Source organism: Priestia filamentosa (assembly GCF_900177535.1).
In the GTDB taxonomy this organism is placed as follows: domain Bacteria; phylum Bacillota; class Bacilli; order Bacillales; family Bacillaceae_H; genus Bacillus_I; species Bacillus_I filamentosa.
Map to the genome: position 1 here is coordinate 173,015 of NZ_FXAJ01000002.1, position 461,373 is coordinate 634,387.

The 461,373-nt window shown below is 35.8% G+C and carries 426 protein-coding genes, 8 pseudogenes, 3 riboswitches and 1 other annotated feature (2 of these 438 only partly in view); of the genes and pseudogenes, 315 read left to right on the plus strand and 119 right to left on the minus strand.

What is annotated here, in order from left to right:
• The 6 genes from B9N79_RS08035 to B9N79_RS08060 form a co-directional block, all read left to right on the plus strand.
• A protein-coding gene (locus tag B9N79_RS08035; protein WP_040057901.1) for an MFS transporter crosses the window boundary here: on the plus strand, window positions 1-774 show its 3' portion. The gene continues 414 nt to the left of window position 1, outside the view; only the last 774 of its 1,188 coding nucleotides appear in the window; its start codon lies beyond the left edge, outside the window; the stop codon is at window positions 772-774.
• A 35-nt stretch (window positions 775-809) separates the two neighbouring features.
• Window positions 810-1,847, plus strand: coding sequence for a bifunctional inositol 2-dehydrogenase/D-chiro-inositol 1-dehydrogenase (gene iolG / locus B9N79_RS08040; RefSeq protein ID WP_040057900.1), 1,038 nt, complete (start codon window positions 810-812; stop codon window positions 1,845-1,847).
• A 607-nt stretch (window positions 1,848-2,454) separates the two neighbouring features.
• Window positions 2,455-3,471 (plus strand): LacI family DNA-binding transcriptional regulator, encoded by a 1,017-nt coding sequence (locus tag B9N79_RS08045; protein WP_019395398.1) that lies wholly within the window; start codon window positions 2,455-2,457, stop codon window positions 3,469-3,471.
• Window positions 3,472-3,577: 106 nt separating this feature from the next.
• Complete coding sequence (locus tag B9N79_RS08050) at window positions 3,578-4,129, plus strand: peptidoglycan-binding domain-containing protein (RefSeq protein WP_040057899.1); 552 nt, start codon at window positions 3,578-3,580, stop codon at window positions 4,127-4,129.
• A 395-nt stretch (window positions 4,130-4,524) separates the two neighbouring features.
• Complete coding sequence (locus tag B9N79_RS08055; RefSeq protein ID WP_040057898.1) at window positions 4,525-5,439, plus strand: SDR family oxidoreductase; 915 nt, start codon at window positions 4,525-4,527, stop codon at window positions 5,437-5,439.
• Between the two features lie 232 nt (window positions 5,440-5,671).
• A complete protein-coding gene (locus B9N79_RS08060; RefSeq protein ID WP_046217100.1) occupies window positions 5,672-6,214 on the plus strand; it encodes a histidine phosphatase family protein in 543 nt (180 codons plus the stop codon).
• Between the two features lie 42 nt (window positions 6,215-6,256).
• On the opposite strand, the gene B9N79_RS08065 is transcribed toward B9N79_RS08060, so the two are convergent.
• The 3 genes from B9N79_RS08065 to garD form a co-directional block, all read right to left on the minus strand.
• Window positions 6,257-7,447 (minus strand): MFS transporter, encoded by a 1,191-nt coding sequence (locus B9N79_RS08065; RefSeq protein WP_019395403.1) that lies wholly within the window; start codon window positions 7,445-7,447, stop codon window positions 6,257-6,259.
• Window positions 7,448-7,476: 29 nt separating this feature from the next.
• A complete protein-coding gene (locus B9N79_RS26030; RefSeq protein ID WP_019395404.1) occupies window positions 7,477-7,905 on the minus strand; it encodes a MarR family winged helix-turn-helix transcriptional regulator in 429 nt (142 codons plus the stop codon).
• Between the two features lie 148 nt (window positions 7,906-8,053).
• A complete protein-coding gene (gene garD / locus B9N79_RS08075; protein WP_040057897.1) occupies window positions 8,054-9,589 on the minus strand; it encodes a galactarate dehydratase in 1,536 nt (511 codons plus the stop codon).
• A gap of 227 nt (window positions 9,590-9,816) precedes the next feature.
• Between garD and B9N79_RS08085 the strand changes: the two genes are divergently transcribed.
• From B9N79_RS08085 to B9N79_RS08120, 8 genes are all read left to right on the plus strand, one after another.
• Complete coding sequence (locus B9N79_RS08085) at window positions 9,817-11,718, plus strand: sigma-54-dependent Fis family transcriptional regulator (protein WP_040057895.1); 1,902 nt, start codon at window positions 9,817-9,819, stop codon at window positions 11,716-11,718.
• Window positions 11,719-11,855: 137 nt separating this feature from the next.
• The gene (gene kdgD, locus B9N79_RS08090; RefSeq protein ID WP_040057894.1) at window positions 11,856-12,788 is read left to right on the plus strand and encodes a 5-dehydro-4-deoxyglucarate dehydratase; all 933 of its coding nucleotides are present in this window, start codon (window positions 11,856-11,858) and stop codon (window positions 12,786-12,788) included.
• A 40-nt stretch (window positions 12,789-12,828) separates the two neighbouring features.
• The gene (gene gucD / locus B9N79_RS08095) at window positions 12,829-14,295 is read left to right on the plus strand and encodes an alpha-ketoglutaric semialdehyde dehydrogenase GucD (RefSeq protein ID WP_040057893.1); all 1,467 of its coding nucleotides are present in this window, start codon (window positions 12,829-12,831) and stop codon (window positions 14,293-14,295) included.
• A gap of 144 nt (window positions 14,296-14,439) precedes the next feature.
• Complete coding sequence (locus tag B9N79_RS08100; protein ID WP_085118107.1) at window positions 14,440-15,825, plus strand: MFS transporter; 1,386 nt, start codon at window positions 14,440-14,442, stop codon at window positions 15,823-15,825.
• Window positions 15,826-15,857: 32 nt separating this feature from the next.
• On the plus strand, window positions 15,858-17,228 hold the full coding sequence (gene gudD / locus B9N79_RS08105) for a glucarate dehydratase (protein ID WP_046217511.1): 1,371 nt from the start codon (window positions 15,858-15,860) through the stop codon (window positions 17,226-17,228).
• Window positions 17,229-17,400: 172 nt separating this feature from the next.
• Window positions 17,401-18,105: a FadR/GntR family transcriptional regulator gene (locus B9N79_RS08110; protein WP_019395412.1), complete on the plus strand. Its 705-nt coding sequence runs from the start codon at window positions 17,401-17,403 to the stop codon at window positions 18,103-18,105.
• A 149-nt stretch (window positions 18,106-18,254) separates the two neighbouring features.
• Window positions 18,255-18,719, plus strand: coding sequence for a MarR family winged helix-turn-helix transcriptional regulator (locus tag B9N79_RS08115; RefSeq protein WP_019395413.1), 465 nt, complete (start codon window positions 18,255-18,257; stop codon window positions 18,717-18,719).
• A gap of 12 nt (window positions 18,720-18,731) precedes the next feature.
• Entirely contained in the window at window positions 18,732-20,336 is a 1,605-nt protein-coding gene (locus B9N79_RS08120; protein WP_372450215.1) for an MDR family MFS transporter, read from the plus strand.
• A gap of 25 nt (window positions 20,337-20,361) precedes the next feature.
• Here the strand turns inward: B9N79_RS08120 and B9N79_RS08125 are convergent, their stop codons facing one another.
• Together B9N79_RS08125 and purT are read right to left on the minus strand one after the other, a co-directional pair.
• Complete coding sequence (locus tag B9N79_RS08125; RefSeq protein WP_040057890.1) at window positions 20,362-20,643, minus strand: hypothetical protein; 282 nt, start codon at window positions 20,641-20,643, stop codon at window positions 20,362-20,364.
• 55 nt (window positions 20,644-20,698) lie between these two features.
• On the minus strand, window positions 20,699-21,862 hold the full coding sequence (purT, locus tag B9N79_RS08130; protein ID WP_040057889.1) for a phosphoribosylglycinamide formyltransferase 2: 1,164 nt from the start codon (window positions 21,860-21,862) through the stop codon (window positions 20,699-20,701).
• A gap of 237 nt (window positions 21,863-22,099) precedes the next feature.
• Here purT and B9N79_RS08135 point away from each other — a divergent pair, with 237 nt between their 5' ends.
• The 39 genes and pseudogenes from B9N79_RS08135 (at window position 22,100) to B9N79_RS08325 (ending at window position 65,488) form a co-directional block, all read left to right on the plus strand.
• Complete coding sequence (locus B9N79_RS08135; RefSeq protein WP_085118608.1) at window positions 22,100-23,518, plus strand: spore germination protein; 1,419 nt, start codon at window positions 22,100-22,102, stop codon at window positions 23,516-23,518.
• 50 nt (window positions 23,519-23,568) lie between these two features.
• Entirely contained in the window at window positions 23,569-24,663 is a 1,095-nt protein-coding gene (locus B9N79_RS08140; protein ID WP_040057888.1) for a GerAB/ArcD/ProY family transporter, read from the plus strand.
• The gene (locus tag B9N79_RS08145) at window positions 24,660-25,766 is read left to right on the plus strand and encodes a Ger(x)C family spore germination protein (RefSeq protein ID WP_046217101.1); all 1,107 of its coding nucleotides are present in this window, start codon (window positions 24,660-24,662) and stop codon (window positions 25,764-25,766) included. The genes B9N79_RS08140 and B9N79_RS08145 overlap by 4 nt, the downstream gene beginning before the upstream one ends.
• 134 nt (window positions 25,767-25,900) lie before the next feature.
• Entirely contained in the window at window positions 25,901-26,965 is a 1,065-nt protein-coding gene (locus B9N79_RS08150; protein ID WP_046217102.1) for a sensor histidine kinase, read from the plus strand.
• Window positions 26,962-27,534, plus strand: coding sequence for an ANTAR domain-containing response regulator (locus B9N79_RS08155; protein ID WP_040057885.1), 573 nt, complete (start codon window positions 26,962-26,964; stop codon window positions 27,532-27,534). Before B9N79_RS08150 ends, B9N79_RS08155 begins: the two co-directional genes overlap by 4 nt.
• 75 nt (window positions 27,535-27,609) lie before the next feature.
• Entirely contained in the window at window positions 27,610-29,073 is a 1,464-nt protein-coding gene (locus B9N79_RS08160) for an ethanolamine ammonia-lyase reactivating factor EutA (RefSeq protein ID WP_046217103.1), read from the plus strand.
• On the plus strand, window positions 29,070-30,431 hold the full coding sequence (locus tag B9N79_RS08165) for an ethanolamine ammonia-lyase subunit EutB (protein WP_046217104.1): 1,362 nt from the start codon (window positions 29,070-29,072) through the stop codon (window positions 30,429-30,431). Before B9N79_RS08160 ends, B9N79_RS08165 begins: the two co-directional genes overlap by 4 nt.
• Window positions 30,432-30,448: 17 nt before the next feature.
• Window positions 30,449-31,156, plus strand: a complete 708-nt coding sequence (gene eutC, locus B9N79_RS08170) for an ethanolamine ammonia-lyase subunit EutC (RefSeq protein ID WP_040057882.1) — start codon at window positions 30,449-30,451, stop codon at window positions 31,154-31,156.
• Window positions 31,157-31,173: 17 nt separating this feature from the next.
• The gene (gene eutH, locus B9N79_RS08175) at window positions 31,174-32,412 is read left to right on the plus strand and encodes an ethanolamine utilization protein EutH (protein WP_046217105.1); all 1,239 of its coding nucleotides are present in this window, start codon (window positions 31,174-31,176) and stop codon (window positions 32,410-32,412) included.
• Window positions 32,413-32,514: 102 nt separating this feature from the next.
• Window positions 32,515-33,456 carry an agmatinase family protein gene (locus tag B9N79_RS08180; protein ID WP_040057881.1) on the plus strand — a complete coding sequence of 314 codons (942 nt, stop codon included), beginning with the start codon at window positions 32,515-32,517 and terminating at the stop codon, window positions 33,454-33,456.
• 213 nt (window positions 33,457-33,669) lie between these two features.
• Window positions 33,670-35,820 (plus strand): glycosyltransferase family 39 protein, encoded by a 2,151-nt coding sequence (locus tag B9N79_RS08185; protein WP_046217106.1) that lies wholly within the window; start codon window positions 33,670-33,672, stop codon window positions 35,818-35,820.
• A gap of 71 nt (window positions 35,821-35,891) precedes the next feature.
• On the plus strand, window positions 35,892-36,863 hold the full coding sequence (locus tag B9N79_RS08190) for a glycosyltransferase family 2 protein (protein WP_046217107.1): 972 nt from the start codon (window positions 35,892-35,894) through the stop codon (window positions 36,861-36,863).
• A complete protein-coding gene (locus B9N79_RS08195) occupies window positions 36,856-37,242 on the plus strand; it encodes a GtrA family protein (protein ID WP_046217108.1) in 387 nt (128 codons plus the stop codon). Before B9N79_RS08190 ends, B9N79_RS08195 begins: the two co-directional genes overlap by 8 nt.
• Window positions 37,243-37,281: 39 nt before the next feature.
• Complete coding sequence (galU, locus tag B9N79_RS08200; RefSeq protein ID WP_046217109.1) at window positions 37,282-38,172, plus strand: UTP--glucose-1-phosphate uridylyltransferase GalU; 891 nt, start codon at window positions 37,282-37,284, stop codon at window positions 38,170-38,172.
• Window positions 38,173-38,329: 157 nt separating this feature from the next.
• Window positions 38,330-38,656 (plus strand): DMT family transporter, encoded by a 327-nt coding sequence (locus B9N79_RS08205; RefSeq protein WP_019395425.1) that lies wholly within the window; start codon window positions 38,330-38,332, stop codon window positions 38,654-38,656.
• Between the two features lie 422 nt (window positions 38,657-39,078).
• Window positions 39,079-40,086: an ADP-ribosylglycohydrolase family protein gene (locus tag B9N79_RS08210; RefSeq protein WP_239695491.1), complete on the plus strand. Its 1,008-nt coding sequence runs from the start codon at window positions 39,079-39,081 to the stop codon at window positions 40,084-40,086.
• Between the two features lie 11 nt (window positions 40,087-40,097).
• Window positions 40,098-41,486: a purine-cytosine permease family protein gene (locus tag B9N79_RS08215; protein ID WP_046217111.1), complete on the plus strand. Its 1,389-nt coding sequence runs from the start codon at window positions 40,098-40,100 to the stop codon at window positions 41,484-41,486.
• Window positions 41,467-42,381 carry a PfkB family carbohydrate kinase gene (locus tag B9N79_RS08220; RefSeq protein WP_046217112.1) on the plus strand — a complete coding sequence of 305 codons (915 nt, stop codon included), beginning with the start codon at window positions 41,467-41,469 and terminating at the stop codon, window positions 42,379-42,381. The genes B9N79_RS08215 and B9N79_RS08220 overlap by 20 nt, the downstream gene beginning before the upstream one ends.
• Window positions 42,382-42,621: 240 nt before the next feature.
• The gene (locus B9N79_RS08225) at window positions 42,622-43,659 is read left to right on the plus strand and encodes an XdhC family protein (RefSeq protein WP_046217113.1); all 1,038 of its coding nucleotides are present in this window, start codon (window positions 42,622-42,624) and stop codon (window positions 43,657-43,659) included.
• Window positions 43,656-44,252 carry a nucleotidyltransferase family protein gene (locus tag B9N79_RS08230; RefSeq protein ID WP_046217114.1) on the plus strand — a complete coding sequence of 199 codons (597 nt, stop codon included), beginning with the start codon at window positions 43,656-43,658 and terminating at the stop codon, window positions 44,250-44,252. Before B9N79_RS08225 ends, B9N79_RS08230 begins: the two co-directional genes overlap by 4 nt.
• On the plus strand, window positions 44,252-45,142 hold the full coding sequence (locus B9N79_RS08235) for an FAD binding domain-containing protein (RefSeq protein WP_048896763.1): 891 nt from the start codon (window positions 44,252-44,254) through the stop codon (window positions 45,140-45,142). Before B9N79_RS08230 ends, B9N79_RS08235 begins: the two co-directional genes overlap by 1 nt.
• Window positions 45,142-47,391: a xanthine dehydrogenase subunit D gene (gene pucD / locus B9N79_RS08240; RefSeq protein ID WP_046217115.1), complete on the plus strand. Its 2,250-nt coding sequence runs from the start codon at window positions 45,142-45,144 to the stop codon at window positions 47,389-47,391. The genes B9N79_RS08235 and pucD overlap by 1 nt, the downstream gene beginning before the upstream one ends.
• Entirely contained in the window at window positions 47,388-47,918 is a 531-nt protein-coding gene (locus tag B9N79_RS08245; RefSeq protein ID WP_019395433.1) for a (2Fe-2S)-binding protein, read from the plus strand. The genes pucD and B9N79_RS08245 overlap by 4 nt, the downstream gene beginning before the upstream one ends.
• Before the next feature lie 134 nt (window positions 47,919-48,052).
• Complete coding sequence (locus B9N79_RS08250; RefSeq protein ID WP_239695492.1) at window positions 48,053-48,568, plus strand: BclA C-terminal domain-containing protein; 516 nt, start codon at window positions 48,053-48,055, stop codon at window positions 48,566-48,568.
• 147 nt (window positions 48,569-48,715) lie between these two features.
• A complete protein-coding gene (locus B9N79_RS08255) occupies window positions 48,716-50,146 on the plus strand; it encodes a phospholipase D-like domain-containing protein (protein ID WP_085118109.1) in 1,431 nt (476 codons plus the stop codon).
• A 137-nt stretch (window positions 50,147-50,283) separates the two neighbouring features.
• Complete coding sequence (locus tag B9N79_RS08260) at window positions 50,284-51,039, plus strand: ABC transporter ATP-binding protein (protein ID WP_019395436.1); 756 nt, start codon at window positions 50,284-50,286, stop codon at window positions 51,037-51,039.
• Entirely contained in the window at window positions 51,040-52,974 is a 1,935-nt protein-coding gene (locus tag B9N79_RS08265) for an ABC transporter permease (protein ID WP_019395437.1), read from the plus strand.
• Window positions 52,975-52,989: 15 nt separating this feature from the next.
• A complete protein-coding gene (locus B9N79_RS08270) occupies window positions 52,990-53,349 on the plus strand; it encodes a YxeA family protein (protein ID WP_046217117.1) in 360 nt (119 codons plus the stop codon).
• A gap of 139 nt (window positions 53,350-53,488) precedes the next feature.
• Window positions 53,489-54,196 carry a response regulator transcription factor gene (locus B9N79_RS08275; RefSeq protein WP_046217118.1) on the plus strand — a complete coding sequence of 236 codons (708 nt, stop codon included), beginning with the start codon at window positions 53,489-53,491 and terminating at the stop codon, window positions 54,194-54,196.
• Window positions 54,197-54,199: 3 nt separating this feature from the next.
• Complete coding sequence (locus B9N79_RS08280) at window positions 54,200-55,609, plus strand: sensor histidine kinase (protein WP_046217119.1); 1,410 nt, start codon at window positions 54,200-54,202, stop codon at window positions 55,607-55,609.
• A gap of 100 nt (window positions 55,610-55,709) precedes the next feature.
• Window positions 55,710-56,732: a DUF3231 family protein gene (locus B9N79_RS08285; RefSeq protein ID WP_048896764.1), complete on the plus strand. Its 1,023-nt coding sequence runs from the start codon at window positions 55,710-55,712 to the stop codon at window positions 56,730-56,732.
• 397 nt (window positions 56,733-57,129) lie between these two features.
• A pseudogene (locus B9N79_RS26860) lies at window positions 57,130-57,315 on the plus strand (S-Ena type endospore appendage); the annotation flags it as partial.
• On the plus strand, window positions 57,316-58,080 hold the full coding sequence (locus tag B9N79_RS26480) for an S-Ena type endospore appendage (RefSeq protein WP_338090229.1): 765 nt from the start codon (window positions 57,316-57,318) through the stop codon (window positions 58,078-58,080). It abuts the pseudogene before it with no gap.
• 145 nt (window positions 58,081-58,225) lie between these two features.
• Complete coding sequence (locus tag B9N79_RS08300; protein WP_040058425.1) at window positions 58,226-58,606, plus strand: hotdog fold thioesterase; 381 nt, start codon at window positions 58,226-58,228, stop codon at window positions 58,604-58,606.
• 192 nt (window positions 58,607-58,798) lie between these two features.
• Window positions 58,799-59,791, plus strand: a complete 993-nt coding sequence (locus B9N79_RS08305; RefSeq protein WP_046217121.1) for a thiamine pyrophosphate-dependent dehydrogenase E1 component subunit alpha — start codon at window positions 58,799-58,801, stop codon at window positions 59,789-59,791.
• 15 nt (window positions 59,792-59,806) lie between these two features.
• Window positions 59,807-60,841, plus strand: coding sequence for an alpha-ketoacid dehydrogenase subunit beta (locus tag B9N79_RS08310; RefSeq protein WP_019395446.1), 1,035 nt, complete (start codon window positions 59,807-59,809; stop codon window positions 60,839-60,841).
• Window positions 60,842-60,861: 20 nt separating this feature from the next.
• Entirely contained in the window at window positions 60,862-62,070 is a 1,209-nt protein-coding gene (locus tag B9N79_RS08315) for a dihydrolipoamide acetyltransferase family protein (RefSeq protein ID WP_046217122.1), read from the plus strand.
• An 11-nt stretch (window positions 62,071-62,081) separates the two neighbouring features.
• Window positions 62,082-63,461 (plus strand): dihydrolipoyl dehydrogenase, encoded by a 1,380-nt coding sequence (gene lpdA, locus B9N79_RS08320; RefSeq protein WP_048896765.1) that lies wholly within the window; start codon window positions 62,082-62,084, stop codon window positions 63,459-63,461.
• A 176-nt stretch (window positions 63,462-63,637) separates the two neighbouring features.
• Complete coding sequence (locus B9N79_RS08325) at window positions 63,638-65,488, plus strand: sigma-54-dependent Fis family transcriptional regulator (RefSeq protein ID WP_046217123.1); 1,851 nt, start codon at window positions 63,638-63,640, stop codon at window positions 65,486-65,488.
• A 316-nt stretch (window positions 65,489-65,804) separates the two neighbouring features.
• Here B9N79_RS08325 and pucL read toward each other — a convergent pair.
• The 3 genes and pseudogenes from pucL to B9N79_RS08340 form a co-directional block, all read right to left on the minus strand.
• Window positions 65,805-66,845 (minus strand): annotated as a pseudogene (pucL, locus tag B9N79_RS08330) (factor-independent urate hydroxylase); the annotation flags it as partial.
• An 84-nt stretch (window positions 66,846-66,929) separates the two neighbouring features.
• The gene (locus B9N79_RS08335) at window positions 66,930-68,252 is read right to left on the minus strand and encodes a nucleobase:cation symporter-2 family protein (RefSeq protein WP_046217124.1); all 1,323 of its coding nucleotides are present in this window, start codon (window positions 68,250-68,252) and stop codon (window positions 66,930-66,932) included.
• A gap of 176 nt (window positions 68,253-68,428) precedes the next feature.
• Window positions 68,429-70,039, minus strand: coding sequence for a PucR family transcriptional regulator (locus B9N79_RS08340; RefSeq protein ID WP_046217125.1), 1,611 nt, complete (start codon window positions 70,037-70,039; stop codon window positions 68,429-68,431).
• Window positions 70,040-70,287: 248 nt separating this feature from the next.
• On the opposite strand from B9N79_RS08340, the gene B9N79_RS26045 reads away from it, so the two are divergent.
• Entirely contained in the window at window positions 70,288-70,455 is a 168-nt protein-coding gene (locus tag B9N79_RS26045) for a hypothetical protein (RefSeq protein WP_158512809.1), read from the plus strand.
• 26 nt (window positions 70,456-70,481) lie between these two features.
• Window positions 70,482-70,790: a GNAT family N-acetyltransferase gene (locus tag B9N79_RS08345; protein WP_048896766.1), complete on the plus strand. Its 309-nt coding sequence runs from the start codon at window positions 70,482-70,484 to the stop codon at window positions 70,788-70,790.
• Here the strand turns inward: B9N79_RS08345 and B9N79_RS08350 are convergent.
• Window positions 70,787-71,410 carry an SIMPL domain-containing protein gene (locus B9N79_RS08350; RefSeq protein ID WP_046217126.1) on the minus strand — a complete coding sequence of 208 codons (624 nt, stop codon included), beginning with the start codon at window positions 71,408-71,410 and terminating at the stop codon, window positions 70,787-70,789. The two genes, B9N79_RS08345 and B9N79_RS08350, sit on opposite strands and share 4 nt — an antisense overlap.
• Before the next feature lie 215 nt (window positions 71,411-71,625).
• Here B9N79_RS08350 and B9N79_RS08355 point away from each other — a divergent pair, with 215 nt between their 5' ends.
• From B9N79_RS08355 to B9N79_RS08410, 12 genes are all read left to right on the plus strand, one after another.
• Window positions 71,626-72,327, plus strand: a complete 702-nt coding sequence (locus B9N79_RS08355; RefSeq protein ID WP_046217127.1) for a DsbA family protein — start codon at window positions 71,626-71,628, stop codon at window positions 72,325-72,327.
• 364 nt (window positions 72,328-72,691) lie between these two features.
• Complete coding sequence (locus B9N79_RS08360; protein WP_019395456.1) at window positions 72,692-73,963, plus strand: cation:dicarboxylate symporter family transporter; 1,272 nt, start codon at window positions 72,692-72,694, stop codon at window positions 73,961-73,963.
• A gap of 262 nt (window positions 73,964-74,225) precedes the next feature.
• Window positions 74,226-74,414 (plus strand): hypothetical protein, encoded by a 189-nt coding sequence (locus B9N79_RS08365; RefSeq protein WP_046217128.1) that lies wholly within the window; start codon window positions 74,226-74,228, stop codon window positions 74,412-74,414.
• A gap of 263 nt (window positions 74,415-74,677) precedes the next feature.
• Window positions 74,678-75,787, plus strand: a complete 1,110-nt coding sequence (locus B9N79_RS08370) for an S-layer homology domain-containing protein (protein WP_048896767.1) — start codon at window positions 74,678-74,680, stop codon at window positions 75,785-75,787.
• Between the two features lie 229 nt (window positions 75,788-76,016).
• Window positions 76,017-77,399 carry a DEAD/DEAH box helicase gene (locus tag B9N79_RS08375; RefSeq protein ID WP_046217129.1) on the plus strand — a complete coding sequence of 461 codons (1,383 nt, stop codon included), beginning with the start codon at window positions 76,017-76,019 and terminating at the stop codon, window positions 77,397-77,399.
• A gap of 70 nt (window positions 77,400-77,469) precedes the next feature.
• Window positions 77,470-78,123, plus strand: coding sequence for a GntR family transcriptional regulator (locus B9N79_RS08380; RefSeq protein WP_046217130.1), 654 nt, complete (start codon window positions 77,470-77,472; stop codon window positions 78,121-78,123).
• A gap of 20 nt (window positions 78,124-78,143) precedes the next feature.
• The gene (locus B9N79_RS08385) at window positions 78,144-79,109 is read left to right on the plus strand and encodes a DMT family transporter (protein WP_085118115.1); all 966 of its coding nucleotides are present in this window, start codon (window positions 78,144-78,146) and stop codon (window positions 79,107-79,109) included.
• A gap of 51 nt (window positions 79,110-79,160) precedes the next feature.
• The gene (locus B9N79_RS08390; protein WP_046217132.1) at window positions 79,161-79,781 is read left to right on the plus strand and encodes an NAD(P)-dependent oxidoreductase; all 621 of its coding nucleotides are present in this window, start codon (window positions 79,161-79,163) and stop codon (window positions 79,779-79,781) included.
• A 77-nt stretch (window positions 79,782-79,858) separates the two neighbouring features.
• Window positions 79,859-80,155: a hypothetical protein gene (locus B9N79_RS08395; RefSeq protein ID WP_040057867.1), complete on the plus strand. Its 297-nt coding sequence runs from the start codon at window positions 79,859-79,861 to the stop codon at window positions 80,153-80,155.
• Between the two features lie 236 nt (window positions 80,156-80,391).
• On the plus strand, window positions 80,392-80,595 hold the full coding sequence (locus tag B9N79_RS08400) for an IDEAL domain-containing protein (RefSeq protein WP_019395464.1): 204 nt from the start codon (window positions 80,392-80,394) through the stop codon (window positions 80,593-80,595).
• 299 nt (window positions 80,596-80,894) lie between these two features.
• A complete protein-coding gene (locus B9N79_RS08405) occupies window positions 80,895-81,656 on the plus strand; it encodes a threonine/serine exporter family protein (RefSeq protein ID WP_019395466.1) in 762 nt (253 codons plus the stop codon).
• A 25-nt stretch (window positions 81,657-81,681) separates the two neighbouring features.
• Window positions 81,682-82,113, plus strand: a complete 432-nt coding sequence (locus tag B9N79_RS08410; protein WP_193399801.1) for a threonine/serine exporter family protein — start codon at window positions 81,682-81,684, stop codon at window positions 82,111-82,113.
• Window positions 82,114-82,144: 31 nt separating this feature from the next.
• Here B9N79_RS08410 and B9N79_RS08415 read toward each other — a convergent pair whose 3' ends face one another.
• Window positions 82,145-82,960, minus strand: coding sequence for a Cof-type HAD-IIB family hydrolase (locus B9N79_RS08415; protein WP_048896768.1), 816 nt, complete (start codon window positions 82,958-82,960; stop codon window positions 82,145-82,147).
• A 329-nt stretch (window positions 82,961-83,289) separates the two neighbouring features.
• Here B9N79_RS08415 and B9N79_RS08420 point away from each other — a divergent pair, with 329 nt between their 5' ends.
• A complete protein-coding gene (locus B9N79_RS08420) occupies window positions 83,290-83,682 on the plus strand; it encodes a hypothetical protein (protein WP_046217133.1) in 393 nt (130 codons plus the stop codon).
• A gap of 137 nt (window positions 83,683-83,819) precedes the next feature.
• A complete protein-coding gene (locus tag B9N79_RS08425) occupies window positions 83,820-84,509 on the plus strand; it encodes an MgtC/SapB family protein (RefSeq protein WP_019395470.1) in 690 nt (229 codons plus the stop codon).
• A gap of 28 nt (window positions 84,510-84,537) precedes the next feature.
• Here the strand turns inward: B9N79_RS08425 and B9N79_RS08430 are convergent, their stop codons facing one another.
• Window positions 84,538-84,981: a YndM family protein gene (locus B9N79_RS08430; protein ID WP_019395471.1), complete on the minus strand. Its 444-nt coding sequence runs from the start codon at window positions 84,979-84,981 to the stop codon at window positions 84,538-84,540.
• 95 nt (window positions 84,982-85,076) lie between these two features.
• On the opposite strand from B9N79_RS08430, the gene B9N79_RS08435 reads away from it, so the two are divergent.
• On the plus strand, window positions 85,077-86,069 hold the full coding sequence (locus tag B9N79_RS08435) for an LLM class flavin-dependent oxidoreductase (RefSeq protein ID WP_046217134.1): 993 nt from the start codon (window positions 85,077-85,079) through the stop codon (window positions 86,067-86,069).
• A 29-nt stretch (window positions 86,070-86,098) separates the two neighbouring features.
• Here B9N79_RS08435 and B9N79_RS08440 read toward each other — a convergent pair whose 3' ends face one another.
• Window positions 86,099-86,485 carry a winged helix-turn-helix transcriptional regulator gene (locus B9N79_RS08440; RefSeq protein WP_019395473.1) on the minus strand — a complete coding sequence of 129 codons (387 nt, stop codon included), beginning with the start codon at window positions 86,483-86,485 and terminating at the stop codon, window positions 86,099-86,101.
• Window positions 86,486-86,672: 187 nt separating this feature from the next.
• Between B9N79_RS08440 and B9N79_RS08445 the strand changes: the two genes are divergently transcribed.
• From B9N79_RS08445 to B9N79_RS08460, 4 genes are all read left to right on the plus strand, one after another.
• Window positions 86,673-87,875, plus strand: a complete 1,203-nt coding sequence (locus tag B9N79_RS08445; RefSeq protein WP_019395474.1) for an MFS transporter — start codon at window positions 86,673-86,675, stop codon at window positions 87,873-87,875.
• A 32-nt stretch (window positions 87,876-87,907) separates the two neighbouring features.
• Window positions 87,908-88,750 (plus strand): aldo/keto reductase, encoded by an 843-nt coding sequence (locus B9N79_RS08450; RefSeq protein WP_026009796.1) that lies wholly within the window; start codon window positions 87,908-87,910, stop codon window positions 88,748-88,750.
• Window positions 88,751-88,851: 101 nt separating this feature from the next.
• Entirely contained in the window at window positions 88,852-90,588 is a 1,737-nt protein-coding gene (locus B9N79_RS08455) for a serine hydrolase (protein ID WP_046217136.1), read from the plus strand.
• A 113-nt stretch (window positions 90,589-90,701) separates the two neighbouring features.
• On the plus strand, window positions 90,702-91,727 hold the full coding sequence (locus B9N79_RS08460) for an acyltransferase (protein WP_046217137.1): 1,026 nt from the start codon (window positions 90,702-90,704) through the stop codon (window positions 91,725-91,727).
• Between the two features lie 10 nt (window positions 91,728-91,737).
• Here B9N79_RS08460 and B9N79_RS08465 read toward each other — a convergent pair whose 3' ends face one another.
• Window positions 91,738-92,955, minus strand: a complete 1,218-nt coding sequence (locus B9N79_RS08465) for a CynX/NimT family MFS transporter (RefSeq protein ID WP_019395478.1) — start codon at window positions 92,953-92,955, stop codon at window positions 91,738-91,740.
• 178 nt (window positions 92,956-93,133) lie between these two features.
• On the opposite strand from B9N79_RS08465, the gene B9N79_RS08470 reads away from it, so the two are divergent.
• Entirely contained in the window at window positions 93,134-93,880 is a 747-nt protein-coding gene (locus B9N79_RS08470) for a TraR/DksA C4-type zinc finger protein (RefSeq protein WP_040057862.1), read from the plus strand.
• 19 nt (window positions 93,881-93,899) lie between these two features.
• On the opposite strand, the gene B9N79_RS08475 is transcribed toward B9N79_RS08470, so the two are convergent.
• Window positions 93,900-94,808, minus strand: a complete 909-nt coding sequence (locus B9N79_RS08475) for a DMT family transporter (protein WP_040057861.1) — start codon at window positions 94,806-94,808, stop codon at window positions 93,900-93,902.
• A 94-nt stretch (window positions 94,809-94,902) separates the two neighbouring features.
• Here B9N79_RS08475 and B9N79_RS08480 point away from each other — a divergent pair, with 94 nt between their 5' ends.
• From B9N79_RS08480 to B9N79_RS08495, 4 genes are all read left to right on the plus strand, one after another.
• Entirely contained in the window at window positions 94,903-96,306 is a 1,404-nt protein-coding gene (locus B9N79_RS08480) for a Na+/H+ antiporter NhaC family protein (protein WP_046217139.1), read from the plus strand.
• Window positions 96,307-96,323: 17 nt separating this feature from the next.
• Window positions 96,324-96,578: a sigma-G-dependent sporulation-specific acid-soluble spore protein CsgA gene (locus B9N79_RS08485; protein WP_019395482.1), complete on the plus strand. Its 255-nt coding sequence runs from the start codon at window positions 96,324-96,326 to the stop codon at window positions 96,576-96,578.
• 105 nt (window positions 96,579-96,683) lie between these two features.
• Entirely contained in the window at window positions 96,684-97,808 is a 1,125-nt protein-coding gene (locus B9N79_RS08490) for an NAD(P)/FAD-dependent oxidoreductase (protein ID WP_046217140.1), read from the plus strand.
• 57 nt (window positions 97,809-97,865) lie between these two features.
• Window positions 97,866-98,237, plus strand: a complete 372-nt coding sequence (locus B9N79_RS08495; RefSeq protein WP_019395484.1) for a GIY-YIG nuclease family protein — start codon at window positions 97,866-97,868, stop codon at window positions 98,235-98,237.
• Window positions 98,238-98,395: 158 nt separating this feature from the next.
• Here the strand turns inward: B9N79_RS08495 and B9N79_RS08500 are convergent, their stop codons facing one another.
• On the minus strand, window positions 98,396-98,836 hold the full coding sequence (locus B9N79_RS08500; RefSeq protein ID WP_048896769.1) for an Hsp20/alpha crystallin family protein: 441 nt from the start codon (window positions 98,834-98,836) through the stop codon (window positions 98,396-98,398).
• A gap of 216 nt (window positions 98,837-99,052) precedes the next feature.
• Here B9N79_RS08500 and B9N79_RS08505 point away from each other — a divergent pair, with 216 nt between their 5' ends.
• From B9N79_RS08505 to B9N79_RS26050, 5 genes are all read left to right on the plus strand, one after another.
• Window positions 99,053-99,514: a MarR family transcriptional regulator gene (locus tag B9N79_RS08505; protein ID WP_046217517.1), complete on the plus strand. Its 462-nt coding sequence runs from the start codon at window positions 99,053-99,055 to the stop codon at window positions 99,512-99,514.
• Window positions 99,515-99,525: 11 nt separating this feature from the next.
• Window positions 99,526-99,746 (plus strand) — a binding site (T-box leader).
• Between the two features lie 39 nt (window positions 99,747-99,785).
• A complete protein-coding gene (tyrS, locus tag B9N79_RS08510) occupies window positions 99,786-101,036 on the plus strand; it encodes a tyrosine--tRNA ligase (protein WP_040057859.1) in 1,251 nt (416 codons plus the stop codon).
• Window positions 101,037-101,161: 125 nt separating this feature from the next.
• Window positions 101,162-101,746 (plus strand): DJ-1/PfpI family protein, encoded by a 585-nt coding sequence (locus B9N79_RS08515; protein ID WP_040057858.1) that lies wholly within the window; start codon window positions 101,162-101,164, stop codon window positions 101,744-101,746.
• A 97-nt stretch (window positions 101,747-101,843) separates the two neighbouring features.
• Window positions 101,844-102,572 carry a hypothetical protein gene (locus tag B9N79_RS08520; protein ID WP_019395489.1) on the plus strand — a complete coding sequence of 243 codons (729 nt, stop codon included), beginning with the start codon at window positions 101,844-101,846 and terminating at the stop codon, window positions 102,570-102,572.
• Window positions 102,573-102,736: 164 nt separating this feature from the next.
• Complete coding sequence (locus B9N79_RS26050) at window positions 102,737-102,877, plus strand: hypothetical protein (protein WP_019395490.1); 141 nt, start codon at window positions 102,737-102,739, stop codon at window positions 102,875-102,877.
• A 196-nt stretch (window positions 102,878-103,073) separates the two neighbouring features.
• On the opposite strand, the gene B9N79_RS08525 is transcribed toward B9N79_RS26050, so the two are convergent.
• Window positions 103,074-103,544 carry a hypothetical protein gene (locus B9N79_RS08525; RefSeq protein ID WP_040057857.1) on the minus strand — a complete coding sequence of 157 codons (471 nt, stop codon included), beginning with the start codon at window positions 103,542-103,544 and terminating at the stop codon, window positions 103,074-103,076.
• Between the two features lie 473 nt (window positions 103,545-104,017).
• Here B9N79_RS08525 and B9N79_RS08530 point away from each other — a divergent pair, with 473 nt between their 5' ends.
• Window positions 104,018-105,358 carry an amino acid permease gene (locus B9N79_RS08530; protein ID WP_046217518.1) on the plus strand — a complete coding sequence of 447 codons (1,341 nt, stop codon included), beginning with the start codon at window positions 104,018-104,020 and terminating at the stop codon, window positions 105,356-105,358.
• Window positions 105,359-105,393: 35 nt separating this feature from the next.
• On the opposite strand, the gene B9N79_RS08535 is transcribed toward B9N79_RS08530, so the two are convergent.
• Both B9N79_RS08535 and B9N79_RS08540 read right to left on the minus strand, forming a co-directional pair.
• Window positions 105,394-105,882 carry a CBO0543 family protein gene (locus B9N79_RS08535; RefSeq protein ID WP_046217141.1) on the minus strand — a complete coding sequence of 163 codons (489 nt, stop codon included), beginning with the start codon at window positions 105,880-105,882 and terminating at the stop codon, window positions 105,394-105,396.
• A 140-nt stretch (window positions 105,883-106,022) separates the two neighbouring features.
• Window positions 106,023-107,228, minus strand: coding sequence for an MFS transporter (locus tag B9N79_RS08540; protein ID WP_040057855.1), 1,206 nt, complete (start codon window positions 107,226-107,228; stop codon window positions 106,023-106,025).
• Between the two features lie 297 nt (window positions 107,229-107,525).
• Between B9N79_RS08540 and B9N79_RS08545 the strand changes: the two genes are divergently transcribed.
• From B9N79_RS08545 to cysI, 6 genes are all read left to right on the plus strand, one after another.
• Window positions 107,526-107,711 carry a hypothetical protein gene (locus B9N79_RS08545; RefSeq protein WP_046217142.1) on the plus strand — a complete coding sequence of 62 codons (186 nt, stop codon included), beginning with the start codon at window positions 107,526-107,528 and terminating at the stop codon, window positions 107,709-107,711.
• A 296-nt stretch (window positions 107,712-108,007) separates the two neighbouring features.
• A complete protein-coding gene (locus B9N79_RS08550; RefSeq protein WP_046217143.1) occupies window positions 108,008-108,808 on the plus strand; it encodes an NUDIX domain-containing protein in 801 nt (266 codons plus the stop codon).
• Between the two features lie 86 nt (window positions 108,809-108,894).
• The gene (locus B9N79_RS08555; protein WP_046217144.1) at window positions 108,895-109,800 is read left to right on the plus strand and encodes a cysteine hydrolase family protein; all 906 of its coding nucleotides are present in this window, start codon (window positions 108,895-108,897) and stop codon (window positions 109,798-109,800) included.
• 19 nt (window positions 109,801-109,819) lie between these two features.
• A complete protein-coding gene (locus B9N79_RS08560) occupies window positions 109,820-111,283 on the plus strand; it encodes a nicotinate phosphoribosyltransferase (protein ID WP_046217145.1) in 1,464 nt (487 codons plus the stop codon).
• A 358-nt stretch (window positions 111,284-111,641) separates the two neighbouring features.
• A complete protein-coding gene (locus B9N79_RS08565) occupies window positions 111,642-113,456 on the plus strand; it encodes an assimilatory sulfite reductase (NADPH) flavoprotein subunit (protein ID WP_046217146.1) in 1,815 nt (604 codons plus the stop codon).
• A gap of 26 nt (window positions 113,457-113,482) precedes the next feature.
• The gene (gene cysI / locus B9N79_RS08570; protein WP_046217147.1) at window positions 113,483-115,207 is read left to right on the plus strand and encodes an assimilatory sulfite reductase (NADPH) hemoprotein subunit; all 1,725 of its coding nucleotides are present in this window, start codon (window positions 113,483-113,485) and stop codon (window positions 115,205-115,207) included.
• Window positions 115,208-115,219: 12 nt separating this feature from the next.
• Here cysI and B9N79_RS08575 read toward each other — a convergent pair whose 3' ends face one another.
• Window positions 115,220-116,446 carry an FAD-dependent oxidoreductase gene (locus B9N79_RS08575; RefSeq protein WP_019395501.1) on the minus strand — a complete coding sequence of 409 codons (1,227 nt, stop codon included), beginning with the start codon at window positions 116,444-116,446 and terminating at the stop codon, window positions 115,220-115,222.
• Between the two features lie 117 nt (window positions 116,447-116,563).
• Complete coding sequence (locus B9N79_RS08580; protein ID WP_019395502.1) at window positions 116,564-116,791, minus strand: DUF3953 domain-containing protein; 228 nt, start codon at window positions 116,789-116,791, stop codon at window positions 116,564-116,566.
• Between the two features lie 254 nt (window positions 116,792-117,045).
• Here B9N79_RS08580 and B9N79_RS26865 point away from each other — a divergent pair, with 254 nt between their 5' ends.
• From B9N79_RS26865 to B9N79_RS08600, 5 genes are all read left to right on the plus strand, one after another.
• The gene (locus B9N79_RS26865) at window positions 117,046-117,282 is read left to right on the plus strand and encodes a DUF3231 family protein (RefSeq protein WP_312669447.1); all 237 of its coding nucleotides are present in this window, start codon (window positions 117,046-117,048) and stop codon (window positions 117,280-117,282) included.
• Window positions 117,191-118,039: a DUF3231 family protein gene (locus B9N79_RS08585; protein WP_312669448.1), complete on the plus strand. Its 849-nt coding sequence runs from the start codon at window positions 117,191-117,193 to the stop codon at window positions 118,037-118,039. Before B9N79_RS26865 ends, B9N79_RS08585 begins: the two co-directional genes overlap by 92 nt.
• Window positions 118,040-118,362: 323 nt before the next feature.
• Window positions 118,363-118,542, plus strand: a complete 180-nt coding sequence (locus B9N79_RS26375; protein WP_205635666.1) for a hypothetical protein — start codon at window positions 118,363-118,365, stop codon at window positions 118,540-118,542.
• A gap of 486 nt (window positions 118,543-119,028) precedes the next feature.
• Window positions 119,029-119,664, plus strand: coding sequence for a suppressor of fused domain protein (locus B9N79_RS08595; RefSeq protein WP_019395504.1), 636 nt, complete (start codon window positions 119,029-119,031; stop codon window positions 119,662-119,664).
• Between the two features lie 116 nt (window positions 119,665-119,780).
• Window positions 119,781-119,859: riboswitch (ZMP/ZTP riboswitch) on the plus strand.
• A gap of 183 nt (window positions 119,860-120,042) precedes the next feature.
• Window positions 120,043-121,242: a phosphoglycerate dehydrogenase gene (locus B9N79_RS08600; RefSeq protein ID WP_019395505.1), complete on the plus strand. Its 1,200-nt coding sequence runs from the start codon at window positions 120,043-120,045 to the stop codon at window positions 121,240-121,242.
• 64 nt (window positions 121,243-121,306) lie between these two features.
• Here B9N79_RS08600 and B9N79_RS08605 read toward each other — a convergent pair whose 3' ends face one another.
• Complete coding sequence (locus tag B9N79_RS08605) at window positions 121,307-122,209, minus strand: LysR family transcriptional regulator (RefSeq protein ID WP_046217149.1); 903 nt, start codon at window positions 122,207-122,209, stop codon at window positions 121,307-121,309.
• A 109-nt stretch (window positions 122,210-122,318) separates the two neighbouring features.
• Here B9N79_RS08605 and B9N79_RS08610 point away from each other — a divergent pair, with 109 nt between their 5' ends.
• On the plus strand, window positions 122,319-122,933 hold the full coding sequence (locus B9N79_RS08610; protein WP_040057844.1) for an NAD(P)H-dependent oxidoreductase: 615 nt from the start codon (window positions 122,319-122,321) through the stop codon (window positions 122,931-122,933).
• A gap of 739 nt (window positions 122,934-123,672) precedes the next feature.
• Here B9N79_RS08610 and B9N79_RS08615 read toward each other — a convergent pair.
• On the minus strand, window positions 123,673-123,846 hold the full coding sequence (locus tag B9N79_RS08615; RefSeq protein WP_019395509.1) for a hypothetical protein: 174 nt from the start codon (window positions 123,844-123,846) through the stop codon (window positions 123,673-123,675).
• Between the two features lie 273 nt (window positions 123,847-124,119).
• Here B9N79_RS08615 and B9N79_RS08620 point away from each other — a divergent pair, with 273 nt between their 5' ends.
• Both B9N79_RS08620 and B9N79_RS08625 read left to right on the plus strand, forming a co-directional pair.
• Entirely contained in the window at window positions 124,120-124,818 is a 699-nt protein-coding gene (locus B9N79_RS08620) for an endonuclease V (RefSeq protein ID WP_019395510.1), read from the plus strand.
• Window positions 124,819-125,017: 199 nt separating this feature from the next.
• Window positions 125,018-126,280, plus strand: coding sequence for a glycoside hydrolase family 18 protein (locus tag B9N79_RS08625; RefSeq protein WP_040057842.1), 1,263 nt, complete (start codon window positions 125,018-125,020; stop codon window positions 126,278-126,280).
• Between the two features lie 343 nt (window positions 126,281-126,623).
• On the opposite strand, the gene B9N79_RS08630 is transcribed toward B9N79_RS08625, so the two are convergent.
• The 11 genes from B9N79_RS08630 to B9N79_RS08675 all read right to left on the minus strand — a co-directional run bounded on the left by B9N79_RS08630 (window position 126,624) and on the right by B9N79_RS08675 (window position 134,444).
• Complete coding sequence (locus B9N79_RS08630) at window positions 126,624-127,127, minus strand: DUF1648 domain-containing protein (protein WP_085118117.1); 504 nt, start codon at window positions 127,125-127,127, stop codon at window positions 126,624-126,626.
• Between the two features lie 402 nt (window positions 127,128-127,529).
• Entirely contained in the window at window positions 127,530-128,333 is an 804-nt protein-coding gene (murI, locus tag B9N79_RS08635; protein WP_019395514.1) for a glutamate racemase, read from the minus strand.
• 134 nt (window positions 128,334-128,467) lie between these two features.
• Window positions 128,468-129,634, minus strand: coding sequence for an ABC transporter permease (locus B9N79_RS08640; protein ID WP_085118120.1), 1,167 nt, complete (start codon window positions 129,632-129,634; stop codon window positions 128,468-128,470).
• The gene (locus tag B9N79_RS08645) at window positions 129,635-130,171 is read right to left on the minus strand and encodes an AAA family ATPase (RefSeq protein WP_312669776.1); all 537 of its coding nucleotides are present in this window, start codon (window positions 130,169-130,171) and stop codon (window positions 129,635-129,637) included.
• On the minus strand, window positions 130,164-130,346 hold the full coding sequence (locus B9N79_RS26485; RefSeq protein WP_240516678.1) for an ATP-binding cassette domain-containing protein: 183 nt from the start codon (window positions 130,344-130,346) through the stop codon (window positions 130,164-130,166). The genes B9N79_RS08645 and B9N79_RS26485 overlap by 8 nt, the downstream gene beginning before the upstream one ends.
• 91 nt (window positions 130,347-130,437) lie before the next feature.
• Complete coding sequence (locus B9N79_RS08650; protein WP_085118123.1) at window positions 130,438-130,980, minus strand: chromate transporter; 543 nt, start codon at window positions 130,978-130,980, stop codon at window positions 130,438-130,440.
• Window positions 130,981-131,002: 22 nt separating this feature from the next.
• On the minus strand, window positions 131,003-131,614 hold the full coding sequence (locus B9N79_RS08655; RefSeq protein WP_019395518.1) for a chromate transporter: 612 nt from the start codon (window positions 131,612-131,614) through the stop codon (window positions 131,003-131,005).
• A gap of 550 nt (window positions 131,615-132,164) precedes the next feature.
• Entirely contained in the window at window positions 132,165-132,827 is a 663-nt protein-coding gene (locus B9N79_RS08660) for a CAP domain-containing protein (RefSeq protein WP_019395520.1), read from the minus strand.
• A 143-nt stretch (window positions 132,828-132,970) separates the two neighbouring features.
• Window positions 132,971-133,171, minus strand: a complete 201-nt coding sequence (locus B9N79_RS08665) for a hypothetical protein (RefSeq protein WP_085118125.1) — start codon at window positions 133,169-133,171, stop codon at window positions 132,971-132,973.
• A 224-nt stretch (window positions 133,172-133,395) separates the two neighbouring features.
• Entirely contained in the window at window positions 133,396-133,722 is a 327-nt protein-coding gene (locus tag B9N79_RS08670; protein WP_019395523.1) for an AzlD domain-containing protein, read from the minus strand.
• Window positions 133,719-134,444 (minus strand): AzlC family ABC transporter permease, encoded by a 726-nt coding sequence (locus tag B9N79_RS08675; protein ID WP_019395524.1) that lies wholly within the window; start codon window positions 134,442-134,444, stop codon window positions 133,719-133,721. Before B9N79_RS08675 ends, B9N79_RS08670 begins: the two co-directional genes overlap by 4 nt.
• Before the next feature lie 96 nt (window positions 134,445-134,540).
• Between B9N79_RS08675 and B9N79_RS08680 the strand changes: the two genes are divergently transcribed.
• Window positions 134,541-135,089, plus strand: a complete 549-nt coding sequence (locus B9N79_RS08680; RefSeq protein WP_019395525.1) for a helix-turn-helix domain-containing protein — start codon at window positions 134,541-134,543, stop codon at window positions 135,087-135,089.
• Window positions 135,090-135,541: 452 nt separating this feature from the next.
• Here the strand turns inward: B9N79_RS08680 and B9N79_RS08685 are convergent, their stop codons facing one another.
• Window positions 135,542-136,054 (minus strand): DUF3231 family protein, encoded by a 513-nt coding sequence (locus B9N79_RS08685; RefSeq protein ID WP_040057836.1) that lies wholly within the window; start codon window positions 136,052-136,054, stop codon window positions 135,542-135,544.
• A gap of 306 nt (window positions 136,055-136,360) precedes the next feature.
• On the opposite strand from B9N79_RS08685, the gene B9N79_RS08690 reads away from it, so the two are divergent.
• Together B9N79_RS08690 and B9N79_RS08695 are read left to right on the plus strand one after the other, a co-directional pair.
• On the plus strand, window positions 136,361-137,593 hold the full coding sequence (locus B9N79_RS08690) for a cytochrome P450 (RefSeq protein ID WP_040057835.1): 1,233 nt from the start codon (window positions 136,361-136,363) through the stop codon (window positions 137,591-137,593).
• A 160-nt stretch (window positions 137,594-137,753) separates the two neighbouring features.
• Window positions 137,754-138,317, plus strand: coding sequence for a PadR family transcriptional regulator (locus B9N79_RS08695; protein WP_052264281.1), 564 nt, complete (start codon window positions 137,754-137,756; stop codon window positions 138,315-138,317).
• 60 nt (window positions 138,318-138,377) lie between these two features.
• Here B9N79_RS08695 and B9N79_RS08700 read toward each other — a convergent pair whose 3' ends face one another.
• Window positions 138,378-139,028 (minus strand): response regulator, encoded by a 651-nt coding sequence (locus B9N79_RS08700; protein ID WP_019395530.1) that lies wholly within the window; start codon window positions 139,026-139,028, stop codon window positions 138,378-138,380.
• A 3-nt stretch (window positions 139,029-139,031) separates the two neighbouring features.
• Window positions 139,032-139,847 carry a sensor histidine kinase gene (locus B9N79_RS08705; protein WP_040057834.1) on the minus strand — a complete coding sequence of 272 codons (816 nt, stop codon included), beginning with the start codon at window positions 139,845-139,847 and terminating at the stop codon, window positions 139,032-139,034.
• Window positions 139,848-140,005: 158 nt separating this feature from the next.
• Here B9N79_RS08705 and B9N79_RS08710 point away from each other — a divergent pair, with 158 nt between their 5' ends.
• Together B9N79_RS08710 and B9N79_RS08715 are read left to right on the plus strand one after the other, a co-directional pair.
• Window positions 140,006-141,574, plus strand: coding sequence for a copper resistance CopC/CopD family protein (locus B9N79_RS08710; protein ID WP_085118127.1), 1,569 nt, complete (start codon window positions 140,006-140,008; stop codon window positions 141,572-141,574).
• A gap of 21 nt (window positions 141,575-141,595) precedes the next feature.
• The gene (locus B9N79_RS08715; RefSeq protein WP_082023601.1) at window positions 141,596-142,216 is read left to right on the plus strand and encodes a YcnI family copper-binding membrane protein; all 621 of its coding nucleotides are present in this window, start codon (window positions 141,596-141,598) and stop codon (window positions 142,214-142,216) included.
• A gap of 39 nt (window positions 142,217-142,255) precedes the next feature.
• Here the strand turns inward: B9N79_RS08715 and B9N79_RS08720 are convergent, their stop codons facing one another.
• Complete coding sequence (locus B9N79_RS08720; RefSeq protein ID WP_019395534.1) at window positions 142,256-142,834, minus strand: phosphatase PAP2 family protein; 579 nt, start codon at window positions 142,832-142,834, stop codon at window positions 142,256-142,258.
• Between the two features lie 310 nt (window positions 142,835-143,144).
• Here B9N79_RS08720 and B9N79_RS08725 point away from each other — a divergent pair, with 310 nt between their 5' ends.
• The 3 genes from B9N79_RS08725 to B9N79_RS08735 are packed head-to-tail and all read left to right on the plus strand — an operon-like array spanning window position 143,145 to window position 145,787.
• Window positions 143,145-144,581 carry a PQQ-dependent sugar dehydrogenase gene (locus B9N79_RS08725; protein ID WP_085118129.1) on the plus strand — a complete coding sequence of 479 codons (1,437 nt, stop codon included), beginning with the start codon at window positions 143,145-143,147 and terminating at the stop codon, window positions 144,579-144,581.
• Between the two features lie 11 nt (window positions 144,582-144,592).
• A complete protein-coding gene (locus B9N79_RS08730; protein WP_019395536.1) occupies window positions 144,593-145,147 on the plus strand; it encodes a hypothetical protein in 555 nt (184 codons plus the stop codon).
• A 52-nt stretch (window positions 145,148-145,199) separates the two neighbouring features.
• On the plus strand, window positions 145,200-145,787 hold the full coding sequence (locus B9N79_RS08735; RefSeq protein WP_085118132.1) for a hypothetical protein: 588 nt from the start codon (window positions 145,200-145,202) through the stop codon (window positions 145,785-145,787).
• A gap of 93 nt (window positions 145,788-145,880) precedes the next feature.
• Here the strand turns inward: B9N79_RS08735 and B9N79_RS08740 are convergent, their stop codons facing one another.
• Together B9N79_RS08740 and B9N79_RS08745 are read right to left on the minus strand one after the other, a co-directional pair.
• The gene (locus B9N79_RS08740; protein ID WP_085118134.1) at window positions 145,881-146,201 is read right to left on the minus strand and encodes an iron-sulfur cluster biosynthesis family protein; all 321 of its coding nucleotides are present in this window, start codon (window positions 146,199-146,201) and stop codon (window positions 145,881-145,883) included.
• Window positions 146,202-146,299: 98 nt separating this feature from the next.
• Window positions 146,300-147,514: an MFS transporter gene (locus B9N79_RS08745; protein ID WP_040057830.1), complete on the minus strand. Its 1,215-nt coding sequence runs from the start codon at window positions 147,512-147,514 to the stop codon at window positions 146,300-146,302.
• A gap of 583 nt (window positions 147,515-148,097) precedes the next feature.
• On the opposite strand from B9N79_RS08745, the gene B9N79_RS08750 reads away from it, so the two are divergent.
• Both B9N79_RS08750 and B9N79_RS08755 read left to right on the plus strand, forming a co-directional pair.
• On the plus strand, window positions 148,098-148,463 hold the full coding sequence (locus B9N79_RS08750) for an SMI1/KNR4 family protein (RefSeq protein ID WP_046217157.1): 366 nt from the start codon (window positions 148,098-148,100) through the stop codon (window positions 148,461-148,463).
• A 503-nt stretch (window positions 148,464-148,966) separates the two neighbouring features.
• Window positions 148,967-150,511, plus strand: coding sequence for a multicopper oxidase family protein (locus tag B9N79_RS08755; protein WP_182928731.1), 1,545 nt, complete (start codon window positions 148,967-148,969; stop codon window positions 150,509-150,511).
• Window positions 150,512-150,774: 263 nt separating this feature from the next.
• Here B9N79_RS08755 and cotJC read toward each other — a convergent pair whose 3' ends face one another.
• From cotJC to B9N79_RS08770, 3 genes are read right to left on the minus strand one after another with little or no spacing between them, the layout of a single operon-like run.
• The gene (gene cotJC, locus B9N79_RS08760) at window positions 150,775-151,344 is read right to left on the minus strand and encodes a spore coat protein CotJC (protein WP_019395542.1); all 570 of its coding nucleotides are present in this window, start codon (window positions 151,342-151,344) and stop codon (window positions 150,775-150,777) included.
• Window positions 151,345-151,364: 20 nt separating this feature from the next.
• Complete coding sequence (locus tag B9N79_RS08765; RefSeq protein ID WP_019395543.1) at window positions 151,365-151,625, minus strand: spore coat protein CotJB; 261 nt, start codon at window positions 151,623-151,625, stop codon at window positions 151,365-151,367.
• Complete coding sequence (locus tag B9N79_RS08770) at window positions 151,622-151,867, minus strand: spore coat associated protein CotJA (protein ID WP_040057827.1); 246 nt, start codon at window positions 151,865-151,867, stop codon at window positions 151,622-151,624. The genes B9N79_RS08765 and B9N79_RS08770 overlap by 4 nt, the downstream gene beginning before the upstream one ends.
• Before the next feature lie 2,180 nt (window positions 151,868-154,047).
• Between B9N79_RS08770 and B9N79_RS26870 the strand changes: the two genes are divergently transcribed.
• Entirely contained in the window at window positions 154,048-154,251 is a 204-nt protein-coding gene (locus B9N79_RS26870) for a hypothetical protein (protein WP_338090230.1), read from the plus strand.
• A gap of 8 nt (window positions 154,252-154,259) precedes the next feature.
• On the opposite strand, the pseudogene B9N79_RS26875 reads toward B9N79_RS26870, so the two are convergent.
• From B9N79_RS26875 to B9N79_RS08795, 4 genes and pseudogenes are all read right to left on the minus strand, one after another.
• A pseudogene (locus B9N79_RS26875) lies at window positions 154,260-154,676 on the minus strand (NTTRR-F1 domain); the annotation flags it as partial.
• Between the two features lie 417 nt (window positions 154,677-155,093).
• Window positions 155,094-155,783 carry a DUF1796 family putative cysteine peptidase gene (locus B9N79_RS08785; protein ID WP_235780384.1) on the minus strand — a complete coding sequence of 230 codons (690 nt, stop codon included), beginning with the start codon at window positions 155,781-155,783 and terminating at the stop codon, window positions 155,094-155,096.
• Between the two features lie 219 nt (window positions 155,784-156,002).
• On the minus strand, window positions 156,003-156,497 hold the full coding sequence (locus tag B9N79_RS08790) for a hypothetical protein (protein WP_085118138.1): 495 nt from the start codon (window positions 156,495-156,497) through the stop codon (window positions 156,003-156,005).
• Window positions 156,472-157,482, minus strand: coding sequence for a DUF3231 family protein (locus B9N79_RS08795; protein WP_040057824.1), 1,011 nt, complete (start codon window positions 157,480-157,482; stop codon window positions 156,472-156,474). Before B9N79_RS08795 ends, B9N79_RS08790 begins: the two co-directional genes overlap by 26 nt.
• A gap of 360 nt (window positions 157,483-157,842) precedes the next feature.
• Here B9N79_RS08795 and B9N79_RS08800 point away from each other — a divergent pair, with 360 nt between their 5' ends.
• Window positions 157,843-158,724: a LysR family transcriptional regulator gene (locus tag B9N79_RS08800; RefSeq protein ID WP_040057823.1), complete on the plus strand. Its 882-nt coding sequence runs from the start codon at window positions 157,843-157,845 to the stop codon at window positions 158,722-158,724.
• Between the two features lie 184 nt (window positions 158,725-158,908).
• Here the strand turns inward: B9N79_RS08800 and B9N79_RS08805 are convergent, their stop codons facing one another.
• Window positions 158,909-160,087: a YeeE/YedE family protein gene (locus B9N79_RS08805; protein ID WP_046217522.1), complete on the minus strand. Its 1,179-nt coding sequence runs from the start codon at window positions 160,085-160,087 to the stop codon at window positions 158,909-158,911.
• 268 nt (window positions 160,088-160,355) lie between these two features.
• On the opposite strand from B9N79_RS08805, the gene B9N79_RS08810 reads away from it, so the two are divergent.
• From B9N79_RS08810 to B9N79_RS08825, 4 genes are all read left to right on the plus strand, one after another.
• Entirely contained in the window at window positions 160,356-161,342 is a 987-nt protein-coding gene (locus B9N79_RS08810) for a LacI family DNA-binding transcriptional regulator (RefSeq protein WP_040057822.1), read from the plus strand.
• Between the two features lie 159 nt (window positions 161,343-161,501).
• On the plus strand, window positions 161,502-162,743 hold the full coding sequence (locus B9N79_RS08815) for an MFS transporter (protein WP_040057821.1): 1,242 nt from the start codon (window positions 161,502-161,504) through the stop codon (window positions 162,741-162,743).
• 11 nt (window positions 162,744-162,754) lie between these two features.
• Entirely contained in the window at window positions 162,755-164,227 is a 1,473-nt protein-coding gene (locus B9N79_RS08820; RefSeq protein ID WP_040057820.1) for a glycoside hydrolase family 32 protein, read from the plus strand.
• A 49-nt stretch (window positions 164,228-164,276) separates the two neighbouring features.
• Window positions 164,277-165,272: a carbohydrate kinase family protein gene (locus B9N79_RS08825; protein WP_040057819.1), complete on the plus strand. Its 996-nt coding sequence runs from the start codon at window positions 164,277-164,279 to the stop codon at window positions 165,270-165,272.
• Window positions 165,273-165,325: 53 nt separating this feature from the next.
• Here the strand turns inward: B9N79_RS08825 and B9N79_RS08830 are convergent, their stop codons facing one another.
• Window positions 165,326-166,006, minus strand: coding sequence for a spermidine synthase family protein (locus tag B9N79_RS08830; protein ID WP_052264277.1), 681 nt, complete (start codon window positions 166,004-166,006; stop codon window positions 165,326-165,328).
• Window positions 166,007-166,358: 352 nt separating this feature from the next.
• Window positions 166,359-167,780: a MocR-like pyridoxine biosynthesis transcription factor PdxR gene (gene pdxR, locus B9N79_RS08835; RefSeq protein ID WP_046217160.1), complete on the minus strand. Its 1,422-nt coding sequence runs from the start codon at window positions 167,778-167,780 to the stop codon at window positions 166,359-166,361.
• Between the two features lie 141 nt (window positions 167,781-167,921).
• On the opposite strand from pdxR (B9N79_RS08835), the gene B9N79_RS08840 reads away from it, so the two are divergent.
• From B9N79_RS08840 to B9N79_RS26490, 4 genes and pseudogenes are all read left to right on the plus strand, one after another.
• Window positions 167,922-168,818: a DMT family transporter gene (locus tag B9N79_RS08840; RefSeq protein ID WP_085118140.1), complete on the plus strand. Its 897-nt coding sequence runs from the start codon at window positions 167,922-167,924 to the stop codon at window positions 168,816-168,818.
• 298 nt (window positions 168,819-169,116) lie between these two features.
• Complete coding sequence (xylA, locus tag B9N79_RS08845) at window positions 169,117-170,454, plus strand: xylose isomerase (RefSeq protein WP_046217161.1); 1,338 nt, start codon at window positions 169,117-169,119, stop codon at window positions 170,452-170,454.
• 444 nt (window positions 170,455-170,898) lie between these two features.
• On the plus strand, window positions 170,899-172,314 hold the full coding sequence (gene xylE, locus B9N79_RS08850) for a D-xylose transporter XylE (protein ID WP_046217162.1): 1,416 nt from the start codon (window positions 170,899-170,901) through the stop codon (window positions 172,312-172,314).
• A 52-nt stretch (window positions 172,315-172,366) separates the two neighbouring features.
• Window positions 172,367-172,504 (plus strand): annotated as a pseudogene (locus tag B9N79_RS26490) (beta-xylosidase family glycoside hydrolase); the annotation flags it as partial.
• Between the two features lie 98 nt (window positions 172,505-172,602).
• Here B9N79_RS26490 and B9N79_RS08855 read toward each other — a convergent pair.
• Window positions 172,603-173,781 (minus strand): ROK family transcriptional regulator, encoded by a 1,179-nt coding sequence (locus tag B9N79_RS08855; protein WP_019394635.1) that lies wholly within the window; start codon window positions 173,779-173,781, stop codon window positions 172,603-172,605.
• 268 nt (window positions 173,782-174,049) lie between these two features.
• On the opposite strand from B9N79_RS08855, the gene xylB reads away from it, so the two are divergent.
• The 5 genes from xylB to B9N79_RS08880 all read left to right on the plus strand — a co-directional run bounded on the left by xylB (window position 174,050) and on the right by B9N79_RS08880 (window position 181,576).
• Window positions 174,050-175,549: a xylulokinase gene (gene xylB, locus B9N79_RS08860; protein WP_040057814.1), complete on the plus strand. Its 1,500-nt coding sequence runs from the start codon at window positions 174,050-174,052 to the stop codon at window positions 175,547-175,549.
• A gap of 528 nt (window positions 175,550-176,077) precedes the next feature.
• On the plus strand, window positions 176,078-177,742 hold the full coding sequence (locus tag B9N79_RS08865; RefSeq protein ID WP_040057813.1) for an alpha-keto acid decarboxylase family protein: 1,665 nt from the start codon (window positions 176,078-176,080) through the stop codon (window positions 177,740-177,742).
• 246 nt (window positions 177,743-177,988) lie between these two features.
• The gene (locus B9N79_RS08870) at window positions 177,989-179,404 is read left to right on the plus strand and encodes a pectinesterase family protein (protein ID WP_240516680.1); all 1,416 of its coding nucleotides are present in this window, start codon (window positions 177,989-177,991) and stop codon (window positions 179,402-179,404) included.
• Between the two features lie 78 nt (window positions 179,405-179,482).
• Entirely contained in the window at window positions 179,483-180,205 is a 723-nt protein-coding gene (locus B9N79_RS08875) for a rhamnogalacturonan acetylesterase (protein WP_082023600.1), read from the plus strand.
• A 60-nt stretch (window positions 180,206-180,265) separates the two neighbouring features.
• Window positions 180,266-181,576 carry a pectate lyase family protein gene (locus B9N79_RS08880; protein WP_046217163.1) on the plus strand — a complete coding sequence of 437 codons (1,311 nt, stop codon included), beginning with the start codon at window positions 180,266-180,268 and terminating at the stop codon, window positions 181,574-181,576.
• Between the two features lie 37 nt (window positions 181,577-181,613).
• On the opposite strand, the gene B9N79_RS08885 is transcribed toward B9N79_RS08880, so the two are convergent.
• Together B9N79_RS08885 and B9N79_RS08890 are read right to left on the minus strand one after the other, a co-directional pair.
• Entirely contained in the window at window positions 181,614-182,591 is a 978-nt protein-coding gene (locus tag B9N79_RS08885) for a 2-hydroxyacid dehydrogenase (RefSeq protein WP_040057810.1), read from the minus strand.
• 68 nt (window positions 182,592-182,659) lie between these two features.
• Window positions 182,660-183,961 carry an Nramp family divalent metal transporter gene (locus tag B9N79_RS08890; RefSeq protein WP_040057809.1) on the minus strand — a complete coding sequence of 434 codons (1,302 nt, stop codon included), beginning with the start codon at window positions 183,959-183,961 and terminating at the stop codon, window positions 182,660-182,662.
• A 666-nt stretch (window positions 183,962-184,627) separates the two neighbouring features.
• On the opposite strand from B9N79_RS08890, the gene B9N79_RS08895 reads away from it, so the two are divergent.
• From B9N79_RS08895 to B9N79_RS08915, 6 genes are all read left to right on the plus strand, one after another.
• Complete coding sequence (locus tag B9N79_RS08895) at window positions 184,628-185,059, plus strand: DUF4064 domain-containing protein (protein WP_046217165.1); 432 nt, start codon at window positions 184,628-184,630, stop codon at window positions 185,057-185,059.
• 372 nt (window positions 185,060-185,431) lie between these two features.
• A complete protein-coding gene (locus tag B9N79_RS08900) occupies window positions 185,432-186,217 on the plus strand; it encodes an arylamine N-acetyltransferase family protein (protein ID WP_046217166.1) in 786 nt (261 codons plus the stop codon).
• 101 nt (window positions 186,218-186,318) lie between these two features.
• A complete protein-coding gene (locus B9N79_RS08905; RefSeq protein ID WP_046217167.1) occupies window positions 186,319-186,594 on the plus strand; it encodes a hypothetical protein in 276 nt (91 codons plus the stop codon).
• 345 nt (window positions 186,595-186,939) lie between these two features.
• Entirely contained in the window at window positions 186,940-187,065 is a 126-nt protein-coding gene (locus tag B9N79_RS26720; protein ID WP_276208839.1) for a hypothetical protein, read from the plus strand.
• 500 nt (window positions 187,066-187,565) lie between these two features.
• Complete coding sequence (locus B9N79_RS08910) at window positions 187,566-189,122, plus strand: MFS transporter (RefSeq protein ID WP_040058407.1); 1,557 nt, start codon at window positions 187,566-187,568, stop codon at window positions 189,120-189,122.
• A 120-nt stretch (window positions 189,123-189,242) separates the two neighbouring features.
• Window positions 189,243-191,513, plus strand: coding sequence for a rhamnogalacturonan lyase (locus B9N79_RS08915; RefSeq protein WP_085118143.1), 2,271 nt, complete (start codon window positions 189,243-189,245; stop codon window positions 191,511-191,513).
• Window positions 191,514-191,653: 140 nt separating this feature from the next.
• Here B9N79_RS08915 and B9N79_RS08920 read toward each other — a convergent pair whose 3' ends face one another.
• Window positions 191,654-192,436, minus strand: coding sequence for a DeoR/GlpR family DNA-binding transcription regulator (locus B9N79_RS08920; RefSeq protein WP_040057805.1), 783 nt, complete (start codon window positions 192,434-192,436; stop codon window positions 191,654-191,656).
• 564 nt (window positions 192,437-193,000) lie between these two features.
• On the opposite strand from B9N79_RS08920, the gene B9N79_RS08925 reads away from it, so the two are divergent.
• Window positions 193,001-193,354: a hypothetical protein gene (locus B9N79_RS08925; RefSeq protein WP_046217169.1), complete on the plus strand. Its 354-nt coding sequence runs from the start codon at window positions 193,001-193,003 to the stop codon at window positions 193,352-193,354.
• Between the two features lie 83 nt (window positions 193,355-193,437).
• Here the strand turns inward: B9N79_RS08925 and B9N79_RS08930 are convergent, their stop codons facing one another.
• Both B9N79_RS08930 and B9N79_RS08935 read right to left on the minus strand, forming a co-directional pair.
• Window positions 193,438-193,923: a hypothetical protein gene (locus B9N79_RS08930; RefSeq protein ID WP_019394619.1), complete on the minus strand. Its 486-nt coding sequence runs from the start codon at window positions 193,921-193,923 to the stop codon at window positions 193,438-193,440.
• A 278-nt stretch (window positions 193,924-194,201) separates the two neighbouring features.
• On the minus strand, window positions 194,202-194,999 hold the full coding sequence (locus B9N79_RS08935) for a HoxN/HupN/NixA family nickel/cobalt transporter (protein ID WP_085118145.1): 798 nt from the start codon (window positions 194,997-194,999) through the stop codon (window positions 194,202-194,204).
• A 129-nt stretch (window positions 195,000-195,128) separates the two neighbouring features.
• Window positions 195,129-195,322, minus strand: a riboswitch (cobalamin riboswitch).
• A gap of 452 nt (window positions 195,323-195,774) precedes the next feature.
• Here B9N79_RS08935 and B9N79_RS08940 point away from each other — a divergent pair.
• From B9N79_RS08940 to B9N79_RS08990, 11 genes are all read left to right on the plus strand, one after another.
• Window positions 195,775-196,611: a pentapeptide repeat-containing protein gene (locus B9N79_RS08940; RefSeq protein WP_040057803.1), complete on the plus strand. Its 837-nt coding sequence runs from the start codon at window positions 195,775-195,777 to the stop codon at window positions 196,609-196,611.
• A gap of 147 nt (window positions 196,612-196,758) precedes the next feature.
• The gene (locus B9N79_RS08945) at window positions 196,759-197,127 is read left to right on the plus strand and encodes a hypothetical protein (protein WP_040057802.1); all 369 of its coding nucleotides are present in this window, start codon (window positions 196,759-196,761) and stop codon (window positions 197,125-197,127) included.
• Window positions 197,120-197,374: a hypothetical protein gene (locus tag B9N79_RS08950; protein WP_019394615.1), complete on the plus strand. Its 255-nt coding sequence runs from the start codon at window positions 197,120-197,122 to the stop codon at window positions 197,372-197,374. Before B9N79_RS08945 ends, B9N79_RS08950 begins: the two co-directional genes overlap by 8 nt.
• Window positions 197,375-197,436: 62 nt before the next feature.
• Window positions 197,437-198,162, plus strand: a complete 726-nt coding sequence (locus B9N79_RS08955) for an ABC transporter ATP-binding protein (RefSeq protein WP_040057801.1) — start codon at window positions 197,437-197,439, stop codon at window positions 198,160-198,162.
• The gene (locus B9N79_RS08960) at window positions 198,159-198,986 is read left to right on the plus strand and encodes an ABC transporter permease (protein ID WP_040057800.1); all 828 of its coding nucleotides are present in this window, start codon (window positions 198,159-198,161) and stop codon (window positions 198,984-198,986) included. Before B9N79_RS08955 ends, B9N79_RS08960 begins: the two co-directional genes overlap by 4 nt.
• Window positions 198,987-199,001: 15 nt before the next feature.
• Window positions 199,002-199,772: an ABC transporter permease gene (locus tag B9N79_RS08965; protein ID WP_040057799.1), complete on the plus strand. Its 771-nt coding sequence runs from the start codon at window positions 199,002-199,004 to the stop codon at window positions 199,770-199,772.
• Between the two features lie 7 nt (window positions 199,773-199,779).
• Window positions 199,780-200,460, plus strand: a complete 681-nt coding sequence (locus B9N79_RS08970; protein WP_040057798.1) for a response regulator transcription factor — start codon at window positions 199,780-199,782, stop codon at window positions 200,458-200,460.
• Window positions 200,448-201,902 carry a sensor histidine kinase gene (locus tag B9N79_RS08975; protein ID WP_040057797.1) on the plus strand — a complete coding sequence of 485 codons (1,455 nt, stop codon included), beginning with the start codon at window positions 200,448-200,450 and terminating at the stop codon, window positions 201,900-201,902. The genes B9N79_RS08970 and B9N79_RS08975 overlap by 13 nt, the downstream gene beginning before the upstream one ends.
• A 116-nt stretch (window positions 201,903-202,018) precedes the next feature.
• On the plus strand, window positions 202,019-202,234 hold the full coding sequence (locus tag B9N79_RS08980; protein ID WP_019394609.1) for a hypothetical protein: 216 nt from the start codon (window positions 202,019-202,021) through the stop codon (window positions 202,232-202,234).
• Window positions 202,235-202,345: 111 nt separating this feature from the next.
• On the plus strand, window positions 202,346-202,894 hold the full coding sequence (locus tag B9N79_RS08985; protein WP_046217170.1) for an HD domain-containing protein: 549 nt from the start codon (window positions 202,346-202,348) through the stop codon (window positions 202,892-202,894).
• A 253-nt stretch (window positions 202,895-203,147) separates the two neighbouring features.
• Window positions 203,148-204,071, plus strand: coding sequence for a dihydrodipicolinate synthase family protein (locus B9N79_RS08990; protein WP_040057795.1), 924 nt, complete (start codon window positions 203,148-203,150; stop codon window positions 204,069-204,071).
• 57 nt (window positions 204,072-204,128) lie between these two features.
• Here the strand turns inward: B9N79_RS08990 and B9N79_RS08995 are convergent, their stop codons facing one another.
• Window positions 204,129-204,737, minus strand: a complete 609-nt coding sequence (locus B9N79_RS08995) for a CPBP family intramembrane glutamic endopeptidase (RefSeq protein WP_040057794.1) — start codon at window positions 204,735-204,737, stop codon at window positions 204,129-204,131.
• A 600-nt stretch (window positions 204,738-205,337) separates the two neighbouring features.
• On the opposite strand from B9N79_RS08995, the gene B9N79_RS09000 reads away from it, so the two are divergent.
• From B9N79_RS09000 to B9N79_RS09015, 4 genes are all read left to right on the plus strand, one after another.
• The gene (locus B9N79_RS09000) at window positions 205,338-205,814 is read left to right on the plus strand and encodes a MarR family winged helix-turn-helix transcriptional regulator (RefSeq protein WP_019394605.1); all 477 of its coding nucleotides are present in this window, start codon (window positions 205,338-205,340) and stop codon (window positions 205,812-205,814) included.
• A 21-nt stretch (window positions 205,815-205,835) separates the two neighbouring features.
• Complete coding sequence (pssA, locus tag B9N79_RS09005) at window positions 205,836-206,369, plus strand: CDP-diacylglycerol--serine O-phosphatidyltransferase (protein ID WP_026009730.1); 534 nt, start codon at window positions 205,836-205,838, stop codon at window positions 206,367-206,369.
• A complete protein-coding gene (locus B9N79_RS09010; protein ID WP_019394603.1) occupies window positions 206,360-206,848 on the plus strand; it encodes a DedA family protein in 489 nt (162 codons plus the stop codon). The genes pssA and B9N79_RS09010 overlap by 10 nt, the downstream gene beginning before the upstream one ends.
• Window positions 206,849-207,070: 222 nt before the next feature.
• Window positions 207,071-207,703, plus strand: a complete 633-nt coding sequence (locus B9N79_RS09015) for an esterase/lipase family protein (RefSeq protein WP_040057793.1) — start codon at window positions 207,071-207,073, stop codon at window positions 207,701-207,703.
• Between the two features lie 66 nt (window positions 207,704-207,769).
• Here B9N79_RS09015 and B9N79_RS09020 read toward each other — a convergent pair whose 3' ends face one another.
• From B9N79_RS09020 to B9N79_RS09030, 3 genes are all read right to left on the minus strand, one after another.
• Window positions 207,770-208,405 (minus strand): SdpI family protein, encoded by a 636-nt coding sequence (locus B9N79_RS09020; protein WP_040057792.1) that lies wholly within the window; start codon window positions 208,403-208,405, stop codon window positions 207,770-207,772.
• Window positions 208,402-208,674: an autorepressor SdpR family transcription factor gene (locus tag B9N79_RS09025; protein ID WP_019394600.1), complete on the minus strand. Its 273-nt coding sequence runs from the start codon at window positions 208,672-208,674 to the stop codon at window positions 208,402-208,404. Before B9N79_RS09025 ends, B9N79_RS09020 begins: the two co-directional genes overlap by 4 nt.
• 127 nt (window positions 208,675-208,801) lie before the next feature.
• Entirely contained in the window at window positions 208,802-209,680 is an 879-nt protein-coding gene (locus B9N79_RS09030) for a MurR/RpiR family transcriptional regulator (RefSeq protein WP_040057791.1), read from the minus strand.
• Between the two features lie 224 nt (window positions 209,681-209,904).
• Here B9N79_RS09030 and B9N79_RS09035 point away from each other — a divergent pair, with 224 nt between their 5' ends.
• Together B9N79_RS09035 and catA are read left to right on the plus strand one after the other, a co-directional pair.
• Window positions 209,905-211,335: a 6-phospho-beta-glucosidase gene (locus B9N79_RS09035; RefSeq protein WP_046217172.1), complete on the plus strand. Its 1,431-nt coding sequence runs from the start codon at window positions 209,905-209,907 to the stop codon at window positions 211,333-211,335.
• A 220-nt stretch (window positions 211,336-211,555) separates the two neighbouring features.
• Entirely contained in the window at window positions 211,556-212,209 is a 654-nt protein-coding gene (gene catA, locus B9N79_RS09040) for a type A chloramphenicol O-acetyltransferase (RefSeq protein WP_046217173.1), read from the plus strand.
• 52 nt (window positions 212,210-212,261) lie between these two features.
• Here the strand turns inward: catA and B9N79_RS09045 are convergent, their stop codons facing one another.
• Window positions 212,262-213,056: a nucleotidyltransferase domain-containing protein gene (locus B9N79_RS09045; RefSeq protein ID WP_046217174.1), complete on the minus strand. Its 795-nt coding sequence runs from the start codon at window positions 213,054-213,056 to the stop codon at window positions 212,262-212,264.
• Window positions 213,057-213,194: 138 nt separating this feature from the next.
• Between B9N79_RS09045 and B9N79_RS09050 the strand changes: the two genes are divergently transcribed.
• From B9N79_RS09050 to B9N79_RS09085, 8 genes are all read left to right on the plus strand, one after another.
• On the plus strand, window positions 213,195-213,677 hold the full coding sequence (locus B9N79_RS09050; RefSeq protein WP_026009729.1) for a DUF456 domain-containing protein: 483 nt from the start codon (window positions 213,195-213,197) through the stop codon (window positions 213,675-213,677).
• Between the two features lie 142 nt (window positions 213,678-213,819).
• Window positions 213,820-215,022, plus strand: a complete 1,203-nt coding sequence (locus B9N79_RS09055; RefSeq protein WP_046217175.1) for an iron-containing alcohol dehydrogenase — start codon at window positions 213,820-213,822, stop codon at window positions 215,020-215,022.
• Between the two features lie 103 nt (window positions 215,023-215,125).
• A complete protein-coding gene (locus tag B9N79_RS09060; RefSeq protein ID WP_046217176.1) occupies window positions 215,126-215,359 on the plus strand; it encodes a DUF6199 family natural product biosynthesis protein in 234 nt (77 codons plus the stop codon).
• A gap of 65 nt (window positions 215,360-215,424) precedes the next feature.
• On the plus strand, window positions 215,425-216,267 hold the full coding sequence (gene cysQ / locus B9N79_RS09065; protein WP_046217177.1) for a 3'(2'),5'-bisphosphate nucleotidase CysQ: 843 nt from the start codon (window positions 215,425-215,427) through the stop codon (window positions 216,265-216,267).
• 236 nt (window positions 216,268-216,503) lie between these two features.
• Window positions 216,504-217,169 (plus strand): hypothetical protein, encoded by a 666-nt coding sequence (locus tag B9N79_RS09070; RefSeq protein ID WP_040057786.1) that lies wholly within the window; start codon window positions 216,504-216,506, stop codon window positions 217,167-217,169.
• Between the two features lie 214 nt (window positions 217,170-217,383).
• Entirely contained in the window at window positions 217,384-217,833 is a 450-nt protein-coding gene (locus tag B9N79_RS09075) for a hypothetical protein (RefSeq protein WP_040057785.1), read from the plus strand.
• 58 nt (window positions 217,834-217,891) lie between these two features.
• Window positions 217,892-218,266, plus strand: a complete 375-nt coding sequence (locus B9N79_RS09080; protein WP_019394589.1) for an immunity 22 family protein — start codon at window positions 217,892-217,894, stop codon at window positions 218,264-218,266.
• Between the two features lie 17 nt (window positions 218,267-218,283).
• Window positions 218,284-218,640 carry an Imm3 family immunity protein gene (locus tag B9N79_RS09085; RefSeq protein ID WP_019394588.1) on the plus strand — a complete coding sequence of 119 codons (357 nt, stop codon included), beginning with the start codon at window positions 218,284-218,286 and terminating at the stop codon, window positions 218,638-218,640.
• 146 nt (window positions 218,641-218,786) lie between these two features.
• Here the strand turns inward: B9N79_RS09085 and B9N79_RS09090 are convergent, their stop codons facing one another.
• Both B9N79_RS09090 and B9N79_RS09095 read right to left on the minus strand, forming a co-directional pair.
• On the minus strand, window positions 218,787-219,554 hold the full coding sequence (locus tag B9N79_RS09090) for a hypothetical protein (RefSeq protein WP_046217178.1): 768 nt from the start codon (window positions 219,552-219,554) through the stop codon (window positions 218,787-218,789).
• A 440-nt stretch (window positions 219,555-219,994) separates the two neighbouring features.
• Window positions 219,995-220,699 (minus strand): 4'-phosphopantetheinyl transferase family protein, encoded by a 705-nt coding sequence (locus tag B9N79_RS09095; protein WP_040057782.1) that lies wholly within the window; start codon window positions 220,697-220,699, stop codon window positions 219,995-219,997.
• 202 nt (window positions 220,700-220,901) lie between these two features.
• Between B9N79_RS09095 and B9N79_RS09100 the strand changes: the two genes are divergently transcribed.
• The 18 genes from B9N79_RS09100 to B9N79_RS09185 all read left to right on the plus strand — a co-directional run bounded on the left by B9N79_RS09100 (window position 220,902) and on the right by B9N79_RS09185 (window position 263,954).
• Window positions 220,902-221,960: a serine hydrolase domain-containing protein gene (locus B9N79_RS09100; RefSeq protein ID WP_040057781.1), complete on the plus strand. Its 1,059-nt coding sequence runs from the start codon at window positions 220,902-220,904 to the stop codon at window positions 221,958-221,960.
• 67 nt (window positions 221,961-222,027) lie between these two features.
• On the plus strand, window positions 222,028-223,038 hold the full coding sequence (locus B9N79_RS09105; protein WP_046217179.1) for a fatty acid desaturase family protein: 1,011 nt from the start codon (window positions 222,028-222,030) through the stop codon (window positions 223,036-223,038).
• 74 nt (window positions 223,039-223,112) lie between these two features.
• Window positions 223,113-223,829 (plus strand): thioesterase II family protein, encoded by a 717-nt coding sequence (locus tag B9N79_RS09110; RefSeq protein WP_040057780.1) that lies wholly within the window; start codon window positions 223,113-223,115, stop codon window positions 223,827-223,829.
• Complete coding sequence (locus tag B9N79_RS09115; protein ID WP_046217180.1) at window positions 223,822-229,563, plus strand: non-ribosomal peptide synthetase; 5,742 nt, start codon at window positions 223,822-223,824, stop codon at window positions 229,561-229,563. Before B9N79_RS09110 ends, B9N79_RS09115 begins: the two co-directional genes overlap by 8 nt.
• Window positions 229,564-229,565: 2 nt before the next feature.
• Complete coding sequence (locus B9N79_RS09120; protein WP_082023599.1) at window positions 229,566-233,795, plus strand: type I polyketide synthase; 4,230 nt, start codon at window positions 229,566-229,568, stop codon at window positions 233,793-233,795.
• A 20-nt stretch (window positions 233,796-233,815) separates the two neighbouring features.
• Entirely contained in the window at window positions 233,816-238,300 is a 4,485-nt protein-coding gene (locus B9N79_RS09125; protein WP_046217181.1) for a non-ribosomal peptide synthetase, read from the plus strand.
• A 16-nt stretch (window positions 238,301-238,316) separates the two neighbouring features.
• Window positions 238,317-241,439 (plus strand): cyclic peptide export ABC transporter, encoded by a 3,123-nt coding sequence (locus B9N79_RS09130; RefSeq protein WP_052264273.1) that lies wholly within the window; start codon window positions 238,317-238,319, stop codon window positions 241,437-241,439.
• A gap of 13 nt (window positions 241,440-241,452) precedes the next feature.
• Complete coding sequence (locus B9N79_RS09135; protein WP_085118148.1) at window positions 241,453-253,683, plus strand: amino acid adenylation domain-containing protein; 12,231 nt, start codon at window positions 241,453-241,455, stop codon at window positions 253,681-253,683.
• 225 nt (window positions 253,684-253,908) lie between these two features.
• The gene (locus B9N79_RS09140; protein ID WP_019394577.1) at window positions 253,909-254,181 is read left to right on the plus strand and encodes a DUF5839 family protein; all 273 of its coding nucleotides are present in this window, start codon (window positions 253,909-253,911) and stop codon (window positions 254,179-254,181) included.
• 272 nt (window positions 254,182-254,453) lie between these two features.
• On the plus strand, window positions 254,454-255,791 hold the full coding sequence (locus B9N79_RS09145; protein WP_052264272.1) for an RNase A-like domain-containing protein: 1,338 nt from the start codon (window positions 254,454-254,456) through the stop codon (window positions 255,789-255,791).
• A gap of 17 nt (window positions 255,792-255,808) precedes the next feature.
• Window positions 255,809-256,114 carry a contact-dependent growth inhibition system immunity protein gene (locus B9N79_RS09150; RefSeq protein ID WP_040057776.1) on the plus strand — a complete coding sequence of 102 codons (306 nt, stop codon included), beginning with the start codon at window positions 255,809-255,811 and terminating at the stop codon, window positions 256,112-256,114.
• Between the two features lie 893 nt (window positions 256,115-257,007).
• On the plus strand, window positions 257,008-257,931 hold the full coding sequence (locus B9N79_RS09155) for an ABC transporter ATP-binding protein (protein WP_046217183.1): 924 nt from the start codon (window positions 257,008-257,010) through the stop codon (window positions 257,929-257,931).
• Window positions 257,932-258,050: 119 nt separating this feature from the next.
• Complete coding sequence (locus tag B9N79_RS09160; protein ID WP_040057774.1) at window positions 258,051-258,755, plus strand: ABC transporter permease; 705 nt, start codon at window positions 258,051-258,053, stop codon at window positions 258,753-258,755.
• A 45-nt stretch (window positions 258,756-258,800) separates the two neighbouring features.
• Window positions 258,801-259,673 carry a DUF4097 family beta strand repeat-containing protein gene (locus tag B9N79_RS09165; protein ID WP_085118151.1) on the plus strand — a complete coding sequence of 291 codons (873 nt, stop codon included), beginning with the start codon at window positions 258,801-258,803 and terminating at the stop codon, window positions 259,671-259,673.
• A 260-nt stretch (window positions 259,674-259,933) separates the two neighbouring features.
• Window positions 259,934-260,650 (plus strand): response regulator transcription factor, encoded by a 717-nt coding sequence (locus B9N79_RS09170; protein ID WP_085118153.1) that lies wholly within the window; start codon window positions 259,934-259,936, stop codon window positions 260,648-260,650.
• A gap of 1 nt (window position 260,651) precedes the next feature.
• Window positions 260,652-261,587 (plus strand): sensor histidine kinase, encoded by a 936-nt coding sequence (locus B9N79_RS09175; RefSeq protein WP_040057771.1) that lies wholly within the window; start codon window positions 260,652-260,654, stop codon window positions 261,585-261,587.
• 591 nt (window positions 261,588-262,178) lie between these two features.
• Window positions 262,179-262,730: a hypothetical protein gene (locus B9N79_RS09180; protein ID WP_239695508.1), complete on the plus strand. Its 552-nt coding sequence runs from the start codon at window positions 262,179-262,181 to the stop codon at window positions 262,728-262,730.
• A 252-nt stretch (window positions 262,731-262,982) separates the two neighbouring features.
• A complete protein-coding gene (locus tag B9N79_RS09185) occupies window positions 262,983-263,954 on the plus strand; it encodes a GIY-YIG nuclease family protein (protein ID WP_048896777.1) in 972 nt (323 codons plus the stop codon).
• A 131-nt stretch (window positions 263,955-264,085) separates the two neighbouring features.
• On the opposite strand, the gene B9N79_RS09190 is transcribed toward B9N79_RS09185, so the two are convergent.
• Window positions 264,086-265,594: an AMP-binding protein gene (locus B9N79_RS09190; RefSeq protein ID WP_046217527.1), complete on the minus strand. Its 1,509-nt coding sequence runs from the start codon at window positions 265,592-265,594 to the stop codon at window positions 264,086-264,088.
• A 308-nt stretch (window positions 265,595-265,902) separates the two neighbouring features.
• On the opposite strand from B9N79_RS09190, the gene B9N79_RS09195 reads away from it, so the two are divergent.
• Entirely contained in the window at window positions 265,903-266,427 is a 525-nt protein-coding gene (locus B9N79_RS09195) for a general stress protein (protein ID WP_085118155.1), read from the plus strand.
• 362 nt (window positions 266,428-266,789) lie between these two features.
• Here B9N79_RS09195 and B9N79_RS09200 read toward each other — a convergent pair whose 3' ends face one another.
• Window positions 266,790-267,104, minus strand: a complete 315-nt coding sequence (locus tag B9N79_RS09200) for a hypothetical protein (RefSeq protein ID WP_040057768.1) — start codon at window positions 267,102-267,104, stop codon at window positions 266,790-266,792.
• A gap of 238 nt (window positions 267,105-267,342) precedes the next feature.
• Here B9N79_RS09200 and B9N79_RS26495 point away from each other — a divergent pair, with 238 nt between their 5' ends.
• The 5 genes from B9N79_RS26495 to B9N79_RS09230 all read left to right on the plus strand — a co-directional run bounded on the left by B9N79_RS26495 (window position 267,343) and on the right by B9N79_RS09230 (window position 271,924).
• Window positions 267,343-267,504: an SMI1/KNR4 family protein gene (locus B9N79_RS26495; RefSeq protein ID WP_231573117.1), complete on the plus strand. Its 162-nt coding sequence runs from the start codon at window positions 267,343-267,345 to the stop codon at window positions 267,502-267,504.
• A gap of 480 nt (window positions 267,505-267,984) precedes the next feature.
• Window positions 267,985-269,439, plus strand: coding sequence for a pre-toxin TG domain-containing protein (locus B9N79_RS26500; RefSeq protein ID WP_082864715.1), 1,455 nt, complete (start codon window positions 267,985-267,987; stop codon window positions 269,437-269,439).
• Between the two features lies 1 nt (window position 269,440).
• Window positions 269,441-269,827 (plus strand): ribonuclease toxin immunity protein CdiI, encoded by a 387-nt coding sequence (cdiI, locus tag B9N79_RS09215; RefSeq protein ID WP_040057767.1) that lies wholly within the window; start codon window positions 269,441-269,443, stop codon window positions 269,825-269,827.
• Window positions 269,828-270,296: 469 nt separating this feature from the next.
• A complete protein-coding gene (gene cdiI / locus B9N79_RS09225; RefSeq protein WP_040057765.1) occupies window positions 270,297-270,686 on the plus strand; it encodes a ribonuclease toxin immunity protein CdiI in 390 nt (129 codons plus the stop codon).
• A 359-nt stretch (window positions 270,687-271,045) separates the two neighbouring features.
• Complete coding sequence (locus tag B9N79_RS09230) at window positions 271,046-271,924, plus strand: phosphorothioated DNA-binding restriction endonuclease (protein ID WP_040057764.1); 879 nt, start codon at window positions 271,046-271,048, stop codon at window positions 271,922-271,924.
• A 252-nt stretch (window positions 271,925-272,176) separates the two neighbouring features.
• On the opposite strand, the gene B9N79_RS09235 is transcribed toward B9N79_RS09230, so the two are convergent.
• Window positions 272,177-272,755 (minus strand): DUF4352 domain-containing protein, encoded by a 579-nt coding sequence (locus tag B9N79_RS09235; protein ID WP_046217190.1) that lies wholly within the window; start codon window positions 272,753-272,755, stop codon window positions 272,177-272,179.
• A 767-nt stretch (window positions 272,756-273,522) separates the two neighbouring features.
• On the opposite strand from B9N79_RS09235, the gene B9N79_RS09240 reads away from it, so the two are divergent.
• The 3 genes from B9N79_RS09240 to B9N79_RS09250 all read left to right on the plus strand — a co-directional run bounded on the left by B9N79_RS09240 (window position 273,523) and on the right by B9N79_RS09250 (window position 277,556).
• The gene (locus B9N79_RS09240; RefSeq protein WP_046217191.1) at window positions 273,523-273,858 is read left to right on the plus strand and encodes a DUF3427 domain-containing protein; all 336 of its coding nucleotides are present in this window, start codon (window positions 273,523-273,525) and stop codon (window positions 273,856-273,858) included.
• 414 nt (window positions 273,859-274,272) lie between these two features.
• Complete coding sequence (locus tag B9N79_RS09245) at window positions 274,273-276,120, plus strand: PDDEXK-like family protein (RefSeq protein WP_048896778.1); 1,848 nt, start codon at window positions 274,273-274,275, stop codon at window positions 276,118-276,120.
• Window positions 276,121-276,572: 452 nt separating this feature from the next.
• Complete coding sequence (locus tag B9N79_RS09250; RefSeq protein WP_040058394.1) at window positions 276,573-277,556, plus strand: tRNA dihydrouridine synthase; 984 nt, start codon at window positions 276,573-276,575, stop codon at window positions 277,554-277,556.
• Window positions 277,557-277,677: 121 nt separating this feature from the next.
• Here the strand turns inward: B9N79_RS09250 and B9N79_RS25785 are convergent, their stop codons facing one another.
• The 3 genes from B9N79_RS25785 to B9N79_RS09260 all read right to left on the minus strand — a co-directional run bounded on the left by B9N79_RS25785 (window position 277,678) and on the right by B9N79_RS09260 (window position 280,425).
• Window positions 277,678-277,824 carry a BH0509 family protein gene (locus B9N79_RS25785; protein ID WP_019394550.1) on the minus strand — a complete coding sequence of 49 codons (147 nt, stop codon included), beginning with the start codon at window positions 277,822-277,824 and terminating at the stop codon, window positions 277,678-277,680.
• Between the two features lie 927 nt (window positions 277,825-278,751).
• Window positions 278,752-278,952: a cold-shock protein gene (locus B9N79_RS09255; RefSeq protein WP_019394549.1), complete on the minus strand. Its 201-nt coding sequence runs from the start codon at window positions 278,950-278,952 to the stop codon at window positions 278,752-278,754.
• Window positions 278,953-279,354: 402 nt separating this feature from the next.
• Window positions 279,355-280,425 (minus strand): DUF3900 domain-containing protein, encoded by a 1,071-nt coding sequence (locus tag B9N79_RS09260; protein WP_040057760.1) that lies wholly within the window; start codon window positions 280,423-280,425, stop codon window positions 279,355-279,357.
• Window positions 280,426-280,768: 343 nt separating this feature from the next.
• Between B9N79_RS09260 and B9N79_RS09265 the strand changes: the two genes are divergently transcribed.
• Together B9N79_RS09265 and B9N79_RS09270 are read left to right on the plus strand one after the other, a co-directional pair.
• On the plus strand, window positions 280,769-281,194 hold the full coding sequence (locus B9N79_RS09265) for an ASCH domain-containing protein (RefSeq protein ID WP_046217192.1): 426 nt from the start codon (window positions 280,769-280,771) through the stop codon (window positions 281,192-281,194).
• Window positions 281,195-281,548: 354 nt separating this feature from the next.
• A complete protein-coding gene (locus B9N79_RS09270; RefSeq protein ID WP_040057758.1) occupies window positions 281,549-283,051 on the plus strand; it encodes a malate:quinone oxidoreductase in 1,503 nt (500 codons plus the stop codon).
• 103 nt (window positions 283,052-283,154) lie between these two features.
• Here the strand turns inward: B9N79_RS09270 and B9N79_RS26060 are convergent, their stop codons facing one another.
• Window positions 283,155-283,325: a hypothetical protein gene (locus tag B9N79_RS26060; protein WP_019394545.1), complete on the minus strand. Its 171-nt coding sequence runs from the start codon at window positions 283,323-283,325 to the stop codon at window positions 283,155-283,157.
• 291 nt (window positions 283,326-283,616) lie between these two features.
• Between B9N79_RS26060 and B9N79_RS26065 the strand changes: the two genes are divergently transcribed.
• The 5 genes from B9N79_RS26065 (at window position 283,617) to B9N79_RS09285 (ending at window position 286,506) form a co-directional block, all read left to right on the plus strand.
• Entirely contained in the window at window positions 283,617-283,763 is a 147-nt protein-coding gene (locus B9N79_RS26065) for a hypothetical protein (RefSeq protein WP_158512810.1), read from the plus strand.
• Between the two features lie 302 nt (window positions 283,764-284,065).
• Window positions 284,066-285,097 (plus strand): hypothetical protein, encoded by a 1,032-nt coding sequence (locus tag B9N79_RS09275; protein WP_085118158.1) that lies wholly within the window; start codon window positions 284,066-284,068, stop codon window positions 285,095-285,097.
• 227 nt (window positions 285,098-285,324) lie between these two features.
• Window positions 285,325-285,450, plus strand: coding sequence for a hypothetical protein (locus tag B9N79_RS26725; RefSeq protein WP_276208840.1), 126 nt, complete (start codon window positions 285,325-285,327; stop codon window positions 285,448-285,450).
• Window positions 285,451-285,536: 86 nt separating this feature from the next.
• Window positions 285,537-286,025: a GNAT family N-acetyltransferase gene (locus B9N79_RS09280; RefSeq protein ID WP_085118160.1), complete on the plus strand. Its 489-nt coding sequence runs from the start codon at window positions 285,537-285,539 to the stop codon at window positions 286,023-286,025.
• A gap of 13 nt (window positions 286,026-286,038) precedes the next feature.
• Window positions 286,039-286,506, plus strand: coding sequence for an NUDIX domain-containing protein (locus tag B9N79_RS09285; protein ID WP_085118162.1), 468 nt, complete (start codon window positions 286,039-286,041; stop codon window positions 286,504-286,506).
• 41 nt (window positions 286,507-286,547) lie between these two features.
• Here the strand turns inward: B9N79_RS09285 and B9N79_RS09290 are convergent, their stop codons facing one another.
• The 8 genes from B9N79_RS09290 to B9N79_RS09325 all read right to left on the minus strand — a co-directional run bounded on the left by B9N79_RS09290 (window position 286,548) and on the right by B9N79_RS09325 (window position 291,995).
• Complete coding sequence (locus B9N79_RS09290) at window positions 286,548-287,009, minus strand: DMT family transporter (protein WP_040057749.1); 462 nt, start codon at window positions 287,007-287,009, stop codon at window positions 286,548-286,550.
• Window positions 287,010-287,021: 12 nt separating this feature from the next.
• Window positions 287,022-287,450: a DMT family transporter gene (locus B9N79_RS09295; protein WP_085118165.1), complete on the minus strand. Its 429-nt coding sequence runs from the start codon at window positions 287,448-287,450 to the stop codon at window positions 287,022-287,024.
• A 74-nt stretch (window positions 287,451-287,524) separates the two neighbouring features.
• On the minus strand, window positions 287,525-287,827 hold the full coding sequence (locus B9N79_RS09300) for an ArsR/SmtB family transcription factor (RefSeq protein WP_085118167.1): 303 nt from the start codon (window positions 287,825-287,827) through the stop codon (window positions 287,525-287,527).
• A 71-nt stretch (window positions 287,828-287,898) separates the two neighbouring features.
• The gene (locus B9N79_RS09305) at window positions 287,899-288,507 is read right to left on the minus strand and encodes a transglutaminase-like domain-containing protein (protein ID WP_040057747.1); all 609 of its coding nucleotides are present in this window, start codon (window positions 288,505-288,507) and stop codon (window positions 287,899-287,901) included.
• Window positions 288,508-288,908: 401 nt separating this feature from the next.
• Window positions 288,909-289,103 (minus strand): hypothetical protein, encoded by a 195-nt coding sequence (locus B9N79_RS09310; RefSeq protein WP_019394535.1) that lies wholly within the window; start codon window positions 289,101-289,103, stop codon window positions 288,909-288,911.
• A 410-nt stretch (window positions 289,104-289,513) separates the two neighbouring features.
• Window positions 289,514-290,020, minus strand: coding sequence for a DinB family protein (locus tag B9N79_RS09315; protein WP_040057746.1), 507 nt, complete (start codon window positions 290,018-290,020; stop codon window positions 289,514-289,516).
• Between the two features lie 109 nt (window positions 290,021-290,129).
• Window positions 290,130-291,173 (minus strand): flavin-containing monooxygenase, encoded by a 1,044-nt coding sequence (locus B9N79_RS09320; RefSeq protein ID WP_085118170.1) that lies wholly within the window; start codon window positions 291,171-291,173, stop codon window positions 290,130-290,132.
• A 480-nt stretch (window positions 291,174-291,653) separates the two neighbouring features.
• Entirely contained in the window at window positions 291,654-291,995 is a 342-nt protein-coding gene (locus B9N79_RS09325; protein ID WP_040057744.1) for a winged helix-turn-helix transcriptional regulator, read from the minus strand.
• Between the two features lie 144 nt (window positions 291,996-292,139).
• Between B9N79_RS09325 and B9N79_RS09330 the strand changes: the two genes are divergently transcribed.
• From B9N79_RS09330 to B9N79_RS09340, 3 genes are all read left to right on the plus strand, one after another.
• Window positions 292,140-293,087 (plus strand): NAD-dependent epimerase/dehydratase family protein, encoded by a 948-nt coding sequence (locus B9N79_RS09330; RefSeq protein WP_085118173.1) that lies wholly within the window; start codon window positions 292,140-292,142, stop codon window positions 293,085-293,087.
• A gap of 143 nt (window positions 293,088-293,230) precedes the next feature.
• The gene (locus tag B9N79_RS09335; protein WP_235780376.1) at window positions 293,231-293,914 is read left to right on the plus strand and encodes an MBL fold metallo-hydrolase; all 684 of its coding nucleotides are present in this window, start codon (window positions 293,231-293,233) and stop codon (window positions 293,912-293,914) included.
• A 126-nt stretch (window positions 293,915-294,040) separates the two neighbouring features.
• Entirely contained in the window at window positions 294,041-294,706 is a 666-nt protein-coding gene (locus tag B9N79_RS09340; RefSeq protein ID WP_085118176.1) for an O-methyltransferase, read from the plus strand.
• A 53-nt stretch (window positions 294,707-294,759) separates the two neighbouring features.
• Here B9N79_RS09340 and B9N79_RS26070 read toward each other — a convergent pair whose 3' ends face one another.
• The 3 genes from B9N79_RS26070 to B9N79_RS26075 all read right to left on the minus strand — a co-directional run bounded on the left by B9N79_RS26070 (window position 294,760) and on the right by B9N79_RS26075 (window position 295,607).
• A complete protein-coding gene (locus B9N79_RS26070) occupies window positions 294,760-294,915 on the minus strand; it encodes a hypothetical protein (RefSeq protein WP_167555112.1) in 156 nt (51 codons plus the stop codon).
• 167 nt (window positions 294,916-295,082) lie between these two features.
• On the minus strand, window positions 295,083-295,373 hold the full coding sequence (locus B9N79_RS09345; protein WP_019394527.1) for a DUF5316 family protein: 291 nt from the start codon (window positions 295,371-295,373) through the stop codon (window positions 295,083-295,085).
• Between the two features lie 63 nt (window positions 295,374-295,436).
• Entirely contained in the window at window positions 295,437-295,607 is a 171-nt protein-coding gene (locus tag B9N79_RS26075; protein ID WP_019394526.1) for a hypothetical protein, read from the minus strand.
• A 129-nt stretch (window positions 295,608-295,736) separates the two neighbouring features.
• Between B9N79_RS26075 and B9N79_RS09350 the strand changes: the two genes are divergently transcribed.
• From B9N79_RS09350 to B9N79_RS09370, 5 genes are all read left to right on the plus strand, one after another.
• Complete coding sequence (locus B9N79_RS09350; protein WP_046217195.1) at window positions 295,737-296,252, plus strand: GNAT family N-acetyltransferase; 516 nt, start codon at window positions 295,737-295,739, stop codon at window positions 296,250-296,252.
• Window positions 296,253-296,581: 329 nt separating this feature from the next.
• Window positions 296,582-297,913 carry a peptide MFS transporter gene (locus B9N79_RS09355; RefSeq protein WP_019394524.1) on the plus strand — a complete coding sequence of 444 codons (1,332 nt, stop codon included), beginning with the start codon at window positions 296,582-296,584 and terminating at the stop codon, window positions 297,911-297,913.
• Window positions 297,914-298,274: 361 nt separating this feature from the next.
• Window positions 298,275-299,327, plus strand: coding sequence for a Gfo/Idh/MocA family oxidoreductase (locus B9N79_RS09360; RefSeq protein ID WP_085118178.1), 1,053 nt, complete (start codon window positions 298,275-298,277; stop codon window positions 299,325-299,327).
• A gap of 118 nt (window positions 299,328-299,445) precedes the next feature.
• On the plus strand, window positions 299,446-300,879 hold the full coding sequence (locus B9N79_RS09365) for a sugar porter family MFS transporter (RefSeq protein ID WP_085118180.1): 1,434 nt from the start codon (window positions 299,446-299,448) through the stop codon (window positions 300,877-300,879).
• 172 nt (window positions 300,880-301,051) lie between these two features.
• The gene (locus B9N79_RS09370) at window positions 301,052-301,261 is read left to right on the plus strand and encodes a DUF6366 family protein (protein ID WP_040057739.1); all 210 of its coding nucleotides are present in this window, start codon (window positions 301,052-301,054) and stop codon (window positions 301,259-301,261) included.
• Between the two features lie 44 nt (window positions 301,262-301,305).
• On the opposite strand, the gene B9N79_RS09375 is transcribed toward B9N79_RS09370, so the two are convergent.
• Window positions 301,306-301,725, minus strand: a complete 420-nt coding sequence (locus tag B9N79_RS09375) for a PH domain-containing protein (RefSeq protein WP_046217197.1) — start codon at window positions 301,723-301,725, stop codon at window positions 301,306-301,308.
• Window positions 301,726-301,881: 156 nt separating this feature from the next.
• Between B9N79_RS09375 and B9N79_RS09380 the strand changes: the two genes are divergently transcribed.
• The 4 genes and pseudogenes from B9N79_RS09380 to B9N79_RS09395 all read left to right on the plus strand — a co-directional run bounded on the left by B9N79_RS09380 (window position 301,882) and on the right by B9N79_RS09395 (window position 304,677).
• On the plus strand, window positions 301,882-302,877 hold the full coding sequence (locus B9N79_RS09380; RefSeq protein ID WP_046217198.1) for a LacI family DNA-binding transcriptional regulator: 996 nt from the start codon (window positions 301,882-301,884) through the stop codon (window positions 302,875-302,877).
• Between the two features lie 19 nt (window positions 302,878-302,896).
• Entirely contained in the window at window positions 302,897-303,433 is a 537-nt protein-coding gene (locus B9N79_RS09385; RefSeq protein WP_040057736.1) for a GrpB family protein, read from the plus strand.
• A complete protein-coding gene (locus B9N79_RS26880) occupies window positions 303,430-303,624 on the plus strand; it encodes a P-loop NTPase family protein (protein WP_308281849.1) in 195 nt (64 codons plus the stop codon). Before B9N79_RS09385 ends, B9N79_RS26880 begins: the two co-directional genes overlap by 4 nt.
• Before the next feature lie 593 nt (window positions 303,625-304,217).
• A pseudogene (locus B9N79_RS09395) lies at window positions 304,218-304,677 on the plus strand (NADPH-dependent FMN reductase).
• A gap of 260 nt (window positions 304,678-304,937) precedes the next feature.
• Here B9N79_RS09395 and B9N79_RS09400 read toward each other — a convergent pair.
• Window positions 304,938-305,483 (minus strand): CBO0543 family protein, encoded by a 546-nt coding sequence (locus B9N79_RS09400; protein ID WP_085118183.1) that lies wholly within the window; start codon window positions 305,481-305,483, stop codon window positions 304,938-304,940.
• Window positions 305,484-305,813: 330 nt separating this feature from the next.
• Between B9N79_RS09400 and B9N79_RS26380 the strand changes: the two genes are divergently transcribed.
• From B9N79_RS26380 to B9N79_RS09420, 5 genes are all read left to right on the plus strand, one after another.
• Window positions 305,814-305,954: a YfhD family protein gene (locus B9N79_RS26380; protein WP_019394515.1), complete on the plus strand. Its 141-nt coding sequence runs from the start codon at window positions 305,814-305,816 to the stop codon at window positions 305,952-305,954.
• 177 nt (window positions 305,955-306,131) lie between these two features.
• The gene (locus B9N79_RS09405; RefSeq protein ID WP_040057734.1) at window positions 306,132-307,781 is read left to right on the plus strand and encodes a spore germination protein; all 1,650 of its coding nucleotides are present in this window, start codon (window positions 306,132-306,134) and stop codon (window positions 307,779-307,781) included.
• Window positions 307,771-308,967 carry a Ger(x)C family spore germination protein gene (locus B9N79_RS09410; protein ID WP_040057733.1) on the plus strand — a complete coding sequence of 399 codons (1,197 nt, stop codon included), beginning with the start codon at window positions 307,771-307,773 and terminating at the stop codon, window positions 308,965-308,967. Before B9N79_RS09405 ends, B9N79_RS09410 begins: the two co-directional genes overlap by 11 nt.
• Before the next feature lie 16 nt (window positions 308,968-308,983).
• A complete protein-coding gene (locus tag B9N79_RS09415; RefSeq protein WP_048896780.1) occupies window positions 308,984-310,105 on the plus strand; it encodes a GerAB/ArcD/ProY family transporter in 1,122 nt (373 codons plus the stop codon).
• Between the two features lie 57 nt (window positions 310,106-310,162).
• The gene (locus tag B9N79_RS09420) at window positions 310,163-311,266 is read left to right on the plus strand and encodes a GerAB/ArcD/ProY family transporter (RefSeq protein WP_040057732.1); all 1,104 of its coding nucleotides are present in this window, start codon (window positions 310,163-310,165) and stop codon (window positions 311,264-311,266) included.
• On the opposite strand, the gene B9N79_RS09425 is transcribed toward B9N79_RS09420, so the two are convergent.
• Window positions 311,259-311,498, minus strand: a complete 240-nt coding sequence (locus B9N79_RS09425; protein WP_123796572.1) for a YczF family membrane protein — start codon at window positions 311,496-311,498, stop codon at window positions 311,259-311,261. The two genes, B9N79_RS09420 and B9N79_RS09425, sit on opposite strands and share 8 nt — an antisense overlap.
• 1,261 nt (window positions 311,499-312,759) lie before the next feature.
• Between B9N79_RS09425 and B9N79_RS09435 the strand changes: the two genes are divergently transcribed.
• The 18 genes from B9N79_RS09435 (at window position 312,760) to B9N79_RS09525 (ending at window position 330,325) form a co-directional block, all read left to right on the plus strand.
• Window positions 312,760-313,551, plus strand: coding sequence for an SDR family NAD(P)-dependent oxidoreductase (locus B9N79_RS09435; RefSeq protein WP_019394508.1), 792 nt, complete (start codon window positions 312,760-312,762; stop codon window positions 313,549-313,551).
• An 11-nt stretch (window positions 313,552-313,562) separates the two neighbouring features.
• Complete coding sequence (locus B9N79_RS09440; protein WP_046217201.1) at window positions 313,563-313,982, plus strand: hypothetical protein; 420 nt, start codon at window positions 313,563-313,565, stop codon at window positions 313,980-313,982.
• A 188-nt stretch (window positions 313,983-314,170) separates the two neighbouring features.
• Complete coding sequence (locus B9N79_RS09445; RefSeq protein WP_019394506.1) at window positions 314,171-314,929, plus strand: IclR family transcriptional regulator; 759 nt, start codon at window positions 314,171-314,173, stop codon at window positions 314,927-314,929.
• Window positions 314,930-314,943: 14 nt separating this feature from the next.
• Window positions 314,944-315,897, plus strand: coding sequence for a sugar kinase (locus tag B9N79_RS09450; RefSeq protein ID WP_040057728.1), 954 nt, complete (start codon window positions 314,944-314,946; stop codon window positions 315,895-315,897).
• 15 nt (window positions 315,898-315,912) lie between these two features.
• Complete coding sequence (locus B9N79_RS09455; protein WP_040057727.1) at window positions 315,913-316,557, plus strand: bifunctional 4-hydroxy-2-oxoglutarate aldolase/2-dehydro-3-deoxy-phosphogluconate aldolase; 645 nt, start codon at window positions 315,913-315,915, stop codon at window positions 316,555-316,557.
• Window position 316,558: 1 nt separating this feature from the next.
• On the plus strand, window positions 316,559-317,707 hold the full coding sequence (gene dgoD, locus B9N79_RS09460; protein WP_048896781.1) for a galactonate dehydratase: 1,149 nt from the start codon (window positions 316,559-316,561) through the stop codon (window positions 317,705-317,707).
• Window positions 317,708-317,760: 53 nt separating this feature from the next.
• Entirely contained in the window at window positions 317,761-319,077 is a 1,317-nt protein-coding gene (locus B9N79_RS09465) for an MFS transporter (RefSeq protein ID WP_085118185.1), read from the plus strand.
• Window positions 319,078-319,576: 499 nt separating this feature from the next.
• On the plus strand, window positions 319,577-319,852 hold the full coding sequence (locus B9N79_RS09475) for a hypothetical protein (RefSeq protein ID WP_019394500.1): 276 nt from the start codon (window positions 319,577-319,579) through the stop codon (window positions 319,850-319,852).
• 176 nt (window positions 319,853-320,028) lie between these two features.
• A complete protein-coding gene (locus tag B9N79_RS09480) occupies window positions 320,029-320,613 on the plus strand; it encodes a LysE family transporter (protein WP_040057723.1) in 585 nt (194 codons plus the stop codon).
• A gap of 106 nt (window positions 320,614-320,719) precedes the next feature.
• On the plus strand, window positions 320,720-321,265 hold the full coding sequence (locus B9N79_RS09485) for a sugar O-acetyltransferase (RefSeq protein WP_040057722.1): 546 nt from the start codon (window positions 320,720-320,722) through the stop codon (window positions 321,263-321,265).
• A 447-nt stretch (window positions 321,266-321,712) separates the two neighbouring features.
• The gene (locus tag B9N79_RS09490; protein WP_040057721.1) at window positions 321,713-322,318 is read left to right on the plus strand and encodes a TetR/AcrR family transcriptional regulator; all 606 of its coding nucleotides are present in this window, start codon (window positions 321,713-321,715) and stop codon (window positions 322,316-322,318) included.
• 68 nt (window positions 322,319-322,386) lie between these two features.
• Window positions 322,387-324,021 (plus strand): MFS transporter, encoded by a 1,635-nt coding sequence (locus B9N79_RS09495; protein WP_085118188.1) that lies wholly within the window; start codon window positions 322,387-322,389, stop codon window positions 324,019-324,021.
• A 161-nt stretch (window positions 324,022-324,182) separates the two neighbouring features.
• Window positions 324,183-324,743, plus strand: a complete 561-nt coding sequence (locus B9N79_RS09500; protein ID WP_040057719.1) for a glycerol-3-phosphate responsive antiterminator — start codon at window positions 324,183-324,185, stop codon at window positions 324,741-324,743.
• Between the two features lie 134 nt (window positions 324,744-324,877).
• The gene (locus B9N79_RS09505; protein ID WP_040057718.1) at window positions 324,878-326,137 is read left to right on the plus strand and encodes a PTS transporter subunit IIC; all 1,260 of its coding nucleotides are present in this window, start codon (window positions 324,878-324,880) and stop codon (window positions 326,135-326,137) included.
• Window positions 326,138-326,156: 19 nt separating this feature from the next.
• Window positions 326,157-327,665 (plus strand): FGGY-family carbohydrate kinase, encoded by a 1,509-nt coding sequence (locus B9N79_RS09510; RefSeq protein WP_046217202.1) that lies wholly within the window; start codon window positions 326,157-326,159, stop codon window positions 327,663-327,665.
• 18 nt (window positions 327,666-327,683) lie between these two features.
• Window positions 327,684-328,442, plus strand: coding sequence for an SDR family NAD(P)-dependent oxidoreductase (locus B9N79_RS09515; RefSeq protein WP_040057716.1), 759 nt, complete (start codon window positions 327,684-327,686; stop codon window positions 328,440-328,442).
• A gap of 11 nt (window positions 328,443-328,453) precedes the next feature.
• The gene (locus tag B9N79_RS09520) at window positions 328,454-329,308 is read left to right on the plus strand and encodes a class II fructose-bisphosphate aldolase (RefSeq protein WP_019394491.1); all 855 of its coding nucleotides are present in this window, start codon (window positions 328,454-328,456) and stop codon (window positions 329,306-329,308) included.
• Between the two features lie 15 nt (window positions 329,309-329,323).
• Entirely contained in the window at window positions 329,324-330,325 is a 1,002-nt protein-coding gene (locus B9N79_RS09525; protein WP_046217203.1) for a 2-hydroxyacid dehydrogenase, read from the plus strand.
• Window positions 330,326-330,473: 148 nt separating this feature from the next.
• Here B9N79_RS09525 and B9N79_RS09530 read toward each other — a convergent pair whose 3' ends face one another.
• From B9N79_RS09530 to paaK, 3 genes are all read right to left on the minus strand, one after another.
• Window positions 330,474-330,722 (minus strand): ferredoxin, encoded by a 249-nt coding sequence (locus B9N79_RS09530; protein WP_019394489.1) that lies wholly within the window; start codon window positions 330,720-330,722, stop codon window positions 330,474-330,476.
• A gap of 93 nt (window positions 330,723-330,815) precedes the next feature.
• On the minus strand, window positions 330,816-331,823 hold the full coding sequence (locus tag B9N79_RS09535; protein ID WP_046217204.1) for an NAD(P)/FAD-dependent oxidoreductase: 1,008 nt from the start codon (window positions 331,821-331,823) through the stop codon (window positions 330,816-330,818).
• Window positions 331,824-331,955: 132 nt separating this feature from the next.
• Window positions 331,956-333,281: a phenylacetate--CoA ligase PaaK gene (gene paaK, locus B9N79_RS09540; RefSeq protein ID WP_046217205.1), complete on the minus strand. Its 1,326-nt coding sequence runs from the start codon at window positions 333,279-333,281 to the stop codon at window positions 331,956-331,958.
• 1,089 nt (window positions 333,282-334,370) lie between these two features.
• On the opposite strand from paaK, the gene paaA reads away from it, so the two are divergent.
• The 12 genes from paaA (at window position 334,371) to paaX (ending at window position 344,682) form a co-directional block, all read left to right on the plus strand.
• A complete protein-coding gene (paaA, locus tag B9N79_RS09545; RefSeq protein ID WP_019394485.1) occupies window positions 334,371-335,321 on the plus strand; it encodes a 1,2-phenylacetyl-CoA epoxidase subunit PaaA in 951 nt (316 codons plus the stop codon).
• A gap of 17 nt (window positions 335,322-335,338) precedes the next feature.
• Entirely contained in the window at window positions 335,339-335,689 is a 351-nt protein-coding gene (gene paaB / locus B9N79_RS09550; RefSeq protein WP_019394484.1) for a 1,2-phenylacetyl-CoA epoxidase subunit PaaB, read from the plus strand.
• Window positions 335,686-336,498, plus strand: coding sequence for a 1,2-phenylacetyl-CoA epoxidase subunit PaaC (gene paaC, locus B9N79_RS09555; RefSeq protein WP_019394483.1), 813 nt, complete (start codon window positions 335,686-335,688; stop codon window positions 336,496-336,498). Before paaB ends, paaC begins: the two co-directional genes overlap by 4 nt.
• Before the next feature lie 24 nt (window positions 336,499-336,522).
• Window positions 336,523-337,020: a 1,2-phenylacetyl-CoA epoxidase subunit PaaD gene (gene paaD, locus B9N79_RS09560; RefSeq protein ID WP_040057712.1), complete on the plus strand. Its 498-nt coding sequence runs from the start codon at window positions 336,523-336,525 to the stop codon at window positions 337,018-337,020.
• A 20-nt stretch (window positions 337,021-337,040) separates the two neighbouring features.
• Window positions 337,041-337,346 carry an EthD family reductase gene (locus B9N79_RS09565; RefSeq protein WP_019394481.1) on the plus strand — a complete coding sequence of 102 codons (306 nt, stop codon included), beginning with the start codon at window positions 337,041-337,043 and terminating at the stop codon, window positions 337,344-337,346.
• Window positions 337,343-338,119: an enoyl-CoA hydratase gene (locus B9N79_RS09570; protein WP_019394480.1), complete on the plus strand. Its 777-nt coding sequence runs from the start codon at window positions 337,343-337,345 to the stop codon at window positions 338,117-338,119. Before B9N79_RS09565 ends, B9N79_RS09570 begins: the two co-directional genes overlap by 4 nt.
• Window positions 338,120-338,133: 14 nt before the next feature.
• Window positions 338,134-338,907 (plus strand): enoyl-CoA hydratase-related protein, encoded by a 774-nt coding sequence (locus tag B9N79_RS09575; RefSeq protein WP_046217206.1) that lies wholly within the window; start codon window positions 338,134-338,136, stop codon window positions 338,905-338,907.
• A gap of 14 nt (window positions 338,908-338,921) precedes the next feature.
• Window positions 338,922-340,439, plus strand: a complete 1,518-nt coding sequence (locus B9N79_RS09580; protein WP_040057710.1) for an aldehyde dehydrogenase family protein — start codon at window positions 338,922-338,924, stop codon at window positions 340,437-340,439.
• An 80-nt stretch (window positions 340,440-340,519) separates the two neighbouring features.
• On the plus strand, window positions 340,520-341,395 hold the full coding sequence (locus B9N79_RS09585) for a 3-hydroxyacyl-CoA dehydrogenase (protein ID WP_040057709.1): 876 nt from the start codon (window positions 340,520-340,522) through the stop codon (window positions 341,393-341,395).
• Window positions 341,392-342,597 carry an acetyl-CoA C-acyltransferase gene (locus B9N79_RS09590; RefSeq protein WP_019394476.1) on the plus strand — a complete coding sequence of 402 codons (1,206 nt, stop codon included), beginning with the start codon at window positions 341,392-341,394 and terminating at the stop codon, window positions 342,595-342,597. Before B9N79_RS09585 ends, B9N79_RS09590 begins: the two co-directional genes overlap by 4 nt.
• Before the next feature lie 69 nt (window positions 342,598-342,666).
• Window positions 342,667-343,443 (plus strand): enoyl-CoA hydratase-related protein, encoded by a 777-nt coding sequence (locus B9N79_RS09595; protein WP_085118190.1) that lies wholly within the window; start codon window positions 342,667-342,669, stop codon window positions 343,441-343,443.
• Window positions 343,444-343,785: 342 nt separating this feature from the next.
• A complete protein-coding gene (paaX, locus tag B9N79_RS09600) occupies window positions 343,786-344,682 on the plus strand; it encodes a phenylacetic acid degradation operon negative regulatory protein PaaX (RefSeq protein WP_019394474.1) in 897 nt (298 codons plus the stop codon).
• 20 nt (window positions 344,683-344,702) lie between these two features.
• Here paaX and B9N79_RS09605 read toward each other — a convergent pair whose 3' ends face one another.
• A complete protein-coding gene (locus B9N79_RS09605) occupies window positions 344,703-345,218 on the minus strand; it encodes a gamma carbonic anhydrase family protein (RefSeq protein WP_046217208.1) in 516 nt (171 codons plus the stop codon).
• A gap of 81 nt (window positions 345,219-345,299) precedes the next feature.
• Here B9N79_RS09605 and B9N79_RS09610 point away from each other — a divergent pair, with 81 nt between their 5' ends.
• The 9 genes from B9N79_RS09610 to B9N79_RS09650 all read left to right on the plus strand — a co-directional run bounded on the left by B9N79_RS09610 (window position 345,300) and on the right by B9N79_RS09650 (window position 354,195).
• A complete protein-coding gene (locus B9N79_RS09610; protein WP_046217209.1) occupies window positions 345,300-346,262 on the plus strand; it encodes an NAD(P)H-dependent flavin oxidoreductase in 963 nt (320 codons plus the stop codon).
• 341 nt (window positions 346,263-346,603) lie between these two features.
• The gene (locus B9N79_RS09615) at window positions 346,604-347,056 is read left to right on the plus strand and encodes a PaaI family thioesterase (protein ID WP_040057705.1); all 453 of its coding nucleotides are present in this window, start codon (window positions 346,604-346,606) and stop codon (window positions 347,054-347,056) included.
• A gap of 302 nt (window positions 347,057-347,358) precedes the next feature.
• A complete protein-coding gene (locus B9N79_RS09620) occupies window positions 347,359-348,138 on the plus strand; it encodes a 6-carboxyhexanoate--CoA ligase (protein ID WP_040057704.1) in 780 nt (259 codons plus the stop codon).
• Window positions 348,131-349,480, plus strand: a complete 1,350-nt coding sequence (gene bioA / locus B9N79_RS09625) for an adenosylmethionine--8-amino-7-oxononanoate transaminase (RefSeq protein ID WP_046217210.1) — start codon at window positions 348,131-348,133, stop codon at window positions 349,478-349,480. The genes B9N79_RS09620 and bioA overlap by 8 nt, the downstream gene beginning before the upstream one ends.
• Complete coding sequence (bioF, locus tag B9N79_RS09630) at window positions 349,467-350,636, plus strand: 8-amino-7-oxononanoate synthase (RefSeq protein WP_372450246.1); 1,170 nt, start codon at window positions 349,467-349,469, stop codon at window positions 350,634-350,636. Before bioA ends, bioF begins: the two co-directional genes overlap by 14 nt.
• Window positions 350,633-351,340 carry a dethiobiotin synthase gene (gene bioD, locus B9N79_RS09635; RefSeq protein WP_040057702.1) on the plus strand — a complete coding sequence of 236 codons (708 nt, stop codon included), beginning with the start codon at window positions 350,633-350,635 and terminating at the stop codon, window positions 351,338-351,340. The genes bioF and bioD overlap by 4 nt, the downstream gene beginning before the upstream one ends.
• 158 nt (window positions 351,341-351,498) lie before the next feature.
• Entirely contained in the window at window positions 351,499-352,731 is a 1,233-nt protein-coding gene (locus B9N79_RS09640) for a cytochrome P450 (protein WP_082864716.1), read from the plus strand.
• Between the two features lie 80 nt (window positions 352,732-352,811).
• On the plus strand, window positions 352,812-353,381 hold the full coding sequence (locus B9N79_RS09645) for a maltose acetyltransferase domain-containing protein (protein ID WP_046217212.1): 570 nt from the start codon (window positions 352,812-352,814) through the stop codon (window positions 353,379-353,381).
• A gap of 262 nt (window positions 353,382-353,643) precedes the next feature.
• Window positions 353,644-354,195, plus strand: a complete 552-nt coding sequence (locus B9N79_RS09650; protein ID WP_048896782.1) for a hypothetical protein — start codon at window positions 353,644-353,646, stop codon at window positions 354,193-354,195.
• 38 nt (window positions 354,196-354,233) lie between these two features.
• Here the strand turns inward: B9N79_RS09650 and B9N79_RS09655 are convergent, their stop codons facing one another.
• Entirely contained in the window at window positions 354,234-354,686 is a 453-nt protein-coding gene (locus B9N79_RS09655) for a MarR family winged helix-turn-helix transcriptional regulator (RefSeq protein WP_046217215.1), read from the minus strand.
• A gap of 124 nt (window positions 354,687-354,810) precedes the next feature.
• Between B9N79_RS09655 and B9N79_RS09660 the strand changes: the two genes are divergently transcribed.
• From B9N79_RS09660 to B9N79_RS09670, 3 genes are read left to right on the plus strand one after another with little or no spacing between them, the layout of a single operon-like run.
• Entirely contained in the window at window positions 354,811-355,251 is a 441-nt protein-coding gene (locus B9N79_RS09660) for a GNAT family N-acetyltransferase (RefSeq protein ID WP_019394460.1), read from the plus strand.
• Entirely contained in the window at window positions 355,248-355,901 is a 654-nt protein-coding gene (locus B9N79_RS09665) for a YczE/YyaS/YitT family protein (protein WP_046217216.1), read from the plus strand. Before B9N79_RS09660 ends, B9N79_RS09665 begins: the two co-directional genes overlap by 4 nt.
• Before the next feature lie 38 nt (window positions 355,902-355,939).
• The gene (locus B9N79_RS09670; RefSeq protein WP_040057697.1) at window positions 355,940-356,566 is read left to right on the plus strand and encodes an NUDIX hydrolase; all 627 of its coding nucleotides are present in this window, start codon (window positions 355,940-355,942) and stop codon (window positions 356,564-356,566) included.
• A 49-nt stretch (window positions 356,567-356,615) separates the two neighbouring features.
• On the opposite strand, the gene B9N79_RS09675 is transcribed toward B9N79_RS09670, so the two are convergent.
• Window positions 356,616-357,071, minus strand: coding sequence for a GNAT family N-acetyltransferase (locus B9N79_RS09675; protein WP_019394457.1), 456 nt, complete (start codon window positions 357,069-357,071; stop codon window positions 356,616-356,618).
• Between the two features lie 115 nt (window positions 357,072-357,186).
• Between B9N79_RS09675 and B9N79_RS09680 the strand changes: the two genes are divergently transcribed.
• Complete coding sequence (locus B9N79_RS09680) at window positions 357,187-357,918, plus strand: SDR family NAD(P)-dependent oxidoreductase (protein WP_046217217.1); 732 nt, start codon at window positions 357,187-357,189, stop codon at window positions 357,916-357,918.
• A 133-nt stretch (window positions 357,919-358,051) separates the two neighbouring features.
• Window positions 358,052-358,759: a class I SAM-dependent methyltransferase gene (locus tag B9N79_RS09685; protein ID WP_040057695.1), complete on the plus strand. Its 708-nt coding sequence runs from the start codon at window positions 358,052-358,054 to the stop codon at window positions 358,757-358,759.
• A 648-nt stretch (window positions 358,760-359,407) separates the two neighbouring features.
• Here B9N79_RS09685 and B9N79_RS09690 read toward each other — a convergent pair.
• On the minus strand, window positions 359,408-359,539 hold the full coding sequence (locus tag B9N79_RS09690) for a DUF4023 domain-containing protein (RefSeq protein ID WP_082864717.1): 132 nt from the start codon (window positions 359,537-359,539) through the stop codon (window positions 359,408-359,410).
• A 986-nt stretch (window positions 359,540-360,525) separates the two neighbouring features.
• Window positions 360,526-360,678, plus strand: a riboswitch (cyclic di-AMP (ydaO/yuaA leader).
• Window positions 360,679-360,767: 89 nt separating this feature from the next.
• Between B9N79_RS09690 and B9N79_RS09700 the strand changes: the two genes are divergently transcribed.
• The 3 genes and pseudogenes from B9N79_RS09700 (at window position 360,768) to B9N79_RS26940 (ending at window position 363,460) form a co-directional block, all read left to right on the plus strand.
• Window positions 360,768-361,424 carry a potassium channel family protein gene (locus tag B9N79_RS09700; protein ID WP_019394452.1) on the plus strand — a complete coding sequence of 219 codons (657 nt, stop codon included), beginning with the start codon at window positions 360,768-360,770 and terminating at the stop codon, window positions 361,422-361,424.
• Between the two features lie 158 nt (window positions 361,425-361,582).
• Window positions 361,583-362,938, plus strand: a complete 1,356-nt coding sequence (locus B9N79_RS09705; RefSeq protein WP_046217218.1) for a TrkH family potassium uptake protein — start codon at window positions 361,583-361,585, stop codon at window positions 362,936-362,938.
• Window positions 362,939-363,170: 232 nt separating this feature from the next.
• Window positions 363,171-363,460: pseudogene (locus tag B9N79_RS26940) on the plus strand (PCYCGC motif-containing (lipo)protein).
• A 189-nt stretch (window positions 363,461-363,649) separates the two neighbouring features.
• On the opposite strand, the gene B9N79_RS09715 reads toward B9N79_RS26940, so the two are convergent.
• Window positions 363,650-363,973: a YnfA family protein gene (locus tag B9N79_RS09715; RefSeq protein WP_040057690.1), complete on the minus strand. Its 324-nt coding sequence runs from the start codon at window positions 363,971-363,973 to the stop codon at window positions 363,650-363,652.
• Window positions 363,974-364,540: 567 nt separating this feature from the next.
• Between B9N79_RS09715 and B9N79_RS09720 the strand changes: the two genes are divergently transcribed.
• A complete protein-coding gene (locus B9N79_RS09720) occupies window positions 364,541-365,038 on the plus strand; it encodes a GNAT family N-acetyltransferase (RefSeq protein WP_019394447.1) in 498 nt (165 codons plus the stop codon).
• A gap of 384 nt (window positions 365,039-365,422) precedes the next feature.
• Here the strand turns inward: B9N79_RS09720 and B9N79_RS09725 are convergent, their stop codons facing one another.
• Window positions 365,423-365,704, minus strand: coding sequence for a hypothetical protein (locus tag B9N79_RS09725; RefSeq protein WP_040057689.1), 282 nt, complete (start codon window positions 365,702-365,704; stop codon window positions 365,423-365,425).
• 830 nt (window positions 365,705-366,534) lie between these two features.
• Between B9N79_RS09725 and B9N79_RS09730 the strand changes: the two genes are divergently transcribed.
• The gene (locus B9N79_RS09730; RefSeq protein WP_240516684.1) at window positions 366,535-367,542 is read left to right on the plus strand and encodes a D-2-hydroxyacid dehydrogenase; all 1,008 of its coding nucleotides are present in this window, start codon (window positions 366,535-366,537) and stop codon (window positions 367,540-367,542) included.
• 531 nt (window positions 367,543-368,073) lie between these two features.
• Here the strand turns inward: B9N79_RS09730 and B9N79_RS09735 are convergent.
• Window positions 368,074-368,970: a LysR family transcriptional regulator gene (locus B9N79_RS09735; RefSeq protein ID WP_046217219.1), complete on the minus strand. Its 897-nt coding sequence runs from the start codon at window positions 368,968-368,970 to the stop codon at window positions 368,074-368,076.
• Window positions 368,971-369,098: 128 nt separating this feature from the next.
• On the opposite strand from B9N79_RS09735, the gene B9N79_RS09740 reads away from it, so the two are divergent.
• The 6 genes from B9N79_RS09740 to B9N79_RS09765 all read left to right on the plus strand — a co-directional run bounded on the left by B9N79_RS09740 (window position 369,099) and on the right by B9N79_RS09765 (window position 375,569).
• Window positions 369,099-370,301, plus strand: a complete 1,203-nt coding sequence (locus tag B9N79_RS09740) for a YbfB/YjiJ family MFS transporter (protein ID WP_046217220.1) — start codon at window positions 369,099-369,101, stop codon at window positions 370,299-370,301.
• Between the two features lie 41 nt (window positions 370,302-370,342).
• Window positions 370,343-371,428 (plus strand): NAD(P)H-dependent flavin oxidoreductase, encoded by a 1,086-nt coding sequence (locus B9N79_RS09745; RefSeq protein WP_046217221.1) that lies wholly within the window; start codon window positions 370,343-370,345, stop codon window positions 371,426-371,428.
• Between the two features lie 389 nt (window positions 371,429-371,817).
• Window positions 371,818-372,636, plus strand: coding sequence for a mechanosensitive ion channel family protein (locus tag B9N79_RS09750; RefSeq protein ID WP_046217222.1), 819 nt, complete (start codon window positions 371,818-371,820; stop codon window positions 372,634-372,636).
• 449 nt (window positions 372,637-373,085) lie between these two features.
• Entirely contained in the window at window positions 373,086-374,210 is a 1,125-nt protein-coding gene (locus B9N79_RS09755; RefSeq protein ID WP_040057684.1) for an FAD-dependent monooxygenase, read from the plus strand.
• A gap of 304 nt (window positions 374,211-374,514) precedes the next feature.
• Window positions 374,515-374,772 (plus strand): HPr family phosphocarrier protein, encoded by a 258-nt coding sequence (locus B9N79_RS09760; RefSeq protein ID WP_040057683.1) that lies wholly within the window; start codon window positions 374,515-374,517, stop codon window positions 374,770-374,772.
• 296 nt (window positions 374,773-375,068) lie between these two features.
• Complete coding sequence (locus tag B9N79_RS09765; protein WP_040057682.1) at window positions 375,069-375,569, plus strand: hypothetical protein; 501 nt, start codon at window positions 375,069-375,071, stop codon at window positions 375,567-375,569.
• 258 nt (window positions 375,570-375,827) lie between these two features.
• On the opposite strand, the gene B9N79_RS09770 is transcribed toward B9N79_RS09765, so the two are convergent.
• Window positions 375,828-376,535: an SDR family oxidoreductase gene (locus tag B9N79_RS09770; protein WP_046217223.1), complete on the minus strand. Its 708-nt coding sequence runs from the start codon at window positions 376,533-376,535 to the stop codon at window positions 375,828-375,830.
• A 146-nt stretch (window positions 376,536-376,681) separates the two neighbouring features.
• Window positions 376,682-377,080 (minus strand): annotated as a pseudogene (locus B9N79_RS09775) (MFS transporter); the annotation flags it as partial.
• 212 nt (window positions 377,081-377,292) lie between these two features.
• Between B9N79_RS09775 and B9N79_RS09780 the strand changes: the two are divergent.
• Window positions 377,293-377,493 (plus strand): hypothetical protein, encoded by a 201-nt coding sequence (locus B9N79_RS09780; RefSeq protein ID WP_040057678.1) that lies wholly within the window; start codon window positions 377,293-377,295, stop codon window positions 377,491-377,493.
• Between the two features lie 216 nt (window positions 377,494-377,709).
• Here B9N79_RS09780 and B9N79_RS09785 read toward each other — a convergent pair whose 3' ends face one another.
• Entirely contained in the window at window positions 377,710-377,946 is a 237-nt protein-coding gene (locus B9N79_RS09785; RefSeq protein ID WP_040057677.1) for a YczF family membrane protein, read from the minus strand.
• A gap of 130 nt (window positions 377,947-378,076) precedes the next feature.
• Between B9N79_RS09785 and B9N79_RS09790 the strand changes: the two genes are divergently transcribed.
• From B9N79_RS09790 to B9N79_RS09825, 8 genes are all read left to right on the plus strand, one after another.
• Window positions 378,077-379,699 carry a spore germination protein gene (locus B9N79_RS09790; RefSeq protein ID WP_019394430.1) on the plus strand — a complete coding sequence of 541 codons (1,623 nt, stop codon included), beginning with the start codon at window positions 378,077-378,079 and terminating at the stop codon, window positions 379,697-379,699.
• A complete protein-coding gene (locus B9N79_RS09795) occupies window positions 379,689-380,918 on the plus strand; it encodes a Ger(x)C family spore germination protein (RefSeq protein ID WP_040057676.1) in 1,230 nt (409 codons plus the stop codon). Before B9N79_RS09790 ends, B9N79_RS09795 begins: the two co-directional genes overlap by 11 nt.
• 300 nt (window positions 380,919-381,218) lie before the next feature.
• Window positions 381,219-382,319, plus strand: a complete 1,101-nt coding sequence (locus B9N79_RS09800; protein ID WP_048896783.1) for a GerAB/ArcD/ProY family transporter — start codon at window positions 381,219-381,221, stop codon at window positions 382,317-382,319.
• Window positions 382,320-383,165: 846 nt separating this feature from the next.
• Window positions 383,166-384,170, plus strand: coding sequence for a LacI family DNA-binding transcriptional regulator (locus B9N79_RS09805; protein WP_019394423.1), 1,005 nt, complete (start codon window positions 383,166-383,168; stop codon window positions 384,168-384,170).
• Between the two features lie 194 nt (window positions 384,171-384,364).
• The gene (gene hisD, locus B9N79_RS09810; protein ID WP_085118193.1) at window positions 384,365-385,651 is read left to right on the plus strand and encodes a histidinol dehydrogenase; all 1,287 of its coding nucleotides are present in this window, start codon (window positions 384,365-384,367) and stop codon (window positions 385,649-385,651) included.
• A gap of 411 nt (window positions 385,652-386,062) precedes the next feature.
• On the plus strand, window positions 386,063-386,824 hold the full coding sequence (locus B9N79_RS09815; RefSeq protein ID WP_085118195.1) for an SDR family NAD(P)-dependent oxidoreductase: 762 nt from the start codon (window positions 386,063-386,065) through the stop codon (window positions 386,822-386,824).
• Complete coding sequence (locus B9N79_RS09820) at window positions 386,821-387,798, plus strand: 3-hydroxyacyl-CoA dehydrogenase family protein (RefSeq protein ID WP_048896784.1); 978 nt, start codon at window positions 386,821-386,823, stop codon at window positions 387,796-387,798. The genes B9N79_RS09815 and B9N79_RS09820 overlap by 4 nt, the downstream gene beginning before the upstream one ends.
• Window positions 387,799-388,027: 229 nt before the next feature.
• Complete coding sequence (locus tag B9N79_RS09825; protein ID WP_272542041.1) at window positions 388,028-388,216, plus strand: DUF1272 domain-containing protein; 189 nt, start codon at window positions 388,028-388,030, stop codon at window positions 388,214-388,216.
• Between the two features lie 202 nt (window positions 388,217-388,418).
• Here the strand turns inward: B9N79_RS09825 and B9N79_RS09830 are convergent, their stop codons facing one another.
• A complete protein-coding gene (locus B9N79_RS09830) occupies window positions 388,419-389,021 on the minus strand; it encodes a TetR/AcrR family transcriptional regulator (protein ID WP_040057671.1) in 603 nt (200 codons plus the stop codon).
• A gap of 171 nt (window positions 389,022-389,192) precedes the next feature.
• On the opposite strand from B9N79_RS09830, the gene B9N79_RS09835 reads away from it, so the two are divergent.
• The 3 genes from B9N79_RS09835 (at window position 389,193) to B9N79_RS09845 (ending at window position 393,137) form a co-directional block, all read left to right on the plus strand.
• Window positions 389,193-390,401 (plus strand): YhgE/Pip domain-containing protein, encoded by a 1,209-nt coding sequence (locus B9N79_RS09835; protein WP_046217224.1) that lies wholly within the window; start codon window positions 389,193-389,195, stop codon window positions 390,399-390,401.
• 161 nt (window positions 390,402-390,562) lie between these two features.
• On the plus strand, window positions 390,563-392,074 hold the full coding sequence (locus tag B9N79_RS09840) for an FAD-dependent monooxygenase (protein ID WP_085118198.1): 1,512 nt from the start codon (window positions 390,563-390,565) through the stop codon (window positions 392,072-392,074).
• 685 nt (window positions 392,075-392,759) lie between these two features.
• Window positions 392,760-393,137 (plus strand): iron chaperone, encoded by a 378-nt coding sequence (locus tag B9N79_RS09845; RefSeq protein ID WP_046217226.1) that lies wholly within the window; start codon window positions 392,760-392,762, stop codon window positions 393,135-393,137.
• A 361-nt stretch (window positions 393,138-393,498) separates the two neighbouring features.
• Here B9N79_RS09845 and B9N79_RS09850 read toward each other — a convergent pair whose 3' ends face one another.
• Window positions 393,499-394,197 carry a copper homeostasis protein CutC gene (locus B9N79_RS09850; RefSeq protein ID WP_046217227.1) on the minus strand — a complete coding sequence of 233 codons (699 nt, stop codon included), beginning with the start codon at window positions 394,195-394,197 and terminating at the stop codon, window positions 393,499-393,501.
• Window positions 394,198-394,531: 334 nt separating this feature from the next.
• Between B9N79_RS09850 and B9N79_RS09855 the strand changes: the two genes are divergently transcribed.
• From B9N79_RS09855 to B9N79_RS09865, 3 genes are read left to right on the plus strand one after another with little or no spacing between them, the layout of a single operon-like run.
• Complete coding sequence (locus B9N79_RS09855) at window positions 394,532-394,984, plus strand: MarR family winged helix-turn-helix transcriptional regulator (RefSeq protein ID WP_040057667.1); 453 nt, start codon at window positions 394,532-394,534, stop codon at window positions 394,982-394,984.
• A gap of 25 nt (window positions 394,985-395,009) precedes the next feature.
• Window positions 395,010-395,528 carry a spermidine/spermine N(1)-acetyltransferase gene (gene paiA, locus B9N79_RS09860; protein ID WP_046217228.1) on the plus strand — a complete coding sequence of 173 codons (519 nt, stop codon included), beginning with the start codon at window positions 395,010-395,012 and terminating at the stop codon, window positions 395,526-395,528.
• A gap of 28 nt (window positions 395,529-395,556) precedes the next feature.
• The gene (locus B9N79_RS09865) at window positions 395,557-396,180 is read left to right on the plus strand and encodes an FMN-binding negative transcriptional regulator (protein ID WP_046217229.1); all 624 of its coding nucleotides are present in this window, start codon (window positions 395,557-395,559) and stop codon (window positions 396,178-396,180) included.
• 234 nt (window positions 396,181-396,414) lie between these two features.
• Here the strand turns inward: B9N79_RS09865 and B9N79_RS09870 are convergent, their stop codons facing one another.
• Window positions 396,415-397,128 carry a DUF554 domain-containing protein gene (locus B9N79_RS09870; protein ID WP_019394413.1) on the minus strand — a complete coding sequence of 238 codons (714 nt, stop codon included), beginning with the start codon at window positions 397,126-397,128 and terminating at the stop codon, window positions 396,415-396,417.
• A gap of 125 nt (window positions 397,129-397,253) precedes the next feature.
• Here B9N79_RS09870 and B9N79_RS09875 point away from each other — a divergent pair, with 125 nt between their 5' ends.
• The 3 genes from B9N79_RS09875 (at window position 397,254) to B9N79_RS09885 (ending at window position 399,234) form a co-directional block, all read left to right on the plus strand.
• Window positions 397,254-398,126 (plus strand): LysR family transcriptional regulator, encoded by an 873-nt coding sequence (locus B9N79_RS09875; protein ID WP_085118201.1) that lies wholly within the window; start codon window positions 397,254-397,256, stop codon window positions 398,124-398,126.
• 386 nt (window positions 398,127-398,512) lie between these two features.
• Window positions 398,513-398,959, plus strand: coding sequence for a hypothetical protein (locus tag B9N79_RS09880; RefSeq protein ID WP_019394411.1), 447 nt, complete (start codon window positions 398,513-398,515; stop codon window positions 398,957-398,959).
• Window positions 398,947-399,234 carry a YxcD family protein gene (locus B9N79_RS09885; protein WP_040057663.1) on the plus strand — a complete coding sequence of 96 codons (288 nt, stop codon included), beginning with the start codon at window positions 398,947-398,949 and terminating at the stop codon, window positions 399,232-399,234. The genes B9N79_RS09880 and B9N79_RS09885 overlap by 13 nt, the downstream gene beginning before the upstream one ends.
• A gap of 274 nt (window positions 399,235-399,508) precedes the next feature.
• On the opposite strand, the gene B9N79_RS09890 is transcribed toward B9N79_RS09885, so the two are convergent.
• The 5 genes from B9N79_RS09890 to nikA are packed head-to-tail and all read right to left on the minus strand — an operon-like array spanning window position 399,509 to window position 404,450.
• Window positions 399,509-400,270, minus strand: a complete 762-nt coding sequence (locus tag B9N79_RS09890) for an ABC transporter ATP-binding protein (protein ID WP_040057662.1) — start codon at window positions 400,268-400,270, stop codon at window positions 399,509-399,511.
• Window positions 400,267-401,067 carry an ATP-binding cassette domain-containing protein gene (locus B9N79_RS09895; RefSeq protein WP_040057661.1) on the minus strand — a complete coding sequence of 267 codons (801 nt, stop codon included), beginning with the start codon at window positions 401,065-401,067 and terminating at the stop codon, window positions 400,267-400,269. The genes B9N79_RS09890 and B9N79_RS09895 overlap by 4 nt, the downstream gene beginning before the upstream one ends.
• Window positions 401,064-401,912, minus strand: a complete 849-nt coding sequence (gene nikC / locus B9N79_RS09900; protein WP_040057660.1) for a nickel transporter permease — start codon at window positions 401,910-401,912, stop codon at window positions 401,064-401,066. Before nikC ends, B9N79_RS09895 begins: the two co-directional genes overlap by 4 nt.
• Window positions 401,909-402,856, minus strand: coding sequence for a nickel ABC transporter permease (gene nikB, locus B9N79_RS09905; protein WP_040057659.1), 948 nt, complete (start codon window positions 402,854-402,856; stop codon window positions 401,909-401,911). The genes nikC and nikB overlap by 4 nt, the downstream gene beginning before the upstream one ends.
• A gap of 4 nt (window positions 402,857-402,860) precedes the next feature.
• Entirely contained in the window at window positions 402,861-404,450 is a 1,590-nt protein-coding gene (nikA, locus tag B9N79_RS09910; RefSeq protein ID WP_082023594.1) for a nickel ABC transporter substrate-binding protein, read from the minus strand.
• A 519-nt stretch (window positions 404,451-404,969) separates the two neighbouring features.
• On the opposite strand from nikA, the gene B9N79_RS09915 reads away from it, so the two are divergent.
• From B9N79_RS09915 to ureC, 6 genes are all read left to right on the plus strand, one after another.
• Complete coding sequence (locus tag B9N79_RS09915; protein ID WP_040057658.1) at window positions 404,970-405,788, plus strand: MerR family transcriptional regulator; 819 nt, start codon at window positions 404,970-404,972, stop codon at window positions 405,786-405,788.
• A 97-nt stretch (window positions 405,789-405,885) separates the two neighbouring features.
• Window positions 405,886-406,569: a DUF554 domain-containing protein gene (locus B9N79_RS09920; protein WP_019394402.1), complete on the plus strand. Its 684-nt coding sequence runs from the start codon at window positions 405,886-405,888 to the stop codon at window positions 406,567-406,569.
• A gap of 354 nt (window positions 406,570-406,923) precedes the next feature.
• Entirely contained in the window at window positions 406,924-407,376 is a 453-nt protein-coding gene (locus B9N79_RS09925) for a DUF2383 domain-containing protein (RefSeq protein ID WP_040057657.1), read from the plus strand.
• Window positions 407,377-407,685: 309 nt separating this feature from the next.
• Window positions 407,686-408,003: an urease subunit gamma gene (ureA, locus tag B9N79_RS09930; protein WP_040057656.1), complete on the plus strand. Its 318-nt coding sequence runs from the start codon at window positions 407,686-407,688 to the stop codon at window positions 408,001-408,003.
• Window positions 408,000-408,377, plus strand: coding sequence for an urease subunit beta (ureB, locus tag B9N79_RS09935; RefSeq protein ID WP_085118203.1), 378 nt, complete (start codon window positions 408,000-408,002; stop codon window positions 408,375-408,377). The genes ureA and ureB overlap by 4 nt, the downstream gene beginning before the upstream one ends.
• Window positions 408,374-410,083, plus strand: a complete 1,710-nt coding sequence (ureC, locus tag B9N79_RS09940; protein WP_085118205.1) for an urease subunit alpha — start codon at window positions 408,374-408,376, stop codon at window positions 410,081-410,083. Before ureB ends, ureC begins: the two co-directional genes overlap by 4 nt.
• 229 nt (window positions 410,084-410,312) lie before the next feature.
• On the opposite strand, the gene gucD (B9N79_RS09945) is transcribed toward ureC, so the two are convergent.
• The 3 genes from gucD (B9N79_RS09945) to B9N79_RS09955 all read right to left on the minus strand — a co-directional run bounded on the left by gucD (B9N79_RS09945) (window position 410,313) and on the right by B9N79_RS09955 (window position 413,663).
• Window positions 410,313-411,779: an alpha-ketoglutaric semialdehyde dehydrogenase GucD gene (gene gucD / locus B9N79_RS09945; protein WP_040057599.1), complete on the minus strand. Its 1,467-nt coding sequence runs from the start codon at window positions 411,777-411,779 to the stop codon at window positions 410,313-410,315.
• A gap of 149 nt (window positions 411,780-411,928) precedes the next feature.
• Window positions 411,929-412,822 carry a fumarylacetoacetate hydrolase family protein gene (locus B9N79_RS09950; protein ID WP_040057598.1) on the minus strand — a complete coding sequence of 298 codons (894 nt, stop codon included), beginning with the start codon at window positions 412,820-412,822 and terminating at the stop codon, window positions 411,929-411,931.
• 73 nt (window positions 412,823-412,895) lie between these two features.
• Window positions 412,896-413,663: an IclR family transcriptional regulator gene (locus B9N79_RS09955; protein ID WP_019394394.1), complete on the minus strand. Its 768-nt coding sequence runs from the start codon at window positions 413,661-413,663 to the stop codon at window positions 412,896-412,898.
• A 659-nt stretch (window positions 413,664-414,322) separates the two neighbouring features.
• Here B9N79_RS09955 and B9N79_RS09960 point away from each other — a divergent pair.
• From B9N79_RS09960 to B9N79_RS09975, 4 genes are all read left to right on the plus strand, one after another.
• Entirely contained in the window at window positions 414,323-416,311 is a 1,989-nt protein-coding gene (locus B9N79_RS09960; protein ID WP_040057597.1) for a YjhG/YagF family D-xylonate dehydratase, read from the plus strand.
• Between the two features lie 288 nt (window positions 416,312-416,599).
• A complete protein-coding gene (locus B9N79_RS09965) occupies window positions 416,600-418,042 on the plus strand; it encodes a GntP family permease (RefSeq protein ID WP_040057596.1) in 1,443 nt (480 codons plus the stop codon).
• A 462-nt stretch (window positions 418,043-418,504) separates the two neighbouring features.
• On the plus strand, window positions 418,505-419,119 hold the full coding sequence (locus B9N79_RS09970) for a class I SAM-dependent methyltransferase (RefSeq protein WP_040057595.1): 615 nt from the start codon (window positions 418,505-418,507) through the stop codon (window positions 419,117-419,119).
• Between the two features lie 35 nt (window positions 419,120-419,154).
• Window positions 419,155-419,802 (plus strand): class I SAM-dependent methyltransferase, encoded by a 648-nt coding sequence (locus tag B9N79_RS09975; protein WP_046217287.1) that lies wholly within the window; start codon window positions 419,155-419,157, stop codon window positions 419,800-419,802.
• Between the two features lie 510 nt (window positions 419,803-420,312).
• Here B9N79_RS09975 and B9N79_RS09980 read toward each other — a convergent pair.
• The 3 genes from B9N79_RS09980 to B9N79_RS09990 all read right to left on the minus strand — a co-directional run bounded on the left by B9N79_RS09980 (window position 420,313) and on the right by B9N79_RS09990 (window position 424,567).
• Complete coding sequence (locus tag B9N79_RS09980) at window positions 420,313-421,659, minus strand: MFS transporter (RefSeq protein WP_040057593.1); 1,347 nt, start codon at window positions 421,657-421,659, stop codon at window positions 420,313-420,315.
• Window positions 421,660-422,097: 438 nt separating this feature from the next.
• On the minus strand, window positions 422,098-423,465 hold the full coding sequence (locus tag B9N79_RS09985) for an MFS transporter (RefSeq protein ID WP_040057592.1): 1,368 nt from the start codon (window positions 423,463-423,465) through the stop codon (window positions 422,098-422,100).
• A 337-nt stretch (window positions 423,466-423,802) separates the two neighbouring features.
• On the minus strand, window positions 423,803-424,567 hold the full coding sequence (locus tag B9N79_RS09990) for an IclR family transcriptional regulator (protein WP_040057591.1): 765 nt from the start codon (window positions 424,565-424,567) through the stop codon (window positions 423,803-423,805).
• Between the two features lie 383 nt (window positions 424,568-424,950).
• Here B9N79_RS09990 and B9N79_RS09995 point away from each other — a divergent pair, with 383 nt between their 5' ends.
• The 7 genes from B9N79_RS09995 to B9N79_RS10025 all read left to right on the plus strand — a co-directional run bounded on the left by B9N79_RS09995 (window position 424,951) and on the right by B9N79_RS10025 (window position 431,478).
• Window positions 424,951-425,205: a YciI family protein gene (locus tag B9N79_RS09995; protein WP_019394387.1), complete on the plus strand. Its 255-nt coding sequence runs from the start codon at window positions 424,951-424,953 to the stop codon at window positions 425,203-425,205.
• Between the two features lie 34 nt (window positions 425,206-425,239).
• Complete coding sequence (locus B9N79_RS10000; RefSeq protein WP_046217288.1) at window positions 425,240-426,199, plus strand: fumarylacetoacetate hydrolase family protein; 960 nt, start codon at window positions 425,240-425,242, stop codon at window positions 426,197-426,199.
• Window positions 426,199-426,696 (plus strand): DinB family protein, encoded by a 498-nt coding sequence (locus B9N79_RS10005; protein WP_019394385.1) that lies wholly within the window; start codon window positions 426,199-426,201, stop codon window positions 426,694-426,696. Before B9N79_RS10000 ends, B9N79_RS10005 begins: the two co-directional genes overlap by 1 nt.
• A 20-nt stretch (window positions 426,697-426,716) precedes the next feature.
• Window positions 426,717-427,829, plus strand: coding sequence for a cupin domain-containing protein (locus B9N79_RS10010; protein WP_019394384.1), 1,113 nt, complete (start codon window positions 426,717-426,719; stop codon window positions 427,827-427,829).
• Window positions 427,830-427,856: 27 nt separating this feature from the next.
• The gene (locus tag B9N79_RS10015) at window positions 427,857-429,059 is read left to right on the plus strand and encodes an FAD-dependent monooxygenase (protein WP_019394383.1); all 1,203 of its coding nucleotides are present in this window, start codon (window positions 427,857-427,859) and stop codon (window positions 429,057-429,059) included.
• A 527-nt stretch (window positions 429,060-429,586) separates the two neighbouring features.
• The gene (locus tag B9N79_RS10020; RefSeq protein ID WP_046217289.1) at window positions 429,587-430,975 is read left to right on the plus strand and encodes a PepSY-associated TM helix domain-containing protein; all 1,389 of its coding nucleotides are present in this window, start codon (window positions 429,587-429,589) and stop codon (window positions 430,973-430,975) included.
• 26 nt (window positions 430,976-431,001) lie between these two features.
• Complete coding sequence (locus B9N79_RS10025; protein WP_082864725.1) at window positions 431,002-431,478, plus strand: FixH family protein; 477 nt, start codon at window positions 431,002-431,004, stop codon at window positions 431,476-431,478.
• A 200-nt stretch (window positions 431,479-431,678) separates the two neighbouring features.
• Here the strand turns inward: B9N79_RS10025 and tatC are convergent, their stop codons facing one another.
• Together tatC and tatA are read right to left on the minus strand one after the other, a co-directional pair.
• The gene (gene tatC / locus B9N79_RS10030) at window positions 431,679-432,401 is read right to left on the minus strand and encodes a twin-arginine translocase subunit TatC (RefSeq protein ID WP_040057585.1); all 723 of its coding nucleotides are present in this window, start codon (window positions 432,399-432,401) and stop codon (window positions 431,679-431,681) included.
• Between the two features lie 73 nt (window positions 432,402-432,474).
• Window positions 432,475-432,699, minus strand: a complete 225-nt coding sequence (gene tatA / locus B9N79_RS10035; protein WP_019394379.1) for a twin-arginine translocase TatA/TatE family subunit — start codon at window positions 432,697-432,699, stop codon at window positions 432,475-432,477.
• 341 nt (window positions 432,700-433,040) lie between these two features.
• Here tatA and B9N79_RS10040 point away from each other — a divergent pair, with 341 nt between their 5' ends.
• The 4 genes and pseudogenes from B9N79_RS10040 (at window position 433,041) to B9N79_RS10055 (ending at window position 436,729) form a co-directional block, all read left to right on the plus strand.
• Window positions 433,041-433,364 (plus strand): hypothetical protein, encoded by a 324-nt coding sequence (locus B9N79_RS10040; protein WP_040057584.1) that lies wholly within the window; start codon window positions 433,041-433,043, stop codon window positions 433,362-433,364.
• 308 nt (window positions 433,365-433,672) lie between these two features.
• Window positions 433,673-434,407 carry a gluconate 2-dehydrogenase subunit 3 family protein gene (locus B9N79_RS10045; RefSeq protein ID WP_040057583.1) on the plus strand — a complete coding sequence of 245 codons (735 nt, stop codon included), beginning with the start codon at window positions 433,673-433,675 and terminating at the stop codon, window positions 434,405-434,407.
• Between the two features lie 12 nt (window positions 434,408-434,419).
• Window positions 434,420-436,155 (plus strand): annotated as a pseudogene (locus tag B9N79_RS10050) (GMC family oxidoreductase).
• 232 nt (window positions 436,156-436,387) lie between these two features.
• Entirely contained in the window at window positions 436,388-436,729 is a 342-nt protein-coding gene (locus B9N79_RS10055) for a c-type cytochrome (RefSeq protein WP_019394375.1), read from the plus strand.
• A 123-nt stretch (window positions 436,730-436,852) separates the two neighbouring features.
• On the opposite strand, the gene B9N79_RS10060 is transcribed toward B9N79_RS10055, so the two are convergent.
• The gene (locus tag B9N79_RS10060; protein ID WP_019394374.1) at window positions 436,853-437,113 is read right to left on the minus strand and encodes a hypothetical protein; all 261 of its coding nucleotides are present in this window, start codon (window positions 437,111-437,113) and stop codon (window positions 436,853-436,855) included.
• Window positions 437,114-438,042: 929 nt separating this feature from the next.
• Here B9N79_RS10060 and B9N79_RS10065 point away from each other — a divergent pair.
• The 7 genes from B9N79_RS10065 (at window position 438,043) to B9N79_RS10100 (ending at window position 447,985) form a co-directional block, all read left to right on the plus strand.
• Window positions 438,043-439,530 carry an aldehyde dehydrogenase family protein gene (locus tag B9N79_RS10065; RefSeq protein ID WP_026009711.1) on the plus strand — a complete coding sequence of 496 codons (1,488 nt, stop codon included), beginning with the start codon at window positions 438,043-438,045 and terminating at the stop codon, window positions 439,528-439,530.
• 160 nt (window positions 439,531-439,690) lie between these two features.
• Entirely contained in the window at window positions 439,691-440,593 is a 903-nt protein-coding gene (gene dapA, locus B9N79_RS10070; RefSeq protein WP_046217291.1) for a 4-hydroxy-tetrahydrodipicolinate synthase, read from the plus strand.
• A gap of 81 nt (window positions 440,594-440,674) precedes the next feature.
• Entirely contained in the window at window positions 440,675-442,066 is a 1,392-nt protein-coding gene (locus B9N79_RS10075) for a protoporphyrinogen/coproporphyrinogen oxidase (RefSeq protein ID WP_085118208.1), read from the plus strand.
• 613 nt (window positions 442,067-442,679) lie between these two features.
• Entirely contained in the window at window positions 442,680-444,065 is a 1,386-nt protein-coding gene (locus B9N79_RS10080; protein ID WP_048896789.1) for an MFS transporter, read from the plus strand.
• Between the two features lie 552 nt (window positions 444,066-444,617).
• Complete coding sequence (locus B9N79_RS10090) at window positions 444,618-445,565, plus strand: DMT family transporter (RefSeq protein WP_048896791.1); 948 nt, start codon at window positions 444,618-444,620, stop codon at window positions 445,563-445,565.
• A gap of 297 nt (window positions 445,566-445,862) precedes the next feature.
• Entirely contained in the window at window positions 445,863-446,783 is a 921-nt protein-coding gene (locus B9N79_RS10095; protein ID WP_046217293.1) for a DMT family transporter, read from the plus strand.
• A gap of 332 nt (window positions 446,784-447,115) precedes the next feature.
• Entirely contained in the window at window positions 447,116-447,985 is an 870-nt protein-coding gene (locus B9N79_RS10100; RefSeq protein WP_019394366.1) for a MurR/RpiR family transcriptional regulator, read from the plus strand.
• Window positions 447,986-448,203: 218 nt separating this feature from the next.
• On the opposite strand, the gene B9N79_RS26945 is transcribed toward B9N79_RS10100, so the two are convergent.
• Complete coding sequence (locus B9N79_RS26945) at window positions 448,204-448,464, minus strand: GNAT family N-acetyltransferase (protein ID WP_372450247.1); 261 nt, start codon at window positions 448,462-448,464, stop codon at window positions 448,204-448,206.
• Window positions 448,465-448,672: 208 nt separating this feature from the next.
• Between B9N79_RS26945 and B9N79_RS10110 the strand changes: the two genes are divergently transcribed.
• The 4 genes from B9N79_RS10110 to B9N79_RS10125 all read left to right on the plus strand — a co-directional run bounded on the left by B9N79_RS10110 (window position 448,673) and on the right by B9N79_RS10125 (window position 455,521).
• Complete coding sequence (locus B9N79_RS10110; protein ID WP_085118211.1) at window positions 448,673-450,334, plus strand: aryl-sulfate sulfotransferase; 1,662 nt, start codon at window positions 448,673-448,675, stop codon at window positions 450,332-450,334.
• Between the two features lie 401 nt (window positions 450,335-450,735).
• The gene (locus B9N79_RS10115) at window positions 450,736-451,950 is read left to right on the plus strand and encodes an L-lactate MFS transporter (protein WP_046217295.1); all 1,215 of its coding nucleotides are present in this window, start codon (window positions 450,736-450,738) and stop codon (window positions 451,948-451,950) included.
• A gap of 459 nt (window positions 451,951-452,409) precedes the next feature.
• Window positions 452,410-452,883 (plus strand): MarR family winged helix-turn-helix transcriptional regulator, encoded by a 474-nt coding sequence (locus B9N79_RS10120; RefSeq protein WP_046217296.1) that lies wholly within the window; start codon window positions 452,410-452,412, stop codon window positions 452,881-452,883.
• Window positions 452,867-455,521 (plus strand): MMPL family transporter, encoded by a 2,655-nt coding sequence (locus B9N79_RS10125; protein WP_046217297.1) that lies wholly within the window; start codon window positions 452,867-452,869, stop codon window positions 455,519-455,521. The genes B9N79_RS10120 and B9N79_RS10125 overlap by 17 nt, the downstream gene beginning before the upstream one ends.
• A gap of 42 nt (window positions 455,522-455,563) precedes the next feature.
• Here B9N79_RS10125 and B9N79_RS10130 read toward each other — a convergent pair whose 3' ends face one another.
• Complete coding sequence (locus B9N79_RS10130) at window positions 455,564-455,854, minus strand: hypothetical protein (protein ID WP_046217298.1); 291 nt, start codon at window positions 455,852-455,854, stop codon at window positions 455,564-455,566.
• A gap of 341 nt (window positions 455,855-456,195) precedes the next feature.
• Between B9N79_RS10130 and B9N79_RS10135 the strand changes: the two genes are divergently transcribed.
• Complete coding sequence (locus tag B9N79_RS10135) at window positions 456,196-456,678, plus strand: hypothetical protein (RefSeq protein ID WP_046217299.1); 483 nt, start codon at window positions 456,196-456,198, stop codon at window positions 456,676-456,678.
• Window positions 456,679-456,785: 107 nt separating this feature from the next.
• On the opposite strand, the gene B9N79_RS10140 is transcribed toward B9N79_RS10135, so the two are convergent.
• Window positions 456,786-457,628, minus strand: coding sequence for a manganese catalase (locus B9N79_RS10140; RefSeq protein ID WP_019394359.1), 843 nt, complete (start codon window positions 457,626-457,628; stop codon window positions 456,786-456,788).
• Window positions 457,629-457,829: 201 nt separating this feature from the next.
• Here B9N79_RS10140 and B9N79_RS10145 point away from each other — a divergent pair, with 201 nt between their 5' ends.
• Window positions 457,830-458,027, plus strand: coding sequence for a ChaB family protein (locus B9N79_RS10145; protein ID WP_019394358.1), 198 nt, complete (start codon window positions 457,830-457,832; stop codon window positions 458,025-458,027).
• A gap of 337 nt (window positions 458,028-458,364) precedes the next feature.
• Here B9N79_RS10145 and B9N79_RS26080 read toward each other — a convergent pair whose 3' ends face one another.
• From B9N79_RS26080 to pdxR (B9N79_RS10155), 3 genes are all read right to left on the minus strand, one after another.
• The gene (locus tag B9N79_RS26080) at window positions 458,365-458,535 is read right to left on the minus strand and encodes a hypothetical protein (protein ID WP_019394357.1); all 171 of its coding nucleotides are present in this window, start codon (window positions 458,533-458,535) and stop codon (window positions 458,365-458,367) included.
• A 132-nt stretch (window positions 458,536-458,667) separates the two neighbouring features.
• Window positions 458,668-458,865, minus strand: coding sequence for a hypothetical protein (locus B9N79_RS10150; RefSeq protein ID WP_019394356.1), 198 nt, complete (start codon window positions 458,863-458,865; stop codon window positions 458,668-458,670).
• A 251-nt stretch (window positions 458,866-459,116) separates the two neighbouring features.
• Complete coding sequence (gene pdxR, locus B9N79_RS10155) at window positions 459,117-460,550, minus strand: MocR-like pyridoxine biosynthesis transcription factor PdxR (protein ID WP_085118213.1); 1,434 nt, start codon at window positions 460,548-460,550, stop codon at window positions 459,117-459,119.
• A gap of 127 nt (window positions 460,551-460,677) precedes the next feature.
• Here pdxR (B9N79_RS10155) and B9N79_RS10160 point away from each other — a divergent pair, with 127 nt between their 5' ends.
• Window positions 460,678-461,373, plus strand: the 5' portion of a protein-coding gene (locus tag B9N79_RS10160) for a carbon-nitrogen hydrolase family protein (RefSeq protein WP_046217301.1). The gene runs 267 nt beyond the window's last position; only the first 696 of its 963 coding nucleotides appear in the window; the start codon lies at window positions 460,678-460,680; the stop codon falls past the right edge of the window.

Genomic DNA, 461,373 nt, shown 5'->3' on the forward strand with positions numbered 1-461,373 from the left:
TTTATCGTTGTGCTAGCACAGCTGTTAGGGATGATGTTGAGCGGCTATGTTGTAAGTCATTTAGGCTGGCATGGACCATTTTGGATTGGAAGTGTTTCAAGTTTGATTGGACTTTTGTTGTCTTTCATGCTTTTTGAAGATAAACAGGGCAGTGAAAGAGAACCAATTAAAATGAAAGAACTTCTTTCAGTTATGCGAAATCCTACTTTGTTGAAAATATCATTTTTATCAATTTTGGCACATAGCATCATCTTCTCAACTATGTTTGGTTTCACTCCAAACTATGCGCTGAATATAGGTCTAACAGAAAACGAACTCACCTTTATTGTTTTTTCTTTTATGATTCCACATGCTATTGCGCCGCTTGTTATTGAAAAAGTATTTCTTTCAAGGTTTAGAGAATGGACAGTTTTAAAGCTAGCTTTTCTTATCGCTGGATGCTTTACATGTCTTATTCCGTTCGCTGATACTAAGCTTTTATTGTGTATTATTCAAAGTGTTAACGGTTTTTCATTAGGAATCATTTTTCCACTCATGCTTGGAATGAGTGTTAAGTCTATTCCAGAACAGAAAAAAGCAACAGCAATGGGAGCGTATCAAGCTTTATATGCAATAGGGATCTTTGCCGGTCCATTTTTTGCAGGCTTGTTAAATTTACATCTAGGAATTGAAGCAGGGTTTTACTTTGCAGGAAGTTTAGGGATAGTGGCTACATTAGCCGTTCTTTTATGGAGAAAGAAAATATCTTCGTATGAAGTTTCTAGAGCTAAATAAAGCAAAGGGCGCTTTATCTTAAAGGAGGAAAAAATATGACGTTAAAAATTGGTGTAATTGGTACAGGAGCAATTGGACAAGATCATATTCGCAGAATTACGAATGTTTTATCAGGGGGAGAAATTGTTGCTGTAACAGATGTAAATCAAGAACAAGCAAAACAAATTGTAGAAGTAGAAAAGTTAAATGCTAAAGTATACGATGACGGTCATGCGCTTATTCAGTCAGAAGATGTTGAGGCTCTGATTGTTACATCATGGGGACCAACACATGAAGAGTTCGTGCTTGCTGCGATCAAGGCAGGAAAGCCGGTTTTCTGCGAAAAACCTCTTGCCACAACAGCAGAAGGATGCAAAAAGATTGTAGATGCCGAAATGGCTTACGGAAAACCACTTGTTCAAGTTGGTTTTATGCGTCGCTATGACAAAGGATATAGGGCGTTAAAAAATGTACTTGATTATCAAAAAATTGGAGAACCGCTAATAGTTCACTGCGCACACCGCAATCCAACAGTTCCTGATAATTACATCGGTGACATGGCGATTACAGATACGCTTGTTCATGAAATTGATGTTCTACGCTGGTTATTAAATGATGACTACGCTTCTGTGCAAATTGTAACCCCAAGAACTTCGTCTCTTGCTAAAAACGGATTAAAAGATCCTATTATGGTTCTATTAGAAACGAAAAAAGGGATTCGAATTGATGTTGAAGTATTTGTAAATTGCCAATTTGGTTACGATATTCAGTGCCAAGTTGTTGGAGAAACAGGTACAGCTAATTTACCTGAGCCTTCTAGTGTCATTATGCGAAGCGAAGCGAAGCTTTCAACGGAAATTTTAGTAGACTGGAAAGATCGCTTCATTGAGTCTTATGACATAGAGCTTCAAGATTGGATTAATTCTACGAAAAAAGGCATTGTAAGTGGTCCAACAGCGTGGGATGGTTATGTTGTCGCGGTTGTATCAGATGCTTGTGTTGAAGCAAGAAATTCAGGAGAAATTGTTTCAATCGCAACAGGTGATATTCCTGAATTTTATAAGGGTAATTTAAGCATCGTAGGAGAAGCATAAACATATAATATGTGCTAGATTTGTATCCGTATCTTAAAATAACGAGACTTATATATACTACGTTTTAATAGCGTAAAAATGATATGGTAACTTAAAATGATCCTTGTAAAGATCTTATTAGATATTTCTACTATAAAATGAAAGCTTACACATATCTATTTGCTAATCCCTTTGTCAGCGTATGAAGATCGGCAAAGAGGAGATCTATAAGAACATTCTTTTCTCAAAGGTTCGTGAAATGGAGTTTGACGAAGTCACAACAGTAGCCATATTGAAGAAGACCGAGCAGATGAATCTAGTCGCTATATGCTTGAAAGAGCTTCAGGAGAGCTAGCGTTTAGTTCAAAAAGTTAATCTTTAAAAGCAGCTGGTGTGAAACGTTTTTTAAATAATGTTTCACACCAATTTTTATATCAAAATAGCTTTTCTCTGTTGAAAATAAGAAGAGGGATATAGAGCCAAAAGCCATTAATCCGTCATGCATCTTTGGGGAAAAGAAAGCTTTCCTTGTTTTTTGTCCTTGATGAACGTGCTAAAATAGAATAGTTGAAAGTGAACGTGAACAATATAAAAACTATGTGCTACAAATACAAAGGTGAGTGAACGTATGACGAAAATGAGCGATGTGGCCAAGCTAGCTAAAGTAGCGCCTGCGACTGTTTCCCGCGTTTTAAGACACCCACATTTAGTGAGTGATGAAACAAGAGAGAAAGTTCAAAAGGCAATCCACGAGCTAAACTATAAGCCAAATATGATTGCAAGACAATTTAGAACAAAAGAAACAAAAACAATTCTTGTTGTTGTACCAGATATTACACAGCCCTTTTTCTCTCAAGTTTTAAAAGGGATTCAGCATACAGCTGCAGAGCACGGGTACAGGGTTCTTTTAGGAGATACAGAAAACGATATTGAACAAGAAAGAGAACTTGTGGACCTTATGTTTCAAAGACAAGCTGATGGAATGATTCTATTAACCGCTCGAATGGAAGAAGAGAAAATTGAAGAGCTTTCAAAACAATTTCCTATTGTGCTTGCCTGTGAGTATATTGATGGATTAGATGTATCAACAGTGTCTATTGATAATATTGGGGGGGCACGAAAAGTCACGGAGCATTTAATTCAGTTAGGACATACAAAAATTGCTCATATTGCAGGAGCAATGAACGTTATTTTGAGTCGTGACCGTTTAAAAGGTTATAAACAAGCTATGATAAGTCATGACTTAGAAATTCATTCTTCTTATATTCAAGAAGGAGAATCAAACCTTGAGTCAGGATACCATCAAATGATCCGCCTCCTGTCCCTTGCAGATCCTCCAACAGCTGTGTTTGTATTTAATGATGAAATGGCTATTGGTGCTATTAAAGCGGCAAAAGACAGCGGATTATCTGTTCCTCAAGACATAGCTATCGTAGGTTTTGATAATCTTCAAATGTCCTCCATTATTGAACCTCACATTACAACGATTGATCAGCCAAAATATGAGATTGGTAAAAAAGCAATGGAGCTTCTTGTTCATCAAATGAAAGGCGAGCCTTTAAAGAGGAAAAAATTTGTATTAACAGATGAGCTTATTGTAAGAGAGTCGTGTGGATTTACAGCTAAACGAATGAGCATAAGATAAGGAAGAGAATCCTAATTTTTAAGGATTCTCTTTTTTTAATAGGTTTAAAATTCTTATGATTAGGTAACGTAACATATAAGACGGAAAATAAAGGAGACGTTTAGCAATGAAAAAGAAATGGTTAGCCGTTGTGCCTGCAATAGCTTTATTTTCGGCTCCGTTTGCAGCGAGCGCAGAAGCTCATCCTACAAATATAAAAGCCCCAACAGAAAATACTACAAATACTGTCCTTTATGAAGGCATTCTTTCACATTCAAAAGAGGTTCAAACACTTCAAGTAACATTAACACGTGTAGGATATCCAACAGTTGTAAGCGGGGAGTTTGAAGCAGGAACAAAACAAGCTGTTGAAGTGTTTCAAGCGAGCCACGGTCTAAAGGTTAATGGCATTGTTAATGAAGAAACATGGAACATGCTTGCTCAAGATGAAGCAACGATTGATTACTCTTTTACAAAAGAACAAGCAATATCCTATGCAAAAGCAGAATTTGGAGAGGGATTTGTTTTTAGCTCAGATTGGAAACCAAAAGGGGATCAAAATGGACAAACGTACTATCGAGTTCACGTAGCAAGTCAGGAGTTTATTGATGAAGGTGGCACAGGAACAGTAGGTTTCTACTATGTGTATAATGACGGAAGAGTTATAGAAGAACAATAGGAAAAAGCACTGTAGGATTGTTTTCTACGGTGCTTTTTTCAATGACTTTAATGTAATGGATTTACTAAATAGTAGGATAATATTGCTCATACCTTGGATTACAATAATAGGGAGGTCTAGGTCCTATTTTGGGCATTGACCAAGTATATGGATTTGTATTATATAACAGTTGAACTTTCTCATCTGAATGGTTAACTAACAATAATTTTACTTCGGGATTGTATTCATAATATAGCATACAGAGCCTCCTTAAAGCATTACTTCCCTTTACCATATTCAATTTTCCCAGCGTTGAGCCCGTACTAAGCTTACATATTTTAAAAATAAGAATCTTGCACTATCTGGGCTTCTGTAACATAAAGTAACCAGAAGATTGTTAATTAGGAGGATTGCTTATGTCACATGATGAACAAAAAGGTTATCCAATGCACCCTAATTATGGGAAAATAACACGCTATGAAGAAATTCCAATTACAGTACCAGAACAACGTCAACTTCGACAGCCTGGTGTAGAAAAGCTGATGGTTCCACGTCCAATCATTGAAAACCCACATTATAAAGGAAGCGGAAAATTAAGAAAAAAGGTTGCCTTGATTACAGGGGGGGACAGTGGAATTGGGGCGGCGGTTGCCATCGCTTTTGCTAAAGAAGGAGCTAATGTAGCTCTTTCATATTTAGATGAACATGAGGATGCGAACAGAACAAAGAGCAGAATTGAAGAGCTTGGAAGGCGTTGTTTGTTATTACCAGGAGACTTAAGAGAGAAGCAGCAGTGCGTTAATATCGTGAAAGAAACAATCGAAGAATATGGAAAGCTTGATGTGCTTTGTAACCATGTTGGAATCCAGTTTCAGCAATTAGATTTGCTAGATATTACGGATGAACAATTTGATGATACTTTTAAGGTGAATATCTACTCGCATTTTTATACAACAAGAGCGGCACTTCCATATTTGGATAAGGGTAGTTCGATTATAAATACAGCTTCTGTTGTCGCCTATATAGGAAATAAACAATTGATTGATTATACAGCGACTAAAGCAGCTAATGTTGGATTTACTCGTGCATTGGCTAACAATCTTGTAGATAAAGGAATTAGGGTAAATGCGGTTGCTCCTGGAAGGGTATGGACGCCTCTCATACCTGCAAGTTTTTCGGCAGATCAAGTTTCACTTGTTGAAAATTCAATGCAGCGTCAAGGTCAACCATTTGAGCTTGCCCCAACGTATGTTTATCTTGCTTCAGAGGATTCACGGTTTGTAACTGGTCAAACCTTTCATGTGAATGGAGGAGAATGGACGTCATCTTGATTTCGATGAGTAAAAATTTTATAATGCCTAATTCTTTAATAATGCGCGTAAACATAATAAGGTTTACTTGAAACATATTAATATTAAATGAGGCAGTCTTGATGGCTGCCATTTTTTTAGACATAGATCACTTAATGAATAATAAGAATAAATCTTTCTACTCGCTCATTTTTTCTTAAATTTTTTTCTATTTCGCTTTATAATAAAGAAAAATATGGAAAGTGAGAAAAGTATGAAGATTGGGTTAGTGCGACATTTTAAAGTGAATCATCCGTATCCTACAAAAAGAGTAAAAAGAAGTGAACTACAAAAGTGGTTAAAAGGATATGATGAAGCAGACATAGAAAAAAAGGATATTGACCTTTTAGGAATTGAGTGGACATCTTGTTTTGTAAGTGATTTGCCTCGTGCGCTTACAACAGCAAAATCAATTTATAATGGTGAGCTTTTCGTGCGCTCTGAGCTCCGTGAAGTTCCGATTTCTCCTTTTTTTAAAAGAAGTATTAAGCTTTCGGTGAAAAGTCATGCTGTAATTATGCGTCTTGCTTGGCTTTGTAATCATTCTTCGCAGACTGAGAAAAAAGCAGAAGTGAAAAAACGAGTGACTACAGTTGTAGACGAAATTTTGGCTGGAAAAAGGGAGAATGTATTAGTTGTAAGTCACGGGGCTCTGATGATTTACTTACGAAAAGAACTGTTAAAAAGAGGTTTTAAAGGCGAACAGTTTACACGAGCTCACAATACTAGAGTTTATTTATATGAAAAAGAGGAATAAAGCTATAGTAAAAAGGCGCTAATGAGAATTAGCGCCTTTTTATTATGAAGCTTCTGTATGGAACGTATTTTTGTTAGATTTTTTAAACGTTGTGAGTGCAAAATAAATAAGAACCATTGCAACGACAAGGATTGAAGACCAAGCGTACATAGCACTGTATCCTAATGCACCAACTGCTTGCCCTAAAATAACGGCACCAATGGCAACTCCTAAATCCATAAAGCTTAGAACCATTGCATTTGCTGTTCCTTTTTTATCTGGAGTAACGCGACTAACAGCCCAAGCTTGGAATGTTGGCTGCATAATCCCATATGCAATACCATAAAAAATACCTGAAGCAACAAGCATACTAAAGTGTGATGTATGTGAAAGGAAAAGAAGACCAATAATACCTGTGATGCACGCAGGATAAATTAAAAACTTATGCCCAAATTGATCATAAATTTTACCTGAAAATGGTCTTGTTAAAACAAGCATTGCTCCAACGATAAGAAAGAAGAAAGAAGTTTTTCCTCCAAGACCAGTATCAGCTCCAAGACCGTCTAAATAGTTCACAATACCGGAAAACGTAATATAAAAAATCATGACAAGAAAACAAGGTAGAAGTGCCTCTCGTGCAAAGGCATGATCAAGAAGTGATTTGGTATGTGAAGCTTTTGGCGGCGTATATTTATAACGAAGGGCAATTCCACCGACAAATGTCAACACTGTTAAACTGATAGAAAAAATAAGAAGAACATTAAAACCGTATGCATGAATAAGTGATAAAGCAATCATTGGACCAACAGAGGTTCCAATACTTGTTGAAAGCCCAAAGTACCCAATTCCTTCTCCAATCCGATTTGGCGGGATTAAATTAGTAGCAAATGTTGCTAAAAGGGTTGTAATGATACCAAACCCAACGCCTTGAATAATACGTAAAGCAATTAAAAATGGGACAGATTCATTGTTAAAGCTTAATGCAATAGCTGCAATAAGAAAGACAAGAGTGATAAGCATTGTTTTTTTCATATTTAGTCTTTCAAGAAACATCCCGATAAATGGTCGAGATAAGATAGCAGCAACCATGAAAACGGTTGTCATTAATCCCCCTGTTGTAGCATTGTTACTAAGATCGCCTACAAAAACAGGGAACCCTCCTAAAAGGGATTGAAGACTTAGGAAGAACAAAAATGTAATCGTGATAATCATCACATACTGTCCCGTCCATAGTTTTGTTTTTTCGTGTTCCAAAATATTACCTTCTTTCTTTTTTAAAAAAATTAATTTAGCTTATTCTTCACATTAAACTGAATGTCTTCGAGAACACTCACAAAAGAACGTAACTTTTCTTCTGAAATCCCCTCAAATATTGTTGTGTACAGGTTTTCAACATGTGGAAGAACCTTTTCCGTAAGAACGCGTCCCTCATTTGTAATTTCAATAAGATAAGAGCGACGGTCATCAGGATTTGGTAAACGTTTTAAAAGATCACGTTTCTCAAGTAAGTCTAAAATTTTTGTTAAAGTTGCTTGATCTTTGTCAGCTTTTTCTGCTAATGCTTTTTGTGTTAAATGTTCAACAAAAGAAAGTTGTTTTAAAACGGTCCACTGTTCAGCTGTAATATTGAACGGCTTCAATGAATGTGTCACAGTACTTCGTAGCAATTTACTTGTTGTGCTCGTGCAAAATCCAATATCATCCTTTAGCATCTTCTCATATAACCCCCTGAGCAAAATCACATGTTTCCTATTATACATCTTAATATTGTTTGTGTAAATATAGTTTGTATACAAACTATATTTTAGAAGGAACATTTTTAGGATGTAGAAAAACCGTCCTTTCAAAAGGACGGTTTTTTTAAGTGAGGGGAGCAGGATTGAATAAGCAAAGGTCATTATGAAGCTTCCAGTAGTCTGCCCATGTTTTCTTTTTACCGCTTGCAACATCAATCATATAATGAAAAAGCTCTGTGCCAATATCTTCGATTGTCGCATTTCCGGTTGCAATTTCTCCTGCGTTAATATCAATTAAATCATGCCACTGCTCTTTCAAAGCATTTCGTGTAGACACTTTTATAACAGGAGCCATTGCTAAACCATAAGGAGTACCGCGTCCTGTTGTAAAAACGTGCAAATTCATCCCAGAGGCCAGTTGCAACGTTCCACAAACAAAATCACTTGCAGGTGTTGCGGCATAGTGAAGACCTTTTTTAGTCGCCTTTTCTCCAGGAGCTAATACATCTACGATTGGACTTCTTCCAGATTTAACGATAGAACCAAGTGCCTTTTCCACAACATTTGTTAACCCCCCTTTTTTATTGCCTGGTGAAGGGTTTGCACTTCTATCAGCTTTTCCTCGCTCTAAGTAGCGATCGTACCATTCCATTTCTTTTACTAACTTTCTTTGTACGTCTTCGTTTGCCGCTCGTGGTGTTAACAAATGAACAGCATCACGAACTTCTGTTACTTCAGAAAAGAAGACAGTTGCCCCAGCACGGACGAGAAGATCTGCTGCATATCCAACAGCAGGGTTAGCCGTTACTCCAGAGAAAGCATCACTTCCTCCACATTGTAAGCCAACAACTAGGTTGGATAGAGAGCATAATGTGCGTTCTCGTTTATTTAACCGTTTTAATTTTTCTTCAGCCATTTTCATAATTGTTTCAAGCATACCGTGAAATCCTTGCTCTTCTTGCAGGAGAACAACGTCTCGTTTATCATCGCTTGATAAAAGCTGACTTGTTGTTAGCTTTTCACATCCAAGTCCAACAACCATCACTTCTCCCCCAAAGTTTGGATGCTTCATTAAATTTTGGACAGTACGAATAGGAATGGCAGCATCATCTGCATCAATAGCAACTCCACAGCCATAGTTATGGTTTAAAGCTACAACGTCGTCAACATTTGGATAATGGGGGAGAAGTTCTTTCTTTACACGTTCTACGGCATAATCCAGAACACCGACAACACATTGGACACTTGTGGTAATTCCGAGGATATTTTTTGTTCCCACACTACCGTCGTTGTTTTCATAGCCAAGGAATGTATATCCGTTTATAGGCTCCATTTCTTCTGTTTTAGTGCTGTCTTGAATAAGTTCTGATAATGTTGGAGGAACAGGGAGCGAGACATCACTTTCTTTAATACGGCTTCCTTTTTGTAACACTTCACGAGCATATCCAATAATTTCTCCATATCGTATAATGGGTTCTCCAATGGACAAAGAAGTAAGTGAAACTTTATGACCTTGTGGAACATCATCGATGAGTTTTAAACCACAGGGAAACATCGTGTCTTTTGAAAGACCACCTTCATTTACAACAATGGCCACGTTATCACTTTCATGTACTTTAATATAAAGAGGGGTACTTTTTTGTTTTTTACTTATTGACATCTTTTCATCTCCTTTTTATAAAAGCTATTATTTTAATATGCAATAAACGTGCCAAACAAAATAAAGGCACTTTCGTGGAGAATTATAAGAAAAAAATAAGTGTAGATGTATCATTTTGCAACATATGTTCACAACACTTGGTGTATTTTGCGAGAGATGAGAAAGGAGAAAGACAAGAAAAGGCGAAAAAGATAGAATAGATATCTTGGAGAAAAGGGGAGAAAATAATGGGAAAAATAATTTTTATTGCACCGGATAAAGCTCTTTATAAAATGGGGCAAAACATGATAAAAAGGTTGTCTTTAGAAAGCGAAGTAGAAATCTACTTATCAAGGCTTGGGAGAGCAGTTAAACTAGCTCGTAGCTTACAAAATGATTATGTAGATGTCATTATTTCAAGAGGTGGAACAGCGTCTCTTTTGAGAAAAGAAAACTTAAATATTCCACTTGTTGATATTCGCGTTACTGGGCAAGATTTAGCAAAGTGTTTTCATGAAAGCAAGAAAAAAACAGGTCTTGTTTCACCTAAAATAGCGCTTTTTGCTTTTGAAAATATGAAAGAAGAAGTAGAAGGTTTATCCTCTATTTTGAATGTGTCGCTGTCCCTTTATAAATTAGAGAAAAAGGAGGATATTTTTACAAAAGTTGACGACCTTTTATTTAAAGACGCAGATATTATTGTAGGGGGAATGAGCACTGCTGTTTATGCACGTAAAAAAGGATTTCAAGCTTGTGTGATTCATTCGGGAGACTTTGCCATTAAGAATGCTCTTTTAGAAGCTAAACGAATTGTAAAGGGTCGGAAAATAGAAAAGAAGAGAACGGAGATGTTCAAAGCGTTGATAGATTACTCAACACAAGGAGTAATTGGGGTAGACGATAAAGGCTTGATTAACGTATTTAATGAAGCAGCTGAAAAGCTTTTAGAAATAGAAGCTAAAAACATTATTGGAAATCCTCTTTCTACTCTTTTTCCCTTCTACTCTTTTCACGATTTGAAGGAGAAAAATGAGCTAGGCGAAACGAAAATATATGGAACAAAAACGTTTCTATTTCATAAAATCCCTATTATTGTAGATGAAAAGATGGTAGGAGGAATGGTTGCTTTTCAAGATATTACACATATTCAAAAAATGGAGGAGAAAATTAGAAAAGATGTAGGAAACAAAAACTTCACAGCTTCTTATACTTTTCAAAATATGTTCGGTATTTCAGAAGAGTTAGACCGTGTAAAAAGGACAGGACATAGAATGGCTAAAACAGAAGCCACTGTTCTTATTTCAGGAGAATCTGGAACAGGGAAAGAACTTCTAGCTCAAAGCATTCATAGTGAAAGTGAGCGAAGAAATGGTCCATTTGTTGCTATAAACTGTGCTGCTCTTCCTTCTTCTCTTCTTGAAAGTGAGCTTTTCGGATATGAAGAAGGAGCGTTTACAGGAGCAAGACGTAAAGGAAAGAAAGGGCTGTTTGAACTAGCTCATAGAGGCACAATATTTCTTGATGAGTTAGGTGAAATGGATGCGTCTGCCCAAAGTAGATTGTTAAGGGTACTTCAGGAGAAACAATTTATGCGTGTAGGAGGTCATCAGTACATCTCAACAGATGTTAGAGTGATTGCTGCTACAAATCAAAATTTAGTTGAAAGTGTACAAAAAGGAACATTTAGAGAAGACTTGTTTTATCGATTGCACGTTTTATCCATTACGATTCCACCTCTTCGTGATAGAAAAAGCGATATTCCTTATCTTGCTAGGCTTTTTCTTCAGCATTATAACGAGAAGTATAAAAGAACATTCTCCCTAAGTGATGATGCATATAAGATGTTGGCGAAGCAACAATGGTTAGGAAATGTAAGGGAATTAAAACATTTTATAGAGAAACTTGTTGTTGTAGAAGAAAAAGATAGGGTGAAGCGAGAAGATATTTCACATTACTTCGAAGTGAACGCAATGGCTAAGGAGCAGGAAGAGCAGCAGTCATTACAAGAAAACGAAAAGGAAAAAATTAGAGAAGTCGTAACGGAATGTTGTGGTAATATCTCGAAAGCAGCACGTCTTCTAGGCATTAACCGCAGTACCCTTTATCGAAAGTTACGAAAATATCATATTAAAGTAGAGAAGTCTTATTGAAAAGAAGAAGATGCTCTTTTGTTAGGCTTATGGATTAGTGTATAAAAAATAATTTTTTGTAACCGTTGACAAAACAATTTAATTTGTCTTACAATAAAATTGTAAATTATCAGAATGTTTGGAAAGGGGAAGAAGATATGACGATTACAAGAAAAGCACCGACGGGGATTCTAGGTTTTCCTGTTGCTCCATTCAATGAGCAAGGGAAAATAGATGAAAAAGGATTAGAAGCTAACATTCAATTTTTATTAGATGAGGGATTAGAAGCTATTTTCATTGCGTGTGGATCTGGAGAATTCCACGCTTTAAATACAAGTGAGTATGAGAAAATGGTCGAGGTCGCTCAAAGTGTTGTAAATGGTAAAGTACCTGTTTATACAGGAGTAGGAGGGAATTTATCAACAGCACTTGAGTGGGCAAAGATTTCAGAAGATAAAGGGGCAGACGGTTATCTAATTCTTCCTCCTTACTTGATTAAAGGAGAGCAGGAAGGACTTTATGAATATCTCAGAACAATTATTGACTCTACAAGCTTAAATGCAATTGTGTATCAAAGAGACAATGCGGTGCTACAGCTACCAACGCTTCAAAAATTACTTGATCTGCCACAGCTTGTTGGTTTAAAAGATGGTTATGGAAATATGGAGCTCAATATTCAGTTAACACAAACAGTTGGAAAACGACTAGGGTGGCTGAACGGAATGCCGATGGCGGAAGTGACAATGCCTGCATATGCTCCAATTGGATTTGATTCATATTCTTCAGCAATTTCAAATTACATTCCACACGTTTCAAGAATGTTTTATGAGGCAATCTTAAATCAAAATCAAGAGCTTGTAACAGAGCTTTATCAAAACGTTATTCTACCTATTAACTCGATTCGTCATCGAAAATCAGGCTATGCTGTATCACTTATTAAGGCAGGAATGGAGATTATCGGATTGCCGGTAAAAAATACGGTACGCCCACCTGTTGTACCTGTTGATAAAGAAGACTATCGCGATCTTGAAAAAGTAATTGAAAAAACATTCCAAAAATATCCAAAATCACAAAAAAGCGTTCTTTCTTAAGTCTGTACAAATTGTAAAAGCTTAATCAAGGAGGAGAACTATGAGCATTCATACAGAAGAAAAACAGTATCCAAATTTTATTAATGGAAAAGAAGTTTTCTCATCTTCAAGTGAAGTGATTAAAATTATCAATCCAGCAAATACAAAAGATGTTGTTGGATATGTTCAAAAATCAACAGAAGAAGATTTAAATGAAGCAGTTCAAGCAGCTGCAACAGCACAACAGAAATGGAAGAAACTATCAGGAGCTGAGCGAGGACAATATTTGTACGCTGTAGCTGATATTATGGAAAAGAAAATAGATGAAATCGCTCATTGTGCAATGCGTGAAATGGGGAAAACATTTGGTGAAACAAAAGGCGAAACAATGCGAGGAATTGCTATATTACGCTACTACGCTGGTGAAGGTATGCGTAAAGTAGGAGATGTGATTCCTTCAACTGATAAGGATGCGCTTATGTTTACAACACGTGCACCACTTGGTGTTGTTGGTGTCATTACGCCTTGGAACTTCCCTGTTGCTATCCCAATTTGGAAGATGGCACCTGCGCTTATCTATGGAAACACAGTTGTAATTAAGCCAGCAACTGAAACGGCGATAACGTGCGCTAAAATTGTTCAATGTTTTCAAGAAGCTAATATTCCAGAGGGAGTCATTAACATGGTAACAGGCTCTGGCTCTGTTATTGGACAAGGTATTGCGACTCATCCAGGAATTCAAGCCGTAACTTTCACAGGATCAGACGGAGTTGGAAAAAGAATCGGTCAGCAAGCACTTGCGCGTGGAGCGAAGTATCAACTTGAAATGGGTGGAAAGAACCCGGTTATTGTAACAAATGATGCAGATTTAGATTTAGCTGTTGATGGAACAATTAGCGGTGCATTTCGTTCAACAGGCCAAAAGTGTACAGCAACAAGTCGCGTTATTGTCCAAAGTGACGTTTATGAAGAGTTTAAAGAAAAGTTATTAGCTAAAACAAAAGAACTTGCGGTCGGTAATGGAAAAGACAGCAGCACATGGATGGGTCCATGCGCAAATGAAGGTCAGCTTAATACGGTTCTTTCCTATATTGAGAAAGGAAAAGAAGAAGGAGCAACACTTTTATTTGGTGGCGAACGATTAACAGAAGGCGAGCTTAAAGATGGTTATTATGTTCAACCTACTATCTTTGAAAACGTAAATTCCAAGATGACGATTGCTCAAGAAGAAATCTTTGGTCCAGTTATTGCGCTTCTTAAAGTGGAAAGTGTTGAAGAAGCTCTTCATATCGCCAACGATGTCGAATATGGTTTAAGTGCCTCTATTTTCACAACAAACATTAGCTCTATGCTGTCGTTCATTAACGAAATGGATGCAGGGCTTGTACGAATCAATTCGGAAAGTGCGGGAGTAGAGCTTCAAGCACCGTTTGGAGGTATGAAACAATCAAGCTCACATTCTCGTGAACAAGGAGAAGCGGCGAAAGAATTTTTCACAGCTATTAAGACGGTTTTTGTCAAAGGATAAATAGTTTCGCCTCAATATATAGATGGAAGAAAAACGGGGGTGATTTCTTCCATCTGTATAAAAAGGAAGCGCTTTACAATAAGGATAAGCATCAAGGGGGAACATGGGGAAAGCGCTAGATCATAGTGCAAGGGGAGGATAACAATGGGTCAAGCAAAATTAAGCATCGAAACTACAAGAAAAAGTCGGGTTCGCTGGTTTGTTGTCTTTATGCTTTTTGTTTTAACGACAATTAACTATGCTGACCGTGCAACGCTTTCAATTGTTGGTGACTCTGTACAAAAAGATCTTGGATTAAGTGCTGTATCAATGGGCTACGTCTTTTCAGCATTTGGCTGGGCATATGTTATTGGGCAGCTTCCTGGTGGATGGCTTTTAGATAAGTTTGGATCGAAGGTAGTTATTGCCGCGAGCGTCTTCTTTTGGTCTCTTTTCACTTTTTTCCAAGGCTTTATTGGCTTTTTTACTGCAGGAGTCGCTATAATTATGTTATTCAGCCTGCGTTTTATTGTAGGACTTGCTGAAGCTCCTTCATTTCCAGGGAACAGTCGGATTGTTGCCTCATGGTTTCCAAAATCTGAAAGAGGAACAGCCTCAGCAATCTTTAATTCCGCTCAGTACTTCGCATTAGTATTGTTTTCACCGCTAATGGCATGGATTGTACATAGATTTGACTGGCACATGGTTTTTATTGTGATGGGTGTTCTTGGAATGATTCTAGCAGCCGTATGGTTAAAAGTCATTCATAGTCCGAAAAAACATCCTCGTATAACTAAGGAAGAAATAGCCTACATAGAAGAAGGCGGCGGCTTAGTTGATATGGATGAAGGAACAGAAGCAAAAACAGGAAAAGAGAAAGAAGCAAAAAAAGGGCCACAGTGGTCTCAAGTGAAGCAGCTACTAACAAATCGGATGCTTGTTGGAGTGTATCTTGGGCAGTACTGTATTACAACACTAACTTACTTTTTCTTAACATGGTTTCCTGTCTATTTAGTTCAAGCGCGCGGCATGTCTATTCTAGAAGCCGGATTTATTTCTTCTCTGCCTGCAATTTGCGGGTTTGTCGGTGGGGTTCTAGGAGGAATTGTGTCTGATTTCTTCTTGAAAAAAGGGCGTTCTTTAACCTTTGCACGTAAAACGCCAATTGTAATCGGAATGCTGCTTTCCTGCAGTATGATTGCTTGTAACTATGTTGATGCAGAGTGGCTTGTTGTTGTGATTATGTCACTTGCGTTTTTTGGAAAAGGATTTGGTGCATTAGGTTGGGCTGTTGTTTCAGATACGTCGCCAAAAGAAATTGCAGGATTAAGCGGCGGACTTTTTAATACATTTGGAAACATTGCTTCTATTACAACACCTATCATCATCGGATATATCGTAAATGCGACAGGCTCTTTCAATGGAGCACTCGTTTTTGTCGGAGCAAACGCGATTGTGGCTATTCTATGCTACTTGCTTCTTGTTGGTGAAATTAAACGAGTGGAGTTAAAAGGTGCAGGAATGAAACCTGAAAGCAATCTTAAGATGTAAGCGCGTTCAAAAACAAAGGGGAGTGAATGGATATGACAAATTACGCAATTCAAAACAGTGGGATTCAAGGAGAAAAAGAGAAAACAGCACATATTACAAGTATGGAAGTGATCCCTGTTGCAGGTCATGACAGTATGCTATTAAATTTAAGCGGAGCACATGGTCCTTTTTTTACGCGAAACATCGTTATTTTAAAGGATAGCGCAGGAAATACGGGCGTTGGCGAAGTACCAGGAGGAGAAAAAATTAGAAAAACTCTTGAAGATGCTAAGTCACTTGTTATTGGAGAGAGAATTGGGCGGTACAACGCTATTTTGAATAACGTACGGGAGAAATTTGCAAACAGAGATGCAGCTGGGCGCGGATTTCAAACGTTTGATCTGCGCGTTACAATTCATGCTGTTACTGCATTAGAAGCAGCTCTTTTAGATCTTGTTGGAAAGTTTTTAGGTGTTCCTGTTGCTGCTCTTCTAGGAGAAGGTCAGCAGAGAGAATCTGTTGAGATGTTAGGTTACTTATTTTATGTAGGAGACCGTAAAAAAACAGATTTAGCATACAGAAGTGAAGAAGATCAAAAAAATGATTGGTTTAGACTTCGCCATGAAGAAGCATTAACACCAGAAGCGGTTGTCCGTCTTGCTGAAGCATCCTACGAACAATACGGGTTTAACGATTTCAAGTTAAAGGGTGGCGTGCTATCAGGGGAAGAAGAAATTGAAGCTGTGACAGCACTCTCTAAACGTTTTCCAAATGCAAGAATTACTCTTGATCCAAATGGAGCATGGTCACTTGAAGAAGCTATTTCTCTTTGTAAAAATAAGCATGACGTTTTAGCATATGCTGAAGACCCATGTGGAGCAGAAGGTGTATATTCAGCGCGTGAAGTAATGGCGGAATTTAGAAGAGCTACAGGTTTGCAAACAGCGACAAATATGATTGCAACAGACTGGCGTCAAATGGGTCATGCTATTATGCTCCAATCTGTTGACATCCCACTAGCAGATCCACATTTCTGGACAATGCAAGGTTCTGTTCGAGTGGCTCAAATGTGTCACGAGTGGGGATTAACATGGGGATCTCATTCAAATAATCATTTTGATATCTCACTAGCAATGTTTACTCACGTGGCAGCAGCAGCACCTGGGAATATTACGGCAATTGATACACATTGGATTTGGCAAGATGGTCAACGATTAACAAAAGAGCCGTTCCAAATTAAAGGCGGGGTTGTAGAAGTGCCAAATCGTCCTGGTCTTGGTATAGAAATTGATATGGAAGAAGTCGAAAAAGCTCATGAGCTGTATGAAAAGATGGGTCTTGGAGCAAGAGACGATGCAAAGGCAATGCAATATTTAATTAAGGATTGGAAATTTGATAACAAGCGTCCTTGTTTAGTTCGATAACAAAAGGTAATACAAACGTTCTTGAAAGCTCGAACAGTTCTCATATTGTTCGAGCTTTTTCCTTATAATACAACTACAAAGAAAAGCAAGCATAATTTTTAATGATAGATTGGTAATATGCAACATTCTTTCTTATAATAGAAGAAGTAGGATTTAAAAAGGAGGAATATGTATGACGGGTCCAATGAAGAAGGTTTCATTTAAATCTGTGAATCGAAATACCCTTGCTAAACAAGTTGTTGACCGAATTATTGAGCTTCTCATTAGCGGCCAGCTGAAACCGGGTGACAAACTTCCAACGGAGATGGAGCTTCTTGACGTTCTCCATGTTAGCAGGCCTGTATTAAGAGAAGCATTAAGTGCTTTAGAGATATTAGGGGTAATTACGCGAAAAACACGCGATGGTACATATTTTAATAACAAAGTAGGTACACAGCCATTTTCAGTTATGCTTGCTCTCGCAGTTGATAACTTACCTGCTATTGTGGAAGCTCGGATGACGTTAGAGCTTGGTCTTGTAACAATGGCTGCTGAAAAAATAACAGATGAACAACTTCAGCAGCTGAAGAAAACAATTGAAAATATTGAAAACAGCAAAGACCACAACTATGGTGAATTTGATAAAGAATTTCACCGCATTATTGCCACAAGTGCGGACAATCAAATTGTAGAAGGAATGATTCACTCTTTGCTCCTTACACATGAAAAAACGGATAATGAAATAACGTTTAGAGAACCAAAATTAACAGCCCAGCATCATACAGCGATCTATAATGCTCTTTGTAATCATGATCCAATTGATGCTTTTCAACAGATGTATAAACACCTTAAGTATGTAAGAGATAAAGTATTGAAATCATATAATCCTCCTCAATAAAAAAAACCTACCTTTCCACGTAAAGGTAGGTTTTTTTATAAGGAAATAAAATGATTGACTTTAAAGAAGATACGGATTAGAATATAAAAGCTCTGAAAAAACTGTTCTAAATGGAACAGTTCATAAATTTAATATTAAGTGAGGTAAATATGGAAAGTAATGAACTACGTGAAGGGCGTCCTGTAGAGCTTCTTAAATCATTTTGGAATGTGCAAAAAAATATGATGCAGCTTATCCAAAAAACAGCTGTAAATAATGGACTGTCCGTTCCTCAATATGTCATTTTAGTAACCATTGCACCATATGGGGAGATGCTTCAAAAAACAGTTGTGGAAAAAACGTTTCTTCCGAAAAGTACGTTAAGTCAAGCTGTTGACGGACTTGTTTCAAAAGGATTTATCGAGCGGCATCATGTAGAAGGAAACCGCAGAGAAGTAGAACTTTTGTTAAGTGAAGAGGGAAAACGTTTTTTAAAAGAGCTTCATGTTCAAAAAAGCGGAATACACGATGTTTTTCAAAGAGCAGCAGATGTATTAACAGAAAAAGAATATGAAGGAATTTTACGAACACATAATGAGATTTCTGCGCTTTTAGAAAGAAAAATAGTAGAATAGGAAAGAGGGAAAATAATGACAGTTGAAAATAATAAATCAAGCAATCGTAAGCTTGTTTTGACAGGACTTATTATTGCTATGTTTTTTGCTGCTCTTGATGGCACAATTGTTGGAACAGCAATGCCGAGAATTGTCGGAGATCTTGGCGGACTTAGCATGATGACATGGTTAACAACGTCATACTTATTAACATCAACAGCTGTTGTACCTATCGCAGGGAAACTAGCTGATTTACTTGGAAGAAAAACAGTTTATGTATCAGGTATTGTTATCTTTATGATTGCTTCTGCCCTTTGTGGATTAGCAACGAACATGACAGAACTTATCATTTACCGAGGATTGCAAGGAATTGGCGGCGGAATTATGATGCCAATGGCGATGATTGTAATCGGTGATTTATTCACTGGAAAAGAAAGAGCAAAATTCCAAGGGGTTTTCGGTGGTATTTATGGCTTAGCTTCTGTTATTGGTCCGCAGATTGGCGGTTGGATTGTTGATTCTCTAAACTGGAAATGGGTATTTTATATTAATCTTCCTGTGGGGATTTTAGCTGCAATCTTTATTGCTATCGGTCTTGAAAAACATGAACGAAAAGGCAAGATTAAATTTGATATTGCTGGAATGTTTACAATGATTGTTGGAGTTGTAAGCTTACTTTTAGCGCTAAGCTTTGGCGGCAAAGACTATGCTTGGGATTCATGGCAAATCCTTGGGTTGTTCGCTCTTGCTCTTGTTGGTTTAGTTAGCTTTGTTATTGTTGAGAATAGAGCAGCTGAGCCTATTTTACCAATGTACCTTTTCAAAAATCGAACGTTTACTCTTTTGAATTTAATCGGATTTTTAATGAGTGTTGGGATGTTTGGTGCTGTTACGTTCGTGCCATTCTTTATGCAAGGAATTGTTGGAGTAAGTGCAACAGAATCTGGCACAATTATGACACCAATGATGATTGCGATGATTGTAACAAGTATTATTGGTGGTCAGCTTGTCTATAAAATCGGTGTGAAAGCACAAATTATTACAGGCATGATTGTCATGGCATTCGGTTTCTTCCTATTAACAACACTAAACCTTCATACTAGTCAGCTTACTGCTATATCATATATGGCTATTATTGGTCTTGGGATGGGACTTGTAATGCCGATTATTACGCTTGCTTTACAAGAAAGCTTTTCAAAAGCAGAGCTTGGAGTTGTGACATCTTCAAGTCAGTTTTTCCGTTCAATTGGTGGGACATTTGGAATTACGGTGTTAGGAGCTGTGATGAATGCAAAGTCTGGCACGCTTTTAACAAATGACTTAGTTCCATACCTAGATACGCTTCCTGCTCAAGCAAGCACACTTGTTACAAAGTTAAAAGAAATGATTAGCACAAATCCACAAGGACTTCTGCAGTCATTATTTAGTCCAGACACCGTTAAAGGCATGCCAGGAGAAATAGTTCCTATTTTAAAAACATCTTTAATGGAATCTTTACACAGCGTATTCTTCGTCGGTTTTGCGCTTATTATCGTTGGTGCTTTATTTACGCTGTTTCTTAAGAAAATTAAGCTTGAAAATAAAAAAGGGGAAGCTTCTTCTGAACAAGAAGAGGGAGTTCCTTCCGCATCACATTAAAAAAAGAGAGCCTAGGCTCTCTTTTTTAATGTAAGGAATCAACATATTGCTTTGCTTCAAGAAGAGAAAACCCAAAATGTTCGCGGGCTTTCTTCACTGCTTTTATGTTTTCTCCATTTTTTACAAGCTGCTTTAGCTCATCTTTTACCTCTTCTTCATGTTGAAAGAAAGCATCATGCTTATCTCTTGTGATGAAGGCTTCTAACCTTTTCATTCTAAGGTCCATCTTTTTTTCTAATTGCGAGATACGACTTGAAATATAAAGAACGCCAAGCACTATTATAAAAAGTATGGTGAATATATCCATAGAAAAACCTCCCTTTTCAAATTTTATCATGGTGAAAAGGGAGTGTATATGATGATTAATCCAAACTGTTAATATGTAAAAAATCGTGAGCTGTTTTAGCTGTTTCACGAGCTTTTTCTACGCTCTCGCCACCGCAGAGGGCAACAGCTAAACGTCTCCCTACAGTAGCATCTGGCTTCCCAAAAACGCGTACTTCTGTATGTGGAAGAGCAAGTGCATCCTCCAATCCTCTGATTTCATATTCTTTTGTTTCTTGTGTTGATTTCAATGGTCGGCTTGCACCATGTAAGCTGAGCTTGATTTCAGGAATAGGAAAACCTAACAGAGCGCGAACGTGTAGAGCAAATTCTGATAGTTTTTGAGTTGCAAGTGTTACAAGACCTGTATCATGAGGACGAGGGGAAACTTCGCTAAAATAAACACGATCTCCCGCTAGGAAAAGCTCAACTCCAAAAAGTCCATATCCACCTAAGCCGTCTGTTATTTCTTTTGCAATTTTTTCCGCTTCTTTGAGCTGTTTTTCTGTCATATAGTGTGGCTGCCATGATTCAATATAGTCTCCGTTCTCTTGTTTATGGCCAATTGGAGCGCAAAATTTAGTTCCATTCACAGCTCTCACTGTAAGAAGGGTAATTTCAGAGTCAAAAGAAATAAATTCCTCGATAATAACGCGCGTGCTTTTTACACGTCCGCCTTCTAAAGCTATATTCCAGCATGATTTTAAATCTTCTTCACTGCGACAAATACTTTGTCCTTTTCCAGAAGAGCTCATAAGTGGCTTAATGACGCAAGGGTAGCCTATTTGTGCTACAGCTTCAGTAAACTCTTCATATGTATTTGCAAACTGATAGCGAGCTGTTGGGATATTCAGTTCTTCAGAAGCAAATCGGCGAATTCCTTCTCGATCCATTGTTAATTTAGTTGCTCTTGCATTTGGGACAACGTTAAATCCTTCTTTCTCAAGACCAACAAGTTCATCTGTTGCAATAGCTTCAATTTCTGGAACGATAAAGTCTGGCTGTTCTTTTTGGATGATGTCACGAAGGGCATGTGAGTCTAACATATCAATGACATAATGTTTATGAGCAACATGCATTGCTGGAGCATTTTCATAGCGATCAACAGCAACTGTTTCAATGCCAAAACGCTGGGCTTCAATCATTATCTCTTTTCCAAGTTCACCTGCACCTAATAAAAGCATTTTCTTTCCGCTAAACATAATAAAACTCCTCCTTGTCTAAAAACGAATTATGAATCTTGATCATTGTTTAAAGTTCGGTTTTTAAGTTTATTTGATTCGTTAATAAGACTAATTTCTTTTATTAATCCTATTTTAACGTACATTTTATTTTTACGAAAGAGTAATGTTCAGACTCTTTATCAAACTTAGCAAACTGTATAATATTTACCTTTTGTGACAAAATAAAAGCGATATTGGGAAGAGTTGGTGATGATAATGAGTGATATATCTTCGTTAAGCACTGGATTAGAAAGGAATTTAGCATATCTTACTCCTTTACTAAAAGACCAGGCAGACATGTCGCGGAAAGATATTTATATAAAAAAACATGATAGAGCATGTACCATCTTATACTTACAAAATTCGTTGAATAGTGAAGCGCTTCAAAAGCTCGTTGATTCATTAACCTCAATTGACTATTTAACAGAATTTGAATATCCATTTAAAGAAATTTTATTTTCTAAGATTGGGCTTCTTAAGCAAACAGAGCTTTTCTCATATGAAGAAATACTAGAAGCTATTTTCAATGGAATGTCTGTCTTGCTTGTGGATGGAATGAATATAGCTTTTTCGTTAAATACAATAATGCCTAAAATGAGAGCATTTGCTGAGCCGACAACAGAGCGTGTTGTCCGAGGCCCAAAGCTTTCTTTTATCGAAAACACAGATGAAAATATCGGACTTATTCGCCAGTTTATGAATAATCAAAATTTGATGATTGAGCAAGGTGAAGTTGGTTTGCACGGAAAAGTAAAGATCACCAAACTTTACATCAAAGGTACAGCTGATGAAAAGCTGCTTCAGAGAGTAGAAGAAAAGCTTTCGAAAGTTCAGGAGAGAGATATTGAAGATTCGGGTATGCTTGGTGAACTTCTCGAAGAAGTACCGTTTTCTCCCTTTCAACAAATTCAAAATACAGAGCGGATGGACATCGCCTTAGCAGCTTTAAAAGATGGAAGAGTGATCATTATGGTCGATGGATCACCGTTTGTTCTTGTTGTTCCCGCAACAATTAACATGTTGTTAAAGTCTCCTGATGACTACTATGAGCGGTGGATTGCGGGAACGTTTTTACGCATACTTCGGTATGTATCTTTATTTATCACGCTTTTTTTATCTTCGATTTATATTTCGCTTGTTTCATTTAATCAAGGATTGTTGCCGACTGAACTAGCGTTGACAATTGCACAAACACGTGAAAATGTGCCATTTCCACCTTTTATTGAAGCAATTATTATGGAAATGACGATTGAATTATTAAGAGAAGCTGGAATACGACTTCCCACTCCGCTTGGTCAAACAATTGGGTTAGTTGGAGGGGTTGTCATTGGGCAAGCGGCTGTACAGGCTAATCTTGTAAGTTCAATTATGGTTATTATTGTTTCTATCACAGCGATTACTTCATTCATTGTGCCTCAGTACGGATTTGGTCTTGCCTTCCGAGTTTTACGTTTTGGAGCAATGATCAGTGCTGCGCTTTTAGGAATCTACGGAGTCACTATTTTCTTTATTATTGTAACCATTCATATGGCGAAATTAGACAGCTTTACGATTCCATACTTTGACCCAGGAGCATCAATTCAAAAAGGGAAGTGGAAAGATTTTATTATGAGGCTTCCATTCCCAAAAATGTAGAGCAATGGTCGGGATTTGATTAAAAAAGATGTTTGAATGGAGGGACTCATATGGGGCGAGATGGAGGACAGCTTACAACATTAGATTTTATAGCTTTGATTTCCTCTACAATGTTAGGCGTTGGCTTATTAGTGCTGCCCCGAACCATTACAGCTAAAGTTGGCACACCTGATGGATGGCTTGTGCTTGTCATTGACGGTCTCCTCTTTTTTGTGGTCATTTATGTACTACTTCAAATCTTAAAGAAGCATAATGTGAAAAATTACTTTGATTATACACAAGAAGGATTCGGAAAAAAGCTTGGAAAACTCGTTAATTTAATTATGGTTGTTTATTTTATAGGAGTAGCAAGCTTTGAAGTCGTCGCGATGAGTGAAATGGTTCGCTTTTTCCTTTTAGCTGAGACACCTGTAGAGCTTATTATACTTACGTTTATTTTAACGTCTGCGTATTTAATTAATAGCAATCTTAAAGTAATTGCGAGAGTATGCGTCTTTTTCTTTCCCATTACAATTGCTGTTATTTTACTGATATATGCTTTTGGCCTACAAATTGTGGATATAAAAAACGTTCAACCTATTCTTGGGCAAGGGATTATGCCAGTTGTTAAAGGAATGAATACAGTTATGCTTTCTTTCTTTGGGATTGAACTTCTGCTCATTTTAAAAGGTTTTACAAGCAAAGATACAAAGCTTATGAAAGGAGCCTTTGTAGGTTTTGCTGTCCCACTGCTTTTATATATTTTAACGTACGTGCTTGTTGTAGGAGGGGTCACTGTTCAAGAAGTAACAACTGTAACATGGCCAACGATTTCTTTTGTGCAATCGTTTGAAGTAAAGGGGATTTTTATTGAACGGTTAGAGTCTTTCTTACTTATAACATGGATTTTACAATTTTTCACAACGCTTACTCTTTACTACTTTTCAGCTGTTACAGGGTTGCAGTCAGTCTTTCGAAATGGATATAAACCTAACATTTATATTCTTATTCCAATTATCTTTCTCTTGGCTAATTGGCCGAAGGATACGATTGAAATTTTAAAAATGAGTGATATGTTAGGGTGGATTTTTCCATTTGTTCTACTAGCTATTCCCATCCTAAACTTCCTGCTTGTAGCCATTAAAAGGAGAGTGAAAGCGAGATGAAAAAGATCTTACTCTTGTTTGTTCTTCTTTTTTTAGTTGGGTGTGGAGACAGTCAAAACCTTGAGGATGTTTCTTTACTAGTTGGGTCTGGAATTGACGCAGGAAAAAAAGGAGAAGTGCATCTTACCCAGCAGATTATCATTCCATCTGGAGGCGGAGGAAGTGAGGCAACTAGGCCTTCTTATAAAAACTATTATACAAAAGGAACGACGATTCAAGAATCCATTCGGGATATTGCTCTTAAAACATCTCCAGTGATGAGCAATCACCAGCGCGTGTTGATTTTTAGTAAAAATGCTCTTGACAAATATCCTCTTGACGTATGGATTAATGAATATATTAGAGACGATAATACAAGAAGAAGTGCGCTTGTGTTTGTAACAAGAGAATCGGCAAAGAAAATCTTGTCAACAGGCTCAAAAGAGGATATTCCAGCTAATAAAATCTTTGAAATTGCAAATAACAAAACGTCTTCTAATAAAATTTTAAAACCGATTACACTTGGACAAGTGTCAGCGAAGCTTCAGTCAGACGGAAGTTTTGCTGTACAAGGCCTTAAAATTAAAGATGGAGATCTAAGTCTTGATGGAGTAGAAGTCATTGACGATGGAAAACCCATTGGGCATATGACGCCAAAGGATGTGAGTCATTTGAACTGGCTCATTGGCGATGTGCAAGGAGGAACCGTCCCAGCAACATATAAAGGAGAACCCATTTCCTTTGAAATCTTCCATATGGTGAGAAAAGAGATTAAGACCAAAATTAAAAATGGAAAACTTCACTTCGATATCTCACTAGAATGTGAGGGGCGAATTGCGGAGAACTGGTACAGAAAAGAAAATTCCTTTAAGAAAAAATATCTCGAGGAAATGGAGAGAGCGATAGAAAAACAAGTGAAAAAAGACGTAGAAGACATTATTCATAAGCTTCAAACAAAATATAAAACAGGTGTTGCGGGTCTTTATCAATATGTCCAAATTCAGAACCCTAAATATTGGAAAAAACACAATAAAGAGTGGGGGAAAAAGTTTAGTGAAGCTGAAATTAATTATGATATAAACATTGAAGTTATCGATTTTGGAACAAAAGGATCAACGTCATAAGAGCTGTCAAAAAAAAGAGAAATCGGACGAAAGATGTTATATTGTTAGAAGTTTTGACATTAAAATTGAGCATTTCTTTTCATATGGTATAGTAATGATATAAAAGGTAGAATATTTTGAAAAAGAGGAGAAAAATGAACACACTTTCTTGTTTAGAAGACCTCCATCATCTATCTTTACCTCAGAAAGAAAGAATAATGGAAGTTGCACATACTCTCCAACTTACAGCAGATATTGCAAAGTCAGATATGTTTATTGATTGTTCCCTGTCTGAAGATAAAGCAATGATTGTTGCACAGGCTCAGCCTGCAACAGCTTCTTCTTTATATAAAAGAAATATTATAGGAGAAACAGCAACAGAACAAAACGAACCAGGGGTATTTTTTAGCTTAAGAACGGGTAATACCATTACGAATTCACGCGGCATCACCCAAGAATGTGTGATCGTTCAGCAAGATATCGTACCTATTGTTGATAACAAAGGAACTACTATTGGAGTGCTCATAAGAGAGCGAGATATTTCAGAAGAAATGATGACTAATAAACGGGTTGAAGAGCTGTTAATTCCAAAAGAAAGTGCAGACAGGGAAGGGACGGTGAAATCTCTTATTCAAAAAGAAATTCATCACCGTGTTAAAAACAACCTACAGGTTATTTCAAGCTTGCTTAGATTGCAAACGCGCCGAGCTCATTCTGAAGTATCGGATATCTTGCAAGATAGTGTAGCGAGGATTGAGACAATTTCAATTATACATGATTACTTAGCTCAAGATGGAATAGAAGCCGTAAACATTGTGCTCGTAATGGAGCGAGCCGCTGATATGCTTATACGTCTAGCCTCTGTACCGGAAAAAGAAATCGCTCTTTCGGTTGAAGGGGAGCCTACTTTTTTACCATCTAATCAAGCAACATTCGTTTTACTTATTGTGAATGAACTTGTTCAAAATTGTCTCAAACATGCTTTTGAACAACAAAAGAGTGGGAAAATTAGTATTACAGTAATCTGCCGTAAACAAATAGCAAACATTACGGTTGAAGATAATGGTAGAGGAATAATTGAGGACAAGCGGTCCTCGCTTGGACTGCAGCTTGTACATACGTTGGCAGCAGAGCTGAACGGCGTTCTCTCCACTTTTTCATCAGAAGACGGAACAAAAATGACGCTTACATTTCCTATAGCAAAAGCGGTGATGTTATGAAAGACCGAGTGATGGTTGTAGATGATGAACCTATTACACGCCTGGATATAAAAGAAATGCTTGAAGAGCGTGGGTATAACTTAGTTGGGGAAGCTAAAAACGGTGAAGAGGCAATTGAAAAAGCTAAACATCTTGCTCCAAACCTTATCATTATGGATATAAAGATGCCTATTCTAGATGGCGTAAAGGCTTCTTCTATTATAAAGAAACAATCGGATTGTGCAATTTTACTTTTAACAGCTTACAGCGATCAAGAATTAACGATAAAGGCTAAAAAAGCAGGAGTTACAGGATACCTTGTTAAACCTGTGAAAGAAAGGGAGCTCATTCCCGCTGTTGAAATTGCTTTAAGTCAACGGAAGAAAGAGCTAGAGCTCTTTAGAAAAATTGCTCTTTTAGAAGAAAAAATAGAGCATCGTAAAAAAATTGAAAAAGCAAAAGGAATTCTAATGAAAGTAGAAGGATATTCAGAGGAAGAGGCATACCGAAAACTCCAAAAAAAGAGTATGGAAACTCACGTATCAATGGTGAAAATAGCGGAACAGGTTATAGGAAAAGTGAATAAATAAAAGCAATGGCGCTTTGAAGACCCTCTATATGTTGTAGGGATTCTTTGAAGCGCTTTTTCGTTAGGAGGAGGATTTTTGGGCGAATATTGGATAAAAAGTATAGGAATTGACATTGGAACAAGCACAACGAAAGTCATTTTAAGCAGGCTTCTCATTAATGAAAGGAAGGATGGTTTTAGCCTTCCTTTTTGCCCCATTATTGATCGAGAAGTGACCTATACAGGCTCTTTATATGAAACACCTTTAGAAACCGAAGATATGATTCATATTGAAAAGCTAAAGAATCTTCTTTCAAAAGAGTATCAAAAAGCTAACGTTAACTTAAAAGATATTAAAGGAGGAGCTGTCATTATTACAGGGGAAACAGCTCGAAAAGAAAATGCTGAAAGTATTATTCATTACTTGGCAGATAAAGCAGGAGACTTTGTTGTTGCAACAGCAGGAGATAGCCTAGAAGGTATTCTAGCTGGAAAAGGATCCGGAGCTATGAAACGTTCAGAAGAGATAAATGGAACAGTTACGAATGTTGATATTGGGGGCGGAACCGCAAATGTAGCATTTTTCCAAGATGGAAAAGCTGTAGCTTCCCTTACTTTCCACGTTGGGGGACGCCTTGTTCGTTTAACAGAAGATGGAGAAGTTGAGTATGTAGCGCCATCACTTTTTAAATGGCTTTCTTATCGATCTATTAATCTAAAAAAAGGAGACATTTTATCGTATAAGCAAGCTCAAAAGCTCTGTCAAAAACTGAGTGAAGACTTGTTTGCATATTTATTAAGCGACGATAAACAAGGTGGAGAGCTTTTGCTGACAGGAGAACATAATGAAATGCTTCCTAAGCCTGATGAAATTCTGATTTCTGGGGGAGTTGGGGCAATGATGAATGATGCACAAATTCATACAATGAAGGATGTAGCAAGATATGGAGATATTGGTCCGCTCTTAGCATCTGTAATTCCGACTGCTTTTCCTTTATCAAGTGTGCGTATTAAAAAAGCAGTTGAGACAAATAGAGCAACAGTGATTGGGGCTGGTATGCAAAGTACGGAAGTAAGCGGAGCAACTGTTCATGTGCAAAAAGAACTTTTACCAATCAGAAATATACCGCTTTTAAAAGTGCAAACAACTAAAAAAGGAGAGTGGAGTTCTCTCGAGTTCTCGAGGAGATTGAAAGAAAAAATAAGGCATGCAAAAGAAGTGTATGATACAAAACAAAACCCACCGTTTGCTTTAACGCTCCTTGACATGCCTTATTGTTCGTACGTGATTTTACAGGAAATGGCTCAAGTTATTTATGAAGAAATGGAAAAAGAGTTTCAAAAGGAAAATATTGTCGTTGTTTGTGAGGACGATGTAGCAAAAGCGCTCGGTCACGCCCTCAGAAAACGGTGTGCTAAGGTTGTGAATATTGTTTGTATTGATGGCGTGCAGGTTGCTGATGGAGATTATATAGATCTTGGGATGCCTGTTGGAGGAGAAGCGATTTCAGTTTCTGTTAAAACACTTGCATTTCATCAACAGAAGGAGGAAAAAGAATGAATAAAAAAACAACTATTCTCGGACAAACTTATTCTTTTAAAAGTTTAAAAGAAATTATGGCAAAAGCAAATGAAGAAAAATCAGGAGATGAGCTTGCTCGTGTTAGTGCTGAAAATATGAAAGAAAGAATGGCAGCTAAAATCGTGCTGTCAAACATTACACTTGCAGATTTTCGTAACTATCCCCTTCTTGAGGATGAAGTAGCTAGAGTGATTGAAGAAAGTGTTGAAGAGAACGTATACAGAGAAATAAGAACATGGACTGTAGCCGATTTAAGGGAGTATATCTTACATGACGAAACAACAGGAGAGCATTTGTTAACCATTTCAAAAGGGTTAACAAGTGACATGATTGCAGCAGTAGCAAAGCTGATGTCTAATTTAGACTTAATTCAAGCAGCTGCTAAAATTCAAGTTATTACTCATTGTCAAACGAAAATTGGACAGCCAAAAACTCTTGCCTCCCGTGTTCAACCTAATCATCCATCAGATCGATTGCAAGGAATACGTGCCTCTTTATATGATGGATTAAGCTATGGAATTGGAGATGCGGTAATCGGAATTAATCCTGTTATTGATACAACAAATAATATTTATGATCTTCTCTTGGAAACAAAAAATATTATAACGGAATTTTCTATTCCAACTCAAAACTGTGTTCTTTCTCATGTTACAAGCCAAATGAGGGCAATTGAAAAAGGAGCACCTGCTGATCTTATTTTCCAATCACTCGCAGGTACAGAGGAAGGGAACGAGTCCTTTGGTATATCGGTTTCTCTACTTGATGAGGCACACCAGTTGATGCAAGAAAAAGGAACAGCACTTGGACCAAACAGGTGGTATTTAGAAACAGGCCAAGGATCTGAACTTTCCTCAACTAGTCATTATAATATTGACCAACTAACTTTAGAAGCGCGCTGCTATGGTCTTGCTAAACGTTATAATCCATTTATTGTGAACACGGTTGTTGGGTTTATTGGACCAGAGTATTTGTATGATAGCAAGCAAGTAATAAGGGCAGGGCTTGAAGATCATTTTATGGGGAAAATGCATGGACTTCCTATGGGTGTTGATGTTTGTTATACAAATCATATGAATGCAGATCAAAATGATATGGATAACTTGAGTATGCTGCTTGGCACAGCAGGTGTGAATTTTGTTATTGGTGTACCAATGGCAGATGATTGCATGTTGAACTATCAGTCATTAAGTTATCACGATATCGCAACATTGCGAAATGTACTTAATTTAGCTCCTGCTCCAGCTTTTTCAGCTTGGCTTGAAAATCAAGGGATTACAGAAAACGGAAAGTTAACGAGGGTAGCAGGCGATCCTACCATTTTTATGAAAGTGAAATAGAGAAGGAGGAAAAGAGGATGAGAGAAAAAGAAGAGAAACTTGCTCACTTAAAACAATATACACCAGCACGAATTGGGGTAGGAAGAACAGGTACAAGGCCTCTGACAGAAGATTTTTTGTCATTCCGGATTGATCATGCTGCTGCGGTTGACTCTGTTTATGGAGAAGTTAGTGAAGAAACGTTAGCGGAATTTAATCTTTTTTCTGTTACAACTCGTTTTCAAACAAAAGAGCGGTATTTAAAGCGTCCTGATGAAGGGAGACTTCTTTCATTAGAAGGGCGCAACCTTATTAAAAAGGAATGCGTAACACATCCTCAAGTTCAAATTGTGATAGCGGATGGGTTGAGTGCAAATGCCATTGAAGAGAATATTCGAGATGTATATCCTGCTTTAATAGATTCGCTAACATCATATGAGTTAACTGTTGGAACTCCTTTCTTTTTAAAAGGAGGAAGAGTTGCCTGTATGGACGATATTGGTGAAATTTTAAAACCTGAAGCTTTTATTCTTCTCATCGGGGAAAGACCTGGGCTTGTTTGTGCTCACTCACTAAGTGCTTATATGTGTTATAGACCAAGGAAAGGAACGAAAGAATCAAGCCGAATGGTCATTTCTAATATTCACCGTCAAGGTACATCACCTGTTGAAGCGGCAGCGCACATTGGTACGCTTATAGACCAAATGTTAGCCCAAAAAACAAGTGGCGTAAGTCTTGTTGTTTAAAAAAGGGAGGAATACGAGTGGAGAAAATTGGAACATACGTTATTTATATTTTAATGCTTTCTGCTATTATTGGAGGAATTGCAGCTATTAAAAATAAAGAAAAAGGAATTGGAAAGGAATTTATGGAAGGCATTCATTCCATCGGTTATATTTTTATCCCAACTGCAGGCATTATGGCCTCTATCCCATACTTATCTCAACTTATCGAATCTGTCTTCGGTCCGCTTTTTGTAAAGCTTGGAGCAGATCCATCAATTGCAGCAACATCCCTTATTGCCATTGATATGGGCGGTTATCAGCTAGCAGAGGCGTTAGCTCAAACGAAGGAAAGCTGGATTATGGCTATGATTATTGGATATATGGCAGGAGCAACCATTGTATTCTCTATTCCAACAGGCCTTGCTATGCTCCAGAAAAAAGATCACAAGTATATGGCGCTTGGGGTAATGTCAGGGGTTTTAGCTATTCCCATTGGCGTGTTAGTAAGCTGTTTACTCATTGCCTTTACAAATCCAACCATTCGGTCTGCCGTTTCCACAAACTCTTCTGTAGCGTATGAGCTTAGCCTTAGTCTTGGAACAATATTCATGAACCTCATTCCGTTGATTATTTTTGTAGGTTCTCTTGCGATAGGATTACGCTTTTTCCCAGACAAAATGATTAAAGGATTTATGATATTTGGTCGCGGTCTTGATGCTTTCTTAAAGCTTGTTCTCCTTTGCTCCATTGTCGAACACTTTACAGGAGCATTTAGCACTCTTTTTGGAAATTTTGGATTTAGTCCGATTGTAGCTGATGAACAAGACCAGTATAGAGCACTTGAAGTAGCAGGATATATTGGGTTAATGCTAGCTGGGGCTTTTCCATTTGTATATTTGATGCAAAAGTATTTAGCCCTCCCTCTTGAAAAAATAGGAAATCAATTTGGCATTAGTAAAGAAGGAAGTGCTGGTATTCTTGCAGCATCCGCGAACATTTTAGCAATGTTCCGTCTTGTAAAAGATATGCCTGCTAAAGATAAAGTGATGAACATTTCCTATGCGGTTTGTGCTGCTTTTTTATTTGGAGATCATCTTTCATTTACAGCGAATTTTCAACCTAACTTAATTTTGTATATTATGATTGGAAAATTCGTAGGGGGAGCATCAGCTCTTGTTCTTGCAAAATACCTTTCTGTTCCAAAAGCAGTTGAACTTGAAGAAAAAGAGAAAAAAGAAGAGTTAGACATTGAAACTGTAAATTCAGCGGCTATATAAAGTGCTCATTTTTGAGCGCTTTTTTATTTTATAAGAGTATTTTTATTCATAAAGGGTAATGAGACCATAAAAGAAAATAAGGGAAAGAAAGGATGAAAAAGAATGAACAAAATCTATGGGAATACGCCTCCCTTTTTAGGAGCAAAAAATGTGTCAACGGGAAAAGGGATAGAAGAGACAGACGTTTTAATATATGGAGTGCCATGGGAAGGAGCTGTAACATGGGGGGACTATACAGGATGTGAACTTGGACCAAAAGTAATTCGGCTTTCTTCTGCTCGGTATAGCGGCTATTTGCCTGAACTGAATCATATTGATGTTTTTGAACATTTAAGTTTAGGCGATATGGGAGACGTTGACGTTGTTCCAGCTAGTGTAGAAGAAACAATGGAGCGGATTGAAACATTTTCTAAACGAGTATGGAAAGAAAATAAATTTCCGGTTGCATTTGGAGGAGATCATGGAATTACATATCCAATTATGAAGGCCCTTACGGAGGCGAAGCAGGGAAAGAAGTTTGGTATCATTCACCTTGATGCTCACTATGATAATATGGTTTCACATGAAGGAGATGAATTTGCAAGATCAACCCCTTTTGCAAGAATATATGAACTAGATGGAATCCGTAATGAAAGTATTATTCATACAGGGATTCACGGGCCGCGAAACAAACCTGAAAGTGGCCAGTATGCAAAAGAAGCAGGAGCAGAGACTGTTACAATTCGGGACATTAGAGAATGTACGAACATAAAAGAGCTTGCCCAAGACGTTTATAAAAAAGCAAGTCACAATGTTGATGGAGTGTATTTAACAATTTGTAGTGATGTTTTAGATTATGCCTTTAACCCAGGCGGTCCTGTTGATGGAAACGGGTTAACATCTTATGAACTATTAACATTAGTTCATGAATTTGCAAAAAGGGGCATTGTAGGAATGGACTTTGTTGAAGTATATCCTCAGCAAGATCCAAGTCAGTTTTCTGCCCATTTTGTCTCAACAGTTGTTCTCTACGCGCTTGCGGGAAAAATAGAAGGAGAAAGCTAAAGTTTAAGGTTTTTAAACTTTAGCTTTTTATTTTGCTAAAAATTGTTTTTGACATCTTTCCGACATAATTGCTTGTTATAGTCTAAATACACTCAAGGAAACGTTAAAAACGTTGAATTGATAAAAACATGATTTAAGAGATCAAAGTTAGTAGAAGTCCGGACTCTATTAGCCTCAGTAAATCATCGTTTTAAATGATAATGAGGTGAAAAAATGAAAAAGTTTATGTACAAAAGAATGGATCTTATCCTGCTAGGGATTATTCTTCTTTCTGCTTTCTTAAACATCTATAACATTTGGAAAAACGATTATGCGAATGCTTATTATACAGCAGCAGTAAAAAGCATGCTCGAAAACTTCCACAATTTCTTCTATGCTTCTTTTGATCCAGCAGGTTTTGTAACAGTGGATAAGCCGCCGCTTACATTTTGGATTCAAACATTAAGCGCTGCGATTTTTGGTTTGCATGGATGGAGCGTTATGTTACCACAAGCTTTAGCTGGAGTCGGATCTGTTATTCTTCTATACTTCCTTCTAAAACCAACCTTTGGAATTACAGGAGCTAGAATCGCAAGTTTAACAATGGCCATTACACCAATTGTTCCTGCCATAAGTCGTTCAAACAACATTGATAGTATGCTTGTTTTTACTCTTTTAATTGGGGTGTGGATGCTATTTAAAGGCGTTAGAAAGAACAAAGCTATTTGGATAATTGGAGCTTTTGCTATGATTGGACTGGGCTTCAATATGAAAATGATGCAAGCTTTCATGGTTGCTCCTGCGTTTTATCTTTTCTACATAACTGCAGCAAAGGTAAAGTGGAAAAAGAAAATAGGGATATTAGCAAGCGCAACAGCTGTTATGATGGCGTTGTCTCTTTCATGGGCTGTTGTTGTTGATAGTGTATCAGCTGATGATCGTCCTTACATGGGTAGCAGTCAAACGAACTCTGTGTTAGAGCTTGCTTTTGGATATAATGGCGTAGCTCGTTTAACGGGTCAAGGACAAGGCACACCAGGAGGCGGTGGTGCTGGTGCTGATAAAGGAAATGGAGGAGAGATGCAGGCTCCACCAAATGGAATGGAACAAGGAGAAGCACCAGAGGGGATGCCATCAGGAGCTCCACAAAATGGTCAAGGTGGACCAAATCAGGCTAATGATACAAACACAACAAATAGTGATAATTCAGCGAGCAATGATTCTTCTAATACAGATTCATCTTCTACACAAGATAGCACAAACTCAGAAACTCAGACATCTGAAGGTAATGGACAGCGTGATTTTCTAAATAGAGGAGATCAAGGTGGACCAGGTGGTCAAAATGGGGGAGGAATGTTCAATACAGGAACTCCAGGATTCTTCCGTTTGTTCCAAATTGGCTTAGCAGATCAAATTAGTTGGGTTCTGCCGTTTGCTCTTTTTGGATGCGTTGGTTTACTTTCAGGAATTCGTTTGCGAAAACAGTGGAGTGATGAAGAAAAAGAAAGCCTATTCTGGCTTGCGTGGCTTGGTCCTGTTGGTGTCTTCTTTAGTATTGCAGGTTTCTTCCATCAATACTACCTCATCATGTTAGCTCCTCCAATTGCAGCATTTGTTGGGGCAGGATGGGTTAAACTATTTAAGCTTTATCAAACAGAAAAAGGATTTAAATCAATGTTGCTTCCTATTGCAATTCTAGCAACAACTGCTTTTGAAGTCTTTACGTTGAAATCTTATATAGATCAAATTGGGATGGTTTGGAGCATTGGAGTAGGAGTAGCAGGGACATTGCTTTCACTAGCGCTATTCTTCTTCAAACAAAAAGAGAAACGAGCGACATATTTTGTGTCCTTAGCAGCCCTTCTTGCCATTCTTGTTATTCCTGCTTTTTGGGCAAGCACTCCTATTATATATGGAGATGGAAATAGTGTAATGCCAGCGGCTGGTCCTACAACGATGGGAAATGGAAATATGAAGATAGGTGAAGGACAAAACAGCATCAATGAAAATTTAGTTTCTTACCTTAAGAAACATAGCGATGGAGAAACTTACTTATTTGCTACATCTAATGCCTCTTCTGCTGCCCCTTACATTATTGAAGGTGAAACAGTCATGGCAATGGGTGGATTTTCAGGCTCAGATCCGATTTTAACAACAGAGAAGCTTGAAGAAATGGTTAAAAACAATGAAGTGAAATACTTCTTAATTGGTGGCGGCGGTCCTGGTGGCAGCTCAGATTTACAAACATGGATCAAAGAGAATGGAGAAGAAGTGCCACAAGAAGAATGGAACGGTACGTCGAACAGTGATTCTGAGAGCGATTCAAATAGCGGAATGCCTGGTAGAGGAGGTCAAAGCGAAACGCTTTACAAAGTAGAGCTATAAAAGATCTAGATTTGTAAAAGGAGAAACGTTTCTCCTTTTACAAATTCTATTCATAGGAGGTTATAAATGAGATGGAACATATAAAATATTCGATTATTATTCCTGTTTATAATGAAGAAGAAGTTATTGAAACAACGTACGAACGTTTAAGTAATGTAATGCATTCTACAAAAGAAAAATACGAGCTTTTATTTGTAAATGACGGAAGTCAAGACAAGACGGTAGAAATTTTGAAAGAGATTAGCTTACGTGATTCATCTATTAAACTAATTGATTTCTCAAGAAATTTTGGTCATCAAATTGCGATTACAGCAGGAATGGATTATGCAAAAGGAGAGGCAGTTGTTGTAATTGACGCAGATTTGCAAGATCCTCCAGAACTTATCCTCGATATGATTGACAAATGGAAACAAGGGTATGAAGTTGTATATGCGAAAAGAACAAAGCGCAAAGGAGAAACATTTTTTAAAAAGCAAACAGCAGCAATGTTTTATAGAACACTCCGCTCTATGACAGACATTGACATTCCTATTGACACAGGAGACTTTAGACTTATTGATCGTAAAGTATGTGAGCAAATGAAAGGTCTTCAAGAAAAGAACCGATTTGTTCGTGGACTTGTTAGTTGGGTTGGTTTTCATCAGACGGCTGTTGAATATGAACGTGATGAGCGAGCGGCAGGTGAAACAAAGTATCCATTAAAAAAAATGTTAAAGTTATCCCTTGATGGGATTACATCGTTCTCTTATAAACCATTGAAATTAGCAACGTATGCGGGTTCTCTTTTTTCAGGAGCAGGATTTGTTTACATGCTGTATGTTTTATATTTGAAATTCTTTACAGAAAACACTGTAACAGGTTGGGCTTCACTTGTGATTATTCAGCTATTTTTTAGTGGGGTTGTGCTCGTTCTTCTTGGCGTAATTGGAGAATATATCGGACGCATCTATGATGAATCAAAAGGTCGACCTTTATATATTGTGCGTGACATATATAGTACAGAAATGTCTGGAAAGAAAGAGAAGCAAATGATTCATGAATAAAGGAAGAACGTTTCTCAAATTTTGCATTGTGGGAGCTTCTAATACGATTATTGATTTTCTCGTTTTTACCCTTCTCATTTTCGGGGGCATGCCAGCTGTTCTTTCTCAAGTAATCTCTTATAGTTGCGGGCTTTTTAACAGCTATATCCTAAATCGGAAATGGACGTTTAAACAATCATCTAAAGCTCAAAGAAGTGAACTATTCCGCTTTGCTCTCATCAACATGCTAACGCTTTTAATAACAATGAAATGTTTGCTTTTATTTTCAGAGCAATTAGGATGGTCTCTTTTAATCAGCAAGGTGGGAGCTACCATCATCGGTTTGGGAATTAACTTTATAGGAACGAAAGCGTGGGTATTTAAAGCACAAAATGGATAGAAAAAGAAATCAAATAAAATAAAAATGGAGGAGAAGAAGATGAAGAAAGTAAGAAAAGCTGTTATTCCAGCAGCAGGATTAGGTACTCGTTTTTTACCTGTTACAAAATCAATTCCAAAGGAAATGTTGCCGATTGTCAACAAACCAACAATTCAAATTATTGTAGAAGAAGCGCTGAAATCGGGAATTGAAGATATTATAATTGTGACAGGAAAAGGAAAACAAGCAATTGAAAATCATTTTGATTATGATGCTGAGCTCGAGAGACATTTAAGTGAGCAGGGAAAAGAAGAACAGCTTAATGCCATTCAACATGTTTCAAACCTAGCTAATATTCATTATGTTCGTCAAAAAGAACCAAAAGGTCTTGGCCATGCTATTTCTTGTGCTCGCACTTTTATTGGAGATGAGCCATTTGCGGTCCTTCTTGGAGATGATTTAACTTACTCTGAAGAACCTTGTTTGAAACAGCTCATTAAGCAATATGAGAAAAAAGAGTGTTCAGTTGTTGGTGTTCAGCCTGTCCCAACCGAAGAGATCAGCAGGTACGGAGTAATAGATCCGGCTGAGAAAGAACACCGCCTTTATCGAGTAGATTCATTTGTTGAAAAACCGCAACCTGAAGAAGCTCCTTCAAATTTAGCCATTATTGGTCGCTATGTTTTTACACCAGAAATTTTTACTTACTTAGAGAAACAGAAAGAAGGAAAAGGAGGCGAAATTCAGCTCACAGATGCTATTGAATCAATGAATGAGTTACAAGCGGTTTTTGCTTATCAGTTTGAAGGTCAAAGATATGATGCAGGCGAGCCGCTCAGTTTTCTTTTAACAAACATTTCTTTCGCTTTAGAAGATAAGGAGCTTCGCGAACCAATGTTGAAAGAGCTTAAAAAGCTGATCGAAAAAAGTGAACTTCATTATACATCCTAATGTAAAAAAAGCACAAAGTTGTTAGGTTTTTTAACAACTTTGTGCTTTTTTTGTGAACAACACCAATTTTCAATAAAAACACTAGCGTAGTCTTGCTCACATATGGTACGATTTTCTTCGGAAAAATGTTATAGGAAAGATGAATGAGGTGATGATTGTGCAACCTTATTTCTATTTAGCTCTAGCTATTATTTTAGAAATTATCGGCAGCTCTATGCTTAAATCGTCAGCAGGATTTACGAAGCTTATCCCGAGTATAGGAGCCGTTGCTGGCATAGGAGCTGCTTTTTATTTTCTTTCTCTATCTCTTCAAAACATACCGTTAAGTATGGCTTATGCTATTTGGTCTGGCGTGGGTACGGCTCTTACAGCTCTTGTTGGCATTATGATTTGGAAAGAAAATATAAGCATATATAGTGTAGTAGGAATTATTATGATTATTGGTGGAGTTATCGTTTTAAATATGAAAGCTGCACCACATTAAAAACGCTTAAGCTTAGTAGCTTAAGCGTTTTTTAGTCACCCGACAACCCCGCCGACCTGGTTAAGTGTCCCGCAACAAGCGAATAATATGGGGAGCGGGTGACATATATAGCGTGTGTCAAACACGCAAAAATATACTTCCCTTTTTTCTTTCTATTAAAACTCTTTTTTATTTAAAAGATAAAAAGTTCAACTTTAATTTAATTTTTAATAAATACATAAAGGATAATAAAGAAAATAATTTCTGAATATTATAATTTTTTACATAAAAAGTAGAAAATTATAATAATTTGGAAAAAAAGCAGGGGAAATAAAATAATTGTCTAATTTAAGTAGATGGGAAAGAGAAATGACTTTTGATGGTAGAAAAATAACGAAGATCATTTAGCAATAAAATGAGTGACAAACATGGGGGAACTGGTAGTGGACATATTAATGGATAAAACATTAGGAGCACTATATGGTTTAGCAATTGGCGATGCAATGGGAATGCCTGGGGAACTTTGGAGCAGAAGGAGAATTAAACAACACTTTGGTAAAATTGATACGTTTATCTCGGGACCCCAAGAAAACGAAGCTGCACGCTATTATAAAAGAGGACAATATACAGATGATACAGCCCAAAGCATCGCTATTTTAGATGCTTTAATTGAGCGGAATTTTATCCCATCAACAACAGTAATTGCCGACCATCTTATTGAGTGGGCTGAACAAAATCAAGCTTTTGAACACAATATTCTTGGCCCAAGTTCAAAAATAGCGTTACAAACGATTCGGACAGGGGGAAATGCTTCTACTGTTACAGCGAAAGCTGAAACAAACGGAGCAGCAATGCGAATTGCTCCTATCGGATGTCTCATCCCATCTACTTACATGGAAGAAATTGTGAGGTATGTTTATGAGGTTAGTCGAGTAACGCATGGATCAGATGTTGCTATTAGTGGAGCAGCAATGGTTGCAATGGCTGTTAGCGCAGCATTTGAAGGTTGCAGTTGGGAGGAGATCATACAAAAAGTAAAAGATACTTATAGTTGTTCTCTTAGCTTATATGGGACAGAAACATTTAGTCCATCATTAAAAGCAAGACTTGATCTCTGCCTAGAATATGCAGAGAAATTTAAGAATGAAGAAGACGCTTTTGCCGATCATCTTTATCACATTATCGGAGCGGGGACATTAACATGTGAATCCGTGCCAACAGCTTTAGCTTTGGCGTATTATACAAAGGATGTTCATAAATGTAGTATCATGTGTGCCAATTTAGGAGGAGATACGGATACTATTGGAGCTATGGCAACAGCAATATGTGGAGCGAAGGTAGGAATTACAGGAATTTTACCAGAGTGGATTGAGACGATTAACAGAAGCAATGGAGTCGATTTTACTTACTATGCTGAACACCTTGTGAAATATCGAAGATTTCATTATTAAGGGGGAAGAAAATGAGTAAACCATCTTCATCTATTTTTTTGTCACCTTCTGAGCGGTCGGGAAAACCAAAGGAACTCTTTTTTATTTGGTTTGCAAGTAATATTGGAATTTTAGGTGTTGTATACGGCACAATGATTGTCGGATTTGGCCTTAGCTTTTTTCAATCGCTGCTTGCGGCTATGCTTGGATCGTTATCTTTTATCCTTGTTGGATTAACAAGTATTTCAGGTAAAAATACGGGAGCAAATATGCTCACGTTATCTCGAGCAGCTTTCGGAAGAAAAGGAAACTATTTTCCAACGTTTATGGTCTGGATGAGTTTTGTTGGTTGGCTTGCTGTTAATGTTATTACAGGCACTTTAACATTGTTGTCATTACTTAATGTTTGGGGTTTAAACACAACGTCGTTGCTAACAGTTGTCAGCCTTTTTGCTTTTTCTCTTCTTGTTTTACTTTCAAATTTATTTAGTCAAAAAGTACTTGTAAAAGCTCAAACCCTTTTTACATACGTTTTTGGTTTGTTAACCCTTTTTGTAATAGCCTTACTTATTCCAAAAACAAACTGGCAAGCTTTGTTTCAAATAAATAACGGCGATTGGTTAACGTCTTTTCTTCCTGCTGTTTCTATTATTATTGCAGGTACTGGCATTGGATGGGTAGGGGCTGGTGCTGATTATAGCCGTTATCAACATCCTAAAACTTCTTCTCGATCTGTTGTTATGAGCGTAACTTTAGGAGCTTTTTTTCCGTTATTTATTATTATGAGCGCTGGAATTTTAATGACAACGTCCGTTCCGTCATTAGGAACAGCGGATAATCCAATTAATGTAATTAGTCAATCTCTTCCATCTTGGATGACGGCTCTTTATTTTCTTACAGCTTTAGGTGGATTAATTCCGCAATGTATTTTAAGTTTAAAATCAGCGCGTACAAATTTACAGACGTTAGATATTCATGTGAAAGACTCCACAGCGATTTTTATCCATGCTATCATTATTATTGCTCTTCCTGTGTATGTTTTGTTTTTCTCTGAAAATTTCCTAGGAGATTTTCAGATTTTCTTAGGACTAGTCGGAATTGGGTTAGCTTCTTGGGGAGCTACGTTTCTCGTTGATTTTGCTCTTGTTCGGAGGAAATTTGGGTATGATCTAAAACTGTTGAGCAACAAGGCAGAGGTAATAAATCCAGCGGGACTTTTAAGTTGGTTGATTGGAATTGCAGCAGGTCTGGCGTTTACAAATACGTCATTTTTTACTGGGCCATTTGCAAGAGGGATTTTTGAGGATAGTAGTTTAGGTGTATTATTAGCATTTATTGTGAGTGGAGTTGTACAAGTTGTTTTAGTAAATGTGCAATCTTCAAAGAGTAGAGGTGTAGAAAGTGGAAAAATGGCAAAATGAAGACACGAACGAGCCTGGGCCGAAAGGAAAAGTACTTATTCTCGGTGCAGCGATTATCGATGTAATCATTAAAGTAGCAGAGCTTCCTAAAAGCGGTCAAGATATTTTTGCAAGAGCGGATCAAGTGACGGTTGGTGGTTGTGCTTATAATGTATCAAGTGTGTTAAAACAGCTTTGTATTCCACATGACTTACTTATTCCTGTTGGAGAGGGGAATTGTGCAAAGGTTATTAGAGAGGAGCTTTTGAAAGAAGAATATCCGCTTCTTATTGAAGAACCATATGACAACGGTTGGAGTTTATGTATTGTTGAAGAAGGTGGAGAACGAACGTTTATAACCATACCAGGGATTGAAACACAGTGGAGAGAAGAATGGTTTCAGGCTATTGAAATTGACACATACGACTACATTTATATATCAGGATACGAATTGGAAGGTCCTTCAGGCTATATTGTTACAAAAGCGCTTGAAAAACGGAAGAAAGAAGCTAAGCTAATTTTTGATCCAAGTCCAAGAATTAAATTTATTGATGAAAGTGTTATAAAAAAGGTCTTGACAAAAGGAACAATTGTTCATTCAAATAAGGCAGAACTTCTTTGCCTAACAAGTGAAAGCTCTGTTGAAGATGGAGCACGCGCTATTTTTGATAAAACGGGTGAACCTGTAATTATCACATTAGGTGCTGAAGGAACGTTCTTTTACACAGAAGAAGAAAGTGACCTTATTCCATCAGAACCTGCTCTTGTCGTTGATACAATCGGTGCAGGAGATTCACACCTTGCTTGTTTTATTGCAGGCCTTGCTGTTAATTTATCGTTAAGAGAAGCGTGTGCAGTTGGAAATGGTATTGCAAGGCTTGTTGTACAGCAATCAGGTAGTAAACTTGTCTTATAAAAGAGATGATGCGAATTTCGCATCGTCTCTTTTTTTAGTGATTTCTTCTAAAGAAAAACAATAAGAAACACATTTTTTCTAAAAAGAAAGAATGAGTGTTAAAAGATATGACAATTGTGAGGTTTGAATTTAGAAAATCGTCTATGATTTACAAAAGATTACTAAGGAAATTAATTTTTGTAAGAGTATAGGACATACCTTGCTTTTTTAGAGGGAACAGGAAGGAGAGGAGAAAGAGGGATGGAGAATATATATGACATTCTAACTTTGTTGAAATGTTCTAAACCAAAAGCTGTTTTAGCTACTATTATCGAAGTAGAAGGCTCATCATATCGCAAAGAAGGAACATCAATGCTCTTATTGGAAAATGGAGAAAAAGCAGGTGTTTTAAGTGCCGGATGTTTAGAAGAAGATTTATTTCAACGTGCAGCAGACTTCTTTGGAACATCAAAATCGGCTACTTTTACATTTAACATGAAGAGCGAAGACGACTTGCTATGGGGGACCGGAGCTGGATGTAATGGAATTATTCACGTGCTTGTTCAAGGAATAGATGAAAAACTGCGTAAGCATTTACTAACGCTTGGAGAATTTTTAAAACACGGTAAAACGGTAACCGTTGTAAAGAAAATTACGCATGATTTAAGAGTTTCTCACTATCTGTTTATTTCAGAAGATGAATATGTTTTCGGAGAATGGGAAGGAGCAGTTTCTCCAAATGTAAAAAAATTGATGTTATATGGAAAAGAAAAGAGTGGTGTGGCATTTTTTAACGAACATGCCTCATATGTATATGTTCACTGTTTTTATCCAAAACCACGACTTCTATTATTTGGAGGTGGAGAAGATGCTATCCCCCTTGCAAGACTTGCAGCTCAAACTGGTTTTTCTGTGACAGTAACAGATTGGAGAAGAAGTTACTGTCACAGGGAAGCTTTTCCTCTTGCAGATGAGCTCATTGTCTCTTTTCCACATGAAGTAATCAATAAAATGACTATTCAGCCTAAAGACTTTGTTGTCATCCTCACCCATAATTTTCAACGTGACCAAGAAATTTTATCTCTTCTAGGCAAGAAACAGCTTCAGTATGTAGGATTACTAGGATCTGCGAATAGAACGAAGCGGCTCTTTGAAGGAAGAGAAGTTCCCCCTTATATATATAGTCCAGTTGGTCTCTCAATTGGAGCAGAAGGACCTGAAGAAATTGCGGTTAGCATTGTGGCACAGCTTGTTCAGCAACAGCGTTTAGCAGTGAGAGAAAGCCGTACATCAGCATGAAAATAGCGGGAATCTTTCTAGCTGCAGGTTCTAGCAAGAGAATGGGAGTAAATAAATTATCTTTACCTTTTCAAACCTCTACCATCGGAAATACATCTCTTTCACATGCTCTTTTATCTCAACTTCATACAATTATCGTTGTTCACCGTCCAAATGATGATCTTTTTTGGATGAACAAAAGTGATAAAAGAGTTCACTTCGTTTCTTGTATCAGAGCTGAAAAAGGGCAGGCATATTCATTAAAGTGTGGTGTGCAAGAAGCAATACATCAACAAGTAAATGCAGTTGTTGTTCTTCTGGCAGATCAGCCTTTTGTAACTTCTACAATGATTAATCATCTAATGTTCACCTACTCTAAGCAACCGTTCCTTTCCTTTATTGCCCCTCGTTTTCAAGGGACGATGGCGCCTCCTATCTTATTTGCGGATAGTATGTTTCCTCTTCTTTTAAGTTTAGAAGGAGATATAGGAGCTAGGAAGATCTTGAAACATAGAAGTGATGGTCTTTTTCTTTCTTATAAGGAAAAGAAGTGGCTCTATGATATTGATACAAAAGAAGCATATGAACATGTTTTTCGGGAAAGGAGAAAATGATGATTAACGAAGCAATGACAAGCACGCCGTATGTTTGGATACCAAATACAATTACAGAAGCTCTTGATATGAAGAGAAAGCTAGGACTAAAAGCAGAATTTATTGCAGGGGGCACCCTCCTTCAACTTCAATGGGAAAAAAGTGGAGAGATGCCGAAGCATTTAATTAGTTTAGAAAACATAACAGAACTTACAGGCATTACGGAATATAAAGAAAAAGAACTTTCTATTAGACTAGGTGCTCTTTCAACGCTCTCACATTGTCTTAAAAATGAACTTATTAAAAAGTACGCTCCATTTTTACAAGAAGCTCTTAGAGAAATAGGGTGTATTTCTGTTCGGAACAGAGGAACAATTGGGGGAAACATAACTGGTGTTTATGGGGATCTTCTTCCTCTTTTGGTTGCAATTGATGCAGAAATTGAAGTGTTTACACCAAAGGGTTATGAACGAAAGAAAATTGTGAAATGGTTAGAGGAGCGGAAGCTTAATCGTATCTATGAAGAAATAGTAACGGCCATTTATCTTAAAAAGCAATATGAATCTACTTTCTATCAAAAAGTAGGCGGCAGGGAAGCTTTTATACTTTCAACGCTAACAGTTGCTGGCTATATTGAAAAAGATAAGGAAGAAATAAAGGAAGTTCGTCTTGTAACAGGCTATGCAAACAATGAGACAAAACGCCTTTTTAATTGTGAAGACTGGATTAAAAAAAACGTGAAAAAAAGAGAAGATTTAAGGTTATTAAAAGAAAAGATAAGAAAAGAATTTCGCCCTTATACAGATGCTATTGCCTCTGGGACATATCGCCAAAAGCTTGCTTGTAACATTATTGAAGAAAAAGTACACAAAGTTTTATTTGGGGAGAAGATGAAAGAGGAGGGGCTTTGATGAACGAAACAATAAAAGACAGAGTTCGTCCTGATGGAAAGGAGAAAGTAACAGGTGAACTTAAATATTTAACAGACTTAACTTTTCCAAATATGCTGTATGGAAAAGTACTCAGAAGTAAGTATCCTCATGCAAATATCCTCTCAATCTGTACGAAAAAAGCTGAAGAATTAGCAGGAGTAAAAGCGGTTGTAACGAGTAAAGATGTGAAGGGAATGAATCGATTTGGAATTGTTTTTCCTGATCAACCTGTTTTTTGTGAAGAGCGAGTTCGCTATATAGGAGATGCTATTGCAGCGGTAGCAGCTGAAAATGAACGGATAGCTGAACAGGCATTAGAGCTTATTGAAGTATGTTATGAAGAGCTTCCTATCATTTCTAGTCCAGAACAAGCCTTAGAGAAAAATGCTGTGAAACTTCATCCAAATGGCAATGTTTTATATCAAGCCCAGTATGAAAAAGGAGATGTTGAAGAAGGATTTGCAAACTGTGACATAATTATTGAGGAAACATATAAGTTGCCTCGGCAAGCCCATCTTTATATGGAAACAGAAGGAGGAGTTGTAGTTCCAGAAGAGGATGGAAAGATTACGGTTTACATGGGAACACAGCATGGCTATAAAGATCGTTTTCAGCTTGCTCGTATTCTTGCCATTCCTGAACAGGATATAAGAGTTGTTTCAAGTCCAATGGGAGGATCTTTTGGTGGGAAGGATGAGCTCAATGTGCAGCAATATGGAGCAATTCTTGCCCTGAAAACGCAGCAACCTGTGAAACTTCATCAAACTAGACGTGAATCCATTCGTTCAAGTATAAAACGTCATCCAATGAAAATTAGGATGAAAACAGGTGCAACAAGAAAAGGAAAAGTGCTTGCTCAAGAGACAAATATTATAGCAGATACAGGAGCCTATGCAACATTAGGGCCAGCAGTATTGGATTTTGCAGTTGAACATGCTATAGGTCCTTACCTTATTCCCCATGTTAAAACAAAAGGAGTTTCTGTTTTTACTAATAATGGTGTAGCAGGGGAGTTTCGGGGGTTTGGAGGAAATCAAATTACGTTTGCACTTGAGGGTCAAATGGATCGTTTAGCTGAGGAACTTAAGTTAGAACCTCTTCAAATTCGAGCGCAGAATCTTAGAGAAACGTTTGATCCAGGACCCTTAGGCCAAAAAATTGCGCCAACAGATGGAGCAAGAGATGTGCTTTGTGCGATTGGAGAATCTCCTATTTTACAAAAAGAGAGAAGGAGAAAAGAAGGAAAGCTGATTGGAGTAGGCGCAGCTATAACAATGCATGGTGGTGGGTTAGGATTTGGACGACTTGACGCAGCTGGTGGGCGACTTTCTTTAACGAAAGATGGAGATATTGAAATATCTTTTGGATTTGAAGAATGTGGGCAAGGATTGCTATCTGTTATTGAAAATATTACAACAGAGGAGTTTGGATGTGCTCCAGAAGATTTGAAAATTGTGATTGGAGATACTAAATATGTTCCTTCTTCTGGATCTTCAACTGCGTCAAGAGGCACAAGTATGGTATGGCAAGCAATTCAAAGAATGAAAGGAGAATTTAAAGCTCAATTACTACAAGGAGTTTCTCAGTTTCTCAATTTGCCGACTGACTGCCTTTTATTAGGAGAAGGAGGGATATGGTATAAACAAGACGAGCGTGATAGCCTGTGCATAACATACAAAGAAGTGGCTAAGCGTGTTTTTTCTCACAGACTCCCTTGTGTTGAAACTTATTTTCATTTTCCAACAACTCCTGATGCTGTTGTTGGAGGTCATTTTCTATACGCGTTCGGAGCTGTTGCGGTTGAAGTTGAAATAGATGTTATAACTGGAATGGCAAAAGTGACAAAAATGGACCATGCTATTGCGGCAGGACCTGTCATAAGCGAACGAGGTTATCGAGGGCAAATTGAAGGAGGAGCGGCTATGGCTCTTGGCTATTCTCTAATGGAAGATTCACATATATGTAGCGGATTATATACAAGAGATAATATTGACACATACCTTATTCCAAGTATTTCTGATTTGCCTCTTCAAATGAACATCAACAAAATTGAGACGCTCTATAAAGAAGATAGCTATGGTCCTAGAGGCGTTGGAGAAATCGGAACAATTGCTGTTGCTCCTGCTATTGCAGCAGCTGTTTATGATGCTACTAAGTGCTTTGTAAATAAACTTCCTCTTCAACCTGAAAATATATTAGATCATCTTGAGGAAGGAGTGAGAAAATGAGTTATGAAAAAATAGAAAAGCATTATTTGAAAGAAGAACGAAAAAAATTAAAGCTTACTTTTTCTGTAAATGATGAAAAATTTACAATTACTGTCTCTCCGACAAAAAGACTTGTCGATATTTTGCGAGACGATCTCTCTTTAACAGGTACAAAAGTTTCTTGTGGAATTGGTAGATGTGGGGCATGTTTGGTTTTAATGGATGGAAATTTAGTGAATTCGTGTTTAGTGCTCTCTTATCAAGTTCAAAATGCACATATTACTACAATTGAAGGATTAAAAAAAGGGGACCTAGATATTTGTCAAAAAGCTTTTTTAGATGAAGGTGGATTTCAGTGTGGATATTGTACCTCAGGAATGATTATGGCCACTAAATATTTGTTTCAAGAAAACGAAAGCCCAACAGATTGCGAAATTAAAGAAGGCTTGTCTGGAAATCTCTGTCGCTGTACAGGTTATGGAGGAATTTATAGAGCAATTGATAGCATCAAACGAACGCTTGATTCTCAACCAAAGATAGAATCATAGCGTAATCGTTTCACTATATTCTTTCATTTTTTAGTAGGTTAAATGCCGTTTCGTCCTTCACTAAGTTGAATAAATTATAAAAGATGAATAAATGTACGAAGTGGAGGAGGAAGACAGGTGTCAGGGATAAATTTTTGTGGACCTCTAGGCAACTGTGGGGGGAAGGAGCAACGGGAGCAACGGGATCGACAGGAGCAAGGGGAGTAACAGGCCCAACAGGTACTAGTGTGACAACAAGTGGAATGTTTGCTTCAAACACGCTTGGATCTGTGATTGTTGTTGCTCTAGGTGGATCAACAAATATTCGCCTTCCGAACAACCAAAGTTTAGGAAACTTTATCGGAAATGCAAATGATACAGTTTTCACTGTTCCTGAAACAGGTCGCTATTATATTACGTATCAAATTAATACAACAGTTGGCCTTGGTATTGGAGCTGGAGCAAGGGTAACAGCAAATGGGACGCCTATTCCAGGTACAATCTTAGTTCCGGCTGTTAGTAATGCGACATTTTACAGAGATTGTATTACGCCGCTTACAGCAGGGAGCACACTTTCTCTTCAGCTTTTTAGCAGTATTTTATTAACAGCTACTTTGATATCTGGTGGAGGAACAATCGGAGCTTCTCTCAATATAATAAGAATTCAATAGGAAAATGAAGAAGGCCTTGCTTGAGTTAAAGAAGGTCTTTTTAGCATGTGTTTCTATTCTGTCAAAAAAAGAAGGGGAAAATTTATCGTATAAAACAGTGCTTTTTTATAAATTATAAGAAAAAATTGAAACATAAAGAGATGAAAAATGATGAAAGCAAAAAGCATAGTGAAAGGACTAGCGTTTGTTTTATTTTTATATGTTATATACGCTGTAGTAACAGCAGTTGTTTTGTTTTATCTTCCTATTGAAAAAATGGATGAAGCTAGTAGAAGTACAGCTCATGTTTGGAAAGATCAGCATTCTAAAGATGACCGGGTCCTTCTTCTTGAAGATGGCTATAACTCAGGAATTGCGCGAATAAAGATGATTCAAGAAGCAAGGAATTCAATTGATATTGCCTATTACTCCATTGGAAAAGGAGAATCTACTGATTTCGTTTTAGGAGCGCTGTTTCAAGCAGCAGACCGAGGTGTACGTGTACGCGTGCTTTTGGACGGTATTTGCCATAATCTTCGAGGGAAAAGAAGTGATGTTCGCTATGCTTTAGCTTCACATCCGAACATCCAGCTAAAATACTATGAGCCATTTACATTATTAAAGCCATGGACTTGGAATAATCGCCTTCATGACAAAATAATGATGGCAGATGAGGATTTGGCCATTATTGGTGGGAGAAATATAGGAGACAAGTACTTGGCGAAGACCCCTTCTGATGATTTTGTGTATGATCGGGATACGATAGTATTTAATGAAACACAGCGTAAAGATAGCGTTATTATTCCAATGAAAAACTATATGAATGAACTATGGAAACATCCCTATACAAAGACTGTTTTCCAAAACCTTTCAGAACGTGAAAAAGAAAAGGGAGAACGTGTGAGAGATCGTTTGAAAAATAAATATCAAAAAGCAAAGGAAATTCAAAATGAATTTGTGAGTCCACTTTTTCAGTGGAAAACATCAACAGTGCCTGCTCATAAAGTTGCTTTTATTCATAATCCAATCGAACGGTTTCATAAAACACCTTTTGTTTGGGAGAGTTTAATCTCACTCGGAAAACAAGCTCATACTTCTATAGTTATTCAGAGTCCTTATATTGTTCCAACTAAAAATATGGAAAAATATCTGCCTCGTAAAAGAAATGAAAAGATAGAGACAACGGTTCTTACTAATTCGTTAATTTCTACACCGAATGCTCTTGCTTTTGCGGGATATATGGCATCAAGAGATCGTGTTGTTCAAACAGGAACTACGCTTTATGAATACGGTGGACCACATTCTATACATGGAAAGTCCATTGTGTATGATCAAAGCTTGAGCGTTGTTGGTTCTTTTAATATCGATTCACGTTCTGTTTTCTTGAATACAGAATCTGTTCTTATTATTGATAGTGAGTCATTTGCATCAGAGTTAACGAAAGCTATTGATGATAAAGTAGAGTATAGTGCACTTATAGCGAAAGACCAACAGTATGTACGAAAACCTTATGAAGAGAAACGAAAGGCCCCTTTTTTAAAATCTGCATTCCTTCGTGTACTTTCCAAAATGACTGTATTATGGAAAGAACTTATTTAACTAACATATTATAAATGCTTAAAACCCTTATCAGCTTTGATAAGGGTTTTTTTAAGGTTTATGTAAGGTTTACATTAAAATGATGTAAGGTTCAGCATCTATAATCGTTCTTGTAGCTTAGTCAAGGAGGAACACAAATGAAAACCATTTTAAAAGCAAGAAACATCCAAAAGGTATTTGGAACTAAAGGAAATGTATATAGAGCATTAGAAGACATTAATCTAGAAATTCAAGAAGGAGAATTTATAGGCATTATGGGGCCCTCTGGTGCAGGGAAGTCAACATTACTAAATATTTTTTCAACCATTGATACCCCAACAGCAGGAGAGGTTATGATCTCAAAGCAAAACATCGTCAAAATGAAAGAAAAGGAGCTTTCGGACTTTAGAAGAGACAAACTCGGCTTTATTTTTCAAGACTATAACCTTCTTGACACATTAACCGTAAAAGAAAATATTCTTCTGCCTCTTGCCCTAGCAAAAGTCTCAGCAGCAGAAATTGAAAAACGGGTGAACGATATTGCTAAAACGTTCGGCATTAGTGATCTTCTTGATAAGTATCCGTACCATATATCAGGAGGGCAGAAACAGCGTACAGCAGCAGCACGAGCAATTATTTCAAATCCTGCTTTAGTATTAGCAGATGAACCGACAGGAGCCCTTGACTCTAAATCTGCAAAAAGTTTGTTAGAAAGCTTAACGAAATTAAATAGAGAAAGAGAAGCAACGATTATGATGGTTACACATGACGCTTTTGCAGCAAGTTTTTGCAAACGTGTATTGTTTATTAAGGATGGCAGCATTGCTGCTGAAATTTATAAAGGTGAAAAAGATCGCCAAGGTTTCTTTGAGCAAATTCTACATGTTCTTGCTTCCATTGGAGGTGGAGCATAGATGAGCCTTTTTAGTATTGCTAGAAAAAATATGAGGAAAAATTTCAAAAATTATTTTTTGTATTTTACATCTCTTATTTTTAGTATTGTCATCTATTTTACGTTTATCTCGTTAAAATACGATAAAACCATTCAAACAGCTTCTGATTCTTCAACAAAAATCAGCTCTGCTTTTAATGGAGCATCTGTTATTTTAATCATTTTTGTAGCAGTTTTTATTTGGTATTCCAATACTTTTTTTACGAGAAAGCGAAAAAAAGAAGTTGGATTATATGCGTTACTGGGTGTGCGTAAAAAACAGATTGGTCGCATGCTCTTTTATGAGAATTTCATTATGGGAATAGGCGCTCTATTTGTAGGGATTTTACTTGGAGCATTTCTATCTAGATTCTTTATGTCTCTTTTAATGAGTATTATGGGATACGAAGTGCTTGGGAGTTTTGAGATTTCTTTTAGCGCTGTGATAAACACAGTAACTGTATTTCTTATTATAACGCTTATTGCTTCTTTTCAAGGTTATCGTCTAGTCTATCGTTTTCAACTTATTGAACTTTTCCGTGCGGATCAAGAAGGAGAGAAAGAGCCAAAAGCATCTTTTTTCATCGCGCTTTTATCACTTATCCTCATTGGAATTGGTTACTGGCTTGCGCTTCAAAACTTATTGAAATCGGAAGTTTGGAAAACGCTAGGGTTTATGGTGACTCCTCTCGTTATCCTAGTAACGGTTATATTAGGTTCGTATCTTTTATTTAATACATTATCTCTTTATGTACTAAAGCTTGTTAAGAAAAATAAAAGCTATGCTTGGCGGGGAAGTAATCTCATTGGTGTTTCTCAGCTTCTATATCGAATAAAAGGAAATGCTCGTATGCTGACGATTATCGCAATACTTAGTGCAACAACCTTAACAGCCGTTGGAACAGCATACAGTTTTTATTACAACAATAAAAGCAACGTAGAAATCAATGACCCGAACAGTATGATGTTTAGAGATGAAGATGAAAGTAAAGCAAAAATCGTTCAAGATTTAATTCATAAAAATAAAGATCATAAAGTGGCGTATCATAAACAAGTTTCAACGCTTGAGCTAAAAGGAGATATTACAGGCTTAAAGAATACACTGCCTTTTAAGACAATGATGTACACTGTAATTTCATCTACGGATTTCAATGAGTTAGCACAAGAGCAAAAAAGGAAAGATAAGCTCTTTTTAAAAGGAGATGAAGCAGCTGTATTAGAGCCGGCCTATTTTGAAGGGATAACACCTAAATATGTAGGCTCAACCGTTTCTTTAAAAGGAAATGAGCAAGTGAGGGAAATTACGTTTACAAAGTTGAAAAAGTATAATGTTTTAAATACGTATACAGCGGGAGCAACCGTTGTTGTAAGCGATAGTATGTTTGCGCAGTTAGCAAAAAATGAGAAACAAGTAAACATGGAAGTTTATGAAATCACAGACGAAGAACATGCAAAACAACTTACGGAAAGTATTAACGCTGTTCTTGCTGATAATGCACAATTCTCAAGCTTTTATGAAGATTATGCTTCAGGACTAGAGGCTGCGGGCTTGATGATATTTATGGGAGGTTTTTTAGGACTAGTATTTCTTGCTGCGACAGGAAGTATTATTTATTTCAAACAATTAGCAGAAGCAAATGCAGATAGAAGTCGCTACGTTGTTTTATATAAAATTGGTGTAGATAAAAGGCAAATCAAGAAAACAATAGCGAAACAGCAAGCATTTATCTTTACTCTTCCTTTAATTATAGGGATTGCTCATTGTAGTGTAGCTTTAACCGCTTTATCAAAGTTGTTACAAACAAATCTAGTTGTTCCTGTTCTTATATGTGTAAGTGTATATACTTTCATATATGTGTTGTATTACTTTTTAACCGTAAACTCATATTACAAAATTGTGATGAAAACAAATGAATAGAAAAGGAGACAAATCATGAAAAAAACCACAATCATTCTTATAACGTTTGTAGTTGTATTAGGTGGAGCACTTTTATTTCTCCAGAACATAAATATTAATCGATTATGGACTGACAAATATTATACACAAATTACAGGTGAGGGCAAAAAATTAGAGGAAAAAGCTTCTAGTGGAGAAGTATTTGTAAGATATGAATATACACTTCGGGCAGTGAAGGAAGACGGTGAAGCCAAAACTGTAACATTTACGTCTCAAAACCCCCTCCGCCAGCAAGCTTATTTAGAGCTATTTATAAAAAACGATAAAGGTGTAACATCATATGAAGAAATAAACGAAGATAAAGTTCCTCAAAAAGCAAAAGAAAAATTCATATGAGTCACTTTGCGCCCTTTACAAAAGAAGTCTTTTGTAAAGGTTTTTTTATAGAAAGAGAAGAAAATACGACAATGTTTTAATAAGTATAGTAATTTCTATATAATAGGGAGCATGATACATTTTAAAGGTGGTTGTTGATATGATGAATAACGAAAAGATACTTGTCATAGACGATGAAGAAGATATTTTGCTGCTTATAAAGACGGTATTAAGAAAGGAAGGAATTGAGCACGTATTAACAGCTTCGACTGCAAAGGAAGGGATGGCTCAATTTCGTCAACAGAAACCAGATCTTATTTTACTAGATATTATGTTACCTGATGGAGAAGGATATGACATATGTAAAGAAATTCGCACAGTGTCAAAAGTACCAATTCTCTTTTTATCAGCCAAAACAGAAGAAATCGATAAGATTTTAGGTTTTGCAATTGGGGGAGACGATTATATTACAAAGCCGTTTAGTCCAAAAGAGGTTGCTTACAGAGTGAAAGCTCAGCTAAGAAGAGCGAGTTATGGAAAGGAACAGGAAAAAAGCGATCCTATTATTACAAAAGGTCCTTTTATACTCAATGAAGAAAAAGCAGAGCTAGTCAAAAACGGAAAAACTGTAGAGCTTAAACGAAAAGAGCTTGGACTAATGAAGCACTTTCTTGAAAATCCAAATAAAGTAATTAGTAAAGAAAGACTTTGTGATGTTGTATGGGGAGAAGACTTTATTGGATTTGATAATACAATTATGGTTCATATAAGAAGACTGCGCGAAAAAATAGAAGATCAGCCTTCAAAACCTATCTACTTAATGACTGTAAAAGGATTAGGATACAAGCTTGTTATCGAGGATGAATAAGAGATGAAATGGAAGTTAACAGGTCGTTATTTATTATCAATTGTACTTGTTGTTATTTTAGTTGTGATCATTAATATTGTGACGCTCATTGGATTGTTCCTCATAGAAATTAATACAGGAAAGTCAGTATTTCACAGTGGAGAAATATCAGCTGAGCGGTTTACAAGAAATTTTGATCGTTATATTACTGTAGCAAATGGAACTATTGATGTTACTAAAAAAGGAAAAGAAAAGCTTGACCAAAAAAACGCGTGGATTCAAATTGTTGATGAAAACGGAAGGGAAGTTTACGGCTACAAGCTTCCAAAAGCTGTGAAGAAAAAATATACGCCGTTAGAAACCATCAATAGATATAAATATAAAGAAGAAGATATATTAGCGACCGTTTTTGCAAGCGGAAAAACGGTGAATAATCGGGAATACAGCTATTTCGTTGGTTTTAGCGATCCGAATATCGATAAATATGTTTTTACATTTGATATCGAAAGCATTCTTCACAATTTTAAAGTAGGAATACTTACTTTTTTACTTATCGATAGCTTGATTGCTTTTTTCATTGGCTATTTATTTAGCAAAAAACTAACATCTCCATTAAATAGCTTAATTGATGGAATTAAAAGACTTGCAAACAAAGATTATAGCGTAAATTATCAACCGAAAGGCATTTATAAAGACGTTTTTTATAATGTGAACTACTTGTCAACTGAGCTAACCTCAAATGAAAAGGAGCGCAAGAAGTTAGATCATATGAGAGAAGAATGGCTTGCGAACATTTCTCATGATATCAAAACGCCGCTTGCTTCCATTCAAGGATATGCTGAGATGATGAAAAATAAAGAATATCATTTTTCATTAGATGAGATGCGAGAATATGCCGACATTATTGAAAAAAAAGCACTATATATGAAAGAAGTAATGGAAGACTTAAATTTAACAACAAGACTAAAAAATAAAGAACTTATGTTAAATAAAAAGGAAGTCAATATTGTTACAGTGCTTCGCAACATTGTCATCGATATTTTGAATGATGCAAGATATGCTAACCGTCATATTGAATTTGAAGTAGAGCAGGAAAAAGTAGAAGTAGAGGTAGATGAGATTTTAATTCGCCGGGCATTGCACAATTTAATATACAATGCAATTGTACACAATGATGAGAATGTAAGAATAACGGTTCGAATTGAAAAGAAAGCACGACCACATATTGTTATAGAAGATAATGGAAAAGGAATTAAGAAAGAAGATGTGGATAAAATTTTTGATCGTTATTATCGAGGAACAAATACAGGGGAGCTTCATAAAGGCTCTGGTCTTGGTATGGCTATTGCGAAAGACGTTATTAAAGCACATGATGGGGAGATTGAAATGAAGAGTATAGTTGGAATGGGAACAACAATTAATATCTATCTCTAGTCTCTCAGTTGATTTATAATTATTTATATATTTCATATGTATTTCGTTCATTGTTTGTAAACACTAACTACAATAAGCTTAATTTTAGGGGGTTACTACAATGGAAGGAAAGAAGGTTTATTTAACATCGGCTGAGATTGCTTGTCTTTGGACGGCTTATATGAATGATAGTATGTCAAAATGTATTTTAGGTCACATGCTGAAATATATTGAAGATGATGACATAAAACCTGCTATTAGGCATGCTTACGATATTTCTTCACAGCATTTAAAACAGCTAGTTGAAATATTTAATGAAGAAAATTATGCTATTCCAAACGGTTTCACATCTCAAGATATTAATGAAGAAGCTCCATGGCTTTATACAGATGTTTTTTGTTTAAATTATGTTAACTTTATGGCTAGAGTAGGTATGATAACATATAGTGGCACTATTTCAATGAGTTCAAGAGGAGATATTCGTCACTATTTCACAACGGCTTTAACACAAACGAGTGAGCTTTATAATATGACAACAGATATTGCTCTTTCAAAAGGGGTATTTAACCGCCATCCGTATATCCAAGTTCCTAAAGAAAGCAGCTATATAAATAGCAAAAAATATTTAAGTGGTTTAAATCCATTTAACTCTAAACGGCCATTGAATGCAGTTGAGATTTCTCACTTGTTCATGAATATTGTCACAAATGTGATTGGTGTTCAACTTTGCCTAAGTTTTGGACAAACTTCCCCCTCAAAAGAAATCCAACAGTACATGCAGCGTGGAAAAGAAATCTCAAACAAGCATATTAAAGTATTTGCAGATATGCTGCTTAATAATGATATTCCTACTCCAAGGTTACCTGATATGGGGGTAAGCAACTCTACAACCCCAACATTTTCAGATAAATTGTTAATGTTTCAAATGTCGCTTTTGAGTGCAGCAGGAACAGGAAACTATGCCACTGGGGCAGCTGCTAGTCAGCGCAGTGATCTTGTTTTAAATTATGAACGGCTATCATTAGAAATTGGTCAATTTGCTAAAAAGGGAGCTGATATTATGATTAAACACAACTGGCTAGAGCAGCCTCCTGGAACAGCAGATCGCAAGACATTAGTTAGTAAGAAAGAACGCCAAGAATAAAGAAGAATCTCTTATTTTATTTAAATAAGAGGTTCTTTTTTAATTCCTTACTTTTTCTAATAACGGGGATTAAACACTTCTTTACTTTAAATAAGCGCTTTCTTTTAAAAAATAACAACAAAAAGGCTAACCAATATGGAAAAAAATTCATAAATTAGTTGTATAGAACAGGGGGGATTGCATGTCTACTATTCAAGCTGATCACCCTAAATCCCATTGTATAAGAGTTGCGAAGGTTTTTGACTGGATGACTCGATCCTCTACAATCCAATTCGAGCGGCCTGTTTTTAAGAAGAAAAAGCAAAAAATACAGCATGAAAAAATATGCCGTCACTTCCGAATCGCAAATCCCGCTGAGTATCCAGCTATACTTTGAGAACATCATTCCTCTGTTCCTACGACGGGCACGATTTGGATATGCAATAATTCTCAATATGGAGAAGCGATGAGCGTTTTTGTTAATCATGAGTTTGTTTTCTCTGTTTTAAGAGGACAATCAAGAAGCATAACAGTTGCAAAGCTTCATTCTTTAGCTGTTACAAATGAAGGGAAACACGGGGTGAAAGGGACGTTCCACATTGCCGTGCATCGGAAACTATCATTTGTATCAGAGGAACAGTTTGATATTTCAGCTTTGGAAAATGCACGCTTCTTCTTTAGTGATGAAAAAGGGTATCCATTGTCTTCAGAACAAGAAAAAATAACGTGTAGAGAAAAAAGGGATTCTTCAGAACAAAAAAGGAGAAGAATTGTTTTACCAAATAGGGAAACTATCCTTCTTCAAGAAATTCAGTTCGTACAAGAAGGATACGTATGTCTTGAATTTGAAGATTGTATTATAGGTCCTTTTGCTTTTTCACATGAAGAAACGTATCTTCTATATGCTCCAATTCATACCATTGTAAACACTGCTATTGAAAATGTTCATTGTTATGAAGAATTTTTACAGAGCAACGAGAAAGAAGTTTGTTTTATTGTTAATTTAATAATTAGTTTTGATATGACAATAGAAGTCCTAAAAGATGAAAATCGAAGTATAAATGGGACATTTGGGATGCCTAGAAGAAAATCGTCAGTTACAACCGTTGGAACGCCTATTCCAGTTTGGACTGATACAAGCACGTTTGCAATTAATGGAACAATTGTAGTTGAAAACAATGGGACAATAGGGGTTTCAGCAACAGCGAGTTTGGAAGTTAAAGGAACAGCTGTTACTGATTTTACAGGGGGACCAGGCGAAGCACAATCTATCACATTAAACAATATCGAGTCCATTGCAATTGCAGGTGCAGGTGGAACAGGAACAGCAAGTGTGAAAGTTGCTTTTTCCTTAAACTATAAATTTTAATCGTGAAAAAAGCTTGGATTATTCTAAATCTAAGCTTTTTTGTATACTTTTATCTTATTCTTTGGAAGAAGAGATAAAAACTGTTATCCTAAGGTGTACATATTTTTATTTTTTGGAGGCAGTTATAATGGAAGCACATTTTAACATGAAAAACACTCTTATGGAAAGTCTAGGGATAGAAATTTTAGAAGTAAAAGAAAACGGGACATGTATAGCAAAGATGCCTGTTGACGAAAGAACACATCAACCGTTCGGTTTTCTACATGGTGGAGCTTCTGTAGCTCTTGCTGAAACAGTTGCAAGTCTTGGGGCCGCAAGTTTAGTTGACCTTAAGGAAAAAGCGGTTTTTGGACAAGAAATTAATGCAAACCATATTCGCTCTAAACAAAGTGGCTTTGTAACAGGAATAGCATCTGTTATTCACCAAGGCCGGACAAGCATGGTATATGAGATTCGGATTGTTGATGAAGAAGAAAAACTGATTTCAATCTCAAGATGTACGATTGCGGTTGTTGATAAACGCTAAAAAACATCCTTTAAGTCTTAGTGCTTAAAGGATGTTTTTTTTGAAACAAAATGAGACAAAGTGACACAAACGTGTCATTTTGTCTCATTTTGTTAGAAGGAAAGTGAGACAGAAAGCTTATAAAACAACATTCTTTTTTTGGCATGCTTCTTGCATCTATGTATAGAGAGATATTAAAAAGGAGGCTGTACAATGAAAATGACGGAGCAAAATCAAAAACACCTTTCTTGGGAAAAAGCAACATGGATGTATCAGAAGATGGTTGAAATTCGCAAGTTTGAAGATAAAGTTCATGAAATCTTCGCACGAGGCGTTCTACCTGGATTTGTTCATTTATATGCAGGGGAAGAAGCTATTGCAGTTGGAATGTGCGCTCATTTAACAGATAAGGACAGCATTACAAGCACACATAGAGGGCATGGACATTGCATTGCAAAAGGATGCGATCTTGACGGGATGATGGCCGAGCTTTTCGGGAAAATTTCGGGTCTTTGTAAAGGAAAAGGAGGATCAATGCATATTGCAGATTTAGATAAAGGGATGCTTGGAGCAAACGGAATTGTTGGGGGAGGATTCCCGCTTGCGTGTGGGTCTGCATTAACAGCAAAATATAAAAAGACAAAAGATGTAAGCGTTTGCTTTTTTGGGGATGGAGCTAATAATGAAGGAACATTTCATGAAGGAATCAATTTAGCAGCTGTGTGGAAATTACCTGTTATCTTCGTTGCTGAAAACAACGGGTATGGGGAAGCAACCCCTTTTGAATCTGCTTCAAGCTGCTCGACAATTGCAGAAAGAGCAACATCATACAACATCCCAGGTATACGAGTTGATGGAAAAGACATTTTAGCTGTTTATAAAGCAGCAGAAGAAGCAGTTCAAAGAGCCCGTAACGGAGAAGGCCCAACTCTCATTGAATGTGTGACATATAGAAATTATGGTCATTTTGAAGGGGATGCTCAAACCTATAAGAAAAAAGAAGATCGAGAAGAGCATTTACAAGAACGTGATGCAATTGCTTTGTTTAAAAACTATCTTACTTCAGAAGAAATTGTTAAAGAACAAGAGCTTAATAACATTGATGAAAGAGTAGAAGAAGCCGTCTCAAGAGCAGTTGAACTTGCTGAAAACAGTGAGTATCCAGATAAAAATGAATTGTTTAAAGACGTATATGTTTCATATTAAAAGGAGGAGAGAAAAATGAGCAGACAACTAACAATGTCAAAAGCGATTAATGAAGCACTTCAGCTTGCAATGAGGAAGGATAGAGACGTTATCATGCTTGGAGAGGATATTGCAGGAGGTGGAGGAGTTGACCATCTTCAAGATGATGAGGCATGGGGAGGCGTGCTTGGGGTTACAAAAGGACTTGTTCAAGAGTTTGGGAGAGATCGAGTGTTAGATACCCCGATTTCAGAAGCGGGATATGTTGGAGCAGCAATGGGGGCAGCTGCGACTGGACTTAGGCCTGTTGCAGAGCTTATGTTTAACGATTTTATCGGATGTTGTCTTGATCAAGTGTTAAATCAGGGGGCGAAGTTTCGCTACATGTTTGGGGGAAAAGCAAAAGTCCCTGTTACAATTCGCACAACACATGGAGCAGGATTTCGAGCAGCAGCGCAGCATTCTCAAAGCTTATATGCTTTATTTACAAGCATTCCAGGAATTAAAGTTGTTGTTCCTTCTTCTCCATATGATGCAAAAGGATTGTTGTTGTCAGCAATTGAAGATGATGATCCTGTTATTTTCTTTGAAGATAAAATTTTGTATAACGCAAAAGGAGAAGTTCCTGAAGGATATTACACAATTCCACTTGGCAAAGCAGACATTAAGCGAGAAGGAAGCGATTTAACAATTGTTGCAATTGGAAAGCAAGTTGGCACAGCACTAACAGCGGCAGCGCAGCTTTCAAAACGCGGCATTGAAGCAGAAGTCGTTGATCCACGTAGCCTCTCACCACTTGATTCTACAACAATTCTTTCTTCTGTTGAAAAAACAAACCGCCTTATTGTTGTTGATGAAGCAAGCCCACGATGCAGCATTGCAACAGACATTGCAGCACTTGTAGCAGATGAAGCTTTTGATATGTTAGATGCACCAATTAAGCGGATTACAGGACCACACACACCTGTTCCATTTTCGCCACCTCTAGAAGATGAATACTTACCAACGCCAGAGAAAATTATTAAAGTTGTATCAGAACTGATTGGAGACAAGTCTCTTCTAAATGTATAAGAAAAAAGGGGGAAAAGAAAATGGCAGTTGAAGTTGTCATGCCAAAGCTCGGAATGGCGATGAAAGAAGGAATAATATCCTCTTGGAATAAAAAAGTAGGGGATAAAGTGACAAAAGGAGAGCCTGTTGCGAGCATTAACTCCGAGAAAATTGAGATGGAAGTGGAAGCGCCAAGTGACGGAGTCTTATTAGATATTAAAGTTGAAGAAGAGGAAGGGGTTCCTCCAGGTACTGTTATTTGCTACATTGGAGAACTGAATGAACAAATTGCCCCTAAAAAAGATAAAGAAACGAAGTGTCTTTCTTTATCTTCTTCAAAAGAGGAAGTGGCAGCAACAGTTGCTATAGAAGAACGTCCTATAAAAAAGAATCGTCTTAAAATTTCACCTGTTGCTAAAAAGATAGCATTAGCTTCTGGACTTGACATTGACACTATACAAGGAAGCGGTCCAGGAGGTCGCATTACAAAAGTTGATGTTGAAAAAGAATTGAAAAAGCAAGGTGAAAAAGAGGAAGAGAGCAGAGAAGAAGGGAGAGAAGAACGAACAAAAATACCTTTAGCAGGAATGAGAAAAGTAATTGCTGAACGTATGAAAAGCAGTTTATTAAACAGTGCCCAGCTTACAATTACGATGAAAGCAGATGTTACAAATCTTGTTAAACTAAGAGAGGAAGTAAAACAATCCTTTGAAAAAAGAGGAGAAGAAAAGCTTTCTCTGAATAACTTTATTGTGCGAGCTACTGTTTTATCGTTAGAAAAACATAGAGAAATGAACAGCAGCTACGATGAGGAAGGCATTATTTATCATGAAGGTGTACACGTTGGAATTGCTGTTGCTATTAAAGATGGCTTACTTGTTCCTGTTGTAAGAAATGCCGAAAAGCTTTCCCTAGTGGAAACAGCGACAACGATTAGAAAACTCTCTTCTTCAGTTCGACAAGGAGAGATGGATGGAATTGAAATGACAGGGTCGACCTTTACAGTGACAAACCTTAGTGCATACGGAGTAGAATTCTTTACTCCTATTTTAAACCCACCAGAAACAGGAATTCTTGGGGTTGGGGCAGTTGAGCAAGTTCCAATGTATAAAGGAGCAGAACTTCAAAAGTGCAGCATGCTACCACTTAGTTTAACATTTGATCATCGTGTTGTAGATGGAGCACCCGCTGCGGAGTTTTTACAAACCATTAAGGGGTATTTAGAAGACCCAATTGCAATCCTTTTATAGGAGGAAAAAACATGTCAACATTAGTTGTAATTGGAGGAGGCCCTGCTGGCTATGTTGCAGCAATTAAAGCTTCCTCACTCGGAAAAAAGGTGATATTAGTTGAAGAAAAGGATCTTGGAGGTACGTGCTTAAATGAAGGATGTATGCCAACAAAATCCTTACTCGAGAGTGCTTTAACATATGAAAAAGTAAAGAAAGCAGGACGCTTTGGTATAGAAATTTCAAATGAAGCCACTGTTAATTGGAGTGGGGTGCAGGCTTATAAGCATGGTGTTGTTCATCAGCTTATGCAAGGGATTAAATATTTAATGAAGAAAAATAAAATTAACGTTATGAATGGAAGAGCTTCTTTCATCAGTCATAATCGAGTAAGAGTGCAAAAAGAGAACAGTGTTGACGAAATAGAAGGAACCGAGTTTATTATTGCTGCAGGATCTGCTCCTGTGTCTTTACCGTTTGCTCCATTTGATGGAGATTGGATAATCCATAGCGGGCAAGCAATGTCGCTTTCAATACTTCCATCTTCTCTAATTATCGTTGGAGGAGGGGTTATTGGATGTGAGTTTGCTAGTATTTATAGCCGTCTTGGAACAAAAGTAACCATTATTGAAGGGAGTCCAACCCTTCTTCCACATGAAGATAAAGATATTTCAGCTCTTTTACATGAAAAGCTTGCAGAAGATGGAGTAGAAATTTATACAAATACTCGCTTAGAAAGTGTAGAGAAAAAAGCTAAAAAAGTCAGTTTTATAACAAGTGAGGGAAGATATGAAGAAAGACAAGGTGATTATGTACTTGTTTCTGTCGGAAGAAAGCCAAAAACAAGTGATCTTTGCCTAGAGAGAGCCGGAGTAGTATTTACGGATGAAGGAGTTATTGTAAATGAACACATGCAAACAAGTGTCCCAAACATTTATGCATGTGGAGATATTATAGGAGGTATTCAGCTAGCACACGTTGCTTTCCATGAAGGAGCAGTTGCAGCACTCCATGCATGTGGAGAGAAGACTAAAGTGAATTATCGGGCAGTGCCTCGGTGTGTCTATACATTTCCAGAGGTAGCAAGTGTCGGATTTACAGAAAGAGAAGCAAGAGAAGTATATGATAGAGTAAAAGTTGGAGAGTTTTCATTTGGGGGAAACGGAAAAGCCCTTATTACAGGTGAGCCATTTGGAAAAGTAAAAGTAATGATAGAAGAAGAGTTCAATGAGATTATTGGCCTTTCTATTATTGGGCCAAAAGCAACAGAGCTCATTGGGCAAGGAACAGTAATGATTCATAGTGAACTAACAATAGATGTAATGGAAGATTTTATTGCTGCTCATCCAACACTTTCAGAAGCTATTCATGAAGCGCTCTTGAACACGACAGGAAGTGCTGTACATGCTTAAAAAAGGATAGAATGGACTGCTGTTAACAGCAGTCCATTTTCTTATAATATAGACTATATTGAAAACGCTTTCCAAAACTTCTATAATAAAAGAATAATACATGATTAAAGGATGAAATCAACTTTCTAGAGCAGGCACCTTTCTTATGTAAAACAACGATTATAGGAGAGGATTTAATGATAGAGGGAAGTTTTTCTTTAAATATGTGGGAGCGTTTTATAAAAGAAGGCATACTAGAAGAAAGTCGTCTAAATAAAAGAATTATAGAGTCTTGGTATCGGTGTAGAAGTGAAGAAGTAAATCCGAATTTAAAAGTTGGACAGCACGTCTTAAATCAAGAACAGTTAGAAAAACAACGACGCAAAAATTCTTTTTTAATTCATGCAGCCCTACCATATATGAATAAAATAGAAAAGTTTATTCAGGAAACAAGTATGGTTTCGCTGTTAATCGATGCACAAGGCTATATTTTATCAATGAATGGAGCTCAGCACGTTTTAGAAAAAGCAAGGGAAATTAATTTTACTGAAGGGTCATGCTGGACAGAGAAAGAAGTCGGGACAAATGCAATTGGCACAGCTCTTCAAAATAAGGAAGCAATGATGGTGACAGGAGCTGAACACTATGCAAAAGCTTCCCATGAATGGAGCTGCTCTTCAGCTGTTATAAGAGGAGGAGCGGGAGAAGTTCTTGGTGTTTTTAATATTTCGTGTCCTGCTGAGTATGCTCATCAGTCTATGATTGTAACTGCTACTTCAGCAGCCTATATGATTGAAAAAGCACAAATACACCTAAAAAGGGAAGAAGAGATAGCGCTTTTACACAACACAATGGAATGGATGGAAAGCGAGCGTCCGCTTATTGTTTGCACAAATAACGGAAACGTCGTAGGAGCAAGCAAAGGCGTAAGGGAAAAGATGGGGAACTGGGCTGAGATGTCAAAGGCAAGTTTATTAAATGAAGGGTATGATGTACAGTTTGAAGTTCCTGTATTCTCGAAAAATCGGTTGACGGCTATTGGATATATTGCCTATTTAACACCTAAAAGATATAAAAATAGAGAAGATTCATTTTTTGTTTCCGCACCTTTTATATTTAATGGCGCAAAAAGCGTCAGTAAAGCTTTTCAACATACTCTAACAGAGGCAAAGTGTGCTGCACCAACAGAGGCAAGTGTTTACCTTTCTGGTGAAACAGGGGCAGGGAAAGAAATGGTTGCAAAAGCAATTCATGAAAACAGCGGACGAAAAAAGGGGCCTTTTATTGCATTAAACTGTGGAGCTCTTCCAAAAAATTTACTTGAAAGTGAGCTTTTTGGATATGAAGAAGGAGCATTTACAGGAGCAAAGCGAGGAGGATATAAAGGGAAATTTCAGCAAGCGAGCGGCGGGACGCTATTTTTAGATGAAATTGGTGACTTACCTTTTATGATGCAAATCGCTCTTTTACGTGTTTTGCAAGAACGTATTGTTACTCCTCTTGGAAGTGAGGAGGAAAAGCCCATTGACGTTCGAATTATTACAGCAACACACCAAGACTTAAAAGCTCTTGTTGAGCAAGGAAAGTTTCGGGAAGATTTATATTATAGACTTCATATTTATCCAGTCCATGTTCCATCACTACGAAGTCGAAAAGAAGATATCCCACATCTCGTTCAGTATTTTTGTGAAAGATATAAATGGCATGTAACTTTATCTCCTCTTTTTTTTAAGAAACTTGCTCACTATGATTGGCCAGGCAATATACGTGAACTGTTTAATATACTTCATCGAGTTAAAATTGTGGAAGAAGCAAAAGGAGAGGGAGTAGAAAACATTTTAGACAATATTCTATTGGACTCGCTTTCTTCGTCTTCTGAAAGAGAAGAAAAGGAACTTCCCTCTCTTTCATTTCGAGAAGAAATTCAAAAAGAGAAAATGAAGACAGCACTTCAGGAAACAAATGGAAACATTACGCTTGCCGCAAAATTAATCAATGTCCCGCGCAGCACGTTTTATAGACGTCTTCAAAAATATAATCTCCATTAAAAAAGTCAGGGGTAAAGTCCCTGACTTTTTTTAGCTTCCACCATAAACTTGGTATCCCGAAGGAGAAGAGATTACGATAGTGTTGTATGCTGTCATTGATATAAAACCGTATAGAAACCTTGTTTAAAAAGGAAGGTGTCCCCCATATAACTTTCTTCATCTCGTTTTCGGTTAGAAGAGAAGATGAAAGCTGTCCATCTTCGTTTGTGTGAGTTGTTTTCAATAATTCCCCATTACTATTATAAAGCTCAACTTTCACAAGACTTGTCGGTTTTCCACTTGTTAAATACTAAAATATGTGTTGGTAGGTCAATACTCACTTTAAATTTGCTTTTTTCTCTTTTGAAGAGTTTGTTTTTAAATCTTCCTTGGTGACGGAGAATAGTTGAAAGCCAAACGGTGGCTTTGGTTCTGTATATACTTTTCCTTTCTCACCTGGAATCTCTTCAACAACTGTCTCCCATGTATGGTTCTGAGATTGGAAGTTAACACTTTGTAATTGTGGGAAACGCTCTAGTATACGGCAGCCGATCTGGTAAATTAAATTTTGGATCGATGGAGTTTCAAGTTCGTGAAAAACAGAAGAAGCAATGTCATGAACCTGTTCAGACGCAACGTAAAGTGATGGAGTTTCTCCTAGCGCATCTTTACTATTTTCATAGTTCCAGCCAATGTTTAAAAAGATGAAAAGAGGGCGGTTTCCGTCTTCTGGAAGTGTTGTATATTCATCACGAATAAATCCAACAAACGAATTGCCGCTTACTTTAATAAGCTGAAGATCACAGATTGAGCTTTCTCTACTTTCAACATTTATGTCTTGACCATGACGAATAAGATGAAGGGAAGAAACTGCTTTTTCGTTTCGTGAATGATTAAAGACAAGAGGGCTCTTTTTGATTTCCTCATCCTCAAACATGTTTGCTTCTTGGAATGATAAATGTTCGCCGGTAAGTTTTACACTATCTATTTGGGAGTACTTAAGCAGAAAGGCTTTTCCAACATAATCAAGGAATCCTTCCATTGTTGTGCCGCTGTATGATGCAAGATGCTGTTGAATAAAATTCTTCATAGAATCTGTTGCTACAACGAGCCGATTATCTCCTTCTGTAAAAGAAGAAAGAAAAGCAGAGCCTCCAACTTCGACGCGAATATTAGCTCCAAATATAATATTAGAGCGTCCTGTGAAAGTTGATTCTGGAATTTCTTTAACACCTTTTAAAGGGGCCAAGTGCGTGCGATAAGCAAAAACGTCTCCTTTTCCATAAGCCATTATCCGGTTATTATTTTTCATCACCTTTATCTCTCCTTTATTGGTCATGTAAACGAAATAGCGGGCAATTTTATATAGTTGATAAATCCGAGAAGCAACTAGTGGAGAATCCTCAAAGATATCGCTGAATTTCTTCGTGATCATCTGTAAACTAAAGGAATCCGGCGATATTTATTTTCCCCAAGCTTCTTCTGCCTTTAAAGAGTTAGGAAGAGGAACTTCTACTTTTTTCTTTTTAGTATTGAAAAACAAATTCAGGATAATAGCAGCAAGACTTCCTGTAATAACGCCGTCACTTACAAGAATGCTTAAAAAAGATGGAAGGGATGCAAAGAGATTAGGAACAGCAGTTACACCGAGCCCAAGTGAGATAGAGCACGCTATAATAAGTAAGTTATTGTTTGTGAATTCAACATTACTTAACATCCGCATTCCAGAAGAAATCACCATCCCGAACATGATAACGGTTGCCCCTCCAAGAACAGCATTTGGAATAATCGTCGCAAATGCGGCGATCTTTGGAATAGAGCCAAGGAAGATTAAAATACCTCCTGCTGCAACGACAACGTTACGTGTTTTAATTCCAGATAGTTCTACAAGTCCGACATTTTGAGCGAACGTATTGTATGGGAATGCGTTAAAAATACCACCTAAAAAGATAGCTAAACCTTCCGCTCTGTAGCCATTTGCAAGTTCTCGTTCTGTTAAAGAACGATCGCAAATCTTTGCAAGAGCAAAGAACACTCCTGTTGATTCAATTACAATAACAAGTCCGACGATCAGCATTGTCAAGATAGCTCCAGGTTCAAAAGTTGGCAAACCGAAGTAAAAAACTTGTGGGAAGTGAAACCATGAAGCTTCTTTTACAGGATCTAGATTCACTTTACCTAAGAAAGCGGCAAAAATAGTACCAACGATAATGCCACTTAAAACGGAAAGGGAGCGCATAAATCCTGAGAAAAAGCGGTTCATAGCTATGATAAGAAAAAGAACACTAAAAGCTAACAGCAAGTTCTCACTAGAACCGAAGTCTGAACTATTTGCTCCGCCTCCCATGTTTTTAATTGCCGTTGGAACAAGGGATATCCCAATAATCGTAACAACCGTTCCTGTGACAACAGGAGGAAAGAAGCGGACAAGTTTTCCTAGAAAAGAAGAAGCGAAAAAGATAAAAAGACCTGTGACAATAATAGCTCCATATATAGCAGGAACTCCGTATTGAGAACCGATGCTAATCATTGGTGTTAAGGCTACAAAAGAACTGCCAAGAATAACAGGTAATCCAATTCCAAGATGTTTGCTTTTTAATGTTTGGAGAAGGGTAGCAATGCCGCATGTTAACAAATCAATCGCGACAAGATACGCTAATTCTTCCGCGTTTAAACCAAGTGCTCTTCCTACAAGTAAGGGAACAAGGATAGCTCCGGCGTACATTGCTAAAACGTGCTGAAGACCAAATGAAAAAATTTTTCCTCGTGACTGCCGAGTGTTCATTAATCAACTCTCCTCTTTTAAAATACTTTTAAATGTCAACTTAAATAACATGTTACGTTAGGAAAAAGGTTAAGTCATTAGTTGGAATAACTAATGTTTTTTATATTTATTGTAGAAATATTACGAAAATTCTGAAGTGAATAACTTTTTATGTTATAAAATGTGATATTTACAGTTTACAACATTGTTCCGATACGGAGAGCTAGTCTTAATCTTAGCGTTGTATCAGGATCTTTTAAACTTTTGCCAAGCAGTTCTTCACATTTTTCAAGACGATAAATAACCGTATTGCGATGCACGTATAATCGTTTGGCTGTCTCAGATATTTGACAGTGAGTTTCTAGAAAAACAGAGAGTGTATGCAATAAGCGTTGTTCCTCATCTTGGGTGTGAGAAGAAAGTTTGTGAAGCGTATGATCATAAAACTTTTTTAGCTCCTGTCTAGGAACGACTCTTAGAAGTTCTGTGACATCTTTTGTTTGATATGTTTGAATAAACTGCATGCTTCCAGAGAAATGACCTGTATCAAGGGCATCGATAGCTTCTTCGTAAGCACTTTCTATTTCAAATAAGTTTTGAGTAATGCTGCTTATCCCGAAAGAAATTGTTCTCTGAAAGCTTGCTAAAACTCCTTTTTGAATATGTTGTAAGGCTGAAACTATTGTTTCATGAAGACCAAGCCATCTATCATTTACTTCTACAAAAATAACGCCAACTGTTCCCTTAAGAAAGAAGTGACAAGGCCATGGAATAGATTCAAGCTCTTCCTCTAAAAATTCATATACAACATCGGTTTCCATTTGGTGGGCTGTAAAGCTGATGCCTTTTTCATTTCGATCAAGTTTTGTTGCGATAAGAATATATTTTTGTTCACAGTTTAGTCCAAATTCTTTTGTGCGGCTTCTTATTTCATCTTTTGATGTGAATTTTCCATCTACAAAGTTAGTAAAAAACTCATTTTTTGCTCTTCGTTCGTATTGTTTTAAAGCACTTTCCTTCATCAGCTCAAAAGCAATAACATTTGCTGCTTGTTCAATCATCAAAATCTTTCCTTGCTCAAGTTCGGCAAGATTCTCTTTGACTAGTAGAGAGCCGGATCTTTTTTCATGGGTTGGAACTGGGAAAGCGGAAAAAACTTCATGTGTATCTCGAATAGAGAAACATGAATAAGGAGTTTTTTTAAGGAAAAAAGAAGTGTTTTGCGTGTTCCATTTCTTTGAGCTTTCCGGAGCTTTTTCATCATAATGGGTTTGAGTTAAAAGTTTGAAATGCTGGTTAAGAAGCAGAACAGGATAGCCAATCATAAGAGATAGATTTTGTAACAACTCATCAATGCTTCGTCCGCTTAAAACATGATTTGTGAACTGTTGATGAGCATGAATGGCTTGCTGCAGCTCATTTGTTCTCGTGTTTAAAATGGTGCCTAATGTATTGTTTACGACATCCCCAAGGGCAACCCTTTCAGGTATTTCAATAATGGGAAAGGAGAGTTTATTTGCGAGTGCTAAAACATCAGCTGGCAGCTCTTTTAAAAACCGCTTTGTTTTTACACAAAGACCTGCACAGTTTTGTTCATGCATTTTTTTAATTAACGATAAAAGCGCTGAAGGATCATCTTTGAAATGATAAGCCGTTGTGAGAAGTAAGTCATCTTTTGATAAATAGTGAATAATGTCAGGAGCGTCCATCATGTTCACATGTTGAACGTTTCTATGAAGCCCTGAGTGTCCTGCTAATGTGAACGCTTCTTCTAGAGAAGGAAGCTCTAATACGTCTTTTACCTTCACATTCTCACCTCTTTCTTTAAAAAGTATAAACGTAGTGATCTAACCTTTTGAAAAATTAGTTAGTATAACTAAAAAAATGTGTGAAAACGAACGTTTCCGATGATTATTTTCTATATTAGCAGTAAAGTTCAGAAGATAAATCATTAGTGTTAAGAAACTTAACATAAAAAAGGAAACAAGAAGGAATACAATGTTAAAAAAAGAATACATAAAAAGAACGACTAAAATTGTAGAAAAGGAAGGAACATATGATACGTATTCGTAAAGCTAACGAGCAAGATGCAGCACATATTGTTGAGATTAAAAATGAGGTTGGAAGGAACACGACCTATTTTCTTCGATCAAAAGATGATGAAGAAGAAAGGGAAGAAGATTATCGAAGAAAGATAGGAGAGCGAGAAAAAAAGGAGGATTAACAATTGTAGCAGAGGAAGGTGGAAAGGTGATTGGATTTCTATCGTTTTCGAGAGTTCCTTATGTTCGCTTCTGTCATACGGGAACATTCGGAATGGGCGTAAAGAGGGATTCTAGAGGAAGCGGTGCTGGGAGTTCTTTGCTTCAGTATCTTATCAGGTGGGGGATGGAACAAGAAGGGCTTGAAAAAATTGATCTTGAAGTTTTTTCCCATAACGAAAAAGCCATCCGACTTTATCAGAAATTTGGTTTCTGTGAAGAAGGACGACAAAGAAAAGGAATGAAAATACGAGAAGAACAATATAGTGATGTTATTTTCATGGGATTGTTTATTTAATATACATAATGAAAAAGAGCTTTTACATAAGCCGTAATAGTAAGTTCTCCTTTTTCAATCGGAGGGCCACCTTCAGCACTTAGCGCTTTTTGGGCAAAAGGAGTGAACACTGTTCCTTCTTCTATTCTCCTCTCTACTATTTTTAATGGAATAGGATTTACTTTTACGCCAATAGATTTACTTAAGCTGCGTGCTTTATGCTGAACGCTGAGAAGCGCATTACTTAAAGCTTCTTCATAAGCGGCTTCAGTATTTGATAGACTAAGCTGCATACTATGAGTTGTTGCTGCTCCGTTCTCAAGAGCTGTTTCATAGACAAGGCCAAGAAGAGACAAATCTTTGACTGTAACAAGGAGGAGATGTTGAACTTCATAGTCTTTTAAAGTTGATACTCCTTCAATATAATCATAGCGAGGATAAATAGAATATGAGCTTGTTCTAATGTTTTGCTCTAAAATTCCTAAAGTTTTTAAAGCTTCAATAACGTTACGGGAGCGGGTAGTATTTTCTTCTTGAGCTTTCACTGGACTTTTATTATTTGTTACAATTCCAATGATCAATGAAGCTTGATCAGGTTCCATAACCACTGTTCCTTCTCCTTCAAGAAGCATTGTATTCATCAATAATCCTCACTCTCTTTCTTTACATATAATAAACTTCTCCTATTTCTAGCATATGTTTCTTTTTCTTCTCTATGAATAGAAAGAGAGGATGATGGTCGTAATGCTTGACACCTTTTATCATCAATACGTATAGTTACATTGTGAACTTATGTAAGTTTAAGAGAATAGATGAGAAGATTGGATAAAAGCAAAGAAAAAGACGGAGGGAATTCATGGGCAAAAAGAGAAAGCAAGGATATAAAAACACATCCAAAACAAAATCATCAAACATATGGTTTTATATTATTATTGCTGTTTTTGTTATTGGAGCTGTTGGACTAGTTGTTCTAAACAACATGGGAGATGAGAAAGCTTCTTTTGATTATGAAAATCAACCTGTTCTAGGGGAAGAATCAGCGCCAGTTCAAATTGTAGAATTTGGGGATTATAAATGTCCGGTTTGTAAGACATTCAACGAAACTTACTTTCCTCAGATTGATAAAGAGCTTATTCAAACAGGGAAAGTTCAGTTTTACTTTATGAATTTCCCGTTCATTAACAATGATTCAACGCGTGCTGCTCAATTTGCAGAAGTAGTGTACAAGGAGCTTGGTGACGAAACGTTTTGGAAGTTCCATGAAAGTTTATACAAAAATCAGCCTGCTGATTATAAATATGAAAAAATTGACTTTCTAACGGAAAAAGAATTAACAGAGCGTTTGAGTGAGTTTGCAAATCAAGAAGAAGTAGATAGAGTTGTCAAAGCCTTCAAAGATGGAGAAGGAGAAAAGCCACTTAATGAAGATCTAAAGGTTGTTAACGATCTTCAAATTAACTCTACTCCAACTGTTTATGTAAATGGAAAGCTTTATGAAGGCAAATCATATGAAGATCTAAAGAAAATGGTTGAAGAAGAACTAGAAGATGCAAAGTAAGTAGAGTGTAAACAGGCTAGCTCATGGTGAGCTAGCCTGTTTACTTATAGAAAATAAATATGGGCTCGTGATGGAGAAAAAAATCTATTTAGTTAATCTATTGGTTATTAGACATGTAAAAGTCCTTTTATCAACTTTTTCGAAATTTAAAGGGGATTTAATATGTTTAATATTTAATTATCACATAAAAAATAGAGAAAATGAAGCTTGTTTAATAAGTGTAAACCATTTATAATTAAACACATTTGGGTATGAAGATTCATATCAAAATGTTCTCAAATTGAGCTCTAAAAGTTTTACAGCTTAGAAAAGAGATCATCAAAAGACAACATTTAAGGGTAAATGTTTGGGAGGAGTTAAGAAAATGAAAAAGTTTGGGTTGGCTACACAAATTTTTGTTGGCCTAGCCTTAGGGATTGCCGTAGGTGCTATTTTTTACGGAAGTGAAACGGCGATGGCGATTCTTCAACCAATTGGGGACATTTTTCTAAATCTAGTTAAAATGATTGTTATTCCTATTGTTGTATCAGCTCTTGTTGTATCAATTGCTGGTGTAGGGGATATTAAAAAATTAGGTAAACTAGGTGGGAAAACACTTCTTTATTTTGAAATTGTGACAACAATTGCTCTTCTAGTAGGGTTGCTCGCAGCTAATTTATTTCATCCTGGTACAGGGATTGAAATGGGAGACCTTGAAAAAAGCAATATATCTTCCTATGAAGAGACGGCTCATACAGAAGAAAAGGGAAGCATTGCGGATCAGTTTGTGCACATTATACCAAGTAACATAGTACAATCTTTAGCTGAGGGAGATTTACTGGCGATTGTCTTTTTCTCGGTCCTATTAGGCTTAGGCGTAGCGGCTGTTGGAGAAAAAGGAAAGCCTGTGCTAAGTTTTTTTGAAGGCTTATTAGAAGCTATGTTTTGGATTACGAACTTAGTTATGAAATTTGCTCCTTTTGGAGTTTTTGCTTTAATTGGTGTAAACGTAGCGAAGTTTGGAATTGGTTCACTGATTCCATTAGGTAAGCTTATTCTTGTTATTTATTTAACAATGTTCTTCTTCGTTTTCGTTGTCTTAGGGATTATTGCTAAGATGGCAGGAGTGAATATCTTTGTTATCATCAAGATTTTAAAAGAGGAGCTTATCTTAGCCTTTACAACAGCAAGTTCAGAAGCCGTTTTACCAAAGTTGATCCATAAAATGGAGAAGTTCGGCTGCCCAAAAGCTGTGACATCATTTGTTATTCCAACAGGTTATACATTCAATTTAGACGGTTCTTCCATTTATCAAGCTATCGCAGCTATCTTTATTGCTCAAATGTATGGAATTCACCTGTCTATCGGAGAGCAAATCACTCTTCTCCTCGTCCTTATGTTAACTTCTAAAGGGATGGCAGGCGTTGCAGGTGCCTCATTTGTTGTTGTAATAACAACACTAGGTTCAATGGGATTGCCATTAGAAGGAATGGCTTTCATTGCTGGAATTGACCGTATTTTAGATATGCTTCGTACATCTGTAAACGTAGTCGGTAATGCCTTGGCTTCTATTGTGATGTCAAGATGGGAAGGAAGTTTTGACAAACAAAAAGCAGCAGAATATACGGCTTCACTTAAAAAATCGAATGCTGCTTAAAAAGAGATGGCTTCGCCTTAATTATAGCGTGTACAAAAACCTTTACTCTATTAGAGTAAAGGTTTTTTGAATATGTATTTTTAAATAATAAGAAAAAAACTTAGAAAATGCTAGGTTTAAAAACTTTTTTAAATTTGGTGTTTTTAACCATAAATAGTACGTTTATGCTTTATTAGTTGTACAAGATTCTCTAAAAGACTTTTTGAATGGTTATTAGACGGGTAAAGATTAGTAAAGAGACAGGGGGAGAAGGGAGGAGGAAATGCAACGAACAGCTAAAGGTAAGTTTGTGTTCGCAATTGGACTTTTTTTATTTATTATCGGCTTTGTTGGATGGATGAATTTTTTTGATTACAGCATTATACAAGACAACGAAATGGTGAAATTTACTGCTATTTTAGGGCTTCTTCTTATTCTGATCTCTAACTTCTTAAGAAAGAAGGGAGCTTAAGTGAGCAAGAGCGAGAAACGAGTACAACCCTCTCTTTCTAAGAGAGGGTTGTACTCGTTTTTATTTCATTCACCATACAATGAAATAAATGAATGGTGAAATATGTATTTTAAAATCTTTTAGAAGAGGAAAAGGTACTAGACTTTTATAGTAATAAATTACCATACCTTCCACATTAAAATTATGTTGACTTTTTAATGAAATGATGTAATAAATTAGTAATATAAGTTTAATATTTTAGTAACACTTTAGGGGGAGTAAGATTGAAAAAGTTTGGGCGCATGTTGCTAGCCCTAAGTCTTCTAGTGACGGTTATTATTCCGTTTCAGCACGCAGATGCTAGCAGCAAATTTACAGACGTTACTCTTTACGAAAAAGAGATTAATTTCCTTGCAGATAAGGGAATTATTAATGGGTATAATAATGGTACTTTTCAACCTGAAGCATCTATCAAGAGAATTCAAGCTGTACAAATGCTTCTGCGTGCAAAAGGAATAAAGGATTTAAGCGGAGCTCCAGATCCAAATTTTGCCGATTTGAAAAAAGGCGATTACGGTTATGAGGAAGCAGCTAAAGCTGTTCAGCTTGGCTTTATTTCTGGGAAGCAAGATTCAAAAACAGGTAAGAAATATTTTAATCCATGGGACACTCTTACAAGAGGGCAAATGGCTAAAGTTTTAAGTCTTGCTTATAATCTAAAAGGAACGACTGTTAGCGAGTTTTACGATGTGCCAAGCACAGATGGCTTTTACACATACATCAATGCATTAGCATACAATAATGTAACAACAGGTTATTCTAACAATACATTTAAGCCATATCAGTCTATTTCACGTCAGCATTTTTCCGTTTTTCTAGCTCGTACGCTTGATTCTTCTTTCAAAGAAAATGCGGCAAACCGTGTTATAACAGGCGGATTAAAGCCAAATCCACGCAAAACTTACGTTTATAGCTATGCGTTTGATGATAATTATAGCGAAACAGTAAAGTATACAGGTACAGATTCTGGCATTGACAACTGGACAGGCCGAGACACAGACGGAGAGACGTACGATTATGCTTATAGCGAAGATAAGGATGGCTTTATTGCTGGATGGCAAGACGGCTTTATTTCTTCGACAGTCCCATATCCGCTTAAATTAAATACAAAGTGGACAGATGATTTCTACGAAGATGAAGACCCTATTACATATGTGGTTACTTCAATGAACAAAACGATTACAACTCCAGCAGGCACTTTTAAAAATGCAATTGAAATAAAAAGCAGCCTTAACACGTCTGAATACTATGTTCAAGGCGTTGGACTTGTGTTAATGCTTGATACTTCTGTCAAGCCGTCTGAAAAAATACAAGAACTTAAAAAGATTTACTAATGTGAAAAGCTAGTAAGAGGACTTCCTTTTGCTAGCTTTTTTGTTAGATGTCAATATGTGTAGAAAAAGGCTTTAAAAAGGGTTCATTCTCATAAAAAACTAGCTTTTCTATTCATTCATGGTACAATACGAAAAGTAACTATTCTTCATAAAAAACATAGAAAAATGGTTTCGCATGTGCTGAAGCCATTTTTTGTTTTATGAACGTAAAAAGCAAGGAGTGCTAAATATGAGCTTTCAATCACTAGGGATTAGTATAGAAGTATGTGAAAGATTAAAAGCAGGAGGAATCGTAAAACCGACGCCAGTGCAAACGAAAGCGATTCCTGCGGTTTTAAAAGGACAAGATGTTATTGCAAAAGCGCAAACAGGAACAGGAAAGACCCTTGCGTTTCTTCTTCCGATTTTAGAGAAACTAGATCTTGAAGATGAAAGTGTGCAAGCGTTAATCGTTGCTCCAACGCGTGAGCTAGCTCTTCAAATTACAGATGAGAGCAATAAGCTCACTAAGCAGCTTGGTTTACCAGAGGCGCTTGCTGTTTATGGAGGGCAAGACGTTGAACGCCAAATGAGAAAACTACAAGGAAACGTAGGAATTGTAGTGGCAACACCAGGCCGACTTCTCGATCATTTGCGCCGAGGAACAATTAGCTTGCAGAAAGTTCGAACGCTTGTTTTAGATGAAGCGGATCAAATGCTTCATATTGGCTTTTTAAATGAAGTGGAAGAAATTATTGCTCAAACGCCAAAAAATCGTCAAACACTTTTGTTTTCGGCTACGATTTCGGATGGAGTACGTAAATTATCAAAAAAACATTTAAAACAGGCTGTTGATATTACGATTAAAGCTGAAAAAGTAACAGTTAAAGAAATTAAACAGTTTATCATTGAAACAACAGATCGCAAAAAACAGTATGATTTATTAGAAACGTTAAAAACACATAGACCTTTTTTAGCCGTTATTTTCTGTCGTACAAAACGCCGGGCTGGCGTCTTAAATGATGCTTTAAAACGTAACGGCTACAAATCAGAAGAGCTTCACGGAGATATTACGCAAGCAAAGCGTGAAAAAGTAATGAAGAGCTTTCGAAATGCAGAAATACAGCTTCTTGTCGCAACAGATGTAGCAGCTCGCGGTCTTGATGTAGAAGGAGTAACACACGTTTTTAACTACGATATTCCAGAAGATGCAGAAAGCTACATTCACCGAATTGGTCGAACAGGAAGAGCGGGCGGAAAAGGGCTAGCGATTACTTTTGTGGCTGAGAAAGACGAAAGAACAATGACGCTTATTGAAAAGGAAATTCGCTTTAAGCTTAAACGTAAAACAGTAGATGATGAGCCACTTCGTTCTCAACAAAAGAGAGCGCCTCAAGGGGAACGAAAGCAAACGAAAAAAGAACCGAAGAGAGAAGGAAAGCGTGAAAGTCAGGCCTCTTCTCCTCCAAGAGGGAAAAGAGGTAAAGGAACAGACTCCCCAAAAAGAGGGCGGAAAAAAGAAGATAAAGGCGGCAGAAGCAGCCGCGGGAGCAGAAATGATCGTCAAAGCAGCTTTGGAAAAAACAGCGGTCGCAAAACTGGAAAGCAGAGTCGTCCAAAACGATCAAGATAAACAGGGAGAACTTCTTCAATATGAAGAAGTTCTTATTTTTTTAAAAACCTAAATGTGATATATTGGTTTTATGGATAAAAATCAGAAAATAAAAAAAATTATTCGTCCGTCATTGCGTGATCAAGTTTATGAAGGTCTTAAGTCAGCTATTATGACGCTAGAGTTTCATCCTGGTGAACGATTGCATGATCACCAGCTAGCAGAGGACTTTGGGGTTAGTCGCACTCCTGTGCGTGAAGCGTTAAAAAGACTCGAAGATGAAGGTCTTGTTGAATCTTCCCCAGGATCCTCAACAAAAGTGGCTCCTTTATATAGCGAGGAGGCGAAGCATACATTTGTTGTTGTGGCAGCTTTACATGCTCTTGCCGCAAAGTTAGCATTTCCATTCATAGGAGAGGAGGAAATAAAGGAACTCACAAAAGCAAATGAAAACTTTAAATTTCGAGTGAAGGAGAGAGATGCTCGAGGTGCAATTGAAGAAGATTACCGTTTTCACAATATATTTGTGAAAGCTTCTAAAAATCCGGAAATTGAAAAAATGCTCGCACGCCTTATCGGAAATGTATATCGGCTTGAGCTTTCTAAATTTAGCTCTGTAGAAGGAGAAAGTTCATACAGAGATCACCATGAAATTATTGAAGCTATTCAAAAAGGTCAGAAAGAGAACGTGGAGAAGCTTGTTGAAAAAAACTGGCTTACTCTAGGAGATAAACTTGCTCGGTAATAGAGCTAGGAGGAGATAAAATGCGTCCTATTTTCTTAGGAATTTTAGCTTCTCTCTTTTTTGCTTCCACATTTGTGTTAAATCGCTTTATGGAAGTAGAAGGAGGAAGCTGGGTTTGGAGTGCTGTGCTTCGCTTTGTTTTTATGATTCCCTTTCTATTGTTCATTGTCTATCGTAAGCGAAAAGTATTTCATTTAATAAAACAAATAAAACAGAAGCCTTGGAGCTGGCTTTTATGGAGCACTGTTGGCTTCGGTTTATTTTATGCACCGCTTTGCTTTGCAGCTGCCTACGGTCCTGGATGGCTTATTGCAGGAACATGGCAAATTACCATTTTATCTGGGTCATTATTAGCTCCGCTTTTTTACGCGAGAGTTAAAAGAGGCTCAGAGTATGTTTTAGTAAGAGGACGTATTCCATATAAAAGTCTTTTATTTTCTTCTTTCATTTTACTAGGTGTTGTATTTATGCAAATAGATCATGCGACCGAAATTTCTTTACGAAGTATGATTCTGTGCGTTCTGCCTATTTTAATCGCTTCTTTTGCCTATCCTCTTGGTAATCGTAAGATGATGGAAGTTTGCGAGGGAAAGATAGGTCCGTACGAACGTTTGTTAGGAATGACGATTGCAAGCATGCCGTTCTGGGTCATTTTAACAATTTATGGGCTTTTCAAAGCAGGAGTGCCAAGTGTAAATCAAACGGTTCAGTCACTTATTGTTGCGTTACTTTCGGGAGTTTGTGCAACAGCGCTCTTCTTTGCGGCAACAGATCTTGTGAAACATGATATGCAAAAGCTTGGGGCAGTAGAAGCAACGCAGTCATTTGAAGTCCTTTTTGCTCTTTTAGGAGAAGTTTTATTGCTTTCGGCTCCGTTACCAACAGCTATTTCATGGATAGGGATTTTGTTTGTTGTCGGCGGCATGATGGCCCAAAGCTATGCTTCTAATAGAAAGATTAAAAAAGAACAAAGTTTATCTGTATAATCCTTAACATGTATTTTAGTAAAATCATGTTCTAAAAGGTAGTGTAAAAAAATGAATAAAAAGATTGCTATTATTGGCGGAAGAGGGACAGTCGGGAAAAAAATAAGTAGAAAAGCATTAGAAAAAGGCTATAGCATCAAAATGCTAACTCGATATCCTAAAGAAAGTGGGAGTGAAATTTGCTTTATTAAGGGAGATGCTCGGAATAAAGAGGATATAAAAGAGCTTATAAAAGGATGTGATGCTGTTATTAATACTGTTGGACATCCTAAAAGTGAAAAGCCTTTTTATAGCGCGGTAACTTCACATACTATAGAGGGAATGAAAGAGCTTGGAATAAAACGTTATATTGTAGCAACAGGAGCGTCTTTAACGCTGAATGGGGACGAAAAAACATTTCTAAATCAAGTAGGCGCAAATCTGTTTCAACTCTTTTTTTCGGCGATGATGAAGGAAAAAGAAAAGGAATACGAACTTTTAAAAGCAAGCTTACTAGACTGGACGCTTATTCGTCTTCCTTTTATTGTAGACAAGAAAGGAAAAGGACATATTAAAGTAGCGACAAAAAATATGCCAGGAAAAGTAATTACAAACGAAGATATAGCGAGTTTTTCGATTTCTCAATTAGATAGTAAAAAATATATAAGATGTACGCCATTTATTTCGAATTAATCATTGGTAATCTTATACTAGACATGATAAAATAGCGCTTGCAAAAAGATAAACTTAGATAGAAAACAGGTGAAAGTATGGCTTTCGGTATTAAACGAAAAGAGTTAGAAAATTGGAAGAGAGCCGTTGAGGAGGGCGAAATTGCATTTTTGACCCACTATTGGCTTGATGATCGCTTTCCAAACGCTAAAACGGTCACAAAAGTAGGCTGCAGCGATATAGAACGTTTAATCGCTTGGGGAGAGAAATATGATCTTCCTAAAAAAGCGGTTGATAACCGTTCAGAGTACCCTCATTTTGATTTGTTAGGAGAAAAACAAATTGAGATTATGACAAAGGAAAACCGTTTGGATCAGCTTAAGCGATTTACATAAGTTAAAAGAACACCTGATGGCAGGTGTTCTTTTAACTTATGAGAAATTTTTTGATTTTTGTTTAGCGCTTACACTTTTCTGTTTAGCAAGTAAGAAAAAAGGGAAGAGAAGAAGTAAAGAAACACCAACATCCTCAAAAAAAGGAAATTATTGCAGCTTAAAAATAATTATTAAAATAAGTTGAATTATCTGAAATTTCTGTTATAATATAAAAAAGGACAAGGAGTTGATTTCTTATGAAAGACAATGCAGTTAATCCTTCTCAATCCCCTAAAGTAAATGTTACGGACTCGCTTATTGCTGAAATGGTATTGGATCAAGCTTTAAACGCGTTTCGAGAGCAACAAATCCAAAAGGAAATCGACCAGTCATTAGAGAATCAGAACAAAGAAGAATTTTTACGGTTAACGGAAGAGCTGAAAAATCTCTCTGCCGTATAGCTTAATAGATAAACGTTAAAAGAAGAAGCAACTCTGCTTCTTCTTTTTTGTATTGTTTTACATCATAATAAATAGGGTAAGAAAATGCAGGGGCTTGAAATTAATGGGAATAAGTTTGGCTAGGAAAGCTAACGATGATAAAAAGATTCAATTTATTTATCATATGAAATTCTTTTCACATAAAGACGGTAAAATAGATTGCTAAGTTGAGCCTTTTTGTTTTACACTGTAAGAATGCTAAAATATTGTAGCGCTTATTCTTTACTAAAAGCATACTAATCATTGTGGAGAGAGATAAAATGGAAAATGAAACCCCAAAAACGTATAATGTCATTGAACTCTGCTTACTTGCCGGAAAATTGATGCTTGAAAGTGGAGCAGAGACAAACCGAGTCGAAGATACGATGATGAGAATTGCCGCTTCATATGGAATAGGTCGTACACATAGCTATGTTACCCCAACAGGTATTATTTTCTCTGTTGAAGGCCAAGGAGAACCAACAAAGTTAATTCGCATTTCAGACAGAACAACAGACCTTCATAAGGTGAGTGTTGTGAACAGCATTTCCCGTGAAATTAGTACAGGGACAGTGCCTGTTGAAGAGGCGTTCAAACGATTAAAAGAAGTTGAAACAGACAGCATGACATATCCTGTTCGTATTCAGGTTCTTGCCGCTTCTATTGCAAGTGGCTGTTTCTTATTTTTATCACAAGGCGGATGGAGCGATTTTTTCCCTGCTCTTATTACAAGTGGTATTGGATTTTCTTGCTTTATTTATTTTCATCGTATTGTCCGCGTTAAATTTTTAGCTGAGTTTCTAGCCTCTCTTATTATTGCTCTTATTGCTTATGCTTTTGTTACAAAAGGGCTTGGAAACGAAATTGATAAAATTATTATTGGCTCACTCATGCCACTTGTACCGGGACTTTTAATTACAAATGCAGTAAGAGACCTTATGTCAGGACACCTCATTTCAGGGCTTGCAAAAGGAGCAGACGCCTTTTTAACCGCTTTTGCTATTGGAGCAGGGGTTGCTGCGGTTATTTTTACAGTTTTATAACTTACAGAGGAAAGGAATATGTAATATGATGATTGATCAGATTTTAACAAGTTTCGTTGCTTCTGCTGCCTTTGGCATTATTTTTAACGCACCGAGACATTCAATCATTAAATCGGGCTTTGTTGGCATGTTTGGCTGGTGTGTTTATAGCCTGCTTGTAGCGGACGCTGATACAGATGCAATAGTGGCCACACTTGTGGCTGCATTTGCCATTGCAATTGTCAGCCAAGTGTTTGCGAAGCTTTATAAGACACCGATTATTATTTTTAACGTAGCTGGAATCATTCCTCTTGTACCAGGTACGCTTGCTTACAATTCAATGCGAAATATTGTTGAAAATAACTATGCGTTAGCAGCTCAATTCGGGGCAAAAGCGCTTATGATTTCAGGCGCTATTGCAATGGGGCTTGTACTATCTGAGATTTTCAATCAAATGATTCGTCGTGTAAGGTTATAAAAAAGCGCAGGAAATCTCTCCTGCGCTTTTTTTAGTGTGATGGTGTTAAAATAAACTTTTCAAGAGCTTTTGGAATACCGTCATTCATGTTTGTATCTGTTACATAGTTTGCTTTTTCTTTAATGTCATCAGGAGCATTACCCATAGCAACTCCAAGTCCTGCGAACTCAATCATAGCAAGGTCGTTATAGCTATCACCAAATGCAATAACTTCCTCACGTTCAATACCAAGCTTTTTAATAAGTTGGCTCAAGCTCGTTCCTTTTGTTACCCCAGCCTCTGTAAACTCTAAGAAATAAGGCTTCGATCTCATAACGCTAAGAATGCCGTTTAGTTCTCTTTGGAGTTTCTTTTCTACAAGTGCTAGCTTTTCAGGATTATCCACCATCAGAACTTTTACAACAGGAGTTGTAATGGCTTCTTTAAAATTAGAAACTTCATTAATCGGCAATCCTGTAATATGTCCCTCAATCTCTGTAAATTCATTGTTTTTTGGCGTTACAATTGTATCGCCTACATACGTATGAATACAGACATCTTCTTTGCTACTTAAGTCGTATAAACCGTGTACTGTTTCAGGAGAAAGGGTACTGCTGAAAAGTTCTTCTTTTGTTTTATAATTAATAATTTTAGCTCCATTGAAAGATAAGATAAAACTTCCATACTCATCTAAATGAAGTTCCTTCGCAATATCAAGCATTGCATATGTAGGACGTCCAGAAGCTAAGACGACTTTTACACCGCTCTCTTGTGCATCCATTAGTGCTTTTTTTGTTAATGGTGAGATGGTATGGTCGTCACGCAAAAGGGTATCATCTAAATCTAGCACAATCATTTTATAGGCCATTATTTTCGCTCCTTTTCTTTTCTATGTTCATATCGTACTATAAATCTCTCTAATAGAAAATAAAAAAAAGATTGTTATTTTTTATGAATAATGTTATATTAATAAAGCGATGAGCTAATTGCATAAGACGAAAAATGAGCTTTTGCTCAACATATGAATGTGGTCATATGGTTTTTCGCCGCAATACGTCAGAGAGGCCGTTTATACGGCCTCTTTTTGTGTTGTACAGAAATCCGTGAAGAAGTAGTCTCTTCATGGATTTTTTGTGTTTCTTTTAAATTAAATAGGGTAAAGAGAAGAAAAGCCATAACGATGGGGGAGGAATAATCGTGAATAAAGAAAACTATATTGAAGCAAGAGAAGAGCTTCAAAGAAGTTTAACGAATATTTCAAACGCATATATTTCTTTAAACCAAGATTTAATGAAACAAAGAAAAACGGTAAAAGAAGTGAATATAGGATATAGAGAGCTGTTAAAACAATATACTTCTTGCTTAGAAGACCTGAAGAAGTTAGCTGTACCAGAACAGTATAACAACAATCATCAAAGCGCTCTGAAAACTGTCCCGATGTTTATAGAAGCTGTAGAAATGTTACTTGAAAAAGCACGCTTTGACGAAGAAGCATTGAAGCTGTCCTTTGCTAAAAGAAAGCAAGCAGAGATTGAGATGCACACGTTGGTGAATAAGCTAAAAGAAACAGAAAAAGCATCCATTGCATAGGATGCTTTTTTATCCTATTCATTGTTAAGTACATTATATAATGTAAATTATACTTGATAAATTAATGATAAAAGGGCAAACTTTTAGTAGAACAGATAACGAAATAAGAGAGAAAAGTTCTTTGGAGGAGCAAAAGGATGAACCTGTATAACCATGATTTTATTTTCAACATTGGGGTTTCTGCTATTTTATCTATCATTATTGGCCTTGAACGTCAGCTAAAGAAAAAACCGTTAGGACTCAAAACATGCGTTGTAATTGGGATTACAAGCTGTTTATTAACAAGCGTGTCCATTGAGGCTGCCTATCAGTTCGCAGAAGAATATGAGCGACCGATGGATCCTCTTCGATTGGCTGCACAAATTGTATCTGGGATCGGATTTTTAGGCGCAGGTGTCATTTTACGCCGAAATAACGATATTATTTCTGGATTAACAACAGCAGCAATGGTATGGGCAGCGGGAGGCGTCGGAATTGCTTGTGGAGCGGGTTTTTGGTTCGAAGCAATTCTAGCGACAGGGTTGCTTATTATAAGCGTGGAAATTTTACCTGTTTTAATTAAAGGAATCGGTCCGAAAAAGCTTCGTGAAAAAGAGCTGAAAGTAAAGATTGTAGTAGATAACGATGAAAAAATGACGGATATCTTAAAAGAACTAAAACAGCGTAAAATGAAGGCACAAAAAGTCCGAATTAAAGATTTAAAAAATAGTGATCATCTTCAGCTTGAGCTAAGTCTTTTAGTAGATGAAAATGTTTATACAACAGAAGTGTATTATGAGCTGAAACATATTGAGCATATTGTAAGCGTGGAAATGGAATCCTTATAAAAAGCGAAAGCCTACAGGCTTTCGCTTTTTATTCTGGTTCGTTTTTATTATGGATATCTGTTTCTTTTGCCATTTCAGTACTATAAGCAAGACGGCGTTTGAAGCGCATATCTTTCACTTTTCTTTCTTTCGGTACATAATTAAGGAAATAGCGATGAACAAGGACTTCAGCTCCTGTAATAATTAGCGCTGATAAGATGCTTCCCCACGCTACTTGTGGGTAGCTGTCAAAAAGAATACTTCCAAAAATCCAAACGCTCATATAAGTTAGCAAAAATTCGACAATAATAGCTTCCCGGTTGCCAAGACGGCGCAAGATGATTTGATCGCCAATTAAGTATGAAGCAACTGTTACGAACAAACTAAATGAGAGAATATCAACAATTGTGGCATCAAAAAATAAATCAAGTGCAATTGCAAAAGCAATGATAGAACAAATAAATTTTACAAGCAACGCTTTTAGATGATTCATATCCGACCCTCCTTTTTATTTTTAGTGTGAACGGAAGAATAAAGTTTTATACTCGGGTAACATGTCCCATAACGTTAGGAAGGAATGAAAATGAAATGAAACTGAGCATACTCGATCAAGCACCGATTTCAAAAGGACAAGACGCTCACCAAACACTTGAAAAGTCAGCACATCTTGCTTTATACGCGGAATCGTTAGGATATAGCAGATATTGGTTTGCGGAACATCATGGAACAAGAGGGCTTGCAAGCACAGCCCCTGAAATATTAATGAGTCATATTGCAGCTAAAACCTCATCTATTCGTGTTGGTTCTGGAGGAGTGCTTTTACCACAATATAGTCCATTTAAAATTGCCGAAGTATTTCAGCAACTGGAAGCTCTTTATCCAGGACGAATTGATCTTGGTATCGGTAGGTCTCCAGGCGGACCAGAGAAAATTAGAAGAGCGCTTGGGGATACGGAGGAAAATGGTTTGAAAGCTTATCCAAGAAAGCTTCAAGATGTTATCTACCATCTTCATCGAACGCTTCCAGGAAGTCACTCTTATAGCGGCATTAAAGCCGCCCCTCTAACAGACAAGCCTCCTGCGCTTTGGACGCTAGGTCTTGGAGAGAATAGTGCTTCCCTAGCTGCAAGTCATGGAGTAGGCTATGTTTTGGGTCATTTTATTTCTCCTAATAGAGGAGAAGAAGCGTTAAAAACGTATAAAACAGCGTTTAAACCTTCCATGTACTTACAAAATCCTGCTTCAATTGTAGCGGTCTTTATTATTTGTGGGGAAAGTGATGAGGAAGCAGAGTTGCTTGCTTCAAGTCAAGACTTATGGCTCCTTCAGGTTGAGAAAGGGTTAGACAGTCGTGTTCCGAATATAGAAGAAGCAAAAGCTTATCATTACACAGAACGAGATCAAGAGAAAATTCGGCAAAATCGAAAGCGGATGATCATTGGTTCACGTGAAACAGTAAAGAGAGAGCTTCTTAATCTGATGAATCGATATGGTGCAGATGAAGTGATGGCTCTTGCGAATATATATGATTTTGAAGAAAAGAAAAAATCATTTAAGCGTTTGGCAGAGATTTTTCTGTAAAATAAAAGATTCCGCGTTAGCGGGATCTTTTATTTTAATTTATCGTTTAGTACACTCTCTTCTAAGACAGAAAACTTGTCTCCATAAACTTTCGTAATATGAGAAGCTCCCCAGTTGCACAAGGCATCTAGAATGCTTTCTAAGCTTTTTCCATACTCGCTTAGCTCATATTCCACTTTAGGTGGCACTTGCTGATACACGATGCGATTTACAATGCCATCTTCTTCAAGCTCTCGAAGCTGTTGAGTGAGCATTTTTTGCGTAATGTTTGGCATAAGGCGCTTTAACTCACTTGTTCTTTTTTTACCGTGCGTTAAATGACACAGAATAACGCATTTCCATTTTCCTCCGATAACTTCAAGCGTTGCTTCTACTGAAATGTTGTATTTTTTTTTTGTTTCAAGCTTTTTTTCCATTTTTTTCTCCTTTTCTATAGGCACTAAAAAGTACCTACAGCACTTTAAAGTGCGTTCTTCCTTTTTCTATTCTTATCTCCCATAATAACATTTACCGGCGGCTTATTAGATTCTTTTTTTACTGTACCTTGTTTTTTTAAAAAAAACAAACAAACCAAAAATCAATAGATAAAGGGGGAAGTTTTTCATGTCTTTAAGTAAAAAACAAAGTACGTTTGCACTGCTTGCTTTAGCAGTGAGTGCTTTTGCTATAGGAACGACAGAATTTATTAGCGTAGGACTTTTGCCGCTTATTTCCGAAGATCTAAATATTTCGGTTACAACAGCAGGTCTAACCGTTTCTTTATATGCACTAGGAGTAACATTTGGAGCACCGGTTTTAACGAGTCTCACTTCTAATATGTCAAGAAAGTCACTTTTACTGTGGATTATGATTGTCTTTATTATCGGAAATATAATCTCAGCAGGGGCTATTCACGTTAGCATGCTTCTTATTGGAAGAGTTATCGCTGCTTTTTCTCACGGTGTTTTTATGTCAATTGGTTCAACAATTGCCGCTGATCTTGTTTCAAAAGACCGCCGGGCAAGCGCAATTTCCATAATGTTTACAGGATTAACGGTGGCGACCGTTACAGGAGTGCCGTTTGGAACTTTTATTGGTCAGCAGTTTGGTTGGCGTCTTGCTTTTGTCACAATTGTTGTCATTGGAATTGTTGCTTTCATCGCAAATAGTATACTAGTGCCAGGAAACTTGTCAAAAGGACAAAAAACAACAATCAAAGATGGAGTGAAATTAGTAACAAACGGTCGTTTATTGCTTGTCTTTGTTATTACAGCTCTTGGATATGGTGGAACATTTGTTGTCTTTACGTACCTTTCACCACTTTTACAAGATGTAACAGGTTTTAAAGGAAGTACTGTTGCTGTTCTTCTTCTTCTTTACGGAGTAGCAATTGCGATTGGAAACATGGTTGGTGGGAAACTTTCTAACCAAAACCCGGTAAGAGCGCTGTTTTACATGTTTATTTTTCAAGCACTTATTCTGTTAGCATTGTTTTTCACCGCGCCTTTCAAAGGGATAGGGTTAGCGACAATCTTGATGATGGGGCTTTTCGCATTCATGAACGTTCCCGGTCTGCAAGTATATGTTGTAATGCTTGCAGAGCGATTTGTACCAAGTGGTGTAAACGTGGCGTCTGCGATTAACATTGCAGCGTTCAATGCAGGAATTGCGCTTGGTTCTTATTTTGGAGGAGTTGTCACAAACTCACTTGGTCTTGTTCATACAACATGGGTTGGAGCCTTGATGGTAGCTGGCGCTGTTCTTCTAACAGGGTGGAGTCGCTCTTTAGAAAGAAAAGATCAAAAAGCTGGTAGAAACATTGCTTAGCAAGGATAAGAAAACATTTTAGGAGGATTTTAATAATGAAAAACTTACAAGATACAGTAACACTATACAATGGAGTTAAAATGCCTGGATTTGGACTAGGCGTGTTCAAGGTAGAAGAGGGAAAAGAGCTTGTAGAGGCTGTGAAAAATGCAATTAAGCATGGGTACAGAAGCATTGATACAGCTGCTATTTACGGCAATGAAGAGGGAGTTGGAGTTGGCGTTAAAGAAGCTTTAGAAGAAAACAATTTACGACGTGAAGAGCTATTTATCACATCAAAAGTGTGGAATGATGGTTTAAGTTATGAAGAAACAATCTCTGCTTATGAAGAAAGTTTGAAAAAGCTTGGTCTCGATTACCTTGATCTTTATCTTATTCATTGGCCAGGAAAAGATCAGTATAAGGAGTCTTGGAGAGCACTTGAAACTCTTTATAAAGAAGGAAAAGTGAAAGCAATTGGCGTAAGCAATTTTGAAGTTCATCATTTAGAGGCATTATTGAAGCAAGCTGAAATTAAACCAATGATCAACCAAGTCGAGTACCATCCTCGCTTGACTCAAAGTGAAGTAAAGGCTTTTTGTGAGGAGAATGAGATTCGTTTTGAAGCATGGTCACCACTTATGCAAGGAGAGCTTTTACAAAATGAAGAATTGACGCGCATTGCCAAACATCATGGAAAATCTGTTGCTCAAATTATTCTTCGCTGGGATGTTCAAAATGGAGTAATTACAATTCCAAAATCAACAAAAGAACATCGCATTATTGAAAATGCTAACATTTTTGATTTCCAATTAACAAAAGAAGAGATGCAACAAATTAGCTCTTTAAATGAAAATCATCGTGTTGGTCCAAATCCAAATGAATTTAACTTCTAAAGAAGGTAGAGAACGCATATAACTTTAGTTATATGCGTTTTTTATTGGAACTTTTTTCTTGTTTTTTCGTATATAGTATAGAGAAAAAAGGAGGAGAAAAAATGAATGAACTTAGCGGTTTTAAAACCTTTTTAGAAGAAGAAATGAAAGCGTGGGAAGTACCAGGAGCTGCTGTTGCGATTGTCAAAGACGGAGAAGTGATATTTTCAGAAGGATTTGGGTTGCGCGATATCGAAAAAAAACTTCCTGTCACAGAAGAAACATTATTTGCAATTGGTTCATCTACAAAAGCATTTACAGCGTCAGCTCTTGCGCTTCTTGTTGATGAAGGAAAGCTTGAGTGGGACGAGCCTGTTCGTACGTATTTGCCTTCCTTTAAATTAAAAGACCCTGTAGCATCCGAACGCATAACGCCGCTTGATTTACTAGTTCATCGCTCAGGTTTGCCCCGTCATGAACTAGTATGGTACGGAGCAGATTTATCACGAGAAGAACTGATCCAACGTATTCAGTATTTAGACGGAAACGTAGATTTTAGATCAGAATGGCAGTATCAAAATTTAATGTATTTAACAGCAGGTTACTTAGCAGGAAAAGTTGCTCATTCTTCTTATGAAGCGTTAGTCAAAAAACGACTTTTTACACCTCTACATATGAAGAAAAGTAATTTTTCAGTTGAAGATATGCAAAAAAGCAAAAATTATTCTCTTCCATATAAAGAAATCGACGGGAAAATAACAAAAGTCCCTTTCCGAAACATTGATGAAATTGGTCCAGCAGGCTCTATTAATTCAAATATAAAGGAAATGGTGAACTGGTTGAAGCTTCATCTTCAAAAAGGAGAGATTGACGGAAAACGAATCATTTCAGAGCAAGAAATGAAAACTCTTCATACACCTCATATGTCTTGTGAACTCATGTTCCCAACAAAAGAAGTGCCAATTTCTACTTATGGAGGAGGATGGTTTATTTCTCCATACAGAGGGCATCATCATCTTCATCACGGCGGAAACATTGATGGTTTTACAGCTCTTGTTTCATTTCTTCCGTATGAAAACATTGGAGTAGTTGTGTTAACAAACAAAGATGCTACATTTTTCCCTGATACCATTGTCTATAATATTTATGATCGTCTGCTTCATTTAGAGGAAAAGCAGTGGAGTAACGAACTACAAAAAAAGCTTAAAGAATTGAAAGCAACAATGACAGGAAGTGGAGAAAAGGATGAGAAGGGAAAAGTGCCAAATACTCAGCCATCACACCCATTAAAAGATTATGAAGGTACGTATCATCATAAAGGGTATGGGAGTATAAAAATCACCTATAAGGATGACAAATTAGAAGCAACATTAAACTCTTTTCACTCCGAGTTAACTCATTATCACTATGATGTTTTTCAAATGAAAATTGCGACCTTCAATCATACGCTTCTCCTCTCATTTCAAGGAAATGTATATGGAGAGATTGCAACGCTTTCAGGTCCGTTCGCACTTGAACCTGGGACAAAAGATATTATGTTTGAAAAATTGCCTGATGAACGTCTTCAAGATAAAGAAGAACTTATACGATATGTTGGTCAATACAAGCTTCAAGGAGAGATGTTAGCAACCGTTTCTTTAAAGAAAGAAAGTATGTTAGTTCTGTCGCTACAAGGTCAACCTGATTATGAGCTTGTTCCATATAAAAAAGGTGCTTTTTATTTTAAGGGACTAGATGGATTTAGCGTGCAGTTTTGGGAAAATGAACAAAAAGAAGTTCAGCGTATAACAATCATTCAGCCAAACGGGGAGTTTGTTGGCGAAAAAGTAAAGAAAGAAGAGGAAAAAGTGGATTGTTAGATAAGAGGAGCCTTCATTTGGGGCTCTTTTTTCTCGTTATAAAGATAGTAAAGATAAAAACGATTTGAATGGTTTCGTTTCGCTCATACTAAGAAAAAAAGAAGGGGTGCATTATGAAGCGAAACGAAGCAATTGATTATATAAAGTTTTTTGCTATATTAGCGGTTGTTATCATTCATACATTTCCGATTGATGGAGAAGTTGTTCTATTTATTCTCGATAACTTTGCTCGTTTTGCGGTTCCGTTTTTTTTTACAGCTTCAGGATATCTGTTTGGCTTAAAAATGCTTATCACAAAATATTCGTGGACATACACATTAAAGTATATAATTAAGCTTATAAAAATCTATGTTTGCTGGTTCATTTTTTATGCTCTTTACGATCTTTTTATCATATATGAAAAAGAAGGGAACGTAAGTAAAGAAATTTCCTCTTATTTTGAAAAGCTGACATTAAAAAATGTTTTTTACTATGGAGAAGGAACAAGTGCTTATCAGCTTTGGTTTTTAACTGCGCTTATTTGGAGTACTCTTATTGTTTATATGTTCGTAAAAGTAAAAAAACTGTATGTGCTTTTACCAATCAGCTTTCTTTTATATATAGCGGGACTTTTCGGTCAGTCTTATGCGCTTTTTTACAAGGTGTCCGTGAGTACAAGAGACGCGCTTTTTTTTGGCTTGTTTTACACAACACTTGGCTGCTTTTTTGCTCTTCATCCAGGCCTTTCAGCGCCAAGACCTATTTCCTCTTCCATTTATAGAACGTTCTTTTTTCTATTTATCCTACTTCAAGCAACAGAAGCATATGTGCTTCGCTATGTGCTACACGCTCCTTTTGGAGAATACTTTTTATCTACTTTCTTTCTGACTTTCTGTCTTTTTTCTTTTGCTCTTTCATACCCCGAATATGGGAGAGGAAGCTTGTTTGCCAAAATAGGAGCAAATGCTTTAGGAATTTACGTTATTCACGTCTTTTTTATTCGTATTTTAGATTTCCTCTTAAAGATGATGGGCATTGAAAGCCTTGAAGGGCATTTATTATTAAACATTGTTTATACACTCTGTATTTTTGTATTCTCATATATAACCTATGCTGGGCTCCAAAAAACCAAAAAGGCTGTAAACTTAAAAAACAGCTGAAGGAAAACCTTCAGCTGTTTTCAATAACACGGTTTTTTCCTGCTCCCATTCCACATAAAAAAAGAAGAAGCGAAAAGAATAGCAAAAGGAAAAGGGGAATTGTCCATCCGTGTGTTACATCGTGAAGTAACCCAAACAAAAACGGTCCAAGTGCGGCTAACAAATAGCCTAACGACTGAGCCATACCGGAAAGTTCAGCTGCCTCCTTGGCATTACTTGTTCGAAGCGTAAAAAACATCATCGCAAGACTAAAAGCAGATCCTATTCCAATTCCTGATGAAATAATAAAAAGTTTTATAAAAGAAAGAGGTCCATATAAAATTCCGATGATTCCAATAAATAAAAGAACGCCAGAAATTGTGACAAGGCCGCGCTGATTGTTAAGCTTTCCAGCAATAATTGGAATAAGGAATGTAAAAGGAATAATAGCGAGCTGCATAAAAGAAAGAGTCCATCCCGCATCATCTGATGTTAGTCCTTGTTCTTTCAAAATATCAGGCATCCAAGCAATGATCGTATAAAATAAAACAGACTGCAGTCCCATGTAAAGCGAGATTTGCCAAGCAAGTTTTGATTTCCAAAGGGAAAGTGATGGCGTCTTTTTAAGCGTTTTGGCTTGTTTTTGGTAGCCGGACTTTTTAAGCTGCGGCACCCATAATAAAAGCGCGATAAACGATAAAATCCCCCAGCATCCAAGCGCTCCTTTCCATCCTAAACTTGAGGCTACTGAGATAGGATGACTTATTCCAGAGCCAATTGCCCCGCATAAGTTCATTGAAACCGCATAGACCCCTGTCATTAAACCAACATTATGAGCGAAGTCTTGTTTAATTAAACTTGGTAAAAGAACGTTACACACTGCAATAGCGAGTCCAATGAAAAGAGTGCCGATAAATAAAAGGCTTATTCCACTTGTTGAACGGATAAAAATTCCCATTGTTAAAAGAAGTAGGGAAAGGAACAGGGTATTTCCCATTCCAACTTTATTTGCCACTTTTGCTGCAAACGGTGAAAGAGCAGCAAAAGCAAGTAATGGAACAGTTGTCAACATTCCTCCTGCAGTGCTTGAGAGATGTAGCTGCTCTCTAATCGAAGAAAGCAAAGGACCAACAGATGTGAGAGGTGCACGTAAATTTGCACCAATAAAGATAATACCGATTAAAAGAAACACTTTTGTCTCAGCTGCTGTGCTATTTGAATTTCTAAGTGTTTTTGTACTGTGCTCCATTTTTTATCCTTCTTTCTGTACATGTTTCATATTCCTTCGTCAGATTATCACAATGAGCACAGCCTGTATAGTAGAAAGCGCCAATTATTTCTACGTAATCTTCCTCCTTCTTTTAGGGAACGCTAAACGAGAACATCATTTTATAAAGAGCGAAACATAACAAAGGGAGGATGTCAAAATGCTAACATCGCGCCAGCTTTCAGAGTTTAAAAACCAGCTTTTAGAGCGCAAAAAAGAATTATCCGTTCATTTTGAAGACAATGATCACTTTAATTTACAGAGAAGCTTAAGAGACTCAACAGCAGAGCTTTCCCTTTACGATAATCATCCAGGTGACCTTGCCACAGAAGAGTACGAACGTGAGAAAGACGTTGCTCTAAATGAAAACTTTAGAGCTGAGTATGAAGGAGTAGAAAGAGCGCTTGAAGCTATTTCAAAAGGAACATATGGGATTTGTGAAGTATGCCAAGAGCAAATTCCAGTTGAACGATTAGAAGCGTTACCAACAGCAAGATATTGTGTAGAGCATGCCCCTGACCAGTTTGTGTCACATGGACGTCCAATTGAAGAGGATGTATTAATGCCTCCGTTCGGACAGTATGATTTAGACGATAAATTTGAAAATGTAGCATATGATGCAGAAGATTCTTGGCAAGACGCTTCATCATATGGTACATCAGAATCTCCAGCAGATTTTTATGATCCTCCTGAAGATTATCAAAACACATATATTGAGTCAGATGAGAACTATGGATATGTAGAAGATTACGAAAACTTTGTTGGAGTTGATATCGATGGGAAAAACATTACCGTTTTTCCAAACAAAGAGCATGAGGAATATGAAAATGTGTTGGATGAAGAAGGCATAATGACGGAGTTTGGCGATTTAGAGCCATACGAAAAAGACCCATATACAGAAGACTAAAGGCTAAAAAGCCAAAATCTTATAGGTTTTGGCTTCTTGCTTTAAATAGCGATTTTGTTGAAGAAGATGTTCCAACAATAACAATGGAAGAAATAACGAGAATAATGCCGAAATATTGAAAAACATCAAGGCGTTCGTGAAAAAAGAGAAAGCTTGCCAGAGCGGCTACAACAGGTTCAAGCGTAGCTACAATTGAAGCTCTGCTTGATTCCACGTAACTTAGTCCTTTTGTATAGAGTAAAAAAGCGAGCATGGTGGAGAAGAAACCAAGTCCTATTCCATAAAGTAAAACGTCTAGATGAAGTAAGCGCTGAGGTGAAGACAGTAGACCGCTAAACGGCACGATAGCGATTGCAGCAAATACAAAGGTATATACAGTCACAGTGATTGATTCATACTTTTCTAATGCAAATTTACCAAAAATACTATAAAGAGAATAAAAGAAACCAGAGCCAAGCCCAGCAAGTAAACCATAAAGGGAAATGGTTGTATCATTTGAAAAAATCCCTACAACAAAAGCACAGCCGCAAAACGTCATAAGCAGTGCGACTACTTTTTGAAGGGTAAACGCTTCTTTGAACAAAAGATAAGATAAAATCATCACAAATGCAGGAGCTGTGTAAAGAAGAATAGCTGAAATAGAAACGGACGTTTCTTTAATAGCTGTGAACATACAAAGGTTAAAGAAGACAATACTAATAATACCTGTTCCAACAAAATAACGACTGTCGCGTATATGAATTTTTAACATCTTCCTATTATGTATAAATGTATAACAAAGAAGAAAAATAGCCGCCATTAATGCGCGAATAGCAACAACTTCAGCTGGGGTAAAACCAAGGTCATAAAGTTTTGTAACAAAGACTCCAATAATCCCCCAAAGAGAAGCTCCCCCTACAATATAAAGATAAGCGAGCTTTTTATTCATAAAAATCCCTCCTTATTCATTTTTCTAAATTGTAATCAACAAAAGGAGCTGTTGCAATGGGGGGGAGAGATATTTTCTAAGATAGATGATAAACATGGAAGGTAGCTGGATTTCGATTCTCCCGTTTTTAGTTGTCATTCCGATTGCTGTCTGGACGAAACAAGTGTTACCAGGGCTTTTGGTTGGCTTATTAATCGGCTCATATCTTCATACCCCTTCACTTATTGGAGGGATGGAGACGATGCTTCATTATATTGTGCAGGCACTGATTGATAAAAATAATATTGAAATTATCGTATTCCTTTATGCGTTTTCTGGTTTAATTGGCATGATTAAAACCTCAGGAGGAATTAAAGGATTTGTAGAAAAAGCAGCTGAAAAGATTGATACAAAAAAGAAAGCGCTGCTGCTCACTTATGTTTCAACAATTGGAACATTTAGCGCACCAACGTTTCGATTTGTTACGATTGCGCCTATTATGCGCGCCCTCTTAAAAAAGGTGAAAATGACGACAAAAGAATTAGGATTTGTTATTGAAACAACTGCAACGCCCATTATTGTATTAATTCCTGTTGCAACTGCTTTTGTAGGGTATATGGTTTCAATTATCCAAATTTCACTGCAAAACCAAAAGATTATGGAAGATCCGTATACGATGTTTATTAAAAGCATTCCATACAATTTTTTTGCTTTCGTTATTATTTTGGTTGGCATTTATTTAAGCTTTTTTCACCACTCAAAATCAAATGCTCCAACACAAATTGAAACAGAAGCGGAAGAAGAAGACTGGCATACGTGTCATCCTGCTGTTTCAAAAGACTTGCCGTCAAAACCGTGGAATCTTCTTGTTCCTCTTATTCTTGTTATTGTATTAACGCTTTTTTTAACATGGTGGAGCGGTCACACGAAAGCTAATAGCTTTTTTGGAGCATTTATTAAAGCAGATGTTCTTCAAGCAATGGTTGTATCTCTTCTTATAACTATTTTGCTTTCAGCCTTTTTCTTTCTTTGTCAACGTTTTAAGATTAATGATCTTATTACAAGCTTTGTTACTGGAGGAAATGATTTAATGTCAGTTGTGCTGCTCCTTTCAGTTGTATGGGGGCTTTCCTCTGTTGCCGAAGACTTGGGGTTTTCTCAGTTTATTACAGCTCACTCGGGCTGGATTCCGCAAATGTTTGTAACTCCGCTTCTTTTTTTATTTGGAGCAGCTGTTTCTTATTTTATTGGTTCAGCATGGGGAACGTGGGGGATTCTCATGCCTCTAGGTGTTTCCATTGCCTCTGTTTCTGGCGTTTCACTGCCATTAATTATAGGAGCAGTATTTGCAAGTGGATCTTTTGGGGCTTTTTCATCTCCGCTTAGCGATGATACAAACACAATCGCAAAAATTTTGAATTTATCTGTTGTTGATTACGCACGCTATAAATTAAAGCCTGCTTTGATTGCGGCTATCATTGCAGCTGTGCTTTATACAGCAACTATTTTCTTTATATGAGGACAGGGAGTGAAGGTATGGAACAATCATTAAAGTATTTGCGCGAAATTTTAGCGGCACATGTTGACAGAGATGTGCTAGGGAGAACTATTTATGAACGTCTCTCAACATATGAATACGAAACAGAAGAAGCGTTTGTAGAAGATTTAACAACAAAAGAAAGTCACTATTTGAATGCCATTTTAACAGAAGCTATTGATTACTCTAATCAAGAACAAGACAAAGAGCGTGCGCGTCAGCTTAGTGATATTTATGAAGTTTTATTTATCTAAAAAAACGAACGATTTTTTCGTTCGTTTTTTTCTTTCCTTCCTTTGAAAAAAACGGAGTGTATTTGTAGAATGGAGAGGAGAAGATAAAAAGAAAAAGGTGTAAAAATGAAAAAATATATTGTCGTTGGCGCAGGAATTCTTGGTGCTTCAACAGCCTATCATTTAGCAAAAAAAGGAGCAGAGGTTGTTGTGGTTGATCGAAAAGACCGTGGGAGAGCAACAGATGCTGCAGCAGGTATTGTTTGTCCATGGCTTTCACAGCGTCGTAACAAAGTGTGGTATGCACTTGCTAAAGGTGGAGCAAAATACTATCATCGTTTAATTTCTGATCTTGAAAAAGATGGAGAGTATGAAACAGGCTATAAAAGAGTGGGAGCTATTAGTCTTCATTATGATGAAAAGAAATTAGATGCAATGGAAAAAAGAGCATACAAACGTCGAGAAGAGGCGCCTGAAATTGGTGAGATTACAAGGTTAAACAAGGAAGAAACGAAAAAACGCTTTCCTCTTTTAAGTGATGAATATAGTTCTGTACATATAAGCGGAGCAGCCCGTGTAAATGGACGGGCGCTTAGAGAAGCTCTTCTTAATGGAGCAACAAAGCATGGCGCAACACTCTTAGAAGGAAGTGCTGCTCTTTTAGAAAAAGAGGGGGAAGTCACAGGAGTAAAAATAAACAATGACGACATTTATGACGGAGAAGTCATCATCACAGGTGGAGCATGGGCAGATGAGCTTTTAAAACCATTAGGGCTAGAATTTTTAGTAACGTTTCAAAAAGCACAAATTGTTCATTTACACGTTGAAGAAGATACAGGGAACTGGCCTGTTGTTATTCCACCGAATGATCAGTATATTTTAACGTTTGAAGACGGGGAAATGGTTATTGGAGCAACTCATGAGAACGAAACAGGCTTTGATTACCGGGTAACAGCAGGTGGGCTGCACGAAGTGTTAGATAAAGCTATCTCTGTTGCACCAGGCATCTCAAATAGCGAAGTTGTTGAAACAAGAGTGGGTTTTCGACCGTTCACCCCAGGGTTTTTGCCTGTTTTTGGTCCTGTTCCAACTATTAAGAATGTATTTGTGGCAAACGGACTTGGCGCATCTGGCTTAACGTCGGGACCTTATCTTGGGAGTGAACTTGCCAAACTTGTTCTTGGAGAAGAAACTGAGCTTGATCATCATAATTATTCTGTTGAGGAAGCTCTCACATCAATAAAAGCATAGCTTTTTATAGTTTCGTGTGTTACGATTTATTTTTACTGAAGAATAGGACGTGAAATGATGATTAAAATTAGTATTCCAGCATCAGATGTAACAATTACAAGAAGAAAACAGCCTGAAAGCGCAGAACCAAGAATCCGCCCAATTAATGGATTCATTGATCTTCATGAAATTCCACGTGATAAAGGCGGTATGATTTTCTTCTATAATAAAGAAGATGAAGTGCTTTTCGTCGGAAAAGCGCGCAAGCTAAGACAGCGTGTGAAAAGACATCTTGAAGATAATGTATCACCATTAAAACCTTACAGAGATGAAATCTACAAAATTTCCGTATCTTTTGTAGAACGTCCTGTTGACCGTGAAATTTATGAAACATATGCCATTAATGAACTAGAAGCAAAATATAACATTGATAAAGTGTTTTATAAATAAGGGAAGAGAAGCGAGCGCAAACCTTTTATATCAAAAGGTTTACGCTCGCTTTTTTATAAGAGGGTAGATGAATATAGTCAAGATTCAGGTTCATCTTGTCTTGCCAAAGAAAGAAGAGGAGTAAGATAAAAAAACGACCTTTAGGTAAGGGCGTTTTTTTATTCAATTTCAATTTGTCGCTGTTTTTGCTCTCCCTTTTGCAAAATGACTTTTAAAATGCCGTCTTGATAAAGCGCCCGTGCTTTTTCTTCCTGAACAGAGCATGGAAGAGCAACAAGGCGTTCTGTTTTTTTTATGGAAGAGCTCCGCATTGAAACATATTCTTCACTTACATTTTCAACAGTTTGGTTGTACTCTGCTGAGATTTTTAAATGATCTCCAATAAGTCTAATCTCAATGTGCTCTTTGCGGAATCCAGGAACTTCGGCTTCCACAATTACTTCATCCTCTGTTTCATAAACATCAACATAAAAGGATTGTTGATTCAATAAATGACCAAGCTGTCCTGCAGATTCTTGAAAAAGAGAGTCAAACGATTTTACAACGTTCTGAAGAGAACTTTCAAATAACTTTGAAAGCTTATTATCATTAGAGTCCATTCTAATGCCTCCTCTAGGTATTTTTACTATAGAGTATGCATCCTGATTTCAAAACGTACGTGCAATAAAAAACAATATAATTTATTTTAAACTTGCAAGAAAAATATTTTCTTGTTAAAATCGTTTCATAGCTAACGATTTTGAAAATTCAATGAGGTGAGTCATATTTATTCATTTGATAAGGAAGGAAAGCTTTTGCAAGAAGAGAAAGAAACCATGGATGTCTTAACAAATGCCAAAATTGGCTCACTTGATTTGAAATCCATTGCTGTTGTGACAAACATTTATCGAATTGCACAAGGCCTACGAAATAAAATGGAGAGAGAAGTGCTCTCTCAATATGGATTATCATGGACTGCTTTTTCACTTCTTTATGATTTGTGGGTAAGAGAAGGAGAAGAAACAAAAGCATTAGCCGAGTCAGCTGGCGTAACAAAGGCTACAATTAGCAATATTACGAAGACGCTTGAGCGTAAGGAGCTTTGTTACCGTAAAAGTGATGTTAGAGATCGGCGCAAAACATATGTATTTTTAACAGATGAAGGAAAAAAAGTGATCGAAGAACTTTATCCTCATTTTCATCAAGGTGAAGTTGAGATTGTCTCAAGTTTAGACTCAGAGGAGAAAGACTATATATCACATCTGCTTCGAAAAGTAATTCGAGCGAACAAATTTTAAAAGTTCATATCTAAAAAGCAATGAGAGGAATTCTAGTAGCGGTTATCTCCCTATTTCAGAGAGTCGGCGGGTGGTGTGAGTCGATATACAGATAATGCGAAATACAGTCCTTGAGCTTTCTTTGCCTGATAAAAAAGCAAAGAACGGAAGAACCGTTAATCATGAAGTGGAAGAATACTTGTATTCTTCAATAAGGGTGGTACCGCGTGTCAACAACAACCACGTCCCTTTTTAGGAGACGTGGTTTTTTTATATTTAAGGAGGAAGAAAAATGGAAAATTTCATCGAGAAATTAACAAGAGAACAAAAAGAAGAAGTAAAGAGACAAATGAAGTTGTACACTCAAGGTGTGCAAGAAATCATTCCGGCAGAAGAATTAGAACAGAAGCTAGCTAAGTCGATTATTAACAATGAACCATTAAAAATTAAACTAGGATTAGATCCTTCTGCTCCTGATGTGCATCTCGGACACACGGTTGTATTGAATAAAATGCGTCAGTTTCAGGAAAATGGACATAAGATTCAGCTGTTAATTGGGGACTTCACGGGGAAAATTGGGGATCCAACAGGAAAATCAGTAGCGCGCAAACAGCTTACAGATGAAGAAGTAAAGAGAAATGCTAAAACATATTTTGAGCAATTTGGAAAAGTAATGGATATGTCAAAAGTAGATCTTTACTATAATTCTAAATGGCTCTCAAAGCTGAATTTTGAAGAGGTTATCGGCTTAGCTGGTAAAATAACAGTAGCAAGATTATTAGAAAGAGATGACTTTGAAGAACGTATTGCATTAGGAAAACCAATTTCCTTACATGAATTTTTCTACCCTGTGATGCAAGGATATGATTCCGTGATGTTAGAGTGTGATATTGAATTAGGTGGAACAGATCAACATTTTAATATTTTAATGGGAAGACATTTTCAAGAGAAGTTTGGAAAAGAAAAACAAGTTGCGCTTTTAATGCCTCTATTAGAAGGACTTGATGGGGTTGAAAAAATGTCGAAATCTAAAAATAACTACATTGGAATTGACGAAACTCCAGAGGAGATGTATGGAAAAGCTATGTCTATTAGAGATGAGCAGATGATTAAATACTTTGAGCTTGTAACAAAGTTCACTCCAGAGGAAATAGCTAAAATAAAGGCGAATTTAGAAGCAGGTGAGCTTCATCCGAAGAAAGCTAAAATGCTTCTCGCTGAAACAATTGTAAGCATGTACCAAGATGAAGAAGCAGCTAAAAAAGCAGGCAAACACTTTGCTTCCGTATTTCAACAAGGAGCAATCCCAACAAATGTTGCTGAAATAGAATGGAATGGAGGAGAAATAGCATCTCCTATTGATCTTATTATGCACGCTAACTTACTTAGTTCTAGAAGTGAAGCGCGTAGAATGATTGACAATAACGGCGTAAAAATAAATGGAGAGAAAGTTGTCCACAAAGATGAGCAGTTAGTAATCTCTGATGGTTTAGTAATTCAAATTGGAAAACGCAAATTTGCAAAAATAAGAGTAAAAGCTTAAAGAAAGAGAGGAACCCTCTCTTTCTTTTTTTGTGAACATAGTCATCCCGTAAATAATCTTTACGCTATTAGTTTATGATAACAACAGAAGAAAGCATTATATAGGGTGAAAAGGAGAAGGTCAAAATGAAAAGAGTGTTACTTCTTTTAGCAGACGGATTTGAAGCTGTTGAAGCGAGCGTGTTTACAGATGTTTTTGGGTGGAACAAAATAGAAGGTAACGGTGAGACAGAACTTGTGACAGCAGGGCTGAGGGAAGAACTAAAATGTACGTGGAATTTTCGAGTGAAGCCTGAAATGCTTTTACAGGACGTAAAAGTAGAAGACTTTGATGCCCTTGCTATTGGTGGAGGATTTGAACAAGCAGGGTATTTTACAGATGCATTTTCTAAAGAATTTCAAGATATTATTCAGCAGTTTCATCAGCAGAAGAAAATAATTGGAGCTGTTTGCATAGCCGCTTTAGCGCTTGGGAAAAGCGGAATTTTAAAAGGGAAAAAGGCCACAACATACAGCTATCCTGGAAGTACGAGAAAGCAGGAGTTACAGAAGTTTGGAGCAGAGGTAGTCCAAGCTCCGCTTATTGATGAGGGAAACATTATTACATGCGCAAGTCCATCGGTAGGGTTTGATGTTTCCTTTCTTATGCTAGAAAAGTTAACCTCGAGAAAAAACGTTGAGAAAGTAAGAGGTTTAATGGGTTTCTCATAAACTTATTATGTAAACAATTTCTAAGAAAAAAATAGTAAAAGTGGTAACCTTTCTCTTTCTTTTTCGTATATGATAAGAGAAGGAGGTGGGCCACACTTTGGGTAGATTGCTCTTTTTATTTTTTATTGCCCTGCTTGGCATTATTTTACGTTATATTATCTTGGGGGAATTTGAGTGGGAGCATATTGTAATAGTCTCTTTCTTTTTAGTTGGAGCGTTTTTTCTTTTGATTTTTATAAAGTGGAGAGTCAGCCTTGATGAAAAGTACATACCAGCACAATCAGAAAACAAGCTTTGGACAACCCGAATAGGCGAACGACATTCAAAAGGAAGAAAAATGCTTTATTTCGGCGAAACAAAGCGGGGAGAATACCGCCGTTACTATGCGAAGTGGTGGCATAAAATAATTGTGGACATTCTTGAAGGAGACGGACAGTGGTATATGAACCTAGCTGTAAAATGGGATGCTGGAGATGAAATCCGATTTATTGACCAAACTGAAAAAGTATGGAAGCTGAATTGGGGATGGAAAATTATCCAGGATAACAAGGAAATTGGAATTATTAAAACTGATTTTTCACTGAAAAATTCAGCTAAGTTGAAAGAAAAGCTTTGTTTGCACTATAACGGCTCTCTTTATGAATTCTCCTGTTCTAGCATTGGCTCAAATATAAAGGTGAAAAAAGGGGGAGAACTGGTAGCAGAAGGCGGCCGATATGAATTTTTGAAGAATCGATACTATTTTGATGTAAAAGAAAAGTTTCAGCATCATGAAAATTTGCTTGTTATGACCTACCTTTTATTTAACTATGTTCATAAGCAGTAAAAAAAGAAGGCTTTTTAAAAGCCTTCTTTTTTCAATGAAAACTACCATTTGAGGAAGCGACCCCTCCTAAAGTAGCTGAACTTTTCTATGATTTCTATGTTTCAAAATGATAAGAAACGCTAAATTCGCTCCTTTAACTCCTTTTGGCGGATGACCTCAACAGAATGCCTTCTGTACTTATCATTACAGCTGAGCGAGACTCGCTTGCAAAGGAAGCAGAAACTTATATGCAGGAAGGCTGGTATAGAGTGACATATAAACAATATAAAGAGCAGTACACGGATTTATACATAGCGGAAGGTTAGAAAAAGCTGAAAGCATAAGACACTTCATTCGTGATACATTACAAAATAAAATTTCCTCTTTTATATCGTGACGCTCTATAGTGAACGTCAGGTTTTTTATTTTCTAACAGCTCTGTTATAAATAAGGGAATGAATAAGCTGTTCACGTGTTTGTCTCTTTGTTTGATAGCTTAAAAAAGCAGTTATAGCATAAAATTTATTTTTGAATGGCACGTTTTTCTAAGCAAGATATTAGTTTATAATAGCCAAGCAAAATTACTAGCAAGAAAGGATCAAGAATTGCAGCATGCCATAATCTCCACCAGCCATAGTGAAAATATCCCCATGGTTCAGGTAGCTTTGTCATGACTTCATAGAGAAGAATGAAAATTACCCAAAGGACAATATAAGCTGCTTTTTGGGTCAATGTTTTGTGAACAGGATACCAATTTAAAAACATAATATTTACAGGAGGAATCAACAGTGTATGAGGAAGAAGCCCCGCCCAGTCAATTTCCCGATTAAAGTACCAATAACCGTGATATTTATACTCAATCATCAGATCAAATAGTTGCTGAAAGGCGATGGTAAACATCCAAATATGTAAAATTTGATGAGCTGGTAGCGTTCTATTTGTTTTAAAGGCAATCACGTTAAATACAATAATAGCAACAATTAGTCCAACCATTCTCTTTTCCTTTCAGCAAAATTTTATAAAAAAATCCGTGTTTTCTTAGAATGAGCGTTATAAGGAGAAGTTATACAAAAGGAGAGGAAATGTTAGAAAAAGAAAAGAGTCACCTATAAATTTTCGGAATATTTAAATTTAATTATATTCTTATAAAGAAATATTTGTAAATTATAAAATCCTTTTTATTTTTCCTTTATTAATAGAAAGGATATAATGTTCTTCTGAAAAAAACAATTGTATTTTTAGGGGGAATTTATTATTATAGAATAAGTAATAAAGTATTGCATTTATAAATAATAAGCATGTTCTCAACTATTACAGTAAATATAAAGATGATTTTGGAAGGCAGCTTTAGTACAAACAGAAAAAGCTTAGCCCTCTTTCATCACGTGGAGACTACAGAGAAAAGAGGAGGAACAAAAGTGGAGAAAGAAGAGCTACAAAGAGGACTGCAGTCACGTCATATTCAAATGATTGCTCTAGGAGGAACAATCGGTGTTGGGTTGTTTATGGGCTCAACAAGCACAATTCAATGGACAGGCCCGTCCGTACTCCTAGCATATGCGATTTGCGGTATTTTTATCTTTTTTGTTATGAGAGCAATGGGGGAAATGCTTTATGTTGAACCAAGCACAGGTTCTTTTGCCACATTTGGTCATAAGTATATTCATCCATTAGCAGGATATATGACAGCATGGAGCAACTGGTTTCAGTGGATTATTGTTGGAATGTCCGAAATTATTGCAGTTGGAGCATACATGAAATTTTGGTTTCCAGACTTGCCAGCTTGGATTCCGGGGATCGTAGCTATGGCTATTCTTGGAGCAGCTAATTTAGTGTCTGTTAAATCATTTGGAGAATTTGAATTTTGGTTCGCTATGATTAAAATAGTTACAATTGTCCTTATGATTATTGCTGGTATTGGCCTTATCTTCTTTGGACTTGGAAATGGTGGAGATGCAATCGGAATTTCAAATCTTTGGGAGCATGGCGGCTTTTTTGCTGGAGGTTGGTCTGGATTTTTCTTTGCTCTTTCTCTTGTAATTGCTGCTTATCAAGGAGTAGAACTTATTGGAATTACAGCAGGAGAAGCACAAAATCCACAGAAAACATTGAGAAGTGCTATTCAAAGTATTATCTGGCGTATTTTAATCTTCTACATTGGAGCTATTTTTGTTATTGTAACGGTGTATCCTTGGAACGAGCTTAACTCATTAGGCAGTCCATTTGTGTCTACATTTGCAAAAGTGGGTATTACAGCAGCGGCAGGGATCATTAACTTCGTAGTCATTACAGCAGCAATGTCAGGATGTAACAGTGGAATTTTCAGTGCAGGACGCATGCTCTACACATTAGGTCTAAATGGACAAGCACCAAAGTTTTTTACAAAAGTTTCTCGCAATGGTGTTCCACTATACGGTACGATAGCTGTGCTTATTGGCTTAGCAATTGGTGTTGTGTTAAATTATGTTGCACCTCCTAAAATCTTTGTGTACGTATATAGTGCAAGTGTTCTTCCAGGTATGGTGCCTTGGTTTGTGATTTTAATTAGTCAAATCCGTTTTAGAAAGGCTAAAGGAGAAGAAATGAAGAAACATCCATTCAAAATGCCTTTTGCTCCTTTCACAAACTACTTAACAATCGCCTTTTTATTAATGGTTCTTGTTGGAATGTGGTTTAACAATGAAACGAGAGTATCGCTAATTGTCGGGATTGTTTTTCTTGTTATTGTAACGATTAGTTATTATGCATTTGGAATTCATAAACGTTCCACATTAGCTAACGAAAACGAGCAGCATAAAGCAGGATAAAAAAAGCGTGTGAAATACTATTTCACACGCTTTTTTTAGGTAGTTTTCTTTGTTGTTGTTGTTTTGCGTAATGATCCGATAATCATCCTATTTAGCAATGATTTTACCGCCATACTAAGGAAACTATAATACCAAGTCCATTTCTTGTTCCATCTAATCAGCTTTGTATATTTTTCAGCCCACGTTTCGACTAGGACAATGACACTGATAAAACCTAGTGTTTTACAAACTGTTATTATTACTCCGTTCTTCTTTGTTGTTTCATTGATAAGGATGGACGTTACAGGGTATAAGAGAAAATCAAACAGGATGTGAATTTTGAAATCTCGTTTTAGCAGTCTAACAGGATATTTGATTAATTTCCTATTAACAACAAACCTGTCGACAATTCCATTTGTTAAGCTGTTCAGCAAGAAGGTTAGCAAAAAGTTTTTCATTCCCATTCTTTTTAATAAAAAAGGACATAGTAGCAATGTGAAGAAGAACAAAAATTTTAAAAATCCTTTCTCAAATGCTTTGCTCATGTTTTCAACCACCTTTTGCGATACTTGATAATAAGCTACTTAGCTTCTGTCGCTTATTGTGGATGAGAACTAGGCGTATTATACAGAGAAAAGAACAATAGAAAAACCGTCTGCCTTTTTAAAAACAGACGGTTTCTTCGTTATGCTTGAACACGGCTTTGCCCTTTACTTTCAACAACATAAATTGAAAATCCTATTAGAAACGCTACCGCAACGAAAATAGCTCCAATCCATGGAAGAGAGGTCAGCCCCATATGAGTAATAACAACTCCTCCAAGAAAAGCTCCAAATGCATTTCCTAAGTTGGCTGCAGAATGGTTAGATGTTGAAGCAAGAGCAGGGGCTTCGTGCGCAAGATTCATAATCTTAACTTGAACACCAGGCATAACAGCGAACGCTGCTGCTCCCCAAAAGAACATCGTAATCACTGCTGCCGCAGGGCTTTTTACTGTAACAGTGAATACTAAAAGAAGGATACAAATTGCCGCAAATATTCCAAAGATAGAGGGCATAAGCTTCCAATCTGCCAGTTTTCCTCCTACAATGTTTCCTAACGTAACGCCACAGCCGTACAACACAAGAATCCATGTTACGCTATGTTCATGAAACCCAGTGACGTCTACAAGCAGCGGTGTAATGTAAGTGAAAACAGTAAATAAACTTCCACACCCTAATGCACTAAGCAGAAGGAACAGAAGAAGCTTTGGCTGCTTAAATGCGCCAAACTGTTTTGTTAAGTTTGAAGACGCTTCTTGACGAAGTTTTGGAATAAAAATAATGATGCCAATAAAAGCAATAAGACCCATTATTGTAATCGCTCCAAATGAAGCTCTCCATCCTAAATGTTGCCCAATGAAGGTTCCAACAGGCACACCAACAATATTAGCAATTGTTAAGCCTGCCATCATTGTAGCAACAGCACTTGCACGTTTGTGTGGTTGAACAAGCTTTGAAGCAATAACAGCTCCAACACCGAAAAATGTACCGTGACATAATGCAGTTAAAAGTCTAGCGCCCATTAATAATTCATAATTTGGGGCGATGATAGCAAATGCATTTCCAAGGATAAATAAAAACATGAGTAAGCAAAGCAGCATTTTTTGAGGAACCCTGTGTGTGAAAATCGTTAGGATAGGAGCTCCAATGGCAACGCCTAACGCGTAACCTGTAATAAGCTGTCCTGCTTTTGAAATACTAACGTGAAGGTCTTCCGCGACGTTTGGAAGGATGCCCATGATAACGAACTCTGTCATTCCAATGGCAAAAGCACCTAACGTTAGGGAAAGAAGAGCAATTGGAAAAGGCTCTTTTTTCCCGCTAAGCTTTTGAGCTTGTGAAGAATTCATAACTTATTCAGCCTTTCTGTATAAAATGGAATAAAATATATCTAAAGTGCAGTCCAGTTATTTATCATACTGAATACATAGGAATTATACAAGGGAAGAAATTAAAATAACCATTAAGTTTAATAGAATAAGAACAGAAATATGTAATGTAAAGCACACTGAAGAGAGCTATAAATATAAGAGCTCTAATTTAGAAGAAAGGATAGATCTCGCTAAGTCAAGTTCCGCTTTAGGGTAAATTTCCATAAATACCTCTATTTGTGATAAAATAGGGAATAAGCGAAGGGGGATAAGGGGATGTCACTTTATAACACTTTGTTTCGGCTTTCCATCTGTATGATGGTTATTTTTGGAGGGGCGTTCTTTTTAAAGTATATAAAAACAGGAGACGTGTTCGTAGATCAATTCTCTGGGTTTTTTATAGGCCTTGTTCTGTTTTTTTCACTGCTTTTTTGGAAGATTGATCATAAGAAAAGAACGTGAGGAGCGTCTAGATTTAGACGCTTTTTTTGTATGAAAACTTAACAGACTTGATAAGGTGTTCATATCAAGCCAGATTGTAAACATTGAAATGAAATATAATTTGATTAACTTTACAATAGAAGAGTAAGGGATTCTAGTTTTGGGTATTAACAATCATAAACAAGTCGTATATTTATCATTTTTTCTGAAAAACTAGTTGCAAAGAGAAAAGAATAAGCGTATGCTGTATATATAAATAGTAATTCAATAAATACTAATTACTTGAGTGAAGAAAATGAGAAAAAAGGGGAATTCGTGTGGCGAAATACAAGACAGAAAAAGAGATGTTAGATCATTATCGTTCATCAGATTATATTACGCCTGATGGCTATACGTCAGACATCGCCATTTTCACCATCCAGTCATATAAGAAAGAAGAAAAAGCACCACCGGTTATGAAGCTTTCTCTTATGCTTATTAAACGAGCTGAAAAAGACAAAGAAGGAAATCCGAATGTCGAAGGAGGAAAATGGGCAATTCCAGGTGGGTTTGTTGATGCGAATCATAAGGAAACAGCTTTTGAAGCAGCAAAGAGAGAGCTCAAAGAAGAAACAAACATAGACGGTCTTCATATTCAGCATTTTGGTGTGTATGATCGTATTGGTCGAGATCCGCGGGGATGGATGATTTCAAATGCTTTTTATGCTGTTGTACCTGAAGAACTTGTAGAACAGCGAAAAGCAAGTGACGATGCAGCAGAAGTAGAACTCTTCACAATGGAAGAAGTATTCAAGCTTGATCTTGCTTTTGATCATCGACAAATCATTGAAGATGCTCTATCCTTTATAAAAAAAGACATGGTTCAAACAACGCTTGCTAAAAATTTTCTACCGAGTGAATTTTCATTATCTGAACTGCAGCGTGTTCTATTAACAGTCGGAGAAGATCCTCGTATTTCAACAGATTCTGTTTTTTTTACAAAGGTACCAAAACTTCCATTTATTGAGAAAGTAGTGGATGAAAAAGGTCAGCTAAAAAAAACAAAGCGCAATTCATTTCGACCGTCACAGCTTTACCGTTTCAATAATATTGAAGTCGTTCAGTCTGTGTATCATTAGGGAAGAGTTTCTTTCCTAATCAAACTTTAATTTTACTAATTTGTAATTTTATAATTACCAATTACGATTGATGGAGAGTGAAGAAGATGAAAAAAGCGCCTTTTGAATACATTGTTGAGACAAAAAAAATCGGAAAGAAGAATGAAAAAAAACTTGGTGATGTATTAACACTGTCCTCAAAAGAGAAACTACCAATAGAAGAAAAACGGAAAAAAGTTTTATTTATTGGAATCGACTATCAATACGACTTTATGGAAGATGGAGCACTTCCTGTTCTCGGTTCACACAGAGATGTGGAAAACGTAACGCGTTTTATTTATGAAAACTTAGAAAGGATTACAAATATCTCTGTTTCGCTTGATACACATGAACCTTCTCAAATCTTTCATGAATGTTGGTGGGAAAATGAGCACGGGGAACACCCGAAACCATTTACAATCATTACAGCGGAAGATGTGTTAACAAATAAATGGAAACCTCTTTATGAAAGTGAGAAAAGTTTAAAATATGTTCAAAACTTAGAGAAGTATGGTAAAAAACAGCTTTGTATTTGGAACTACCATTGTATAAAAGGAACAGAGGGAGCTTCCTTAGAGGGCCAGTTTGCAAATATGATTCATTATCATAGCTCAGTGCATAAAACACCGATTGAGAAAATTGTAAAAGGAGAAAATCCTCTAAGTGAAATGTACGGCATTATTAAGTCTGAACATGCTGAAAAAGATGATACAAATTATAGCTTTCTTAATCGTTTAAAAGAGTATAGCAGAATTATTATCGCAGGAGAAGCAAAGTCTCACTGTGTGTTGGAATCCATTAAGCAAATTACGCACTATTATAGAAACGATGATAACTTAACTTCAAATATAATCGTCCTGCAAGACTGTATGTCCTCTATTCAGGGTTTTGAAGAAGAAACAGAAAAAGAATATGCGCATCTTGCGAAAACGTATGGTATTAAATTAATGAATTGGGAAGATGTTCGACTATAAAAAAAATGGAGGAATAAAAATGAGCGGAAAATATAGTGATGATAGCATTATGCTTCACCTTGATCTTTATCAAATTAACATGGCTGAAACGTATTGGAGAGACGGGATCCATAATCGTAAAGCAATATTTGAACTTTATTTCCGTAAGAGCCCTTTTGGTAATGCATATGCCGTTTATGCAGGGCTTGAACGTGTTTTGCAATTTATAGAGAGCTTTGGTTTTTCAGAAAGTGATATTGAATATTTACGAAGCGAAGGATATGGAGAAGATTATCTTACTTTCCTAAGCGAGATGAAATTTACAGGAAGCATTCGGTCAATGAAAGAGGGGGAGCTTGTTTTTCCAAATGAGCCGCTTTTACGAGTTGAAGCGCCTCTTGCCCAAGCACAGCTTGTTGAGACACAGCTCTTAAATATTGTGAACTATCAAACCCTTATCGCAACAAAAGCTTCAAGAATTAAGCAAGTTATTGGCGATGAAGTTGCAATGGAGTTTGGAACACGCCGCGCGCATGAAATGGATGCAGCGGTATGGGGAACGCGAGCGGCCTATATTGGTGGATTTTCAGCAACAAGTAATGTAAGAGCGGGAAAAATGTTTGACTTACCAATCGCAGGTACACATGCACATGCAATGGTTCAAGCTTATCGAGATGAGTATACAGCGTTTCGAAAGTATGCAGATACACACAAAGATTGCGTATTTTTAGTTGATACGTATGATACGCTTCGCTCAGGAGTTCCGAATGCTATTCGTGTTGCAAAAGAGTATGGAGATAAAATTAATTTTATTGGCATTCGCCTTGATAGTGGGGATCTTGCATATCTCTCTAAAAAAGCTCGTAAAATGCTTGATGAAGCAGGGTTTCATGATGCAAAAATTGTAGCTTCAAATGACTTAGACGAATATACCATTATGAATTTAAAAGCTCAAGGAGCTAAAATTGATGTATGGGGCATTGGGACGAAACTGATTACAGCTTACGATCAAGCTGCACTTGGAGGGGTATACAAGCTTGTTTCTATTGAAGATGAAGACGGAGAAATGATGGACACAATTAAGATTTCAGCAAATCCAGAAAAAGTAACAACACCAGGAAAGAAGCGAGTATATCGAATTATTAATAATGAAAATCAACACTCTGAAGGAGATTATATTGCGCTTGAACATGAAAATCCCGAAGCGGAAGAAAAGTTAAAAATGTTTCACCCTGTGCATACGTACATTAGCAAGTTTGTGACAAATTTTACGGCAAAAGAGCTTCATGAAGAAGTTGTAATAGAGGGGAAAATAACATGTACCCGTCCTAAATTACCTGAAGTTCAAGCGTTTGCACGTGATAATATGAGCCTGCTATGGGATGAATATAAGCGAACGCTTAATCCTGAAGAATATCCTGTTGACTTAAGTCAGGAGTGCTGGGATCATAAAATGCGTTGTTTTAATGAGATGAAAGAAAAAGTTAAAAAGAACAACTTGTAAAAAAGGAAGAGAAGATTAGTTTGGCTGATCTTCTCTTTTCTTATATTTCAAAACAAAGTAAACAAGTTGGAATAGTGGTTTTAAGGGGATTGACTAATTTTTTTAACTTTTACAAGATAAATCGTTCGTACTCTCTTGTATTTCTCCCCCTTTTTGTACTATTATAATAGAAATCTATTATGAATTTTGAAGAAAATCAAAAGATAACTTTAAAACCGACTTGACTTATAGGAATAGTGAAATTATGATTATAGTAATTACTTCTCTCTTTGAAAGGTGAATAGAGAGAATTTTTGAAAAAGTCATGATACATATGATGGCGAAAAATTAAGCTTATATTTTTGTGAGGTGGATAGTGTTGCAACTTCAGGTAATAAACAGTCCGTTTAATGAGGAGCAGGTAGAGCTTCTAAATCGTCTTCTACCGACATTAACAGAAACCCAAAAAGTATGGTTAAGCGGTTATCTAGCTTCAAGTGCCGTAAACAGCGGTGCAGGAGCTACATCAGTAGCTACACCTGCTGCACCAGCGCCAACTATTTCAAAGGAAGTAACAGTTCTTTACGGTTCGCAAACTGGTAATGCCCAAGGCTTAGCAGATCAGGCGGGGAAAACGCTTGAAGGAAAAGGGTTTAAAGTAACTGTTTCGTCTATGAGTGATTTTAAACCAAACAGTTTGAAAAAACTAAAAAATCTTCTTGTTGTAGCGAGCACGCATGGTGAAGGAGATCCACCAGATAATGCTTTATCATTCCACGAATTTTTACATGGAAGACGTGCTCCAAAGCTTGAAGATCTTCGTTTCTCTGTTCTTTCTTTAGGGGACAGTTCATATGAGCAGTTCTGTCAAACAGGAAAAGAATTCGACGCTCGTCTTGAAGAGCTTGGCGGCACGCGTCTTCATCCACGAGTTGACTGTGATCTTGACTACGATGATCCTGCTGAAGAGTGGCTGAATGGAGTTATTGAAGGGCTAAATGAAGGGCAAGAACAAAATGTAGGATTAGCACAAAGTGCGGCAACAGCAGAAGCTGTTGTAGAATCTCCATATTCAAGAAAAAACCCGTTCAAAGCGGAAGTGCTTGAATCTATTAATCTAAATGGCCGTGGTTCAAACAAGGAAACGCGTCACTTAGAATTATCGCTTGAAGGTTCAGGCTTAACGTACAAACCAGGTGATAGCCTTGGAATTTATCCAGAGAACGATCCAAAACTTGTTGACCTTCTTATCGAAGAGTTAAATTGGGATCCAGAAGAAATTGTAACAACAAATAAACAAGGAGACGTTCGTCCCTTAAAAGAAGCTTTAATTTCTCATTTTGAAATTACTGTTCTTACAAAACCGCTTCTTGAGCAAGCTCTAAAACTTTCAGGAAATGATGGTCTTGCAGAGTTATTAGCAGCAGGAAACGAAGAAAAGGTAAAAGAGTATATTGATGGACGCGACCTACTGGATCTTGTCCGTGACTTTGGTCCATGGCCTGTTTCTGCAAATGATTTTGTCGCTATTCTTCGTAAAATGCCTGCTCGTCTCTATTCGATTTCAAGCAGTTTAGAAGCGAATCCAGACGAAGTTCATTTAACAATTGGAGCTGTTCGTTACAATACCCACGGTCGTGATCGCAATGGCGTATGTTCGATTTTATGCGCAGAGCGCTTAGAACCAGGCGATACACTGCCAATTTATATTCAAAACAACCAAAACTTTAAGCTTCCTGAAAATCCAGATACACCAATTATTATGGTTGGACCTGGAACAGGTGTAGCTCCTTTCCGTTCTTTTATGCAAGAGCGTGAGGAAATAGGAGCAGACGGAAAATCATGGATGTTCTTTGGGGATCAGCATTTTGTAACAGACTTTTTATATCAAACAGAATGGCAAAAATGGCTCAAAGATGGTGTGTTAACGAAGATGGATGTTGCTTTTTCTCGTGACACAGAAGAGAAGGTATATGTTCAACATAGAATGAAAGAACAAGGCAAAGAGTTATTCGAATGGCTTGAAGCTGGAGCTTCATTCTATGTTTGTGGAGATGAGAAACATATGGCACATGATGTTCATGAAACACTTATCGATATTATTGAAAAAGAAGGCAATATGTCTCGTCAAAATGCAGAAGAGTATGTAGCAAATATGCAGCAACAAAAACGTTATCAACGCGACGTATATTGAGCTTGGAGTGAAAGGAGTAATTCAACATGGGGAAAGTGAACCAACTATTAAAAGCACCAGAAGGACCACCTAGTGATGTAGAAGAAATTAAAGAACGAAGCGATTATTTGCGTGGAACGTTAAAAGAAACGATGCTTGACCGCATTAGCTCTGGAATCTCGGATGATGATAACCGTCTAATGAAATTTCATGGAAGCTACTTACAAGATGATCGAGATCTTCGTAATGAGCGACAAAAGCAGAAGCTTGAACCAGCTTATCAATTTATGCTTCGTGTTCGTACACCAGGAGGAGTTTCAACACCAGAGCAGTGGCTTGTGATGGATGATCTTGCAGAGCAATACGGAAATGGAACGCTTAAATTATCAACACGTCAAGCTTTCCAAATGCATGGTATTTTAAAATGGAACATGAAAACAACGATTCAAAAAATTCATGATTCCCTCTTAGATACGATTGCAGCCTGTGGTGACGTTAACCGTAACGTTATGGCAAACCCTAATCCATATCAATCTGAAGTTCATGCAGAAGTTTATGAATGGTCGAAGAAATTAAGCGACTATTTGCTTCCTCGTACAAGAGCATATCATGAAATTTGGTTAGATGAAGAAAAAGTGGCTGGAACACCTGAAGGGGAAGAAGTAGAACCAATGTATGGTGCTCTTTATTTACCTCGTAAGTTCAAAATCGGTATCACTGTTCCACCTTCAAACGATATTGACGTATTTTCTCAAGACCTTGGTTTTATTGCTATTGTTGAAGATGGTGAGCTAATTGGTTTTAACGTTGCAATTGGGGGCGGAATGGGGATGACCCACGGTGATAAAGAAACGTACCCTCAGCTTGCTAAAGTGATTGGTTTCTGTACACCAGATCAGGTGCTTGATGTAGCAGAAAAAGTTATTACAATTCAACGTGACTACGGAAACCGCTCGGTTCGTAAAAATGCTCGTTTTAAATATACAGTTGATCGACTAGGGCTTGAAACGGTAACAGAAGAGCTTTATGATCGTCTTGGTTTCAGACTTCAAGAAGCAAAACCATATCATTTCGATCATAATGGTGATCGTTACGGTTGGACACAAGGGATCAATGGAAATTGGCACTATACGCTTTTTGTAGAAGGAGGCCGCGTTGGCGACTTTGAAGACTACAAGATGAAAACAGGTTTGCGTGAAATTGCAAAAATTCATACTGGTGATTTTCGTTTAACAGGAAATCAAAACTTAGTGATTGCTAATATCACAGAAGAAATTAAAGACGAAGTAACAGCGCTTATGAATCAATATGGTCTTACAGATGGATCACATCATACAGCACTTCGTCGCAATTCACTAGCATGTGCAGCTCTTCCAACATGTGGTCTAGCGATGGCTGAAGCTGAGCGTTATTTACCGAAACTTATCGATAAAATCGAAGAAATCGTAGATGAGAACGGTCTTCGCAATGAAGAAATCAACGTGCGAATGACAGGCTGTCCGAACAGCTGTGCGCGCCCAACGCTTGGAGAGATTGCTTTTATCGGAAAAGCGCCAGGCAAGTACAATATGTATCTTGGTGCAGCTTTTGACGGAAGTCGCTTAAGCAAAATGTACCGTGAAAACATTGGAGAAGCTGAAATCTTAGAAGAGTTGAAAGTACTTCTTAGTCGCTATGCGAAAGAGCGTGAAGAAGGAGAACACTTCGGTGACTTTGTTGTACGTGTTGGAGTCATAAAAGCTGTAACAGACGGAACAAACTTTCATGATTGATAAAAAAGGCTGCTAATTGGCAGCCTTTTTTTCTTTAGCCTTTTTTCTTCTCAATCGGTCTTTTATCAGTATACTTTGATGAGCGAGGGGAAGAAAACATGACATGGCAAATGTTCTAATAACAGGATTAGCAAATCTCCGCTGCCAAAAAAGTGGAGGCCGTGCTTCATCTACAGCTTGTGGAGCATAATGGAGCATTTCAGACTGATAAGCTTTAAGAGCTAAGCTGATCTGATCACGGTTTGCTAAATTTTGAGCTAAGTTTACTGCATCAATGATCGCTGTACTTGCGCCAACACCTCCTGTAGGAGGCATTGGGTGAATCGCATCACCAATAACAGTTACTTTCGAATTTCGCCAAGGTTCAAGTGCTGCTGGAAAGTAAAAATGAAAAAAAGCGATATTTTGAGCAGGGGAGAGAGAAACTAGTTTTTGATAACTGCTATCCCATTTTGAAATAAGAGAAAGTGCTTCATTTTGAAGTTCTCGTGAAGAGAGTTTGTTATGAAAAAAAGATGAAGGTGCCCCAACAGACCAAACAATATATGGAGATTCGTTTTGTGCTAGCTCGTTTCCTGTAGATTTCAACTGGTTGTGAACAGTGAGAAACATTCCAATTCCTTTTGGTCCTACCGCAAAGGCTGGGCCATGAAATAGTTCATTAGGGAGGAGTTTTTTCACTTCAACTGTTAAAGGAACTTTTCCTGCAATAGCAGCTGTATCAGCGCTTTTGGCACTTTTTTTACCAAGAAGCTGGTTGGCAACGGCTGAATGAACTCCATCTGCTCCAACTAATACATCAACTTCAACACTTTCTTGATTAGAAAAATGGACAACAACGCGATCTTTTTTCTCTTCATAGTGTGAGAATACTGTATTCCAGTGGATAATATGGTCTAAATTTGAAGCTAAAATGGTTCTAAGCGGCACTCTACCAATCATAAGTACTTCTTCCTCTTCAACAGGAAAAGAGAGCTTTGTGTTGCCGTGATGATCCATGAGAGAAAACTTTGTGAATGACTCTTTGCCTGTGCCGCTAGACAGCAGTGCCTCCATAAGTTTTTGAGGGAGAACTTTACGGAGTGAGTTCAATGCATCTGCATGAAGGTGCAAACGATATCCACCGGTTTGTGTAGGCTTTTGATCACGTTCAAATACAATAACATTAATATTTGCTTCGCGAAGAGCTTGAGCAAGCGTAAGGCCTCCAATGCCACCTCCGATAATGCCTACAAGCATATAAGTCTCCTCCATCCCCAATACATCTTTTTTTATATTTTATGATTCAATTCTCTTAATAGACGAAAAAAGATCTTAAAAAAGAACGGTTAGTATACCGTTCTTTCATCCCAAAATTCATCCGTAAGAAATATAAATCGTTGTTATAACAAGAAAAAGGCCAACTAAGAACATAAAAATGGCATAGCCTTTTCTTTTGTTTTGTAGCTCGATAAAACCTGAAATAAAAATCAAGATACATAAAGAAACTTGCATAATAGAAAGGGAAGTAGAATTGTTAAAAAAAAGAGTGTAAAGAGCAGAACAGATAACAATAATCGCAACCATAAAACGTAGTATCTTCACTGGTGACCTCCATCATATGTATGTAATCTCATCATATCAAATCTCCGAGCTTTATAAAAGAAAACGCGACAGGGAGTCAATAAAAGCGTTTTATTTTTGGTGGGGAAAACTATAAAGAAATATGAAGTAAGATGAAAAATACTTCCTCTACAATGTATGTTTTAGAGTGTGAGGCAAACGATAATAAAAACTACTTTGTTATAAAGTATCGCTAAAATATAAGAAAATAAAATTTGCAATATGGAGGAATCACAATGTCGCAACATCCTTCTATCTCTTCTTCTGAAATTGGAGTCTTATGGATTACATACCAACAAAAAACCATGGTCGCCCGAATGTTAGAATATTTTATTGGAAAAGCTGAAGATGATGAAGCAAAAAAGATTATGAAAAATCTTTATGAAGAAATTAACCCATATATCATATATAGAGAAAATACAAGGGATATGTCAAGAAGAAGAAATTCCCGTTCCAATAGGATTCACAGCTGAAGATGTGTATAAAGAAGCACCTAAGCTATATGACAACGGATTTGATATTATGTTTGTTCGGTTAATTAAAGAAATTAGTATGGCTATGCATACTTTGAACTTAACGATGTTATATCGGAAAGATTTAAGAGAAATATTTCGTGAATTATCAATCGTTACCCAAAAATATTTTGATTTCTGTACAGCGTATTTAATTGAGAGAGGGCTCATTCCGAAGTCGCCTTTTGTTGACCCTGTAAAATCTATCGAATTTGTTAAGGATGCGAGTTATTTAGGTATCCTGAATCCTATCAAAGGAAAAAGATCATTAAACACTGTCGAAATGGCTCATATCTATCATGCTATTGAATCAAATATGATGGGAATGCAAATGATTTTTGGATTTGCTCAGTGTGCTGAAACCAAAGAGGTTGGAAAGTTTTTTTCTAAAGGAGGAGAACTTGCTAAAAGTATGATTAAAGAGTTAAGAAACTTCTTTTTAGAGGATAACATCCCTGTTCCAGGAATAGCAGGGGGGAACGTCACAATATCTACAATTCCTCCTTTTTCAGATAAAATGATGCTTTATTGTGTAAGTCTTTTTTGCAGTTTTTCGCTAGGAGGAAATTCGCTTGGGACGGCTTTTAGTTTGAGAAATGATTTACCCGGAAAACTGTCTGTTTTTATGAAAGATATTTTTCAATATGCCCATGAAGGAGCAAAAATTATGATCAAACATGGGTGGATGGAAGAACCGCCTCAAATTATGAAGAAATAACAGTAACAAACCTTGTGCTTTAAAAAGTACAAGGTTTGTTACTGTTAAAGTCTATCGGATGGACGAGTCCTGAAATACATGTTTACTTTCCGACCTAGGGTAAGAAACAAAGACGGAACATTTTTCGCGGTCGTCCACGTCCTGGAGGCTGTTCTTCTCCACAAAGATCTGCCAAATTTACGATTTTAGGATTTATTATAGATAAAATTATCCCGTTAAAAATCCCTATTGTTATATGGGTTTCTCTTCTTGCATTGTTTGTCTCTTCACCAATTTGTCCCGGGAATGATTTTATTGTAGAGCAAACAGAGAAAATTAATTTTATGGCTATTGCTACTCCAATTCTTGCTTATGCTGATTTATCATTTAGAAAAGATTTAAAAGAGTTTAGAAAATTAAGCTGGAGAATTGTCGTTATTTCAATTGTTGTTTATACAGGTACATTTGTACTTTCAACTCTTATTGCAGAGTTTGGATTTCGTTTAACAGGGAAGTTTCATTGATTGAATAAAAATAGTTCAAGTCTGTTGGCTTGAACTATTTTTATTCAATCAATTTGTTATCTTTTTGTAATCGGAAATTTACAGAAATTATAGAGGGTAATACTTTATAATAACTTATAAAATAAACTTCAATTTTCTAGTGGTAAATAATATCTAAAAGGTTATGTAATAACTATAATTCACTTGGTTTTCCCTTTTTTCCTTTACTAATAGGGGTATATATACGTTAAGAAAATACCTTTCGTATCAATTATGAATAAGCTATATCTCGTTTTTCTATATGTACTCCCCTCTTTAGACCTGTGAGAATGTATTCATTTCCATAAAATATGCCAGAAAGGATTTATTGTATTCGGAATTACGATAAAATAAAGAAGTAGATAAAAATGAACGGGAATAGAGAAACGGAAAATAAGTGATTAAAAGTAAAAGCATAGAAAAAGAAAATGCTTTTATAGGCTGTACTTTCAGAGGAGTTGATGAGGCATGATAAAGCATGAAGAGTTGCTTTCGCATATAGAAAAACACGTTGGGGAAATTGATGGATCGCTTGGAGAAATCGTTCCTGGAAGCGATGTCACAGTGAATCTACATATTATTAAGCCAACTGAAAAAAGAGAATGTACAACGCTTGTTACAACAGGAATGAGTGATTTACCAATGAAAGGAGAAAGCGTAGATGATGAGCTTCAGTTTGCTGAACTTATGATCTGTCTTCCGTCTACATGGCCGATTACAAAGGAGGAGCTTGTAAAACCAGAGAACTATTGGCCACTTGGATTCTTGCGACAAACTGCTCACTTGCCACACCTTTTTGAAGGGTGGATTGATGAAGGAGTGATCATTCCAAATGAGGAACCACCTATCCCTTTTGCCCGTAACACAGAGCTTTCAAGCTTGCTTGTAATGCGACCAGAAAAGGAAGGGCTTCGTGTTTTTGAAAAGAACGGCAGAATGGTGAATTTTTATCAACTTGTTCCTCTTTATGAAGATGAAAGAAAGCTAGCGATGAAAAAAGGTTCTCAAACTTTAATTCATAAATTAAAAAAGCAAGTAGATACTCCTCATGTATTAGATATTGAGCGGAAAAATACAGCAAAACCATTTTGGAAGATAGGTTAGGAGCATAAAATAGAGGATAATGTAGAAAGAAAATATTGATAATTTAAAGAAATTATAAAAATTTCACAACAGTTATTGAAAATCACTGAACAATTTGGTAAAGTAAAATCATTCAAAAGGCTGTATGTGACTGGCGAAACGCGGATTACCGTGAGGGAGCATACAGTGTCGTAGCCGTTCGCCTGGGCAGAGGTAAGGGAGTTTATTTCCCTTGCCTCTTTCTATTATAGGAGGCTGATAAAGGCAGTTGCTACTATATAAAAACTCTATTATGATAAAGTTACAGATTGTAAAAAGATGAAATAACCATATTATTTTTAATTTTTATTTTATTAAGAATTCGTAAATGATTATTACGAAAAAAGAGGAGCCAATACAATGACCACAACGATCTTAGAAACAGTAAAAACGATTAAAACTTTAAATGCAATTGCTCAAACAGGCCTAAATGTATTCAATCAACCAAATTTCAAAGTTGATGATGAAAGTGAAAATCCAGATGCATATGTTCTTCGCAGCTTTAATATGCATGAGATGGAACTTGGAAACAACGTAAAAGCAATTGCGCGCGCTGGAGCTGGTGTAAACAACATCCCAGTTGATAAATGTACGGAAAACGGTATTGTTGTTTTCAATACGCCTGGAGCAAATGCTAACGCAGTTAAAGAACTTGTTTTAACTTCTTTAATGGCTTCATCTCGTAATCTATTTGATGGAATTAGATGGACGAGAACGTTGGAAGAAGAAGGCGAAAAGATTCCAAAGCTTGTTGAAGCAGGCAAGAAGCAGTTTGTTGGGAAAGAAGCGAAAGGAAAAACATTAGGGATTATTGGTTTAGGTGCTATTGGAGCACTTGTAGCAAATGATGCTCTTGATTTAGATATGGATGTTATTGGCTTCGATCCATTCATCTCTGTTAACACAGCATGGAACTTATCTCGTAACGTACAGCGTGCAATGACAATTGAAGAGCTTTTTGCAAACTCTGATTACATTACAGTTCATGTTCCGCTTACAGATAAGACAAAAGGAATGTTTAATAAAGAAACGTTTAGCATTATGAAAGAAGGCGTTCATATTCTAAACTTCTCACGCGGTGAGCTAGTAAATGAAGATGATATGAGATTAGCTCTTGAAAGTGGAACAGTTGGAAAATATATTACGGACTTCCCGAATGAAAATGTGTTAAAAATGAACAACGTTATTCCGATTCCACACCTTGGTGCTTCAACAAAAGAATCAGAAGAAAACTGCGCAAGAATGGCAGCACATCAAGTGAAAGACTTTCTTGAAACAGGAAATATTAAAAATTCAGTAAACTTCCCAAATGCTTACATTCCTTACACAGGAAAAAATCGTGTTACAGCATTTCATAAAAACGTACCAAACATGGTTGGTCAGATTACGAATGCTATTTCTAGCTATAATTTAAACATTGCCGACATGGTGAACCGTAGCAGAGGCGACTATGCGTACACAATGATCGATATTGAAGGTGATGTGAGCGATGAGATCATTCCAGGTCTTGAAGCGAAAATTAGAGAAATTGGTGGCATTGTAACAACACGTATTATCTAATCCATATTTATTAAAACCCTTCCGTTCTTTCATAGAACGGAAGGGTTTTTTTATGGGCAGGATTTTAGCAGAAGTTTTCTTTTCGCTGAAAATAATCAATTGTCATCTTTTTGAAATCATGCAAAATAGGAGAAAGCCATTTGTTTTCATGAAAAGCCATTTTTGTGATAAGTGGTGGAAGAGAAGCGTTCCAAGAAAGAGATTGTAAGTCTCCATTTTCTATTTCTCGCCTTACCGTCATTTCGGGAAGAAGAGCGATGCCAAGGTTGGCAGCTACACATTTTTTAATCGCTTCAATGCTTAAAAATTCAATGGCATTTGTAAGAGAAACTCCGTATAGTAAAAGTTCTTTTTCAAAAAGGGTGCGATAAGAGCATCCGTTCTCTGTTAAAAGCAGTGTTTCATTTTGTAAATCTGCTGTTTCAATAATAGAAGTTTTACTTAAAGGATGCTCAGGAGATGTAACAAGTAAAAGTTTTTCTTCTAAAAGTGTTTCTGTTTGGATATTGTGATGCTCTTCCTCACGATCTGTGATAAAGGCAACATCAAGTGTTCCTTCCTTTAAATCTTGGGCTGCCTTTTTGTCAGAATGAGCTGGCTTAAATACAAGACGAACGAGTGGGTACTTTTGTTTGAATTCTTTCAAAAGATGTGGCAAGCGATATGTACACTGACTTTCTTGGGCCCCAATCCTAATTGTTATTGTTTCTTGACTATCACTAATCGTTTTCTTCGCTTCTTCACTCAAATTGACGATAGTTTTTGCATAACTTCTAAATTGATGTCCTCCTTCAGTTAGAATCAATCTTTTTCCAAGTCTGTCAAACAGCGGAGTTTCGAGCTCTCGTTCAAGTGCTTTAATTTGAGCCGTAACACTAGACTGAGCATAGTTTAGCATTTGAGCGGTCTTTGTAAAATTTAGTGTTTCACTAGCTATTAAAAAAGTATAAAGCTGTTTCAACTCCATTTTTTCTCCTCCTTAATCGATAAAACCGATTATTAATATCGAAACTATCATCTGTAACGATTATAACCTTTCTTGTAGTCTTATAGTAAGAGAAAAAGGAGGACGAAAAATGAAAAAGATTCTACTTATTAATGGACATGAGCCTTTTAAAAAAGCACAAGGAAAATTGAATCAGCATCTTTTTAAGCATATGGAAGTTGTCTTGGGGAATTTTGTAATTAAGAAGACCGTTGTTACTGAAGGATATTGCGTAGAAAAGGAAATAGAAAAATTTAAATGGATGGACGCTGTTATTGTTCAAACCCCTATTTATTGGTTCAGTGTTCCAGGTCTTTTTAAGACATATATGGATACTGTTTTTTTAGAAGGAGCCTTTTTTGAAAAAGCGAAGAAATTTGGGCATGGGGGTCTCTTGACCGGAAAACAGTATCTTTTCTCAACAACATGGGGAGCCAATGAGGCTGTTTTTAATCGAAAATCATCTTTTTTAGAAGGGAAAAGTGTTGATGATGTGCTTTTTCCGCTTCATAAAACATTTCAATACTGTGGAATGGATGCTCTGCCGTCTTTCTCTGTTTTTAATGCAATGAGAAATCAACATATACAAAATACATTAGAAAGTCTTTCAATCCATCTTAACCTTCATATAAATCAACCAAAAGAGAAAAGCACGTTTACAAAAGAGTTAGCACAAATTGCAAAGGGAATGTTGCCATATCATTGAAAAGGTGTAAAGGTGACTGTATTTCTGCTTCGAAAAGTTGTTAAACTGTTTTTAGTAATTTTATTTTGATCAATAGGAAAGCTTCCCTTTTTAAAGATAAAGAGTAAGAAGAAAAGCTAATCTTCATAATGTTTAGCTTTTCTTCTAGTTAAAAGTACCCCTTGAAACAAAAAAGAGCAGCAAGCTATTATTCATCGCTCACTGCAGGGAAGAGTTGACTATTGAGAAAAGTAAAGCTATGTCGAACAATTTAATGATAACACATATTTCCTTTGAAGGAATAATTTAAAAAATAAATTATAAAAGAGAGTTAAGGTTTAGGGAACAACTTTATATTATTCAGATGAATTAAAAGGGATATTTAGATGGTCCAACTGGAACCTCTAAAAAGTGATTACGAAGATCCAGATGAGGTTAAAAGAAGGGTTAGAGAAATATTTAGAGGTCCTTTTATGATGGCGAATTTTCCTAAACAAAATAAGAAAAAGCCCGTAGCTGGTACTACGAGCTTTCAAATAAGGTCTATGCATTCCTGATTGATTTAATATTATCGCATTAATCTTTCAAAATCAAGGAAGTTGCTCATAAAGTTAAATATTTTAGTTTCTACTCAAAACAAGGGGATGAAGAGTGGGGATATATGGAAAAGAAAGGGAACGATGGCTCAGATACAGCTGCCAGATTAAACAATATGTTTTTGATGATTATAAAAAAAGAGAGCACAAGCGCTCTCTTCTCTCTAACGACGATGTTCAACAAGGTCAATTACCCCTAATACAACGTGAGCTAACCCAAAACCAAAAACCGTATTTGCAATCATTTTATTAGATCCACGGTTTTGTTTCAGTGCATAACCAGTAGCTGTTACAGCTGTACCTAATACAGTTGGAATCATACCCTCACGAATATCCATGGTTATTTCCCTCCGCATCGAAGTTAGTTAAGGTGTGTAAACACCAATTTTATTATGTTCTTATTGGATAAAAATATGTAATGGAAAACAGAAATATTTATTGGCATATTTTCGATAGTAAGTGAGAGGCTTCAGCTCTCGAAAGAACTTTTTCTATGAAAAATTCTCACATATCAATGATTCGAAAAAAAGATTCTAATTGTATACCTCTAGTGTGGAATAGTAAAATTAAATCGTAAAGACATAGAAGAAATAAAAGGGAGAGGGCAAAAAATGAAAAAAGAGAATGAAGGATTAATAAAACAGTTTACTGGGATTCAGGAGGAGCTGCTCCCTCAAGTTAAATTAGAAAACAACTTTTATAAAGAAGAGATAAGTTTAGTCGCAGGAGTTGATTTAGCTTATTGGGAGAATGATACTAAGCACTATGGAACATGCTGTATTGTTGTCGTTGATTATCATACAATGAAAGTTGTTGAGAAAGTACATAGCTATGGCGAAATTACTGTTCCTTATATTCCTGGTTTTCTCGCTTTTCGAGAGCTTCCACTTATTATAGAAGCCGCTAAAAAACTAAAATCATCACCAACTGTATATATGTTTGATGGAAACGGCTATTTACACTACCGTCATATGGGCATTGCTACTCATGCTTCGTTTTTTCTGAAAAAGCCAACAATCGGAGTAGCTAAAAGTTACTTGAAAATAAAAGAACAAGATTTTACAATGCCAAAGCAGGAAGCTGGTGCTTTCACAGATATTATAATTGATGAGGAAGTATATGGGCGAGCGCTTCGTACAACAAAAGGAGTAAAGCCTATTTTTGTCTCATGCGGGAACGAAATAGATCTTGCTACAAGTACAGAAGTTGTGATGAACTTTATTAACAATGAAAGTCGTTTACCTATTCCTGTTCGTCTAGCAGACCTTGAAACACATAAAGTTCGAAAAGAGTTAAAAGATAATTTGTAAGGGAATGAATAACGGCCAGGAAGAGAAGTCAAAGGAAACTTGGCTTCTTTTTTTGATTGAAAGATGTGAATCTTTTCATTATAGAAGACTGAGAAAAGTACCAACTTTTTTATATAAAGCAACCTCTTCTTTCATATAGATAACATGATGGCTTTTTATAAGAGATTGGAGAGAGAAAAGGAATAGGGGAGGAACGCACATGTTTGTTCATGTGGTGCAGACAGGTGATAGCTTATTTTCGATAAGTAATAGATATCGTTATCCTGTTGCTCAACTTCGCGCTGTTAATGGGTTAGAAACGGAGAACATTGTTCCAGGGCAGGCTTTACTTATTCCTCTTTATGTGTATACAGTACAGCCTGGTGACACACTTCGTACTATTGCTCAGAAGTCATATGTTTCTCAGGAACGGTTAAGAAGAGAAAATCCTTCAATCAATTTTAATGCTCTACAACCAGGGATGAACGTGAACATTCCAAACACATCAAATTATATCGCAGGCACGCTTCAATATTATGGTGTGCGTAGTCCAGAGCTTGATCGTGAATTAATCAATGATTTTGCACCATACTCTTCTTCCATTGCTATTTTTGAATATCATTTTGGACCTAATGGAGACATTGTAAACAGGTTAGATGACTTAGTTGCTATTCAAACGACGTGGCAAAACCGAGTGACCCCTCTTGTTACGATTACCAATTTAAAGACAAGTGGATTTGACACTGGCGTCGCTCGTCAAGTATTAAACAATCCAACTGCAAGAACAAATCTTATAAACAATATTGTTTATCTCGTATCAACAAAAGGTTATGGGGGAGTTAATATTGACTTTGAACAAATTCGATTTGAAGATCGAGATTTGTTTACTGGATTTTTGCGCCAGTTAGGGGATCAGCTTCACTCAAGGGGATATGCTTTAACTATTGCAGTGCCAGCCAAAACAAGTGAGGATATTTCATGGTTAAGAGGATATGACTACGGAGGAATTGGAGCTGTTGTCGATTATATGTTCATTATGGCTTATGATTGGCATCATCCAGGAAGTGAACCAGGTCCTGTTGCACCACTTGTAGAAGTTGAGAATACAGTCCAGTTTGCGATTAACAGAGTGCCGAGAAGAAAACTCATCATTGGGGTACCTTTATATGGGTACAACTGGAACATTCCGTATATACCAGGAACGGTCGCTGCTGCTATCTCAAACCAGAATGCTATTGAAACAGCAATGAAATACGGAGCACCTGTGCAGTATTCTGAAACATATAAGTCCCCTTATTTTCGTTACAACGATGAAAACGGGCAGAGGCATGAAGTATGGTTTGAAGACGTAAGAAGTATGAGTGAAAAGATGATGTTAGTAAAGCGGTATGGACTTCAGGCAATAGGGGCTTGGCAACTTACGCTTGGTTTTACGCCGGGACCATGGCTCTTACGAAAATTCTTTACGATTAGGAAATTATGAAGCATGTTACCTCTTTATCATCTTCTTTTATAAAAAGTTTAACAATCTTATTTGCGACAGACATAATATGGATCGAGGGACATATATGTATTAAGAATTTACTGAAGAAATGCAGCTATCTTATTCATCAGGTGATTATCAAGGTTATCCAAGCCCGCGTCCGCCGTATTATCTATCATATGCGGGATATTACCCAGGGTATCCTATATAGCCGTACTATCCAAGACTATATCCGTATCGCTTTGAAGAGGAACATTGTGATGAAGATTTGTAAGTAAAGGATACTATTGAAAATATTTGAAAGAAGAAAAGCCATTGAAATTGTTTATTCAATGGCTTTTCTTCATTTAATATGTCTGCGCTCTAAAAGATTTATAACGATTGGAAGAAGAGTGCTTATAAGCATAAATGGTAGGAACCATATCCCTATACGGAATCCCCAACCGAGCGAAATAGAGACGGACTCAAATACAATAAGAGAAAACACTATCAAACATATATTTTTAAGCCTATTTACCAGCCTACGACTGTTTAAGTAGAAGTGAGCGGCATTGTTTTCGTTAAAACGCTCTGGATAGTTATGAACGTGTGGGAATTTTTCAAGCAATGTCATTAAGATAAGAAGAAAAGTGCTTATGCCTGGAAGTAAAAGTAGCTCCCACTTTGATCCCCATCTGTTCACTTCTCCTGCTATATTGTAGTGAGCAGGAACTTTAGAAGGGATATCATACCAGGAAAAAAGTAAGAACAAAATAGAACCAACATAAAACAGGATTCCAATAGCATTCCAGATTTTCTCCTTCTTCGTTTGAGGAATGTGTAGAAGCGGTCGATTTGATGAGTGCATATTTTTTACCTCCTTGTTTTACTATACGAACAAAGCGGCGAAAAGTTTTCTGATTTTTATTCAAAAAAGTACTTGAGCTTCTCACTACGTTACTCTTTATAGTGGGAATATCTGAACTAAAGGAGCGATTGTAGTGAAAGGAGCATACCCTATGCCATTGGTTGTAAAGCTTGCTGTTCAGGATATAAATACGGCGATTCTCTGGTACCAAACTTATTCTTCCGTTTAAGTCTAAATGCAATCTCCCAAAGGAAGAGGGAAAGTGATGATGGCTCATTTACGGGATGAGAAATATCAAGATATTATGTTAGTGCAAGAAAGGAATAAGGAGCCGAAGAGAAAAAGGGTTTGAGGAAATTGTTAAAGACCTGATAGGATAAGGAACTAAAAAACCAACCTTGTTTATACAAGGTCAGTTTTTTGAACTTTTTCATGTTTTCCTTTTTCAAGAAAGTGAAAAGCTTTTTTCATCTTTTGTTCGTACTCTTTTGCGCCAGTTGAAGATGTAAATGTTACACTTTGCTCACCAGCAGTGTTCAGCATATTGCGCTCCTTCAATACGTATTCTAACCTTTTAACAGTTCCGATACTTCCATCAATAAATTGAACAGTTGGTGGAAACATATCACGAAGAAGTCCTCTATAAAAAGGGAAATGAGTGCATCCAAGTACAACAGTACCATATTGGTGAAGATCTAGCCCTTGTACTTTCGACTGAAAATAGGCTTTTAATGTGTCCTGATCAAAGTTCAGATGTTCACAATATTGAACAAGTTCTTGAAGGGGAATCGAATCAATTAAAGATTGATCGTCAATCGTCTCGAGTAAATGCTTATATTTAGCTTGTTTAAGTGTTAGCGAAGTAGCAAAAACAAGGACTCGTTTATTTAAGGAACGACTAATTTCAAGCGCTGGCTTTGCAGCAGGTTCCATTCCGATAATAGGGATGTTGTACGTAGCTCTTAATGTTTCAATTGCAATACTTGTTGCTGTATTGCATGCTACAACGAGCGCTTTTACATCTTGTTTGATAATTTCCTCTGCTGCTTGCAGCACGTAAGACTTTACTTCTTCTTTTGTTTTGCTTCCATAAGGAACGTGCAGTGTATCTGCATAGTATAAAAAACTTTCGTTAGGAAAATGTTTTACAGCCTCATGCAAAACAGAAATCCCACCAAGTCCTGAGTCAAAGAAACCAATTTTCATTTTGTTCACCTGATATTTTTATAATATGATGTATAACTAAAATTTCCATAACCATTATACCGAAACATAGCCACGTTGAACAGTCGGACTTGTATAAACGGGGCAAATGAACTAAAAAGAATAAGCTTTTTTTCTTAAAAATATTTTCTTTTAGCAAGAAAAAATAAAATGCCGTTTCCCATGAGGAACATGATGGCTTCTTTGAGAGAAAAAAAAAGAACTGTTGCTGCGCCAAAAGCAACGAGCCCAAAGAAATATGGAGTTACGGTAACTTTTAGGGCTAGTTTATGCACTTTTTGTATATTGAGTAGCGATTGGTCTTTTAAAGATTGAATAAATAAACGCCATTCGTTATTCACAACCTGTTTGAAAAGAAACAAGACAAACAGTAAGGAAATTTCTTTCATCAACGTATTGGAAATAACGATAATGGCGATAAGTGAATACAACACAATCTGTGCAATCATTCGCAACGTTTTGGAATTTCGAATCGTAGTTTTAATAAAAGAATCAATAATTGTATCTTCTATTGTTTCATTTCTAAATAAATACGTTCCTTTAAATAAACGATTTGGCTTTGATTTATAATCAAGTGCATCTGCTTGCTGGAGAATGATTTCCCGAAGGCGATTGCTGTTTGACAATTCTCTTTCAATCTCTTTGTCAATGAAAAAGGGGCCATTCACTTTTACAATAATAAGCAATATAACAAATAAACTGCCAAAGCCCCAAATATAAGGAGATAGGCTATGTATGTAAAGAATGCTGTACAGAGCTAATGCAATAGCAAAAATTGTGAAGAATTTTACTAAACATTGCACAGTATATCGCCATCTTACCGTTTCAATTATGTAAAAACAAAGCGAACGGAAAAGTTGTAAAATCGCCCCTGTTATAATATAAGCAGAGAAAGAAAGTGAATAGGAAAGATCACATAAAAAAGGGTAGAGAAGCGCAAAGAGAAGAAAGTTAGTGACGATAATCTTTCCACTTGAATATAAGATTCCAAAACTAACAATCTTTTTTATAAACGGTTTGTTGAGAGCTGAAAATACTTCATCTGGTTTCTCTAGGAAAGTGCGTATTTTCCCCCATAAAAGATAGAAAAAGAAAACAAAAAATAGATACTTATCCATAAAATGAATAAAGGAAGGAGACGTATTTCCTAAGTAATACAGATAGAAAACAATGAGAAATAACATTCCAGGAATGAAGACGTATAACCAAACAGTCCAATCAGCAACCGTTTTTATAATAGCGCATGGTTTCACGTAGTTTTCGTCTAAAAAGAGCCAAAGCATTCAACTTAGGGCTTCCTCGCTTTCTTGGGGTTTGTAAAAGCATTCAAGAAGTGGTTTGGAAGGTAAACCCGCTTTTTGTCTAATCTCTTCAAGATTCCCTTGTGAAAGTATTTTTCCCTCGTGGAGAAACACAAAAGAGTCACAGTAGCGTTCAGCTGTATCCAACACATGCGTACACATTAAAATACAGGCTCCTCTTTTTCGTTCCTTTATAATGAGGTGAAGTAAATCTTTTGTTGCTTTTGGATCAAGTCCGATAAAAGGTTCATCAATGATAAAGAAGTCAGCTTCTGTTATGAAGGAGAAAAGCAGCATTGCTTTTTGTTTCATTCCTTTTGAAAAGTGAATGGGAAAATGGTCAAGCTTTGTGTCTAAATTGAAAAGAGAAAGAAGATCCTGTGCTCTTTTTTCATAAACTTCCTTAGGAATGTGGTGGAGGGAGGCTTTTAAGCGAATATGTTCCCTTAGTGTTAAATAATGATAAAAAGAAGGGTGTTCAGGTACATATGTTTGAATTTCATTTTCTGTTTTAGTAATCTTCCCTTTTTAAGAAGGGCATTGTACCAATAATAGATTTAATTGTCGTACTTTTCCCCGCTCCATTTGATCCAATAAGTCCTACAAGTTGTCCTTTCTGAATCTTGAAGTAGACATTAGAAATAATTTCTTGGTTTTGTACATAACCCGCTTTTTCAATATTTACAGAAATCATAAAAAAATCCTTTCATTTCCTTTTTATCACTATTATAACAAAAATACTTTATCAGGTTATAAAAAAGAGACTTCATCATGAAGTCTCTTTTTTAAGAGTAAAGAGCAATGCCTACAAGCCCTGATAAAATAATTACGTAAACTGGATTCCAGCGCAGTTTTAAAAGCGCAAATAGAGATAACCCACAAATTACGATTAAACTTATCGTATGAAAGGAAGCATCTAAACTAACAAGGCCGTTTGAAACAGCAAATTTGATTGCTGAATAAATAATTAAGCTAACTACAATAGGGCGAAGGCCATAGAATACTGATTTTACGATGGGATGATGATGGAGTTTTTGAAACGCTAAAGCGATAATAAGAACCAAAATGACGGAAGGAAGAAGAATTCCAAGCGCAGAAACCACCGCTCCTTTTAAATTTGCCATCGAGTATCCTACAAGAACAGCGCTATTTGTGGCAATCGGACCAGGAGACATACCGGCGATTGCAATCATGTCTGTAAATTGTTGGGGCGTCATCCATTCGTGTCTTAATACTTCGGTTTGAATAACAGGAATAATGGCATATCCACCTCCAAAAGAAACTAAACCAATAATAAAAAATGTTTTAAAAAGCTGCCATAACAGCACAAATCTTTCCCCTTCCCGCAAGTTAAATCATGTAGTGCCAGTATTTATCTTCTTCATCCTCTTCTTCTTTTTCGAATGTGACGGTATAACCAAGACGTTTTTTAATAGAAACAACAGCAATGCCTATAATGCCGCCTAAAAGAATAATTAAGATAGGATGAAACAGAAATAAAAGGGGAATCCCTACGATAAAAATGGCAATGGTTGTTTTGTCTAAAAGAGCTGTTCTGCTCACTTTTATGGCCGCGTATAAGATAAGTGCTACAACGGAAGCGCGAATAGCCATAAAAGCAGCTTCTACTTTCGGGTTGTCTTGAATGAAAATATATAAAATTCCAAGTGCAAGAATGATTCCGAACGTTGGTAAGGAAACGCCAAGAGCAGCAGCAATTAGCCCTTTTACACCGCCAACTCTTTGCCCAATAAAAGTAGCTGAATTCACAGCAACCGCTCCAGGTACCGATTGTGAAAGGGCAAGAACGTCTGTTACTTCTTCTTTTTTTAGCCATTTTCGCTTTTCAACAATCTCTTTTTCGATAAGCGGAATCATGGCATATCCGCCACCGAATGTAACAGGACTAATCTTTAAAAATGCCCAAAAGATGTGAAAAAGCTTTTTCCATTCTTCTTTCATAAGTGTCCTTCTTTCCTAGCAAAGAGTATGTAAAACATAATTTCTTTCCTATTATAACACTGTCAACTACAAGAGAGACAAATATACATAAAAAATAGGACATCCGAGTTGGAGTCCTATATAATATCTAAAATTTAGAAGTTAAGTTTTCAGCAAAATAGGGTATAGTGAATAAACAAAAAAGTTTATTTAGCTTTTACTTTAATGATTGCTTCGCCGTAGCTCGTCATAGATTGCTTATAAGTCATTTTTAACATTTCAAATAGTGAGATGCATTTTTTCATGATACCGATCCCCTTTACGAAATAATCTTTTATTATTATCGAACATAACCCTTACTTTTGACAAAGAGAGTGAAAACGGGTACATTTTCCATGAAAACGAAAACATGAAGGGGTTTTAAGGGGTATACTCTATTTCTCTTAATTTTTCGTGAAATTTCTCTTGATTACATACAAATTTGGCTTTTTCTTTTGAAAGGATAGCCAACTTTCCTGAATACTGAGTTTATGTCATAAAAAAAGGCCTTCTAACGTAGAAGGCCTTTTTTTTATTTTCCGATAAACTGCTGTGTCCAGTAGTTTCCGTCTTTTACATATCCAACACCAATATGAGTATATTTATTGCTTAAAATATTTGCTTTATGACCAGGGCTATTCATCCAAGCTTTCATTACTTCAGCAGGAGTTTGCTGACCTTGAGCAATATTTTCTCCAGCTGCTTTATATGTAATTCCAAACTGCTTCATCATATCGAATGGTGAACCATATGTAGGAGAATTATGATCGAAATAGTGGTTGTCATGCATATCTTGTGATTTAAGACGAGCTGTTTTTGAAACTTCGTTATCAACTTGAAGTGGCTGTAAACCAGCTTTTGCACGTTCTGCGTTTACAAGTTTTACAACTTCTTGTTCATAGGCACTTACGCTTGATTGAGAAGAAGTTGGTGTAGTTGTGCTTTGATTTTCAGGTTTTAAACGAAGAATAGAACCAACTTTCATGTTATATGGATCAACGTTTGGGTTTAATTTCATTAACTCTTTATAATCTAAGCCATAACGTTTCGCGATAAAGTAGAAAGTATCTCCTTTGTCTACTTTATATGCTTCAAAAGGTGGTTCCTTATACATTGTCATGGCACTTGTACTTGTTGCTGCAGCTCCGCCTGCAATAGACAGGGCCAAAGCAGATGCAATAATCGTTTTTTTCATTATGCTCTCTCCTTAGCTATGTATATTGTAATCTCGTTAATACAATAGCGTGGCTAAAGAGGGAAAGCTAGGTGTAAATCCTTCCAAGATTGGTACTTTGAATTCGAATAGGTACATTTTAATAGGTTAAAAGATCTGATTTGTTAATGTGTCTCACATGATGTTTTAAACATAAGAAAGAATGCTTCTCGTTCTATTATAACGGTACCTTCTTGATTAAGACATGCTTGTCCAATCTGTTTATTTTCCTCATGCTGTTCTTTCATTTGTAAGAATAAGAAGAGCCCCGCTCCTAAGATTAAAAGAGAAAGGCTAATAGAATAATAGAGTTGTTTTTTCTTCATTAATAATTTGCCTCCTAGGTGAAATAGTGGAATAGGATAAGAGATATTATACCATTTTGTGTAACTTTGTAACTATGAAAAAAGAGGTGTTGGAAATTATTATATTTTTACTTATAAAAATGGAAATAGGGAGAAAAAATGAGGGGATGAGGCAAGGGTGATTTCTAACTTTTCCAAAGATAAAAAGTCTACCAACTATATTTGTAGACTTTTTATCGGATATATTAAAATATAAAGTAGCGGATTCCTGCCATAAGTAAAACGCCAACAATCACAGTCAATGATAAACTTTTTGTCCAAAGGGCAATAAGAGCGGTTGGAATAATGACGGAAATCACGGTCCAGTCTATTTTTAACCCTTGTTCTGTGTGAATGATAAAATTTTCAACAACAAGCGCTGTCAAAATACAAATTGGCACATAAGAGAGCCATTTTAATGCGGGCTGTGGCAGCGCGACGTTCCGCACTATAATAAACGGAAGAACGCGGGGAATAACGGTAACAATGGCACATCCTAAAATAATAAGAAGTGTTGTACTGTTTACATTCATTTATCACTCACCACCCCGATCGTTGCTACAATAACCGTAGAAAGAATAACGGCTACATGTGAAGGAACAAAAAAGGAAAGAACAATCATCGCAATAACCATGTAAATCATCAATCGTAAATAATGTTTTACTTTTTCAGGGATAATACTTTCAAGCTGCAAGACAAGCAGCGCGATGAACATGGCTGTTAAGGCAAAATCAAGCCCGAATTTTTCAGGATTTGAAATTAAGTTACCAAATAGAGCTCCAACAGTGCATGATAAAATCCAAAAAACATAAGCTGTTATATTTAGTCCATTCATCCAACGATCTGTTAGCTTTTCATTTTTTGCGATCTTGCTTGAAGCAACACCAAATGACTCATCTGTTACAAGCATTCCAATTCCTATGTTTTTTAATAAAGAATGTTGAGAGAAGTGTGGAGCAAGCGTCGCACTTAAAAGAAGATGTCGTAAATTAATAATAAAAGTTGTTAAAATAATAGCAGAGATAGAACTATGTGAAGCAAGTAAAGCGCAAATAACAAATTGGGCCGCTCCTGCATAAACGAGTAGAGACAGAAGTGCCACTTCCATAACGCTCAAATGCGATGCAACACCAACAACACCTGCAGCTAATCCAATACTTATGTAGCCTAAGAGAGTGGGAATACAATCTTTCACGCCTTGCGAAAAGGTGAGAGCGTGACTCTCTTTATGACTTGCAGCTTTTTCAGCAATCAAATTACCGCCTCCTTGTATATTATATTATACATATATTTATCATATTGAACAACGCTATGTTATAATAAATTAAAATCACCGTAAAGGAGATTTCTAATGGAAGAAATTCAGCATATTATCGGAAACAACCTTATGAAATTTAGAAAGCAGCGCGGCTTTTCACTTGACCACGTTTCAGAATTAACAGGTGTCAGCAAAGCAATGCTTGCTCAAATTGAGAAAGGGAAATCAAGTCCAACCGTTACAACCCTTTGGAAGATTGCGAACGGTCTTAATATTTCGTTTTCAGAATTTATTAAAGAGGACAAGCCAGATGTTCGAAAAGTGCATATAGGAGATTTAAATGCGATCACAGATGACGAAGAACAATATCGTGTATATCCATTTTTTCCTTATCATCCTGAGAAAAAATTTGAAATTTATATTGTAACCCTTGAGTCTGGTTGTGTTCATGAAGCAAAAACACACTTAGGAGAAGAGTACTTATTAATGAAAGAAGGAGAGCTTACGATAAAGTTCCAGGATGAGGAGCATCTGCTTTCATCAGGCGATGCGCTTAACTTTATGGGAAACCTTTCTCATAGTTATATGAATACATCAGCACAACCTGCAAGCTTCTTCTTACTGATGTATTATTCAGAATAACAACGCTTTGAACACTTTTACATAAAACAAACAAGCGGCCTGGTCATAAGGCCGCTTGTTTGTTTATTCTTTTAGATGCTGTATTTTGTGCTGTTTCCATGTTTTTAGCACGCTCGGTACTCCAATCACCATACTAACCATAGCGCTCTACATTGCATAACCCCATTCTCCTGTAAATGCTGAGACTCCTATAAAATAGAGGAATTGCCCAAAGAGAGCAAACAGGGAAGCAATCCAAGCAGATGTTAGCTTCTTTTTCATGCTATTCCTCCTTACTTACTAGAGTATAAAGCTCAGGGCGGAGTTAAATGATAAAGCCAGTAGAATGAATGAGCTTCAAGGTAATTATGTTTTAACGTATATTTCTAAATCGAAAAGTATTTGTATTTCTTCTAAAGAACAGAAAAATAAAAAAGCACTCTTCTAGTGTTGAATTAGAAGAGTGACTTTTATTAGCAATCTTTTTGCTTGAATGTATGAAGAGGGGGAGGAACTAACCAACCTTTTTCTTTATTAAGGCGTAAAAACTTTGCTGCAATTGTAGCTTTTTGCATATGAATTTGAGCAAACATCGTCGCTAAATCTTCTCGAATTGATTGACTAATAAGTTGGCTACAAGTTACTAATCCTGCTCCGATTTCTATTGAGACAGCAGCGGAAATTTCCATATCTTGAAATCTTGCTCCGACTGGGATATCTTCTAAACACGCTTCAGGACGTTCTGGTGGAGAAGGGGGGAGTCCAACTCCGTTTTCTTTTAGAAGTGCTTCGCTTTCTTTAATTTCTTGTTTACATTGATCAATCACTTCTAAAATTAGCTTATGTAAATCTTTATCACCGATATGGTTTAAATAAGTTTGATAAGCTGCCAAACACCCTTTTGTGACACTAACGAACGACCATAACCCAAATACTTCTCCATAATGCATTGGTTCATCTTTTGGATTTCCACTTAAAATACCCATTTTAATCCTCCTTATTAAGGTCATAATTTGCTCCATCTTTTAACAATGGACATATTTAGATTATCCAAAAGCTTTGTTGTTATTCTTTATCATCATGTTTTCTATTCTAATCCTTCTGTGTGAAGCAGATTAAAAAACGAGCAGTTATTTGACAAAAATCAAATAATTCAAGTATCATTATCTTAGTAAAGTACTCTAATTAGAGTACTATATAATGAGTAAGCTATAAATCTTGTCTTATTATCAAAAGTGAAGAGTCTTTAGATGAAAAAAAATCCTACTATTAAAATGTGAAGGGAGATTTTTATGGAAAAAGAAGTTATTGCACTTAAAGAGATTATGAAGGCTAAGAAACGAACGGATGAATTTTTTCCAATTAATTGGTATAAGGAAAAGCTTGAAAGTGATCCTGTCTATTTTCACGAGGAAACCAACACATGGAACGTTTTTAAATATAAACATGTAAAAGAAGTGCTGAGCAACTATAAATTCTTCTCAAGTGAAGGAGAACGAACAACAATTTCTGTTGGCGCCAAAAGTAAAGAAGGTCAAACTCCGGATAAAGTACAGCTCACAAGTGTAGATCCGCCAGCACATCGTAAAAGTCGATCATTGCTATCTGCAGCTTTCACACCGCGAAGTTTGAAAGAGTGGGAGCCGCGTATTCGCCAAATTGTTAGAAACCTTTTGGATAATATAGAGGAAAACAGTGAAAATGATATTGTCCAAGTACTGACAGGGCCTCTACCAGCTGTAGTTATGGCTGATTTGTTTGGTCTTTCAGGTACTGATCAAATGTTATTTAAAAAATGGGTTGATATTCTCTTCCAGCCGTTTGATAAAAACAAACAAGAAGACATTGAAGCACAGAAACAAAAGGCTGCGAAAGAATATTACGAGTATCTTTATCCATATGTAGCAGAACGACGCTTTAATCTTTCAGATGATATTATTTCGGATTTAATTCGAGCAGAAGTAGACGATGAGAAGTTTACAGATGATGAAATTGTACGCATAACAATGATGATTTTAGGAGCGGGTATTGAAACAACAAGTCATATGTTAGCTAATACATTTTATGCGCTGTTATATGACGATCAATCGATATATAAAGAATTGCGCTCTAATATAAAACTAGTGCCGAATACGGTAGAAGAAATGCTTCGCTATCGCTTTCATATGTCAAGAAGAGACCGTACTGTAAAACAAGATAACGATTTGCTTGGTGTTCCTCTGAAAAAAGGAGATGTCGTAATTGCATGGATGAGTGCGGCGAACGTTGATGAAGAAGTATTTGAAAATGCATTTTCACTTGATATTCATCGTTCCAACAATAAAAAGCATTTAACATTTGGAAGTGGCGCGCATTTTTGTCTTGGTGCACCGCTTGCAAGATTAGAAGGGCAGATTGCACTCGAAGAATTTGTTCAACGATTTTCTAAAATTGAGCCTGTAGAAGGATTTGAATTAGAAGAGAATTTAACAGATTCAGCAACAGGTCAATCTTTAACACATCTTCCCCTTAAAGTATATAAGTAAATACGAACAAAAAAGGAGCAGCTCTTTTGGGCTGCTCTTTTTTGAGCTATACTAATGTTTATTGACATGATAGAAACGCTAAGAAATTTAAGGTACACTGAGATGGAAATAATATTAATAAAAGTTATTTGTTGAAACTGTTAGAAAGTGGGGCAATTTTATGTCACTGTCACTGGAGATTTTTATACTGGGTATTCTAAGTGAAGGACACAGTCATCCGTATGAAATCAAGAAAACGATCTTGAAAAATTTAAGCGATGAGGAAAACCTTAAAATAAAAGATGGTACATTGTATTATCGATTTGATACGTTACTAAAAAAAGAACTTATTCAAAAAGTAGAAATCGTTCGTGAAGTAAATCGTCCTGATAAAACAATGTACGCTATTACAGATAAAGGACGAGAAGTATTAAAAGAAGATATTTATAAAAGCTTTAAAAACTTTTCAAATATCAAAACAGTCTATTCATCCATCCTTTTTTTAAAACATGTAGATCTTCAAATTGTTATGTTTCTTGTTCAAGAAGCAATTGAAAAAGTAAAGAAACAAAGGGAACAGTTAATAAATGAAAGTGCTGCAGAATGGTGGGAAAGTAGGGAAACTGAAATAGACTATGGCAAAAAAGAAGATTATCATTTTGTTAAAAACCATTTTAATGAAACAATAGATTTCAACTTAGCGGGCCTTGAAAAATTTCTTGCGTTTCTTAAACAAAAACAATAAAAAACGGCCCAACAATATGTTGGACCGTTTTTTTTGATAAGTATAAATATTCAAGGAAGTTTACGAGTCCATCAGCCCTTGTTGAAATGCATAGCTTGTAAGCTGGACTCTATTTTCAAGGTGAAGTTTGCTTAGAATATTTTTTAAGTGACTTTTTACTGTATGCTCTGAGATAAAAAGAGATTCCGAAATGTCCCGGTTTGAAAGGCCTTTTGCGACAAGATGCAATACTTCAAGTTCTCGATTAGACAAAGGAATTTCTTTTGTCTCTTCCTTTTTATTTTGAGGAAATTCTTTTAAGATTTGAAAGGCAATTTCTTTTGACATTGGCACTTCATCTAACGCAAAAGCTTTCAAATATTCATACCAAGAATCGGATTGAATATTTTTCAACAAATAGCCTTGAGCTCCTTGTTTCAAGGCATTAAACAAGTCTGTAATATCATCAGAAACGGTGATGATTACAATTTTTACATATGGGAATTGGAGCTTGATTCTTTTTGTCGCTTCAAGACCATCCATAACAGGCATTTGAATATCCATTAAAATAATATCTGGCATTAACTTTTCTGTTAATTCAAGTGCTTCTTTCCCATTTTTTCCTTCGCCAACAATTAAAAAGTCTTCATATTCTTCAAGTATATCTCGAATGCCTTCTCTTGCATGAGCATGGTCATCAACAATTAAAATTCTAAAAGATCTTTCCTCCATTTATTATGCCTCCTTTTTTAGTTCAACAATTGTTTCATCGTTTTCCCGTCGCATTGAAAACTCCCAATTCATATCACGAGCTCGATTTTTCATAATTTGAAGTCCATATCCTTCATGGATAGGGAAGGTAAAGCCTGTTCCTTTATCTTTTACATAACAAAACCAACCATTTTCTGTTTCTTTAGCAAGTATCCAAATTTCATTTGTTTTGGCATGCTTCATTACGTTTGTGACCGCTTCTTTAATACACGCAAAAAGCTCAACTTTTTCTTTAGAAGAAAGGGTGTCCTCTTTGATTTTCCACTGAAGATGAACGCGCATAAAGTGCTGATTTTCCAGCTCTTTTTTGTATTGATGAATACGTTCTTTCCAGCTAAAAGTAGTGTGGGTTGGAGCATATTTTAAATTCGTAATTGCTTGCCTTGTATCATCGTGAACGTGCTGAAGCGTTTGTTTGATTTTTTGAAAATCCTCATTTTCTTGAAGGCCGTGATGACGCCCAAATTTATTTACTTTTACAGATAAGAGAAAAAGCGACTGAGCAATCCCATCATGAAGCTCGCGTGCTAAATTTTCTCGTTCAAGCAAAGCCGCTTTTTTCGCTTTCTCAGTTTTTAACTCTTCATGCATACGTTCTAAAATCGCAAACAGCTTGCGCAAAAAGACGATTGTAATTATAAAAACAAACAGAGGGGAAAGAATATTTCCTGTCTCCATTGAAATATAGGGAAGCAAGAAAGCGTGACGACTATATTCCCAGAGACCAATTGCAACCGTTGGCAATATTAAAATTAGCCATTTAATTCCTTTATAACTCAAATTCTCACCTTGTTTCTTTTCAAATGTGTCTATATTTTATCATTTGTTGTAACGTTTGCTCTATTTTTTAATCAAAATCACTCTTTTGAGTTATTATTTTAATTTTTACTTTCTCTTATAATGAACAAGGAGTATTAAAGAGGTAAGGAGCAATAAATATGATGAACAAAAAAGTACCGCTGCTTTTATGCTTTTTGCTTCTGCTTGTATTTCATCCTTTAAAAACATCTGCACACGCTGTTCTTTTAAAGGCAACGCCAGAGGAGCAAAGTGAGCTAAAAGAAATGCCAGATGAAGTTTCGCTTACATTTAATGAACGACTAGATGGAGAAGTGTTTGATCTTAAAGTTCGAGATGACAAAGGAGAGGTTATTACAAAGAAAAAGGCTGTCATTAGTGAAGATCACAAAACAATTTCGCTAAACGTTCCGAATCAGTCAAAAGGAATCTACACGTTAAGCTATTCCATTGTTTCAGCTGACGGACATCCTGTAAAAGGAACGTACATATTCTCAGTTGGTGAAAAAATAGCAGGTCCTGTATCAGATAGTAATGATGGATTCCAACAGGGGAGCGACACAATTTATAACATCTTGTTATCAATTGTGCAAGTTTGTTATTATCTTTTTCTTTTGTTATCGGTAGGATGGGTGTTGTGGAAATGGTTCATTCCATTTCAAACTAAAGAAAATGAGGAGACTTACGGTCAAAAGCACAAAGGAATTTATTTAAACTACATAGTCTTTTTAGTATTAAGCATTGTAGTGCAAGCGATGAACGTATTAAATGGTTCCTCCGCTTCCCAAATAGGCGCATTTATCTTTAGTTCTGCCACAGGACTTTCTTGGATTATTTCACTCTTTTTAGCATTTATCGGCTATTTTCTTGTTTCAAAGTACAAAGGATTTGATTTTGTATGGGCAGGGCTTGTTCTTTTAGTCAGTACATTAAACGGTCATGCTGTTGCAACAAACATACCGTACTACACAGTCATGCTTGATTTTATTCATCTTATTACAGCTGCACTATGGGCTGGAGGGATTGTATATCTTCTTCTTTTCTTTAAAAAGCATAGAGAAGACGTTCTGTTATTTATGCCGAAGTTTTCAAAGACAGCACTCTTTAGCTTACTTTTACTCATTATCACCGGTATTTTATATACGCTGGTGATTGTACCAAGCATTAGCGTGATTTTTCATACGACGTGGGGAATTTTACTTCTTGTAAAAGTAGGGCTTGTGTGCATTGTGCTTATCATCGGAGCATTAGTCCGGAATGCATTGAAGAAAAATGAGCAAACTAATTTGAAAAAGCTTCTTACTTTAGATGTAACGCTAATGGCACTAATTGTGATTATTGTCGGGATTATTACTCATTTGAACCCAATTCCGCAAAATCAACCGTTGTTATGGAAAGAAGAGCAACAAGGAATGTACATTGTAACCAAAACAAGCACGTTGCAACAAGGAAACTTTGCAATTGTTGTTAGCCCGTCACAACCTAAAGACGGTTCTTCGATTCAAATGGTAACAGCTACGTTAACACCAAAAGGAAAAGGGAAAGAAGAATCTATTGAAATCCCGCTTGAAAAAGAAGACTCATCGTCTTACAAAACGAGTAAAGCTGTACTTCCATATGCCGGAGAGTGGGACCTCTCGGTTAGAGTGGTTACAACAGAATTAGATGAATTTATTATTCACAAAAACATTCAAGTTTTTGATCATTAAAATAGAAAGAAGGATAATATGATGAAGAAAAAAGTAACAACGATTTTAGCTGCTCTTGTACTATCAACTATTTCTTTTGTAGGAGCTGCAAGTGCACACGTTGTTGTTTATCCACAGGAAGTAACACAAGGATCATATGAAAAATTTACGGTCCGTGTTCCAACTGAAAAAGACATTCCAACAACAAAAGTGAAAATTGACATTCCAAAAGATGTGGAAATTTCACGCTTTGAGCCAAAGGCTGGCTGGACGTATGAGCTTGAAAAAGATTCTTCGGGATTAATTAAAAGTGTAACATGGACAGCAACTGGTGAAGGACTTTCAGCAACAGAGTTTGGAGAGTTTAGCATGCAAGGTAAAGTTGGCGATTCAGCGGAGAAAATTGCTTGGAAAGCGTATCAAACATATAAAGACGGCTCTGTTGTCGCTTGGGAAGGACCAGCAGATGCAGAGTTACCAGCATCTGTTACAAAAGTTGTAAAAGGTAATACAACAACAGACGCACACGGTGTTGCTACAGAAGAAACAACAGATAACGAAGAAACTGAGGACAATTCAACTTCTAATGTTCCTCTAATCCTTTCTATTATCGCTGTTATCTTAGGAGCTGTTGCTCTTATGCGCTCATTTGTAAAAAAATAAATATGAAAAAGAGACGTCCTAGAAAGGGCGTCTCTTTTTTTAGAAGTTTCGCGTTGTATTTCTTCCCGAAAAAAATGTGCTTTCAAAAATAGGATTCAATGGTTTTAGCTTAAAGACAATATAGTGGGTGAAAGAAGCCATAATGATGCCGTTTAATGCTCCTGCCATAATATCAAGTGGATAATGTACACCTACCCATACTCGTGAAAAAGCAATTCCAATCGCAAGTATTCCCCATATGTAGCGAGTACGAGAGCCGCATAAAATAATGGTGAAAGCAATAGCAAAGGCAGCTGTAGCATGATCGCTTGGAAACGAGGAGCTTGTGCTATGTTCAACTAATTGATTCACCTCATGTGATACAAACGGCCTGTCTCGAAAAAAGAAAAAGCGAATCACACGGTTGACAGCGAACCCAAGCACAAGTGCAAAACCGGCTTGCATTGCGATAATGCGTGAGGAATTGCGATTGATAAGAAATAAAACGACAAGCAATAGCGCAAAAGCATACTGCAAATAGTCCGCAAAGAAAATCATAACATGATCAAAGAACACATTGTGATCTGCTTTACTGTTCACCCATTCAAACCACGAATAATCTAAATCTCCAATATTCATCCAAAAACCCCTTTAATCTCTATTACATTCTCTTGTTTAGCATCCAAGTAAGCCATTTTTTTATATTTATATAAAACAAGAGAAACAACAATTACAAGGACGTTAGAAAGAAAAAATGGTTGCAGTTTCTTTTGAAAAAAGTAAAATGTTCCTCTTATTTAAGCTATATAACCTGTAAGAGGGAATCATGTCCCTATTGTTCTATACATCATGTAAATTAAGAAAGGTTATTGAATACCCTACTCTTTTACCGCCCATAATATTAACATTTGTATTTCTTACAAGTTTTTACATGCAGGAGGAGAAAACATTGAGTAAATTGCCAATCAAGAAAATTCAAGGTCGTGCCGTAGACCTGCCGATTAGTGCAAGACCACATCTTAATCCAGATGATGTAAAAGTACCAGAAGGGTATGAAGTAGAAGTTGTGGCAGCAGGGCTCTCTTTTCCAACGGGAATGGGATTCAGTGATGATGGAACGCTTTATATTCTAGAGGGAGGAAGTACATGGCCAACCCGTCCAGCCCTTCCGCCGAGAATTTTGCAGTTAACCCCTTCAGGAGAATTGGACGTTTTTGCAATTGAGACATTGGGAGGACCTCGTGGTGTTACATATCGAGATGGATATATCTATGTAAGCTGCAAAGGTGGTTATTTAGCAAGAATTGTCCGCTATGATGTAAAAACACGGAAACGAGAAGTTTTAATTGAAAAAATTCCAAGCGGTGGCTGGCATGAGCCAGGCGGACCTGTGTTTAGTCCACATGACGGATTAATGTATTTTGCGAACGGGTCTGTATCTCAAAATGGCGTTTGTCTGCCTTCTGGATTCGGAGTTGACCTTGCGAAACACCCACACGCCCATGATATTCCTGGTGTTGATATTACGCTTACAGGAAACAATGTAACATCAAGAAATCCTCTTATGCCGTTTCCTTTCTTAACCGAAACAGGTCCATATAAGCCATTTGGAACACCAGCTAAAAAAGGGGAGGTTATTAAAGGGGAGTTATGGTGTTCAACAGGACTTTGGCGCTCAAAACCTGATGGAAGTGATGTTGAGCTTTTAGCATGGGGGCTTAGAAATCCATATGGGTTGGCATTTAATGAAGATGGCGAACTTTATGCATCAGACAACTGCTTAGAAGAAAAAGGAGAGCGTGCTGTTGCTGGAGATCCAGATCGTATTTGGCATATTAAAAACAGTAAAACGCCGCATGGAAGTGTCAAAACTCCTGATTGGTATGGTTTCCCTGAAATGAGAGCAGACGGCGTACCTGTGTGGGATGAGAAATGTAAACCATCAAAAGGGCAACGAGCGGAAAGACTTATTGAAAATTTACCAGAATGGGCCGGACCACCTGCATATCTTGAAAAACCTCACTCTGCAATGACGCAGATGGATTTTTGTCGTTCAGACTTCTTTGGCTATAGAGGAGAACTGTTTGTCACAGAATGGGGCACATATGCGCCATTAAACTCTCCACATGAAAAAGACATTAATAATGGATTTAGAGTTATGCGTGTTGATGTACATAAGGGAACATCAGAAGTGTTTTTGGAAAATAAATTCCAGGGTGCTTCTTCTTATAGTGGAACAGGCGGAATTGAGCGCCCTGTAGATTGTAAGTTTCATCCAGACGGAAAAAGTTTATATGTTCTAGACTTTGGTTACTCACCTGTAACAGAAGGACTTGTTGAAGCATATGGACATACGGGCGTTCTATGGAAAGTAACGAAAAAGTGAGGATGAAGAAAATGAATGGAAAACAGGAAGTTATCTTAATTGAACTTGATGATCATACGTTAAAAAAACGGCTAGATGAAGTAGAGAAATGGTTTGAGCATATTTTAACTCTTCAGTTTTCCCTTGAAAAAGTGTTAGAAAAAGCAATTCCCAAAATCAAAGAACCACACATAAAAGAGGCAATGGAAAAAGTACAAGAAGCAAATAAATTTCACACAGAAAGTGCTCAAAACTTGTTTCATATTATTAACCGAAAATGTAATACAACTCGTGATCAAGCGACAGCCTTAGTAATGGGAAAGCTTGAAGAAAGTGTAGTAAAAACACAGGACGTTTTTGGAGGGGCGTTTGGATCTTGGCAAGATATTCATCTTCTTTTACTCGTAAACGAGCAAACAAGAGGCGCATTTGGGGTTGCTGAACAGCTTGGATTATCATTAGGAATTAAAGAAATTGTAAAAGCCGCTTTTTCTATTACACATGAAAAGACGATACATCAGCTTTTAATTCAGGAGTATATGTTAGAAATGGCTCCTATCTCTATTTTGTATAAAGAAGATGCATAAGCAAGCATAACTTCTCACTTTTGTGACTACGCTTAGTAATGGAGGTGTAGAGATGAGCGGAATGAAAAGAATCTTTTACGCTTTAAACAACGATGGGAAGAAGGCAGCACAAGTACACTATCCAAAAACGGTAACTGTCATAATTGGTAGTCTGTTAGGAGCAATAGCTGCATTGCTGCAATCAGCAGGCTTGTTTGCAGGGATTGGTTATGCTGTGAGTATGTTTTCAACAGCACCGATTTTGCTTGCCACCATGTTTTCTTTACGCACAGGTTTTTTAACGTATATACTAACAGGCTTACTGTTAGTCATTTTGCAACCAACTGAAGTCCTAATTTTTCTATTTACAACAGGACTATTAGGAGTAAGTTTAGGGATGACCTTGAAAAGGATAAATAAGGCTCTTTTTCTACTGTTCTTTCCGTCTGCTATCCTGTCAATTGGCATTTTTCTTTTGCTTTATGTATTTCGATATCCAATTTCAGGCTGGGTGTTTTCTCTGAACATGAATATGAGTATTATATTGCTTGTTCCAGCTTTTTCGTTATTATATAGCTGGATTTGGATCACTGGATATAAAAAAGTATTAAAAAGAGTAAAACGAAGCATTCCTACAAGGACAGCTATAGATGAAAAATAAAAAAGCTAAGCGTTTCGTTTTATTTATAGTAAAAAAGGCAATAAAATCCCCCCAACTTAGAGATAGCTGGGGGGATTTTATTATCTTATTTTCCTACTTGTTTGCTCTTCTTGTTAAACGAAGATTATATTTAAATGTTTCCTCGTCAGAAGAAAGCTTATATCCTAAAGTAGGGTTATAGTCTACATATAATTTTTTGGGGAGGTAATTTAGTGAATCAGGAGAGATAAGAAAAGGAATACCTTCCACTTTAATCTTGGTATCGTCTGTTTGTTTTTCATCAATCCACAGGTGATGATCTACATAAAGAGAACAACTTCCTACAAAAACCGCTTCTATACGAACTCCCTCCGTCTCGTTAAAAGACACTTCGTTTAGTGCTTCTGACGCTGACGGTTTAATAATTAAATTCATGTTTCATTCTGCTCCTCTTACTGTATTGTGAAAGAAAGGGACTCTTCATTTATATACCCAAGATGATCTTTGATAAAGCAACAAAATATCTTTCTTCATTAAATATGAGCCTCATGTGATTTATGAACGGCTTTTTGCTCTGCTTTAATAAGAAAATACGTAAGCAGAAAGGCACCGAGAACAAAGCAAAGTACAAGACCCACAACGCCTTCCCAACCAAAGTAAGGCCATAGTACACCGCCTACCGTTCCTCCAACGCTAGATCCCGTATAGTAGAGGAATAAGTAAAGAGAGGAGGCCTGTGCTTTATTGATTGCAGCACGCTTTCCAACCCAGCTGCTCGCAATTGAATGACAGCTGAAAAAGCCATATACAGAAAAACCTAAGCCAACAAGTTTAACAATTAGGTGTCCGTTAATTGTTAGAAAGGCACCAAAGCATAGAAGAAATAACCCAAAAATTAAGGTTTGACGACGACCAAATTTTCCTATCAGCCGTCCTGATATAGCAGAGCTAAACATTCCTATAATAAGGAGAAGAAATATCCAGCTTACCGCTGATTGACTAAGAGAAAAAGGCGGTGCAATTAATACATACCCAATGTAGTTAAAAAGAGCAACATTGCTTCCTAGCAGCAAAAAGCCTAATCCGAATAAGCAAAGAAGGCCAGGATCTTTCAAATGATGAAAAAGTGAACTTGTCAATGTTGAAAGTTTCAGGGGACTGCTTATGAAGTTTTTGGATTGCGGAAGATTTCTCCAAAAAATTACACTTGCAATAAAGCTAATGATTCCAACAATCAAAATGGCCCACTGCCAGCTCATAAATTCCGTTAACAAGCCAACAATAACGCGGCCAAACGTAGCTCCAACCGCATTCCCGCATATATAAAGCCCCATTGCAGAACCTAAGCTTTTCGGCTCAATTTCTTCCCCGAGGTAAGCCATAGCAATTGAAGGCAGACCAGCTAAAGAAATGCCTTCAATCGTCCGCAAAATTAACAGCCAGTGAAAATCCGGACTAAACGGGGTCAGAATACAGATAACAGAAGCAGCAATCATAGAAATCACCATGACAGGTTTCCGTCCCCATGCTTCTGAAAGTGATCCAAATATCAACATACCAATAGCAAGTGAGATTGTTGAAAGGGAGAGCGCTAGGCTCGCCTGTGCTGGTGTAACATGAAATTCTTCTGTGAAATGTGGGAGAAGGGGCTGCATACAGTATAGAATTGCGAATGTATTAAAGCCTGCCGCAAAAAAAGAAAAATTTGTTTTTCGATAAACTGCTGTTCCTTTTTGAATAAAGCCCATTTTATACTTGCACCAACCTTTGGGTGTGAACGATATTTATCATTGTTTTAACAATCCTTTCAGTAATAAAGGGCCCTTTTATAAAAATACAATATAAATGCTGACTGAACACATACTCGAGTTTGTTTCTACTTCTATGTTAGCACTGAATTTCTATGATGTATAATGTATTATAAAAATGAAATTGATGCATATTAGTTATCGATTTTTCCCTATTTTAGCTATTGAAAAAGTCCAAATTTATTTGGAATTATAAACAATGTTTATGTATGTTTCAGCTTTTTATAAAGAGATATAGAATTGTTGTAGATAAGCAGGAAGGAAAGTGATGAAACAATTATCTTTTACCTTGCCAATGATAGATCGGGAGAAGACTTATAAAGCTGCAGAAGGTGAGGGATTTTGAAGAAGTACGATTATAAAGTGTATAACAAAATAGGGATGAATGAGTATGTATATTATGGGGTGAAAAGAAGGGGTTTATAAGTTAGTGTTTGCAATGAAATTAGAGGTTTGTGAAGAGGGAATGGTATGATTTTTTTAGATTGATAAACTAGGGAAGTTGTAAGGAGGGAATTCGACTATGAATAAAGATTTAGAAATGATTTTAAACAAAATAGAATCTATAGGGGGAAAGGAGGTTGAACTTGAGATAGAAGGGTTGGGGGAATCAGAAACAATATCCATTTATATATTTTTAAGAGAAGAGTTTGAAGAAGGTCAGCTAGGATATAGAAGTGATGGCGAAGGAATATCCTTTATAGGAGATAACGAAGGAGATTGGAAAGAATCTTGGTATGTCATTGGATATGAGACGTTGATGGGTGATCCTATACTTGTTGATATAAGTGAAAAAGAGTATCCTGTAATGACCGCTATGCATGGAGAAGAAGATTGGGAGCCACAAGAACTGTTTCCCTCTCTAGATGAATTTTTAAATAAATTATAGGCAGAAGATATATAAGACTGTGTAGTTTACAGGAATATACATAATTTTCGGCAGGACGTTGGCAAAAGATTTGCTTCCAAACTGGTTAGTAAAAACTAGCTAAATCAAGCTTGTTTCTAAAATATTGAGATCCTATACAAGTACTAATGAAGCCCTTATCCATTGGATAGGGGCTTTACATACTTTGAAAAATATTCCTTTTCACACTATAACCTAAGCTTTTTCTACTTTGACTCACATTTAATATATGTGTTCGAGAAAAGTTAATTGATTGAATTTATTTCTTATTAATACTAACAATAGTCCAAACTTTCTCGTCCATCTAAGATTAACAACTGATGTAGGGACTACAAAAATCAGGAAAAAACCAGACCTATTCACTAACCCTAAACCTTCTAAAAAGGTAAAAGAATTCAAAAACCAATTAAAAGGCCCAATCAATAATAGGAATTTATCATCTAATATATTAAATTTCTAACCTAATCATACAGGAGATGAAACCCATGAATCTCATGAAGTTTGTGGATCAGCTACCACTCATGAACACTGCCAAACCAGAGCGGAAAAGCAAAAAGGAATCTTATTACGAAATTGGAATGGAAGAATTTTATCAAAAACTGCACAGAGATTTACAACCGACACGTCTATGGGGATATAATCGTCAGTTTCCGGGCCCCATCATTGATGTCAATCAGGGAGAGTGTACTCAAGTCAAATGGACTAACAATCTTCCCAATACGCATTTCCTTCCAGTTGACCGATCGATACACCATGTTGCCCATCAACCTGAAGTACGGACCGTCGTCCATTTACACGGAAGTGAGACTCGACCATCTAGTGATGGCTATCCAGAGGCATGGTTTACTAGAGGATTTAAAGAGGTAGGTCCTTCTTTTGAAAGAAAAATATACGAGTATCCCAATCATCAACGGGGTTCAACACTCTGGTACCACGATCACGCTATGGGCATTACAAGACTCAACGTCTATGCTGGGCTCGCTGGTATGTATATCATTCGCGATGGAAAGGAAAATTCGTTAAATATACCAAAAGGAGACTACGAAATCCCACTTATGATTATGGACCGATCATTCAACGAGGACGGTTCACTTTTTTATCCGGATAAACCGAACAATCCTTCTAAAAATTTACCGAATCCCTCAATTACTCCAGCTTTTCTGGGAGATACCATTCTTGTCAATGGAAAGGTATGGCCATATTTAGAAGTGGAACCACGCAAATATCGATTCCGACTACTGAATGCTTCTAATACTCGGGCTTATCAATTGTATCTTGATTCTGGGCAGTCTTTTCATCAAATCGGTTCAGACGGGGGCCTTTTACAAAAGTCTGTACACTTGAAAAAATTTGCAATTGAGCCAGCAGAACGCGTAGACTTTATTCTTGATTTCTCTAAATATAAAGGCAAAACCATAACTTTAAAAAATGATCTTGGTCCTAATGCAAATCCAGATGATAACACAGGGGAAGTCATGCAATTTAAAGTGAGCCTACCTCTACAAGGAGAGGATAAAACGGTCATTCCGAAATACCTATCCCACATTCCTTCTCTTGAGCAAAATAATGAAGTAAAGACAATTCGAAACCTGAAACTTACAGGTTCGACCGATAAATACGGCAGACCTTTGCTGCTATTAAATAATAAAGCGTGGTCGGCACCTGTGACAGAAAAGCCAGGTTTAGGTTCAACGGAAACTTGGTCATTCATCAACATCACTGGATTCACACATCCGATTCACATCCATTTGATTCAATTTCAGGCTTTAGATCGCCGTCCATTTGATCTTGACCTTTATAATCAAGATGGCCAAATTGTATATACCGGCCCAGCCATACGACCGAAAGCCAACGAAAGAGGGTGGAAAGACACTATAGCAGCTCCCTCTGCTCAAATCACACGTGTCATAGCCCGATTTGGCCCTTACACGGGGAATTATGTTTGGCATTGTCATATTTTAGAACATGAGGACTATGACATGATGCGTCCATTTACGGTTATAAATCCTAAGGAATTGGATGATAAATAAGGAGATAGGATGAGTGATTGATTTTCGTTGGTGAGGTAACCAGATAAGCCGTATGTAAAAAATGAAAGCTATGTTCCTCGTCATTGAAAACAACTTCTCTTATAGGGAATATCTCACTATAAACTAACTTTAGATGTCATATACTATCTTAGTTACATGATTGTTATTATCAGAAACAAAATAACAAAGAGAGTCTCAACATTACTCACGACATTCTCTTTGTTATTTTCAAAAATCTATAATAATACCTTATATAGATAGGATTAAAAGATTTTCTTTCTATCCCTTTCCTCTTTTAATATTTCTACGGCTTCACGAAAACGCTGAGAATGAATAATTTCCCTTTCCCTTAAGAACCTCAAGCTATCGTTTAAATCTGGATCATCTGATATATCAATTAACCATTGATATGTAGCTCTTGCTTTTTCTTCTGCTGCTATATCCTCATAAAGATCTGCAATTGGGTCTCCTTTTGCTTGGATATATGTTGCTGTAAAAGGAACCCCTGCAGCATTACTATAGAAAAGAGCACTATCATGATTTACATAATGCTCTGCCAATCCAGCCTCTCTTAGTTGTTCTGGTGTAGCATCTTTTGTCAGTTTATAAATCATTGTTGCAATCATTTCGAGATGAGCAAATTCTTCTGTACCTATATCATTTAATAACCCCACAACTTTATCTGGGATTGTATAACGCTGATTTAAGTAACGTAATGCAGCAGCTAATTCCCCGTCAGCTCCACCATATTGTTCCATAAGGTATTTTGCTAGTGTTGGATTACAGGTACTTACTTTTACTGGATATTGCAATTTTTTCTCATAAACCCACATAAGATTTCTCCTTTATTAAACTATATTTGCCATGGCCAAGGCATTTTTCCCCAACTCCATTTTGCATCAGTGTAGCTATTTCCATATTGCTGAAGGGGACCAAATTTTGCTTCAAAATTTCTTTTAAGTTTTTTTGCATATTTCGCATATTCATTGAATTGCTGCATTGCTTGCTGGTCATTTGGATGTGTATCTAGATAAAGGGTTAATTCTACAAGTACAAAATCAATAGCCTGAATTTCTTCTAATTCTTGATAGTACTCTGGAGGTAATTGTTTCATTCTTCATCCCTCTTTTTTACTTTATGTGGATTCTCATAGTAATCCCAAAATGCAGGCCATAATGTTCCTTTTTTCAATGCTTCTTTAGGAGGAAATTGTTGCATATTTGGTGGTTGAAATCCCATATATAGTTGAGGAGGCGTAGAATAATATTTAGTACCAATCGGTCTGCAAGGATCATACATACTATGGAAGGGTCTATACGATTTTAAGGTTGTAAATGTTGATTTTTTATTGTACATTCTGAACCCCTTTCTCTAAAAAACATTATGATTAATGATATGCATATTTAAATATGCTAATGTTAAAAACAGAAAAAATTTCTGACTAACCTAGCAGGAGTTTTTTGCTTTTAGGATGTATATCATATTTATTCTTAGTTCGCATAATGGATTTCAAGAAAGTTAGAAAGCTCAGATCTCTTTTATGACGAGAGATCTGAGCTTTTTCTTTTTTTATTGTATTTAGGATTTTATACGAAATTGTTATTAAAGTGTTTTGCGCGTAGGGGTTCAGAAATCCTCGCATAAATAATAAATTTTTTATACAAGAATTAAGGGCTAACGTAGATGATAATGTATCAAGCATAAATTGCGTAATGATGACCATCCCCTTGCTTATATCTGCATTCAACTTTCCCTATGTTGCTAAAGGCATGCTATAAGGTCTTATCCAATAAGGTCTTATCCAATAATAAAAGCAACCACAATAACCACGGAAAAATCAAGAGTTCATTCTAAGAAGAAAGCTTAAATATCAGAGATTAGAAGAGACGTAAATAACTGCAAAAAGGCATTGTAATATATTAGAGATGTATTAAATCTTTCTTTTCACATCTTAAAACAGAAAATAACTATTTTTTTAATTGTGAGACGGAAAGGAGATTTTCTCAAGCTATTCAGAGTTAGATTTCGTTTTATAATCACGAACGATTCTAGAAAAAGTTAAACCAGTGTGCCTCGATACAATATCGAAACACACTGGTCGCTTAGTCTTTTTTATAACTGTTTACTTGACAGGGGTAACTCGACACCAAGGGGTTTTTATTTTATTAACGTCCTAAGCACCAGTAGGTCCAGTTGGTCCGACATCGCCGGTAGCACCAGTAGGTCCAGTTGGTCCGACATCGCCGGTAGCACCCGTAGGTCCAGTTGGTCCGACATCGCCGGTAGCACCCGTAGGTCCAGTTGGTCCAAGGTCACCGGTAGCACCCGTAGGTCCAGTTGGTCCAAGGTCACCGGTAGCACCCGTAGGTCCAGTTGGTCCAAGGTCACCGGTAGCACCAGTAGGTCCAGTTGGTCCGAGGTCGCCGGTAGCACCTGTAGGTCCAGTTGGTCCAAGGTCGCCGGTAGCACCTGTAGGTCCAGTTGGTCCGAGGTCGCCGGTAGCACCCGTAGGTCCAGTTGGTCCGAGGTCGCCGGTAGCACCCGTAGGTCCAGTTGGTCCAAGATCGCCGGTAGCACCTGTAGGTCCAGTTGGTCCGAGGTCGCCGGTAGCACCCGTAGGTCCAGTTGGTCCAAGATCGCCGGTAGCACCAGTAGGTCCAGTTGGTCCAAGGTCACCGGTAGCACCTGTAGGTCCAGTCGGTCCAAGGTCGCCGGTAGCACCCGTAGGTCCAGTTGGTCCAAGGTCACCGGTAGCACCTGTAGGTCCAGTTGGTCCAAGATCGCCGGTAGCACCCGTAGGTCCAGTCGGTCCAAGATCGCCGGTAGCACCTGTAGGTCCAGTCGGTCCAAGGTCGCCGGTAGCACCCATAGGTCCAGTTGGTCCGACATCGCCGGTAGCACCTGTAGGTCCAGTCGGTCCAAGGTCGCCGGTAGCACCTGTAGGTCCAGTCGGTCCAAGATCGCCGGTAGCACCCGTAGGTCCAGTTGGTCCAAGATCGCCGGTAGCACCTGTAGGTCCAGTTGGTCCAAGGTCACCGGTAGCACCTGTAGGTCCAGTCGGTCCAAGGTCGCCGGTAGCACCTGTAGGTCCAGTTGGTCCAAGGTCACCGGTAGCACCTGTAGGTCCAGTTGGTCCAAGATCGCCGGTAGCACCCGTAGGTCCAGTCGGTCCAAGATCGCCGGTAGCACCTGTAGGTCCAGTCGGTCCAAGGTCGCCGGTAGCACCCATAGGTCCAGTTGGTCCGACATCGCCGGTAGCACCCGTAGGTCCAGTCGGCCCAAGATCGCCGGTAGCACCTGTAGGTCCAGTTGGTCCGAGGTCGCCGGTAGCACCCGTAGGTCCAGTTGGTCCGACATCGCCGGTAGCACCTGTAGGTCCAGTCGGTCCAAGGTCGCCGGTAGCACCTGTAGGTCCAGTCGGTCCAAGATCGCCGGTAGCACCCGTAGGTCCAGTTGGTCCAAGATCGCCGGTAGCACCTGTAGGTCCAGTTGGTCCAAGGTCACCGGTAGCACCTGTAGGTCCAGTCGGTCCAAGATTGCCGGTAGCACCCGTAGGTCCAGTCGGCCCAAGATCGCCGGTAGCACCCGTAGGTCCAGTTGGTCCAAGATCACCCGTAGGTCCAGTTGGTCCGAGGTCGCCGGTAGCACCTGTAGGTCCAGTCGGTCCAGTTGGTCCTGTTACGCCAATCACAGTTAATAGAGCAACATCATCAACTAAAATATCGGCTGTGCCTACTTGAGGCCCAGTATTAATTAAAACAAAGGCTTGTGTAGCACTTGGGGGGGCTGGGGTTGTAATTTGATGGATTTCAAGCCATGTATTATTATCGGCTGTAGGGATTCGGTTTACTGGTATATTTATAAAGAGTCCGTTTCCAAGAGAATTAGAAAGATCATTTAAATAAACAACTTGTATCTGTATAGGAGCAGCTTGGTCCAATCCTACTTTGGCTAAGGAAACGAGTAATTCAAAGGTGTCTCCTGGATTCACGGGCACAAGTTGCCCAATATGGGAAACCGCGTTTCCAGCCTGTAATCTTGCTGAATAAAAATTGGAATGTGAAAATTGATTGGTTACTATTGCATTGGAAAAAAACCATGGAGAAAGTGTTCCTGTTTCGAAACCTCCATTAACAATTAAGTTCTGAATACTCATGTTGTTCATTATTCCTCCATTCTATATAAAGTAGCGTTACTATTAAAGTAACACCGTTTATCCTATGTCTCTTCCGTCGAAATGGCTCGGGCACTTGTCCTTTTTAATGTTTTTTTTACAGATGAAGGGAAAGGATTGAAATTCAAAGAAGGGGAGAAGTTGTAAAAGATGCAATTTTCTATTTTTTCTTCTCATGTCAGAGTTGGGAAAAGTTTGTTAAATCAGTCATGGACAAAATGAAAATTGACCTAGAGGGCAAAAAACAGAAGGCGCAGGTTCCTTGTTATTTAAGGGTTCCGCGCCTTCGTTATTTCTTTGAACATGTTTTATATCAGCTAGAATTGTATAAAAATTATTAATTAGATATAGAGTTATAGGAATATGCAAAATCTGATTTAATTAAAAGAGTTAGTAGTCTAAAAACAATTAATTCGTTAGTGTTACTCCATTTAGAACATGATCCCATGTTGAATCGCTGTTAGGATCATTAGGAACGTTAACTACACATGTTCTGTCTAATCCCCAATCCACTTCGGTAATTTCCTCTAAGTCCTCTGCCGGATTAAGGATAAGGACATTAAAACGCCCTTTTACCATGTGAGATAAAATAGATTGTAATTCGACTGCTTCATCATAGTTAGCTACCCATCTAACAAATAGAACAGATTCACTATTTGTTACTTTCTTTAGAAATCTATATATTCGATAGTTTAGTGTTTTTTTAAAAGAAGGGTACGTTACAAGCCAACTCTGATCTCCAATAATAGGGAAATCGTGAGCTGAAAAAATATTATAAACAGTATCTTGTATTACATAGGATTTTGTTGGTATTTGAATTTCTTTATCTGGAACAACAGGGGCTCCATCATGAGCATATACATAATCTCCTTTATCATTTACTACACGCATATTTTTAAGTTCCATAAATCCCTTAAAATTATTTTTGAACAATCTATTTACATCTGAAAGGAATGGAGAGTAACTCCAATCTAGTGGGCTTGATGTAAACCTTTTTAAATTAAGGCGTTGGAATTGAAGAGCTGGATTACAAGCACTTCCTAAACTAAATACAGCATCATAAGAGCCTTTAATATCTTGTAAGTTCAAGTTAATCATCCTCCTATTATTTTTTAAAAGGTCTCTTAATATAAAATGCTTAGTTGGTTGGAATTGTTTGGACAATTTATTTTAAAGTCTATATGAGGGTTAGTACCCTATAGAAGCCATATCTTTATAAAAAAACTACAAAATATAAAAAAGTAATCTTATTGAGACTTAATTTTACATTTTGTAATGGAGTGAAAATATAAAAAGGATAAACAATGAAGTTTACCCTTAATGTGATGTTAGGATTCTTTTTAGAGAAAAGCCGATTATTAAACCAGGGATAACCCCCAACATTGGAAGCCATACGGGTCCTAATAAGAAACCAAACACTTTTAGTTTTGTTGAATACATAATCCCAACTGTAACGAAAAAACCTGAGAAAACAAACGGAAGATAGGAGAAGTGGCTCTTTCCACCACTTGAACTTTTAAAGGCATCCCACATTGAAAAAAAGTATAAACAAGGATAAAACATAAGCCATTGGAAATTTGTTTGAGCAATTGCTGCATCTATTTGTCCCATAAAACTTAATCGAATGATTTCATTAAAATTGGCCTTAACGTTTATTGCCATCTCAAGGACAAGAAATAAAATTCCTTTAAATAACTGCCCATTTAATATTTGAAAAAAACCAGGTAAAGCTATACTCCACAATATGCTCTCAATTATCTGTTCCTTTTTTTCATTCTTAATAAAATCATTTATTTTTTGCCAAATTGTCATGATCTGTCGCTAGTGGAGGTTGCTCCATCCATTCATTTTCTATCAGTAAATTTACACCGTCTTCTGCTAACACGGCAATATCGGTAATCATTTTCGCGTAATTAGCTGCTAAATCCCTTCGTTGACATAATGACATAGCTTCACCATAATATCCAATAGCTGAAGAGAGTAGGCTAGATATTAAAAACATCATGAGTTTATCAGAAAAGGGAGGAACTGTTGAATCGGTTACCTCGGAATCAAACGTTCTAGGAATGTGTAAATCATCGTCTGTTAACATTGAAGCCAGGATTTCGAAGTGTTCTTGGCAAACTGATCTAGCTCTTTTCATATATTTTCGAACATCTTTGGATTGAGAAACCTGGCTAAATCCCAATTCTAAAACTAGTTTTGTTAATGTCTTTTGCATATTAAGATAGGTGCCACTAACTTCAATGGCACTGATAGGTCTACGTTTCCCAAGCCACCCTGTTAAATAACTTTGTTTTTTTACAAACTCAACTTTCTGATGATTGTTAAAAGTAGGAGGTTTACTAATAATTCCTTTACTTACAAGAACACCAGTAGCTAAATCATACAATTCCACTGACTCAGCAATAACTTGTTTAAAGTATTTCCTTTGATCCTCTCTAATTGCACAGCCAATAGCTCCTGCATATCTAGTCATACCATGGACAGACATGATTTGCATAAAAACAATAATATATGTATCTGTAAATAGAGCTGGTGCCTCTAGTGTGACATCCTCATCAGTAAATCCCTGTGGAATTGGATAGTTTTCTTTTGTTAAAAATTCTTTTATCTTTTGAAGGTGGGTTTCTGATAACTCTAGGGCAAATTGAAGGACTTCACCTATTTCTTTGTCCTCTACAGTATTAATGAAATAACGAATGATGCAGCGTGATAAGCTATCATTAAGGTATTGTGACCAAAGGTTTGCAAGTTCCGAGGAACTCATTCTCCCACTATGAGTAGTGTTCTCCATTTTATTAACCTCCTGCAAATTTGTCTACGCTAGTATATCCAACTGGAGTTATATTATAATTTAGAACAAACTTCAGGATTGGACTCTATGTTTCATCATAATCTCATAGATGTAGTAATAGCCTTTGTTGACTATTGGTTTACTAAGTTCCTTTTGAAAGTAAAAAATAGAAAATGAAGATTGCCTTATCTATAAAAAATAAAGAAAGATTACCCATTTTTGAAATTTCGGTTTCTCAACAGTGACCAAATAAACTTCTCAAGTATCAATTTAGAGAAAGAGACATAAATAACTACAAAAAGCAATTGTAATATATAATAAAGTTAGGTATGAATTTATCTGTATGTGGAGGAGAGCTTTATGGAATGGCATCATTTTGAGTATTTTCAAATGCTCGCACGCACAGAACATATGACACAATCAGCGAAACTATTATCAATATCACAGCCTGCGTTAAGTCGCTCCATTTCTCGGTTAGAGGAGGAAGTTGGTGTTCCGCTATTTGATCGGCAAGGTCGCTCTATGTCGTTAAATAAATACGGTCATTTGTTCTTAAAACGAGTCGAACGGATTATGAAAGAGTTCGAAGAAGGAAAGAGAGAGATTCAAGCCCTTTTGGATCCTGAAGAAGGAGAGATTTCCCTCGGGTTTCTACATACACTAGGACCAAGTTATATCCCACGCCTTATTAGCTCTTTTAGAGAAGTGTATCCAAAAACGAAGTTTCGTCTTTATCAAAATAATTCTCACACTCTTCTTCGCCAGCTAGAAGAAGGAGAAGTTGATATTTGTCTGCTTTCAAATATGGAAATTAAGGATCCTATTCAATGGAGAATTTTAAGAAAAGAAGAGCTCTTTCTCAGTGTTCCAACTTGTCACCGTTTTTCCCATTATGAAAGCATTTTATTAGAGGAAGTACGAGAGGAGAAATTTGTTCTTTTAAAAAAAGGATATTCGCTGCGCTCCATTACGGATCAGCTGTTTGAGAAAGTTGGGATTACCCCAAATATTACCTTTGAGGGAGAAGAAGTTCCGACAATTGCAGGGCTGATTTCAGCTGGATTTGGGATTTCATTATTGCCTCGTTTACATAAGCCAGAGGAAAGCAACGTTATCCAAATCCCTGTTCATTCTCCAAAGTGTGAACGATTAATAGGGCTTGCCTGGAATGAAAAAACATACATGTCTGCTCCAACATTGAACTTAAAGAATTTTGTTTTAGAGTGTAAAAATGAGCTTTAAAATATGAATCATTAAAACTTTGTAATGAGTAAACTACATAAAGTATGAAGAGAGATAGGCATGAGCCAAAAACAAGAAGAGGAAAATGAAAAACGAAGTTGTCTCTTCGTTGTTTTCGAGACAGCTAATAGTGCATAAAAAGACCTTATCTGCATAGATAAGGTCTTTTTACATGTTCTTTGCTTTATTTTTTATAAGCACAATATGGACGGAGTTTCACACCGATAATGCTTCCGATAAATGCAGCAACAAACCAAAGCCAGCCATGCATACTAAAGGAAGCAATTCCATCGAAATAGGCTCCAATATTACATCCGAATGAAATACGAGCTCCATATCCCATCATCACGCCACCTACTAATGAACCAATTGTCATGCGAGTCGGCAGTTTAAAGCGGACAGGTTTGCTGAAACGACCTGCGAAAGCAGCTGCAAGAAGTGCTCCAGCCATAAGACTAATATCCATAACGGTTGTGATGTCCATATACAATGGACTTTCTAGTGAAGCAGACTTTGCAGGATCCTGCCAATATGACCATGTCTCAGGATTTGCTCCAAAAGCTTGGGTGATTTTTGAACCCCAAAGAGCAAAAGCAGATGTAATTCCCCAAGGCTTTCCTTGAACCATTAAGATAAGAGCATTTAGAACGGCTAGCGCAACTCCCCCTAAAATAAGGGGCCAAGGACCTTTAAAAATGACTTTCCATCCGTTTGTATTTTCTCGTTTTTGAGGGATAAGTTTGCCGTGTTTACGTTTTTCAATCAAGATTGTCGCAAAGTAAACAATAGCAAGCATGATAAACTGCACAAGAAAACCTGTTACAACATTAAAATGTTCAATAAGAGAAATTGGCTGAAACTGCGGTGTATTCATCCACCAATTAAAATGAGTAGCAGCAATAACAGAGCCTGCAATAAATCCAATTAATGTTACAACACCGTTCATATCACCGCCACCAATATGATATAGCGTACCTGATGCGCACCCATCACCCATTTGCATTCCAATTCCGAAAATAAAGGCTCCGACTAATACAGACATTCCTACTGGGGATACATATCCAGAAATAGAATGGCCAAACATGCTTCCTTTCAAAAGAAGCGGTAAAAATAATGCGTTTGCTACAAGCATCATAATCATTTGAGCACGAATACCTTCACCACGTCGGTGTAAAATAAATTGACGCCATGCAGATGTAAAACCAAAGCGGGCTTGATATAAGATAAAGCCTCCAACTCCGCCTAATACATATAAAAGCGATTGATTAAAAGATACTTTTGTATACAAGAAAATAGTACCGCCAATCAGGATGAGAAGTGATAAAACACTTAACCATGTATTCCGATTATTTGGGGTTTTCATTACCTTCTGAGTTGACGATACAGATTGATTATTAACCATTGTTGCCAATGTAACCCCTCCTTTTTATATTATATTACAATAATTCCTATCGGGTTTCTAGTGTTTAGAGTTAATTTATTAAAATGTTAGTTAGTGGAAAAAGAATAGAATAATCATGGAGATTTTATAACTTAATGGGTGCTTCAAATAAGAAAGCGTTATCAATACTTTGTACATTATTCCATAGGAAAGGTATAATAGCTTAAGAGCATGTGAAAGGGGAAAAGCAATGAAAACAAAGATTGGAGATGTAGCAAAGCTAGCTGGAGTTTCTCCCACAACGGTTTCTCGTGTACTGAATAACCGTGGGTACATCAGTAAAGAAACAAGAGAAAATGTACATAAAGCTATGAGGGAATTAAACTACTTTCCAAATGATTTAGCACGGTCATTATTTAATAAACGAACTAACTTAATTGGCGTTATCTTCCCAACAACAAGCAATCCGTTTTATGGAGAGCTTATTTTTCATCTAGAAAATATTTGTGCTGAACAAGGCTATAAAGTATTGCTGTGCAATAGCTTAAATAGTATAGAAAAAGAAGAAAAGTATGTGGAAATGCTCCTGCGCAATCAAGTGGACGGCATAATTGTGGGTACCCATAATCACGGAATTATTGATTATCATAAGCAAAATCTAGCTGTTGTTGCTGTTGACAGATATTTATCGGAGACAATTCCGATTGTAAGCTGTGATAATTATGACGGAGGAAGAAAAGCAACAGAACTACTCGTATCAAAACAATGCGAATACATTATACATATTAACGGGCAGTCTGATATAGAAACCCCAGCGCAACAGCTTAGAAGAAAGGCATATGAGGATGTATTACACGAATGCGGCAAAAAGCCGATTACATATGAAGTCCCTCAAACATTTGATCCAAAAAGTCAGGATGAAATCATTCAGCGAATTTTAGATGAACACCCCCATGTAGACGGAGTTTTTGCGAGTAATGATTTGTTTGCGGCTTCTTTTATTCGCGAAGCAAAACGAAGAGGAAAGAAAATACCTGAGGACGTTAAAGTTGTCGGATATGATGGAACTGAAACAGCACAAACTTTATTACCTGAATTAACAACCATTCAACAGCCAATCCACTCTATTGCTCAAACGACTGTTGATATGCTGTTAAAAGGGATTAGCGGGGAGTTTCATAATATCAAAAGTGAAACAAAGCTACCTGTAACGCTAATTGAAGGTGAAACAACATAGGACATTGCCTCTAGGCAGTGTCCTATGTTGTTTTTAAAGAATTAAATTAAATTTATGAAACCGGTTGACATATGAAACCGGTTGACATAGAATTATCTGTGAAAGTGCTTTCAATAACAAATTATTCGTTTTTCATTTCTAATCAAAGGGGTTATCCAAATGAAAAGTTCAAAAATGTTGTATTGGAAGTTAAGTGCATATTTCTTTTTCTTTTTCTTTACATGGTCTGCTAGCTATTCTCTCTTTTCGATTTGGCTTGGTCAAGAGATTAAACTAAGTGGATCAGCAACTGGTTTAATCTTTTCTGTAAACGCTATCTTTGCTCTATGTATGCAGCCGATATATGGATATATATCAGACAAAATTGGTTTGAAGAAAAATATTTTATTTTTTATTAGCCTTTTACTCGTATTTGTCGGACCATTCTATATTTTCATTTATGGGCCATTGCTTCAGTACAATGTTTTGCTTGGTGCAATTGTAGGAGGGGTGTACTTAGGGGTTTCATTTCTAGCGGGGATAGGAGCCATCGAATCGTATATTGAAAAGATCAGCCGAAAATATCAGTTTGAATATGGCAAATCAAGAATGTGGGGATCATTAGGGTGGGCTTCAGCTACATTTTTTGCAGGTCAGTTATTTAACATTAATCCTAATATTAATTTTTGGATTGCTTCTGGGTCGGCGATTATTCTTGTCTTCATTATTTTGTCTATAAAAATAGAGATGACAACGTACGAAGTCGAGAAAGCCCAATCTGTTTCTTTAAAAGACGTAGGTCAACTTTTTCTTTTAAAAGATTTTTGGTTTTTAATGCTTTATGTAGTGGGTGTGACTTGCGTATATAGCGTGTATGATCAACAATTTCCGATCTACTATGCATCTGTTTTTCCAAGTGAGGCATTAGGGAACCAAGTATTTGGATATCTTAATTCTGTACAGGTGTTTTTAGAAGCAGGGATGCTGTTTTTAGCTCCGTTTATGGTAAACAAACTTGGCGCAAAAAACAGCTTACTATTAGCAGGATTTCTAATGGCCTTTCGAATTATTGGTTCAGGGCTTGTGATAGGGCCAATCGGAATTTCTTCAATGAAGCTTATTCACGCTTTAGAGCTACCAATTATGTTGATTGCGATTTTCAAATATTTAGCAATTAATTTTGATACGCGTTTATCATCCATTTTATATCTTGTCGGCTTTCAATTTGCGTCACAAGTAGGGGCAGCTATTTTATCGCCTATTTCAGGGATATTATATGATTCCATTGGGTTCCGATACTCTTATCTTGTAATGGGAACAATGGTGTTAGGTTTTACGATTATATCCATCTTCACATTGCTAGGTTCTAAGCATACTAGAGGAATACCTCAAGGTGGTAAAAATATAAAAAGAGTAGTATAGGAGGAAGTAATATGGTAATAGATCAAAAACTTCAAAAAGCTGAAGAAGCTATTAAAAAAACAACACAAAACATAAATCCTCGGTATCGATTAGGCTATCATATTATGGGAGAAGGGAACTGGATCAATGACCCAAATGGTTTGGTTCAATATAAAGGAGAATATCACGTTTTTTATCAGCATCATCCATATGATGAAAACTGGGGCCCTATGCACTGGGGTCATGTAAAAAGTAAAGATTTAGTGAACTGGGAATATGCTCCGATTGCGTTAGCACCTGGCGATGAATACGATAGGGACGGTTGCTTTTCAGGAAGTGCTGTTAACAATAACGGAGAGCTAACCCTTATTTATACAGGTCACAATTATATTAATCAGGAGGAAGACACTTTTTATCAAACTCAAAATATTGCGGTGAGTACAGATGGAGTAGTATTCGAGAAAGTAGGTCAAAATCCTGTTATTGCTCATCCTCCTGAAGACAGTGCTCATCATTTCCGCGACCCGAAAGTATGGAAGCATAATAATCAATGGTATATGGTAGTTGGAAACTCAACAAAAGATCAAACTGGAAGAGTTATCTTATATAAATCTCAGGATTTAAGAAAATGGGAGTATGTTGGGGTTCTTGCTCAAAGTGATGGAACACTAGGATATATGTGGGAGTGTCCAGACTTTTTCGAGCTAGGGGAAAAGCATATCCTGTTAATTTCCCCACAAGGGATAGAATCTAAAGGAGACGATTATAATAATCTCTTTCAAACAGGCTATTTTGTTGGCGAATATGACTACGAAAAAAATGAGTACGAAAAAGGTGAGTTTCTAGAATTAGATCATGGCCACGATTTTTATGCCGCTCAAACGCTAGTAGATGAGAAAGGCCGTCGCATTGTGATTGGTTGGATGGATATGTGGGAAAGTGAAATGCCGACAAAACAAGACGGATGGTGTGGAGCATTAACCATTCCTCGAGAGCTAACGCTCGGAAAGAACAACGCCGTTTCTATGAATCCTATAGACGAGATAGTAGAGTTGCGTGAAGCAAAGAGTGTAGAACTTGAAAACAAGAGCATTTCAGATTATCATTTAGCAAAGGAAAACAGTAGTTTACTAGAGATAAAAGCAGAGTTTGATTTAACAGATTGTAAGGCAGAATCAGTTGGATTAACGATTAAAGGCGTCGAAGAAGAGGAAGTTGTGATTACCTATCATATTAGAGATGAAAAGCTTTCTCTGGATTGCTCGAAAATGGGCAAGAAGGAAGATGGGGTGAGAACAACAGAGCTTGTGAATGATGGGAAGCTTACACTGCGCATCTTCCTTGATCGATCTTCGATTGAACTGTTTGCAAACGATGGGATGAAAACGATGACAAGTCGTATATATCCAAACGAAGAAAGATTAGGCTTGATGTGCTTTGCAAACAAAGGTGAGGTAAACGTTAAAGAGTTTACGTATTGGAAATTGAAAGATATTTGGAAGTAGAATAAGGGTGAGCAAGCGCAAGCTTGCTCACAAAATTGAGGTGTACATAATGAGCAAAATTTTTTGTATTGGTGAAACATTAATTGATTTTATTCCCGTTCAAAAGGAAAAAAGTTTAAAAGAAGTAGTTGGCTTTGAACGTGTAGCAGGCGGAGCGCCAATGAATGTTGCAATTGCAGCGGCAAAGTACGGCTGTGAAGCTGTTATGCTAACAAAAATGGCAAATGATCATTTTGGGGATCATATTATGGATGTTTTACAAAAAGCAAATGTTGATACGTCCTATATTGTTCGATCAGATGAAGGCGAAACAGGTCTTGCTTTTGTTTCAGTAGACGGATTTGGTGAGAGAACATTCAACTTTTATCGTCAAAACGCAGCTGACCTTCTTTTTTCAGAAGAGGAAATCGATGGAGAGTGGTTTAGTGGAGAAGACTTTCTTCATTTTTGCTCTGTGGACTTAGTTGACAGTCCAATGAAAATTGCGCACAAAAAAGCAATCAAGGAAATGAAGGAAAAGGGTGGAATCATTAGTTTTGATCCAAACGTGCGCCTTCCATTATGGCCTGATGAAGAAAGCTGCCGTAAAGCAATTATAGAATTTTTACCGCTTTCTCATATTGTTAAAATATCGGATGAAGAACTTTCGTTTATTACAGGCATAGAGGATGAAGAAGATGAAGAAGCGGGCATTAAGGCGCTTTTCACAGGAGATGTAAAAGTTGTTGTCTATACAAAAGGTAAACACGGCGCTTCCATTCATTTTGAAAATGGCGAAACGTATGAAGGAAAAGGATTTAAAGTAACTGTTGCTGATACAACAGGTGCTGGAGATGCTTTTATTGGCGGCTTTTTATCAGAGCTTTCACAGCATGAGATTACAAGTGAGAACTTGGTTGAACAAGTAAGAGCACATCATGAGGAGCTTCTTACTTTCGCAAATGCAAGCGGAGCGTTAACGGCATCAGTTAAAGGAGCGATTCAATCTGCTCCAGGAAAAGATCATGTATTAAGATTTATTGAAACACGGAAAACAGAGGCATAGGAAAATAATACCCCGTCTCTTTGTAGAAAAAGGCGGGGGTACTTATGTAAAGGCTACTCTACGTCTGGGGCCTCCTTAAAGACAGTGCCATTCGTATCCTCAATTACAACATCGGATTGAACTCTATCTAACCCTATAGCGATAAAAGGATTTTTTTCATCAGAACGATTGTAGAACGTTCTAACCTTAATTACGGTAGTATTTCCGTTTTCTTCTACGTCTAGAACTTCTATATTATCTCCTGACATTTCCTCCCCTAAGGATAAGACAACCGCTTTTGCCCCCTCGGAAATAGTAAACGTTTTATAGCCTTGAATGGTTGGATTTTGTTGAAGGAGAGATAAATACGAACCTATCTCATCTGAGGTTCCGATGGCAAGTCGATTTTCTTTTATAACCCAATAGTCAACTTGATTCATATACATCCGAAAACTAGAGGCGATAACAAACAAAATAACAAACGTAAAAACACTCTTTTTCCATACAATACTTTTTTCGAATAGAGTTAAAAGAAAGCAAACTACTAGAATACCGAGGCTTAATATTAAAAAAGCTATCCCGTATCCTAATGTTTCCACTTGGTAGGCTACAGCAATACTTCCAAGTAAAGATAGGAAACCAATAGTAGCTACAGTCAATACTCTTCTTCTATTTTCTATCTCTTTTGTAAAAACGTAAGTTAACAGATATAGCTCTAACCCCACAACTAGTCCAATTAAAAACATAATAAACAAGTATATTTTCTCCCCTCTCATTCCTTCATAAAAGTTAAGTGCTCCTTTATATGCACTAGAATCTCCTCAGACTCAGTAAACTCGAACGGAAACAACACGCCTTTAAGATGCTGATTTAGGAGTATTTTAGTTAAAGAAGCTGTTACAATAGCTGTTGTTTTATAATCTGACGAAGCAGAAAGAGAGAAAGTTTGGGTAGAAGGTTTCCTATTATATTTTTTATAGTCTTCCTCTAAATAAGTTATTAGAGGAATAGAGATTCAAAAGGGAATACAGTAACGAAAGGTGAATTAATTTTTAATTAGTATCAATACTGTAGTAAAGAAATAATATTGCTATTATTCGATCGTCGCTAAGATAAACTTCTAATCAACAAACCTAATTTCCTAATTCCAATCTCTAAGTCTTGCATTGAAGCATATGCATAAGAGAGTCGTATATAACGACTAGATTGTTCATGATAAATATGGCCAGGATTTAATATTATTCCTTGTGTACGAGCACGTGCATAAAGACTTTTCATAGAAATTGGGGAAAGAAGATGAATCCAAATAAAAAATCCTCCTTGAGGTTCTTCCCATGTTGCAAGTCCTTCTAAATGCTGTTTAATAAGCTTTAAAGCTACATTCTTTCTTTCCAAAAGATTCTCCCTTACTTTTTTAACATGCTCCACATATAACCCACTTTGAAACCATTCGGCCGCAACTCGTTGAGAAAGAGAGCTAGAACCATAGTCAATTTGCATTTTTATATCTGCAAGTCGGTTAATAACAGGTTCTGGTGCTGCTATCCAACCAATTCGTAAACCAGGCGTTAATGTTTTGGATAAACTGCCAACATATAAAACATGACCTGTTTGATCTAAAGATTTCAATGGTAAAGGAGGGGCTTTTTCAAACCATAGTTCTCTATAAATATCGTCTTCAATAATAGGAATTTGATGTTTTGTACACGTTTCGATAATACTTTTGCGTCGTTTCTCAGACATTAATGTTCCAGTTGGATTATGAAAACAAGGATTTGTATATAGAACAGCTTCTTTCCTTTTCTTTTTAACATGCTCTAGATGCTGGGCGAGAAGGCCTTCATGAGCTAAAGGCATTCCCGTCAGATTTATCCCCGCTGACTGAAAAATACGAAGAGAGTAAAGGTAAGAAGGTTTTTCTAAGAGAATTGTCGATCCTTTTTGTAAAAGTCCAATGGAGACAAGTTGAAGAGCTTGAAGGGCTCCTGAGACAATTAAGATTGAAGAGGGAGAGACATTAACATTCATTTTATGTAAATAAGCGCTCACTGCTTTTCGTAACGGTAAATATCCTCGTGGTTCTTCATAGCCGAAAGGAGTTATATGATTAGAGACTTTATTTATAATATCTTTCATTTTCTGAAGGGGAAACATGTCACTTGAAAGTTCACCTTTACTCAGTTGGATAAACTGCTGTTGTGACTCTGAGTTGTTGATTTCTTGGACTGTTGATCTGCTTTGTTTCAGCATTCCTGCTTCTACATGTGTATTCCAATTAAGAGAGGAAGATAGAAGATTCCATGTATTGTTTGTTACAATGGTTCCTACACCCGTTTGTGCTTCGAGTAGACCATCCGCGATTAACTCTTCTAATGCTGTAATAACTGTACTTCTATTCACATTAAATTCTTTCGCTAACTGACGTTGACTAGGGATTTTACTTCCAATAGGCCATTCACCATTTGAAATTTTTTCTTTTATATACCTCATAATTTTTTCATACTTAGGAATGCTTGTTTTACTTAACATAAGAAGTTTCTCCTTTGAAGTGGTTGGTTTTCAAAAATTTAACTGGTTGGAGACATTTTATCAAATGTTATCTAGGATAGGAACTACTTGTTAGATTTCTAGACTAACTGGTTGGATTTTATTTGATAAGGAGAGAGTAAATTGAGAAACTGGACAGTATTTTTACTTGTTTCATATGTATCTATCATCTTTTTTGGGGGGTCTTCTTTTCCAGCTATTCGTTTTGCCCTACATTCTTATACTCCTGAAAGTCTAGCTCTTTTTCGGCTACTTATTGCTTCAAGCTTTCTAGTGATTATAGCTATTGTACTGCGCATAGGTCTACCAAATATGAGAGATATTCCTATGTTAGTACTTTTAGGATGCTTAGGTTTTTCAGCTTATCATCTTTTTTTAAATAAGGGAGAAACAACCGTAGGTGGAGGGATTGCTAGTTTACTTGTGTCTACTACACCAATATTTTCACTTATATTAGAACAATTATTTTTGAGAAGAAAATGGGAGGGGAGAAAATGGTTAGGAGCTCTTGTTAGTTTCTTTGGAATTGCTTTTATCTCATTTAACCATGATTCACTTTCCTACTCTATCATTGGAATCACATTTATCCTTCTCGCTGCCTTTTCGGAAAGCTTATATTTTGTTTTCCAAACTCATTACTTACAAAAGTATGGAATGTTAGCTTTTGTGACTTATTCGATATGGGGAGGAACAATCGGGATGCTTTGGTTTTTTCCACGCCTGTTAATAGAGATAGAAGAAGCTTCTTTTTCATCTACTTTAGCTGTGACGTATTTAGGACTTTTCCCCTCTGTTTTACCTTATTTCGCTTTAGCTTATATAACCTTAAAAGTAGGGGCGTCAGAAGCCACAGCTTCGCTTTATCTTGTACCAATTGTAGCTGTCATTTTATCAGGAATATGGCTTGACGAAAAGATTACTTTACTTAGTGGAGGAGGTGGAGTAATTACATTTTTAGGACTTTTTCTGATTCATGGGAAGCAACAAATGTCACGAGCGAAAGATAATATGAATTTTTAATAATAAGATATTCAAGGATACAATTCAGAAAGATAATTTCTTCGATAATAACGTTTGACTAGAACAAGGAGTATTCTTTTTTCGCCTATTAATAACTAACAGGCCGTAAGAAAATAAAAAAAATCTGAAAAAGGGTATTGAAAGAAATAACGATTTCTTATAATATGTATTTAAGTTAGTTTGTAAGGGGAACAAACTAACTTAAACATTATTAATAAAATATAACTTATCTTTAATGATGAATCATTTTAATTTGAATGTTTAAAGTTTATCGTATCTAAACGAAGGGGGAAATAATATGGGTCAATCTTATACTAATGTAGGAACTTATTTTGGAAGCGTAAACAAAGTGTTTTATGAGGGAAAAGATTCTAACAATCCTCTAGCATTTAAGTACTACAATCCAGAAGAAATCATAGGAAATAAAACGATGAAAGAACACTTGAGATTTTCGGTAGCTTACTGGCATACATTTACGGCTGATGGAACAGATCCTTTTGGAGCTGCAACAATGCAAAGATCATGGGACAAGTATCAAGGAATGGACTTAGCTAAGGTAAGGGTAGAAGCTGCATTTGAACTTTTTGAAAAATTAGGGGTGCCTTTCTTTGCTTTCCATGATCGGGATATTGCCCCAGAAGGAAATACGTTAAAAGAGACAAATGAAAATTTAAATGTAATTATTGCTATGATAAAAGAGTACATGAAAACAAGTAATGTAAAATTATTATGGAATACAGCTAATATGTTTACTCATCCTCGTTTTGTTCATGGAGCAGCTACTTCTTGTAATGCAGATGTATTTGCATATGCAGCAGCTCAAGTGAAGAAAGGATTAGAAACAGCGAAAGAGCTTGGAGCTGAAAACTATGTATTTTGGGGAGGACGTGAAGGCTACGAAACATTATTAAACACAAATTTAAAATTAGAGTTGGACAATCTAGCTCGATTCATGCATATGGCGGTTGACTATGCAAAAGAAATTGGATTTACGGGACAATTTTTGATTGAACCAAAACCGAAGGAACCAACTACACATCAATACGATACAGATGCAGCTACAACAATTGCTTTTCTAAAACAGTATAATTTAGACAAATATTTTAAGTTGAATCTTGAAGCTAATCATGCGACTTTAGCTGGCCATACATTTGATCATGAGTTAAGGGTAGCTCGAGTCCACGGTCTGTTAGGTTCTGTTGACGCTAATCAGGGAGATCCTCTTTTAGGGTGGGATACAGATGAGTTTCCAACCGATTTATATTCTACAACATTAGCCATGTATGAAATTTTGCAAAATGGAGGATTAGGTTGTGGAGGATTGAACTTTGATGCCAAAGTACGCAGAGGATCTTTTGAGTTAGAGGACTTAGTATACTCTCATGTTGCTGGAATGGACGCATTTGCAAGGGGGTTAAAAGTTGCTCATAAATTAATTGAAGACCGCGTATTTGAAGATGTTATCGCAGAACGTTATCATAGCTTCACGGAAGGGATTGGACTAGATATTGTGGAAGGAAGAGCAAATTTTCATACCCTTGAGCAGTACGCTCTAAATAATAACTCAATTCAAAACAAATCTGGAAGACAAGAACGGTTGAAAGCCATCCTAAATCAATATATTTTAGAAGTTTAAGATGAAAAAGGAACAACTTAAGAAGTAACAAGAAAAACGACTGTATCATTTCTCGAAAAGACCCGTCAATGAATCTTTTTATATCTTTAAGTTTTCATGACGGGTTCTTTTCTATAAAACATATAAAGAGTTTGAGTCGATACTTTTATACAAGTAGAGGAGAAAAGTGTAAGAATTGCCTTGAGTTTTGATGAATATTTCCGTAAATAAAAAGTTTTCTAGAAGCGTGATTTACTACTTCAAAATAGGAAGGAGTTTAGGGGAAGATTTTAAAGATTAATCTATAAACAACTAAGTTATGAGAAACAAACCTTTACACACATTAGTTTTGTAAGCGCTTTATAAAATAGTCTTACTTAATAGAAGACGGGGGAATGTTAATTATTTAGTTCTATATAGTAGATTAATTTTCTTTGAGTTATTAAAATTTATCCCTGAAAAACGATGAAACAAAAGCGAAACTCACTTTATATTTTTTCAATTACGCTCGTAGCTGCTATCGGTGGTTTGCTTTTCGGTTATGATACTGCTGTAATATCTGGAACTGAAAAATCAATAGAAGCCTATTTAATAGAACCTTTAGGTTTAGGATCGCTAGCACATGGAGCAACAATTTCTAGTGCATTAATTGGTTGTATCATTGGCGGTATAGTATCCGGTTATTTTGCATCAAATTTTGGACGTAAATATTCTCTTATTGTCGCAGCTGTCCTTTTTCTTCTATCAGCTTTAGGGTCTGCTTATCCTGAGTTCTTATTTTTTACAAAGGGAGAACCATCCCTTCCTCTATTACTTATGTTTAATTTATATCGTATTATAGGGGGAATCGGTGTCGGCTTAGCCTCGGCTATTGTGCCAATGTATATAGGAGAGATTGCACCTGCAGATATTCGTGGCCGATTAGTATCATTCAACCAATTTATGATTATTTTTGGGATGCTAGTCGTTTATTTTGTTAACTGGGGGATTGCTAATGGGCAGTCATTAGAATGGATAAATAACATAGGGTGGAGATATATGTTCGCTTCAGAAATAGTTCCAGCCTTCTTATTTTGTGTATTTCTACTTTTTGTACCAGAAACACCTCGATATCTAGCAATTAAAAACCAAGATGATAAAGCATTAAATATTCTTACTAAAATTAATGGCTCTTTAGAAGCGGAAGCCATTTTAAGTGAAATTAAGCAAACCGTAAAAGTAAGTATCAATTCTGAAAAGCTTTTTGCTTACGGGAAATTAGTGATTGTGGTAGGAATCATGCTCTCAGTATTTCAGCAATTTGTCGGTATAAATGTTGCTCTGTATTATGCACCACGTATTTTTGAAAGCATGGGAGCTGCAAAAGATGCTTCGATGTTACAGACCATTGTTATGGGATTAGTCAATGTTATCTTTACCATTGTTGCTATTTTAACAGTTGATAAGTGGGGACGTAAACCATTACTAACAATAGGATCCATTGGTATGGCGATTGGAATGTTTGGTGTGGCAGGAATGGCTTTTCTAAATATTATTGGCATTAGCACTTTAATTTTTATTATTATCTACACAGCTGCTTTTATGTTGTCGTGGGGGCCGATATGTTGGGTGTTAATTTCTGAGATTTTCCCTAATAGAATTCGTGGACAGGCCGTTGCGATTGCAGTAGCTGCTCAATGGGCTGCTAACTATCTAATCTCATCTACTTATCCAATGATGATGGAATATAGCAGCGGCTTAACTTATGGTTTCTATGGGCTAATGAGTGTATTTTCCGCTCTATTTGTTTGGAAGTTTGTCCCTGAAACAAAAGGGAAGACGCTTGAACAAATGGAGAATGAATGGAAACAAACTAAAGTTGATCATCATGAAGTAGTATAAAGTTATTCTTCCGGTTTTAACATTATATAGACACGAATATCTCTCTTTGAAAGAGTCTAAAAAATGATCAGATGATTATGTTCATGGAGAGGGATTTTCTACAGAAGCTTTCGTAGGAATGCAATGTCAAGATACGAGCGGTCAAAATATTCAAGCTGTCTTTAAATATTTTAGTTATAAGGAAAAATAATATGAATCAAAAGGAGACTTTTACTTTTGCCAAAGTCTCCTTTTGATTTATTTGTTTCTATAATATAGTCATTTTTCTTGAATTTAAAATTTAGAGTTTTAATTATTATAAATTTGTTCCTTAGAGAAATATAAACTTTTAATGCCAAGGAAGTGTTGAATATTTAAATAAGTTGCTCCAATTAAAATTGCTCGATTTCCTAGGGAAGAAGAGGTTACTTCTATGTCGTCAATCATAAAGCATGTTAATTCTTCTTTTATTGTTTCTAACAATGAAGGTATTGTACGAATCAATTCACTATTAAGGAAAATAACATCAGGATTATACGTATTATTAACATTATTAATAGCGATTGAAATATATTTAGCTGTTTCTTTTAACAACTTAATTGTTTCTTCATTGTTTTGTTCAACAGCTTGAGCTATTTGATGAAAGGAAGATTGGTGTCCTTCCCAATTTAGTAAGCTGAAGCGTTCTAAGATAGCTTTTTCGGAATAGTATTGCTCAAGGCACCCTCTATTCCCACATGGACATGCTTTTCCACCTGGAAATAGAATAGTATGTCCAATTTCTCCGGCATAACCATTTTTTCCATAGTGCAATTCTTTATCTAGTATGATACCTGCGCCAATTCCAGAGTGGATACTAATGCTAACTAAATTGGAGAAATGTGAATGATAGGCTAATTCGGCAATTGCTGAGAGGTTCGCTTCATTCTCAATTAGGACTGGGATACCTGTTTCTTTTTCAATGATCTCTACTAAATTAAGTTTATTCAGATCATAATAAGGAGTGAAAATGATCTCATTGTCCAAGGTTACACCATGGATTGCTATTGCTATTCCAATTATGCCGTATTCAGTAGGAGGAGCTTGTTCTTTGCAAAGTCGATATATATCTAGAATAGAGTTACAAACGTTATGTCTATCTATTTTAATATTTTCTTGATAGTGCTCTTGTATAATAGAACCATCAAGATAAGTAAGCATGAAAGCAATATAATTATACCCAACGTCAATACTAATGGATATTCCAGCCTTCGCAATAAACTGAAGAATAATGGGTCTTCTTCCACCAGCTTGTGTACTTGTTCCAATGCCTGTTTCCGTAACAAGTTTCCGATCAATTAAGGTTTTTACAATCTCCGAAACAGTCGCCTTATTTAAACCACATATTTTTGCTAATTCTGCACGTGAGAGGGGGCCACTTTTAATAATTTCTTCGAGAATAACTAGTTCATTTTGTTTCCGTATCGTATATTTATCTGTTGTTTCCATGCATGTACCTCATTTCCTCATCTCTAGATTAATGATATTAGTTTATCGTTTAAAAATTTATTTGTCTAACTGATGTAAGCGGTTGACAATAGAGTTATATATAATTATTATAATGATATTAGTTAGTTTACCGTACTAACATACTCAAGGTCAAATATAATAGCCATAGAACTAGGATTTCATAGCGTTTTTTCATAGAAATGAAGTTTGTGAATTGATTAGAGATTTACAGAATAGTCTTTTTTATGTAGATAAAGGAGTGAAAATAATGAAATATGTAATTGGAATCGATATAGGAACGAGCGCTGTCAAAACGATTTTGGTTAATGAACAGGGAGAAGTTTGTGGAGAAGTTTCTAAAAGTTATCCACTTATTCAAGAGAAGGCAGGATACAATGAGCAAAATCCGGAAGACTGGGTGCGACAAACAATTCAGGCCTTGGCTGAGCTTGTTTCCATATGTCAAGTTCAAGTTAATAATATTGAAGGGATTAGTTATTCCGGGCAAATGCATGGACTAGTGTTGCTTGATCAAAATCAATGTGTGTTACGTAACGCGATATTATGGAATGATACAAGAACAACTTCTCAATGCAGGAATATAGAAGAGGTATTTGGAGAACAGTTGTTGGAGATTACCAAGAACCGTGTTCTAGAAGGTTTTACATTGCCTAAAATCTTATGGGTGAAGGAACATGAACCCGAAATCTTTGAAAAAGCAGCCCTTTTCCTGCTTCCTAAAGACTATGTAAGATTTAGGATGACAGGCACCATTAATAGCGAGTTTTCAGATGCAGCGGGAACTTTGCTATTACACGTAACACGGAAGAAATGGGACTATGATATCTGTAAACGCTTTGATATTCCTACAGAGATCTGTCCACCGCTTGTTGAATCACATGATTGTGTAGGAACGCTGCTTCCTAATATTGCAGAGGAGACAGGATTATCTAAAAAAACGAAAGTATTTGCAGGTGGAGCTGACAATGCATGTGGAGCCATTGGTGCTGGTATTCTCTCTTCAGGCAAAACGTTATGTAGCATTGGTACATCTGGGGTCATTCTTTCATATGAGGAAGATAAAGAAAGAGATTTTAAAGGAAAAGTTCACTTTTTTAACCATGGAAAGAAGGATGCGTTTTATACAATGGGGGTTACGCTTGCTGCAGGTTACAGTTTGAACTGGTTTAAAGAAACGTTCTCTCAAAATGAAACATTTGAGCAGTTGTTGCATGGAGTAGAATCTGTCCCAATTGGATCTAATGGACTGTTATATACCCCGTATCTAGTGGGAGAAAGGACTCCACATGCTGATTCTCTTATTCGAGGAAGCTTTATTGGAATGGATGGATCTCATAAAAAAGAGAACTTTGTAAGAGCAGTTATGGAAGGGATTACATTCTCTCTTCATGAGTCCATTAAGCTATTCCGGAAAGAAGGAAAAACAGTTGATACAATTATCTCAATTGGTGGCGGAGCCAAGAACGAAATATGGCTTCAGATGCAAGCTGATATTTTTAAGGCCAAAGTAATTAAGCTAGAAAGTGAACAAGGTCCGGCAATGGGAGCAGCCATGCTAGCTACTTTTGGAAGTGGATGGTTTGATTCACTTGAACAGTGTGCAGAAGAATTTATTAGAGAGACATCAACATTTTATCCTAAAGAATCGAATGTAGAGAGATATGAAGCTCTATTTAATATTTATGAAGAGGTTTATTTTAAAACAAAAGATTTAAATGCTGCATTAGCTGCATTTAGAGACCGATAACAAATTTTATGAGACGTGAAAAATGATTATTAAATAGAATATCAAATTTAAAGAGTTAAAGAACAATTTATTAAGAACAGAATGAAAATATATGAAGGCAACCTCAACTTTTCTCCAGATTCAAAATTATAATGGAGAAGTTTTTATTGAAATTAGAAACAATTTGAAGAAGTAATGAGGTTCCTACTACCTTATGTAACTGTCTATCTACATCTTCCTTTTCTAGAACTAGCTCACGGAACTTTAAAAATAGTGGTCTTAGGAGTCATTTTTCTCTTTATCTTGTTCAAATTTCAGCTTTAATAAGAGAAATAACTATTTTATAGAAGAAATTTCTTATTTGAGGAAAAAGGATACCAAGTTTCACTGTGCAAAGAAGGAGAACTTCTCCCTAAGGAAATCTATTTTATAACTTTCGGAAAATAGGATAAAATAACTAAAAAATGTAAAGTTCCTATTTCTCGTGTTTATGAACAATGATAAAAAGGGAATGAGAAAGTTAGATATTAAGATAAGGTGGAATAGACAGTGAAAAAAGACTATACAATTGGCGACTACTTACTAGACAGACTAGCCCAAATTGGAGTTCAGCACGTTTTTGGCGTTCCTGGTGATTATAATTTAATGTTTTTAGATGAAGTTCTAAAACATAAAGAGTTAGAATGGATTGGTAACTGTAATGAGCTTAATGCTGCATATGCTGCTGATGGATATGCAAGATTGAACGGCATCGGAGCTGTTATGACTACATTTGGGGTTGGTGAGTTAAGTGCAGTAAACGGAATTGCTGGTTCATATGCTGAACATGTTCCCGTTGTTAAAGTCACAGGGGCTCCAACAACAAAAGTAATGAAAGAAGGCGCTTACGTTCATCATACATTAGGAGACGGAAACTTCCATCGTTTTTCAACGATGTTCAGGGAAGTAACGTGTGCTCAAACAATATTAACAGTTGAAAATGCGAGCCAAGAGATTGACCGAGTACTTCTTGCTTGTTTAACAGAAAAAAAGCCTGTTCATATTGTGCTTCCTATTGATGTATATAATAAACCTGCTAATAAGCCTAAGAAACAACTTTTAGATGAAGAAATGAAGAGCAATGAAAAAGCAATGGACGAGATGCTTACCAATTTATTAATGAAAATAAACAAAGCGAAAAAGCCGGTAATTTTAGCAGATTATGAAGTGTACCGCTATAAAGCGGAAAAAGAGTTAATGCACTTTGCTGAAAAGAGCGGCTTTCCCCTTGCAACGTTAAGTATGGGAAAAGGGGTTTTTGATGAAACACACCCTCAATTTATCGGTGTTTATAATGGAGACTTAAGTGATTCTTATATTAAACAAAGAATAGATGAATCTGATTGCATTATAAGTGTAGGAGTGAAGTTAACAGATTCTATCACAGGCGGGTTTTCACAAGGGTTCTCTGAAGAAAATGTGATTCATCTTCATCCTTTATCTGTTGAGGGGGAAGGAGAAAAATATGCACCTCTTACAATGAAAGATACGTTGAATACATTAGCTCATCACGTCAAAAAACGAGAGAGAGAAGAAATGGACATTATTTCAACTACTTCTCGGCAACAACAACCATTTGAAGCAACAGACGAAAAACTTACGCAAACGCGATTCTTTGAGCGTCTTTCTTATTTTATAAAAGAAGATGATGTACTCCTTGCTGATCAAGGAACTTCCTTTTTTGGTGCAGCAACAATGCCGTTAAAAAAAGGAGGGACATTTATTGGTCAGCCATTGTGGGGATCTATTGGCTATACGCTTCCTGCAGTACTTGGAAGTCAGCTTGCGGACAAAGAACGTCGCAACATTCTTTTAATAGGAGATGGTTCCTTCCAGCTTACAGCTCAAGAACTTTCGACCATCATTTATCAAAAAATTAAGCCCATTATTTTTTTAATCAACAATGATGGATATACAGTAGAACGCGCTATTCACGGTGAAAACAAGTCTTACAATGATATTGTTATGTGGGATTACGAAAAACTTCCGAGCATTTTTGGTCCAAAAGAAGCAAGCGAAACGTTTAAAGTACAAACGGAGCAGGAGCTTGATGATATGTTAAACAAGATAGAACATCATGATAAGCTTGTTTTCGCTGAAATCAAAATGAACAGAGATGATAAACCTGAATTACTCACAGAGCTCTCTAAACGATTTTCGAGTCAAAATTCATAGGATAAGCCTCCACTCATATAGGGGTGGAGGCTTTTTGTAAATTACGGAAATTAGGTCTATTTTCCTTGTTGAAGTTCCTAATGTAAAAGTTAACTAAAAATTAAAAAAATTATTGCAAATCTTAACTCATCCTATATAATAAATTTTAGACTCACAGAAAGAGAGGCGAAGTAATTGAAATTTAGTGGGAAAAAGAGAAAAGTAATTATTTATTCTGCCACAATGTTGACTATGATGGGAGGGGGATTGCCTAATACAATTTATGCACACGATAACATTAATATAATCGCACAGAATATGAGCTTAAATGAAAACGAACATGTAAAAGATGTTGTGAGCAGCGGAGATCTTGCAAAACTGTATATGCTCGGCATCTTATCAAGTGAAGGTGTTTCACAAGGGAAAATGCCAAGCAGTGAGATAAAGATCGATAAGGCAGAACTTGTAAAAAGTGACCTTATTGCGGTTACATTTAGTACAAATATAGAAAGAATAGATAAAAATGATATCGTTTTCAAAGAAGGTCAGGATGTTATTTCAATCCAAAACATGAATCAAAGTGTAAATAAAAAAGGGCAAACCGTTGTTCTTTTTCACACCTCTACGAAAATTAGAGGTAACGTATATGTTGAAGTAGTGAGAAAAGAAGCCAATCAACCTCTAAAACAAGATGAACGCCAAAAACTTCAGGATATAAGGGAAAGAGTCGAGAAAATAGGAAAAGTAGTCACAGTTTCAAAAGATGACAAGGGAGATTATCATACAGTTCAAGAAGCGATTAATGTGATCCCTTCTGGAAACAAAGAGAAAGTTACCGTCTTTATTTTTAACGGGGTCTATAAAGAAGTTGTCACAATATCTGAAGATAAAGACTTTGTTTCACTTATTGGTGAAAACGTTAACAAAACAAAACTTACGTATGATAACTATTCAGGGAAGGAGAAACCTGGAGGCGGAACGTATGGAACATCAGGAAGCGCAAGCGTTTATATATATGGCAATGATTTTACGGCTGAAAATCTCACATTTGAAAATTCATTTGATGAAAAAAGTGTAGATGTAAAAGATGAGCAAGCTGTTGCCGTATATACAAAAGGCGAACGACAAGTTTTTAAGAATACGAGATTTATTGGAAACCAAGATACATTGTACACGAAAGAAGGCACACAATACTTCTACAAATGCTATATTGAAGGAGATGTCGATTTTATCTTTGGGGGTTCTCAAGCCGTATTTGAAAAATGCGATATTATGTCTCTAACGAGAGGATCTTCAACTGTAAATGGATACGTCACAGCGCCAAGCACTCGAATAACAGATGAATATGGCTATTTATTTATTAAAAGCAGGCTTTTAAGTAATGCAGAGGAGGGAACTGTCTATCTTGGCAGACCGTGGCATCCAGGTGGCGACCCTCATGCAATTGGAAGCGTTGTGTTTAGAGAAAGTTATCTTGGATCGCATATTAATAAACAAGGATGGACAGACATGTCAGGCTTTTCTTATCGTGATGCACGGTTTTATGAGTATAAAAACCACGGTCCAGGAGTTGCTTTTAATAACTCACGGGAACAATTAACAAGAGAAGAAGCAAATCAGTATACAGTTCAAAATGTATTAAATGGCTGGAATCCAAAAGAAAAAGTAGAATCTGAGGGATAGGTGAAGAAAATGAAAAAGAAAATTCATTTTATATGTCTTCTACTTCTCCTATTGAGTTTAAGTATTGGAGGAATAAGAGTGCAAGCAACAAGTTCTATTTCACAATCTTATAAAAGTAAAGTGGCAGTCTATCTTGTGGGAGATTCGACTGTTTCAACCTATGATTCTTCCGTTGCGCCGAGGGCTGGATGGGGGCAAGTTTTTGAGGAAGAGTTTCGTCATAAAGTGACGGTCAGAAATGAAGCGCAATCTGGTCGAAGCTCAAAAAGTTTTATTGATGAAGGAAGGTTAGATGCTGTTCTAAGCGAAATTCAAAAAGGAGACTATCTTTTTATTCAATTTGGGCATAATGACGAAAAAATAGAAGACCCGAGTCGCTATACAGAGCCTTCTACTACGTATAAAAGCTACTTGAAACAATATATTGATGGAGCTCGTGCTAAAAAAGCGACGCCTATTTTAATTACACCTGTTGAACGTAGACGTTTTACAGAAGAAGGAATTGCTTATAATTCTCACGGGACATATCCCCAAGCAATGAAAGAGCTAGGAAAAGAAGAAAATGTGCCTGTTATTGATTTAACAGAGAAAAGTAAAGCATTGTATCAAGAACTTGGCATTGAAAAAACAAAAGACCTTTTTCTTTGGCTCGAAAAAGGAGAACATCCTAACTATCCAGATGGAGTAATTGATAATACGCATTTTCAGGGAAATGGGGCAAGAGAAATTTCCCATCTTGTCGCAGAAGGTGTAAAAGAACTAAAAATTGTCCCGTTAAAGAACTACCTTAACAAAGAATAAGCTCATTTTCATTCATTAAAATGTTAACGTTAACATTTTAATTTAAAGGAGGAATTTAAGATGAAAAAAGTAGTGAAAGCACTTGTGTTAGCATCCCTTCTTATTGGAGGTAGTACTTCAACGGCATCAGCAGCTTCTAGCAATCTCGGAAAAGAGACGCTTGCTTCAAATGATGGTTGGGCTTCCTATGGAAAAGGAACAAGGGGCGGCTCAGGAGCAGACAGTCGTCATACATTTACAGTGAAAAATAGAAGTGAGTTTGTCCGTGCTCTTTCAGAGGGCGGGAATACGCCAAAAATTGTTTATATTGAAGGATCAATTGATTTTAATGTTGATGAAAACAATCAACCTGCAACAGCTGAGCACTATGCAAAAAAGTGTGGCTATGATTTTAATGCTTACCTTAAAGCTTACAACCCGGAGAAGTGGGGGTATGATAAAGAAGTAAGCGGACCGCTTGAAGATGCACGAGTATGTGCCCAAAAAGAACAGAAAAAGCAGGTTGTTGTGAATGTTCCTTCTAATACGTCTATTATCGGAGTAGGCAAGGATGCTAAAATTTTAGGAGGAAGTCTTAATATTAGTGGAGTAGAAAATGTTATTATTCGAAATCTTGCATTTGAAGCACCGAGAGATTTCTTTCCACAATGGGATCCAACTGATGGAGATCAAGGAGAGTGGAACTCTGAATATGACAATATTGTAGTTACAAATGGAGCAGAACATGTCTGGGTAGATCACAATACATTTAGCGATGGTCGCTATCATGATGAAGGATTTGGTGAGTATTTTGGGCGCAAATTTCAACAGCATGATGGACTATTAGATGTAACAAACACAGCAAGCTATGTGACTGCCTCTTACAACGTTTTTCAAGACCATGACAAAGTCTCCCTTATCGGATCAAGCGATAGTAAGACAAGTGATCGAGGGCGTCTAAAAGTAACCCTTCATCACAACTACTATAAAAATTTAACGCAGCGCTTACCTCGTGTTCGCTATGGTGAAGTTCATGTGTACAACAACTACTATGAATTCGCAAGAAGTACGGATTACTCATTTCAATATGCATTAGGAGTTGGAATAGAATCTAAGATTTATGCACAAAACAACTACTTCTCGTTTGATTATAATGTACCTCTAGGGAATATTATTAAAGATTGGAAGGGGACATCTATTTATGAAGAGGGTTCGTATGTAAAGAGCCCAGCAGGAGAGAGTCAAGTTGATTTACTTCAAGAAACAAATAAAGAAAATAGCACAGTATTAGATGAAAGTGTAGGCTGGAAACCTTCTTTATATAAAAAAATTCATCCAACCCAATCTGTGCCAGGAACTGTAAAAGCACAAGCAGGCGCAGGGAAACTGTAAAAAGAAAAGCCTTTGTAGTTAACTACAAAGGCTTTTCTTATTTTACCCCTATGCTTCCTTTAATAAGATTAGGAGGGGTTTCTCCTTTTACTCCAGCTACTAGATTTTTGGCCCCAAGCATTGCCATTTTAAGACGTGTTTCAGCTGTAGCAGAGCCGATATGTGGTAACGTTACAACGTTTTTCATAGAAAGGAGGGGATTGTCTGGGCTCACTGGTTCTTGTGCAAATACATCAAGTCCAGCTCCTAAAATTTCTTCTGCTCTTAAAGCATTTATAAGGGCTTCTTCATCAACGGTTTTACCTCTCGACCCGTTAATAAAGATAGCGCTTTGTTTCATAAGCTCAAACTCACGTTTTCCCATTAGTCCCTCTGTTTGGGGAGTAAGAGGCGTCATTAAGCAAACAAAATCAGACTTCTGGAGCAGCTCTTCTAAGGAACAATATGTTGCATTATATGTTTGTTCTTCTTCTTCTTTTCGAGAACGTCCATGATACAAGATATCCATATCAAAACCAAAATGCGCTCTCTTGGCAATAGCGGAGCCAACTCCTCCCATACCAATGATTCCTAATGTTTTATGGTGAACATCAACACCAAAATGCTCCTCTTTCAATGTTTCTTTCCATTCGCTATTTTTAACAAACTGATCTAATTCAGGCATTCTGCGCGCTGTTGCAAGCAAAAGGCCAAAAATTGTATCTGCAACAGTATCATTTAACACATCAGGCGTATTTGTAGCGATAATATTTCGTTTGGATAACTCCTCCAAATCGAGATTGTCATAGCCAACAGATGTATTACACACTATTTTGAGATGTGGAGCACGATCTAGTAAGTCTTCATTCACCTTCAAACCGGAGCCTAGCAAAGCATCCGCATCTTTTAATTTTTCTAAAAATGTTGGATAAACATCTGAATGTAGCTTCTCAAAATAAATGACCTCACACGTCTCTCTTATAAAGTTCAAAACCTTTTCATCCATTTTTTTATATACGATAACTTTTGGTTTCATGAAGTTTCCTCTTTTCTTTTAATTGTTCACTTTATAAAATTTCTATTTTATATCCTTAAACCCCTTTTTTAAAAGAATCCTATTGCGAGTTGGATAGAAGACCAAAGAGCTAAAGCTGTTGCAAGAAATAGGCATAAGTTTTCAAACCAGTTGTTGCGATATTTTCCCATAAGCCTTTTGTTATTAGATAAAACAAGCATACCAATGGCAATAACAGGGAAGCCAACGACGTTTAAAGCATTCACTAAGAGTGTCAGCGTAATAAAACCAGGCATTCCAGGAATTGACCAAATGATTGGCGTAACGAGCACAAAAAGCATAATCCATTTGAATAAAGGATCGTTATTATATTTTCCGTCATATTTTTCTTTTCGTTTCTTATTAATCACGTAGTAGGCATCTGTAATAAGTCGTGGATATCCTGTCGATTTTCCAACAATGCTCGCAAATAAAACGCCAAAAACTCCAAGGTAGAAAATAAGCCAACCTATTTGACCTAGCTGCATTTGCAGAGCTGCTCCAAGATCATCAATTGTTTCAACTTCAATGCCCTTTGGTTTTAATATTTCGGCTCCGATAATCCAAATGGCTAAATTAATCACAATACAAACCCCAATGGCAAAAAGTAAATCATTACGCTGAATTTTTAAGTGTTTCGGTTTTGTCCAGCCTTTTTCTTTTAAAAAGTACGGATGTACAAAGTTCGAAATAGATCCAGCCACAGCCCCAACTATTGAAACTGCTAACAAAAAAGCACCATGTAAGCCTGTGTCACTTGGAATGCTAAACCCAACTGTACCTTTTACAATTTCCCCAAAGTCAGGGGATGACTGAACGGCCAAAACAATAAAAGCCACTGTCAATAACCCTAAAATAATTTTCATCACATTTTCAATCGTGTTATAAATGTTTCGTCCGATTAACAATAAAATAAGGACAACAACAATAACAGATCCTAAGAATGGCTGATTAATATGAAGGAGCGTTGATAATACTTCACCAGCTCCTTTGATCATATATGAATTAAAAAGATGGCCCATGATGAGCGCATATACTAAAAGAAAATAAGCAAAAAAAGGATGAATTCGTCCGTAACCTTCTAAGAGAGACAAATTTTCGTTATTGCAAAGCTGAAAACGTGCAATAACATTTACAATGAGAAATCTGAGAAGAAGAGAGAGAGCTAAAATCCACATTAAGCTGTATCCATAGGAAGCTCCGGCAACAGAAGAAGTCACTAAATCTCCCGCACCAAGCCATGTTAAAACTGCTAAAATACCTGGACCAAACGTTTTAGTGAACTTTGTTAAAAAAGACTGTCTTTTTTCAATTACAACTTCTGTACTTTGTAAGTTAGACTCATTTTTCATTTAAATCCCCCTTGTAAACTTTGGATACGCTTTCATTTTAGGCGTTAAGTAGTTTTAACAAGATGAAAAAATACAGAGGATGTCAACCCAAAGAAGAGTAATTAAGAGAAAAGTCGCTAGTGGGATGTAAAGTAGAGATATTGTAGTAGTAACGATAATAGTAAAACAGTAAGTTAGGAATTATTAGATTTAAAAAAGAGCAAAATGAACCTTAAAGTAAATCCCTCCCTAAATAATATTCTGAATAATCAAATTTATTGTAAGACAAATAAAAATGTAAGTCAATAAAATATTAGAATAGCAAACTTAAAAAAGATAAGAAGAACGAAAAAGGAGCTTAATGATGGATAAAAACGGGAATGAAATCTTTGATTGAAACGGTTAAAGAGAGGGGATCCTATATTTTTTACAGACAAGGGATAAGAAACTGGATAAGAAAATAAAATGATTAAAAAGAGCCGAAAAAGGATTGAATCCTAGAGGTCATAAATAAAAATGGAAAACTGATTACCTTAATTTTAACTTAATTTGTACTGAACCTCTTTCACTCTTTAATAAAAACTATTAAAATGTAATTTAGGAAGAAATTGGTTGTAATGAGGTCTTTATTTCTCTAATAGATGAGAAATAAGAACTTATCATGTAAAAAGACTAAGGAGGAAGAACATGAGTAGAGTTGTAGAAATTGTGTTTTCGGTAATTGGAATTGTGCTTTTTTTAGTTATTTCAGTAGGGAGCGGTTTTGTACTTGCTCTTCCACAAGACAATCAAGACGTACAAGACGGTTTTCAACAAGCTATAGATAAAAGCAATATTACGAACATTAGTGCAAGTGAGATGGCGTCTGCTGTTAATGATGGAGCTCTTTATCTACTTATTGTAACGCTTATTTGCGCTATATTAGGAATTGTTTCTATCATTTATTTAAAAGGAAATAAAAAACCTAAGCTAGCAGGGGGAATTTTAATTGTCACAGCTATTCTTGGAACAGTTGCAACATTTATTCTAGGTATATTTGGTGGGATTGCCTATTTAATCGCTGGAATCATCGCACTTGTTCGTAAATCAAAAAAAGTAGAAACTAGTAGAACATATTAGAGGAATTTAAGATTTTATTGGCTATTGGATGAAGGGGAAACTATGAGTCAGTTAAGAAAACAGCATGACTATAAGAGGGGAAATTATACATAAGGAAACCTTTCCAGAACTCACTGTGGGAGAAGAAAAGGTTATTCTAAAACTAAACAGAGTTTTCTAGAGTATAATATTATTATTTTTCGAACTGAAGTTGATCAAGCTTCTTTTGAAGAAATCTTTGTCAATATGAAATAGCATCAAAAAAGCGGCTTCACTATTGGGTGAAGCCGTTTTTTTATTTTGCCATTGACCAAATGAGCAGATATGAGCTATTTAGTTGTGATTTAAAACCGTTCATAACATACTTAGTATAGAAGATAAGGAGGAAATGTTATGAAGAAAATAAATACATTATTACGAGAGCGTATTGGTATGTCACAAGAAGAAAAAATAGAATTTGATAATTTACACACACTCCTTCCTCAATTAGCAAAAGAACTTCCTTTTGAAAATCTATGTATTATTGAAAATAGAACAAGTGAACTTACAGAAGAAAATTTGGCACATAAATTTTTTACACGAAATGAAGGGGGAGTATGCTATGAGCTAAACTCTCTTCTCTATTTATTTCTTGTGGAAAATAACTTCGATGTAAAGCTTGTACGAGGCGTTATTTATGAAAACGAAAATAACAAATGGAACGATATCGGGAAGACCCACGTTACTATCCTTATTACGTATAAAGAGAAAATCTATTTAATTGATACAGGATTTGGAGGGAATCTACCGTTAAAACCTGTTCCATTAACAGGGGAAGAAGTTCATTCTAGTAACGGAGATTTTAGAGTAAGGAATATAAAAACAGAACATGGTAACTATATTTTTGAAATGAAAGTAAGAAATAAAGATAGTGACTGGAAGTGGGGCTATGCTTTTGATGCATTGGAGTCTATTGGAGAGATTGGAGAACTAAACGAAGTTCAGGATATTATTGTGAATCATCCACAATCTCCTTTTAATAAGAAACCGCTTATAACGCGTTTAACCCATGATGGAAATGTAACAGCAACTGAACAATCTTTTACAGAGTGGAAAGATGGAAAGATGACGAAAAGAGAAATGAATAGGGAAGAATTCGAGAAATTAATCCAAAACTATTTTGGATTTAAAAAAGTGTAAATTTAGCATGAAAGCATGAAACTATAGGAAAGTGGAGCTCGTCTAAAGGGAGCATTAAAAAGTAAAGAACGGATTTTTGTATGAAAAAGGAGCCCAAACACATGTCCAAAACATTTACTGTCTTATCATATGTTCTATTTTTTACTCCCTTTATTCTTATTTGCAACTTCTTATTTAACATTGTTCCACTTGAAAAAATTCAAGGAATGCCTGTTTTTCTTCCCCTACTATTTTGTCCAATTGGCATTTTCTTTGCTTTACGAGCTTATACAACGAGGAAAAGAGCAATTTCCTTTATTGGAGCTATAGCAAATGGTCTTTTATTTCTCTTTCCTATTATGTATATGATCATTGGAACAGCCTTGTTTGGAGTTTAAAGTAGAATGCCAGTTAGAAAGGACCCAAATCTTAATGCATAGTTTTGGGTCTTTTTTTGTTTTTGAAAAAAATAAATATCAGAAAATAAAGAATATTATTGACATAAACAAAACAAAGTCAATATAATAATAAATAATAACAGAAATAAACAAATGGAAATAAAGGTTCATTTATTGTTTTTATGTTGAAAGACATTATTTTTTGAAAGCGTTTGCTTTGTGGAAAGGAGAGAAAAATGAATAGAAAAGAACTTGAATAAACCATAGGGCCTGTTGATTGAAAGCTTAGTGATTTTAGATGATCGAGAAGGAAAGTATGCAATGCTGCTTAAAGAGAGACAAAAGATGGATAACAAAAGTTTTAACTATTGGAAATGGACCGCTGGAATTGGGCTATATGGGATGATGAAATATTATCGATTAACAAAAGCTGAAAACGTCCTAAATAGTATTATAAAGCGGTTCGATTAGCAGTTTAAACAAATGCCAGTCGAAAAAATTGTAAGTATAACGATTAAAATGTTAACGCTCACATGTCTCTATAGAAAAACAAAAAGGCCAACATACTTACTATATTTAGAAACATAGGGAGATTGGTTGTATCAAGATATGCCTTATACAAAAGATGACAGATTTCAGCATATTGTATTTGGATCCCAAAACAACCAGCAGCTTTGGGATGATATTTTAATGATAATTGTGTTGCCACTTGCTAAAATCGGTTTGCTGTTTAATAGAGGTTCCTACAACAGGCATGACTTACGGACAATCTATGGCCATTCTTTGTTTAGTAGAATACCTATATTTTAATATTTAGAACATAGTTGGTAGAAAATAGCATGAAGTCTTACTAAAAAATAAGCTTATTTCATTATTCTTTTAATCTACTTTCTCAAGTATTAATTATGTTTCCCATTGCTATTTGTCTACAAGCTTCTTTTTTTAAAGCTGAAGAAAACGGAGGAAATCTGATGAGTAAACCTCAACGACAAATTAAGTTTGTAAACTATCTTTCTTATGGATTAGGAGATTTTGTAGGAGCAGGAGCATTTGCCCTCACTGCTGCATGGTTAATGTACTTTTATACAACATTTTGTGGATTAACAGCAACGCAAGCAGGATCCATCTTTGCAGTTGCAAGGGTTGTGGATGCTGTTGCAGCTCCTGCAATGGGCTATATCACCGACAATTTTCATAAAACAAAGCTTGGTCGAAGATTTGGCAGGAGAAAATTTTTTATTTTAGCAGCCATTCCGCTTATGCTTATATATGCATTAATATGGGTAGATGGATTTAACTATTGGTATTATATGTTAACTTATATTATTTTTGAAATCGCTTACTCTATGATTCTAATTCCATATGACACGCTAGCAGCAGAAATGACAGATGACTACAAAAAGCGCTCAAAGCTTACTGGCGCGAGAATGTTTGTTGCGCAAATTTCCGCTGTTTTCGCTTCCTTTATTCCCGGTCGTCTTATTGAATCGCTAGGGAAAGATGATCCGCTAAGCTTTCTTTATTCAGGATTAATTTTCACGGCAATTTTTGTTGTTGTGTTAGTTGTTCTCTATAAAAATACGTGGGAGCGTCCACTATCAGAGATTCCAATTGAAAAAGAGATTGATAAGAAAACGCTGCTTCAAAAAATTGAAAAGGTGTACGTTGATTTATTTTCAACTCTTCGTGTTAAAACATTTAGACATCATTTAGGAATGTATTTAGGAGGCTATTTAAGTCAAGACGTATTTAATGCTGTCTTTACGTACTTCATTGTTTTTGCTCTTATGCATAATGCTGTTGTTGCTTCTAACCTCCTAACCGTTATGTATATCCTCCAGATTGTAGGAGTATGGATTGCGATGACATTGACCATTAAATTGAATCCAGCGCCTGCTTATCGGATGGCTATTATCTTTTTTATGGTTGGCATTTTAGGGTTTGCCGCATTGAGGATTATAAATGTTGAAAATAGTTTACTTCTTATGTTTATCATGATTGGTATTGCTGGATTAGGGCGCGGAGGACTTAACTATATTCCGTGGAACAACTATGCCTTTATTCCTGATATTGATGAAGCTCTAACAGGGCAGCGCCGCGAAGGCGTTTTTGCTGGGGTAATGAGTTTAATTAGAAAAGCTTCTCAGGCGCTGGCCGTTTTCTTAGTTGGTGTTGGACTAGACTTATCAGGCTTTGTTTCGGGGCAAGAGGTTCAGTCTTCATCCGTTGTTCAGACAATTACAAGTATCTTGCTTTTCGGAACGCTTCTCTTTCTTATTGGCGGTTTACTTATTTCTTATCGTTATAAATTAACTAAAGAAAATCACGTTGTGTTGTTGGCTGAAATTCAGCGGCTGAAAAAGGGTGGCCTTAAAAAAGAAGCGTCTCCTGAAGCCCGTGAAGTAGTGGAAAAATTAACAGGATGGGACTATGAAAAAACATGGGGAAACAATCCTGTTGGGTATGAAAACTATGTGGCCTATAAAAAGAGTCGAAAAGAAGGACCTGATATCAAAACAACGCTATAGCTTCTTAATAAGGAAAACTTACTTGTTCATGATCTAAAACTTCAATTCTATTCAGAGCAAACGTTACGATTAAAAGGGAGTTGAAGTTCTTTTTTGTAAGCGTTTTAAGGAGGAGAAAAGATGAAACGAAAGAAACCATGGTTTTTAAATCGAATGATTATAATGCTGCTTATCCCTTTACTATGTATGACAACGCCTGTTTGGGCAGATACGAACGGGAAAACAACGAAAGGAGAAGAAAAGCTTGATCGTGGATTAGTAGCCGTCTCCACCTCAGAAGGAGTTTATCTTAGTTGGCGGTTTTTGTCTCACGAAGCAACAGGCTATTCAGAAACAGGGTTAACAGGTGCGAATTTTAACGTATATCGAAATGGAAAGAAAATTGCAGTTGTAAAAGATAGTACAAATTTTTTAGACAGAGATGGGAATTCAGAGTCTACCTATTATGTTTCCTCTTCCCAAAATGAAAAAGGAACAGGGAAAAGCGCAGTTGTTACGCCAATGAATGAAGCATATTACGATTTAAAGCTAAAGAAACCAAAGGATGGGAGAACACCTGATGGCCAAACTTATACGTATGAAGCAAATGACACGAGCGTTGGAGACGTGGACGGCGATGGACAGTATGAGCTTTTTGTAAAATGGAATCCATCGAATTCAAAGGATGTTTCACAAGTAGGGTATACAGGCAATGCGTATATAGATTGCTATAAGCTTGATGGGACTCTTCTTTACCGAATTGATTTAGGCGTTAATATTAGAGCTGGTGCTCATTATACACAGTTTTTAGTATACGATTTTGATCAAGATGGAAAAGCAGAAATGATGCTCAAAACAGCGCCAGGTACAAAAACAATTCAGTTTGATAAGCATGGAAATGTACAAGGTGAGAAGTTTATCACAATGCCTAAAGAAGATATAAAAGCAGGCTATCGTCATAGCGATGATTACCGAATGAGCAGTGAGGATTACTATGATCATGTTGTGAAGATGTTTATGAATTGGCATAAGTATGAAGAAGTTCAAAAAGGAAATTGGCCCAAAACGCTTGAAGAATGTTTTGGGATTGCTAAGAAGTATCGCTATCCCCTATCACAGGAGGATGCAGAAAGTTTAGCTGATTACTTTATGGATGAATATGCCCCAAAGAGAAGTGAACGAAATAAACTGCGCGACTTCCAAGGGTTTATTTTAGAAGGACCTGAATATTTAACCGTATTTGAAGGTGCAACAGGTAAAGAGCTCGACACGGTAGACTATGAACCCCAGCGCTATGATGATGGATTAATGTGGGGCGACTATGCAACCCCAAGAATTGAACCAGGTAACAGAGTTGATCGATTTCTCTCAGGTGTTGCTTACCTTGAAAGGGATCAACCATACGCTATTTTTACAAGAGGATATTATACAAGAGCAAATGTTGTTTCATATCGTTGGGATGGAAAAAAACTTAAGAAATATTGGGCTGTTGATAGTGGATGGACACCAATGAGTAACCCATTTAATAGCAATCCACATGAGAAAGATGGGAAAAGTAAAAAATATGGTACTCTTACAAACCAAGGTGCTCACTATCTTACAACAAGCGATGTTGACAATGATGGAAAGCAAGAAATAGTGTATGGAGGCGCGACAATCGATCATAACGGTAAGTTGCTATATAGCTCCTACGATAAGATGCCGCCTGAAAGTGAAAAAAGTGGTGAAAGGGTGAAGCTTGGTCACGGCGATACCCTGCACGTTGCTGACATTAATCCAAAACGAAACGGACTAGAAATTTTTATGGTGCATGAAAATGGCACAAAAGCACCTTATGGCTATAGTTTACGTGATGCAAAAACAGGAGAAGTAATTGTTGGAGAATATACAGGTAAAGATACAGGTCGTGGGATTATAGGAGACATTGATCCTGCTCATGAAGGGTTAGAAATGTGGGCTACAAGTCTATTAAGCGCTGATGGCCAAAAAATAGATCAGAAGTTTCCAGGAACAAATATGAGCATTAGATGGGGAGCTGATATGACAACCCAAATCATTAATGGAACCTTTGCGGAGCCGCCAACAATCGATGACTGGAAAAAGGGACGATTACTAACAGCTACAAATACGAGTACAAACAATGGCACAAAAGGGAACCCAAGCTTAGTTGCTGACCTGTTTGGAGACTGGAGAGAAGAACTTATTGTGAAGAAAGCGGATAGCTCAGCGCTTCGCATATATATGAGCACAGAAAAGACAAATCATAAGTTATATACCTTAATGCAGGATAAGCAGTACAGAACAGGAATTGCCAACCAAAATACGGGGTATAATCAACCTGCATATCCGAGCTTCTATTTTGCTTCTGATATGAATTGGCGTGACGTTCCTCTTTTGAAAAAACATCACTAAGTTAAGAGAAAAGTCGGAGCTTTAAAGAGCTCCGGCTTTTCTATTGATATTCTCTTGAAAACGGAACTAAAACAATATATAAAAGTTATCTGAGTTCTGGAGAAAATACAAAAAACAAACTTATCATAAAATAAGTTTGTTTAAGAAGCAGGTTTATCAACAAAGTCAACAGTCGTAACGATGATGTTTTTTTCTTTTAATTTCTCTTGAGAATGGGGAGGGAGTTTTATGTCCACAATCATTTCATCAACTTGATCTAGAGTAGAGATATGTGAAAACTCTCGGTAACCAAACTTGCTAGAGTCGACCATTAAGAACGTTCTGTTAGATCTTTCAATCATTTTTCTTTTTAAGAGAGCTTGCCATTCGTTTGAGTCACTTAATCCACTATTTAAATCAATACCTTTACAGGAAAGAAAGGCTTTATCAACATGATAATTTTCAAGCGATCGCTCCGCTAGCGGTCCTACATACGACAAGGATTTTGGAAGCAGTATCCCACCAGTTGAAATCACTTCAATTCGGTCTTTTTTGCTAAGTTCAATCGCAACCTTAATAGAGTTTGTAATGACAGTGAGCGGAATGTTAGGAAGTATTTTGGCCATATACCACGCGGTTGTACTTGCGTCAAGAATAATCCGGTTGCCGTTTTCTACTCTTTTTACGGCTTCATGAGCAATTATTTTCTTTTCCAATACATTTGTAATTTCCCGTTCTGAGAAATCTATTTCGCTTTCTTTTTCTTGAACACTTACTGCTCCACCGTGACTTCTTCGTAATTTATTTTCTTTTTCGAGTTTTTCAAGATCACGTCTAATTGTTTCTTCTGTAACAGCAAAAAGCTCACTAAGCTCAGAAACTCGAATGCTTGATCGTAAATTAACTAAATCCACAATTTTTTGTTGTCTTTCGGCTACTAGCATTCATAACGTCCTTTCCTTTATTATCTGTAAAACAAATTACAGAAGAATATGTTGTTTTCTTTTTATTTTGTCTCATCATATCATACTTTTTAATATAAATTCACGCTGTAGTTCATGCTTTCTTAGAAGCATGCTTTCTTTTAAACAAATTCAAAGGCTAGAGAAGGAGAAAAAACATAAAGAAGAAGAGTAAAACGAATATAAATAAAAAATTAAAAGTTTGTTTTCGTTGATATGTAAGTATTTATTGCAAAACGTGTCATTTTTAAAATTGAAAATTCCTTATTCTTTATAAATGCTACTTTATAGAGAAGATGGAATCTGGTAAGATTTATCATGTAAAGGTCAACATGACCATATCAAAACTAATTTACCATATATATTATAGGTTCCTATCATTTTAGAAAAGGGAGGAGAGAAGAGAGCATAATGATATAGGATAGAACCTAGCTTTCTAAAGTTTGTTTCTGATTGTAAGGCATAACATATGTAGTAGAGACAACAGGTAAAAGCAACTTACATCATTTGGTAACAACGGATTACGGCAAATGTGGAGGAAAAATATTGAGATTTCCAGTTGTAAAGGAAGAGAAAACAAAAAACAGCTTCGATGAGACAGCAGTAGTAGAGTCTTTAGATTATCCATATCCCAAAGTGCAAGTGACGGCTCTTATCCAAATTGTAAAGGGGAACATATCCAATGCAGAAGTAATTTTTAAACTTATTGAGCTAAGCAAGTGTAGAAATGAAGAGATTCACAAAGTATTTGGGAAAGATACAATAGGTCACTATAGTATTGCGGCACTTCAAGTATTAAATACATATGAATCAACTAAAGCTTTTAAAGACATAATGAATGAACTAGAAGAGAGAGAACAAAACATCATTAAAAGAATTGTTCAAAACTTCAACATGTAAGCCCGTTTATATTAATAGATGAGATGGAAGTGAAAAAAGCAGTGAGAAGCTTTGGGTTTCTCACTGCTTTTTTTAGGTCTATTTTAGCTGATCCCTTGCCATAAATAGAGAATAATAGAGCTTGAGAGAAGAAGAAAGCCAGATAGTGGCATACCTTGTGCTTCTTGCTTAAGTGCCTTTTGTAGATGGTGTGCCTGCTCTGCTTGATGTTCTCTATAGGAAAGAATAACAGTGTTTAGCGGTTTAGTAATAATCGTAATATTAAGATTTTCCCTTTCTATAATTTCTTGTGACTTAGAGAAATTAACATTAAACATAATATAGCAGTTTCGAACAAATAAGCTTGTTTTCAAAGGAGTATAAATGAGGTAAGCGAGTGCTAATATGACACAGATGATAATGAGTCCTTCAATGATTGAAAGCTGATGCTGAATCATAGCTAGAGCAGTGAATAGACTGCAAAATGTCCCGACGGCATTGCACGCAATATAAGGAGAGCTAAAGGTCTTACAGCAAATAATGAGAAGCCCTGCTAAAGCAAGTAAAATGATGACAAGATTCATATTCATAAATGACTCCTTCCTATTCATCTTTTTTTATGTGTACCATTACCCTAAACGAGGACTCTATCTACATTATGTGAGGAGAAATTTTTTATTAAAGAGATAAAATAAGCCAGAAGAGAGAAACTGCTTGTAATAGAAAAACGATCAATAGCCATATGTTGAAGAAAGATGAAGAAAATGAGAGAGTTTTTATCAAGTTTGTTTCTTATTACAAACTGACTTGTTTAAGATGAAGAAAGAGAGCAAAAGATGTATTGCTCTCTCCGATAAGCTCATAGTTGTTAGACAGATTGAATACTGTTGTTTGCTTTTTTAGCTTTGAAACAGACAAAAATAAACATTGAAAGAAGAAATAGAAAAAGGATAACGCCAACAATCTCGAAGTCTATTTCTGCCCATGGATTGAAGAATGTAAAAGCAAGATAGAAAGAGACGCTGTAGGCGAGTACAACGATGACCCACCCCATAAGGCGTGAAGCTGCTTGACCAAATTTGCTTGAGTCTTTGACCATTTTATGCACAACAAAAGAATCAATTGTATCTGTAATCATCATGCCAACCATAAAAACTAAACCTAATAATAGCGGAGTGTACGAGCTTGAATTGCCAGCAGCTAACGTCCATACAGCTGTTTGACTCACCGTTTCGGCTGCTAGGGCAAAGAGAGCACCAATAAGAATAATAAGAAACGGATTTGTTGTCCCTTTTGCAAGCTTTGGAATGAATTTCCCTTTTAAACCACTAAGCTGAAATTCTTCCTTACTACTTCTTGTTCGAATCAAATTGTACGTATTTAATGTCCCAATCAAAAATAAAGATAAAATAGATACCCAAGAAGCGAAAGTGTCAAAGGATGGTGGGAACGTAAAGTTACTCATCACCATTCCTAAAACCCCAGCAGTCAATGCGACAACGCCCCCATGTCCAAATGAAAATAGGGTACCAACCCATCTTGAGAAAGGACTTTCCATCCTCCAATTGTACCTTGTTTGACCATCAATAAAAGCTAAATGGTCTGCATCAAGGCCGTGTCTTAATCCTAAAACAAATACAAATGCAAAAAGTGATAAACCTTCCAATTTTGTAGCCTCCTTTAATAAAAATAAAAACCCTCAACTATTTCTAGAGTTGAGGGAAATATGTATAACAAATAAGCAGCACAAATAAGCTATGCTGAATATGTATAGACTACTCTCTTTCCTAGAAGATCCTAGCGTACAGATTAGGTAGGTATCCTGGCTCTAAAATCATCACTTTTCACCGCCTTCCCTAACAGAATTGTTAAGTGGCATCTGGCGAAAAACTCCTTCATAACAGTGGCTGGACCGCCCAAGATTTTCACTTGGTTCCCTGTTACCTCCCACTTTAAAAAAGTAGGAGCCCCTAAACTGCGAGTTAATCATCGTCTTCATATGCTTTTTTTGGTAGTATACCATATTTTTGTAAAAGTTAAATCCTACAAACGAATCTTTTCTTTTTAAAGGTCTAGCATACTTATACACTACCAATACTATGGATAGAAAGAATGAGAATCGATAAAAAACACCTTCATTATTCAAGAAAATTCAAATTCTTATTATAGGTTCAAGAAGGAGCATTGAACAGCGGCATACGTGGAAGGTGAAGATATGAATATGTTTTAATCGAAAAGGGCATTCTTGAATTGTGCAGGTTAAAACCTGTTCACCTTACAATCATTAATACTCTTAAGCTATTAAATAGTTAGAAAACGTTCATTACCTTGGTTAACAAGGAATATGAACAGAATGGAAATCTAATTTACAAACTGCTTCCTTTTTTACATCATTCCTTTTAATATGAATATAGCGGGATTAGAAAAGGGATGGGATGAAAATGTCAATTGAATTAGAAAATAAAGTAGAAGTTCAAAAAGCATTGAATTCAGACTGTACAAGCTGTTTTGGTTTATGCTGTGTTGCATTGCCATACGCGAAGTCAGCTGATTTTGCTTTTGATAAAGGTGGAGGAACACCTTGCCGGAATTTGCGAGATAATTACTTGTGCGGCATTCATAATAACTTAATTAAGGAAGGGTTTCGCGGTTGTGTTTCTTATGAATGTTTTGGAGCGGGTCAAAAAGTATCTAGAATTATATACAAGGGGAAAGAGTGGAAAGGAAATAAGCAATATGCTGAACAAATGTTTAGCGTCTATCCAATTGTTCAGCAGCTTCATGAAATGCTTTCCTACTTATATGAAGCAATGAGCTATAGGGAAACAAAATCTATTCATGCTGAGCTAAGAGAGATGTTCAGAGAAACGGAAAAGATGACAGAACAACCTCCAGAAGAAATTTTACATCTAGATGTTGCAGGGCATAGAGCAAAAGTAAATACATTGCTTTTACAAACAAGTGAATTAGTCCGTCCGCAAATCACTCATAAGAAAAAACGAAATTATAGTAGTGATTATATAGGGGCTAAGCTTAGGAAAGCAAAGCTTAAAGGAGAGAATTTAAGAGGAGCACTTCTTATTGCAGCAGACCTTAGAGAAGCGGATCTTCGTTTTACAGATTTGATTGGAGCAGACTTTAGGGATGCAGATCTTAGCGGGGCAGATTTGACAGGAAGTCTTTTTCTTACTCAAGCACAAGTAAACGCAGCAAAGGGAAATAGTCATACAAAGTTGCCACCATCATTAAAAATACCAACACATTGGAAAAAAGCGTAAGAACTTCTAAAAGTTCCTACGCTTTTTTATTTTAATAGCTTGTAGAGAGGGAGAAAAAGGGGATAGGAGTATTTTTTATATAAAAATGTGACAAGTATTAAAAAAATTTCATAGAGTATAGAAGCTAGAATAGAAATGAGGCATGCTATGGAAAAACGAAATCTTTTTATTGAAATGTTTTTAATCCTTATTACAGCGTGGTGGTCTATGGTTCTAGTAGTAAATGACAAGCTGTTTTATAACCGCCCTGAATTTTTTTATACGTTTCAGGAAATTGGTAATGAAGCAGAGTGGGCAAGCATTTTTATTTTAAGTTTGATTTCTCTTATTCTTGGACTCCTATGGAAAAAAGCGTGGATACGTAAAATAGCACTGCTTTCATCAACGTTTTTGTATGCAATGATGGCAGCAGGATTTATTCTAGCGAAGCAACCCTTAAACACGGGAGTAGGCGTTTATTTTGCAATAGCTCTCCTTGCTTTATGGGGAACAAGAGATGTGAAAGACAATGAATAAGATTGAGTCCTTAACAGAAAGTGTTGCAAAACTCGAAAATCGAATGAGTGAAAAAGATAAAGAAATTACGGCCCTTACTATTCAAAAAGAAACGATTTTATACAAGCTTGAAATCATTCAAAAACAGCTTGATACAATTGAAAGCTCCGTGAAAAAAGGAGTTGGCTGGCACAGCTTTTTTGTAGATTTTCTAAAAGTAGCAGCCCAAGTTGCTGCTCTTGTTGCAGCAGGAAAATTTTTTCTTTAGTTCTAAAACTTTATAAAATGTTTATAATTCCCTCCTATACTGACGTTAGGAGGGATTTTCTTATGAAAAATACAATTTTAAATGTCCAAAGCGTATCTAAAAAAATGAAAAAACGCTCGTTATTAAATAAGGTGTCGTTCAGTGTGAAAGGTGGAGGCATCTGCGGGTTATTAGGGCCAAATGGAGCTGGGAAGACAACGCTTATCCGTATGCTAACAGGCTTAATTAAACCAACCGGGGGACAAATTTTATTAAATGGAAAAAACATTATGACAGAACGTAAAGAAGCGTTAAAGGAAGTAGGAGCAATCGTTGAGTCGCCCATTTTCTTTCCATATATGACAGGAGGAGAAAACCTTCATAATTTAGCACGTCTTCATATTAGTTCTAAAAGTGAACGTGAAAAAAGAGTATGTGAAGTGCTTGGAATTGTTGGATTAACAGGGCGGGAAGATGATAAAGTTCGCACTTATTCGCTTGGAATGAAGCAGCGATTAGGAATTGCGCAGGCTCTTTTAGGAGATCCTGAACTTCTTATATTAGATGAACCAGCAAACGGACTTGATCCCATTGGAGTAAGAGAACTACGCGAGCTTTTATTCAAGCTAAAAGAGGAGTATGGAAAAACAATTTTAATTTCGAGCCACTTGCTTGATGAATTACAGCGCGTTTGTGACCAGATTGTTGTGATTAGAGAAGGGGAATTGATGTGGAACGGAGATTTAAATGAATTTGCAACTGAAAATCAAAACTTAGAAGATGCGTTTGTGGAGTTGGTGTCACGATGAAGGCATTAATTTTAACGGAATGGGAGCGGCTTTTTAAACGAAAATTAACGTGGATTGTGTTGGCGATGGCGCCTGCTGGACTACTTGTTGCTGCTTCGTATTTGCAGAAGCAAAACGGGCAGCTAAGTCCTGAATTACCCGAATATACGTTCACAGGGAACTTTGCTGTACTTGGGTTATCTGAGATGTTATTTACGGCATTCAATGCACTTTTGCTTGTTTTTATTACGTTGATGATTACAGAGGAATACAGAACAGGACAGCTGCGCATGGTGATGATTCGGGCCCGTTCGCTTGGTGAGCTTGTCACAGCTAAAGTGCTCGTTATACTGGGATTCTTGTTTCTCTTTTTTATCCTCTATTTTTTGAGTAGCTATTTGATAGGATTCTTTTTCTTTGATAATCAGGCAAACTATGCTGTTTTCTATCATAAAGAGTTGTTTAGCTTTAAAGAAGGCCTAATTTATAATATAGAGTTCTATGGGCTTTCATATATGACGACCGTTGCAATTGGGGCTGTACTAGTATTTATTGCTGTTATTAGTAAAACAACGACAGCAGCCATTGGAGGGGGAGTGGGTTTCTTACTTTTCTCATTCTCTTATCCTTATATGTTAAAAGTATTTAGTGGATTTATTGATCAAGTAACGCTTGCAAAATTCTTTTTTACTTCAATTCCGATGATTCAATATGAAGGTATTACAACGATGATTGCTGAAAAACCACAGTTTGTTTTATGGAATCTAGGGGTGATGGGATTTTATATTTTATTTTTCAGCACGCTAACATTTTTCACACTTCGAAAAAAAGAAACGTTTTTATAAAGGGAGAGAGCAGAAATGAAACAATTAATTTGGAGTGAACTAGAAAGAACTTTCAAACGAAAAAAGACTATTATTATGCTTATTGTTTATCTGTTGCTGCTTGGGTTTGAATGTTTGTTTTTATATGCAATGGGAGGCACCACTTTCTTCGATCCTGAACATGATGTAAAGATGGATTCGCTAAATTCTTCCCCCCTTTATTTACGAGATTTAGCTTTCTTTCTTACATTTATTCTTATTCCAATGCTTGTTGTGGATAGTTTTAACGGGGAATATGCGTCAGGGGCACTGCGCCTTGTATTAATTCGTCCTCAGTCACGTTTACAACTGTTTTTCGCGAAGTGGTTTATTCAATGTTTTCTGTTTTTTGTTGTGTTAGTTATAACAGGTGTAACAGGATTTCTATTTGGAAAAATCATGATGCCGAATGTAGAACATACTGTATTTTTAGGTGGGCAAGAGTTAGATACGATGGGAGCATTTTTCTATACGCTTAAATTTTACGGCATTGCGTTTGCTATTTTTCTTACAATTATTACACTTGCTAGCTTAGTGAGCATTCTTATGCCAAATGCCATTCTTTCATATGTTGGATTAATCGCTATATTAATTGGAAGTGTCTATGCATCAGATCAGCTTCTTTTCTTCTTTTCAATGACCGATTCGATTTTTTATCAACTAAGTGGTACAAGTACAGATAACTTTTTATTCCTTCTATTTCCAATATTGGGTCTTAGCATTATAATAAATATAACTGTATGGAAGAAAAAAGAATGGATAGGATGAAGATAAAATGCAAGAAAAAATTCTGCTTGTGGATGATGAGAAAGAAATTGTCTCGTTTATGAGAGATGCCTTAGAAGATGAAGGATATGATGTACTATGTGCCTATGGTGGAAAAGAGGCGCTCACCAAACTAAAAGAACGGCCAGATCTTATTCTTCTAGATGTGATGATGCCTGAAATGGACGGATTTGAGCTTTGTGAACTTATCCGTAAAAATGTTTCTTGTCCGATCTTGTTTTTAAGTGCAAAACAAACAGAGCAAGATCGGATCAAAGGTCTTTTAGTTGGGGGAGATGATTATTTAATAAAGCCATTTAGCATAAAGGAGCTGAAAATGAGAATTTATGCTCATTTGAGGAGGGAGAAGCGGGCGGAAAGCACAGCATATAATCGACTTCATTTTGGCTATTTAACAATTGACTTAGACGGATATCAAATTTTATATAACAATGAAAAACTTTCATTTACATCAAGAGAGTTTGAGCTTCTGCACTTTCTAGCGCTTCACCCAGGACAAGTGTTCACACGAGAGCAGCTGTATGAAAGAATTTGGGGATATGATGCAGAAGGAGACTCTTCGACAGTGACAGAGCATATTAAAAAAATTCGTGCTAAGCTTTCTAAATATAAAGGATGCAGAGACTATATTTCAACTGTATGGGGCATTGGGTATAAATGGGTAAGTTGAAGAAATGGAAAAAGAGCGCAAGTCTAAGAACCCAGCTTGTTACCTCTTTTCATCTTGTCCTCTTATTTAGCATACTTGCGACCATTATTACTGCAGGAGCTATTGTGCTATGTGCGATTATCTTCCTTATTCCAAACGGGTTGAATCCTGCTAACTACTATGAGAAAAAAATCCCTGATGTGCTCGCATTTGTTCAAAACCATGAAAGTGATGTGACATCCCGAAGTTTTCAAAGCAGACTTGAAAAAGAGATTCCAACAGAAGGAATTGGCTATCAAGTTCTGAATAAAGATGGAGATGTTATCTACGGTTCGATTGAAAAAAAGTATATTAAAAGTAAACGAGAGTTTTATTCTAAGCTGAACAGTGATATCCATGACGGTACGTATTTTGTTAAACTTTATCCACTGTTTAATAGAGAAAAAGAAGTGAATGGTGCTGTTTTGTTGCGCTACAAATTAACGCTTGCTTCTTCTAACCCAAAGGACCGTTTGTTTATTGTAGGTGCAACGGTTTTATTATTTAGTAGTCCATTTCTTTATTTCTATCTTTTTTCTTATCTGTTTGGACGTCGCTTTAGCCGGAAAATTGAGAAACCGTTCAACGAGCTTATTGATGCATCTCATAAAATTCAGCGTAACGACTTGGAATTTTCGCTACCGAAAGTTCAAGAATCGAGAGAATTAGATCAGCTTGTTCATGCATTTGAAGACATGAGAGTTGCCCTTAAAGAGTCACTAACACGTCAGTGGAAGCTTGAAGAAGACCGAAAAGAAATGACAGCAGCGATTGCTCATGATTTAAGAACCCCGCTTACGATTATTCATGGTCATACAGAAGGACTTCTTGAAGGAAGTAAAAACAATCCGAAGCGACTTGATGATTATTTGCAAACTATTTTTAGAAATACGGTTCGTTCTATTCGCTTACTTGATCAGCTTCGCGATGTTTCTATCTTAGAGAATGTTACGTTTGCTGTAAAAAAAGAACTCATTAATATTAGAGAATTTGTTGAATTAAAAGGGAGCGAATTTGAGCTTTTAAGCAAGAAAAAGGGCGTTTATTTCTCTTATACGATCCATGGTGAACAGGAAGTCTTCCATATTGATCCACATCTTATTGCACAAGCTTTTGACAATGTGATTACAAACTGTATTCGCTACACTCCTCGGGGCGGAGAGATTAGCTGGGATGTTACGATCCGTAATGCGACTGTTTTATTTGAAGTGAAAGATAGCGGACCTGGGTTCGCACAAAATCATAACAAAAAGCTGTTTGAAAAGTTTTACCGAGAAGATCAATCAAGAGGAAGTACAGAAGGAAATGCAGGGCTTGGCCTCTATATTGCGCACTCTATTGTCCAAAATCACGGTGGGGAAATTGAGGCTTATAATCAAAAAGAAGGGGGAGCATATATTAAAATAGAGCTTCCGCTTACATAACCGTTTTTCTAACTGCGTTTAAATTTCTTCCACTAAGGTTAAAGAAGAAGTATAACTATCTACGAAAATGCGAAAGAAAATATAATAGAGTATTTCAAAAAAGGGAGGAAGAAAAAATGGCAAAAACGAGACATAATGATTATAAAGAAGAAGAGCGTATAAAAAATGAACCTTCAAAAAAATCTGAAGTAAAAGACCGAACAGAGTTAGACAAATTTGAAAGCCAACAAAACGTCGATCATATTCCACTTGAAGAGGTTGAACTAGATCAGAAAGACGAAAAAAGAAAGCATCGTACAAAGGATTCTTCTTCGTCAGAGAAGAAACATTAACAAAAGATGGTTGCCATATACGGCAACCATCTTTTCGTTTTATCTTAAACATTGGTTTTGATATAGAAATCACGTATTATAAAAACAACATATATCAAAGAAGGTGGCCAAATGAGTTTAAAAGAAAAAGCTTTAACATTTGCAACAAAGATGCATGAAGGACAAATGCGAAAAGCAAATTCTCGCCCGTATATTGTTCATCCAATCGAAGTTAGTAAAATTTTAGAAGCGGCAAATTTAGAAGAAAGTGTCGTTATAGCAGGCCTTCTACATGATACGGTTGAAGATACGCCTGCAACAATTGAAGAAATTGCTTCTCTATTTGGTGAAGAAGTAGCGCTTCTTGTTGCTGCTCACACCGAAGACAAATCAAGAAGTTGGGAAGAGCGCAAAACACATACAATTGAAGTTGTAAAAAAAGGGACCCTACCGCTTAAAGCCTTAATTGCTGCAGATAAATTATCGAACTTAAAGTCTTTACAGGAATCCTATGAAGAGCAAGGAGAGGAAGTGTGGACACACTTTAAACGGGGATACGAAAAGCAAAAATGGTATTATCTGAACGTTGCTCATAATCTTTTTATTGGTTTAAAGGAAGAGGAAGTGCCTGCTTTTTTTTACAAGTTTAGAAAAGAAACAGAGATATTTTTTGATAAGTGAAGAAGAAAGATTAACGTTTACTATGCTTATTTAAAAAAGTAAAGGAATCTTTATAAAGATTCCTTTTTATATTAAATCTTCAATCTACTTCAAACAACTCATAAGAGATTGAAGTAGGGGGGATTTTAATTCCCAAAATATAAATGAAATGCAAATAAGTAACTAAAAAAGCACGGGATATGATACGATAAAAAAACATCCAGAAAAATCTAAAATGAAAGCGTTTTATATAAAAAGAAAAGGAGAGGTTGCAGTGAAGGCAGATCCAATATTCAAAGGGATTATTCCACCAATTCCAACTATTTTATATGAAGATGGACGCATTGATGAAAAAGGAATGAAAAACCTAATTGATTTCTTAATTGAATCGAATGTTGATGGACTTTTCTTTTTAGGTTCTGGAGGGGAATTTAGTCAAATGTCAGCAGGGCTAAGAAGAGAAGTAGCGGAGTTTGTGATTCCTTATGTAAATGGTCGTGTTCCCGTTCTGATCGGTACAGGCACGTCAAGCACAATGGAGACGATTTCTTTGAGCGTTCATGCGCAAGAAAAGGGAGCTGACGGTATTGTTGTTATTAACCCTTATTATTGGCCCTTAACCGAAGAAGGTCTTTTTGAGCATTACAGTGAAATTGCGCAAAATGTAGATCTCCCCATCATGCTATATAACTTTCCTTCGTTAACAGGAACAGATCTATCTCCTGATTTAGTGTTGAAGCTAGCTCAAGCACATCCAAATATCGTTGGAATTAAAGATACAGTTGACGCTGTAGGGCATACAAGAGAACTCATTTTAAAAGTGAAAAAAGAGAAACCTAATTTTGTCGTTTTCTCAGGGTATGATGATCATTTATTTAATACGCTAGCTTTAGGAGGAGATGGCTCAATTCCGCTTTCAGCAAGTTTTGCTCCAGAACTATCTGTTGGAATTTATAGAGCCTTTCAAACAGGAGACTACGAAAAAGCGATTGAGCTTCATCGTCAACTTGCTCCTCTCCCGCTTTTATATAAATTAGACTCCCCCTTTATGAATGTTGCCAAAGAAGCCATTCGTTTAAGAGGGATAGAAATCTCAACAGATGTATTAGCTCCAACCCGCAAGCTTAGTAAAGAGAAGAAAAAAGAGTTGAAATCACTCTTAACAACGTTTCTTGGTGATTCTATTGTGTTATCTTAAGATTTTTAATAGAGTAATAACAAAGACTCAGAGCTTTTAGCTTTGAGTCTTTGTTGTTTAGGATTTTAATTTTAGAATTCGATATTTAAAGAGAATGGTGATGACAAAATTAAGAAGAAAGTGGACTATGATTGGTACTAAAATATTACTTGTTTTCACATATACCCAGCCAAATGCAAGGCTTGGTAATAGAATATTAAAAAGCATAAGCGGCTTTTTAAAATATTGAACATGAAGAGCTAAAAATAGAAGAGAAGTAATAAAAATCCCAACCCAGCTTTTCTCTATATAAAGAAGAAGTAAATTTTGAACAATCCCTCTAAATAGAAGCTCTTCAAATAATGATCCAAAAAGAAAAAGAGAAAGCAATGCTGATATAGAAGATGTTTGGTATTGCTTATTCTGATTATCAATGTGATGAGAAGGAATTAAAATTGTTAAAAGAATACCAAATAAGATAAGTCCTATCGTTGTTGTAACCGTCATGGTCATAAGTGTAGAGGGGTTATGAAATGATAAAAATTGATCTAGCGTCAAAACATCAAAAATAATTAACAGGGTGATCGCTGCTACGCCCATTAAAGTAAAAGAGGCGAAAACAAAAACAGCGTCTTTTAAATTTAGCTCTTCCTTTTCAACCTTTGAATGATTTTGTACTGTGCTCATATATGACCTGCTTTCTTGATGAATTTTATATATAGTAAAACCTATATCTTCATATTCTAACAGAAAAAGGATGATAAGAGGGTCCAAAGTTTAAGATAGTAAGGATAGATTACAAGATTTCTGTTCAGTCTGTTCTGGAGAAGACTAGTGGTGTCTAACCTTTTCTTATGCTTCTATAGATTTCCCTCCATAAATTACTTCTTTTAAAAGAGAAACTTCTTCGCCTTCTTCTTCGACTCTTATTAGGAGGTCATACTTGAGATAAGCTTAAGAGCGTCAAAAAGGAATTAATTAACAAAAGTTAAGCTAACTTAACTATAAGAAAGATATTCTTTACTGTCAACTCATTTTTTAAATATTATTTGAATTTAGAGAACAACAAAAGAGGAAAAATCGTATAAAAAAATATATAAATTTCCATAAACTAAGCACAAGGTCTTTTTATATGATATGCTGATATGCGGACCTGAAGAATTTGACATTACAATCGAACTACTTTTATAATTGATTAAGTTAACTTAACTAATTGAAGAAGAAATTACTTTTCTAGCATTTTGCTAAAAAGTAATGAAAATAGCGTTATAAAAGGAGCGTAAAAAAGTGTTGTCGGAGTATCAAAAGATTATTAAACAAATGAACGATGCCTTTGAAGAGTTTGGGGTATTGATTGCTAATGAGACGAAAAAAATTGATCAGTTTGACTTAACAATGCAGCAGGACCTCATCTTAGCTTATATAGCTAAGCATCTAAACGTAACGGCAAACGAAATTGCTCATTCGTTCGGTATTACGAAAAGTGCTGTAAGTCAAGTTCTCTCAAAACTTGAACAAAATAAAATGATTGTCCGAGCGGTCAACCCACAAAATAAGCGAGAATCTTTCATATCATTAGGAGAAAATGGAGAAAAGTATGTCTCTTTGCTCCAAGAATTGGACATAAAGCTTATTAAGAACTATTATTCAAAAGTGAACTTAGATGATCTAACACATATGACACGAACAATGGAAAAAATTAATGAAGTTATTAAAGAAGAAAATGAAACAACTCAGAAAAAAGGTACATTACATAGAGAATAGTACTGGAGGTTTAACTACATTTTGATTTATATACCCAATATGATTACAATCGGAAACTTTATTTGTGGAATTTTAGCCGTTCACTCTTTATTATTTCACCACGTTCATTCAGCTATTATGCTGATTTTTACAGGAATGTTTTTTGATCTTTTTGATGGTCTAGCTGCCCGCAAGCTTAATGTTGTTTCAGAAATCGGCAAAGAGCTGGATTCTTTAGCTGATCTTGTCACATTTAGCGTTGCACCATCAATGCTTGCCTACAGTGTGTCATTATATGAACTGCCGCTTATCGGTCTTTTATGTGCACTTGCTTTCAGTGTTTGTGGAATGCTACGTCTTGCCCGCTTTAATGCTGAACAAAGTAAACTATCAACATTTATTGGAATGCCTGCTCCATTCGCTGCGATCTGTCTTGTTGTACTGAGTTTTGTACATAACCCAGTAATTCTAGCGATTGGGACATGTGTTCTTGCTTATCTCATGGTAAGCCGAGTTAAATTCCCACATTTCAAGAGCCAAGCACCTGAAAACGTGGAGACGCAAGGATGGAACTAGTCGAGCATCTTATTACACACTATGGCTATATTGCTGTTTTTTTGATGCTTACGCTCGGAATTGTCGGTTTACCCATTCCTGATGAAGTATTAATGACGCTCATTGGGTACTTTACACATGTTGGTACGCTCAACTATGAACTTGCTATTGTGATTAGCTTTATAGGTGCTCTATTAGGAATGATGATTAGCTACCTTATTGGAAGGAAAGCAGGTCGTCCTTTTATTGATAAGTATGGAAAGTGGGTTGGTTTGAAAGAAAAACGAATGGATAAAGTGGAAACATGGATGAAGAAATATGGACCATATTCGCTTATCCTTGGCTACTTTATTCCAGGTGTGCGCCACGTGACATGCTACTTTTCAGGCATTACCCGGATGAATTTAAGAACATACCTCTTATTTGTAGCCATTGGTGCTTTCTTATGGTGCTTTGTTTTTATTACAATTGGAAGAATTGCCGGTGTTATTCGATTTTAAGGTGGTTACGGAGTGAAGCGTTCTAAGGTGAAAAACTTAGGGCGCTTTTTTTGTGTAGATTGGTTGAAGGTATTAATAATATTTTTCTATCATTAGCATTGAGTCTTTAATAATATTAAATTTTTGTTAGGGAATATTACCCTTTTTTTAAAAAAATATATTAACAAAATTAGGAATAATGTATATAATTATCTTTGTTACATAATTTTAGGAGGTTTATACATGAAAAAGGTTATTATGGCAGCAGTTCTATCTTTTGCACTCTTTCTATCTTTTATTGGTGTTCAGCCATCAAGTGCTAAAGCCCAGTCTGCTCACAATCCAGTTGTATTTGTACACGGTATTGGAGGAGCTTCTTATAATTTCTTCAGTATTGAAAACTATTTAAGATCACAAGGGTGGGATAGAAGTCAGTTCTATGCCATTGATTTCTACAACAAAGCAGGCTCTAACTCAACAAACGGACCACAGCTGGCAACGTACATTGATCGCGTGCTAAGAGAAACAGGATCAGATAAAGTCGATATTGTAGCTCATAGCATGGGAGGAGCAAATACGCTTTATTACATCAAGTATCTTGGTGGCGGGGACAAAATTGAGAATGTCGTTACTTTAGGTGGAGCTAACGGTCTATCTTCTTCAGTAGCATTGCCAGGTACAGATCCTAACCAAAAAATCTTATATACTTCAATCTACAGCATAAACGATGGAATTGTTCTTCCTAGTCTTTCTCGATTACAAGGAGCAAGAAATATTCAACTTTATGGCATCACTCATATCGGTTTATTGGCAAATAGTCAAGTAAACGGATATATTAAAGAAGGATTAAATGGCGGAGGCTTGAACACAAATTAAGCTCATGCAACACTAAAAAACCGCTTCTACTAGATTAGTAGAGCGGTTTTTTGTTGTGAGAAAGTATTACTCAGTAAGTTTCCGATACTGAACATATGAATAGAGAGTAGGAATAAGCACAACAGCAAGAATAATAGAGATGATAAGAGGAAATAACAGTCGTTCTGGAACAAACGGAGTTACGAAGAATAAGAGACCTCCTAGGATAAACAGTTTTGAACCAAGTCTGTGTGTTTTTCTCCATACTTGCTCATTGCTGAGTGTCCAAGCAGTTCTAATTCCAATAAAAAAGTTAGGTTTTACCGTTTGCATGTAGTTTCCTAAAATAATAAACAAAATCCCAACAAGGATAGGAGTAATTGTTGTAACATTTAAGTTATATCCAAGGCTTGCAAGAAGAACGGAAATATTAAGAAGAAACAAAACCAACATAATAGCAAGCGTGATGATTCGATATGAGCGTGAAAATTTTTGATAGTTTTGTTTCCGAGGATCCATTTTAGGGGAAAGCACTAAAAGCGCATACAAGAACAGCAGGATTCCATTGTGAGTAAACGCTGCTTGTAACTTAGGCGCGTAAGAGTTTACAGTTCCATCAACTCCCCACTGCATCGGGATTTGAGAAGGTAGCTTATTGTAGAAGATCACCCAACATAAGATGGAAAGTAACATAATGATAAGAGGGAAGACGTGTTTTTTCATTTCTGTTCATCTCCTTTTTCAACAAAATCAAGGGCCCAGCTCACAAGTTCTTGGAAAACAGTCGCATTTAAAGAATACACAACATACTGACCTTTTTTTTCATCTGAAACAAGGTCAGCATTTTTTAAGATCTTTAAGTGCTGAGAAATACTGGGCTTTGACATATTAAATTGTTCTGCAATTTCTCCAGCTGTCATATCTTTTTCTTTTAAGAGAGATAAAATTTTACGACGAGTTCCATCAGCGAGAGCTTTAAATGCGTTGTTCATAAGGTGAGTCCTTTCTTTAGTATTTAGTTAATTAAGTATTTACTTAAATACTAAACTAAAAGGAATTCTTTGTCAATAGGCGAAAACCGGTGTCCTTCTATAAAGAATACCGGTTTTTAGTGAAATATTAGTCTTCTTTTAATAGCGTACTGTTTGATACGCGTTCATCAACATTTTTTGAGATGTTTGTTTTATATTCTAAATTGAGATCATAGTCCATTTTAAAAAGGCATGAATATAAAATATCTAAGAGGAGATGAATTGAGTTATTTGTAGAATATGTAGCGATTTTTGAATAAAGCTTTTCACGTGTTGAAATGGACATGGCACAATTTGAGAGCTTTCTTAAACTGTTTTCCCCAATACTGGTGAGAGAAATAATAGGAGTGCGGTTGCTTTTTAAAATATTCGCGATTTTTAAGACTTCTTCTGTTTCCCCAGAATAGGAAATTAAGATGGCTGTATGCTGAGGCGTTGAATTTGATGCTACATATAGCTGCTCTGCAGGTACGTTTGTAATGTCAACATACTTGTTAATACGAAGCATTTTATGTTTAAAATCATACGCCATAATAAGGGAATTGCTAAACCCGTAAATGCTAATATGCTGCGAATTATGAAGAAGTTCAACAGCTTTTTGTAGCTCTGTATGTTTTAAAAGCGACAGCGTATCTTCAATTGATTCTGAGGCAAGATGCCCAATTTTCGCAGCTACATTTATAAACGTATCATTTGTATCAAATGGATAGTTTGGATCAATGTTAGAAAAGTGCTGATTTAAATAGTGAAGCTCTTCAAGATATTTTTCTTTTAATTCATTCCATCCGCTAAAGCCTAATTTTTTAGACAAACGAATAGCTGTTGAAGGGGAGGTATAGGTAGCTTTTGCTAAGTCTTTTGTTGAGAGGCTTTCGATATTTTCTTTCTCCTTGAGAATAAATTTCGCTAATATTTCTTCTGATTTTGATAAAGAGTCCATTGATTCAAGTTTGTTCGAAATAATCATTGTGCAACATTCCTTCTATATATGAAAGTTAATCGTTTTCAAAACGGCATTTCAAAAATAGGTGCTTATTGTTTATTAAAATTAAAACGGCATTTCAAAGTCACTGTAAGCCATTTCATTAAAAGTAGCGTTATTCTATTATTAAAGTATAACATTTCAAAATTAAAAAAACGGAATCATTTAAAAAAGGATTCGTTTTGTTTTTATAAAGGGAGGAAAACAACATGGCATTCAAAGAAAACTTCTTATGGGGCGGAGCTGTTGCTGCTCATCAAATTGAAGGAGGTTGGAATAAAGGCGGAAAAGGACCAAGCGTTGCTGACGTAATGACAGCAGGTGCACACGGTGTGCCGCGTGAAATTACGGACGGTATTGTAGAAGGAAAATATTATCCAAACCATGAAGGCATCAACTTTTACGAAAATTATAAAGAAGATATTGCCCTATTTGCAGAGATGGGCTTTAAATGCTTCCGTACTAGTATTGCATGGTCACGTATTTTTCCTAAAGGTGACGAGCTAGAGCCAAATGAAGACGGCTTAAAGTTTTATGACGATTTATTTGATGAACTATTAAAGCACGGGATCGAGCCTGTTGTCACATTAAGCCACTTTGAAATGCCGTATCATCTTGCAAAAGAATATGGCGGATGGCGCAACCGTGACGTAATCGGTTTCTTCGTACATTATGCAGCAACAGTAATGGAGCGTTACAAAGATAAAGTAAAGTATTGGATGACGTTCAATGAGATCAATAACCAAAAGAACACATCAAACCCCATTTTCTTATGGACATGCTCTGGGGTTAAATGTGAAGAAGGCGAAAATCCTGAAGAAGTGATGTACCAAGCTGTTCACCATGAGCTTGTGGCAAGCGCGCTTGCTGTGAAAGCAGCTCGCAACATTAGCCCTGATCTTCAAGTAGGATGCATGGTGGCAATGGTGCCGATTTATCCGTACTCTTGTAATCCAGATGATATGATGCTGCAAGTCGAATCTATGCATGACCGCTGGCTCTTTGCTGATGTCCATTGCCGCGGCCATTACGGAGCTTATGCACTAAAAGAGTGGGAGAGAAAAGGCTACAACATTAAAATGGAGCCTGGTGACGCGGAAATTCTCGCAGAAGGAACAGTAGACTATATCGGCTTTAGCTATTATATGTCAGACGCTGTGAAAACTGGAGTAAATGAAATTGATCCAACAAACATAGCAGGATCAAGCGCTAGCGTAAAGAACCCTCATGTCAAAGCATCTGACTGGGGCTGGCAGATTGACCCTGTTGGTTTACGCTACTCATTGAATATGCTATATGAAAGATATGAGCTTCCATTGTTCATCGTTGAAAATGGATTTGGTGCTATTGATGTGAAGAACGAAGACGGCACTTGCGATGATGACTATCGCATTGATTATTTAGGAGCACATATTAAAGAAATGAAAAAAGCAGTTGAGTTTGATGGCGTTGACCTAATGGGCTATACTCCGTGGGGATGTATTGACTTAGTTTCTTTCACAACAGGAGAAATGAAAAAACGCTACGGTTTCATCTACGTTGATCGTGATAATGAAGGAAACGGCACGTTAGAACGTTCAAAGAAAAAGTCGTTTGATTGGTACAAACAAGTGATTGCCACAAATGGAGAAGAAGTATAAGAATGAAGGAGAAAAAAGATAGAAGTGGATGAAGCGCTAGACTTCATCCACTTTTTTGTCGGTTGCTTCAAACCTTCTGTCTTTGTATAATAACCGTATGAGATTCTTTCTATAAACGGTCTCATGAACGTTCCTAAAGTAAATGATGGAGTGAAAAATATGAAGAAATCAGAGAAATTAGCCTCCTAAAATTAAAAATTATATTTTAGGAGGAAGAGTCATGAACTTTCATCAAATCCATATTGAAAATTGGAATAGAAAAGAACATTTCCATCACTATATGAGTGGAGCAAAATGTGCTTTCAATATGACAGCAAACTTAGATATAACAGAGTTATTGAGGGCATTAAAAGATAGGAAGATTAAATTTTATCCTGCGTTTATTTATATGGTGACGCGAATTGTCAACAAGCATAGAGAATTTAGAACAACCTTTAATGAAAAAGGAATTCTCGGATATTGGGATGAAGTTGTCCCGAATTATACGATTTTCCATAAAGATGATGGGACTTTTTCTGCGCTTTGGACTGATTATTCTTCTGACTTCTCTACTTTTTATAGGGATTATGAGTCTGATCTGAACGTATTCGGTCATAAAAAAGGATTATGGGTAAAAGAAAATGTCCCGCCTTATACGTTTTCGATTTCTTCAATCCCGTGGGTAAACTTTTCATCGTTTGAATTAAACTTATTTAAGGGGGAAGATTATCTTCTTCCTATTATTACGTGTGGAAAATATGCTTCTAACGGTAATCAAATATTACTGCCTATTTCAATACGAGTGCATCATGCTGCGTGTGATGGTTACCATGTAGGCCTTTTTCTACATGATTTACAGCAACTTATTGATGATTATCCCGATTGGTTAGCCTAGAAAAGGCAAGGTAAAAAAGCATCCATTACATAATGGATGCTTTTTTACTTTCTTAAGAACGCCACACTTCCTCTAGCGTATTTTTAAACACCTCATTCAGCTTAGGTGTAGGATCCTCAACTTTTAAATCCAAGCTTTTTGCATATGTTTCTAAACGCTCTAACTCATGGGCTAGAAAATCATTAATAACGTGAATTTTAGGCTCTAAATCAAGCTCAACTCCGGCCATCTTCCGCTGAAGAAGAACGGTAATTTCATCTTTAATTTTACCATCTGGTACTACTCCATCTAACAATTCTTGAAATTCTAACGGAGGAAACTCGTTAAATTGTTCAATCCAGTGTGACGCAAGAACGGGACGAAGAACGTAAAAATATTTTTTGATTTTTACTGTATCTCCTTGTAGAAACTCTCTAAAATTCTTTCTGGCCATATTTAAATAATGATAGATCGCTGACGTTGGAAGAAAAATCTCGTCTACTAGCTCACGAATTTGATTCATCGTTGAAAACTTCTCATAATATACAATTCCTGAGTTTATCCATTCTAGGAGAGGTGGATTTCCTTTTCGAAATAGCTTGAGCGCTTTTGTAAGCTCCCAGCCAACAACGTCTAATTTATCATTAATAGGAAGCTCAATCACGTCTCGTCTCTTGCCAACGCCCATAGGATCAATCACTAAATAATCATCGGGCGTATGAACATAAATAAACCTAACGTCAAAGTCGCTATCTTTAGAAGGAAAGCCCCATGCTCTGCTGCCAGATTCACAAGCATAAAGCACTTTTACATTGTAATTCTTTTCAATTTCCTTAAGTGTTTCCATAATTGTTGCTTCAATGGTCATTTTTAAGCTCCATTCTATCCTTAAACTATCTCCATTATATACCAAGTAAAGAGGTTTTTGCTAAGAGGAATTGCTTATTTCTGCTATACTAGGGTATGATTAAATATCACATGACATTTTGCAGTAGGAGTGGTTTTTATCGATATTTTAGGCTGGATTGTTGTTAGTCTTGTATTTATAGTCGCATATGTAGGGTTAATTTATCCAATTATCCCAAGCGTCTTGTTTATTATAGCTGGGTATCTTTTATATGGTCTGTTTTTCAGCTTTGAACAGTTTTCGATTCTATTTTGGATTATTCAAGCGATGTTCGTTATCTTGCTTTTTGTTGCCGATTACTTTTCCAACTTAGTTGGAGTTAAGCGATATGGCGGTTCAAAAGCAGGGATATGGGGAAGTACAATTGGTCTTCTCGTTGGTCCATTTGTGATTCCTGTTGTTGGCATTGTTGCTGGACCATTTTTAGGAGCGGTTATTGCAGAACTTCTCGTACATAGAAAAAGCATAGGGGAGGCAATGAAGGTAGGATATGGCTCACTGATCGGATTTTTAAGCAGCATTGTTGTAAAAGGTGCTCTCCAGACGATTATGATTGTGTATTTTATCTTTCAAGTACAGTGAAGACAACTCGATAAAGAGTTGTCTTTTTATTTGTGCTAGAAAATAAGAGAAGGGTTGTATTACAATAGAGATAGAGAACCTTGCATCTTAGATTGTAAAAACTTCCTTACTACAATAAAGCGAACATGCAAGGAGGATAAGAATGAAAACGTATTCAAAATTCAGCATGCCAGAGTCTGTTTTTTATGGAAGAGACGCTTTAAAGCAGCTCGGAGATGAAGTTGCTACATATGGGAAGAGGGCGCTTTTAATTAGTGACCGGGTTATGGAGAAAATCGGTCATGTCGGAAAATGTACGGATTTATTAGAAAAGGCAAACGTTGCGTACTCTTCTTACTTAGATGTGAATTCAGAGCCAACAGACTCTCATGTGAAAGAAGCCCTTGATATTTGTATAAAAGAAAAATGCGATGTTGTAATTGCGATTGGCGGAGGAAGCTGCATTGACGCCGCTAAAGCCGTTGCTGTTCTTGCCACAAACAGGGGAGGAATTAACGACTATCTTCACAGCACCTCTGCTCTTACAAAAGAACCGCTCCCACTTGTTACAATTCCAACAACAGCTGGAACAGGTTCAGAAGTTACAAATGTAACGGTTATTACAAATACAAAGGAAGATATTAAAATGATGATTAAACATCCTGCCTTTCTTCCAAAAGTCGCCATTGTTGATCCAATCTTAACCCTATCTACGCCACCTTCTGTTACAGCGGCAACAGGCATTGATGCCCTTTGTCATGCGATAGAAGCGTATCTTTCCAAGCGGTCACAGCCGCTGACTGATAACTTAGCTCTTTCAGCCATTGAAGATATTTTAACGTATATTAAAAGAGCCTATGACAATGGAGAAGACATGGAAGCACGCGAGAAAATGGCAACAGCGTCAATGAAAGCAGGGCTTGCTTTTACAAATGCTTCTGTAACGCTTGTTCACGGCATGTCTCGTCCTGTTGGAGCTTTATTTCATGTTCCACATGGGATTTCAAATGCGATGCTCCTTCCCGCTGTATTGAAATTCACAAAAGAAGAAGCAACAGAGAAACTAGCGGTCATTGGACGTCTTCTTTATCCAGAATCAAAAGCATTTGAAGATGAGAGACTAGCAGATTTAGTGATTCATAAAATCAAATTACTTTGCTCTGAGCTAAACATTCCGAATATGGAGAAATGGGGCATTGATAAAGAAGAGTTCAAACAAGTTGTAGCTAAAATGGCGACGGACGCGCTAGCAAGCGGAAGTCCTGGGAATAATCCAAAAGTGCCGTCGCATGAAGAGATTGTGGAGCTTTATTATACGTGCTATGAGTATGATTTTTCGGTGAATGAGGAAATGTTGAAGTCTTAATCAAAAAAGCAAGGAATCTATCCTTGCTTTTTTATTTTGCCTCTACATACTTAAGGAACTATTCATTATGTTAACCGTATGATTATATAAAGCTTTTCTGGAGGTGGATAGATTGGCTGGCGTTATTCTAAGCTTTATTTTCTTTATCCCTGTATATGTTGTTCTTATTTGGAGCTACTTTGATCCAGAAGAAAGCTTATTATTAGGAAGAAGATGGGTGTATCAAGAAGATCCTGAACCGTCACCCGCTGCAATTCGCTATATTAAAGTCATGTCATTAATCGGCATAGTAGGATTGACATTCGTATTTATTTTCCTATTTATCAAATTTATCTAAAAAGATAACCATATTTTTAGTAAACTAGAAAGATAGACTGATTTACATGAAAGGAGTCAAACGCAATGCCTCATAAAAAAGAAGATGAAATAAATTTACTCAACCTTATCCGTATCGCAATGAACGCAGGAACTGAAATTTTAGGTGTATATGATTCAGAAGACATTGCACTAGAAATAAAAGCTGACGACTCACCGCTTACCTTAGCTGACAAAAAATCACACGAAGTGATCGCAGCTTCTCTTCAGAAAGAGCATCCAACAATTCCACTACTAAGTGAAGAAGGTACACATCTTCCTTATCATGAACGAAAAGAGTGGGACTACTTTTGGGTAGTGGACCCACTAGACGGAACAAAAGAATTTGTGAAACGAAACGGAGAGTTTACCGTTAATATTGCGCTTGTACATAAAAATGTTCCACTCATTGGTGTCATTTACGTGCCGGTTTGGGATACGGTTTATTTTGCGAAGAAAGGGCTTGGGGCTTATAAGTTAGAAAATTGTAAAGAAGTACTCGCAAAAGAAGCCGAATCATTCCAAGAAAAAGCGGAAAAGTTACCGTTAGCACAAGAGAGAAAAGGCTTAAATGTAGTTGCTAGCCGCTCACATATGTCAGAAGATACAAAACAATTTGTGAAAGAACTAGAGAAAGAAGCGGAGGAAGTAAACATTGTTTCTGCCGGAAGTTCCTTAAAGTTTTGCTTAGTTGCCGAAGGAAAGGCAGATGTTTATCCACGCTTTGCTCCAACAATGGAATGGGATACAGCTGCAGGACATGCGATTGTTGAAGAAGCGGGAGGAAAGGTTACAAAGCAAGATGGAACGCCGCTCTTGTATAACAAAGAGGAGTTAGTTAATCCTTGGTTTGTTGTGGAGAGAAAAAAGGAGAAAGTTGTTGGTAAATAGGTAGATATAGAAGGAGAAACCAGCGAAAAACTTGGGGTTTCTCCTTTTATATTAGCACGTACACTTTATGCTCATCAGCTAAGCGTGATGTTGCGAAAGAAAGTTGCTTGAATTATGATAGAGTTACAAAAAGCAGTGATCCCTGTCCTGCTTTTTATTTCTTCTCCGTTGAAGGCCTTGCTTGACTAATAAGAAACGAAGAGAAGGAAACTTTAAAAGGAACTAAAGGTGATAAAATGTTAGATTTACAAAACTATTTTAGTGTATTTGATAAATACGCTCATGACTTTTTAGGAATGGACGAAGAGAATCAACTTCAATTTGAATTGATTTTATCTAGTGAATATATGGCGAGTCAGTCTGTTAAATTTGATTCTCAGTTAAAACCAGTAGAAGTTGTTATTCCATACATAGTAGATAGCGGATATAGATATATTCTGCAGGAATCCTATAGCCTCATGTATATTGATGATGAAGAAAAAGAGAAGCCTACTTCCTGTCCGATCTGTTCATGTGAAGCTCATCTGATGACAAAAGTAGAAGAAGAGGATGAGGAAGCGGTTATCTATGCACATCGCTGTGATTTTTCTCCTGAGTCTATCATGAATGTAATCCAAGAAGTGAAGGAAGATGAAGTCTTACAAGAAAGTGAAGACAATCTTCAAGGCTTACAATTAGAATATAACGAACAGGGACAAATTGGATTCAGTTTCAAAGGTGCTCAGTATGTAGCCGTTGAAGAAGGGGTATTTCATTACCACTTTTCTGCTGATGAAGTTCATTGCTATTTCTGCAGTAAAGGGGAACCTGTGGAAGAGATTGAAGGGGGACAAGGGGTTATCCAACTCTGTCCTGTTTTAACTAAGCATCGGGATAAAATTCTTAAGATGTTGAATGTCTAAATTATAAAATTAGGAAAGTGAGTATTTAGGTTAAGTACCAAAAGTTAAAGATGTTTGAACTTTGTTTGAAAAGTGTGATCGAGCATCTCTTCATAATTCTATTTAAAGATGATAAACAAGGGAACCAGAGACTAGAACATCATTTCATCTCTGGTTCTTTTATTTTGAATTAGAGTGTTAATATTACAATTTTTAAAATTACAGGAGAGTTACTATGTCAAAATATACATATAGATTTGAAGAGAAAGGTGAACGCATCATTATCGACTTATCTCAAAGTCATTTAGAAAACAGCTTTCTTATTGAAATTTCATTGGGATCAGATATTTTAGCAAACTTTAATGATATTGAAGAGAAGTTTATTGCTTATTTAAAAGTCCTAATAGGAGAAGAAGAGATGTACAAAGGAGGAGGTAATACAAGTATAATTCGAGCATATGAGAATTTTACTTTATTCGAAAGCTTATTTTCTGATGGGGAAGAGGAAGTTATTTGTGCAATAGAAACGATAGAGTTTATGAAGTTACTATTAGCTTGGGCTCAGGAGGTTTTTAAGTGTGATAGGAAATATGAAAGGATAAGTGGGGAACAGTTAGAAGAGCAGATGTCTTGGTTGAAAGGAACTTGGGCAAAGGTTAATAAACATAAAGAAAGAATGAGGTAATATATAAAGTTCATTAAGCGAAACGCCAACAAACTCTTTAGAACAGGAGTGAATTTTCATGGAGAAACAAGGAAGCGTTTCAATATGGCTAGGAAATGTGAAGAGAAAAGAAGACTTAGAGGAATATGTTATTTTGAAATATGACGAGGATGGAGATTCTATTCCTTCCTTATTTTTTAGAGATTTTCATATTAATCATTATGAAACAGATGAAGATTTCTTTGAGGTGGAATGGCTAGGAGAGAGCAGCAAAGATATTTCTAAGCTCTTAGAAGGCATATCATATGAGGAAGTCATTGTTCCTAAGGTTAAGAAATATAGCGAACTTAACAAAACTTATAACTCTATTATTCTCATTTATAACTTTGCGTATAGCGGTGAAGTACATAGGTCAGGGGAATTTGATTTCATTAGATGTACTAATTACAACTAAACGATGGAGGCAGGTTTATGGAAAATTGGGAGTACGATGAATTATTCCATACGATTAAAGAATTTTATGAAGAATTTTTAGAAGAAAATAGAGGGTATCGGTATGCTGCGGCAAGATTAGCGAATGAATTTGATAATTTAGGTAAAGTAGAAGATGTTATTGCTGATACGGCTATTGGCGAGATTGTTATGACACACGAAAAAGTATTTGTCGGAACCGTTGAAGGAATTACAAAGAGGTTAAGCTCGTTTCCCTTAGAAGAAGCCATTGGAGAGTTATCGTTAGGTGAAGTTAAAGATTTATCTCAACGAATTGAGCGTGTCTTAAAAGGATTAAGGGAAGTAACGGTGGATTATAATCCGCGTGCGGAATAATACATAAGTAATAAGGGTTGTGGATTATAAAACGTGAAAATCATAAGGCAGTTAAGATGGAAGTTACTTATATAGAATGATAGGAAAGCAAGCAAAAAGAGGATGTTCTGAAAAAAGTAAAATATCCTCTTTTTACTAAACGGAGGTTACTTATTATAATATGGTGGTTCCTCCCCTGAAATAGAATGAAGCGTTAACGAATTTCTTGTAATCTCATAAGAAATTCTATATTCTCCTTTTTCTCCGTCTTTGCTCCACTTTTCTATAAATCTAACCGAGTATGTATTTTTTATAATTTTCTTAGCTCTTGTTTCTCTTGTAATATAGTAACCTTTCTCTTCGGAGTCTACTTTACCACTTTTATGAGGGAATTTGCTTGTAATAGAATGATCATCTATTGCTGATGCTATCGCATCCTTTGCTGTAAATGGAGCTAGGGGCTCTGAAATAGTTGCAAAGTAAATAGAGGAACAGACAATAGGGAGGAGAGAAATGAGCAAAATGTATTTTATAGAACGGCTCTCATCCCCTTGGGTCATTTGCCAATAGTCAACAAGCGCATATAGTATAGCTATGCCAGCAATACATAGGGCAACAAGTGTACTTTTCGAAACCACTCCACCTGTTAAAGCTCCTACTAATCCATGCAGTATAATATAAGTGAATGAGTTCAGGTTGAATTTATTTCGTAAAAGTTCAATAAGAACGGAAACGAGATTAGCATAAATTAAAATTACGGCGCCTACATAGAGACTATAAACGAATAACCATAATATAAACCCTTGCGCTAGTTTATAGTCATTAACACTCGTTTCAACTGAGCGAATCATATATAGAAAAGATAATAAGCATGACACTAATAACGTTACGGAAAACGTATTAAAAACTTTTCTTCTAATGATGGACGAATACAAGACATCTTCTCTCCTTTCAAGCTGATTCTAACATATGTATATTTTTCTTCTAAAGATAAAGAGAATATAAGGTTTAGAAGTTAATACTTTAAATAAGCAAAATCCACAATGAAATAGGAACCGTATTGAGCTCTATTATTATAAAACTAAGAAGTCTGTATATGATTAAGAAAATCAGCTAATGTATATATTTAATAATTGTGCTGCCTTTTATTTTATATGGTTGGCTCTGTTTGATTCAAGTGGGCATGTTTATATAAGATGCACGGAGAGGTAAGGGATACATTAGGTATAACGGGTTACAGTAGTGTTAGAAAAAGAACCAGGGTTTTCTATATTAAAGATTTAATTGATGATGTAGAAAACCTTGCTTTTAATTTAAGGAGATGAAGCAGGGGTGAAATTATAAAAAGTTTGTAAACTCTATGAAAACTCCATTTTTAAAATACTTTAAATCGGTCTATTTTTTGCAATTCTATATGGTTTAAATTCTCTATCTCGTTACTGCACACCCCAATGAAAAAATCATTATGGAATTTGAGTGACTTGAAGTGAAAAGTACTAGAACTTATTTTGCTTTGATTTCTTAATGTGATTTTTCCTTTTCCCCAGCTATCCATATCAAAACCAAAGTCAGAAAAATGAACACTCATACCCTCTCCAGTTGTTTTAACAAAGGCTTCCTTCAAAGTCCAAATTTTAAAGAAAAAAGATAAGCGCTCTTCAAACCTTAAATCTTTATAATATAGGATTTCTTCTTGAGTAAAACAATATTTAGTTATTGACAAGTCTATTAAATGGGCTTTTTCTATATCTACTCCGATTTTTCCATGGGTTGAGATACCACAAAGGATTTTATCAGAGGAATGGGAGAAATTAAAATCTCCGTTAAATAGTTGTGATGACGATAAGTAAGGTCGACCTTTTTCTGTTCTTTCAATTAAAAAATCAGTAGTATTTAATAATTTAGTAAAATATTTGTGAATATAAAGTTGAGCTAACAAGGAACGTTGTCTATCTTCCCAATTATGATAAGCGCTAATTTTGTCTCTTTCATATTTTGGTAAGGACTTTAACTTTTGTCTTAAAAAAGTATTTTCTAAACGATTTCCAAGTGGGATGATAATGAGTTTTGCATTTTCCATGTCTGTTTTCCTTTCTTATAATAGAGAATAAATTTTAAATATAGAATAAAGAAGTGGATTATCATATATTATGAATGATTAAAATTCCAAGGTAAAATGCTAATTTTAAAATATTAGTTTTTTCTGAATTTTATTGCATATTATTTATTACTAAGTTAACATTAATTTGTATTAAAAGAAAATAATAGGAGAGATAAGGGGAATGAAAATCTCAAATTATATTAAAGGAGTTATATTGGAAAATAGTGAAGAACATCCCTTTTCGGGTTCAGTTTTAATTGAAAATAAACATGATGTCTTATTAAAAGAAGGTTTTGGATATGCTAACAGAAATGAAAAATTAGCGATTAACCCTAGTACTATATTTGCTATGGCTTCCGGGTGTAAAATTTTTACATCTATTGCAATATCTAGACTTGTTGAGGATGGTAAATTGACATTTGATACTTATCTGAAAGACTGTTTAGATATCGAGTTTCCTAACTTTTCCCCAGATATCACAATTCACCATCTATTAACGCATACGTCAGGTATTCCGGATTACTTTGATGAGGAAGTAATGGAAGATTTTGAGGAACTATGGCGAGAAATTCCCATGTATTCTATTACTTCTCCCAATGCTTTCTTACCCATGTTCCAAAATCATAAAATGAAATTTGAACCTGGTACTAAGTTCTCTTATAGCAATTCAGGTTTTATTGTTCTAGGACTATTAGTAGAAAAATTAGCAGGTGTATCATTTTCGGAGTATATAAAGAATAATATTTTTAAAGTTTGTGGAATGACAAATTCAGGTTATTATCGAATGGATCAGTTACCTCCAAATACAGCTTTGGGTTACATTGATGATAAAGAGAATGGGTCTTGGAGAACGAACATTTATTCTGTTCCTGTTGTAGGAGGGCCAGACGGAGGAGCGTTTACAACGGTTGAAGATTTATCAGTTTTTTGGAAAGCACTTATGGGAGGAGAATTACTTAGTCCAGATTACCTTAATACATTATTAACAACGCATGTTAAAAGCAATGACTCTACTTCGTATGGATATGGTGTTTGGATTATGACAGAAAAAGATGAAATTTTGAAATATGCTATTTTAGGGTTTGATCCAGGAGTAAGAATGCATTCTTCTGTAAATATAAAAAGCAATGTTCAAACACATATTTTATCCAATATTGAGCAGAGTGTTTATCCTATAGTTTCTCTTGTAGATGAATTGTTTAATGATAACTCTACTCATGATATAGATACTGATAGTTAGAATATTGTAATGAATTTAAGATTTCTTGGCATTCACTGAATCATTAAAATTAAAAAGGAGATATAAAATGGACAATATATCTGTGGATATGGAAAAAGAATTGCCTAAACCTATAAAAAAACACTCATTTTCAAAAGAGATTATAGGAGGAATTCGTGATTTACAAGAGAAAAACAATTGGTACAATTTCTTTGCTATAGGATTAGATTGGTTTATCATCTCTCTAGCTATAATTTTAAATTATATTATTCCCCATATCCTAATGTATCTAGTTAGTATTGTAATCATTGGGAGTCGGATGCGGGGTTTAGATATCATGATGCATGAATCTAGTCATAAAATGCTTTTTAGAAATAAACATTTGAATAAATGGATAGCAAGTTTATTTGCAGCTTTTCCAATATTAATTTCTTATGATGCTTATTGTAAAAGCCATATGAACCATCACAGATTTTTATGGAGTGATATTGATCCTGACAAACAAAGGTATCATATAGTAGGATTAGACTCACCGCCTAACAATAAAATTACTTTTTTTGTTAAGCATATATTAAAACCTTTATTCCTAGTACATGTACCTAACTACTTAATTGGTATGATAAAGGTGACTGCTTATGTAAAAGAGGAATCTAATTCAGACCGAACTATTCGTCTTGCATACTGGGGAATTATTATAGTAGCTTCCATCTATTTTGGTTTTTGGCAAGAATTTATATTATATTGGGTTATACCGTTTCTGACTACTTTTCAAATTTTAAAATATTGGGCCGAAATGGCCGAACATGCAGGTCTTGAATCTGATGAAGAGATATTTGCTTCTAGAAACTCTTTTGGAAATTGGTTTGAACGGTTCATATTACATCCTCATAGAAACTCCTATCATTTAGTACACCACTTGTTTCCTGCCGTTCCACACTACAATATTAAAAAAGCACATTTGATACTTCTGAAGGATGCTGATTATCGAAATGCACATCATTGTACAGGTTTCTTTTTAGCTTCAGCACCAGGATTTTCATCAGTCATAGATGATATTCAAGGACGAATTCCTTTTTGGAATAAAAGGAAGGGGAAGTAGTGCTACATTACATTAAAATTCCACGAAATATTTGTTCATAAACAACATTAAATTTGAAGTGCGGGTGCATTGCTATGAATAAAATCACACTTTTTTGCTTTCCTTACGCTGGCGGATCTGGTTCTATATTTCACGAATGGAAAAAACCTTTATCTGCAAATTTTGATTTAAAACCTATACATTACGCTGGTAGAGGAAAAAGGTTTAATGAACCTTTTTACAATAACATGAATGAAGCTGTAACTGATATATGTAAATTAATAAGTTCACAGCTAGATGACAATGATTATATTTTTTTTGGTCATAGTATGGGTGGATTAATTGCATATGAAGTATGTAGAAAATTGATTGAAAATGGTTATAAACCACCCCTTCATATGTTTATATCAGGTATTAGACCTCCAGACATGATTAGAATGCGTAAGATACATAATTTACCTGATTCGAAGTTTAGAAAAGAATTAAAAAAGTTAAACGGAACGCCTAGAGAAGTATTTGAAAATAAACAGTTGATGGATATATTTATTCCCATTTTAAGATCAGACTTTAAATTAATTGAAAAATATAAGTTTGAATCAATGAACAGTAAAATAACATCTAACATTACTGTAATGTATGGTACAGAAGATAACATGACAAAGGAAGAAATGATGAGGTGGTCCAATTTCACAACTAAGAAAACGCAAATTTGTAAATTTCAAGGGGGACATTTTTTTATCAACGATAAATTTTTTGAAGTGATCGATTATATTAATCAAAAAATTGTTAGAGGAGAAGATTATTATGAATAGTACATTCCTCGATACCAGTCAAAAGTTCAATGACGGAGAAAGATATTGGTTTAATAAACTTACAGACGATATTAATATGAGTAGTTTTTCATATTATCGAAATACAAATTATACGAATGAATCAGGAGAATTCCGATATACAATCCCTGCAAACATTTCTGCAGAATTAATGAAAATAAGTAACCACTCTGAATACGGCATATATATATTGCTAACGTGTGGGATAAAATATCTTTTGTCTATATATACTCGTTCTAACGATATTTGTATTGGTACGCCTGTAATAAATTCACCTGGTAGCACAACTACGCATAATCAATTGTTAATCCTTCGAAGTAAAATTGAGGGGGAAATGACAGTTAAAGACCTTTTGTTATCTATTAAAGAGGAAATTTATAATTCTAACAACAACCAACATATATCAATTAGTACAGTAAAAGAGCATATAGGATTACATGCAAGCCCGCGCACAATTGTAAGTTTAAAAAATATCAACAGCCGTCACATAGATACTTCGATTCATCCTGACACTTCTTTTCAATTTGAAATTAATGAAGTAGGAATTAGTTGCAATATTGAATATAAAGGAAATAGTAGGGAAAACATTGATAGATTATGGGCACAGTTAAATAGGTTTTTTCAAGCAGTTATTGAGAATCCTAATCGGAATATTTATAGTATTGAAATCACATCCCCTCAAGAAAAAGAAATGATGAGTCATATATTCAATGATACAAGTCGAACTGTAGCTCGTAATACAGTAATAGAAATGTTTGAATCACAAGTTTTGAAAAACCCTGAATCCTTGGCAGTAGTCTTTAAGGACAAGAAAATGACATATCGAGAGTTAAACAATAAAGCAAACATATTAGCAAATAGGTTAATAAAAGAGGGAGTGAAGGAAGGCTGTATAGTAGGCCTAGTTTTAGATAGATGTTTAGAGCTCCCTATCGTGACTTTAGGTATTTTAAAAACTGGCGCAGCTTATATGCCAATAGATCCTAATTATCCAAATGAACGTATAAAATCGTTAATTTATAATTCTGAGTTAAGTTATCTTGTGAAAAAAAGTAGTGATTTAAATAACTTAACTTTAAATGTAAAACATTGCGATATAGACAAAGTTTTAAATGAAAGTTCGGATGCTGAGGCAGAAAAAAATCCAGTAGTGAATGTCTCACCTCATTGTTTAATGTACGTTCTATATACTTCTGGTAGTACAGGTGAACCTAAAGGAGTGATGATTAAAAAAGATTCCTTTTTGAATCTGTTAACTTGGTATACTGAAGAATTTGATATGAACCAGAATGATAATATTTTGTTGATTGCTCCTATAAGTTTTGACACTTCTCATAAAAACATCTTTGCCCCCTTAGTTTTAGGCGGTTGTCTCCATATATTCGAATCAGGTGCCTATGACTATAACAATATGTCTAACTATATTCAAAAAAATAAAATTACAATTATAAATTGTACACCAAGCGGCTTTTATCCTATCGTCTCTTATAATGAAGAAACCAACTTTTCTAGGCTAACTTCTTTAAGGTATGCTTTTCTTGGAGGAGAGTCTATTAACACTAAGAAAATCAAACCTTTACTTGAACACAGTGAAAATAAATGTGAGTTAGTGAATACTTATGGACCAACGGAATGCACTGATATAGCATGTTCTTATCGAATTAATACCCAAGATATACAAAAAACAAATATTCCTATAGGAAAACCTATAACTAATACGGAGTTATTTATTGTAGATGAAAATATAAATGTTTTACCGATAGGTGTTGTAGGAGAAGTGCTAATTAGTGGGGCGGGTGTTTCATTAGGTTATAATAATTCATCAAAGTTAAACAACGAAAAGTTTATTGAATTTCCTTTGGGTACAGAAAAAAGAGCTTATAAAACAGGAGATCTAGCTCGATGGTTACCAGATGGAAACATTGAGTTTATTGGAAGACAAGATAATCTAACAAAAATTAGAGGATATCGTATAGAAATAAGTGAGGTTGAGAACTACTTAACAAAGCACCAAGATGTGGATGAAGCAGTAGTTATTGTTATAGACGACGTATCTGGTTCAAAGGCGTTAAGTGCTTATTTTACATCACCGCAGTCTATCTCTTATCCAAGTTTGAGAAAGTTCTTACTGGAGAATATTCCAGAGTTTATGGTACCTTCATATTTTACTCGTATGAAAAAACTTCCATTAAATCAGAATGGAAAAGTAGATAGAAAGAGTCTCCCAACACCAAACATTAAAACTACAAATAATTTATTATACACTGCACCTGAAACGAAAACAGAAATTTATATTGCTGAAATTTGGGAAGAAATCCTAGGAGTGAAGAACGTAGGCTCTATGGATGATTTTTTTGAACTAGGAGGTCATTCTTTAAAAGCGGCTTCTATCATTTTAAAAGTTAATCATAAGTTGGGAATAGATTTGCAAATAAGTGACATTTTTAGTAATCCGACGATAAAAGGGTTAGCAGATTTAGCAAGTAATGAAAGACATGGAGAGAAACAAAGCATTTCTAGGACTGCTTTGAGAGATTATTATCCAGTATCTTTTCAGCAAAAAAGGCTATTTGTATTATGGCAACTAAATAAAGAATCTACTGCATACAACTTACCTTCAGCAACTATTTTAAAAGGACAGGTAGAAAAAAATTTATTAACAAAAGCTCTTCGATTTATGGTAAGTAAACATGAAGCGTTAAGAACGTCTTTTTCATTTAAGAACGTGGATCTTGTTCAAAAAATCAACCAAGAGGTTACTGTTGATATAGAATTTATAGAAAACTTTGAGGGAAATCTAGACAATCAACTCAAAGAATTCATTAAACCTTTTGATTTAGAAAGTGGTCCCATATTTCGAGCGAAAATAATACGCTTGAGTGAAAATAAACATCTTTTATTCACTGATGTTCACCACATAGTTTTTGATGGTATTTCAATGAAAATCGTTATGCAAGATTTTATAAAATACTACAATAATTATCAATCTATGAAAGCTGAGCGGAATTTAACATATAAAGACTATGCAGTGTGGCAAGAAAGTTATGTGCAAACAGCAAAATTCAAAGAAAGTGAACAATACTGGTTAAGCAGATTTCATGATTATAATCCCAATTCAGGACTAAACACAGACTATCTTCGTCCCGCAACCCCAGATCTTTTAGGAGACCAACTATTATTAAATATAGAACCTCAACTAGCATATAGGCTGAAACAACTAGCAGTAAATAATGGAACTACCTTGTACACGTTAATGTTAGCCGCTTTAAATGTATTAATTTATAAACATACGGGAGAGAATGACATCACAATTGGTACACCAACAGCAGGCAGATTTCATTCGGGTTTGGAGAATATAGTAGGTATGTTTGTGAATACTTTAGCCCTCAGAAACCGTCTTGAAGAAAATAAATCATTCACAAATCTTTTAAAAGATGTAAAGGAAAACGTAATTAATAGCATAAAATATGAAGATTATCCTTTTGAATTGTTAGTAGATCGGCTGAAAATTTCAAGACAAACAGGAAGAAATCCATTGTTTGATATTATATTTTCTGTAGAGAATATTGAATTAGAAGAAAATATAGATGGAAACGGGCTTTTAAATTACTCCAACTATCCTTTGGATAGTGGAATGTCTCAATTTGATATGTCCATTGATGTATATGTTCAAGAAGAGGAAATGGAGATAAAGTTCAAGTATGCATCGCAGCTCTTTAAAAGAGAAACAGTAGAAAGTTTAGCTCATCATTTTGTTCAATTGCTCAACAAGGTGACTGAAAATGCAGATGAAAAAATAAAGGATATAAATATTTTATCTTCACAAGAAGAATATAAACTATTAACCGATTTTAACAATACGCATTCTTATTATAAAGGCAGCTCTCTTCAAGAACTATTTGAAAGACAATGTATGAATACACCAAATGCTACAGCACTTGTATACAGTGGACAAAGCATTAGTTTTAGAGAATTAGATAGAAAATCAAATCAGTTGGCACGATATCTACAAAAGCAAGGCGTAGAGAGGGAAAATGTGGTAGGGATTAGTTCTCTCCCTAATGTTGAATCGATAGTTGGCATACTTAGTATACTCAAGGCTGGAGGAGCATACCTTCCTATCGATCCAAAGTTTCCGGAAGAACATATTAAATATCTTATGAAAGATAGCGGATGTAAGTTTGTACTTGCAGAAAATAGTTCATCTAAACAGTTTTTAATAGATACTAAGGTTTTAGAATTAAATCCTAAAACTTATGAAGCTGAAGATAATAGTAAATTAAACTTTATGAACGAACCTAGTGATTTAGCCTATGTGATATATACATCGGGAACAACAGGGAATCCAAAAGGTGTAATGATAGAACATCAAAATATTGTTAATCAACTAGAGGGATTAAAAGATAGTTTACCTATAGAACCTGGTTTACATCATCTGTTATTAGCAAAGTTTAATTTTGATGCCGCTGTTCAGCAAATTTTTCTTCCGTTGGTATCAGGGGGGGTATTATTTATACCAGAAAATCAGGTAATATCTCATCCAAAAGAACTGTGGAATTATATTGTCCAAAATAAAGTAGACGTTTTAGATACAGTTCCTAGTCATATAAGTGTTTTTATGAAATGGATTGATGCTCACTACTTTTTGAAATTGGTAATACTAGGAGGAGAAGTATTACCAAAGAAAATATGCTATGAATTGTTAGAAAAATGCAACATCGGAGATTTAATAAATATTTATGGACCAACAGAAACAGCCATCAATGCAACCTATTATACTTGCAAAAAAGGTAACGAAGCTTCAATTCCTATTGGAAAGCCTTTGAGAAATTATAAAACCTATATCGTTGATAAAAATTTTTCTCCGGTACCTATTGGTGTAATAGGAGAGTTATGTATTGCGGGTAGTGGGGTTGGGAGAGGATATATTGGTAAGGAAGATCTAACAAAGAATAAATTTATTCTAAATCCATTCAATCCTGTAGAAGAAAGAATGTATCGTACTGGGGATTTAGCGAAATGGCTTCCGAATGGAGATATTGAGTATGTTGGACGGTTAGATCAACAAGTTAAAATAAAAGGCATACGAATTGAGCCAAACGAAGTTAGAACGGTCTTACTTGAACATCCTAATATTGTTGAAGCAGCAGTAGTAGCAAAAAAAAATGCAAATCAAAACGATTATTTTTTATGTGCGTATGTGACGTCAAAAGAAAGTATATCTAGTACAACTCTCCGAACATTTTTAAAGGATAATTTACCCGATTATATGATTCCTGCACATTTTGTAAGACTAGATAAAATGCCCTTGATGAGTAACGATAAGTTAGATTTGAAATATTTGATAGAGAGAAAGGACGAAAAATACCTTGCTTCAGAGATAGAATATGAATCTCCTTCTACAAAAATTGAGGAAATTATTTCTAGAGTATGGAGGGAAGTATTATGTCTTGAAGAAATCAGCCGGCATGATCATTTCTTCGAACTGGGTGGAAACTCCTTAAATGTGGTCCAAGTAAATGAAAAATTGAAGGAAGAGTTAAATATGGAGATAAATATTGTTACTCTTTTTCGATACGATACCATTTACTCGTTAGCAAAGGAGCTGTATGAACAGGAAGAAAAAAAAGAAAGAGGAAACGCACTAAATAGAGAATTTATACGTGAAAGTTCTAAAGATAGATTACTGAAAAGAAGATCAAGAAAGAGGGAATGAGAATGGAAGAAAAGGAAAGGGTAGAGAATGGATTGGAGATTGCAATTATAGGAATGTCTTGTAGATTTCCCGGAGGAGATGATATAGATTCTTTTTGGAAGAATTTAAAGGAAGGGAAAGAATCTATATTGAGATTCTCTGATAAAGAATTATTGAAGTCAGGAATTGATCAGAAAACTCTATCCGATCCAAACTATGTAAAAGCAGGAGGAGTTATTACAGAGACCCAGCATTTTGATTTAAATATATTCAATTATTCCCCAAAGGAAGCACAATTAATGGATCCTCAATTGAAATTGCTGCATGAATGTGCATGGGAGGCTTTGGAGAATAGCGGGTATTCGTCTGAAGAATTTGAAGGATTGATAGGAACTTATATAGGTGGTTCTACCAACTTATATTGGATGGATTATCTATATAAGAATTCTAAAGATTTCTTAAAAGAAGCAGAACTTCTTAATAGTTCACACTTTTTTAGTACAAGACTTTCCCATAAGTTAAATCTACAAGGGCCAAGTTATACTGTTCAAACAGCGTGTTCATCTTCTTTAGTTGCTGTTCATTTGGCATCACAAGCTTTGTTAAGTGGTGATTGTGATATATCACTAGCGGGAGGAGTATCACTTACTTTACCTGAGATAAAGGGGTATAAGTATCAAGATGGAATGATTCTTTCTCCAGATGGAAAATGCAAACCTTTTGATAATGAAGCAAATGGAACAGTAAATGGAAATGGTGCAGGTTTTGTTGTATTGAAACGTCTAGAGGAGGCAATTTCTGATAGAGATCATATTTATGCTGTGATTAAAGGATCAGCTATAAATAATGATGGGGCAAATAAAGTTAGTTATACTGCGCCAAGTATAGAAGGACAAAGTAATGTTATTAAACAGGCTCATCACATTGCTGAAGTTGAGCCGGAAAGTATTTCTTATGTAGAGGCTCACGGCACTGGAACGAAATTAGGTGATCCTATTGAAATAGAAGCCTTGCGACTTGCTTTTAATACAAATCGTAAGTCTTTTTGTGGAATTGGGTCTGTTAAGTCAAATATCGGGCATTTAGACAACGCAGCAGGTATTGCAGGACTTATTAAGACAGCAAAATCTCTACAAGAGAAAGTAATCCCGCCTATGCTACACTTTAACAACCCAAATAAGAATATCGATTTCTCTAATAGCCCTTTTTATATAAATAAGGAGCTTACTTCCTTAAAAGATACAACTTATCCTTTAAGAGCAGGGGTTAGCTCATTTGGCATAGGGGGAACAAATGCCCATGTTGTTTTAGAAGAAGCTCAAAGAAACCATGTTGGGGGATATGGAAGGAAATACAAGATGATTTATCTTTCAGCCCAAACAAAAGTTTCTTTTAAAAAACAGATCCAACGGTTAACGAAGTATTTAATGGAAAATGAGTTAGTAGATATGGGGGATTTATCTTATACACTAATCAAAGGAAGAAGAAATTTTAAATATAGATTAACAATGGTAGTTTCAAATAGAGAAGAAGCTCTAAAAAAACTAGAAGAGTTAAATTTGGATAATCTTCCTATTAATATGTACGAAGATAAAACCCCAAAAAAAGTAGTGTTTATGTTCCCTGGTCAAGGTAATCAATATATCAATATGGGGTTGGATCTTTATAGACAAGAAAAGATATTTAAAGATGAAGTTGACCGATGTATAGGAATCTACAGAGAGTTTAGTGGAATTGCTTTAAGAAGCATTTTATATCCTTCAAAACTGGACGCTGTCTATCAGAAAGAACTCAATCGAACGGCTATTACACAACCTATTATGTTCATTATAGAATATGCGTTGGCTAAGTTGTTAATGCACTGGGGGATTCAACCATCAAGCATGATAGGACATAGCCTTGGTGAGTATGTAGCAGCATGTCTATCAGGAGTATTTACATTAGAAGATGGATTGAAACTTGTGTATCATCGTGCAACTTTAATGCAATCGTTACCTGAAGGACAAATGGTAAATGTAGTTGCTTCAAAAGAAGAGATTTTACCTTTGATGGATAGTGATGTATCTATTGCTCTAGAAAATAGCCCTTCTTCTTTCGTTATTTCAGGTTCTTTTGAGGCAATTGATATGTTTACATCTAAGCTCGAACAAAAGAATTATATGTTTAAAATATTAGACACTTCACACGCTTTTCATTCAAAAATGATGAATCCTATTTTAAAAGAGTTTAAGGAAATTGTTAAGGAAGTGAGATTAGACAAACCTAAAATTCCTTTTATATCAAATGTCACAGGTAAGTGGGTTGAAGAAGAGGTTTTAAATCCAAATTATTGGGTCGATCATTTAAGAGAAACCGTTAAATATTCAGAAGGATTAAATGAACTTCTGCAAGATAAGGAAAATATTTATATTGAAGTAGGTCCAGGTAGGTCTCTAAGTACAATATTAAGGAAAAATATTAATAAAAGGCATATTCCTCAAATGGCAGTAACAATGCGTCACTCAGTCTTAAAGGTTGATGATAATGATTTTCTTCTTAGGAATATAGCAGAATTATATACAAATGGAGTTGGGGTTAATTGGAATAACTATTTTTCTTGTGAAAATCGAGGTCGTATTCCACTACCCACGTATCCTTTTGATCGGAAGTATTACAGTGTGTCTAACAAGGATATATTTGAAGACACTGTTATAAAAGGTAAAGACCAACAAGTTGAAAAGCAAAAACTGAACAAGCAGAATTCTGGTTATTTAAATAAAATAAATAGAATCATTGAGGTTTATCAAGAAGTAACAGGAGTAGAGTCTATTAATTCCCATGATGACTTTTTTGAATTGGGAGGAGATTCATTAACGGCTGTAAATGCTGTATCTAGGTTACAAACTGATTTAGACATTTCAATTAATAAAATTTTTGAATATCCTAAAGTCTCGGATCTTGCTAGAAATATAAATTTTAAAGACAGTGATGTAATAGATAGGAAGAAAGTAGTTAAGTATTTAAAAAATAGAGGAGAACGTCATCATATTATTAAAGGTAGCTTAGATAAAATTACAGAGAAAAAACGCATATATGAAATTGAAAACAATAAATATGCATTTTTTAAACCTACTATAGATTGTTTAGATTATCAAAATATTCTTTTAACAGGTGGTACTGGTTACTTAGGTATATATTTACTAAGAGATTTATTGCTATATACAGAGGCAGCAGTGCATGTGATAGTAAGAGCTAACAATCTAAATAAAGCAATAAAGCGAATAAAGGAAAAAGTAACATCCTATTTTGGTCTTTCTTTATATGAAAAGTATGAAAAAAGAATTATTGTTCATGTAGGAAACTTAACAGAGGTAAAGCTGGGTCTGAGTGAAGTTAGTTATTCTAATCTTGCTGGGAAAATCCAAAGTATAATTCACGCAGCTGGAGATGTAAGTCATTTTGGTAATTATCATAACTCTTATAAGGCTAACGTATTAGCTACAAATCATCTTATTGATTTTTCATTTACTGAAAAAATGAAAGATTTCAACTATATGTCAACATTAGCTGTAGCGTCAGGTATTGTTCCTGATGAAAAGGATATATTTTATACAGAGAACGATGGAAATTTAGGACAAGAGATTTCAAATCCTTATCCAAAGACAAAGCTCGAAGCGGAGAAACAGTTATTTAAAGCAAGAATAGACGGGTTAAATGTTAAAATATTTAGAATTGGAAATATTGTATGTGATTCAGTAAGCGGTAAATTCCAAGACAACGCTGAACAAAACGCTATATACTCTATATTAAATTCTTATATAGAAATTGGTATGGTTCCTAGAATGAAAAAGGATACTGACCTTTCATACGTAGATGATATTAGTAAAGCTGTTATATGTTTATTTAACAAAAGGTTTTTAATGAATGAAACATTCCACATATATAATCCTGAACATATTAGCTTTTCGGATATATTAACGTCACTCGACTCGAATTTTGACGTCAAAGAAACATCTCTTGAAAATTTTGTTGACTATATATTTGATAAAGAAAACGAGTCACAATATAAATCATACATTTACAATCTACAATTACATGGTGTTGGAAGTGACTTATCTTTTAACGAGGATATAAATGAAACAATATTTCACATTGCTTCTAAAAAAACGAATATGTTATTAGAAATGAACGGCTTTAAATGGAAGGGAATAGAAAGTTGTCTAATAGAAAAAATGATGAATACGAGTAAAAAAATTAACTTGTCCCCTAATTAATTTAGAAATGTGGTGATGATATGAAGGAACGAGAACTTTTTCACCTATCACATCCTCAAAAAAGGATATGGTATATAGAAAAAATTAATCCAGATCAATCAGTTCATAATATTGGAGGAGTAGTTAAAATTAAAGGGAAAGTAGATTTTACCTCCCTTAACTCTTCAATAAACTTTTTTATAGAAACTAACAGTGGGATACGTCATCGTTTTATAGAAACAGAAGGAAATATAAATCAATATATTAAAGAATACCAACATTCTTCGTTTCCACTTCATGAGTTTAATAATGATGAAGAATTAGATCAGTGGGTCAAGCAGCAATCTAGTATTCCCTTTAATTTATATGATAGTGATTTATACGAATTTCATATATTTACTCTTAAAGATAGTAGGGAGAGCGGCTACTTTATAAAGGTTCATCATATAGTGTCCGATGGATGGTCAATGAATATAATGACTAAAGATATAGCGGAACATTATGTGAATCTTACTAACAATGTGACAGTCTCTCCATCAAATCGTACGGAATATAACTGTTTTTTGGAAAAGGAAAAAGAATATATCTCATCTAAACTGTTTTTAAGAAATAAAAAATTTTGGAATAGCAAGTTTACTCCGCTACCAGACAGAAGTGAAAAAATAGAATTAAGTAGCGCTGAAGGAAAGAGGCGGTCATACGAGCTTTCATATAATCAATCCGAAAAGATAAAGAGATTCGTGCAAAAAATAGATGTTTCTGAATACTCTTTCTTTGTAGCTCTTTATTATATATATATGCATAAAACAGAAAGGGAACGTGATATAACGATAGGAATGCCTGTATTAAATCGTTTTGGCAAGAAAGAGAAGGATATTGTAGGAATGTTAGCTAGTACTATGCCTTTTAGATATACAATAGACGATTACTTATCTATTGAAGAGCTTCTCATAGATATAAATAGAAATTTGACTCATTGCTACTTTAACCAAAAGTACCCATATGATTTACTCGTTCAAGATTTGGAACTTAAGAAAAAAGGGTATGGTGACCTTTTCGGCATATGCATTAATTACTATAATACAAATCTTCCAACAAACTTAGACGGACTACAAATAGAAAATAAAGAACTTTATAATGGTACACAAATATATGATTTACAAATGGTTATTAGATCATGGTCTGAAGGCCTATTCAATTTGGATTTAGATTACAAAGTTCATAAATATAGTGATATTCAGATAGAAATGATGTTCAAATCTATACTCTTTCTTATAGATCAAATAATTGATTCGCCTCAAAAAACTATTAATGACATTGAAGTTATTCCACATTTAATAAAGCATAAAATGTTGTATGAATATAATAAGACGGCAGTGAAATATCCACAAAGTAAAACAATTTATGAGCTGTTTGAAAGACAAGTTAAAGTCTCTCCAGAAGAAGTAGCATTAGATATGAAAGGAGAGAAAATCACTTATAGAGAATTAAATCGTAAATCAAATCAACTTGCAAGGTATTTGATTAAGTCAGGTGTTACCCGTAACAATATAATAGGTATTCTAATGAAACATTCAATAGAAACCATTATAGGGATTATAGCTGTACTTAAAACAGGGAGCGCTTACCTACCCATCGATTTTACTTTTCCGTCTAAACGGATTAACTATATGATAGAGGACTCTAAGTTATCTTTTATACTAACTAACCTAAATGTAGATAAATTGGACATTCCTAAACAAATCAATATAGTTAATGTAAATTCAAAAGAAATTTACATAGGAAATGCTGGGAATTTACATGTAAGTGTGGATCCTCAGGATCTTGCATATATCATTTACACTTCTGGATCTACTGGGGAACCAAAAGGAACTATGGTGACTCACCAAGGTTTGGTTAACTATACTACTTGGGCTGTAAAAGAGTATATTGGGTGTAGGAAAGAGGTTTTTCCTTTGTACTCTTCTATTTCGTTTGACCTTACAATAACATCAATATTTCCTCCGCTGATATCTGGTAATCAAATTGTTATTTATCCACAAAATGAGAATGAATATGTGTTACATCAGGTTATTAAAGATAAAAAAGCAACCATAATTAAATTAACACCCTCACACTTGACACTTTTATTAGATTTAGATGCAAACTACTCAACTATAAAAACAATGATTGTAGGAGGAGAAAATTTTTCTACAAGTTTGGCAATAGCAATTCAAGAAAAGTTCGGACCCTCTGTTAAAATATTTAACGAATATGGACCAAGTGAAACTGTAGTAGGATGTATGATTCATGAATTTAACGTTGTTCAAGATAAAGGAACTTCTGTCCCCATTGGAAAACCAATACAAAATACTGAAATATACCTCCTAGATTCTAACCTTCAACCTGTGCCAATGGGAGAGAAAGGAGAAATATATATATCAGGTGCTGGAGTCTCTAAAGGATACTTAAATAGGAGTGAATTAACAGAAGAACGTTTTATAAATAATCCTTTTTCTAATAACGATCGTATGTATAAAACAGGTGATTTAGCTAAATTCATTGATTTATACACAGTAGAGTATTTGGGTAGGGAAGATGATCAAATTAAACTTCAAGGATTTAGAATTGAAAGAACTGAAATAGAAAACCTACTACTGCAGTATCCCGAAATAAAAGATACTATAGTGATAGATTTTGAAGATCAAAACCATTATAGATATCTGTGTGCATATTTTACTGCAAAGTCTCAGTTAGCCTCTGCTGATTTAGTTGAGTTTTTAGAGTCACGCTTACCTACGTACATGATTCCTTCTTATTATATACAACTAGACGAAATACCGCTCACTGTAAATGGAAAGGTAGATAGACAAGCATTACCAAAGATCAAGAACTACAATGATAATATTTCTAATAATATAGAGAGTAGTGAGGCCTTTTTAAATACTGTCTCTGACATATTAAATGTAGAAAATGTTGAAATGACAGATAATTTTTACTACTTAGGTGGAGATTCTATCAAAGCCATACAACTATCTTCTAAGTTAAGTGAAAAGGGGTTATCAATAAAAATAAAAGATATTTTAGCAAACCCAATTATGAAAGATATGTTATTACATTTAGAAAAAGCTAAGAAGAGTTTTAAGTATGATTCTTCCCCATGTTATGGAGAGTTGTTACCACTTCCAGCTCATTCTTGGTTTCTTGAGAGACAATTAGACAACATTAATCACTATACACAATCTGTACTATTAAACTTATCAAGTACAGAAAACATGCAATTATTAATACCAGCTATACAATATGTTGTAAATAGACATGATTCCTTTCGATTAAATTATGATAAACAAAAAAACACTTTCTATTTTAATGATAACTATATAGAACACAAACTAGATATCGAAACCCATAATTTAAAAGATTTGTCTGTAGATATGCAAATGAAAAGAGTAGTAGAAATTGGAGAAATAGCGAAGAAAACTATAGATATTACGAAAGATTTTCTATTTAAAGCGCTCATCCTTCAATTAGGAAACCAGAACGTGAAGATTCTTCTTATAGCACATCATATAGCTGTTGATGGAGTTTCATGGAGGATCATTCTGGAAGAGATTTATAAAGTTCATAAGCAACTTGAAAGTGGTAAAAAGGCTTTTTTACCGCCAGTTAGTAATAATATTCAAGAGTGGGCTTCACATTTAAAATTATATAGTGAAAACATATCACAAGAAGAAAAAGAATACTGGAGTGGAGTTTACACAAGTAAAGCATACAATCAACAAGTAAATGATTTTAATCTAGGTAAAGATTTATTAGAGGATTGTGAGATTGTAACTGAGAGTTTAGCAGAGAGTACTACTTTTCAATTATTAAACAGGGCAAATGAAACCTACAATACGAAAGCTTCTGAGCTAATGATAATTGCCTTATCAATGGCTTTATCGAAATATATGCGTGAAGAAAATGTAGTAATAGAAATAGAGGGTCATGGTCGTGAAGAAATTTCAGAAAATATTGACGTGTCTACTACAGTAGGGTGGTTTACTAGCCTCTATCCGGTTGTATTAAACGTGAAAGAAGGTAATTTACAAGACAATATTAAAAACTTAAAAGAACAACTCCGCAATGTTCCAAATAAAGGAATGAGTCATGGTGTACTAAAATATTTATCTGAAGAAATAAACTTTCACCCTAAAAAGTTAATCCGTTTCAATTATCTTGGTGACTTTGATTCTATCTTCTCTAATAAGCTATTTAATTTTATAGAAGAAGAATCGGGAGCGGAAAATAGCAAGACTAACGAGCTCGACAGTTTAATAGACATTAATAGCTATGTATTTAACAAAAAACTTACATTCTCGTTTACTTATAGTCGTAAAAAGTTCGAATCTACGTCGATTCGTACATTAATTAAAAAATACGTAAAAGAATTGAATGGAATAATTTCACACTGTTGCTCTATTGATAATAGAGATTTTACACCATCTGACTTCGATACTATTGACCTTTCTAATAAGGATCTTGAAAGTATCTTCAATATGGAATGAGAAAGGATAGATAATAATGAAGTTAAAGGTGTTTATAATCTTTCTCGTTTTTCTTTTTCATACCTTATCAATTGTTCCATATCAGATAGTTAAGGCTGCTGATAATTACGCAATACATGAGAAACGTCTGGATTCTTTTATAGAGGAGCAAATGGATGAAGGTAGGATTCCGGGTTTGTCTGTAGTAATTGTTCATGGTAAGAACGTAATTTATCAAAAAGGTTTTGGTTATGCGAATGTGGAAACAAAAAAGCCTGTTACAAAAAATACGTTATTTGAAATTGGATCAAATAGTAAAGCTTTTACCTCTTTAGCTATACATCAACTAGCTGATCAGGGGAAAATTAAATTAGATGATCCTGTAAAGAAGTATCTACCATGGTTTGATATGAAATATGAAGGTGAGTATAAGGGGGAAAAGGTTGATAGAGAAGTTGACATAACTATAAATCAACTTCTATTTCATACAAGTGGTATACCTTTTTCTACTGTGAAAGACATACCTGAATCTACGAAAGATACAGCTCTGGAAACTACAGTTAAAAATCTAAGGAATCAAAAACTTAACACATATCCAGGTGAAAGTTTTGAGTATGCTAGTATGAACTATAATATTTTAGGGTTAGTAATTCAAGAGGTTACAGGACAGTCATTTGAAACGTATATGAATAACAATATTTTGGGAACTCTTGGATTAGATAATACTTTTTTAGTTGAAAATACAGTACACGAAAAAGAGATGGCGCAAGGCTACAAAATAGGTTTTCTAAAGCCGCTTAAGTTTGATGCACCTACTTATAGAGGGAACACTCCAGCAGGATACTTTACCTCTAATGGAGTAGATATGGCTAAATGGTTAAAGTTACAATTAGGGACTCTTGATACAGCCCCCAACATTGAGCAATCGATAAAAGAAACACATATACCGAATAGATCCATTCCACCTTCGAGTGATGGAACTTCTTATGCTGGTGGATGGGAGGTTGCTCAAAAAGGGAGTGGTGAGTTTTCGCATACAGGTAGTAATCCTAACTTCTCTTCATTTGCAGTATTCCGTCCTGGCGAAGAATTAGGTGTAGCTGTAATGGCTAATATAAACTCAGATATAGTACAAAATATAGGACAAGGATCACTGGATATACTTTTAGAAAAAGAAGCGGTAATGGAAACGAAAGATATTTATAAAACAGTAGATGCTTTCTCATTTACGCTTCTATTATTCCTTATTCCTTTTATAGTTAGTACCTGTTACTTCCTATTTACTCTTATTATGCAATGGATAAGAAAAGAGAGAGTTCTTGAAGAATCCAGAATGAAGAGGCTTGGTGTTCCTTCTGCTACATTAGTATTCTTGCTCTTAGAAATTTATGCAATTATGGCTTTTCCTTCAGTTTTCTTTAATGGGGTTGATTGGGGATTTATCGATGTTTGGGCCCCTATAACAATGAAATTTGCTACTATTGCTATATTTATAGGAAGTGTTCTATTTTGTCTATATTTATCTCTAACAATTATGTTTCCTTCAAAAAAGAACAATAAAAATTTCTTTTCTCTTTTGATACTAAGTGTTATAAGTGGTTTTGGAAATGCGGTAATTATATTCATAATAAATGAATCATTAAACCAAACAGATCACTCTAGAACTAAATTAGCTATTTATTTTGGCTTAGGAATCTTTGTGTATGTTTTGACTCAAAAGATTGTTCGAACCCATTTAATAACTCTTACAAACCATTTCATTTACCAAAAAAGGACTGAATTGTTAGATAAGATTCTAAACACTCCCTACGAGACAGTAGAAAAGATGGAAACAGAAAAAATCCAATCAACATTAAACAATGATACTGAATCAATAAGTAATCATGCTCCATCTATTATTACGGGTATTACAGATTCAATTACGTTAGTTTGTTGTTTAGTATATCTCGGGGTCATTAACATCTATGGATTACTATTATCAATAGGAGTCATACTTGTTGCAGCAACTTTCTATTACTTTGCCGGACAATCTGCAAATAAATTATGGGAGCAAACAAGGAACATACAGAACATATTCTTTAAATTTATTAATGATTTAACAGGAGGGTTTAAAGAGTTAAATATCGATAAAAATAAAAGAATTGCGTTTAGAAACGATATGGAAGGTACTTGTCATCAATACAACATTAAGCGAACAAAGGGAGGCCTTAAGTTTGCTAATGTTTTTATTATAGGAGAGCTGTTATTTGTTGTAGTAATTGGGGCTATTACTTTCCTATTTCCACTCTTATTTGGTAATGTGCAAAGTGAACTCCTTAGAAGTTATGTTTTTGTATTTCTTTATATGACAGGACCTATCCACAGCATACTTAACGCTATACCTAACGCAATTCAAATGAAAATTAACTGGAAACGTATTAACAACTTTTCTAAACAGTTGGACAACCCGGAAAGTCGAGTTAGTAGATCAATAGATAAATTTCAAAGTGCTTCCAATGTGAAGTTAAATGTTGATAGTGTTGAATATACGTATGAAAGTAGTGACGGAGACTCATTTGAAGTAGGGCCCATAACCTGTGAGTTTACATCAGGACAGATAACCTTTATTACAGGAGGGAATGGAAGCGGTAAGTCTACTTTAGCAAAACTTATCTCAGGTCTTTATTCTCCTACAAGAGGAAAGATAAAGGTGAATAATCAAGAGGTTGATACAGAGGAATTGAGTGAGTTATACGCTGCGATATTCAGTGACTACTATTTATTTCAAAAGATTTATGGGATTGATTGTAGTAAAGAAGAATCCACTATTAGGGAATACTTGAACATATTAAATATAGAAGAAAAGGTTGATGTTAGAGGTGGAAAGCTCAGTACCACAAAGCTTTCAACAGGACAAAGAAAGCGAATTGCTCTACTTATTAGCTATCTTGAGGACAAAGAAATTTATTTATTCGATGAGTGGGCAGCCGATCAAGATCCTGGATTTAGGCACTTTTTTTATACGAACCTTCTTCCCGAATTAAAAAAGAAAGGGAAATGTATTATAGCTATTACACATGATGACCGCTATTTTAATGTTGCTGATCAGCTTATAAAGATGGAAAGAGGCCAAATCATGCTAGAGGAAGAGTCAAGGAGCAAAAGTAAATTTAGTTATTAGGGGGAATTGACTAGTGACAAAATTAGAAAAGAAAAACGTGGAAGATATTCTTAGTTTGACCCCAACACAAAGGGGAATCCTTTTCCATGCTATTAAAGACCCGGAGAGCGAAGAATATTTTGAACAAATCACTTTAGATATTTCAGGTGAAATAGATCTGTCAATTTTTCAGGAAGCATGGAATATTGTTGTTAAAACGAATGAGCAACTGCGTACATTATTTAGATGGGAAAACATTCAAGAGCCTGTTCAAATCGTTTTAAAGGAACATAAACCTGAAATCATTTTTCACAACTTTCAAAAGTGTAATGGTGAGGATGAAAATAAGCTAATTGAAAATATAAAAAATGAAGATATACAAAATAAGTTTGAACTTACAGATGTTCCATTTAGAATTCACTTGTGCCGAATTGAAGTCAGTACTTATAAAATGATTATAAGTCACCACCACATATTATATGATGGGTGGAGCAATGGAATTATTTTGAAAGAATTTTTACAAGCTTATCAAAATCTAAGTACATCAGGACAAACTAATTTTCCTATCAAAAAGAAATATAAAGATTTTCTGAAGTATTTAAAGAAACAAGATGTTGAGGAACAAAAATCATTTTGGGAAGAATACCTTAAAGGTTATAATACACCCATTATAATGGGTGCGAAAAAAACAGGAAGTAATATTGCCAGAAACGATTACCATCAAAGTATTAAACTTTCTAAAAGTAAAATCGAAGAGTTTACAAAGAAACATGAGGTAACATTGGCATCATTTATATATACAACGTGGGGGTTAGTACTACAAAAATATAACAATACCAACGATGTAGTTTTTGGAACAACTTTATCTGGAAGAGCAGATACTTTTTCAGGAGTTGAAGAAATTGTAGGACTGTTTATTAATACTTTACCATTAAGAGTAAAGAGATCAAGTGGGGAAAGGGCTGTAAATCTCGTTAAATCAGTTAACAAAAACCTTTTTGAATGGGAGAGATATAGTAAATACTCCTTAACGGAAATAAAAAAATGTTCTAATTTGAAAGACGTACCAGATTTGTTTGATTCGATTATTGTTGTAGAAAATTATCCTCTTGACGATATTGTTATGAGTCAACAAAAAAATATAAGCTTTAATTCTTATTCTTCTTTTGAAATGACAAATTACGGATTAACAATCAGCGTTACACTTAGCAAAGAGTATATTGAGATAGATTTTACTTATGATGCACGAAAGTTTGAGTCATCTTTTACAGCACAATTAGCAAACTACTTTTTATTAATTGCAGAACAAGTATTGCAGGATAAGATTCTTGATCAAATTGAAATCATTTCTACTGCCGAAAAAAATGAAATCCTCCATAAATTTAACAATACGGATAGAGCGTTGAAATCTGAACTAACTATTAGTCAGTTGATTGAACATCAAACAACGAAGACACCTCATCAAATAGCTGCAGTTTATAAAGAACATTCCCTTACTTACGCAGAATTAAATCATTTATCAAATGCCTTATCACATACTCTTATTAGAAATGGAGTACAAAATGGTGATGTTGTTGGTATTATGACAACTCCTTCTTTAGATATGATAGTAGGGATACTTGCTATAATTAAGGCAGGAGCAGCCTATATGCCAATAGACCCTGATTTTCCTTCCGAAAGAATATCGTATATGTTAAACGATAGCAATTCTACTATGCTACTTACTAACGAAGAGGATTCACAGAAAGTGGAATATTTACACGCTTTTAACCACATGAATGTAATATCACTGAATAATAAGAACAACTTTTCTGAAGATACATCCAACCCAAAACTAACCTATAGCTTGTCAGATCTATTTACCGTGTTGTATACATCTGGAACAACGGGAAATCCAAAAGGTGTTATGGTAAGTAATAAAAATGTAATTAACGTAATTGAGTGGTTTGGGAAAACATATAAGATGGATAGGGGAAAGAATTTACTGCAATTAACCAATTATATATTTGACCCGAGTATCGAAGATATTTTTGGATCACTATCATTTGGTTCTACGTTATATATAGCTGACGAAAATTTAATGATGAATCCTGTTGATTTCTGCCAATATGTGAATGATAACGAGATAAATATTATTAATTTTATTCCAACAATGGTGAAAGAATTACTACTTAATGATTGTAAGTTGCCAAGTTTAAAAACGATTATCCTTGGTGGAGAGAAATTAGAAAATGCTCTTAAAAATCAACTGCTTCAAAAAGGATATGAGGTTTATAATAACTATGGGCCGGTCGAGACTACAATAGATGCATTAAGTGAAAAGTGTACAGAAGACGACGTTACATTAGGTAGCCCTATAGCGAATGTTAAATGTTATATAATGGATAAAGATATGAATCTTAACCCTATAGGCATCCCTGGAGAATTGTATATTTCGGGCTTTGGTGTTTCAATGGGATACTTAAACTTATCAAGCAAAACAGAGCAAAGTTTTTTGCGGAATCCTTTCCAACCAGGTGAATTAATGTATAAAACAGGAGATATAGCAAGATGGTTACCAAATGGAAAAGTTGAGTTCCTCGGTAGAGCAGATTATCAGGTTAAGATTAGAGGATATAGAGTTGAATTGAATGAAATAAATAGTTTGCTTTTGCAACATGAGCAAATTGAAAATTCACTTGTTGTAGATATTACTAATTCAAGAGGTAACAAGGAGCTCTGTGCTTACATTGTTTCAAACGATTATGTAGTAAAAGAGAATATAGTTGCTTACTTATCAGAACGGCTACCAGCCTATATGATACCTTTACATTTTATTCATTTGGAAAAATTACCATTAACATCTATAGGTAAGATTGATCGTACAAAATTACCTTACCCCTTAGTAGAAAAGAGCTGTGAATACACTTCTCCCGTCAATGACGTAGAAGAGGATTTAGTAGAAATATGGTCTTCAGTACTTGGAATCAATCAACGTGATATAAGCACAAAAAAGAGTTTCTTTGAACTTGGTGGCGATTCCATTTTAAGCATTCAAGTTGTAGGTAGGGCACGGCAAAAGAGCATAGAAATGACAGTAAATCAAATATTTCAACATCAGACAATTTCTGAATTGGCAAAAGTTATTCATGTAATTAATAAAGAGCAATACGAGAATAAAGAACTAATTTCAGGAGAAGTTCCTCTTACTCCTATCCAAGAATGGTTTTTTAATCAGCCGTTGGAAAACTATAATCATTGGAATCAATCGATAATATTAGATGTAAAAGCTCCTATAAATATTTCTTATTTAGAGAAGAGTTTTGTACAACTGACTACTTATCATGATAGTTTGAGACTTCGATACGAGAAGAATGGTGAAAAGTGGAAGCAGATTTATACAGACAATCCAGAGCTTTCTATTTCATTTCATGTATACGATATGAATAACCATAACTTAGATATGGATGAAATCGTTAATAACTTACAGTCAAGTCTTAATATTGCAGAGGGCCCTTTATTAAAAGCAGCTTTTTTTGATTTTGGGAAAAAACAAAAGAGTAAATTATTTATAACTGCCCATCATTTAATTGTAGACGGTTATTCATGGAGAGTATTATTAGAAGATTTGCAGGAGATTTATGAACAGTTAAAATCTAATAGTACAGTTGTGTTACCTCCAAAAAGCGAATCTTATAAGTATTGGTCAACGAAACTAACAGAATATGCTCAATCTCAGGAGTTAGAAAATGAATTCAATTATTGGAACAGTCAAATATCACAAGAAATAAATGATATTCCGACAGATATGAACATTGGTTTTAATACTGAAGCGTCTTCAAGGACAGTATCTACGTTGTTGTCCAAGGAAGATACCGATTATTTACTTCGCGGTTCAATACAAGCATTTAATACAAGGATAGATGATATTTTATTAATAACCTTATCTCAAACTCTTCATAAATGGTGTGGAAAAACTTTAGTTGATTTAGAAGGACACGGGAGAAATAAGTTATTACAGGAGCATGATTTATCGCGTACAGTGGGGTGGTTCACATGTGTATATCCAATCCTATTAGGTGATTTGGATAAAGGAACAAAATTAAATCAAGTAATGAAACAAATAAAAGAACGTTATCGGAGTGTTCCAAATGGTGGTATAGGATACGAAGTTCTTTACTATCTTGGTGAATCTCTCATACGTGACCAACTTATTTCACGTAATAGAGCACAAATCAGTTTTAATTATTTAGGACAGTCTGAACAAATTTTTAAAAAGCAAAACTTATTTGAGATAGAGAATGTGAATATTGGAAATAACCGAGAGCCAAACAGCAGTCGAAGTCACCTTCTTGACATTGAGTGTATGGTTATAGATGGTAGATTGAAGATTGAGTGGAAATATAGTACTAATTTTCATCAAAAAGAAACAATTGAAGAGTTATTAAATAGTTATACTTTTTATTTGGAAAAATTCATTATCCATAGCAAAGAAAAAGGAAATATACAGAACACACCATTTGATTTTCCGTTAGTATCCCTAAAACAAGAAAAAATTGATGTACTAAATGAAAAATTTGGTCCTTTAGATAATGTTTATCCTTTATCCCCGGTTCAGAAGAGTATGGTATTTCATCATCTTTACACTCCAGAATCGACAGTAACATTAGAGCAAACTGTATTTACGATTAATTCTCATTTGAATGTGCCGGTTTTCAAAGATGTATGGAAGACAATACTTAATCGCCATGAAAGTTTAAGGACTTCTTATCATTGGGAAGATGTAGAGGAGCCTTTACAGGTAATTCATAGCAACTTAGAAGTTCCTTTCGAATTCATAGATTGGTCAGAAGATACACATATAGATCATAATATAAGACTAGAAACCATGATTGAAGATGACCGAAAAAAGGGGTTTAATTTAGATAATCCACCACTTATGAGAATCACTGTAATTAAACGAGGAGATTCCCTTTATGATGTAGTATGGACACATCATCATCTTCAGCTAGATGGATGGTGCAATAGCATTCTTTTCACAGAAATAGGTCAGCTGTATGAATTTTATTGTAAGGGCGAAAAAATAGATTTAGGAGAAGCGCTACCTTATGGAGAATATATAAAGTGGTTGCGTCAACAGGATAACACTAAGGCAAAAGAGTATTGGGAAAATACTTTAAAGGGTTTTAATACACCCGTTCGTTTTAATAATATTTTTCCTAGTAAAGATATATCTGAGACCTCACCTTCATTTGGAACAGTACGACATCATTTATCTGACGAGATAGCACAAAGGATCACAGATTTTTCAAAGAGGAATGGAGTAACCTTAAATACCGTTATCCAAGGATCATGGGCTATTCTGTTAAATCGGTATTCTGAAGAAACTGATATTGCGTTTGGAATCACGTCTTCTGGTAGACCTGCTGATCTCAAAGGTTCAGAAAATATCATAGGTTGTTTTATGAATACTCTTCCTTTTAGGGTGCTTTTGGATACTAACTCAGATGTGGTCACTTGGTTAAAGAAATTACAAAAAAGCCAAGCAGAGATGCGGGAGTACGAATATTCATCACTTGCTGATATACGTAGTTGGGTGAATCTACCAAGGAATTCTGCACTGTTTGACTTATATGAGAGTATTGTAATTGTTGAAAACTATCCTTTTGATGAGATGTTAAAAGAGGGCGTTGGATCCTTAAATGTTGAATCAGTACGTGTGGAAGAACAAATGGATTATCCTATAGTGGTTTATTGCAACCTACAACCAGAATTACATCTGAAGTTGCTTTATAATCGTCATTTTCTAAATGAACAAGAGGCAAATCAAATCCTCGATCATCTCGTTAATATTTTATCAATATTAATAGAATCTAATGTACAAAAAATAAATGATATTTCGATGATTAATCATGATGAACAATCCCATATACTTACTGCTTACAATCAGACAGATATGAAATATCCCAAAAATTATTGTTATCATGATTTGTTTGCTATTCAAGCTACGGAACGGCCAGATGCTACAGCAGTTATTCAGAATAGGGAAAGCTTAACCTATAAGGAATTGGATATACTTTCAAATAAACTTGCCCACAAATTAGTTAGAATGGGGATAGGACCTGATAAGCCAGTAGGAATATATATTGAGAGATCAACTAAGATGGCTGTTTGTATTTTAGGCATATTAAAAGCTGGAGGAGCATTTCTACCAATAGATTCAGATTATCCTAGTAGTAGAGTTGATTTGATGTTAGCCGATGCCAATGTGCCAGTCTTATTGAGTGAAGTAAACCTTAAGCAAAAGATATCAGACTTTAGCGGTGAAATAGTATATATAGATACGGAATGGAAGGATATCATACAAGAATCTGAGCATCTCCCGGCTACTAAGGTTACGCCTTCTAATCTAGCATATGTCATTTATACATCAGGATCTTCAGGGAAACCAAAAGGTGTTATGATGCCTCATGAAGCTGTAGTAAGTCATTCATTAGATATGATTAAAAGACTTACTCTCACAACAAATGACCGTGTTTTACAATTTTCGTCTATTAGTTTTGATATTTCATTAGAACAAATATTTTCGACCTTAGCGAGTGGGAGTTGTCTAGTTTTTCGTGATAAGGAAATATGGACACCTATTGAATTTTCTCGAAAATGTGCAGAATTAGATTTGTCAGTAGTGAATTTGCCAACTTCTTATTGGGGAGAAGTAACGAAAGCATGGAATGGAAATCCAACAATAATCCCTAAATGTAACTTAAAGATAGTTATTGTTGGAGGAGAACAAATGACAGCTGAAAAAGTGAGGTTATGGGAAGAGCTTCCTTTAGAAGATGTTGTTTTGTTAAATGCTTACGGACCAGCTGAAACGGCCATGACTAGTACTTTGTACAAAGTATCTGGTAAAGGAAGTAAGAGCGGAGGATTAAAGTTTATTCCTGTTGGTAAACCACTAGCAAATAGACGAATCTATATACTTGATAATCACCTACATCTATTGCCTCAGGGTGTGAAGGGCGAAATTTATATTGGAGGTATCCCTTTAGCAAGAGGTTACTTAAACAAATCTGTGATGACAAAGGAAAAGTTTATTCAAGATCCTTATTATTCAAAAAGAAATGAGAAATTATATAAAACAGGCGATTTGGGGCGAATTCTTCCAGATGGTAATATTGAGGTACTAGGCAGAAAAGATGATCAAACTAAAATTCGAGGGCATCGTGTTAATATCGAAGAGATTGAAGCTACGATGAGTGCTTTCAAAGAAACTATAGATTCAGTTATTGTAAAAAAACAATCTGTTAACAACGAGAATTATCTTGTCATGTATTACGTTAACAATGGTAGCCGAAATATATCAAAAACAGATATACAAACGTGGTTACAGACAAAACTTCCAGAATTCATGGTTCCGTCGTTTTTTGTGAAATTAGAAAGATTTCCGCTAAATCCCAATGGGAAAATAGATCGAAAAATGCTTGCTAATATGGAGATTGTGTTTGAGGATGTAAATAAGATTGTTGAACCTACTAACGATAATGAACGTAAATTAGTTAAAATTTGGAGAAGCATTCTAGGACTTGAGAATGTTGGGGTTAATCAAAACTTTTTTGAAATTGGAGGTCAGTCACTTAAAGCCATTACACTTGTTTCGGAGATACAAAGAGAATTTGGAGTGGAGGTTCCATTAAAGAAAGTTTTTGAAAAACCGACAATTTTAGAACTATCAGCATACATCCACAATTGTATTAGTGATTACAACTCACCGGAAACGTTAAAAGTTCTTGAAAACAAGGAGTACTATGAGGTTTCTTCATCGCAAAAAAGAATGTATATATTAGATTATTTAAATAGAAGTAGTACCAAATATAACATTTATGGAGCTTTCATATTAGAAGGTACAATAGATAAGAAATTAATTGAAGAATCATTTAAACAACTAATAGAGCGCCATGAAAGCTTAAGAACATCGTTTCATCAAATGAACGGTCATATTGTGCAAAAAATCCACAAAAATGTGGATTGGGATTTAGAACACTTTTACTTAAGTGAAGAGGAAATTGACCAAGCTATTCATGGTTTTATTAGACCATTTGACTTGAGTGATTCATCCTTATTTAGGGCAGCAATTATGGAAATAGCACCTCGAAAGTGTGTTCTAATGTATGATATGCACCATATTATCTCAGACGGTGTTTCTGTCGCCATATTAATGAGGGAATTCTCGGAACTATATAAAGGGAATATTCTCCCTGAATTAAGTGTACAGTATAAAGATTTTGCTGATTGGCAGAATCGTATTATAAATAGAGGAGCATTAAACAATCAACGAAATTATTGGCTCAGTCAATATTCAGATGAAGTGCCGCTACTGAATCTACCTACAGATAAGGCTAGAGCGGAAGAATTTACTTTTAAAGGTGGACATGTGACCTTTACATTAGAGAATGAGCTAAGAGTTAAATTAGATCGTTTGGCAAAAAAGAAAAATGTAACAATATACTCGATACTACTGTCTGCACTAAATATTATGTTATCTAAACATAGTGGGCAAGAAGATATTGTAATAGGTACACCAGTGGCTGGAAGGTCGCATTTTCAACTAGAGCATATCGTAGGAATGTTTGTTAATACACTGCCGCTACGAAATAGACCTAAGAAAGATTTAACGATAGATCAATTTATAAGTCAAGTTGCTGAACAGACTCTAAATGGGTTGGAGAATCAAGATTTTCCGTTTGAAATGCTAGTAGATGAATTAAACATTGAGCACAGTTTGAATCGTAATCCATTGTTTGATGTTATGTTTGCATTTGAAAATGTAGATGCAGCAAAAGTAAACATTGATAATTTTATAATAAAGCCTTACGATTCTGCGTCAGATACTACGAAATTTGATTTAGAACTAAAAGTAACGGAAAGTGAGGCAGAACTATATTGTACATTGGAGTATAGTCAGGATTTATTTTATTTAGAAACTATCAACAATATGGTAGATCACTTTTTAAATATTTTAGAATGTATATCAATGGATAGTTCAATGAAAATTGGCGATATAGAAGTACTTACTGATCGTGAAATAAACGTAATGAAAATTATGAATCATACTGAGATGGCGTTTTCTCATGGCAAAACCGTGAAACAAGTTTTTGAGGAAAAAGTGAAGAATTATGGTGACAATACAGCGATAGTTACGACACAAGGCACACTCTCCTATAAAGAATTAAATGAGAGGGCAAACCAATTAGCACATAGTCTTACTGAGATGGGAGCAGGCCCAAATAAAGTTGTAAGTATTATGGCTGAACCATCTATAGAAATGATTGTGGGTATCCTAGGAATAATAAAAGCGGGTGCTACTTATGTTCCTATTGATCCACATTTTCCAGAGGACCGTGTCCGTACAATCGTTAAATCAAGTAATTCAATAGGCCTTCTAGCACAATCTCATATATTAAAATCTCACAATATACCTTACTTAGTTTGGCTCCTAGAGGATGAAAATTTATATTCTAAGGACAAGTCTAATCTACCGAATAGATGTGAGCCTATTGACAACTTATATATAATCTATACATCTGGAACTACTGGAGTACCTAAAGGAGTACCTGTTAAAAATAGAAGTGTTATGAATTATATCTCTTGGTTTACAAGAGCGGGTTCAATAACACAGAACGATAAAACAGCATTGCTCTCTTCGTTTGCTTTTGATTTAGGATATACGAGTTTATATTCTTCAATATTAAATGGAGCAGAACTTCATTTAATATCAAGAGAATGTTATTCAGTCCCTATTAACTTATATAATTACCTAGCGAATAATAGGATTGATTATATAAAAATTACACCCTCTTTGTTCAGACAACTAGTTAGTGATAGCTTGTTGGAGAAAAGTAAGAACTTTTTAAGTTTGAGATTACTAGTGTTAGGTGGAGAAAAGATGCAGCTTAATGATATTAAACAATTCCACCATGTCTATCCTAAGACTAAAATAATGAACCATTATGGACCAACAGAAAGTACTATAGGATCAATAGCCAAAGTAATGGACTTAGAGAGAGATGATTTTGCCGCTACTGAATCTATTATTGGTGTCCCTATTGATAATACACAAGTATTTATTTTAGATCGTAATAATCGGAATTTACCGATTGGAGTTTGGGGAGAAATATGTATTGCAGGTGAAGGTTTAACGGAAGGTTATTTTAATAATGAACAATTAATTAAAGAAAAGTTCATAAGTATTCCTTTATTTGGAGAGGAAAAAAGGATATATAGAACAGGAGATTTAGGTAGAGTAACAAATGAAGGTACGATTGAATATCTAGGGAGAAGTGATACTCAGGTCAAAGTTCGTGGATATCGTGTAGAGTTGAATGAGATTGAACAGGTGTTGAAGCAGTATCATTCAGTAAAAGATGCAGTAGTAATACCTAATAGTAAACAAGATGGTGGAAACGAACTTTTTGCTTATATCGTATTGGAAGATAAGGAGAATGAAGCAGGTATTAGAGAATATCTTACTCGTAGAGTTCCTTACTATATGCTTCCAGCAGTTTATGTTAAATTGGATAATATTCCATTAACACCTAACGGGAAATTAGATGTGAAGAAACTGCCAAAAATAAGTAAGGAGATTATGATTTCTAACGATTTTAATTCCCCTACTGATGATGTAGAACAAGGAATATTAGAGATATGGGCTGACACACTTAATTTAAATTCAATAGGTGTAAATGATGTATTTTTCGAATTAGGCGGTAACTCTTTGAAATTAATGGAAGTAACTGTAGGGATTTATAGAAAATTCGGCGTGGATATTCCTTTAAGAGAGTCTTTCAAAGCACCAACCATTAAAGCGATGGGATCGTATGTTAAAAATATCGCTCAAAGTCTTTATACTCCTCTAGAGCAGATCAAAAAAAGATCATACTATGATCTTTCTGCAGCACAAAAACGTATGTTTACAATAAATCAAATGGACAAGTCAGGAACTACTTACAACATGCCTAGAGCGACTTTGTTAGTAGGCGATATTGAAATTGAGAAGTTTAAATTAGCAGTAGATAACCTGATAAAACGTCATGAATCACTAAGAACTTCTTTTGAAATAGTAAATGATGAACCAAAACAAATCATCCATGAAACCTCTAAAGTTGATATAAATTACTCTGTTCTGGAGGAAGATATAACCTTTGATGAATATGACGAGGATTCTACGGTAAAAAGATTGCTAAAAGACTTTATAAAACCATTTGACCTAGACACTGCGCCATTGGTAAGAATGAAGTTGATCAAAGTTGCTCCTAATGAACACGTTTTTCTACTTGATATGCATCATATAATTTCTGACGGTTATTCAATTAATATTTTGATAAATGAACTTACGAAGGTATATGAAGGTCAGAATCTAGAAAACAAAAAAATTCAGTATAAGGATTTTGCTGATTGGCAAAATAAATTTCTCAATTCTGATGAGATATCTAAACAAAAAGAATATTGGAAGAAGGCACTTAGTGGGAAAATTCCTACTTTGAGTATGCCTACAGACTATCCTAGACCGGAGTTTCAAAATTTTGAAGGCGATAGTTACTCTATTTCAAGCGGAGTAGATTTAAAACAAAAACTAGAAGACTTATGTCAAAAATACAATGTAACCATAAATATGTTAATGATAGCATCTTATAGTATTTTATTGTCCAAGTATACTAACCAACAGGAAAATATTATAGGTATGCCAATATTAGGTAGAACACATGCTGATATCAAACAAGTTGTAGGTATGTTTGTTAATACTTTACCAGTCAGAAATTATCCAAAAGACCATATGACTTTTGAGTCTTTCCTGAATGAAGTAAAGGATAACTTATTAGAAATTTATGATCATCAGGATTATCAATTTGATATGTTGCTAGAAGATTTAAATATAAAGCGGGAAAAAGGAATAACACCTATCTTTTCTACAGTAATAGCTGTTCAAGAAACGCCGAAAGATAAACAAATGATGGGTGATATTCAATTAATTCCGATAGAATATCATAATAATATATCTAAATTCGACTTTTCTCTTTTTGTAACGTGTGAAAAAGAAGAGATTTTGTTTGAAATTGAATATTCAAAAGCATTATTTAAGGAAGAAACAATTGAAAAAATCGGACAAGGGCTATTTAGTATTCTAGAAACAATTAGTGCAAACGAACACGTAAAGTTAAGTGAAATCCAAGTTGAAAGTTTAATTAAAGTTAACAGAGAAATTGAAAATGTAACATTTGATTTTTAAAATGTATATCCACCAGTAAAAAATAACTGATAACACATATGGTTAAAGAGTGAATAGAAACTAGGGACAAAGATGTCATTAGACATCCTTTGTTCCTAGTTTTTTAGATTTACAAATTTTTTAATTATTTAATGATATGGAAAAAAATCAATGTTGCTTTTAGTTCAAAACTACAAGTTTATGCTAAAATAAGGCATAGAAACAATATTCAAAGGAGATTTGGCATTGAAGGACAATAATACAATTAGCGGTTTTCATATTAAACATAGGACAGAAAATACAATAAAGGTACATCCTAAAAAATATAATTGGCACATTCCAAAAGCATTGCGCCATTTAGATATTCAACCAGGAGATATTGTACGAGCATGTGCAGGACCTGAGAACAAGGTATGTACAATTCTTGTTATGGAAGCGTTTCGGGAAGATATTGAAATCGCAGGGAAAACGTATAAGCCTGTTGTAAGATTGGTTGAGAAAGCTCCCAATAGGAAGTGAAGTAGAAGTTATATGTGAATCCTTGGTCACATATCGAATGAGGAGTAGCCATCTTAGGTGTTCAACTTTTAAAAATAAAAAATAATCTTTATACATAATTTTTTCTCTTGTAGTTCTAAAGTTATGTTGGTTTTCTGGAGTGACTAAATAACAAGAACTTTTAGACTAGTAAACTTTATTCATTTTTATATAATTCCTACCTTGGTACCTATTTCCATTTTCATTCATGTAAAATGTTACAGTATGGAAAAAATGGAAAAAGGAGTTCTGTTATGGGTACAATTCAAGCAGACTTAAATGAACTTAAAAATCTTGAACGAAAAACCAAAAATGCGAAAGCAAAAATAGATGCAATTCCAGGGCAGCTTAGTTTTTCCTTGTCAGGAGCCCTCTCTGAACTAAGTGGGGTATGGAATGGAGAACTAGAGGGCCTGCAGCAGGAATTGGAGAAGAGCATTCGGGAGTATAGTGAAGAGTTAGGTAGAGCAGAGCAAGTTGTTTCAAAGACGTATCAAGAATTAAAAGCAGCGGATGAAGCTCTTCTTCAGGCACTAGGGTTAGATAGTGAGATTGCTCCTCAAAAAACCTTCAAAGGAAAGACAGAAGGAGCAAGTGAGAAGAAAAAAGAGAAAGAAGAAGGAAATGCTTTTACACAATCGTTAAAAGGAATGGGTGATGGAGCAGGAGATGCTCTTTCAGATACATGGGATGGGATTGTTTCTTTTGTGAAACATCCTGTAGACAGCACGGTTGATACAGTCAAAGGAGTCTATGAGGCAGGAAAGCATCCCATTCGTACTTATAACACAGTAAAGGATGGGGTTGTTACTGCGGTAGATGAGAAACTTATTCACGGTGATGCTTATAGCCGCAGTCACTTTTTTTCTTATGCAGGGACAGAGATTGGACTTGCAGCTCTTGGAGACAAAGGAGCAGGTTTAGCTGTTAAAGGTGCAGGAGCAGTATCTAAAACAGCTAAGGGAATGAAGGAAGTTCATAAAGCAACTGTGAAACAGAAGGTACCTACCTTAAAACCAACAACCGCAGGCGTAGCTGGGCGCCTACCTGTAAATACTTTAGAAACCGGCTATCTAGGCCGCTTTTTACAGAATGCGAAGGATATGTATTGGAATTCTTCTGAAGTAACGGGAAATAGTGTTCTATATAAAAAAGAAGATTTACTTCCTACTTCGGCAGACATAGGAAAGAGCTCTCTTTTAGCTCCTGGCGGTGGGCTAATGGCTCATGAAGGAAAAAAGAAAGGTCATTTGATTGAAAGACATATAGACAAGACCGATGAACAATTGTTACAAAGATTGAAAGAGGATAAAAAAATACCAAGTTCGTCTAGCTTTAAAGATAGGGCTACAGCTGAAAGAGTTGCAAATATAGTTTTAAATGATTCAAAAAATATTGATAAAATTCAAAAATGGCTTTCTAATCCCCATAGTAGGCCTACTTTAGCATTAAAATACAAGGGAGATGGAGAAATAATTGGTAGAAGTAGAGCGAGAAACTCAGAATTAGCAGAAGATGTTACAAAAGCAAGGATTGTATTAAAGAAAGGTAAAAATGGCAGTTTTATTGTTACAGGATATCCAGAAAAATAGGAAGGTGAGGAATTATAATGAATGAAAGTTACGATTTCTTAGAAGAGTTAGAAGATTTTTTAGCTGGAACATTCCATCAAGATATTAGTTCTCCGGAGGAAGCATTAGATGAGTTTATAGAAGAAGCTAGTAAGGAATGTTTGCTGTTTACCATAAAGTATTGTGAAGAGTTTTTAAGTAGTGAATTAACAGAACAGGAAAAGGAAAACATTATACAAAATAATGCAGATATTTATTTTCCAGCAATCGAACTAACTCCACTACAGTGGTTAAATCAATTAGTAAAGAAAATAACAGAAGATGTAAAAATAAGATTATTTTAATGGAAAACCTTGATTAGCTAAATGCCTTTCAAGGTTTTTTATTTTTCTCTACATATTGGTTTGTATTGTCAATCTAAATTATAAAGGGAATTTAACTAATACTTTAAAAGGTTATACCAGAGAGTTAACTTTTTAACACTGTTAGACAAGGTAGCCAGCGGAAAATATAATACATCTAACAGTAATTAATGAACGGAGTTTAACAATAGGTAAAAGGGGATATTATAAGATGGGATACGATTCTTTAATTAAAGCTTTCTATTATTACGATAAAGAAACATTACTATCGTTGTTTACTATTGAAGATGAAGAACTGTTCACAATATGTATAGATACTTTCTAAGAAGCTTTACAACTCCTCAGAATGAATATGAAGAGCAGAATAGATAAAAAAATATACATTCAGTTCACATATACAAAGCCCACTTTGATAGGAATCAAGGTGGGCTTTATATTGGCCTTTGTTCATCATAAACAATCATTAGAAGGGAGTATTATATTGGAGTATAGGATAGCGAGAAGTTCAGAAGTGCGGAACATTGCTTAAATCTACTAAATAAGTATTCCAAGAATCTATGAATAAATCTAATAGTGAGTATGTAACCCCTGTAATAAATTTTCCTCCTTATTCACACACGAAAATGAGTGAAGAAGGCTATTTGAGCTCCCTCCTAGTCCCTTTTCTTTATTGCTTTACCCTCATCTACAAAGTAAGAACTACATTTTTATAATGAAAAGAGTCTATCTCAATTAGATGGCTTTTTTAAAAAAAAGCTTAATTAATGAGTTTTCAATTGTAAAAAAATGAATCTTAAGGAAAAAGTAAGAATTGCGTAAGAGAAAAGAGAACTTTGTTTTATATAATAAGAACATAGGTTGAAAGGAGAGAGTAAATGACATACATCTTAAAAACGAACCAACTTACAAAATCATTTAAAGGAAAAGAAGTTGTTTCTGGAGTTAATATGCATGTAAAAAAAGGGGAGATTTATGGATTTTTAGGTCCCAATGGCGCTGGTAAAACAACCATTATGAAAATGATTACTAATTTAATTAAACCAACAAGTGGGGAAATTGAGATTTTTGGTGAGAAACTGACAGAAACGTCATTTGAAGTTCTCAAGCGAATGGGAACTATTATTGAATATCCCATTTTCTATGACAACCTCACTGCTAAAGAAAATCTGTATTTTCATTGTGAATATATGGGATATTACGATAAGAAATCTATTGACCACGCTATCGAGCTTGTGAAACTCTATAATATCGAAAATAAAAAAGTTAAAGAGTTTTCATTAGGGATGAAACAAAGATTAGGAATTGCTCGAGCTATCTCAACGAAACCGGAACTTCTAGTTTTAGATGAGCCAATCAATGGACTAGATCCTATCGGTATAAAAGAACTAAGAGACCTTTTTAAATTACTTTGTAGAGAGTATGGAATCACATTATTAGTTTCTAGCCATATTCTAGCCGAGATGGAACAGATGTCAGATACGGTTGGTATTATACAAAACGGCAAGTTAATCAAAGAAGTCTCTATGAAGAGTATTAACGGAAAGCAAACAGAGTATATAGAAGTGAAAGTTCAAAATGTAAAGAAAGCCATGTATATTTTAGAGCAAGAGTTAGGAATAAGAAACTTTAAAATTATTGGTGAACAGATCATCCGTATTTATGAAACCGTTTTGCCTCAGCAAGAAATCTCTAAAGTATTTGTTATGAATGATATTGGAATAGAAAGTATTAATAAAAAACATAGTTCATTAGAAGAGTATTTCTTAAGTTCAATGAATGGGGAAGGAATAAGCGTTTAATCCAGTTAGGTTACCCTATACTGAAATTTTGTATAAGTGTTTTTACTAGGGTTTATCTTTTTAAACTTAAGAAGCCTTAGATAGAGTATCTTAAATTCCACTACTGGGGGCTATTTAAAATGTTAAAACTTATGAAGTTGGAGTATCAGAAACATCACTTGTCACAGTATTTTAAAATAGTAGCAATTTGGATTTTAATTATCTTTGGATTGGTTGCTCTTATGGGCTGGGGATCTAGAAAGGAAATAGAGCCTATGTTTCCGACTTACACAGATTTTATGACTTTAACTAATATCTTTATTCGAATTGTATTTATCACGTTCTCCGCTGTACTTTTATCTCGTTTAGTTATTGATGAATATAAAAATAAAACCATTCATTTGCTATTTACTTATCCTTTACAAAGAAAAAAGTTAATTCAAGCTAAATTACTTATTGTATTAATCTTCTGTTTTGTAAGTATTGTTATGGCTACTTTTGTTATTAGTTTGTTAATTTTCTTCGTCAGTCCACATTTATATTTAGTTGAGAACCCTGTTAAGATGAATGAAATTATTTCTACTATACCCTCAACTCTTATTAACGCTGTTATGATGGCTGGTATAAGTCTAATTCCTTTATTTTTTGGGATGAGAAAGAAATCTACTGCCGCTACAATTACTTGGGCTGTCATAATTGGTCTCTTGATTAACTCGACGGTTTCCACTGGGGGAGAGGAATTTAGTTTAAGTCAGTTCATCGTCATTCCTACTACACTATGTTTATTTGGGCTTTTAATTGGCTACCTCTCTTATCGCAAAGTGGATAAAATTGATGTGCTATAAATAAGAACATAATGACTTTTACCATCTAATCAGGAGGGAAGAGAAGTGAAAAAAGTTATCGGAACTGTTGCAGCACTTGCTGTTATTGGATTGGTTGCTTTGGGTGTCTATACATATAGTGCAGAGGCAAAAAGTTTTAAAAAAAGTAAATCTTATAGTGCAGAGAATATTGAAACACTAGAAGTATATAGTGATTCATGGGATGTAAGGGTTCAAGAGAGTAGTTCAAACAAAGTAACGGTTTCTGCTAAAGGTAAACAAAAAGAGGATAATCCTGTTACATTCAAAAGGGATGGAGCAGCGCTAATCATTAAACAAAAAGATGAAGGAAACGCTGGCTTTTTAGGCGGTTTTACTTTTGGGAAGAAAGGCACCGTTTATATTAATCTCCCCAAAGGAGGCGTAAACAATATTGAATTAACTAATAAAGATGGCAATATAGAAATGAGTGGAATTTCAACTCATCATATTGGAGTGAAAAACAAGGCTGGGGATGGGGAAATTAAAGGTGTTTCGGCCACTACAGGGAAGTTTGTATCTGAGGATGGAGCATTAAGGGTTGAAGATAGTTCTGTTGAAAAGTTAAATATAACGTCTACAAGCGGTGATAGCTATATGAAAGATATCAGTAATTCTAAGATAAGAGTTACTTCAAAAGATGGAGTAGTTTCAATTAAGGATATAAATGAAGGAAAATCCTTAGGGGTAGATACTGAATCAGGTGATATTGAAGTTTCTTATAAAAAGGCTCCAACTTCCCTAGCAGTTGCTGCTAAGAGTAAATCTGATATAACGATTAATCTTGATAGACTGAAGAAAAGTAAGAATACTAAGGAACTGAAAAAAGGTAAAATTGGCGAGGGAACTAATAAGTTGAATCTATCAAGTGAGGATGGAGCGATAAACGTAGCAAACTAACGGTTAAGAAGTTTGTGAATTAAATACTGATATGAAAGAGTTTGTTAAGATAAAGAGAACAACACTAGGCAACCATTTTTCGCTACTGCAGGGAAGAATGGTTGCTTTGTTTATTTGGATTTTAAATAACAACTTATGAAATATATAATAATTTTAGATAAAAAAGGTTTATAATGAAATTAAGATAATTGTTAAAAAATGGGTGTTTATGATGAAAAAAGAATATTAATCTATATAAAAGATTTGAGGAGTGGAAAACTTTGAGTCACAGAATATTAATTGTAGAAGACGATCCGTTTATAAGCGATATGGTTAATGAGAGTTTAACAAAGGAAGGGTTTGAAGTTACAGCGGCTTTTGATGGGGAAGAAGCTTTGGAGATATTAAACACCCAAACATTTGACGTTATATTACTTGATCTTATGCTGCCGAAAATAGATGGTATGGAATGTCTAAGGATGATTCGTTCTAAAAGTATGGTTCCCGTTCTTATTATGTCTGCAAAAGATGAAGATGTAGATAAAGCACTTGGCCTTGGCCTTGGAGCTGATGATTATATTGCCAAACCTTTTTCTATGCTCGAAGTAGTAGCTAGAATTAAGGCAACAATTAGAAGAGAGAGACACTATAAGAGTTCCCAAGCACCAAAGGCAGGAAAGGATGAAAGAAAAAACAAGATTGTGAGAATAGGAGACTTGAGTATTAATATCGAGGGGTTTACTGTGAAAAAACTCGATAAAAAGATTAATCTTACGGCAAAAGAATTTAACATCTTAAAACTACTTGTTTCCAATCCTTCGCAGGTGTATACCAAGTCTCAGCTTTATAGGGCTGTATGGGAAGATGACTATCACGGAGATGAGAATGTAATTAATGTTCATATTAGACGACTTAGGGAGAAAATTGAGGACAATCCATCTCATCCGAATTACATAACGACGTTGTGGGGGATTGGTTATAAGTTAGGGGATTTTTAAAATGTTTTATCTGTTGATCATCTTATTAATGTGTTCTGTAGGTATAAATACCATTCTTTTCCGAAGTCGAGTAAATCAAAGAGCAGAAGTTAAATACATAAGGAATAAGCTTGAAAAAATTGTTAGTGAAGAAACAGGCGAGAGATTATTGCTTTACACGAACGATAAATATATAAAATCCTTGTTAATACAAATAAATCGTCTTCTAGACCACAATCAAAAGGTCATAGGGAATTATAACAGTATAGAACTTTCAATGAGGAAGATGCTATCCAATATTTCCCACGATTTAAAGACGCCTCTAACCGTTATTCTAGGTTATATTGAGATTATAAATAATGATAAAAACTTAACGCAAGAAAAGATTATGAATTTATTAAAAACTGTTAATTTAAAAACTGTAGAAGTCTTAGAGTTAATAAACCGCTTTTTTGAACTTGTAAAACTAGAGTCCGGAGATAAAAAATTAAGCTCTTCGAGAATTGATATATGTGAGATTAGCCGCAAAGTCATATTGGACTATTACGAAATTTTAATAAATAAGGAATTCGAGGTCGTGATTGATATACCAGAAGAACCTGTCTTTGTTAGCGGAGATGAAGATGCTATTGAGAGGGTTCTAAATAATTTGATTTCTAATGCTGTTCAATATGGAACGGATGGTAAAATGATTGGTTTAAAGATTAGCATAACGGAACAGGATGTTTGTGTAGAAGTGTCAGACAAAGGAAAAGGGATAAATGAATCACATAAAGATCGAGTCTTTGAACGTATGTATACCTTGGAGGACTCAAGAAATACCCATTACCAAGGAAGTGGATTAGGACTAACTATTACTAAAAGGTTAGTAGAGAAAATGGGAGGAAGTATATTTTTAAATAGTATACCCTTTGAAAAGACAACTTTTACGGTATGTCTAAAACGCCTTAAGTTTTAGGAATGGAAAATGATGAGGAGCCTTTATCAAAGGCAACTTATTTTTTAGTATTAATTACACTTTATATAAGGAAAGACCTTCTCATGAATAGGGTAAGTATATTTAGAGGTGCCAACATATTTGAAAAAGCGTTGCTACTATTAGAATATGATACTTAACATCTTTTTCATGAATTTTAGATATCATTTCATAAGGCAAGAGGCTAGTCTGAAAGGTGAGGTAATCGGAAATAAGAGAAAGTAAATAAGTATCTCTGTATTTAAAAGGAGGTAATAGGATTTGAGTCCTAAAGCTATAGAAAAGCTTATATTTGCTCTAGTAGGAATTCTTCTTGCCTTATTTCTTTTTGCTTGGAATCCTATGGGACTATCCACCTCAACTAGTAGATGGATTATAGTAGGTTATATAGTTTTGTATGCTATTTATGGACTTATAATAGATATTATTAGATCAAAAAAAAGGAGGAAAAGGTTAGATTGTCCCTCCTTTTATGTTATTATATGTTTGTGGTATATTTTTACATTAACTATAATACTTTCCTTAGTATTAGTTAGTACATATACCAAGTATCATCAAATTATATTTAGGATGGTGATAAAATTGGGGATTAGCTCGATTTTTTTACTAGGCATGATTGGAATTATGCTTTTATTAGTCTTTAGACGAAAAGTGCTTTCTTTGATAAAACAAGAAAGCAGATTGGTAAAAAGTCTACAACAAAAATCTTGGTTTCATAATCCATATTCAAGCGGCCTTGTATTGTTTTCATGGAATACTTTGATGACAGCTATTGTGGCTTTGTTGATCTTTGCACTTATGATGACAGAAATTTATATTCCTTATCTACACATTGTGATTTTTGGATTAGGGACACTAGCATGCATTCTGGCGTGGGCAACGTTTAGTGCAGCTTGGATTGGTTCTAAGAAAAGTCGACTTACAATGGCTAGTATCGGAAGTAGCTTTTATGTGCTATTAGGTATGTATGGATTATATGAATTCCTTACTTTAAAACCTTCTTATCCTGGAGAAGACGTATTCATGGCTGCTTTAGGCTTTATGGGTATTATGGTGGTTGCTGCGGTAGCGTTGATGACTTGTTTCTTATTTATTGGATTTCAACAGAAGAGAGCAGCACATTAATGTACTAAAGAGAAAAGGGACTCTAACGTGGAGTCCCTTTTTGTATCTAAAGATCCTTTATTTGTATAGCTAGTCTATTCTAAAAATACTGTGTTCTCTCATTAAATCTAAGAGCGGGGGAATACAATATTAAAATAAATGTTGCTTTTGTAAAACTAGTGCGAAAAATAAGTCTCTTCATTTAATAAATAATGATCCACATATGGTATTATTTTTCTATATCATGTAAAAGAGTTTATGGGGGTTATTTACTTGCTGAGAAATAGAAGTCATAAAAGAATTCAAATATGTTTTTATGGAGACAATCCAGATGGAATTAAAATAGCTGAAAGTCCTAATACAGCGATACAAGCAGTGTGCATTCCAAGGCATATGCTTAAAGATGTAAAAGATGAAGAAGAACTAAAAAAACCAACGATTTATTTTCTGTTTGGAGGAGACAAGCAGGCATACATAGGGGAAGCTGCGAATGGTTATGAAAGATTGAAACAGCATAACAAAGGAAAAGATTTTTGGGATACAGCCGTTATGATTGTATCTAGGAACTCTTCAATCGGTGAGTTAAACAAGTTAGATGTCCAATACTTAGAAAACAAAGCCTATGAAGCAGCAGATAATGCAGGTGCATATAAGCTAAATCAAACAATTCCGACTGAACCTGCGATGGATCAGTTTCGGAAACGAGAGCTGGAAGGAATATTAGAAAATATTAAATACTTCCTAAGCTCTTATAATTTTCTCTTATTTGATGAGTCTTCATCTATACAGAATTCAAGTTTAGAAGAGAAGAATGTTGGGGCTGAGCCAGTGGTTCAGACTCCAAAGGTCAAACAAGCAGAAGTTACAGTTGAACTGGAAGATGCAGATGATACAGTTAGCTTAGAAGATGTTACGCTGTATCTTGATCGAAATGCGTCAAAGGGAACGGGTAAACAAATGAAAGAAGGTTTCCTTATTTGTAAAGGGTCCATGTTAGGAAAAGAACCAAACTTCCCGAAAGAATTGTTAGCCTCGCATATGCAAAAGTTAACGGTTCTTTTAGAAGAGGGAGTAGTAAAAGAGATAGAGGAAAGATATTTCTTTACCCAAGACCATCTCTTTAATTCAAACTCAGGTGCTGCTAACTTTGTGGCACAGACAAGGTGCAGCGGACCGAGTGTTTGGAGAGATAAGGATGGAGTTATGTTAAAGACGTTGAGAGAGCAGTTAGCTCAAAGGGTTTAATTTAAAGGATTAGGGTAGTAACTGAACAGAGGGGAAGCTCAATGCTTTCTCTTCATACTATCCTTATTAAAAAATCCCTCACTAGTCAAAAAACAACGAGTGAGGGATTTCATTTAGTTTTTTAAACTATCTTACAGCTTAGCCGCCATCTCTTCCAACTTCCGATAATCCGCTTTCCCGCTCCCAAGCAACGGTACAGAATCAATCGTATGAATTTGATTTGGAATATATAGAGAAGAGACTTTCTTACTTTTAATAAACTTCCGAAGCTCTTTGCTATCGACATTCTGAACTGTAGTAAAGAGAATGATTTTTTCTCCTTTTCGCTTATCCTGAACGCTGACTGCATAGAAATTAGAGTCACCAAAACATTGGAAAGCTAGATCTTCAACTCCGTTAAGTGACACCATTTCACCAGCGATTTTGGAGAAACGTTTTAAGCGAGAGAGGATATGGAGATAGCCTTCCTCATCAATTTTCGCAATATCGCCTGTGTTGTACCATTCACTGCTCGGAATAAATCCTTCATTATGAATCATATAGCCTTTCATAACGTTAGGACCTTTCACAAGCAAGTTTCCGCCTTCTGTAATGCCTTCGACTTTCTCGATTTTAGCATCCATTAACGGAAGAATCTTTCCAACGCTGCCGAATTTATTGTATGTTGGCGTGTTTAGCGCAATAATTGGAGATGTTTCGGTTGCTCCATAGCCTTGCAGAATCTCGATCGAGAACTTCTTTTTATACGTTTCGAACACGTCTTCTTTTAATTTCTCTCCACCAGCGATCACATACTTCAATGATGCAAAATCGTCCGGCTCCGCATATTTCGCATACTGATCAAAGAACGTATTTGTCGCAATCGTAATCGTGCTCTTATGCTTCTTAATCATTTTCGGAATTTCTTTATAATGAAGCGGTGACGGATAAAGAAACGCTTTGATATTAAAAATAAGCGGCAAAATAATGCACACCGTCATCCCGAAAGAATGAAAGAGTGGAAGGGGATTGAAAATCTTATCGTTTTCCGTAATATCAATCACTTCGAGCGCTTGCTTGATATTGGCGTATACATTTCGGTGTGACAAAACAACACCTTTTGGCTTGCTTTCGGTCCCTGATGTAAAAAGAATCACTTCTTCTTTGGAAGCTTTTACAGGGCAAGATATTTTCGTTTCAAGAAACCCTTTGATTTTATGTGAAAGCGCAAGATTGTCTTTTAAATCTTCCACATAAACGATATGTACTTTTTTCTCCATTTCCTCAATGACCATACTAAGTCCCGCTACTTTGATAAACGTTTTTGAGGTAATGACCGTTTTCAAAGAAGTCGTCTCAATACAATCCAATAAGCTTTGCGCACCCATTGAAAAATTCAAGATACACGGAACTTGCCCGTTTTTAAACAAGGAAAAGAGCGCGATGGCTTGCCCTGTAACATTCGGTAGGAAAAGACCAACTCTTTCTTCACCATTTGTTGCTTGTAAGATTTTCTGGCTTAAAACATTTACGCTTAATAAAACTTTCTTATATGTTAAAGCACCGTTTAAATCCTCTAAAATAACTTTTTTCGGATTTTTCTTTGCCTGTGTCCTCAGCTCTTTGTACAAATTAATTCTCTCTGGTATCTCTAAAACCACAATAAACCCCTCCACAATAACTGCTTTTCTTATATCATATGTATTTACTCCAGGGTCTATCATACCTGTTTCTTTTCATCTCAACAAGGGGTGTTGGAATTACAGTATAAATTAGGATTTAATAAGGCAAATCAAAAAGGAGGAAGAGTTAGTGTTGAGGGCAGTACAGAAGGAAGTGTAAGCTTCATTACACAAATTATCCTTTGTGGTAAGATATTATATATAAGTTTATTATTGGTTGATAGGAGTGTCTATTATCAAAAGTGATGAATATAAAATCCTAATCATGTAGAAAGGAGGAAAGAATAATGAGAGATAGAATGGAGAGGAGACTTTCATATCTTATTAGTGGCGAAACATTTGCGATAATCATGTTTCCTATTATTTATGCCGTATCCTTCTTCGCTTATCAGGATTTGAAACTGCACTTTTTATTTTCTTTTTGGCTTTCATTCTTTCTGTTAGAATTCATATTGCTGCAAGGTTCGCTTTACTGGCGTGTGAAGCTAAAACAGTTGAAAAAAGAACCTTCTATTATACTTCCACAGAGAGTCGTTCGAACATTGCAAGTCCTCGAAAAGGCAAATGGAGGATTACTTCTCCTTACGCTGCTTTTCTTTGTGATTGATTTCCTCATCTGGTATCCTAATGTACCTTTTAAAGAACTGTCAATCACAGGATATATTTTCATTTTTGCATTTCTTGAATATGTTAACTACTTCTATATACAGCTCTCATATGACAATATCTCTGATCTTAAGTTTCTTATAAAAACGAGACGATTAAAAGAAGCATACATAAAGAAGGATATTAGGAGAGGCTCTTCAGGATGAGCCATAAGAAAGAAAGAATCCGTATTCTACGAAAATACGGATTCTTTCTCTATAGACTTATAATTTTCGTATCACCATTGGGCTAACAACCATTCCAATAAATAAAACACCAAAGGAATAATAGAATAGATAGTTTGTAGGGACTGTTTCTTGGTTTGTAAGCATTAGATAGCCAGTAACTCCCATAAGGATAAAATAGGAGAACATGAATATACTCCCGATAAACTGAAGATACATCCCTTTTGTACGTTCATCAATAGTAGATTCTTCCGGTGTTGAACCAGGCTTTTTGAAATAAGCTATGAGTAGGGCTAATATTGAGAATGCAATAACAGCAACGCTATCAAAATACGTTGCCTTTTTTAGGGTGCAGGATTTAAAACCCAGAAAGTCATCATTATAGCAGGAAGGATAATATGCCAAATCATAACTGAAAGACTTCCATAAATAGCAACATATTTTAAAAATCCTTTTTTACTAAAAAACGAAAGAACAAAACTAATTACAGGTAGTGCAAAGTATATAAAGAGAAAACTATATAATATAACATACTCAGTAACTGTTTCTTCAAACAGGCCATCCCTTGATGGATGTCCTGTAGTTAAAAGATCTATAAGACCTACTACAAATGAAAATGCACAAAGAATTATAGAAATAATAGCTACTTTATTTTTCATGTTTCTCCCCCTAATAGGTGTCTTTTGATGTTTTGTAAACATTAGACGAGGAGTATCGTAAAAAGGTTTGTAGTTTAGTAGTTCTTTAAAACAAAAATGAACTTATTAATATAGGTAATTGGGAATTGATATTTAGTAAACTTGGTGGAGAAGAGTTATTACCTATCGTAAAGAATGCTGTGCTCATAGAAGGAGATTTACTTATGTTAAAAAGTATGGCTCTTGAGGCATTTGTGGAGTGGAGCTATTTGCTATTGAAGGAGAAGACTTTGCATCTGTTGCTGAAGACACGGAGTATTTTAGAACAGGGGGCTTACCCCAAAAATATATTGTGATAGAGAAGGTTGATAAGTTTGTTTACTGTCTGAATACAGTAGATGGACATAACGTTATATCATAGGATGATATAACGAAGCAGGAAGTAGAAAGCTATACGACTTTAGATGAATATTAACAAGATAGCTTTCAAGCAGCAATCGATAACCGGTAAGAATGATAATTTATAATAGCCTATTTGAAAGGGCATGGCATATAGCCTGCTCTTTTTTGTGCTTAAAAGGAAGAAAATAACACATTCACAATAGAAGAAATGAAACAAAATGGTAGGAGAATAGTTAATTAAAAGTTAATGTTAATGGAGTCGATTTTGAAGAGAATCTGTTTATGTAATTAAATTATGGTTATAATACAAAAACTTTAAAATAATTGAGGGGGGTGGCTCAAGAACTCTAAGTGTGAGAATAAACGAGAATAGAGATCCCTATTTTGAAGAGCACTTTGCTGTGTATTTTTTCCTATGTGATTATTTTCCTATCTTTTATAAATCGCTCAATTTATACCAATTTAGTATTCTATTTCATGTAAAATAAGGAAAGTATAGATGACAGAAATGGAGGAATTCGATACAATCGTGGATATAAAGGCAAATTTTAAAGACCTTGAACAGTTAGCGCAAAAAACCATGCAGGCTAAGTCTAAGATCGATGTCATTCCTGGACAGCTTAGTTACTCTTTATCTGGTGCCTTATCAGAATTGAGTGGTGTATGGACAGGGGAGTTGGAAGCTCTTCAACAAGAACTAGAGCATGACATAAGGAAGTATTCAGAAGGATTAGGAGAAACCGTCCAGCATATTCAGAAGACCGCTCAAGGCTTAAAGGAAATGGATATGGTGATGAACGCCATTCTTATGCCTTCTAATATAGTATTACATGCTTTATCAAAAGTAGGATTTGATGTAACATCTAAGCGATTCATTTCTTATCAAGGAAGGATCACACCTGCTACTAGCCAATTAATGGCTAGGTACAAAAAAGGTGAATTGTACTCTTATGATACATTGTTCCCTAAGTCGAAAAGTGTAAAGGCAAAGGCTAAGAATAATTATGAGGCGGAGATTTTAGACGCGGTTAAAAATCATAAGGTGCCTAGCTCTGATGCCTTGCGTTGGGGAATGGGATTAGCTCAAGATAAACACATTAAGGACCCTATGAAACGGCAATTCATTGATACAAACTTAACCAATGGACAGGTAGCTTCTTTTGCATTTGATTTTATTCCGTTTTTAGGTGGTGCTAAAGCTGCTGATGAGGCCCGTACCGGAAAACAATACTTTACGGGAAAGAAATTAGATGTATCGGATCGTGCTATATCAGCTGCTAGTGTTCTAGGTGGAGGATTTGTTAAATGGACAGGTAAAGGTGCTAAAGCAGTTCTCAAAGGTAAACCATTAAGCGAACAGACTCATTTAAAGTGGAATAAGAAAACAGGTGAGGTAAAGCAGCATACGCCTAAAAAAACTAAGGGCACGGGTGAACTTAAATTTAAAGAAGGTTACTATGTTGAACATACAACAGGACCAGTTGTAAAGTTTACTGAACGTAATGGTATTAGTGGTGGACATAATTATGATGAGTTTAAAAATTATTTTAATAATAATTCCAACAAATATGAGTTGGGACCTGTGGTTAAAAAAGAACATCCAGATATAGATGGAGTTTTTGATGTAGAATATAAAGTAAAATATGAAAAAATGGATTATACAGGGAAAAATGGAACAGGTGAATACAAAGTAATACCTAATGGACACAGAGTGTACAAAAAGACAGTGTATGATCCAAAGATTATTTCAAACGATGAGATAATAGATTTAAGCGAAAAGGCAATGGAAGAAGGTTTAAACAATAAAAGAGAAATTCCACTATTAAAACAAAAAAAGATAAAAATACAAGGGCAAACAGATTATAATGGAAAAAAAATAAAATTTGAAGGTATTATGAATTCAGAAACTGGAGAGATAGAGAATGCTTATCCAGTATTAGAATGGGTGGATTAGTATGAACGTATATGAAGAATTTATTGAGATAATGAAACAGAAAACTTTGAATAAAGAGGCAGTTATTGATGTTTTGAATATATATGTAAATGGACGTAACTTTCTACAACACTTAGAAGATTTTAAGAAAAAAGAGGGAGAGCGTCGGGAATATAATGGGGTAATTTATTCAGATGAATATGAACAAGATGATGAGGAGTATTTTGGACAAAATAAAGTTTTATTTTATTCTGGTGATGGTGATAATGACTATGATATTGTAAATTATGATGAATTGTACCAGTATTTAAATGCTGCATGTGAATTTTATATAGTGAAAAATCCTGAAAAGAAAGAGATTATTGAAGAGTTGTTGATGAAAATTAAAGAAAAATATAATATTAAATAAGTAATAGTAAAAGCACTTCTGAATAAATCCAGAAATGCTTTTTTCTTGAAGATGGTTGTCAGAGTTCAGTGCTGTAACAGAAACCAGTTTAATAAACTAGTACTACTAAGGTAGGGATAGATTTGTGCTGTCTTCTAAGGATACGATAATAAAATAGATTCTGATACAATAAAAAATATATCTTGAATGAGGTTTATAATAAATTACTTCAAAGAGTATGGCATACAGCCTGCTCTTTTTTATATTTAAAAGGAGAAAACCGAAATGTTTACCGTAAAAGAGGTGAAAAAAATAATGAGGAGAATATTCAGTTGAAAGTTGTTGGAGTAAAGGACAAACAAGAGAAAGAAAAAATTCAAGGAGCATCAAGTACAGGTTAAAGTTTGAAGGATTTAGAGATATCAATACAGGAGAAATCACAACCTTTTATCCAATATTGAAATAAAAGGTTGAGGAGGATATATCTATCATGAACACTGTTTTTGAGGATAGCAAAAAGTTTATTCAAATGTATAGAGAAAAAGGGTTAAACAAGGGTGTTGTCATTGATGTACTTTGTGATTATGTACTAGATTATAACTTTGTTGAGATATTAGATAGTTTTTTAAAAGAAGCTGTTCCAAGAGGACAATACAACGGCGTAATACATTCAGGTGCATATGATCCAGATGAAGAGGAGTATTTTGGAGAAAAGAGCGTTTTATTTTATTACTGTATAGCAGAGGACGACTTTGAAGACATCGTTACGCATGAAGAATTGTGTAGCTATCTAGAAGTAGCAAGTGAATTTTATATTGCCAAGCATCCTAAACAAACAAATGAAGTCAAGCACTACTTATCCCAAATTAAAGAAAAATAGTCACATTTGCCCTCTTTATGGAGGGCTTTTTTAATTATCTTATGGGTTAAAACATATTTTTAAGGGTGAAGTACTTAAAATGGAAATGCTCATGGTTTCCATTTTAAAGGAATGTCGAATGGTAACGGTAACATTGTATAATATAGTGATGTTATGTAATATTAGGAAAATTTACTAGAGTGTTTATACTGAATAGGAATTATATAGCTAGGTCTATTCCAAATTTTTTAGATCTAAAAATTATAGTGCATTAGATTTTAGAGATTAAGTGTATTATAGTCCCTATAAGAACTTTAGACTATTAATATGCAGCTGCCTAAGCTGTGTTTTAACATATAAACAAAAGATAGGAAGATATTATGACTAGAGAAGAACTGCTAGAGAAAATAAAACATTTAAAGATTTGGAAAAAAGAAAATCAGCGTGCACCGCATAAGCCATTACTCATTCTATATGCATTAGGTCAGTTGCAATCTCAGAAACAATTGCAGTTACCTTATAGTGAAGTAAAGTTACCTCTAAAGGAACTACTTATAGAATTTGGTCCTTCCCGCTATTCATATCATCCAGAGCAACCTTTTGTTCGTTTGGCCGGAGATGGGATATGGGAATTGAGCGAAGAAGTTGATAAACGTAGTTTTACAGACAAATCTTTACTACAGAATAACCTAATCGGAGGTTTTAAGGAAAGCGTTCATGAACTTTTAAAAACGGACCGCACATTGACTCAAGAGATTGCACAATTTTTACTAAATGAGCATTTTCCAGACACTATTCATGAAGATATATTAAGAGCGGTTGGTCTAGAATTTGAAACTTATTTAAAGAGAAAGAGAGATCCCAAGTTTAGAGAGAAAATACTTCAAGCCTATGAGTATAGCTGTGCCATTTGTGGATTTAATGTACGCCTTGGTCATAGTCTAGTAGGGGTGGAAGCAGCTCATATTAAATGGCATCAAGCGGGTGGACCTGATGTAGAGAATAATGGAATTGCATTATGTTCGATGCATCATAAGCTATTTGATCGAGGGGTTTTTACTTTTTCCAAAAACAATGAGTTACTGGTTGCTGCTCAAGCACATGGTACGCATGGATTTGAAGATTGGTTGATGAAGTTTCATGGGCAAAAGATTAGACGGCCAATTCATCCGTTGTATCAGCCGCAAGAAGATTTTATTGAGTGGCATGTTAGGGAGGTATTTAAGGGGCCTGCGAGATTTCAGGTGAGTTATATGTAGGATTGAATAAATGGTGAAGAATATGGAAATCAATATGTCATTTCTGATATTAACCTAAGTATAGATAAATTTGAAGTTTTCTTAGTCAAACGCGAAGAGTTAAGTCTAAAAAAACTTTCAGACGCTTTAGTAGGAGAAATATAAGTTGTTTGATTATAGAAATTGAGTGACGAAGTGTCTATTCTATAATAGAAATTAATAAACAAAAGAAGCTTTCAAAAAGAAAAGCTTCTTTTGCTTGTTATCATTATATTATTGTAGGTTAATTACCTCTGTTTGAGTTCCAAACGCGCCTGTTTGAACTTGAAGCTGTAAGTCAGAAGCATTTACAGTACTTTCAGAAAGATCAAAAACAACCTTACCACCCATCTCCAGGTCTGGGTTTAACTGTTCTAGGAAGAAGCTGTTCTTGATATTGCCGTCTTCTCCTTGGTTTGCTGACATACTAGCTGCTGAATCAGCTTCAAATACTTTATCGCCATGCTTTAGTTTAAAGAAGCTTGAATCTACAGTTACTGCTTTATTCCCATTATTCTTAACGTTTAACTCAACAACTAAGAACTTTCCTTTTGCTTCTGTTGGTAAAACAGATGGTCCAACTTGTGAAGTTACTTCTTTACTGTTTACTGTATAAACCATATCTCCAACTTCAACAGCATCTCCAACTCCATAAGAGTTTTTAGCATCTTTCTTATTTGTTTCTTGCTTTGTACTGTTTGAAGTATTTGCTTTATTACTACTGTCGTTTCCTCCAGTAGCCACAGCAATAACAATGATAATAACTATGAGTACAATAAATCCTAAACAACCCATTTTAAAAAAATTCTTCATCAAATCTAACTCCTTTTATAAAAACTATATATGTAAAGACATAGTGTCTTTGACGCCAAATACAAAATAAAAGAATTTATTATGCCCTAAAGATTACTAATTAACTAGTTCTTTTTAAATTCGTATATCTTGAAATAATATAAGTTATATTAGCAAACGGTTATTAAAGTAACAGTTGTATGTTAATTAAACATGATTAAAGTCCTCGATTAGTAAATATAGCAAAGTGAAAGAGATGGTTATAGAGATTTTATTTTCCAATTAATAATCTCATATTACTATTCAGTGAAATGATTCAGATGATGGAAAAAAGAGGAGAAATTATTCTTAAATAATATGAGGTTAAAATTTATATAGAAAATTTCGGTAAATTGTTTACAGCTGTCCTAGAAGGGTGTCCCAAGTTTAAGTATTTAATATTAAAATGACTATAGAAAGAGTAATTAGTAATTTATTTGCTTTAAAGAATTTTCATCTATATATTCAAGCGGAAATACTATATTTTTTATTACGATACTACTAAACTAAATAATAGGAAAAATAAACCTTTACGTCATTTACATAAGGAAATAATAGCTTATTTATAAACATATATAATATGGGATTATTAGATATGAAAGAATTTAAAGAAGAGTATTAACGGTGTGCCGCACTTCAAACTATATGAGCAATATCAGATAATAGATGCAGCCTTACTTTCAAACTATAGAAAAATTCATAGTTCATTTAGGGGTACGGGTCTTCTTAGAAATAATAAAGAATAATTTTTGTTTGTTGATCTTCATAAGGAAGAATGCGCAAAAGAAAGTATAAATTGTAAAGACGAGTTTATTGATCAAAGTTATTTCCAATGGGAAACTCCTAACAGTACGACCCAAACTTCTGACAGGGGAAAAGATATTATTTTAAATAATGATAGAGGAGTAAGCCTTCATTTATTTGTACGAAAGTATAGAGAGATTGATGTGAAATCCGAACCTTATATTTATATTGGGAAAGGTAATACTGTTGAATACTTGGGAGAAAAACCTATTACGGTGAAGTTGGAATTGGAGAATGAGGTTCCTGCAAGTCTGTATGATGAGTTTGTGCAGAAAGTCTAATCTTGTTATTGAAATGTTAATAAGAAGTGAAATTATGTTTGTAGTTTTATATGCTAGAGTCGGAAAAGAGCATACATTTTATGGTGTATGTGTTTTCTTTGTGTCAATTCTTAATTGAATTTAGATAAACGGTATGGTTTGATGTTTAATAATAGTTTGTAGTTTATAATCTTTTTATAAAATGATTAAAAAGATAAGAGATAGCTCTTTTATACTGGCTTCTACGCTGCCAGCGTAGAGATTAAAATTTTCTATAGTTTTATGCTATAAATACATTTTTTAAAAATATCGAATTATAAAGAGTACAAAAATTTTATTTTGTAAGATATGATAAATGAGGATAATAAATAGATTATTAAAAATTAAAACGATAAAATAGCTTTAGTTTGGGAGTTTCTGTCCGGAGGATTACACATGAGTTACACATTCGAATCAATTGCACAACTTGAACACTCAAAGGAATTTGCAAAATTACATAAGAAGTTTCATCAATTTAACCCACTAAAGGTACTAAGGGTGAGTCATTTTGAAATTCGCCACTCAAATGTTTTAGGGTGGTTAATAGATCCAGATGAAAATCATCAGTTTGGGAGTTTTTTTATAAAAAAACTATTATCACGTTTAATTACAAGAAGTGAGAATGAAGAAAAATTAGAAACTATAGATTACTTACCATTTCTCTATTCTTCTTTAACAGATGCAGTAGTTTATCGTGAAGTAAAAACATCTACAGGACGCTTTATTGATCTGTTAGTAGAACTTCCTTCACTCAAAGTAATTCTTATTATAGAAAATAAGTTCCACGCTTTAGAGTCAGAGAATCAGCTAAAGGATTACCTGAACTACATAAAAACTCAGTATAGTGATTACACAATAGTACCCATATACCTTACCCTAGCAAGTGATGCACCTTCACACCCGGATTATTGGTCGTTAGATTATCATGATGTGATGGATATTATCACTCAGCATTTAGAATTAAATAGTGAGGTAATAGCGGATAATATTCACGATTTTCTTAGCTATTATACAGCAATCCTACGTGAAGAACTAGTTGAAGATAATGAATCACTAGAAATGGCACTTAAAGTGTATCAAATGAATCAAAAAGCTATTGATCTTTTATTTGTAAGCCAACATCAGGAGCTTCGTAAACAACCACGGTTTAAAGAATTATACATTGGGATTAATGATTTATCAGTGAATGAACAATCTGCTTTGAAACGCATTTATGAAAAAAAGAAAAAGACAATAGATTATATTTTCACTATTGGAAGTAATGTTTTGCGTCAAGCATTTCTAAAATTTGCTCATATAGAAGAACTCCCTGAAGAAGTTTATAATGCCCATATAAGAGTTCCTAACTTCATTCTTCCAGAGTGGCTAGATTTTGAAGATATAGTAGGAAAACCGGAAGCAGGGTATTGGCTAGGATCTGGTTTAATCATTTGGTTTGAGCGAACTTGGAACGATTTTCTAAAGATTAATGTAGAGATAGGTCCAGTTCCTTATGAAAATCGTCTGCAGTTATTAAGTGGTCTTGAAGATCAAGGTGTGTCTTTCCGCCCTTCTGCAAAATTAGAAGGGAAAAAGTATACTAAAATTTATACTGAATTAACATATATAAATGATTGGGCTAATAAACAAAAGATTGTAGAGGGAATGGAAAAGTTATATAACAATGACAGTTTTAATGAGTTATTAGCACAAATTGCAGCTGCTATAGAAAACTTAAAGGGGAAAGAGAAGGGTCGTTATGAAGTTGACTTTAGAGAAGAAAGTATTCTAGATACTGGGTCAACACAACGAAGGATCCCAAGGGATGCTTTTATTAAATTTGTGCTAAATCAAGGGATTTCTGAAGAATATTATAAAATACAGAGTCATAATGCTTCATTTCTTGTTCCAGTCTTTAGAGACCTTGAGAAAGTATATGGTCCAACACGCATGAAATGGTGGTGGCATGACAGTACTTTCACTTACTGGTTTGAACGATTAAAGGATGGCCGCCTAAAATTAATTTTAGAATTAGGACCTTTAGTTGCGGAGAAACGGTTGTTAATTGTGAAGCAGCTCGAAGAAATGGGAGTAAGTTTTTCTGTGAAATCAAAACAGCCTACAGCTAGATATACGCGTATTTTTTCAGACAGCACAGTCATAAATAATTGGGAAGATGTAGAGGAAGTGTATCAAGCAATGGAGGAGTTATTTGGACAGGTTGAGAACCGAAATCTTTTAACGATAATTAAAAGTTTGGGGTAGACGATGTTAAAATCGTGACGGATTTGTAATTGCAGCTGTCCAATTAAAAATGCTCTGGCTAGTTAAAATAAACATTTTCCAGTTCGACCCTGATTTCGTTAAAAAGTACTTTTGCGATTTAGGGTCTTTTTACTATTAAACCTTTTTCAATCCGGTTTTCTTCCAATTTTCTTTTTCGTCTTTTTTAGTAAAACTTTATTTTAACTAAAACAATGGAATACTGGTTGATAGGGGGATTTTAGCAGGAGATATTTTAGTTGTATAGAGATTGCGAAGTTAAAATAAACATTTCCTATCCAAACCCCGATTTTGTTAAGATAAACAGTTCAATCAGATTGATAAAAAGCAATTAAATATGGTATAAGTGTAAAAGAAGCAGTGACATCTTGCTTTTTAATTTTAGGGTAGGGGGTTGTCCCCATATCCTGTAGTGAGAGGATTGGAATTTGAATATGAAAGACAATTTTTGGCGTGATTTACCACGACCTTTCTTTATACTGGCACCAATGGAAGAGGTGACGGATGTTGTTTTCCGTCATGTAGTGAGTGAGGCAGCCAGACCTGATGTGTTTTTTACAGAGTTTACAAACACGGAGAGTTATTGTCACCCAGATGGGATGCAAAGTGTGCGTGGACGCTTGACTTTTACAGAGGATGAACACCCAATTGTAGCCCATATATGGGGGGACAAGCCTGAATACTTCCGCCAAATGAGTATTGGCATGGCTGAGCTAGGCTATAAGGGAATAGATATCAATATGGGCTGTCCTGTGCCTAATGTAACAAAGAATGGAAAGGGAAGTGGCCTTATCCTTCGTCCAGACGTTGCGGCAGATTTAATACAAGCAGCAAAAGCAGGAGGATTGCCCGTAAGTGTAAAGACAAGGCTTGGTTACGCAGAGGTAGATGAATGGCGCGATTGGCTAACACACATATTGAAACAAGATATTGTTAATCTTTCCATTCATCTGCGTACAAGAAATGAAATGAGCAAAGTAGATGCGCATTGGGAACTAATTCCGGAGATTAAGAAACTTCGTGACGAGGTGGCCCCAGATACACTCTTGACAATCAATGGGGATATTCCTGACCGTCAAACTGGCTTAAAGCTCGCTCAACAATACGGTATTGATGGAGTGATGATTGGGCGTGGTATTTTCAGTAATCCATTTGCCTTTGAAAAGGAGCCGAAAGATCATAGTAGTAAGGAATTGCTTGATCTCTTAAGGTTGCATTTGGATCTTCATGATAAATATTCAAGCTTAGGGCTACGTCCGTTTAAGGCTCTTCATCGCTTTTTTAAGATATATGTTCGTGGATTTAGAGGAGCAAGTGAATTAAGAAATCAATTAATGAGCACAGCATCAACAGATGAAGTGCGCGCATTACTTGATAACTTTGAGTCAAAGAATCTTGATGTAATAGGGCAACAGTAGAGACGTTAAACTTATTACCAAAAAATAAGTTTGCAAAAATGATTTGTAAAAGTAATAAAAATAAAAGCGGGAAACCTTGAATCGTCAATGGTTTCCCGCTTTTTTGCATTTTATATTCTAGTTACATATAATCATAAACAGAATCATCAAAATAGAGCCAGTGATAATATTCAATCTGTGGATCTGTCATATTAGAAATTTCTTTCTCATTGAATTTTCGTTGCTCAATTAATTTCTGTGCTTTTGAATTTCTTTCAGCTTGGCTCATTTTAAATCCTCCTTATAGTATGAAAAGTAACAAAGTGTTTAATTGTTGAAAGCGTTTTCCTTTTCTTGTTTTTATTATACATCTCAAATTGAGATTAAACCAATATCGATTTGAGATGGTTCTTCAGAAAATGATATAGAAATTAGAAGTGTTGTGGATTTACTCCCTTTGAAGAGGGGAAAGAGGCAAGATCGAATGGCAAAAGCCTGTGTTTTACTAAGGAGTATGGTTTCAATTTAATAAATTGGACATAGAAAAGTGGGGATTATGCTGCTTTTCGAGTTTGACCAGCGAAAGTTTAGGGAGTCAGCGCAAGTAGGGGGAGGGAAATTCTAGATGAGAGAGGGGCCTAAAAGGAGTTTTTCAGGAAGTAGTCTGTGTCGATCTCATATCTATTTGGAAAATTTCTCGTTATTTTATAGTGAGCAATTGCGGAAGCCGGGTAGTCTATGTGGAAAGGCCTTGAGCCACATAGACTTTTCTTATAGCAAAAACGTAGATTTTTTAGGTTGTTTTTTTACCTAAGAGTTAGAAGATACATAAATGATTTTTCTTTTACTTATCATATTATCCTCTCAGGAAACTGTATAAAAAGGTGGAATTTCAAAGGCTGGAGGCTATTAAAGGAAGGGATTGATGTTTCATTTGATAAATCATACATGAAATAACATCTTGCGGTTATAAAAAGAAGCTCAAGAAAGAATGGTTTTATTGAATAGCATATAAAAAAACATTAAATAGTAAAAAAATTAGGTATTGTAAGGATACTATGCTATACTGAGTTTACCATTTGCTTTACTAATTACTATTCTTGTTTCGATATGCCCTATTCATTCGTGAGTAGGGTTTTTTATTATGGTTTTTGAGTTTTTATGGAAATAAAAAAACAGACTCTACAAGTAGAGTCTGTTTGTATGTTTGGGTTAATTACGCTTTTTGAACGTTAGTAGCTTGAGGTCCGCGTTGGCCTTGTTCTACTTCAAAAGTTACAGCTTGACCTTCGTCTAAAGATTTGAAGCCTTCGCCTTGGATTGCTGAGAAATGTACGAATACATCGTCTCCATTTTCACGTTCGATAAATCCAAAACCTTTGTCTGCGTTAAACCACTTTACTTTACCTTGTTCCATTATTGTTGCCTCCTCGTGTGCTGTGCACACATTGTGTTACTATTCCTGCTCAAATCTTCAGACGAAAGTTGTTAACTTGTCAATCTTCGCCGAACAAAAATAATTCTTATTAAATGTAACAGAAACAATCAGGTATTGCAAGTAAAGACGAAAATTAAGTAATAAACGCTAAATATTTTTAAAAATAAAAGAAGATTTTTATAGCGCAAATCCTGAGCAATTTACTATTTAATACACGTAAGTGCATTGAAAAACATATCTGCAAACATAAGAGTTGTGTGGTGGATTTGAAAATTCTTTATTTATATAATGAGTTGAAAAAATGTTTTTATGTGGGGTCACCAAGATGTTCAAAAACCCCATAAACTCAGTGTTGCTAATTTGCTGTACAATTTATAAACCTTAATCTTCCCACCGCTTATTATTAATCTTCTCAATAATCCCATGCAAATCATCCGGCTTATGAAACTCAATTGGAGAAGCACCTTTCTCAAACAGAATCGATTCAGCTTCAACTATAGCTACATAACGGCCATTGACTTTCGCTAAGTGAATGTTTTCTCCAAAATCCGCTAGCAATCCCTTAATCTCCGTCTCACCAAGCTTCATTTTTAACTCAGCCTCAGGCGTATGTTCGACAATATGAGCGGCTGCTTCCATCACTTGATGGGTATCTAATCGTTCTTGTATCTCTCGTTTTTCACTTGCAGCCCACAGCTCCATATCCGACTCAAACTGTTCTCGTTCTTCACTTTCAGCTTCAAACGTTTCACTAACGTGTTCACGCACCATATCCATTACTTGCGTTTTCATCACTTCAGGCATTGGTTCGTTGTAGTCGATGAACTTTAAGAAGTCTTCAAAATAGCGGGCGTGTGATGCTTGGTGAATGACAAGCTCACCTTCCTCAACCATACCTTCTTCAGGCATGTAAGGGTATTGAATCGACTTCATATTTTTTGTCGTAATCGCCATTTCAACATGACGAATAAGGGTAGATTCATCTGAAATGGAAGCTACTTTTGGCTCAAAGTCACACTTTAAAATAAAAACAAAAGCATGATCAAAATATTTTCTTGGCACAGCAGATACTACTAGAAATGCGCCTCCTCGAACAGCAGCTGTATCTAGGTAAGCATTGATAAACTGTTCAGTGTTTTCTTCAAATTCCTCTTTCGTAGTAGCGAAACGAGTCCGGTGAAATAAATTATAGTTCGGGTTTGAATCAAGATCATGCCCTGGCTCAACAATAAAATAGCCAAGCTTTGTTGGGACTTGTTCAGCTTTTGGATGGCGATCTACTTTGCGTTTTACAATCTTTTTAAACTCACCGTCTAAAAAATCTTTAATTGGGCTTTCTTCATATTCTTCCGTATCAAGTGTTTGAAAATGCTTGTACTGTTTAGATGCTTGTTCTTCTTTTCCTTCTACTTGTATTACATAAAATGATAAAAAGTTAATTTTAAAATCCATCTGGTTCACCTTGTTTCTTTTTAATCGGTTACTTCAGTATAAGAAAGAGTAGAGGTGGCGTCAACGCTTGGGGAATAACGAATTTGGTTTCTTTCCTTGTTTCTTCTTCCTGTATGTAAGAAGGTTGAGACTGATGGAATAGAGGTGTCTGTGAACGACAACTTCAGTGCAGTCCATAGAAAGTCTTTATAACCTTGCTATAGTGATGATTAATGTATCTAAAAAGAATGCTAAGTACACATCATTCCTTCTAATCATTTTTAAATCTTATGTATTCATAATATAACTCTATAAGGAAACTCTAGAGAAAAAGTAGGATTTCAGAGGTTGGAGGACAATTACAATGAAAGTTTTATCAATGATACAGCCCTGGGCAAACCTTTTTGCTCTAAGAGAAGCTACATATGAGACAAGATCATGGAAAACAAACTACCGAGGCCCCTTAGCCATTCACACAAGCAAGAAAATAAATAAAGAAGCCTGTAACCGTCCAGCCATCCGCTCGCTTCTTGATACACACGGCTACACAACAAAAAATCTTCCTACTGGAATGATTATTGCCGTATGCGAGCTTAAAAACTGTTTGAAGGTTGTTGAAAATAACGAGACGTGGGCCATTTTGGAAGACGGCAGAATTGTATCAGAAGATGACTATTTTTTAGGTGATTTTGAGGTTGGCTATTATGCTTGGGAAGTGGAGGGGATGAAAATGTTGGAGGACTTTATTCTAGCAAAAGGTCGGCTTGGGTTATGGGAATATGATTTATAAATAATATTCATATTACTTATAAGATCATCATGGACTTCATAAAAAACACCTCTAAAACCTTAATAATAAGGGAAATAAAGGTTGTTAGATAAGGAATAGGGATAAAGATTTAGAGAGTTGCATCACATAATAGTTATAGTGAATACATTTTCACCCTTTTTTTAAACCTTTAAATAGTTTATAATTATCAGATAACGGTGGATATTTTAACCTGTTAATTACTATAATAAAATATGGGGAAGTTTTCATCGAGACAAGAAAGATGTATTCCGGGGTCGCGCTTGGATTTGGTAATCCCTGAGTGGGGAGTCACTACATCTTTTTTGCAAATACAAGGGGATAAGGAAGGGTATTATGGATAACAGACAGGAACAAACAGACGTTATTTTAATTGGTGCTGGTATTATGAGTGCAACATTGGGATCGATCCTAAAAGAATTAGCGCCAGGTTGGAATATTAAAGTATTTGAAAAGCTCGCAAAAACAGGGGAAGAAAGTTCTAATGAATGGAATAATGCCGGCACAGGGCATGCGGCACTTTGTGAGCTTAATTACACATCCGAAAAACCGGATGGATCTATAGATATTAGTAAAGCAATTCGTATTAATGAACAATTTCAAATTTCAAGACAGTTTTGGTCTTATCTTGTGAAAAAAAGTTTAATTAAAAATCCACAGGAATTTATCATGCCATTGCCTCATATGAGTCTAGTGCAAGGAGGAAGAAACGTTGAGTTCCTAAAGAAACGTTTCGACGCTATGACGAAAAATCCTCTATTTGAAGGGATGGAATTTTCTGATAATCCTGAAAAACTTGAAAAGTGGATTCCGTTAATTATGGAAGGTCGTACATCAACAGATCCAATTGCAGCGACAAAGATTGATTCTGGAACAGATGTAAACTTTGGAGCGTTAACACGTATTCTGTTTGATCATTTAAAAAATCAAAACGTTCATGTGAAGTATAAACATGGTGTAGAAGATATTAATCGTAAAAAAGACGGTTCATGGGAAGTAAAAGTTCAAAATATGGAAAGCGGGAAAACAGAACGCCATAACGCTAAATTTGTCTTTATCGGCGGTGGTGGAGGAAGTCTTCACTTACTCCAAAAATCAGGCATCCCTGAAGGAAAAGGCATTGGAGGATTCCCTGTAAGCGGACTGTTTATGGTCTGTAACAACCCGGAAGTTGTGGAAAAGCATCATGCGAAAGTATACGGAAAAGCTCCAGTTGGCGCGCCTCCAATGTCTGTTCCGCATCTTGATACACGCTATATTAACAACAAAAAGTCATTGCTGTTTGGACCATTTGCTGGGTTCTCACCAAAGTTCTTAAAAAATGGCTCAATGTTTGATTTGATTACTTCTGTGAAACCAAATAATGTGCTAACAATGTTAGCAGCAGGCGTAAAAGAAATGTCACTCACAAAATATTTAATTGGGCAAGTTATGTTATCAAAAGAAAAACGCATGGAATCACTACGCGAGTTTATTCCAGAAGCGAAAAGTGAAGATTGGGAACTAGTTGTCGCAGGTCAACGTGTGCAAGTGATTAAAGACACTGAAGCAGGTGGCAAAGGAACCCTTCAGTTCGGTACGGAAGTTGTCAGTGCTTCGGACGGCTCAATTGCGGCATTGCTTGGTGCTTCACCAGGAGCCTCTACCGCTGTTCATGTTATGCTTGAGGTTATTAAAAGATGCTTCCCAGATGAAATAAATGCATGGGAACCAAAGATTAAAGAAATGGTGCCGTCATACGGCTTATCATTAGCGGAGAATCCAAAGCTTTTCAAAGAGATTCATACTTCAACGGCGAAAGCGCTTGGGTTGAGTGAAAGAGGACCTGTTTATAGTTAATAAGAGATTTTTTCTAGTAGGTTAGAAGTTGTCTTTATGGTATAGGAATTCAGAGTTACATAGATAATAGAGTACGGAAAGAATGAGAACCTTTGATTTTTAATCAAAGGTTCTTCTTTTTATCTTCAATAACCGATAAAATATGAGCTTCTGTTCCGTAGGCTCCTCTAATCGTTTTTCTAGCCTCTATCGGCGTTCTAGCCGTTACTGACTTCGTTTGTTTTTCTCCTTCTACTTCTATTTCAACAATGAAACATTTTGATCCGCATCTCATGTCCTTTCCTCATTTCTTCAGTTTCTTCTTTTATTGTAAAGGAAGAGGGGCTTGAAAGGAATTAGATTGATTTAGGAATAAAAACATAGTTAACGGAGATCTAAAGGGTTTTCGTAACCGCTGATTATATTGTTATATTCTAACCGATTTGTTAACAATTCAATTATGGAGAAAGGCTTTCTTTTGTATGCATAATCTAGTGGAAATAGGTATTGATTAAATGGAAAATATATCATATATTAATATCTGGACAATATTAAAAAAGGCAAAAGAACAAGAGTAATTGAAAAGGTGACATCATTGACAAAATACGATTTCTTAAAAATAACTATCACACTAACCATCATTGCATACCTTGCCCTATTCCAACTGCCTGATTTTGTCCACGGATTTATTGACGGAATGCATAGCGGTAGATGGAACAGTCGAGGGTTTTAATACATAATTTTGTATATAAAGGGTAAAAGTCGAGGTTTATAAGATACCTCGACTTTTGTTATGATAATATGGATTACAGGAGGGAAATGAATAGTTTATTACTAAGATAACATTCTTCATTAGAATTCCCGTTCAAAACACGACCTTCTTAACACACCTAAGAAAAGTCAAAAATACTTATTTTTCAACAAATAAATTGAAACTAATAGGAGTGTTTATTCGTAATATGTCTAGTAATTAATTTCGCTATTCAAGGGAGAAGATTTCCCTTGGTGAATTGGTGAAGGGAGAGGAAAAATAAAATGTTTGTAAGTTGGATGAGACCACTGGACAAAGTGTTACTGTGGCTTGGGTTACCGTACGTTCTTACGTTAGCTGCAGCCTTCTTTATGAATAGAGATAATCCAATCAATGAAACAGCTTGGTTTTTTGTTGGATATATGGTGTTAATGGTTATGATATCAGGAGAAAAAAAGAAACGGAGAGTAAAAAGAGAGTACCTTAGTCGTAATAGTGCAATTTGGCTATTGCTTGGCTTTGGGATAGGATACTTTCTGTTAGGAATCTTATTAGGTGTAATTGTAGGTTTAGCATTTGCTTTTGTAGCTCATAAGTATAAAGTAAATTCTACTTACCCAACAGCCATTTTGACTATTGGATGGTGTTTAAATATTAAAGAGGGCTTTCAAACAAATCTTTCTTTGGTGGATAAATTGTTGTCGATTTATTCAACAAGTATATGGAGAGAAACTTCCCTTTTACTTCTTCTAGTTGCTCTGTTTACATTAATTATTGGGGGACTAATGAACTTATTCTTGAAAAAAGGGGAAAAGGATTCTCAAAGCCATTCTTCTTATGATCGTCCTCGAGAAGGTTATGGAGCAAAGCGTCAAGGATGGGGAGAGAAACTGAAACTATTCAAGAACCCTTTGAGAAGTTTGAGAAGAGAAACTGCAGTTTCAAAGGAACCATACCCTGCTTATGATAAGGGTAAGGGAAGAAGGCCAGAGGAACCATATTCTGCTTATGGTGAGGGAAGAAGAGTAGAAGAGCGATACATGGATTATGATGAGAGAAGAAGAGCAGACGAACGATACATGGATTATGACGAGAGAAGAAGAGCAGACGAACGATACATGGATTATGATGAGAGAAGAAGAGCAGACGAACGATACATGGATTATGATGAGAGAAGAAGAGCAGACGAACAATATATGAATTACGAGGAAGAAAGAAGAACAAATGAATATGACAGAGAAGAAGAAATGCCAGGAGAACGGAGCCGCCGGAAATTTGTAGAAGGTGGTCGTTATCAGCGTCGCCACGGTGGTTAACAAGAAAAGGTGGACACTGTAACTGAGATCATAACAATCTCTATAGCTATGATAAATAAGAAAAAGAACCATATTGATTTCAATATGGTTCTTTTTCTTATTTATCTATACTGTGATTTTTAAATATATTGGTTCATTAAATAAAAGAGGAAGAGGTCGAAGAAGTCCGTAATTACAGTGAAAATATGCTATAATTGGAATGTGGAAAATATAGGAAGGTGGCATATATGGCGAAATATAATCCATTAAAGACTATAATTATCATCACTCTACTTGCTTATCTTGTCCTATTTGAAATCCCTAACTTTACCGCTGGATTTATCCAAGGATTAAAAGCTGGTTGGGGATGGTAAAAATCAGTACTCTTCATACATAATAACAGTGAACCGAGATGATAAAAAAATCTTGGCTTCTATATTTTATAGGTAAAATTCACCACATGCTAAAAATCAGAAATGCTGCTCTATCAGATCGCCCAAGACTCATTGAAATTGAAAATCTCTGTTTCTCCAAAGAAGAAGATTCAACTCCGAAAACAACAAAACAGCGCCTGCAACATATTCGTGACAGTTTCTTTGTTGCTGGAGATGACGGAACAATTTTAGGATTAGTGAATGGACCTGTAAAAGGACAAGAGTTCATTACAGACGATTTATTTGAAAACATTATGACAAACTCTCCATGCGGTGGTCATCAGACAATTCTAGGATTAGCAGTTCATCCAGATTTCCAAAGTCGAGGAATCTCGGCGAAGCTGTTAGCTCATTTGGAAAAGGAAGCACGTAAACGGAATCGGGAAACTGTTACGCTTACGTGTAAAGAAGAGTTAATTTCTTTCTATGGAAAATACAGATACATCAACATGGGTGTCTCGGATTCTGCTCACAGTGGAGTGGTTTGGTATAACATGAGTAAAAGATTGAAATAGCAGGAGGAGTGTAATGTATCCAATAAGAATGAGGGGAAGCGCATTGATTATTGAAAATGAAGAGGTTCTCTTAGTAGAGTTTCGTGATGAAAATGGTCTTCACTACAATTTGCCTGGTGGAGGTGTAGAACATGGGGAGTCGCTCTTACAAGCAGTGAAACGGGAAGCGAGGGAAGAGGCTTCTGTAGATATTGAAGTTGGGGAAGTTGCTTTTCTTTATGAGTATGCGCCACATTTAAATTATGATAAGTATGGTTCGGTTCACTCGTTAACAACCATTTTTGACTGCTCATTACGAGAGGGAGAAACTCCTGAAATACCGGCGGAGCGGGATCAAAATCAAACAGGCGTAAAATGGGTTCCACTTGATGAGCTTCATACGATTGTTTTATATCCGAATCTCCGGAAGGAAATCTTAGCGTATCATCAGAAAAAGCATAGCATTCCACTTTTAGAAGAACAGTATCTAAAATCATACTAAAAAAGGAACGAACGCTCTAGTAAGCATTCGTTCCTTTTTTCTTAAGCTCTTTCTTCTTTCACACGTTTATTGCTTTTATACACAAAGTATAAAGCAATCAGCATAAATGCTAAAGCAGCCAAACGTTTTCCATCAATATGAATTTCAAGACCGCCAAACCAGCCGAAATGATCAATAATCATACCTGTGATAAGCTGACCGATAATGGTTCCAATGTTTGTTGCGATAACGCCAATTCGAGGTACTGCAATGACAGTTAATAAAAGGTAAGCAACGCCCAAAAATACGGCACTTAGCTGCCATTTTGGCGCTTCCATAATCGCTAAAATGTTTCCTTGACCAAAGAATAAAATAATAAGAGCAAGAAAGAGAGAACCTGTAATAAAAGTGAAAAGAGTGGTTTCAATTGTTCCAGCTTTTCGACTAAGTGTTCCGTTCACAGAGGATTGAGCACTTAGAACGATTCCGCCGATTAACGTAAAAATAACCATTGCAATTGCCATAGCTTAAACCTCCTAGTAAATTAAAATAAGGGCAATAACCATCGAAATAAGAGCGAAAACTTTTTCTTTGTTGACTGCTATTTTTTGACTTCCAAGCCAGCCAAAGTGTTCAATAAACATACTCATGACCATTTGACCAATAACAATCGCTACCATTGTAATGCCAACTCCAACAAATGGAACGCTAATCACAATCGAAGTTAAATATATAAGGCCCAAAAGCCCGCCAACAAGGGTCCATTTTGGCGCTTCTCTTGTATATGATAATTTTCCTTTTCCAAAGAAAATCCATAATAGTCCCATAATGATAGAACCACCAGCAAAGTTATAAAAGCTGCTTTCTAGCTCTCCAATCACTTTGCCAAGCTCTCCATAAATGGCTCCTTCAAGACTTAGTGAAGCCCCAGCTAGTAAAGCAATGATGTAGATGACATAGCGCATAATCATACTCCTTCCTAATAATTAAATAATTATATATCTAGAATTATCGAAATGAAAAACGGAGAAAAAAACCTTTATAGTTTCTCTCTCACATATTTTTCTAATTCTTTGATTGTTTCTTCATTACGACGATAATACGTCCATTTTCCATGACGCTCTGATTGTAATAATTTTGCCTTCTGCATCATCGATAAATAATGAGATATTGTCGATTGAGATAAATTAGCTTTTTCTTGAATATCTCCCACACATACGCCTCCTTTTTTTTCGACGTACGCAGAAGACGTGTTAAAGTGTTTCTCTGGATCCTTTAACCACGTCAAGATGTCTAGACGTATCTCATTTGAAAGTGCTTTGAAAATATCGATTGAATTCATGTCTTTTATACTAATCGTAGTATACCGATATGTCAATGTTTAAAAACTCAAGTGTCTCTCTGCCGTATTTTTTAAATACTTTTCGGTAAACCATTCATGTACATTTCCCGACCATCACTATGTTCCTTTAAAACGTTCATTGTCTTCTCATGTGGGTTCACATAAATTGTTGGATAATCCTTTTCATCTAAATGAGGACGAACAGGGAAGGCGAGCTTTTCTTCATAAAGGGAAAATTGCGCATTCACTCCAGGTTTGTTTCCACGTGAATCAAGGCGAATCCATTTATTTTCAGCATCAATATATACGGCATTCAAAGCATGAATACAATATCCATCTTCAGGGGAGTCAAATAATGTGAGTCTTTGATAGCAAAAGCCTGTTGGGATTCCTTTTACACGAAGAAGAGCAGCGAGTAAGTTAGACTTTGCATAGCAAATTCCTTCCCTGTACTCCAATACTTCAGAAGCGGTTCTTGTCACACGATGACTTCGGATATCCCATGAGTGGGCGATGTGATCTCTTACAAATTCATAAGCTTTTTTAGCATATTGGAGCTTATTCGTAGACTTTGCATAAATTTCATTTGCTTTTTTGATAAGAGAAGGATGCGTAAAATTCACTTCAGGGTTAGAAATTAAGTAATCATGAGGATTAGTAGATTGAAGAGATAAACGCATATAAACAGCTCCTTTGTGAATTATTATACGCATTATTATATATTAATTCACAAAGGGTGAATAGATATTTTCTGATTATAGAACTTGAAAATTGTATTTTTTATACAATTAAAGGAGGGACAAGAAGGAGAATAATTCTATAACAGGGGTATATCGTTTTGGAAGGAGAAGAAAGTTGTCGTTAGGTTACTTTGTTTATAGGTTGCGAAAGGTTAAAACATTTTTCATTTGATAGTAGCTTTGCTCCTCATTAAGATAATGATAATTGCTATGAGAAGGATATTATCACCGGCAAAAAATCCCCTATTCAGGGGGAATAGAGGATTTTTTCTCTTCTTTACTGATTACAAAAGAAGTGAAATGTCGAACCTTGGAGGGAGATTGGAAGCGTAAAAGATATATTATTGGTTTTGTTGATTTGTTTGTTGCCCCGTTTGTTGTCCCATCATTTGATTGCTTCCTTGAGGGCTCATGTTTAACATGTGTGGCATCACATTTTGAAGTTGTCCACCACGTCCTGTCATCATACTGTAAGCAGCAGCTCCAATACCAACAGAAGCAATGATAGGTAACACTTGAATGTTGTTTTTCATCATTTCGCATCTCCTTTCTTATCATGTATTAAAAATTCTCCCTTATTCTCTGTTTCTTTCTCTTTTTTATTCGAGTAAACCATAGGTGAAATAGCAAATAATTATATGAAAGAGAAGATAAATATGGAAGTCTAAATTTAAATAGAATGTACAAAGATGAGCGTCTACCTGATAAGATATTATCCAAATCAATGTAATAATGTTGACGATGCTCCCTTCGACATAAAGGGTAGCAGTTGTATCACTTTTGGATTAGCTCAAAACCTTTAAACAAAGCATTTCTCATCTTCCCGGAATGCTGGTTGTAATTGCCGCGATCTTCATTCTTTCAAAAGATACGTCAGGAGAAGAGAAACCAGAGAAAGCTATTACATATAAAAAAAGTCCTCTTATATAAAAGAGGACTTTTCTTTTTAGGCGAATAAAAATAAATACAGCCCATAATCTGTCGGCACAGAAGCGTGGCCTATTTGACGCAACATCGCTGAAACGTTTCCCCTGTGATATGTACCATGATTCACAACATGAGGGACGAGATCACCTACTGTTGTTTCCATCATCCCACCGGCTGGATTCTGGATTGTAAGTTGTTTTGATAAGTTTTCTTCTTTGCTTAGAAAGGTTTTGTAGCGCTCTGATAAATCTGTAAAAAGCTGCTCCATCTCTGCTAAGCTTTTTGCTTCCATCACTTCTTTATGTTCCCTTGCTAAGTTTAATGCATGAAGTAAGTCTTTTCCTAAGAATACATCAAACCATCCAAGATCAGAGAGATAAACATGTGCTAGGACGTGAGAAAGAGACGGGAAGATGCTTTGAATTTCCTCATGGTAAGTCTCTTCTGGAAGCTCTTTTAAACGTTTGAAAATTTGCTCGTTCGCCCAAGTATTGAACTGATAAAACTGCAGTGGGAAATTTGTCATTGGAATTCTCCTTTTCTAATGTCATTGTTAAGCCGTAAAAATATAATATTAGACTGGTTTTCCTAAAAAACCTTTAAATTACTTGTAATTTGTTAGGAATACATAAAACTTACCTTATATGAGTTAAGAGATGTTGATAAAGATAATGAGCATCTTTTCCGACTCCTTCAAGTAATGAAGAACCTCTTCGATATTGCCATGGTAAGCCGAGAAAAAATACACCCTTTTCATGAGTAATGCCTCGTGTATGAATAATGTTTCCTTGTTTATCAACTAAGCTGGGAAGATTCAACCAAGCGTAATTAGGCTTAAACCCTGTTGCCCAAATAATATTATCCACCTTTAATGTAGAAGCATCAGCAAAAATCACTTCGTTTTCCTTAGGGGCTTTCGTGCGATCTTTTAAGTGAACGAGACCAGCGCTCATTTTTGTTTTTAGTTCTGTGCCAAAAATAGGATCACCGTATAATTGAAGCTTTCGTCCGATGAAAGAATCCCTTGTGGCTTTTAAGATTCCAAGTTTGTCAAACCACCAAAAAATATTTTTATTCATAATGAAAAGTGGGAGAAATCGAAGCTTTCCGCTAGTAGAGAGATACGTTTCATGAGTGTTCGCTAATTCTACTGCAATTTGAGCTCCGGAGTTTCCAGCTCCAACAACTAAAACATTTCCATCTTTCAGTTGTGAAGGATTTTTGTAAGAAGCAGAGTGAAGTTGAACAATATCTTTTGAAAGCTTTTTAGCGAATGAAGGAATTCTAGGTGTATGAAAAGGACCTGTCGCAACAACAAGATTTCGAGCTTCAACTACCCCTTTATTTGTTTCAACCGAAAAGAAATTATCGACTTTTGCAACATTTTTTACATGAATGCCAAGTTGAACAGGCAAAGAAAATGTTTTAGCGTAGTTCTCAAGATAGTCGGCAATGTCATCTTTCGTTGGCATACAGTTCCGCTCTTTTTTTAACATTAATCCAGGTAAAGAACTATAGAGAGGAGGAGTAAACAAAGTGAGTGAATCATACCGATTTCGCCATGTATCCCCAATGCGGGTATTTTGATCAATGATGGCAAAGGAGAGAGCGGTTTTCTTTAAATAATAGCCCATTGATAATCCAGCTTGACCTGAACCAATAATGATAACATCATACATAAGTATCACACCTTTATTTAATATATGACTATATAATCATATTAACATATAAGTGCCTTGTTTGATTACCCAATTATCATTCCTTTATAGAATATATCTTAGATAAGGAAATTGCTAAATAGGGAAGAGAGGGAGTGTACATAATAGACTATTTAAAAGGTTCTATTATGTACACTTACGACCGAAATCTGCTCATTACCATGCTGTTATAATAACGCCCATTTATTACTTTGTTAGTTTGTAAAATCCCTTTAATTTCGATGCCTAACTTTTTATAAAGGTATAGGGCTCTATTTTTTTAAAAACATGTAGCGTTATATTTTTATACCAACTTGACCCCGTGTTCAAAGTCTTTTTCATCAAGGGAATACCGCCTTTTCCTCAGTCTAAAAACTCTGTTTCTCCGTTCATTTGGACTCACAAAATCCTCCATCTTTAATAACGGTAAAACGTATCTAGTGAGTAAAAAAGTCTTTTTGTTCAATCTTCATAGACGCTTCTTATACCTAACACATCCCAAGTGTTTCCCCATTCTTTCATCGCTTCAAAAATAGGGCGCAATGTTTCTCCTTTGTATGTAAGAGAGTATTCTACATGTGGCGGGATCTCTGCGTATATTTTTCGCGAAATAATTCCTTCGTGTTCCAACTCTTTTAATCTTAGGGAGAGTGTGCGTGGACTCACATTTTTTAATGTTTTTTGAAGTTCACCGAAACGCTTCGATTCAATAAAAAGTTCTCTTAAAATTAAAAAGGTCCACTTTCCACCAATAACGCTCATGGTCTTCTCAATGGGACATGATAAATTTTCATCTATATTCATTGATATCCTCCATTTCTATACTTTGAGATACTTGCTATAAAAAATATCCGTACTATGAAAACGACAGTACTTTCATTAGTATAATAAGTGAGTTTTAACCAGTAAATGGTTTTTTTATGAAAAATATATAAGAGGATGATAAAAATGAAAGCTATTGTGTTTGGAAGTACAGGGTTTATTGGAAGTCATACTGTTGAGCAATTAGTATTAAAAGGTCATGAAGTGACAGCTGTTGTGCGTCCACATAGTAACGTTGCTTTTTTTAAGTCTTTAGATATGAGGATTGTTGAAATAGACTATTCGGATACTGCCTCCATCAAAGAAGTAATCGAAGGTCATGAAGTTGTTTACAACTGTATAGGGAGTGTTGGTTTAAGTTCAAAGATTGATTTAGAGCATTCAGTAGAAATTGAACTTACAAAAAAGTTAGTGAAAGCAGCTTCTTTAAGTGGTGCGAACCGATTTGTTCAGCTAAGTTCTATCGTTGTATACGATTTTCATAGTAGTGAGCCGTTAGATGAGTCATATTGCATAAAACCACAATATCCAATTCAACAACTGCTTCTGAAACGAGAAGAAGCAGTAAGGAAGGTAGGGAAAGAAACAGGCATAACAACAATCATAATACGTCCGGCAAGTGCGATTGGTCGTCGGGATTATACATCCTTCTTCTCACGCTTATTTCAACAGCATATGAATGATCAGTTTCCACTTGTTAAAAATGGTAAGGCGAAAGTATCGCTTGTTGATACAAGAGATGTCGGACGAGCAATGGAGTGGCTTGGGAGTTATCCGTTTTCTGCAGGAAGCACAAATATATTTGTATTAAAAGGGTTTGATACAACATGGAGGAACTTGAAGGAAGGGATTGACGAAGTAAGAGGAATAAAGGCTAACATTCGTGATTTATCTGGTGTTGTTGAGAATCCAACATCATATAGTTTAAGGACGTTTCATACGGACCGGATTTGGAATGATGAAAAAATAAGGAACCTTGGATTCACAATAAAATATTCTCAAAAAGAAAGTATCAAAAATGCGGTTCAAAGTTTACTGGAAAGGGAAAAAGAAACAGGTGTTAAAGGCAGATGAATTGACTCCAAAAAAGTGAAATCCATATAATTAATTCGTAAGTTTAATGAGGAGGTGAATCAAAGCGTTGCGCTTTGATAATTATGAAAATTGCTGAAGGATTAGAAATACTAAAGTTAGAAATGGGTTCTGGAGAACAGAAAATGATTGTTTACCCTACGGTGATCTATGATAAAGAGGCTTGTGTGCTTGTTGATACAGGAATGCCTGGTTATGCAAAAGAACTTCACAACTTAATGAGTGAAGGGAATCTGAATCCTGAACGTCTTACAGGAGTTCTATTAACACATCAAGACATTGATCATATCGGGAGCTTACCGGAGCTGATAAAAGAGAACGAAAATCTACATATCTATGCTCATGAAAAAGATATACCGTATATTGAAGGAGAAAAACCATTCATTAAATTAGATGAAGAAAAGAAGAAATATGTGACAAGTTCACTAACTGAGCATGAACGCTTATTGTTTGATGAGACGTTTTATAATCCTGAAAATAAAGTTGTGACCCATGTGTTAAAGGACGGCGAGACGTTGCCTATTGCAGGTGGAGTAAAAGTGATTCATACACCAGGTCATACACCGGGGCATATTTCTCTCTATCATGAACAAAGTAAAACATTAATTGCAGGAGACGCAATGATTGTAGAAAATGGCGAGCTTTTAGGTCCGAATCCTCCATTTACTCCAAATATGGAACAAGCTCTCGAATCTCTCAATAAATTTAAACACTTAGAGATTGAAACGTTAATTGGTTATCATGGAGGAATATTTAAAGGAGATATCGAGAAACGCCTTCAAGAATTAACGTCACATTCTAAGGCTTAATGCTTGACCTATAAAATAAACTTAGCGGTTATTGCCGTTAAGTTTATTTTTTAAATGAAATAATAAGTTCCTCTATAATATAATTTCATTGAAAAGAAGAAATGCTGTTCAAAAAGGGGCGATGGAATGGCTAATGAGAAGGTTTGGCACGATGTTGATCAGTATTTGAACGGTAAATTAGTTGGTGCTCATGATGTCTTTGAAGAAGTATTAAAAGAGAATGAAAAAGCAGGGTTGCCTGCAATTGATGTATCCCCTACTCAAGGTAAATTTCTTCACTTACTAGCAAAGATAAAAGGAGCAAAACGTATTTTAGAAATTGGCACACTTGGAGGATATAGCACGATTTGGCTTGCAAGAGCTCTTCCTAGTGATGGCAAACTTGTGACATTAGAAGTGAATAAAAAGCATGCAGAAGTAGCACAAGGTAATGTGAAGAGAGCACATATAGATCATCTTGTAGAAATTATTGTTGGTTCTGCACTTGAGACGCTGCCATTGTTAAAAGAGAAGGGAGAGTCGTTTGATTTAATCTTCATTGATGCTGATAAGCCTAATAATCCACACTATTTAAAATGGGCTCTTCAACTGTCAAAGAAAGGCACGGTTATTATTGGAGATAATGTTGTACGAGAGGGAAGAGTTATTGAAGAAGACAGTGAAGATGAAAGCGTAAAAGGGATTCGCGAATTTATTAATCTATTATCGGGTGAAAAACAAGTTGATGCAACAGCCCTTCAAACGGTTGGAAGTAAAGGGTATGATGGTTTAGTTTTCGGTATTGTAGGGTAAAGAAAGCATCCATTCTTTAGATAAAGAATGGATGCTTTTTGGGTAGGATTAGGTTAAAGAGAAGGTTTCTTAGAGTGGCTGTGATGAGACTCTACAAAGTAATCATCAAATGTTTCCATCTTTTCAACTTCAAGCGATTGTCCGTCGCTTTTTAAGCAGAAGTAAGCAGAAAGGTAAATAACAAAACAGAGAATCACAATAGAAAGCATAGTAAATCTCTCCTCCCTTTCGATATTTGCTTCAAGTGTAGAGTATGAAACGCATTGCAGGTCAAACAGAAAATGAGGGAAGGATGAGAACATAAAAAATAACGGAGGAAACTCGCTAAAAAGTAACGAGCTTCCTCCGTTATTCATGTGTGCTATAACTTGGATGATTAGCTAACGATAAAATAAATGGCTACAGCGACCAAGTTTGGCACAGCGACTGAGAGCAATCGCTTTGATTTTTTCAAACTCTTCATATTGCGGTCTTTCTTTTCGAAAGAAAATTTATTTTTATCTTTTAATGTAATACTGTGAACGAAGTAATCAGCTGAAAATAAGAAAGCAACCCAGCCTACGCCACCTGAAATAAAGTAAAGATATGACCCGTTCCCTGTAAAATAAAAGGCGGCCAACGACACCAACAATATAATAATGCCAATCATAAATCCTTTTTTAATCAAATTGATTCCTCGATTCCTTGATGGATTATTAATTCTATTTTAACATATTTCTGCAAGGAAGTGTTAGATAACGCTAAATACGATCATTAATGTTGTTTGTAAAAGCAATAATCCTATCATATATAGGCCGAAATTCCCAAGGTCAGCTTGCCCTTTTTTTCGATTGAAAGTAACGAAATAGAGCGCGATTAAAGCAATTGTGAGGACGATATTGATGATAAGTAATGGTGACATAGCATAGCTTCTTTATATCCTTTATTTACCTATTCTTTATTTTACAATAGGAAGATAAAAATTGGAAATAACAAGATTGATGCCTAGAGTATTGGAAAAAATGCATAATAACAAATTAGGGGTGATCCATTGAAAATTAGAAAAGCAAGTGAAAGAGATATAAACGAGATTGCCGAAATCTATGTTGATAGCTGGCGAACAACATATGACGGCTTGGTACCTAGGGAGTTTCTAAATGGGTTATCATATGAGACGTCCCAGCATAAATGGCAGTCATTTTACGATGATCAAGTGAATGAAACGTTTATGTATGTAGCGGTGGATGAGATAGGGAAAGTTGTAGGATTTGCAGCGGCTCGGTGTATGCTTCATAAGGAACGTGAAGGTGAACTGTATGCTCTATACCTTTTAGATCAGTGTCAAGGGCAGGGTGTAGGAAGGTCTCTCGTTAAAGCGGTCGCGAATCATTTTATAATAAGTAACGTTTCTTCCATGTTTGTATGGGTGATGAAAAACAATCGTGCTGGTCGGGGGTTTTATCAATCTTTAAAAGGTACATATACAAGCGATCGTCAAAGCGAATTTGGGGGATATGTTGTTGAAGATGAGGCCTATAAATGGGATGATCTTTCCCTTTTAACATAATAAAAAAAGAGACCATTTAGGAGGTCTCTTTTTTTATTGTGTTTTTACATATTTTTATAATATTGTAATATAAAGTTTGTTTTTATTGAATGTATAGTGAAATACTTTATAGTATAAGTAATGTGTAATTAAAAGCTTATATTTAAACATTTTATTGTGTATTTAATTATTTTTTGATTTTTTTATATAATTTTATTGACGGATATAATACTTTTTTAATAAAATAATAAAAGATTATATTCATTACAGTATGTATATTCTGATTTTTTTGTTGATTCACACAAATGAAAGACGGTATCAGGCTGTGAGATTTTTTAGGGGGATTCATTATGGAAGCAGCTGTAAAGAAAGAAACACAGCAGCCGGCGGAATTAAAAAAGAAACATCCGCCTGGACTCTATTTATTATTTGCCACAGAGGCATGGGAGCGATTTAGTTATTACGGAATGAGAGCTATTCTTGTTTTGTATTTAACAGCCACTGCCGCAAACGGCGGGCTTGGTGTTGATAAAGCAACAGCATTAAGCTTATACGGCACATTTACAAGTGCAGTTTATATTACACCAATGATTGGTGGCTATTTAACAGACCGTTATCTTGGCCGAAGATTAGCGATTACGCTCGGCGGTATCATAATGGCGGTCGGGAACTTCTCTATTTTCTTTCATCAAAGTATGGCGGCTTTATACATTGGGCTTGCTCTACTTATTATTGGGAATGGATTTTTTAAACCGAATATTTCAACACTTGTGGGAGACCTATATGAAGAAAACGATCCTCGACGTGACGGAGCGTTTACAATCTTCTACATGGGAATTAACGTTGGAGCATTCTTCGCACCGCTTGTTGTTGGACTAATGAGCTATAAATATGGTTTCCTAACAGCGGCAATTGGAATGATTGTTGGTCAAATTTTATTTAATACATTAGCAAAACGCTACTTAGGCGATCTTGGTCTTAAACCAACAAGAACAATTCAGCAAGAAAAAACACATACAACAAAAGCACCATTAACAAAACAAGAAAAAATGAGAACACTTGCGATTGTTATTTTAGCTTTCGTAACGATTGCTTTTTGGACAGCATTTGAACAAGCAGGAAGCTCGCTAACTCTATATACGCAAGAACACATTGATCGTCATATTGGAAGCTTCACAGTTCCAACAGAATGGTTCCAATCATTAAATGCAATGTTTATCGTTCTATTAGCGCCAATTATGTCTATTGTTTGGTACAAGCTTGGGAAATCAAAACGCGGTGACTTTAAAACACCAACAAAAATGGGAATGGGATTAATCACCGTTGGTTTAGGGTTCTTAGTATTAGTATCTGCTGTATTACAAACAGGAAACAGCTCAGAATTAAAAGTAAACTTATTGTTTATGGTTTTCACTTATTTCCTACACACGCTAGCTGAACTAATGATTTCACCAGTTGGACTATCAATGGTAAGTAGACTTGCTCCATTGAAACTGGCTTCTCTTCTAATGGGAGTATGGATGGCAAGTTCTGCGGTAGCAAACAAGCTAGCAGGGGTGTTAGCAACATATACGCAATCATTTGGATATTTGGAAATCTTCGGTGTAATTAGTGCCGTAACTATTGTTCTTGGAATTATCGTCTTATTCCTTTCAAAACCAATTGCAAAATTAATGAATTAATCGAAAGCTGCCTTTTTAGAAGGCAGCTTTTTTAGTATATTCACTTTTCGAGGAAAACGTTTTCTTTATATTTATTATAAAATCTTTTTAAAAGTGTTAAGAAAGAGGGTAATAACAATTAATAAGACTCTATACAGTCATTATGTCTTGTTTTTAGGGGTGAATAAAGTTGTTGACTTCAAATTAAAAGCGAGTATATAATCAGAAACATAAGGAAAACGTTTTCTTTAATTTTATTATTAAAAGACTGAATATTCGATATTGTAGTAGTTATCTTTTTTTACTCGCTCGCGATGAAACAGTAAGCGCTTACTTTGGAAGGTGAGAAATACCATACTAAAGAGAGAGGTTGGAATCTACCATGAAAAAAGTGAAAGTGGGAATCGTTGGACTTGGTCGTTTAGGAAGACAGCATGCGGAGAACTTAGCATTTCGTATCCCCAACTGCGAACTTATTGCTGTATGCAGCATTATTGAAGAAGAAGCGAAAAAAGCACAGGAAGAGTGGGGCGTAAAATACGCCTATACAAACTACGAGGAAATGATTAAAAATGAAGAATTAGATGCTGTTTTAATTGCGTCTCCATCTGGTTTTCATTGTGAACAAATTGAAAAAGCGCTGGAGGCAAATCTTCACGTTTTCAGTGAAAAACCGCTTGGCCTTTATTTAGAAGAAGCAGTGCGCGTTGAAGAAGCAGTTAAGAAGCATGAGAACAAAGTATTTATGCTTGGTTTTATGAGAAGATATGATAAATCATACGCATATGCCAAGAAAAAGGTGGAAAAAGGAGCGATTGGAGAACCTGTATTAATTCGCTGCTATGGACTTGACCCAAGCAAAGCAATAGGTGGTTTTATGAATTTTGCGAAAAACAACTATAGCGGTGGTTTATTTTTAGACATGGCTATTCATGATTTAGATCTAGCACGTTGGTATCTTAATTCAGAAGCAAAACAAGTATGGGCAATTGGTGGTGCTTATGGATATCCCGAGATCGGACAATTACATGATGCTGAAACAGGGGCTGCCCTAGTAAAATTTGAAAACGGGACAATGGGAGTTTTTGTAGCGGGTCGAAATTGTTCACACGGCTATCATATTGAAACCGAAATTATCGGAACAGAAGGAACCTTAAGAATTGGAACGGTACCAGAGCGAAATATGGTTACAGTGTTCAATGAAACAGGAGCTGTAAAAGAGTGTTCAGAAGGATTTTTAGAAAGATTTGAACAAGCATACTTAAGTGAAGTAGAAGAATTTATTAATTGCATAAGAGAAGAAAGAAAGCCAGACGTAACAGTAGAAGATGGCGTGTTATCCACTGCTTTAGGATATGCGTGCAAAGAATCATTTGAAACAGGTGAGCTTGTTACCGTTCAATCTCCGCATAACGTAGCTCGTTCTACAACATAACGGTTGTTCTAGCGTAGAAAGACATCGTTTGCTTGCTATGAAAGAGAGAAAAAGAGTTATATTTGAAAGCGTTATCAGTTGGGAGTTTCATAGTTTATGAGAACGGGAGGAACACGATGTGGGAGAGAATACAGGGAAACAAAGGGAGCCAGCGAAGAAAATAAAAATAATTGCATTTATTTCAACGTTTGGCGGTTTGCTTTTTGGTTATGATACAGGGGTAATTAATGGAGCATTGCCTTATATGTCAAGAGCTGATCAGCTCAATCTTACTCCATTTACAGAAGGACTAGTTGCAAGCTCCCTTTTGTTAGGGGCTGCGTTTGGGGCCTTGTTTGGAGGACAACTTTCAGATCGTCATGGCCGCCGTAGAAATATTATGTTTCTAGCTCTATTATTCTTTGGCACAACGCTTGGATGTACACTAGCGTCAGACACAACGCTAATGGTCATTTTTAGGTTTTTACTCGGCCTAGCTGTTGGAGGTGCTTCTGTTACAGTACCGACATTTTTAGCTGAAATGGCACCAGCTGAAAAAAGAGGACAGATTGTGACGCAAAACGAATTCATGATTGTGACAGGTCAGTTTTTAGCTTTTACATTCAACGCTATTTTAGGCAATACATTAGGAGAAGTTGGACATGTTTGGCGCTATATGTTAGTTATTGCTTCTCTTCCTGCTGTAATTCTATGGTTTGGAATGCTTATTGTGCCAGAAAGTCCGCGCTGGCTTGCTTCAAAGGGGAGAATAGGCGAGGCATTAAAAGTACTAAAACAAATTCGAAAAGAAAAGCAAGCAAATGAAGAGTTAACGGAAATTAAAACGTCAATAGCTAAAGAATCTAAAATGAAAAAAGCTACGATAAAAGATCTATCAACACTATGGATACGACGCATATTGTTTTTAGGAATTGGGATTGCAGTTGTGAACCAAATTAATGGTGTAAATGCTATTATGTATTACGGAACTGAAATTTTAAAAGACGCTGGGTTAGGAATTAAAGCTGCATTAATCGGAAATGTAGCAAACGGAATCATTTCGATGGGCGCCATGCTCGTTGGGATTTGGCTGCTTGGAAAAGTAAACCGTCGTCCAATGCTTATTATTGGTCTTTGTGGAACAACGACTTCCCTTTTCCTAATCGGTCTTTTCTCAATGCTTTTAGAAGGATCTCCCGCTCTTCCTTATGTTGTTCTTTCACTCACTGTTCTCTTTCTTGCTTTTATGCAAGGTGCAATTGGTCCTGTAACATGGCTTACGCTCGCTGAAATTTTCCCTCTCGGAATGAGAGGATTAGGGATGGGCTTTAGCGTATTTTGGATGTGGATTGTTAACTTTTCAATCAGCTTAACGTTCCCAATGTTACTTGCTTCAATTGGGTTAGCTATGACGTTCTTTATTTTCGCCATTCTCGGTGTGTTTGCTATTGCTTTCGTTCATAAATATTTGCCTGAAACAAGAGGATATTCACTTGAAGAAATCGAACAGCACTTTCGTTCTTATGACGATGAAGCAGTTCACTCAGAACTGCCGAGACAAGTGAAACAGTAATAAGAAAAAGACAGCTTAAATAAAGCTGTCTTTTTTTAGGTGTAGTATTGATAGAAGAGGAGGATTTTTTAATATGAAAACTTATCGATTTACCATAATGTGTTAAAATTTCATTGTGAACGATTAAGACAAGATTCATGTAAAGAGGATGAGAGAAAATGGGGGTGTAATAGTGAGTGAAAACAAAGAAACACCTGAAGGAAGGAGAGAAAGACTAAGAGGAGAAGAATTAAAAAGAAACTCTACTGGAAATATGAACGATTCGTTTAATAGGGCTGAAATGGGAAACCTTGCTGATTTAGTAGGGGGATTAGGTTGGAAAGGGATCGGAATCCTACTCCTTGTCATCATAATAAGTTTTATAGTCGCATCACTATTATGAAGTGATGCGACCTTTTTCTTATACAAAAACAGCTGTGAATAAAGTTAGCAGGACTCCGTTAAATTTTTATCTACTTTAATGTCTGGATTGGCTTCTTTTAATAAAGAGATAAATTCCCGTTTGTTTTTAGGAGACACAAGCAGGATGCCGCTATGAGAATGCGACGTGATTTCGATTCTGTCTAGTGAAAGAGCAGGAGATGCTAACGGGTTTTTCGTTCGTTTCATCTTTTGGATATCTTTGATTGGAACTTTCTTTTTTAGGGCCCCATTGTGGATGATTAGCATGTTCTCGTCTACCACATATCCTGTTTTAAAAAAGCATAATAGGAGAAAGAGTGCTAATGGAAGAGTGAAAAAAAGAGCTTCATAGTCTCTTTTCATGATAAGAGGTATGAAACAAGCGAAAATAACAATCCAATTTATAATAATAACCCATATATCTTTTTTGGATGGGAAATACATGGCTCTTTTTCTCCTTTCTTTTTAAAGATATGATTTAGAGTCTATGAGTAGAGTGGCTGTGCTGTAGAAAAAAGGTTCTATGCTATAATAAATAGGTTCATTTACGTTTATTATTACATAAATACATACTCATTACCGGAGAGAAAGGAGGAAGAAATGAAAATTACAATCCGTAGCGTTGCCGAAGAGGCCGGCGTTTCTATTGGAACGGTTTCAAAGGTAATCAATAATAGCGGAAAAATTAGTGAGAAAACGCGAAAAAAAGTGTTTCAAGCAATGCAAAAATTAAACTACAAGCCTGATGCAGCAGCAGCTTCTTTAAGAGGAAAGCGAACCAAATTAATTGGACTTCTTGTTCCTGATATATCGAATCCGTTTTATGCAGGAATCGCAAGAAGCATTGAAGATCGCAGTCATGAAGTAGGATTAAATGTAATGTTGTGCAGCACAGATAATAATACAGAAAAAGAAAAAAATTACTTAGCTCTGTTAACAAGTCAACGAGTAGACGGACTTGTTGTGGCGTCTGCATTTAGAAGCACGGTTTTGCTGCAAGAAACAATTGACAGAGGAATTCCAAGTGTTTTAATTGCTTCCGAAATCCCTCAGCTTTCAATTAACACGGTAACTGTTGATGATTATAAAGGAGGCTATTTAGCAACATCTCACTTGCTAGATTTAGGACATAAAGACATTGCAATCATTTCTGAAAACGTTCGCAGTAACGAACCTCGTTTAGCAGCGTATAAGGACTCTATGAGAGAAGCGGGCATAGATGTGAAACCAGAATATATCATGAAAACAGAAGCGACAATTCAAAAAGGATATGAATGTGCTAAAAAGCTTCTCTTGTTGGATGAGAAACCAACCGCTATTTTTGCATGTAACGATTTACTGGCAGCTGGCGTCATTCAAGCAGCTAAAGAGCTTGAACTTGACTTGCCACGTGAGCTTTCTGTTGTTGGATTTGACAATACGGTTTTATCCACAACAACAGCTCCAATGCTGACAACCATTTCTCAGCCGATAAAACAAATGGGCGCAAAAGTTGTTGATTTATTACGGCAAGAAATGGAAGAGTCCAAAGGACATAAGGAGCGCCTGCTTATGGCTCCTGAACTTATTGTACGACAGTCTACAGCAAGTATCTAAAGTAATGAGGAGGGATGCTGTGAGAAAAACGGAACTATGTTCTTGGACAGAACAGTGGGAGGCTCTATATGAACAAGAGAAAGAGCTGCTCCATGAAATATTAAAAGATAATATTATCCATATGTTTCATATTGGCAGCACCTCTGTTCACACTATCCAATATGCAAAGCCTATTATCGATATTTTAGTTGTAGTATCTAATATTGAGAGAATCGCTTCTTATGAAAAAGAAATGATTGAAGGGGGCTACAGTGCTAAAGGAGAGAATGGTATTGCAGGGAGGCGCTACTTTGTAAGGGGAAAAGAGAAGAGAACACATCATGTTCATATTTTCCAAAGCGGTCATGCACAAATTGAACAATTCCTAGACTTTAAAGAGTATGTGCTTCACCATCCTCTAGAAGCAAGAGCATACGGAGAATTAAAGAGAAAGCTAGCGCAAGAATTTCCAGATTTTCATTATAAGTATCAAGAAGGAAAGAGGGAGTTTGTAACAGTACTAGCTCATAAAGCATCTCTTTGGGGAGAAGAACGACGAAGGAGAGAGGTAAAGTGAACCGTATTATGGTTGTTGTGGTTTCTCCAGGAGTCGGAAAGTCGACGTTTGCACGGAGACTCGGAGAAACATTGCATATTGAGGTTCATCATTTAGATGCATTGTTTTGGAAACCAAATTGGGTAGAAGCATCATTGAAAGATTTTTCAAAATCTCAGCAAGACATTGTCCTTATGATCAGTGGATTATAAAAGGAAACTACAAAAACACTTTTCAAATTCGCTTACAAAGAGCAGATACAATTATTTATCTTGAACTTTCTCTTCATGTTTGTCTTTACCGGGTGCTAAAACGCTTTTGGATGAATAGAGGAAAAACGCGCTGATTTAGGAGAAGGATGCGAAAAAAAGCTAGATTGGACATTCCTTAAAAGTATCTGCACAACTTATTACGGTCGTAAGAAAAGAATGGCTGAACACTTTGAGGCTTTTTAAAAGTTAAATCCAAGCAATAAGGTTATTCTTTTAAAAAGTAAAAAAGAAATTAAGAGATATTTAGAAAGTCTAAAATGAAAAAGTGTTTCTTTAATAGGAGAGAAACACTTTTTTCTGTTATTACTTCACTTTGTGAACTTAATGAATGAAATATATCAAAAAAATAAAACATTAAACACTCCCAATATTTCAGTTACTTTTTGAATACTATTTCAATTTTGAAAAATGATCGTTTTTTATATATTTATTTTTAAATGAACTATGTGCTAAAAGAAAAATATTAATACTATAAATTTAATCCTTTGCTTTCTAAATCCCCAAAAAAGTATTCTGTTTCTAGAGGTGATAGAATGGGAAACCGTAAAAAAGTTATTGCTATTTCAGGAAGTATAAGAGAAAGTTCAATAAATACGAACATATTAGAAAATCTAGCTTCTTTTTTTACAGGCAATATTGACTATCCTATTTACGATAAGATTGGAGAGTTTCCGCATTTTAATCCGGATTTAGATAATGAAAAAGGACCAAAAGGTATCGAGGAGTTCGGACAGGAATTAAACGAAGCAGATGCTCTTATTTTTTGTACGCCAGAGTATGCTCGCAGGAGGAGAAAAAGCTCAGGCGTCTTTTCTACAAACATTAGAAATGCTGAATGCTAACGTTGTAAAAGATGGAACGCTTGTCATTTCATCTGTTGGAACGAAATTGAATTCAAAAGGTGAAGCAATAGATGAAGATACAAGACTCTTTTTAGAGTTAGTAGTAGAAAGCATTATTACGGAAATAAAAAAGCACCCCTTGCCTAAATAAAAAGGAACTTCTTAAGAAGTTCCTTTTTATTTAATTTGTAGATGACTTTCAAAAAGAGGATTAGTCATTATATAAATAACAACCGAGCAATATCAATGTTCAAAAACAACTAAAGGAGAAGAGAATCCAGCGAAAAATGAACTAAAATGGTGAACAGAGTACAAGGTAGAAGGGGGGCACATTAAAAAAACGTAGAATAACCTAGAAAGCAAAAACGAAATAAGGCTCCGATTTTCTAGGTTGGAAGAAAAAATATGGAGTTACACTTTCTCAAATTGATTTCGTAAAGAAATGTAATGAGCGGCAAGGTAGATTATAACGAGAATCGGAAAAGAGTAGATATACTCCCATTTTATTGGTTTATAAATATCAAGCCACGTTAGGAGAGGGAGACCAATAAAGGAAGAGACTCCTGCATAAATAATTCCTTTTATAAAGAGATTCATGTTGGGCTTAATTTGTAAGGTAATCATAATTGAAATAGGTAAGAGAAAAATATCCCAAGGAAAATAATTGTGTGTTAAAGGAAAAACTTCATATCGATAATCCCACAATCCGAGAAAATCGCCAATCATATCAAGAAAGGAGGCTAAAATGGCAACAAAAAACCCTGTATACAATAGTCTGTCTGTGCTTTCTTTTTTTCTGAATTTCAGCCATATTACGGTTAAACAAACGATCATAAAGACACCTAACCACCATCTCCAGCTAAAAACAGTATAATCAAGCCAAATATGTAGCTTTTCATCATTTAAATCATTTTGTTTTTTAAAATAGTTGTTATAGATGGAGGTTTTGTTAGCCATATTTTTCCCCTTCTAATAATGTTTTTTCATGATCTAATCTGTATAAAAAAAGCTTAACAAAGAAGTGATTTTCGGACAGGTAGATTTGATATGCAAAATATCTTTTATAGTGTGCACGAGTGATAAAGAGTTATTCTTTTTAAGCGAAAGAACAAAACATTATTTAAGTAAACTATGTTCTAAAAGAAAAATACAAAAATAAAAAACGGTATTTTAAAACACAACAGGAATTAAAAATACAGATTATAATCCACCTTTTTTCCTTATACTTTAAGTAAAGCAAAAAACATAAAAAATGTTTTTTGCTTTTATAAAAAGGGGGATATCACCATGACAAGAGGACAGTCAAAGAACAATAAACATAAAAATAAAGCAAAATTATCCCAAACACCTAAAAGTGGAAAAATTGTAAACGGAGAATTTGCAGACGAAATTACAGAACGTACAAAAATGCGTTTTAAGCGTAAATAAAGAATCCATGAAAGCCCTTAATCAGTAAGATGATTGAGGGCTGTTGTTATTACATAACAACAGCCCATTCATAGACGAGAAAGAGGTATAAAAAATCAAATTCAGGAAAAATTATCAATTAATGATAGAAGAAAACATCGAGCTCTTCATTCGGTGGCACTTGGAGGGGCATAAGGTATGAACAGTGGATGGAAACGGTTAACAAAAAAACAAAGAAAGTCAAAAAAAGAGGCTCCTTACTATGAAGAAACAGAGGTTACTTCAAATGAGGAGGCGCTTAACTCTTCTTTAGAAGAGAATCTAAAAAAGATACAGGAAACTTTGGGAAACAGTGAGGATGTAGTGGTTAGGAACTTTACAATGGGGAAACCTTTTGTTCGTAAAGTGGCTTCTATTTATATAAATGGTTTAACAGATAAGGAAATCTTGGGAAGAAGTATTATTAAACAGCTCATGAGTAATGCAAACCTAGCTGAAGAAGAAGATTTCTCCTTACCAAGCCAAGTAGGAGCATACATAAAAGAACACATGCTAACCATCACAAATGTAAAAGATGTAGTGGACTGGAACAAACTATTTTTTTCTTTATTATCAGGAGAAACGATTGTTTTAATTGATGGGTGGAATCAGGGGTTTACTTGTGCTGCGCAAGGAGGCGATCTCCGGGCTATTTCAGAACCTGTTGCTGAATCTTCAGTAAGAGGACCGAGAGATAGCTTTACGGAGTCACTTATTAGTAATACAGCAATGGTCCGTCGCCGAATTAAAAGCCCTAATCTATGGTTAGAGACAATGGAATTAGGGGAGATTACCCAAACAACAATTGGGATTATGTATGTAAAAGGAATTGTAAATGATAAATTGCTTACGGAGGTTAAAGAAAGACTCCATAAAATTAAAGTTGATGAAGTATATGGTTCTAATACGGTCGAAGAGTGGATTTCAGATGAAACATGGACACCATGGCCAACCATTTTTGCTACAGAACGACCAGACGTAGTCGCAGGTAATCTACTAGAAGGCCGAATTGTCATCTTTGTTAATGAAACTCCCATTCCCCTTATCGTGCCTGCAACTTGGAATCAATTCTTTCAAACAGCAGAAGACTATTATTTACGATGGACAATGGCTAGTTTTTTACGATTACTAAGAATCACTTCTTTTTTAATTACTCTTCTAGGTCCATCGTTGTTTGTTGCCTTTATTTCCTTTCATCCTGAATTGATTCCAACTCCTTTATTAGTTAATTTGGCTGCACAGCGGCAAAACATTCCTTTTCCGATTATTATAGAAGCGCTATTAATGGAATTTACTTTTGAAGTATTACGGGAAGCAGGAATTCGGATGCCTCGTCCTGTAGGTCAGGCTGTTTCTATCGTAGGAGCTCTTGTATTAGGGGAAGCAGCGGTTTCAGCTGGTATTGTTTCAAGTGCGATGGTTATTGTTGTAGCCGCCACAGCTATCGCCAGTTTTACAATTCCTCATTATGCGATGACAGATGCGACAAGGTTGCTTCGCTTTGGAATGATGATTATGGCGAGCTTTTTTGGACTCTATGGAATTGGATTAGGGGTTATTGTGTTAGTTGCTCACACGTGTAGTTTGCGTTCATTTGGTATTCCGTACTTAACTCCTTTTGCGCCTATCGTGCTAGCTGATCAAAAAGATTCCATTATTCGATGGCCTTTACCGTTTTTATCTAAACGCCCCCGTCTAATTAGTCAAGTCAAAAACAAAAGAGTAGATCATAACCAAGATCGGGGACCTTCTAAGAGAGAAGGACCTATGAAAAATCAAGAATCAAAGAGGGATTCTAATGAGACATAAGCTAGTAAGATTTGTTCTTCTTTTCGTTTGCTTGTTTTTACTATCGGGATGCTGGGATCGTGAAGAATTACAGAAATTGAGTATTGTGTCAGGACTGGCAATTGATAAAGGTAGTGACAAAGTAAAGAATAGATACGAAGTTACGGTCCAAATCACTAATCCATCTCAAATTGCAGGTGGCCAACAAGGAGGAAAAGTCCAATCTTCTCCTGTCACTACCTTTACCGAAAAAGGGAGTACTCTTTCAGAAACGCTGCGGAAAATCTCTACAAAAGCGCCTGGTGAGCTCTTTTTTCCTCATCTTCAAGTGATGATTATTAATGAAAAAGTAGCGAAAGATGGAATTAAAGAATTGTTTGATGTCATTGAACGAGATGCTCAGTTTCGCGTTCTTTTTCCTGTTCTCATTACACACGGGAATATAACAGCAAAAAGAACGTTAGAAATAGCAACACCGTTAGAAGATATCCCTTCTACTAAGATTTCAGAGACCTTGAAATACTCCGAAAAAGAGTGGGGTGTCTATAAAAGTACACGTGCTGATCAAGTCATTCAAGGCTTAGAACAAGGGAGTTTAAGTGTTACAGGAGTACAAGTGGAAGGAAAAGTTAACGAGGGAAATGCAATGACAAATATACAACAGATTGACCCAAGTGCGAGAATTGCCATAAAAGGTCTTGCTCTTTTTAAAGATGGGAAATTAAAAAGATGGCTTAATGGTGACGATGCTCGTGGAGTGACATGGGTGATGAATGAAATGAAGACTACCGTTTTAAACCTTGACTGTGGAAAAGAAAAAGATGCGATTGCCATTGAAATTTCCAGGGCGAAGTCGAACGTTCACGTGAAATTTAAACATCAAAAACCCGTTATCTATGTTGATGTTCATGCAGAAGGATTAGTGCTAGAAAATAATTGTGATAAAGACCTTGGGAAATCAAAAGTACTAGCAAAGCTAGATGAAGAAGTAGAGGAAGAAATAAAGAAAGAAATTCTTTTAACAGTCGAAAAAGCTCAAAAACAAAAAAGTGATATTTTTAATTTTGGTGAACAAATTAATATTGCAAATAAACACGTTTGGAAAAATATAGAACCCTCATGGCAAAAGGAAATTTTTCCGCAGACAGAAGTCCATGTAAATGTGCAAGCTATTATTCGTCGAACAGGTCTGATTACGAGGTCTTAATAGGAGTAAGTGCGAAATGGCAAAGAAGGGAGTGATAGGAATGGAGAGGGCAAAAATAAGTGTTATTCAGCTATTTTCCCTTATGTTTATCTTTAATATGGGAACAGCGGTAGTAATCAGTTATGGTGCTACGGCTGGAAAAGATGCATGGTTGGCTATTCTTCTAGCCATATGTGGAGGAGTAGCTATATTTTTCATTCACTATTATCCCTTTCGGCAATATCCTCATTTGTTATTCACTGAATATATGAGGAAGATATTTGGTAAATATTTAGGTTGGATACTTGCCTTAATATACTGCCTCTTTTTTCTATATATTTGTGGAAGAAATGTACGTGAATTTGGAGACTTAATTATTTCATCCACTTTGGCAGAAACGCCGTTACTGGTCATTAATCTTACGTTTATCCTTGTTATTTGTTATGTCATTCATTTAGGAGTAGAAGTGTTAGGAAGAACAGCAGAAGTATTTATTGTCATACTGATAGTGCTCGGAGCATTAGGGAACTTCTTCTTGCTTGTATCAGGAGATGTAGATTTCGAGCGAATACGGCCTGTACTTGAACATGGCTGGAAGCCGATTTTGAGTACAACTTTTCCAACTCTTATTACTTTTCCATTCGGTGAGATGCTTGTGTTTACGATGCTGTTGCCATATTTAAATCGTCCAAAGCTAGTGAAGAGAGTATGGCTATCAGCGGTGATTTCAAGCAGCTTGATTTTAAGCTGGACGGTCATGTTAAATATATGTGTTCTTGGTTTAGAGTCTATGAAAAGATCAACTTTTCCATTGTTAACAGCGGTGGGAAAGATCAATTTGCTTGAATTTATTGAAAGGATGGACGCGATTGTTGTCTTTACTTTATTGATTACCGTATTTTTTAAAGCCTCTGTTTATTTATATGGAGGGGTTATCGGAATAGCCAATTTATTCAAAGTAGAAAACTACAATCACATTCTTTTACCAATTGGAACGGTTGTCATCTTTCTATCTCTTGTAATGTCTTCAAGTTTTTCGGAACAGACAGAAGAAGGTGTTATTAATCAATATGTGGTTTTGATTTTATTCATCATGATTCCTTTTATGATGGTAGTTGTGCTAATGGTTCGTCAGTATATAAAGAGGAAAAGACATTAGATCAAGGGAAAAAGGATGAACAAATAATTAGCTCTATTAAAGAAAGGAGCCTAAAAAATGGAGAAAGCAAAAATAAGCGTTATTCAACTCTTTGCTTTAATGTTTATTTTTAACTTAGGTACTGCTTTAATTGTTAGTTATGGAATTACAGCAAAGAAAGACGCTTGGCTCTCTATTCTTTTAGGAACGGGTGGAGGAATTTTCTTATTCTTCATTTACTACCTATTATTTCGGCAATATCCTAACCTTCTCTTTACAGCATGTATCAGAAAAATCGTAGGAAAATACATTGGTTGGGGATTAGGATTGATATATTGCTTACTTTTTTTGTACATAGCAGCCAGAAACATACGTGATTTTGGTGATTTACTTCTTTCCTCAACTTTGCCAAGAACACCACTCCTAGCAATTAACCTCACCCTTGTTTTAGTGATCTGTTATATCATTCATCTAGGGATTGAAGTTATAGGGAGAACAGGAGAAGTATTTATTGTTATTTTACTTTTATTTGGAATTTTAGCAAACTTCTTTGTCCTTGTATCAGGAGATATTGATTTACAACAAGTACGGCCTTTTTTAGAACATGGTTGGAAGCCTATTCTAACGACAACGTTCTCTTTCACGATGATTTTTCCATTTGCTGAAATGTTAGTGTTTATGATGCTATTACCTTATTTAAATCGGCCCGAATTAGTAAAGAGAGTGTGGGTGCTTTCTATTATCTCAAGCGGTCTTGTTTTAAGTTGGACAGCTGTTTTGAATATGGCTGCCCTTGGTATAAATGTAATGGAAAGATCGACGTTTCCGACATTAGCTACGATTGGAAAGGTCAATTTGTTGAATTTTATTGAAAGACTAGATGCTATTGTTGTCTTTACTTTGCTGATGACGGTTTTCTTTAAAGTTTCGGTTCTTGTGTACGGTGCAATGATAGGACTTGTGGACCTATTTAAATTGGAGAGTCACAAACCCATTATTCTTCCGATAGGAATTGTAGTCATTTTTTTATCAATGACAATAGCTTCTAGTTTTTCTGAGCACATAGAAGAAGGATTGGATATGGTGCTTAAATATCTCTCCATACCGATTTTAGTCCTTCTCCCTATATTATTACTACTTATTTCTATAATACGAAATATCTTAAAGAGGAAAGCTAATTAGATTCATCTTGTTTATTTGCTCTTTTTTTGACAATAGTATAAATTTGCTGTCCAATAACAAGTAAAAAAAGTCCTGCTAGCATGACGTACTCTGCGCTGCTTATGACCCAAAAGGGGTTAAGAAGATGTAATATAGACTCAGAAAGATCAAAACCTAAGAGAAAATCCATAAATAAAAGGTTTAAAATAGATAATAGAAAAACAATAAGTGTGATTGCCAATACTTTCATCATTGTTCCCTCGTTTGCGATTAAATGGTTATAGGATATGTTACGAAGAGAGTTCCTTCCAGAATGCGATCAAGAGAGAGGTTATTATTTACATCAGTTCTTTATAGTATGAGTATGTAGTGTTTTGATATACTTCCTGAAATGATAAAGAATAAAAATTTTAATGGGAAAAAAGGCAATTTTATTTAGTATTAAAAATAACGAGCGGGGGATAGGAATAAAGAAAATATATTTAGGTTTTTGTATATAACCTTTAATAAATTTTTATCTTGAAAATCGTGTAGAGAATACATATATTTAAAATGAAGCTTGCAATAAAAGGGGGTAAACCTTTTTAAACATATATAAAAAGGAGGGAAATAAGACTGTTTGAAAATTTAATAAAGGGATGTAAGTATTTACTGCGCGGTGTTATCTTCATTTTTTATTTTCCTTTTTATATACTCTTTCAAGTAGGAAAATATATGATTGTTTTTCCTTGCCTTTGGCTTTGGCAAACGTTTCTCCAACCTGTAGGACAGTTTATTTGGATACATATTTTAAAACCGGTTTTCCTGTGGCTCATTTTATATCCATTAGAAAAGCTTTGGCAATTTCTTATTTTACCCATACTGCATTTCTTGTGGAGAAGGATGATAGTTAGTCTGTGGCAATACATGCTATATCCTTTTTTTTATTACATTTTATATCTTCCTTTTTATCTGTTTTTCATTCATATTTTGCGGCCATTTTATCGTGAAATAATGGTTCCCGTACTACGTTTTTCAAAGGTAGTTTTAAGGTGGATATGGAAAAGAATTTGTTGGGTTTGGTTATACTTAGTGTGGTTCCCTGTTCGGTGGCTATGGAATAAGCTCGTTTGGATACCGTGTAGATGGGTTTATGATGAACTTATTAAGCCTTGTATCAAGGCAATACGCCGGTTCCTTTCATAATAAGAAAAGTTATTTAAGAAGCAACAGGTTAATAAAAATACGTTTTGCTTTCATCATTAAAATTTATTTGTTCTACAATGTTTTTCTCTATTAATCTATGAGCTTTAAAAGTTCCTTTCATAAAAAAGTAGATAGAGATAGCAGTTATCAATTCATGAAAAAAGGAGTTATGGCTACAATAAGCTTATCAATATCTGCTCCTTACATAAAAAGTTCTTGTGAAAAACAAATAAGAGTATGAATCGTCTATGTAAGCAAAATAATAGTCATGAATTCAGACAAATTATATAATTTTCTTATATTTTTAGAAATAGGAAGGTTGTTTAGAAATGCAATTACAATTAAAAGACAAACTTGTATTAGTTACAGGATCAACAGCAGGAATTGGAAAGGCAACAGCAAAAGCTTTTTTAGAAGAAGGAGCTCATGTCATTGTTAATGGAAGATCGCAAGAGAAAGTAGAAGCCGTTGTGGAAGAACTATCTTCCCTTGGAGTTGTTCATGGCCTTCACGCTGATTTATCAAAAGCGGAAGAAAGTAAAGAACTTATCGAAAAAGTAAACAAAATCGGTGCGCTTGACGTACTTATCAACAATTTAGGTTTTTTTGAAGTAAAAGAGTTTGAAGATGTGACAGATGAAGAATGGGCAGAGTACTTTGAAGTAAACGTAATGAGCGCTATTCGTCTTTGTCGTGCTTTTTTACCTGGAATGTTAGAGCGAAACAGCGGACGTATTTTGAATCTTTCAAGTGAAGCGGGAGTCAAACCTCTTCCACAAATGATTCCATATTCTTTAACAAAAACAGCATTAATTAGCTTATCAAGAGGATTAGCTGAACGAACAAAGGGAACGAATGTTACCGTTAATTCTGTGCTTCCTGGTCCAACATGGACAGAAGGTGTTGCAAACTATATGAAGGGAGCGGCAGAAGCTGCCAGACAAGACCTTGATACATTTGTAAAAGATTATTTTAAAGTCAATGAACCAACATCTCTTACACAGCGCTATGCAACCCCAGAAGAAGTGGCAAGTGTCATTGTGTTCCTCTCTTCAGAAAAAGCAGCGGCTATTAACGGCGCGGCACAGAGAGTTGAAGGCGGGATTATTCGTTCGTTATAGGGAGAGAAACAGTGAGGTATTATGTGTTGGAAGAAGATGAATTTGATTCTCCTTCATCTGAAGAAATGATTTATGTGTTTGAGCACGAAAGAAAAAACACATGGGGAGAGATTCAATCTCTAGAAGATTTTACGGCAAAGTGCTTGTTTATTGAATTAAGAAATCATTATATATATCAAAAAGAAGCTGTAGAAGATATGAATGTATTTGAACTAGAAGGAAAGCTGAGAGAAGAATTATCATTACAAGAAGTCACCTACAATGAGTGGTTACAATTAAAAGAGAATTTTTCAGAACGAATCAAACCGTTTGTTTTTCCAGATAATATCGTAAGAGATGCTTATGCATATGAACCAGATTGGAATGATTGTTTCTTTGTAGGGGAAACAGAGGAAAAGTACTTTGGGCTATATTGGTGTACAACGGCTTAAATCATAAAAACAATACCCTATATTAGGACTGTTCGTAAAGTTTGTACGACAACTTACGAGCAGTCTTTTTTGTTTTTTCAGAAAATAGTAAAAATAGATTGTTTTCTTTTTTTAGCTGTGCTAGTATTTAAATTATGAAAATCATATATAAAATTAAGAATCACATATGTGATTAAAAGGGGTATTTTATGTCAGTTAAGTCAGCAGAACGTGTATTAAGGGTTTTTGAACTATTAGCTCGTCATCCAGAAGGGCTAACAGTAAAAGAAATTAGTAGCTCACTAGCTTTTCCGCAGAGTAGTACATTTAACCTCGTTACAACGCTGCACGAAGAAGGCTATGTAAATCAAGATCAGCTAAAAAGATATAAGCTTGGGCCAAAATTAATTCAAATTGGAACTGCGGCAATGGATTCTTTAGATATTTCCGCTGAAGGAAAACCATATTTAAAGAAGCTTATGGAAGATGTACAGGAAACGGTATTTATGGCTTTATTGTCGGATGGAGAGCTCATCTATGTCGTGAAAATCGATAACAATCGCTCTATTCGCACAACTGCTCAGCTTGGAAAGAGAAAACCACTATACTGTACAGGATTAGGAAAAGCATTTCTAGCGTTTTTACCGTTAGAACGGAGAAAAGAGCTGCTTCAAGGAATAGAGCTTGTACCGATTACGGACTCCACAATTACAAACAAAGAAATGTTAGAGCAAAATTTAGATTCTTTTGTGGAAAGTGGTTACTCCATTGATGATGAAGAAAATGAAGAAGGTCTATTTTGTCTAGCAGCACCTGTTTATGGAGCAAGCGGCATAATGGAAGCGGCTATTAGTGTCGCAGGACCAAAAGAAAGAATGTTAAAACATAAGAACATGATTGTAGAGAAGCTTCTTTCTACATCAAAGAAAATATCGGGGATTGCTGGATATACAGGAGAGAAAGAATAAAAAGGAGGGGTATGATGGATGTGATTAGTTTGGGGGAGACAATGGTATTGTTCAATCCCCATTCAACGGGAAAAATGAGATACTGTCAAGATTTCTCAACAAAAGTAGCAGGAGCAGAAAGTAACACATTAATTGGTCTTTCTAAGCTTGGTTACCAAACCGGCTGGATTAGTCGAGTTGGAAAAGATGAGCTAGGAGCTCGAATTTTATCTACTCTTAAGGGGGAGGGAGTCGACGTAAGTTTTGTCATCCGTGATGAAGAGTCCCCAACAGGTTTGTTTCTCAAAGAAAAAACAAATGAGAGACAGACGAAAGTATTTTATTATCGAAAAGAATCTGCTGCGAGTTTTATGAGCGAAGGAGATATCAACGAGGAGTACCTCTCTAGCGCAAAATACTTATATATTACAGGTATTACACCTGCTTTAAGTTCGTCCTGTTATGATAGCGTTTTCCATTCTATTAAAATAGCAAAAAAACATGGATTAAAAGTTGTATTTGATCCAAACTTGCGCAAAACGCTTTGGGGAGAACATGAGGCCAGAGAAACATTGATTGATGTTGCAAAAGAAGCTGATATTATCCTCCCAGGTATTAGTGAAGGAGAATTTTTATTTGGAGAACAGACTCCAGAAGAAATTTGTTCTCAATTTCATCAACTTGGAGTTGAAACAGTAGTTGTAAAACTAGGAGAAAAAGGAGCTTATTATTCTAGTGAAGGAGAGGCTTCTTACATAGAAGGTTATCCTGTTCATAAAGTAGTAGATCCAATTGGAGCTGGTGATGGATTTGCGGCAGGTTTTCTATCAGGACTCCTTGATCATGTTCCTCTACAAGAAGCTGTTAAAAGAGGATGTGCCATAGGGGCTATTGTGGTAACTGTTGAAGGAGACATTGAAGGATTACCAGATAAAGAGGAACTATACCATTTTATGAATACGATTACAAGTGAAGATGTTACAAGATAAAAAGGAGTGTAGAGGATGAATTTACTTTCCCATCTTTTAGAACATAAAATTGTAGCAATTGTCCGGGGAGCCGAATCAAAAGATGTTGTCCAAATTGCTTCAGCTTTACATGAAGGCGGAATAAAAAATATTGAAATTACGCTTAACAGCCCAAACGCACTGGAAGCCATTGAAAAAGTAGCGAAAGAGTTTAAAGGAGAAATGCTTGTTGGAGCAGGAACTGTACTAGATTCAGAAACAGCTAGAGGGGCTATCTTAGCTGGAGCTCAATTCATATTGGCACCTACTGTAAATATTGAAACGATTAAAATGACGAAGAGATATGGAGCAATAAGTATTCCAGGAGCATTTTCACCGACGGAAATCTTAACAGCTTACGAAAATGGAGCCGATATTGTAAAGGTATTCCCAGCAAGTATTGGAGCTCAATATATTAAAGATATCCGAGGGCCGCTACCGCATATTCCACTGCTTCCTACCGGAGGTGTTAATTTAGATAACATTGGGGAATTTCAAGCGGCAGGTGCAGTAGGGTTTGGAATTGGCAGTTCCCTTGTCAATACAAAAAGAGAAATAAACGCTAGTTATTTAAAAGAGCTAACAATAAAAGCTCGTCAATATGTAGAAGCTATACACTCAAACCAAAAGGAGAATGTTTAATATGAAAATTACAAGTTATGAACTCTTTCAAGTACCGCCACGCTGGTTATTTTTAAAAATTGAAACAGACGAAGGAATTGTTGGTTGGGGAGAACCGGTTATTGAAGGGAAGGCAGCGACAGTTGGAGCAGCTGTACATGAATTAATGGAATATCTTATTGGCAAAGATCCATTGAATATTGAAGATCATTGGAATGTTATGTATCGAGGTGGGTTTTACAGAGGTGGTCCTATTTTAATGAGCGCCATTGCAGGAATTGATCAAGCGTTATGGGATATTAAAGGGAAATATTATAATGCCCCTGTTTATGAGTTACTAGGTGGTAAGGCGAGAGAATCCATTAAAGTATATTCATGGATTGGGGGAGATCGTCCATCAGATGTTGGAGCAGCTGCTAAACATGTCGTCGAAAAAGGATTTACAGCCGTGAAGATGAATGGGACAGAAGAACTTCAATATGTTGATTCATATGAAAAAATTGATGCTGTAGTAGAAAGAATTGCAGCTGTAAGAGAAGCTGTAGGACCTTATGTTGGCATCGGTATTGATTTCCATGGACGTGTCCACAAACCAATGGCAAAAATTTTAGCAAAAGAGCTTGAAGTTTATCGCCCTATGTTCATTGAGGAACCTGTTTTACCTGAAAATAACGAAGCATTGCGGGAAATTGCCCATACTACAGCGATTCCAATTGCCACAGGTGAAAGGATGTTTTCAAAATGGGATTTTAAAAAGCTTCTTACAGACGGATATGTTGATATTATTCAACCTGATCTTTCTCATGCAGGAGGAATTACGGAAGGTAAAAAGATTTTATCAATGGCAGAAGCATTCGATGTTGCGGCCGCTCCTCATTGTCCATTAGGACCTATTGCATTAGCCTCTTGTCTCCAAGTAGATGCAACATGTCATAACGCATTTATTCAAGAACAAAGTTTAGGTATTCACTATAACCAAGGAAGTGACTTGTTAGACTACATCGTTGATAACAAAGTATTCAAATATGAAGAAGGCTATGTGAAAATTCCAGATGGTCCTGGTTTAGGAATTGAAATTAATGAAGAACATGTACGAAAGATGGCGAGTATTGGGCACAATTGGAGAAATCCAGTATGGAGACATAGGGATGGTTCTGTTGCAGAGTGGTAGAAATTGGCGGATAGCTAGTTCCGTAACGAAATTTGCAATAAGGAGATGACGGTGTGAAGGGGTACAGTGAGAAACCAACTCGGGTAAGATTTAAAGTTTTAGCCTTTATTTTCGTAAGCGTTGTCATAAATTATATGGATCGAAGCAATATCTCTGTAGCTGCAACGGCCATCGGAAAAGATTTGGAATTAACATCTGTTCAGCTTGGTCTTATCTTTTCTGCTTTTGGATGGGCATATGCCGCTCTTCAAATTCCAGGAGGTGTAATGGTTGACCGATTTGGTGCTCGGCTTACATATGCATTCAGTCTTATTACATGGTCACTTGTTACATTACTCCAAGGGTTTACAAAAGGGTTTGTTGGACTCTTTGGTTTGCGGCTTGCAACAGGGGCATTTGAAGCCCCTGCTTTTCCGACAAATAATAAAGTTGTGACAAGCTGGTTTCCAAATCAGGAAAGAGCATCTGCCATTGCGTTTTATACATCTGGTCAGTTTGCAGGGCTCGCCTTTTTAACTCCTGCTCTTGTTACAATTCAGCACTTTTTAGGATGGAGAGGGCTGTTTATTACAACAGGAGCTATTGGTATCTTATGGGGGATTATTTGGTATATTTTCTACCGGGATCCTGCGCAGCATAAAAAAGCAAATAGAGCAGAGCTAGATTATATTAAAGAAGGCGGAGGGCTTGTTACACAGGTTCATGAACAAGAAGAAAAAGCAAAGTTTGAATGGGGAAATTTAAGAGAAGTCTTTATTCATCGTAAACTGTGGGGAATTTATTTAGGTCAGTTTGCCGTAAACTCTACGTTGTGGTTTTTCTTGACATGGTTTCTAACATACCTTGTTGAATACCGAGGATTAGACTTCTTAAAATCAGGGTTCTTAGCTTCTGCTCCGTTCTTAGCGGCTTTTGTCGGGGTTTTATTATCTGGTTTCCTTTCTGACTTTTTAGTAAAAAAAGGAGTTTCCCTAGGCATTGCTCGAAAAACGCCCATTATTGTTGGGTTGCTTTTATCAACTTCCATTGTAGGCGCCAATTATGTAAGTAATACTTCTCTTATTATCATGTTTATGGCCATTGCCTTTTTTGGAAATGGATTAGCATCTATTACGTGGGTATTTGTTTCAACACTTGCTCCTAAACATCTTGTTGGCTTAACAGGAAGCGTGTTTAACTTTATTGGCGGATTAGCCTCTATTGTTGTTCCAAGTGTAATTGGATTTCTAGCTCAAGGAGGCAGCTTTGCTCCTGCGCTCGTCTTTATAGCTATTGTTACTTTACTTGGTGCTTTATCGTATATCTTCCTCGTTGGAAAAGTAGAAAGAATTAAAGTAACTCAAAAACCCGATTCAAATCTTCCAATGTAGAAAACAAGCAGTAATAGCAGTAATAAGGGATAAACCCTATATATTTCAAGTTAAAGAAAGATATAGGGTTTTATCGTATAATAAGGGTAAAATAACAGTCTTCGCCTTGTGAACAAGAATGAAAGGAAGTGATTTCACATGTGCGACTTCATTACTTCTAAAAAGTTTTTACCCGTCTATTTTATTGTTAGTTTTTTATCCGCTCTGTTGTTTAAAAGTCTAGGATGCTCATCCCTACAAATTGCACTTCAAAGCTTTCCTTGTTTTTTCATCGGAGTTTTATTTTCTCTTCAGCATTTTGTTTGGAAAGATCCTAACTTTTTTGATAAAGGATCCAAGTGATGAAGACCAAACGGTTCTATCGTATCTTGCTTTCGCATAGCAACAAGGAAGCGCACCTGCCTATCAAGCTAAATCTTACAATAGAAAAAACCTCTATCATCTAGAGGTTTTTTCTATTATATAAGGTTAGCGTTCTTATAAAAAAGGAGGGGGACAAGTGAAGAAACCTTGGTACTTAAAAACGGGATGGGTTTTTGTCTTTTGTACATTAATACCACCAATTGGCTATCTCATCATTCTCACAAATCTTAAGAAATTTGACAACAAAGATAAAAAACAGTTTGAGCAGAAAATTTTTTATTTAGCGATTGCAACGATAGCGATGGCTTTTTGGGTACTTAAATTTACACCTCTTATTGTTCAAAAGGTCGTAATATGCGGATTGCTTGCTATTTTTGTTGGACGAAAATTAAAAAGAATGTTTAAAAAATAAGAAAACCCTATATTCATTTTTAGAATGTAGGTTTTTTTGACAGAGGCATGAAATTTAGTTACCTATCTTTCTCTTTTTTCTATATACAACAGGGGTACCTTTATGTAAAATAAAAACAGGTCTATTATAATGTTGTTTTTGTTTGTTATAACAGACAAAAGAAAAGGGGAATGATTATGCCATTAGTATCTTTTTTGCTGTATATTTTTGTGACGAGTTTTACCCCAGGACCGAACAATATTATGGCAATGGCTTTTGCAAACAAATACGGACTGAAGAGAACGCTCAAATTCTGTTTTGGAGTGAGTGCGGGTTTCCTCATTATTATGCTTTTATCAAGTTACTTCAATCTAATGCTCAAAAGCATTGTGCCAAAAATTGAATTGATTATGACAATTGTAGGCGCTTTGTACATGATCTATCTTGCAATTAAGATTATGAAAAGCAAAGATAGTGATAATAATGAGGGAAACGAGAAAGAAAATAGCTTTTTTATGGGAATGATTTTGCAATTTATTAATCCAAAAGGAATTCTTTATGGAATTACGGCTATTGCCACCTTTATTCTTCCGTATCATTCCTCACATGGAAGTTTAATTTTTTACTCCATTGCTTTAGCATTTGTTGGTTTTTTAAGTACGTTTTGCTGGAGTTTATGCGGAAGTATTTTTCAGAAATTTCTATCAAAACATCACCGTCAGTTTAATATTGTAATGGGATTATTATTGATTTATAGTGCGGTATCTATTGTAGTACACTAGGTGTTATACATATTTTAAATAAGCTCTTAACAATTGTTGAACCTTATCTACTGTAAAAATATTATGTTAACTAAAAGAGATATAAAAACAAGAAAGGAGCGTTACAATGAAAAAAGAAAAACTATTTTATGAACGAGGAACAGAGGAGTTACAAAAGAAAAATATGAGGGCACATAAGCTTGTTCAGCAGTTTAATTGTGCTGATGTTGAAGATGAGAAACAAAGAGAAAAAGTGATCCGTGAGCTATTTGGAAGTACAGGGGAAAATGTGAGTATAGAGCATAATTTTCATTGTGATTTAGGGGACAATATCCATGTTGGAGATCATTTTTATGCAGGATACAACTGTACCATTTTAGATATAGCCGAAGTCATCATTGGTGACAACTGTATGATTGGACCTGATGTTGGAATTTACACCGCTGGACACAACATTGCACCAAAAGGCCGTAATAAAACAGGATATGCAATGCCAATTAGGATTGGAAATGACGTATGGATTGGGGGAAGCTGCGTTATTTTAGGAGGAGTAACGATTGGGGATCACTCTATTGTTGCTGCTGGTTCTGTTGTAACAAAAGATGTTCCTCCTAATGTAATTGTAGCTGGCAACCCTGCAAAAGTTATAAAAACAATTGAAGAGGAAGAGTAAAGGCTGTTAGAGGCCGCTATTCCGTATTGCTCATTAAAAAGTAGGCTGACCTTTATTCAGCCTGCTTTTTTTGTAGAACAGGTCATATTGGACAACGTACTTTGTTACCCGTTATTTCTCAATTTTAACCGAATCTAATTGAAATAATTTCCTCGCATTTTCACTTCCAATTTTAAGACGGTTATTCTCACTGATAGGGCAAGAATCAAACCATGAGAAGTATACCTACTTACCGTTGGTTTAGTCCAGCTTCTTATTGACAAAAGTATTTTTCATCCTGTACATTAATAGACATGGTGTTTAATAATGTACATCGTGTATAAATCACATTTTAATGGTACAGCACAATTTGATATAGAGGTCAATAAACAGAAAAAGCGGTTCATAACAATACATAGAAAAACATTTTGTCTACAAAGTGCTGGAAGTTATATAAGGAGGTAGAAAATGACTAAAAAGTCAAAAGTAGATCCGCGCATAAGACGCACAAGTAAATATTTGCGAAAAGCGCTTGTCGAGCTTTTAAAGGAGAAAGATGTAGGAGCTATTACGATTCAAGAAATTACAGAAAGAGCAGATTTGACCCGGGGAACCTTTTATCTTCATTATCAAGATAAACAGGATTTTTTGTTTCAAAGCATGCATGAAATGTTGGAAAATCTTATAGAAGAAGTAAAGGCTCCAAAAGAAGAGAACCAGCAAATCTCTTTCGTTCGGCTTTTTGAATTTATTCACGATCATGCGGACTATTTTAAAGTGATGCTGAGTGACCGGGGGATTCCACAGTTTCGAAGCTATATGACGAAGATTGTTCAAAATAAAGTGTATGGAGAATTAATTTCTTCTATTGGCGAAGCAGAAGAAGAGCTTGAAATTCCAAAAGATATTTTAATTAGCTATATTGCTTCTGCTCATATTGGCGTTATTAGTTCTTGGTTAGAAAACGATATGAAATTCAGCCCGCTATATATGGCAAATCAATTAACTCGTTTAACGCTTCTTGGACCAATTAGAGTTGCTGGATTAGAGGATAAAATAAAGCTTCCACACTGAAGCTTTATTTTCATTTCCTACATTTGTGAACAAATGAACAAATATTAACCATAGAAAGGAAATGTGTAATGAAAATAGAAAGACACTGGGGTATCTCACTATTAGCTATTTTAGCAGTTGGCCCTGGCCTTATGTTAAATAGTGCGCTTACCCCGCTTCAAGGGTTGCTTCAAAAAACATTGGACTCTTCTTCATATCCATCGATTATACCTATACTGACAGGAACAATTGCTTTTGCACTGTTTGTTCCTTTAGGCCCTTTTTTACGTCATAAGTGGGGAGATAAAACAACGTATGTAACATCAGCCTGCATTTCGCTGTTAGGTGTATTATTAAGCCTAATTTCAACAAAATTTATAGTATTTGAAGTAGGGAGAGTTTTACAGGGAATGGGAGGGGGGATGGCTCTCATGATGATGCTGCCTATGCTTGTTCTTGCTTTCCCTATTAGTCGCCGTAATTTGGCCCTACTCATTCTTATCGGTGGGTTTTATGGTTCAAGTATGATCGGTGTTTGTTTCGGAACGCTTGTTAGTCATACAGGGAATTGGAAAGAAATCTTTTATGTAGCTGTAGCCTGTTCTATCCTCGCCATCCTATTAGGATATATGCTCCTTTCAAATGAAGGAACTCGACATGCAAAAGAGAAAGCACATTTTGACTGGATGGGTTTTGGTTGGGCAGGAATCTTTGCTTTATTAACAGCTTTTACAGTACTGAGTTTACAAAAATGGGGTGGATCCTCGCTTTATGTATGGATCGGCTTAGGGGGCAGTGTTCTCTCTTTTCTTTTTCTATTTATTACAGAATATAGTATTACAAAGCCGCTTCTTTCATTTAAACTCATTTTACACAAAAAACCGCTCCTCGCCATCTTAGTCGTTATAACAGGGTATATAGCAATGACGTTAAGCTTAGTTTCACTACAAGGCATCTTAAAAACCGTCAATGCGCTTCCGAATAAAGAGATGGTCATTGTTTATCTATGCCTGCTTGTTGGAGTAGCCGTTGCTGCCATTTTAAGCTGTTTACTTTATGATAAGTTAGGTCCTGGAATTCTAGGCATGGTAGGGGCTCTCCTTATTATTAGCGTAAACTTAACGTGGATGGATGCCGGGGAGCATGAACCGTATACGTTCTTTGCTATCAGCTTCTTTGTACTGATTTTAGGCGTGGGCTTTACGATTGCTTCAGGGCTTATGGGGGCTGCTTTAGGCGGACCATTGCCAGATTTAGTGCCGCGTATGGCGACTGTTCAATTTTTACGCATGACTGCATATGCCGCGATTCCGGTTATAAGTAGTTATATATTAAACAACTTCTCTGCCCATCACTTAACAAATGGAAGTTCACAAGATGTAAGTGAACAAAGCGTTGAAAAATCGCAATTATTAGCTTATCATGACTTGTTTTTTTCTTCTTTCAGTGCAAGTTTGGTATTGTTATGTTTTTCGTTTCTTATGGCCTTAACAGGGAAAGGACATAAGTTAGCTCATAAGCCACACCATGGGCGAAATGAAGAGGGGAAAGAGAATTCACATTCAAATGAGAACGTTGTACAACCCCCTCCACTTTATACAAAAGATGCTGTAATTCCTGATCATGATTACCGAAAAGCACTTCAGAAATTTAAACAGCTTAAACCGGCCAAAACAAATGATGGTGTTTTTAGAGAAGCATTGAAAAAGTTTAAAGAAAAGTAGAATGATATCCGGAAAATGAACAAACGCAAATTTGTTTATTTTCCGGTTTTAATATACAAGAGAAAATGCAAGGATAAAACCTTTTATATGGAATAAAAGATTTTAAAGATGAATACATATATAACATCAAAAATGAAAGCGCTTTATATAAGAGGGTGCAAATGAATAATACGATTCCCAATCAAACAGTAATTCCATCTGTACGAAATTTAAAACATTTAGATTTAGCTTTAAAATCACCTTCTCCTTTTATCCTGTTATCTGAAGCACATATCGGCAACCTACAGTTACTAACTAAAAGATGTCATGCAGTGAATAAAAAAGTGCTTGTTCACCTTGATTTAATAGGGGGGTTAAGTAAAGACCAAATAGGATTAAAAATGCTTCGTGACTTATATAAAATAGACGGAGTCATTTCACCAAATGCTAATTTGTTAAAGCGGATAAAAGATTTAGGGCTTATAAGTATTCAGCGTCTTTTTCTTCTTGATTCTCGTTCGCTTGAATCAGGTTTAAAGGCAATGGAAGAACGCCATTTAGATGCCCTTGAACTTTTGCCAGGTCCTTTTTCTCTTTATGTAATAGAGAAAGTGAGGAAGGCTACATCATTACCGCTTCTTGCAGGTGGGTTTATTTCCGAAGATCGGATGGTAAAGAAACTGTTTGAAGGAGGCATCAAAGGAATTACAACAAGCGAGAAACATTTATGGAAAACAAAATAGTATGCGAAGGGGAGGCGATGATGAGAAACCCTACAAAGCTCTAGTATTAGCTAGAGCTTTGTAGGGTTTCTTTTTTTAATAAGGTAGGACAACATCTTCTAAGCTTCACTCTCATGATAAAGGAGGACGATAAAATGAATTTTATTAATGGAATTATTGAGTTAGGTCCAACGGTGATGATGCCGATTATTTTCTTTATTCTTTCCTTGATTTTTAGAGTAAAGATTGCCCAAGGCTTCAAAGCTGCCATGCTTGTTGGAATTGGATTTGTCGGGATTAATCTTGTAATTGGGCTTTTACTTGATACGTTAGGGCCTGCAGCAGAAGCGATGGTACAGCGGTTTAATTTAAATTTAACTGTTGTTGATCCAGGGTGGCCTGTTGGAGCAACAATTGGATGGGGAACGCCTATTGTTCCATTTGTCGTATTTGGAGCCATTATTTTAAATGTTGTTCTTCTTTTATTAAAACTTACGAAAACCGTAAATATCGATATTTTTAATTATTGGCATTTCATGTTAACAGGTGGTGTTGTATACGCTGTGACAAATAGCATCGTGATTTCTGTGGTTAGTGCATTACTTCATTTTTTAATTGCCATCATTATAGCGGATTTAACAGCCAAAAGAATTCAAGAACAATACGATTTAAAAGGAGTTTCTTTTGCACATGCAACATCTGCGATCTATGTACCAATTGGAATTGTGATGAACTGGATAATAGAACGCATTCCTGGATTAAACAAAGTAAAAGCGTCCCCAGAAGAAATTACAAAGAGATATGGGGTAATGGGAGAACCGCTAACGCTTGGGACAATACTAGGTATTTTATTAGGACTTCTTGCAGGTCTTCCACTTGCAGATGTTGTGACACTTGGCATTAAAGTTGCCTCAGTTATGGTTCTACTTCCTGCAATGATTAATATACTTGTCCAAGGGCTTGAAATTGTTCGAGAAGCAGCAGAAGTATTGTTGAAAAAGAAATTTCCAGATCGGGAGTTTTACATTGGACTTGATACCGCCTTACTTGTTGGAAATCCAGCTGTTTTAGCAACAGGGCTTTTACTTATTCCAGGTGCTCTTCTTTTGGCTATTATTTTACCAGGAAATAAAGTTCTTCCATTTGTTGATCTAGCTTCACTCGTCTTTCTTTTACCAATGGCAGCTCCTTTTTTAAAGAGAAACCTCGTCCGACTTTTCTTAACAGGAATGGTGTTTGTGACATTTGTTCTTTATGCAGGAACGTCAATTTCTTCTTACTATACGAAAGCTGCTGAAATGGTAAATGTAACGCTTCCAGAGAGCGTTCAGTCAGCAACAGGCTTATCGAACTTAGTTGGTGGAGCGACCACACCTCTTGGTTGGCTTATTATTGAAATTTCAAAGCTATTTTAACGAGAAGGGGGAAGCAAAGATGGGGAAGTATGTGCTAGGGATTGATAATGGGGGAACCGTGACAAAAGCAAGTCTCTTCTCACTTGACGGAAAAGAAATTGCTGTTGCTAGTCGAAAAACAGAGATGTATATGCCATATCCAGGACATACAGAAAGGGACTGTAAAGAATTATGGGAAGCTAATGTAGCTGTTATTCAAGAAATACTTCAAAAATCTAAAATTGATGGGGAAGAGATTATAAGTGTTGCAACAACAGGACATGGAAATGGATTATATGTTGTGGATGAAAAAGGAGAAGCTGTTCGGAATGGAATTATTTCAACAGACTCACGTGCAAAAGAGATTGTTGAAGTTTGGAAAAGGCAGGGAATAGAAGAGAGAATTTTGCCAAAAACAATGCAGTCGGTATGGCCAGGTCAACCAGCAGCTCTTTTAGCTTGGGTTCAAAAATATGAACCTGCTACTCTTCATAAAACAAAGTGGATTTTTATGTGCAAAGACTATATTAGATATCTTCTAACAGGTGAAGCATATGCCGAGATTACCGACATTTCTGGAACTAGTTTATTAAATAGCAGAGAGAAAAAATATGATGAAAGCCTTCTAAAAGAACTTGGGATTGAAAGCATATACGAAAAGCTGCCTCCCATTCTTTATTCCGGAGAAATTGGTGGATATATTACAAATAAAGTAGCGCAATTAACAGGATTAAAAGAAGGCACCCCTGTTGCAGGTGGATTATTTGATATTGATGCAGCTGCTATTGCGACTGGTACAACAGACGAAGAAAAACTATGTATTGTAGCAGGAACGTGGAGTATTAATGAGTTTATTACAAAGAAACCAATTGTGGATAAAGATTTATTTATGACCTCTCTTTTTTGCATACCAGGGTATTGGCTCACTTTAGAAGGAAGTCCAACATCGGCAAGTAACTTAGAGTGGTACGTAAAAGAGTATTTCAATTCAGAACATGAAGAGGCAAAACGAAAAGGAATTTCTGTTTATGATCTTTGTAACGAAATGGTAGAGAATATTAAACCACATGAATCGAACATTCTCTTTTTTCCGTTTCTCTTTGGATCAAATGTTCATAGGGATGCAAAAGCGTGTTTCTTTGGGTTTAATGGCTGGCATACAAAAGCACACATGCTTAGAGCTCTATATGAAGGGGTTGTTTTTGGGCATAAAATTCATGTTGATAAGCTTATGGAATATCGAGAAAAGCCAAACGTTATCCGGATTGCTGGAGGAGCAACAAAGTCTAAGGTATGGATGCAAATGTTTGCCGATATCTTACAAACACCTGTTGAAGTTGTTGTAGGGACAGAACAAGGAACACTTGGAGCAGCCATTTGTGCAGCGATAGCAGTAGGAGCATATCCTTCCTTTGAAGAAGGAGCAAAAGCAATGGTTCAAAAGGGAAGAACATATAAACCAAATGAAGCACTAAAAGAAATATACGAAGAGAAATATAGCTATTTCACTTCAGTATTAGCAGCATTAGAACCGGTTTGGAAGCCTTAAAAGGAGGGGCAGGGCAATATGGATCTTTGTTTAAAAGGAAAAACGGCCATTATAACGGGGAGTTCAAGAGGTGTTGGAAGAGAGATTGCACTCACCCTTGCTAAAGAAGGAGCAAATATCGTACTTCATTACAATCGAAATGCTGAAAATGCAATCGAAATTGCGGACCTTATTAATCAAAATTACAGCAAATGCGTTGCTGTTCAAGCTGACTTAGCGCATGAAGAGGGATGTAAAAAGATCATTCAAAAAGGAAAAGAAGCTTTTGGGGAGCTTCATATTTTAGTAAACAATGCGGGAATATGGCCTAAAAACTGGGTGAAAGATATGTCTCTTGTCGAGTGGGAAAACACGATGAAAGTGAATCTTACCGCTGTTTTCTTGACGTGCCAAAGCTTTGTAAATCATTTACTTGAAGAAGAGCGAACAGGGACCATTTTAAATTTAACGTCACAAGCAGCATTTCATGGTTCAACAACAGGGCATGCTCATTATGCAGCAAGTAAAGCAGGAGTTGTTTCTTTTACGGTTTCATTAGCACGGGAAGTCGCGAAAAATGGAATTAACGTAAATGCCCTTGCATTAGGAATTGTGGAAACAGATATGATGGGGGACGCGCTACAAGAAAACAGAGACTATTACGTAAACCGGATTCCGATTGGAAGAGTAGCACAACCAGAGGAAATAGCTGAAATTGCGGCGTTTCTCGTTTCAAGAAAAGCCCGCTATATGACGGGAGCAACAGTTGATGCAACAGGTGGAATGTTAATGAGGTAAGGAGTGAAACTATGCTTGTTTCGTTAAAAGAAGTAGTAGAGGATGCAAGAGCCAAGCAGTATGCAGTGCCTGCTTTTGATTGTATAAATGATGTTATGGTTCGAACCATTCTTGACAAAGCTGAACAACAGCGCTCACCCGTTATTCTAATGTGTCTTGAGCATAACTTAAAAGAACGGAAAGGATTTGTCTATTTAGCTGAGTATATTAAAGCTGTTGTACCTTTTTATGATATACCGATTGTGCTTCATCTTGATCATGCAATGGGTGTAGAGTTAGTGGAAGAAGCAATAAAATTTGGTTTTTCTTCTGTTATGATTGATGGTTCAAGCCTTCCTTTTCAAGATAATATGGCTCTAACCAAAAGAGTGACAGATCTTGCTCACCCTAGAGGAATTAGTGTAGAAGCAGAGCTTGGGCATGTTGGAGGAGCAGAGCTTGGAGGGGATTATGGAAGCGACTCTAAACTAACAGAGCCTTCCCAAGTGGAAGCATTCATTGAGAAAACAAATGTTGATGCTCTTGCTGTTTCTATTGGAACTTCTCACGGTGTGTATCAGGCAGAACCTTCTTTAAATATAGAAAGAACAAAAGAAATTAACAAAGTAAGCAAAATACCACTTGTTCTTCACGGTGGTTCTGGTACACCTCCTGATCAAATACAAAAAGTGATTGAAAACGGGATTAGTAAAGTGAACTTGTATGCAGACTGCCGCATTGCGATGGCAAAAGGAGTAAAAGAATCTGCAAAACAAATTAGGAGAATTGATCCTTTACCAGAGGATTTATTCGCCCCTGTGAAAGAGCATCTTGCACATGTTGTTGAAGAAAAAATAATCTTGCTTCGTTCAAATAACCGAGTATAAAAGGAGTGAGAAAAATTGAAACTGCTTGCAATTGGAGACGCTCTTATTCCAGCAGACATAATGGAAGAAGGCTTATCCTCCTTATCTCTTTATGGAATAGAAGTAGAAGTACGCGAGTGGAAACACAATTCTGTTGAAGCTCTTCAAAAAGACAACTTACTTGTTGAAGGAAATGGCCCAGAAGCCATTACAGTCGAAAAAGAACTTTTTGATGGAATTGAGACATTTGACGCTATTGTTGTTCAGTTTACTCCTCTATCAAAAGAGATTCTTCAAAGAGGGAAGAAATTGAAACTCATTGGGGTGTTAAGAGGAGGAACAGAGAATGTCGATCATACAGAAGCAAAAGCACTCGGTATTTCGGTCCTCAATACACCTGGCCGAAATGCTAGAGCAGTAGCGGAATTTACGTTAGGGATGATTCTATCTGAAGTGAGAAATATTGCTCGCTCCCACGAGGCCTTAAAAAAGGGGAAATGGGAAAAAGATTTTCCAAATGGTGAAGAAATTCCAGAACTTAATGAAAAGAAAGTTGGCATTGTTGGTTACGGCAATATTGGAAGATTGCTTGGATCATACTTACATGCACTAGGATGTGAACTGTTAATCTATGATGAATATACAGATGACATTCCTTACTACAGTAAAAAAGTATCGTTAGATGAACTTCTCGAGCAGGCAGACATTGTATCTCTTCACCTCCGTCTCACAGAAGAAACGCATCATTTTATTGGCCAAAAAGAGATTGAGAAAATGAAAGAAACAGCCGTTTTAATTAATACAGCTCGCTCAGGCCTTATTGATGAGGAAGCCCTTGTTCAAAGTTTACAAGAAAAAAAGATTATGGGGGCCGCATTAGACGTATTCGACCACGAACCACTTCCTTATGATGATAAGCTTTTACAGCTTGAGAATGTTACGATTACGCCTCACCTTGCAGGGAGTACGATTGATGCGTTTAGGCAAAGTCCAAAAAAGATGGCGGAATATATAGTAGAGTGGATGAAAGCGAGATAAAAAAGACGGGGAGGCGGTAAGAGCCATCCCTGTCTTTTTTATGGTCATTGGGGAAAGACTTTCTATACCTTCCTAAGAGAAGAAGGATTCCACCAATAGAAATATTCAATCTTTACTTTGTCCGTAGAAATAAACCTAATAAAAAAGCTTACTCGTTTTTCAAAGGATCACCATCAAAAGGTTCATCACTCACTTTTATAGATTGAGTAGGACAGCCGTCAGCGGCGTCTTCCAAATCATCGTAAAAATCTTCATCAACGGAAGTATTTCCTTGATTGTCATCAAGTAAGACATAAGAAATACCTTCATCATCGTACGCAAATAAATCGGGACAACTCGCCCCACAAGCTCCACAAGCTATACAAGTTTCTTTATCTACAATCGTATATTTAATCATATCTGCTCCTCCTTACTTTGTGAAATGTATCTCTAGAAGTTTAAGTTTTTAAGTATATCACTCTCTGTTTACTGCCCACATCTCGTTTTCTATTTAAGAATGAACTATTTTTTCCATTATACTCGTACTGTGAAGAGGTTGAACTTTGGCAGTAGGATCAATATATACTTTGGCATTGCTTACAGCTGTCGGAGCTTCGCCAAATCCACTGGCAATGAGTTTTACTTTTCCTGTGTAAGTACAAATATCTCCAGCTGCATAAATTCCTTCAACATTTGTTTCCATTTTAGAGTTTACGATAATGGAGTTCTTCTCAAGGGCTAATCCCCAGTCTTTAATTGGTCCAAGGGAAGATAAGAATCCATAATTAACGATAACCTCATCTACATCTATGATTTCTTTACGTTCTCCTTTTACCTCTTCTAATAGAACTTGTTCAATTTTTTTATCACCTATCAGTTCTACTGGCACAAAAGGAGTAAGAACGTTCACCTTAGATTTACTCAAAGTTTTCACACTGTGTTCATGTGCACGGAATTTATCTCGGCGGTGTACTAAAGTTACTTTTTCAGCAATAGGTTCTAGCATTAGCGCCCAATCAACAGCTGAATCACCACCACCAAAAATAACGACTTGTTTGCCAGCGAACTTATTTAAATCATCAACAAAGTAATGAAGGTTACTCTGCACATATTTTTCTTCTTCAGGAAGTTCTAATTTTCTTGGTTGAAAGGCACCGTTTCCAGCAGTGATAATAATCGCCTTTGAGTAATGAGTGTCAGTGCTTGTTATTAACTTAAAAACTCCATTAGATTCTTTTTCTAGTTTATTGACAGATTGGTTAAGGCATATAGTAGGGTTGAACTCGCTCATTTGTTCTTTTAAATTATGGATAAGTTCTTGAGCACGAATTTTAGGGAAACCAGCAATATCATAAATGTATTTTTCAGGGTATAGGGCTGATAATTGCCCTCCTAATTGAGGAAGACTTTCAATGATTTTTACTGATGTTTGTCTCATACCAGCATAAAAGGCTGTAAATAAACCGACTGGCCCTCCACCAATAATTGTGAGATCAAATACTGTATCATCTTGGAACATATACTCCAATCCTCCTAAGATTGTGGATATAAAACTATTCATAAAACCACTTTAGAGTTATAACATTTTAGAAACGGTTTAAGTGTTAATAGTTATGTTGAAAGCTATATATTTCTCCATACATTTCATAAACTAAATCGTGAAAAGGGATTTTCGTTTATCTAAGATACGAATTGCTTTTCCTTCAGATCTAGGAATACTTTTAGGAGCAAGCGCTTTGATATTCATGCTTACTAAACAATTGTTTTTCATGGAATGTTGAACTTTTTTTACTACTGACTGAATATGTTCATGAGCCATATTTCCATTTACTCTTTGGTAAATTTCTTCATTAATTTCGACATGTAATTCTACTATATCTAATGTACCATCACAGGCTAAGTGAACTTGGTAATGCGGAGCTAATTCTTGGATTTGAATTAAATAATGTTCAATTTCAGATGGGAATACATTAACTCCCCGTATAATGAGCATATCATCGATACGACCTTTTACACGTGACATTCTTGTTGTGGTCCTACCACACCTACAAGTCTCTCTAGTAATAGACGCAATATCGCCTGTGCGGTAACGAATAACAGGGAAAGCCTCTTTTGTTAAGCTAGTGAATACTAGCTCACCTTCCTCACCGTCGGGTACTTGTTCAAGGGTGTCTGGATTGATAACTTCTACGAAAAAGTGATCTTCAGCAATATGTAGGCCATTTTGAGCTTCATGACATTCTACAGCAACGCCAGGCCCCATCACTTCACTAAGACCATAGATATCACAGGCTTTGAGATCGAATTTTTCCTCTAAGACCTTCCGCATTTCCTCAGACCATGGTTCTGCTCCAAAGATGCCAAATTTGATTGAACTTTCTCTAGGATTTAAGCCCCTTGTTTCCATTTCTTCAGCGATCTTTAAAATATAGGAAGGAGTCCCAGCGATTACAGTAGGTTTAAAGTCTTTAATAAGAGAAATTTGACGGTCTGTATTTCCTCCAGAGATAGGGACTGTGGCCATTCCGAGTCTTTCTCCTCCATAATGAAGGCCTAATCCACCTGTAAATAACCCGTATCCATACGCATTGTGAAATATCCCAGCTGGTTCTCCACCCGCAATAGCAATTGCTCTTGCAACAATATCAGACCAGTTTGAAATATCATTTTTCGTGTAACCTACTACTGTAGGTTTCCCACTTGTACCAGAGGAGGCGTGGAGACGGACAAGTTCTTTCATATCAACAGCAAATAAATTAAAAGGGTAATTTTCACGTAAATCCGATTTTTTAGTAAACGGTAATTTGTTTATATCTTCTAACGTCTGTATATCTTCAGGTGAGATAGCAAGTTCCCTAAATTTCTCTTGATAGAAAGGTACTTTATCATAGACTTTTATTAGGGTCTCCTTCAAACGACTTAATTGTAGCGCTTTCATTTCTTTCCGAGAATACATTTCAACGTCATGAATAATCACAAATTTTATCCCCTTTCGTAGCCCTTTTAATTAAAACGCTTACAAAAAATATAACAATTTAAAAACTATAACTATAAAAAAGTTATATAACACATTCAAAAATTATCATAAAATGAATGAATTGTAAATATTTTTTGATATTTCCACCTCTTTTTATTTGAAAAACATAAGAAGAAATGCTGAGTTCTAATTATAGACCATGTTTTTAGGGTTAGTTTTATTCCGCTTTAAAAAGAGGGGAATCATGAATCTTTTCATGTATGAAGTTTAATTTACAAAGATAAGAAGAAAAACTTCTTCTTATAGTAATCAAAAATTAAAATGACATAAAAAAGCGGGGATTATATATAACGAAATTATAATATTTTTATAGACTGATGTTATGTTTATTAGTTTTATTACTTTACAATTTATTTAAAAAGTAATGATGCGTGAATGAATAGAAAAGGGGCGAAAGTTTACTATACAATCCCTACCGAAGGGGAATGGTGAACGGTATAAATAAAAAGAATAGTAGAATAAAGGGGATAACCATTAGGGGAAAAGAGCAAAAGAGCAAATGACATTAGTTACAAACGGGCATATGCAATCTGTCCTTTATGATTTGGTAAAGATTTAAATAGATACGAAACAATCTAAGAAAAGCATACGTCTGGATTGATAAACCTTTCTTTATCAAAAAGATTTAATAGGATTTAATCTATCATTTTTAGAAGATGCTCATATTTTAAACATTAAAAAAATTAATCAAGAAATTTCAGAAAATATATACAAATGATAAAAAACGTGTTATATTATACCCAACAATATAACAATTAAATAAAAAATAATATTTTTTTGTTATATTTAAAGTTAATGTTTTATTCATATTCCATGGCATTGCAACTATTTATAAGTCTTCATAAGTGTATAAATAGTTGGTTAGTGCTATAAAGGGATGAATTGACACAGAAAAGGCAATAGGAGAGGGATAAAGAACAATCTTTATTTGTTTTTAAAGATATGTAGAAGCAATTGTGCATTACAACATAACCAAAAAATGAAACAACACTAAAAAATAGTTATAGTAGTTGTAGGGAGGGATAAAGAATGAGTACAACTAAAATTACAGAAGAAGAAAAACTTGAAAATTTTATACAACGCATTGAATCAGGCGAAAAAATTGAGGCAGAAGACTGGATGCCAGAAGAATATCGAGTAACATTGATTAAATTAATTTCCATGCATGGAATTAGCGAAATAATGGGAGCGCTTCCTGAAAAAGAATGGGTCCCTAAAGCTCCTTCTCTTCATCGTAAGCTGGGAATTATGGCTAAAGTACAAGATGAAATGGGACATGGCCAATTATTATTACGTGTTGCAGAAGATCTATTAAAGCCTTACGGAAAGAATCGAGGGGACTTAATGCAAGATCTCTTTAATGGAGATCTTAAGTTTCATAATGTATTTCATATGCCAGCTAAAACGTGGGGAGATGCTGGGTTAATTGGTTGGTTAGTAGATGGTGCAGCCATTATCACCCAAACAAATATGTTAGGTGCTTCATATGGTCCCTATGCACGTGCTCTTCAACGAATTTGTGCAGAAGAGGTCTTTCATGCTCAGCACGGAGAGGCTATTATTATGGCCCTAGCAGAAGGAACAGAAGTACAAAAAGCAATGATTCAAGAAGCATTAAACCGCTGGTGGGACTCTCTACTTATGTTCTTTGGTCCAGCGACAAGTAATACAACGGGTACTTCTAAACAAGACGTAACCGTAAAATATAAAATTCGCACAAAAACAAATGAAGAATTGAGACAGGATTTTCTTACTAAATACATTCCTCGTATTTTATCACTAGGGTTAACGATTCCAGATCCATCGCTTCACTATGATGAAGAACAAAAAACATGGATTTATCAACAACCGGATTGGAATGAATTTAAGAAAATCATTAAAAATCAAGGGCCTCGCTCTCAGGCGCGACTTAACCTTCGCCGAACTTCTTACGAAAGTAACGCATGGGTACGTGAAGCACTAAGCGCAGCTATTAGCTAGGAAAGGAGTATAGACAGATGGAAACTAATAAAAAAACATTCTACCAAGAGTATGAGGTTTTTAGTAAACGTACACCTAATTCTTCATTTCAACACCAATTCAGTCTACTTGCACCAAACGCTGACATGGCTTTAGTAATGGCTCAAGAGAACTTTATGCGTCGTGAACCAGTTACTGATATTTGGGTAGTTAATCGTACTGATATTCGCGGGATAAATCCCGAAGAAAAACAGATTCTCGCACGCTTAGACAACAAACAATATCGGACAACAAAAGGGTATGGTTATTTAAAGAAAAAATGGCGTCATTATGAACAACAAATGCTGGATGAAAAAGAAATTTTGTCATGGGGAGGAACGAAAAAATGAGCGCAACAGCCAACCTTACGAATCCAGCTTACACAAAAGCTCTGACAGAATTACTATTTCAGCTTGCAGATGATGATTTTCTCTTCTCTTATCGCGGTTCCGAGTGGCTAGGATTAGCTCCGCATATAGAAGAAGATGTGGCCTCTTCCTCCATTAGTCAAGATAGTATGGGGCATGCTGTTTTGTATTATCGCCTCTTAGAAGAACTGGGGCATGGAAGCGCAGATGAATTAGCTCATGCGAGAGCATCCTCTGAACGAAAAAATAGTATTCTAGTTGAACGAGTCAATGGGCCTGGTCATTATATGGAAGATCCTCAGTATGATTGGGCTTATGCAGTAGTGAGGAATTACTTCTATACCCTAGCAAAAAAGGTGAAAATTGATTCCTTAAAACAAAGTAGTTATTCGTCTCTTGCCGATATTGCTGTGAAAATTAATATGGAATTGTACTATCATCTTCTTCACTGGAAAACATGGTTTGTCCAATTATTAAGCACAACAGATGAAGCAAAAAAACGAATGAATGAGGCTATTAGAAAAGTAATGAAAGACTTTGACGATGTGTTCTCCTTTGGAGCTTATAGGGAATCTATCCCACAGTTTAACTTGATTGAAGAAGAAAATGTATTAAAAGAAAGATGGGTAGCAGCTCTTAGTCCTGTATTAGAATCAGTTGCAGCAGAGCTTCCTAGAGAGATAGAGGTTCACAATAAGAACGGACGAAACGGTGAGCATACAGATGAGTTAGACGAAGCCCTGCTAACATTAGGGGAAGTATACCGCATAGATCCAGCAGTCCCTTGGTAAGCACATAGAGAAAGAGGTGGAAAAATGGTTGCATCCTTACGAGTTACAACTCAAGATGTGCTGGATACATTGGAAGAAGTGAAAGATCCGGAAATCGATACAGTAAGTATTATCGATTTAGGAATGGTAGAAGAAATTATAGTCCAGGAAGATAGCATTTATATTCAGGTTCTTCCTACTTTTTCAGGCTGTCCAGCTCTTGAAATTATTAAAGGTAACATTGTACGGGCGGTGAAAGCTGCACACTCCGTTGAATATGTACAGGTGAAATTTATTACATCTCCTCCTTGGACATCTGATCGTATTACCGAAAAAGGACGTCAAGGGTTAAAAGCATTTGGGATATCTCCTCCTAGCCATATGAAAGAAGATGGATCGTGGCATATTGATTGTCCATATTGTGGTTCAACGTATGTAACAATGGAGAATATTTTTGGCCCTACCGCCTGTCGAAGTATTTTATATTGTAAGAGCTGTAAAAATCCATTTGAGGCAATGAAACCAATGTCAACCTTATTATAAACAAAAAGGAGAGGAATAAAATGGTGAAATTAATCGCGTTATATAAGCATCCTGAAAACAAAGAGGAGTTTGATGAGCATTACTTTAATGTACACGGACCAATTACAGAAAAAATCCCAGGTCTTCGCAAGATGGAAGTAACAAAAATCGTAGGTTCTCCTATGGGTGGAGAAGGTAAATATTATTTATTATGTGAAATGTACTATGATGATCATGAAGCTCTAAAACAAGGATTAAAATCGGCTGAAGGCAAAGCTTCTGGAAAAGATTTGATGGGATTTGCAGCAGAGCTTGTTACCTTAATGATCGGTGAGGAAGTAAAGTGAGCACTTTCGAATTTATTGAAACCTCGATTAGAGATCAAGTAGGAATCATTGAGCTTAATCGTCCTAAACAGTACAACGCATTGAATCGTACAATGGTAAGAGAAATCGTTGAATCTATGGAAATGCTTGATCGGAATAATGAAGTAGTCACAATACTACTAACAGGAAAAGGGCGCGCTTTTTCAGCTGGCGCTGATATTGAAGAAATGGCTAATGACGGGCCTATTCATTTAGAGCTGTTAAATCAATTTGCTGATTGGGATCGTCTTTCATTGATAAAAAAACCGATTATTGGAGCTGTACAAGGATTTGTTTTTGGCGGAGGATTTGAGTTAGCGCTTTGCTGTGATCTGTTAATGGCAGCAAGCGGTACTGAATTTTCATTTCCGGAAGTAAATATTGGTGTGATGCCAGGAGCAGGGGGAACACAACGTCTTACAAAGGTTGTGGGAAGAGCAAAAGCGTTGGAATGGCTTTGGACAGGGGACAGAATTCCTGTAGAAGAGGCTTTAAAGTATGGCTTGGTTAACAAAATTGTAGCTCATGAGCTATTAATGGAAGAAACATTCAAATTCGCTAAAAAGTTATCTAAACAACCTCCTTTATCACTGCGTCTCATTAAGGACTCAGTCAACAAAGCAGTAGATTATCCCTTATATGAAGGGATGCAATATGAGAGGAAGAACTTCTATCTATTGTTTTCTTCAGAAGATCAAAAAGAAGGAATGAAAGCGTTTACTGAGAAAAGAAAGCCAGAATTTAAAGGAAAATAAGGAGATTAGAAAGTATGTTTGAAACCATTCAATATAATGTCCGAGATGGAGTAGCTTGGTTGACTCTAAATAGGCCTGAAAAACTCAATGCATTCATTGCTCAAATGAATTATGAGATTAAATCAGCTATCAAAGATGCTTCCTTAGATGAAAATGTCCGTTGCATTGTTATTACTGGTGAAGGACGTGCCTTTTGTTCTGGCCAAGATTTAGCAGAAGTTGATGAGCACATGGATCACGGCCAGGTTTTACGGCAGCATTACGCCCCAATGATAAAGCAAATTATGATGTGTGAAAAGCCTATTATAGCTGCAGTAAATGGTATTGCAGCAGGAGCCGGATTTAGTTTGGCTCTTGCATGTGACTTTAGATTAGTATCAGAAAAAGCAAGTTTTGTGAATGCATTTATTCACGTTGGACTCATTCCAGATTCGGGGAACTTGTACTTTCTTTCAAAGTTAATTGGTCAGGCGAAAGCTGCAGAATTAGCTATTTTAGGAGAAAAGATTTCAGCTATTGAAGCTGAACGTCTAGGATTAGCAACAAAGGTCATCACATTAGATACATGGGAAAAAGAAGTGAAAGAATTTTCTGTACATTTAGCTGCTATGCCAACAAAGGCAATTGGTTTAATTAAACGATATTTAAAATTAGCGAATGACCTACCTCTTAATGAATATTTAGAAAAAGAAGCTGAAGGTCAACGAATAGCTGGAACAACAGAAGATCATCGACTCGGTGTTCAAGCATTTTTAGAAAAACAAAAACCTGTTTTTATCGGAAATTAAAAGGAGTGGATTATATGTCAACAGTTCAAGAAACAAAAGTAGAAAAATCGGAAATGAAGCGAAAATTTTATCATCTTATCATCAATGGAGAAAAACTAGAAAGTAGCAATGGTGCAACATTTAAAACGTATAATCCTGCAACAGGTGAAGTCATCGCTGAAGTCGCAAAAGCCTCTAAGGAAGATACAGAAAAGGCCATTCAGGCAGCTCGTCAGGCATTTGATTATGGTAAATGGAAGAAGTATCCCGTTAATAAACGCTCGCGTACTATAAATAAAATTGCCTCCATTATGCGTGCTAGATTCAATGAATTAGTAGAATTAGAGATTTTGGATACAGGAAAATCTCTTCATGCAGCACAAGGCCAAGTCATGCAGGCAATTGAAGATTTTGAATTTTATGCTTCAGCTATTGTTGGTCATCGTGGTGCCGTTAATAGCGTCCCAGGGCAATTTCAAAATTATACAGAAAAAGAACCTGTCGGGGTTTGCGCTCAAATTATTCCTTGGAACTATCCATTAATGATGGCAGCATGGAAAATTGCTCCTGCTCTAGCTGTAGGATGTTCTGTGATTGTTAAACCAGCTTCTCTAACACCATTAACGGCCATCATTCTAGGAGAAATTTGTCTTGAAGCTGGTGTACCAGAAGGCGTAGTAAATGTTATTCCAGGTTCTGGATCAGAAGTTGGGAATTATTTAGTTGAACATAAACAAGTAGACAAAGTTGCCTTTACTGGTTCAACTCCGATCGGAAAAAATATTATGGAAAGAGCGTCACAAACGTTAAAACGCGTAACGTTAGAGCTAGGAGGGAAATCTCCAAACATCGTGTTTGATGATGCAGATTTAGATGCAGCCGTTGATGGATCATTGTTTGGAATCTTCTATAATACAGGACAATCATGTGAAGCTCGTTCTCGTTTATATGTACATGAAAGTATGTATGATGAGTTTGTTCGTAAGTTTGTTGAAAAAACAAAAAAATTAACATTAGGGGATCCATTTGACAAAGGTACACACATTGGAGCGGTCATTGATCAAAATCAACTAGATGTCATTGATGGCTATGTAAAATCCGCAGTACAGGATGGGGCAGATATTTTAACTGGCGGTAAGGTTGCCAAAGTAAAAGGATTTGAAAATGGCTTTTGGTATGAACCTACTGTTATCGCAAATGTTAATCATCAAATGAAAGTAGTAAATGAAGAAATCTTCGGTCCTGTTGTTGTGATTATGAAATTCACAGATGAAAAAGAGGCGATTAAACTCGCAAATGACACAGAATTTGGCTTAGGTTCAGCTCTTTGGACAAAAGATGGAGCACGTGCTACACGTGTAGCAAACCAAATTCAAGCTGGTATTGTAATGGTCAATTGTCCATTCTCTGCATTCCCAGGCACTCCATTTGGTGGATATAAACAGTCAGGCTTTGGCCGTGAATTATGCATTGAAACGCTTGATTTATATACAGAAACAAAAAGTATTATTTCTTACTATGGAAGCCGTCCTTTAAATCCATTTGGCTTGTAAGCCTAGAATACGTATGGATAAAGCTCTATAAGAGTTTTATCCGTACTCTTTTAAGTAAAACATAAGGGGGGAACGGAACAATGATAAATAATATTGTTGTAGTAGGTTCTGGTGTAATGGGCAGAGGTATTGCTTACGTATCAGCTGTAGGGGGATATTCAGTTACCTTAATAGATGTGGATGAATCTGCTTTACAAAATGCCAAAAAAGAGATTGTTAGTTTATTTGAAAAAAGCTTGAATCGTGGTCATATTTCTAACGAATTAGCTTTACAGGCTAAAGAAAATCTTTCTTATTCTACAAATTTAAAAGGGGCAGGAAGTCAAGCTGACTTAATTATTGAGGCTGTTCCTGAAAAAACAGAAATAAAAAAAGGAGTGTTTCATAACTTAGAAGAATATGCGTCTGATTCCTGTATTTTCGCTACTAATACTTCAACAATGAGTCCGACAGAAATTGCTTCATATGCTAAACGCCCTGAAAAAACAATTGCTATGCATTTTTTTAATCCAGTACATAAGATGCCGCTTGTTGAAATCGTCCGCGGCTTAGAAACCAGTGATGAAACAGCACAACTTATTAAAGAAGTAGCAGAGCAAATGGGGAAAAAAAGCGTTGTGATTAATGAGTTTCCTGGATTTGTAACGAGTCGAATCAGTGCGTTAGTAGGGAATGAGGCTTTTTATATGTTACAAGAAGGATTAGGGACGCCAGAGGAAATTGATAAAGCTATTAAACTAGGATTAAATTATCCAATGGGTCCATTTGAACTTGTCGATTTGGTAGGGTTAGATGCACGTTTAAATAATTTAAAGTATTTACATGAAAAGTTAGGGGAAAAATACCGACCAGCTCCGCTACTAGAGCAATACGTGAAAGCTGGACGTCTAGGACGAAAATCAGGTAAAGGTGTATACGATTACACAAATAAGTCAAAAGAGGAGGTCAAAAAATGAGGGAAGTTGTTATTGTAGATGCAGTGCGAACTCCTATTGGAAGATATAAAGGAGCTTTAAAAAATATACGTCCAGACGATTTAGGGGCGATAGTTATTAAGGCGCTCATTGAACGTAATCCGAACCTCCCACCTCATCAAATTGAAGAAGTGATATTGGGGAATGCCAACCAAGCTGGTGAGGATAATCGTAATGTGGCTAGAATGTCAGCTTTACTAGCAGGACTTCCAACAAGCGTAGGGGGAACTACTGTCAATCGGCTATGTGGATCAGGTCTTGATGCTGTAATCTATGCAGCAAGAGCTATCGCAATCGGTGAAGGGGATATTTATATTGCTGGGGGCACAGAAAGCATGACTCGTGCACCTTTAGTGATGGCTAAACCTGATAAAGAATTTCCGAGAGGCAGTATGGAGTTACAAGACACCACAATTGGCTGGCGTTTTACAAATAAAAAATTAGAAGAAATGTACGGGGCAGAAACAATGCCTAAAACGGCTGAAAATGTAGCCCAACAGTTTCAAATTTCACGTAGTGAACAAGATCAATTTGCATTTGAAAGTCAACAAAAAGCAAAAAAGGCAATGGAAGAAAATCGATTCTCTGAAGAAATTGTACCTGTTATATATCGAGATCGAAAAGGCAACGAAGTTGTTATTGATAGGGATGAACATCCTCGTCCTGATACAACGTTAGAAACGTTAGGCAAATTAAGACCCCTTTTTGATGGAGGAACGGTTACTGCAGGAAATGCCTCAGGGGTTAATGACGGAGCTTCAGCCCTTCTAATCATGAGTGCCGACAAAGCAAAAGAATTAGGTTTAAGACCGCTTGTAAAGTATGTAATTGGTGCAACTGCGGGATTAGAACCCAGTATCATGGGGTTAGGCCCGATTTTGGCTACTAGAAAAGCTTTGTCGCGTGCCAACTTAACAATACAAGACATTGGACTAGTTGAATTAAATGAAGCTTTTGCTTCTCAATCTTTAGAATGTATTCGTCAACTAGAGTTAAATACAGAGAAAGTGAACGTAAATGGAGGAGCTATTGCATTTGGACATCCGCTAGGAGCAAGTGGGGCAAGAATATTAACAACTCTTATTTACGAAATGAAAAAACAAGATATTGAATACGGCCTTAGCACAATGTGTGTGGGTGTTGGACAAGGAATTGCAACAATTGTCGCAAATGTAAAAGAGTAAAATAGAGGAGTCCCTTATTTAGCCCTATGCTAGGTAAGGGTTGTTTTATAGAAAAGGAGTGTAAAAATCATGTCTCGTATTTTATACAGAGTTGAAAATATGATTGGGTATGTTACAATTAACCGCCCCGAGGTGTTAAATTGTTTTGACTATGAAACATTAGAGCAGCTACAAGAAATTGTAGAGGCGATTCATCTAGATTCAAATGTAAACACTGTCATTTTTACAGGTGCAGGTGAAAAGGCTTTTAGTGCAGGTGCGGATTTAAAGGAACGAAAAACATTATCAGAGATGCAGGTAAAACGAAATGTAAAGGCGATCCGAGATGTTTTCAATAGTATTGCAAATCTTCCACAGCCTACTATTGCTGCAGTAAATGGATACGCATTTGGTGGTGGATTTGAATTAATGCTAGCATGTGATTTTTCTATTGCTGTCGAAGAGGCGAAGCTTGGACTTACAGAGACAAGCTGGGCGATTATCCCAGGAGCTGGAGGTACACAGCGATTGCCTCGTTTAATTGGAGAGGCAAAAGCTAAAGAACTGATCTTTACAGCAAGAAAAATTGCAGCTCAAGAAGCATATGAACTCGGCATACTTACAAAGGTTGTCGAACAGAACATGCTTATGAAATCTTGCGAAACTTTTGCAGCAGAAATGATGAAAAATGGCCCAGTTGCTCTAAAGCAAGCTAAATATGCGATTAGCCAAGGAATGAATGTTGATTTGCAGACAGGACTAGAGATTGAATCAAAAGCATATGAATTAACGATACCTACAGAAGATCGATTAGAAGCTTTGAATGCGTTTAGTGAAAAAAGAAGGCCAAAGTTTAAAGGAAAATAGCCCTTTCCGTAACAAAATATAATCATGACTTTTGAATGAAAAACGAGTGAAATATTCATACTTGTAGAAGAAAACTATTATTTTTAAAAAGTTCATACCTAATATGAAGGAAAATAATAGTTGCCATGGTTAACAAACATTCGATATGATATTGTTAGATAAATCAAAAAAATTGCTCGTGCATTAGAAGGAAGGCTTAAGAAATAATAACTTTTATTAGTTAAAGAACTCTAACAACTCTTAGCTTAATTAGAAAGGGATTAGAGAATATATTTAAAAGCTTTTTAGTACTCCGCTGTATAACATAAAACAGGGTGAGCGAGTAGAAAGAGTGAGGTATTAATGAGTACTAACACACAATCGATGATTTTCACGATTTATGGTGATTATATTCGCCATTATGGTAATAAAATTTGGATCGGCAGTTTAATACGTTTATTAAAGGAGTTTGGACATAACGAACAAGCTGTACGTGTCACTTGTTCACGTATGGTTAAACAAGGATGGCTCCAATCTCAAAGAGAAGGAAATAAGAGCTATTATTTTTTAACTCCTCGAGGCGTTAATCGGATTGAAGAAGCAGCACGGAGAATTTATAAACTAAATCCCCACGAGTGGGATGGAAAGTGGAGAATTCTCATGTATACCATTCCAGAGGAAAAAAGACAAATCCGCGATGAGTTTAGAAAAGAGTTAATATGGAGCGGATTTGGAAGTTTTTCAAATGGTTGCTGGTTATCACCTAATAATCTAGAAAAAGAAGTTGAACTATTAATTGATAAATATAATATTGAACAATACGTTGATTTCTTTATATCTGATTACAAAGGACCTCATACAAATCAATCATTAGTAGAAAAGAGCTGGCCGTTAGAAGAGATTGAACAAAAATATGAACAGTTTATTGATACGTATAGTAAAACATATATTATCCATCAAAGTGTCATTCAGCGAGGCCAGATGACTGATGCAGAATGTTTTGTAGAGAGAACAAACCTTATCCATGAATATCGGAAATTTCTATTTGTGGATCCTGGCCTTCCAAAAGAACTATTACCAGCACGTTGGATTGGCAATCATGCGGCCTTATTATTCAGCCAGTATTATAAAATGCTCGCTGATCCTGCTAACCAGTTTTTTGAAGACATTTTTCAAAAAGATAATGATTTAAGCCATAAAAGTAAATCATACGATTCTACGGATCATCCTTTAATTAGTGAACAAATTAGAAATTCCTAAGAGATAACTCTTAGGAATTTTTATTTGCTTAAATGTTTCTTAAACTCATATCCTTTTTGGACATAAGAATCAATAGACAATTGAATAACTTCTAAATCTTTCTCATTTATTTCACGAACAACTTTTCCTGGGGACCCCATAACAAGAGAACGAGGTGGAATGACCTTTCCAGAAGGAATAAGTGAATTAGCTCCGATAATACATTCTTCACCAATTTGAGCGCCGTCTAATATGGTAGACCCCATTCCAATAATAGAGCGTCTTCCAATTGTACATCCGTGAAGAATCACGTTGTGTCCAATTGTTACTTCATCCTCAACAGTGACTGGGCAGCCAGCATATAGATGAATTGTTGAATTGTCTTGAATACTACATTTCTTTCCAATTTTGATAGCGCCTTCATCACCGCGTAAAACAGCGTTAAACCAAATAGTCGTTTCTTCTCCGATTTCTACATCTCCTATCACATAAGCCCCTGGCGCTATAAATGCTGTTTTATGAATATCCGGTTCTTTTTCATTATAAGAAATAATCATACTAGGGTCCTCCTTATAGAGAATTTATAATTGTTTTTCCTTCATCTATAGTATAACATTATTGTGAGGGGAGTGGTGAAAATGTTACATTTAACAGAACAATTAAATATTAAATATCCTATTATTCAAGGGGGAATGGGGAATATTAGCAACGCAATTCTCACTGCTGCTGTATCAGAAGCAGGAGGATTAGGTACAATCGGCTGCGGGACGATGACACCAGATCAAGTCGAAGAAATGATTCAAGAAACAAAAAAGAGAACAGATAAACCCTTTGCTGTAAACATTCCTATTACTGTTACACCTTTTTTAGAGGACCTCATAAATGTTGTAATAGATAATTATATTCCAGTTGTCTCATTATCGGCAGGAAATCCTGCTTCGATTATTCCGAGACTTCATTCGCACGGTATAAAGGTAATCGTAGTAGTCGCTTCTATTAAACATGCTAAAAAAGCAGAGAGAGCAGGAGCCGATTTATTAGTAGCAGAGGGGTTTGAAGCGGCCGGAATTAATTCGAATCTTGAACTCACAACATTTACGCTTATTCCACAGCTCACTGGGTGTGTAGATATCCCTGTAATTGCTGCAGGTGGAATTGGGGATGGGAAAGGTTTGGCAGCAGCTTTAATATTGGGAGCAAGTGGGGTTCAGATTGGTACACGTCTGATTGCTACGCAGGAAGCACCATTTCACATGAGCTATAAGCAAAAATTAATTCAAGCAAGTGATACAGATACAGTTGTGGTAGGACGTTCGGTAGGGCAAGTAAGAAGAATATTAAATACTCCATATGCAAATAAAATCGTTGAAAAAGAAAATGAAGGGATAATTCTAGAGGAATACAATAAAATGACTTCTGAAAATTTCCATGTTATAGGAGCTCTAAAAGGAGACTTTGTAAATGGATTTATTAACAGTGGACAAGTAGCAGGTTTACTTTCAAATATTCCTAGTGTAAAAGAGTTGTTGGAAAATATGATGAAAGAAGCTTCATCACAAATCCAACAATCCTTCTCATCTTTTGAAACGTTCACATCTTAAATTATAATCTCGATTGTCTAAAAGGATTAAAAACTTTGTTTTTTGGATTCCTATAAACAAGTAAGATTTCTATTTATAGAAGTTTTTTATTTACCTTTTTTGAAAGCGCTTTAAATGTAGGGACCCTTCTAAAAAATGCTGTCTATCTTTGATGTTTGATAGAGGTGGTATTGAATAATCTTTTAAGAGGTGAGGATTTTAGAAAATCAATCTTACAGGAAGGCATTACCCTAGTTTTTAAAATTCGTATTTAGAAATATAATAATCTTTTTCTCCACCATATTTAAATTGGAACCATTTCCTATATGACAGGTGTTTGACTAGTCCTAAAAAGCGGAGGAATGAGCATGAAAACAAATATAACGGAACAAGAAATTCATCAGAAATACTATAATGAAATCTTTTCTCTTATGGAACAAGAACCCTTTGCACAATTTCTAGGCATGAAATTAATCCATATGGGAGAAGGTACAGCAACCGCGGAATTGGATATCAAAGATCATATGTTAAATGCACATGGGACAGTCCATGGAGCAATCATCTTTTCTTTAGCAGATTATGTTTTTGCAGCAGCTAGTAATTCTTATGGAAAGACATCTGTTGGACTATCAACAAATGTTAATTTTATGGCTCCCGGAAATGTAGGAATGCGTTTAATAGCAAAAGCTGTAGAAGAGAAACGAAATAACCGTACAGGTTGGTATAAAATCAGAGTAGAAAGTGATGGAGAACTTTTAGCTACGATGGACGCTCTAGTTTACCGTAAGAATCATTATTTCGTTCCTGTTGAATAGAAAAGAGAACTCCTACTCTCATTTTTAGATGAGAGTAGGAGTTCTCTTTTCTATGTATTATAGGCAAAAGCTTGTAGCAATAATGTCTTATCCCATAAAAGTAGTGTTCTTTGATCTGATGGATAAGGTTTGTCTTTCACTCAAAAATCAATCATAACCTTGTAGGTATGTAATTGACAGAATTGTGTAAAGAAGTTAACATCTACATATGTTAACCATAGTTTATATCCAGTTAACATATGTAGATCTGTAAACATTTTATCATCGAGGTTCAGTTTTAGAATGAAAGTAGGGACAAGAGAATGAGAGATTTATCATATTATAGTGTGAGAATGAGAGCTTCTAAGAGTAAACCACACGAGGAAGGAGGGAAACATATATCAGGTGGGGAACAACTTGTTTTATTTGATGAAATTAGAGGGGCAGTAGATAAGCTGCTTCATAAAAGTTTAACCCATTCAAGAGGAACACCAGACTTTGCTCAAATTCAGTTTGAAGTAGTAGATGAGCCTGTTCAAGTCATTAGTCCTTTACAAGTTACTACACATACTACAAATTCAGTTGATGAGGGACAGTTATTAGCTCAAAACTTATTAATGAAATGTGGAGTGCCGTTTCCTATTATTCAAAAAGCTTACCTACTAGTCGAAGAATATGCGGAACTCAGCGGTGCTATTCTTATTGATAGTAAGACAGGACAACGATTAGATGAAAGCTATCACAATGGAAAAGGGATTCGTGTATCTAGAATGGATTGGCGGGATGAAAACTTTAAGAAATGGAATAGAGAGATTGCAGCAAATCAGAATAATCGATTGAAAGAAGCTCTAACCCTTGCCTCAAAAGTAAGTATGCATCAAGCCACAGTTGCAGAACTATGTTGGTCTGATGATCCAGATTACACGACAGGATATGTGGCTAGTAAAAAGTTTGGATATCAGCGGATTACAACCCTAAAACAATACGGAAATGAGCAAGGTTGCCGTATCTTCTTTGTTGATAGCTCTGAAGACGTAACGAAATACATAGATTACTTAAAAACGAACCCTGTTCTTATTCAATGGGAGGTAAATCATGAATAGTGAATTAATCGAAAAAAGTAAAAAATATCTTTGGTTACCGTTTACACAAATGAAAGATTATGATGAGAATCCGCTCATTATTGAAAATGGAGAGGGAATAAAGGTTAAAGATGTTTATGGAAAAGAATATTACGATGGCTTTTCTTCAGTATGGCTAAATGTACACGGACATCGTAAACAGGAGCTTGACGATGCTATAAAACGACAGTTAGAAAAAATCGCTCATTCTACCTTGCTTGGTATGACAAACGTGCCAGCGACCGAGCTTGCGGAAAAACTTATTAACATAAGTCCTAAAAACTTAACCCGTGTTTTTTATTCCGATAGTGGTGCAGAGGCGGTCGAAATTGCTTTGAAAATGGCTTTTCAATATTGGAAAAACGTTGGAAAACCAGAAAAGCAAAAATTTATATCTATGAAAAACGGTTATCACGGAGACACAATCGGAGCTGTTAGCATTGGTTCTATTGATCTATTTCATCATGTATATGGTCCATTAATGTTTGAAAGTTTTAAAGCTCCTGTTCCCTATGTATATCGTTCAGAGAGTCAAGACCCTTGTATATGCCGTGACGAATGTCTACAGGAACTTGAACAATTGTTAAAAGAGCATCATCATACAATTGCTGCTTTATCTATAGAATCTATTGTTCAAGGAGCTTCAGGGATTATTGTGATGCCAGAAGGATTTCTTTCAGGCGTACGTGAGCTTTGTACAAAATATGAAGTGTTATTAATTGTTGATGAAGTAGCAACTGGATTTGGTCGTACAGGGAAAATGTTTGCATGTGAGCATGAAAATGTGCAACCAGATTTAATGGCTGCCGGAAAAGGAATTACAGGTGGATATTTACCTATTGCAGTAACGTTTGCAACGGAACGGATTTACGAAGCATTTTATGATGACTATTCAAATATGAAAACCTTTTTTCATGGTCATTCTTATACAGGAAATCAACTTGGCTGTGCTGTCGCTCTCGAAAATTTAAGGTTATTTGAAGTGGAAGAGGTAGTAGAAAAAGTTGCCGAGAAGAGTGAAAATCTTAAAAAACTGCTTAACACCCTATATGAACTTCCTCATGTTGGGGATGTTCGCCAACTTGGCTTTATGTGTGGTATTGAACTTGTACAATCTAAAAAAATGAGACAACCTTTTCCGTCAGATAAGAGAATAGGTTACAAAGTGTCTTTAAAGATGAGGGAGCTTGGAATGCTAACTCGTCCGCTTGGAGATGTTATCGTTCTTATGCCACCACTTGTAAGTACAGTAGAAGATTTAAAAGAAATGATCGAAATTATAAAGCAAGCGATTATGGAGGTAACGAATGGTGTCCTTCAATGATGAACTTGAAAATCGCCTTTTAAAAATGAAAGAAAAAGGATTATATAGAACATTAAAAACCATGCAAAGTGCTCCGGAAACAGAGGTAGATATTGATGGAAGAAAACAACTTGTTTGCTCTTCTAATAATTATCTAGGGCTTTCTAATGATAGACGTCTAATCAGAGCAGCTCAAAATGCTGTAGAAACGTTTGGAGTAGGAAGTAGTGGAGCTCGTTTAACGACTGGTAATACATTATTGCACGAAAGGTTAGAAAAAAAGTTAGCATCCTTTAAAAAAACGGAATCTGCTTTATTGTTTTCAAGCGGTTATCTTGCAAATATTGGAGTATTATCTTCTATTCCCGGAAAAAGCGATGTCATTTTAAGTGACCAACTCAATCATGCTAGCATTATTGATGGCTGTCGATTGTCAAGAGCACATACAGTCATTTATGAGCATATTAATATGGCTGATCTCGAAAAGAAGTTAGAAGATACAGGGCAATATGAACGGCGTTTTATTGTAACAGACGGTGTTTTTAGTATGGATGGAACTCTAGCTCCTTTACCTGAAATTATGAAACTAGCAGAGAAGTATAAAGCGTATGTAATCGTAGATGATGCTCATGCAACAGGTGTGCTAGGAAAAACAGGGGGCGGAACAAGCGAACATTTTCATGTTCATCCAGATATTATTATTGGAACGTTAAGCAAAGCAGTAGGAACAGAAGGGGGATTTGTAGCAGGTTCACACACACTTATTGATTTTCTGCGAAACCATGCTCGTACCTTTATTTTTCAGACCGCTATGTCACCGGCTATTTGTACTGCTTCATACACTGCTCTTGAAATTATCGGAAAAAGTACTGAAAAACGGAGTCGATTATTTGGAGCTATTGAAGAAATAACGAAGAGATTAAAGGATATGGGGTTTAATGTAAAAGGAGGAATGACGCCGATCGTAGCTGTTTTGATCGGCGACTCTACAAAGGCTGTTTCCTTTTCGCAAAGATTACAAAGCAAAGGAATTTATACGTCTGCCATTCGTCCCCCTACTGTTGCAGAAGGGCAAAGTAGAATACGGATAACGATAACATCAGAATACAAGGATAACGAGATAGAGAGGATATTAGAAAGTTTCTATGTAACGGGAAAGGAGATGAAGGTGATTTGAAATTCGGATTCTTTGTAACAGGAACAGATACAGAAGTAGGAAAGACCGTTGTTTCTTGTGCTTTAGCCTTACTGTTAAAAAAGCATAGAGGAAATGTTGGAGTGTTTAAGCCATTTTTAAGTGGAGTAAGTCGAGATGACGTTAACAGTGATACAAGTTTATTGAAAGTTATGTCAGGAACTAAGCTCTCGCAGGAGGAAATTACGCCGTTTGCATTTAAAGAACCTCTTTCTCCTTATACAGCCGGAAAGTTAGAAGGAAAAGAAGTAGGGCTCAATGAAGTGATGAAAAGGTGGAGCGATATAAAATCTATACATAACGCTTTTATTGTCGAAGGAGCAGGAGGAATTTCCGTTCAGCTTGGTCAACATTTTTTAGTTAGTGATTTGATTAAATCTATAAACCTTCCCATTGTTATTGTTGCGCGTCCTAATCTTGGAACGCTAAATCATACTTTCCTAACTGTTCATTATGCCAAAAGTCAAGGGATAAAGATTGCGGGTATTATCATCAATGGAATGAGTGATAACCCAGGACTAGATGAACAAACAAACCCTACATCAATAGAAGAGATGTGCGGTGTCCCTATCCTAGGAATTGTTCCAAAACTTAAGGAAATAACAAAAGAAAATATCGAGATGGTAGTGAATCAACATCTTGATTCGAAACTTATTATAAATAGGATGGAAGGGCAATGTGAATAAGTACTTTATTTTCAAAAGGTGAATTATTCAGTGTAAAGGTAGAAGTTTCTTCTTTATTAAACTATTTTAAGAGTGAATTTTAGTAGAGAAAAAGTAAAAACGAGCAGTCGAGTGAATTTCGGCTGCTTATTTATTTTAAAATAAACAAGGAGGATAACATGAAAATGAATACTACAAATATAGAGTCATTTTCTTTCAATACTTCAGAGTTTTTTCAAAATCCATATCCATTTTATGAAGAGATGCGATCCATTAATCCTATTTATAAAAGTACATTATTAAAATATCAAGGCTGGTACATAACAGGATATGAAGAAACGTTAAAAGTCCTCAAAGATTCAAGATTCCATAGCCGTCCTCCTATCCCGGCTTTTTCTCGCAACTACGAGAATATTAGAAGAATCCAAGAGAATATGATGTTATTTACTACTCCACAACATCATAGACGATTACGCTCTCTTGTTACTAAATTTTTCACACCAAATATCGTAAACGAATGCCGTCCTTTTATAGAGGAAACAGTAGATGAGCTCATAGATCAAGTTAGTTGTAGAGGAACTATGGAAGTTGTATCTGACTATGCTTTCCCTTTAGCAAGTTCTGTTATTGCTAAAATATTAGGAGTGCCAGTAAAGGATTATTCCTTATTTAAAGAATGGACGGCTACTTTTATTCAATCCATTGATTTTACGAGATCTCCGAAAACGTTAGGGAATAGTCGCAAAGCAACGGAAGAAATAATAGCCTATTTCAAAAAAATAATTAGAGAGAGAGAACAAGAACCAAAAGAAGATTTGATCAGTAAATTAATTCAGGAAAAACAGAGAGAAGAGAAATTAAGTTATGATGAACTCATAGCAACATGTGTTTTGCTCTTAATTGCAGGGCACGAAACGACTGTTAATCTTATTAGTAGTTCTATCTTTTTATTAATTCAGAACCCAAGGCAATTAGAGAAATTACAAGATGATCCAGAATTAATCACAACAGCTATAGAAGAATTTTTGAGATTTGAAAGTCCTGCACAGCTTATTGCTCGTACTGCTTCAGAAGATATTATTATAAATGAGGCTGTTATTCGGAAAGGAGAACAAGTCTATTTATTTTTAGGAGCTGCTAACCGGGATTCTAGAAAGTTCCGGAATTCTCATCAGCTTGAGATTACAAGAAATCCAAATCCCCACCTTGCTTTTGGTCACAGTAGGCATTTCTGCTTGGGGTCTTCCTTAGCACGTCTAGAAGCTAAAATTGCGATCGAACGACTTTTACAAAACGTACAAAATTTACAAGCGGTAGATGGCAATGGTCATTATCGAAAAATTATTGGCTTCAAATCTTTAGTAGAATTGCACGTAACATTTGATTCATATCCAGATGAGAATTTTATTTAAGCATTAGATATATTGAATTACCTTGTATATACAAGTATAGTTGTGATGAAGCAATTATATTAAGAGGAAGGAAGAAAGAAATGAAATCTGAAAAAGAGAAAATGTTAGCGGGGGAATTGTACCAATCAGATGATATGGAGTTAGGAGAAGAGCGAAAAAAAGCACGAAAACTATTGAAAATATATAATGATAACATTGAGATGAGTGATGAAGAAAAAGGAGAGATTTTAAGAGAACTGTTTGGTTCAGGAGGTGAGCATGCTAATATTGAGCCACCTTTTCGCTGTGATTATGGATACAACATACATATAGGTAAAAACTTTTTTATGAATTTTGAATGTGTCCTTCTCGATGTATGTGAGATTCGAATTGGAGATAACTGTTTTATTGCTCCAGGCGTACACATTTATACAGCTACACATCCATTAGATCCTCACGAACGAAATACAGCAGGAGAGTACGGAATCCCTGTTACAATTGGAAACAACGTTTGGATTGGCGGAAGAGTAATCATTAATCCAGGGGTAAAAGTTGGTCATAACGTTGTGATTGCTTCTGGAGCAGTTGTTACGAAAGATGTGCCTGACAATGTCGTAGTTGGAGGAAATCCAGCCCGAATTATTAAAAAGCTTGACGTTTCTTTAGTATAAGTAATGACAATATGAGGAAAAAACAAAAAAGAAAACCTTTTGAAGGTTTTCTTTTTTTGCTTTTTGAACGAAGGAAGAGGCTACTTTATACAGGATGAAACTTACTGTGTTACCATTAAAGGAAAGGAAGAGATTGGAATGTTAGTTCTGATTGGTTTTGTTATTGTTCTTGTAACGATTTTATCTCTAGATACGCAGATGAGGAAAATCGTAAAGCAGAATGAGAGAATCATTGAATTTCTTAGAAAGTGAAGGTGGAAAGATGTTCAAAATTAATATTATAAATCAATATTGGCTAGGAGAGGAAGTTCACGATTTATGCTCACACGGAGAACTTTATATAAAAGTAGGAGATGTGGTTATCACAAACTCTGGTAGGGATGAAGAGTGGGGAATTAGTACTTCTGCATTAACTTTACTGCGTACCCTCTATGAAGAACCTGCTTTTACATACCAAGAGATTGATCCTGAACGTGATGAACCGCTTATTACCCATTGTGGAAATGCTTTATCACCAGGATGTCCAATCTCAATTTATTGGGGAGTACAGCACATGGAGGGCGAGATTACCCTATCTAATTTTGTGAAGTTTACGACAACAAGCTATAAGGAAGGAGTTATAGACTATAAAGATTTAACGGTAAAAATCAGTGAAAAAGAGTATCGAGAGGAAATTGTCGCTTTTTCATTAGAAGTGAAAGCATTCTTTGAACAGTCACAAAAGAAAAGAATAGAAGATGACGATGAACGAGAAAGCTACGAAGCATTTTGGGAAGAATACAATACATTACTCGAAAAAGCTCATTCTGCTTAAAAAGAGCAAGTCCTTTGTGGAAAAGGCCTGCTCTTTTTTTAATACTCTCTTTTCTTTCCTTTTTTTACAGCTTCCCAGTCTCCTTCAATATTCTTTCTTATTCGTTGAACAAACTGAAAAACTTCCTCTCGTTCTTGTTCTGAGAACCCTGTTAAAGCTGCTTTTTCAGAATGATCTCCTTCTCGTCTTAAAAACGGATAAACTTCTCTTCCTTTCTCTGTTGGAAAGAGCTTCTTAATTTTCTTATTGTGATGATCATCTTTCTTTTCTATAAATCCTTCCGTTTCGAGCTTTTTTATAGACCGAGCAGCCGTTGTACGGTCTACTTTAATCATTTCCGCTAACTTTTCTTGAATAATGCCAGGGTATTCATAAATGCGCACGAGATATAAGTATTGTCCTTTTGTTAAGTTGTGTTCTTTAAACTCAATATTGCTAATAGAGTCAAGTGCTCTTGCAATCATTCCAATTTCTCTTAAAACATCATCCACAAAAAAACCTCCATTTTATATTTTGTTGCATTTACAACAAAAATATTTTCTTGTATACTTTATAGGGATAATAAATTCATTATGAAGGATGTTCATTGATAAATCTAGAAAAGGTGGGGTTAAAATGACAGCAAAGAAAATTACAACAAAAGAGGATTTAGAGACTGCTTTCTACATTAGAAAAGAGGTATTTGTGAGTGAACAAGGAGTACCACTAGCAGAGGAGTTTGATCAATATGATCAACTGAATAATGGCTGTGATCATATTCTCGTCTATTATAACGGAGAGCCTGTTGGTACAGGACGTGTGCGCGTTGTAGAAGGAGTCGGGAAGCTAGAACGAATTTGCATCTTAAAAGAATATCGAAAATATGGCCTTGGAAAAATCATTATAGAAGCTCTTGAAAGAATTGTAGAAGAGCGTGGCTTTTCTTCTGTAAAACTGCATGGCCAAGTGCAAGCGCAAGGGTTTTATACTAAACTAGGCTATGATGCTTCTTCAGCTATTTTTATGGAAGATGGCATTCCACACATTTTAATGGTTAAAGAGTTCGTTCACTCATGATAGGAAGGAAAGTAAATGCTTTTACACTTGCTTTTTATAGTATAGGCATTCTTCTGTTAACTTTAGGAATTTCTCTTACAATAAAGGCAAACCTTGGAACTTCACCTTTTGATGCTCTTTTAGTTGGCCTATCCCATAACATTGGCTTAACAGTTGGAAGTTGGGAAGTTGTAATTGCCTTCGTTCTTATCTTCACAAATGCATGTTTAAAAAAGCAAAAGCCGAAGTTTTTAGGATTAGTGACCGCTTTTATGACAGGAGTTTGCATTGACTTTTGGCTTTTTTTGATCAAAACACTTGAAAATCCCTCTACATTAACTAGCCAATTTCTCGTTTTCACGGTAGGCTTAATTATTGTAGGGATTGGAACAGCGATTTATCTTCATACAAACTTTGCTCCAATTCCGCTTGATCATCTTATGCTTATTATAACTGAACGAACAGGAATAAGTATTAGGCTATCTAAAACTGTTTTGTATGTTATCTTTTTACTTCTTGCGTTTTTGCTACATGGTCCAATTGGAATCGGAACGCTCCTTACAGTAGGGCTTGGCGGACCTCTTTTACAGTTTTTTATGCCGTTAACAAGAAAATGGTTTTTCAAAAAAACAGAGGGGATTCTCTTTTCACCTTTAGAAGAAAAAGAATAGTTTGTATGAAAACGGGAGCGTGAGTAGGGGGAAATAGAGTGAAAGAAGAGTACTTAAAAATATTTGATGAAAACCAAGTACACATTGGTGAGAAAACTAGAGATGAGGTTCATAAGAAAGGATACTGGCATGAAACCTTTCACTGCTGGTTTGTTAGTGAATACGAAGGAGAGATTTATCTTTATTTTCAAATTCGAAGCAAAGAGAAAAAAGATTATCCGAATTTGTTAGATATCACAGCAGCAGGTCATCTATTAGCACATGAAACAGTTATGGATGGCATCAGAGAAGTAGAAGAGGAGCTTGGCGTTGAAGTAGCGTTCAACAACCTTCTCTCGCTCGGCGTTATTCCATATAGCGTGACGCTTCCTCATTTTATTGACAAAGAGCTAGCACATGTTTTCGTGTATAAAACTCAGCACACATTTGAAGGATATACCCTTCAGCAAGAGGAAGTTTCAGGTCTTGTAAGAGCCAAACTTTCTTCCGTTGTTGAGCTTTGGTTAGGTCAAACGGATAGTATTAATGTGGAAGGATTTCAAATACATCAAAAAGGTGAGAAAACCCCGATTAATAAAGCCTTTTATTGGGAAGAATTTGTTCAACATAAGCCATTTTACTATGAGAGAATCATCCATGAACTGCATAAAACATTTCATTTCTAGCTTAAAAAATCAGGTTAATTCCTAATTAATTGGGAATTAACCTGATTTTTTACTGTAAGAAAAACGTTAACCGAACCATATCTTGACAGCGGATGCCGTTTTCAAATAATGGTTCTTTGTAATTTTCTAAAAAGAAGTTGCGTTCAATACCTGTCATGCGAAAGCCGCACTTTTGATAAAAAGCAAGCTGATTTATACTTGAATTTCCTGTTCCAACTTCAATGATTTCGTAGCCCTGTTCTTTTGTACTTTGAAGGACATGCTGAATTAACTTTTTGCCAATTCCTTTTCCATGAAGATGTTCTTTCACTGCGATATTCACAAGTTCAATACTCTTTTCATTTTTTTCTTCTAAAATGTAAGCTCCGATTATTTTCTTATCTTCTTCCGCTACAAAACAAACGCCTTTTTCTAGATGTTCCTTCACTTTTTCCTGAGAAGGATCTGCAAGTAAGAGCAAAGAAAAAGGGGGTGTTTCCTCTCTATGTATTCTTCTTATTATCATAACAACACTTCCTTTTACAATTTGTATTTGTCACCCACTTTTCTTGAAAGAACTGGAATGGAGAGGTAAAATTTACAGTATACGACTATTTTACATCATGTAAGGAGTTTTGAATTTGCTAAAAAATAAAAGAGTAATTGTAACTGGAGCAGGAGCGGGTATTGGAAAAGAAATTGTGAGACTTTGTTTAGACGAAGGAGCTTCAATTATTGCTTGTGACGTGAATGAAGAAGCCTTAATAGAGCTAGGAAAATTACTGAAAAATACCAACTTATCTACATATACAGTAGACGTTAGTTCTTATAAAGAAGTTGTTCGCTTTTTTGAATGGATTAATGAAAAAGGCGAGGAAGTACATGCCCTAGTAAATAATGCAGGAATTTATCTTGCACAAAATATATTAGATTACACCGAAGAAAGCATTGATTCTGTATTAAATATTAATGTCAAAGGAGCCGTCTATTTTTCGCAGCTATTTGCAAAGAAGATGATGAGAAATAATGAAAAGGGAACAATCGTGAATATGTCTTCAGTATCAGGAATGGAAGGAAGCTCTGATGCTATTTATGGGATGTCAAAAGCCGCTATCTTAGGATTAACAAAAAGCTGTGCCGTGAACTTTTCACCACATATTAAAGTAAATGCTGTTGCCCCCACAATGGTTGATACAACAATGATGAAAAGTATTCCAAAGTGGCGAAAGCAAGAATATTGGAACAGTCAGCTCATCCAAACACCTGTTACAGCTAGAGATGTAGCTGAAACGGTTCTCTTTCTCTTATCTGATAAATCTAATCACTATACAGGAGCAACCTTTGATCTCAATAATGGAGGCTATTTAAGATAGAATTTACAATAAAAAGAAGAAATCTATATTTTAATCTTTTGTTGAAATATATGGAAGATAGTTTTATAATGATAACTGTTAGACTTTTCTAACATTGAGCAGAGTTTAGTAGAGTAGAGGAGAGATCGTAAAGATGAGTAAAAATGTATTTTATGAACAAGTTGGCGTTGCTATGACATGCAGATCTTACGAAGAGTATGAAAAGATGTTCGACTTGAAGATGGAACAATTTAAAGGCGGAAAAGTGTTAGACGTTGCAGCAGGAGCTTCTTCTTTCACAGTAAGTGCTTATCGTAAAGGATATGATGCTTACGCAGTAGATCCTTTGTACAATATATCTCCACGAGAGATGAGAAAACACGGCGAAGAAGAAATCCAAGAAGCTAGCCGTAAGCTTAAAAAAGGGACTCAAACTCTTTTATGGGATTCCTATAAGACGCTAGAAGAACATGATAAAATTCGAAGAGACTCGTTTTCTTTATTTATGGAACAATATACGCAAAACGAAAAAGATCAACGCTTTTTTTACGGAGCGCTCCCGCATTTGCCTTTTTCAGATCAAACCTATTCTCTCTTGTTGTGCAATCATTTCCTTTTTTTATATGAAGCACAATTTGATTTCAACTTTCACGTAAATGCAATGAAAGAAATGATTAGGGTAACGAAAAAAGGCGGAGAAATTCGAATTTATCCGCTCGTTGGATTTAATCATGAGATTTACCCATATTTAAATAGTCTAATCGAAACGCTAAAAAACGAGCACGTGGAAATAAAGCTCCTTCCCACAACATTTCGATTTATGCCAAAAGCAACCGAAATGCTCGTTATTTATAAAAAATAGAAGAAAACAGCTCCCATTTTAAAATGGGAGCTGTTTCATTTAATCAAAGATTATTTTTGTATAGATTGTCGCTTATTTGACTATTTGTTGTGGCTTTGAATTATTTTGTTCTTTTACTAGAGTAAATAAAGCGCAAATGAGAAAGATCATTCCTACGTAAAGTTATAGATTATTGAATAGTCAATAATATTTCTAAATCCTAATCCAGAGCGGTTTTTTTATTTTTCAATCATTTCACTAAAAACGTTTATTAAACTATATATATTTTAGAGAACGTCTGTAATTATTTTTAGTCTTAAACAGACATTGAAAAGAATGTATTTCTCTTAAAACACACCTGTCTGTAAAAATACAACTTTTATGGACGTTCATTTTACGAACTTTTTGTTTGGGTTCAGTTTTTATGGAGTGAGAAAGAAATTAATGGATATGGTAACTATGTCAATCATAATATAAAAAAAGTTCAATATTTTTTAAAAGATTGATAATTTCTAATAAAATTTGATTAAAGGTTAAATAAAACAGGATGTTGAGTTTCTTAACATCCTGTTTTATTTACAAGATTAAAAGGAATCCAAACTCTATGGTTCAACAGTTAAATCAATTTCATATCTGTAGTCGTTTAAGTGTTGCAATGGCTTCATTTACTTACTTATTAGTACTGTGCTGTTTATTAGGTAATTTACGATTTGCATGGGACTTTCCTTGACGCTTTTCATTCTGCTCCGCCTTAGCCTGTTTTTCATGTAAATTTTCTACAAACTCACGTGTGTCATCCATAAGAAACCCTCCTTATCTAGAACTCATTGTTACTTTATCCTCATTCAAAGAATTCATACATGCAATTAATTGGTTGACTAATTAGTCTGAGATCATTTAAGAAACAGAAGCAAAGCAATTTGGAAAAATTAAAAAAAAAATTAGTGACGAATTCTGAAACAGAAGAAGTTAGCGAATAATACTTTTTTGTGTATTATGGAAGATGACAGTATTAAACTAACATCTGAATTAGAAACACAACGGCGTTCCGTATCATAAATTAAAACAATATTGGATTACTTCTGCCGCGCCTGAAGCACCGGAGTTTGCGAATGGATTATTTGTATCCTGCTCCAACTGGGGAGTAAGTATTGACACTGCGATAGGAGGGTTATTGCTATCAGGGATGGGAATCAAATACATCTTATGGGGAGGAGTGTTGTTTCTAATTTTGAGTTTGGTGTCTATTTTACTCCGAAGTACTTTATATAACCTAGTCAAACAGACCGCTAAGTAAGGAATCTATACGGTTTTATAGATCTTTACATGTAAGTTATAAATACGGCTTATATACTCACAAAAAAAGACTTCATTTTGATTCGTTTTTTTCAAAATGGAGTCTTTCTATTTACGATTAAACCCTTGTCTATATCCAAACTTTTATAGTTTACATAATGTCGCTTATTTGAACATAAAAAAATCTTTTCTAATTCAAATAAGATTCTTTTCCTTGAACATTTTATTAAGAATTCTAACATATGTTCCTTTTAAAGACTTTTCTAAATCATGCTGCTTTAATTCTATTACTTTATTAGAGGGCTTTGCTCACTGTCTTTATTTGTACGTTTTTTACCATCTAGAGAGACGATTATCAAAAGAAAGCAAGGATTATCTTCCCTTCTACTAAAAAAGGTTCTAATGTAAGGATAAAATAGTAGAAATAGACGTTAATTTAGTCTTTACAACACAAAAAAACAGGAGTAATATATCTTTGGTAAATTCATAAATCATCTTAACCGCTGAATCCGTATGGAACGGAGGAACCAATTTTGTAACAGTTTTTTCTGTTACTTGGGGTGAATCCTTTATGTAAGTAAAGGTAGGGTTACTTCTTGACCCGAATCCGACAGCTAACTTCGTAAGCGTTAGGGAGAGGGTGTGAAACTTGTGATCAAAGAATAATACGACCACGGGGGACTCCTCTGTGGTCTTTTTGTCATTAATGGAAACGGGATAAGGAAGGATTATAATGAAGAAATTATTTGCCGTATTTGGTTTAGGACGTTTTGGTTCAACTCTCGTTAAAGAGTTTTATGATATGGGTATTGAAGTATTAGCTGTAGATACAGACGAGGCAAGAGTTAGTGAATATATTAATTATGCCACGCACGCCGTTTATGTCAGTTCAATTGACGAAACGGTTTTACGTAACTTGGGCGTTGGCAATGTCGACCATGCTTTCGTTTCTTTCGGAAATGACATGCAAACCAGTATATTAACTTCATTACTCTTAAAAGAAATGGGAGTTCGTAAAGTGTGGGCAAAAGCGCAAAACGAATATCACTCAAAAGTGCTTGAAAAAATCGGAGTAGATCGAGTTATCCATCCCGAACGTGATGTAGCCAAAAGGATTGCTCACCATATTACTTCCGATAAAATGATTGATTTTATTGAGTTATCCAAAGAATACAGCATTGTAGAGATTGTGGCAACAAACAAGGTGGATCATTATAGCTTGGAAGAACTCAACGTACGAGCCGAATATGGATGTAATATTGTAGGGATTCAACGTCATGGAAGGTTTGTGGTTGCTCCTGCTGCAGAGGAAATCATTTATAAAGATGATGTTTTAATTGTGATGGGACATAATCAAGACATCATACGCTTTGAAAAAGAAGGTGTGTAAAATGGATGAATGTAGCAGCCATTAAAATCCTTCTCAGTTCTTTGTACTAATGCTTGCGTTTTTCATTATATGAGGAGCAATATTGTTAAAGCTTCCCCTTGTCATAATGGAATCTTTCAGTTAAACCTTTACTCAAAACACGTTGAAAGGAATTTAATATGTTACTTTATAAGTCACGTAAAAGACATAAAATAAAGAAATTGGAACCTGCATCTATTCTATTTTCGGGATTTTTAGGCTTGATATTGCTAGGAACAGGATTATTAATGATACCTGCTGCTACAAGTGATAGACATCACTTGAGCTTTATTGATGCTCTTTTTGAAGCTACTTCTGCCGTGTGTGTAACGGGATTAGCTGTTGTTGATACAGGAACTACCTTTACTTTATTTGGACAAATCATTCTACTTGTACTCATTCAAGTAGGTGGCTGGGGCTTCATGACCATTGGTATCCTTATGTTTATCATATTAGGTAAGAAAATTGGATTACAACAAAGGTTGATCCTTAAAGAATCTTTAAATGCATTTTCTCTACAAGGCGTTATTGCATTAGTCCGGCGTGTTGTGTTTATTACCTTAGCTGTAGAAGCTATTGGAGCCCTTATCCTAGCTATTCGTTGGGCACAAGAGATGAGTTGGGGAAAGGCTATTTATTATGGGATATTCCATTCTATATCTGCATTTAACAACGCAGGATTTGGCTTAGAACCTGATAATCTAAGTAAATGGGTGGGGGATCCAACCGTTAATATTATCATTACATTCCTTTTCATAATAGGTGGAACAGGATTTTTTGTAATCGCAGATATTTTGGAGAAACGAAATTTAAGAAAGTTTTCTCTTCATACTAAAATTGTATTAGCTTCGACCCTTATCCTAAATATTGTGAGTACACTTGTTATTTTTACTTTGGAATATCATAACGCTGACACGTTAGGTAAATTAAGCATGGGAGATAAATGGTGGGCAGCTTATTTTCAAGGAGTTGTTCCTCGTACAGCTGGTTTTAATACATTAGATATAGGAGAACTAACGTTAAGTTCAAAAGTCTATGTGATGGGTCTTATGTTTGTGGGAGCAGCTCCTGGTTCAACAGGTGGCGGAATTAAGGTTACGACCTTTGTCTTAATATTGTTGGCTTTGTGGTCAGTGCTAACAAACAAAGAGGATATTAACATTTTTCAACGCCGAATACCAAAATCCCTTATTTATAGAGCTTTTTCTATTGCTACTTCTGCAATGATTTTTGTTTTTGTCATTTTCTTTTTACTAACTATCACAGAAAAAGGAGTAGATATGTCCACAATCTTATTTGAAACTATTTCTGCTTCTGGCACGGTTGGACTAAGTGCTAATTTCACAGGCGACTTGAGCCCCGCAGGACGCATTCTCATTACGATTATGATGTTTATTGGAAGAGTAGGGCCTCTTACCATTGGTTTTGTGCTTGCTATTCGTTCGAATAGACAGTCAAAAATTCGTTATGCAGAAGAAAAAATTCTTCTTGGCTAAAAAAATAACTTTTATCTTTCGAAAAAACTAAATAAGATGCTATTAAAGAATCATCTTATATGGTTTTAGGCGCTTGTTCTAATAATGCAAATCCATTAAATAGTACCTCAGATTCTCAAAAAGAAGAGGAACATACTAGTCATACTTCCTCAAAATTAGGTGACATCAGAGAAGAAACAGTGTCTAGAGATGTATTGCTGAATTCTTGAAGGATAAGCCTGAAGATATGCAGATGATTTATGCAGATGTGGCCAAAAATAAGGAATTACTCGAAAATATCCCTTGCTATTGTGGCTGTGGGGAATCTGTTGACCATAGAAATAATTACGATTGTTTTATTTAACAAAATAACAAAGATGACTCAATTGTCTGGGATGACCATGGAACCAAATGTAATGTTTGTTTAGAACTCGCAGCTCAATCGATTCGAAAATACAAGGAAGGCAAGTCAGTAAAAAAATTCGAAAGATGGTTGATGAAAAGTACAAGGAGGGATACGCTAAACCTACTCCAGCTGTATAAGATTAATAGTATGAATATTCCTTGGCTTATAATAAATTAATAATAAAGAATTTGAATGATAAAAAGTAATAAAGAAGTTTTGTTCTACTTTATGGGTCATATTTTCTTAGCTAACACAACACAGATTCTAGAAACTACAAAGGAAGAGAGTGAAGGTTTTATAAGTCTTCGCTCTCTTCCTTTCATCCCTTAATTTCTTGGCCATAATATAATAAAAACACCAATTAAGCATACAAGACCACCGATCCAATCATATGTATCTGGAATTTTTTTATCTACTAACCAGCCCCAAAATAAACTCATAATAATAAAGACGCCTCCATAGGCTGCATAAACCCGACCAAAATCAGGGAATGCTTGCCATGTAGCAATAATCCCATAGAGAACAAGAGCTATTCCACCGAATAACCCTAACCAACCAGATGCTTCTTCTCGTAACCATTTCCAAATAAGGTAGCCTCCACCGATCTCTGCTATTCCGGCTAATAAAAATATAAAAATTGCTTTAATCATCATAAATACTCCTTATGTGAACTGTCTTCTTTTATATTGTATACCATATTGATTCTTAGTTAATATAATAGACCTTATCAGAAGTAAAAAAGCGTAAAATCTTTAAAAGATTTTACGCTTTTTTACTTTAAGGTTCAGATGATAATGAATATTAAAAACTGCACCATTTTATAAGGCCTGTTAGAGAACATTATGGATTGAATGAGGATTATACGTAAAGGATAAAGTAGAAATATTAAAAGGTGCGTACATAATGATATAATAAAAAACTAATACTATGGCATTTACTGTTTTAGTCGAAAGGTTGTGAGGGGATATAAAGAGGTTATTCAAACCAATGCTAAGTACCATGAATTAAATGCACAGAAAAATCATATAAAAGTATACTGAGTTGTTGGATAAACCTGATAAAGAATAAAAAAGATGAAGAAGGCATCTATATATTAAGGATTCCTTGACAAATTATTGTTTAGAACCTAAACACTTTTATATTAGTAGTAAACCACATAAAATTATAACTATTCATCTTTTTAGGTTAATTCAGTTAAGAAAGAGGTTATAGACAAGATGATTTCTTTAAGAAATGTTCAACCCACAGATTTAGAACAGCTGTTAGTAATTGAGAATGAGGGTTTTTCGATAGAAGAAGCCGCAACAAAAGAGGCCATGGTGGAGAGAATTCAGTTGATATCGGATACCTTTATTGTGGCAGAAAGAGAAGGGAAAATACTTGGTTATATTAATGGGCCAATTATTAATCAACCTTATATAACCGATGATCTTTTTGAGGAAACCAAAGAGAATCCGAAAAGAGGAGGATATCAGAGCATTTTAGGGTTAGCAGTGTCTAAACAGGCTAGAAATCAAGGAATTGCAAGAATTTTAATTAAGAAAATGGAAGATATTATAAAAGAAAATAAAAGAGAAGGAATCACGTTAACATGTAAACAGGAATTAGTTCCGTTTTATGAGAAATGCGGATTTGTTAACCATGGCGTTTCTGAATCAAATCATGGTGGATTAACTTGGTATAACTTGATTAAGTTAAGAGAGAGTATAAGTTGATTTTTTTATCGTGTAATACATAAGAATCAAACAAATCTACTAGTAACCTAGAGCAATAGAATAAATAGAGTTTGTGGAAGAACTATCTCTTGCTTTCCTATAAGGAATGTATTTCTCTCTATGTAAAAACCCTTTGTTAACGTGTGGAGCAAAGGATTTCTTTTTATTACATGAAATTCAACATTAGTTAATTACCATAGGGTTGATTATAAGCAGTAAAAGTAAAGGTCACTGTATCAAGTATTCTAAAGCATAACTTTGTTCTAAATTCCGTTCCCAAAAACAAGATAGAAACTCTAAAATCACTGAAAATGTTGCCATCTCACTCTTTTGAAATTTTTAACATCTAATCGTACGCGGATTCAACTATGTTTTCACTAAACTCTATAGTAATAAAACAAGACAGAGAATAAAGGTACCAAGAGCAATCAATATTGAAGCGATGATTGAACTAATTAAATATAAGCTTTCAATATTTATGCCATCTAAGGTATTTTCCTCTATCTTTTTATAATTACTTTCCTCAGGATTAGAATTCTGTGCTGATTCAGACTCTAATATAAGTTCCGTTTTTAATTTTTGTATTTTTTTGCAAGCAAATTTAGGTAGTATCATAATGACTAGGGCTATGATCCAAATTAAAAGCGGTATTATTAACCAATTCATTTTTTCACCTTGTTTCAAGTATAGTTAAAAAGAGTTTGATTTTTATTTTTCTCTGATATATTTTAAGAAGGGTACTTAAGTAGTTCTAATCAAAACATAAGTAATTATAGCTAAAACCACTAAAAATTTTGTACATGAAACTTTCTCCTTATACAAAGTTTGCCTTAAGATAGTTTATTCACTTTTACATTCATCTATACTTTGAAGACTCAAAAGGATCGAATGAATCCTCTATAGAAATTGAGTTTACACAAAATATGTCCATAAAAGTATATATTTTAATTAAGTACCTTCCTTCTTTAAGGCTCATTCTTTCTTCAAATACGTGTTTCTGAAGTTTATCCGTTACATCACCCTAAATTATATGCTTGATTAAATAACTTTTATATCAGAACTAAAAATATCATAGATTTATGTTTTAACTTTAAAGAACGTGGTATATATACTGTACAGCTCCACTATAAAAGTGATTGCTGTGAAAGGTTAAATACTTATCTTATGAAGGGACTGATTAGTTTTGAAAGACTTAACAGCAACTTCAAGAAATGTATTACCTCAAATTGAAAGTAGATATTCTTATTATTCACAAGGCACTTTGGGCATGAACCGATATACGTAGTGAAAGGGCCTCACAAGGGCAAATAACTTTAATTTATTAGAAGTATATGAAAGAAAAAGGCAGCATCTAATTGGATGCTGCCTTTTTCTTTCGCTTTTCCTATATTTATACTTTGGTCTAAATATTTTACGTGCCTATTTGTACATATTTGTGAAAATGTTGTTATTTATTTTTATTCAACTATAATGAAAGTCAGTTAAATGTTTTTAATATGGGCATTAAAACTGCCCTAAGAAGGGTTCAAAAGAGGAGGAAGCTAATGAATACAATTCAACCTAATATTCTTATATTTAGTCCTAATGAAGCAGAGGTAAAAGCTTATACTGAATATATTTGTAATCAAGGTTTTACATCCGTCAAAGCAGCAACAAGTTTAGAGCAAGCAGAAAGATATTTACCAGGTACTGAAGTTATTTTAGGATGGAAATTTCCCACCCAATTATTGAATAAACAAATGGGCTCATCTGTCCGTTGGTTCCAATCAATGGGAGCTGGAATTAATGACCTTATTGCAGATAAATCAATACCTCAGAATATTAAAATAACCAGAATTGTCGACCAGTTTGGTACTTATATATCTGAATATGTATTTAATTTTCTCTTAGATATAGTTAAAGATGGTCCACGTATGAGAAAAGCACAGCTAGAAAATCGATGGGATCCATTTATTTCTGATTCTCTAAAGGGGAAAACGATTGGAATAGCTGGTCTTGGATCAATTGGGACTGAAATTGTTCGTAAAGCCCGAGCGTTTGATATGAATGTAAATGGATTAAGCTTTAGTGGAAAACAATCTTCATTAGTAGACCTTCATTTTAATCGGAATCAATGGTACGATTTTGTAAAAGATCTTGATTATTTAGTGTTAACACTTCCTTTGACAGACGACACGTATCATATTGTGAACTACGAACTTCTTCTAGCCTTGAAACCAAATTCTTGTGTTATTAACGTTGGACGTGGCTCCTTAATCGATGAAGATAGTTTAATATCTGTCATGCAATCCGGACATCTCCAGGCAGCTGTTTTAGATGTATTCGAGGTAGAACCGTTACCAAAAAATCATGCATTCTGGTCCATGCCTAATGTGTATATCACTTCACATTTATCGGGACCAAGTACTGTACAGGATGTAAGTAACTTTTTTTTGAAGAATATTAAACGATATATAAATGGACAACCCTTAGACGGCTTCGTTGATAGAAAGCGTGGTTACTAGAATAGGAAAAGACAAGGGGAATAATCAGTATAAACGGAATGTAACTGTATCGTACTATTGATTAAGAGGGGCATATGAGTAATTTTTAATTAAGTAAAAAATGATTTAATCCTATATATTTTATCTAAACATTTACTTTCACTGATGTCCCTGCTTTTAGTACTCTTAAGAATTTTGAGAACTTATATTTTCCTTATTTTTAGTTAACATAACACAGATTATCATTACAAACAAAAAAAGCTATCCTAATGATATTATCCCCTAGAGTTTAGGGGGGGACATAAGAGGAGTCAACATATAGTTTGGTTCAATCATTTTCTTTGTCAATTCCTCATTACTCCATAATAATTTATTGATGGTTAATAGGTTTCAGGAAATAAAAAAGCGATAAATCAAAGGGGAATTTCATTAGGAATTTGTAGAAGTCTACTTGGAAATATGGAATTAAAGCAGCCTACTTTATAGAACAGTAGGCTGCTTTTCTACTGTTGTTCGGTTTTTAGTTAACATACCAAACATTCCAGCCAGTTTTTAACTTCTCTTTTCGTCACAAGTTATAGATGACTTCTCTTCTTGAAATAGCTCTATGAATTTAAGAAGAGGGGTGGAGAAGGTATTATCAGCACGATGAATAAAAAATGTATCAACTAAAGTGAATTCTTCAAGGAGAGAATAATGGGTAATCTCTTCTAGATGACTATATTTTTGAACAATAGACAGAGGGAGTAAACTAACCCCTAGACCAGCTGCTACGCAACCCATAAGTGCATCTAAGGAACCGAACTCCATAACTTTGGAGGGTCTAATTCCTTCTTTATGTAACCAACTCTCAAGTTTTTGGCGGTAAGAACAACCTTTATGTAACACTAACAATGTTAAGTTACCAATGTTCTCTAACTCTAAAGGATAAGAAGATAACAAACTGCTAACTAATACTAATTTTTCTCTGAAAATTTTTTTTGCCACGAGATTAGGATGCTGTACAGGGCCAGAAACGAATGCACCATCTAATTTATAATTTAATACTTCTTCAATATGCTGAGCAGTAGGCCCAGTCTTTAAAGTTAGATCAACTTTTGGACAGGTAGAATGATATCTTAAGATAAACATAGGCAAATGAACAGCAGCTGTTGACTCCATTGAGCCAATAGATAACGGACCTTGAGGCTCTTCTTCATCCCGCATGACTTGTCTAGTTTCTTCAAAGAGACGAAAAATTTTATCAGTGTAGGTTAATAATAAATCTCCCTTTGTTGTTAATGTAATCCCCTTATTATGTCGATAAAATAAAACTGTCTGTAGGCTACTTTCTAATTGCTGCATTCGAGTTGTTATATTGGACTGTGCATAGTTTAATTCTTTTGCAGCCTTCGTTATACTTCCATGCTCAGCAACTACCTTAAAAATATGTAATGATTGAATATCCATGCTTCTTAACACCTTACTTCCGCTTGCCATCTGTTTGAACGATGACAAATATCTTTTTTTTTGAATTATACCATATGGATAAAATTATATATGATAAATATGTAGCACCTTTTGTAAGGAGTGAAGAAATGGATAAAAAACAGCTCTCCTTTTTGACAGGAGGTTTACTTGCCATGGCGATAGCATTAGGGATTGGAAGGTTTTCTTATACGCCTATTTTGCCCCTTATGCAGCAGAAATTTGAGTTTTCCGAAACAATTGCTGGTTATCTGGCTTCAGCTAATTATGCTGGTTATCTAATTGGAGCAATTTTAACTGGACTATTTTCCATGAGAGCAAGAACGGTTCCTGTTTTAAGACTAAGTTTAATTATTGGGGTAGTGACAACGCTTCTTATGAGTTTGACTACTTCTTATATAGGTTGGGCAATACTTAGGTTTCTATCTGGCATATGTAGTGCCCTAGTTTTTGTCTTAGCTTCAAGCATGGTTTTGGAGAAACTGAGAGGGATAGATAAGACGAATTGGTCTGGTTTTTTTTATATGGGACCTGGCTATGGAATTTTCCTAACAGGTATTTCTATCCCACTGTTCTATAATAGTTGGGGCTGGAAAGGAGCGTGGATTGGTTTATCTGGATTAAGTTTATTTTTGTTAATTTTTGTCTTTCTAACCTTTAAAGAAACTCCTGGTTTCTTACATAACAAAAAAGGCAGGACATTTCAAAAAAGCTTAGTTCCGCCAAGAAAATGGCTACCTCTCTTGATATTGGCTAATGGTTGTGAAGGCCTAGGATATATTGTAACGGGTACATTTATTGTCTCAATTGCTCAGAATACACCCTCTTTCCACTTTGAATCTTCTATAATTTGGACAGTTGTTGGTGTAACGGCTATTCCATCTTGCCTAATATGGTCATCACTTGCTAGGAGATGGGGATTTGTAAAATCATTAGTCCTAGCTATGTTATTACAAGCAGTAGGAATTAGTATTCCTGTGTTTTTTTCCTCGCCGTTTAGTTTGTTTACAAGTGCAGCGATCTTTGGAGCCACTTTTATGGGAATTACGGCTCTTGGAGCTACGTTACTAGGAAAAATGGTACCAACAAATAATAGCCGAATAATGGGAGTCTTTACAGTTGCTTATGCAATTGGACAAATGATTGGTCCAACTCTTGCAGGAGCTCTTTCAGAAGCTACAAGTAATTATCGTGCTTCCTTATTGGGAGCAGCAGGAATTATCCTTATAGGGGCAATCTCCCTTATTTCAGGATTAAAATATGAAAGGAAAAAAGAATCAAAAAGCAAGTCACCTCATTTATTTAAATCTTAATGCAAACATTGTAACTTAATTCATAATCTGGAGGGGAAAAGATGAATTTATATAATCGTGTTTGTGAAGTTTTAGATATTGAAGTACCGATCATACAAGCTGGTATGGCTGGGGATAGGATTACAACCGTAGAGCTCATTGTGAATGTATGTGAAGCTGGAGGCCTTGGGACATTGGGAGCTGCTTATATGCAGCCAGAGGATATTCGGCAGACAGTGCAAGAAATTAGAAAACATACAGATAAGACATTTGCAGTGAACCTGTTTGCTACTGATATGATAGATAATACAGTTGGTATGGAAGAAGTTCAACATATGTTAGATACTATGCGAGATGTTTTGCATATTAAGCGTAGTGGCCAAAAAATCAAAACTCAAAATTTATTTAAAGATCAATTTAAAGTATTAGTGGAAGAACAAGTACCCGTCGTGAGTACAGCTTTTGGTATTCTTCCCTCTTATGCTATGAAAATAGCAAAAGAGCAAGGCATGAAGGTTATTACAATGATTACAACGGTTAGAGAAGCTTTAGAAGCTCAAGAACAAGGTACAGACATTATCGTAGCACAAGGAAGTGAAGCTGGTGGACATCGAGGAACATTTGATATGAACGAACATCCTAATGGAGCTAATATTGGGCTCTTCTCTCTCGTGCCTCAAGTAGTAGATAGAGTTAATATTCCCGTTGTGGCATCTGGTGGAATTATGGATGGAAGGGGATTAATAGCAGCTCTAACTTTAGGTGCAAGTGGTATTCAGATGGGAACTGTATTTCTAGCTACAAAAGAGTCTGGGGCCCATTCGTGCTATAAACAAGCTCTATATGAAAGTGATGAAGAAAGTACTGTTATTACAAAGAACTTTTCAGGTCGCCCAGCAAGAGGAATAAAAAATGCTTTTATTAAGGACTTCGATCATTCTAAGATTCAACCTTTAGCTTTTCTTACGCAAAATGCTGTGACAGGAGATATTCGAAAAGCTGCAGCTAAGCAAAGTAATAAAGAATATATGTCTTTATGGTGTGGTCAAGGAACACGATTACTGGAGAAAGATAAAACAGCAACAGAGATAATTAATACCACTATGCAACAAGCAAAAAGCATTTTAACAACATTTAATTATAGATAAAACTACCAAACAAACTTCCTGAAAAGAGGCCTGTTTCAGAAATTGCATCTTAGTTAACATAATAGATCTTATCCAAAGTGAAAAAGGCGTAAAATCATTGAGTGACAAAGGTTTTAGGTTTTTTTCTTTTAGGTATACTTTTATGGACATTTATAAAACGGTAATTTTTCTCATATAATTAATAAAACAAGCAGCCATTTCTAGCTGCTTGTTTTATTTCTAATTTACATTATATTATCAGTAATATAATCGATCTTGAAGAAGCGCAGATAGTGTTTCTTTTTTTTATGAAACTATGCTATTATCGTTAAGGTTTGTTGAGAAAGGAAGGTTTTTGTCCTTAAGGGCATTCTTTTAGTATAGTGTAAAAAAAATAAGGAGTTGATAGGTTGTTTTTCTCTGAACTGTTCCAGCGGTTCCCTGTAAAGGTTTTAACTGTGGCGCTGCTGATTATACTCATAGTTTATTTTATCCGAAAATCCATCAAGCTTTTCTTTGACAAAACGAGCTTCTTGGATGAAAAACGGGAAGAGACGTTGATGCATTTCTCTAACCAGGTGACAAAAGTATTAGGACTGGCTCTCTTTTTTATTTATTTGCTTAGCCCTTTCTTCGAGATGACAAAGCTTATCACGGGTTCGGTCGTGTTTGCAAGTGCCTTGGCATTAATTTTCCAGCATATCATCCGCGATTACATAATGGGGCTGACCTACTTGTTTGAACGCCAGCTCCATCATGGGGATTATGTCATCCTCAATGGAAATCGTCAAGGGAAAATAGAGGAAATCAGCATGCGCTACCTAAAGATCCGTCAGTATGACGGATACCTCTATACAGTCTCCTATAGCAACATCACGGAACTTCAAAACGGGAACCGAGGAAGGCGCCGAGTAAACGAAAGCCTTGTCCTTAACTATAGACAAAATCCGGATGATGCCTTCAAGGTGATGGAGGAAGTGGCACGAATATGCAACGAGAAATACGGTCAATATTTATTGAAAGATGAGAATGGAGTTCCCGAGGAGAGTTTTCAATTCAACCAAATCACAGAACTGAACGTAGATTTCAGAGGTCACCAATATTCATTATCAGCCCTTGTGAAGGAAAATAATTTTGTGGAAGCAAGCAAAAAGGTGAGATATGAACTGGCAATGGCTGCCTACAAGAACGACTTAATGATGGCTGAGAGCCCCAACACAAGCAATTAAAAAGTAAACGAAGACTGAAAAACGGATATAGAAAAGAGAAAAAGGGGGAGGTTTTTTGAGCGAAAGCGTTTCGTAGGGCAAAAAATACGACCCGTACCTTGCCTATATCCAAGTTTTTATAGTTAACATATGTTGATTATCGGTGTTAGAAAAAGCCTTATTTTAAATAAGGCTTTTTCTTTTTACATAGGTATACTTTTATGGACGTTAACTAAATTAAATTTAATCCTTATCTTCATTTTTGTAGATTGTCCACATATTGTTAAAAAAATAAAGTCTTAATTTTATTTTTCCTATCATGTAAAATTCCATATATATCAATAAACTTAGTGAATATCTTTATGAAGGAGTTAATTTATATCTAGATTGGTCTATTTAATTTTGGCTTGTCTATGTTACTTCCATATTAAATTCTTATAGGTATCATGTAAGGAAAGGTAAGTGTTAATATGCAAGAAAAACTGAGAAATGCTGTTGTGGTAGGAGCAGGTATTGGAGGGTTATCGGCTGCTATTGCTTTAAGAAAAACGGGTCTAAATGTAACTGTATATGAAAGAAATGAAAAAGATGCTCCATCGGGTTCTGGAATTACCCAACCTCAAAATACATTTAAAGTACTTAAAGATTTAAGTATATATGAGGATTGTTTAAAATCTGGAGTACAACTAGATTATCTAGAAATTATGGACAAGGAAGGGAATTTGCTTCTTGAAGTGAACCAGAAATTTATGAATGCGGATGGACCAGGAAGAAATTCAATTTGGAGATCAAGTTTAAAAGATGTTCTCCTTTCTAAAGCATTATCGCTTGGAGTAATAGTAGAATGGAAGAAAAATTTTACTACCTACCAGGAGAATCAAACAGAGGTTATCCTATCTTTTGAAGATGGAACTCAAGTCTCAGCTGATCTTTTAGTGAGTTTCGATGGGATACGATCTCAAGTAAGAGATATCATGTTAGGGAGAAAGGTTACTCCTCAATATTTAGGAATGGGTGCATGGAGAGTTCCTCTAACGTTTGAAAAAAATACAATCTCGAAAAGAAGTTACATGTTGCTGAACGGGAATACAAAAGTCGGAATCTTTCCTTTAACAGATAAAGAGGGGTATCTATTTATTCTAAAGCCCGTTCCTTCAGACTATTGGGATGATGAAAAAAAACGTTACTATACTGTTAGTGAAATCTTAAAACATTTTCATGGAAAAGCTGATTTCATCAAAACTTGTTTTAACAAAGATACACCCATCATTTTCAATCTTATTGAAGAAGTCGTATTAGAAGAAAAATGGTATCGTAACCGTGTAGTAATTGGTGGAGATGCAGCTCATGCTAGTGCCCCTAATTTAGCCCAAGGAGCTGCTATGGCTATGGAAGATGCTAGTGTATTAGGAGAAGAACTCTCTAATACGACCTCTTTAGAAGAAGCACTTCATTCCTATTACGTAAGAAGATTTCCAAGAGCTCGTGCTATTCAATCGTTATCTGCTGAACTTCTTAAAAATGAGTTAAAAGGTAATTTTGCTCAAGAAGAGATTATAGCTAAAAGCGATTGCATTCTACAAGAAGCTTACTAATCCCCCATAAAGGGTTCATTTTTATAAAAAGAGAATAAAGCACTTAACATCAACGATGTTCGAGGAAGTAAAAAGAGCACAAACTCGTTAATTAATAACGGATTTGTGCTTTTTTATTTGTGATATTTCCTAATTTACGTAAAATGAACAAATTTTTTTACTGTTAATTCTTGTCTTAGAGTCCACTTTAACATTTAAAATATCCATATATGTCTTAAAGAAATCTTTAGCACAACGTTAGCTGCAAGACCAACCATACAGATTAGGGAGAAAAAATAAGGGGAAGGGGATAAGGTGAGAAAATATGTTAATGAAAAATTTTATAGTTCAACTACCACGAGGACTCCAAGCGAGACATACAGCTTTATTTGTACGCAAAGTTTCCTCATTTAAAAGTGAAGTGATTCTTTCTAAAAGTGGAAAGGTTGCCAATGGAAAAGATATCATGAAGATTATGGATTTAGTAATTAAAGAAGGGGATGAAATCACCCTAGTAGTGCATGGATTTGATGAACAAGCGGTAATGGAAACCTTAAAAAAATATCTTTCAAACCTTACATAAATATAATGAGTAAAATCTTAGAAACCATACGGAGAGGCGAAGGAGTTCAGATTTGATAAACAAGTTTTCAATTTTATATTATTGTTCTTTATAAATAATATTTGAGTAGTTTTTTTGCTTTTGGTTAGGTATTATTATTTAAATTTGCTACTATAATCAATACTCTAATGGTGACAATATTATCATATGTAGCAGATTACTTTGTAAGTTATAGAAAGAATATGAAGACTAATATCTTATAGGTCTCAGTTTCTTGTTAAAAGAAAGGATTCATATCGGATAGGAGGTTTCTTATATTGAAAAAGTATAAGTGGGGAATGATGTTACTAGTGTTAGCATTCTTCATAGAATGGTCTTACAATTTTCTGAATTATGAAAGAGAGATTGCTAAGAACTTCGCAGACAAACTCTTCTCTTATCCACTTCCTCCTAAAACAGAGATCACAGATAAAGGTTTTGACTACGAAGTTTTATATGGAGAAGATTTTTTGGGGAGTGAAGATAAACCCACACCCACGGTCGTTGCTTACATAAGACTATCATCTAAACTTAGTGAAAAAGAATTAATGGACTACTATAAAGAAAATAATGATGTAGAGTCTAGCGTTAGTTCCTTAAAAGGTTTTGAGATTTATTTTGAAGGGGAGATAGAGAACAAAGCAACACTTATGAGTAAGAAAGATTGGTATGAAGAATTACATTTGAATAAAAGAAATAACGAAGAAAACCCTCTAGAGCTTATTGTTCAGGTGCAAAATATGTCTGATTCTAACTCGATAGAAATTACTTGTTTCTAGGACTAGGTCGAAAAGGTGTCTCCATTATCGTTTGATTTTTGGAGCTCTAAGTATAGGATTCATTAACAAACTGAGTTTTTATTATAGGTAAGTAGGAAATTGCTGTAGATTCCTCAACAAAATTATAGAAAAGCCAATCATCCTAATTAGGATGATTGGCTTTTTTCTTTAATAATAGGTTTTTAACCTATAACAATTGCAAAAGACAGTTTTATAAAATCACACTGGAACATCAAATCGTTTACTCTCGCTGTATTTCTACCAATCGATGCGTTTTCCATCTCTGAAAAATTCCCCGTTAGGTCCTTTAGGTCCAATCGTCGCTAACCAAAGAATAGATTCGGCTGCTTGTTTAGGAGTTCTTGGAGCAGATGGTCCTCCCATATCTGAACTTACCCATCCCGGATCGACCGCGTTTATTTTAATATCACCATTAATTTCTGCAGCTATCAATTGGGTCAATCCATTTAAGACAAGCTTAGACAATTTATATGCTCCTACTCCTGGGTAAGACATTTCGCTCAACGCCCCATATTCTGAAGAAACATTAATTATTCTTCCATATCCTTGTTTTTCCATGATGGGAATGGAGGAACGGATGACATGGTAAGCGCCGAAGAAATTCGTTGTTATCGTTCTCTCTAAAACAGAAGGGTCCATAGCCATTAATTTTTCATTATGATCCACATACACGCCAGCATTATTAATCAATACGTCTAATCTTTCATACTGCTCATTTACTGTACCCATAGCTTGGCGAATGCTTTCTTGATTATCTACATCCATCACTACAAACCACACATCAAGATTTGACTCCTTAAGTTTTTTTACAGCTTCATGCCCCATTTCTGGATCCCGACTTGCTAAAATGACTTTAAAACCATTCAACGCCAATTGTTTGACCAGTTCATATCCAATACCTCGATTGCCACCGGTGACAAGTGCAACTTTAATATCCTTAGACATTTTAAACCCCCATTTTTAGGCTGTTAATCTTGTAATCTTGTGCTAGGATAGACTTCTATACCCGAGAAATTTAATAAAAGAAAGTAGGACAGGGAACATAAATTAATCATGCACAGGGAGTTCTTAAAGAATGTTGAATGTATTCCTTATTTGGAAAGTTGTTTTATAGGATTATACATGTAGTTTCTCAATAGAATAAATGGCAAACTTAATAGCAATGATAATACACCCACTAATAAGATGTATTGTGTACCTAATCCTGATATAAACAATCCACCTACAGCTGTTCCCATTGTTGTTCCTAAGTTAGCGGACGTTACAAACAATCCATTAGCAAAATCAGGAGCTTCTGGGGCTGCAGAAGTAATCCAATATTGATTTATATTATTTCCTATACCCGCTAATATTCCCCAAACTAAAGTCATGATAGCCATAGGCAAAGTAAATTGTCCGATTAAGAATAATATGATGTAAACGAATCCTAATACAAATGGAAAAGAAACAATAGATTTGATGGCATCTTTAGTAAGTAATTTTCCTGCCACAGTTGATTTGTACGACAAGACAGATGTAATTCCATTTGACAAGTTAGAAGCCTTCTTTACCGAAAATTTGAAGTAACAATTACTTCAAATTAAAAGTGAGAATTTGTAAGTGGAAAAGACCAACGTTAAAAGATGGTAACATAGCGGGTTTACTTCCTAAGAATGGGGATGATAAACACCATTCTTAGGGAATCCTTAAGATTAAAGAGACGATGGACTATTTTTTATTTGCACACCTTCATTTTTCATCTTATACGGAAGCATTTATAAAAGTAAATGTTCAACACTCCTTTGAACATCAATTAACAGGGTTCTATCAACAAGCCTTTGATACTCGTCTAGAAAAAGCTAAGCAATGGATGGGGATGAGAATGGAGGTAGAGAAAAGAAGAATGGATGATGACTCAATTTGAAAAATTGTCATTAAGGTGTCCAATGTTAGTCTTTTTCATCCTAAAAAGTAGCAAACTAATTTTAGTCTTTACGCCTTGTTTACTTCCTTTCTGAAGTGTTTAGACGTTATTTTAGGCCCCTGTTTTTAATCATTAAGCACTCTATTACGCTGTTCTTGATTTGAAATGGATTAAATTTAGTCTTTTTCATCTTAAAAGATTAGACTTTATGTGTAGTTACTTTCCTTCTTTTTCCTTTTTCTTTCTCTTTTTTATAAAAATGTAGACAGACTCAGCAAAAAACAAAAGGAGAAGAAAACAGAGAACAAATAATTCTATAACTTCCATTATACGAAAAGGGTTTACAGCATTGTACAATGCTTGAAAAACATCTAATCCTTGAAAAATATCGATGCTTAGAGATAACCCCATTAAACATCCTGTCATTAAAAGGGAAACACCTATGATTTTCATACTTATCACACTCCACTTAATAGAATTTTCCCTTTCCTCTAATATGATACAAATTTCTTTTGAGAAAAATTACATAAAAACCCCTTATATGGTTAAGGTAATAAAAAATAAAGGAAGGATGCCTTAACTTATGCCTTCGTTTTTTAAAAATCGCAAATCAAAAAAGGACTCCCAACAGGATGCTGAAAATCAATCTGGTAACAACTCAGTAAAAAATATATACAGTTCCTTATCAGCGAACCTCGATACGATTAAACAGAAAACAGGAAACAGTTCAGATATCATGATTCGTCAATTAAAAATGGGGGAGAATTTTGATATTAAGATAGCCATTGTCTATGTAGAAGGAATTGTAGACAACCAATCTATTCAAGAGTTCTTACTCGAATCCATAATGAAAGACAATCATAAAGAAACAGTGAATAAGCAAAACGTGTTCGATCTGATTTCTGAAGATATGATTACAATTGGGGATGTATCATCTATTAATACCTGGAATGACCTGTTTTTATCCTTATTGGCAGGCGATACCCTTATTCTAGTTGATGAAATAGATCAAGCATTGACTGTAGGGACAAAAGGTGGAGAGAGGCGTGCCATTGCCGAATCAAGTACCCAGATGGTAGTACGCGGTCCAAAGGAAGCATTTACAGAGTCTATTGGAACCAACATAGCCATGGTACGTCGAATTATTAAAAGCCCGGATTTATGGGTTGAATCTATGAAAATTGGTCGTATAACCCAAACAGATATAACAATGATGTACATACATGGCATTGCGAATGATGAAATCATTAAAGAAATACGCCAACGATTACATAAGATTGATATTGATAGCATTTTAGAATCAGGCTATATTCAACAACTCATTGAAGATCAAACGATAACCACATTCCCCACTATTTACGATACCGAAAGACCAGATATAGTAGCAGGAAATCTCTTAGAGGGACGAATTGCTATTTTTGTTGATGGAACGCCTTTTGTACTGATTGCTCCAGCTGTCTTTATCCAATTTTTTCAGTCGCCTGAAGACTATTATGTACGTTTCGACATTTCGACATCGATTCGCTTTTTACGTATTGTTATGTTTCTTATTTCACTTATCGCGCCAGCTGCCTATGTTGCTGTTACAACTTTTCATCAGGAGATGGTCCCAACACAGCTTATCGTAGCGATTGCAGCACAAAGGGAAGCTGTCCCTTTCCCAGCATTTGTAGAAGCTCTTCTCATGGAGGTTACCTTTGAAATCTTACGAGAAGCAGGGATTCGGTTACCGAAAGCCATTGGTTCAGCTGTGTCCATTGTCGGTGCCCTTGTTATTGGGCAAGCTGCCGTTCAAGCTAGTATTGTATCACCAGCCATGGTTATCATTGTATCCATAACGGCGATTGCTAATTTTGCTACACCCTCCTTTGCGATGGCTATTTCGATTCGCTTAATCCGTTTTCTGTTTATGATATGTGCAGCGGTATTTGGTTTCTATGGCATTATTCTGGCACTTCTTATGATGGTCGTCCATTTATGCAGTTTACGTTCATTTGGTATTCCCTATATGGCACCATTGGCTCCTTTCATACCCTCAAACAATGAAGATACGGTTGTACGATTACCTTGGTGGACACTTAGAAAAAGACCGCGACTAATAAGTGCAAATACTAGGCGTGAAGGAATCAACCAGCGACCAAATCCTCCTTCATCGCGTGGTATGGTGAATGGGAATCTTGAAGAAGGTGACAACAATGAAACGTAAAGGAGCTTTTCTTTTATTAATAATGATGGTGACCGTCTTATTAACAAGTTGTTGGAGTAAAAAGGAGTTAACAGACCTTGCTATTGTGGCAGCCATGGGAGTAGATAAAACGAAAGATGGGCGATATAACCTGACACTTCAAATTATTAATCCCGGGAACGTGGCTGGAGGCTTGCAAGGAGGCGGAGGTCAGGTGCAAAGTCCCCCTGTGACCATCTATTCAGCTTCAGGGGACAATATAGTGGAAACAAGCAGACGGGCTTCAAGCAGAATTTCTCGGCGACTGTATTATGCTCACACAAACTTAGTCATCGTTGGGGAAAGTCTTGCAAGAGAAGAAGGGATTGAGGTATTGATGGATGCTTTTGATCGAGATCCTGAATTTCGAACGACCTCAGCTCTCGTCATTGCTAACCACTCAACTGCTGCGGATTTAGTTAAAACATTAACTCCTGTTGATAAGATTCCAGCAAATAAAGTGCTGAAAACTTTAGAATTCACAGAAAGACAATGGGGAGAGAATGTAAAAGTTTCACTCCAAGATGTAATGAAAGGTCTTCAATCCTCCAAAGAGGAAACCGTTGTAGCTGGATTTAGTATGGTGGGAAATCCTAAACAAGCGCAAAGGTTAGATAACCTTCAAGAAAGTGCGCCTGAAGCCACGCTTCGAGCTTCCGGAATTGCTGTTTTAAAACAAGGAAAGTTAGTGGATTGGCTGTATGGAAAAACAGCAAGAGGAACGGTATGGATTTTAGATAAAATACAAGGAACGGCTATTAATGTTGATTGGGAAGGAAAAAAAGCAGCAATAGCTTATAAAACCGTTCGTCAAAAAACAGATGTATCTGCCAAAATGAAGAATGGCCATCCTCACGTTTCAATTCATACTCGGGTTGAAGGAGACATTGGTGAAATGAAGATACCTATTGATATCACCAATACAAAGGTCATTACAAAGATTGAACAGTCCTTGAGAAAAGAAATAAAAAAAGAATTAGAGAAAGCCATTGAACATGCGCAGAAAAATAAAACAGATATCCTTGGATTTGGTGAAGTCATTCACCGTTCTAGACCAAATGAATGGAAAAAAATAAAAACTGAATGGAGCGATGTGTATTTTCCAAAATTAGATGTAGATATTACTGTGGATGCTTATATCCGCCGTACTGGTTTGCGAAACAAGTCGTTTCTTTCAGGTGTAAAAGAGAATCAGGAGTAAAGAAAAGAGTTACCAATGGAATGAAGTAAGTCAAAACTAGTGGTAATTAGCTCTTTATCTCAATGGTTCTGTTTGAACTGATCAGTACTATGTTCAAGCCTTTTTTATGAGAGCGAAGCAGGATGCCTGACTGACGATTTTATTTGAAATAGTAGCGGCGGTTTGGTTTTATTTTTAATCCCTCATAAACTTTATTTGTAATATTCCCTTAGGTAAGGTGATGGAAACCTTATTTATCTTTGTCTACATTTTTGGGGGATAAAAGAGAAGAAAAAGCAGGAAAAAGGAGGTGGAAGGGGAGTGGAAAAAGCCAAAATTAGTGCCAGTCAGCTCTTTGTTCTCATGGTCTTATTTGAACTAGGTAGTTCTTTATTGGTACCTCTTGCCATGGATGCAAAACAGGACGCTTGGCTTGCGATTCTACTTGGAATGATAGGCAGTTTAGTTTTACTCTTAATCTTTCATAAGCTTTATTCCTATTATCCAGATCTCTTGCCTACGGACTACATGCAAAAAATCCTAGGTAAAGGGATAGGAAGCGTACTTGCCTTTGTCTACATCCTTTACTTTATGTATGATGCATCAAGAATTCTACGTGATTTTGGGGAAATGTTATTGACCTTTGCCTATCCTGATACGCCTTTATTTATCGCAAACGCTTTATTAATGCTTGTCATTATTTATATGGTTCGAAAAGGAATAGAGGTTATCGCGCGCTCAGGCGAGGTCCTTTTTATACCGATGTATATCCTTGCTGTCACTGGATTTATTCTCATTGTGAGTTCTGGTTTAATCGATTTTACCAACTTACAACCAGTACTTGAAGAAGGGATGTTACCTGTCTTAAAAGTTGTCTTTACTCAAACCTTATATTTTCCGTTTGCAGAAGCTATTGTGTTTACGATGATTCTGCCTTGTTTAAATAATCCTAAGAAGGCAAAAGTGACCATGTTATGTGCAACAGGATTAAGTGGCATCAATTTGGTGATTACGATGATCATTAATGTTAGTGTGCTTGGGGTGGATTTGACAGCACGTTCACAATTCCCTCTTCTTAGTACTGTACAAAGCATCCAGGTTGCTGATTTCTTGGAACGTCTTGATGTATTTTTTATGATTGCCCTGGTAATTGGTATTTTTTTTAAGATTAGCGTGTTATTTTATGCAGCTGTTATAGGCACGGCCAGTTTATTTAAAATTGAATCGCCTTCACGACTATCGCATCCTTTAGGCATAGCTATTCTTTTCTTATCCATCACGATTGCGAGTAACGTCCAGGAACACCTCCAAGAGGGACTGAAGATAACAATGTTTGTTCTTCATATTCCTCTCCTAGTGATGGTTCCTTTCCTTCTTCTTATTGTTGCTTTCTTAAAAAATAGGAAGAAACAGAGGGAATAATACATCATTTTGCCGAACATGAAGTCATTATTGGTGAATTTTAGATTTCAACTATCACATGCTATTGGAACTAACATATTTTTGTCTAGTCCCTTACATACTAAACGATAATAAACAAAATAGAGAAAGGTTTATAACAAATAAAACTTTCAAGAAGGAGAGAGTGGGAAAACGATTAAAAGTATCCTTTTCTCTCTATGTGAATGGTGAGGTGCTTTTTATGTATACTTGGTTTTATGATCATTTTGTTAACACTGTCATTTTCCCGCTTAGCTGTTTAGTGCTGGTTACGATTATTTTAAGCATGTATGCATACTTTAAATTAAAGAAAATAAATAAATAGTAGTTCACAGAAATATTTAAATATTGATTATCAGTATTGAAACGTTCATTCTCCTTTTGGATTTACAGGTTCCATCCCAAAAATTAAATATAACTTTCCCAACATTCTTTGGCTACCAATGAAAGATTTTTTCTAACTGTGTTTTATTCAACTTGTTTTTATTTTCTAAAGTAATCGTACCTTTTCTTTTTCTTATCTTTAAAGGCTCATTAAGTTCATCTTTACTTAAAACCTTATAAAAAGGTATAAAATTCTTTGATAATAGGGGGGAATCGATAAAATGAAGGTGTTGAAATTCAACAACAGAAACAAAGGCCACAAGAGGATAATTGCTGTTTAAGTATGTATATAAGTTGTATATCCTATTCAAAAAAACTCTATTATTTCTTCACAAAGTTAGATTAGTTAATTGTTAAAATAGAGAAAACCCTATAATATAAACATGTATAGCTATTAGTAAGTTTTTTTAGTAAAAGAAACTTATTACGTAAGGAGAGTTAAACTTGAAAAAGAAACAAAGCACTGCAATAGAAGTAGCTAAGTTAGCTAACGTTTCACAATCAACTGTCTCCAGGGTATTTACTCCAGGGGCAAAGGTGTCGCCTAAGACTCAAAAACGAGTGCTGGATGCAGCTCAAAAAATAGGCTATCGTCCAAATGCTTTGGCAAGAGGGTTAATAACGAATAAAACCAATATAGTTGGTCTTGTAATGGGAAATATCCAAAATCCTTTTTATCCAGAAATCCTAGATAAATTGACAAAAAGTTTATATGAAAGAGGATATCATGTTCTTTTTTTTCATACAAAGAACGATGAAATTGACCAAGATGAAATATCTCAATTTCTTGAATACAATGTAGAGGGCGTAATCATGACGGACGTTTTATTATCTTCAAGTGTCGTCTCCAGGCTTTCGACACATGATATACCTATTGTCCTTTTTAATAGATATACTCAAGATTCTTCCTGTCATTCTGTATGTTGCGATAATTACGCTGCTGGCAAGAAAATTGCGGAATATCTATTTAAACAAGGTCATCAAAAATTCACTTATATTTCTGGTCGTATAAATACATCAACAAGCCGTGATCGGGAGAAGGGATTTGTTGAGTTTCTTACACAAAAAGGCATAAAACCTATCGTAGAAGAAGGAGATTATACTTATGAAGCTGGTTACAATGTAGCTAGGCAGTTATTAAAAGATAGCAATCGTCCAGATGCCATTTTTTGTGCAAATGATATTATGGCATTAGGAGTAATAGATGCTGCTAAAAACTTAGGTATATCTATTCCAAATGATTTATCAATTATAGGGTTTGATGATATTGCAATGGCTTCTTGGCCTCTATATTCCTTAACAACCTGGCAGCAACCAGTGAATGAAATGATTGAAGAAACGATTAATATATTATTAAATAGAGTTGAGGAAGAAACTACAAAACCTAAATGCCTATTTCTTTCGGGGTCACTTATTGAAAGAAAATCTGTAAAGATATTAAAAGAATAGTTGACAATGAAAACGTTATCACTCATACTAGTTAACAAGCAGAATAGTATGAATGATACAAAAAATGAATACGTATGCAAGTTTTATTTTAAATTGAATCAAAGCGTACTATATGTTGTGAAACTGTAATAAACATACATTATTTACTTTCTAAAATAAAATGCATACGTATGCAAAAAAGGAGAGATTTTATTATGGTGCAAATTTTTAAACAGGGGAAAAGTCAGGAAGAGATTGCCCAAAATGATATGCAAATATCAACAACAGTAAGTCAAACAATTAAAAAGGTTGAAGATGAAGGGGACGCTGCGGTCAGAGAATTATCCAGAAAGTTTGATAATTGGTCTCCAGAAAGTTTTAGGTTAACAGATCACCAAATTATTGAAATTGTAAATAGCGTGCCAGAACAAACAATTGAAGATATTAAATTTGCCCAAAGCAATGTAAGAAGATTTGCTGAAGAACAGAGAAAGTCTATGTTAGATATTGAAGTAGAAACATTACCAGGTGTTATTCTTGGTCACAAAAATATTCCAGTAGGGAGTGTTGGCTGTTATATTCCTGGGGGACGTTATCCTATGGTTGCTTCTGCACATATGAGTGTATTAACAGCAAAAGTAGCGGGAGTAAAACGAGTGATCGCTTGCACTCCACCTATTGCTGGAGAAATTCCTGCAGCTACAGTTGCAGCGATGCATCTAGCAGGGGCCGATGAAATTTATATTCTTGGAGGTATTCAAGCAATGGCTGCAATGGCTGTCGGTACGGAAACAATCGAACCGGTGGATATGCTGGTAGGTCCAGGGAATGCATATGTAGCAGAAGCAAAACGTCAATTATATGGTCGTGTGGGAATTGACCTCTTTGCAGGCCCTACAGAAACATTAGTAGTTGCTGATGAAACCGCAGATGCAGAAATGATTGCAACTGACCTTTTGGGACAGGGAGAGCACGGTCCAACTTCACCAGGAGCATTGATTACAACGTCTAAAAAATTAGCCGAAGAGACTGTAGAGGAGATTGAACGTCAACTTCAAAACCTTCCAACGGCTGATGTAGCACGAGTTTCCTGGGAAGATTACGGGAGAATCATTATTGTTGAAAATGAGCAGGAAGCTTTAATAGAGGCTGATAAACTGGCTTTTGAACATGTAGAAATTTTAACGAAAAATCCAGATTACTTCTTGGAGAATATGAACAATTATGGATGTTTATTCCTTGGGCCAGAAACAAATGTAGCATATGGTGATAAAGTAATTGGTACAAATCATACCCTTCCAACAAAAGGCGCAGCACGCTATACTGGGGGGCTTTGGGTAGGCAAGTTTTTAAAAACATGCACATATCAAAAAGTTACAGAAGAGGCAAGCGTCCAAATCGGTGAATATGCCGCACGTCTTTGTCAACTAGAGAATTTTTCTGGTCATGCTGAACAAGCCCTTCTTCGTGTCCGTCGTTATGGGAAAGTAACAGCTAAATAACTAATAAAAAGGATGCATAAACCTCTTATGTATCCTTTTTAACTAAATATTTACTATTGTAAATATAATCTTATAAGTTATAAAAATTGAAAGCGTTTGCTTTTGTTTTAACAATTTACAAGAAAATATTTAAGTATACTACTTTTAATTATCGTTAGTTTCAAAATTATACAATCAAGGAAGTGAGGCTATTATTACTTTGTTAGCTGTTACAGGATTGACCCATAAACAAGCTTACAGAGATATTTTTGCTGTAACTATTATTAAAACTCTTGCATGCTTTTTTATCATCCTTGTCTACAGTTTAACTGGTTTAGTTTAATAATAGAGATTATTGGATTAATAGACTTATAATCAACACTATGAATCAAAATATATAAAATTTTTCCTATGTAATAGGAGGGGACACTAATGGGGCATTTTGATGAACTTAAAGGTAAGAAGGTATTAATTACTGGAGGAAGCAAAGGAATCGGCAAAGATATTGCTTTGGAATTTTCTAAGTTAGGAGCCGATACCGTGATTACAGGTCGTAATGAAGAAGATTTAGTCTCAACTACAAACGAATTAAAACAGATTCATTCCGGCTCCTTTTACTTAAAGACAGATATGCAAAATACATCAAATGTGTATGACATGGTAGATGAAGCAGTTTCCACATTGGGAGGAGTTGATATACTCGTAAATAATGCTGGGGTTAATATTCCTAAACCAGCACTAGAAGTGACAGAAGAAGATTGGGATCAAGTCATAGACACTAATTTAAAAGGGACTTTTTTCTGCGCGCAACGAGTGGGGAAATACATGATAGAACAAGGGGGCGGACGAATTATTAATATGGTTTCTCAAATGGCCTTTGTAGGTTATATTAAACGTTCTGCCTATTGTTCTAGTAAAGGGGGCGCAGTTCAATTAACAAAAGCACTTGCGATTGAATGGGCTCCATATAATGTGAAGGTAAATGCAGTTGCCCCTACTTTTATTGAAACAGACTTTACGAAAAAAATGTTTGAAAACCAGGAATTTTATGAGGAGGTTGTTGCCCGAATCCCTTTAGGGAAATTAGCTCAACCGTCTGATGTTACAGGAGCAGTTGTCTTTTTAGCTTCTGACTTAGCTCAGTTTATAACAGGGGAAACAATTAAAGTGGATGGAGGTTGGACGGCGATATGAACACTTCTATAGAAAAACTAGCAATACTAGGATCTGGTACAATGGGACATTCTATTGCTTTATGTGCAGCTATGGCGGGATTCCACGTAAAAGTTTGGGGAATAGATGACAATGACATCCAACGTGGGAAAGAAGGTGTGGGGGGAAAATTAAATGTGTTGACAACATATGAAGTAGTGGATTCTAGTGAAACGAAAAGTATACAATCTCGTATTCACTTTACCACTTCTTTAAAAGAGTGTGTAAATGAAGTAAGTTTCATTATTGAGGGGATTCCAGAAAACTTGAATTTAAAGCAAAAAATGTTTCAAGAATTAGATGCCTTATGCTCCCCAGATGTGATACTGGCTAGTAACACATCTGGTTTGAGTCCAACAGATATTGCTTCCCTTACATCTTACCCAGAAAGGACTGTGGTTACCCACTTTTGGAATCCTGGTCATTTAATTCCTCTTGTAGAAATCATACGTGGAGAACATACATCAAAAGAGACTGTTGATCGAACAATGGAATTACTTAAGTATATGAATAAAAAGCCAATCGTTGTTAAAAAAGATATTCTTGGTTCAATTGGAAACCGATTGCAATATGCTTTATTCCGTGAAGCTCAATATATTCTTGAGCAAGGAGTGGCTTCCATAGAAGATATTGATAAAGCTGTCTGTTATAGTATAGGAAGACGCCTATCAGTGACAGGGCCATTTATGACAGCTGATATGGGAGGACTCGATGTATTTGATTCCATATCATCCTATCTATTTCCTGATTTAAGTAAACATGAGGAATCGTTTAACATGATGAAAAATCTTGTGGATGAGGGGAATTATGGCCAAAAAACAGGTAAGGGATTTTATCAATGGTCTCAAGATCAATCGAAGAAAATGAACGAAGAACGTGAACAACAACTTATTTACTGGCTGAAAAGAGATTTAGTAGCACTTAAAAAAGATGGTTTTGTCGAAACAGAAAACTAATGGAAATAAAAATAAGCCAAGGGTTCCTGAGAATTTAGAATGAAGAAGAGCATCTAAACATAGATCGTTATATAGTAAAAAGAGAAGAGTTTCCCTTCTCTTTTTTAATTTAATCCTGTTTTCATTCTTTTTAAAACGTGAGGCATGCAATTTACAATGCTACTTTCATATTTATCTATGTATAAGATATGTATTTCTACCTCTATAAATTGAGTAATATCAAGGTTTTATAGGGGGAAATAAATGTAAAAAATGTATGGATAAACTTACTAGTGTTTCTATTGCTTATATTTGCGTACATGAATGTACCTTTTGTCCAGACTGTACAAAGAATATGAATTACATATGCCCAAACTGTGGGGGAGAGCTTGTAAAAAGACCAAGAAAAGGTTTAGTAACAAATAGCTGTTCCCTATAAGCAAATTGTAGTAAAAAATTTTGTGAATGATTACATATAAGAACAATAAATTTGAATCAACATTAAGAAATTATATTGCACACGTATTTTTAGTTCATATAACACACTATAAGTAGTAAAAGCTCTTAAAATAGATTTATTTTAAAGGCTTTTTTTAAGTATCCACACATTTTTAATAAGAGGGATTCAGAAATTATCAATATTATTTTTTAAGACCAGCTGCAAATAGGGGACCATTATAGGTCATCGTTGACAGGATACGCGCCATTTCTTGCGGAGATTCTTTTCCGCCATGTTGGAGCCATTGCTGAATGACTCCTAAATGTGCTGAAACAATATAGGAAGTTAAATACTCTCCTGGAACGAGTAAAGCTCCTTGTTTAATGAAGGAATTTTGTTCACTATCTTCAAAAAGTGTCTTTCTCATAAATTCTTTTATTTTTATTTGAAAAGATAGATCTCCTTTTGGTCCTAATACAGCTTTCATAAAGTCTGCATTTTGACTGAGATATTCAAATAGGGAAATCGCAAGAGAAAAGGCCGTTTCGCTATCTAATACACCTTTTGAAAGAATGGTCTTTGCAATATTGGACATCTGATACATGATTTCCTGCTGACATTTATCCATGAGATCGTATTTATCTTGATAATGTAAATAAAACGTTCCTCGATTAATCTCGGCTTTTACCGTGATATCTTTCACCGTTATGGCTTCAAATCCCTTTTCTTCTATCAGTTCGGTTAAGGCATTTCGAATAGATGTCTTCGTACGTATTACTCGCAAATCCGTATTGAGCTCCTTCAATGGAATTCCTCCTAAATTTTTTATTCAACAGATATAGATCATGTGTTCAATATGCATCATATCTATGATTTCTGTTTATTGAATATCTGTATAGCTATACTTATAATCCAAAGTATAATTAAATCAACACGATGTTCATTATAATTTAAATTAGGAAGAAGGTATATTCATTTGTTAAAAAATAAGCTCCTTTTTATATCCCCTTTAGTGGTGCTTTTAGTTATTGCTTTATTTGGATTAACTCTGATCCCTTCTGTTCAACAGAAACCAAAAAATCTACCAATTGCTTTAGTTAATGAGGATATCGGTGTTGTGATTCCCCAACAAGGAAAAGTAAATATGGGGAATACTGTCACGAACATGCTGAAAAAGAATATAACTTCTACAGATGGTGAAGACCCTCCCGTTAAGTGGATTAATGTTAAGAGTAAGGAAGACGTATTAAAAGGATTAGATAATCAAGAATACTATGGTGCTCTTATTATTCCTAAAGATTTTAGTCAAAAACAATCATCCTTAATGACTTCAAAACCAGACAAACCTGAAATCAATATCTTTATCAACCAAGGAATGAATCCTATTGCAGCTAATTTAACAGGTCAGATGTTAAATACAATGGGAGATAATCTAGAGAATGGAATACAAACACAAGTTTTACAACGGTTAGCAAAGCAAAATGTTTCTTTGAAAGCCAATCAACTAACTGTACTGACAGACCCTGTACAAGTTAATGTGAAAAATGTGAATGAGGTGGGAACAGCAAGTATGAATGGGAGCGCTCCTGTCGCTTTGTTTCAGCCTTTATGGATGTCAAGCATCGCTGGAGCAGTCGTGCTTTTCTTTGTTGCTAATAAGCTTGCTTTTGTGAATAGAAAGCAAAAGCTATATGCCGTGCTTACTCAAGTTCTTGCTGGAACTGTTTTAAGTCTAGTAGCCGGTTTTGGTTTAACATGGATTGCAGACCTATTAGGCATTTACATTTCAAACTTTATGGATATCTCTTTATTCTTAATCATTACTTATTTTGCATTCTTCTTGCTCATTACAGCCGTTCTATCTTGGCTTGAAATGAAAGGAATTCCACTCTTTGTTCTTATTCTTTTCTTTGGAGCTCCATTACTTTCAATGGCACCAGAGATGATGTCTACTTTCTATCGAGATTACATTTATTCATGGTTACCTATGCGATTTATGGTAGAAGGACTACGGGAGTTATTCTTCTTCCATCGGGGCTTTAGCTTTAGCGGTCCGGCGTCTGTCTTATTATGGATTGCTTTAGGAAGTTTTCTTATCATCATATTATCTGTTTTGAAAGTACAAAGTTCAGCTTCAGACAAGGGTTCCTATGGAGAGGTAGAAGCAAGGTCTACTAAAGGGTAAAGGAAATAAGAAAAAGTTATTGTTCCAAGTGTGTAACTAAAAAACACCAAATAGAGTAATAATTTTGTAATACAGCAAGGTATAATACCTAAGCAGAACCTATAAACTTCTTATACACTATGCGAGATTTGTTATTTAAATATTTTAAGGAGGAGAAAGCGATGCAACCTCAAGTATTAATTGTTGGAGCTGGCCCAACAGGATTGGCGTTAGCTCTTGGACTTGAGAAACAAGGAGTTCCCTTTAGAATTATTGATAAAAACAAAGGACCTGGAGAAGCATCTAGAGCGATGGCTGTTCATGCTAGAACATTAGAATTTTATCGTCAATTTGGTTTTGCAGATGAAATAGTTCAATTAGGAATCCCCGTCCAACAAGTGCAAATTTATAAAGACAATAAACAAAGAGCGAAGATGAATTTTGGTCACATTGGAAAAGGACTGAGTCCTTTTCCATTCGTATTGAGTTTTCCACAAGATGAACATGAACGGATTCTAATAAATCAACTGAAAGCAAAAGGGGTTTGTATAGAGTGGGATACAAAGCTAATCTCATTTCATCAGGAGGAAGACCGAGTTCATGTCATCACTACCAAGCAAGGAATCGAGGAAAAGAATCATTATGCTTATTTATGCGGGTGTGATGGAGCTCATAGTTCAGTTCGAAAAGGACTTGGCTTCGATTTTGCAGGTGGAACATACAAGCAGGTTTTTTACGTGGCTGATGTTCTAAGTGAAACACCTATTGATGGTTTACAGTTGAAACTCTTCAAAGATGGTTTTGGTCTGATTTTTCCTATTCGGACCTCAAATTCTTTGCGCTTGATTAGTCTTGTTCCTCAGGCATTATTAGATAAAAAGTCAGAGATTAATTTTACTGAAATCGTTCCTTATATAGAAGCAAACTTAGGAGTGCATACGAATAAGGTGAACTGGTTCTCTACCTATAAAGTCCACCATCGAGTAAGTGAACACTTTCGAAAAGGACGTGTATTTATTGCAGGAGATGCTGGACACGTACATAGCCCAGTAGGTGGACAGGGAATGAATACCGGGATTGGAGATGCTATAAATCTTTCGTGGAAACTTGCTGCCGTTCTTAAAGAGAAAGCAAAAGAAGAGATTCTAGATTCCTATGAGGATGAGCGAATGGATTTTGCTAAGAATTTAGTTGCCACAACAGATAGAATGTTTTCTGGAATCGTCGGAAAGGGCTTTTCCGCGAAAATGCTTCGTGAAGTATTGATTCCTTATGTAGTTCCAAAAGTGACAGGCGTCTCTTCAATTAGGAGAAAGCTATTTAAATCCGTATCTCAAATCCGTATTCATTATCGTAATAGTATGCTCAGTACAGGAATGACTGGTGCTATTCATGGGGGAGATCGTTTGCCATGGATATACGGGCAAGGTATAGACAATTTTAAACCACTCCAAACCTTTGATTGGCAGTTCCATGTGTATGGGGAGGTAAAGGGCGATCTTCGTGAACTTGCTAAAACTGCTACGATTCCCCTTCATGAATTTCCATGGAAAGAATCCATGAGGGAAGCTGGAATTAATCCAGGATCTATGTTCCTCATTAGACCTGATGGTTATGTAGCATTGGCTGATTCTGGACAGGATATTAAAAAGGTGAAAGCATATCTTGATGGATTAAAGGTAGTCCAAAGTTAATTTAATCGTCCCTTCAAAGTACAATCAGTAATCTGTAATTTACGTTTAAATAATCTCATTCTGAAAGAGAAAAAGGGAAACATACTTTTATATTTTCTCCTATATCTTGTATTGATAGCTGGTTAACATAAAATATGTTCGACGAAGAAAAAGAACGCAAATCCTATGAAACTATAGGAATGTGTATAATATTAACGCTTTCCCCCTATGTAAAAATCCTTTGCTATTAAAAAGCAAAGGATTCTTTTTTATAAAGATAATTCGAGATGAATAACATAAAACATATTATAACGATGGGGTATCCTATCTAGATAACATTGATGTTTAACACTGAATCGTTCCCCTTCATAGGAACTTCCTATCGTAAACTTGTATAAACGAAATAGTTTTCATCTTGTCTTCGATGTAAAGTTCAGTCACTTTGGGTATGCCATTCGAGTAATGGCAGGTTTCAATCATCCGAAGCAGGACTGGCTTCCATTTCATCGAAGTCTATATAACCGGGTTTAACGTATATACGGAGTGTCCTTAGCTACGTTTTTCCTCAAGAGACGATAATAGAACTTAGTGAGAGATCACTATATTGTCAAAAGGTGAATGAAAAGAGAGGATTATCTTATTGGATGATTTTTCGTGAAATTAGTAAATAAGATAAAATATAAAAAGATTTAAGGGAGGTTTACCAATGCAATACGAAGCTAAAACCCCAAAAGAATATTTTGAACTACTAGACGATGACTGGAGAAAAGAGAAGCTATTAATTGTAAGAGAATTTATTTTAGAAAATGCGCCAGAACTTGAGGAGGGCATTCAATATAAAATGCTTTGTTATGGGAGTGAAACCTTCAATTTATTTCACTTGAATGCTCAAAAATCTTATGTGAGTCTATACGTGGGCAACATTGGAAAAATAGAAGATGCCAATAAGTTTCTAACCGGATTGGATTATGGAAAAGGGTGCATACGCATAAAAAAATCAGTTGATTTACATAATAGTGGACTTGAAGATTTTGTGAAAAAGATTATATTTACTTGGAGAGCGGGCAATGATACTTCTTGCTAGAACTACTTTGAATTTCAAAGAGGATTAGTAGTATTTTTTATCACAAATTCATATTTATAAATAGCGTTTTTCAAAAAGATATCAAATAAAAGGAAGGGAGGCTCCCTTACTACAATTCCATCTCATATATCAAGATTTACATCCTAGGGCGTAGAAAATACATTAAAAGAAGAGGAACGTACTAGCTACCGCCATTGGACGTGCACTTCACAATTAGAAAAACTAGCAGTTAGAAAAAATCCTGTACTTTGAAGAAACAGGATTTTTTCTGACTAAGATTTTAGTAAAAGGTGATATCTTTTATCAGAATATAAATTCATTATGCTTGTTGGCATTCCTATATCACATACTAGAAAGATTTTTATACTGATTTTCTTTCTTCATCTTTTAATATTTGAACAATTTCTTTCGCTTTTGCTAGATCAATCCCTTCGATCAGACTATGATCTTTTCGTACAGCTGTACCAAAATGATAATGTCCCGTTTTTACTGTTGAATGAACAGAAAGAATATTGCTTGTATTTAACCCACCTCCAACTAAAATTGAAACATGCTTACATACTGTTTTCATTTTCTGAATGGTTTGCAAGCGACTGGAAAATTCATCATTTCCACCAGAAGTTAAAATAGTTGTTATTTCTTTGTATTGGGATAATGTTTTAGCTGCTTGAACAGGGCTAGTTGTACAATCAATTGCCCGATGAAATGTAACCTCTATATCATTACATTCCATCAATAACTCTTCAAGCATGTGTTGGTTGACTTCATGTTTCTCATTTAACACTCCTAGTACAACACCATTTGCACCTAATGAACGGATTATCTTTATATCATTTTTCATGATTGAAAAGTCGTCATGAGAGTAACAAAATGATTGGCTATGTGGCCTTACCATTACATTGACGGGAATGCTTACACGGTTAACTACGGCTTCAATTAAGGAGTGACTTGGTGTTAAGCCTCCCTCTGTTAAAGCGGATACTAACTCAATCCGATCTGCCCCCGATTGTTCAATTAATAGAGCATCTTCTAATGTTGTCGCAATAAATTCTATGAACATAGTATCAATCTTCCTTTTATGCTGATTTCTTCTTTTCTTTATCCTTTTGATGATAAAAGACTTTAATAAAAGGATATCATATTAATTTTCCTTCGATTGAGAAAGCAACATTTAAATTTTTAAATGATATTCTCTTATATATCCTTAAAAATATAACGAATGATTTTCTGCCTTAAGTGAGTTGTTAGAATGCAAAATATCACATAATGTAATGATGCCTTCATGTTTTTATTATTCATAACTTATTTTTATTGCAAACGCAATAAAAATAAGTTAAATTTAATATATGTTATTTTGTTGTATTTGCAATAAAAAATATACTAAGGAGTGAATTATGAAGGAGATTCTTCGTGAAATTGGAATGATAGCAAGGGCTTTAGATTCTATAAGTAATATAGAATTTAAAGAATATGACCTTACAAAAGGACAGTATTTGTACCTTGTGCGAATATGTGAAAACCCAGGAATCATTCAAGAAAAGTTAGTTGAGATGATAAAAGTAGATCGAACAACAGCCTCTCGTGCTATCAAAAAACTTGAAATGAATGGCTTTATTGAAAAGAAAGAAGATAAACATAACAAAAAAATTAAAAAACTCTTTCCAACAGAGAAAGGGAAAAAGGTATATCCATTTATAAAAAGAGAAAATGATTATTCCAATATCGTTGCCTTAAAGGGATTGTCCGAAAGAGAAGTAGAAACCATTTTTCATCTTCTTCAAAGAGTAAGAAAAAATATAGAAAAAGACTGGGAGTTTGTAAAAAAAGGCAACAAGAGAAATTATTGATAACATAAAGGAGCGACTGATTATAATGACAATAAATATAAAAAAATGTACCTTTGAAGATTTACGAAAACTTCAAGAAATTAGTTATGAAACATTTAATGAAACTTTTAAGCATCAGAATTCACCTGAAAATATGGAAGCCTATTTGGAAAAGGCTTTTAACTTAGAACAAGTAGAGAAAGAATTATCTAATACGTCTTCACACTTCTTTTTTGTTTATGTTGATAACGAAATTGCAGGCTATTTAAAGGTCAATACCGATGATGCTCAGTCTGAAGAGATGGGGGATGAATCCCTTGAAATTGAAAGGATTTATATAAAGAACAACTTTCAAAAACAGGGGCTTGGTAAATATCTATTCAATAAAGCAATAGATATGGCAATAGAACATAATAAAAAGAAAATCTGGCTAGGCGTATGGGAGAAAAACGAAAATGCTTTCATCTTTTATAAGAAAATGGGATTCGTTCAAACTGGAGCCCACTCTTTTTATATGGGGGATGAAGAACAAGTAGACTTTATAATGGTTAAAACACACGGATAATTTCTTTTGAGAGGAGAGGTGGCTGATTATGTATATTCCAAAATATTTTAAGGTTACAAATGTTGATGAGATATGGGGATTTGTTCAAGAAAACTCCTTTGGCACGTTGGTCACAACAAAACAGGGGAAACCCATTGCCACTCATTTGCCCTTGCAGTTAGTGAAAGAAGGAGATACTTACTATATAACAGGTCATGTCGCTTATGGGAACCCTCAATGGAGAACATTTGAAGCCTGTGAAAATGTCTTGGTGATGTTCCAAGGACCACATGCTTATATCTCTTCTTCTTGGTACAAGCAGGAAAATGTGCCAACATGGAACTATCAAGCTGTACATGTATATGGGACAGCTTGCATTTTGAACGAAGAAGAGTTAAAACAGGACCTGACAAAGTTGTTGCAAAAATACGAAAAACATCGTAAGAATCCGGTTTTATGGGATAAGCTTTCTCCTAAAGTTTTAGAAAAAGAGCTAAAAGGGATTGTGGGATTTAAGATTAAAGTACAAGAAATTCAAGCTGCCAACAAACTAAGTCAAAATCGTAATGAAGAGGACTATCAGAACATTGTTAATAACCTCTATGAAGAAAAGGATTTAAATTCTCAACAAATGGCACAATTGATGGAGCGGAAGTTAAAAGAGGACAAATAAGTATGATAAAAAGTCTGACCGGCTTAAAAAGATTGATTCATTTTCTAAAGTAAGATTATTATTTATAGAGGGAACAGTAAAAACCGCTCAGTCTATTTTTTTATTAATAGAGTATATTCTATTAAAATAGTTGTTGTACTTTTAAAAAAAGTGGAATAAAGTGAAAAACCTTTCCTCTTCAGCCGTAAGAATTACATTACTGAAAAGGAAAGGTTTTGTGGCGTATATTTACTTTTAAAAATGTAATTTAAAACCGTAAATAATTGAAACAAGCAGTGCAGTTATTACGATTCCAGGAAGAAGATTAGCCACTTTGATGTTGGTAATCCCTACTAAATTTGAACCGATGGCAATAATCATAATTCCACCGGTAGCGGTCATTTCAGTAATAAAACTATTCATTAAAGCATGAGGAATAAAACGCTCAATTTGAGTTGCAAAAATAGCAATTGAACCTTCATATAAAATAACTGGAATTGCAGAAAATAAGACCCCAATCCCTAGAGTTGTAGTCAATATTAAGGCTACAAATGTATCTATAATCGTTTTTGTATATAACACATCATGATTACCTCTAATTCCACTATCTAAAGCACCAATGATACCCATTGCTCCAACGACGAATACTAGCGTTCCCGTTATAAATCCTTGAGATATACTGCCTTCTTTGCTTGAACCAATTTTTTTCTCTAACCAACCTCCTATGTTAGTTAGTTTATCTTCTAAGGTAAATAACTCCCCAATTACTGCCCCTATAGCAAGACTTAAAATCACGATAAGGAAATTTTCACTTTTAAATCCCATTTGTACTCCCATAACGATAATGGCTAAACCCATTACATTCATGACAGTGTGTTTCATGCTATCTGGTATACGACGAAGTAGACTCCCTAATAAAGTACCGATACTTACGCCTATTCCATTTACTAAAGCCCCTATTAAAATCATCTTCTTTCACCTGTCCGTTTCTATACAGTTGTATTTTCTCAAATTATAGAGGTAAACTACATATAAATAAAATCAAAGTTTTCAATATTTAGCATGAATAAAATTTATGGATAGGAATGATAAAAATGAGTCTTGCCAAATATGAAGTTTTTGACACTGTTGTTGAGCTGGGTAATCTAACTAAAGCTGCGGAAGCTTTAAATTTAACTCAGTCCGCTGTTAGTTATTCTATCGCAAATCTTGAAGCTGAACTTGGCTTTCCGTTACTTATTAGAAGTCGGTCTGGTATCACTTTAACAAGCAATGGGCAGAGAATCTTAAAATATATACGAACGATTCTCCATTGGGATGAAAAAATGAAGCAAGAAGCCGCCTGTATCAATGGACTTGAAGTTGGTTCAGTTCGGATAGGAGCATTTACAAGTGTTTGTATTCAATGGCTTCCTAGATGGATAAAGCATTTTAAACAAGAGCATCCCTTTATAGAAATTAAGATTTTACAAGGAGGCTATCAAGATATTGAACAATGGATTGCTAATGGAGTTGTAGATTTTGGTTTTGTTAGCTTACCTACGTTAGAAGGTTTTGAAACGATACCTCTAAAAAAAGATAGGTTAGTTTGTATCCTTCCATACAATCACCCTCTTGGTAATCAAGATAAAATCCGTATTGAACAATTAGAGAATGAATCCATTATCATACAAAAGTCTGGTTATGATCACGATATAAAACGCGTATTTAAAGAGACCGGTGTTACTCTTAAAAACGCATTCGAAATGGCTGATGATCAAGCTATTATAGCCATGGTAGAAAATGAACTAGGTGTGAGCGTCATTCCTGAATTAGTTCTGCAAGGTCTCCCGCATAACGTTACCATTCTTAGTATAGAGCCAGCACAACATCGATTTATCAGCATTGCGGCGTCATCCCTAAAAGAAATCTCTCCTGCTGCCAAAAAGTTTATTGAATATATAAAAACGTTGTTAAAGTCACACTAAGTATATCTAAGAGTAGGGGCTTTAACTTAAAGGTAGTGAGATGGAATTATTCATCTGAAAAGCATGTATACGATATACAGAGATAGTTTACATGAAATAGGTTAGAAGAAGTAAACGGTGCGTAAACACTTTGAGTATCAAAAAAACTGTACCTTCTGTTTTTCATTCATTAGGTATTTTTAATTTTTTCCTGATAATTTAGAAAAACAATTGGAAGAATGGTAATAGATGAACTTTCAAAATAAATTCTTAATGATTAACATTAGGTTTTAATATTCTTACAGCCTATAAAAATGTTAAAATATATGTGTTAACCCAGTTAGTGTAATAGATTTGCACTTGCTAATAAAAGCATCATGCTTAAACTTATGGAGGGGATTAATAAAATGAAAAAAGTGTTAGCAGCTTTACTTACAGCAGTACTTGTATGTTTACCCGTTGGAAACTTGGCTTTCCAAGATCATTCCACAACAGTAGAAGCAAAATCTTACAGGTCAGGAAAGAAGAGTTTTAACAATGATAACAACAGTACGAATAACAATTTAAATTTCCAAAAGAAAAAAGAAGACTCTACTACAACAAATAAATCGACAAACGCTAAAAATAACAAAGGCGGTTTTATGTCGGGCGGTCTAATGAAAGGCCTCATGATAGGTGGACTTGCTGGATTATTATTTGGTAGCCTATTTGCAAATATGGGTATATTAGGATCTATCTTAGGCTTACTCATTAATGTTCTAGCAATTGTTGTTTTAATTGCTGTTATTCGCAAAGTTTTTGTGTTTTTCAGAGATAAAAAGAAAAAGAAGGATACTAATCCATGGGGAGCTTAAGCATTTCTGAGCAAGATATTATTAATGCCCTTTGTGTTTATATCTCTCAAAAAAAGCAAATAAAGCCTCAAGAAGTCGAAGTAGAGCTCATGTATGATGATCGCTACGGATTTTCCGCGGAAGCTTTCGTAGACGGGCGAAAGCAAGTCTTAATTACTGCAAACTTAATTGAAGCTATTCGATTATGGCTTAACGAATATTCGAACAGAGATCCTTACGCTGACATCAAGCTAGTGCTAGATGATGAAGAAGGTATTATTGCACTAATCAATTGATAAATGGAAGATGATTAGAACAAAAGGTTTTGCTGCAGTAAGAAACAGGGGAACAATTTATATTTTTATTTAAATTTAAGGGTAGATAAACGATGTATACTATATACGTAAGAGGTATACATAGTAAGATGGAACATATGCAGGAAAGTAAAACGAGCCCAAACTTGTTCAGTGACAACAAGTTTGGGCTTTTTCTTTTCTGTTAATGCAAGTTACTATAAACGAGCTAATAATAGGGCTTATTATTAACAATGAGATTTTACAATACAACTGGTCAAAAAATTGAAATGAGCTCTTTTGTATATGAATGGCGTTCCTCATTAAATAATTGTTCATTGTCGAATTGATCAACAAGTTTGCCATCTTTCATGACCATAACCCGTTGACTCATTTCTTTGACAGCAGCAAGATCATGAGAAATAAACAAGTATGAAAGATTTAACGCTTTCCGAAGGTTTGTTAATAAAGTAAGTATTGCTCCTTGAGAGATAACGTCAAGACTTGCTGTGGGCTCATCTAAAACAATAAATTCAGGTTCAATACTAATAGCACGAGCAATTGTTATACGTTGTCGCTGACCTCCACTTAGCTCGTGAGGATATCGATCTGCCAAGCTAGATGGTAACTCAACGACTTCAAGAAGCTGCTTTATAAAGGTATCCTTTGAAGTATAGGAAAAATGTATAAGATTAAGGTCATTCTTAAATTGAGCATAAGGATCAATAAGTGAATCTTTTATTTTAAGTTTTGGATTTAAAGAGGCTGAGGGATTTTGCAACACAATTTGAATCTTTCTTCGATAAGGATATAACTGTCGATCATTCAATTGCTCAATTGCCTTATCCTTAAAATAAATTGATCCGCTATCAATCGGTTCAATTCGGAGCAGGCAGCGGGCTAATGTGCTCTTACCACAGCCACTTTCACCGACAAGACCTAGACATTCTCCCTTGTTCAGTTTAAATGAGATGTTATCAAGAATGGTTTTCTTAGCCTGATATGATTTTTTTAATTCGTGTACAGTAAGTAAATTCATTTGTTTTCAACCTCCGGTAAACCGGAAGGGAGCCCACGTCCAAGGGTAGGAGCTGCTTGAATTAAGTGCTTGGTATATTCATGCCTTGGATGATCAAGTATACGATGTTTATTACCTGATTCAACAATTTTCCCTTCCTTCATTACTGCTAAGCGAGTTGCATATCTCTTAACATGTCGCCAATCATGTGTAATAAATAATATGGTACATCCTTTTTCTTTTTGCCGTTTGGCAAGTAATTCTAAAATTCGGTGTCCAGAAACACTATCAAGCGCAGTTGTTATTTCATCGGCAATTAATAAATCTGGAGATAGTAAAAGTGCCAATGCAATTGAAACACGTTGAAGTTGTCCACCACTTAATTGAAAGGGATATCGGTTGTATAGTGTTTCGTCTAGCCCAACAGCTTCAAGTTCTTTCTTTGCATTTAACTCACGGTTTTTTGGATCATGAATCCCATGAGTTTTCTGGTATTCTTCAAAATGTTGAGAAATGGTACGAAATGGTGTAAAAGAACCTTGATAATCTTGAAAAATATAAGAAATTTTTTGACCACGTATTGTTCGCATTTGCTTTGGTGAGAAATCAAGTAAGTTCTCTCCTTTAAAAGAAATCTTTCCTTCTATCTGTAAATTAGAATGAAGAAGTTGTCCAATTGATTGCGATAATAGACTTTTTCCACTTCCACTTTGCCCAACAAGCGCATACCATTCTCCTTTGCGAATCGAAAGGGACACGTTATCAACAATCTTCTTTTCCCTACTGGTAATAGATACTCTCTCAATTGATAAAATCATTTGCGTATCTCCTTTTTCACATCAAAATGATCACGTAAATAGTCTCCCAGCATGTTAGTCAGTAATACTACAACTACAATGGCTAAACCAGGGTATAACATTAATTCAGGTTTTGACTCAAAGTAGGGGCGTGAGTCGTTTAGCATTGCTCCCCATTCAGGAGTTGGCGGTTGTGCCCCTAGCCCTATATAGGATAGAGAGGAAATGAGAAGAATGATTTTACCTAAATCAAGACTTGCCAAAACAAGAACGTTTCCTACAATATGGGGAAATAAATGCTTCTGCATAATTTTAATTGAAGAGAGCCCGTTGATTTTTGCAACCAAAACATAATCTTTTTGGGATTCTGATAACACTGTGCTACGGACTAGACGAGCATAACTTACCCATTTAACCAGTACAATAGCAAGGACAAGGTTACCTATTCCAGGTCCAAGCAAACCACTTAAGACAATAGCAACAATTGTATCAGGGAAGGCTAAAAATCCATCGGCAATTCTCATAAATATCCGATCAACTAGCCCACGTTTATATCCTGAAATAAGACCAAAGGGGATTCCAATAAGGAGAGCAACAATGAGTGCTAGAGAACTATACCCAATTGTCTGAATCCCGCCTAACAATAGTCTAGTCAAAACATCTCTACCAAGATGGTCTGTACCAAGTGGGTGCTGGAAGCTCACTGCTTGGAGACGTTCATCAAGATTTGTTAATGTAGGATCATGCTTTAAAAAGTAAAAAGTATAAATAGAGACTAAAATTACAAAGAAAATGGATAGCAATCCAATTACCCCTTGCCAGACAGGCTTTTTTTCATTAAACAAATGCACAGAAAGACCCTTCATCTATTACTCTCCGTTTCTTTTAATTTCATTTCTGGGTTCAAATATCGATAAGACAAATCAACACATGTATTTACAATAAAAACCACAGCAGACATGATTAAAATATATCCTTGTATGAGTGGATAATCTCGTTGGCGTATTGCATCAACTACAAGTTTTCCGATACCCGGATATGCAAATAGAACTTCAATCACCACTACACCACCGATTAAGCTTCCTAAACTCACCCCAAATACAGTAATAACTGGAGGGAGACTATGTCGAAAGGCATGGACTAAAAAGATTCGTTTATCCGACAGACCACGAGCTCTTGCTGAACGAATAAATTCTTGACCAAGAGAATCAAGTAAGCTTGACCGAAGCAAGCGGACATATACACTAGAAATAGCTAAACCAAGTGTAAGCGATGGTAAGATTAATGAGGGTAGTCCGTCTCTCCCCATTGTTGGAAGCCAACTAAAACGTACACTAATTAAATCGATAAAAATAAGACCTAACCAAAAACTAGGAATAGCAGCTCCAATAATCGATAGTATTCTACTAGCCTGATCAATCCAGCTATCCCGATACAGGGCTGATAAGGAACCTAATGGAATGGATACTGCCAACATAACGATCATTGACCCAATTGTTAATTCAACTGTAGCGGGAAGACCAGTTAAAATCATCTCTATTACAGGTTGACCAGTAACATATGATTGACCGAAATCAAGTTGAACAAAATTAAGAAGCCAATATCCGTATTGAACGAGTAAAGGCTTGTTGAATCCCATTTCTTCTCTCCACATTTCCACCTGTTCTTGACTAACAGACAGTTCATCAACATTTAGAATAGTCAACACAGGATCTCCAGGTGCAAGCCTAATAAATAAAAAGCTTACAAAGGTAATAAACAACATAAAAATAAAAACTTCAAGAAACTTTCGAACAATAATTTGAACCATCTATCTACTTCACATCCAGTTTATTTGTAATCATGTAATATTCACTACGGGTAGTTACCCAATACTTAACTTTATCTTGATTGTAGGCAACGATTGTTGAAGGATGTAAAACAAACGAATTGATTACACGCTCATTTATATAATTAGCTGCCTGCTCTGAAAGTGTAGCTCGTTCTTGTTGACTGACTGTTTGATTGAGTCTATCAATGATAGCTGTCAATTTCGGATCACTTGCACCACTAAAGTTTAGAGCACCAGTGGGGTGATAAGTGGCATTTAAATAATAACCTGCATCTCCACGAGGAGCTGTCAAATTACTATAAGTAGCCAAATCCCAATCACGGTGTGATGCCATATATTCCTCTGGAATGTCGATTTGTTTTATCTCAACATCAATCCCAATTTTTTTTGCATCTGATTGAAAAACTTGAGCAATTAATGGTAAATCGGCTCTTGCTGAATAAGTTAGTAAGGTAAATTTAAGTGGTTCTCCATTCTTTTGCATTTTTCCGTCTTTAAGCTTATAACCGGCTTTCTTTAAATGTTTTATAGCTACGTCTGCACCTTTTTCCACTTGACTATTTTCATACTTTGGAGCGAAGGGAAGGAAAGGGAGAAACGGACCTTGAGCAACTTCAGCATGACCAAGCAGAATAGTATCCACAATTTTTTGTCGGTCAATTAACGCATCTACAGCTCGTCGTACATTGACATCCTGTAAACTTTTACGTTGCATGTTCATTGTCATCTGATGTACACGAAAAGTTGCTGTGGACTCAACTTTAATACCATCTCTTGCTTTTAGTGTTTCAAGAGTTTCTACTTCGGGACGATAAACAATGTCTACCTGCCCAGACTTTAAGGCAAGTGAACGAGCATTTGCATCTTCATTAAATGAGAAGGTTACAGAGTCGAGCTTTGAAGCTCCATCCCAATAATCATTGTAACGTTTTAGTTCCAGTTTGCTTCCAGGGATGAAACTCTCTAATGTAAAAGGCCCTGTACCTATAGGTTTGTTAACAATATCACCTTCTGTTACATCAATAATTGAAACATTAGGGTTTACAAGTTCTGAGACAAACTCTGGAAATGGTTCAGTAGTTGTAATATGTAAGGAGTATTCATTTGCTTGAATATTATCAATTTTCAGTGCGTTTTTCACAGCAACACTCTCTTTAAGTGCACGGTCGAGAGAAGCTTTAACTGCTTTAGCATCCATTTTCTTACCATTTTGAAATTTAACATCTTCACGGAGTTTAATTGTCCAGTGTTGACCATCTTTACCTTCCCAGCTTTCAGCTAGCCATGGTTTAATGGTTAAATTTTTTTCATCTAATCGAACTAGTGTTTCTGTTATTCCTGCTCTTAATGGAACATAACTTGAATCTACATGTGGATCAAGAGAATTAGTAGAGAAATTATACAGAAAATGAACGTGTTTACCTTCTTCCTTATTTTTAGTTTCTGTTGCTGAGTTCTCACAAGCACTCAATAAACCCGCAAAAATTACTAAGAATCCTATTTTTAAAAAATTATTTCTAATGTACCTATGAAAAATATTATAAATCCTATAACAGTCTCTATTTCTAACCATTTAAATATACCCCTCCCAATACGTAATGATTACGATTTATATTCTATCGTAATCATTCCTATTTGGCAATATTAATAATTTTATAGGTTATATTTCTAACTTGTTATTTCGTTTAGGATTGAACATTTGCTCTTCAATAATTGAAATTAAATAGGGAGGAGGGGGAGAATTTTGAATGTGGAAGATTATAAAATTCACTTCAGGGATAAGGGCTACAAGAAGAGAATCCCGTTATATTCTTCTAAAGATGGCGAACCATTTTATAGGAGTAGGAGCTTTAATTTTAAAGGTAGTGAGATGGAGTTATTCCTCTGAAAAAGCATGTATAATATATAGCCAGTTTACATGATAGGTTAGGGAAAGTAAGGGAAGCCCAAACACGTTGATTGAAAACGCATTTGGGCTTTTTCTTTTCATCTTTACGGACTAATTTCAGTTTATTCATATTCTCTATCTTGTCTACTCTTTATAGTATGGTAAATTTAGAGGAATGAATAAAAGTAATTTGAGGTGTTTATGATGAAAGAACTTTTTACGATTGGAGAGATATCAAAACTATTCCATATGAAAATCTCCACTCTCAGATATTATGACGAAATTGGTCTTTTACGTCCCCAGTTTACAGATGATAAGACTCATTACCGTTATTATTCAACCCAGCAATTTGAAAGACTAGATTCAATTAAATACCTAAGGGCACTAGGTGTACCAATAAGCGAGCTTTTAGAGTTTTTTAACTACCGGGACATTGATAATCTGGTTATGATGTTAAAGAATCAACAAGCTGAAATAGCTCAGAAAAAAATGGAGTTAGAAACAATTGAAAGGAAAATTTCTCAGCGTCTACTGCAGATTAACCATGCTATTAATACACCACTTGATACCATTGCTGAGGTGAAACTACCTCAGCGGCATGTAGCTTATCTTCAGCATGACTATAGTCCAAGTGAAGATATTGAATTTCCTATCTCAGAGTTACGTACTAATTTCAATCTTAAAACAAATATTTTTATAGGGAAAATAGGCCTTTCCATTTCAATATCTGACTTGTATGCGGGGGCTTTTAATAAGTATTCAAGTGTTTTTATGACAGTAGAAGAGGACGATGAAGTGGCATCTCCTACCACTATTTTTCCTTCTAGAGAATATCTTCAAATCTGCTTTAAAGGCACCCATATAGATGCGCCTCCTTATTATAAGAAGTTGATGGAATATATGAGAGATCATCAATACAAACTAATTGATGATTCAATGGAGATAACCTTGATTGATTATGGAGTGACGAATGACTTAAATAAATATGTCACCGAAATATTAGTGCCCTATAGTCGTTTGTGACATAAAGTTAAAAATCTCACTTGACCCTCCAGCTACTGGAGGGTTTAATGTTTTATTACGTTCTAAGTTATTTTATAGACAGAAGGGAGAACATACAATGTTTGGAACAATTTTCAATACACTTACAATCATAGTAGGGAGTGTTATAGGTAGTATCTTTAAAAAGGGAATCAAACATGAGTATCATAATATTTTAATGCAAGCTATGGGATTGGTAGCTACTGTGTTGGGGATTGATGCTGTTGTACATCATTTACCTTCGAGTAAGTATCCTGTACTTTTCATTGTAAGTTTAGCGTTAGGAGGGTTAATTGGTCAAAAACTTAATTTAGAAGTAAGATTTAACAACTTGGTTAATAAATTTTCTAAAAGTAACTTAGCTGAAGGTTTGTCGACGGCCATTTTATTATTCTGTATAGGCTCTTTGTCTATTTTAGGACCGATAGAAGCCGCTCTAAAAGAAGACTATACCTATTTACTTGCTAATGGAATATTAGATGGAATCACTTCCATTGTTTTAGCTTCAACCTTTGGTATAGGAATAGCTATTGCTGGGGGTGTATTATTTATATGGCAAGGCTCAATTTATCTCATTACAATCTTGCTAGAAGGTGCTATTAATCATAGCCTATTAAATGAATTGAGTATTGTAGGTGGAATACTAATTTTAGCATCAGGGTTAAATATCTTAGAAATTAAAAAGTTCAAAACATTAAACCTTATTCCTGCTTTACTTGTTTCACCTCTTCTATTTTTAATTATTGAATTATTTCAATTCTGATACTGATGAAGCTGAAAAGAAGGCAGAATAAAACCTAATTAATTTCATTTTAAAAAAGAGAAGATTTAAGAACCAACTATATATAGCTTTAGTTTACATAACCTTTATATTAAGGAAGTAATACAAGCGCAAATTCGTTCAGTAACAACGAGATTGCGCTTTTTTCTTTTATAAGTAAATGAATTTTAGTTTTGTGAAGATCTTCTAAATTAACTTTAACTTATATTTTAAGCAACACTAATTTCTAGAAGTATATCTAGTATAAGACCCTTTAAAAATGTACAACACATCCAGTATACATTTGTATACGGATAATCCGGGCTGGTAAAGATGTAAACGAAAGGAATGGTGTCAATGGATAAGAAGCAGATAGTAGATACGCTTAATAAACTAGTGGAAGGTCAGTACATGGGGATACATGCTTACGAAAATTTTATAGAAAATCTCGATTCCTCTTCTTCCCTTCTTTCTCACTTTATTGAAATTCGTAAAGATCTAGAACAACATGCAGAATTGCTTTCAAAACGTGTTCAAGTACTAGACGAAACACCTAAAAGTAGTGAAGGAATTATAGGGAAAATAGAGCTTTTTATAAGCCAACTATTTGATTCTTCTACTAGTGAACAAGATATTCTAAAACATGCTATTAAGGGCCAAAATTTATATGGAATCAAAATGACTGAAGAATTAGTTTCAAATAAACTTGATGAGGAAAGTTTATGTCTCGTTCATGAAATATTACAAAAACAACGAGAGCATGTTGACTATTTAAAATATGAATTACATTCTAGAACTTCTTCTCAGTGATTTCATTACATTACTGTGTTTGAACTGCTAAGGAGCTTTTATGATAAGCTCCTCGTTTTTTAAGGTTGATAACCTAGCATAGCTAACAACAGTGCTATCCGGAGATAAACAATATTTCTGGGAATAATAAATACTGAGAGAATTTAAAATTTTCTTCATTTTACTTTTGCTGTATTTTATATATTTGTAACAAAAATATAAAATATAATAGGTTAAATAATCTGAAAAATCTTAATAGTGTTTTACTTTCTGTAATGTCTTATGTTATATTTATTTACATATTTTGTATATATTAAGGAGGTTTATGAAATGAGATTAACAGAAGTAGAGAAAGAAAAATTGTTAATTGTTGTTGCCGGTCAGCTAGCCCAAGACAGGAAAGAGCGGGGGGTTTTATTAAATTATCCGGAAGCAACAGCCTATTTAACTTGCTATGTCATCGAAAGAGCCCGTGAAGGAAAAAGTGTTGAAGAGATTATGGAACTTGGTCGTCATGTGCTTAGTGTAGAAGATTTAATGGAGGGGGTTCCTGAAATGTTAGAGAGCATACAAGTTGAAGCAACATTTCCAGATGGTGTAAAGCTTGTCACAATTCATCAGCCAATACAAAAGGAGGTAAATGCATGAAACCGGGAGCATTTCAAATAGCAGAAGGTACAATTGAAATTAATAAAGGCAAGCCTCAATGTGAACTCATCGTGAAAAATATAGGATCACGCTCCATTCAAGTTGGTTCGCATTTTCATTTTGCAGAAGTGAATCGAGCTCTTTCATTTAATAGAGAAAAAGCGATTGGTATGCGCCTTGATATCCCATCTGGTACGGCAGTTCGAATAGAACCTGGTGAGGAGAAGCAAGTAACGTTAGTGGCATTAGGTGGTCGAAAAACTGTATACGGATTAAATGGTATAACGGAAGGATTTATCGACAAACGACGTAAAGAAAAAATAATAGAAAAACTAGAAAAGTATAGTGGTAGCACAAAGGAGGTTTTATCATGAGGATGTCTAAGAGACAATATGCAGATCTCTTTGGTCCTACAGTAGGGGATAAGATCCGACTAGCAGATACGGATTTATGGGTTGAAATCGAAAAAGACTGCACAGTGTACGGAGAAGAGGTCATCTTTGGCGGAGGAAAAACGATTCGTGATGGGATGGGACAGAATGGACGATTAACAGCTAAGGAAGGAGCCCTTGATTTAGTGATCACAAATGTAATTGTGATTGATCATACAGGTATTATAAAAGCTGACGTTGGAGTGAAAAACGGGAGAATTGTAGGGGTAGGGAAAAGCGGAAACCCAGATATTATGGATAACGTTGACGCTAACCTAGTCATTGGAGCTGGTACTGAAGTCATCTCAGGAGAGGGAAAAATCTTAACAGCTGGTGGGGTTGACACTCATATTCATTTTATTTGTCCCCAACAAATGGATGTTGCACTTTCTTCAGGTATTACAACAATGATTGGCGGTGGAACTGGACCAACTACAGGAAGTAAAGCCACAACGTGTACTTCAGGTCCTTGGTATATGGAAAGAATGCTTGAAGCTGCTGAAGAGTTCCCTGTAAATGTAGGGTTCTTAGGAAAAGGAAATGCTTCTCATAAAGCCCCTTTAATCGAACAAATTGAAGCTGGGGCAGTTGGTCTTAAGCTTCATGAAGATTGGGGATCAACACCTCGCGCAATTGAAACATGCATGGATGTCGTCGAGCAATTGGACATTCAAGTCGCAATACATACAGATACACTAAATGAAGCGGGGTTTTTAGAAGATACACTCGAAGCCATTGGAGACCGTGTCATTCATACGTACCATATTGAAGGTGCAGGTGGAGGACATGCTCCAGACATTATGAAACTAGCTTCTTACTCCAACATTTTACCTTCTTCAACAACACCAACAATGCCCTACACATCAAATACAATGGAAGAACATTTAGACATGATGATGGTATGCCATCATTTAGATGCAAACGTGCCGGAAGATGTTGCTTTTAGTCGCTCAAGAATTCGCGCAGCTACGATTGCAGCAGAGGATGTGCTTCATGATATAGGAGCCATTAGTATGATGTCTTCGGATTCACAAGCAATGGGACGAGTTGGTGAGGTGATTATTCGCACATGGCAAACAGCTGATAAAATGAAAAAACAGCGCGGCGCTCTTCCAGGTGAACGGGGGAATGATAATGAACGTGCAAAACGTTACGTTGCCAAATATACGATTAATCCAGCTATTACACATGGCATAAGTCATGAAGTTGGTTCAATTGAAAATGGGAAGCTTGCAGACCTTGTTTTATGGGATCCGGTGTTTTTTGGTGTAAAACCAGACCTTGTTTTAAAAGGTGGAATGATTGCACGTGCTCAAATGGGAGATCCTAACGCTTCTATCCCCACTCCAGAACCTGTCTTTATGAGAAGAATGTATGCGTCATACGGTAAAGCTAACTCTTCTACAGCCATTACCTTTATGTCGCAGGCAAGCATTGACCGTGGTGTGCATGAAAAGTTAGGATTATCCAAAATCATCTCACCCGTACGCAACATCCGAAACTTAAGTAAGCTTGATATGAAGCTTAATGATGCTTTACCTCAAATTGAAGTAAATCCAAAAACATACCAAGTATTTGCCGATGGAAAAGAAATTTCGTGCGAGCCTGTTGATCACGTTCCGTTAGCACAGCGTTATTTCTTATTCTAAACGCCCTCCAAGATAAACAAAGAAGCATAAGTTTACGCTTATGCTTCTTTGGATTTTAAATCCCGAATCCAATTCAGGGAAGTTAATAAGGCCCATACTCTTGTCAATCAAAGGGAATACGCCGTATGTTTTTTCTTATTTATGCCGATTGTTATATATGAGAATATAACTAATAACAAGAACATATTTGTATAGAGCATGAATAGGGGATAAGCTTCTGGAAATTTATTTATGCTTTTACAAATACGGTTTTAATAGAAGTGAAAAACTCAATCGCAGCTTCTCCTTGCTCACGAGAGTGGGAGCTAGATTGTTTCATTCCCCCGAATGGAGCTTGCAGTTCAACTCCAGCAGATTCAGCATTAATACGCACGAGACCAGCATCCATCTCATTAATAAAAGAAAGCATGCGTCCAATACTTTTAGTGAAAATAGAAGCACTTAGTCCAAATTTCACGTCGTTTGCAATTTGTAATGCTTCTTCTAAAGTCTCAACTTTGATAAGGGCAAGCACTGGACCGAAAATTTCCTCTTGGGCAATGGTCATTCCATTACTAACATTTTCAAAGACAGTAGGTTCCATAAAGAATCCATTGACTAATGCTTCTTCCTCTATACGTTTACCGCCATAAATTAATGTTGCGCCTTCTTCTATGCCTTTTTTTACGTAAGAAAGTACTGTATTAAGCTGGCTTTCGCTCGCACATGGCCCCATCCATACGTCTTCTTTTAACCCATTCCCAATTTTTATTTCCTTTATCTTTTCAATAAGTTTATTTTTGAACGGCTCGTAAACTTCACTTTGTACGATTACACGACTTGTAGCTGTGCATTTCTGTCCCGTAGAACGAAGGCCTCCACTAATAGTTGCTTCCACTGCCTGTTCTAAATCAGCGTCATTAGCTACAATTACAGGATTCTTCCCACCCATTTCTAACTGATATTTAGCACCACGCTTTAGAGCACCTAGTCCAATTGACTTCCCAACTGCATCAGATCCTGTGAATGTAATTCCATTAATATCCGGGTGGTTAGTAATCGCTTGACCAATGACAGACCCAGGGCCTGTTACCATATTAATAGTACCACTTGGAAGTCCAGCCTCATCAAAACATTCTATTACTTTGGCTGCGGTTACTGCAGCTTCTTGAGCGGGTTTAAGAATAACAGTATTTCCATAAATGAGCGCCGGTGCTATTTTCCAGATAGGGATTGCTACTGGAAAATTCCAAGGTGTGATAACACCTACAACTCCAAGGGGAGCGCGAGTAGTGAACATCAGTGCCTCGGAATCTGATGAAGGAATCACGTCACCTGTTTTTCTCATTCCTTCGCCTGCATAATAACGAAGGATAGCGACACCTCTAGCCGTTTCTCCTTTTGCTTCCAGAAATGTTTTTCCCATTTCACGAGTCATTGTTTCCGCAATTTCATCAATACGTTGCTCGAGTGCGTTTGCGACCCTATACAAATACTCCCCACGGGCAGCACCAGATAGCTTTCCCCAGAGAACTTGTGCTTCTTTCGCAGCAAGGACAGCATAATCTAAATCTTCTTTTTCAGATTGTTGTACATAACCGATGATTTCATAACGGTTGGCTGGATTGATACTAGTCTCAACTTTTTGAATAGAAGCCGTTACCCATTTACCATTGATATAGTTTAAATACGTTTTTCCGTCTGTTTTTACGCTCATCTTATATACCCCCATATTTCATGAAATAGTTTACTTCATCTCAAAATATTGAATAGCAAAGTCGTTATTATAGTTAATTTTATTGAAAATTTAGAAAAATAAAATCAGAGCAGTGTTTTTCTGTATGGGTATTGTTCTATCTAATTTACTCAAACCAAAATGTTATTTGGTAACTTTACACGGTTTTTCAAAACACCAATATTAGAAATCTCAATTTCAATCTGATCGCCATCTAATAAGGTAAAGTCATTTGACGGGATAATACACGTCCCAGTCAATAATACAGTACCGTCAAAAATTTCATTGTCGCGAATAAGGAAAGAGATTAATTCATCAAAATTTCTTTTTAACTGGTTTGTATTCGCTTTTCCTTCTACTATAAGCTCGTCATTGCGGTAGATTCGACATGTGATGTCAAAATTGTAGGGATCTTCTACAGACTCTGCAAGAAGAATTGCTGGGCCAATGGAACAAGAGTTTTTCCACATTTTTGCTTGTGGTAGGTAAAGCGGGTTCTCTCCTTCAATATCACGGCAACTCATATCATTTCCAATCGTATATCCAAGAATTTCACCATCTCGATTAATAACAAGGCCTAACTCTGGTTCAGGAATTTGCCAATTGGAATCACTACGGATATAAACTTCCTGTCCTGGACCAACTGTACGAGCAGCGGTAGACTTAAAGAAAATTTCCGGACGTTCAGCTTCATATATTTTGTCATAGAAAGTAGTTGCATCAAGTTTTCCATCTGTTGCTTCATAGTTACGTGCATCGCGACTACGTTCATATGTAACACCGGACGCCCATACTTCTTCAGCTACAATTGGAACAAGTAACGACAAATTTTCTACAGAGTATTGAATAGGCTTTGACTTGGAGATGGTAAATTCCACTAAAGAAAGGGGAGAAACATTTTGTGCGTTTGCCTGTTGGATTAATTCAATCAATCCTTCTTGAGGAAGAGGGTATACTTTTCCCTCATTTGTAACAGCTGCTAGAGTTGCTTTTGAATGCTCATTTAAATATCGAATAATACGCATAAAAATAGCCTCCTATTGTTTTATAATATAAAACTATGTTTTTATATATGGACAAAAGAGAAGGGAACCGCATTTATGAAATTGGTATCCCATTTCCCATTTGTTCTGATAATTGGAAAGCTGTTTGTTTCAGTTGCTTACTAAAAATCTCTAACTGAGCGTCATCCACACGAGCTATAAGCGTAGAAAGGCTAATAGCCGCAATAACTTTATTTTCATGATTTCGAATAGGTGCTGCAATACAGCGCACACCTGGCTCATTTTCCTGGTTATCAACTGCATATCCTTGAGATTGAACTTGTTGAAGCTCATGCAAAAATTCAGCCTCATTTGTAATGGTAAATTCAGTTTGCTTAAAATAGTCATATTCATTTAGAATTTGTTTTATTTCTTCCTGGTTTTTAAAAGCTATTAAAGCTTTACCAACCGCGGAGCAGTGAAGGGGAATTCGTTTCCCGATTTTAGAATAAAGAATAACAGCCATAGGGCCTTCAACTTTATCAATATAAACTCCTTCTTTGCCATCGAGTATAACCAAGTGGGCAGTCTGTCCGGTTTTTACTGATAAATCCATTAAGTATTTTTTTGATAAACCTCTAACGTCTAAAGACTGAATAACATAGTTTCCTCTTTCAAAGAGCTTCATTCCTAATCCATACTTTCCATTGTCAGGGTTTTGACTGATATAGCCATGATTTAAAAGCGTTTTCAATAAAGAATGAACAGTGCTTTTATGAAGTTCTAACCTATTACTTATATCCGTTATTTTCAATTCTGGTGTATGCTCGTCGAACAAATCGAGAATACGAAGAGCACGATCTACTGATTGAATAACAGGCATGAGTTTCACCTACTTGTTTTAAATTATAGAACCTGTTTTTATTATTACAAACTATTCTTACAATTCAAATATAATACTAGTTTTTGAGAAAAGTCAAGCCACATAATTTAATGTCTTTATATTATTACGGCAAAGAAAATTTATACAGAATGTATTTATAATTCCCATTCCTACAGGGGAGGGTTATTAGTTATATGGTTATCTTTACAAGATTCATAATTTCACTAGAAGGTAGTATTTCTTAGAATTGAACTTCTTGTTTTTTTATAATTAGATCTCTTTTTAGAACCCTAACGCAGATAGGAGTAAAATGTAGAGGTTTCTTATAAGGAACATGAAAGCGTAAGCTACAAATGTCTTTGTAAAATTAATTGACTTTTCAGAATAATTGTGATTATTATTAAATGGCAACGAGAAGTTCAATATAGATAAACGTTGTTTTGTAATATAAAACAAAAGGAGTGGTTTAGATAGAGTATATACAAGGAGGAGCAGTCCCAAAAATATTCAAGGTTTCAGATTATAAAAATTGAATTAGCAGTAGGCAAGGATGATAGTAATTACTATAAATATGGGTCCAAAATTAATAGGAAACTATGTAAGAAACATTAAGATACTTCTTTTTTGAAATAAAAAATTCTATTAAAGGAGGAATACATATGTCATTGCAATCGATATTTGGCAAAGAGGATGTATCTCTTTATAAAGTTCAAACTCATTCACAAGGGGCAGACGGTTCACTCCCACTTACATCAGAAATGTTGCTAGATTCACCAAGTGGTGACCTTTTTGGATTATCTCAAAATGTTGGAATGGGATGGGCACCTTCAAATCTCCTTGGAAAACAAGTTTTAATTCTCGGTACTCAAGGTGGAATTAGGAATCATGATGGTACTCCAATTGCATTAGGTTATCATACTGGCCATTGGGAAATAGGTTTATTAATGAAGGCGTCAGCTGAAGAGATTAGTAGACAAGGAGGGGTTCCTTTTGCAGGATTCGTAAGTGATCCATGTGATGGCCGTTCTCAAGGAACTACCGGTATGTTTGATTCTCTGCCTTTTCGAAACGATGCGGCTATAGTTTATCGAAGATTAATTCGATCATTGCCTACACGTCGGGCAATTATTGGGGTAGCTACATGTGATAAAGGTCTTCCGGCGATGATGGTAGCCCTAGCATCAATGCACGACTTGCCAACTATTATTGTCCCTGGAGGTGTTACTCTTCCACCTACAAATGGAGAAGACGCAGGAAAAATTCAAACAATTGGGGCAAGATACGCAAACAACGAAATTACTTTACAAGAAGCTGCTGACCTTGGATGTCGTGCTTGTGCTACACCAGGAGGAGGGTGTCAATTCCTTGGTACAGCTGGCACTTCCCAAGTTGTTGCAGAGGCTATTGGACTAGCTTTACCTCACTCGGCACTAGCACCTTCAGGTCAGCCAATATGGATTGAGATGGCTAAGCAATCAGCGCGTGCAGCTTTAGAATTGGAAAAGAAAAGGATAGCCACCAAAGATATTATTACAGATAAAGCGATAGAAAATGCTATGGTGATTCACGCGGCTTTTGGAGGTTCAACAAATTTACTCCTTCATATCCCAGCAATTGCTCATGCAGCTAATTGTAAGATACCCGCTGTTGAAGATTGGACTAGAATCAATAAGAAAGTTCCTCGCTTAGTTGATGTACTACCAAATGGTCCTGTTGGTCATACAACGGTTAAGGTATTCCTAGCAGGTGGGGTTCCAGAGGTTATGCTTCATTTAAGAAAATTAGGTGTCTTGCATGAAGATGTATTAACAGTTACCGGAGAAACCCTTGGTGCAAACCTCGATTGGTGGGAAAAATCTGAAAGACGTGCAATGATGAAAAAACACTTATTAGAAACTGATGGAATTAATCCTGATGATATTATCATGGACCCAGTCAAAGCAAAAGAAAAAGGTCTAACTTCTACAGTTACATTCCCGAAAGGAAATATTGCTCCTGAAGGGTCAGTAATTAAATCAACTTCCATTGATCCATCTGTGGTAGACGAAGATGGAGTGTATCGACATACAGGAAAAGCTAAGGTCTTTACTTCGGAAAAGGCAGCCATAAAAGCTATTAAAACAGGAGGAATTGAAGCAGGAGATGTAATGGTTGTTATGGGCGGTGGTCCTTCAGGAACAGGGATGGAGGAAACATATCAACTAACATCGGCATTAAAACATTTGTCTTTTGGAAAACATGTCTCCTTGATTACAGATGCACGGTTTTCAGGTGTTTCTACTGGCGCTTGTATTGGACATGTTGGACCTGAGGCATTGGCTGGGGGAGCAATTGGGAAATTGTGTGATGGAGATGTCATTGAAATCATGGTTGACCGCAATCAGTTAGTAGGTTCCATTAATTTTGTTGGAACTGAGAACGAAAGACTTTCTTTAGAAAAAGCAACTAAAGTCTTGAAAGAACGTGACCTTCATCCAGACCTCACGCCAGATCCTGGTCTTCCAGATGATACTCGTTTATGGGCTGCGCTTCAATCCGTAAGTGGAGGAACTTGGCGCGGAAATATCTATGATACAGATCGAATTATTGAAGTTCTAAAAGCTGGAATAAAAGCATTAGGTGAAGAAAAAACACTAGTTCAAAATTAATCTATTGTTGCAATTTTAAAGCACATTTAAGACCTTGCTTTTTAAACTGTATAGTTTATTCTTCTGATTTATTAAGTAGTTAGGAGAATGGTTATAGGGGTGCGTTAAAACTCTCTCATGGCTTTAAATGAAAGCGGTTTCTAAAAGGTGTCTTTTCAAATAAATAAACTTTATGACTAGTAAACAAAATAGCAGAAGCATCCTAGAGTTACTAATTAAAATATAGGGTCAGCGTTTTAGTAAGTTTAACAAATAAAAATATTTTAATTATTTTTTTGGGGGGTTATTATGCCATTACTTATAGTAGTGATTGGAATTATTCTGTTGCTAATTTTGATTACTGGATTCAAATTAAATACATTTGTTTCATTAATTATTGTATCTTTTATTGTATCTTTAGCGCTTGGAATGCCTCTAGGAAATGTTGTTACATCAATTGAAGGTGGATTAGGAGGTACACTTGGTCATATAGCTTTAATATTTGGACTTGGTGCAATGCTTGGTAGGTTAATCGCTGATGCAGGGGGAGCCCAGCGTATTGCAATGACCTTAATTAACAAATTTGGAGAAAAAAGAATTCAGTGGGCTGTTGTAGTTGCTTCGTTTATTGTAGGTATAGCCCTATTTTTCGAAGTAGGATTAGTTTTATTAATTCCAATTGTATTTTCAATTGCGAAAGAATTAAGAGTTTCCATTTTACACCTAGGTATCCCTATGGCTGCAGCCTTATTAGCAACTCATAGTTTCTTACCTCCACATCCAGGACCAACAGTAATAGCTGGTGAATACGGTGCGGATATTGGATTAGTTTTACTTTACGGTATTATTGTCGCAATACCAACCGTCATTTTAGCAGGTCCTCTCTATACGAAGCTTGCTAAAAAAATTGTACCTCATGCGTTTAACAAAACAGGTAATATAGCTTCTTTAGGAGAACAAAAAACATTCCAATTTGAAGAAACACCAGGTTTCGGGATAAGCGTATTGACTGCAATGTTCCCTGTTTTATTAATGGCTATATCTACAATGCTTGATATGGTTCAAAAATCAGTAAGATTTGAAGATAATCTATTAATAGAAATTGTCCGTCTTATAGGAAATCCTTCGTCTGCAATGTTGATATCTTTATTTCTTGCATTCTATACAATGGGAATAGCGAGAAATATTCCAATAAAAGAAGTGATGGATTCTTGTACATCATCAATAGCCTCAATTGGTATGATGCTATTAATTATCGGAGGTGGAGGTGCGTTCAAGCAAGTACTAATTGATGGAGGGGTAGGGGACTATGTAGCAGAATTATTTAAAGGAACTTCAATGTCACCTATCATACTTGCTTGGTTAGTTGCCGCGATATTACGTATATCTTTGGGATCAGCTACAGTTGCAGCTATATCTACTGCAGGATTAGTTATTCCAATGCTGGCTCAATACGATGCTAATTTAGCCTTAGTAACTCTTGCAACTGGAGCAGGCAGCTCAATTTGCTCGCATGTTAATGATGCAGGATTTTGGATGATTAAAGAATATTTTGGGTTAAGCATGAAAGAAACATTTTCAACATGGACCATACTTTCCACAATTACTTCTGTAGCAGGATTAGTGTTTATTTTATTATTAGATGCATCCTTAATTATCTCAGGAGCAGTAATCATTCTTATTAGTATAGTAGCAATATATTTAAGTATGTTTGAGCGATCTAAAGATAAAAGAAACGCTTTGGGGATATAACGGCATAAAACTTTTGGGAAAACAAGGGATAGTTTAAGAGAAGTGAAATTATCCCTAATATTTAATAAGGTTCGTTATAATCATCCCCCTACAATAACAAGGCCCGCTCCATTTCTAAGAAAAAGACATAAAATAAATGATCGTACTTTAATAAAAGTGAAGAACGTAAGGGAGAAGATATTTAAACAAAATGAGAGGTCCCTCGTTAGATATACAGAAGATATATATTCAATTTAAGAAGGGAAAAATAGCTCTCCTGGGCAATAAGGAGAGTTCTTTTTCTTTTATAAATAGCATATGAATAGCAAGGTATAAATTACGAATTAATAATAAAGCTGTATAAAAACAGTTATAACAGGAGCGAAGGGTTAACAGTAAGGGGCATTCACTTTCAACATCTAAGAGTGTTAACGTTTGCTGTTCATCTATAATTAAAGTCAGTATTTTTGAGGGAGTGAAATTATGGGTGATAAAACTGGAGAAAAATTTAGCTATATTGACTATTGGGAAGAGAACTATTCAAATGGAGGGAATTCGGGAAAAGGGTCTTACGGGGTTTTAGCACAATTCAAGGCAGATATAATTAATCAGTTTATAAATAAGAAACAAATTCACAAGGTGATCGAATTTGGATGTGGAGATGGAAATCAATTGAAATATATGAATTACCCTAACTACTTAGGGATGGATATTTCACCAACGTCTATAGATATATGCTCAAAGACGTTTGAAAAAGATAAGACAAAAAGTTTTCTCCTATATAATCCTAAATATTTTATGAATAATGAATATTTCACAAGTGACTTAGTAGTATGTTTAGACGTTTTATATCATATTACAAATGAAGATGATTTCTGGAAAACTTTAGATGATATTTTTTCTTGTAAAGCTACTTATATTATTTTGTATACGAGGATTACTAAACCAGAAGAGTTTGTGTACGGTATTCCAACAATTCAAGATCGCGATATTTTAAGCTGCTTATCTAAATACGGAGACTACAAAGTTATGGAAATTATTGAACAAAAATACAAGGAATTGTCAGGGGCAAGTTTTATTATTTTAGAAAAAGTTTAGTAATATAATTTATCCTCAGCCAAAGGAGGAGAACGATGAGTATATTTACTTCAAGATTTATCCTTGAAATTGATCCATATTCAAAGCATTTTGTCTTTAACTTACCAAATACTTGGGAGACTAGACCTCATGAATATGGATGGGCAAAGAATTTTGCTGAGACTGAGGATATTGTATTAGATGCAGCCTGTGGACTTTCTCATCCATTAAAATTTTATTTAGCTGATAAATGCAAAGAAGTATACGCTTGTGATATTGATGGCAGAATTCTATCCAAATCCTCTATCCTTAAAGATATTGAGGATACTTATGGAACCGTAATTGACGACTCTTTTCTTAAACATTCTTTCACTCCTATCCATTTTTCGCAGTCCTCTTTGACAAACCTCCCATATCAAAATAAGAGTTTTGATAAAATTTTCTGTATCTCTGTTTTAGAACATCTAAGTAAAGAAGATATGGAGCAAACCTTTAAGGAATTTAGGAGAACATTAAAAGATCAAGGCTTACTTATCGTTACCTTTGACTATCCTGCTATTAATCTAGAGGAGTTAAAGATACTACTTGATAAGGTGAAATTGAAATTTCATGGTGATTACTCATTTGATAAACCGGATAATGTTTTAGTTTCAACTATATGGGGGGAGCTAAACTGTTTTAGAGCTGTGTTAATAAAAGATTAATATGAAGGTTTGAATATATAAATTATTTGTTGAATTTTGCTTCACATAATATATCTTTAGTGAAGTTAGAAAAGTCCAGATCCTTTGTTTGAAAAGGGATTTGGACTTTTACTTTTTTCCGCTTTATCCATTGTTGATATATAAGGTTTTGAATAACAAGAATAGATGTTTTCGGAAAAAATAAAAAGTAATTAATTACCTTTTATAGTATATTTATTGCATGTAGTGATTTAGCAGACTATAATTGAAAAATATATTCATCCGGGGGATGTTTAATAAGATGAACATTTGGTTGTGGATAAGTATGTTTGTTGCAATATTCGGTGGAAGTTATGCTGGTTACAGGAGAAGAAGGAAGAACATGGAGAATGAAAACAAAAACTGATCTACTATTTTAATCACTCCCTTGTTCGATAGAGCTTGTGCCACTTATTTGTATTTAAAATGAGAAAATCCTTTGCTATAAATAAGCAAAGGATTCTTTTTTTATTTATATGATAATTTACAAATTTAAAGGATTTCACTAATATTTTGACTCGGTGTTATTACTTGATGATCTTGACTGTATTTTTCCTGAACAAAGTAGATAGCAAAGAGAGAAATTAGACATGGAATAGCAAAGGCTAAAAAGTTAACCTGTAAAGAATATTGCTGACTTAATAAAATGCCTACCAGCATTGGTCCCATAATCCCACCAATTCTACCGATTCCGAGTGCCCATCCAATACCTGTTGATCTAATTGCTGATGGATAATATTGTGACACATAGGCATTTATAATAATCTGTGTTCCAGTTGTCGTTCCCCCAGCAATTGCTAATAAAATATAAAGGAAAATCATATTTGGCTTAAAGCTTAAAAGTAAAAGAGAAGAGAAGGCTACTAGAAAGTAGGAAATCAGGATTCTTCTTGATCCAAATCGATCTGCTAATTTCCCGCCAACGATCGCTCCAATCACTGCGCCTACATTTAGTACTAATAAGAAGGTTAAGCTCGATCCTAAAGGATAGCCTGCACCTTGCATAATTTTAGGAAGCCATGTACTTAAACCATACATAACCAATAAACACATAAAAAAAGAAAGCCAAAACATTAGGGTACTTAAAGCGCGTTTTTCACTAAATAATCCTTTAACAGGGAACCCTGTATGTATCTCTGTATTTATAATAAATTCATCCGTTTCTCCATAGTTATTTTCCTTATTAATTTGATTAAGAAGGCAAACTAAGCATTTTTTTTGATGTCGCAAAACATAAAAATTAAGTGATTCTGGCAGTACTTTATAAAGGATAGGGAGAAAAAGTAAAGGAAGGGCAGCTAACCATACAACAGATCTCCATCCAAGACTAGGGATTAAATAAATGGCTCCAATCGATGCAACTACACCACCTAATGCATGCCCACTAAACATAATGGAAACGAGTGTGCTTCGGAGTTTTTTAGGAGCATATTCTGTTACCAACGCAACAAGATTTGGCATAACTCCACCTAATCCTAATCCAGCGATAAACCGTTGTATGCCAAACGCTATAAACCCATTTGCAAATCCTGAAGTAAAGGTGAATACAGAAAAGATGACTGTACATGTTAAAATTACGTTCTTTCTTCCCATCTTATCTGCAACTGGTCCAAAAATTAGGGCACCTAACATCATTCCTATCAAAGCATAGCTACTAAGAGCACCTGCTTCAATTGGACTAATATTCCACTCCTGAATTAAAGAGGGGATAATAGTTCCTAACATAAACATATCATAGCCGTCGCAAATAATAATAAACATACAACAAATCAATAGTTTTAAATGAAAGCGACTAAATTTTTGATGCTCAATGATTTCACTAACCGTGATTGTCTTCATATCTTGTATCTCCTTACATATATCCTTTTTTCTCAACGGTTTAAAAAAGTAAAGCATGTAGTAAACTTTTGTAGTACGGGATAAATGAATGGAATCGATTTCTTTCTGTTCACTTTTTATAGAGAGGAACAAGGATTAAAAATACAGTCCTCCTATGTTTTAAACAATCTATCAGTTTAATAATCGATAGGGAGGACCCGTTTGTACGACAAGCTTTTTAACTCACATAAGGTTCTAGATTTCAAGTTGGATTATGATAACGCTTGCATAACTAATGTTAGGTATGATGTTAAGCTAATTAGAAAGCAAAGCCTTACAGTAAATTAATAAAATCTATAAACTCAAATTTGATTAGAGCAGTATGTGAAGGTTCAAAAAGAGTGAAAGGAATAAGACCTGTCCACCCGACCTTATCATGGCTCTCGTCGAGAAATATTGTCACTCAAACGTGTATGTTTTATCTACATTTGTTTTAGTTGGCTCTAACTCTAGATCATCTTCATTAGAATGAGCGTATTTTCCAGGTACTAATGCTAGGGTAATGGCCGCAATTAAACCCGGAATGGCAAAAGCAATAAAATTTAAGTGAATTGGTAAAGTAACGGTTAAAAGGAAGCCCCCTAAAAGTGGTCCAAGCATACCACCAATTCTGCCCATGCCAGACGCTACTCCTAAAGCTGTAGATCTGATATAAGGAGGGTAGTACTGAGATACATAAGCTTGTACAATATTCTGCGCCCCGATTGTTGCAGCACCCGCAATGGCTACTAATATATAAATCACAGAGATATTCCCACTAAATCCGAGTAGTGTTAAGGCAATGGCTCCTGAAGCATACATTGGAACGAGCATCTTTTTAAATCCGTATTTATCACAAAGTCGGCCAATAATAAGGGTTCCAACAATAGCCCCACCTTGAAGAGCGATAAGGAAAGCCAAACTTGACGTCAATCCATATCCTGCTTCAATCATTAGTTTAGGAAGCCAAGTATTCAAACCATATACCATTAACAAGCAACTAAAAAAGGCAATCCAAAACATGATAGTGCTTAAAGAGCGATTATCTTTAAATAAACCAAGGATTGGAACTTTTGTTTCGGGTGCTTTCACTTCCATAATTTCATCGTTTTCATTAAAAGCAAATTCATTATCCACTTTAGAAAGAGTAGAGATTAGTTCTTCTTTCTTTCCTGTTCTAATAAGGTGACTAGCTGTTTCAGGTAACTGCTTATACATGAATGGAAGAGCTAGCAAAGGAAGCCCTGCAAACCAAAAGATAGACTCCCAACCGAATGTAGGAATTAAAAAGATTCCTAATAAAGGTGCAAGTATTCCACCGATTGAATAGCCGCATAATACAATCGATACAATCATACTTCTTATTGATTTAGGGGCATAATCTGTTAATAAAGCAATCACATTAGGCATGATGCCTCCAAGGCCTAAACCTGCTAGAAAACGAAAGGTAGAGAAAAGCGTTGGCGTTTCAGCAAAGCCGCATAAAAACGTAAATAAGCTAAAAAATATCAGTGTAATAGCGATAACATTTTTCCTGCCGATCCGGTCAGCTAGGGTACCAAAGAAAATGGCACCGAACATCATGCCAAATAGTCCGTAGCTTCCCATTGCTCCGGCTTCAACTGCCGTAAGATTCCACTTATCAATTAAGATTGGTACAGCAGTCCCATAGACAACCAAATCATATCCATCAAATGCAATAATAAGAAAACTCCATAAGAGCAATCTTAAATGAAAACGGTTAAATTTACTTTTATTAATAATTTCTGTCGTATTAATGTAAGCCAAATGTGCTCCCCCTTAGTTTTAAATAAATCTAGAAAAATGATAGCGCTTACCTATTTGCGGATGAATTCATTGCTCTTCTGATAATACCTCCTTTTTCTATAAATAGTTAACTAGGTTACTTATTAGTGATTATAACGGGGTATTTTCATGTTTTCAACATAAAATTTTTAATTTTTATACTGTTCTGATAATCTTTTATCAAAAACCATGATTTATAAGAAAGGAATTTCATCCAAATAAATCTATATAGAGAATTTTTCGGAGGATTTTTTAGAAAAGCACAATAAAAAAAGTGGGGATTATCCCACTTTTTTTTATTGTGCTTTTATTCTACATATTATTTATATCCAAAAGTTCTAGATATTTCTTTGCTTATATTTATTAAATATTTACTAAGTTCCTCTTCTTCATGATGAGGGATTAACTCAGAAAAGCCTACAATCGTAACTGCTCCAAGAACGTCCTTTTTGTAATCAAATACAGGGAAAGAAACTGAGGATACAGATGAAACAAGCGGTTCTCTAGCAAAAGAAATTTCTTTCTCGCGAATTGATTTGTACTCTTCATCAAGGTGTTTAGCTTTTTCTGGAGAAGCTTGCTTCAGCTCTTTTTCTTTCCATTCACGAATGATGTGTTCATCCATAAAGGTTGCAAATACTTTACCTGTTGCAGAAAGAAGTGGAAGAAAAGTCCCTATTTGAGCTCCTATGTTATACCCTTGTCCTTGATTGGTTTTAAACTCTCTGACAATCATGGGGCCATTTTGTGTCCAAACGGAATATAAAACAGTATTCAAGCTTTTTTCATTGATTTCTTGTAGATACGGGGCAATGCGTTCAACGGCATTTTCTTGATCTGCAGCAATCATTCCATATTCAATTAGCTTACTTCCTAATACATATGCTCCAGAGTCCTTGTCTCGATAAAGAATTTCTAATTGAGTCAACGTATTAAGATATTTATACAGGTTGCTCTTTGTAATTTTAGTTAAATCTTGAATATCGGAGAATTTTAGAGGCTTTCCTTGTTTCGCTATTAAATCTACGATACTCATGCCTATTTCTAGTGATTGAATTGTTGTTCCTTTCTTAATGCCTTCCATTAAGATCCTCCTCATACGATTGAAAGATTGAAATAAGACTTATTATATTAGCATGATGGCAGTTCATGTAACAGTAGAAAAGTAGAGATTAATTAAAATACAGTTGAAACTATTGAATGAAGTATTTCTATTAACAGGATAATACAGCTTACTGTATATAAAAGTTTCTACCATTGGTCGAAGCGAGAACCGCCGTCATAATAAATAAATTATAACATCTAGATAGGAGAAGCTTGGAAAAATGATTGTTTAATTATTTAAAAATAATTTTCAGATAATATTGACAACTACAAAGAAATGGATTAAGTTTATTATATAAATAGTGAACAAAGTTATCTATAAAGATAATTTGTTGAATTTTTATTTGGAAATGAGGTGATGATATGAAAAAGTTTCTCGTTGTAATTGAAAGAAAACCTTCTTTTACAGGTAACTTCATTCAAGGACACCGTGAATTTTTGCAAAATTTAAAAGAAATTCAAATCCTTTTTATAGCAGGAAGTTTTGAAGATCAAACTGGAGGAGCTTATGTTATTGGAGCTGATTCTTTAGAAGAAGCAAGAGCAACTGTTGCAAAGGATCCTATGAATCAAGATAATGAATGCGTTTACAAAGTTAAAGAATGGAATGCTAACTAACTGTAAAAATTTCAGAATGAAAGGGAGTTTACTAATGAAACTAATTACATTTACCCGTGAAGGTATGAAACAACGCGTAGGAGCTATCGTTAACAACCAAGTAGTTGACCTACATACTGCTTATAAATCTCTACTTGCATCAGAAGGGAAAATTCGTGCTCAACAAATTGCGGAAGCATTTGTTCCTGCAGATATGACTGGATTTTTACAAGGTGGAAAAGAAAGCGTAGAACTTGCGAAAGATGCCGTTGAGTATGCATTAGAAAATAAAAATGATAGCGGATACAAATTCCTGTATGGGATAAATGAAGTAAAAGTAGAAGCACCTGTTCCAGCGCCCGGGAAAATCATCTGCGTTGGTCACAACTACCGTGAACATATTTTAGAAATGAAACGTGAGCTTCCACCACATCCGGTTGTCTTTGCTAAGTTTGCTAATACGATAATTGGACCACAAGATGATATCCCATTTCATCCCATTTCAGAACAGCTTGATTATGAAGCAGAGTTTACGTTTGTTATTGGCAAACGCGCAAGAAACGTATCGCAAGAAGAGGCTCTTGATTATGTAGCTGGATATAGCATTGTTAATGACGTGACATATCGAGATATTCAACGTCGGACAATTCAGTGGTTGCAAGGAAAAACAGTTGATGGAAGTGCTCCAATGGGACCTTGGCTTGTTACTTCCGATGAACTTAAAGATCCATCAGGGTTAGAAGTGGTTTTAACTGTTAATGGGGAAGAACGTCAACGTTCTAATACAGAAAATCTAGTATTCTCTGTTCAGTATTTAGTTGAATTTCTATCAGGATTAATGACGCTTGAGCCAGGTGATGTCATTTTAACAGGTACACCTGGTGGCGTAGGAGTTGCACGTAATCCTCAATCCTTCTTAAAAGACGGTGACATTGTCAAAATTGAAATTGATCAAATTGGTATCCTTGAAAACCGTGTAGCAAGTGTCAAAGAAGTAATCGAGGTGAAAGGATAATGACTATTTTACAAGTTAAAGATTCTATCACATCTGTCCAACAATCGCTTGACCAAGTGATTCAAATCTCAGAGGGACTTTCTAATGAGGTACTCCGTTGGAATCCCACTGAAGAAGAATGGTCTGTTATGCAAATTCTGTGTCATTTAGCAGAAGCTCTTCCTTATTGGCTTAATGAAATTGAACAACTTCTAGAGAATCCAGGCAAAGAGTGGGGACGAGGTCTCCAAGATGAAGCGCGTTTAGCAGCTGTTGAAAAAAGTAAAGTTCATAACACTTCTCTATTAGATGCGTTAAAAAAGCTTGAGGAAGTTAAGTTACAAGTGGAGAATACCCTTAGCAAGTTAGATGAGAGAAAATTAGCGATGGAAGCCCCAAGCCGAAATCCTCGCTTTGGTACAAAGCCTATTTCATTTATCGTGGATCATTTACTTGTTGAACATGCAAGTAAGCATTTAGGACAAATTGAACGTAATTTATCTAAGGTCAATAAATAATAGATTAGGAGGAATAAAGAATGGCTGAAAAAATGGATTTTTTTAAAAGTAAAATTGTCCAAGACTTTACAAAAGATATTAGACAATATAATCTTGGACCGCTTTGGGAAGCAATTCCAGAACTCATGCATCATCAGCCTGAACCTCATGCACAAGCATATCTTTGGAAATGGGATTTGCTTGAGAAAAAATTAGGGGAGGCTGCCCAAATTTTCACTCCTGAGCGCGGTGGTGAGCGAAGAGCCATTTATCTTCAAAACCCTGGGTTAGACTATAGACAGCCATGGGGATGGGCCTCTACTTCTCAAACCCTTTATGCAGCAGTACAACTGTTGCAACCTGGTGAGGTGGCCCCGTCTCATCGTCATACACAAAATGCTCTTCGTTTTGTTACACATGGTGAAGGCGCTTACTCTATTGTGGAAGGCGAACGTATTTTTATGCAAGAAGGAGATTTTGTGATTACTCCAAAAAACCTTTGGCATGGCCATGGTCATGAGGGGACAGAGCCAATGATTTGGATGGATGTACTTGATATCCCAACCATTTATATGATGGGTGGTACGTTCTTTGAGCCGTATCCTGAAAGAATCGAACAGCCAAGAGTACCAGATAATTACTCTGCACAGCGTTATGAAGGTGGGATGGTTCGCCCAATTTCTGACCGTTATCCTAAGGTTGCACCACTTGGCGCTTATAAATGGAATCAAACATTGAAAGCCATTAATGGCTTATCATGCTTTGAGCCAGATCCATATGACGGTTATGCCGTTGAATTTATTAATCCATCAAACGGGCAAACAGCAAACCCGAATATTGGAGCATGGATTCAAAAACTACCAAAAGGCTTTCATTCAAAAGCTCACCGTCATACTCATTCAACGATTTATCAAGTATTTAAAGGCTCAGGCTACAGTATTATTAACGGTGTTCGTTTTGATTGGTCAAAAGGGGATTACTTTATCATTCCGAACTGGGCAGTTCATGAGCATGTAGCATTAGAGGACACTTTCTTTTTCTCTGTAAATGATTTGCCGATTATGGAAAAATTCGATCTTGAACAAGAAGTGGCATATGAACGTAATAATGGCTATCAAGAAACAAAAGAAGAATTTAAACCTGCACTCGTATAAGGATCATTGGATAAGGGGGATAACATGATGATTAATCAAGAACAGAAAGTAATTATCATTGGTGGCGGAATTGGAGGGGTAGCAGCAGCTCTTGCATCTGCTGAAGCTGGTCATAAAACAAAAATTTTAGAACAAGCTCCTCAATTTGGGGAAATTGGAGCGGGTATCCAAATGGGGCCAAACGCAATGGCGGTTTTAGATCGATTTGGTTTAGCTGATGAAATTACCAAAGTTGCTGTATTTCCAAAGAGACTTGTTTTAAAAGATGTATATACTGCAAAGGAATTGGCGGCATTAGATTTAGGTAGTGAGTTTAAAGAGAAGTATGGCTTTCCTTATATTGTCTTACATCGTTCAGATTTACATCGCATTTTAGTAGAAGCAGCTGAGAAAAATCCATTGATTAGCCTTATCAATGATCAAATTATTGACAAGGTAGAGGAAAATGAGAGAGGCGTTACAGTTACTAACCAAAGAGGGGAACAATTCATCGGAAAAGCCGTCATTGGTGCAGATGGTCTTTGGTCAAAAACTCGTAAGTACATCTATGATGACGAGGCAATTTGCTCTCATTATGTAGCATACCGCGGTACGGTTCCAATTGAAGAGATTAGCAATGATGCGAATATGGATGATGTAATTATGTGGATTGGTCCTAATCTTCACCTTGTGCAGTATCCTGTTCGTAAAGGTGAATTGTATAATCAAGTCGTTGTATTCAAAAGTCAAAATTACAAGCCAGATTCAGATGAATGGGGAACACCAGAAGAAATGGATAGAGTATTTGAAGGATGTCATCCACTTGTTGAGAATGCGCTTACCTTCATTCACCGTCAAATTCGCTGGCCTATGTATGATCGCTTACCAATTGATAATTGGACAAAAGGGAACTTCACACTTCTTGGAGATGCTGCACATCCAATGCTTCAATACTTAGCACAGGGTGGATGTCAAGCATTAGAAGATGCCTCTTATTTAGCTGATATGCTGCACGTTCATGGTGAAAATTTTCAACAAGCTTTCTTAGATTACCAAGAAGAACGGCTTCCACGTACTGCGAAGGTACAAAAAAGTGCTCGGACATGGGGAGAAATTATCCATGCAGAAAATCCTGTCTCTATCTTACTACGCGATACACTTTTAAAAAAGAAAGAGGCAAAAGAATTTGAAATGATAGACTGGTTATATGGACATAAAAAACTAATGAGTAAAGAAGTTAGCACAAGTTAGGAAAACTATAGGAAGATATAAACAAAAACTTCTTCTTGCTAATCATCTCTAGGTTAGAGATGCTATGATATGATGTTATTAATCTATTTAAATGATATATAAACTTATAGGAAAAGGATTTAGCCTTCTTTAATAAATAGTAAAATCTATAAAGACCGCCTTGTATCTATTAGTGTACAAGGCGGTCTTCTTTATAGTTGATTGGTTGTTGGCATAACAAGAATGATAGACAGTAAAAAGCTTGGATATTGCCTTCCAGGCTTTTTTGATTAATGAAATACAGATCTCAATTGATTTTCACTTTCGTTCTATGAATCCTCTATATCCTCCTTCACAAATCACTCTTTAGAGTCATTCTTCATCTATTTACCCTGCGTATAATGATAAAGGTATGGGGAGTACATATTCTTAATAGAACTACTTAACATAGAGGAAGGAGCTTATATCCCAACATTCAAACAAGCTATTATCACAGAATAGTATTATTGAATATTTTGATGTTCTAGACTAGTAAGGAGGGAAAAGAAATGGAAACTTCAAGGGAAGAGAATCAGGTTTCTGCTCAAAAAAATACGAAGAAGCAAAAGCTAGGAAACCCCTTATATCGTACTGTATGGAGATGGCATTTCTATGCAGGAATTTTATTTGCACCTTTCCTTGTCATTTTAGCTGTGACAGGTTCCGTTTATTTATTTAAGCCTCAAATTGAACAAGTTCTTTACCAGGAGTACTATGAAGTCAATCCCCAAGGAGAAAAAGAGCTTGGCTCACAGCAAATAGAGGAGGTCAAAAAACTGTACCCTAACGCCTTAGTCACTTCTTATCGTCCAGGAGAAACAGACGATCGATCAAGTGAAGTGGGCATCATTTCCCATGATGAAGCTCTTACTGTTTTTATTAATCCTTATACAGGTGAATCTATGGGAACGTTGAAAGATGAAGATCGGATTATGGATAAAATTGAAGAAATCCATGGAGAATTAATGGCTGGGACGCTGGGAGATCGAATTGTAGAATTGGCAGCCTGCTGGGCCATTGTTCTTATTGTAACTGGGCTATTTTTATGGTTCCCAAAAAGGAAAAAAGGGATGGGTGGAGTATTGTTCCCCCGATTTAAGAAAGGAAGCAAGATTTTAAGAAGAGACCTACATGCTGTTCCTGCATTTTGGATTACAGCTGGTATGTTATTCTTGATTTTCACTGGTCTTCCTTGGTCAGGGTTTTGGGGCACTAATTTCCAATCGATCGCTACAAATTCAGGATCAGGATACCCTCCTTCTATCTGGACAGGAAGTACCCCAACTTCTGCTGTTCAAACAAAAGATATTGTAGAGGTACCATGGGCAGCTGAAACCTTAGAGGTTCCGAAATCCAATATTCAGGGATTAGTACCTCTTTCCATTGACAATGTAGTTGATATTGCTAATCGTGAAGGAATGCATCCTAGCTATACCATTAGTATTCCAAATGATAAAGAAGGTGTATATACGCTATCAGCTTTTCCGCCTAAAGCACAAGATGAAGCGACCATTCATATTGATCAATACTCAGGTGCTGTGCTAGCTGATTATCGTTATGATTATTACGGATTTATTGGAAAACTAGTGGCATTAGGAATTACATTACACAAAGGAACTCAATTTGGTTTCCTTAACCAACTTGTTAGTCTTGCCATTTGTTTAGGTATCATTTTCATTGCCGTTAGTGGTTTTTATTTGTGGTTGAAACGTAAACCGAAAAAAGAGCTGGGTGCGCCTAAAGCTCCTAGTATCAGAACGATGAAGGTTTTTCTCGTTGTTTTAATTGGATTAGGCATTGTATTTCCTTTGGTAGGGCTATCTCTTATCTTTGTATGGTTGTTGGATTGGCTTATTATCAAAAAAATTCCCGCTGTTAAGAAGTTTATGAATGCTTAATTCCAATATAAAGGAGGTTTTAATCCTTGAAAAAGAAACGATATATGTATATAGGATTCTTTTTTCTTTTCAGCCTCTTGCTTTCGGCTTGCTCGACTAAACCAGATGCAGCGAAACAATATAAGATGGAACATCCTCTTCAAGCTGAGATTATTCTACCAAAGTCGCTATCAACGAATACAGAGACAACCTTTAGAGTCAATCTAACTCAAGAGGGGAAAAAAGTGGAGAATCCAGATTATGTCCATTTTGAGATATGGAAACAAGATGGCTCAGTAAAATTTCCAATGGAACAAGCTGAGAAAGAGAAAAGGGGCACTTATCGTTTAACGAAAAAGCTAAAGCAAGATGGGTTATATTATGTACAAGTACATGCTAGTAAAGGCGGAGATCCTATTATGCCGAAGAAACAGTTTATTGTAGGGGAATTATCTAAGAGTGAATTAGAACTTCTACAAGATGGCGCTCCTAAACAAGAGAATGGACATCAACATCATCACTAATTTAGTAAAAACCCCTCCTTCTAATAAAGGTAGGGGTTCCTTACGATCTTTTATACCCATTCAAAAATAAGCATAATACTTAAAAGGACCGAGCGGTTTAGGTCTGGTTTTTCTTAGGTTTCTATAATTCATTTGTTCGAGCTTGTGCATTTTAAATAAGGCAATAAGTCCATCGTCTATCATAGTCATAGTTGTTCGGATTATATCGAAACATCGCTTTCAATTCGCTTTTTATAAACAAACTTGGAAATAGTGATACTCAATTCATACAGAAGCAACAAAGGAACAATCACTAGAATGTCCGAGATAAAATCAGGCGGAGTGATTAAAACTGACACAACAATGAGGGCAAAATAGGAGAGTTTCCTTGCTTTAGCTAATCTCATTGGATTAAGAATTCCAAGTCTCGTTAAAAACATTACGACCAAAGGCATCTCGAATAAGAAGCCAAAGGGTAAACTCAAATGAAGCATGAAACGAAAATATTCCTCTGCCGTAAACATTGTTTCGAACTGCCCAACGGACAAGTTTGTTAAAAATCCTAATACGGTCGGAAACAGTACAAAATATCCAAAAGATATCCCCATAATAAATAAAACAAATATCCCTGGGATAAAGCTTAAAGTCACCATACTCTCTTCTCTTGTCAGAGCCGGCTTTACGAATCGCCATGCCTGGTATGCAGCTACAGGAATAGTAAAAGCTATGGCACATATAGTCGAGATAATCATATATACCCATAAAATATCACCTGGGCCCAAGATAGCTAATTTCCCATCAAGATCTCTAACTAACCAATTATACATATCTTCTACAAAAATAAATGCAGCAACAAGGAAAATGATAAAGGTAAACAAGATTTTAATAATTCTTTGACGAAGTTCATTCAAATGTCCAATAAGTTCTCCATGGTCGTTTTCCATGTCAGTTGCCTCCTGCTATCATATAAGTATGAGATAAAATAGAAATAGACGAGTCACCCCGTCTATATATTCTTTATTTAATTACCGATTTCTCTTGCGGCTTTTCAACAGCCGTTAATTGAGGTTTTTTCTCTTCCTCTTTATCATCCTCATAAACTAACCCCTTAGTTGCACTCTTAAATTCGGTCAAAGTCCGACCAAAAGCTCGCCCGATCTCAGGTAATTTAGAAGGTCCAAAAATCACAAGGGCAATAATAAGAATTAGAATCAAGCCTGGAATACCGATATTTTGAAACATCACTTAAATCCTCCATTCAAAAATATTCTTCTGCACATAAGCTCTAGAGAATTTCTTTTTAAAGTTTTTGGCAACCTTAAAAAGTAGCAACATCTAGCACTTTTCTCAGGATTGACAGTCATAAGGACGCCATTTATTTATAATTCTTTTCATATATTCCCAAAGCTGTTCATTTTTTATACGTAATTCAAAAAGACCAAAAATTCTATCCACATATTTTATGAATGAATGACCAAAGTATAGGCTTTTTCTAAGTACTTTAATCTAGTAATACATGTTTCTTATTACATAGGGAATCGTAAAGAATTAAAGATGACATAAATCAAGAAAGGGGGATGACTATGAATAAAAAACGGTATCTTATCATGACAAGTATATTTTTATTCGCTTTGATGGTAGTGGGTTGTAATGCGAATCAAGATCCTGATCCTCAAGACGATCAAAATCAGGTAGATGAAAATGAAAATGCGGATAATATTGATAAGATGAATGACCATATAGATGATACAACGGAAGATGTGGATAATATTAATGGTGATAAAGAAAACGAAATGCCCTCTGGAGTTGATGAGGACGATAATGCAGAAGAAGATGCAGTTCCAGATCCAGAAGATCCAGTAGGAGATCTAGAAGATTTGAAAGATGAAAATAAGAGAGAGAATTAATAAAATGCCTTAATAGCACCTTAAAAAAAGAAACTCTGATTCAGAGTTTCTTTTTTTATAATCTACACTATATTAAAGTCTTAAAAATGAGCATGGTTTTTTAACAAGGTCATCATTTTAGGAGTCCATTAAAAATAAAGGGTGGTGGTAAAAGAAGTAATAACGTATTCACTCTTACCCTTTACGCCTCTCCATATCAACATAAACTCCTCTACTACATTAATTCATTCGAAAAATTGTAATAGTTGTATTAATTTACCTAGAGATACCGATACTTTATTAATAAATATAAAAATGGAGGGAATTACATGACTAATGAAAAAGATACCGTAAATCACTCACGCAGACGCTTTATAAAAAAATCTGGTTTAGTAGTGGGAGGTACCCTATTAGGAACCTTTATAGGCACTAGTGTCCAGGGGAATAACCAACAGTCACCTCCTCCTCCAACGAGCGAAAAGAAAAATTACAACAGAGCTTTAAAATTTTTCACCCGTCGTGAAGATTTTGATACGCTAAGCGCTGCCACTGAACGCATTTTTCCTGAAGATGAAAATGGACCAGGAGCTATTCAATTAGGCGTTCCTTATTTTATTGATCATGAGTTGGCAAGTGGATATGGACATAATGATAGAGAATATATGAAAGGACCTTTTTTCTTAGGAAGTGAATTTCAAGGTTACCAATCACCACTCAAACGACGTGATCTTTTCTTAAAGGGGCTTCGTAAAATTGAAGAGGTCAGTAAAAATGATTATAATGCTTCCTTTGTCGATCTGGAGGATGAACAGCAAGATGAATTGTTGACTAAGTTTGAAGAAGATAAGGTGGAGATAAAAGGCGTAAAGGCTTCATTTTTCTTTAATACGTTAATATCTGCCACTTTTTCCGGTGCTTATGCCGATCCTCTGTATGGCGGAAATGCCGACATGGAAGGGTGGAATATGAAAGAATTTCCGGGCGCCCAAATGAGCTATTTGAATGAAATCGAAGAAGAAAACTTTATAAAAAAAGGACCAATCGCATTAAATGATCATATGTAAAGGAGAAAGTCTATGGTTACAAAATTGGACAAGGTTGATGTTGTAGTAGTAGGTATCGGTTGGGCAGGGGGCATTATTTCTGCGGAACTGGCAAAACAAGGCTTAAAAGTCGTTGGCCTTGAACGAGGAAAATATAAAACAACTGAAGATTACCAAATGGTGCATGATGAGTATCGATATGCTGTTCGTTATGAATTAATGCAAGATTTGTCGAAAGAGACCATTACTTTCAGAAATAACCCAGATGAGCAGGCATTACCGATGAGACAGCTTGGAGCGTTTCTGCTTGGAACTGGAGTAGGAGGAGCGAGTACCCATTGGAATGGGGACACGTGGCGTTTTCTTCCATATGATTTCGAGCTGAAGACAATGACTGAAAAAAATATGGAAAAAATAAAATTCCTAATGAGTATACCATTCAGGATTGGGGCATTACATACGACGAATTAGAACCTTATTATGATAAATTTGAAAAAACAGCTGGCACAAGCGGGGAAGAGAGCCCTCTTGGACCACCAAGAAAGAATCCATATCCTAATCCACCAATGAAAACTACACCGATGCTGGAGCTTTTTACAAAGTCCGCTAAAAACCTTGGACTCCATCCGTTCCGTCTTCCATCAGGTAATCTTTCACAAACATATACAAATCCGGATGGGCAAACGCTAAATCAGTGTCAATATTGTGGATTCTGTGAAAAATTCGGTTGTGAATACGGAGCAAAATCTACTCCGGTTGTGACGGTCATTCCGACAGCGGAGAAAACTGGTAATTTTGATTTACGCCCATACTCCAACGTAACGGGTATTATTCATGATGGAAAAAAGGCTGCTGGAGTACGCTATGTAGATGTTCAAACAGGAGAAGAATTTGAACAGGCTGCAGATGTAGTTGTGTTGACAAGTTATACAATGAACAATTCCAAGTTATTGCTGCTGTCTGAACTCGGACGCCCATATGATCCAAAAACCGGTGATGGTGTGATCGGTAAAAACTACTGTTACCATATCACCGCAAAAGCGACAGGTTTCTTTAAGGATAAATATAATGCTTCTATGGGGGCAGGAGCTCTCGGTGTAACAGTGGATGACTATAACGGCGATTTCTTTGATCACACTGATCTAGATTTCATTCATGGTGGGTCCATTTCAATTAAACAATTAGGTAAACGGCCAATTTTAGAAAATGCGGTTCCTAAAGGAACTAAAGTGTGGGGGAAAGAATTTAAACAACAATCCATCAAGTACTATAATCGTTCTATTGCTGCTTGGGCTCAGGGAACTTCTTTGCCACATCGCAATAATTATATTAGTTTGGATCCAACCTATAAAGACGCATATGGACTCCCATTGACTCGATTGACCTATGATTTCACTGAACACGATGCTAAAATTTTTCATTTTCTTACCGACAGAATTGCAGAAATTATAGAAGAAATGGGTGCGGAATTAGTCGAGAAAGGGGAAATAAGTGAGCACTTTGATATCGTACCAGGATGGAATGACCATATCACTGGTGGAGTTATCTTGGGAGACAATCCAGAAACATCTGCACTCAATAATTACCTCCAAATGTGGGATGCAGAGAATGTTTTTGTCATTGGTGCGTCTGCTTTTCCACATAACGGTGGCTATAACCCTACAGGAACAGTAGGTGCATTGGCATATCGAGCTGCTGAAGGCATACAAAAATACTTAGAAAAAGGTGGGCAACTTGTGAAAGCTAACCTCAAAAATAAGCTTGCATAACATAAAGAAAAAAGAAGCGCCAAAGGGCAAGGAACCATTAACTTTCGGCTTAATGGTTCTTTATTTACTGTGAGTTTTTAGATAGATAATAGAGATAATAATTGCTTTGGATGTAAATAATAAAATATGAACGAAACAGGTGCTCATGTTATTAAATTAGAAAATAGTTTTTCACCTTTATTGCCTATCATAATTAAGTTATCATAGAAAATTTTGATTCGGAGGTTATAATATGAAAAAAATATTGATTACTTCTGGAATCAATATTGTTCTCATAGGATGTTTATTATTTTTACTGTTTTTTTATAAAGGATCTCATAATTTACAAAATGAGGACGGGGAAGCAACAACTGTCGGCAATCCAGAAGAAATTGTAAGTCAAAATTGTATATCTTGCCATGGAGATAACTTACAAGGCGGGTCTGGACCGCCTTTAAATAGAGTAGGTTTAAAATATCAGCAAAATGAAATAGAAGATATCATTAATAATGGTAAAGGCGCTATGCCAGCGGGGGTTATTTCTGCAGAAGAGGCTAAAATTGTGGCTGAATGGTTGTCACAAAAAGAGGGATAATCCTACATGCATGGAACGATAGGGCAATAAATAAAAATATTTTTATGATTTAAATAAAATACAAAGTAGCCTGTGCCTAATAAATGTGACGCAAGCTGCTTTATATTTTACGAATGAATATAGTTAGAAAAGAGAAGACCAATTAAAAAAGATAGACCAAACAATGGTGTTAACTAATAAGCCGCTAACTAAAAAAATCCATTGGTTTTCTTTCTCTTCCCAGCAAGTAACAATAAGGGCAATTCCAATTAGAACTCCGATAAAGGAAAGCCACGGGAACGGATCAAAGGTTTTTAAACAATAAATACCTAAACAAAGGGTTAACAGTAAAGACAATAAAAGCTCACTGAATAATGATAATTCAGTTTTAATATGAGTATTCATTTTTATCCTCCTAAAAAGTATTTTATCTTCAATATCCTTTGACTTAGAATGTCGTGAATCTTTCTTAATAGTTATCCAAATTTAATTAAAAGCAAAGTGTAAATGTATCCTAAAGAGTAAGACATCTTTAATTTACTCGGATATAAACACGTTTATACAGTGGGGGAATATCACAACGATTTCAAGAACATGGCATATAGGAGGCAATTTTTAAAGCCCTTAATGCAAACCAGAGAATTTTTTGATGTTTAGATAGTAAGGGGACATGAACTCTTTGATTAGATAAGTAAAGTGTAAAAGGAGAATGTAACCCTCTAAAAAAAGCACAAATCCGTTGATTGACAAGAAATTTGTTCCTTTTCTCTTCCTGCAACTATACTTTTACAAACTAATCATTTGTTAATTTAAGATGATTCCTCTCTAATTCAACCCTATATTGATATATCTGTAGTATGAGCAATGGATAATCGCCTCTCTCCCTCATTTCGACAAGTCCCGAAAACTTAGGTTGTATTATAGATACCGCTTTTCTGTTAATAAAATGATTTCAGGCTGCTAATGTTTCTACTTGAATAAATGTTGATTCTTCATACTGAACCTCATCCCTTTTTTAGATTGATAGTATTAGTATGTTTGTCATTGTTACAGATTGTTTTATAGCCAGGTTTCTTTAAATAAGCACCTTTCTTCGGATTAGGTGCTTTTTGCTTTGATGAAGAAAAGAATTAAATAACTTTTTATTTGTACGCAATAGGCGTTCAGAAAGGTTTTTTGAATAAAAAATGAACTTTTATATTCCCTTTTTCAAAAAATGATTTACAACACGTCAAATTGCTGTTATATTATAATTAATAAATAATTCTAAAAATTTAATTATTTATTGTTCCAAAAAGAAGAAGATAAACATTAAACAAGGAGAGGTAGACATGATGAGAGCAACTGATTACAAATTAAAACCAAAAGTAAAAGAATTCTTAGAAGAACCTATAGGTCTTTATATTGATGGGAAATACGTACAAGCAGTTAATGGGGAAACATTCGATGTTGTTAATCCTGCTAATGAAGAGGTCATTGCGCAAGTTAGCGAAGCACAAACTGAAGATATTGATATTGCTGTTCAAGCTGCAAAAAAAGCATTCGATGAAGGCGCGTGGGCAGAAATGGAAGCGGCTACACGCTCACATCTTATTTATAAGTTTGCAGATCTTTTGGAAGAAAACCGTGAAGAGCTTGCGCAACTCGAGGCTCTTGATAACGGTAAGCCATATAAAGTTGCCTTAACAGATGATGTTGATGGATCCATCCAACACTTTAGATATTATGCGGGTTTTTCCACAAAAATCCAAGGGAAAACGACACAAGTATCACCAGAGTATGTCAATTACACTACGCACGAACCTGTGGGAGTTGTAGGGCAGATTATTCCATGGAATTTCCCTCTTTTGATGGCTGCTTGGAAGCTCGGCTCTGCTTTAGCTGTTGGATGCACAGTTGTGATCAAACCTGCAAGTGAAACACCGCTTTCTCTACTTTATATAGCAAAACTGTTCAAAGAAGCTGGTTTTCCAGACGGTGTAGTTAACATCACTCCTGGCTCTGGACGTGTTGCCGGGGATGCAATTGTTACCCATAATTTAGTGAAAAAAGTGTCCTTTACTGGATCAACTGCTGTAGGAAAAGAAGTCATGAAGAAAGCTGCAGATCAAATCAAAGGAATCACGCTCGAACTAGGGGGTAAATCACCTAGCATAATTCTAGAGGATGCTAACCTAGAAGAAGCGATTGAAGGGGCATTTAACGGAACAATGTACAATCATGGACAAAACTGCAGTGCTTGCACACGAGTCTATGTTCATCGCAAACACTATGATTATGTAGTAAAAGCATTGGCAGAACGCATGAACACGTTGAAACTAGGCCCAGGAATGGATCCGGAGACAGATATGGGGCCACTTGTCTCAGCAAAACAAAAACAAACCGTTCTTGGCTACATCGAGCAAGGAAAAAGAGAAGGTGCACGTCTTGTTGCGGGAGGCGAAAAAACCTATGATACGGGCTATTTTGTTGAACCAGCCATTTTTGCAGATGTAACAGACGACATGACAATTGCACGTGAAGAAATCTTTGGACCCGTCATGTCAGTTTTCGTTTTTGATACGGTTGAAGAAGTGATTAAAAGAGCAAATGATAGCGATTACGGTTTGGCAGCTAGCGTTTGGACAGAAAGTATCAAAAAAGGTCATTATATTTCTCGTAAACTAGAAGCAGGAACCGTTTGGATTAACGACGTTGGTCTTGAGTGGGAGACCATGCCATTTGGTGGATACAAACAATCTGGTATTGGACGTGAAATGGGTGGAGAGTATGGCCTGGAAAACTACACAGAAGTAAAAAGTGTATATGTAAAGATTAAATAAATACAGGTTAGAAAACTTTAAAATCACGTAAATCTAGGGAATCTACACTTATCAGAAAATCAAATTCAATTTTTTAATAATATCTATTTTAATTAAAGATTTCTCAATATTCAGTTTTTATTCATTTTATATTTAACTAACTTTTACTGGAGGGCTTACTATGTATAAACCGTTTGGAATGATTCCAGCTTTACCTACACCTATGAAAGAAGATAACAGTATTGACTATAAGGGGCTTGAACAAATTATCGAACATTTGATAGGTGGAGGAATGAATTGTCTTTTAGTGGGGGGAAGTACGGGAGAATACTCACTCATGAGCATGGAAGAACGAAGAGAAGTCATCAAATTTGTATGTGAAACATCAAAGGGTAGAGTACCTGTTATGGCGGGTACAGGATGTCATCGAACAGAAGATACCATTGAACTGACTAAATACGCAGCTGAAGTTGGGGCAGATTGTGCCTTAGTCATTAATCCTTATTATATGCCAACAAGTAGACAAGGCATTATTGATCACTACAAGGCCGTAGCAGAAAACGCTAGTATTGGCATTGTCATCTATCATTATCCAGATGCTACAGGCATTGAACTTGATCCGGAATTAATTCATGAAATCAGTCAAATAGAGGGAATTGTGGGGATTAAAAATACGGCGGATGGAGCGCATACGTCTAAACTGATTGCCTTAACAAAAAACAATCCAAATTTCGCGGTCCTGACTGGATTTGAACATTTAATCTTACCTACCTTAGCATTAGGGGGACATGGCGCTGTGGGAGTCGTCCACAACTTGGCTCCGAAAAAAATAGCCAAACTATATGATTTGGTTGTAAATGAAAACAACGTAAAAGAAGCAACGAAATTAAATCAAGAACTGCTAGATTTATATAATGCGATTGAAGAAGAAACGATTCCGGGCACAGTAAAGGCAGGCTTGGAAGTACTGGGATTATCAGGAGGACCAAGTCGATTACCACTCGTACCTGCTTCTAAAGAGTTCAAATCAAAGATTGAAACCATTTTAAATGAATTAGGGGAACTAAAGGTAAAACAACATTAAAAGAATGAGGGGAACTGAGGGTAAAACTATATTAAACAAAATAGAGAAATTATAAATACACAAAGAATAGGAGGAAACCCAATGAAAGATGTAATTGTAATAGGCGGTGGACTGGCAGGTTTGTCTGCTGCCTGGCGCCTTAAACACCATGATATTTTACTTTTAGAATCCGATGATCGTATTGGTGGGCGTGTACGATCTGAACGTCGAGGAAATTATTGGTTAAATTGGGGGGGGCACCTATATGCTGGACCTGGTTCAGCTACAGATGAATTATTTAACTCTGTAGGAGTAACTGCAGCACCTGTACCTGGAATTTTAGCTGCCATGTCTTTGAATGGGAAGCTACTTAAAGATGGTCCGGTTGAACTGTATCCATTTAGGGCCCCGATGTCATGGAAAGCTAGATTTGCTATGATACGTGCCGGTGCTAAAGTGCGTGCAGCTGTGATCAAGTATGGCAAAATGGCCAAAAAACGTCCGGGAGAGGATTATAGAGTTCGACAACAACGAATTTTAGAATTTATGGCTGACCGAACGTTTGCCGAATTTACGGGTCAATTACCACCAGATGCAGATGCCATTTTTAGACCTACAGTTAGCCGTTCGACCGGCAGTCCGGAGACCATGACAGCCGGATCAGGTGTAGGATATTTCCACACGGTATGGAACAAAGATGATGGGTTAGGGAATAACATTGTTGGAGGACCCTCAACGCTTACGAACACGATTGCTTCAACATTAGGTGAACGTGTTCAATTAAATGCAAACGTTTTAGAAGTTCTTCAGAAAGAAGACCGTGTTGTCGTACACTATATGCAAAATGGCGTGAAGCATGTGGTGGAAGCACGTTATGCAGTGCTCGCGACGCCTGCCACCATTACAAAAAAAATAGCGAGAAACATTGACCCAGAAATCGCAGACGCTCTTGGTAAGATTAAATATGGTCCACATGTTAGTGCAGCCTTTTTAACCAATGAAACAGGACCACAAGTTTGGGATGATGTCTATTCTTTTGCGACGCCTAAAAGGTCATTTGACATTATTCTTCATCAATCGAATCTAGTCCGTTCTTGGGAAAATGAGAGGAAACCAGGAAGTAGTTTTATGACATTTTCACCTGGAGAAAGCGGGCGTCGGCTCATTGATAAATCGGATGAGGAAATTATTCAATTGAAATTGAAAGATTTAAATGAAATATTTCCTGGTTTTAGTGATCATGTAGTGGAGGCCCAAGTCATGAAATTCCCATTCGGATCAGCGTATATTTTCCCAGGCCGTGCAGAACTGCAGCCCATTTTAACAAAATCTGCGGGTCGATTTTTCTTAGCAGGTGATTATTTAGGTTCCTATTATACGGAAACGGCGATTCAAACCGGGTTCACGGCAGCCCAAAATATTAATAGCTTACTGGAATTCGGGCTTCATGAATCTCAAAAAGAGAAGGAATTCAAAACGGTAGCTTCTAATTAATGATCATAATTTTGTTGGAGAATCCGTTAAACTCATTTTGAAATTATACTAAGACTTATACCAATTGAATAGCCCTCATTAAACCCCATCATTTACAAAAAATGATCTCCTTTTATGAGGGAATTCTCAAAAAATGTAAGGGATAGAAAACGAAAAATGAACCATCTATTTTAAATATAGGTTTACTGTATTTAATTCACATCTTATCTCCAGTTTTGAAGGATATAATACAGGGCGAAAGTGACAAATAGGCATTCAATCGCGAAAATGCAAACGCTTACTTCACCGAAGATGATGATTCATTTATTCAATCTTCTCATTTGGTGAAGTAGGCAAATCATTTTAGGAATAGTTTCTACACAAAATAACTCTGCAATTCCTAGATCAACATCTAGATTCATTCAGTTCTATTTTAAAGCGCTATAGTGTACCATTCGACCCATTCAATATCGTTACTTCAGAAATATATTAGTAAAACTTTTGAAAGTAAATACGTCATACTATTAGGTTTTGAAAAGATAGACAGTGTATTTAGATGCATCGTTTTCTATATTTCACTATTAAGAACGGAGGACATGAAATAAAAATTTATTTCAATCACGGGAGGGAAAATATGAATAAAGTCCGCACTATGGAAGAAATGCCTTTAAGTAGATTTCATTTCAAAATGTTTGCCTATAGCGGTGGAAGTGCATTCCTTGATGGATATATTATTGGAATTATTGCGGTAGCACTTTCTGTCATGCAGCGCCAAATTGATATGTCTTTAACTGTTACTGGTTTGATTGGAATGGCAACTCTTGCGGGGATGTTTGTTGGTGGAATGCTGGGAGGCTATCTGACAGATCTCATGGGTCGGAAGAAGATATTTATCATTAATATGCTTATCATAGCTATTGTGTCAACCCTTCAATTTTTTACTAACGATCCTATGCAGTTGGTCATTTTACGGTTTATTTTAGGTGTCATGATAGGGGCAGATTTCCCCATTGCAGGAGCTTTAATGACGGAATTTTCGCCACAAAAGAATCGTGGCTCCTTACTTGGCGGACTTAATGGACTCTGGTATGTCGGCTACGCCAGTTCCTACTTGGTTGGTTACTTTATGTTAGTTTTCGGTGATACAAGTTGGAGATGGATGCTTTTAAGCAGTGCGGTTCCAGCCGTAATTATGTTCTTTGCGCGTTTAAGAATGCCAGAATCTCCTCGCTGGCTAGCTAACAAAGGAAGAGAAGAAGAAGCAAACGCGATTGTTCACAAAATATACGGGAAGAATGTGGTGATGTCGAAAGAACCAGAGATCAAGGTGAAAACAACCTTTCTTGATATCTTTCGAAATGGAAATGGAAAATGGACTATGTTTGTAGCTGTCTTTTGGTCGCTTCAAGTCGTACCGACTTTTGCTATAGGCACCTATATCCCTGAGATCCTTGGTCAGTTTGGTTTTGCCAATGGCACAAAAGAATACTTAGGATCCGCGATCATTAATATCGTCTATCTTGTTGGCTTGTTTCCTTTTCTTTATTTGGTTGAACGATACGGGAGAAGACCAACGCTTATTTGGCCATTTTTAATATGTTCGCTCTCTTTAATTACATTGGGATTAGGGTCAGCCTCTGGAGCGAATATGTCATTCATTTGGATCGTCGTTCTCTTTATCATTTATGGAACGCTTAATACGGGAATGGGAATACATCAGTGGATTTATCCAAACGAACTTTTCCCAACGCATATTCGAGGAACGGCCATGGGCTTTTCTACAGGGATAACTCGTATTACTTCTGCCATTGGCACACTTTTCTTTCCTGCGTTTTTAGCAAATTATGGAGTATCAGCTACGTTTTATGCTTGTGGTGCAATGTATTTCATAGGATTTTTAGTTGCTCTATTCATGGCTCCAGAAACAAAGAATATGAGCTTATCGCAAGCTAGTTCCATGAATAAAAGTAGTGGTGATCCGCAGAATAAGAGCTTTATACAGAAGAAAACGATGAATTAGAAAGCAAGAACTTTTGAGAAACAGCAAAAACAAGATTTAGAGAAAAGGATTCGTTTGTAAGGAAAAGGGTGAATAGAAGGGGAAAAGGGCAGGCACCACTGATGTATTGAATTTCTAGAGAGGGTGTGACCCAGACAGTAGCGAAATGACTGATTGGTGTCATTCCCTTTATGTAAAAAACTTAACATCTAACATTCTATCTATTTCTTACATAATAGGATTTAGCACAAGAAGTTCTCTCCTATTATATGCAATTTTCCAAACAAGATAAAGTAATGCTAAATGGGGAAAAAGGAAGAGAAAAACAAATCGGCACGAAAACCCTTACCGGGGAGAAGAGATCGAGGAACCATTTATATATAGGTGGCTCTATCTATACAGGAGTTCTAGGTTTGAAATTGAAAAGCTTGTTAAATATGGTGCCAAGGTGTCCGTTCCCACTACAAAAATGTAATAGACAAGGTTTTTAAGAGGCTTTTACTACACAAATAGCCAATAGTTTCTAACTCTTTCATCAGAGATACAAAATCATTAATGAGGAGGAGTCTGTAGATGGGATCACAAAGCAAACAAAAAGTTGGGATCTATTTTTTAATGTTACTTGTTCCTTTATTTTGGGGAGGTGCATTTGGCGCCGCTAAACATGTGATTACCGAAATTACACCTATTACAGCAGCAACTTTACAATTTGGGCCTGCGGGTTTGATTTTATTACTAATAGTAACTATAAGATCTCAATGGAAGATAGAGGTTTTAAAAAAACAATGGTTCGGCTTATTAATGATGGCTCTTACTGGTATTTTGGGATATAACGCTTTTTTCTTTGTCGCTCTAGGCTACACTTCTGCTATAAACGGATCATTGATTATGGCAACTACACCCGTTTTTGTAACATTTGGAGCCGTATTATTTTTAAATGAAACTTGGAATGGGCGTCTAGGGTTTGGACTATTATTATCTCTTATTGGTGTTTTTCTTGTCATAATCAAAGGATCATTAGAGACGTTGGTTTCACTAACGTTTAACGCAGGAGATCTTTTGTTTGTCGCAGGCTTGATATGTTGGGTGATTCACGGTCTAATTGGAAAAGTTGTTATGAAAGAATCTTCCCCTCTTTTTACTACAACAATTACGATGCTGTTGGGTTCATTTTTTTTTGCAATTTGGTCTCTTTTCGAAGGGGGATGGGGAAAGGTTCCTAACATGTCTGAGCAATCCTGGATTGAGATGCTGTTCTTGATTGTGTGTTCATCCGTCGTTGCCTTTCTCCTTTGGAATAAAGGTATTCATCAAATCGGAGCTAGTAAGTCAAGTTTGTATATGAACCTAGTGCCTATCAATGCAACATGGATTGCCTTGCTCTTTTATGGTGCAGTGATTACTTGGCAACAAATAGTCGGCATGTCAATGGTTATTATCGGCGTTTATGTTGCAACCATAAGCCATAAGATTAGTTTCATTCATGTAAAAAAGAAAAGAGTGAATAACACAATTACTTAGTAGAATATTCTCCACATAGCATAGGTTCTCGTATATTGGATTTTGTTTAGTGTGATTGAAGAAACCTCCCATCAATGCTTCTTTACACCACAGCACGTGCATCTGTAACTGTTTTTAAGACGCCTTTTTAAAGAATCTCTAATGAAATGCTAGGTTCTGCATTCATAATTATTTTATTAGCTTGGATACATGCAGTCCTTATAACAACATATACCTCTTAAGTAGCTTTATTATTCAACGCGATATCAATATATTAATATGAGAAGTTAGTGTACAACCGAATCTGAGGTGAATGATATGGAAAAACTGTCGAATTTAAGAGTTTACATCATTACAATAGCTGGTGCAACATGTTGGGGACTTATTGGTTTATTTATTGCTCCATTGTATGCTCGGGGCTTCACAGCCTGGGACGTAGTTGCCATTCGAGGTATTTTTACGTTTGTTATCCTATTTCTGCTTATGGTTGTATTTTATCGGGATCAGTTACGTACAAGGTTAATAGATCATGTTTTTTTCGCTGGAGCGGGAATCTTTAGTATTGCCTTATTTAACTTTTTTTACTTTGAAGTTTTTTCTCAATCGAGTTTATCCCTTGCGGTAACACTCTTATATACAGGTCCATTGTTTGTAACAATTTTATCTCGCCTCTTTTTTAAAGAGCCCTTGACCATTCGTAAAGGCTGGGCACTTGTTCTTGCTGTCACAGGTTGTGCGTTTGTCGTAGGTCTACTGCCATTTGGCCAAGGAAGTATACCTATGAAGACATTGGTGATGGGGATTCTATCTGGATTTTGTTATGCTTTGTATAGCATTTTCAGTAAACCTATCACAAAGCGGTATTCTGCATTGACAATTACCACATATACATTTTTTTATACAAGTATTTTTATGTTACTGACAAGTGACATAATAAGAAAGACTGATCAATTTCAATCTGCAGATGTTTGGGTGGCAGCACTGTTGTTAGCATTAGTAGCAACGGTTGCAGGCTTTGCATTTTACACTTCAGGATTAAAGCATTTAGAAGCTAGCAAGGCTTCCATTTTAGCAACGATAGAGCCCATCATAGCCGTATTAACTGGAGTCCTTTTTCTTGGGGAACAGTTGGGGGGATGGCAGGTGCTAGGGATCGCATTGGTTTTGTATTCAGCAATTCTTGTTACACAAGGTCGATCTAAGGCTAAGAAAGCTATTGATATAAGCCATCCTAACTAAAAAGATTAAGCAAATTGCGCTAAATGAATAGCGGCTTTATGATACCTTTTTAATTCTATTGGAGAGACAGGTATCCCCAAAATCGTTAGATTATCATAGCCTCATTAAAAACCCAGATTATTTCGGTATTCTTAATGATAGTGGAGAGAATTTTGGAAATTCTTTGTCCCGGCTATCTTAACCTCTAAAAATAGATTGACCTTATAAAAGGGCGCCATTCAAAAGGCTCCCTTTTTGTATTGGGTCATTCTCTTAAATATGAGATATAATAGACTCAAGGTGGATCAAATTTAACGGATAATCTACAAATTGAAGGTGAAAAGGGGATTTAAATGAGTTTAGATAATCCAAAAACAACAATTAATAAAATCGTTGATATTAAAGATTCTTTACCAAAAAAACAAAGACAACTATGCGATTATATTCTAAAAAATACTCAGTCAATAGGGCTCATAACAGTTAAAGAGCTTGCCACTAATGCTGAAGTTGGAATTTCAACTGTGATGCGTACGATAAGTTCCTTAGGATATGAGAATTTTAATGACTTCCGCAAAGATATCTATGATGAATCGTTTCCTTCCAACTCAAGATGGGCATTGAAGAAGTCCATTACAGAAATTCCAAAAGAAGAGGGGCGAGCTCCAACTGTAATCCAAGTTTGGAAAGAATCCGTTAATTTATTAAACAAATCATTAGACGCGGATTTAATGGAAAACTTTGAAATAGCAATTAATTTCATCGAAAAATCAAGTCATATCAATATTTTGGGATCTCGACCTTACAAAGCCACTGCCCTATATTTTGAACAGTTGCTTGGAGAATTCTATTCTAAAATAAGACAATTAAGCCACGATACAGAAGTAGTTTATGATAGGATTTTACAATTTGAAAAAGAGGAAGTGTTAGTGGTTTTTGCATTTGAACCATACACTAATCGAATTATTGAGGCAGTTAAGCTTGCTTATGAACTAGGAAATAAAATTATATTAATAACAGACTATATCTCATGCCCAGTTATTTCATATGCGTCCGTAACACTGAAAGTAGAAATTAATAAAGAACAATTTTCAATCGTCCCTATTATCGCGTTGATAGAGGCATTGGTCATTGAGATTGGTAAACGGTCATCAGAAGAATCAATTAAAAGGTTGAAAAGACTTGAAAAAACACTGATAGAAAAGGATGTAATCTTTTCTTATTAAATTCAAAAAGAGTTATCAAAGGGTGACTTCCTTTGAATTTAAAACAAAGCCAGGTGATATTTATGACTTTAATGTCGATTGAGGTGGAGATCCATATTTTGCACTGTTATGGGAAAAAGCGAAGATGGTACAACCTGTGTTCGGGGATGGAAGAAGCCTTAAATTCATAATTTAAGGCTTCTTATTACTATTAAGGAATAACACCATATACTCTTCATTTATATATGTATTAATTTTAAATCTCTTTTTTCTTGAGAAAAACTCTTAAGCCCGAGTGATAAATAGAGGTTTTTAGCAGCAATATTAGTCGTAACCACCCTTAAGTAAACCTGTTCCATCTCTTCTAAGAATTTTGCTTTTTCAATACAAGTTGCTATGAGTTTCCTTCTAATACCCGTCTTTCTCATGAATGGAAAGACATACATAGCTACAATATTAGCACGATGTCTTAACTTAAGACGAAGTTCTCTTTTTAAAATTACAACTCATTCTTTTGAATGAGAGAATGCTCCAAATGTAAATGTATCTAGAAAAGAGAGCTGATCTTTAAATTATCCATGGATGAGTCTTTTTCTTCTTCGTAAATAGATCAGAATGATTATTCGCAATATTCGAACTTTTAGATCTGATACACTCCCGACATATTCAAAATATACAGTTGTTATAGAAAGTGTCGGAGGTATAAAAATGAACAAATATTTTTCTAAAGCTATTATGGCTTTCTTTACTATAGTAATCGCTACTATAATAATCGCTTTTATTGTAAGTTCCTCATTTAGAGGAGATACAACTGAAACAACTGAATCTACAAGTAAAACAGAAGGAGTTGTTACAAAATTATTAACAGATGAAATCGAAAACCAAGAAGAAGTAGAACAAGCGTATGTAGAGGAATTAGAAAGTGGGAAGTACACGGAGGATAATATGTTGGTCATACAAGATCCTTATGGTAATTCACCATTAACAGCACTTGTATTATTCAAGACAGAAGAACCTTCAAAGGTAACTGTTGAAGTGCCTGGTCGTACGAAAAAGACAACTATTACACATACGTATGAAGAGTATAAAACAACACATGAAATTCCTGTATTAGGATTACTCGCTAATACAACAAATAAGGTCACTGTAACCGTTGAAAATGAGAATGGAAATGTAACGAAAAAAACACTCAGTATGAAAACAGAAAAATTACCTAACTATATTGGGAATATAAATGTTGAAAAAGCTAATACAGAAAAAATGGAGCTGGGGAATAGTTCACTTACCTTCTTCGTTCCAAGTACAAAGTATCCATATGCATATGATACATATGGAGATGTACGTTGGTATAATATAAGATACAACAGTCATGTATTCCAAGAGCTTGAAAATGGCCATATTTTATACTTAACGAAAGCAGACAATAGTGATGATACTTATAATGAATTAGTGGAAATGGATTATCTAGGTAAGTACTATAAAATTTACGAATTAAATTCCGATAATGCGATTAATGAAGGGAAATCGGAAGAAATGACAATGGTTCATCATGATGCGATTGAACTACCGAGTGGTAATTTATTGCTAACAGTAAACGGAGATACAAATTACATTGAAGATATTATGATTGAACTGGACCGTGAGACTGGAGAAATCGTCAAAACAATCGATTTGAAGGACCTATTACCAAGTGAATTTTATGAAGAATATGATGAAACTACACGTGATGATGGCAAAGTTGATTGGTTTCATCAAAATGCGGTTGTTTTTGATGAATCGGACAACAGTATTATTATCTCTAGCCGCAACCAAGATTTAATAATGAAAGTTGATTATAAAACAAGTAGGATTATATGGATTATGGCAGATGAAGAAGGCTGGCCAGATGATTATAAACAATATTTAGTGGCTGGAACAGGTGATAGCTTCAAATATACGGCAGGTCAACACGCCCCGGTAATTTTACCAGATCAAGATAATAATGAAGATACAATTGATCTTCTTGTATATGATAATAACGTTGTGGTAACACGAGGTAACGAATCGCTTTCAAAGGAATACAGTCGTGGTGTCCAATATCGTATTAACGAAAAGAAACGTACAGCAAAAGAAATTTGGAGTTTTGGTGAAGAACTAGGTGCTGATCACTTTACCAATATTGTGGGAAGTACGCGTTTCTTGCCTCAAACAGGTAACCGTCTAGTGAACTTTGGTTACTTAGACGAAGATACTCATAGTGCTATATTTGAAGTAAGTGAAAATGGTGAAGTCGTTTTTGAAGCAAATATTACAGATTTTCCAGCAGGTGCCCGTGCATATCGTAGCGAACGATATTCCTTATATAATAATAACTGGGAATATTCCTTATGAATTAAAAGAATTCTTTAGACTCTGCTTCAAATATTTTTAAGAATCAAATCCAAAATGCCCGCTATCATATAAGAAATGACGGGCATATAAATCGAGGAATACTCGATACAATTTCTGTTGGCTATTAGCGTAAACCCTTGAATGACAATGGGTTTACGCTTTTTTTATACTTTTACAAATCGGTTTAATCTAGGTATAATTCATCAACTAAGAGTAGAATGAATAAATCTACAATAGTATATACAGCTTGTTTTTATTCATAAAAAAGAAGACCGCGTATCTTCCCCTTTATCTTGGATACAATAACCTTTGACTTATAGGTTGGCGTTTTATTAATACTAAAAATCCTATAAAACTTCTATAACTAGGAAGATCCAATATTAAGATGGAGGAAGGTTATTATGAAAAGCAAGGCTATTCATCCTGCGTTTCTTATTCTAGGAACCATTATTGTTCAAATGGGTCTCGGGACAATTTATACATGGAGTTTATTCAACCAGCCATTAGTTAATAAATTCGATTGGGAGCTTAGTTCCGTAGCTATAACGTTCTCTATCACGAGTTTCGCCTTAGCATTTGCTACTTTATTTGCGGGAAGGCTACAGGAAAAATGGGGAATTCGTAAATTAATTGCCTTATCTGGTTTTATTCTTGGGTTAGGGTTAATTCTTACCTCACAAGTTTCTTCGCTCCTTATGCTTTATTTGCTGGCGGGTATTGTTGTAGGTTTTGCTGATGGAACAGCCTATATTACCTCTTTATCTAACTTAATTAAATGGTTTCCGAATCGTAAAGGGCTCATTTCTGGAGTTTCTGTATCTGCATATGGATTAGGAAGCTTAATCTTTAAATACATTAATACAGCTTTTATTGATCATGTAGGTATTTCTCAAACTTTCTTCTATTGGGGAATCATCGTTATGGTCATGGTAGTTGGAGGATCTTTCCTTCTAAGAGAAGCTATTATAGAGGAAACCGCTATGAATACAGAGAATACAGAGAATCCACAGAATACACAGGATAAACGAGATTATACAGTTAAAGAAATGTTAGTAACGAAAGAGGCTTACCTACTTTTCATTATGTTCTTTACAGCATGTATGAGTGGTTTATATTTGATTAGCATTGTTAAAGACATAGGTGTTCAATTAGCTGATTTAAATGTTGCTGTGGCTGCTAATGCAGTGGCTATGATTGCTATTTTTAATACAGTCGGCCGTCTTATTCTTGGTTCACTATCTGATAAGGTTAGTCGTTTGAAAGTCATTGCCTCCACTTTTTTAATTACAGCTATAGCTGTAACTATGCTGAGTTTTGTTCATTTGAATTATGGAATTTTCTTCGCTTGTGTTGCAGCCATCGCTTTTTGTTTTGGTGGAAATATTACTATATTTCCTGCTATTGTAGGAGATTTTTTCGGTTTGAAAAACCATAGTAAAAACTATGGGATTGTCTATCAAGGCTTTGGTTTAGGTGCACTTGCGGGCTCTTTCATTGCAGCATTTTTAGGAGGCTTTAAACCAACATTTATTATCATAGGGATTCTTTGCATTCTATCTTTTATTATAGCTATACTTATCAAACTACCTAGTCGCTTAAAAGTAAAAATAAATTAGAGGATATAATAAAAGCTTAATAAACGTAACAACAGTGGGCAGTAGAGCTCATCACTCTATATTTGAACGCTGTATAAATAGCGAGTAACTAGACATGTTAAACTTGGAGGTCTGTTCGAGATTGTTTATTACTTTGTTAAACAAAAATACACAAATGACAAACAGTCATATGAACTGTCTCCAGCTAGCAAAAAGAGCACCTAATAATATAATTAGATGCTTTTTTTGTTTCCCTGATTAAAGCCGATCACACTTTCTTCATTTGTACACAGCTGACTACAAAAAGTTAAGAGCTCTTTCTATGAAAAGTTCTCAACTATTAATAATTAAAAAAGGGATAAATAACTAAAGGGATTGCAATTGAACATTTAGGATTGACAACAGATTGTTTAACCCTATAAACTATACTTCGTAGTATTGTTTAACCCTATAAACTATATAGAGAAAGGGGAAGGGAAATTGGCTAAAAAAAACTTATACCAAGCGGTTAAACTTTTTGAAGACGTTTTGCTTACAGGCTCTGAAGTGATTAGTAAAAAAATGGACCAAAATTTGTTTGACCATGTTTCTAAACAGCAGTTTGAGCTACTAAACACGCTCAAACTTAAAGGTCCTTCTTCACCAGGGAACTTGGCTCTTGTGCAATGCGTACATAAAAGTGCGATTTCAAATCGATTGAAAAAATTGCTAAATAAAGGCTTAGTTCAATGGGAAAATTCTGAGGCAAATGACGATAAGCGCTCAAAATTAGTAAGCATTACTCCTCAAGGTGAAAAACTTATTAGTGAAATGGATAAAGCGATTTTTGCTATTATTGAGGACATATTAAGCAACATAGAAGATGAAAAAATCGATACATTTATCGATATTTTTACAACAGTAAAAGAAACATTGATTGCAAAAGGAGATAGTACAGATGAGACTAATCATTAAGTTTAAATGGGTAATTGCTGCTTTATTGATTGTCCTAACAGCTGTGTTGATGCTAACGGCTCCTAACTTAACAAAGCTTGCGAACGAAAAAGGGCAAACACAGCTTCCAGATGATGCAGTTTCTCAGCGAGCCGCTGAAATCTTAAAAGATGCAGGAGAAGACAATAACACGATAAGCGTTGTTGTTACGCTAGATAAAGCATTGAATGAAAAGCATGAAAAAGATATTCAAAGCTTAATAGACAAAATGAAAGATATTAAAGGGGTGAAGTCGATTACAACTCCTTTAACAGAAGACAACGAAGTACGGGAACAGCTGATGTCAAAAGATGAAAAAACCGTACTTATTCCCGCAACTGTTGAAGGATCTGATGAAGAAGTTGAAAAAATTGCAGATGATATTTATAAAGAAACTCCAAAAAGTTTAACAACATATGTAACAGGAGCATCTCTCATTAACCAAGACTTTGCACACAGTTCTGAAGATGGACTGAAGAAAACAGAAGTCATTACAGTCTTCTTAATTTTAGGATTGCTTCTTGTTGTATTTCGTTCAATTGTGACGCCATTTGTTCCTATTTTAATTGTTGGCGTGACGTATTTAATTAGTCAGTCATTGTTGGCCATTTTAGTGCATAGTTTTGACTTCCCAATTTCTACGTTTACACAAACATTCTTAGTAGCCATCTTGTTTGGAATTGGTACAGACTACTGTATCCTAATTCTCACTCGCTTCCGTGAAGAGCTTGCGAACGGACATGATAAAGTAGAAGCAACATTAATTGCTTACCGCACAGCAGGACGAACATTATTTATTAGCGGGATTGCTGTTTTAATTGGTTTTGCAGCCATTGGATTTGCAAAATTTGCGATTTTCCAATCTGCTGTTGGTGTAGCCGTTGGAGTTGCTATTTTACTTCTTGTGTTATTTACGCTTTTACCATTGTTCCTCGTTACGATTGGCCCAAAACTTTTCTGGCCATCGAAAAAAGTTATTTCACATAGTGAAAACAAGCTATGGGGATTTTTAGGGAAGCATTCTGTAAGAAGACCCTTTTTATTCTTAGTCATCACAGCGATTGTTACCGTACCGTTTATTCTCACATATGACGAGGAAATTTCATTTGACTCAACGGCAGAAATTAGCAGCGATTATAAATCCATTAAAGGATTAAATGCTATGAGTGAAGCGATTGGAGAAGGAAAGGCATTTCCTGTTACAGTCGTCATCAAAGGTGATAAAGACTTAACAACAGCCAAAAGCATTCCATACTTAGGAAATCTAAGCAAAGAGATTGAAAAAGTAGATAATGTTGACTCAGTTATGACCATTACACAGCCAACAGGTGAGCGAATTAAAGATTTATACGTTGATTCACAGCTAGGAATTGTTTCAAATGGCCTTGGAGATACAATTAATGGTCTTAATGATGTGAAAAAAGGGTTAACCACGGTCCAAAACGGATTAAATCAAATTTCAAGTGAAACAAGCGCTTCCTCAGGAAACAGTGGAAGTTCTCTTTCACAAGCTGCGAATGGCTTAACGCAAGCAAATAAACAGCTTGAACTTGTAAGTCAAAAACTTGCTTTAACAGGAAACGTTGACGAAGCTCTTCCGCAAATTACAGCGATTAATAGACAACTTGGCACAATTGCAGAAGGTCTACAAGGAGCAAACACGCAAATTGAAGGAGCACAGCAACAAACAAAAGCACTAAGTGAAAACTTAAGCAAACTTTCTCAAGGTGTGAAAGATGCCAATGATGGATTAACACAAATTTCCGATGGTCTTACAAAAGCAAAAGACACGTTAGGAAATATGAGCAACAGTCAAACTGTTCGTGAAACAGGCATTTATATTCCAGAAGAAACCATGCAAAATGAAGATTTCAAACAATCAATTAACACATATTCATTTGATGATGGAAAAGGTTTAAAACTAAGCGTTGTGTTAGACTCAAATCCATATTCTGAAAAAGCGATCACAACGGTAAAAGATATTGAAGAAGCGGTAGATCGCGCTGTTGTTGATACACCTTTTGAAGATGCTGAAATTGTGTATGGCGGCATTTCAAGTTCGAATGCAGACTTGAGCGATATTTCCACAACAGATCTTTCAAGAACCATGATTATTATGATGGTTGGACTTTTCGTTGTACTTACCGTTTTATTCCGTTCGATGATTATGCCTGTATATATGATTGCTTCACTGCTTGTCACATACTACACAGCGATTTCGATTTCGGAGTTTCTATTTGTAAATGTAATGGGAGAGAGTGGTATAAGCTGGGCTGTTCCATTCTTTAGCTTTGTTATTTTAATTGCATTAGGAATTGACTATTCTATTTTCTTACTTGATCGTTTCCAAGAAGAAGTAAAGGAAAGCATATCAGATGCAATGGTAATATCAATGCGTAAAATGGGATCTGTCATTATTACAGCAGCCATTATTCTAGCAGGAACGTTCGCAGCGATGATTCCATCAGGCGTTCTTACGCTTGTTCAAGTTGCAACAGTCATTATTATTGGGTTGCTTCTATACGGAATTGTCATTTTACCACTGCTTATCCCAGCAGTAACTGTTACGCTTTCTGAAGGAAACTGGTGGCCATTTCGCCGCAAGAAAAGAGAAGAATAAGGAAAAGAGGAGCTTTCTACTTAGAGGCTCCTTTTCTATTTATTATATTTTAGGATGGGGATGGCGCGGACATCCAAATAGGTAACAATCAGTTTGAAAAGAAGGAGTGAAGTCAAGCTCGGGAAAAACAAGGGAAGCAACATTTTGCATCATATTTTCAAATTCTTTAAGGTGCTTCAATTCGCCTTTTATATATTCTTTACGATCTTCTTCTGACCAGCTTTCATCCCTATCTTCCTTAGCATCTCTAATGTCTTGTTTTTTCCCCATAATGAGGTTCTGTAATAATTCCTGAGCACGAGGCATATCGTTCATTTGAAAGAGAGCGTACATAAATCCACTAATCCGATGAAGATCTTTAAAATAGACATTCTAACCGTCCTCATACTAAGTGACAGCTTCCTTTAATTTTAGTTTGTATTCAAAAGATGGCTCCTTTTTTAGAAAATATAAAGATATTTGAAGGAATAAGAAGAAAAGGTCAGAAGTTATGACTAAGACCTTTTTTAGTTTATCACGCTTAGGGGGGATGAAAAGGAATTTACTTGCACGATAGGAGGAACAGAAAAGACCCCTGCACTATATCATAAAGAGGTTGAGAGAAATATGTTAAAATAAGAACACTCCTAATTTTTATAAAACGCAGGGATGATGTTCAAAAAACGAGAGGAGGGATGAGAGAAGTATATTTTCATACAGACTCTTCTCTACATGGTTATATGAAAAATATTTCGTTAATTTTTGTTTTTGGGCTTTTTGCTCTTTCATTTGTTTTATTTCTTCTCACAGGTCTTCAATACATTCTGAGCCTTTTTCTCAACGTGCACTACACGCATCAATATAGTTCGCTTTTTTTATCTTTGCACGTTTGTCTTGGATTCCTAATTCTTGTGCCTGTGGACGTTATTTTAGAAGATGTTATGAGACACTTTCAAGGAAACAACAAAAAGAGGGTTATTTTATCTCATATTTTTCAGTTTCTTTTATTTTTTCTTTATATGAAAACAATGGTAGTTTTTATGAACATTGCGACCTTTGATTCTATTGTTTCAGAAGTCTTGCTCTATACCATTATGTACGCTATATTCTTTGCGCTTGAACTTATAGGTGATAGGGTGAAAAAGGAAGATGAACAAAGATTTCACCTTCACAAATAACAGGAGAGAACAGCGTTTACTCTGGTACATAGAGAAAATAATAAAAGAAATTGAACTGTTTCCTGTACAAAAATAGCCCGCGACCATTTGGTCGCGGGCTATTTTATTTATTTAGATGACACTTTTTCTTTTGTTAAATCATGGTGAAGCGCAGGATCTGGAATATTTGGATTTGGAACTTGTCCCTGTGGTTGAGGATTTTCGACATGAACATACTTTCCAGTTCCATCTGGGGCTGTTCCTTGTGCCCATGGACCTTCTTTTGAAGCTGTTCCTTCTGAGAGATCCCAGAACTTATATGCTTCTTCTTGAGCTTCTTTTTCAGCTTCAGGTGGGAATGAAGAAGGAACAACAACGCCATTCTTTTCTTCTAATTCATTGATAGCTTCCATCCACTGATACTGATGATAACGGTCGCGAGCAAGCATTTTACGGAACACTTTGCGTACCCCTTCATCTTTTGTCATATGATATAAACGCGCTACTTGAAGTCTTCCTTGACTTTCCGCATGTAAATTTGAACGCATATCTGCTAAAAGGTTGCCGCTTGCTACAATATAGTTTCCGTTCCATGGTACTCCTTGAGAATTTGATGGCAAACCGCCTAATCCACTTACAAGTAGATGTTGAGGATTAATTCCACCCATAATAGCTGCTGTTGCTGGATCTTTAGCTGCTTCTGCTTGATCTTCTGGGGAAGCTCCATCTAAAAGCTGACTAATAAGAGAACAAAGCATTTCAACATGACCAATCTCTTCTGTACCAATATCCATTAACATATCTTTATACTTTTCATTTCCCCGACAGTTAAACCCTTGAAAGAGATATTGCATCATAACTGTCATTTCTCCAAATTGTCCGCCTAAAACTTCTTGTACTTGTTTTGCTAGCATTGGGTCTGGCTTATCCACTTTTACTTCGAACTGTAACTCTTTTTGATGACGAAACATAACACAAATTCCTCCTCTAGTTTAATAGAATGTCCCTTTTCATCTACCCTGATTTTCTTTCCTTTAATCACTTTATTATCCAATCGTGAACATTGAATAGGTTATTTTTTTTATAAATCTTTGTGAGGCCCCGTATTGTTTAACTTTCATAATTAGGGGGAACAAAAACTATAAAAGATGACAAGTAAAGGAGAGATAACAATGCCTTATCAATCGCTAGAGGAGCTTCCAAAAGGAGTCAGAAACAACGTGCCAAAACACGGACAAGAAATTTTTAAAGAAGCCTTTAATTCAGCTGAAAAAGAATATAAGAAAGAGGAAACAGCGTTCAAAGTAGCTTGGAGTGCAGTTGAAGAGAAGTATAAAAAATCAGACGATGGAAAATGGGTAGAAAAATAACATGAGCATGGGAAAGGCGATGAGCTCCCTGATCAAGTAACATTATAAATGTAAAAAAAGAGAAGACAACATCTGTCTTCTCTTTTTTGTTTACGTTTGAGTGGGTAACTAAGATGATTATAAAAGTAAGAGGATGAAAATGTAGAAAAAAAGCGGCTATTTATAATCGTTGGAATTGCGCTAATGATAACAAGAGGCGTAACAATTGTAGATAACACCTTTAGGACAAAGATAGAAGTTGGAGAACTTTTAGAGTGTTTCGATAGTTCGAGAGTAAGGCGGTAAAACCTCGCATAAAAGTATAGAAAGTAAAAAATACGCTTTTATGCGAGGTTGTTTAAATAAACAAGATAAAAAGCACAGCAATAAGGATACTTTGAACAAGATGAACAATCCGCACCTTTATTTTATTTTCTTTTTTGCGTAAGAGGAAAAGGTTTAATGAAAACCCTGTTACACTAACAACTAAAAAAGCAATAATGAACGTTAGCATAAAATCATACGTCATCATGTCAACTCCTTGTTAGGCTATGTTGATTTTAAGCGTTCTTCATATCCTATTATCGGAGCTTGTCGAACATGATAAACAACGTGAACTTAAAAACCCCCATCTTCACATAAAGAAGAGGGGGAGTGAAGGTCACTTTGTTTTTTTGAAAAGTTTATAAATTCTCACCGCGCTTGCTACAGCAATCAAAATACTTAAAATAATAAAAGCTAATCCATTATCTGTATTTTGGTAGTTCACGATATTTGCAACTGTCAGCAGCACAGCAAATACAAAAATAATGATATTAAAAATGATAATAAACTTGTTATAATTTTGTGGAGAAGCCATGTTATAGTTCCTTTCTAATTAACCTTACCCCTATGTTACCGCAAGAACGAGAACTTTTAAACTAAATTGGTAATTTATCTAGTTTACATAATAATATTCTAGTGAACAGAAATTATATTTTTGTTTACTAAATAAGAGTTGTCCGCTTGTAAAAAAACAAGTGCTATTTGATTGTAGTCTCATGTAATTTCCCATTTGCTTACTAGTGTATTTTAAAATGAAGGGGAAGGGTCTTCGTTTTAAAGATGCCATTATAACGAATGCAACGATTGAGAAAATCGTCCAATAGCATCTCTTATTTTTTCCTTTCGCAGTCGTGCAAATGTGAATCTAACGTAGCCGTCCCCCATTCCATATATGCTTCCTGGCATATATAAAAGCTTGTTTTTTATCGTTTGTTCTACAAGCTGTTTATCGCTTACTTTTTTGTTTAACTTTCCTAAAATATGAAGACCTCCCATTGGGATGGAAAAGGTTATTTCATCTCCCAATACATCTTTCAAAGCCTGTATCATCTCATCCCGTCGCTCTTTTAATTCTCGAATAAGATGGTGTTGATGAATAAGGAAAGAAGAGGATTGTAAAAGTTCATTTGCGATAGTTTGCGGAAACACACTTAGCCCGAAATCCATTTGTTGTTTTGCTTCTCCAAGCCGCTGAATAACAGCTTCAGGTCCTGTTATCCAACCGATTCGTAAGCTTGAAGCGGCTACTTTAGAGAGGGAACCAATATACAAAACATTTCCGTTTGTATCATATGATTTAATTGGTTTATGATGATGTTCTTCGAATGAAAGAGAACTAAATGGATCATCTTCCACAACTGGAATGCCAAGAGACTCAGCTATTTCTAAAATATGCTTCCTCCGTTTTTTATTTAAGACCGTTCCAGTTGGGTTTTGATAGGTTGGATTGAGAAAAATCATACGGATGTTTTTCTCCTTGTAGAGCTTTTGGGCATCTCTTGGAATAATGCCATTCTCGTCAACAGGAAGTCCAAAAATTCTTAAACCTGCTGATTGGAATAAAGGAAGCGAGTAAAGATAGGAAGGAGCTTCAATTGCTATGGCATCGCCAGGGCTTAGCAAACATTGGGTAATAAGATAGAGAGCCTGCTGGGCGCCTGATGTAATTAAAATCGACGAAGGTGAAGCTTTAATCCGATACGCTTCTTTCAGGTGAGAAGAGAGCGTTTTTCTTAGCGGCAAGAATCCTTGTTGATGAACATAGCTTAAGTCTTCTGGGAAAGGGCAAGTTTTTAGACAATGTTGTAAAAGTTCTGTTGGAAACAAATCTTTTGAAAGTTCGCCACTTGCTAAATCAAAGTCAATATCTCCTTCACTCGCCATCTCGCGGATCCTTTGCACAAGAGGATAGGAAGTCCGAAAAGACCCACCTTCAACATAGCGACGCCAGTTTGTTTCGTTTTTCGAAAATACGCCCCAGTTTGTTGAACTAACAATCGTCCCGCTTCCACGTTTTCGTTCCAAAAATCCTCGGGCAGAAAGCTCATCATAGGCATGTACAACAGTCATTCGGTTCACTTCAAGTTTTTCGGCTAATTTTCGTTCCGGGAGAAGACGTGTCCCAGGTGGATATTCACCATAGGATATTTTTCGTTCAAGCTCATCTACAATTTGTTGATATAAAGGGGTTCTGCTTGTTTTATCTAGTTTCCATTCCATATAAAGGCTCCTTATTTTTTCTTGATTATAGTTTTAGAAATTGGATTAGTCAACAATAATCCAATTGGATGCATACAAAATGATCGCTCTCTTTTAAAATAACCGTAAAAGAAAGGAAGCGATAAATATGGAAAAAGTGAGAGTAGCAGTTGTACAAGCGGCTTCTGTTATTATGGATAGAAAAGAAAGTATTAAAAAAGCCGTATCTTTAACAAAAGAAGCAGGAGAAAAATCGGCAAAAATCGTTGTGTTTCCAGAAGCATTTATCCCTGCTTATCCAAGGGGCTTAACGTTCGGAGCAACGGTTGGCAGTCGTTCTGAAGAGGGAAGAAAAGATTTTTTACGCTACTTGGAAAACGCGATTGTTGTTCCAAGTGAAGAAACGCATATTCTTGGTGAAGCAGCTAAAAAAGCGGGAGTTTACTTAATTATTGGCGTTATTGAACGAGAAGGAGATGGAAGCAGAAGCACGCTTTATTGCTCCGTTTTATTTTTTGGACCTGATGGTAAGCTTCTTGGCAAGCATCGTAAGCTAAAGCCAACAGGTTCGGAGCGTCTAATATGGGGAGAAGGAGATGGAAGCACGCTCCCTGTTTTCCATACTCCTTATGGAAGAATAGGAACGCTTATCTGCTGGGAAAATTACATGCCGCTTGCTCGTGCTGCAATGTATGCAAAAGGGGTAGATCTTTATATTGCTCCAACGGCAGATGCAAGAGAGGTATGGCAATCTACAATTCGTCATATTGCAGTTGAAGGGCGATGCTTTGTACTTTCATGTAATCAATATGTAAATAAAGAGATGTATCCAAAAGATTTAGCA

Coding starts and splice junctions, on each gene's coding strand:
- iolG (WP_040057900.1), top strand. CDS start 810: ATGACGTTAAAAATTGGTGTAATTGGTACAGGAGCAATTGGACAAGAT.
- B9N79_RS08045 (WP_019395398.1), top strand. CDS start 2,455: ATGACGAAAATGAGCGATGTGGCCAAGCTAGCTAAAGTAGCGCCTGCG.
- B9N79_RS08050 (WP_040057899.1), top strand. CDS start 3,578: ATGAAAAAGAAATGGTTAGCCGTTGTGCCTGCAATAGCTTTATTTTCG.
- B9N79_RS08055 (WP_040057898.1), top strand. CDS start 4,525: ATGTCACATGATGAACAAAAAGGTTATCCAATGCACCCTAATTATGGG.
- B9N79_RS08060 (WP_046217100.1), top strand. CDS start 5,672: ATGAAGATTGGGTTAGTGCGACATTTTAAAGTGAATCATCCGTATCCT.
- B9N79_RS26030 (WP_019395404.1), bottom strand. CDS start 7,905: ATGCTAAAGGATGATATTGGATTTTGCACGAGCACAACAAGTAAATTG.
- garD (WP_040057897.1), bottom strand. CDS start 9,589: ATGTCAATAAGTAAAAAACAAAAAAGTACCCCTCTTTATATTAAAGTA.
- B9N79_RS08085 (WP_040057895.1), top strand. CDS start 9,817: ATGGGAAAAATAATTTTTATTGCACCGGATAAAGCTCTTTATAAAATG.
- kdgD (WP_040057894.1), top strand. CDS start 11,856: ATGACGATTACAAGAAAAGCACCGACGGGGATTCTAGGTTTTCCTGTT.
- gucD (WP_040057893.1), top strand. CDS start 12,829: ATGAGCATTCATACAGAAGAAAAACAGTATCCAAATTTTATTAATGGA.
- B9N79_RS08100 (WP_085118107.1), top strand. CDS start 14,440: ATGGGTCAAGCAAAATTAAGCATCGAAACTACAAGAAAAAGTCGGGTT.
- gudD (WP_046217511.1), top strand. CDS start 15,858: ATGACAAATTACGCAATTCAAAACAGTGGGATTCAAGGAGAAAAAGAG.
- B9N79_RS08110 (WP_019395412.1), top strand. CDS start 17,401: ATGACGGGTCCAATGAAGAAGGTTTCATTTAAATCTGTGAATCGAAAT.
- B9N79_RS08115 (WP_019395413.1), top strand. CDS start 18,255: ATGGAAAGTAATGAACTACGTGAAGGGCGTCCTGTAGAGCTTCTTAAA.
- B9N79_RS08125 (WP_040057890.1), bottom strand. CDS start 20,643: ATGGATATATTCACCATACTTTTTATAATAGTGCTTGGCGTTCTTTAT.
- purT (WP_040057889.1), bottom strand. CDS start 21,862: ATGTTTAGCGGAAAGAAAATGCTTTTATTAGGTGCAGGTGAACTTGGA.
- B9N79_RS08135 (WP_085118608.1), top strand. CDS start 22,100: ATGAGTGATATATCTTCGTTAAGCACTGGATTAGAAAGGAATTTAGCA.
- B9N79_RS08140 (WP_040057888.1), top strand. CDS start 23,569: ATGGGGCGAGATGGAGGACAGCTTACAACATTAGATTTTATAGCTTTG.
- B9N79_RS08145 (WP_046217101.1), top strand. CDS start 24,660: ATGAAAAAGATCTTACTCTTGTTTGTTCTTCTTTTTTTAGTTGGGTGT.
- B9N79_RS08150 (WP_046217102.1), top strand. CDS start 25,901: ATGAACACACTTTCTTGTTTAGAAGACCTCCATCATCTATCTTTACCT.
- B9N79_RS08155 (WP_040057885.1), top strand. CDS start 26,962: ATGAAAGACCGAGTGATGGTTGTAGATGATGAACCTATTACACGCCTG.
- B9N79_RS08165 (WP_046217104.1), top strand. CDS start 29,070: ATGAATAAAAAAACAACTATTCTCGGACAAACTTATTCTTTTAAAAGT.
- eutC (WP_040057882.1), top strand. CDS start 30,449: ATGAGAGAAAAAGAAGAGAAACTTGCTCACTTAAAACAATATACACCA.
- B9N79_RS08180 (WP_040057881.1), top strand. CDS start 32,515: ATGAACAAAATCTATGGGAATACGCCTCCCTTTTTAGGAGCAAAAAAT.
- B9N79_RS08185 (WP_046217106.1), top strand. CDS start 33,670: ATGAAAAAGTTTATGTACAAAAGAATGGATCTTATCCTGCTAGGGATT.
- B9N79_RS08190 (WP_046217107.1), top strand. CDS start 35,892: ATGGAACATATAAAATATTCGATTATTATTCCTGTTTATAATGAAGAA.
- B9N79_RS08195 (WP_046217108.1), top strand. CDS start 36,856: ATGAATAAAGGAAGAACGTTTCTCAAATTTTGCATTGTGGGAGCTTCT.
- galU (WP_046217109.1), top strand. CDS start 37,282: ATGAAGAAAGTAAGAAAAGCTGTTATTCCAGCAGCAGGATTAGGTACT.
- B9N79_RS08215 (WP_046217111.1), top strand. CDS start 40,098: ATGAGTAAACCATCTTCATCTATTTTTTTGTCACCTTCTGAGCGGTCG.
- B9N79_RS08225 (WP_046217113.1), top strand. CDS start 42,622: ATGGAGAATATATATGACATTCTAACTTTGTTGAAATGTTCTAAACCA.
- B9N79_RS08230 (WP_046217114.1), top strand. CDS start 43,656: ATGAAAATAGCGGGAATCTTTCTAGCTGCAGGTTCTAGCAAGAGAATG.
- B9N79_RS08235 (WP_048896763.1), top strand. CDS start 44,252: ATGATTAACGAAGCAATGACAAGCACGCCGTATGTTTGGATACCAAAT.
- pucD (WP_046217115.1), top strand. CDS start 45,142: ATGAACGAAACAATAAAAGACAGAGTTCGTCCTGATGGAAAGGAGAAA.
- B9N79_RS08245 (WP_019395433.1), top strand. CDS start 47,388: ATGAGTTATGAAAAAATAGAAAAGCATTATTTGAAAGAAGAACGAAAA.
- B9N79_RS08255 (WP_085118109.1), top strand. CDS start 48,716: ATGATGAAAGCAAAAAGCATAGTGAAAGGACTAGCGTTTGTTTTATTT.
- B9N79_RS08260 (WP_019395436.1), top strand. CDS start 50,284: ATGAAAACCATTTTAAAAGCAAGAAACATCCAAAAGGTATTTGGAACT.
- B9N79_RS08265 (WP_019395437.1), top strand. CDS start 51,040: ATGAGCCTTTTTAGTATTGCTAGAAAAAATATGAGGAAAAATTTCAAA.
- B9N79_RS08270 (WP_046217117.1), top strand. CDS start 52,990: ATGAAAAAAACCACAATCATTCTTATAACGTTTGTAGTTGTATTAGGT.
- B9N79_RS08275 (WP_046217118.1), top strand. CDS start 53,489: ATGATGAATAACGAAAAGATACTTGTCATAGACGATGAAGAAGATATT.
- B9N79_RS08280 (WP_046217119.1), top strand. CDS start 54,200: ATGAAATGGAAGTTAACAGGTCGTTATTTATTATCAATTGTACTTGTT.
- B9N79_RS08285 (WP_048896764.1), top strand. CDS start 55,710: ATGGAAGGAAAGAAGGTTTATTTAACATCGGCTGAGATTGCTTGTCTT.
- B9N79_RS08300 (WP_040058425.1), top strand. CDS start 58,226: ATGAAAAACACTCTTATGGAAAGTCTAGGGATAGAAATTTTAGAAGTA.
- B9N79_RS08305 (WP_046217121.1), top strand. CDS start 58,799: ATGAAAATGACGGAGCAAAATCAAAAACACCTTTCTTGGGAAAAAGCA.
- B9N79_RS08310 (WP_019395446.1), top strand. CDS start 59,807: ATGAGCAGACAACTAACAATGTCAAAAGCGATTAATGAAGCACTTCAG.
- B9N79_RS08315 (WP_046217122.1), top strand. CDS start 60,862: ATGGCAGTTGAAGTTGTCATGCCAAAGCTCGGAATGGCGATGAAAGAA.
- lpdA (WP_048896765.1), top strand. CDS start 62,082: ATGTCAACATTAGTTGTAATTGGAGGAGGCCCTGCTGGCTATGTTGCA.
- B9N79_RS08325 (WP_046217123.1), top strand. CDS start 63,638: ATGATAGAGGGAAGTTTTTCTTTAAATATGTGGGAGCGTTTTATAAAA.
- B9N79_RS08335 (WP_046217124.1), bottom strand. CDS start 68,252: ATGAACACTCGGCAGTCACGAGGAAAAATTTTTTCATTTGGTCTTCAG.
- B9N79_RS26045 (WP_158512809.1), top strand. CDS start 70,288: ATGATACGTATTCGTAAAGCTAACGAGCAAGATGCAGCACATATTGTT.
- B9N79_RS08350 (WP_046217126.1), bottom strand. CDS start 71,410: ATGAATACAATGCTTCTTGAAGGAGAAGGAACAGTGGTTATGGAACCT.
- B9N79_RS08355 (WP_046217127.1), top strand. CDS start 71,626: ATGGGCAAAAAGAGAAAGCAAGGATATAAAAACACATCCAAAACAAAA.
- B9N79_RS08360 (WP_019395456.1), top strand. CDS start 72,692: ATGAAAAAGTTTGGGTTGGCTACACAAATTTTTGTTGGCCTAGCCTTA.
- B9N79_RS08365 (WP_046217128.1), top strand. CDS start 74,226: ATGCAACGAACAGCTAAAGGTAAGTTTGTGTTCGCAATTGGACTTTTT.
- B9N79_RS08375 (WP_046217129.1), top strand. CDS start 76,017: ATGAGCTTTCAATCACTAGGGATTAGTATAGAAGTATGTGAAAGATTA.
- B9N79_RS08380 (WP_046217130.1), top strand. CDS start 77,470: ATGGATAAAAATCAGAAAATAAAAAAAATTATTCGTCCGTCATTGCGT.
- B9N79_RS08385 (WP_085118115.1), top strand. CDS start 78,144: ATGCGTCCTATTTTCTTAGGAATTTTAGCTTCTCTCTTTTTTGCTTCC.
- B9N79_RS08390 (WP_046217132.1), top strand. CDS start 79,161: ATGAATAAAAAGATTGCTATTATTGGCGGAAGAGGGACAGTCGGGAAA.
- B9N79_RS08395 (WP_040057867.1), top strand. CDS start 79,859: ATGGCTTTCGGTATTAAACGAAAAGAGTTAGAAAATTGGAAGAGAGCC.
- B9N79_RS08400 (WP_019395464.1), top strand. CDS start 80,392: ATGAAAGACAATGCAGTTAATCCTTCTCAATCCCCTAAAGTAAATGTT.
- B9N79_RS08405 (WP_019395466.1), top strand. CDS start 80,895: ATGGAAAATGAAACCCCAAAAACGTATAATGTCATTGAACTCTGCTTA.
- B9N79_RS08410 (WP_193399801.1), top strand. CDS start 81,682: ATGATGATTGATCAGATTTTAACAAGTTTCGTTGCTTCTGCTGCCTTT.
- B9N79_RS08415 (WP_048896768.1), bottom strand. CDS start 82,960: ATGGCCTATAAAATGATTGTGCTAGATTTAGATGATACCCTTTTGCGT.
- B9N79_RS08425 (WP_019395470.1), top strand. CDS start 83,820: ATGAACCTGTATAACCATGATTTTATTTTCAACATTGGGGTTTCTGCT.
- B9N79_RS08430 (WP_019395471.1), bottom strand. CDS start 84,981: ATGAATCATCTAAAAGCGTTGCTTGTAAAATTTATTTGTTCTATCATT.
- B9N79_RS08435 (WP_046217134.1), top strand. CDS start 85,077: ATGAAACTGAGCATACTCGATCAAGCACCGATTTCAAAAGGACAAGAC.
- B9N79_RS08440 (WP_019395473.1), bottom strand. CDS start 86,485: ATGGAAAAAAAGCTTGAAACAAAAAAAAAATACAACATTTCAGTAGAA.
- B9N79_RS08445 (WP_019395474.1), top strand. CDS start 86,673: ATGTCTTTAAGTAAAAAACAAAGTACGTTTGCACTGCTTGCTTTAGCA.
- B9N79_RS08455 (WP_046217136.1), top strand. CDS start 88,852: ATGAATGAACTTAGCGGTTTTAAAACCTTTTTAGAAGAAGAAATGAAA.
- B9N79_RS08460 (WP_046217137.1), top strand. CDS start 90,702: ATGAAGCGAAACGAAGCAATTGATTATATAAAGTTTTTTGCTATATTA.
- B9N79_RS08465 (WP_019395478.1), bottom strand. CDS start 92,955: ATGGAGCACAGTACAAAAACACTTAGAAATTCAAATAGCACAGCAGCT.
- B9N79_RS08470 (WP_040057862.1), top strand. CDS start 93,134: ATGCTAACATCGCGCCAGCTTTCAGAGTTTAAAAACCAGCTTTTAGAG.
- B9N79_RS08475 (WP_040057861.1), bottom strand. CDS start 94,808: ATGAATAAAAAGCTCGCTTATCTTTATATTGTAGGGGGAGCTTCTCTT.
- B9N79_RS08480 (WP_046217139.1), top strand. CDS start 94,903: ATGGAAGGTAGCTGGATTTCGATTCTCCCGTTTTTAGTTGTCATTCCG.
- B9N79_RS08485 (WP_019395482.1), top strand. CDS start 96,324: ATGGAACAATCATTAAAGTATTTGCGCGAAATTTTAGCGGCACATGTT.
- B9N79_RS08490 (WP_046217140.1), top strand. CDS start 96,684: ATGAAAAAATATATTGTCGTTGGCGCAGGAATTCTTGGTGCTTCAACA.
- B9N79_RS08495 (WP_019395484.1), top strand. CDS start 97,866: ATGATTAAAATTAGTATTCCAGCATCAGATGTAACAATTACAAGAAGA.
- B9N79_RS08500 (WP_048896769.1), bottom strand. CDS start 98,836: ATGGACTCTAATGATAATAAGCTTTCAAAGTTATTTGAAAGTTCTCTT.
- B9N79_RS08505 (WP_046217517.1), top strand. CDS start 99,053: ATGGATGTCTTAACAAATGCCAAAATTGGCTCACTTGATTTGAAATCC.
- tyrS (WP_040057859.1), top strand. CDS start 99,786: ATGGAAAATTTCATCGAGAAATTAACAAGAGAACAAAAAGAAGAAGTA.
- B9N79_RS08515 (WP_040057858.1), top strand. CDS start 101,162: ATGAAAAGAGTGTTACTTCTTTTAGCAGACGGATTTGAAGCTGTTGAA.
- B9N79_RS26050 (WP_019395490.1), top strand. CDS start 102,737: ATGCCTTCTGTACTTATCATTACAGCTGAGCGAGACTCGCTTGCAAAG.
- B9N79_RS08525 (WP_040057857.1), bottom strand. CDS start 103,544: ATGGTTGGACTAATTGTTGCTATTATTGTATTTAACGTGATTGCCTTT.
- B9N79_RS08530 (WP_046217518.1), top strand. CDS start 104,018: ATGATTGCTCTAGGAGGAACAATCGGTGTTGGGTTGTTTATGGGCTCA.
- B9N79_RS08535 (WP_046217141.1), bottom strand. CDS start 105,882: ATGAGCAAAGCATTTGAGAAAGGATTTTTAAAATTTTTGTTCTTCTTC.
- B9N79_RS08540 (WP_040057855.1), bottom strand. CDS start 107,228: ATGAATTCTTCACAAGCTCAAAAGCTTAGCGGGAAAAAAGAGCCTTTT.
- B9N79_RS08545 (WP_046217142.1), top strand. CDS start 107,526: ATGTCACTTTATAACACTTTGTTTCGGCTTTCCATCTGTATGATGGTT.
- B9N79_RS08555 (WP_046217144.1), top strand. CDS start 108,895: ATGAAAAAAGCGCCTTTTGAATACATTGTTGAGACAAAAAAAATCGGA.
- B9N79_RS08560 (WP_046217145.1), top strand. CDS start 109,820: ATGAGCGGAAAATATAGTGATGATAGCATTATGCTTCACCTTGATCTT.
- cysI (WP_046217147.1), top strand. CDS start 113,483: ATGGGGAAAGTGAACCAACTATTAAAAGCACCAGAAGGACCACCTAGT.
- B9N79_RS08575 (WP_019395501.1), bottom strand. CDS start 116,446: ATGCTTGTAGGCATTATCGGAGGTGGCATTGGAGGCCTTACGCTTGCT.
- B9N79_RS26865 (WP_312669447.1), top strand. CDS start 117,046: ATGTCGCAACATCCTTCTATCTCTTCTTCTGAAATTGGAGTCTTATGG.
- B9N79_RS08585 (WP_312669448.1), top strand. CDS start 117,191: ATGAAGAAATTAACCCATATATCATATATAGAGAAAATACAAGGGATA.
- B9N79_RS26375 (WP_205635666.1), top strand. CDS start 118,363: ATGGCTATTGCTACTCCAATTCTTGCTTATGCTGATTTATCATTTAGA.
- B9N79_RS08595 (WP_019395504.1), top strand. CDS start 119,029: ATGATAAAGCATGAAGAGTTGCTTTCGCATATAGAAAAACACGTTGGG.
- B9N79_RS08600 (WP_019395505.1), top strand. CDS start 120,043: ATGACCACAACGATCTTAGAAACAGTAAAAACGATTAAAACTTTAAAT.
- B9N79_RS08605 (WP_046217149.1), bottom strand. CDS start 122,209: ATGGAGTTGAAACAGCTTTATACTTTTTTAATAGCTAGTGAAACACTA.
- B9N79_RS08610 (WP_040057844.1), top strand. CDS start 122,319: ATGAAAAAGATTCTACTTATTAATGGACATGAGCCTTTTAAAAAAGCA.
- B9N79_RS08615 (WP_019395509.1), bottom strand. CDS start 123,846: ATGGATATTCGTGAGGGTATGATTCCAACTGTATTAGGTACAGCTGTA.
- B9N79_RS08620 (WP_019395510.1), top strand. CDS start 124,120: ATGAAAAAAGAGAATGAAGGATTAATAAAACAGTTTACTGGGATTCAG.
- B9N79_RS08625 (WP_040057842.1), top strand. CDS start 125,018: ATGTTTGTTCATGTGGTGCAGACAGGTGATAGCTTATTTTCGATAAGT.
- B9N79_RS08630 (WP_085118117.1), bottom strand. CDS start 127,127: ATGCACTCATCAAATCGACCGCTTCTACACATTCCTCAAACGAAGAAG.
- murI (WP_019395514.1), bottom strand. CDS start 128,333: ATGAAAATTGGTTTCTTTGACTCAGGACTTGGTGGGATTTCTGTTTTG.
- B9N79_RS08640 (WP_085118120.1), bottom strand. CDS start 129,634: ATGCTTTGGCTCTTTTTAGACGAAAACTACGTGAAACCATGCGCTATT.
- B9N79_RS26485 (WP_240516678.1), bottom strand. CDS start 130,346: ATGATTTCTGTAAATATTGAAAAAGCGGGTTATGTACAAAACCAAGAA.
- B9N79_RS08655 (WP_019395518.1), bottom strand. CDS start 131,614: ATGAAAGAAGAATGGAAAAAGCTTTTTCACATCTTTTGGGCATTTTTA.
- B9N79_RS08660 (WP_019395520.1), bottom strand. CDS start 132,827: ATGAAAAAAACGATTATTGCATCTGCTTTGGCCCTGTCTATTGCAGGC.
- B9N79_RS08665 (WP_085118125.1), bottom strand. CDS start 133,171: ATGAAGAAAAAACAACTCTATTATTCTATTAGCCTTTCTCTTTTAATC.
- B9N79_RS08670 (WP_019395523.1), bottom strand. CDS start 133,722: ATGAATGTAAACAGTACAACACTTCTTATTATTTTAGGATGTGCCATT.
- B9N79_RS08680 (WP_019395525.1), top strand. CDS start 134,541: ATGGAAGAAATTCAGCATATTATCGGAAACAACCTTATGAAATTTAGA.
- B9N79_RS08685 (WP_040057836.1), bottom strand. CDS start 136,054: ATGGGTATTTTAAGTGGAAATCCAAAAGATGAACCAATGCATTATGGA.
- B9N79_RS08690 (WP_040057835.1), top strand. CDS start 136,361: ATGGAAAAAGAAGTTATTGCACTTAAAGAGATTATGAAGGCTAAGAAA.
- B9N79_RS08695 (WP_052264281.1), top strand. CDS start 137,754: ATGTCACTGTCACTGGAGATTTTTATACTGGGTATTCTAAGTGAAGGA.
- B9N79_RS08700 (WP_019395530.1), bottom strand. CDS start 139,028: ATGGAGGAAAGATCTTTTAGAATTTTAATTGTTGATGACCATGCTCAT.
- B9N79_RS08710 (WP_085118127.1), top strand. CDS start 140,006: ATGATGAACAAAAAAGTACCGCTGCTTTTATGCTTTTTGCTTCTGCTT.
- B9N79_RS08715 (WP_082023601.1), top strand. CDS start 141,596: ATGAAGAAAAAAGTAACAACGATTTTAGCTGCTCTTGTACTATCAACT.
- B9N79_RS08720 (WP_019395534.1), bottom strand. CDS start 142,834: ATGAATATTGGAGATTTAGATTATTCGTGGTTTGAATGGGTGAACAGT.
- B9N79_RS08730 (WP_019395536.1), top strand. CDS start 144,593: ATGAATGGAAAACAGGAAGTTATCTTAATTGAACTTGATGATCATACG.
- B9N79_RS08735 (WP_085118132.1), top strand. CDS start 145,200: ATGAGCGGAATGAAAAGAATCTTTTACGCTTTAAACAACGATGGGAAG.
- B9N79_RS08740 (WP_085118134.1), bottom strand. CDS start 146,201: ATGAATTTAATTATTAAACCGTCAGCGTCAGAAGCACTAAACGAAGTG.
- B9N79_RS08745 (WP_040057830.1), bottom strand. CDS start 147,514: ATGGGCTTTATTCAAAAAGGAACAGCAGTTTATCGAAAAACAAATTTT.
- B9N79_RS08750 (WP_046217157.1), top strand. CDS start 148,098: ATGAATAAAGATTTAGAAATGATTTTAAACAAAATAGAATCTATAGGG.
- B9N79_RS08755 (WP_182928731.1), top strand. CDS start 148,967: ATGAATCTCATGAAGTTTGTGGATCAGCTACCACTCATGAACACTGCC.
- cotJC (WP_019395542.1), bottom strand. CDS start 151,344: ATGTGGGTTTATGAGAAAAAATTGCAATATCCAGTAAAAGTAAGTACC.
- B9N79_RS08765 (WP_019395543.1), bottom strand. CDS start 151,625: ATGAAACAATTACCTCCAGAGTACTATCAAGAATTAGAAGAAATTCAG.
- B9N79_RS08770 (WP_040057827.1), bottom strand. CDS start 151,867: ATGTACAATAAAAAATCAACATTTACAACCTTAAAATCGTATAGACCC.
- B9N79_RS08785 (WP_235780384.1), bottom strand. CDS start 155,783: ATGATTAACTTGAACTTACAAGATATTAAAGGCTCTTATGATGCTGTA.
- B9N79_RS08790 (WP_085118138.1), bottom strand. CDS start 156,497: ATGACAATTTGGCAAAAAATAAATGATTTTATTAAGAATGAAAAAAAG.
- B9N79_RS08795 (WP_040057824.1), bottom strand. CDS start 157,482: ATGGAGAACACTACTCATAGTGGGAGAATGAGTTCCTCGGAACTTGCA.
- B9N79_RS08800 (WP_040057823.1), top strand. CDS start 157,843: ATGGAATGGCATCATTTTGAGTATTTTCAAATGCTCGCACGCACAGAA.
- B9N79_RS08805 (WP_046217522.1), bottom strand. CDS start 160,087: ATGAAAACCCCAAATAATCGGAATACATGGTTAAGTGTTTTATCACTT.
- B9N79_RS08810 (WP_040057822.1), top strand. CDS start 160,356: ATGAAAACAAAGATTGGAGATGTAGCAAAGCTAGCTGGAGTTTCTCCC.
- B9N79_RS08815 (WP_040057821.1), top strand. CDS start 161,502: ATGAAAAGTTCAAAAATGTTGTATTGGAAGTTAAGTGCATATTTCTTT.
- B9N79_RS08820 (WP_040057820.1), top strand. CDS start 162,755: ATGGTAATAGATCAAAAACTTCAAAAAGCTGAAGAAGCTATTAAAAAA.
- B9N79_RS08825 (WP_040057819.1), top strand. CDS start 164,277: ATGAGCAAAATTTTTTGTATTGGTGAAACATTAATTGATTTTATTCCC.
- pdxR (WP_046217160.1), bottom strand. CDS start 167,780: ATGTTAAGTAAAACAAGCATTCCTAAGTATGAAAAAATTATGAGGTAT.
- xylA (WP_046217161.1), top strand. CDS start 169,117: ATGGGTCAATCTTATACTAATGTAGGAACTTATTTTGGAAGCGTAAAC.
- xylE (WP_046217162.1), top strand. CDS start 170,899: ATGAAACAAAAGCGAAACTCACTTTATATTTTTTCAATTACGCTCGTA.
- B9N79_RS08855 (WP_019394635.1), bottom strand. CDS start 173,781: ATGGAAACAACAGATAAATATACGATACGGAAACAAAATGAACTAGTT.
- xylB (WP_040057814.1), top strand. CDS start 174,050: ATGAAATATGTAATTGGAATCGATATAGGAACGAGCGCTGTCAAAACG.
- B9N79_RS08880 (WP_046217163.1), top strand. CDS start 180,266: ATGAAAAAAGTAGTGAAAGCACTTGTGTTAGCATCCCTTCTTATTGGA.
- B9N79_RS08885 (WP_040057810.1), bottom strand. CDS start 182,591: ATGAAACCAAAAGTTATCGTATATAAAAAAATGGATGAAAAGGTTTTG.
- B9N79_RS08890 (WP_040057809.1), bottom strand. CDS start 183,961: ATGAAAAATGAGTCTAACTTACAAAGTACAGAAGTTGTAATTGAAAAA.
- B9N79_RS08895 (WP_046217165.1), top strand. CDS start 184,628: ATGAGTAGAGTTGTAGAAATTGTGTTTTCGGTAATTGGAATTGTGCTT.
- B9N79_RS08900 (WP_046217166.1), top strand. CDS start 185,432: ATGAAGAAAATAAATACATTATTACGAGAGCGTATTGGTATGTCACAA.
- B9N79_RS08905 (WP_046217167.1), top strand. CDS start 186,319: ATGTCCAAAACATTTACTGTCTTATCATATGTTCTATTTTTTACTCCC.
- B9N79_RS26720 (WP_276208839.1), top strand. CDS start 186,940: ATGGATAACAAAAGTTTTAACTATTGGAAATGGACCGCTGGAATTGGG.
- B9N79_RS08910 (WP_040058407.1), top strand. CDS start 187,566: ATGAGTAAACCTCAACGACAAATTAAGTTTGTAAACTATCTTTCTTAT.
- B9N79_RS08915 (WP_085118143.1), top strand. CDS start 189,243: ATGAAACGAAAGAAACCATGGTTTTTAAATCGAATGATTATAATGCTG.
- B9N79_RS08920 (WP_040057805.1), bottom strand. CDS start 192,436: ATGCTAGTAGCCGAAAGACAACAAAAAATTGTGGATTTAGTTAATTTA.
- B9N79_RS08930 (WP_019394619.1), bottom strand. CDS start 193,923: ATGAATATGAATCTTGTCATCATTTTACTTGCTTTAGCAGGGCTTCTC.
- B9N79_RS08940 (WP_040057803.1), top strand. CDS start 195,775: ATGTCAATTGAATTAGAAAATAAAGTAGAAGTTCAAAAAGCATTGAAT.
- B9N79_RS08945 (WP_040057802.1), top strand. CDS start 196,759: ATGGAAAAACGAAATCTTTTTATTGAAATGTTTTTAATCCTTATTACA.
- B9N79_RS08950 (WP_019394615.1), top strand. CDS start 197,120: ATGAATAAGATTGAGTCCTTAACAGAAAGTGTTGCAAAACTCGAAAAT.
- B9N79_RS08955 (WP_040057801.1), top strand. CDS start 197,437: ATGAAAAATACAATTTTAAATGTCCAAAGCGTATCTAAAAAAATGAAA.
- B9N79_RS08960 (WP_040057800.1), top strand. CDS start 198,159: ATGAAGGCATTAATTTTAACGGAATGGGAGCGGCTTTTTAAACGAAAA.
- B9N79_RS08965 (WP_040057799.1), top strand. CDS start 199,002: ATGAAACAATTAATTTGGAGTGAACTAGAAAGAACTTTCAAACGAAAA.
- B9N79_RS08970 (WP_040057798.1), top strand. CDS start 199,780: ATGCAAGAAAAAATTCTGCTTGTGGATGATGAGAAAGAAATTGTCTCG.
- B9N79_RS08975 (WP_040057797.1), top strand. CDS start 200,448: ATGGGTAAGTTGAAGAAATGGAAAAAGAGCGCAAGTCTAAGAACCCAG.
- B9N79_RS08980 (WP_019394609.1), top strand. CDS start 202,019: ATGGCAAAAACGAGACATAATGATTATAAAGAAGAAGAGCGTATAAAA.
- B9N79_RS08985 (WP_046217170.1), top strand. CDS start 202,346: ATGAGTTTAAAAGAAAAAGCTTTAACATTTGCAACAAAGATGCATGAA.
- B9N79_RS08995 (WP_040057794.1), bottom strand. CDS start 204,737: ATGAGCACAGTACAAAATCATTCAAAGGTTGAAAAGGAAGAGCTAAAT.
- B9N79_RS09010 (WP_019394603.1), top strand. CDS start 206,360: ATGGAACTAGTCGAGCATCTTATTACACACTATGGCTATATTGCTGTT.
- B9N79_RS09015 (WP_040057793.1), top strand. CDS start 207,071: ATGAAAAAGGTTATTATGGCAGCAGTTCTATCTTTTGCACTCTTTCTA.
- B9N79_RS09020 (WP_040057792.1), bottom strand. CDS start 208,405: ATGAAAAAACACGTCTTCCCTCTTATCATTATGTTACTTTCCATCTTA.
- B9N79_RS09025 (WP_019394600.1), bottom strand. CDS start 208,674: ATGAACAACGCATTTAAAGCTCTCGCTGATGGAACTCGTCGTAAAATT.
- B9N79_RS09030 (WP_040057791.1), bottom strand. CDS start 209,680: ATGATTATTTCGAACAAACTTGAATCAATGGACTCTTTATCAAAATCA.
- B9N79_RS09035 (WP_046217172.1), top strand. CDS start 209,905: ATGGCATTCAAAGAAAACTTCTTATGGGGCGGAGCTGTTGCTGCTCAT.
- catA (WP_046217173.1), top strand. CDS start 211,556: ATGAACTTTCATCAAATCCATATTGAAAATTGGAATAGAAAAGAACAT.
- B9N79_RS09045 (WP_046217174.1), bottom strand. CDS start 213,056: ATGACCATTGAAGCAACAATTATGGAAACACTTAAGGAAATTGAAAAG.
- B9N79_RS09055 (WP_046217175.1), top strand. CDS start 213,820: ATGAAAACGTATTCAAAATTCAGCATGCCAGAGTCTGTTTTTTATGGA.
- cysQ (WP_046217177.1), top strand. CDS start 215,425: ATGCCTCATAAAAAAGAAGATGAAATAAATTTACTCAACCTTATCCGT.
- B9N79_RS09070 (WP_040057786.1), top strand. CDS start 216,504: ATGTTAGATTTACAAAACTATTTTAGTGTATTTGATAAATACGCTCAT.
- B9N79_RS09075 (WP_040057785.1), top strand. CDS start 217,384: ATGTCAAAATATACATATAGATTTGAAGAGAAAGGTGAACGCATCATT.
- B9N79_RS09080 (WP_019394589.1), top strand. CDS start 217,892: ATGGAGAAACAAGGAAGCGTTTCAATATGGCTAGGAAATGTGAAGAGA.
- B9N79_RS09085 (WP_019394588.1), top strand. CDS start 218,284: ATGGAAAATTGGGAGTACGATGAATTATTCCATACGATTAAAGAATTT.
- B9N79_RS09095 (WP_040057782.1), bottom strand. CDS start 220,699: ATGGAAAATGCAAAACTCATTATCATCCCACTTGGAAATCGTTTAGAA.
- B9N79_RS09100 (WP_040057781.1), top strand. CDS start 220,902: ATGAAAATCTCAAATTATATTAAAGGAGTTATATTGGAAAATAGTGAA.
- B9N79_RS09105 (WP_046217179.1), top strand. CDS start 222,028: ATGGACAATATATCTGTGGATATGGAAAAAGAATTGCCTAAACCTATA.
- B9N79_RS09110 (WP_040057780.1), top strand. CDS start 223,113: ATGAATAAAATCACACTTTTTTGCTTTCCTTACGCTGGCGGATCTGGT.
- B9N79_RS09115 (WP_046217180.1), top strand. CDS start 223,822: ATGAATAGTACATTCCTCGATACCAGTCAAAAGTTCAATGACGGAGAA.
- B9N79_RS09120 (WP_082023599.1), top strand. CDS start 229,566: ATGGAAGAAAAGGAAAGGGTAGAGAATGGATTGGAGATTGCAATTATA.
- B9N79_RS09125 (WP_046217181.1), top strand. CDS start 233,816: ATGAAGGAACGAGAACTTTTTCACCTATCACATCCTCAAAAAAGGATA.
- B9N79_RS09130 (WP_052264273.1), top strand. CDS start 238,317: ATGAAGTTAAAGGTGTTTATAATCTTTCTCGTTTTTCTTTTTCATACC.
- B9N79_RS09145 (WP_052264272.1), top strand. CDS start 254,454: ATGGGTACAATTCAAGCAGACTTAAATGAACTTAAAAATCTTGAACGA.
- B9N79_RS09150 (WP_040057776.1), top strand. CDS start 255,809: ATGAATGAAAGTTACGATTTCTTAGAAGAGTTAGAAGATTTTTTAGCT.
- B9N79_RS09155 (WP_046217183.1), top strand. CDS start 257,008: ATGACATACATCTTAAAAACGAACCAACTTACAAAATCATTTAAAGGA.
- B9N79_RS09160 (WP_040057774.1), top strand. CDS start 258,051: ATGTTAAAACTTATGAAGTTGGAGTATCAGAAACATCACTTGTCACAG.
- B9N79_RS09175 (WP_040057771.1), top strand. CDS start 260,652: ATGTTTTATCTGTTGATCATCTTATTAATGTGTTCTGTAGGTATAAAT.
- B9N79_RS09195 (WP_085118155.1), top strand. CDS start 265,903: ATGAGAGATAGAATGGAGAGGAGACTTTCATATCTTATTAGTGGCGAA.
- B9N79_RS09200 (WP_040057768.1), bottom strand. CDS start 267,104: ATGAAAAATAAAGTAGCTATTATTTCTATAATTCTTTGTGCATTTTCA.
- B9N79_RS26500 (WP_082864715.1), top strand. CDS start 267,985: ATGACAGAAATGGAGGAATTCGATACAATCGTGGATATAAAGGCAAAT.
- cdiI (WP_040057767.1), top strand. CDS start 269,441: ATGAACGTATATGAAGAATTTATTGAGATAATGAAACAGAAAACTTTG.
- cdiI (WP_040057765.1), top strand. CDS start 270,297: ATGAACACTGTTTTTGAGGATAGCAAAAAGTTTATTCAAATGTATAGA.
- B9N79_RS09230 (WP_040057764.1), top strand. CDS start 271,046: ATGACTAGAGAAGAACTGCTAGAGAAAATAAAACATTTAAAGATTTGG.
- B9N79_RS09235 (WP_046217190.1), bottom strand. CDS start 272,755: ATGAAGAATTTTTTTAAAATGGGTTGTTTAGGATTTATTGTACTCATA.
- B9N79_RS09245 (WP_048896778.1), top strand. CDS start 274,273: ATGAGTTACACATTCGAATCAATTGCACAACTTGAACACTCAAAGGAA.
- B9N79_RS09250 (WP_040058394.1), top strand. CDS start 276,573: ATGAAAGACAATTTTTGGCGTGATTTACCACGACCTTTCTTTATACTG.
- B9N79_RS25785 (WP_019394550.1), bottom strand. CDS start 277,824: ATGAGCCAAGCTGAAAGAAATTCAAAAGCACAGAAATTAATTGAGCAA.
- B9N79_RS09255 (WP_019394549.1), bottom strand. CDS start 278,952: ATGGAACAAGGTAAAGTAAAGTGGTTTAACGCAGACAAAGGTTTTGGA.
- B9N79_RS09260 (WP_040057760.1), bottom strand. CDS start 280,425: ATGGATTTTAAAATTAACTTTTTATCATTTTATGTAATACAAGTAGAA.
- B9N79_RS09265 (WP_046217192.1), top strand. CDS start 280,769: ATGAAAGTTTTATCAATGATACAGCCCTGGGCAAACCTTTTTGCTCTA.
- B9N79_RS09270 (WP_040057758.1), top strand. CDS start 281,549: ATGGATAACAGACAGGAACAAACAGACGTTATTTTAATTGGTGCTGGT.
- B9N79_RS26060 (WP_019394545.1), bottom strand. CDS start 283,325: ATGAGATGCGGATCAAAATGTTTCATTGTTGAAATAGAAGTAGAAGGA.
- B9N79_RS09275 (WP_085118158.1), top strand. CDS start 284,066: ATGTTTGTAAGTTGGATGAGACCACTGGACAAAGTGTTACTGTGGCTT.
- B9N79_RS26725 (WP_276208840.1), top strand. CDS start 285,325: ATGGCGAAATATAATCCATTAAAGACTATAATTATCATCACTCTACTT.
- B9N79_RS09280 (WP_085118160.1), top strand. CDS start 285,537: ATGCTAAAAATCAGAAATGCTGCTCTATCAGATCGCCCAAGACTCATT.
- B9N79_RS09285 (WP_085118162.1), top strand. CDS start 286,039: ATGTATCCAATAAGAATGAGGGGAAGCGCATTGATTATTGAAAATGAA.
- B9N79_RS09290 (WP_040057749.1), bottom strand. CDS start 287,009: ATGGCAATTGCAATGGTTATTTTTACGTTAATCGGCGGAATCGTTCTA.
- B9N79_RS09295 (WP_085118165.1), bottom strand. CDS start 287,450: ATGCGCTATGTCATCTACATCATTGCTTTACTAGCTGGGGCTTCACTA.
- B9N79_RS09300 (WP_085118167.1), bottom strand. CDS start 287,827: ATGAATTCAATCGATATTTTCAAAGCACTTTCAAATGAGATACGTCTA.
- B9N79_RS09305 (WP_040057747.1), bottom strand. CDS start 288,507: ATGCGTTTATCTCTTCAATCTACTAATCCTCATGATTACTTAATTTCT.
- B9N79_RS09310 (WP_019394535.1), bottom strand. CDS start 289,103: ATGATGAAAAACAACATTCAAGTGTTACCTATCATTGCTTCTGTTGGT.
- B9N79_RS09315 (WP_040057746.1), bottom strand. CDS start 290,020: ATGACAAATTTCCCACTGCAGTTTTATCAGTTCAATACTTGGGCGAAC.
- B9N79_RS09320 (WP_085118170.1), bottom strand. CDS start 291,173: ATGTATGATGTTATCATTATTGGTTCAGGTCAAGCTGGATTATCAATG.
- B9N79_RS09325 (WP_040057744.1), bottom strand. CDS start 291,995: ATGAATATAGATGAAAATTTATCATGTCCCATTGAGAAGACCATGAGC.
- B9N79_RS09330 (WP_085118173.1), top strand. CDS start 292,140: ATGAAAGCTATTGTGTTTGGAAGTACAGGGTTTATTGGAAGTCATACT.
- B9N79_RS09335 (WP_235780376.1), top strand. CDS start 293,231: ATGATTGTTTACCCTACGGTGATCTATGATAAAGAGGCTTGTGTGCTT.
- B9N79_RS09340 (WP_085118176.1), top strand. CDS start 294,041: ATGGCTAATGAGAAGGTTTGGCACGATGTTGATCAGTATTTGAACGGT.
- B9N79_RS26070 (WP_167555112.1), bottom strand. CDS start 294,915: ATGCTTTCTATTGTGATTCTCTGTTTTGTTATTTACCTTTCTGCTTAC.
- B9N79_RS26075 (WP_019394526.1), bottom strand. CDS start 295,607: ATGTCACCATTACTTATCATCAATATCGTCCTCACAATTGCTTTAATC.
- B9N79_RS09355 (WP_019394524.1), top strand. CDS start 296,582: ATGGAAGCAGCTGTAAAGAAAGAAACACAGCAGCCGGCGGAATTAAAA.
- B9N79_RS09360 (WP_085118178.1), top strand. CDS start 298,275: ATGAAAAAAGTGAAAGTGGGAATCGTTGGACTTGGTCGTTTAGGAAGA.
- B9N79_RS09375 (WP_046217197.1), bottom strand. CDS start 301,725: ATGTATTTCCCATCCAAAAAAGATATATGGGTTATTATTATAAATTGG.
- B9N79_RS09380 (WP_046217198.1), top strand. CDS start 301,882: ATGAAAATTACAATCCGTAGCGTTGCCGAAGAGGCCGGCGTTTCTATT.
- B9N79_RS09400 (WP_085118183.1), bottom strand. CDS start 305,483: ATGGCTAACAAAACCTCCATCTATAACAACTATTTTAAAAAACAAAAT.
- B9N79_RS26380 (WP_019394515.1), top strand. CDS start 305,814: ATGACAAGAGGACAGTCAAAGAACAATAAACATAAAAATAAAGCAAAA.
- B9N79_RS09405 (WP_040057734.1), top strand. CDS start 306,132: ATGAACAGTGGATGGAAACGGTTAACAAAAAAACAAAGAAAGTCAAAA.
- B9N79_RS09410 (WP_040057733.1), top strand. CDS start 307,771: ATGAGACATAAGCTAGTAAGATTTGTTCTTCTTTTCGTTTGCTTGTTT.
- B9N79_RS09415 (WP_048896780.1), top strand. CDS start 308,984: ATGGCAAAGAAGGGAGTGATAGGAATGGAGAGGGCAAAAATAAGTGTT.
- B9N79_RS09420 (WP_040057732.1), top strand. CDS start 310,163: ATGGAGAAAGCAAAAATAAGCGTTATTCAACTCTTTGCTTTAATGTTT.
- B9N79_RS09425 (WP_123796572.1), bottom strand. CDS start 311,498: ATGATGAAAGTATTGGCAATCACACTTATTGTTTTTCTATTATCTATT.
- B9N79_RS09435 (WP_019394508.1), top strand. CDS start 312,760: ATGCAATTACAATTAAAAGACAAACTTGTATTAGTTACAGGATCAACA.
- B9N79_RS09445 (WP_019394506.1), top strand. CDS start 314,171: ATGTCAGTTAAGTCAGCAGAACGTGTATTAAGGGTTTTTGAACTATTA.
- B9N79_RS09450 (WP_040057728.1), top strand. CDS start 314,944: ATGGATGTGATTAGTTTGGGGGAGACAATGGTATTGTTCAATCCCCAT.
- B9N79_RS09455 (WP_040057727.1), top strand. CDS start 315,913: ATGAATTTACTTTCCCATCTTTTAGAACATAAAATTGTAGCAATTGTC.
- dgoD (WP_048896781.1), top strand. CDS start 316,559: ATGAAAATTACAAGTTATGAACTCTTTCAAGTACCGCCACGCTGGTTA.
- B9N79_RS09480 (WP_040057723.1), top strand. CDS start 320,029: ATGCCATTAGTATCTTTTTTGCTGTATATTTTTGTGACGAGTTTTACC.
- B9N79_RS09485 (WP_040057722.1), top strand. CDS start 320,720: ATGAAAAAAGAAAAACTATTTTATGAACGAGGAACAGAGGAGTTACAA.
- B9N79_RS09490 (WP_040057721.1), top strand. CDS start 321,713: ATGACTAAAAAGTCAAAAGTAGATCCGCGCATAAGACGCACAAGTAAA.
- B9N79_RS09495 (WP_085118188.1), top strand. CDS start 322,387: ATGAAAATAGAAAGACACTGGGGTATCTCACTATTAGCTATTTTAGCA.
- B9N79_RS09500 (WP_040057719.1), top strand. CDS start 324,183: ATGAATAATACGATTCCCAATCAAACAGTAATTCCATCTGTACGAAAT.
- B9N79_RS09505 (WP_040057718.1), top strand. CDS start 324,878: ATGAATTTTATTAATGGAATTATTGAGTTAGGTCCAACGGTGATGATG.
- B9N79_RS09510 (WP_046217202.1), top strand. CDS start 326,157: ATGGGGAAGTATGTGCTAGGGATTGATAATGGGGGAACCGTGACAAAA.
- B9N79_RS09515 (WP_040057716.1), top strand. CDS start 327,684: ATGGATCTTTGTTTAAAAGGAAAAACGGCCATTATAACGGGGAGTTCA.
- B9N79_RS09520 (WP_019394491.1), top strand. CDS start 328,454: ATGCTTGTTTCGTTAAAAGAAGTAGTAGAGGATGCAAGAGCCAAGCAG.
- B9N79_RS09530 (WP_019394489.1), bottom strand. CDS start 330,722: ATGATTAAATATACGATTGTAGATAAAGAAACTTGTATAGCTTGTGGA.
- B9N79_RS09535 (WP_046217204.1), bottom strand. CDS start 331,823: ATGTTCCAAGATGATACAGTATTTGATCTCACAATTATTGGTGGAGGG.
- paaA (WP_019394485.1), top strand. CDS start 334,371: ATGAGTACAACTAAAATTACAGAAGAAGAAAAACTTGAAAATTTTATA.
- paaB (WP_019394484.1), top strand. CDS start 335,339: ATGGAAACTAATAAAAAAACATTCTACCAAGAGTATGAGGTTTTTAGT.
- paaC (WP_019394483.1), top strand. CDS start 335,686: ATGAGCGCAACAGCCAACCTTACGAATCCAGCTTACACAAAAGCTCTG.
- paaD (WP_040057712.1), top strand. CDS start 336,523: ATGGTTGCATCCTTACGAGTTACAACTCAAGATGTGCTGGATACATTG.
- B9N79_RS09565 (WP_019394481.1), top strand. CDS start 337,041: ATGGTGAAATTAATCGCGTTATATAAGCATCCTGAAAACAAAGAGGAG.
- B9N79_RS09575 (WP_046217206.1), top strand. CDS start 338,134: ATGTTTGAAACCATTCAATATAATGTCCGAGATGGAGTAGCTTGGTTG.
- B9N79_RS09580 (WP_040057710.1), top strand. CDS start 338,922: ATGTCAACAGTTCAAGAAACAAAAGTAGAAAAATCGGAAATGAAGCGA.
- B9N79_RS09585 (WP_040057709.1), top strand. CDS start 340,520: ATGATAAATAATATTGTTGTAGTAGGTTCTGGTGTAATGGGCAGAGGT.
- B9N79_RS09590 (WP_019394476.1), top strand. CDS start 341,392: ATGAGGGAAGTTGTTATTGTAGATGCAGTGCGAACTCCTATTGGAAGA.
- B9N79_RS09595 (WP_085118190.1), top strand. CDS start 342,667: ATGTCTCGTATTTTATACAGAGTTGAAAATATGATTGGGTATGTTACA.
- paaX (WP_019394474.1), top strand. CDS start 343,786: ATGAGTACTAACACACAATCGATGATTTTCACGATTTATGGTGATTAT.
- B9N79_RS09605 (WP_046217208.1), bottom strand. CDS start 345,218: ATGATTATTTCTTATAATGAAAAAGAACCGGATATTCATAAAACAGCA.
- B9N79_RS09610 (WP_046217209.1), top strand. CDS start 345,300: ATGTTACATTTAACAGAACAATTAAATATTAAATATCCTATTATTCAA.
- B9N79_RS09615 (WP_040057705.1), top strand. CDS start 346,604: ATGAGCATGAAAACAAATATAACGGAACAAGAAATTCATCAGAAATAC.
- B9N79_RS09620 (WP_040057704.1), top strand. CDS start 347,359: ATGAGAGATTTATCATATTATAGTGTGAGAATGAGAGCTTCTAAGAGT.
- bioA (WP_046217210.1), top strand. CDS start 348,131: ATGAATAGTGAATTAATCGAAAAAAGTAAAAAATATCTTTGGTTACCG.
- B9N79_RS09640 (WP_082864716.1), top strand. CDS start 351,499: ATGAAAATGAATACTACAAATATAGAGTCATTTTCTTTCAATACTTCA.
- B9N79_RS09645 (WP_046217212.1), top strand. CDS start 352,812: ATGAAATCTGAAAAAGAGAAAATGTTAGCGGGGGAATTGTACCAATCA.
- B9N79_RS09650 (WP_048896782.1), top strand. CDS start 353,644: ATGTTCAAAATTAATATTATAAATCAATATTGGCTAGGAGAGGAAGTT.
- B9N79_RS09660 (WP_019394460.1), top strand. CDS start 354,811: ATGACAGCAAAGAAAATTACAACAAAAGAGGATTTAGAGACTGCTTTC.
- B9N79_RS09665 (WP_046217216.1), top strand. CDS start 355,248: ATGATAGGAAGGAAAGTAAATGCTTTTACACTTGCTTTTTATAGTATA.
- B9N79_RS09675 (WP_019394457.1), bottom strand. CDS start 357,071: ATGATAATAAGAAGAATACATAGAGAGGAAACACCCCCTTTTTCTTTG.
- B9N79_RS09685 (WP_040057695.1), top strand. CDS start 358,052: ATGAGTAAAAATGTATTTTATGAACAAGTTGGCGTTGCTATGACATGC.
- B9N79_RS09690 (WP_082864717.1), bottom strand. CDS start 359,539: ATGGATGACACACGTGAGTTTGTAGAAAATTTACATGAAAAACAGGCT.
- B9N79_RS09700 (WP_019394452.1), top strand. CDS start 360,768: ATGAAGAAATTATTTGCCGTATTTGGTTTAGGACGTTTTGGTTCAACT.
- B9N79_RS09705 (WP_046217218.1), top strand. CDS start 361,583: ATGTTACTTTATAAGTCACGTAAAAGACATAAAATAAAGAAATTGGAA.
- B9N79_RS09715 (WP_040057690.1), bottom strand. CDS start 363,973: ATGATTAAAGCAATTTTTATATTTTTATTAGCCGGAATAGCAGAGATC.
- B9N79_RS09720 (WP_019394447.1), top strand. CDS start 364,541: ATGATTTCTTTAAGAAATGTTCAACCCACAGATTTAGAACAGCTGTTA.
- B9N79_RS09725 (WP_040057689.1), bottom strand. CDS start 365,704: ATGAATTGGTTAATAATACCGCTTTTAATTTGGATCATAGCCCTAGTC.
- B9N79_RS09730 (WP_240516684.1), top strand. CDS start 366,535: ATGGGCATTAAAACTGCCCTAAGAAGGGTTCAAAAGAGGAGGAAGCTA.
- B9N79_RS09735 (WP_046217219.1), bottom strand. CDS start 368,970: ATGGATATTCAATCATTACATATTTTTAAGGTAGTTGCTGAGCATGGA.
- B9N79_RS09740 (WP_046217220.1), top strand. CDS start 369,099: ATGGATAAAAAACAGCTCTCCTTTTTGACAGGAGGTTTACTTGCCATG.
- B9N79_RS09745 (WP_046217221.1), top strand. CDS start 370,343: ATGAATTTATATAATCGTGTTTGTGAAGTTTTAGATATTGAAGTACCG.
- B9N79_RS09755 (WP_040057684.1), top strand. CDS start 373,086: ATGCAAGAAAAACTGAGAAATGCTGTTGTGGTAGGAGCAGGTATTGGA.
- B9N79_RS09760 (WP_040057683.1), top strand. CDS start 374,515: ATGTTAATGAAAAATTTTATAGTTCAACTACCACGAGGACTCCAAGCG.
- B9N79_RS09770 (WP_046217223.1), bottom strand. CDS start 376,535: ATGTCTAAGGATATTAAAGTTGCACTTGTCACCGGTGGCAATCGAGGT.
- B9N79_RS09780 (WP_040057678.1), top strand. CDS start 377,293: ATGGACTATTTTTTATTTGCACACCTTCATTTTTCATCTTATACGGAA.
- B9N79_RS09785 (WP_040057677.1), bottom strand. CDS start 377,946: ATGAAAATCATAGGTGTTTCCCTTTTAATGACAGGATGTTTAATGGGG.
- B9N79_RS09790 (WP_019394430.1), top strand. CDS start 378,077: ATGCCTTCGTTTTTTAAAAATCGCAAATCAAAAAAGGACTCCCAACAG.
- B9N79_RS09795 (WP_040057676.1), top strand. CDS start 379,689: ATGAAACGTAAAGGAGCTTTTCTTTTATTAATAATGATGGTGACCGTC.
- hisD (WP_085118193.1), top strand. CDS start 384,365: ATGGTGCAAATTTTTAAACAGGGGAAAAGTCAGGAAGAGATTGCCCAA.
- B9N79_RS09815 (WP_085118195.1), top strand. CDS start 386,063: ATGGGGCATTTTGATGAACTTAAAGGTAAGAAGGTATTAATTACTGGA.
- B9N79_RS09820 (WP_048896784.1), top strand. CDS start 386,821: ATGAACACTTCTATAGAAAAACTAGCAATACTAGGATCTGGTACAATG.
- B9N79_RS09840 (WP_085118198.1), top strand. CDS start 390,563: ATGCAACCTCAAGTATTAATTGTTGGAGCTGGCCCAACAGGATTGGCG.
- B9N79_RS09845 (WP_046217226.1), top strand. CDS start 392,760: ATGCAATACGAAGCTAAAACCCCAAAAGAATATTTTGAACTACTAGAC.
- B9N79_RS09850 (WP_046217227.1), bottom strand. CDS start 394,197: ATGTTCATAGAATTTATTGCGACAACATTAGAAGATGCTCTATTAATT.
- B9N79_RS09855 (WP_040057667.1), top strand. CDS start 394,532: ATGAAGGAGATTCTTCGTGAAATTGGAATGATAGCAAGGGCTTTAGAT.
- paiA (WP_046217228.1), top strand. CDS start 395,010: ATGACAATAAATATAAAAAAATGTACCTTTGAAGATTTACGAAAACTT.
- B9N79_RS09865 (WP_046217229.1), top strand. CDS start 395,557: ATGTATATTCCAAAATATTTTAAGGTTACAAATGTTGATGAGATATGG.
- B9N79_RS09870 (WP_019394413.1), bottom strand. CDS start 397,128: ATGATTTTAATAGGGGCTTTAGTAAATGGAATAGGCGTAAGTATCGGT.
- B9N79_RS09875 (WP_085118201.1), top strand. CDS start 397,254: ATGAGTCTTGCCAAATATGAAGTTTTTGACACTGTTGTTGAGCTGGGT.
- B9N79_RS09880 (WP_019394411.1), top strand. CDS start 398,513: ATGAAAAAAGTGTTAGCAGCTTTACTTACAGCAGTACTTGTATGTTTA.
- B9N79_RS09885 (WP_040057663.1), top strand. CDS start 398,947: ATGGGGAGCTTAAGCATTTCTGAGCAAGATATTATTAATGCCCTTTGT.
- B9N79_RS09890 (WP_040057662.1), bottom strand. CDS start 400,270: ATGAATTTACTTACTGTACACGAATTAAAAAAATCATATCAGGCTAAG.
- B9N79_RS09895 (WP_040057661.1), bottom strand. CDS start 401,067: ATGATTTTATCAATTGAGAGAGTATCTATTACCAGTAGGGAAAAGAAG.
- nikC (WP_040057660.1), bottom strand. CDS start 401,912: ATGAAGGGTCTTTCTGTGCATTTGTTTAATGAAAAAAAGCCTGTCTGG.
- nikB (WP_040057659.1), bottom strand. CDS start 402,856: ATGGTTCAAATTATTGTTCGAAAGTTTCTTGAAGTTTTTATTTTTATG.
- nikA (WP_082023594.1), bottom strand. CDS start 404,450: ATGGTTAGAAATAGAGACTGTTATAGGATTTATAATATTTTTCATAGG.
- B9N79_RS09915 (WP_040057658.1), top strand. CDS start 404,970: ATGAAAGAACTTTTTACGATTGGAGAGATATCAAAACTATTCCATATG.
- B9N79_RS09920 (WP_019394402.1), top strand. CDS start 405,886: ATGTTTGGAACAATTTTCAATACACTTACAATCATAGTAGGGAGTGTT.
- B9N79_RS09925 (WP_040057657.1), top strand. CDS start 406,924: ATGGATAAGAAGCAGATAGTAGATACGCTTAATAAACTAGTGGAAGGT.
- ureA (WP_040057656.1), top strand. CDS start 407,686: ATGAGATTAACAGAAGTAGAGAAAGAAAAATTGTTAATTGTTGTTGCC.
- ureB (WP_085118203.1), top strand. CDS start 408,000: ATGAAACCGGGAGCATTTCAAATAGCAGAAGGTACAATTGAAATTAAT.
- ureC (WP_085118205.1), top strand. CDS start 408,374: ATGAGGATGTCTAAGAGACAATATGCAGATCTCTTTGGTCCTACAGTA.
- gucD (WP_040057599.1), bottom strand. CDS start 411,779: ATGAGCGTAAAAACAGACGGAAAAACGTATTTAAACTATATCAATGGT.
- B9N79_RS09950 (WP_040057598.1), bottom strand. CDS start 412,822: ATGCGTATTATTCGATATTTAAATGAGCATTCAAAAGCAACTCTAGCA.
- B9N79_RS09955 (WP_019394394.1), bottom strand. CDS start 413,663: ATGCCTGTTATTCAATCAGTAGATCGTGCTCTTCGTATTCTCGATTTG.
- B9N79_RS09960 (WP_040057597.1), top strand. CDS start 414,323: ATGTCATTGCAATCGATATTTGGCAAAGAGGATGTATCTCTTTATAAA.
- B9N79_RS09965 (WP_040057596.1), top strand. CDS start 416,600: ATGCCATTACTTATAGTAGTGATTGGAATTATTCTGTTGCTAATTTTG.
- B9N79_RS09970 (WP_040057595.1), top strand. CDS start 418,505: ATGGGTGATAAAACTGGAGAAAAATTTAGCTATATTGACTATTGGGAA.
- B9N79_RS09975 (WP_046217287.1), top strand. CDS start 419,155: ATGAGTATATTTACTTCAAGATTTATCCTTGAAATTGATCCATATTCA.
- B9N79_RS09980 (WP_040057593.1), bottom strand. CDS start 421,659: ATGAAGACAATCACGGTTAGTGAAATCATTGAGCATCAAAAATTTAGT.
- B9N79_RS09990 (WP_040057591.1), bottom strand. CDS start 424,567: ATGGAAGGCATTAAGAAAGGAACAACAATTCAATCACTAGAAATAGGC.
- B9N79_RS09995 (WP_019394387.1), top strand. CDS start 424,951: ATGAAAAAGTTTCTCGTTGTAATTGAAAGAAAACCTTCTTTTACAGGT.
- B9N79_RS10000 (WP_046217288.1), top strand. CDS start 425,240: ATGAAACTAATTACATTTACCCGTGAAGGTATGAAACAACGCGTAGGA.
- B9N79_RS10005 (WP_019394385.1), top strand. CDS start 426,199: ATGACTATTTTACAAGTTAAAGATTCTATCACATCTGTCCAACAATCG.
- B9N79_RS10010 (WP_019394384.1), top strand. CDS start 426,717: ATGGCTGAAAAAATGGATTTTTTTAAAAGTAAAATTGTCCAAGACTTT.
- B9N79_RS10015 (WP_019394383.1), top strand. CDS start 427,857: ATGATTAATCAAGAACAGAAAGTAATTATCATTGGTGGCGGAATTGGA.
- B9N79_RS10020 (WP_046217289.1), top strand. CDS start 429,587: ATGGAAACTTCAAGGGAAGAGAATCAGGTTTCTGCTCAAAAAAATACG.
- tatC (WP_040057585.1), bottom strand. CDS start 432,401: ATGGAAAACGACCATGGAGAACTTATTGGACATTTGAATGAACTTCGT.
- tatA (WP_019394379.1), bottom strand. CDS start 432,699: ATGTTTCAAAATATCGGTATTCCAGGCTTGATTCTAATTCTTATTATT.
- B9N79_RS10040 (WP_040057584.1), top strand. CDS start 433,041: ATGAATAAAAAACGGTATCTTATCATGACAAGTATATTTTTATTCGCT.
- B9N79_RS10045 (WP_040057583.1), top strand. CDS start 433,673: ATGACTAATGAAAAAGATACCGTAAATCACTCACGCAGACGCTTTATA.
- B9N79_RS10055 (WP_019394375.1), top strand. CDS start 436,388: ATGAAAAAAATATTGATTACTTCTGGAATCAATATTGTTCTCATAGGA.
- B9N79_RS10060 (WP_019394374.1), bottom strand. CDS start 437,113: ATGAATACTCATATTAAAACTGAATTATCATTATTCAGTGAGCTTTTA.
- B9N79_RS10065 (WP_026009711.1), top strand. CDS start 438,043: ATGAGAGCAACTGATTACAAATTAAAACCAAAAGTAAAAGAATTCTTA.
- dapA (WP_046217291.1), top strand. CDS start 439,691: ATGTATAAACCGTTTGGAATGATTCCAGCTTTACCTACACCTATGAAA.
- B9N79_RS10075 (WP_085118208.1), top strand. CDS start 440,675: ATGAAAGATGTAATTGTAATAGGCGGTGGACTGGCAGGTTTGTCTGCT.
- B9N79_RS10080 (WP_048896789.1), top strand. CDS start 442,680: ATGAATAAAGTCCGCACTATGGAAGAAATGCCTTTAAGTAGATTTCAT.
- B9N79_RS10090 (WP_048896791.1), top strand. CDS start 444,618: ATGGGATCACAAAGCAAACAAAAAGTTGGGATCTATTTTTTAATGTTA.
- B9N79_RS10095 (WP_046217293.1), top strand. CDS start 445,863: ATGGAAAAACTGTCGAATTTAAGAGTTTACATCATTACAATAGCTGGT.
- B9N79_RS10100 (WP_019394366.1), top strand. CDS start 447,116: ATGAGTTTAGATAATCCAAAAACAACAATTAATAAAATCGTTGATATT.
- B9N79_RS10110 (WP_085118211.1), top strand. CDS start 448,673: ATGAACAAATATTTTTCTAAAGCTATTATGGCTTTCTTTACTATAGTA.
- B9N79_RS10115 (WP_046217295.1), top strand. CDS start 450,736: ATGAAAAGCAAGGCTATTCATCCTGCGTTTCTTATTCTAGGAACCATT.
- B9N79_RS10125 (WP_046217297.1), top strand. CDS start 452,867: ATGAGACTAATCATTAAGTTTAAATGGGTAATTGCTGCTTTATTGATT.
- B9N79_RS10130 (WP_046217298.1), bottom strand. CDS start 455,854: ATGTACGCTCTCTTTCAAATGAACGATATGCCTCGTGCTCAGGAATTA.
- B9N79_RS10135 (WP_046217299.1), top strand. CDS start 456,196: ATGAGAGAAGTATATTTTCATACAGACTCTTCTCTACATGGTTATATG.
- B9N79_RS10140 (WP_019394359.1), bottom strand. CDS start 457,628: ATGTTTCGTCATCAAAAAGAGTTACAGTTCGAAGTAAAAGTGGATAAG.
- B9N79_RS10145 (WP_019394358.1), top strand. CDS start 457,830: ATGCCTTATCAATCGCTAGAGGAGCTTCCAAAAGGAGTCAGAAACAAC.
- B9N79_RS26080 (WP_019394357.1), bottom strand. CDS start 458,535: ATGACGTATGATTTTATGCTAACGTTCATTATTGCTTTTTTAGTTGTT.
- B9N79_RS10150 (WP_019394356.1), bottom strand. CDS start 458,865: ATGGCTTCTCCACAAAATTATAACAAGTTTATTATCATTTTTAATATC.
- pdxR (WP_085118213.1), bottom strand. CDS start 460,550: ATGGAATGGAAACTAGATAAAACAAGCAGAACCCCTTTATATCAACAA.